The organism is Dokdonella koreensis DS-123 (genome assembly GCF_001632775.1).
GTDB lineage: Bacteria > Pseudomonadota > Gammaproteobacteria > Xanthomonadales > Rhodanobacteraceae > Dokdonella > Dokdonella koreensis.
This window is the reverse complement of record NZ_CP015249.1, coordinates 1,035,901-1,497,273: the sequence shown is the minus strand read 5'-3', so window position 1 is coordinate 1,497,273 and position 461,373 is coordinate 1,035,901. Positions and strand designations below refer to the sequence as shown.

Annotated in this window: 371 protein-coding genes, 1 tRNA gene, 1 other RNA gene, 6 pseudogenes and 3 riboswitches (1 of these 382 only partly in view); of the genes and pseudogenes, 193 read left to right on the top strand and 186 right to left on the bottom strand. The window is 70.0% G+C overall.

The features are described from left to right. Window positions 1–57: 57 nt before the first annotated feature. A complete protein-coding gene (locus I596_RS19190; RefSeq protein WP_067645424.1) occupies window positions 58–1,581 on the bottom strand; it encodes an FG-GAP and VCBS repeat-containing protein in 1,524 nt (507 codons plus the stop codon). Between the two features lie 186 nt (window positions 1,582–1,767). After that, window positions 1,768–2,349: a hypothetical protein gene (locus I596_RS05855; protein WP_150132042.1), complete on the bottom strand. Its 582-nt coding sequence runs from the start codon at window positions 2,347–2,349 to the stop codon at window positions 1,768–1,770. A 414-nt stretch (window positions 2,350–2,763) separates the two neighbouring features. Between I596_RS05855 and I596_RS05850 the strand changes: the two genes are divergently transcribed. Continuing rightward, window positions 2,764–3,021 carry a hypothetical protein gene (locus tag I596_RS05850; RefSeq protein ID WP_067645420.1) on the top strand — a complete coding sequence of 86 codons (258 nt, stop codon included), beginning with the start codon at window positions 2,764–2,766 and terminating at the stop codon, window positions 3,019–3,021. A gap of 31 nt (window positions 3,022–3,052) precedes the next feature. Here I596_RS05850 and I596_RS05845 read toward each other — a convergent pair whose 3' ends face one another. From I596_RS05845 to I596_RS05835, 3 genes are all read right to left on the bottom strand, one after another. Beyond that, the gene (locus I596_RS05845; protein ID WP_067645419.1) at window positions 3,053–4,945 is read right to left on the bottom strand and encodes a patatin-like phospholipase family protein; all 1,893 of its coding nucleotides are present in this window, start codon (window positions 4,943–4,945) and stop codon (window positions 3,053–3,055) included. A gap of 373 nt (window positions 4,946–5,318) precedes the next feature. Then, entirely contained in the window at window positions 5,319–5,714 is a 396-nt protein-coding gene (locus tag I596_RS05840) for a hypothetical protein (protein ID WP_067645417.1), read from the bottom strand. A gap of 165 nt (window positions 5,715–5,879) precedes the next feature. Further along, on the bottom strand, window positions 5,880–6,665 hold the full coding sequence (locus tag I596_RS05835; RefSeq protein WP_083965404.1) for an NADPH-dependent F420 reductase: 786 nt from the start codon (window positions 6,663–6,665) through the stop codon (window positions 5,880–5,882). Between the two features lie 212 nt (window positions 6,666–6,877). On the opposite strand from I596_RS05835, the gene I596_RS18705 reads away from it, so the two are divergent. The 3 genes from I596_RS18705 to I596_RS05820 all read left to right on the top strand — a co-directional run bounded on the left by I596_RS18705 (window position 6,878) and on the right by I596_RS05820 (window position 9,243). After that, on the top strand, window positions 6,878–7,426 hold the full coding sequence (locus I596_RS18705) for a YaeQ family protein (RefSeq protein WP_067645415.1): 549 nt from the start codon (window positions 6,878–6,880) through the stop codon (window positions 7,424–7,426). A 3-nt stretch (window positions 7,427–7,429) separates the two neighbouring features. Continuing rightward, window positions 7,430–8,626 carry a BaiN/RdsA family NAD(P)/FAD-dependent oxidoreductase gene (locus I596_RS05825; protein ID WP_067645413.1) on the top strand — a complete coding sequence of 399 codons (1,197 nt, stop codon included), beginning with the start codon at window positions 7,430–7,432 and terminating at the stop codon, window positions 8,624–8,626. Window positions 8,627–8,829: 203 nt separating this feature from the next. Next, on the top strand, window positions 8,830–9,243 hold the full coding sequence (locus I596_RS05820) for a hypothetical protein (protein ID WP_067645411.1): 414 nt from the start codon (window positions 8,830–8,832) through the stop codon (window positions 9,241–9,243). A 79-nt stretch (window positions 9,244–9,322) separates the two neighbouring features. Here the strand turns inward: I596_RS05820 and I596_RS05815 are convergent, their stop codons facing one another. Next, window positions 9,323–11,998: a hypothetical protein gene (locus I596_RS05815; RefSeq protein WP_190278998.1), complete on the bottom strand. Its 2,676-nt coding sequence runs from the start codon at window positions 11,996–11,998 to the stop codon at window positions 9,323–9,325. Window positions 11,999–12,215: 217 nt separating this feature from the next. After that, window positions 12,216–13,415, bottom strand: coding sequence for a hypothetical protein (locus I596_RS05810; RefSeq protein WP_067645406.1), 1,200 nt, complete (start codon window positions 13,413–13,415; stop codon window positions 12,216–12,218). Between the two features lie 914 nt (window positions 13,416–14,329). Here I596_RS05810 and I596_RS05805 point away from each other — a divergent pair. From I596_RS05805 to I596_RS05795, 5 genes are all read left to right on the top strand, one after another. Next, window positions 14,330–15,883 (top strand): hypothetical protein, encoded by a 1,554-nt coding sequence (locus tag I596_RS05805; protein ID WP_150132040.1) that lies wholly within the window; start codon window positions 14,330–14,332, stop codon window positions 15,881–15,883. 614 nt (window positions 15,884–16,497) lie between these two features. Continuing rightward, entirely contained in the window at window positions 16,498–16,833 is a 336-nt protein-coding gene (locus I596_RS18435; protein WP_150132039.1) for a hypothetical protein, read from the top strand. Window positions 16,834–17,697: 864 nt separating this feature from the next. Next, window positions 17,698–18,174 (top strand): hypothetical protein, encoded by a 477-nt coding sequence (locus tag I596_RS18430; protein ID WP_150132038.1) that lies wholly within the window; start codon window positions 17,698–17,700, stop codon window positions 18,172–18,174. A 298-nt stretch (window positions 18,175–18,472) separates the two neighbouring features. Beyond that, window positions 18,473–18,979 (top strand): hypothetical protein, encoded by a 507-nt coding sequence (locus I596_RS05800; RefSeq protein WP_223303925.1) that lies wholly within the window; start codon window positions 18,473–18,475, stop codon window positions 18,977–18,979. A gap of 277 nt (window positions 18,980–19,256) precedes the next feature. Beyond that, window positions 19,257–19,532: an RAQPRD family integrative conjugative element protein gene (locus I596_RS05795; protein WP_067645400.1), complete on the top strand. Its 276-nt coding sequence runs from the start codon at window positions 19,257–19,259 to the stop codon at window positions 19,530–19,532. Between the two features lie 525 nt (window positions 19,533–20,057). On the opposite strand, the gene I596_RS05790 is transcribed toward I596_RS05795, so the two are convergent. After that, window positions 20,058–20,936, bottom strand: coding sequence for an RBBP9/YdeN family alpha/beta hydrolase (locus I596_RS05790; protein WP_067645398.1), 879 nt, complete (start codon window positions 20,934–20,936; stop codon window positions 20,058–20,060). Further along, a complete protein-coding gene (locus I596_RS05785; RefSeq protein WP_150132037.1) occupies window positions 20,933–23,239 on the bottom strand; it encodes a caspase family protein in 2,307 nt (768 codons plus the stop codon). Before I596_RS05785 ends, I596_RS05790 begins: the two co-directional genes overlap by 4 nt. On the opposite strand from I596_RS05785, the gene I596_RS05780 reads away from it, so the two are divergent. Next, the gene (locus I596_RS05780; protein WP_067645394.1) at window positions 23,238–24,368 is read left to right on the top strand and encodes a serine hydrolase domain-containing protein; all 1,131 of its coding nucleotides are present in this window, start codon (window positions 23,238–23,240) and stop codon (window positions 24,366–24,368) included. The two genes, I596_RS05785 and I596_RS05780, sit on opposite strands and share 2 nt — an antisense overlap. Before the next feature lie 66 nt (window positions 24,369–24,434). On the opposite strand, the gene I596_RS05775 is transcribed toward I596_RS05780, so the two are convergent. The 5 genes from I596_RS05775 to I596_RS05755 form a co-directional block, all read right to left on the bottom strand. Further along, on the bottom strand, window positions 24,435–26,072 hold the full coding sequence (locus I596_RS05775) for a winged helix-turn-helix domain-containing protein (protein ID WP_067645392.1): 1,638 nt from the start codon (window positions 26,070–26,072) through the stop codon (window positions 24,435–24,437). 260 nt (window positions 26,073–26,332) lie between these two features. Further along, entirely contained in the window at window positions 26,333–27,220 is an 888-nt protein-coding gene (locus tag I596_RS05770; protein WP_067645390.1) for a class I SAM-dependent methyltransferase, read from the bottom strand. 101 nt (window positions 27,221–27,321) lie between these two features. Beyond that, window positions 27,322–28,107, bottom strand: a complete 786-nt coding sequence (locus I596_RS05765) for a DUF72 domain-containing protein (RefSeq protein WP_067645388.1) — start codon at window positions 28,105–28,107, stop codon at window positions 27,322–27,324. 145 nt (window positions 28,108–28,252) lie between these two features. Beyond that, window positions 28,253–29,617 carry a metallopeptidase domain-containing protein gene (locus I596_RS05760; RefSeq protein WP_067645386.1) on the bottom strand — a complete coding sequence of 455 codons (1,365 nt, stop codon included), beginning with the start codon at window positions 29,615–29,617 and terminating at the stop codon, window positions 28,253–28,255. Window positions 29,618–29,993: 376 nt separating this feature from the next. Beyond that, window positions 29,994–30,743: a hypothetical protein gene (locus I596_RS05755; protein ID WP_150132036.1), complete on the bottom strand. Its 750-nt coding sequence runs from the start codon at window positions 30,741–30,743 to the stop codon at window positions 29,994–29,996. A gap of 643 nt (window positions 30,744–31,386) precedes the next feature. Between I596_RS05755 and I596_RS05750 the strand changes: the two genes are divergently transcribed. After that, window positions 31,387–32,049, top strand: a complete 663-nt coding sequence (locus tag I596_RS05750; RefSeq protein ID WP_067645381.1) for a glutathione S-transferase family protein — start codon at window positions 31,387–31,389, stop codon at window positions 32,047–32,049. 24 nt (window positions 32,050–32,073) lie between these two features. After that, window positions 32,074–32,520 carry a VOC family protein gene (locus tag I596_RS05745; protein ID WP_067645379.1) on the top strand — a complete coding sequence of 149 codons (447 nt, stop codon included), beginning with the start codon at window positions 32,074–32,076 and terminating at the stop codon, window positions 32,518–32,520. Window positions 32,521–32,563: 43 nt separating this feature from the next. Here I596_RS05745 and I596_RS05740 read toward each other — a convergent pair whose 3' ends face one another. Then, on the bottom strand, window positions 32,564–33,496 hold the full coding sequence (locus tag I596_RS05740; RefSeq protein WP_067645377.1) for a M14 family metallopeptidase: 933 nt from the start codon (window positions 33,494–33,496) through the stop codon (window positions 32,564–32,566). A gap of 392 nt (window positions 33,497–33,888) precedes the next feature. Here I596_RS05740 and I596_RS05735 point away from each other — a divergent pair, with 392 nt between their 5' ends. From I596_RS05735 to I596_RS05715, 5 genes are all read left to right on the top strand, one after another. Further along, window positions 33,889–34,767: a hypothetical protein gene (locus I596_RS05735; protein ID WP_067645374.1), complete on the top strand. Its 879-nt coding sequence runs from the start codon at window positions 33,889–33,891 to the stop codon at window positions 34,765–34,767. Continuing rightward, the gene (locus tag I596_RS05730) at window positions 34,757–35,059 is read left to right on the top strand and encodes a hypothetical protein (protein WP_150132035.1); all 303 of its coding nucleotides are present in this window, start codon (window positions 34,757–34,759) and stop codon (window positions 35,057–35,059) included. Before I596_RS05735 ends, I596_RS05730 begins: the two co-directional genes overlap by 11 nt. Window positions 35,060–35,587: 528 nt before the next feature. Further along, on the top strand, window positions 35,588–37,030 hold the full coding sequence (locus I596_RS05725; protein WP_150132034.1) for a CSLREA domain-containing protein: 1,443 nt from the start codon (window positions 35,588–35,590) through the stop codon (window positions 37,028–37,030). A 700-nt stretch (window positions 37,031–37,730) separates the two neighbouring features. Then, window positions 37,731–39,533 carry a hypothetical protein gene (locus tag I596_RS05720; protein WP_067645367.1) on the top strand — a complete coding sequence of 601 codons (1,803 nt, stop codon included), beginning with the start codon at window positions 37,731–37,733 and terminating at the stop codon, window positions 39,531–39,533. A 270-nt stretch (window positions 39,534–39,803) separates the two neighbouring features. After that, window positions 39,804–40,712: a hypothetical protein gene (locus tag I596_RS05715; protein ID WP_067645365.1), complete on the top strand. Its 909-nt coding sequence runs from the start codon at window positions 39,804–39,806 to the stop codon at window positions 40,710–40,712. A gap of 198 nt (window positions 40,713–40,910) precedes the next feature. Here the strand turns inward: I596_RS05715 and I596_RS05710 are convergent, their stop codons facing one another. The 14 genes from I596_RS05710 to I596_RS05645 all read right to left on the bottom strand — a co-directional run bounded on the left by I596_RS05710 (window position 40,911) and on the right by I596_RS05645 (window position 54,535). Continuing rightward, complete coding sequence (locus I596_RS05710; RefSeq protein ID WP_150132033.1) at window positions 40,911–41,387, bottom strand: DUF1801 domain-containing protein; 477 nt, start codon at window positions 41,385–41,387, stop codon at window positions 40,911–40,913. A gap of 26 nt (window positions 41,388–41,413) precedes the next feature. After that, complete coding sequence (locus I596_RS05705) at window positions 41,414–41,632, bottom strand: hypothetical protein (protein WP_067645361.1); 219 nt, start codon at window positions 41,630–41,632, stop codon at window positions 41,414–41,416. Then, the gene (locus I596_RS05700) at window positions 41,629–42,159 is read right to left on the bottom strand and encodes a DUF1801 domain-containing protein (protein ID WP_067645359.1); all 531 of its coding nucleotides are present in this window, start codon (window positions 42,157–42,159) and stop codon (window positions 41,629–41,631) included. The genes I596_RS05705 and I596_RS05700 overlap by 4 nt, the downstream gene beginning before the upstream one ends. 56 nt (window positions 42,160–42,215) lie before the next feature. Further along, window positions 42,216–42,626 (bottom strand): VOC family protein, encoded by a 411-nt coding sequence (locus tag I596_RS05695; RefSeq protein ID WP_067645357.1) that lies wholly within the window; start codon window positions 42,624–42,626, stop codon window positions 42,216–42,218. Window positions 42,627–42,656: 30 nt separating this feature from the next. Continuing rightward, window positions 42,657–43,106, bottom strand: coding sequence for a helix-turn-helix transcriptional regulator (locus I596_RS05690; protein WP_067645355.1), 450 nt, complete (start codon window positions 43,104–43,106; stop codon window positions 42,657–42,659). A 121-nt stretch (window positions 43,107–43,227) separates the two neighbouring features. Beyond that, complete coding sequence (locus I596_RS05685) at window positions 43,228–44,460, bottom strand: hypothetical protein (RefSeq protein WP_223303924.1); 1,233 nt, start codon at window positions 44,458–44,460, stop codon at window positions 43,228–43,230. A 57-nt stretch (window positions 44,461–44,517) separates the two neighbouring features. Further along, entirely contained in the window at window positions 44,518–45,438 is a 921-nt protein-coding gene (locus I596_RS05680) for a VOC family protein (RefSeq protein WP_067645351.1), read from the bottom strand. A 163-nt stretch (window positions 45,439–45,601) separates the two neighbouring features. Then, complete coding sequence (locus I596_RS05675) at window positions 45,602–46,507, bottom strand: dienelactone hydrolase family protein (protein WP_067645349.1); 906 nt, start codon at window positions 46,505–46,507, stop codon at window positions 45,602–45,604. A gap of 215 nt (window positions 46,508–46,722) precedes the next feature. Continuing rightward, window positions 46,723–47,901 carry a PQQ-binding-like beta-propeller repeat protein gene (locus I596_RS05670; protein ID WP_150132032.1) on the bottom strand — a complete coding sequence of 393 codons (1,179 nt, stop codon included), beginning with the start codon at window positions 47,899–47,901 and terminating at the stop codon, window positions 46,723–46,725. Between the two features lie 68 nt (window positions 47,902–47,969). Beyond that, window positions 47,970–48,782, bottom strand: coding sequence for a hypothetical protein (locus I596_RS05665; RefSeq protein ID WP_067645345.1), 813 nt, complete (start codon window positions 48,780–48,782; stop codon window positions 47,970–47,972). Window positions 48,783–48,923: 141 nt separating this feature from the next. Continuing rightward, window positions 48,924–49,343: an RNA-binding S4 domain-containing protein gene (locus tag I596_RS05660; RefSeq protein ID WP_067645343.1), complete on the bottom strand. Its 420-nt coding sequence runs from the start codon at window positions 49,341–49,343 to the stop codon at window positions 48,924–48,926. Window positions 49,344–49,544: 201 nt separating this feature from the next. After that, the gene (locus tag I596_RS05655; protein WP_067645341.1) at window positions 49,545–52,898 is read right to left on the bottom strand and encodes an Ig-like domain-containing protein; all 3,354 of its coding nucleotides are present in this window, start codon (window positions 52,896–52,898) and stop codon (window positions 49,545–49,547) included. A gap of 236 nt (window positions 52,899–53,134) precedes the next feature. Continuing rightward, window positions 53,135–54,076, bottom strand: a complete 942-nt coding sequence (locus I596_RS05650; protein WP_067645339.1) for an RDD family protein — start codon at window positions 54,074–54,076, stop codon at window positions 53,135–53,137. A gap of 111 nt (window positions 54,077–54,187) precedes the next feature. Beyond that, on the bottom strand, window positions 54,188–54,535 hold the full coding sequence (locus tag I596_RS05645; protein WP_067651501.1) for an ADP-ribosylation/crystallin J1: 348 nt from the start codon (window positions 54,533–54,535) through the stop codon (window positions 54,188–54,190). A gap of 208 nt (window positions 54,536–54,743) precedes the next feature. Here I596_RS05645 and I596_RS05640 point away from each other — a divergent pair, with 208 nt between their 5' ends. From I596_RS05640 to I596_RS05630, 4 genes are all read left to right on the top strand, one after another. After that, window positions 54,744–55,646: a nuclease-related domain-containing protein gene (locus tag I596_RS05640; protein WP_150132031.1), complete on the top strand. Its 903-nt coding sequence runs from the start codon at window positions 54,744–54,746 to the stop codon at window positions 55,644–55,646. A gap of 3 nt (window positions 55,647–55,649) precedes the next feature. Continuing rightward, window positions 55,650–55,808, top strand: a complete 159-nt coding sequence (locus I596_RS18700; protein WP_190278997.1) for a hypothetical protein — start codon at window positions 55,650–55,652, stop codon at window positions 55,806–55,808. A 417-nt stretch (window positions 55,809–56,225) separates the two neighbouring features. Further along, window positions 56,226–56,705 carry a VOC family protein gene (locus I596_RS05635; RefSeq protein WP_067645335.1) on the top strand — a complete coding sequence of 160 codons (480 nt, stop codon included), beginning with the start codon at window positions 56,226–56,228 and terminating at the stop codon, window positions 56,703–56,705. 26 nt (window positions 56,706–56,731) lie between these two features. Next, window positions 56,732–57,391: a glutathione S-transferase family protein gene (locus I596_RS05630; protein WP_067651496.1), complete on the top strand. Its 660-nt coding sequence runs from the start codon at window positions 56,732–56,734 to the stop codon at window positions 57,389–57,391. 75 nt (window positions 57,392–57,466) lie between these two features. On the opposite strand, the gene I596_RS05625 is transcribed toward I596_RS05630, so the two are convergent. Continuing rightward, complete coding sequence (locus tag I596_RS05625; RefSeq protein ID WP_083965402.1) at window positions 57,467–58,849, bottom strand: serine hydrolase domain-containing protein; 1,383 nt, start codon at window positions 58,847–58,849, stop codon at window positions 57,467–57,469. Window positions 58,850–58,950: 101 nt separating this feature from the next. Between I596_RS05625 and I596_RS05620 the strand changes: the two genes are divergently transcribed. After that, entirely contained in the window at window positions 58,951–59,760 is an 810-nt protein-coding gene (locus I596_RS05620; protein ID WP_067645331.1) for a helix-turn-helix transcriptional regulator, read from the top strand. A 109-nt stretch (window positions 59,761–59,869) separates the two neighbouring features. On the opposite strand, the gene I596_RS05615 is transcribed toward I596_RS05620, so the two are convergent. Then, complete coding sequence (locus I596_RS05615; RefSeq protein WP_067645329.1) at window positions 59,870–60,364, bottom strand: YehS family protein; 495 nt, start codon at window positions 60,362–60,364, stop codon at window positions 59,870–59,872. A gap of 135 nt (window positions 60,365–60,499) precedes the next feature. Between I596_RS05615 and I596_RS05610 the strand changes: the two genes are divergently transcribed. The 9 genes from I596_RS05610 to I596_RS05570 all read left to right on the top strand — a co-directional run bounded on the left by I596_RS05610 (window position 60,500) and on the right by I596_RS05570 (window position 69,496). Beyond that, window positions 60,500–61,306 (top strand): exodeoxyribonuclease III, encoded by an 807-nt coding sequence (locus I596_RS05610; protein ID WP_067645327.1) that lies wholly within the window; start codon window positions 60,500–60,502, stop codon window positions 61,304–61,306. 308 nt (window positions 61,307–61,614) lie between these two features. Continuing rightward, window positions 61,615–62,766 carry an SPFH domain-containing protein gene (locus I596_RS05605; RefSeq protein WP_067645325.1) on the top strand — a complete coding sequence of 384 codons (1,152 nt, stop codon included), beginning with the start codon at window positions 61,615–61,617 and terminating at the stop codon, window positions 62,764–62,766. A gap of 21 nt (window positions 62,767–62,787) precedes the next feature. Further along, on the top strand, window positions 62,788–64,098 hold the full coding sequence (locus tag I596_RS05600; protein WP_067645323.1) for a hypothetical protein: 1,311 nt from the start codon (window positions 62,788–62,790) through the stop codon (window positions 64,096–64,098). Continuing rightward, window positions 64,095–64,355, top strand: coding sequence for a hypothetical protein (locus tag I596_RS05595; protein ID WP_067645321.1), 261 nt, complete (start codon window positions 64,095–64,097; stop codon window positions 64,353–64,355). The genes I596_RS05600 and I596_RS05595 overlap by 4 nt, the downstream gene beginning before the upstream one ends. A gap of 70 nt (window positions 64,356–64,425) precedes the next feature. Then, entirely contained in the window at window positions 64,426–64,872 is a 447-nt protein-coding gene (locus tag I596_RS05590) for a VOC family protein (protein WP_067645319.1), read from the top strand. Between the two features lie 64 nt (window positions 64,873–64,936). Beyond that, window positions 64,937–65,248 carry a DUF2200 family protein gene (locus tag I596_RS05585; RefSeq protein WP_335340380.1) on the top strand — a complete coding sequence of 104 codons (312 nt, stop codon included), beginning with the start codon at window positions 64,937–64,939 and terminating at the stop codon, window positions 65,246–65,248. 261 nt (window positions 65,249–65,509) lie between these two features. Continuing rightward, on the top strand, window positions 65,510–66,877 hold the full coding sequence (locus I596_RS05580) for an MFS transporter (RefSeq protein WP_067645317.1): 1,368 nt from the start codon (window positions 65,510–65,512) through the stop codon (window positions 66,875–66,877). Between the two features lie 152 nt (window positions 66,878–67,029). Then, entirely contained in the window at window positions 67,030–68,622 is a 1,593-nt protein-coding gene (locus tag I596_RS05575; protein WP_067645315.1) for a tetratricopeptide repeat protein, read from the top strand. Window positions 68,623–68,749: 127 nt separating this feature from the next. After that, window positions 68,750–69,496 (top strand): transposase, encoded by a 747-nt coding sequence (locus I596_RS05570; RefSeq protein ID WP_223303923.1) that lies wholly within the window; start codon window positions 68,750–68,752, stop codon window positions 69,494–69,496. 19 nt (window positions 69,497–69,515) lie between these two features. Here I596_RS05570 and I596_RS05565 read toward each other — a convergent pair whose 3' ends face one another. Then, window positions 69,516–70,568 (bottom strand): NHL repeat-containing protein, encoded by a 1,053-nt coding sequence (locus I596_RS05565; RefSeq protein ID WP_067645311.1) that lies wholly within the window; start codon window positions 70,566–70,568, stop codon window positions 69,516–69,518. Between the two features lie 238 nt (window positions 70,569–70,806). Between I596_RS05565 and I596_RS05560 the strand changes: the two genes are divergently transcribed. Then, a complete protein-coding gene (locus I596_RS05560) occupies window positions 70,807–71,526 on the top strand; it encodes a transposase (RefSeq protein WP_335340376.1) in 720 nt (239 codons plus the stop codon). A 74-nt stretch (window positions 71,527–71,600) separates the two neighbouring features. Here the strand turns inward: I596_RS05560 and I596_RS18920 are convergent. From I596_RS18920 to I596_RS05545, 6 genes and pseudogenes are all read right to left on the bottom strand, one after another. Next, window positions 71,601–71,711: pseudogene (locus tag I596_RS18920) on the bottom strand (helix-turn-helix transcriptional regulator); the annotation flags it as partial. Between the two features lie 231 nt (window positions 71,712–71,942). Beyond that, complete coding sequence (locus I596_RS18025) at window positions 71,943–72,344, bottom strand: very short patch repair endonuclease (RefSeq protein WP_223303922.1); 402 nt, start codon at window positions 72,342–72,344, stop codon at window positions 71,943–71,945. Window positions 72,345–72,421: 77 nt separating this feature from the next. Further along, window positions 72,422–73,669, bottom strand: a complete 1,248-nt coding sequence (locus I596_RS05555) for a DNA cytosine methyltransferase (RefSeq protein ID WP_223303921.1) — start codon at window positions 73,667–73,669, stop codon at window positions 72,422–72,424. Continuing rightward, window positions 73,666–73,881 carry a ribbon-helix-helix domain-containing protein gene (locus I596_RS18020; protein ID WP_083965399.1) on the bottom strand — a complete coding sequence of 72 codons (216 nt, stop codon included), beginning with the start codon at window positions 73,879–73,881 and terminating at the stop codon, window positions 73,666–73,668. Before I596_RS18020 ends, I596_RS05555 begins: the two co-directional genes overlap by 4 nt. A 90-nt stretch (window positions 73,882–73,971) precedes the next feature. Further along, the gene (locus I596_RS05550) at window positions 73,972–74,700 is read right to left on the bottom strand and encodes a hypothetical protein (RefSeq protein ID WP_150132030.1); all 729 of its coding nucleotides are present in this window, start codon (window positions 74,698–74,700) and stop codon (window positions 73,972–73,974) included. Window positions 74,701–75,124: 424 nt separating this feature from the next. Beyond that, window positions 75,125–78,658: a methylmalonyl-CoA mutase family protein gene (locus I596_RS05545; protein ID WP_067645303.1), complete on the bottom strand. Its 3,534-nt coding sequence runs from the start codon at window positions 78,656–78,658 to the stop codon at window positions 75,125–75,127. A 144-nt stretch (window positions 78,659–78,802) separates the two neighbouring features. Between I596_RS05545 and I596_RS05540 the strand changes: the two genes are divergently transcribed. Then, window positions 78,803–79,597 (top strand): M48 family metallopeptidase, encoded by a 795-nt coding sequence (locus I596_RS05540; protein WP_067645301.1) that lies wholly within the window; start codon window positions 78,803–78,805, stop codon window positions 79,595–79,597. A gap of 118 nt (window positions 79,598–79,715) precedes the next feature. Then, on the top strand, window positions 79,716–80,375 hold the full coding sequence (locus tag I596_RS05535) for a hypothetical protein (protein ID WP_067645299.1): 660 nt from the start codon (window positions 79,716–79,718) through the stop codon (window positions 80,373–80,375). Here I596_RS05535 and I596_RS05530 read toward each other — a convergent pair. Both I596_RS05530 and I596_RS05525 read right to left on the bottom strand, forming a co-directional pair. Beyond that, window positions 80,360–81,289: an alpha/beta fold hydrolase gene (locus tag I596_RS05530; RefSeq protein ID WP_067645298.1), complete on the bottom strand. Its 930-nt coding sequence runs from the start codon at window positions 81,287–81,289 to the stop codon at window positions 80,360–80,362. The two genes, I596_RS05535 and I596_RS05530, sit on opposite strands and share 16 nt — an antisense overlap. Window positions 81,290–81,308: 19 nt before the next feature. Further along, window positions 81,309–81,911 carry a TetR/AcrR family transcriptional regulator gene (locus tag I596_RS05525; protein ID WP_067645296.1) on the bottom strand — a complete coding sequence of 201 codons (603 nt, stop codon included), beginning with the start codon at window positions 81,909–81,911 and terminating at the stop codon, window positions 81,309–81,311. Window positions 81,912–82,051: 140 nt separating this feature from the next. Between I596_RS05525 and I596_RS05520 the strand changes: the two genes are divergently transcribed. Continuing rightward, complete coding sequence (locus tag I596_RS05520; RefSeq protein ID WP_067645294.1) at window positions 82,052–83,050, top strand: acrylyl-CoA reductase family protein; 999 nt, start codon at window positions 82,052–82,054, stop codon at window positions 83,048–83,050. A 124-nt stretch (window positions 83,051–83,174) separates the two neighbouring features. After that, the gene (locus I596_RS05515) at window positions 83,175–83,540 is read left to right on the top strand and encodes a response regulator (protein WP_067645292.1); all 366 of its coding nucleotides are present in this window, start codon (window positions 83,175–83,177) and stop codon (window positions 83,538–83,540) included. A gap of 655 nt (window positions 83,541–84,195) precedes the next feature. Here the strand turns inward: I596_RS05515 and htpX are convergent. Further along, entirely contained in the window at window positions 84,196–85,077 is an 882-nt protein-coding gene (gene htpX, locus I596_RS05510) for a protease HtpX (RefSeq protein ID WP_067645290.1), read from the bottom strand. A 143-nt stretch (window positions 85,078–85,220) separates the two neighbouring features. Between htpX and gluQRS the strand changes: the two genes are divergently transcribed. The 4 genes from gluQRS (at window position 85,221) to phbB (I596_RS05490) (ending at window position 88,602) form a co-directional block, all read left to right on the top strand. Next, window positions 85,221–86,108, top strand: a complete 888-nt coding sequence (gene gluQRS, locus I596_RS05505) for a tRNA glutamyl-Q(34) synthetase GluQRS (RefSeq protein WP_067645288.1) — start codon at window positions 85,221–85,223, stop codon at window positions 86,106–86,108. A gap of 123 nt (window positions 86,109–86,231) precedes the next feature. After that, window positions 86,232–86,972: an acetoacetyl-CoA reductase gene (gene phbB, locus I596_RS05500; protein WP_067645286.1), complete on the top strand. Its 741-nt coding sequence runs from the start codon at window positions 86,232–86,234 to the stop codon at window positions 86,970–86,972. A 238-nt stretch (window positions 86,973–87,210) separates the two neighbouring features. Next, window positions 87,211–87,729: a polyhydroxyalkanoate synthesis repressor PhaR gene (gene phaR, locus I596_RS05495; RefSeq protein ID WP_067645284.1), complete on the top strand. Its 519-nt coding sequence runs from the start codon at window positions 87,211–87,213 to the stop codon at window positions 87,727–87,729. A 126-nt stretch (window positions 87,730–87,855) separates the two neighbouring features. After that, complete coding sequence (gene phbB / locus I596_RS05490) at window positions 87,856–88,602, top strand: acetoacetyl-CoA reductase (protein ID WP_067645282.1); 747 nt, start codon at window positions 87,856–87,858, stop codon at window positions 88,600–88,602. A 108-nt stretch (window positions 88,603–88,710) separates the two neighbouring features. Here the strand turns inward: phbB (I596_RS05490) and I596_RS05485 are convergent, their stop codons facing one another. The 9 genes from I596_RS05485 to bamJ all read right to left on the bottom strand — a co-directional run bounded on the left by I596_RS05485 (window position 88,711) and on the right by bamJ (window position 99,257). Next, window positions 88,711–90,414, bottom strand: coding sequence for a hypothetical protein (locus I596_RS05485; RefSeq protein ID WP_223303920.1), 1,704 nt, complete (start codon window positions 90,412–90,414; stop codon window positions 88,711–88,713). A 382-nt stretch (window positions 90,415–90,796) separates the two neighbouring features. Beyond that, complete coding sequence (locus I596_RS05480; RefSeq protein WP_067645278.1) at window positions 90,797–91,279, bottom strand: hypothetical protein; 483 nt, start codon at window positions 91,277–91,279, stop codon at window positions 90,797–90,799. 307 nt (window positions 91,280–91,586) lie between these two features. Then, window positions 91,587–92,192, bottom strand: coding sequence for a DUF2058 domain-containing protein (locus I596_RS05475; RefSeq protein ID WP_067645276.1), 606 nt, complete (start codon window positions 92,190–92,192; stop codon window positions 91,587–91,589). A gap of 6 nt (window positions 92,193–92,198) precedes the next feature. Next, window positions 92,199–92,414 (bottom strand): SlyX family protein, encoded by a 216-nt coding sequence (locus tag I596_RS05470; RefSeq protein ID WP_067645274.1) that lies wholly within the window; start codon window positions 92,412–92,414, stop codon window positions 92,199–92,201. Beyond that, the gene (gene gmd, locus I596_RS05465; protein WP_083965397.1) at window positions 92,411–93,547 is read right to left on the bottom strand and encodes a GDP-mannose 4,6-dehydratase; all 1,137 of its coding nucleotides are present in this window, start codon (window positions 93,545–93,547) and stop codon (window positions 92,411–92,413) included. Before gmd ends, I596_RS05470 begins: the two co-directional genes overlap by 4 nt. A 259-nt stretch (window positions 93,548–93,806) precedes the next feature. After that, window positions 93,807–95,150, bottom strand: coding sequence for a DUF1501 domain-containing protein (locus tag I596_RS05460; protein ID WP_067645272.1), 1,344 nt, complete (start codon window positions 95,148–95,150; stop codon window positions 93,807–93,809). A gap of 14 nt (window positions 95,151–95,164) precedes the next feature. Next, window positions 95,165–96,925, bottom strand: a complete 1,761-nt coding sequence (locus tag I596_RS05455; RefSeq protein WP_190278995.1) for a DUF1800 domain-containing protein — start codon at window positions 96,923–96,925, stop codon at window positions 95,165–95,167. A gap of 152 nt (window positions 96,926–97,077) precedes the next feature. Continuing rightward, the gene (locus tag I596_RS05450; RefSeq protein ID WP_067645268.1) at window positions 97,078–98,418 is read right to left on the bottom strand and encodes a UDP-glucose dehydrogenase family protein; all 1,341 of its coding nucleotides are present in this window, start codon (window positions 98,416–98,418) and stop codon (window positions 97,078–97,080) included. Window positions 98,419–98,528: 110 nt separating this feature from the next. After that, window positions 98,529–99,257, bottom strand: a complete 729-nt coding sequence (gene bamJ, locus I596_RS05445; RefSeq protein ID WP_083965395.1) for a BamJ family beta-barrel-assembly machinery protein — start codon at window positions 99,255–99,257, stop codon at window positions 98,529–98,531. A gap of 143 nt (window positions 99,258–99,400) precedes the next feature. On the opposite strand from bamJ, the gene I596_RS05440 reads away from it, so the two are divergent. From I596_RS05440 to I596_RS05425, 4 genes are all read left to right on the top strand, one after another. Next, entirely contained in the window at window positions 99,401–101,284 is a 1,884-nt protein-coding gene (locus I596_RS05440; protein ID WP_067645266.1) for an ATP-binding cassette domain-containing protein, read from the top strand. Window positions 101,285–101,397: 113 nt separating this feature from the next. Continuing rightward, window positions 101,398–102,906 (top strand): right-handed parallel beta-helix repeat-containing protein, encoded by a 1,509-nt coding sequence (locus I596_RS05435; protein WP_150132028.1) that lies wholly within the window; start codon window positions 101,398–101,400, stop codon window positions 102,904–102,906. A gap of 40 nt (window positions 102,907–102,946) precedes the next feature. Further along, entirely contained in the window at window positions 102,947–104,200 is a 1,254-nt protein-coding gene (locus tag I596_RS05430) for a L,D-transpeptidase (protein ID WP_083965394.1), read from the top strand. 107 nt (window positions 104,201–104,307) lie between these two features. After that, a complete protein-coding gene (locus I596_RS05425; RefSeq protein ID WP_067645262.1) occupies window positions 104,308–105,042 on the top strand; it encodes a murein L,D-transpeptidase catalytic domain family protein in 735 nt (244 codons plus the stop codon). 73 nt (window positions 105,043–105,115) lie between these two features. On the opposite strand, the gene pgeF is transcribed toward I596_RS05425, so the two are convergent. Together pgeF and rluD are read right to left on the bottom strand one after the other, a co-directional pair. Beyond that, entirely contained in the window at window positions 105,116–105,889 is a 774-nt protein-coding gene (gene pgeF / locus I596_RS05420; protein WP_190278994.1) for a peptidoglycan editing factor PgeF, read from the bottom strand. Then, complete coding sequence (gene rluD, locus I596_RS05415) at window positions 105,886–106,854, bottom strand: 23S rRNA pseudouridine(1911/1915/1917) synthase RluD (protein WP_067645260.1); 969 nt, start codon at window positions 106,852–106,854, stop codon at window positions 105,886–105,888. The genes pgeF and rluD overlap by 4 nt, the downstream gene beginning before the upstream one ends. 79 nt (window positions 106,855–106,933) lie before the next feature. Here rluD and I596_RS05410 point away from each other — a divergent pair, with 79 nt between their 5' ends. Beyond that, on the top strand, window positions 106,934–107,770 hold the full coding sequence (locus I596_RS05410; protein WP_067645257.1) for an outer membrane protein assembly factor BamD: 837 nt from the start codon (window positions 106,934–106,936) through the stop codon (window positions 107,768–107,770). Window positions 107,771–107,795: 25 nt separating this feature from the next. On the opposite strand, the gene I596_RS05405 is transcribed toward I596_RS05410, so the two are convergent. Beyond that, entirely contained in the window at window positions 107,796–108,392 is a 597-nt protein-coding gene (locus I596_RS05405) for a hypothetical protein (RefSeq protein WP_067645254.1), read from the bottom strand. Between the two features lie 229 nt (window positions 108,393–108,621). On the opposite strand from I596_RS05405, the gene I596_RS05400 reads away from it, so the two are divergent. Further along, the gene (locus I596_RS05400; protein WP_067645251.1) at window positions 108,622–109,725 is read left to right on the top strand and encodes a Glu/Leu/Phe/Val dehydrogenase dimerization domain-containing protein; all 1,104 of its coding nucleotides are present in this window, start codon (window positions 108,622–108,624) and stop codon (window positions 109,723–109,725) included. A gap of 76 nt (window positions 109,726–109,801) precedes the next feature. Beyond that, window positions 109,802–109,975: a hypothetical protein gene (locus tag I596_RS18695; protein ID WP_190278992.1), complete on the top strand. Its 174-nt coding sequence runs from the start codon at window positions 109,802–109,804 to the stop codon at window positions 109,973–109,975. A 479-nt stretch (window positions 109,976–110,454) separates the two neighbouring features. Here the strand turns inward: I596_RS18695 and rbsK are convergent, their stop codons facing one another. Continuing rightward, window positions 110,455–111,360: a ribokinase gene (rbsK, locus tag I596_RS05395; protein WP_083965392.1), complete on the bottom strand. Its 906-nt coding sequence runs from the start codon at window positions 111,358–111,360 to the stop codon at window positions 110,455–110,457. A gap of 208 nt (window positions 111,361–111,568) precedes the next feature. Between rbsK and I596_RS05390 the strand changes: the two genes are divergently transcribed. The 9 genes from I596_RS05390 (at window position 111,569) to I596_RS05350 (ending at window position 121,430) form a co-directional block, all read left to right on the top strand. Next, the gene (locus I596_RS05390) at window positions 111,569–112,726 is read left to right on the top strand and encodes an isovaleryl-CoA dehydrogenase (protein WP_067645245.1); all 1,158 of its coding nucleotides are present in this window, start codon (window positions 111,569–111,571) and stop codon (window positions 112,724–112,726) included. 205 nt (window positions 112,727–112,931) lie between these two features. Beyond that, a complete protein-coding gene (locus tag I596_RS05385) occupies window positions 112,932–113,804 on the top strand; it encodes a ZIP family metal transporter (protein ID WP_067645242.1) in 873 nt (290 codons plus the stop codon). Window positions 113,805–113,813: 9 nt separating this feature from the next. Further along, on the top strand, window positions 113,814–114,287 hold the full coding sequence (locus I596_RS05380) for a hypothetical protein (RefSeq protein ID WP_067645239.1): 474 nt from the start codon (window positions 113,814–113,816) through the stop codon (window positions 114,285–114,287). Then, a complete protein-coding gene (locus I596_RS05375; RefSeq protein ID WP_067645236.1) occupies window positions 114,277–114,888 on the top strand; it encodes a superoxide dismutase in 612 nt (203 codons plus the stop codon). Before I596_RS05380 ends, I596_RS05375 begins: the two co-directional genes overlap by 11 nt. Window positions 114,889–114,993: 105 nt before the next feature. Beyond that, window positions 114,994–116,166 carry a thiolase family protein gene (locus I596_RS05370; protein WP_067645234.1) on the top strand — a complete coding sequence of 391 codons (1,173 nt, stop codon included), beginning with the start codon at window positions 114,994–114,996 and terminating at the stop codon, window positions 116,164–116,166. Further along, complete coding sequence (locus I596_RS05365) at window positions 116,163–116,759, top strand: hypothetical protein (protein ID WP_150132027.1); 597 nt, start codon at window positions 116,163–116,165, stop codon at window positions 116,757–116,759. The genes I596_RS05370 and I596_RS05365 overlap by 4 nt, the downstream gene beginning before the upstream one ends. A gap of 135 nt (window positions 116,760–116,894) precedes the next feature. Next, a complete protein-coding gene (locus I596_RS05360; protein WP_067645229.1) occupies window positions 116,895–118,502 on the top strand; it encodes a carboxyl transferase domain-containing protein in 1,608 nt (535 codons plus the stop codon). A 204-nt stretch (window positions 118,503–118,706) separates the two neighbouring features. After that, window positions 118,707–119,303, top strand: coding sequence for a hypothetical protein (locus tag I596_RS05355; protein ID WP_150132026.1), 597 nt, complete (start codon window positions 118,707–118,709; stop codon window positions 119,301–119,303). A gap of 57 nt (window positions 119,304–119,360) precedes the next feature. Continuing rightward, window positions 119,361–121,430 (top strand): alkaline phosphatase, encoded by a 2,070-nt coding sequence (locus I596_RS05350; protein ID WP_067645223.1) that lies wholly within the window; start codon window positions 119,361–119,363, stop codon window positions 121,428–121,430. 839 nt (window positions 121,431–122,269) lie between these two features. Here the strand turns inward: I596_RS05350 and gorA are convergent. The 3 genes from gorA to I596_RS05335 form a co-directional block, all read right to left on the bottom strand. Further along, a complete protein-coding gene (gorA, locus tag I596_RS05345; protein ID WP_067645220.1) occupies window positions 122,270–123,610 on the bottom strand; it encodes a glutathione-disulfide reductase in 1,341 nt (446 codons plus the stop codon). 95 nt (window positions 123,611–123,705) lie between these two features. Then, window positions 123,706–124,239, bottom strand: coding sequence for an inorganic diphosphatase (gene ppa, locus I596_RS05340; RefSeq protein WP_067645217.1), 534 nt, complete (start codon window positions 124,237–124,239; stop codon window positions 123,706–123,708). 159 nt (window positions 124,240–124,398) lie between these two features. Then, on the bottom strand, window positions 124,399–124,749 hold the full coding sequence (locus I596_RS05335) for a Rieske (2Fe-2S) protein (protein ID WP_067645214.1): 351 nt from the start codon (window positions 124,747–124,749) through the stop codon (window positions 124,399–124,401). Window positions 124,750–124,941: 192 nt separating this feature from the next. Between I596_RS05335 and I596_RS05330 the strand changes: the two genes are divergently transcribed. From I596_RS05330 to I596_RS19185, 4 genes are all read left to right on the top strand, one after another. Then, window positions 124,942–125,217, top strand: a complete 276-nt coding sequence (locus I596_RS05330; protein WP_067645211.1) for a hypothetical protein — start codon at window positions 124,942–124,944, stop codon at window positions 125,215–125,217. A 288-nt stretch (window positions 125,218–125,505) separates the two neighbouring features. Further along, window positions 125,506–126,906: a TIGR03013 family XrtA/PEP-CTERM system glycosyltransferase gene (locus I596_RS05325; RefSeq protein ID WP_067645208.1), complete on the top strand. Its 1,401-nt coding sequence runs from the start codon at window positions 125,506–125,508 to the stop codon at window positions 126,904–126,906. Window positions 126,907–126,989: 83 nt separating this feature from the next. Beyond that, a complete protein-coding gene (locus I596_RS05320; protein WP_067645205.1) occupies window positions 126,990–127,358 on the top strand; it encodes a hypothetical protein in 369 nt (122 codons plus the stop codon). Next, a complete protein-coding gene (locus tag I596_RS19185; protein WP_067645202.1) occupies window positions 127,355–128,860 on the top strand; it encodes a LamG-like jellyroll fold domain-containing protein in 1,506 nt (501 codons plus the stop codon). Before I596_RS05320 ends, I596_RS19185 begins: the two co-directional genes overlap by 4 nt. A gap of 69 nt (window positions 128,861–128,929) precedes the next feature. Here the strand turns inward: I596_RS19185 and I596_RS05310 are convergent, their stop codons facing one another. Then, a complete protein-coding gene (locus tag I596_RS05310) occupies window positions 128,930–129,847 on the bottom strand; it encodes a glycosyltransferase family 2 protein (protein ID WP_067645199.1) in 918 nt (305 codons plus the stop codon). On the opposite strand from I596_RS05310, the gene I596_RS05305 reads away from it, so the two are divergent. Further along, complete coding sequence (locus I596_RS05305) at window positions 129,846–130,853, top strand: polysaccharide deacetylase family protein (protein WP_067645196.1); 1,008 nt, start codon at window positions 129,846–129,848, stop codon at window positions 130,851–130,853. The two genes, I596_RS05310 and I596_RS05305, sit on opposite strands and share 2 nt — an antisense overlap. Before the next feature lie 667 nt (window positions 130,854–131,520). On the opposite strand, the gene I596_RS05300 is transcribed toward I596_RS05305, so the two are convergent. The 6 genes from I596_RS05300 to I596_RS05275 form a co-directional block, all read right to left on the bottom strand. Beyond that, complete coding sequence (locus I596_RS05300; RefSeq protein ID WP_067645193.1) at window positions 131,521–132,567, bottom strand: hypothetical protein; 1,047 nt, start codon at window positions 132,565–132,567, stop codon at window positions 131,521–131,523. Further along, complete coding sequence (gene nadE, locus I596_RS05295; protein ID WP_067645191.1) at window positions 132,564–133,553, bottom strand: NAD(+) synthase; 990 nt, start codon at window positions 133,551–133,553, stop codon at window positions 132,564–132,566. Before nadE ends, I596_RS05300 begins: the two co-directional genes overlap by 4 nt. Next, window positions 133,550–135,070 (bottom strand): class I adenylate-forming enzyme family protein, encoded by a 1,521-nt coding sequence (locus tag I596_RS05290; RefSeq protein WP_067645188.1) that lies wholly within the window; start codon window positions 135,068–135,070, stop codon window positions 133,550–133,552. The genes nadE and I596_RS05290 overlap by 4 nt, the downstream gene beginning before the upstream one ends. 10 nt (window positions 135,071–135,080) lie before the next feature. Then, a complete protein-coding gene (locus I596_RS05285; protein ID WP_067645185.1) occupies window positions 135,081–135,329 on the bottom strand; it encodes an acyl carrier protein in 249 nt (82 codons plus the stop codon). 83 nt (window positions 135,330–135,412) lie between these two features. Continuing rightward, entirely contained in the window at window positions 135,413–137,335 is a 1,923-nt protein-coding gene (gene asnB, locus I596_RS05280) for an asparagine synthase (glutamine-hydrolyzing) (protein WP_067645182.1), read from the bottom strand. A gap of 7 nt (window positions 137,336–137,342) precedes the next feature. Beyond that, on the bottom strand, window positions 137,343–138,518 hold the full coding sequence (locus tag I596_RS05275; RefSeq protein WP_067651486.1) for a glycosyltransferase: 1,176 nt from the start codon (window positions 138,516–138,518) through the stop codon (window positions 137,343–137,345). A gap of 160 nt (window positions 138,519–138,678) precedes the next feature. Here I596_RS05275 and I596_RS05270 point away from each other — a divergent pair, with 160 nt between their 5' ends. Next, window positions 138,679–139,704 (top strand): acyltransferase family protein, encoded by a 1,026-nt coding sequence (locus tag I596_RS05270; RefSeq protein WP_067645179.1) that lies wholly within the window; start codon window positions 138,679–138,681, stop codon window positions 139,702–139,704. A gap of 74 nt (window positions 139,705–139,778) precedes the next feature. Here the strand turns inward: I596_RS05270 and I596_RS05265 are convergent, their stop codons facing one another. Genes I596_RS05265 through I596_RS05250 form a run of 4 tightly spaced genes read right to left on the bottom strand, consistent with a single transcriptional unit; the run spans window position 139,779 to window position 144,377 of the window. Beyond that, window positions 139,779–141,848, bottom strand: a complete 2,070-nt coding sequence (locus tag I596_RS05265) for an NAD-dependent epimerase/dehydratase family protein (protein ID WP_067645176.1) — start codon at window positions 141,846–141,848, stop codon at window positions 139,779–139,781. A gap of 17 nt (window positions 141,849–141,865) precedes the next feature. Continuing rightward, window positions 141,866–143,059, bottom strand: coding sequence for a glycosyltransferase (locus tag I596_RS05260; protein ID WP_067645173.1), 1,194 nt, complete (start codon window positions 143,057–143,059; stop codon window positions 141,866–141,868). Beyond that, entirely contained in the window at window positions 143,052–143,663 is a 612-nt protein-coding gene (locus I596_RS05255) for a class I SAM-dependent methyltransferase (RefSeq protein WP_067645171.1), read from the bottom strand. Before I596_RS05255 ends, I596_RS05260 begins: the two co-directional genes overlap by 8 nt. Window positions 143,664–143,714: 51 nt before the next feature. Beyond that, window positions 143,715–144,377, bottom strand: a complete 663-nt coding sequence (locus tag I596_RS05250; RefSeq protein WP_067645169.1) for a J domain-containing protein — start codon at window positions 144,375–144,377, stop codon at window positions 143,715–143,717. A gap of 294 nt (window positions 144,378–144,671) precedes the next feature. On the opposite strand from I596_RS05250, the gene I596_RS05245 reads away from it, so the two are divergent. The 10 genes from I596_RS05245 (at window position 144,672) to I596_RS05200 (ending at window position 156,876) form a co-directional block, all read left to right on the top strand. Continuing rightward, on the top strand, window positions 144,672–145,745 hold the full coding sequence (locus I596_RS05245) for a polysaccharide deacetylase family protein (protein WP_067651482.1): 1,074 nt from the start codon (window positions 144,672–144,674) through the stop codon (window positions 145,743–145,745). An 18-nt stretch (window positions 145,746–145,763) separates the two neighbouring features. Next, window positions 145,764–147,035, top strand: coding sequence for an O-antigen ligase family protein (locus I596_RS05240; protein WP_067645166.1), 1,272 nt, complete (start codon window positions 145,764–145,766; stop codon window positions 147,033–147,035). Beyond that, window positions 147,032–148,567: an oligosaccharide flippase family protein gene (locus tag I596_RS05235; protein WP_067645163.1), complete on the top strand. Its 1,536-nt coding sequence runs from the start codon at window positions 147,032–147,034 to the stop codon at window positions 148,565–148,567. The genes I596_RS05240 and I596_RS05235 overlap by 4 nt, the downstream gene beginning before the upstream one ends. A gap of 16 nt (window positions 148,568–148,583) precedes the next feature. Continuing rightward, window positions 148,584–149,942 (top strand): phenylacetate--CoA ligase family protein, encoded by a 1,359-nt coding sequence (locus I596_RS05230; RefSeq protein WP_067645160.1) that lies wholly within the window; start codon window positions 148,584–148,586, stop codon window positions 149,940–149,942. Next, window positions 149,939–151,066: a glycosyltransferase gene (locus I596_RS05225; RefSeq protein ID WP_067645157.1), complete on the top strand. Its 1,128-nt coding sequence runs from the start codon at window positions 149,939–149,941 to the stop codon at window positions 151,064–151,066. Before I596_RS05230 ends, I596_RS05225 begins: the two co-directional genes overlap by 4 nt. A gap of 100 nt (window positions 151,067–151,166) precedes the next feature. Then, entirely contained in the window at window positions 151,167–151,808 is a 642-nt protein-coding gene (locus I596_RS05220; protein ID WP_067645154.1) for a polysaccharide deacetylase family protein, read from the top strand. A 180-nt stretch (window positions 151,809–151,988) separates the two neighbouring features. After that, complete coding sequence (locus I596_RS05215) at window positions 151,989–153,188, top strand: hypothetical protein (RefSeq protein WP_083965389.1); 1,200 nt, start codon at window positions 151,989–151,991, stop codon at window positions 153,186–153,188. Further along, entirely contained in the window at window positions 153,185–153,976 is a 792-nt protein-coding gene (locus I596_RS05210; protein WP_083965388.1) for a glycosyltransferase family 2 protein, read from the top strand. The genes I596_RS05215 and I596_RS05210 overlap by 4 nt, the downstream gene beginning before the upstream one ends. After that, window positions 153,973–154,884, top strand: coding sequence for a glycosyltransferase family 2 protein (locus I596_RS05205; RefSeq protein WP_067645151.1), 912 nt, complete (start codon window positions 153,973–153,975; stop codon window positions 154,882–154,884). The genes I596_RS05210 and I596_RS05205 overlap by 4 nt, the downstream gene beginning before the upstream one ends. A 279-nt stretch (window positions 154,885–155,163) precedes the next feature. Further along, window positions 155,164–156,876, top strand: a complete 1,713-nt coding sequence (locus I596_RS05200; RefSeq protein WP_067645148.1) for a heparinase II/III domain-containing protein — start codon at window positions 155,164–155,166, stop codon at window positions 156,874–156,876. A 232-nt stretch (window positions 156,877–157,108) separates the two neighbouring features. Here the strand turns inward: I596_RS05200 and I596_RS05195 are convergent, their stop codons facing one another. The 8 genes from I596_RS05195 to I596_RS05160 all read right to left on the bottom strand — a co-directional run bounded on the left by I596_RS05195 (window position 157,109) and on the right by I596_RS05160 (window position 166,733). Further along, window positions 157,109–158,794 (bottom strand): heparinase II/III family protein, encoded by a 1,686-nt coding sequence (locus I596_RS05195; RefSeq protein ID WP_067645146.1) that lies wholly within the window; start codon window positions 158,792–158,794, stop codon window positions 157,109–157,111. 36 nt (window positions 158,795–158,830) lie between these two features. Then, a complete protein-coding gene (gene galE, locus I596_RS05190) occupies window positions 158,831–159,811 on the bottom strand; it encodes a UDP-glucose 4-epimerase GalE (protein ID WP_067645143.1) in 981 nt (326 codons plus the stop codon). Window positions 159,812–159,920: 109 nt separating this feature from the next. Beyond that, a complete protein-coding gene (locus tag I596_RS05185; protein WP_067645141.1) occupies window positions 159,921–161,210 on the bottom strand; it encodes a porin family protein in 1,290 nt (429 codons plus the stop codon). Window positions 161,211–161,302: 92 nt separating this feature from the next. Beyond that, complete coding sequence (locus I596_RS05180) at window positions 161,303–162,085, bottom strand: P-loop NTPase family protein (RefSeq protein WP_067645138.1); 783 nt, start codon at window positions 162,083–162,085, stop codon at window positions 161,303–161,305. Beyond that, a complete protein-coding gene (locus I596_RS05175; RefSeq protein ID WP_067645135.1) occupies window positions 162,082–163,635 on the bottom strand; it encodes an XrtA system polysaccharide chain length determinant in 1,554 nt (517 codons plus the stop codon). Before I596_RS05175 ends, I596_RS05180 begins: the two co-directional genes overlap by 4 nt. A gap of 14 nt (window positions 163,636–163,649) precedes the next feature. Beyond that, complete coding sequence (locus tag I596_RS05170; protein WP_150132025.1) at window positions 163,650–164,228, bottom strand: XrtA/PEP-CTERM system exopolysaccharide export protein; 579 nt, start codon at window positions 164,226–164,228, stop codon at window positions 163,650–163,652. Window positions 164,229–164,419: 191 nt separating this feature from the next. Beyond that, the gene (locus I596_RS05165; RefSeq protein WP_067645129.1) at window positions 164,420–165,427 is read right to left on the bottom strand and encodes an NAD-dependent epimerase; all 1,008 of its coding nucleotides are present in this window, start codon (window positions 165,425–165,427) and stop codon (window positions 164,420–164,422) included. Between the two features lie 13 nt (window positions 165,428–165,440). Continuing rightward, window positions 165,441–166,733, bottom strand: a complete 1,293-nt coding sequence (locus tag I596_RS05160) for a nucleotide sugar dehydrogenase (protein WP_067645126.1) — start codon at window positions 166,731–166,733, stop codon at window positions 165,441–165,443. Window positions 166,734–167,079: 346 nt separating this feature from the next. Between I596_RS05160 and yedA the strand changes: the two genes are divergently transcribed. The 3 genes and pseudogenes from yedA to I596_RS05150 form a co-directional block, all read left to right on the top strand. Further along, on the top strand, window positions 167,080–167,988 hold the full coding sequence (gene yedA, locus I596_RS05155; protein WP_067645123.1) for a drug/metabolite exporter YedA: 909 nt from the start codon (window positions 167,080–167,082) through the stop codon (window positions 167,986–167,988). 317 nt (window positions 167,989–168,305) lie between these two features. Further along, window positions 168,306–168,578: a hypothetical protein gene (locus I596_RS18425; protein ID WP_150132024.1), complete on the top strand. Its 273-nt coding sequence runs from the start codon at window positions 168,306–168,308 to the stop codon at window positions 168,576–168,578. A gap of 67 nt (window positions 168,579–168,645) precedes the next feature. After that, window positions 168,646–168,900, top strand: a pseudogene (locus I596_RS05150) (integrase core domain-containing protein); the annotation flags it as partial. A 522-nt stretch (window positions 168,901–169,422) separates the two neighbouring features. On the opposite strand, the gene I596_RS05145 reads toward I596_RS05150, so the two are convergent. The 5 genes from I596_RS05145 to I596_RS05125 form a co-directional block, all read right to left on the bottom strand. After that, the gene (locus I596_RS05145; RefSeq protein WP_083965387.1) at window positions 169,423–174,459 is read right to left on the bottom strand and encodes an RHS repeat domain-containing protein; all 5,037 of its coding nucleotides are present in this window, start codon (window positions 174,457–174,459) and stop codon (window positions 169,423–169,425) included. A 285-nt stretch (window positions 174,460–174,744) separates the two neighbouring features. Next, window positions 174,745–176,052: an ABC transporter permease gene (locus tag I596_RS05140; RefSeq protein WP_067645117.1), complete on the bottom strand. Its 1,308-nt coding sequence runs from the start codon at window positions 176,050–176,052 to the stop codon at window positions 174,745–174,747. 13 nt (window positions 176,053–176,065) lie between these two features. Next, a complete protein-coding gene (locus tag I596_RS05135) occupies window positions 176,066–177,229 on the bottom strand; it encodes an ABC transporter permease (RefSeq protein WP_067645114.1) in 1,164 nt (387 codons plus the stop codon). Between the two features lie 85 nt (window positions 177,230–177,314). Then, entirely contained in the window at window positions 177,315–178,004 is a 690-nt protein-coding gene (locus tag I596_RS05130; RefSeq protein ID WP_067645112.1) for an ABC transporter ATP-binding protein, read from the bottom strand. A gap of 83 nt (window positions 178,005–178,087) precedes the next feature. Next, window positions 178,088–179,317, bottom strand: coding sequence for an efflux RND transporter periplasmic adaptor subunit (locus tag I596_RS05125; RefSeq protein WP_067645109.1), 1,230 nt, complete (start codon window positions 179,315–179,317; stop codon window positions 178,088–178,090). A 99-nt stretch (window positions 179,318–179,416) separates the two neighbouring features. On the opposite strand from I596_RS05125, the gene I596_RS05120 reads away from it, so the two are divergent. From I596_RS05120 to I596_RS05095, 6 genes are all read left to right on the top strand, one after another. After that, window positions 179,417–179,842 (top strand): hypothetical protein, encoded by a 426-nt coding sequence (locus I596_RS05120; RefSeq protein WP_067645106.1) that lies wholly within the window; start codon window positions 179,417–179,419, stop codon window positions 179,840–179,842. 225 nt (window positions 179,843–180,067) lie between these two features. Beyond that, window positions 180,068–182,050 carry a reprolysin-like metallopeptidase gene (locus I596_RS05115; RefSeq protein WP_067645103.1) on the top strand — a complete coding sequence of 661 codons (1,983 nt, stop codon included), beginning with the start codon at window positions 180,068–180,070 and terminating at the stop codon, window positions 182,048–182,050. Window positions 182,051–182,117: 67 nt separating this feature from the next. Beyond that, window positions 182,118–182,285 carry a hypothetical protein gene (locus tag I596_RS18690; RefSeq protein ID WP_190278991.1) on the top strand — a complete coding sequence of 56 codons (168 nt, stop codon included), beginning with the start codon at window positions 182,118–182,120 and terminating at the stop codon, window positions 182,283–182,285. Window positions 182,286–182,584: 299 nt separating this feature from the next. Beyond that, on the top strand, window positions 182,585–183,997 hold the full coding sequence (locus I596_RS05105) for a TolC family protein (protein ID WP_150132023.1): 1,413 nt from the start codon (window positions 182,585–182,587) through the stop codon (window positions 183,995–183,997). Then, window positions 183,994–184,938: a hypothetical protein gene (locus I596_RS05100; protein WP_067645094.1), complete on the top strand. Its 945-nt coding sequence runs from the start codon at window positions 183,994–183,996 to the stop codon at window positions 184,936–184,938. Before I596_RS05105 ends, I596_RS05100 begins: the two co-directional genes overlap by 4 nt. A 7-nt stretch (window positions 184,939–184,945) precedes the next feature. Further along, window positions 184,946–188,152: an efflux RND transporter permease subunit gene (locus I596_RS05095; protein ID WP_067645090.1), complete on the top strand. Its 3,207-nt coding sequence runs from the start codon at window positions 184,946–184,948 to the stop codon at window positions 188,150–188,152. On the opposite strand, the gene I596_RS05090 is transcribed toward I596_RS05095, so the two are convergent. Beyond that, entirely contained in the window at window positions 188,095–189,753 is a 1,659-nt protein-coding gene (locus I596_RS05090; protein WP_067645087.1) for a hypothetical protein, read from the bottom strand. The genes I596_RS05095 and I596_RS05090 overlap by 58 nt on opposite strands. Window positions 189,754–190,040: 287 nt before the next feature. Here I596_RS05090 and I596_RS05085 point away from each other — a divergent pair, with 287 nt between their 5' ends. The 7 genes from I596_RS05085 (at window position 190,041) to mscL (ending at window position 200,016) form a co-directional block, all read left to right on the top strand. Continuing rightward, entirely contained in the window at window positions 190,041–192,755 is a 2,715-nt protein-coding gene (locus tag I596_RS05085; protein ID WP_067645084.1) for a protein kinase domain-containing protein, read from the top strand. A 112-nt stretch (window positions 192,756–192,867) separates the two neighbouring features. Next, on the top strand, window positions 192,868–193,554 hold the full coding sequence (locus I596_RS05080; protein WP_067645082.1) for a fumarylacetoacetate hydrolase family protein: 687 nt from the start codon (window positions 192,868–192,870) through the stop codon (window positions 193,552–193,554). A gap of 38 nt (window positions 193,555–193,592) precedes the next feature. Next, a complete protein-coding gene (locus tag I596_RS05075; protein ID WP_067645079.1) occupies window positions 193,593–193,943 on the top strand; it encodes a hypothetical protein in 351 nt (116 codons plus the stop codon). A 55-nt stretch (window positions 193,944–193,998) separates the two neighbouring features. After that, window positions 193,999–195,264 carry a TolC family protein gene (locus I596_RS05070; protein WP_067645076.1) on the top strand — a complete coding sequence of 422 codons (1,266 nt, stop codon included), beginning with the start codon at window positions 193,999–194,001 and terminating at the stop codon, window positions 195,262–195,264. Continuing rightward, window positions 195,264–196,274: an efflux RND transporter periplasmic adaptor subunit gene (locus tag I596_RS05065; RefSeq protein ID WP_067645073.1), complete on the top strand. Its 1,011-nt coding sequence runs from the start codon at window positions 195,264–195,266 to the stop codon at window positions 196,272–196,274. Before I596_RS05070 ends, I596_RS05065 begins: the two co-directional genes overlap by 1 nt. 35 nt (window positions 196,275–196,309) lie before the next feature. Further along, entirely contained in the window at window positions 196,310–199,537 is a 3,228-nt protein-coding gene (locus I596_RS05060; protein ID WP_067645070.1) for an efflux RND transporter permease subunit, read from the top strand. Between the two features lie 59 nt (window positions 199,538–199,596). Next, window positions 199,597–200,016 (top strand): large-conductance mechanosensitive channel protein MscL, encoded by a 420-nt coding sequence (mscL, locus tag I596_RS05055; protein ID WP_067645066.1) that lies wholly within the window; start codon window positions 199,597–199,599, stop codon window positions 200,014–200,016. Between the two features lie 851 nt (window positions 200,017–200,867). Here the strand turns inward: mscL and I596_RS05050 are convergent. Continuing rightward, window positions 200,868–203,711 (bottom strand): WD40/YVTN/BNR-like repeat-containing protein, encoded by a 2,844-nt coding sequence (locus I596_RS05050; protein ID WP_150132022.1) that lies wholly within the window; start codon window positions 203,709–203,711, stop codon window positions 200,868–200,870. 180 nt (window positions 203,712–203,891) lie between these two features. On the opposite strand from I596_RS05050, the gene I596_RS05045 reads away from it, so the two are divergent. After that, entirely contained in the window at window positions 203,892–205,337 is a 1,446-nt protein-coding gene (locus tag I596_RS05045) for a M20/M25/M40 family metallo-hydrolase (RefSeq protein WP_067645060.1), read from the top strand. Window positions 205,338–205,423: 86 nt separating this feature from the next. After that, window positions 205,424–207,376 (top strand): beta propeller repeat protein, encoded by a 1,953-nt coding sequence (locus tag I596_RS05040; protein ID WP_067645057.1) that lies wholly within the window; start codon window positions 205,424–205,426, stop codon window positions 207,374–207,376. 169 nt (window positions 207,377–207,545) lie between these two features. Here the strand turns inward: I596_RS05040 and I596_RS05035 are convergent, their stop codons facing one another. The 5 genes from I596_RS05035 to I596_RS05015 all read right to left on the bottom strand — a co-directional run bounded on the left by I596_RS05035 (window position 207,546) and on the right by I596_RS05015 (window position 214,225). Next, window positions 207,546–208,394 carry a TrmH family RNA methyltransferase gene (locus I596_RS05035; protein WP_067645054.1) on the bottom strand — a complete coding sequence of 283 codons (849 nt, stop codon included), beginning with the start codon at window positions 208,392–208,394 and terminating at the stop codon, window positions 207,546–207,548. Window positions 208,395–208,404: 10 nt separating this feature from the next. Continuing rightward, window positions 208,405–208,950, bottom strand: coding sequence for a GNAT family N-acetyltransferase (locus tag I596_RS05030; RefSeq protein WP_067645051.1), 546 nt, complete (start codon window positions 208,948–208,950; stop codon window positions 208,405–208,407). Next, on the bottom strand, window positions 208,947–212,072 hold the full coding sequence (locus I596_RS05025; protein ID WP_067645047.1) for an efflux RND transporter permease subunit: 3,126 nt from the start codon (window positions 212,070–212,072) through the stop codon (window positions 208,947–208,949). The genes I596_RS05030 and I596_RS05025 overlap by 4 nt, the downstream gene beginning before the upstream one ends. Window positions 212,073–212,124: 52 nt before the next feature. Continuing rightward, window positions 212,125–213,189, bottom strand: coding sequence for an efflux RND transporter periplasmic adaptor subunit (locus tag I596_RS05020; RefSeq protein ID WP_223303919.1), 1,065 nt, complete (start codon window positions 213,187–213,189; stop codon window positions 212,125–212,127). A 292-nt stretch (window positions 213,190–213,481) separates the two neighbouring features. Next, window positions 213,482–214,225, bottom strand: coding sequence for an NYN domain-containing protein (locus I596_RS05015; RefSeq protein WP_067651471.1), 744 nt, complete (start codon window positions 214,223–214,225; stop codon window positions 213,482–213,484). 72 nt (window positions 214,226–214,297) lie between these two features. Here I596_RS05015 and I596_RS05010 point away from each other — a divergent pair, with 72 nt between their 5' ends. Continuing rightward, complete coding sequence (locus tag I596_RS05010; RefSeq protein ID WP_067645044.1) at window positions 214,298–214,966, top strand: DUF6498-containing protein; 669 nt, start codon at window positions 214,298–214,300, stop codon at window positions 214,964–214,966. A 9-nt stretch (window positions 214,967–214,975) separates the two neighbouring features. Here the strand turns inward: I596_RS05010 and I596_RS05005 are convergent, their stop codons facing one another. The 3 genes from I596_RS05005 to I596_RS04995 all read right to left on the bottom strand — a co-directional run bounded on the left by I596_RS05005 (window position 214,976) and on the right by I596_RS04995 (window position 218,115). Then, complete coding sequence (locus I596_RS05005; protein ID WP_067645041.1) at window positions 214,976–215,986, bottom strand: class I fructose-bisphosphate aldolase; 1,011 nt, start codon at window positions 215,984–215,986, stop codon at window positions 214,976–214,978. A 171-nt stretch (window positions 215,987–216,157) separates the two neighbouring features. Further along, a complete protein-coding gene (pepP, locus tag I596_RS05000; protein ID WP_067645038.1) occupies window positions 216,158–217,468 on the bottom strand; it encodes a Xaa-Pro aminopeptidase in 1,311 nt (436 codons plus the stop codon). A 101-nt stretch (window positions 217,469–217,569) separates the two neighbouring features. Next, window positions 217,570–218,115 carry a UPF0149 family protein gene (locus tag I596_RS04995; RefSeq protein ID WP_067645035.1) on the bottom strand — a complete coding sequence of 182 codons (546 nt, stop codon included), beginning with the start codon at window positions 218,113–218,115 and terminating at the stop codon, window positions 217,570–217,572. Between the two features lie 258 nt (window positions 218,116–218,373). Here I596_RS04995 and I596_RS04990 point away from each other — a divergent pair, with 258 nt between their 5' ends. Further along, window positions 218,374–222,888: an EAL domain-containing protein gene (locus I596_RS04990; protein ID WP_067645032.1), complete on the top strand. Its 4,515-nt coding sequence runs from the start codon at window positions 218,374–218,376 to the stop codon at window positions 222,886–222,888. Window positions 222,889–223,122: 234 nt separating this feature from the next. On the opposite strand, the gene I596_RS04985 is transcribed toward I596_RS04990, so the two are convergent. Then, the gene (locus I596_RS04985; RefSeq protein WP_067645029.1) at window positions 223,123–224,862 is read right to left on the bottom strand and encodes a PepSY domain-containing protein; all 1,740 of its coding nucleotides are present in this window, start codon (window positions 224,860–224,862) and stop codon (window positions 223,123–223,125) included. Window positions 224,863–225,189: 327 nt separating this feature from the next. Between I596_RS04985 and metK the strand changes: the two genes are divergently transcribed. Next, window positions 225,190–226,389 (top strand): methionine adenosyltransferase, encoded by a 1,200-nt coding sequence (gene metK, locus I596_RS04980; protein ID WP_067645025.1) that lies wholly within the window; start codon window positions 225,190–225,192, stop codon window positions 226,387–226,389. A gap of 871 nt (window positions 226,390–227,260) precedes the next feature. Here the strand turns inward: metK and I596_RS04975 are convergent. Next, entirely contained in the window at window positions 227,261–229,726 is a 2,466-nt protein-coding gene (locus I596_RS04975) for a S9 family peptidase (protein ID WP_083965741.1), read from the bottom strand. Window positions 229,727–229,887: 161 nt separating this feature from the next. Here I596_RS04975 and I596_RS04970 point away from each other — a divergent pair, with 161 nt between their 5' ends. Continuing rightward, window positions 229,888–230,514 carry a CDP-alcohol phosphatidyltransferase family protein gene (locus tag I596_RS04970; protein WP_067645022.1) on the top strand — a complete coding sequence of 209 codons (627 nt, stop codon included), beginning with the start codon at window positions 229,888–229,890 and terminating at the stop codon, window positions 230,512–230,514. Window positions 230,515–230,562: 48 nt separating this feature from the next. On the opposite strand, the gene I596_RS04965 is transcribed toward I596_RS04970, so the two are convergent. Beyond that, window positions 230,563–231,213, bottom strand: coding sequence for a PepSY domain-containing protein (locus tag I596_RS04965; protein WP_067645019.1), 651 nt, complete (start codon window positions 231,211–231,213; stop codon window positions 230,563–230,565). 121 nt (window positions 231,214–231,334) lie between these two features. Here I596_RS04965 and I596_RS18420 point away from each other — a divergent pair, with 121 nt between their 5' ends. From I596_RS18420 to I596_RS04880, 17 genes are all read left to right on the top strand, one after another. Next, on the top strand, window positions 231,335–232,036 hold the full coding sequence (locus I596_RS18420) for a PepSY domain-containing protein (RefSeq protein ID WP_067645016.1): 702 nt from the start codon (window positions 231,335–231,337) through the stop codon (window positions 232,034–232,036). Next, window positions 232,036–232,710, top strand: a complete 675-nt coding sequence (locus I596_RS04955) for a response regulator transcription factor (RefSeq protein WP_067645013.1) — start codon at window positions 232,036–232,038, stop codon at window positions 232,708–232,710. The genes I596_RS18420 and I596_RS04955 overlap by 1 nt, the downstream gene beginning before the upstream one ends. Beyond that, window positions 232,707–234,002 carry a sensor histidine kinase gene (locus I596_RS04950; protein WP_067645010.1) on the top strand — a complete coding sequence of 432 codons (1,296 nt, stop codon included), beginning with the start codon at window positions 232,707–232,709 and terminating at the stop codon, window positions 234,000–234,002. The genes I596_RS04955 and I596_RS04950 overlap by 4 nt, the downstream gene beginning before the upstream one ends. A gap of 132 nt (window positions 234,003–234,134) precedes the next feature. Continuing rightward, on the top strand, window positions 234,135–234,689 hold the full coding sequence (locus I596_RS04945; protein ID WP_067645007.1) for a DUF3016 domain-containing protein: 555 nt from the start codon (window positions 234,135–234,137) through the stop codon (window positions 234,687–234,689). A 125-nt stretch (window positions 234,690–234,814) separates the two neighbouring features. Then, window positions 234,815–236,305, top strand: coding sequence for a hypothetical protein (locus tag I596_RS04940; RefSeq protein WP_067645004.1), 1,491 nt, complete (start codon window positions 234,815–234,817; stop codon window positions 236,303–236,305). 121 nt (window positions 236,306–236,426) lie between these two features. Continuing rightward, the gene (locus I596_RS04935) at window positions 236,427–237,842 is read left to right on the top strand and encodes a sigma-54-dependent transcriptional regulator (protein WP_067645001.1); all 1,416 of its coding nucleotides are present in this window, start codon (window positions 236,427–236,429) and stop codon (window positions 237,840–237,842) included. A 685-nt stretch (window positions 237,843–238,527) separates the two neighbouring features. Then, window positions 238,528–240,387 (top strand): methanol/ethanol family PQQ-dependent dehydrogenase, encoded by a 1,860-nt coding sequence (locus I596_RS04930; RefSeq protein ID WP_067644999.1) that lies wholly within the window; start codon window positions 238,528–238,530, stop codon window positions 240,385–240,387. A 67-nt stretch (window positions 240,388–240,454) separates the two neighbouring features. Continuing rightward, window positions 240,455–241,303: a methanol oxidation system protein MoxJ gene (gene moxJ / locus I596_RS04925; RefSeq protein ID WP_067651468.1), complete on the top strand. Its 849-nt coding sequence runs from the start codon at window positions 240,455–240,457 to the stop codon at window positions 241,301–241,303. A 44-nt stretch (window positions 241,304–241,347) separates the two neighbouring features. Beyond that, window positions 241,348–241,914, top strand: coding sequence for a cytochrome c(L), periplasmic (gene moxG / locus I596_RS04920; protein ID WP_067644996.1), 567 nt, complete (start codon window positions 241,348–241,350; stop codon window positions 241,912–241,914). Window positions 241,915–242,014: 100 nt separating this feature from the next. Then, window positions 242,015–242,326: a methanol dehydrogenase [cytochrome c] subunit gene (locus I596_RS04915; RefSeq protein ID WP_083965381.1), complete on the top strand. Its 312-nt coding sequence runs from the start codon at window positions 242,015–242,017 to the stop codon at window positions 242,324–242,326. A gap of 118 nt (window positions 242,327–242,444) precedes the next feature. Continuing rightward, on the top strand, window positions 242,445–243,488 hold the full coding sequence (locus I596_RS04910) for an AAA family ATPase (RefSeq protein ID WP_067644994.1): 1,044 nt from the start codon (window positions 242,445–242,447) through the stop codon (window positions 243,486–243,488). 19 nt (window positions 243,489–243,507) lie between these two features. Next, entirely contained in the window at window positions 243,508–244,389 is an 882-nt protein-coding gene (locus tag I596_RS04905; RefSeq protein WP_083965380.1) for a DUF58 domain-containing protein, read from the top strand. Continuing rightward, window positions 244,386–245,294, top strand: coding sequence for a hypothetical protein (locus I596_RS04900; RefSeq protein WP_083965379.1), 909 nt, complete (start codon window positions 244,386–244,388; stop codon window positions 245,292–245,294). Before I596_RS04905 ends, I596_RS04900 begins: the two co-directional genes overlap by 4 nt. Next, window positions 245,291–246,310, top strand: coding sequence for a vWA domain-containing protein (locus I596_RS04895; protein WP_067644991.1), 1,020 nt, complete (start codon window positions 245,291–245,293; stop codon window positions 246,308–246,310). The genes I596_RS04900 and I596_RS04895 overlap by 4 nt, the downstream gene beginning before the upstream one ends. After that, on the top strand, window positions 246,307–246,888 hold the full coding sequence (locus I596_RS04890; protein WP_083965378.1) for a tetratricopeptide repeat protein: 582 nt from the start codon (window positions 246,307–246,309) through the stop codon (window positions 246,886–246,888). The genes I596_RS04895 and I596_RS04890 overlap by 4 nt, the downstream gene beginning before the upstream one ends. Beyond that, entirely contained in the window at window positions 246,885–247,886 is a 1,002-nt protein-coding gene (locus tag I596_RS04885; protein WP_067644988.1) for a vWA domain-containing protein, read from the top strand. Before I596_RS04890 ends, I596_RS04885 begins: the two co-directional genes overlap by 4 nt. Continuing rightward, window positions 247,883–248,410, top strand: a complete 528-nt coding sequence (locus tag I596_RS04880; RefSeq protein WP_067644985.1) for an SRPBCC family protein — start codon at window positions 247,883–247,885, stop codon at window positions 248,408–248,410. The genes I596_RS04885 and I596_RS04880 overlap by 4 nt, the downstream gene beginning before the upstream one ends. 414 nt (window positions 248,411–248,824) lie before the next feature. On the opposite strand, the gene I596_RS04875 is transcribed toward I596_RS04880, so the two are convergent. From I596_RS04875 to I596_RS04860, 4 genes are all read right to left on the bottom strand, one after another. Further along, the gene (locus tag I596_RS04875) at window positions 248,825–249,796 is read right to left on the bottom strand and encodes a beta-propeller fold lactonase family protein (protein WP_067644982.1); all 972 of its coding nucleotides are present in this window, start codon (window positions 249,794–249,796) and stop codon (window positions 248,825–248,827) included. Between the two features lie 149 nt (window positions 249,797–249,945). Then, a complete protein-coding gene (locus I596_RS04870; protein ID WP_223303918.1) occupies window positions 249,946–250,506 on the bottom strand; it encodes a c-type cytochrome in 561 nt (186 codons plus the stop codon). Window positions 250,507–250,564: 58 nt separating this feature from the next. Then, the gene (locus tag I596_RS04865) at window positions 250,565–252,223 is read right to left on the bottom strand and encodes a quinoprotein dehydrogenase-associated putative ABC transporter substrate-binding protein (protein ID WP_190278989.1); all 1,659 of its coding nucleotides are present in this window, start codon (window positions 252,221–252,223) and stop codon (window positions 250,565–250,567) included. Between the two features lie 157 nt (window positions 252,224–252,380). Beyond that, complete coding sequence (locus I596_RS04860; RefSeq protein WP_257722437.1) at window positions 252,381–254,174, bottom strand: PQQ-dependent dehydrogenase, methanol/ethanol family; 1,794 nt, start codon at window positions 254,172–254,174, stop codon at window positions 252,381–252,383. Window positions 254,175–254,703: 529 nt separating this feature from the next. Here I596_RS04860 and azu point away from each other — a divergent pair. Next, window positions 254,704–255,147: an azurin gene (azu, locus tag I596_RS04855; RefSeq protein WP_067644976.1), complete on the top strand. Its 444-nt coding sequence runs from the start codon at window positions 254,704–254,706 to the stop codon at window positions 255,145–255,147. Between the two features lie 202 nt (window positions 255,148–255,349). Here azu and I596_RS18005 read toward each other — a convergent pair. Both I596_RS18005 and I596_RS04850 read right to left on the bottom strand, forming a co-directional pair. Beyond that, window positions 255,350–255,535, bottom strand: a pseudogene (locus I596_RS18005) (helix-turn-helix domain-containing protein); the annotation flags it as partial. Between the two features lie 615 nt (window positions 255,536–256,150). After that, window positions 256,151–257,134 (bottom strand): mitochondrial fission ELM1 family protein, encoded by a 984-nt coding sequence (locus I596_RS04850; protein WP_067644973.1) that lies wholly within the window; start codon window positions 257,132–257,134, stop codon window positions 256,151–256,153. A gap of 285 nt (window positions 257,135–257,419) precedes the next feature. Between I596_RS04850 and I596_RS04845 the strand changes: the two genes are divergently transcribed. After that, a complete protein-coding gene (locus I596_RS04845) occupies window positions 257,420–258,001 on the top strand; it encodes a YceI family protein (RefSeq protein WP_067644970.1) in 582 nt (193 codons plus the stop codon). 89 nt (window positions 258,002–258,090) lie between these two features. Here I596_RS04845 and I596_RS04840 read toward each other — a convergent pair whose 3' ends face one another. Beyond that, window positions 258,091–259,356 carry a Yip1 family protein gene (locus I596_RS04840; RefSeq protein WP_067644967.1) on the bottom strand — a complete coding sequence of 422 codons (1,266 nt, stop codon included), beginning with the start codon at window positions 259,354–259,356 and terminating at the stop codon, window positions 258,091–258,093. A 219-nt stretch (window positions 259,357–259,575) separates the two neighbouring features. Here I596_RS04840 and I596_RS04835 point away from each other — a divergent pair, with 219 nt between their 5' ends. Genes I596_RS04835 through I596_RS04815 form a run of 5 tightly spaced genes read left to right on the top strand, consistent with a single transcriptional unit; the run spans window position 259,576 to window position 264,814 of the window. Then, the gene (locus I596_RS04835; RefSeq protein WP_067644964.1) at window positions 259,576–259,782 is read left to right on the top strand and encodes a zinc-finger domain-containing protein; all 207 of its coding nucleotides are present in this window, start codon (window positions 259,576–259,578) and stop codon (window positions 259,780–259,782) included. Window positions 259,783–259,789: 7 nt separating this feature from the next. Then, complete coding sequence (locus I596_RS04830) at window positions 259,790–260,905, top strand: glycosyltransferase (protein WP_067644961.1); 1,116 nt, start codon at window positions 259,790–259,792, stop codon at window positions 260,903–260,905. Beyond that, window positions 260,902–262,155 carry an O-antigen ligase family protein gene (locus tag I596_RS04825; protein WP_150132017.1) on the top strand — a complete coding sequence of 418 codons (1,254 nt, stop codon included), beginning with the start codon at window positions 260,902–260,904 and terminating at the stop codon, window positions 262,153–262,155. The genes I596_RS04830 and I596_RS04825 overlap by 4 nt, the downstream gene beginning before the upstream one ends. A gap of 11 nt (window positions 262,156–262,166) precedes the next feature. After that, on the top strand, window positions 262,167–263,048 hold the full coding sequence (locus I596_RS04820; protein ID WP_067651451.1) for a PhzF family phenazine biosynthesis protein: 882 nt from the start codon (window positions 262,167–262,169) through the stop codon (window positions 263,046–263,048). Next, complete coding sequence (locus I596_RS04815) at window positions 263,045–264,814, top strand: M14 family metallopeptidase (RefSeq protein WP_067644958.1); 1,770 nt, start codon at window positions 263,045–263,047, stop codon at window positions 264,812–264,814. Before I596_RS04820 ends, I596_RS04815 begins: the two co-directional genes overlap by 4 nt. A 19-nt stretch (window positions 264,815–264,833) precedes the next feature. Here the strand turns inward: I596_RS04815 and I596_RS04810 are convergent, their stop codons facing one another. From I596_RS04810 to I596_RS04785, 6 genes are all read right to left on the bottom strand, one after another. After that, window positions 264,834–265,919 (bottom strand): zinc-binding metallopeptidase family protein, encoded by a 1,086-nt coding sequence (locus I596_RS04810; RefSeq protein WP_067644955.1) that lies wholly within the window; start codon window positions 265,917–265,919, stop codon window positions 264,834–264,836. Between the two features lie 87 nt (window positions 265,920–266,006). Beyond that, window positions 266,007–266,285 (bottom strand): GNAT family N-acetyltransferase, encoded by a 279-nt coding sequence (locus I596_RS04805; RefSeq protein ID WP_067644952.1) that lies wholly within the window; start codon window positions 266,283–266,285, stop codon window positions 266,007–266,009. A gap of 948 nt (window positions 266,286–267,233) precedes the next feature. Next, window positions 267,234–270,074: a GEVED domain-containing protein gene (locus I596_RS04800; protein ID WP_150132016.1), complete on the bottom strand. Its 2,841-nt coding sequence runs from the start codon at window positions 270,072–270,074 to the stop codon at window positions 267,234–267,236. A gap of 330 nt (window positions 270,075–270,404) precedes the next feature. Beyond that, a complete protein-coding gene (locus tag I596_RS04795; RefSeq protein ID WP_067644946.1) occupies window positions 270,405–272,270 on the bottom strand; it encodes an ATP-binding cassette domain-containing protein in 1,866 nt (621 codons plus the stop codon). Between the two features lie 34 nt (window positions 272,271–272,304). Further along, window positions 272,305–273,864, bottom strand: coding sequence for a protein adenylyltransferase SelO (locus I596_RS04790; RefSeq protein WP_067644943.1), 1,560 nt, complete (start codon window positions 273,862–273,864; stop codon window positions 272,305–272,307). A gap of 109 nt (window positions 273,865–273,973) precedes the next feature. After that, window positions 273,974–277,249 (bottom strand): S41 family peptidase, encoded by a 3,276-nt coding sequence (locus I596_RS04785; RefSeq protein WP_067644940.1) that lies wholly within the window; start codon window positions 277,247–277,249, stop codon window positions 273,974–273,976. A gap of 330 nt (window positions 277,250–277,579) precedes the next feature. On the opposite strand from I596_RS04785, the gene I596_RS04780 reads away from it, so the two are divergent. From I596_RS04780 to I596_RS04760, 5 genes and pseudogenes are all read left to right on the top strand, one after another. Beyond that, the gene (locus tag I596_RS04780; RefSeq protein ID WP_067644938.1) at window positions 277,580–278,266 is read left to right on the top strand and encodes a class I SAM-dependent methyltransferase; all 687 of its coding nucleotides are present in this window, start codon (window positions 277,580–277,582) and stop codon (window positions 278,264–278,266) included. Further along, window positions 278,263–278,601 carry a YkgJ family cysteine cluster protein gene (locus I596_RS04775; protein WP_067644935.1) on the top strand — a complete coding sequence of 113 codons (339 nt, stop codon included), beginning with the start codon at window positions 278,263–278,265 and terminating at the stop codon, window positions 278,599–278,601. The genes I596_RS04780 and I596_RS04775 overlap by 4 nt, the downstream gene beginning before the upstream one ends. 95 nt (window positions 278,602–278,696) lie before the next feature. Then, window positions 278,697–279,101, top strand: a complete 405-nt coding sequence (locus I596_RS04770; protein ID WP_067644932.1) for a helix-turn-helix domain-containing protein — start codon at window positions 278,697–278,699, stop codon at window positions 279,099–279,101. A gap of 90 nt (window positions 279,102–279,191) precedes the next feature. Continuing rightward, window positions 279,192–279,398 (top strand): annotated as a pseudogene (locus tag I596_RS04765) (alkylphosphonate utilization protein); the annotation flags it as partial. 106 nt (window positions 279,399–279,504) lie between these two features. Beyond that, a complete protein-coding gene (locus I596_RS04760) occupies window positions 279,505–280,437 on the top strand; it encodes a DUF808 domain-containing protein (protein WP_067644926.1) in 933 nt (310 codons plus the stop codon). 299 nt (window positions 280,438–280,736) lie between these two features. Here I596_RS04760 and I596_RS04755 read toward each other — a convergent pair whose 3' ends face one another. The 3 genes from I596_RS04755 to I596_RS04745 all read right to left on the bottom strand — a co-directional run bounded on the left by I596_RS04755 (window position 280,737) and on the right by I596_RS04745 (window position 282,796). Beyond that, entirely contained in the window at window positions 280,737–281,768 is a 1,032-nt protein-coding gene (locus tag I596_RS04755; RefSeq protein WP_067644923.1) for an aldo/keto reductase, read from the bottom strand. 52 nt (window positions 281,769–281,820) lie between these two features. Next, window positions 281,821–282,132 (bottom strand): ArsR/SmtB family transcription factor, encoded by a 312-nt coding sequence (locus I596_RS04750; protein ID WP_067644920.1) that lies wholly within the window; start codon window positions 282,130–282,132, stop codon window positions 281,821–281,823. An 88-nt stretch (window positions 282,133–282,220) separates the two neighbouring features. Further along, entirely contained in the window at window positions 282,221–282,796 is a 576-nt protein-coding gene (locus tag I596_RS04745; RefSeq protein ID WP_067644917.1) for a GNAT family N-acetyltransferase, read from the bottom strand. Between the two features lie 76 nt (window positions 282,797–282,872). Here I596_RS04745 and I596_RS04740 point away from each other — a divergent pair, with 76 nt between their 5' ends. Then, on the top strand, window positions 282,873–283,481 hold the full coding sequence (locus I596_RS04740; protein WP_067644914.1) for a gamma-glutamylcyclotransferase: 609 nt from the start codon (window positions 282,873–282,875) through the stop codon (window positions 283,479–283,481). Window positions 283,482–283,884: 403 nt separating this feature from the next. Here the strand turns inward: I596_RS04740 and I596_RS04735 are convergent, their stop codons facing one another. Next, window positions 283,885–286,239, bottom strand: a complete 2,355-nt coding sequence (locus I596_RS04735; RefSeq protein ID WP_067644911.1) for a serine/threonine-protein kinase — start codon at window positions 286,237–286,239, stop codon at window positions 283,885–283,887. A 121-nt stretch (window positions 286,240–286,360) separates the two neighbouring features. Between I596_RS04735 and I596_RS04730 the strand changes: the two genes are divergently transcribed. Continuing rightward, window positions 286,361–286,933: an ECF-type sigma factor gene (locus I596_RS04730; protein ID WP_067644909.1), complete on the top strand. Its 573-nt coding sequence runs from the start codon at window positions 286,361–286,363 to the stop codon at window positions 286,931–286,933. Window positions 286,934–286,965: 32 nt separating this feature from the next. Here I596_RS04730 and mmsB read toward each other — a convergent pair whose 3' ends face one another. The 8 genes from mmsB to I596_RS04690 form a co-directional block, all read right to left on the bottom strand. Then, on the bottom strand, window positions 286,966–287,856 hold the full coding sequence (mmsB, locus tag I596_RS04725; protein ID WP_067644907.1) for a 3-hydroxyisobutyrate dehydrogenase: 891 nt from the start codon (window positions 287,854–287,856) through the stop codon (window positions 286,966–286,968). Continuing rightward, entirely contained in the window at window positions 287,853–289,019 is a 1,167-nt protein-coding gene (locus tag I596_RS04720) for an enoyl-CoA hydratase/isomerase family protein (protein ID WP_067651448.1), read from the bottom strand. Before I596_RS04720 ends, mmsB begins: the two co-directional genes overlap by 4 nt. Before the next feature lie 2 nt (window positions 289,020–289,021). After that, complete coding sequence (locus tag I596_RS04715; RefSeq protein ID WP_067644904.1) at window positions 289,022–289,834, bottom strand: enoyl-CoA hydratase; 813 nt, start codon at window positions 289,832–289,834, stop codon at window positions 289,022–289,024. Continuing rightward, entirely contained in the window at window positions 289,831–291,006 is a 1,176-nt protein-coding gene (locus I596_RS04710) for an acyl-CoA dehydrogenase family protein (protein ID WP_150132265.1), read from the bottom strand. The genes I596_RS04715 and I596_RS04710 overlap by 4 nt, the downstream gene beginning before the upstream one ends. An 11-nt stretch (window positions 291,007–291,017) precedes the next feature. After that, the gene (locus I596_RS04705) at window positions 291,018–292,541 is read right to left on the bottom strand and encodes a CoA-acylating methylmalonate-semialdehyde dehydrogenase (protein ID WP_067651446.1); all 1,524 of its coding nucleotides are present in this window, start codon (window positions 292,539–292,541) and stop codon (window positions 291,018–291,020) included. Window positions 292,542–292,646: 105 nt separating this feature from the next. Then, a riboswitch (cobalamin riboswitch) is annotated at window positions 292,647–292,853 on the bottom strand. Between the two features lie 309 nt (window positions 292,854–293,162). Beyond that, window positions 293,163–293,351: a CPXCG motif-containing cysteine-rich protein gene (locus tag I596_RS04700; protein WP_067644899.1), complete on the bottom strand. Its 189-nt coding sequence runs from the start codon at window positions 293,349–293,351 to the stop codon at window positions 293,163–293,165. Further along, on the bottom strand, window positions 293,344–294,522 hold the full coding sequence (hemW, locus tag I596_RS04695) for a radical SAM family heme chaperone HemW (protein WP_067644897.1): 1,179 nt from the start codon (window positions 294,520–294,522) through the stop codon (window positions 293,344–293,346). The genes I596_RS04700 and hemW overlap by 8 nt, the downstream gene beginning before the upstream one ends. A 106-nt stretch (window positions 294,523–294,628) precedes the next feature. Beyond that, window positions 294,629–295,252 (bottom strand): hypothetical protein, encoded by a 624-nt coding sequence (locus tag I596_RS04690; RefSeq protein WP_150132014.1) that lies wholly within the window; start codon window positions 295,250–295,252, stop codon window positions 294,629–294,631. Between the two features lie 118 nt (window positions 295,253–295,370). Here I596_RS04690 and I596_RS04685 point away from each other — a divergent pair, with 118 nt between their 5' ends. Further along, window positions 295,371–296,498: a glycosyltransferase gene (locus I596_RS04685; protein WP_067644891.1), complete on the top strand. Its 1,128-nt coding sequence runs from the start codon at window positions 295,371–295,373 to the stop codon at window positions 296,496–296,498. Between the two features lie 129 nt (window positions 296,499–296,627). Continuing rightward, complete coding sequence (locus I596_RS19215) at window positions 296,628–297,764, top strand: collagen-like domain-containing protein (protein WP_269465539.1); 1,137 nt, start codon at window positions 296,628–296,630, stop codon at window positions 297,762–297,764. 218 nt (window positions 297,765–297,982) lie between these two features. Here the strand turns inward: I596_RS19215 and rdgB are convergent, their stop codons facing one another. Both rdgB and rph read right to left on the bottom strand, forming a co-directional pair. Beyond that, on the bottom strand, window positions 297,983–298,591 hold the full coding sequence (rdgB, locus tag I596_RS04675; protein ID WP_067644886.1) for an RdgB/HAM1 family non-canonical purine NTP pyrophosphatase: 609 nt from the start codon (window positions 298,589–298,591) through the stop codon (window positions 297,983–297,985). Next, window positions 298,588–299,313: a ribonuclease PH gene (gene rph / locus I596_RS04670; protein WP_067644883.1), complete on the bottom strand. Its 726-nt coding sequence runs from the start codon at window positions 299,311–299,313 to the stop codon at window positions 298,588–298,590. Before rph ends, rdgB begins: the two co-directional genes overlap by 4 nt. A 70-nt stretch (window positions 299,314–299,383) precedes the next feature. Between rph and I596_RS04665 the strand changes: the two genes are divergently transcribed. The 7 genes from I596_RS04665 (at window position 299,384) to I596_RS04635 (ending at window position 304,058) form a co-directional block, all read left to right on the top strand. After that, entirely contained in the window at window positions 299,384–300,244 is an 861-nt protein-coding gene (locus I596_RS04665; RefSeq protein ID WP_067644880.1) for a YicC/YloC family endoribonuclease, read from the top strand. Between the two features lie 2 nt (window positions 300,245–300,246). After that, complete coding sequence (gene gmk, locus I596_RS04660) at window positions 300,247–300,864, top strand: guanylate kinase (protein ID WP_067651443.1); 618 nt, start codon at window positions 300,247–300,249, stop codon at window positions 300,862–300,864. Window positions 300,865–300,956: 92 nt separating this feature from the next. Further along, on the top strand, window positions 300,957–301,793 hold the full coding sequence (locus tag I596_RS04655) for an ABC transporter ATP-binding protein (protein WP_067644877.1): 837 nt from the start codon (window positions 300,957–300,959) through the stop codon (window positions 301,791–301,793). Continuing rightward, on the top strand, window positions 301,790–302,560 hold the full coding sequence (gene mlaE, locus I596_RS04650) for a lipid asymmetry maintenance ABC transporter permease subunit MlaE (RefSeq protein ID WP_067644874.1): 771 nt from the start codon (window positions 301,790–301,792) through the stop codon (window positions 302,558–302,560). The genes I596_RS04655 and mlaE overlap by 4 nt, the downstream gene beginning before the upstream one ends. Window positions 302,561–302,573: 13 nt before the next feature. Beyond that, window positions 302,574–303,077: an outer membrane lipid asymmetry maintenance protein MlaD gene (gene mlaD / locus I596_RS04645; RefSeq protein WP_067644871.1), complete on the top strand. Its 504-nt coding sequence runs from the start codon at window positions 302,574–302,576 to the stop codon at window positions 303,075–303,077. A 28-nt stretch (window positions 303,078–303,105) separates the two neighbouring features. Further along, the gene (locus I596_RS04640) at window positions 303,106–303,762 is read left to right on the top strand and encodes an MlaC/ttg2D family ABC transporter substrate-binding protein (RefSeq protein ID WP_067644869.1); all 657 of its coding nucleotides are present in this window, start codon (window positions 303,106–303,108) and stop codon (window positions 303,760–303,762) included. Next, window positions 303,762–304,058 (top strand): STAS domain-containing protein, encoded by a 297-nt coding sequence (locus tag I596_RS04635; protein ID WP_083965371.1) that lies wholly within the window; start codon window positions 303,762–303,764, stop codon window positions 304,056–304,058. Before I596_RS04640 ends, I596_RS04635 begins: the two co-directional genes overlap by 1 nt. Before the next feature lie 397 nt (window positions 304,059–304,455). Here the strand turns inward: I596_RS04635 and I596_RS18415 are convergent, their stop codons facing one another. The 12 genes and pseudogenes from I596_RS18415 to I596_RS04605 form a co-directional block, all read right to left on the bottom strand. Continuing rightward, entirely contained in the window at window positions 304,456–304,782 is a 327-nt protein-coding gene (locus I596_RS18415; protein ID WP_150132013.1) for a hypothetical protein, read from the bottom strand. Window positions 304,783–305,447: 665 nt separating this feature from the next. Then, entirely contained in the window at window positions 305,448–305,768 is a 321-nt protein-coding gene (locus I596_RS18410) for a DUF6984 family protein (RefSeq protein ID WP_425478789.1), read from the bottom strand. Between the two features lie 3 nt (window positions 305,769–305,771). Beyond that, complete coding sequence (locus I596_RS04630; protein ID WP_067644864.1) at window positions 305,772–307,007, bottom strand: RHS repeat-associated core domain-containing protein; 1,236 nt, start codon at window positions 307,005–307,007, stop codon at window positions 305,772–305,774. Between the two features lie 371 nt (window positions 307,008–307,378). Further along, entirely contained in the window at window positions 307,379–308,434 is a 1,056-nt protein-coding gene (locus tag I596_RS17995; protein WP_484481956.1) for an RHS repeat-associated core domain-containing protein, read from the bottom strand. A 448-nt stretch (window positions 308,435–308,882) separates the two neighbouring features. Then, complete coding sequence (locus tag I596_RS17990; RefSeq protein WP_190278986.1) at window positions 308,883–310,439, bottom strand: RHS repeat-associated core domain-containing protein; 1,557 nt, start codon at window positions 310,437–310,439, stop codon at window positions 308,883–308,885. Beyond that, window positions 310,436–314,020, bottom strand: a complete 3,585-nt coding sequence (locus I596_RS18405) for an RHS repeat domain-containing protein (protein WP_190278985.1) — start codon at window positions 314,018–314,020, stop codon at window positions 310,436–310,438. The genes I596_RS17990 and I596_RS18405 overlap by 4 nt, the downstream gene beginning before the upstream one ends. A 356-nt stretch (window positions 314,021–314,376) precedes the next feature. Beyond that, a complete protein-coding gene (locus I596_RS04620) occupies window positions 314,377–315,114 on the bottom strand; it encodes a hypothetical protein (protein ID WP_067644859.1) in 738 nt (245 codons plus the stop codon). A gap of 102 nt (window positions 315,115–315,216) precedes the next feature. After that, on the bottom strand, window positions 315,217–315,498 hold the full coding sequence (locus I596_RS18400) for a hypothetical protein (protein ID WP_150132010.1): 282 nt from the start codon (window positions 315,496–315,498) through the stop codon (window positions 315,217–315,219). Between the two features lie 105 nt (window positions 315,499–315,603). Further along, window positions 315,604–316,506: pseudogene (locus I596_RS19285) on the bottom strand (pre-peptidase C-terminal domain-containing protein); the annotation flags it as partial. Window positions 316,507–316,605: 99 nt separating this feature from the next. Continuing rightward, window positions 316,606–317,538: pseudogene (locus I596_RS19280) on the bottom strand (S8 family peptidase); the annotation flags it as partial. Window positions 317,539–318,288: 750 nt separating this feature from the next. After that, a complete protein-coding gene (locus tag I596_RS04610) occupies window positions 318,289–319,542 on the bottom strand; it encodes an NAD(P)/FAD-dependent oxidoreductase (RefSeq protein WP_067644852.1) in 1,254 nt (417 codons plus the stop codon). Between the two features lie 7 nt (window positions 319,543–319,549). Further along, window positions 319,550–321,589, bottom strand: coding sequence for a serine hydrolase domain-containing protein (locus I596_RS04605; protein WP_083965368.1), 2,040 nt, complete (start codon window positions 321,587–321,589; stop codon window positions 319,550–319,552). Window positions 321,590–321,696: 107 nt separating this feature from the next. Between I596_RS04605 and I596_RS04600 the strand changes: the two genes are divergently transcribed. Together I596_RS04600 and I596_RS04595 are read left to right on the top strand one after the other, a co-directional pair. Further along, window positions 321,697–322,014: a hypothetical protein gene (locus I596_RS04600; protein ID WP_067644847.1), complete on the top strand. Its 318-nt coding sequence runs from the start codon at window positions 321,697–321,699 to the stop codon at window positions 322,012–322,014. A gap of 214 nt (window positions 322,015–322,228) precedes the next feature. Beyond that, window positions 322,229–322,723, top strand: a complete 495-nt coding sequence (locus I596_RS04595; RefSeq protein ID WP_223303917.1) for a C40 family peptidase — start codon at window positions 322,229–322,231, stop codon at window positions 322,721–322,723. A gap of 93 nt (window positions 322,724–322,816) precedes the next feature. On the opposite strand, the gene I596_RS04590 is transcribed toward I596_RS04595, so the two are convergent. The 4 genes from I596_RS04590 to I596_RS04575 all read right to left on the bottom strand — a co-directional run bounded on the left by I596_RS04590 (window position 322,817) and on the right by I596_RS04575 (window position 326,444). After that, window positions 322,817–323,377, bottom strand: a complete 561-nt coding sequence (locus I596_RS04590; RefSeq protein WP_067644844.1) for an NADPH-dependent FMN reductase — start codon at window positions 323,375–323,377, stop codon at window positions 322,817–322,819. Between the two features lie 121 nt (window positions 323,378–323,498). Then, window positions 323,499–323,981, bottom strand: a complete 483-nt coding sequence (locus I596_RS04585; RefSeq protein WP_067644841.1) for an FKBP-type peptidyl-prolyl cis-trans isomerase — start codon at window positions 323,979–323,981, stop codon at window positions 323,499–323,501. Window positions 323,982–324,034: 53 nt separating this feature from the next. Then, a complete protein-coding gene (locus I596_RS04580; RefSeq protein WP_067644838.1) occupies window positions 324,035–324,547 on the bottom strand; it encodes a YkvA family protein in 513 nt (170 codons plus the stop codon). A 46-nt stretch (window positions 324,548–324,593) separates the two neighbouring features. Further along, a complete protein-coding gene (locus I596_RS04575) occupies window positions 324,594–326,444 on the bottom strand; it encodes a sigma-54-dependent Fis family transcriptional regulator (protein ID WP_067644835.1) in 1,851 nt (616 codons plus the stop codon). A 240-nt stretch (window positions 326,445–326,684) separates the two neighbouring features. Between I596_RS04575 and adh the strand changes: the two genes are divergently transcribed. The 6 genes from adh (at window position 326,685) to I596_RS04545 (ending at window position 333,291) form a co-directional block, all read left to right on the top strand. Continuing rightward, a complete protein-coding gene (gene adh / locus I596_RS04570; protein ID WP_067644832.1) occupies window positions 326,685–328,205 on the top strand; it encodes an aldehyde dehydrogenase in 1,521 nt (506 codons plus the stop codon). A 114-nt stretch (window positions 328,206–328,319) separates the two neighbouring features. Further along, window positions 328,320–328,793 carry a cytochrome c-550 PedF gene (gene pedF, locus I596_RS04565; RefSeq protein WP_067644829.1) on the top strand — a complete coding sequence of 158 codons (474 nt, stop codon included), beginning with the start codon at window positions 328,320–328,322 and terminating at the stop codon, window positions 328,791–328,793. A 78-nt stretch (window positions 328,794–328,871) separates the two neighbouring features. Further along, the gene (locus I596_RS04560) at window positions 328,872–330,740 is read left to right on the top strand and encodes a methanol/ethanol family PQQ-dependent dehydrogenase (RefSeq protein WP_067644827.1); all 1,869 of its coding nucleotides are present in this window, start codon (window positions 328,872–328,874) and stop codon (window positions 330,738–330,740) included. Window positions 330,741–330,795: 55 nt separating this feature from the next. Beyond that, the gene (locus I596_RS04555; RefSeq protein WP_083965367.1) at window positions 330,796–331,383 is read left to right on the top strand and encodes a pentapeptide repeat-containing protein; all 588 of its coding nucleotides are present in this window, start codon (window positions 330,796–330,798) and stop codon (window positions 331,381–331,383) included. Further along, window positions 331,365–331,751 carry a DUF779 domain-containing protein gene (locus I596_RS04550; protein ID WP_067644824.1) on the top strand — a complete coding sequence of 129 codons (387 nt, stop codon included), beginning with the start codon at window positions 331,365–331,367 and terminating at the stop codon, window positions 331,749–331,751. Before I596_RS04555 ends, I596_RS04550 begins: the two co-directional genes overlap by 19 nt. Window positions 331,752–332,145: 394 nt before the next feature. Then, window positions 332,146–333,291 (top strand): porin family protein, encoded by a 1,146-nt coding sequence (locus I596_RS04545; protein WP_223303916.1) that lies wholly within the window; start codon window positions 332,146–332,148, stop codon window positions 333,289–333,291. A 54-nt stretch (window positions 333,292–333,345) separates the two neighbouring features. Here I596_RS04545 and I596_RS04540 read toward each other — a convergent pair whose 3' ends face one another. The 6 genes from I596_RS04540 to I596_RS04515 all read right to left on the bottom strand — a co-directional run bounded on the left by I596_RS04540 (window position 333,346) and on the right by I596_RS04515 (window position 339,840). Further along, the gene (locus tag I596_RS04540) at window positions 333,346–333,810 is read right to left on the bottom strand and encodes an NfeD family protein (protein ID WP_067644821.1); all 465 of its coding nucleotides are present in this window, start codon (window positions 333,808–333,810) and stop codon (window positions 333,346–333,348) included. 11 nt (window positions 333,811–333,821) lie between these two features. Further along, window positions 333,822–334,775 carry an SPFH domain-containing protein gene (locus I596_RS04535; RefSeq protein ID WP_067644818.1) on the bottom strand — a complete coding sequence of 318 codons (954 nt, stop codon included), beginning with the start codon at window positions 334,773–334,775 and terminating at the stop codon, window positions 333,822–333,824. Between the two features lie 97 nt (window positions 334,776–334,872). Continuing rightward, the gene (locus I596_RS04530) at window positions 334,873–336,183 is read right to left on the bottom strand and encodes a sensor histidine kinase (RefSeq protein ID WP_067644815.1); all 1,311 of its coding nucleotides are present in this window, start codon (window positions 336,181–336,183) and stop codon (window positions 334,873–334,875) included. Next, window positions 336,164–337,441 (bottom strand): glutamate-5-semialdehyde dehydrogenase, encoded by a 1,278-nt coding sequence (locus I596_RS04525; RefSeq protein ID WP_067651427.1) that lies wholly within the window; start codon window positions 337,439–337,441, stop codon window positions 336,164–336,166. The genes I596_RS04530 and I596_RS04525 overlap by 20 nt, the downstream gene beginning before the upstream one ends. 8 nt (window positions 337,442–337,449) lie before the next feature. After that, window positions 337,450–338,598 carry a glutamate 5-kinase gene (gene proB / locus I596_RS04520; protein WP_067644812.1) on the bottom strand — a complete coding sequence of 383 codons (1,149 nt, stop codon included), beginning with the start codon at window positions 338,596–338,598 and terminating at the stop codon, window positions 337,450–337,452. 123 nt (window positions 338,599–338,721) lie between these two features. After that, window positions 338,722–339,840: a PQQ-dependent sugar dehydrogenase gene (locus I596_RS04515; RefSeq protein WP_067644809.1), complete on the bottom strand. Its 1,119-nt coding sequence runs from the start codon at window positions 339,838–339,840 to the stop codon at window positions 338,722–338,724. Between the two features lie 229 nt (window positions 339,841–340,069). On the opposite strand from I596_RS04515, the gene I596_RS04510 reads away from it, so the two are divergent. From I596_RS04510 to rpiA, 6 genes are all read left to right on the top strand, one after another. Next, window positions 340,070–340,288, top strand: coding sequence for a TIGR02449 family protein (locus I596_RS04510; RefSeq protein ID WP_067644805.1), 219 nt, complete (start codon window positions 340,070–340,072; stop codon window positions 340,286–340,288). An 8-nt stretch (window positions 340,289–340,296) separates the two neighbouring features. After that, window positions 340,297–340,590 (top strand): cell division protein ZapA, encoded by a 294-nt coding sequence (locus tag I596_RS04505; protein ID WP_067644802.1) that lies wholly within the window; start codon window positions 340,297–340,299, stop codon window positions 340,588–340,590. 7 nt (window positions 340,591–340,597) lie between these two features. Beyond that, window positions 340,598–340,787, top strand: a non-coding RNA gene (ssrS, locus tag I596_RS04500) — 6S RNA. A 25-nt stretch (window positions 340,788–340,812) separates the two neighbouring features. Continuing rightward, entirely contained in the window at window positions 340,813–341,421 is a 609-nt protein-coding gene (locus tag I596_RS04495) for a 5-formyltetrahydrofolate cyclo-ligase (protein ID WP_067644799.1), read from the top strand. Next, window positions 341,418–341,891, top strand: a complete 474-nt coding sequence (locus tag I596_RS04490; RefSeq protein WP_067644796.1) for an EVE domain-containing protein — start codon at window positions 341,418–341,420, stop codon at window positions 341,889–341,891. Before I596_RS04495 ends, I596_RS04490 begins: the two co-directional genes overlap by 4 nt. 1 nt (window position 341,892) lies before the next feature. After that, window positions 341,893–342,537 (top strand): ribose-5-phosphate isomerase RpiA, encoded by a 645-nt coding sequence (rpiA, locus tag I596_RS04485; RefSeq protein ID WP_067644793.1) that lies wholly within the window; start codon window positions 341,893–341,895, stop codon window positions 342,535–342,537. Window positions 342,538–342,573: 36 nt separating this feature from the next. Here rpiA and I596_RS04480 read toward each other — a convergent pair whose 3' ends face one another. Then, on the bottom strand, window positions 342,574–342,951 hold the full coding sequence (locus I596_RS04480; RefSeq protein WP_190278984.1) for a rhodanese-like domain-containing protein: 378 nt from the start codon (window positions 342,949–342,951) through the stop codon (window positions 342,574–342,576). A gap of 144 nt (window positions 342,952–343,095) precedes the next feature. Between I596_RS04480 and mtnA the strand changes: the two genes are divergently transcribed. Together mtnA and I596_RS04470 are read left to right on the top strand one after the other, a co-directional pair. Continuing rightward, window positions 343,096–344,124 carry an S-methyl-5-thioribose-1-phosphate isomerase gene (mtnA, locus tag I596_RS04475; RefSeq protein ID WP_067644787.1) on the top strand — a complete coding sequence of 343 codons (1,029 nt, stop codon included), beginning with the start codon at window positions 343,096–343,098 and terminating at the stop codon, window positions 344,122–344,124. 59 nt (window positions 344,125–344,183) lie between these two features. Then, window positions 344,184–344,648 carry a GtrA family protein gene (locus tag I596_RS04470; protein ID WP_067644784.1) on the top strand — a complete coding sequence of 155 codons (465 nt, stop codon included), beginning with the start codon at window positions 344,184–344,186 and terminating at the stop codon, window positions 344,646–344,648. A gap of 138 nt (window positions 344,649–344,786) precedes the next feature. On the opposite strand, the gene I596_RS04465 is transcribed toward I596_RS04470, so the two are convergent. Both I596_RS04465 and pyk read right to left on the bottom strand, forming a co-directional pair. Beyond that, window positions 344,787–345,257, bottom strand: a complete 471-nt coding sequence (locus tag I596_RS04465) for a hypothetical protein (protein ID WP_067644781.1) — start codon at window positions 345,255–345,257, stop codon at window positions 344,787–344,789. 141 nt (window positions 345,258–345,398) lie between these two features. Continuing rightward, a complete protein-coding gene (gene pyk, locus I596_RS04460; RefSeq protein WP_067644778.1) occupies window positions 345,399–346,865 on the bottom strand; it encodes a pyruvate kinase in 1,467 nt (488 codons plus the stop codon). 509 nt (window positions 346,866–347,374) lie between these two features. Between pyk and I596_RS04455 the strand changes: the two genes are divergently transcribed. After that, window positions 347,375–348,103, top strand: coding sequence for a hypothetical protein (locus tag I596_RS04455; RefSeq protein ID WP_067644775.1), 729 nt, complete (start codon window positions 347,375–347,377; stop codon window positions 348,101–348,103). A gap of 51 nt (window positions 348,104–348,154) precedes the next feature. Here the strand turns inward: I596_RS04455 and I596_RS04450 are convergent, their stop codons facing one another. From I596_RS04450 to thiC, 8 genes are all read right to left on the bottom strand, one after another. Continuing rightward, window positions 348,155–349,426 (bottom strand): TCR/Tet family MFS transporter, encoded by a 1,272-nt coding sequence (locus I596_RS04450; protein WP_067644772.1) that lies wholly within the window; start codon window positions 349,424–349,426, stop codon window positions 348,155–348,157. A 209-nt stretch (window positions 349,427–349,635) separates the two neighbouring features. Continuing rightward, window positions 349,636–350,298: a DsbA family oxidoreductase gene (locus tag I596_RS04445; protein ID WP_067644769.1), complete on the bottom strand. Its 663-nt coding sequence runs from the start codon at window positions 350,296–350,298 to the stop codon at window positions 349,636–349,638. 360 nt (window positions 350,299–350,658) lie between these two features. Continuing rightward, entirely contained in the window at window positions 350,659–351,459 is an 801-nt protein-coding gene (locus tag I596_RS04440) for a LytR/AlgR family response regulator transcription factor (protein ID WP_067644766.1), read from the bottom strand. Beyond that, entirely contained in the window at window positions 351,456–352,544 is a 1,089-nt protein-coding gene (locus tag I596_RS04435; RefSeq protein WP_067644763.1) for a sensor histidine kinase, read from the bottom strand. The genes I596_RS04440 and I596_RS04435 overlap by 4 nt, the downstream gene beginning before the upstream one ends. A 100-nt stretch (window positions 352,545–352,644) precedes the next feature. Further along, window positions 352,645–353,646, bottom strand: a complete 1,002-nt coding sequence (locus I596_RS04430) for a DUF2333 family protein (RefSeq protein WP_067644760.1) — start codon at window positions 353,644–353,646, stop codon at window positions 352,645–352,647. Window positions 353,647–353,847: 201 nt separating this feature from the next. Beyond that, window positions 353,848–354,453, bottom strand: a complete 606-nt coding sequence (locus tag I596_RS04425) for a ferritin-like domain-containing protein (protein ID WP_067644757.1) — start codon at window positions 354,451–354,453, stop codon at window positions 353,848–353,850. A 244-nt stretch (window positions 354,454–354,697) separates the two neighbouring features. After that, window positions 354,698–355,453, bottom strand: a complete 756-nt coding sequence (locus I596_RS04420; protein WP_150132009.1) for a hypothetical protein — start codon at window positions 355,451–355,453, stop codon at window positions 354,698–354,700. A gap of 207 nt (window positions 355,454–355,660) precedes the next feature. Beyond that, on the bottom strand, window positions 355,661–357,538 hold the full coding sequence (gene thiC / locus I596_RS04415; RefSeq protein WP_067644752.1) for a phosphomethylpyrimidine synthase ThiC: 1,878 nt from the start codon (window positions 357,536–357,538) through the stop codon (window positions 355,661–355,663). A gap of 90 nt (window positions 357,539–357,628) precedes the next feature. Beyond that, a riboswitch (TPP riboswitch) is annotated at window positions 357,629–357,723 on the bottom strand. Window positions 357,724–357,826: 103 nt separating this feature from the next. Next, a riboswitch (S-adenosyl-L-homocysteine riboswitch) is annotated at window positions 357,827–357,908 on the top strand. A 19-nt stretch (window positions 357,909–357,927) separates the two neighbouring features. On the opposite strand from thiC, the gene ahcY reads away from it, so the two are divergent. The 5 genes from ahcY to I596_RS04390 all read left to right on the top strand — a co-directional run bounded on the left by ahcY (window position 357,928) and on the right by I596_RS04390 (window position 363,687). Continuing rightward, window positions 357,928–359,367, top strand: a complete 1,440-nt coding sequence (gene ahcY, locus I596_RS04410; protein WP_067644749.1) for an adenosylhomocysteinase — start codon at window positions 357,928–357,930, stop codon at window positions 359,365–359,367. A gap of 232 nt (window positions 359,368–359,599) precedes the next feature. Next, window positions 359,600–361,228, top strand: coding sequence for a tetratricopeptide repeat protein (locus I596_RS04405; protein ID WP_067644746.1), 1,629 nt, complete (start codon window positions 359,600–359,602; stop codon window positions 361,226–361,228). 8 nt (window positions 361,229–361,236) lie between these two features. Continuing rightward, window positions 361,237–362,070 (top strand): methylenetetrahydrofolate reductase [NAD(P)H], encoded by an 834-nt coding sequence (metF, locus tag I596_RS04400; protein WP_067644743.1) that lies wholly within the window; start codon window positions 361,237–361,239, stop codon window positions 362,068–362,070. A gap of 11 nt (window positions 362,071–362,081) precedes the next feature. Then, window positions 362,082–362,561 (top strand): DUF4124 domain-containing protein, encoded by a 480-nt coding sequence (locus I596_RS04395; RefSeq protein WP_067644740.1) that lies wholly within the window; start codon window positions 362,082–362,084, stop codon window positions 362,559–362,561. A gap of 205 nt (window positions 362,562–362,766) precedes the next feature. Next, the gene (locus I596_RS04390; RefSeq protein WP_067644738.1) at window positions 362,767–363,687 is read left to right on the top strand and encodes a branched-chain amino acid transaminase; all 921 of its coding nucleotides are present in this window, start codon (window positions 362,767–362,769) and stop codon (window positions 363,685–363,687) included. Between the two features lie 35 nt (window positions 363,688–363,722). Here the strand turns inward: I596_RS04390 and I596_RS04385 are convergent, their stop codons facing one another. The 6 genes from I596_RS04385 to rimK form a co-directional block, all read right to left on the bottom strand. Beyond that, entirely contained in the window at window positions 363,723–365,021 is a 1,299-nt protein-coding gene (locus I596_RS04385; RefSeq protein ID WP_067644735.1) for a sensor histidine kinase, read from the bottom strand. Beyond that, window positions 365,005–365,691 carry a response regulator transcription factor gene (locus I596_RS04380; protein ID WP_067644732.1) on the bottom strand — a complete coding sequence of 229 codons (687 nt, stop codon included), beginning with the start codon at window positions 365,689–365,691 and terminating at the stop codon, window positions 365,005–365,007. The genes I596_RS04385 and I596_RS04380 overlap by 17 nt, the downstream gene beginning before the upstream one ends. A 288-nt stretch (window positions 365,692–365,979) precedes the next feature. Beyond that, window positions 365,980–367,794, bottom strand: a complete 1,815-nt coding sequence (locus I596_RS04375; RefSeq protein ID WP_067644729.1) for a M56 family metallopeptidase — start codon at window positions 367,792–367,794, stop codon at window positions 365,980–365,982. Then, window positions 367,791–368,186, bottom strand: coding sequence for a BlaI/MecI/CopY family transcriptional regulator (locus tag I596_RS04370; protein ID WP_223303915.1), 396 nt, complete (start codon window positions 368,184–368,186; stop codon window positions 367,791–367,793). The genes I596_RS04375 and I596_RS04370 overlap by 4 nt, the downstream gene beginning before the upstream one ends. 290 nt (window positions 368,187–368,476) lie before the next feature. Further along, the gene (locus tag I596_RS04365) at window positions 368,477–368,950 is read right to left on the bottom strand and encodes a hypothetical protein (RefSeq protein WP_150132008.1); all 474 of its coding nucleotides are present in this window, start codon (window positions 368,948–368,950) and stop codon (window positions 368,477–368,479) included. Window positions 368,951–369,199: 249 nt separating this feature from the next. Beyond that, window positions 369,200–370,111, bottom strand: a complete 912-nt coding sequence (gene rimK, locus I596_RS04360; RefSeq protein ID WP_067644719.1) for a 30S ribosomal protein S6--L-glutamate ligase — start codon at window positions 370,109–370,111, stop codon at window positions 369,200–369,202. A 604-nt stretch (window positions 370,112–370,715) separates the two neighbouring features. Between rimK and I596_RS04355 the strand changes: the two genes are divergently transcribed. Continuing rightward, window positions 370,716–374,228 carry a sensor histidine kinase gene (locus tag I596_RS04355; RefSeq protein ID WP_190278983.1) on the top strand — a complete coding sequence of 1,171 codons (3,513 nt, stop codon included), beginning with the start codon at window positions 370,716–370,718 and terminating at the stop codon, window positions 374,226–374,228. Between the two features lie 30 nt (window positions 374,229–374,258). Here I596_RS04355 and I596_RS04350 read toward each other — a convergent pair whose 3' ends face one another. Next, window positions 374,259–374,987 (bottom strand): response regulator, encoded by a 729-nt coding sequence (locus I596_RS04350; RefSeq protein ID WP_083965365.1) that lies wholly within the window; start codon window positions 374,985–374,987, stop codon window positions 374,259–374,261. Between the two features lie 202 nt (window positions 374,988–375,189). Between I596_RS04350 and I596_RS04345 the strand changes: the two genes are divergently transcribed. Next, window positions 375,190–376,881: a sialidase family protein gene (locus I596_RS04345; RefSeq protein ID WP_067644713.1), complete on the top strand. Its 1,692-nt coding sequence runs from the start codon at window positions 375,190–375,192 to the stop codon at window positions 376,879–376,881. A 329-nt stretch (window positions 376,882–377,210) separates the two neighbouring features. On the opposite strand, the gene I596_RS04340 is transcribed toward I596_RS04345, so the two are convergent. Beyond that, on the bottom strand, window positions 377,211–379,148 hold the full coding sequence (locus I596_RS04340) for a winged helix-turn-helix domain-containing protein (RefSeq protein WP_067644710.1): 1,938 nt from the start codon (window positions 379,146–379,148) through the stop codon (window positions 377,211–377,213). Between the two features lie 98 nt (window positions 379,149–379,246). On the opposite strand from I596_RS04340, the gene I596_RS04335 reads away from it, so the two are divergent. Both I596_RS04335 and I596_RS04330 read left to right on the top strand, forming a co-directional pair. Beyond that, a complete protein-coding gene (locus I596_RS04335) occupies window positions 379,247–381,187 on the top strand; it encodes a hypothetical protein (RefSeq protein ID WP_083965363.1) in 1,941 nt (646 codons plus the stop codon). Between the two features lie 50 nt (window positions 381,188–381,237). Beyond that, a complete protein-coding gene (locus I596_RS04330) occupies window positions 381,238–383,631 on the top strand; it encodes a right-handed parallel beta-helix repeat-containing protein (RefSeq protein ID WP_150132007.1) in 2,394 nt (797 codons plus the stop codon). Window positions 383,632–383,787: 156 nt separating this feature from the next. On the opposite strand, the gene I596_RS04325 is transcribed toward I596_RS04330, so the two are convergent. From I596_RS04325 to I596_RS04305, 5 genes are all read right to left on the bottom strand, one after another. Next, entirely contained in the window at window positions 383,788–385,884 is a 2,097-nt protein-coding gene (locus I596_RS04325) for a pyrroloquinoline quinone-dependent dehydrogenase (RefSeq protein WP_067644700.1), read from the bottom strand. 507 nt (window positions 385,885–386,391) lie between these two features. After that, window positions 386,392–388,020 carry a DUF7507 domain-containing protein gene (locus I596_RS04320; protein WP_067644697.1) on the bottom strand — a complete coding sequence of 543 codons (1,629 nt, stop codon included), beginning with the start codon at window positions 388,018–388,020 and terminating at the stop codon, window positions 386,392–386,394. Between the two features lie 27 nt (window positions 388,021–388,047). Next, window positions 388,048–395,238, bottom strand: coding sequence for a beta strand repeat-containing protein (locus tag I596_RS04315; protein WP_067644694.1), 7,191 nt, complete (start codon window positions 395,236–395,238; stop codon window positions 388,048–388,050). Window positions 395,239–395,634: 396 nt separating this feature from the next. Beyond that, the gene (locus I596_RS04310) at window positions 395,635–396,348 is read right to left on the bottom strand and encodes a response regulator transcription factor (RefSeq protein WP_067644691.1); all 714 of its coding nucleotides are present in this window, start codon (window positions 396,346–396,348) and stop codon (window positions 395,635–395,637) included. A 793-nt stretch (window positions 396,349–397,141) separates the two neighbouring features. After that, window positions 397,142–397,215, bottom strand: a tRNA-Gly gene (locus I596_RS04305). Between the two features lie 254 nt (window positions 397,216–397,469). Here I596_RS04305 and I596_RS04300 point away from each other — a divergent pair. The 21 genes from I596_RS04300 to I596_RS04200 all read left to right on the top strand — a co-directional run bounded on the left by I596_RS04300 (window position 397,470) and on the right by I596_RS04200 (window position 423,861). Next, window positions 397,470–399,818 (top strand): DUF6600 domain-containing protein, encoded by a 2,349-nt coding sequence (locus tag I596_RS04300; protein ID WP_150132006.1) that lies wholly within the window; start codon window positions 397,470–397,472, stop codon window positions 399,816–399,818. A gap of 123 nt (window positions 399,819–399,941) precedes the next feature. Beyond that, window positions 399,942–400,142, top strand: a complete 201-nt coding sequence (thiS, locus tag I596_RS04295) for a sulfur carrier protein ThiS (protein ID WP_067644688.1) — start codon at window positions 399,942–399,944, stop codon at window positions 400,140–400,142. A 49-nt stretch (window positions 400,143–400,191) separates the two neighbouring features. Beyond that, a complete protein-coding gene (locus tag I596_RS04290; RefSeq protein WP_067644685.1) occupies window positions 400,192–400,995 on the top strand; it encodes a thiazole synthase in 804 nt (267 codons plus the stop codon). Further along, on the top strand, window positions 400,992–401,702 hold the full coding sequence (gene trmB / locus I596_RS04285) for a tRNA (guanosine(46)-N7)-methyltransferase TrmB (protein ID WP_067644682.1): 711 nt from the start codon (window positions 400,992–400,994) through the stop codon (window positions 401,700–401,702). The genes I596_RS04290 and trmB overlap by 4 nt, the downstream gene beginning before the upstream one ends. Window positions 401,703–401,829: 127 nt before the next feature. Further along, window positions 401,830–403,677: an SLC13 family permease gene (locus I596_RS04280; protein WP_190278982.1), complete on the top strand. Its 1,848-nt coding sequence runs from the start codon at window positions 401,830–401,832 to the stop codon at window positions 403,675–403,677. A 92-nt stretch (window positions 403,678–403,769) separates the two neighbouring features. Then, window positions 403,770–404,327: a ribosome recycling factor gene (frr, locus tag I596_RS04275; RefSeq protein WP_067644679.1), complete on the top strand. Its 558-nt coding sequence runs from the start codon at window positions 403,770–403,772 to the stop codon at window positions 404,325–404,327. A gap of 20 nt (window positions 404,328–404,347) precedes the next feature. Continuing rightward, window positions 404,348–405,094, top strand: coding sequence for a polyprenyl diphosphate synthase (gene uppS / locus I596_RS04270; protein ID WP_067644675.1), 747 nt, complete (start codon window positions 404,348–404,350; stop codon window positions 405,092–405,094). After that, the gene (locus tag I596_RS04265) at window positions 405,091–405,927 is read left to right on the top strand and encodes a phosphatidate cytidylyltransferase (protein WP_067644672.1); all 837 of its coding nucleotides are present in this window, start codon (window positions 405,091–405,093) and stop codon (window positions 405,925–405,927) included. Before uppS ends, I596_RS04265 begins: the two co-directional genes overlap by 4 nt. Continuing rightward, window positions 405,924–407,102 (top strand): 1-deoxy-D-xylulose-5-phosphate reductoisomerase, encoded by a 1,179-nt coding sequence (locus I596_RS04260; protein ID WP_067644669.1) that lies wholly within the window; start codon window positions 405,924–405,926, stop codon window positions 407,100–407,102. Before I596_RS04265 ends, I596_RS04260 begins: the two co-directional genes overlap by 4 nt. A gap of 10 nt (window positions 407,103–407,112) precedes the next feature. Then, the gene (gene rseP, locus I596_RS04255) at window positions 407,113–408,459 is read left to right on the top strand and encodes an RIP metalloprotease RseP (protein WP_067644666.1); all 1,347 of its coding nucleotides are present in this window, start codon (window positions 407,113–407,115) and stop codon (window positions 408,457–408,459) included. A 79-nt stretch (window positions 408,460–408,538) separates the two neighbouring features. Beyond that, on the top strand, window positions 408,539–410,932 hold the full coding sequence (gene bamA, locus I596_RS04250; RefSeq protein ID WP_067644663.1) for an outer membrane protein assembly factor BamA: 2,394 nt from the start codon (window positions 408,539–408,541) through the stop codon (window positions 410,930–410,932). Between the two features lie 86 nt (window positions 410,933–411,018). Then, on the top strand, window positions 411,019–411,540 hold the full coding sequence (locus I596_RS04245; RefSeq protein ID WP_067644660.1) for an OmpH/Skp family outer membrane protein: 522 nt from the start codon (window positions 411,019–411,021) through the stop codon (window positions 411,538–411,540). After that, a complete protein-coding gene (gene lpxD / locus I596_RS04240) occupies window positions 411,537–412,562 on the top strand; it encodes a UDP-3-O-(3-hydroxymyristoyl)glucosamine N-acyltransferase (RefSeq protein ID WP_067644657.1) in 1,026 nt (341 codons plus the stop codon). Before I596_RS04245 ends, lpxD begins: the two co-directional genes overlap by 4 nt. After that, window positions 412,559–413,041 carry a 3-hydroxyacyl-ACP dehydratase FabZ gene (gene fabZ, locus I596_RS04235; RefSeq protein WP_067644654.1) on the top strand — a complete coding sequence of 161 codons (483 nt, stop codon included), beginning with the start codon at window positions 412,559–412,561 and terminating at the stop codon, window positions 413,039–413,041. The genes lpxD and fabZ overlap by 4 nt, the downstream gene beginning before the upstream one ends. Then, the gene (gene lpxA, locus I596_RS04230; RefSeq protein WP_067644651.1) at window positions 413,038–413,808 is read left to right on the top strand and encodes an acyl-ACP--UDP-N-acetylglucosamine O-acyltransferase; all 771 of its coding nucleotides are present in this window, start codon (window positions 413,038–413,040) and stop codon (window positions 413,806–413,808) included. The genes fabZ and lpxA overlap by 4 nt, the downstream gene beginning before the upstream one ends. 14 nt (window positions 413,809–413,822) lie before the next feature. Next, the gene (gene lpxB / locus I596_RS04225) at window positions 413,823–414,995 is read left to right on the top strand and encodes a lipid-A-disaccharide synthase (RefSeq protein ID WP_223303914.1); all 1,173 of its coding nucleotides are present in this window, start codon (window positions 413,823–413,825) and stop codon (window positions 414,993–414,995) included. Window positions 414,996–415,392: 397 nt separating this feature from the next. Continuing rightward, window positions 415,393–417,126 (top strand): LTA synthase family protein, encoded by a 1,734-nt coding sequence (locus I596_RS04220; RefSeq protein WP_190278981.1) that lies wholly within the window; start codon window positions 415,393–415,395, stop codon window positions 417,124–417,126. After that, window positions 417,123–417,716, top strand: a complete 594-nt coding sequence (locus tag I596_RS04215; protein WP_067644648.1) for a ribonuclease HII — start codon at window positions 417,123–417,125, stop codon at window positions 417,714–417,716. The genes I596_RS04220 and I596_RS04215 overlap by 4 nt, the downstream gene beginning before the upstream one ends. Window positions 417,717–417,810: 94 nt before the next feature. Continuing rightward, window positions 417,811–421,308 carry a DNA polymerase III subunit alpha gene (dnaE, locus tag I596_RS04210; protein ID WP_067644645.1) on the top strand — a complete coding sequence of 1,166 codons (3,498 nt, stop codon included), beginning with the start codon at window positions 417,811–417,813 and terminating at the stop codon, window positions 421,306–421,308. Window positions 421,309–421,386: 78 nt separating this feature from the next. Further along, a complete protein-coding gene (locus tag I596_RS04205) occupies window positions 421,387–422,343 on the top strand; it encodes an acetyl-CoA carboxylase carboxyltransferase subunit alpha (RefSeq protein WP_067644642.1) in 957 nt (318 codons plus the stop codon). A gap of 117 nt (window positions 422,344–422,460) precedes the next feature. Further along, complete coding sequence (locus I596_RS04200; RefSeq protein ID WP_150132004.1) at window positions 422,461–423,861, top strand: hypothetical protein; 1,401 nt, start codon at window positions 422,461–422,463, stop codon at window positions 423,859–423,861. A gap of 76 nt (window positions 423,862–423,937) precedes the next feature. Here the strand turns inward: I596_RS04200 and I596_RS04195 are convergent, their stop codons facing one another. The 6 genes from I596_RS04195 to I596_RS04170 form a co-directional block, all read right to left on the bottom strand. After that, complete coding sequence (locus tag I596_RS04195; protein ID WP_067644636.1) at window positions 423,938–425,116, bottom strand: agmatine deiminase family protein; 1,179 nt, start codon at window positions 425,114–425,116, stop codon at window positions 423,938–423,940. Window positions 425,117–425,372: 256 nt separating this feature from the next. After that, window positions 425,373–426,533, bottom strand: a complete 1,161-nt coding sequence (locus tag I596_RS04190; protein WP_067644633.1) for an agmatine deiminase family protein — start codon at window positions 426,531–426,533, stop codon at window positions 425,373–425,375. A 108-nt stretch (window positions 426,534–426,641) separates the two neighbouring features. Then, window positions 426,642–428,261, bottom strand: a complete 1,620-nt coding sequence (locus I596_RS04185) for an ArnT family glycosyltransferase (RefSeq protein WP_067644630.1) — start codon at window positions 428,259–428,261, stop codon at window positions 426,642–426,644. Then, a complete protein-coding gene (locus I596_RS04180) occupies window positions 428,258–428,917 on the bottom strand; it encodes an HAD hydrolase-like protein (protein WP_067651410.1) in 660 nt (219 codons plus the stop codon). The genes I596_RS04185 and I596_RS04180 overlap by 4 nt, the downstream gene beginning before the upstream one ends. Before the next feature lie 16 nt (window positions 428,918–428,933). Then, a complete protein-coding gene (locus I596_RS04175; RefSeq protein WP_067644627.1) occupies window positions 428,934–430,109 on the bottom strand; it encodes a phosphoglycerate kinase in 1,176 nt (391 codons plus the stop codon). Between the two features lie 370 nt (window positions 430,110–430,479). After that, window positions 430,480–431,835, bottom strand: coding sequence for a phospholipase D-like domain-containing protein (locus I596_RS04170; protein ID WP_223303913.1), 1,356 nt, complete (start codon window positions 431,833–431,835; stop codon window positions 430,480–430,482). A gap of 220 nt (window positions 431,836–432,055) precedes the next feature. Between I596_RS04170 and I596_RS04165 the strand changes: the two genes are divergently transcribed. Then, the gene (locus I596_RS04165) at window positions 432,056–432,340 is read left to right on the top strand and encodes an EF-hand domain-containing protein (protein ID WP_067644621.1); all 285 of its coding nucleotides are present in this window, start codon (window positions 432,056–432,058) and stop codon (window positions 432,338–432,340) included. 190 nt (window positions 432,341–432,530) lie between these two features. On the opposite strand, the gene lpxO is transcribed toward I596_RS04165, so the two are convergent. Together lpxO and I596_RS04155 are read right to left on the bottom strand one after the other, a co-directional pair. Beyond that, a complete protein-coding gene (gene lpxO, locus I596_RS04160) occupies window positions 432,531–433,433 on the bottom strand; it encodes a lipid A hydroxylase LpxO (protein ID WP_067651408.1) in 903 nt (300 codons plus the stop codon). Between the two features lie 165 nt (window positions 433,434–433,598). Further along, a complete protein-coding gene (locus I596_RS04155; RefSeq protein WP_067644618.1) occupies window positions 433,599–434,801 on the bottom strand; it encodes a glycosyltransferase in 1,203 nt (400 codons plus the stop codon). A gap of 462 nt (window positions 434,802–435,263) precedes the next feature. On the opposite strand from I596_RS04155, the gene I596_RS04150 reads away from it, so the two are divergent. The 5 genes from I596_RS04150 to I596_RS04130 all read left to right on the top strand — a co-directional run bounded on the left by I596_RS04150 (window position 435,264) and on the right by I596_RS04130 (window position 440,641). After that, a complete protein-coding gene (locus I596_RS04150) occupies window positions 435,264–436,139 on the top strand; it encodes a transporter (RefSeq protein WP_067644615.1) in 876 nt (291 codons plus the stop codon). Window positions 436,140–436,216: 77 nt separating this feature from the next. Further along, entirely contained in the window at window positions 436,217–436,696 is a 480-nt protein-coding gene (locus tag I596_RS04145; protein ID WP_067644612.1) for a DUF1097 domain-containing protein, read from the top strand. A 28-nt stretch (window positions 436,697–436,724) separates the two neighbouring features. Next, complete coding sequence (aldA, locus tag I596_RS04140; RefSeq protein WP_067644609.1) at window positions 436,725–438,161, top strand: aldehyde dehydrogenase; 1,437 nt, start codon at window positions 436,725–436,727, stop codon at window positions 438,159–438,161. A gap of 91 nt (window positions 438,162–438,252) precedes the next feature. Then, window positions 438,253–438,846, top strand: coding sequence for a QcrA and Rieske domain-containing protein (locus I596_RS04135; protein WP_067644606.1), 594 nt, complete (start codon window positions 438,253–438,255; stop codon window positions 438,844–438,846). 67 nt (window positions 438,847–438,913) lie between these two features. Further along, window positions 438,914–440,641, top strand: coding sequence for a PQQ-dependent dehydrogenase, methanol/ethanol family (locus I596_RS04130; RefSeq protein WP_067644603.1), 1,728 nt, complete (start codon window positions 438,914–438,916; stop codon window positions 440,639–440,641). A gap of 1,150 nt (window positions 440,642–441,791) precedes the next feature. Here the strand turns inward: I596_RS04130 and I596_RS04125 are convergent. The 4 genes from I596_RS04125 to I596_RS04110 form a co-directional block, all read right to left on the bottom strand. After that, window positions 441,792–443,783 (bottom strand): sigma-54-dependent Fis family transcriptional regulator, encoded by a 1,992-nt coding sequence (locus tag I596_RS04125; RefSeq protein ID WP_067644600.1) that lies wholly within the window; start codon window positions 443,781–443,783, stop codon window positions 441,792–441,794. Between the two features lie 152 nt (window positions 443,784–443,935). Continuing rightward, entirely contained in the window at window positions 443,936–445,393 is a 1,458-nt protein-coding gene (locus tag I596_RS04120; RefSeq protein ID WP_067644596.1) for a LutB/LldF family L-lactate oxidation iron-sulfur protein, read from the bottom strand. Then, window positions 445,390–446,073, bottom strand: coding sequence for a LutC/YkgG family protein (locus I596_RS04115; RefSeq protein ID WP_067644593.1), 684 nt, complete (start codon window positions 446,071–446,073; stop codon window positions 445,390–445,392). The genes I596_RS04120 and I596_RS04115 overlap by 4 nt, the downstream gene beginning before the upstream one ends. Next, window positions 446,070–446,852 carry a (Fe-S)-binding protein gene (locus tag I596_RS04110; protein WP_067644590.1) on the bottom strand — a complete coding sequence of 261 codons (783 nt, stop codon included), beginning with the start codon at window positions 446,850–446,852 and terminating at the stop codon, window positions 446,070–446,072. Before I596_RS04110 ends, I596_RS04115 begins: the two co-directional genes overlap by 4 nt. Before the next feature lie 95 nt (window positions 446,853–446,947). Between I596_RS04110 and I596_RS04105 the strand changes: the two genes are divergently transcribed. Next, entirely contained in the window at window positions 446,948–447,682 is a 735-nt protein-coding gene (locus tag I596_RS04105) for a FadR/GntR family transcriptional regulator (protein WP_067644587.1), read from the top strand. A 57-nt stretch (window positions 447,683–447,739) separates the two neighbouring features. Here I596_RS04105 and olsF read toward each other — a convergent pair whose 3' ends face one another. After that, window positions 447,740–449,479: a bifunctional ornithine lipid synthase OlsF gene (olsF, locus tag I596_RS04100; protein ID WP_083965354.1), complete on the bottom strand. Its 1,740-nt coding sequence runs from the start codon at window positions 449,477–449,479 to the stop codon at window positions 447,740–447,742. Between the two features lie 131 nt (window positions 449,480–449,610). On the opposite strand from olsF, the gene I596_RS04095 reads away from it, so the two are divergent. From I596_RS04095 to I596_RS04085, 3 genes are read left to right on the top strand one after another with little or no spacing between them, the layout of a single operon-like run. Then, window positions 449,611–450,834 carry a BtaA family protein gene (locus I596_RS04095; protein ID WP_067644584.1) on the top strand — a complete coding sequence of 408 codons (1,224 nt, stop codon included), beginning with the start codon at window positions 449,611–449,613 and terminating at the stop codon, window positions 450,832–450,834. Beyond that, on the top strand, window positions 450,821–451,552 hold the full coding sequence (locus I596_RS04090) for a class I SAM-dependent methyltransferase (protein ID WP_067644579.1): 732 nt from the start codon (window positions 450,821–450,823) through the stop codon (window positions 451,550–451,552). The genes I596_RS04095 and I596_RS04090 overlap by 14 nt, the downstream gene beginning before the upstream one ends. Then, the gene (locus I596_RS04085) at window positions 451,549–452,373 is read left to right on the top strand and encodes a UDP-2,3-diacylglucosamine diphosphatase (protein ID WP_067644577.1); all 825 of its coding nucleotides are present in this window, start codon (window positions 451,549–451,551) and stop codon (window positions 452,371–452,373) included. The genes I596_RS04090 and I596_RS04085 overlap by 4 nt, the downstream gene beginning before the upstream one ends. 63 nt (window positions 452,374–452,436) lie before the next feature. On the opposite strand, the gene maiA is transcribed toward I596_RS04085, so the two are convergent. From maiA to hppD, 4 genes are all read right to left on the bottom strand, one after another. Continuing rightward, window positions 452,437–453,105, bottom strand: coding sequence for a maleylacetoacetate isomerase (gene maiA, locus I596_RS04080; RefSeq protein ID WP_067644575.1), 669 nt, complete (start codon window positions 453,103–453,105; stop codon window positions 452,437–452,439). A 54-nt stretch (window positions 453,106–453,159) separates the two neighbouring features. Then, window positions 453,160–454,161: a fumarylacetoacetate hydrolase family protein gene (locus I596_RS04075; RefSeq protein WP_067644573.1), complete on the bottom strand. Its 1,002-nt coding sequence runs from the start codon at window positions 454,159–454,161 to the stop codon at window positions 453,160–453,162. A gap of 33 nt (window positions 454,162–454,194) precedes the next feature. Then, a complete protein-coding gene (hmgA, locus tag I596_RS04070; protein ID WP_067644571.1) occupies window positions 454,195–455,502 on the bottom strand; it encodes a homogentisate 1,2-dioxygenase in 1,308 nt (435 codons plus the stop codon). A 116-nt stretch (window positions 455,503–455,618) separates the two neighbouring features. Continuing rightward, the gene (gene hppD / locus I596_RS04065; RefSeq protein ID WP_067644568.1) at window positions 455,619–456,722 is read right to left on the bottom strand and encodes a 4-hydroxyphenylpyruvate dioxygenase; all 1,104 of its coding nucleotides are present in this window, start codon (window positions 456,720–456,722) and stop codon (window positions 455,619–455,621) included. Between the two features lie 89 nt (window positions 456,723–456,811). On the opposite strand from hppD, the gene I596_RS04060 reads away from it, so the two are divergent. Beyond that, window positions 456,812–457,267, top strand: coding sequence for a MarR family winged helix-turn-helix transcriptional regulator (locus I596_RS04060; protein WP_067644560.1), 456 nt, complete (start codon window positions 456,812–456,814; stop codon window positions 457,265–457,267). 57 nt (window positions 457,268–457,324) lie between these two features. Here I596_RS04060 and I596_RS04055 read toward each other — a convergent pair whose 3' ends face one another. Then, complete coding sequence (locus I596_RS04055; RefSeq protein ID WP_067644558.1) at window positions 457,325–458,830, bottom strand: peptide MFS transporter; 1,506 nt, start codon at window positions 458,828–458,830, stop codon at window positions 457,325–457,327. Between the two features lie 137 nt (window positions 458,831–458,967). Then, on the bottom strand, window positions 458,968–459,825 hold the full coding sequence (gene kynA / locus I596_RS04050) for a tryptophan 2,3-dioxygenase (RefSeq protein WP_067644556.1): 858 nt from the start codon (window positions 459,823–459,825) through the stop codon (window positions 458,968–458,970). Between the two features lie 475 nt (window positions 459,826–460,300). Here kynA and pdhA point away from each other — a divergent pair, with 475 nt between their 5' ends. Then, window positions 460,301–461,373 carry the 5' portion of a pyruvate dehydrogenase (acetyl-transferring) E1 component subunit alpha gene (gene pdhA, locus I596_RS04045; RefSeq protein WP_067644553.1) on the top strand. Its footprint extends 4 nt past the window's final position, so 1,073 of the gene's 1,077 nt are visible here — the first part of the coding sequence; the start codon lies at window positions 460,301–460,303; the stop codon falls past the right edge of the window.

Genomic DNA, 461,373 nt, shown 5'->3' with positions numbered 1-461,373 from the left:
ATGACACGCCCTAGTCGGCGCACCGGACGTGGCGAGCGCCGCGGCCGGCCGGGCGGGCTACTCGAACGGATCGACGAACAGGTAGTCGCCCTGGTAGAGCAGCTGCACCGCTCCCGCGTCGGCGTCCGCGTCGTCGTAGAGATAGGTGCCGATCGCCAGGTCGCGGCGGCTGTCGTCGTTGAAGTCGCCGATCGCCAGTGCGTTGCCGAACTGGTCGTTCGCACGCGGGCTGCCGATGCGCAGCGGCGCCTTGGGCAGGATCGCGCGCAGCGTGCCCGGATCCAGCGGCCCGAGCAGCATCCGGGGCGTCACGATCCAGACCGCGCCGGCCCTCTCGACGCCGTCCACCGCGGTCATCGGCGCGCCGATCGCCAGGCTCTGCGGCAGGCAGAAGATGAACTCGCAGCGGTACGCCAGCGTGCCGGCGGCCAGGGTTTCGCCGAAGTGGCCGTCGCTGCTGTCGATGCCGGGCACGGCCGGCGGCACCAGGCGCTGATTGTTCACCGCCGTCAGGCCGTCGTCGGAGCCGTACAGCACGTGGACGGCGCCGCCCTGGGCGCCCGGCGCGCCGATCGCCAGGCCCTGGTGGGTGTCGTCGAAGCGGCCGGCGGCCAGGGCGCTGCCGAAGGTCTGTCCGGATGTGCAGCTGCCGGCGACGCCCAGCACGCCCGGGCGCCAGATGTGGGTGCCGGTGGTGACGATGCCGGTCGCGCTGCCGGCGAGCACGATGACGGCGCCGGCGCGGTCGGTGCCGTTGGGACAGGTGGCGCCGCGCACACCGACGGCCAGCTCGTCGTAGCCGTCGCCGTTGAAATCGCCGGCCGTCACGGCCCAGCCGAACCGGTCGGTCGCGCGCGGCGTGAAACTGAGTCCGTCGTTGCTGCGATCGAAGATGCGGGCGCGCGGCGGGGCGAGGCCGCCGGCACTGCCGTAGACCACCATCACCGCACCGGCGTCCTCCTGCCCCTGGACCAGTTGGCCGCGGATGCCGATCGCCAGGTCCGCATAGCCGTCGTCGTCGAAGTCGCCGCTGGCCAGCGCATTGCCGAGATTGGCGTTCTGCAGCCCGCTGCCGGGAAACACGCCGCCGGCACGGATCTCGGTCTGGACCGACCAGATGCCGTTGCTGCCGCGCTTCATGATGTAGACGCTCCCGACGCCCGGCGCTCCGCCGATGTTCCGCTGCGGATTCGCCACGGCCAGCTCGTCGCGGCCGTCGTCGTCGAAGTCACCGGCCGTCATCGTGTAGGAGTGGGCCGGCAGCGTGATCGTCACCGGCAGGAACGGAATCACCGGGGCAGCGGTCGCCAGGCTCCAGGCCGTCCCGTACGCGATCCGCAGACGCGTGCTGCCGTTCTCGGAGACCGCCAGATCGTCGATGCCGTCGCCGTCGAAGTCGCCGCCGGCGATGCCGCGCCCGAACTGGCCGTTGGCCGCCTCGGGATACGGATTGCGCAACAGGATGTTGCGATGGGTGCCGAGCTGGTCGGCCGCCGGCGCCGGACCGGCCGCCAGGGCGATGACCAGCCACAGCGCGATACGGCCGGCGCGAACGCCGCCGGGCAGGACATCGATCGTCATGGAAGAAGCTCTCGCGCAGGGGATACCCTCTCCTCCACGGCAAAGCGGCCGGCCAGGGGCCAGGCCCCCATCGCGGGCGTGCCCGCCGCACTTCGCTGCGTGCGCGGCCTTCTGCGGGCGATCGATCGCAGGCGCTGCCCGGGCCGGCGCGTCAGCCCAGGGCCGGCGGCCGCGGAGTGGCTGCCGTCATGCCGGCGGTGCCGACCAATGCAGGCGCCACATATGGCCTTCCAGGGTTTCCGGCTGCGCGCAGAAGCGCGCGATCCACGCCGGCAGCTGCCGGCCGATCACGGCGCCCCAGGCCGCGGCGTCGCCATCATCGAGGTAGTACAGCGCGGTATGCGGCCAGGCCGGGCGAAAGCCGAGGTCGACGAAGCCGCGCATCGTGCGCAGGCTGATGTCACGCTGGTCTCGCCAGATCGCGTGCTCGAACACCGTCTGCGCGGCGACGTTGGCGTGCACCCGCTCCTGCTGCTCGCGGAAGGCCTCGATCATCGGCGCGTCCGCGTACTGGTACCAGGAGATCGTGCCGTCGTCCTGCGCGTCGCGGCGCAAGCCGGCCGTCTCGATGACCGGCCAGAACTCGCCGGGCTGGTGCGGGATCGCCGAAGCCTTGGGATTGACCTTGAACCAGAAGTCGATCGGGCCGGCAGGCGTGGCCAGCACGTACCTGGATGCCTTGCCGCGCCTGCGCTGCAGGCCGGGCAGCGGCCCGGCCGAGGCCAGGCCGTCGTCGAAGGCACGATAGAAAACGTCCGACGGGATCATCTGCGGCATCCGCGACACCGGGGAGGCAGCGACGATAGAACCAAAGCCGCGCGCTGGGTAGCGGTCACGCCACGGAAAAGGATCTGGCATCGGCACGCGCGGCAGCAGCGCGCACGCCGTCGGTCCGACGCCGTCGCGCGGGCGATGCGCCCTTGCCTCGAGCCGGCCACCGGGCGCCGCGGCGATCCCGAAGGAGAAACCCCTTCACGTTCGACGACGAAGCGGAGCAGTTGGCGGGTGGTGCACCCGTTGCATCGTCAACAACTGTGTCATTGTCCACAAGGCTACCTGCAACGTGATCGGACCGTCAGTTCGCCGTGGGCATCTTTCCTAGCATTCGCGCCGCTCGCCGTTCATCCGTGCCGATCGCGCGCACGGATCGCGCCGCACAGCACGCGTTCGAGGAAGTGCAGTTTGAAGTTTGCGGTCAGTACCACGAAGCTCTTCTACGACAGCCGCGAGGAGATCGAGCGGCTCGCCGGACTGGGTTTCACGTTTCAACCGGTCGCGCCCAACCCGCGCCGCGCCGGCCGGTCGCTGCCGATGCGCATCGCCGGCCATCCGATGGTGACGCTGTCGACGATGGATGCGCTGCTGGATTTCGCCCGGGACCACGGCGGCCGCGTGGCGCTGGACATGGCCGAGAACGAGATCGTCCTGCTGAACGGCTGAGCCCGGCACGGCAACGACCGCGGCGGGCGGCTCAGGTGCCCCCGGAGAACATGTCGAGCACCTGGCTGCGGTTACTCGGCCTGCCGCCGAACGAGGTACCGTCGGTGACGTTCCAGGCGGACAGATGCGCAAGCAGGTTGACCTGGCGTGCGTCGAGATTGAGCTGGTCGACGGTCTGGTAGTTCGGGAAGTCGTCGAACTTCCACCATTCCAGGTCCATGCCGATGCGCACGTACTCGCTCAGCCGCGACTGCCAGGCCGGCACCGGGTTGTTGTAGATCCAAAGCACATTGACGCGGTCGCCGCCGGCGATGCCGAACCGCGCATTGGGCAGGACGGTCAGTTGCTTCTGCTTGAACATCGCCGTCCCGCCGCCGGCGGCCGCCTGCCGCAGGCCGGCGATCAACGGCCAGAACGCGGCCGCGTCGAAGACCTGGTTGTAGCGATAGAGCGAGGTCGGATCGTCGCTGAGCGGCCGGTAGCCCACGCCCGCCTGGTACGGCAGGAAGCCGAACAGCGGCGGCAGCAGGTCGTCGACGATGACGGTCGAGCCGTCGATGCCGATCGGCGTCTGCACGTTGGCGAAGCACAGCACATTGGGCACGTGGCGCCGCAGCAGCGCCATGATGCCGGAGTTCTCCATGATGCCGCCGTCGCCGAACAGGTACGGCACGGCGGTATCGCGCGCGCTTCCGGCACCCGCGACCGGCCAGTAGGCGAACGTCGGATCCAGGTCCTCGATCCACGGGAACGTCGAGGAGTAGCGCGTGATCAGCACGTCCACGTAGGCCGAGCTGCTGGTGCCGGCGATGTCCGAGAGCGCATAGCGCGCCGGCGGCGCCGGCACCGTGAAGCGGCCGTTGACCGGCGGTGCCGTCGGCGCCGTCGCGCCGAAGACGAACGGGTCGACATAGCCGCCGCCCAGGTCGCGCCCGTCCCGGCCCGCGCGCGGGAACGTCGGCGGCATGCCGACGGTGATCGGCGTGGACTCGAACGGATACGGGTCGGCGGCCGGATCGACCGTCGCACTGCGCCCCTGGAACGCCTTGGCGGCGTCGGCCGGCGGCGGGAAGAAGAACGTCGAATTGGTGATCAGATAGGGCCGGTGCGTGCGGCCCGCGCCGATCTGCACCAGATAGAACGCATCGGCCGGCAGGCCGCGGTTGTACTTGCGCACGACGTTGTCGCGCCACCACGGCGTGTAGCTGTAGTACATCGTCGGTACGCCGCCGGCGAGCTGGTCGCCCAGGCCGAACGGCTGCAGCACCAGTTGGCCGATGGCACGGTTCCACAGCGCATTGACCGGCACCTGCTGGTCCTCGTAGAGCGTCACCACCGTCTCGATCAGCGGCGCGATGCCGATGCGCGTGCACAGGCTGCCGATTGCATAGGGACTGAGCTGGTCGAGAGCGAAGGCGCGGTTGCCGGTGTAGTCCCAGGTCAGCGATGCCGGATCGGCGACGAACGGACCGAGCAGTTCGTCGTCGCTGATCGCATCGGGGCAGTAGGTGTAGACCGTACCGGCCCAGCCGCCGCCGGAAACGGTGGACAGATAGGTCACCTTGTCGAGCAGGCCGAGCTGGCGCAGGCCGCGCAGCGCACCCATCGACGCGGCTGCCGAGCGCGAGCCGCCGCCGGACAGGCACACGCCGACCGGCGGCAGCGGGAACAGGCCGCCATCGTCGGTGGCGGTCTCGGAGGGATTCGGGAACGGATAGACCTGGGCGTCGAGCTGGCGCGGCGCGTCGGGAGGAGCGGCCGCGGCTTGCGCGGCGACGGCCGCGGACCGCCAGCGGTCGTGTGCCAGGTCGTAGGCGATCTGAGCCTCGGCCTGCGCGCGCGGCGTTCCCGACGCCAGCGCTTCTTCCAGAATGCGACGGGCCGCTTCGACGGCCTCCCACGACGGCACGCGATCGTCGTTCATGCTGCCACTCCCTTTGCAGTCGACCGAGCGTCGATCATACGCTGACTTTTATACAAAGTTGCAACAGGCCGCACCCGCCGGCACGGCGCCTTCCTGGCGGCGCGGAATCGCCGGCCCGGCCCTCCCCACGGCGCAAGCGGCGGCACGGATGGCAAGGCGCCGGCCGGATCCGCGGCAACGGGGCGGCCAGTGCGGCCCTGCCCGGCCCGGCGGCGCTGCCTGCGGGACCAGGCGGCGCCGACGCACGGCGCCGGCGCAACCGTCGTCGGCAACGGCCCGGACTGGCGCCTGTGTGCGTCGAATCGATCGCGAAAGCCGCCGGGGCGGCGAACCTGGCAGCTCGCCGCGGAGCCCGCAGGCAGATCCGGCAGCCTCAGGTGAGCCAGGCCTGCAGGTTGTCGATCGCCTGCTCGCGCGCCAGCGGGCGATCGCCGCCGGCGGCATAGACCGTTCCGCTGTAGTCCAGCACCAGGTCACCGAGTTCGCCGGCGACGTCGTCGGTTTCCTCGATGATGATCTCCAGCGTCTCCAAGGCCTCGTCGACGTCGACCGCCGGCACCGGCAGTTCCAGCAGCACGGCCCAGCCGGTGCTGCCCGCCTCGCCGTCTTCGGCGCGCAGCGTCTGCGCGGCGGCGGCGATGGCGGCGAGGCGCTCGGCGTAGCGCTGCTGCGCCGGCGCTTTCGCGGCGAATACCGCCACCGATTCACCGGGCTGCTGCAGGTCCTTTCCGGTTGCGTGTTCGTGGCTCGATACGACGACGAAGGTCATGGCGCGCTCTGTTGCGATGGAGTCGCCAGGGTAACCGGAGTGCGGGGCGGTTCCGAGCCCCCGCGCGGCGCACTGTGCGTCGCGCGGGGCCGCACCTTCGCGTGATGCCGGATCGCACCGGGTCGTCGCGGGCCGCATGCGCACCCGCGCGCCCCGGCGCCTGGCCTATTCCGGATGCGCCAGTCCAAGCCTGGCGCGCAGCTCGCGTGCGGTCAGCACGACGGTATAGACCGGCGTGTCGACGTCGAACCGGCGCGCGCTGTCGAGGCCGCCGACCACCACCGGATCGAAGCCGGCATCGACGACCAGGCGTTCGGCCACGGCCAGTGCCTGGGTGTCGTCGCCGGCCAGCGGGATCGCGATGCGCGCTCCCGGACGAGAGGCACCGCTCACCAGGTCCTGCGCGAAGATGGCGTTGAACGCACGGACCAGGCGCACGCCCGGCAGGTACGCCTTGGAAGCAGCCCCGGTCCCGCGGCGGCGCGCCTCCTCGGCCATCGCACCATCGCGCTGGGGATACGGATTGCCGGTATCGAGCACGACCTTGCCGGCCAGTTCCTTCGCATAGTCGCGGCCGACCTGCGGCAAGGCGCCGTAGGGCACCGAGATCAGCACCACCTCGCCCCATTGGGCGGCCTCGCGCGGCGTGCCGACCCGCGCCTTCGGGCCCAGCTCGGCGGCAAGCGACTCGAGTTGCGCGGGATGACGCGAGGAGATCAGCACCTCGTGGCCGGCCGCCACCCACAGCCGCGCCAGGGCGCCACCGATCTGGCCGGTGCCGATGATGCCGATGCGCTGCGGCGCCGGTTTGGACGGCACCTGGGCCTGCGCCGCGGCACCGGCTCCCAGCACGGCCGCGAGGGCCAGCACAGCCAGGCCGAGGCCGCGCAGCAGGCGCCGCCGCGCCGGAATGGAACGGTTCGGAACGGAACGACGTAAGGGCGTGCTCATGTCCAATCCTCGGGCTCTTGGAGCGGGTGAACGCGTCGCGTCACCACGGCGGCGAAGCCGCGGCCGCACCGATACCGACGCAGTGGGCCGTCCGAACCTATCACCGGCCACCGCCGGAGACCGTGCTGCGTTCCGCCCGCGTGCCCACCCGGCGCCGGGCGAAAGACCGCGCTTGGCCTACAATGCCGCCCCCGCTGCCGCACGAAACCCCCATGGCGCCGAACGCGACCGTCTACAAGGCCGAGCTGCAGATCAGCGACATGGATCGCCACTACTACGCCACCCATGGGCTCACCCTGGCCCAGCACCCGTCGGAAACGCCGGAGCGGCTGATGGCGCGCCTGCTCGCCTTTTCGCTGTTCGCCGGCGATTCCCTGGCCTTCGGCAAGGGCCTGAGCACCGACACCGAGCCGGACCTGTGGAGCAAGGCGATGACCGGGGTCATCACGCAGTGGATCGAGCTGGGCCAACCCGACGAAGCGCGCATCCGCAAGGCCTGCGGCCGCGCCGAGCAGGTGGTGGTGGTCAACTACCAGGGGCGCGCCAGCGCTACGTGGTGGGACCGCACCGGCGGTGCGCTGGGCCGGCTCGGCAACGTCAGCGTGGTCGACCTGCCGACCGACCAGGTCGAGGCGACGACGGCCTTGCTCGAACGCACGATGCGCCTGAACTGCCTGATCCAGGACCACCACCTGCAGCTGATGAATGCCGGCCATTCGGTGACGATCGAGCCGCGCTGGCGGCTGGACGCGCGCGCCTGACCGATGCAGGGGCCGTGGGATGCCATCGTCATCGGTGCCGGCGCCGCCGGACTGATGTGCGCGATCACCGCCGGCCGGCACGGCCGCCGCGTGCTGCTGCTCGACCACGCCAACAAGGTCGGCAAGAAGATCCTGATGTCGGGCGGCGGCCGCTGCAATTTCACCAATACCGGCACCACGCCGGCCAACTACCTGTCGGCCAATCCGCACTACTGCAAGTCGGCACTGGCCCGCTATGCGCCGCAGGATTTCATCGACCTGGTCGACCGCCACCGCATCGCCTGGCACGAGAAGGAACTGGGCCAGCTGTTCTGCGACGACTCCTCCAAGCAGATCGTGCGCATGCTGCTGGACGAGTGCGAGGCGGCCGGCGTGCGTGTGGAAACCGGCTGCCCTATCGAGGAGGTGCGGCACCACGGCGACCATTTCCGCCTGCACACCGCCCAGGGGCCCTGCGCCGCACCGGCGCTGGTGGTGGCGACCGGCGGCCTGTCGATCCCCAGCATGGGCGCCTCGGGTTTCGGCTATACGCTGGCACGCCAGTTCGGCCACGAGGTCCTGCCGACCCGCGCCGGCCTGGTGCCGCTGACGCTCAGCGGAAAGCACCACGAGCGCCTGCAGGACCTGGCAGGCGTGGCGCTGCCGGTCGAGGCCCGCTGCAACGGCGCCCGCTTCAGCAACCAGTTGCTGGTCACCCACCGCGGCGTCAGCGGCCCGGCGATCCTGCAGATCTCCTCGTATTGGCAGCCGGGCGACGACCTGCGCCTGGACCTGCTGCCCGGCCGCGACGTCCTGGCCTGGCTGCAGGCCCAGCAGCGCGAGCGGCCGGCGGCAGAACTCAAGACCGTGCTGGGCGAGGTGATGCCGCGCCGCTTCGCCCAGCGCCTGTGCGAAATCTGGCTGCCGAGCCGCCCGCTGCGGCAGTACCCCGACGCCGAGCTGCGCCCGGTGGCAGCGCTGCTGCAGGCCTGGCCGCTGATCGCCAGCGGCAGCGAGGGCTACCGCACGGCGGAGGTCACGCTCGGCGGCGTCGATACCGACCAGCTCTCGTCGAGCACGATGATGTCCCGGCGCGTGGAAGGCCTCTATTTCATCGGCGAGGTCGTCGACGTGACCGGCTGGCTGGGCGGCTACAACTTCCAGTGGGCCTGGGCCTCGGGCCACGCGGCGGGACTGGCACTGGCCGCCCGCGCCGCATGACCGCCGGCCGCCGAGCCGGCCATCGGCGTGCAACCGGCGCCCGGCGCATCTTCGACGGCGGCCGGCGCGCCTCCACGACTCCGCCTGCGCGATGCGTCGAAGGCCCGGCCCTTCCCGCCCGTCCGACGCTAGACTGGCACCGACCACCCGCCCCCTGCCGATGCCGCCCGATGCCACCTCGCCCATCGATGCCTAGCACCAGCATGAAGCGGTTGCTGGGCGGGGTGCTGGGCGTTCTCGCCTGCGCCGGTACCACGGCGCACGCTGCGGATGGCTTCCGGGTGAACTACGACATCCGCTTCGACGATGCGCAGGGTGTACAGGTCTCGCGCGGGACCGCGCGGCTTTCCGAAGCCGTGACACACGCGATTGCGCTGAACGGGCACGTGGTGACGCTGCACATTGCCCTCGTCGACTGCGCGACCTACCGGCTGCGCCTGGACGTCTCGCGTCCGGCCGGCACGGCCGAACGCCTCGACCTGGGCCCCGTGCTTGCGGCAACGGGCGACGGCGCCCTGGGCGCCACGCTGACGCTGACCGCACGCCGCGCCGGCGCGGCGGTCGATGGCGCGTTCGCGGTGACGCTGCAGCCCGGGCAGGACTCGGCCTGCCGGTGATCGGTTGCATCGCCGGTGCCGCGGCGCCCGCTGCTCGTCGGCGACGCCGATCCGCAACAGGCGCCCGGAGCGCATCCGGCTACTCCTCGAAGTCGTCGCAGAACAGCGCCTCGGTGACCAGCCGGTAGGCCAACATGCGCTGGTCCGCGGTCTGGCTGTTGCGCACCGCGCTGCCGACCAGGACGCCGCCACCGTCGGCGAAGGCGCGCACCACGGCGTCGATGCTCGGTGTCGCGCCGCCGACGTGGCCGGTATGGTCGATCGTCACGCGGCCGTTCTGGCCGAAGCAGCGATCGCGCGCCAGCCCCGCGGTGAGGCGCAGCAGCGCGTCGTCGGCGCTGCCGGTCAAGGTGCCCACCTCCAGGAACGGTGCTCCCGCGCCGGCATGGGCGTGCCCCTGCCCGGCGGCGTAGCCGTCCACGGCGACCATGACCGGCTCCGGCGCCGAGACCGTATAGCTGCGAGGCGCGCGGGTCAGCGTGGCGACCGCGTAGCTGCCGTCGCCGATCGGCGTGAACAGGCCCGGCGACAGCAGCACGTCGTCGAAGAACACCTGGTCGGCGCGGGTGGCCGGCACCACGAGGGTGATGCGCTGGTCGGTCGCGAAGCCGAACAGCGGTGCCGGCACCACCACGTGCTGGCGCGCCGACCATTGCCGCGTGGCCGGCAGCAGCACCATGTTCGGATCGCCGTAGCACTCCGGCAGGCCGTGGACCGCGCAGCCGGGCGCCAGTTTCGCCGCCGCCGCCGGCCGGCTGGTGGTGACCACCGCCGGTGCGTTGCGCAGCACGTCGTAGGTCGCGCCGGCGTCCAGTGTCGCCACCGCCACGCCGTCGAGCCAGACGCGCGTGTCGCCTTCATGAGCCAGCACGCGCAGGTGCTCGCCGGCCGGCAGCAACGGGCTGGGCGTGAAGACGAAGGTCGTGCCCCAGGAGGTGACCGGCTGCTGCTGCTCGGTGACGAGGTCGCAGAAGTCCACGCCGAGGGGCACCTGCGCGCAGGTGTGGCCGCCGAGCACCGCGACCGGCTTGTCGCCGACGATGCGCGTTCCGGTCAGGTCCAGTCCGGTCATCCCGCCACCGGCCCACAGGTAGTAGGTCTGGCCGCGCTGCAACGTGACCGCATACGGAACGCCCGCGGCGTGGCCGGCGACGGCGACCGCAGGCGTGATCCAGACCGTGGTCGCGTTCTCCACGGCGGTGATCACCAGCTGGCTGCCGGGACCGAGGCCGCCGGCCCAGGCCATCAGCCGGTACTCCCGGCCCAGGCGGTCGGTCGGCGTCGCGACGAAGCTGTCGAGCGAGTAGCGGCGGCCGTTCATCGCCACGATGCTGACCGGCGCCTGTGCGACGACGTGGACCGCCAGCGGCAGCGGCAGGTCGTCGTCCGCCGGGTTCTGCAGCGCGATCGGCAGCGTGATCTCGGTGGTGGCATCGGCCACGGTCGCGAACGGGATGGCGATGCCGAGCGCGGCGTTGGTGATCGTGCCGGTGGTCGCCAGGTCGCTGCTGATCATCAGCTTGACGAACTGCTGTTCCGGTTCGGTATCGGCCGTCCGCGGGAAGCCGATCCAGAAATCGGTGCCGGTGTCGGTGATGGCGCCAGGCTGGCCGGTGACCTCCCGCGCGGCGAGCAGCGAACGGCCGCGCTCGTCCAGTTCGAGCGAGGCCAGCGCGGCATTCGTGCCGAGGATGGCGTCGAAATCCTCGACGCGCCGGCCGCCGGTACCGACGGCGCCATCCGGCGTTCCGTCGGGCAGGACGCCGGCGAGCAGCGCGACCGTCATCGGCGGATCGGCCAGGGTGGCGTCCCCCAGCGCCAGCAGCCGCCCGTCCGGACGCAGCACCAGATCGCGCGCATGGTCGGCGTTGTCGGCGCCGAGGTCGAACGCGAACGCGCGGAAGCCGTTGCCGTTGAACGCCGCGTCGAGCCCGCCCGCGGCATCGAACTGAACCAGGCCCAGCTCCAGGTCGAGGACGTTGTTGCTGAACATCAGGAACTGGCCGAGCACGGCGATGCGCTGGTCCGGCCGCACGACGAGTGCCTCGTAGTGCTGGCCCGCGATGCTCGGCAGCGGCGCCGGCGCGAGCACCAGGCCGGTACCGCCACCGAAGCCCGCATCCGGCGCGCCATCGGCCGTGAGGCGCGCGACGAACGGGCGCTCCGGCTGGTCGTGCGCCGTGCAGTTGCCGACCGCGACGAGGGTGCCGTTCGCGCCGAACGCGGCATCGGTGACGCGGCAGACCTCATCGTCGGCGATCTGGGCACGCAGCGTCCGGCAGCCGTCGCCGTCGAAGCTGCCGTCGAACGTGCCTGCCGCCGTGAGGCGGCAGACGATCGCCGGGTACGCCCCGGTTTCACCGGGCACCGCGCGCAGGCCGCCGAAGACGATCGGCTTCCCGTCCGCCTGCACGACTGCGCCGTCGAGTGCCAAGGCCTCGGTCTGCGGGACCAGTCCGCTCGGCAGCGTCGTGCGGCGGCGGCCGTCGTTGCCGGGGCCGAAGCCGCCGTCGGGCTGGCCGTCCAGGCCCATGCGCCCGATGAACAGTGCGGCCGGATCGTCCGGCGCGTCGCCGAACAGCCACAGGCGACCCTGCGGGCTGCGCGCGAACGCGCGCAGATGTACCTGGTCGGATTCGAGAAAGCCGAACGAACGGCGACCGGCATCGCCGAACGCGGCATCGAGCCCGCCGTCGGCGGCGACGGCGGACGCCGACACGCAGCAGGCGGCCAGCACGAGGGACGAAAGACGCATGGTGAGGCTCCGTAGGGGTTCCATCCGCACATACGGTGCCGGGCCACGCCGGGGATCATCGCATCCTCGCCGCCGATGCGATCACGGGCCGCGAACGGCCCTGTCCGGGAATCGCGGCGGCGTCTGCCATGCAGCCCATTCCGCCGCGCCAGGCTCGCTCGCCGCGCCGGCGAGCCGTCCGGACCGCCGCCCCGCAACGGGACGGCGGCCGGCGAAATCAGTCGAAGCCGTCGGCGAACAGGCCGTCGCGGTCGAACGTCAGCAAGGCGCCGTGCAGCACGTACTCGGCATCCATGCCGTTCAGCAGCACATGGCTGCCGTCCGTGCTGACGGAGTTGGCGACCAGGTCCCAGCCGTCGCCGCCGAAGGCATGGCCGTCCGCCACGATGCGCTCGATCAGGCATTCGGCCCCGCCGCCGCGTGTCCAGCGGAACGGGCGGTTGGCGCGCACGATGCCGAACGGCGTCGGGGTCTCGATCGTGTAGGTGCCGACGATCACCGAGCCGTCCGCGCTGATCGCCATGGCGTAGTACGGGGCCATCGCGCCCGCGGGCAGCGCGGAGGTGTCCAGGTAGACCGCGCCTTCGGCCTCGGTCCAGTACCAGGCGCGGCCACGGTTGGCGTGCGACGTCGGCTCGCCGCCGTAGCCGCCGCCGATCAGCATGCGGCAATCGATGCTGCAGGCGACGACCTGGCCGAGCGGATGGCCATCGGCATCCTGCAGCAGCTCGATCTTCCCCTCGACCCAGCGGGCGCCGAAGCTCAGGCGCATCGGCCAGCCCCATTCGTCGGTCGCCATGCGCGAGACGAAACCGGCGGCCACCCGGCCGTCGTTGCTGACGCCCCAGGCTTCGCCGGAATCCATGTCCGTGGGAATCGGCAGCATCTGCTGGCCGGTATCGGCATTCCACTGCCACGGCAGGAACGCCAGGTCCGGATCGCCGCCGTAGCCGGCGACCTGGCTGCCGTCGGCGCTGACGCCCATCGCCAGCGAGGAGATCTGGGTCATGCCGGGCAGGATCGCCCAGCCGAAGATGCCTTCGTACATGCGCGGGTTGGAGACGAAGAGGTCGCCGTCCTGGCGCATGTAGTTGGCGATGACCATGCCGCCGTCCGGACTGACCACCGGATGGATGTTGATGACGTTGAAGGTCGGCCCGCCGCCGAGGTCCTCGGCCTCGCCGCCGGGCAGCCAGCGCAGCGTGTTGCCGGTGCCCATGTCGGCTCCGTAGACGGTGCCGTCACTGGTGACGCGGTTGGGCTGCGGTGCCACGAGGCTGCCGTAGGGCAGCTCGCGCAGGGTCATCGGCGCCTCGGCCGCGGCCGGCAGGCTCGCGAACGCCGCCAGCAGGTACAGCAGCGGCGACAGGGAGGGCCGGCGGACGGATCGGTGCGGGCGGGACGGGACGTTGGGCATGGCGGTGTTTCCCCTCGGGTGGCGGCCCCGGTCCAGAGCAGGACCGGCAAGGCTCCGACGATGGCCGGGAGCGGCCGCGCCACGCATTCGCATCGCGCTACAAACACCGCGCAAAACCGCTCCAGGTGCGCGATTGTCTTGGCAATGGCATGCCGATGGCGCGCCTTCCCGCCGCGCCGTGCCCTCTCGGGACCGGCCGCCGCCGACGCGGGAGCGCCGGCCCCGTCGCGTTACCGTGCCGTTACCGCAAGACCGGTACCGGCAGCGCGGGCAGCGCCAACTCCGGCACTGCGCCCCCGTCACCCGACGATGGCGATCCGGCTCCCGCGCAGCTGTCCGCATCCGGACAAACCCGGCGCATCGACACGACCTGCATCCGCCGCGTTCATCGTTCCGCACGGCGATTTGTCCACGGTTTGTCCACGGCGATGTGCTTTCGGTCCTCAAAGCGCCTCAAGGGATGGGAAAACAAAACGCCGCCGCCTAGAATCCGCGGCGCCTGCATCATCGGCGCGACACACATCGACGGCGAACCGTTCCCGAACCGCCGGGGAATGCAGATCCGCCCGGCACCGTCGATAGTGGCGTCCGCGCCGGCGTTCGCGCCGCACTGCCCCTTCGATCCATCAATGCTCGCTCGTATGAACCCGACCATGCCTTCCGATCCACTTCCGTCGAACGCCCCGCGTTCCGGCCTGCCCGACGCCCCTGCCGTCGTTGGCGCCGGCATGCCGGCGTATCGGCGGGAGCGGCACCGCACGTCGACCGGCTGACCGCCGGCGCAACCCCGAACGGTCCCGGGCCCCTGCCCGGTCCCTGCATCGGCCTCGTGCCGAGGCGCTCCTGCGCGCGCGTCCGGGCCCACTCCGCACGCGTGCCGGCTCCACCCTTTTCCTGCAACCTGAGGATGTAACGTGACTGCAAGAAGCACCCCCCGTCCGAACTGGCGCCAGCGCCTGGCCCTGGCCGTCCCGGTCCTGATCGCCGCCATGGCCATGCCGGCCCTGGCCTCCAAGGCCGGCTACATCGCCCCGCAAGGCGGTGCCGCACCGGCCATCACCACCATCACCGGCAGCCCGCTGACGGTGCTCGTCGGCGGCGACCAGTCGTTCCAGATCGTCAACGACCAGGTGCCCGGCTCCGGCCAGATCTACCCGTCGCAGACCACCGACCTGGCCGACATGGGCTGGATGGTGCGTACCGGCGGCGCGCTCTACACGCCTGATTTCAGCAACCACGGCACCACGGCCACCTCCAACCTCGGCACGGTCACGCCGTACGCCGCGCAGTCGATCAGCCCGGTGACCGGCACCGGCACCGAAGCCGATCCGTTCGTGGTCGCCGTCAATGCCACCCTCGGCGCCACCGGCCTTCAGAGCCGCCAGGAAGTGCGCTACGTCAACGGCAAGAACTTCTTCACCAAGCGCTTCACGCTGACCAACACCAGCGCCGCGCCGCAGGAAGCGAAGATCTACCTCGGCGGCGACATCTACCTGGCCGCCAGCGACAGCGGCATCCCGTACCGCGAAGCCGCCTCGGGCAGCCCGGGCGGCAGCGACTGCGGTACGCCGGCCAGCTACTACATCCTCTACATCCCGCAGACGCCGGCCGACAGCTACACCGGCAACGGCTACAGCAACGTCTGGTCGCAGATCGGTACCGGCGACCTCGACGGCGCGCTGGGCCCCGCCAACTGCATGGACAACGGCGCTGCGCTGCAGTGGAACCGCACGCTCGCCGCCGGCGCCAGCGTGACGATCCTGGCGGCGACCTCGTTCGGCGAAATCCCGTCGATCGCCCAGTTCGACATCACCAGCGTCACGCCGCGCTCCGGCGCGCAGGGCGCCACCGTGCCGGTGACGATCCAGGGCATCGGCTTCGCCACCGGCATGACGGTTGCGTTCGGTACCGGCGTCTCGGTGGCCGACCTGGTCGTCGTCGACGCCGACACCGCCACCGCCACGCTGACGATCGCCGCCGACGCGCCGGTCGGCCTGCGCAACGTCACCGGCGTCAACGCGGCCGGCACGCTCAACGCCACGCTGGTCGGCGGCTTCGAGGTCACCGGCGGCGGCCCGCCGACCGATCCGTTCGCGCTCACGCGCGTCGTTCCGCCGAGCGGCTATGTCGGCACGACGATGCAGGTCACGCTGCAGGGCACCGGCTTCGCCGCCGGCATGGCCGTGGCCTTCGGTGACGGCATCGCCGTCTCCAACCTCGCCGTGACCAATGCGACCACCGCCACCGTCACGCTGACCATCGCCGCCGACGCGGTGCCGGGTCCGCGCACCGTCAGCGGCACCAACGCCGCCGGCAACCAGACCGCGAGCCTGCCGAACGGCTTCATCGTGCTGGCCGCCGGCCCCGGCCCGCAGGTCGCCCAGCCGGTTCCGACCCTCGGCCTCGGCAGCCTGCTGCTGCTGGCGCTCGGCCTGTTCGGCGCCGCCTGGGCGATCTTCCGGCGCTGATCCTGCCCGCCGGCCGGACCTTCCGGCCGGCCACGCTGATCGACGGGGAGCGGCATTGCCGCTCCCCGTTTTCTTTTGGTTCTTCACCCATTCGCGGCACTCAATCAGCTGTCGCTTTCGTCGCTGCCGTTGCTGTTACTCTCGCTGTTCACGTCGCCTTCACATTGCGAAGCGGGACCTGACTTTTCCGCAGAATCTGTCTTCACCCATGTGAGCGCGGCCAAGAGACCGGACAGCGCTGCAAGAAGGGGGCTATGCCCCCTTCAATTCCGCTTCGATCCTGGTGCGCGGTCAAAACTTGGATTTCAGACTGTCGAGGGCATCCCGCAGGAACCTGACCGCGGGTTGATGACCCGTTCCGACCCGACGAAGACAACGCACTGGCGACGGCAGGCCTGCTGCGAATGCCGTAGCCGAGGCTACCTGCACCAGCCAGCGCCGAGTTGGTCGCGCGCCTCGAGCCGAACGATGCGAGGATACTCATGAGGTCGGCTTGTTAGCCGGACCCAGCAGCCCTAAGATCGAGCCGCATCAAGAAGATAGCCCCCAGCGGGCTGTGGACAAGTCGCGTAGCTGGCCCCCCCGGGGATCCGACGATCAAGTAGTTGAGCCTCATGGAAACCGTCGAAGAGCACCCGCATTCGTTCCCACAAGCGGAATGGCCGTTTCCGGATCAGATCAGCACGGCGGCGTTCACAACCACTCGCGTGGTTCGTGACGGATACCCGATCTTGCTGGTCAGTCACGACCAGGATGGCGATTGGCAATTTCTGTGCGCGACCACCAATGACAGTACGGATGCTCTTATCGTCTGCCTTGGTTGCGCTTATCAGCGCGACAAGACCGTTGCTGAGGTGGCCGATCTTCCGGTTGGCTGGCAGGCTTGGCGCGATTCGATTGGTGGCCCATGGAAACGTGTTCCTAGCGAGCCCGATCCCGATGAAGCCTGACCCGCTTGGCGGTCCGACGTAGTTCAGGCGCTAGGGGCATGAGGAAGATCGCTGCAATTGCAATTCTTCTGGCCTGCCTCACTGGTTGCGAGACAGCCCGCGATAGCCAAATGGAGCGCTCGCTGGCACGCTCGCGCGCGGAGCCGCTCTCCAAGATCGATCCTGCGGAATGCCGCAGTAAGGGCGGCACCATTCGGCAGGTGGGCATGTTCGGCACTCCGTCGTGTATCACTCCGCTGCCTGATGGTGGCAGGGCGTGTCACTCCAATTCCGAGTGCTCCGGTGCATGCTTTGCGCCAGAAGGCACCTCCATCGGCCAAGCGGCCACTGGCGCTTGTCAGATGGACACGGCCGCTATGTTCGGCTGCCACGATCATGTGGAAAATGGGGTCGTCGTGGGCGGCTTGTGCGTTGACTAGACCGCCCCCTAACCCTTCATTCCGGTCGATGCCGCTTCGCGGCATCGACTTACCTCAAGCGTTAGGCCGCTATGACAAATCTCCTTGAATTGCTGGATAGAGGTATCAACGGCGTGTCCTTCAATGCAAAAGACCTTGCGCCAGAGTTGATTGCATTCGGAGAGCCAGAGGCGGCTGAGCTGCTACTTTCCATGTCTCCAGACACACATGCGCAAATTAGCGCTCGGGCCGGCCGACCTCTCTCAGGCAATATCGCTATAGACAAAGCCATTTGCTTGGCCGCGCTGGAGGTATTCGAGGGACCCCCCGCCCATTGCGGCGCAAGCGCCGCGTTTATCCTAAGGCTGCCGTGTAATGGCTCATCCGCAGCGATCCACCAATTAATTCGAACCGACGTCGGTTCGCGGCGCAGCTTGATTCAGGCGCTGGGCCACCAGGAAGAGGAATGAAGACTTCCCTTTTCATAGCCACGTTGCTACTGCCACTTTCACCTCTTGCGGGTAGCGGCATAGCCACCGTGCCAGATCGTTTCATTGGGCAGTGGGCTGGCAGCCCTGACTCTTGCGGCTCTAACGCAGACGATATGATTCTTCGTATCGCTCCTGGCCACATCGCGTATTGGGAGAGCGAGGGGCCAATCAAAGCTGTCGTGATTCACGGGGAGATCGAGATTGCACTGATCGCTGAGCTGTCTGGTGAGGGTGAGACATGGCTTTCGACCGCAAATTTCACACTCTCCCAAGATGGACGCCAGCTAATCGACAACACAAGCGTGCCAGGCAAGGAGTTGGTGCGCTACAAGTGCTCACGAACAGCCGGCAACGACCCAAGCATCGGATGGGCCATCGCAGGCGGGAGCGAGGCCGAACAGTTCATTCAGGCGAGGCCGTCCTGGCTCGGCTGCAAACGTGGATGTATGTAGTTCACTCGAAACCGAAGGAGGTGGCGTGTCAGGTCCAAATGATAGGACGATCAAGAGACTCTTTGCGATGTCCGGGAACGTGTGCGCATTCCCGGGCTGTTCTCTGCCCATCGTGGAGAGCGTCGGAACTATCACAGGTGAAATCTGCCATATCAAGGCAAGAGCGACCGGAGGTCCGCGATTCGACAGGACGCAGACCGAAGAAGATCGGAACGGCTTCGATAACCTCGTCCTCCTCTGTCGACGCCATCACAACGTGGTGGATTCCGACCCGAATGCGTACCCGGTCGAGGCCCTGATGAAGATCAAGGCGACTCACGAGAAAATGGCGGGCCGCATCGAGCAGGCAGCCGACATGTTTTGCGCAAGAAAGCTTCTCAACGATCTGAAAATGATCGAGGTCCACCACAACCTGGGCAATGTCGCGATCGATAGCCCAGGGGCGATCCTTGCACAGACAGTCAATCTGAAGACAACGAAAACGACTATTAAGATCAACGCGCCGCCGGGGACGATTGGGGCGGATCAGTCGGCGAGTAGATATGTCCAGCATCTGATTAGGCGCTACAACGAGTTTGCCGGCGCAGACAAGACGCGCGGGACCAAGTTCAGCTACGGCGCGATTTCGAAGAACATCGAAACCAACTTTAAAGCACCCTGGAAGCTCGTCGCGATGGAGAATTTCGGTGCGCTTTGCACCTATCTCCAACGGCGCATTGCCAGGACCCGCATCGCCAAGTCGAACTCGGCCAAGGGGCATCGCTCATTTTCCAGTTTTGAGGAGTACAGCAGCGAGCAGCGTTGAGGCAGAACACCACGTCGTCATCCCATCGATGTTCGCACAGAGAGAGACCGCCATTGGTGGGCAGGAGCCTCATGCTGCGATTCATAGAGCCATCCATATGCAGCCGACTGGACTGGAGCAGTCAATCCTCGCGGGGTTGCGGGGACGCTCACGGCTGCCAATGAAGTAGGTTTCGCTGTCGGGCAAATCCGGTCGCGGTCCATTCCGTATTCTTTGCGGCGTTGCCGCGCGTCCATCACGAGCATGTCGTCCTTCCTCGCGAATCGTGGACTGGTCGATGTTGCTCTCCCACCACTCTGCTACGAACTGGCACTGTGTCCTCGGCGCAATCCTGGTCTTGACGCTTGGGCTGGGCTCGCCGGTCCGCGCCCAGGCCGGCGACACCGCGTCAGAGAAGGCGCGCCTCGCCGCCGCGCTACGGCAGATGGACGTCATCGAGCATCTGGTCGCCCAGGAGGCCACGCGGCCACGGGAGCAGCGCGGCCGCTACCACCTCGACTATGCCCGCTTGGCCGCCGATCCGGACCATCTGCGCGCCGGCATTCGCGACTAGGCTTGTAGAAGCCGTGGATGTAGCGGGCGATGGCAGCATGAGCAGTCGCCTTGGTGGCGTATACACCGGTGGCTTCCTCGTTCTTGAGCGTGGCGAAGAAACTCTCGACCGCCGCGCTATGCCCCGAGGGCAGGCTGCGCGCTCCCAGCAGTTACCCATTAGGCTCATGCTCGGCACGAAGCCGCGTGCGGCCAGCGTTTTGGCGAACTCGCCGATGGCGTATGAATCGCCCCGGGTTTCGTAGCCACCTACAAGCCCGGCACCCCAGCTCGCTTCGCTCAAACACGGGGCGCCTCTGCGGCCTCCTCGCCCTGCGATGCTCGGCTTGCTTTAGGGCGAAAAAGCCAAGAGCCAAAGCCAAAGCCGAAGCCGAAGCCGAAGCCGAAGCAGAACGAGCCCGCCTGTGGGCGAAAACATTGTTCTTCGACGGCACGCGGCCAGAGTCCAACACCGATCGGCGCGCCGGCTGCCTCCGGCCGGCGCCGTCAGCTCAGCACGCGGATCCGCGTGCCATACCCGCCGGGGTCACTCCGCGCACTGCTTCGCCGCCTCGGCGATGATCCGCGCGACGTTGGCGTCGTTGAGGTAGCCGATGATGCCGTGGCGGTTGTCGGTCTGGTTGCGGACGCTGTCGTTGTTGACGATGGCCGGATCGGCCGGGAAATGCGTGTCGTCCAGCGGATTGAGCGCGACGATGTCGCGCCGGTCGTAGGCGTTGTACCAGCCCTGCGCGGCCAGGTTCTTCGGGACGCCCAGCTTGGCGCTGATCGCTCGCATCCCGAGCGGCGACCCGACCGTGACGTACTTGCACAGGTGCATCCGCAGCAGGTTGTCGGCGATGACCTTGTAGCCGACCACGGTGCCGAGCGAGTGGCCGACGACGACGGTCGGCTCGTCGGTGAGCAGTTCCTCGACGATCGCGTTGACCTCCTTCGTCACCCGCGGGATGTTCACGTACAGGTAGACGTCGCGCAGGAACTTCTCGATCGTCCATGACGCCTGCCCGGTGAAGCGCTTGTCGATCGCGCGCGCGATCGCCTGCACCCAGCGCCAGTTCTGCGGGCCCTTCTCGCGCGGCCCGTCCGGGTCCATCTGCGCTTCCACCTCGGCCTCGGTCAGGTCCGAGTCGGTGTAGATCTCGTCGAGCGCCTGCTGCATGAACAGCTCGAACTTGCGGTTCTGGCCCGGCCCCTTCGCGACGACCTCGTCCGGCGTTGGCAAGTCCGCGGCCGCCGTCAGTTCGTCGAGCTTGTCGCCGTAGTACGGGAAGTCGAACGCCACGTCCTGCGGCAGCGCCGCGCCGGCCGCCTGCAGGCCGGCGTCGAGTGTCTCGACCCAGGTCCGCTTCAGCAGGTCCTTGTCCTTGCCGCCTTGCGAACGCCCGTGTATCAGCAGAATCCTCATGCCAGCCTCCCTTGCTCCATTGCGTCTCGAAGAAGGTCCGCGCCCTGGGGCTCGAACGTGGTCCACAGCGAATCGCACAGGTATCCCGATGCCTCGGCCAGCACCGGGCCCAGCGCCATGCCGCTGGGCCGCACCAGGCTCCAGGTCTGCGTCAGCAGCGGGCAGAACGGGAGCAGCGGCGGCGACGGATCGGCCGCCGGCGCGGTCAGCACGCGCACGTCGAACAGCTCCGCGCCGAGGTCCTCGCGCAGGTGCAGGGCCACGTCGCGCGCACGCGCGATGTCGCCCGCCTGCGTGTAGGCGTGCACGGCGTAGAGCCCGAGCGTCGGATCCAGCGCCTTGTCGATGCGGATCTGGTCCGCCAGCCCTGCCGCCTCCTCCACCGAGCGCAGGCGGAAGGTCCGGCGGTCGGCCGCCAGCGCGACCCAGGCGCGCAGGCGATCGAGAGACTCGCGCCGCTCGGCGTAGGCCGGCCATCGCGCGGTGTTGGACGAGGGCACGTAGCTGACGTTGGCCACGCCTTCCGCCTCGACGGCCACGTGCCCGATGAATCCGGCCAGTGCGGCGACGATCGCACCGCGGCCATCGGCGAAACGCAGCAGCACCGACTCGCCGGGCGCGGCCAGATGGAGCCGGACGATACCGACCGCGTCGCCGCCATCGCCCGGCGCGAGCAGCTCGGTCCGCGCGGCGCCGTGGCGCCGGGTGCAGAGCGCTTCGGCCACCACGGCGCCGCGGATCGAGAAGCCGCATCCGGTTTCCATGTGATCGACCGGACCGGACGGTGCGCGCAAGGCCAGGGCAGGCGCGGCCGAGCCGGCCGCGGCCAGCGGCGGCGCGCCGGCCAGGACACGCTCGATGGCACCGGCAGCCTGGCGCGCCGGCAAACGCATGCGTACCAGATGCGACGGCCGCGGCGGCGGTGGCGGCGGTTGCAGCGGAGGCACCGAAGGCCGGCGCGAGAACAGCCCCTTGCGCCCGCGTACGGCCGGGCTCGGCGCCCTGCCCGCGGAGGGCGAGGGCGACGGCGGGATGATCGCCACGCCACCGGTGCCACCGGCGCGCGGGGCGTCCGGCACCGGCGCCGCCGGCGTCCGCACCCGGGCGATGTAGACCCGGTCGTCGGACGGCACGGTCGCCTCGATCTGCTGCACCAGGTCGATGTTGATCGCCGCCAGGGTGTCTTCCACCGTGTCCTGCAGGTAGCGCTCCAGGCGCCGGTTGGGCACCACCGTGATCGTCGCACCGGCCTCCTGCACCTGGAGGAGCATGTCCGGCGTCGGCGCCTCGAACGCCTTCAGCAAGGCATGCGTCAGCACGCTGCGCGGCTTGCCGTCGAGGGTCGCCTCGTAGGCCGGCTGCGCATCGACGGTCGACTTGAACACGTCGATCTTCGAGACGGCGTCGACGTCGGCGAAGTTCGGGAAGACGTCGATGCCGTTCACCAGCGCGCCGGTGCGCGCGTCGGGAATCGAGCGGCAGGCGTCGGACACGAAGACGATGTTCGGGATGCCCGACCGGCGCGCGACGTAGATGCTGCCTTCGAGATTGATCGCTTCCTGCGTGCTTTCCGGCGCGCCGCTCAGCAGCCACACGTCCGAGCGCGCCTGCCAGTAGCCGTGCCCGGAGAAGTAGACCAGCAACTGCTCGAACCGGGGCGGCACCGTGACGAAGGCGCGGATCGCCGCCGTGACGCGCGCCGCCGTGACCGGCTCGCCGTCCGCGTCGTTCACCAGGGTCACCGCGTAGCCTTCCTGTTCAAGCCAGGCGGCCACTTCCGCCGCGCAGGCCGCAGCCGCCTTGAGCGGCGTCAGGCCGCCGCCGGTCCTGTCGACACCGATGACGACGGCCGCCTTCTTCACGACCGCGTCCCGTCCCGGCAGGAGCCAGGGCCGGCGAGAGCGAGGGCGCCGGATGCACGCGGTGCCCGGCGGCCGGTGCCGCGCCGACCGCACCGGCCGGCGAACGCCATCGGCCACGCCGCGGGGCGCCCGCCATCGGCGCAGCGCATCGGACACGGCGAAGAAGCGGAAAAGGCCCGGCGGGACAGCACGCTCGGGCCACGGCGCACGGATTCCATCCCGATCCTCACACCCTGTGATGGCGATGGCATGCAGTAGGCAACAAACGGCGCCCGGGTTCAAGAGCCGGTCCGCCGACGCCACGGTGGCCCGCGCGGCGGGTCCTTCACCTGCGCGCCCGGCCTTCTTCAGCGTCCTGCACCGATTCTTCAGCCGTGTTTCCGGCACTTCATTCGCCCGCCGCGTGTACTGGCCGCTCGTCCACGCACCGGAGCCATCCATGACCCGATTCCCGTTTCGCGCCCTGCTGCTGGCAGGCCTGCTGCCCCTGGCGGCCGCCGCCGCCGACTACGCGCCGCCCGAGCGGCTCGACGACGGCTGGGCCGTCGCCGACGCGACCGCGGCCGGCTGGAACCTGCAGCCGTTCGCCAGCGCCGAAACCTCGATCGCCGACGGCACCTGGAAGGGCGTCACCAGCCTGGTCGTCGCCCATCGCGGCGCGCTGGTCTACGAGCGCTACTTCAACGGCGGCGGCCGCGACCAGCTCAACGACACCCGGTCGCTGACCAAGAGCCTGACCGCCCTGCTGGTCGGCGCGGCGATCGACCGCGGCCTGGTTCCCGACGCGCAGGCCCGCGTCTACGCCTACTTCGGCGACAAGCGCCCGTTCGGGCACCCGGACCCGCGCAAGGACGCGATCACGGTCGAGGACCTGCTGACGATGAGCTCGCTGCTGGAGTGCAACGACGACAACACGTTCTCCAGCGGCAACGAGGAGCGCATGTACGTCACCGAGGACTGGATCCGCTTCGCGCTGGACCTGCCGATCAAGGGCTTCGCCCCGTGGGAGAGCAAGCCGGCCGACAGCCCGCACGGCCGCTCCTTCGCCTACTGCACGGCCGGCTCGTTCCTGCTCGGCGCACTGGTCGAGCGCGCGGTCCGGCAACCGCTGGCGGCGTTCTCCCATGCGGCGCTGGAAAAGCCGCTCGGCATCACCGCGATCCGCTGGAACTTCGCGCCCGACGGCACTGCGATGGGCGGCGGCGGCACGCGCCTGCGCAGCCGCGACCTGGCCAAGCTCGGCCAGATGCTGGGCGACGACGGCCTCTGGCAGGGCAAGCCGGTGATTTCCAAGGCCTGGGCGCGCGCGATGCTGACCGTGCGCGCGCAGGCGCGCGAAGACGCCGAATACGGCTACCAGATCTGGCGCTTCCACTTCCCGCGCGACGGTAAGGACGTGCCGGCCTGGGCGATGTCCGGCAACGGCGGCAACTACGTCTTCATCGTGCCCGAGCTCGACCTGGTCGCGGTGGTCACCAGCACCGCCTACAACCAGCGCTTCGCCCATCCGCAATCCCAGGGCATCTTCCGCGACGTCGTGCTGAAGGCCCTGCCCGCCGAGCGGAACTAGGCGCGGCAGGCGGCTCCGCCCCGGATGCAGCGGCATCCGGCCGGCGCATGCGCCATGCGCGCGGGTTCACGGCGGTGGCGTGCGCTCCGGCCGGCCCGGCGCGGGCAGCGCCGACAGCAGATCCGGCGGCAGCCAGTCCGCGGCCAGCACGCGGGTGCGCTCGGCCGCCACGTGCCGGCCGATCGTGTCGATCGCGGCGGCAAAGCGCGGCTCCCCGGCCAACGCGCGCATCAGCGGCGAGGTCTGCAGATAGGCGCGATCGCTGAAGCCCGCGGCGATCGCCGCCTCGAGGGCGTCGAGCGCCGCGGCGGTGTCGCCCGCTGCCAGGTCCAGCAGCACGATCTCGATCTGCGATTCCGGCCAGCGGTCGCCGTCGGCGATCGCCGCCCGGATCGCTTCGCGCTTGGCGGCGCGCCAGACGGCATCCGCCGGCGGCACGGCATAGCAGTGCGCCAGCGTATCGGGCAGGCTCGCGTGCGGGCGCAACTGCGACGCCCGTGCGAAGGCCGCATGCGCCTGCGCCGGCTCCCCGCGCAGCAGGGCCAGCTCACCGGCCAGCAGGAACAGGTCCGGATGCAGCGGCCGCTGCAGCGCCTCGTCCAGCGCCGCCTGCGCCTCGGCAAAGCGCCCCTGCAGGAACAGGCTGCGCGGATAGGCCACGTTGGCGAACACGTTGTCCGGATACAGGCGGAAGCTGCGTGCGTAGCGCTGCTCGGCCACCGCGGTGAAGCCCAGCAGCTCCAGGTTGCGGGCGATCTGGATGTCGAGGAAGCGCAGCTTCGCACCCTGGTCACCGACCGCGAGATTGGCACGCAGCGCATCGGCAAGGCGTCCCTTCACCGCCAGCAGGTGCGCGGCGGACGCGAGACTGTCCTTGCGGCCGGCCGGATCGAGCGCATGGGCGCGCTCGTAGCCGGCCAGGGCCGCGTCGATGCGCCCGCGGCAGTCGTCGGCGTAGGCCAGGGCCGCCGTCGCGGCGGCATCGTCCGCATCGCGCGCGAGCACCGCCCGCGCCAGCGCCTCGGCCCGTTGCGCGGGATCGGGCGGCACGTTGTACAGGCAGATCCGCGCGCTCAACGCGAGGCTGAGGCCGATCTGCGCCTCGCGGTTGTCCGGCGTCGCGGCCAGCACGTCCTCGAACAGCGCGATCGCGCGCTCGTTGTTGTCGCGCTGACCGATGCCGGCGTAGTGGCGGGCGCGCGCCAGCGCATCGTCGGCAGGCGGTGTCGCCGGCCGGCCGGCGAGAAATGCGGCAGCGGCCGCCGCCAGGCCGAGCACGCCGGCGGCGAGGGCCACGCCCCGCCAGCGCCGGACGGGCGGACGCCGCTCCACGTCCGCCTGCGGCCCGGCAAGAGCCTGCTCCGGCTCGGCGAGTGGCTGCACCGCCACGCACAGCTGGTACCCCACGCCACGCACCGAGCGTACGTAGCGCGGCTTGCGCCCGTCGTCACCCAGTGCCTGGCGCAGCAGCTTGATCCGCTGGGTCACGGTCTCCTCGTTGACCACGGCCGGCGCCCAGACGCCCGCCATCAGCCCGTCGAAGCTGACCACGCGATCGCCCTGCCCGATCAGGAACTCCAGCAGGCGGAAGCTCAGCCCGGCAACGTCGAGGGCGGTGCCGTCGCGTTCGACACGCTGGCGATCGAGGTCGACGACCAGATCGTCGAGCCGGTAGCGCCGCACCGCGGCAGGGGATGGAGTCATCGGACAGGCAATCGGTTCGGGCTGCGGGACACGACAAGCGGAAGGCGCGCCGGCACCGGACCCAGGTGCGGTGCCGGCAGGACACCATCTCATCGGCAGTTCACGGCGTACCTGCCGGCCATTGTAGGGGTCGCGCTACCGGTCGCGCGCATGCGACCGGCAGCGATCGTCACGCCTGCGGGGCGGGAATCGATCCGCAGAGACGGCGGGCTACACCGGCAGGCGATGCAGTTCGGCCGGAACCCCGGCGCCCGACCGCCTCAGCGCGGCAGGCGCGAACCGGCACGCGGACGCGTGGCCGGTCCGCCCGCCAGCGTCGCGAGCACGCCGTCCAGCGCCGGCCGTGCCTGGAAGCCGGCGATCTCCAGGCGCCGGGCGACCTCGCGCGGCACGTCGCGCCCGCTGGTGAGCTTGTTCGGGCTGCCGGTGTAGTGGAACAGGCGCCCGCCACGGCGCAGGACGCGCGCGAGCGCGTCGTAGAACGCCTGCGCATACAGCTCGCCGGCAATGCCGAACCGCGGCGGGTCGTGCAGGATCGCATCGACCGACGCATCGCCGAGCCGGGCGAGAGCCTGGGCCACGTCCGCGTGCGCCAGCTGCAGGCGGCCGTCGTGGCCGGGCGCCGCCGGGTCCGGCGACCAGGGATTGAGCGTGCGCAGCCACAGGACATCGGCGTTCTTCTCGAACGAAACGATGCGCGCCGCACCGGCCTCCAGGCAGCCGGCGGCGAAGTAGCCCAGCCCGCCGCAGGTATCGAGCACCGTCTTCCCGCGGGGCTCGATCAGCGCCACTTTGCGGCGCGCGTCCTCGAACGGCGACACCTGCGCGGTGGGCAGCATCTTGATGCCGTCGATCTCGAACGTCGGCGCGCCCCATTCGGTCGGCACCAGCTTGATCAGCGCACCGGAAAAGCGGGCGGCCGGCGCGAAAGCGGCACTGTCCCAGAAATAGATCGTGCGGTCCTTCAACCCCTGCGGATACGGATAGGACCGGTCCTGCCATCGCCAGTGCGCCGCTGTAAGGTCCGCGTGGCCGGTCGAGCGCCCCAGGTCGAGCGAGCCGGACCAGGTATTCGCGCCGGCATCGCGCGCGGCGCACAACGCATCGGCAAGGGAACGGGTCAACAGCGGTCCGGCGTAGTGCGACACGGTGGTGATCTCCGGCGCGCCGCAGGCGATGGCGCACCGTTCGGGACGGGAGGGGCCGGCATCGTAACCGACACGCGCCGGCCACGCCCGCCGTGTCGCGGTCAACGCACCGCGCGTGGCGGCACCTGCACGCCATCCGGTTTCAGCCGGGCCTTCAGCGCCAGCGCGTCGGTCGTGGCATGGCCGAGCGCGGTGTTGTCGAAGATGCACCAGCGCGCCTGCGTGCGCGCAGCAGGCGTGGTCAGCCACCGCGCGACGCGCGCCAGGGTCGTGGCGGGGTACGCGTCGTAGTAGATGCGCGGCGCGCCGTGCAGGCGCAGGTACTGCACGCGACGGTCGGCCGCCGGCACCGCCGCACGCGGCGTCCGCGCCGGATCGGCCGCGGCGCGCGCGATACCGTGCCGGCGCAGCAGCGTGTCGGCCTCCGCGCCGAACCACGACGGATGCCGCGGCTCGCAGGCAACCGCGCCGCCGTGTCGCCGGCGCAGCGCGGCGAAGAACGCATGCGCCTTCGCCACATCCAGGTGCAGGCTCGGCGGCAACTGCAGCAGCAGGCAGCCGAGCCGGTCGCCGAGTTCGCCGACGGCATCGAGGAACGCGTCCAGCACCACCGTATCGCCGCCCAGGCGCTGCAGGTGGCTGATCGTGCGCGGCATCTTGACCGCGAACCGGAAGTCCGCGGGCACCACCGCCGCCCAGCGCCGGTAGGTGGCCGGCCGGTGCGGCCGGTAGAACGAGGAATTGATCTCGACCGCGTCGAACACCTGGGCATAGCGCTCCAGGTGTGTGCCTTCCGCCGGGAACCGGTACGCCTGCGCCGCCGGGATCGACCAGCCGGCACAGCCGATGCGCAGGTCCGGTGCGCGGGAATGCGGGACCGATCTCATCGCGATCGTCCTCGTGGCGGCGCCTGGACGCCCGTGTCGAGCGCCGACTCTACCGGCCACTGCCCCAACCGGTGCCAACCGCCGGCATCGTCACGGCCCGGCGGTCGGGCCGGTCCGCGTCGTCGAGCACCGAAGCGACCGCCGCCTAGTCGAAGCCGTTCGTGAACAGCCGGTCGACACCGCGGCGGATGTCGACGATGAAGCCATCAGGTGTCTGACTGACGACGTCCACCTGGAAGGCATCGTTCGGTGCGGTCCAGCTTTCGCCGACGACGAACATCGAGCCGGCATTGTTCGAGACGTCGGCCGGCGGGACGTCGGCATCCACGCTCCAGGCCGGCTCGGTACGGGTGGTCCTGACCTCGTGGATGATGACCGCGTTGCCGGCCAGCGCCGCCTCGTAGAACGGCACTTTCAGGCGCGCTTCGATCACGTAGTAGTGCGAGGCGGGTTCTCCCGGCAGCAGCACCTCGATCATCTGCGTGTTGGTCGAGCCGGCCAGGCTCGCGCGATCGAGCACGATGCCTTCGTACCGGCCGTTCGCCGTGATCCGCAGCTTGCGGCCGGCATCGATCCACCCGAGATGGTCACGCGACCAGGCGCTGATGTGCTTGGGCTGCCAGCCGAACGGCGCGTCGCCGACCACGTTGTACCAGGCGCCGCTCATCACGTCCCAGGGATTGTCGTACGGGTCGGCGTCACCGTCGGAATTGTTCGCGTGCGGCAGGCCGAAGCCGTGGCCCATCTCGTGCGCGAGCGGCGCCTCGTCGGCATAACCCCACGGCGGCTCCCAGGTCACGTACCAGGTCCGGGCCGGGCCGTCGAGGGCGGCCCACAGGCTGCCGCCCCAGGCACAGCAGTCCAGGTCGGCGTTGTACATCGTGTTGATGCCGACGAAGTTCGAGAAGTCGACCGTGCTGTCGGCGACGCCGGTGCAGTCGTTGAACAGCTGCACCAGGTCGGCGGCCCCGCCGTCGGGCACGTAGTACGCGCGCTCGCGCGGCAGCGTGAACCAGCCGAACACCGCGCTACCGGCGATGTTGGCCTTGTCGTAGGACACCTCGCGCCAGTAGTGGTCGAGCCGCCCTTCGCTGGTGGACATCAGTTCCTCGAAGTAGGCCAGTGGATTCGGCTCGACCGGCACGTCGGCGAAGCGGCACAGCAGCGTCGCCCACGGCTGGGACCCGGTGACCGCGCCTGCCGGCACGGCCGGTTCGCTCGCGACGATCGCCTCGGCGCGCAGGGCGCCGCCCTCCGTTCGCTCCTCGCCGGACCGCACCGTCACGGCGCGCCCCGAATGGCGGAACAGGTTGTCCGACGCGCGCAGCGCGCTCTCGCTGTCGATCGCATGGCGGCGGCCCTCGGCATCGACCAGGGTGACCTCGAAACGGGCCGCCTCGGCACTTCCGGGCGGCGGATCGCCCCAGCGCAGCTCCAACGTCCCATCGATCGTTTCGGCCACGGCCGGCAGCGCGAACGCCAGCAGCCCCGCGCAGATCACGCCCTTCATGCATCGTTCCCCTTACCGTATTGAAGTTCGCCGGGCGCCTTCGGCGCAGCGGCGGCCGCTGGTCTCCCGCGTCGACGGACACGGGCAGAGGCGGGAGCACGCTGGCGATGCCCGTGACGATACGCGCCTTCGGCCCCGGCGGCGTGCTCCATCGGTCATGGTCGGCGCCTACCGGAGTGACCTCGCGCGAGCCCGCACTACCACCGTCGACGCCGTTGGCGAGAATCTCCAGGACCGCGCCGGTGTTGCGGTGGCAGCGGCGCACCGACGTGACCTCCGGGCTCCTGCCGGACGGTGCCCTGGCCGTTGCGCAGCAGGTCGCGCTCGGCATCGGTCTGATGATTGCGCAACCACGACGCGCCGACGCCGGCGATAGTCAGCGCGCCGGCTTCGGTGCGGCCGGTGCCTCCACGGATACGACCCCGCCGTCCGGATGCACCGCCTCCGCGAGCAACAGCTCGTAGGCCTGGATGCGGCGGTGAAGGATGGCCAACTGCCAGCCGGCGACGTAGACCAGCAGCAATGCCCAGATCAGCAACCCCTGCAAGAGGTTCATCTCGGCCAGCCAGCCCCAGTCGTTCCACCGCCAGTCGCGAAACTGCAGGTAGAGCAGACCGACGACCGGCAGGATGCCCAGCCGCTCGAATCCCCCGGTGAACAGGCCCAGTCCGTGCTGCAACGCCTGCACCCGTCCACGGACGTAGCGCAGACGCGCTTCCAGCTCCGCCTTCGGGAACCGCCGCAGCTCGGCGACGAAGCGCCGATAGTGATCGAAGTCACGATCCAGCTCGCGTGCGAAATCGCGCCGTGCATGGCGCAATGACCACCAGTGCCGTTTCAAGGCCAGCGCGCCCGAAAGACCCAGGCCGATCAGCTCGATCGCAAGGCCCACTGCCGCGAACCACACGGCAGCCGGGCCGGTGAGAAGCCAGGCGATCGGAAAGCCCACTGCGGGTCCCAGCAAGCCGACGACGAAGGCGCCCCGTTCCAGACGACCGGGCTTGCTGCCGGCCTGCAATGCCGCAACTGCATCGATCATCGCATCGATCCGCTCGAAGCCGAGCGGTTCCGGTGTCGGCGCCTTCGCGATCGCGGCCACCTGCACTCCCTGTTCACTGCTGGTCATCGCTGTCCGTTCCCGAGTCCTCTACCCCATCCTCATCTCGCGTCCCCATCCGCTCGAAGCCGATCGGCTGGGGCCGGCGCTTCGCAGTGTCGGCCCCACGACGACGGCGACCCCATCGTTTCAGGCGATACGACAGGCAGCCATCGCCGGTCGGGGAACACGCCGCCCTAGCGTACGTGCCAACACACGTACAAGCGATGGGCACCCACGATTCCGCCGCCCGCAGAATGCCTCGGGGATGGGGCACGACGGTCACGCGGGTCGCCAGGGTCAGGACCCCGCTTCGGCCGGATCAAGGTCAAGGCTGCAGCCGGGACCGACGCCGGTGGTATCGCGAAGCCGAGCAGCGCCTCGGTACCGATGGCGTGCCGCGGCCACGCCGATGACGACCCGTTGCGATCGGCGTCCTGCCGTGTCGATCCGGCGTACCGCCGTTCGTCGTACAGACGACGAACGGACCGGCCGGCATCCCGCCGGCGCGGCGCATCGCCCCCGGAGGCCCGATGACCCTGTGCCGCACCGCATGTCCCGCAGCACCATGGCACGTGCCAAGCCGCGCGGGTTCCGGCCGATCGCGTGCATCCTACCGTCATCCTTTCAATCGACGCGGCGGCACCGCCCTCGCCTTCAGCCTGGAGTTGTCATGAGTCTCGAACTGTTCGCACACCCGTTCTCCTCGTACTGCCAGAAGGCGCTGATCGCCCTGCACGAGAACGCGATCCCCTTCCGCTACCGCCTGCTGGAGCAGACCGACCCGCAGACCCAGGCCGAGTTCGCGGCGCTCTGGCCGATCCGGCGCTTTCCGATGCTGCGCGCGGGCACGCGCACGCTGCCGGAGGCCAGCATCATCATCGAGTACCTGCAACTGCACCATCCCGGTCCCGTGCGGCTGATCCCCGACGATCCGGACGCGGCGCTGCAGGTGCGGCTGCTGGACCGGTTCTTCGACAACTACATATCCACGCCGCAGCAGAAGATCGTCTTCGATGCCCTCCGCGCGCCCGAGGCCCGCGATGCGCACGGCGTGGCGGAGGCGCGGGACCTGCTGGAGCGCGCCTACGCCTGGCTGGAACGCCAGCTCGATGACGGCCGCCCCTGGGCCGCGGGCGACGCCTTCACGCTGGCCGACTGCGGCGCGGCGCCGTTCCTGTTCTACGCGGACTGGACCCATGCCATCGATGCACGTTTCCACCGGGTACAGGCCTACCGCGCCAGACTGCTGGCCCGCCCCTCGGTGAAGCGCGTGGTGGACGATGCGCGGCCGTACCGCCGGTACTTCCCGCTCGGCGCACCCGACCGCGATTGAGCCGCGCCAGCACAGGACGACACGATGCTTCCCTTCACGATCCAGCGCATCGACCACGTGGTCCTGCGCGTGGTGGATCTCGATCGCGCGATCGCGTTCTATCAGCAGGTGCTCGGCTGCACGGTGGTGCGCCGGCGCGACGACCTCGGCCTGGCGCACCTGCGTGCCGGCGCGTCGCTGATCGACCTGATCAGCGTGCACGGCCGGCTCGGCGCCAAGGGCGGCCCCGCCCCCGGGGCGGAGGCGAGGAACGTCGATCACCTGTGCCTGCGCATCGAGCCGTTCGACGAACCGGTCCTGGTCGCCCACCTGACACGCTTCGGGCTGGCGCCGTTCGGTCCGGCGGAAACCAACTTCGGCGCCGAAGGCGACGGCCTGTCGATCTACCTGGCCGACCCGGACGGCAATCACATCGAGCTGAAGGGACCGGCGCTCGGTTCATTGCCGCAGGCGCCAGCGAACGGGTCATGAAACGCCCCGGCCGACCCGCTTCGCAGATGCCGCGCGGCCGGCGTCATGCCACCGGCTGCGCACGCTGCGCCAGCGCAAACGTGATCGCCGCGCAGACCGCCGCGGCCTGGGCGGCGTTGCATTGCTCGGGCGTCGCACGCGGGCTGTCGGGATAGACCTCGGTGGTGGTCGTGTACGGGGCCTGGGTGACGCCCGCACACAAACCCAGCGACTTGACCGGGTAGTTGATGACCCCCGGGGCGACCACCGGCGAGCCGATGATCCGGCCATCGCGATCGGCCGGCGCGACATGGGTGACCTTCGCCACCGCCGCGATCACCGCCTGCTGGAACGCCGGCTGCGGATTGTCGCTGTCGCCGACCAGGTAGAAGCCGTCGGGAATCTCGCCCGGCTCGTACGGCTTGCCGTCGCGCGCCGCCAGGGCCGGCCGGAACTCGGACTCGTCGCTGTCGGTAGTCTCATGCAGGTCGATGTGCACGAGCACGTCCTCGCGCAGCGGCGCGACCAGACGCATCAGCGCCGCCGACTCGGGCGCCGGGCTGTCGGCGCGGAACGAGCGGTTCGGATCGATCGCCAGCGCGTTCCAGCGGTGGATCCGCTCGTACGCCCACGGGCTGACGCACGGCGCGACCAGCAGGTTGATGCGGCCGGCATAGTCCGCCGCATGCCGCTCGACGAACCGCAGCGCCCCGTGCACGCCACTGGTCTCGTAGCCGTGCACGCCACCGGTCACCAGGGCACACGGCAGGTCGTCGCGCCAGTCGCGGCTGCGGATCGCCAGCAGCGGGTAGTGGTCGGATGCATAGTCCAGCCGCCCATACTCCACCACGTCCCACTGCGTGCGCAGGCGCTCGATCGCGTCCAGCACCTCGGTCGCGTAGCTGCGACGGCGGATCTGGCGCGCCAGCCAGGCGGCGCGCTCCGCCGCGCCCCAGGGCTGCCCGGGCGTGCCGATCGGATAGGGGATGGTAGTCATCGTGGCGCCCGCTCGTGAGTCGAGAAGCGCGGAACTTTAGCACCTGACCAGAAACGGTAGTCCAGCACACGCCATCGCCTGCACGCGCGCCTGGGCCCGACGCTCCATCCATTCCACCGGCCAGTGAACATGGTCGATTTTTTTTGGATACTAGGAACCACGTTCGGCATCAACAGGGGGATGCACGTGCCTATTCACGGATCGATCCAACGGGCGCCACTTTTGGCGTACCGGCAGGTGTCAATGACTGAGAGCCAAGCGTACCTCGTTCGGTGGCACAGCGGACGGGGCCGCCTCCCCTGCCGCGCACCAGGATTCGCTCGCCAGGACAGACACAAGGAGCGGGTCGCATTGCACGGCAGGCCCCTTGTGCGCGACAGCGGAGCCGCGGCATGAATCTTCCCTCGAAGATCGCCCACGGGGTTGCGCGCAGCACCTGGCTGACGGCGCTAGCCACCATCGCGAGCATCGTTTCCCTCGGCGCTCTGATCTTCCAATGGCTCAAAGGCAGTACGAGCCTGCTCGCACTATTCGGGTTCATCGGCACCACGTTCGTGTTCCTGGCGCTGAACATCTACAGCCTGCGCGTCAGGGAGTATGCGAAGGACCTGGAGGACGTTGCCAATGACTTCCTGGATATCAATCGCCTGTACCGCCAGACGCTGTCTTCCCGGACATCGAAGGCCGGGCTTGGCTGGAACATGAAGGAAATCCTCGACCTGGAGAAGAGCACACTGGCCGGCGTGTGCCAGCGAACGTCGCAGATCTTTTCGAAGCTGACACGCAAAGACTGCATGGTCACGGTAAAGCTGCTGACCCAGGAGACGACTGGAGGATCGCAGGCGCTTTTTGCGACGACCTATGCAAGAAGCCAGGACCGGTGCTCCAGAGACACGGCCGAACCGTCGAGATTCGCCGTGAACAAGGGATCCAATACCGCTTTCGACCAGTGCCTGATGGTGGACTCCACGGGCGGCATCCCTCATTTCTTTTCCGCCGATCTTCGCAAGCATGGAACCTACAGGAACGAGCGGCCCGGGCATCTGAACTGCTACCAGAGCGCGCTGGTCGTACCGATCCGGAACGGTCCCGACTCACAATCGTCCGATGTTCTCGGATTCCTAGCAGTCGACACCAAGTCTCGAAATCGACTCAACAACGGACATCATCTCGCGATGCTCGCCGCCTTGGCGGATCAGATGTACAGTTTCATCAGCCTGATGAGAGGCCAGCACAACGTCCCGGTGCCGGAGCAGCCGCATGACCAATAGCAAGCAGCGCGCTTTCACGAGGCAGTCTTTCATCGAACGGATGGTGCAGAGGCTCTATCTGCGCCTCTACGGCCCCATCGACACCGAACCCGCCACCCCACCTGCGCACATGCACCTGAGCGAATCCACGAATCGTTGGAACAAGGCAGCGGCGAGTCGGCTGCTTCAACGAGAAGAACCGCGCAATCGCCGGCCCGGCCGCTCGGGAGAGATCGAGCGCCGGAGTACCGATTCGCCCATTTCCAGCAGCGACAACGAATGGAACAAGATCGCGGTCAAGAAGCCGAATTAGGCTGACTTCGTCGAAAGCGGGGCCGCGAGTAGCGACCATCCATTCCCGCTTGCCATTCCCTCCGCGGCGTCTGCCAACCGGTGACGAAGTGGGCGAGCGATACATCTACGACGCTTTTCGTGTCCACCATCCGATCTGCGCCCTCGATCACGATCCGGGCGCACGGCGCCTGTCAGCGTCGTGCGGACCAGGGGATCAACCGCAGGGACCCATCAAGCAGGACCGTTCGTCGCCCGCCATTGCGCGGCTACGATCGCAGCACCGTTCGACTCGCTGGCCAGTTCAGCCAGCATGCGGCTTGCTCGAACTGACGAGCGCCGCGCGGACGCCCTAGCGGCGGGCCGATAGCTTACCGATCGCAAAGCCGTTGCGGAGCCGGGCTTGCTGTATTCACGAACCTATCGCTGCGAACTCGCTCGGAGCGTAACGCGCCTCTGTCGTCCACCGGTGCCTGGATCGGATCGGTTCGGCTTGCTTCGAACGTCTCGCTGTACGAATCTAAGTGCTTCCAGGGGAAAGGATCTGAACATGACTACGCAACCCTCAGTCGCGAGAAGTCGCTGGTGGCTGGCCTTTGGATGGGCGCTGGTACCCGCGCTAGGTTCGGCTGCCACCTTCCAGGTCACCCGCACCGACGACCCGGTGCCCGATGCCTGCTTGCCGGCTGACTGCTCGCTGCGCGAGGCGGTGCGCGCCGCCAACGCCCAGCCCGGACGAGACCTGATCCGGCTTCCGGCCGGCAACTACGTCCTGGAGCAAGCGGGCATCGACGAGGACGCCGGCCTCACGGGCGACATCGACATCACGGACGATCTGGAGATCCTCGGCGACGGCCCTGGTGCCAGCCGCATCGATCCGCGTGGCCTGGACTATGTGCTGGACGCCGCCAGCGGCGTCGCGCTGACGGTACGCGGCGTCGGTCTGGTCCAGCCCACTCCCATTTCAGGCCCCTACTTTGGCGGGGGCATTCGCACCGGCGCTTTCGGCACTGGTGATCCGGTGACCAGCCACCTGACGCTGGAAGACGTGCTGGTGAACGTGTACGCCGGCCTCCAGCGTGCCGGGATCTCCGCGCGGGGCCGTCTCCACGCCACGCGCGTGATGTTCCTGCGCGGCAATGAACCGAGTTGGGCCTTGGCATTTGGCGGCAGCGACTTGCGACTGCACCAGATCGATTTTCAGGGAAACATGCAGGCACTCACCTATTCGCTCAGTTCAGGGGGGCAGGCCCGCATCACCGATTCGCGCTTCGCGGACAACGGCACCGCTAGCATGTGCACGACGATCCAGGCTTCGGGAGCGGGCACCACGCTGCTGCAGCGCGTTACCATCAAGGACAACTTCGCCTTCGGCAGCGGCACCGTCTGCGTATCCGGCGGCGCGCGCATGATCGTGCGTGATTCGACATTTGTGGGCAATCGCACGCACGCGCTCTCAGTCAATCCCTTCGGAGGCACGAGCGAAACACGAGTGGACTTGCACAATGTAACGATGACAGGAATGGAACGCGTCCTGTTTCTGGGAGGAATCGGTGCCGAGGCCCATCTGCACCATGCCACGCTCATCACTGCATCCCCGATCTATGCCGTCGAGATGCGCACGGGCGCGCGCCTGCACTCCACCAACAGCGTAGTCGCTGGTGGCTGCGCCAGCCAGAACGGGATCACGGTCGAGACCGAAGGCGCCAACTTCGAGGCCCCCAATCGTACGTGCTTTCCGCAATGGCAGACCAACTATGCGTTTTCCAGCCATGCCGCTTTCGCGCTCGGTGCCCTGCAGGAAAACGGAGGGCCGACGCTCACCGCATTGCCTTTGGTCACCAGCCCGCTCGTCACATTGTCTACCGATGCCGGCGCACTGTGCCCGCCGACCGACCAGCGCGGCTACGTGCGTCCGCGGCCGTGCACCAGCGGCGCCGCCGACCCCCTCGCCATCGATGATGCGCTGCTGATCGACGGCCTGGACTTCTGACGCGGCCCGGATCGGGCGAACCTGTCTCGTAGCGCTGGCGAGCAGCGTGGCGCCAAGGAAGTGAGCAGGCCGGTCACCCGGCCGCATCGCCACCACTTCGATAGCGCCGGCGGCCGCCCGGCTCCGCCTCAAAGCGCTCGATCGCTGCTTGGGGCCATTAACATCGAGCTGGGCGGGGAAGCCCTGGCGCGTTGACCCAGTAAGGCGCACCCGATCAGCTGGCTCGTTTGGCCAAGGGCTGAAACGCAGCTTGGCCCTGCCAGGGGCCGTATCACGGGGGTGAGCCGCCATGGCCACCTCGGCCGCGTTGCCGGCCGTGGCTTGGGCATCCACCCAAAGCGGCGACGGGCGCCTTGCCAGGTCGACGCAGCGGCCGCAACGCACTTCACCTCAAAGTCCAAAACACGCTCAAGGACCAGGAAGGCCGTCGTTTCTCGCGCCATGGGCACCGGGTCCTCGCCACCGGCGCAGGGATTGGCTTCCCTTAGGCGTCCAGCCGGTCAAAAGTCCACTCCGGCCGCCCGTTTCTGTGTCGTACGTCACGATTTTGGCCGGAAACGGCTGTTAGCTTCGACCGGACCAGGGGAAACACAAACGGGGGAACCAGCCTATACGCCTTTTGTCGCCGCGCATTCGCGCGCGCGATCGCAGCACTGTTCGCACTCGCTTTACCCATTCAGCCAGGAAGAGGAGGAAGAGGATGAACATGCTCCAGCAACCCTTGCCTAGCCACACCACGCGCAACCGGCGCGCTGCCGTCCTGCTCGCGGCGATGCTGACCACCGGCCTCGCCGGCCAGGCGGCCATCGTCCAGGCGGCCGAGCCGTTCGACCCCGGCACGATGCCCGCGGCCGAATCCATCACGATCACCGCGCTGTCCCGGCCCACGCCGGAAGGCTACAACGCGCAGATCGATCTCCAATTCAAGAACGGCCGGTCGCTGCCCGCCGAAATCCCGCTGCGGGTGGCCGACGGCACCGTGGTCCTGCGGCAGGACGCGAAGAACGTCGGAGCATTTTCCGCCGTGGTGCCGTTCGACTTTGAGACGTTCGTCGCCGAGCAGGCCAAGCGCAGGGAACTGGCCGAGGCGCACCCGCGCGTGCCGGTGTTCCGCGGCCGCGAGGTGGTCGACTACCGCCCGCTGGGCTTCCTCGATCCGGAACGCCTGGCACGCCAGATCCGGGATCAGACACCGATCGAGATTCCGGAAGAGGCGGTCACCGGCGGTCTCGCGCTGGTCAACCCCGCCCGCTCGCTGATGATCGTCAATCCGCGCGTCGTCGAGGATCCGGACCGCACGTTCGACGCCTGCTCGGGCAAAGGCAATGCCGGCGGTGCCTGGACCTTCAACCGGCTGATGACCGACATGGCCAACCAGCCGCTGACCGGCGTCCACCCGGCCGATTTCGTGGAGGCCTGGCTGAAGAGCTGGCTGACGACGCAGAACGTCAACACGTTCGACATCGAAAAGCGCACCCAGATGCTCGACCAGGTCCTCGCCGTCTGGCCGCGCGACAGCAAGGGGCGGCTGATCCTCAAGGAATCACCGATGCGCCTGCTCGCGATCGTCAACCGCCTGGACCTGCGCAAGAACACGGTCTACGGCGGCGGCAGCGCCGGTGAAGGCCGCTTCGTCTTCGGCGTCATGCGGCGTCAGGAGCGCGGCGGCTGCGAAGTGCTGCCGTTCACGGTGATCCTGGAGTACGGCATACCGCTGGAGCGCTGCGAGGAGATCCGTGCTTTCGGCCAGCAGTGGCACGACCTCGATGCGCTGGTCCTGGGCTCGCCCGGCTACAACGCCGCGTTGCAGGACATCACCGACCAGTTCGCCACGGCCAACGCCGCGCCGCACAAGCCCAACGGCAGCGCCATCAACCAGGTGCGCACCAACGAGAACGCGCTCGATCGACTCTGGGAACTGCGCGAGTTCCACCTCGATCCGCACACCAGCCACCTGCTGACCGCCTCCACCGAGCTGACGCCGCACCGGGCCACCTACAACCCGACGCCACTGCCGCACACCACCACCCGGCTGGCGGACTTCATCAACCTCAACGAGGTCGACATCCTGGCCAACAACTATGTCGTGCCGGAGATCTTCATGGGCAAGCCGTTCCTGACCGGCGCGTCGCTCAATCCGGACACCTCGGCCTCGTCGGTCTGGGATCATCCCGCCGTCATCAACAACGACGCGCGGCACATGCTCTCGCTGAACACGTGCGATTCGTGCCATGGCGGCGAGACCCAGACGAAGTTCCTGCACGTGGAACCGCGCAACATGGGTGCTCCCTCCGGGCTCTCGCGCTTCCTGGTCGGCAGCCCCGGCTCGGTGAGCAGCCCGGGCACGTTCACGATGCCCGACCCCGTCTCCAGCGTGCCGCGCACGTTCGGTGACCTGCTGCACCGCCAGACGGATCTCGATGCGCTGGTCAGCAGCAGCTGCCGGGCCACTGGCCTGGTCGAGGAACTGTTCAACCCGATGCCCGGACCGCGCACGCACTAAGCGCACGGCCGGCAAGACCTGGGGCAGAGCGAGGGCTCCCTCCTCTGCCCCTTTTTTGTACCTCGTCCCGCCGAAGCAACGCCCCGAACCGCAGCCCCGCCCCACCGGCGATCGGGGCCTGCCGTGCGTTTCCGACGTGCATGACCATCCGCACGTCCGGGCAAACCGACGCGCCGTTGCGCACGCCTCGGCAACGACCGTAGCCTGTGCCCGATGCCGGCGGGACGTGCGACTCCTCGGCCAGCGCACGACCACGACGAGGAATGCGGAATGACCGGATACGCCATCGCCATCGCAACCGTGCTCGTCGCGGTGGTTGGTCCCCTGACGCTGGGCATCGCCGGCCTGCTTCGCCGTCCGCGCGCCGCGCCGCCGCATCGGCCGGCACCGCCCTGGGACTGGACGCTGACGCTCCGCTCCGCCGTGCTCTATACGCTCGCCTTCAACCTGACCTTCTTCCTCCAGGAGCTGTTCCTGGTGCTGCCCAAGGCGTTCACGCCGGGCCTGCAGCCGACTTTGTTCCACAACAACCACGCGTGGGAGGGCACGCATCCGCTGGCGTCGCTGTTCCAGGGGACCGGCGTGGCGGCAACGCTCCTGTGCGCCCTGGCTTGCCGCTGGCTGCTGGCGCGCTACCCGGCCGCGCCGGCCAACATTCGGCTGTTCCTGCTGTGGATGGTCTATTGCGGCCTGCTGATGGCGCTGCCGCAGTTCACGATCGGCGCCCTCAGCGAGGGCAGCGACGTCGGCATGGCGATGACCTACCTGGGATGGCCGCCGCCGCTGCGGCTGGCGGCCGGCCTGCTGGCGCTGGCGGCCGTCCCGGCCGTCGGGCTCGGCCTGCTCCGCCCGCTGCTTGCGCTGGCCGACCGGCCCGAGCGCATCGCCAGCGCCGGCGCGCGCACGCGGTTCACGTTCCTGGTCGCCACGTTGCCCGCCCTCGCCGGCAGCGTGGCGTGCATCGCGTTCCGCGTACCACGCGAGTGGATCGAGGTCGTGCTGGTCCCCGCCTGGGTCGCGATTCTCGGCACCGCCTGGATGCAGGCCGGCGCGTGGCGCGTCGAGGACGTTCGCGCACGCGGTACAGCGGCCGGCTCCATCGGGATTCCGCTGGCCGCGGCAGCACTGTTGCTGCTGGTGTTCCAGGGCGTGCTGCGATCCGGCGTCGCGTTCTACTGAACGCGGACCGCGCTTACGGACGCGTCCTTCCGTTTCATCGCCCGCCGGTGCGCGCCGGTCAGCGCCGACCAGCCCGGCCCTTTCGCAGGATCTTTCGACGCATGCCCGCGCGATTGCGCCAGGCCGATGCGGCCGGCCGCCCGGCCAGCGCCAGGCGATCGACGCACCAGACCTCCGGCGCACCGATGCACCGCCCGCTCACATCCGTTCGCCGGGCAGCCGGCTGGCCTGCTGCGCCCAGGCGATGAACTGCGCTTCGTCGAGCGGGACGTCCTCGCGGATGTCGAGGTAGCGCGTGTCCGGGCTCTTGGACGCGCCCGGCGGCAGAGGACGCAACGCCGTACCGCGGAAGAACGCCACCTTGACGTACTTCGTGAAGCAATGGAGACCGAGGAACCAGCCCTGGCCCTCGATGCCGTACAAGGGCGAGTTCCACTTGACCGCCTTGTACACGCCGGGAACCGCGCGCTCGATCAGCGCGTCGAGCCGGCGCCCGAGATCGCGCTTCCAACCTGGCATCGCCGCGATGTAGGCCTGCACCGGCGCATCGCCGTAGCCCTTCGCGATCTGCGGGTTGCCGCCCGAAAGCAGGACCGGCGTCTTGGCGGCGGCCTTCCCGGCGACCTTCTTGGCCGCCTTCTTCGCGGCCGGCTTCCTGGCCGCCTTCGCCGGCATGGCGGACGCCGGTCCGGTCCGCGGGCTCATGCCCGGGCCCCGCTGCGCCAGCGCACGGCGTAGGGCAGCACGAACAAGTACAGGCCGGTGACCAGCAGCAGGGCCAGCGGCACCAGGGCGAGGAGATACACCCAGAAAGGTGGCGCCTTCCCACTCGCCACGGCCACGATGTTGACGATGACGCCCACCGTGAAAGCCATCGACACCCAGCGGTGGATCTGACGGGTCCACTGGCTGGCGTTCATGCGGGCTTCCCCGAACGGCCTGCCGGAACGGCCCCCGGAATGCGCTTGGCGGGCGCGCGCTTCGTACCGGCCGCGGCCCTCTTGGGTGTCTTCCGCGCCGCGGCCGATGCGGTATTCAACGCGACGGCCGCGCGAATGAGCGCCTTCAAGGCGGTGGCGTCGATCGGGTCGCCCTCGTGGAAATCGATGGCGCGCCGGGTGTTGCCTTCGAGGCTCGCGTTGAAGAGCTTGGAGGGATCCTCCAGCGCGGCGCCCTTGGCGAACGTCATCTTCACGACATTCGCGTAGGTCTCGCCGGTGCAGATCATGCCGCCGTGCGACCACACCGGCACGCCGCGCCACTTCCATTCCTCGACCACATCAGAGGCGGCCTGCCGGATCAGCGCCCGGAGCCGGGTCAGGGTCTGGCCGCGCCAGTCGCCCAATGCCTCGATCCGCGCATCGATGCGCTCGGATGGCGTAGCCGTACCCTCGTCTGCCTTTGCGGCACTCGCACGCTTTTTCGGAACGGTCGTCGCTGGCTTCATGACTGTCCTCACCGGTGATGGGGATGGTGGTGCCGGTCGAGCGATCGCGACCGGGTTCAGCCGCGCTCCTGGATGCGCAGCAGGTTGCCGGCGGGATCGCGGACGGCACAGTCCCGCACGCCATACGGCTGCTGGGTCGGCTCCTCGACGATCTCGGCGCCGCTCGCCTGCACCCGCTCGAAGGCCGCGTCCAGATCCGGGGTGGCCAGCAACAACGTGGCATAGGTGCCCTTGGCCATCATCTCGGCGACCATGCGGCGCTCATCGTCCGTGATGCCGGGGCTGGCCGCTGGCGGATACAGCACGATCGACGTGCCGGGCTGCCCGGGCGGCCCCACCGTGATCCAGCGCATCCCGTTGTAGCCGACGTCGTTGCGTACCTCGAAACCGAGGGTGTCACGATAGAAGGCCAGCGACGCGTCCGGGTCGTTCTGCGGAAGGAAGCTGGCGTGGATGCTGATGTCCATGGCGGTCGGGCTCGGTAATGGCTGGGACCGTCATGCTACGTCCGGCTCGGGGGCCGGCGCTTCTCGATTCCTGATCGGTCGCGTCACCTGCCGCGCGACGCAGGCCGGCATCCCCGCCGTTGCCTGTGTCGCCTGCTGCCGGTAGACGCTGGGCGGCACGCCGACCAGCTCGGTGAAGCGCGTGCTGAACGTGCCCAGCGACGCGCAACCGACGGTGAAGCAGATCTCGGTGACGCTGAGGTCGCCGCGACGCAGCAGCGCCATCGCGCGCTCGATGCGCCGCGTCATCAGGTAGCTGTACGGCGACTCGCCGTACGCCGCCCGGAACTGGCGGCTCAGGTGCCCGGCCGACATCGCCACACCGCGGGCCAGCGCCTCGACGTTGAGCGGCTGCGCGTACTCCCGGTCGATCCGGTCGCGGACGCGGCGCAGCCGCGCGAGGTCGCGCAGGTGTGGCGCAGGGGCGGACGGATGGGTCACGCACGCGATCGTCCCATGTCGCATCCGGACGCTCAAGCCGTTATCCATGCAGATCCCGGCGCCGCTCTTTCCGGCGCGGCCACGGTGCTGTTCCCGCCCGCCGGCACATAGGTCCGCCCCGCTACGGCGCCACAGGGGCCGCATCGTCCTTCAGTCGGAATACCGTCAGCTGCGCACGGGAAACGCCATCGGCGCCGTTCTCGAGGATGTCGGAAAACGACACCAGCACCGTGCCGTCCTGCAATCGGTGAGCCGACGGCGCGAACGGATTGAACGCGGTCCTGTCGGTCAGGCGCTGCTCCGGCCCCAGGCGGCCATCCGGCCGCACCGAGCGCCGGTAGAGGTCGAATCCCACCGCAAACCGGGCATCCGGCCCCTTGAACGACGGGTAGACGTAGTAGACGTCCACGCCTCCGTCCGGTCGCGGCAACGCATAGGCGTCGTGGACATCCGGCTTGTTGGGCGGCGGCGGCGGCGCCAGCGGCGCGGCATCGGACCAGCGCGCGCAGTCCGCACTGACGCGGTAGTAGGTCGCCATGTACCCGCCTTCCGGCGGTCGCTGGTAGCTGAAGAAGCAGCCGCGATTCCCCAGCGGCACCACGCGCGGATAGGCGACGCCAACCGCCGCGGGCACCATGGCCGGGCCCGGCTTCAGGCCGTCCTCCAGCCGCAGCCACGTCGGCACGGACGTGAGTCCGCGAAACGTCAGCAGCGCGTCCGATCCGGCCGCCACCCAGCGCGGCCATTGGACCAGCCGGGTCAGCCCTTCGATGGCGTCGAGCCGGTGAGCCGGCGCGAACGTGCCCTCGTCCAGGCGCGATCGCCAGAGCCCGATGGAGCCCGTATCCGTTTCGCGGCTCGCAAAGTACAGCCACGTCCGGCCACCGACGTCGATGAAGGCCGGCGCGTCCTCGACGCCATGCCCGAACGAAAGCGGGCGCGGGTCGGATAGGGCATCGCCCGTCTCCGAGACCACCTGCCTCAGCTGCGCCGAGTCCAGGTCGCCGTCCTGAAACCGGGCATACACCAGCACGAAGCCACCGGACCGGCGCGTCGCCAGCGTCGCCTGGCGGTCGACGCCTGCACCGGAGCCGAGTGCGACCACGTCCTCCCGGCCCACCGGCACGCGGGACGCCACGGGCAAGGGCCGGGCTGCACCGGCATCGGCGGCCCGCGCATCGTCACGCAGCCCGCCGAAGGCCACCACACCCATTGCGAGGAACGACGCGAGCGTCAGGGAGGAACGACACATGGGAAACCCGTCGGGCCATTGGCAACGAAAGCGTACCGGCTGCCGAAGTCCGCTGCGCCGCTTCCCGCGAAAGCGTAGCGTTCCGCGTACCGGCTGCGCCACGGCGGGCTTGCGACCGTGACGCGCACCGGCGCCGCGTCCCGTGCGCCGCACCCCGCGTCACGTGGCGTCGGCGCGCACCGCAGCCTCGATCCGCGCGACGTCGAGCTTGTGCATCGGAAGCACCGCCCGCGTCACGCGCTCGACCACCACCGGATCGCCCGAGGCCAGCAGCTCGCCGAGCACGGCTGCCGTGACCTGCCAGGACACCCCGTAGCGATCCTTGCACCAGCCGCATTGCTCGGCCTCTGGCACCGCCGACAGCCGTGCCCAGTGGCGGTCGATCCCGGCCTGGTCGTGGCCTATCGCCATGAACGAGACCGCCTCGTTGAAGCCGAATCCATGCGGATGGGCGCTGTCCATCGCCGCGAACCAGGTCTCGCCGAGGCGAAAATCGGAGAACATCACGGTGCCGGCGCGGTCCGGCGCTGCACCGTCCGGATACCGCACCAGCTGGCCCGCGCACGACCCGTCGAACACCGACCGGTAGAACGCGCCGGCCTCCTCGGCCTTGCCGCAGACCGCACCGGTGAACATCAGGAACGGCATGATCAGCGGCCGCGGCGCGGCGCCCGCCTCGGACAGGATCAACTGCCACGACAGGCCGTTGCGGTCCTGTACCCAGCCGTAGTGCGGACTGAACGGGTAGGCATCCAGCAGCATCAGCGCCTGGCCGCCGTCGATCAGCGCAGCCCAGGCCGCGTCCAGTTTTTCGCGCGCGCGGCTATCGCGCGATGCGTCGAAGCTCACCAGGAACGAGACCGACGGATTGAACCTGAACACCGGCCCGGCGCTGATCGCCATGAACGGTTGCCCGCCGAGGACGAAGGCCACCAGGTCGCAGTCGCCGGACGGCGTGTCGCGCAGCCGGGCCACCGACTCGATCTTCGAGTCGGGAAACACCGAGCAGTAGAACGCGGCGGCTTCGCGAGCCTGGGTGGCGAACCACAGATGCGGCGTGATCGGTTTGGCGAGGGTCATGCGGGCCTCCTGTCGGGCGGACGGTAGGGATCTACCCACAGCGACGTTTCAGCATGCCGCCAATCGACACCCGGCCGATCAGCCCGATGAACACACTACCGGTACCCGCGAAGGCATTGCACATACCGACGCGCGGGCGGGATTCCCGGTCCGGCGAATGCCGCTACGCACCACGCAGCCGGCGCTCGAACAGGGCCAGCGTCCGCGTCCAGGCCTCGCGCGCGGCCTTCTCGTCGTAGCGCGGCGTGGTGTCGTTGTTGAAGCCGTGCTGCGTGCCTTCCGGCTGATACAGCGCGAACCGCACGCCGGCCTGCTCCAGGGCGGCCCGGTACGGCGGCCAGGTGGCATTGACGCGTGGATCCTCGCCGGCCAGCACGACCAGCAGCTCGGCCTTGATCTTCGGCACGTCCGCCAACGCCGGCGCCGGCCCGTAGAACGGCGCTGCCGCCACCAGCTCCGGCAGCTGCGTCGCCAGGAAGTTGGCCATGCCGCCGCCGTAGCAGAACCCCACCACGCCGAGCCGGCCGTTGCCGCCCTCCACGCCGCGCAGCAGGCCCGCCGCCGCGAGGAAGTCCTGCCGCGTCTTGGCTTGGTCGAGCTTCGCGAACGCCTCGCGGGCCTTGTCCTCGTCACCCGGGTAGCCGCCGAGCGGGTGCAGCGCATCCGGCGCGAACGCGATGAAATTCTCCAGCGCCAGGCGACGCGTCACGTCCTCGATGTGCGGATTGAGCCCACGGTTCTCGTGCACGACCAGCACCACCGGCAGCGGCCCGGCCGCCTTCGCCGGCCGTGCCAGGTAGCCGCGCGCCTTGCCGTAGCCCTTGGGTGAATCGAACACGCGGTACTCGGTCGCGAGCCGCGGATCGTCCGGCTTGACCTGTTGCGCTGCGGCGAAACGCGGGCTCAGCACCGCCAGCAGGCCCGCCGCCGTCATCGCCCCCGTCGCGAACCGGGCCGCCCCGGCCAGGAAGCCGCGCCGGTCGATGAGGCCATGGACATACTGATCGAAGAGCTGCAGCACTTCGGGGTCGAAATCAGCCACTGTCGGCTTGGGCGGAAGCTGGCGCATGAGGATGGCCTTCGGATGCGAGCAGGGAACGCAGCGCTACCTTAGCGCAAGAACACGACAGGCGTGCAGACGCTTCGCTGGGCCGATTGGAGTCCGCGAGTCCGAGTCATCGGCCCTATAGATCCTTCACGCACGGCCGGACGTGTGTTCGCGAGAGAAACCATTCCACCCTGTCCGCACGCCAACTGGCGGCCAGCACAGCACGACCCAGCGCTTCATTCGAATCCGTTGGCGAAAACCGTTCCGGTCAATGCAAGGCGGTACCTGTAGACGCCATTCCCGGTGGCAGCCGCGATCAACCAGACCTGATCGGACAAGCGGCGCGCCGATAGCGAAGCGGCGTGTGCCAGCGCAGGCCCGAGGTACCGGCTCTCGCCGAGAATCGATCCTGTCAGGCCATCGAGCAAGAGAAGACCCTGCTCCGTACCTATCAACAATGCGTCAAGGCCCGCGTCCAGCGGACGCACAGCCCGAAGGAATGACGGCAAGGTGTACTGCCTGAGACTCACATGCGTAGCGGAATCGAGAAAATCGATCGTGTCGTAGAAGAACACCGCGATCTCAGAACCCTTCTCACCGTTCGGTACCAAGACGGCCCCATGCGTGGGACGCGACAGGGTCCACAGGGCGCTACCGCTGGCACCATCGAAGGCACGCAAGCCGTCGCCCGAGACGACCACGATCGACCGACCCGACGGCGCCTGAAGATCATCCAGCCACAATAGATCCTGTACCGACATACCCCCGACATCGGCCATCCATAGCGCCGTCCCGTCACGGCCAGAGAAGGCCGCGACCTTGAGTCCCTGGACCATCAAGATCACCGGCTGGGCCGCAACCAGATAGTCCTCGATGCCATCGCCGTCGATGTCGGCGACGACCATCTCAGCGACCGCGCGCATGCCCAGCACCGAGCCATCGATCTGCTGCTTTATGGCTTTGCTACGGCCATCCACTACGGTAAGACGGGCATGCCAACCGAATTCCCCACCCAGCAACAGATCGCTATAGCCTTCCTCGGCACGGTCGATCGCAGCGATCGCGCGAACCGAGCCGATCGGCTCGCCAGAGGACGTGTCTGGAATTACCCATGCCGGCAATCCGGTCTGCGCGTCGAAACCAGCCACATTCGGGCCGACCACCGCGAGGTCGACGCGCCCGTCTCCATCGACGTCGTCGAGCAGCGTCGCGGTGCGCGAATCGGAAGCCGCGACGAACGACGCCAGCTTGCTACCCTCACGGCCGCTCGCAACAGCCACCATCGTGTGCTCTTTCGACAGCGCAGCAACCTCAGGCGCTCGGTTGCCATCGATGTCGGCTTCAACGAGCGCGCGAAAACCAAACGACCACATACGTCCCCGGGCCTGCTCTGACTGCATCGCGGCGTCGTACAACACAAGTTCTCCGCCCGAGTTGCCGACCACGAGAGTGTCAGCCTGTGATGGGCCCGAGCGAAGCACGGTTACGGCGTTGATCGTTTCGCCGTCGTAGGAGCTGTTCCAGACCCCCCCCAAGGTGAAGATCCGAAGATCGTGAACGTGGTTCCCAAGGGCGCACCGAACCACCCGCTTCCGCCGTCAGCCAGTACACGGCCGGCAGCGATGAGAGGACCGAAGGTGCTGCCCTGCCGCCAATCCACAGCCATCGTGGCCCCGTCGACAACCGATCCTTCTAGATCGGAAAGAACAATCTCCAGCGCTGCATCTGCGTCCAACTGCGCCAAGGCGAGACTGGTCGCTCCGGTGATGGGAAGACTGCGCATCTCACGGCCGTCAGGCAGCGAGTGAACACAAACGTGGTCTACGGTGACTACCACCAGCTCCTCGCTGCCATCGCCATCAACGTCTCCGATTGCCGCCGCCTTGACGAACTTCCCCAGGGCGAGGACGCGTCGCTCGCGCAATGGCCACGTGCCGTACTCACGCACTTCACCGGTCGTGCCTATCGTGTAGATAACTGGCTCACCAGCTGAAGGGGCAGCCAAGACCTGCGCATACTCGCCGTCCCGTGGCACGATCAATGCCTGCTTGATACCGAGCTGCCCGTCGGGTAGGCGACCGACGACCACGAGGAGTTCATCGTGCGCCCTGGCGCGAAAAACCAGTTCCTCGGCCCCGTCGCCGTCCACATCCAACGCCGCCAGGCCACCACCGTCTTTGAATACGAAGCTATCGAGGCGCAAACCGCTCTCAAGGAACAGCGGCGACTCCGGCTGCACGGCAGCCGCCATGGGCGCCACGAGCCACAGGCACCATTGGACTTTCCAAATCTTCATTGGACGCTCTCGATTCTCTTGACGCGGCTGATCGGATCCGGCTGCCAAGTCTACAAGGTGCTGAGGGAGGTCGGGCTAGAGTATCGGACCGGCCCGCGGCGACAGACCGCCGACCGTTCGGTCCGCGTCAGTGGCGAACGCTCACAGCGCGTCGATGTCGCCCAGCAACCGGATCAGCCGCCGCGCGCGTTTGTCCGGGCGCTGCTGCGGCGCCTGGTAACCGGCCCGCGCCGCGCGCAGCTCCGCCATGCGCGTCTCGCGTGCGCGCCGCGCATCATCCGATTCGGTATACAGCGCGCGGGCAGCACCGGCCGGGCCGCGGGTGACCGCCAGGGCCGCCACGCCGACCTCGAAGACCTCTTCGCCGCGGACGATGCGCAGCGCATCGCCGATGCGCACCGTGCGCGCAGGCTTTGCCCGCTGGCCCTGGACCTCGACCTTGCCGGTCTCGATCGCCTGCTTGGCCAGGCTGCGCGTCTTGAAGAACCGCGCCGCCCACAGCCACAGGTCCAGGCGCACACCGGATGCCGGCGGCTCGTTTCGCGTGTCGGATGCGCTCATCGGTAGGGCGGTTGCGGCAGCCTCGAAGTCTCGCGGCGGCGCGTGCGGTGGTGGCTGGGAACGGAATCCGCCCATGGTCCGACGCGCGCGGCCGCCGGTCAATCCACCGTGCCCGCGCACCTGTACCAGGATCGGCAACCAGGCCCAACCGGCGTGACCGGCCTTTCGCGACATGACGCGGGCACGCCCGCTGCCACCACCCTACTTCGCGCTCCCGACGGTCATCGCCGCCGGCGTCTCGGCACCTTCGAGCAGCAGCGTGGTCACGCCCTCGTCGAGGACCAGCGCAGACAGCGCCAGCGGCGCCGCCGCACCGACGCGCGCCCATGGCGTGACGCGCTCGTCGCGGTGCGCGTCATGCACCGCCAGGCGGACCAGGGCGGTCGCGGCATCGAGCCCGGTCCGCTCCACGCGGACGTCGAGGGCCCGGCCTCGCAGGACGAGCACCGCGTCGATACGCCGGCCGGTCGCCGGCGGCAGCACGAACGCGTGCACGCGCGTGCCGGCGAGGATCGCCTCGGCGTCCGCGCCGAGGATCTGCGTGCCATCTGCGTACGGATCGTCCAGGCCGTCGCGCAACAGGACCAGCGTATTGATGTCGGTCGCGCCGGTCGGCGCATGGCCGCCGACGTCGAGCGCGAGCGTCGCGTCCGGCGCGGCGGTGTCACGCAGGATCGGCACGCTGACCAGCCAGGTCAGGCTGCGGCCCGGCGGAATCGTGGCCACGTCGTTCAGCGGGCCGCTGCCGCCGGCCGCGCAGAGCGCGCCCGCCCCGGCACCGAAACACTGCCACTGCGCATAGGCGCCGTCGAAGGCGGCCGATAGCGTTGCCTCGACCGGCACCGATGTCGCCGCACCGAGACCGTCGTTGCGCAGCGTCACCGCGTAGTCGACGACACGCCCGTAGCGCGCATAGCCACGGCCATCGTCCAGCGCTGCGGACAGGACCGCGCGCTCCAGCACTGCCAGCGGCGCCAGGGCCTGGGTGCCGAGGAAATTCACATCGCCCGGGTAGGTCGCGGTCAGCGTTCGCAGGCCCGAACCGGACGGCGTCAGCGTGCATCCGCTGGCCGACGCCAGCTCGAACTGGCACGACGCCTCGCCATCGTCGACCACCACGGTACCACCCGGTGCGCCGGCACCTGGTGCAACCACGCCAAGCGAAACAGTGACGTCCACCGGGTCGCCGACCAGGACCGACGCCGGCGCGGTGAGCGTCATCGCCGTCCTCGCGCGGTCGACCGCGAACAGTGCCTCGGCGGAGGCTGACCCGGTCAGGAAGCTGTCCGGGTCACCGTCGTAGACGGCAGTGACGGCGTGTACGCCGACCGCGAGGCTGGAAGTGGTCCAGTCGGCGGCGCCGGCGGCCAGGGGCACCTCGGCGAGCACGGTCGTTCCCGCCTGGAATCGCACCGTTCCGTTCACCACCGGCGCGCCGGCATTGTCGGCCACCTGTGCGCTCAGCGTCAGCGGCTGGCCGAACACCGGGATTGCACCCTGCGGCACGAGCGTCACCACGCTCTGTCGCTCGACGATCACCGAGAACGTCGCGGTGATCGAAGCGTCGCCTTTGCTGGTCACGGTGATCGTACGCGGCCCGGGCGAACCGAATGTCATCGGCAGGGGCACGCTGCCGTGCGTGCGCTGGACTTCGCCCGGCAGGGTGTCGGACGCGTCGGAACTGGCGAACCGCCAGACCGTGGTGTCGTCGATGTTGGCGTTGACGACGGCGTCCTCGACGTTCAGCACGAACGGCTCGGCCGCATCGGCCGGCACCGCCGCCGCACTGGCGCCGGCCGGTATCACCACGCGCACCGGCCCTGACAGCACGGCGGACGGCAACGGCAGGTTCTCGAAGGCGATCGCCGCCCGCACGTTGTGGCCAGGCATGCTGACATGGGCCTGGTAGGCACCGACCTCGCGATTCGCGGCACCGACGCGCAGTTGGTAGCCGAGGCTGCCGAAGCCCGCGGCCAGCGATTGCGAATCCGGATCCGGATCGCTTTCCAGATCGACGCTGGGACCGCTCAACGGCACGGCGACGCTGATCGGCGTCGCGTATTCCGGATTGGTCTCTCCCAGCACCGAGCGGACGCCGATGATGTACTCGGTCGGGCTGAAGCGCTGGCCGATGCGCGCGCGGAAGCTCAGCGTTTCGCCGCAGACCGAACTGCTCAGGTGGCGCACGCAGTAGACGACCTGGCGCGTGCTGTCGTTGAGGTCGAAGGCATACGGTGCGTTGGTCGGTACCGGCGTGATGACGGTGACGAACCGCGGCGCGTGGCCGGTGCCGGTATGGCGCCGGCCGTCCAGCGTCACCGGCCCCGGCACTGTGGTGGTGCCGGCCACGGCGAAGTTCACGGTGGTGGCGTCCTGCGCATACGCCTCGGCGAGTGCGTCCACATAGCCAGTGCTGAGGTCGGCCGCCAGCACCTGGCTGGGAATGTCGCTACGAACAGACGCCGTGGCCAGCAGTGCGCCTGGCCCCGGCTCGGTCCATCCGGTGTTCCAGGTGATGCGCGCGTTGCCGATGTTGAAATTGGGGATGCGGTACCACGCGACCTCCGGCGTGACGGCGGGCGATGAAGGAAACCCGGAATTCACGAAGCCCGTCATCGACACCTTGTAACCGCGCGTGCCGACCTGGTTGAGGAAGCTGCGCATCGTCAGACCGCCGGTCTGGATGCCGCGCGGGCTGACCAGCGCGTACGCCGGGCTGTCGGGCGCGCCGTTCATCAGCAGGTCCGGATCCATCGAGAAGTCCCGGTCCGCCACCGCCGGATCGGCCAGCACGTTCTGCACGCTGCTGGTGACGCGCGTGGCCGAGAGCAGGCCGGCCGCATCGGTCAGCGTAATCAGCAGCTGCGGCTGATGGTGGACATGAGCCTGGCCCATGACCTTGTCCTTGCTCGCGAACTCGAACCGGCCGTACGTGCCGATTCCCGCATCCAGCGCCGAGGAAACGCGCAGCACGCCGGCATGGCCGCCGCGGATGCGTTCCTTGACGATCGCCGTGACATCGAAGCTGTAGTAGCCGCGCTGTGTGATGCGCAACGGCTGGGTCGGGGCGTCGGCATCCGCCGCGATCGGCGCGCCCGCCACTGTCTCGCTGCAGACCGGCCGAGTCCCCTCGTCCGCAAAGCAGTCGCTGCCCGGCGTAAAGGCGCCGTCGACCCGGATGTACCCCGGCTCCAGGATCGCGTCGGCATAGAGCACCAGGCGGGCCCGAAGAATCTTCTCGGGCGTCAGCGCATAGGCCTCGGTGCCGACCGTCGCCGCGCCGTCGGCGATCGTCAGCCGCCGCAGCATGCCGTTGGGCAAGGTGGCCAGCGAGAACTTCAGTTCTGCCCGGTCCTCCGGGCCGACGCTCAGGGCTTCATCGAACGGTCGGTACGCACCTGACGGCGCCACCCCGCCCGAAGCGTCCGCCAGCAGCGGCGCCGGAATCCACATCGGCCCGGACGCGCCGCAGGCGCTGAGCAGCAGCGGTACGGCGACCAGCCCCGCGGTTTTCATCCACGCGCGCCAGGCGCGTATCCCGTTGTTGGCACTCATGATTCCAACCCTTCAGCACAGACGGATCGGCCGGCCGGCCACCCCCTGAAGCGGGGTGATGCGGCGGCGCGTGAGCGTCTACGCGCAAAGGGGTGGCGCGGAGGATCATCGAGGCGGCCACGAGGTGGCGCTCGGGCAGGAACCAGGAACAATCAGCGGCGGGGGCATCCTGTTGCGACTGCGGGCACACGGCGCGTAGCACCCATCCCCTCGCATGCCCTGGGCCTTCCCGCGCCCTACTCCAGTTCGCCCGGTTTGAACATGTACAGATGCTTCTTCCAAGCCGATGCGATGCCCATGTCGTAGCCGTAAACAAGATTCACCCCGATGGCGTCTTCGGCAATCGGCCGGGAGCCCGCTTGCGCCATCTGTCGAGCGATGCGCTCGGCCAAGGCGCTGTCATCGGTCAAGGGGGCGTCGAGCCGCAGCAGCGACTGCAGATAGCGCGTCTCCTTGCCCGCGGTCAGGGTCCATCCGCGCATGACCTGGGCTTGCATGACATGGGGCTGGTTGGACAGCGCCTGCTGCATCACCGTCAGGTCCTTCCAGTCCTGCTGTGCCACGAATCGCTGCAGCAGGGCCGGCACGCTCAAGGCAGCCATCGCCAGCACGGCGACCACCACAAGATGCCCGTGCCACATGCGCGGAAACGATACCGCCTGCTCCACCGCATCCGCGCGTACCACATACGATCCCACGGCCAGGTCGTGCAGCGACTGACGCGTGCGGCGATTGAACAGGTAGAGATAGAAGATGGCGGCCATGCCGCCGAAAACGACGAGAGCCAGTAGGTAGCCGAGCAAAGGATGCGCATTCTGCGGATCGAACCAGACGCCGTTGAGAAAGAACACCGCGGCCAATACGACATAACGCGCCAGCGAGCGCACCAGCGACAACGATCGCCCCTCGGCGTCGACGACGCGCAGGCGCATCAGCCGCTTGCCCAGCGTCTGCCCGCTGGCGATCCGGCTGTTCCCGATGCCGAAGTACGTCAACGCGATCGCGAAGCCGATCAGGCGCGCGTAGGCGCCCATCCGTGCAAGAGGATCGAAGAAAAACGCGCCGAGAACGGTCCCCACGAGCCCCAGTGCGGTGGCGTCGATAGCCAGGGCGACGATGCGGCGCCAGAAACCCGCGATCCCGAGCGAGCCGGCGTCGGCGCCTTGCGGTGCATTCATCGAGTTCTCCCCTGTCGAACGCAAACCATCTTGCCGCAAGAGTCTTCAGCAAGCGAGAGGGGCTCGGCGCGACAACGCAAACCGGCTTCGTTACGACTTCATGTCCCGCCCCTATCGGAACTCGCGAACGACCTCGATCCTACCGACGATGGCGGCGTTGAAGGCATCCATGTCCTCGGCGGGGATCCAGTACTCGAGATGCGCGCGGCCGCCTGCCTCCTGCACCGCATAGCGGCTCAGGTAGCGCGTCTTCACCTCGAAGCGCGTCACGAAACCGGAACCGCTTTCCGGAACATTCCAATCACGCGCAATCTTGATCGCGTAGTCCTCGCTGAGCACGGGGTAGAAGATCGGTTGTTCTGGCAGTCTCGGCGGGAAGGCCTTCATGTCCGTGTGCTGGATCAATTCCAGCTCCTTGGGACCGACCGGCCGCCAAAGGGTGATGGTTGGTTCGCTCATCGACAGGTGTTCCTTCGTCGCATGTGATGCTTCGTATCGCGGCTCGCCGTCTTGCCGCCCCTGCATGAGAATGGTTCAAGTGCGTCGAGAATACGCCGAGCCTGCGCGATAGCGGTGCCGATACATCCGGCCTGACCAAAGCCCCGATCGGCACCGGCCTTTCCACGCGATACCATGAGAAGGCACGAAGCTCAAGGAGGGCTGATCCGTGGATGTCCCGCTTGGCGCGTTTCTTCCGGCCGCCGTCATCATTGCCTTGATCGTCATTCCGATCGGCATCGCGCTCGTCACGATACTGCTGTTGAAACGAATGGACAGGCGTGGAAAACGGCGCTCGCCATTGACCGACAAGCTGCCCTATCAGGCTGGCGCGCAGGCACGGCAACGCGTCGACGCTATCACCACCGCCATTACGGAACGTGCGATGCAAGTCACGCTGGTCGGACCGATGATCATGCTGGCACTCCTGCTGCCTCGCGTGAAATGGTCCGAGTTGCGCTTCGGCTGGGGTGATTGGTTGATCGTTTCCGGCACGGTGCTGGCCGTCATCGGGCTGGCATGGCGAGCCGTCGGGTTGGCCAAAGAGCGTAGAAAGTGGCAGGACGGTATGCGTGCCGAGATCGCAGCCGCTCAGCAGCTGGATCGCCTGCAGGCGCAAGATTGCCTGATTCTGCACGATATTCCCGCGGAAAAGTCCAATCTGGACCATGTCGTGGTCGGCCCGACCGCCGTGTTCGTGGTCGAAACAAAATCGCGCCGCAAACCTGGTACTGGAAAGGTCTCGGCAACGGTTGCTTACGACGGCAACGCTCTGAAGTTTCCCGACTGGGCGGAAACCAAGCCGCTGGCGCAAGCCCGCGCACAGGCACGCTGGCTCTCCGACTACCTCAACGGCGAAACCGGCGAAGCGACGCCCGTGATACCTGTGATCTGCCTTCCCGGCTGGTTCGTGCAGGCAAGTCCGGAAGGACAACGCGCCGACGTGCGCGTGATCAATCCGAAGATGACCGGCGTGTTCATCGCTACGCATCAGCGCGCACGCATGGACACGGCACGCCGCAATCGCATCGTGCATGCCCTGCACAAGCGCTATCCTGAGTCCTCGGATTGAGACATGCGATCTCGCCTTCCTCCATCGCACTGGAGGAAGGCTTCAACCGCGGTACGCCAGATCGGCCACTGGGGTATGGGTGACCTGGAACCGACGCTGCGCACGATGGCGGATCTGGAGCGAACCAAACCCTTGCTGGACGGCAGCTACAACGAAGGTTGACGACCTGCGCTGGACCCTTTGAACCCCGATCTCATAAGGCTCAGGATTGCCAGCGCCCCAGACCGGGAGCCAGATGCAGCGAAGCCGCCGGCGTCCGTGCACCCAGGCCGTTCTTGCGTGCTCCCCGCAAACGATGCAGCCGGCATGACGCAAGTGCCGCAGGAGATACGTAAGACCGCGGTACGGCCGGCCATCGGCCCGTCAAGCATTCCGCTCCTCTGCAGGCTGATGGGCAGACGGCCCCCCTGCCCCAGTTCCGGTCACCGCAAGAAAAGTCGGCCCCGAACCCCGTTCGGGGTGTCGATCCAGCGCCTTGTCGTTCGTCGACGAGATGGAGGCAGCGTTCAGGCGCATCTGAGAACCTGGAGCCGCTTCACGCTCGGCACCCTGTTGATCTCACCCCCCTGGAGAACGACCATGATCCCGAAGAACACCATCTGCCTCTGGTTCGACGGCACCGCCCTGGAGGCGGCCACCTTCTATGCCAAGACCTTTCCCGACAGCGAAGTGAAGGCCGTCCACCACGCGCCGGGCGACTACCCGGCTGGCAAACAGGGGGACGTGCTGACGGTCGAGTTCACCGTGCTCGGCGTCCCGTGCCTGGGCCTCAACGGCGGGCCGGGCATCAAGCACAGCGAGGCGTTCTCGTTCCAGGTGGCCACCGACGACCAGGCCGAGACCGATCGCCTGTGGAACGCCATCGTCGGCAACGGCGGCCAGGAAAGCGCCTGCGGCTGGTGCAAGGACAAATGGGGCCTGTCGTGGCAGATCACACCGCGCACCCTGACCGAAGCCTTCACCAGTCCGGACCGGGCGGCCGCCAAGCGCGCCTTCGACGCGATGATGACGATGCGCAGGATCGACGTCGCCGCCATCGAGGCGGCACGCCGGGGTTGATGCCCACCTTCCGCAAGGAGTCCTCCATGGCCCCGACCATCACGGCCTTTGAACGCTCACCGGATCGCGGCAAGGGACTGGCGCGCGACATGCGCGTGCGCTGGGCGCTCGAGGAAGTCGGCGTGGCGTACGACGTCCGGCTGCTCCCGTTCGAGGCGATGAAGCGACACGCCCACCTGGCGCTGCATCCGTTCGGGCAGATCCCGACCTATGAAGAGGACGATCTGGTCCTGTTCGAATCGGGTGCCATCGTGCTCCATCTCGCCCAGCGCCATGCCGGCCTGCTTCCGAAGGACGCCGACGCCCGGGCGCGCGCGATCTCATGGATGTTCGCCGCACTCAATACGATGGAACCGCCGATCATCGAGCGCGGGATGGCCTATCTGTTCGAGCGCGAAAAACCCTGGTACGCCGAGCGCATGCCGATGCTGGAGCAGCGTGTCGATGTCCGGCTGGCGCAGCTGTCCGCCCGCCTGGGCGATGCCGGCTGGCTCGACGGCACTTTCAGCGCGGGCGACCTGATGATGGTGTCGGTGCTGCTCCGGCTGGGCAGCTCGAGACCGCTGGACGCCTATCCCAACCTGGCCGCATATGTCGCCCGTGGCGAAGCACGGCCCGCCTACGGGCGGGCTTTCGCCGACCAGCTGGCGGTGTTCACCGGCACCCCGGCGCCGGGCCAGGCCTGAGGCGTTGAACGGCGCGGTCGGACCGGCATCCGGCCGTGCTCGAAGCGAGGAACGGCTGCCCCGGTTTCCGCAACCTCAGTCGTCGACACGATGGAAGACCAATCCCTGGACCCTGCCCCCGAAACTGACGGACAACGTGTCGTCGTTGGTCTTGAGGCGGAGCGGGCCCGTGGTGAGTTCGCCGTCCGCGTTGACCTTGAGCCCGGCCCAGTCCTCGACGATCGGCTCGGCCGCGAGCGGTGACCGTATCGTGACCTGGACGCCGTCCTCCTTCGCACGGATGGCATAGTCGATCAGCGTCTCCGGGGATCGCCAGTGGCCGGCGAGATCCGCGATCGCGGCCGCGGATGCCGGGTGCGGCTCCGTGGATGCCGGAGTGCCAGGCGAAGAAACCGCCTGCGGCGTCGGCAGCCTCGACAGGCGCTCGGCGATCTCGCCCGGATCCACGTCGACGCGATTGCACAGCACGATCGCGCCGACCGGTGCCTCGGCCTGCCGCAGATACTGCGCCCGGAAGCCTTCCGATCCACCGTCGTGACTCAGCCACAGCCTGCCCTCCCGTCGCTCGAGTCCAATGCCCGCGCCATAGGGCGTCCCGAACTCCGGCAGGACGGCCGTCTCGCCGTTCGACAGGTGCCCGGGTTCGAGAAACACCGCCTTCATCGCGGGCGTCAAGACCGTATCGCCGGCCCGGAAGGCCGCATCGAAGCGAGCCAGATCCCGAACCGTCGTCACCAGCCCTCCCGGCCCCGGCAGGCTCGGCTGGTCGTTGGCGATGCGGAATCCGCCAGCACGAACGGGCTGGTAACCCTGCGCGACCAGCGGCCGGGCATCGAAACCCGTGTCGTTCATCCCCAGGGGCGCGAAGATCTCGTCGCGCGCATAGTCCGTGAGGGACCGGCCCGATACGCGCTCGACGAGTTGCGCCAGCATCAGGTAGCTCCCGTTCGAGTAGCGGGCCCGGCTGCCGGGCGGGAAATTGCTCGAACTCAAGCCGCGCATCATCGCCAGCAGCGCGTCGGGCGAGACCTGGCCCATGCGCTCGATACCGGCAAGGGCCATCAGCACGGTGTGATCGCGAACGCCGGCGGTCTGGTTCAGCAATTGGCGTACGGTCGCGCCCTGCAAGGCACCGGACAGGTCCGGCAGCCACCGCCGGGCTGGATCGTCCAACGTGAAACGGCCCTGTTCGGCCAGTTTCAGGACTGCCAGCGCCGTGAACTGCTTGGACGCCGATGCGATCAGGAAGCGCGTTTCCGCCGTGATCGGCAGGCCGGCTTCGACGTCCGCGTAACCGGCCGCGTCGAACGCCGCGCCGCCCGGCCCCAGAGTCGCCACAGCGCAGCCGGGCTGGCGGCCCTCGCGCATGTCGGCGAGCGGATCCTTGCGGGCGCAGCCCGCCGTCAACGCCACGGCGAGGCACGGTGGGAGAAGCAGCCGGATGAGCAATGCAGCCATATGGACCTCCTGACGGGCGGATGCTAGCGTCCCCCCTGGCTCGTCGCCTGTAGATTTCGGAACCGAGTGCCGCCGTGCCCGCTCTATCACTCCCGTTGCGGATGGACTGGCGGCCGGCCGCGCCCGATCTGCGCCCGTTCGTCACCGCCTTCGCGGAGCGCCGCGACGCTGCCGCGTTCGCGACGATGCGCGAGCTGCCCGTGCCGGTACCGTTGCTGCAGATCATGCTCGGGACGGATTTCTATCTCGCCAAGGCGCGTGGCCTGGAGCCGGCACCCCGAGCGGCCTTGTGGGGGCCCTCCTCGACCACGACGAGATCCCATACCCGCCAGCCGCTCCATGTCTTCGTCGCAGCATTGACCCTGCACGGCTCAGCGACGCTGGGGCGCCCTGCAGCAGGTTGCCTGGCCGACCGGCAGACGCCGCTGGACGACCTCCTGCCCGCCGCCTCGCGACGCCTGTTCTCCCGCGTGCTCGAGGCGCCCGATTTCGACCACCGCGTCGTCGCCATGGAAAGCTGGCTGCGCCACGCGTTCCGATGCGCCCCTCCACCGGATCCGGCAACGGCGATGATGGACGCGATGCTCGATCACCGGCTCCAGGGCCCCGTCTTCGAGATCGCCCGGGCAGCCGGCATCTCCGAGCGCGCCCTGCACAAGCGCTGCGAACGCCTGGTGGGCTTGTCGCCCAAGCGGCTCTTGAGGATCGCCCGGCTCCAGCGCGTCCTGGCGGTCCTGCATCCCTCGCCGTGGCTGACTCGCGCCGCCCCCGGCGAGGCCCTGCTCGAGTTTGCCGACGACTCCCATCTGGCTCACGACTTCAAGAGCCTCACCGGCCTCACCCTTTCCGCGTATCGGAACGCCAAGCTGGCCAGCGGCGACCGGCTCGTGCATACGGTGATCGAGGCCTAGGTATGGCCGCGACCGCGGCCCGATGCGGGCTCCATCACCGCCGAGTCGACCATTTGGGCCGCTCTGGATTTGCGGTGCGGGGGCCATCCCCGAGTGTGCTCACGCATCATCAGGTGACTTCGGCAGCGCCACCTTGAACACCGCGCACGTGCAACGTCAGTCCCTTGAGGAAGTTGCGCAGTATCTGGTCGCCGCAAAGACGGTAGTTGCGGTGACCCGGTTGGCGGAAAAACGCGGAGAGCTCCGGCTTCGACACGCGGAAGCCCGCACTGGCGAATACTTCGAGCATGTCCACATCGGTCAGCTCGAAAGCGATGCGCAGCTTCTTGAGCACGAGGTTGTTGGTGATGCGCGCCTCGATCGGCCGCGCCGGGCGGTCATCGAACCTGCCACGGCGGTGCACGATCAAGCCGTCGAGAAAACGCGCGAGCACGTCATCGCTGCACGGCTCGTGGCCGGGCTCGTCCTCCTTGAGCAGCAGTGCGCGCACCTCGTCCTTCTCGAGGACGAACGCGGGGTCCCCCAGGCGGATGATTTCGATCACCCTGGGCTCGCTGAGGTCGAGCATGTAGCGGATGCTGCGAAGGACATCGTTGTGGATCATGGGTTCAGCAGGCAGCCAAGACAGGGTCCACAGTGTACCGGGGGCATCTCCCCCCTTCGCGGCAATCGCCTCGGAGACAATTGCGCGTCGGTATCGGCGCCCCCGCCCCTTGCCGCAGACGAGGACATCGCCGCCATGACCCCACGCGCCCCGCTGCGTATCGCGACCTTCAACGTCAACGGCATCGGCACGCGCCTGCCACAGGTGCTCGCGTGGCTCGAGCGCGAGCAGCCCGACATCGTCGCCTTGCAGGAACTGAAGGCCACCGACGATGCGTTCCCCGCCGTCGAACTCGAAGCCGCCGGCTACGGTGCGCTGTGGCTGGGCCAACGCAGCTGGAACGGCGTCGCCCTCCTCGGCCGCCACGTCGAACCCGTGGAGAGCCGCCGTGGCCTGCCCGGCGATGCCTGCGACACGCAGAGCCGCTACCTCGAAGCCGCCGTGCACGGCGTGCTCGTCGGTGCGCTCTACCTGCCCAACGGCAATCCGCGGCCCGGGCCGAAGTTCGACTACAAGCTGGCCTGGATGGCGCGGCTCGCCAAACACGCCGAGACCCTCGTCGACCTGCCCTGTCCGGTTGCGCTGATCGGCGACTACAACGTGATCCCGACCGACGAGGACGTCTACGATCCCAAGGCCTGGCGCAAGGACGCATTGATCCAGCCCGAGGTGCGCGAGGCGTTCGCACACCTCCTCGCACAAGGCTGGACCGATGGTCTGCGCGAGGCCCATGGCCCCGGCGCGATCTACACGTTCTGGGACTACTTCCGGCAGCATGCCGAGCGCGACCGCGGCCTGCGCATCGACCACCTGCTGCTCAATGCCACGGCCGCCAAAGGCCTGAAGCACGCCGGCGTCGATCGCTGGGTGCGCCTGCAGGAGAAGGCCAGCGACCATGCGCCGGCGTGGGTGGAGATCGCCAGCCCCAAGCCCCCACCCTGACCCGGCTCGCGGCGCCGGCGACGACCGGTCAGCCGGATTCAGGTCAGGCGCTCCGCTCGCCGGAAGGCGCCAGAACGCCTGCCTCGCGCGCTGATCGACGCTTGGCCAGGTAAAAACTCGACTCCGACCCGGTTTCGGAGGCTCCGCCTCCAGTTCCGACCCGACGTCCCCGTGGGGCCAACGCCGGACGGCCGGAAAGTCGACGATACCCCCTCGTTCTGACCCCACCCCGGTTTCGACCCCGGATTTTTGTATAGTGCGCCGGCATGGCGGGCACGGTGCCCGGCCAAGATCACGCAGGAGTCGTCATGGGTCTGATACAGGCAGCGGTTGGGGCAATCGGCGGCACGCTGGCCGACCAGTGGAAGGACTTCTACACGGTGCCGGCCGGCCTGCCGGCCACCGCAGCGCTGTTCGCCGCCGTGCCCCAGGGCACCAATGCCGGGCGCGGTTCGAACACCAAGGGTTCCTCCAACATCATCACCAACGGCTCGAAGATCGTCGTGCCGGAAGGCTACGGCCTGCTGCTGTTCCAGGACGGCAAGATCACCGGGTTCGCCGCCGAGCCGGGCGGCTACGAGTGGCGATCGGACGACCTCAACTCCCAATCGATCTTCGCCGGCGACGGCCTGGTCAGCGCGCTCATCATGCAGAGCTGGGAGCGCTTCAAGTTCGGCGGCCAGCCGGGCTCGCAGCAGGCCGCCTTCTTCGTCTCGCTGAAGGAGCTCCCGGACAACCGCTTCGGCACGCAGTCCGAGATCTACTGGGACGACGGCTTCCTCAACACGCAGGTCGGCGCGGTCACGCGCGGCTCCTACACGCTGAAGATCGTCGACCCGATCCTGTTCGTGAAGAACTTCGTACCGGCCGGCTATCTCCAGACCGGCCAGGTCTTCGATTTCACCGACCTGGACAACGCCGCCGCCAGCCAGCTGTTCAACGAGGTGGTGGGCTCGCTCGCACCGGCCTTCAGCCTGTACAGCAACGATCCCGGCAAGGGCAACCGCATCACCAAGCTGCAGCAGGATTCGCTCGGTTTCGCCAAGAGCCTGTCCGATGCGGTGGAGCAGGCCTACCAGTGGAAGTCCGATCGCGGCCTGGCGATCGTCAAGACCGCCATCGTGTCGATCGAGTACGACGCGAACACGCGGGAACTGCTCAAGACCGTGCAGCGCGCCGATGCGCTCGCCGGCTCGCGCGGCAACTCCAACTTGCAGGCCAGCGTCGCCCAGGGCATCCAGTCGGCCGGCGAGAACGGTGGCGCGGCAGGCCTGGTCGGCGTCGGCATGGCCTCGGGCATGCTCGGCGGCATCGGCACCCTGCAGCAGCCGGCCACCGCGGCCGCCCCCGCCGCTGACGATCCCGTCGCCAAGCTGAAGAAGGCCAAGGAGATGCTCGACCTCGGCCTGATCACCCAGTCCGACTACGACGCGCTCAAGGCCAAGGCGCTGGGTCTCTAAGCCACCGGGCACGCAGCCACCATGTCCGACCAGAAGACGCCGGCGCCGACAGCGCCGGTCACCGGTCCCGGCTCGCCGCAGGACGTGCCGCCGGTGCCCGGCAGCCTGCCGATCGACCCGGCCACGCGGCCCGAACCGATCCGCGACGAGCTGCTGGCGCCCGACCCCGTCGCCATCGACACGGCTGCCGCCGAGCTCAAGGACGGCCTCAACCGCTGCCCGAAGTGTGGCGCGACCGAGATCCGGCCCAAGCCCGGCACCGACCTGCTGGTCTGCCTGTACTGCCGTAACGAGTGGGATGGCGCACGGGTCGAGGAGGCATTCGGCTTCGGCGAAGGCCTCGACCAGCTCCGCGGCACGGTGATCGCCTCCGGCGCGCGCGACATCGCCGCCGACGCCGCCAGCCTGATGACCTTCAAGTGCACCGCCTGCGGCGCCGAGGTCACCGTCAACACCGAGAACGCGATGACCGCGCGCTGCCACTGGTGCCGGCACGTGTTCGGCGTCAACGAGCAGATCGCCAACGGCGCCGTACCCGATGCCGTGCTGCCGTTCCACATCAAGAAGGACGACGCCGTCGCGCGCATCCGCCAGTTCGTCGACAAGCGGCGGCTGTTCGCGCTCAAGGCGTTCAAGGAACAGTTCACGCCCGAGAACGTCGTCGGCGTCTACCTGCCCTACATGATCGTCGACGGCAACGCGAGCGCCGACGTGGCCGGCAAGGGCGAGATCAAGACGCGGGAGTACACCCGCGGCACCGGCAACGACAAGAAGACCTACTACGACGCCGACATCTACCAGGTGGACCGGCACGTCGACTTCACCGTCGACGACCTGCCGCTGGAATCGTCCACCGAGCGCGGCAACCTGGACACGCGCGTCAACACCAACAACATCATCAACACGATCCTGCCGTTCGACACCAAGAACGCCGTGAAGTGGAACGCCTCCTACCTGATGGGCTTCACCTCGGAGAAGCGCAACCAGGACGTGGAGCACCTGCGCCCGCGTCTGGAGGACCAGCTGCTGTCGATCGCCCGCGCCCAGGTCGAGTCATCCGTGCGCCGCTACGACCGCGGCGTGCGCTGGGAACAGGAGCGCCTCGACGTCCACGGCACGCGCTGGGTATCGATGTACCTGCCGGTCTGGCTGTACTCCTACCACCAGCCCGGCCGCAACGGCGGCCTGCTGCACTACATCGCCGTGAACGGCCGCACCGGCGAGACGATGGGCAGCGTGCCGGTGCAGCAGTGGAAACTGCTGATGGCCGCGCTCACCGTCGGCACGGTTCTCGAAGGCATCGCACTCTGGATCGTGGCGGCCTCATCATGAGCGACGACAGTGGACTCTGGCTGCTGGCCCTCGGCCCCGCCGGCGCGACCGCGCTGTACTGGGCCCTTTACCGGTACTACCGCAACACCGACAAGTCGCACGCCTTCGAGCGCGAAACCGCCGTCGAGGCCCAGCCGGTGACCGGCTCGGACGGCAAGGTCGACGAGATCAAGGGCACCCGTGCCTCGCGCATCAGCGGCGAGAACGGGGGGGCGTATCGGATGCGCGTGCAGCGGACCCCAACCGACGACGGGTGAGTTGAGGGACGCGCGTTTAACGATCGATATGGTAGATATCCGGTTCCCGCAACCGAACACCAGGTGACCCATGAAGATCGTGACCAGCCTGAGCTTCCAGGGGCAATGCCGCGAAGCGTTCGAATTCTATGCCAAGGTCCTCGGCGGCAAGATCACCGCCGCCTACCCTTACGGCGAAGCGCCGCCGGGAATGCCGATCACCGGTGAGAAATACAAGACCTGGCTCATGCACTGCTGGCTCGACGTCGGCGACCAGGCACTGATGGGGGCGGACATGGACGTGGCCTGGGCCCCCAACGTCGACAAGCCCAAGAACGGCTTCGACGTCACCCTGCACACCGACGACATCGCCGAGGCCAGGCGCTGGTTCGACCAACTGGCCGAAGGCGGCAGGCCGGTGATGCCGTTCGCGGAGACCTTCTGGTCGCCCGGATACGGCTCGCTGGTCGACCGCTTCGGCGTGCCGTGGATGGTCAACACCGTGCCATCGGCGGACTGGAAGCCGTCGCAAGGCTAGCCGCGAGAACAGCCGAAGGGGTTCGATGCACCGGGACCGGGTTTTCGCCATCCGGTAGGCCAGCCTGCACCCGATGTACGTGAAGAAGGCCGAGGTCAAGGGCCGCACCCGGCATGAACTCGACCGGATCCTCTGCTGGCTGACCGGCTACACGCCGGCGGGCCTGCGCGAACAACTCCAAAGCGACAACGACCTGGAAGCCTTCTACGCCCAGGCACCGGCATTCCACCCAAACGCCGCGCTGATCACGAGCGTGGTCCGCGTGATCCGGGGGGAGGACATCGAACACCCGTTGATGCGCAAGATCCGCTACCTCGACAAACTCGTCTACGAGTTGACCAAGGACAAGGCAGTGGAGAAGATCCTGCGCGGGTGAGTCGCGGTGGCGTCGTCGAGAGAGTTACGTCCATCGGCCTGCGACGCCTCCCGAGATCGACGCCGTGTCGCGACCGAGCGGAATCTCGGGCCTCCGTCGGTCGGCCAATGCAACACCCGCCGTCAGCGCACCGACTCGCTGCGCGAAGCCGGGACACTCATCGAAATCCGGTTCGCGCCTGATGATCGACGATCCGCTGCAGTTCGCTGGGTCCGGTTGCTGATCTATGCTTGGGGAAATGAACCTGCCCCCCGTTTCCCCATGACGGCATCCGCAAAGTCCCCTTTGACGGCCGCACCCGAAGCCGATACCCGTGCCCGCCTGCGCCGCTCGGTCTCCAACACGCTCAAGGGATCGGCGGGCAACCTGGTCGAGTGGTACGACGTCTACGTCTATTCGGTCTTCGCCGCCTACTTCGAGTCGCAGTTCTTTTCGCCCGAGGACAAGAACGCCACCTTGTTCATCTGGGCGATCTTCGCCATGACCTTCCTGATGCGGCCGATCGGCGCCTGGTTCTTCGGCCGGTTCGCCGATCGCCACGGCCGCCGCCTGGCGCTGACGGTATCGGTCACGATCATGGCCGGCTGCTCGTTCGCCATCGCGATCACGCCCACCGTAGCCGCCATCGGCTTGGCGGCGCCGATGATCCTGTTGCTGGCGCGCCTGATCCAGGGTTTCGCCACCGGCGGCGAGTACGGCGCCAGCGCCACGTATCTGTCGGAGGCGGCCATTCCCGGCCGGCGCGGCTTCCTCTCCTCGTTCCACTACGTCACCCTGGTCGGCGGCCATGTGCTGGCACAGCTCACCCTGCTGGCGATGCTGACGTTCTTCGATACCGCGCAGATCTCGCACTGGGGCTGGCGCATCGCCTTCGCCATCGGCGGCATCGCCGCCATCGTGGTGTTCTGGATGCGGCGGACGATGGACGAATCGCTGGGGCTCGATGCCATCCAGGCCGCCCGCAGCGGCCAGGCACGCACATCCGGCTCCCTGCGCGAGCTGTTCTTCCACCAGTGGCGTCCCCTGCTGCTGTGCTTCCTGATCACTGCCGGCGGCACCGTCGCGTTCTATACCTATTCGGTGATCGGCCCGAAAATGATCCAGAGCCTGTTCGCAGGCGGCGACGCGATGACCGGCGTCGTCATCAACCTGATCGCCTTGACCGTGCTGATGCTGCTGCAGCCGCTAGGCGGCTGGCTGTCGGACATCGTCGGGCGCAAGAGTCTCTTGGTGTTCTTCGGCATCGGCGGCGTGGCCTACACCGGATACCTGGTGCTGGCGCTGCCTCAGCAGACCCACTGGCTGCCTGCGTTCGCGATGCTCGCGGTCGCCTTCGTGATCCTGACCGGCTACACCTCGATCAACGCCGTCGTGAAGGCCGAGCTGTTCCCCACCCACGTGCGCGCCCTGGGCGTCGGGCTGGGCTATGCACTGGCCAACTCCGCGTTCGGCGGTACCGCGCCGCTGCTGTACCAGGCCGCGCTGCGCACCGACAAGATGATGCTGTTCGCGGGATACGTCACCGCGGTGATCGCGGCGTCGCTGGTCGTGTATGTGTTCTTTCTGAAGAACAAGGGAGCGAACTGGCTGGATGATGCCGGGGCAATGGATCGTCGGGCTGCGCATTGAAGCGGCCACATCCATCACGCTTGGGTTCCCACGAAAACGGAGACCCCGGTCTTACATCCGCTCGGAGATGCTAGAGTCGCAGCGACACGGCTCGAACACGACGGATGCGCGACGTCAGCGGGCCCAATTCCAGTCCGCGCTCAGGAGTGGCGATGCGTTTGATCGGGATCATCTTCATCACGGTCGGCATAGCCCTGTTGGTCGTGGTTTCCTTCCTCGGGTACGACCGCTGGCTCATCGAGCATCAAGCCGAAACGGTGCGCCAGGAGATGGCGCAGCTCCATGCCAAGGCCGAGGCGAAAAGAGCCGACCTCGACGCGCGTATCGCGGCGCTGCGGGCCGCCGACAAGGTCGCCGATCCGCTCAAGCGCTGCCTCGAGTTTCCCGACGTGCCGCCCTTGCACTGGAGCCCGGCGTTCATTGCCGAACGCTGCCGCCTGACCGCGCTCGACATCATCACGGTCGACCAGATCGACGCCAAGCTTGCCGCGGGCGACAGCGCAGGCGTCGATGCCACGTTCCAGGACTACGCGACGCAGGACGCGTCGGACCCGAAACGACGCGGCATCCTCTTCCGCACATTCGAGCAACGCTTCGAGAGCAGCAATCCGGCCATTGGAAGCGTCCTCGAACGCTGGGTGAAGGCCTCGCCGCACAGTGCGTATGCACTCGCTGCGCGCGGCGTGTTCCGCATGCGCACTGCCGCCGAGGCCCGTGGCACCGCGTCCGCCGCGGACACACCACGGGAAAATTTCGAAACGATGGAGCGGCTCATGGCGGGCGCCGTGAGCGACCTGAAGGCGTCGCTGGCGATCAAGCCGGACTTCATCGTGCCGGCGACCTACCTCATTCCCGCCACGGCACGTACGGGCGGCAGCCGGGCGGAGATCATGGAGCTGGGCCGCAAGGCGGTCGCGATCGCTCCTGACGAGCACCGCGCCTACATCTTCTGGTCAAAGGAAGCCTCGCCGCTGTGGGGCGGTTCGATCGAAGCGCTCGAGGAAATCGCGGATGCCGCCAAGGCACGCGAAGACAGCAACCCGCTGATGGCGCTCGTCGCGGCGCGCGTGCGCTACTTCAGCGCACTCGCCACCCGTCGCCCGCTGTCCCGCGACGACTACCTCGCGATCCTCGCCATCGCGCCCGATGCCTTCGCGCTGGACAACATGGGCTACCTGCCGCTCGCGCAAGCGGACGCCTCGCTCATCACGCCGCTGGTGCGCTTTGAGCCGACTGTCGAGAACTACATGCGCGCCGCGCTGGCGCTGGAGTTGGCGAAGCAACCCGAGTGGTCGGATGAATACGTGACGCGTGCCGCCGACCTCGGATCGCTGACGACACCGGACCTCGGGAAGTATGCACAAGCCCTGGCTACCTCGAACCGGTTCGACGCCGCGGCGGCCCTGAACGAGAAGATGATCGAGGTCAATCCGCGTAGTGCCGACGCGATGTCGGCATTGATCGTTCTCTATGAGGAACACCTCGAACGCCACGATGATGCGGTTGCGATGGCGCGTCGCATGCTCGACGCCTACCCCGACTCGACACGGGCCTGGAAGATGTTCGCGTACACGCAGAAGAGGACCGACACCGCGGAGTATTGCAAGGCGATGGCGCGCGCCTACCACGATCAGCCCGAATTCAAGTGGGACTTCGACTATACGTGCTCGCCGAACGAGCACGGCCTGCCGCCGCCGATGTCAAATGGGGCGACCCGGCGCGGCCAGCACCCCGAAGGCAAGTGATCAACTGCGAAACGGCCAAACGGGGTCGAAAAGCCAACGGGGTCAGAGTCGATTTCGGAAAAGTCCTACGTGAAAGTTCATGCATTGCGGTAGCCGGACGCGGCTCCGGGCAGGACCATGCCGGCATTTGGACAAAGACATCCGCATGCCTCGCTCACCCAGACTCGATCTTCCCGGAATCGCACAGCACGTGATCCAGCGTGGCAACGATCGCCAGCCGTGCTTCTTCACCGCCGACGACTATCGACGCTACCTGCGCGATCTCAATGAGACCGCCCGGCGTGAAGGCTGCGCGATCCACGCGTACGTACTGATGACCAACCACGTGCACCTGCTCGTGACGCCGCCCGAAGTCGGCTGCACCAGCCGCATGATGCAAGCCCTGGGCAGACGCTACGTGCGCCATGTCAACCAGACCTACCGCCGCACCGGCACGCTCTGGGAAGGCCGCTACAAAGCTGGCCTCGTCGCCGGCGACGCGCATCTGCTGCAGTGCCATCGCTACATCGAGCTGAATCCGCTACGCGCCGCGATGGTGACGGACCCTCGTGACTACCCCTGGTCAAGCCACCACCGCAACGCGTTCGGCACGCACGACTCAGTGATTCGTCCACACAGCGCCTACCGCGAACTGGCGACCGGCATCGAGCAGCGTCAGGCCCGCTACCGTGCATTCGTGATGGACGATGTGACCCAGGAGGAAATCGAGGCTATCCGCGCCCATCTGCAGCGCCAGCACCTCTATGGTCCTGACCGCTTCCGCCACGCCATCGAAGCCCAACTCGGCCGCACACTCGAGCCGCGCACTGTCGGGCGACCGCGCAAGGCTCCGAGCTCATCCCAAAGCGTCAAAGATCAGGGAAATTCACTCTGACCCCGGTTTTCCGCCCGGCTCAGTCGAAGCCGTTGCGACGGATCGTGTCCCAGGGCGGCACGCTGAAGGGCCTGCCGAGGTTGCCCGGACTCAGCCACTCGCCGCCCAGGTCGCGCAGCGGCTCGGCGTTGTACGCGGCGTCCTCGTCGAAGACGATCATGCGGTGCCCTTCGCTCGACGACGACGGCGCCGCGCTGCTGACCATGATGCGGCGCCGGTACGGGTCATGCGCGATGCCGATGAAGTAATGACCGGCCGGACGGTTGAGGCGCGTGAGCGCGCCGGCAATCGTGTAGAGCGGTACCGCGGCGCCGCTGGCCGAATCGGGGAACACGGCGACGCGGCCGATCAGGCTCTGGTCTGCCAGCGTAGACCGGCCGAGCATGAACAGACGCCGGTTGAGCCGGTCGTACGCGATGGCGACGGCGCCGCCGACGCCGTTACCGGTGATCATGCGCGTCGGCGGGACGTTGCCGCTCGCCGTGCGCGCGTGGAACACGATGCGGGAGGCGTTCGTGCCCGGCTCGAAGTCGACGACCGCGTACTCGTCGGTGTCGGGCAGGTAGACCAGCGAGGCCGGGCTGTTGAGCTGCGTCTCCGGGTTGGTGCCGACCCACGGGATCGTGCGCTTGGGCAGGACATCATCGCCCTCGGCGTCCAGTGGCCAGGTACGGATGCAGCAGTTGATCGCGATGGCGGCGAGTTCGCCGTGGGCGAATATCGGCGCATTCGCCTGGGACTGTCCGAGGTATGCCGACCTGAGCACGCGCAACGGCGCGACGTCGCCGCTTCGGAAGGCCGGATAGACGCGGATGGCCTGGCCGTAATAGTCCGAAATGTAGAGCAGTTGCTCGTTCGGCTCGTAGCTCGCCCACTGCGTGTCGCGCGCGCCGAATGTCGGCCCGCTCATTTCCTGGAAGGGCGGCGTCGTGCCGTCGGCATCAGGCCCGAAGATCCGCAGCGGCACGCCGCTCTGTCCGGCGCGGGCATAGCCACCGATGCCGAGCTCGGCCCGCGCCGGTACGGCGAGCATGAGCGCGGCGAACAAGGTCATCAAAACGAAGGTGCGCATGGCGAAGGCTCCGTAGCCGCAACAGGGTAGCAGCATTAACAGGGGCAGGTTCAGTTCCTACACGACCGACCGCCAGGCACCTACGTGTCGCGCCGTCATCGGCCATGTCGCGCTGGCGCGCGAGAACGGGGTCGAGAACGGGGTCAGGTTCACATTTCACGGAAAAAGACCAAAGGCAAACGGGGGCAGAGTGTCTTACTTGGCCGGAAACGGGGTCAGGCTCATTTCCTGAGCAGCCATGGGCGAAGTCGAGCCGATTTCTGACGCAAGAATCGGCGATCAGCGGTGCCGGATGAGGTCGATCAGCGGCGAGACTTGCCGGATGGCCCGACAAACCCGCTTCGATCTGCCGAACATCGCTCAGCACGTCGTACAACGCGGCAACAATCGCCTGCCCTGCTTCCTGGACGACAGCGACCGACGGCGATACCTGCTTCTGCTGCGAGAATCGTTGCTGGCCACCAAGGTCGCCCTGCACGCCTACGTCCTCATGGACAACCACGCCCACCTGCTCGTGACGCCGACCGAGATCGGCGCGGTAGCCCGGCTGATGCAAAAACTCGGACGCCAGTACGTAGGGCAGTTCAATGCCCACCATCGCCGCACCGGGACATTGTGGGAAGGACGCTACAAGTCCTGCCTGGTGGGAGGCGACCGCTATGTGCTGAATTGCTCCCGCTACATCGACCTCAACCCGGTTCGGGCACGGTTGACCGATGCCCCGGAACAATACGCTTGGTCCAGCTGCGCTCACCTGTGCGGCCAGCGCGCTGATCCGCTGCTCACGCCCCACCCTGCCTATGTGAGGCTCGGTGCCGATCGCGCGGCGACCTATCGATCGCTACTCCGCGAGGCGCTGCCCGACGAGGACCTGAAAGCCATCCGCGACTACCTGCAGCAGCAGCGCGCATGGGGCCGCGATGACTTTCGCGCCATGGTCGAAGCCAAGACCCAATGATTCGCCGGCATCCGGCCCGCCCGTCGTCCCCGCGGCGATACGGCTGCGCGGTAAGTGAACCTGACCCCGTTATCGCGCGGCGGGACGCCGGCCGCGCGCGCGAGCGCGTTCTGGCTGATGCCCAGCGGATGGAGGAATTCTTCCAGCAGCACTTCGCCGGGATGGATGTTGGGCAGGGTCTTCATGACGGCTCGACGGTTCAGTGATAGTCGACGATTTCCACATCCAGCGCATCGCCGTCGCCCCAGCGAAAGCAGATGCGCAATTGCATCGTAGACCCGGACGCTTTTCCGGCTTTTCGATCGCCGTTCGGAGCCTCCAGCCGGCTGGCACCGCTCCCTTTTGGTGAACGGCGAGCAGCCATCTTGAAGTAAAAGCTCGCAGGAGGCCTCAGACAGCAACTCCAAACTCGAATCTCACGAGTCGAAAAATCGCCGAATCCGTCCCGTCAATGCAACAGGGTCTCGTGTCCGACACTCCCAGATCACCATGACCTTGAATCCGAGGCGCCGCAGCGCCCGCACCACGCGCCTGTCCCTTCGCGCGTTGGCCTTGAACTTGTTCGACCAGAACTCGCGATTGCTCGACGGCGTAGTAGCCCGAGCGCAGTTCGCGTGACGATGCCAGAAGCAGCCGTGCACGAAAATCGCGAAGTGCCGGCGGCGATTGGCGAGATCCGGAGAACCTGGCAGATCGGTGTTGTCGGTGGTGAAGCGCACGCTCAGTCGGCGCACTGCATCTCGCACAGCGAGCTCCGGAGTCGTACCCGTACGACGCACACCGGCCATGATCTTCGATCTGGCGGCGGTGGTGCTCAACGATCGGCCGGCCGCCCCTCCGGAGCGAAACGGTTGCGACGCTTCGCCCGGCGACCATCTGCGGCCTAGAGCGGGCATCAATCCGACATCGCGGCCAGATGTCTTTCAACCGCGCTTATGAAGCCCGGCGGAAAGTTCAACTTCGCGTCACGTGTGCGTTTCAGAAATCCGCCGGTCGCTCTCGCAGACAACGGCGCAACGCCGTGCTTTAGGAACGCGTGCAACGGAGGCGGCGCCTTGGATACCGGCCACTCCGACGCCGCCACGGCAAACCGCCCCTCTCCGACGTTCCATGCCGCGATCGGCCAATGGCGATGCCCGTGCATCGACCGGACGTCGAAATCGAGCAGGTGACCGGGACGGCGCATACGGCGGCCGATCCAGTTAGCCGCCGGCACGCTGACGGCGTTGCCGACGAGCTTCCAGCGCGAGCCCTTCTTCGCGACCTTCTCGGCCGCCTTCGTCCAACCGGCCGGGAAACCTTGCAGCCGCTCTCCGTCCCGAATATCGGGTGTGACCAAGATGCCGTCCGGCATCCAGATGGCCGGGGGCGAAGGGATACCGAGAGCCGAGCCGCCTTTCAACGTCGGTACGGCATCCACCGCCCATCCGAGCCCACGCAGACCTTCCGTCCAATAAAAGCCGCACGCGACCGGATGGCCATTCAAGATCGGGTCCGCCCGCGCTCCGGCCTCGTCGGCGAACAGGACATGGCGTGGGTCACCTTCCAAACTGGCCACCAAGTAGACACGCCGACGCCTCTGCGGCAAACCGAAGGCACGCGAATCGACGACGCGATAAGCCCAGCGATAGCCCATCACCTCAAGCCTCGAGGTGATGACGTTCATCGCTTCACCGCGTCCGAGCTGCAGCATGAAGGGTACGTTCTCCAACAGCACCCACGGCGTACGTGCGGCTTCGATCAACCGGAACACTTCCCCGACAAGGCCGGAACGCGCGCCGGCCAGCCCCTTGGTGGTACCGGCCTGCGAGAGATCCTGGCAAGGAAAGCCGGCGACGACCAGCGTCGTCTCTCGAGGCAGCTCCTGCAACGTCCGCACGTCGTCGTGCAGACGAATGGCGGGGAAACGGTCACGGAGCACGGCCATCGCCGCAGGATCATTCTCGCAGAACAAAACGGTCTCGTGTCCGGCGCGTGCGAGTCCCCGCTCTACACCACCGATGCCTGCGAAAAGACCGGCGACGTAATGATTCCCCATCGGAGTCGGTCCACGCATCAGGTGCACAGGTTCACACGATAAATTCGAACTCAACTGCGCGTGAGCGTCGGGGCGCAGTTCGCGATCGGTTGGGGCTCGATTCATTCCCCGCTCCTCTTGGACGTCGAGGCCAGCAATGGCCATTGATCGGCGACGTAACGCTCGGCCGCCTCGCGGACGACCCACGCCACCGATACCTTCTTTGACGTGGCGATGCGCTCGAGCTCCGCATAGACATCTGCCGGAAAGCTGACCGAAGCCCGCGTGACGTCGGAGCCACCTATCCGCGGCTTGGCGATGCTTCGTAGACGACTCATCGAGGGTCTCCAACAAAATTCACATCACTTTACACCACCTCGGTGTAATCAATCCGGCCCATGACGAAACTACGTCGGCGTGCCGTGGGGTCAACGTCGGTTTCGGTACGTCGCGCAGATCTGCCGGATCATCCGCTCGTAGCGGATCGAGTCGGTCGCCCTAGGAGCCGACTCGGCACCCGACAGGGTGACGGGCGAACCGTCATTCCTGCACTCGATCGTCAATGCTCCCACCGCGTCGTAACCCAGCAAGCCGTGCTCGTCGCGACGAAGTGGTACGGCGTTAGCGAGCATCGCCAACACCGCCTTTGTACTGTCCGGCTGTCTCATAACCTTGGACTTGCCGTCGCCAGACACGAAACTATCCGCGGTGTTGACCAAGGTGTACGAAATGACCGTACATTGGGGCGCAGCCCGACGAGCGAGGTAGCCGGTCGCCAAAATCTCGGCGTGTAGCCTCGGCAAAGCACCGACGTGATCGGTCATGCAAGCCTTCGCCTCTACGGCGATCGCGACTTCGGACACGTCGTCCTTTCTCTCTTCGAAGACCGCTTCCAAGCCGGCCAGACGTGCCTGCTCCGCCTCCGACAGCTCGATGCCGTAGCTGAGCCCCACCTCGGCGAACGTGCGACGGCCCACACCATCCGATCGGCTTCTGGGTACCCGCGTAAACACGAGATCGAGCGTCTTGTTGATCGGCCCCACCATCAGATAGTTGATCGCGAAACCGATCCGACCGGCGACGGCGTCCTCGTAGAGCGCGTCGCACTCGAGCAGACAATCGAGCAACAGCGTCCAGCAAGCGATCTTCGAGTGCACGTCGCTACGTGGGTGGTACTGCCAAGCCTTCTTGTCCTTGCCGCGACAGGTCGGGACGCTGAGAGTCCTGGTCAAGATCCCTGGGCCGATCATTGCTCTCCCCCTGTGATCGAATTCCAACGGTAGCGCTCAACGGAACGGACTTCCAACTCGCCGACGCGAACTAAGGTCAAACCTATCCCGACTTCTCCGAGCACCGCACAGCGAGGCGCCAATCGCCGAGGCGACAGCGCGGCACTGACACACGCGACTCGATCATTGAAGAAATCGATCTTCGCGCGACATTCGGCTTCGCCCAGGCTTGTAGCTGGACACTTTCGGGCATCGGCAAACGAGAATACCGGTTCGTTCGACCCGGCGATCATGGCTCGCCCCGCCCGGCGTCGCGAAGCAAGCGGTCGAAGACGCGAAGGATATCGCTCGGCTACATATTCCGCCGATACTCCCCACCCACGTCATAGAGCGCATGACTGATCTGCCCCAGCGAATGCGTCTTGACGGCCTCCATCAGCGCGGCGAACACGTTCTTGCGCTCGCGCGCCGCGTTCTGGAGGTACGCCAGGCCGTGGCCGTCGTGGACCATCGGGGCTTCCTCGTCGGCAGCGGCCTGGTGCGCGTGTGAGGTCTCGCCGGCCGGCGCCAGCGCGTTGCGCGAGCGCTGCCAGTTGCGGACGTTCTCGATCTGCTGGCCCTTCTCTTCTTCCGTGGAGCGGATCAGCTCGATCTCGGTGACCACCTCGCCGGCGTGTTCCTTCGGCAGGAAGGTGTTGACGCCGACCAGCGGCAGCGAGCCGTCGTGCTTCTTGTGCTCGTAATACATCGACTCTTCCTGGATCTTGCCGCGCTGGTACATCGTGTCCATGGCGCCCAGGACGCCACCGCGCTCGCTGATCGCCTCGAACTCCTTGTAGACGGCCTCCTCGACGATGTCGGTGAGGTAGTCGACGGCGAAGCTGCCCTGCCAGGGGTTCTCGATGAAGTTGAGGCCCATTTCCTTGTTGATGATCATCTGGATCGCCACGGCGCGGCGCACGGATTCTTCCGTGGGCGTGGTGATCGCCTCGTCGTAGGCGTTGGTGTGCAGGCTGTTGCAGTTGTCGAACAGCGCGTAGAGCGCCTGCAGCGTGGTGCGGATGTCGTTGAACTGGATCTCCTGCGCGTGCAGGGACCGGCCGCTGGTCTGGATGTGGTACTTCATCATCTGGCTGCGCTCGTTGGCGCCGTAGCGCTCGCGCATCGCGCGCGCCCAGATGCGGCGGGCGACGCGGCCGATGACGGTGTACTCGGGGTCCATGCCGTTGCTGAAGAAGAACGACAGGTTCGGCGCGAAGTCGTCGATGTGCATGCCGCGCGCGAGGTAGTACTCGACGATCGTGAAGCCGTTGGACAACGTGAAGGCGAGCTGCGAGATCGGATTGGCCCCGGCTTCGGCGATGTGGTAGCCGCTGATCGAGACCGAGTAGAAATTGCGCACCTTCTGGTCGACGAAGTACTGCTGGATGTCGCCCATCATGCGCAGCGCGAACTCGGTGCTGAAGATGCAGGTGTTCTGCGCCTGGTCTTCCTTGAGGATGTCCGCCTGCACGGTGCCGCGCACGGTGGCCAGCGTCTCGGCCTTGATGCGGGCGTAGGTGTCCGCGTCCACCAACTGGTCGCCGGAGACGCCGAGCAGACCCAGTCCCAGGCCGTCGTTGGTCGGCGGCAACTCGCCGTGGTAGCGCGGGCGCTCGCGGCCCTGGAAGAACGCGGCAATCTTCATCTCGGCGTCCGCCCAGCGTGCCGGGTCGGCCTTCAGGTGCTTCTCCACCTGCTGGTCGACGGCGCAGTTCATGAACATCGCCAGGATCATCGGCGCGGGGCCGTTGATCGTCATCGAGACGGACGTGGTCGGCGCGCACAGGTCGAAGCCGGAGTACAGCTTCTTCATGTCGTCCAGCGTCGGGATGTTGACGCCGGAGTTGCCGATCTTGCCGTAGATGTCCGGGCGTGGGGCCGGGTCTTCGCCGTACAGCGTCACCGAGTCGAACGCGGTGGACAGGCGTGCGGCGGGCTGGCCGACGGACAGGTAATGGAAGCGGCGGTTGGTGCGCTCGGGCGTGCCCTCGCCGGCGAACATGCGAATCGGGTCCTCGCCGGTGCGGCGGTACGGATAGACGCCGCCGGTGTAGGGGTACGACCCGGGCAGGTTCTCCTTGCCTAGGAAGGCCAGTAGCTCGCCCCAGCTCTTGTACGTCGGTGCGGCGATCTTCGGGATCTTCTGGTGGCTGAGGGAATCGCGGTAGTTGTCGACCTTGATCGCCTTGTTGCGCACCTGGTACTCGGTGAACTCGTCGGTGATGGATTTGAGGCGCTGCGGCCAGTCGCGCAGCAGCTTCAGGGAATCGGACGAGAGCGCCTGGATCGCGTCGTTGTAGCGCTGGCGCAGCGTCAGCAGCGAACGGTCGAGGGCGGCGCCTTCGGCGGGCAGCAGGTCGGCGGCGCCGTAGAGGTCCAGCGCCTTGGGCAGCCGGTCGTCGGACAGTTCCTCCAGCGCCTGCCACATCGCCTGCGCGCGGTCGGCGGCTTCGGCCTGGCGGCCGATGTCGGTGTTGATGCGGCGGCCCTGCTCGGCGATCTCGGCCAGGTACCGCACGCGGCTGCCGGGGATCAGCACCGTCGCGCGCGGTTCCTTCAGCGTGGTGTCGAGGACGGGCGTCCAGCCGGCGGCCGGCAGGGCCAGCTTCTCGCGCAGCAGCCGGCACAGGTTGGAGAACATCCAGCTGATGCCGGGGTCGTTGAACTGGCTGGCGATGGTCGGATAGACCGGCACGTCGGCGTCCTTGACCTGGAACGCGACACGATTGCGCTTCCACTGCTTGCGCACGTCGCGCAGGGCGTCCTCGGCACCGCGCTTGTCGTACTTGTTGAGCACCACGAGCTCTGCATAGTCGATCATGTCGATCTTCTCGAGCTGGCTGGCGGCGCCGTAGTCGCTGGTCATCACGTACATCGGGAAGTCGACCAGATCCACGATCTCCGAGTCGCTCTGGCCGATGCCGGCGGTCTCGACGATGACCAGGTCGAACGTCAGGCTCTTCAGGAACGCGATGCAGTCCTTGAGCACGGCATTGGTAGCCACGTTCTGCCGGCGCGTGGCCATGGAGCGCATGTAGACGCGATGGCTGCGCAGGGAGTTCATGCGGATGCGATCACCCAGCAACGCACCACCGGTGCGCCGGCGCGTGGGGTCGACCGAGATCACCGCGATGCGCATCTGCGGGAAGCTGGCGAGGAAGCGGTTGAGCAGCTCGTCGGTGACGGAGGACTTGCCGGCGCCGCCGGTGCCGGTGATGCCGATGACCGGCGTCTTGCCGCCGGCGAGCTGCCAGGCCTTGCGCCGCTTGGCCAGCTCGGCCTCGCCGTGACTGCCGTCCTCGATCGCGGAGAGCACGTGGCCGATGCCGATCTCGTCGTCGATGCCGGGCGTGCCGTCCGCGGCCTCACGGCCAGCGGCGGCGCGCGCCTGCGCGGCGCGACGCACGACGTCCTCGATCATCTCGACCAGGCCCATCTTCATGCCGTCGTTGGGGTGGTAGATGCGCTCGACGCCGTAGGCTTCGAGTTCGCGGATCTCCTCCGGCGTGATGGTGCCGCCGCCGCCGCCGAACACACGGATGTGGCCGGCGCCGCGCTCCTTGAGCATGTCCACCATGTACTTGAAGTACTCGACATGGCCGCCCTGGTAGCTCGACAGCGCGATCGCGTCGGCGTCTTCCTGCAGGGCGGCGCGCACCACGTCCTCGACCGAGCGGTTGTGGCCCAGGTGGATCACCTCGGCGCCCTGCGACTGGATCAGCCGGCGCATGATGTTGATCGCCGCGTCGTGGCCGTCGAACAGGCTGGCGGCGGTGACGAAGCGCAGCGGTGCTGCGTCGAGGGAGGGCTCGCTGGCGGGAACCTGCGGGGCGGGCGTGCTCATGAAAACTCCGGAACGGTCGGACGCAAGGCCCCTATTCTACCGGTGTCACCCAGGGTGTCGCCCGGCGGCCAGGATGCGGCGCCGTATCGACCCTGCCGCGAGCGGCCGGTATCCTCGCAGCCGGGCAACACGGAGCGGGATCCCATGCGCAAGACCTTCTTCCTGACCGCGGCGGCACTGCTGACGGCCTGCGCGACGGCGCCGACCGGGCGCACGCAGCTGATGATCGTCTCCGATGCGGAAATGTCGCGCATGGGCGCGGCCGCGTTCGACCAGATCAAGTCCGAGGGCAAGGTCGCCAACGATCCCGGGCGCGAGCGCTACGTACGCTGCATCGCCGATGCGCTGATCGCCGAGCTGCCGGCGCCGTGGCGCGACCAGCCGTGGGAAGTCGCGCTGATGGCGGACGACAGCGCCAACGCGTTCGCGCTGCCGGGCGGCAAGGTCGGCGTCAACACCGGGCTGCTGAGGGTGGCCACCACACCGGACCAGGTGGCGGCGGTGGTCGGCCATGAGCTGGGCCATGTCGTGTCCAAGCACGGCGCGGAGCGCATGTCGCAGCAGATGGCGGCGCAGGGTGCGATGGCAGCGGCGGCGGTGGCCGGCGCGGCCAGCGGCAACGACAACGCGCAGGCGCTGGCCCTGCTCGGCATCGGCGCGACGGTGGGGGTGCTGCTGCCGTATTCGCGCCTGCACGAGAGCGAGGCGGACGAGCTGGGCCAGCGCTACATGGCGGCGGCCGGCTTCGATCCGCGCGCGGCGGCGACCCTGTGGGAGAACATGCAGGCCAATGCCGGCGATTCGCGGCCGCCCGCGCTGCTGTCCACGCACCCGGACCCGACGCGGCGCGCCGAGCGCCTGGCGGCGCGCGCGCCGTCGCTGATGCCGGTCTACGAAGAGGCGCGCGCCGCCGGGCGCGCGCCGCAGTGCCGGCTCTAGCGGGGCCGGTCCGCCTGCACGCCCGGACGGCATGACGACCGTCACGGGCGAGCGAGCCCGCCTACCGCCGCGCGCGGGCCGGCACCCCATTCCTTTCACGCTGCACCCTGAGGACCGCATGAAGCTTTTCGTTTTCACCGCCCTGCTGATCGTCGCCCCGGCGGCCCATGCCCAGAAGGCGGCTGGCCCGCCGGACAAGGCCCCGAAGGCCGTCAAGATCACCGACGTGGCGCTGGCCAATGGCGACTTCGAGATGCCGATGCAGGGCACGCAGATTCCCGGTTGGGCGATGCTGCAGCACGCCGGCGATCCGGCCTACGAGATGGTGGTGGACACGCGGCGCCCGGGCCAGGGCGCGCAGTCGGCGCGCATCACGCGGACGAAGGAGGAGTGGTGGGGCCGGCTGCAGCAGCGCATCGTCGCGCCGCATCCGGGCACGACCATCGAGTTCTCCGCGCTGCTGCGGACCGAAGACGTCGGCCCGCTGGGCTGGCGGATGTACGTCCATTTCCAGGACGGCAGTTTCGCGATCCGCGAGGTGCAGTCGGACCCGATGACCGGCACGCAGGCGAAATGGCGGCGTGTGACGATCCGCGAGGTGGTGCCGGATCAGACACGTGAACTGGTCCTGGGCATCGCCCTGCTCGACGCCGGCACCGGTTGGATCGACGACGTGCGCCTGCGCGTGATCGACGACGGCACCGCACGCCCGCCGCCGGAGAAGACCCACCCGATGGCGCTGCCGCGCGTGAAGTCCAAGACTCAGGCGAAGCCGTAAGGCAGGTTCGGCGAGGACACCACGCGCTCGCCGACGACGGCGCCGCCGAGGAAGTCCAGCGCGGCGGCGATCACGCCCGGATCGGTGGCGATGCGGTTGTGGCCCAGGCCCTCGGTGGTCAGCAGCCGCGCGCCCGGCCAATGCCGCGCATAGCGCTCGCCCTCGGCCCAGGGCACTTCGCGGTCGCCGAGGTCGTGCACCAGCAGGGCCGGCACGGCCAGCCGTGGCGCGGCGCGATGCGCCTGCAGGCTGTCCAGGCGCGTATGCGTCTGCGCCTGCCAGCCCTCGAGCAGGCGTCCGGCCAGGCGATCGGGCAGCCCGACCAGGCGCGCGAAGCGCTCGCCGGCGGCCACCGGATCGGCCGGCGGCGCGACCAGTACGACCCGACCGGTCTGCCAGCCGCCGGCCAGCGCGAGCATGGTGGCGGCGCCGCCGAGCGAGTGGGCGACCACGGCCACCGGCGCCCCGTGGTGATCGGCGACCTGGCGCAACACCGCGGCGAATTCCGGCAGGCTGGACCGGCGGCCGTCGCTACGGCCGTGCCCTGGCTGGTCGAACGCGACCACGGCATGGCCGGCATCGCGCAGGGGCTGCACCCATGGCAGCAGAAACAGGCCGTAGCTGGACCAGCCGTGCGCGAGCAGCACGGTGGGCTGGCGTGCCGGATCGCCCCAGGTATAGGTGGCGATGCGCTGGGTGCCGCGGCGGACCTCGCCCAGCACCGCGCCGGCAGGATCGCAGGCGGCGGCCCGCGCGCGCGTGGCCGGCAGCGGCGTCCCGAACAGGTCCGCGGCGCGACGCAGCGTCTGTCCGGGCAGCAACCAGCCGCCGACGCGGAAACCGGCACGCAGGCCCCCGAAGGCGATCTTTTTTAGAACGATCGTGCTATTTATCGACGGCAGCAAGGCAGGCATCGTGGGCACCTCGGGTCGGTCAGGGGGAACGGAACGCCAGTAGGCGGTCGAGCGCGGCCTCGGCATGACCGGCCGCGGACGCCACGTCGAGCAGGCGCGCATCGTGGTGGTAGGCCAGCACGATGCCGAACAATTCAAAGCCGAGCTGGTGTGGGTCCGTGGAGGCCGGCAACTCGCCGGTGTCGATCGCCATCTGCACCGCGCGGCGGAGCTCGGAACGCCAGCGCAGCTGCAGCGCGACGACACGCTCGCGCAGGACGCCGGGGCGGCCGTCGTATTCGACCGCGGCGCTCAGGATCGGGCAACCCTCGGGACTCTCGCGTACCCAGTCCACCCAGCCGGCGAAGATCGCGCGCAGCCGCGCCAGGCCGCGGCGGGCGCGCAGCGCCGGCACCAATACCTCGTGCGTGAAGCGCTCGGCGGCGTGGTCGAGCACGGCCAGCTGCAGGTCCTCGCGTGAGCCGAAGTGCGCGAAGACGCCGCTCTTGGACATGCCGGCGAGCCGCGCCAACTCGCCGATCGACAAACCTTCCAGGCCCTGCGAGGAGGCGATGCCGTAGGCGTGGCCGAGCAGCGCTTCGCGCGTGGCAGTGCCCTTGGGAGTGACGGCGGCGAGGCTCATGGCCGCAAATAATAGAACGATCGTTCTAATTGTCCAGTGCCGGCCGTGACGGCGGCGGCGCGGCGGGCGGGCTGGCGCCGGGCGGTGGCCGGACGGCATCATTCGGCGTCTTTCCCCGTGCATCGAGGTCCTGCCGCCCCATGTCGTCGCCCGCCCACTTCCGCGCCTTCCGCATCCGCAACGATCAGGACGGCTACCGCGCCGCGGTGGAGGACATGTCCGCCGACGCGCTGACGCCCGGCGAGGTGCTGGTCAAGACGGCGTTCTCGTCGATCAACTACAAGGATGCATTGGCCGGCACCGGCAAGGGCAAGATCCTGCGACGGCACCCGCTCAACGGCGGCATCGACGTGGCCGGCTACGTGGCGGCCTCGACCGACCCGGCCTTCCGCGAGGGCGATGCGGTGCTGTGCACCGGCTGCGGCCTGTCCGAGACGCGCGACGGCGGCTATGCCGAGTACGTGAAGCTCGAATCGCAGTGGGCGATCCCGCTGCCGGCGGGCCTGACCCTGCGCGAGTCGATGATCCTCGGCACCGCCGGCTTCACGGCGGCGCTGGCGGTGTTCCAGCTGGTCCGCAACGGCCAGACGCCGGACATGGGGCCGATCGTCGTGACCGGCGCCACCGGCGGCGTCGGCATGCTGGCGATCGACATTCTGACGCGCGCCGGCTTCGAGGCGCAGGCGATCACCGGCAAGGCCGACCAGTTCGACTTCCTGATCAACCTCGGCGCGACACAGTGCATCGCGCGCAAGGAACTGTACTGGGGCCAGCGGCCGCTGGAGGCGGCGCACTGGGCCGGCGCGATCGACAACGTCGGCGGCGACATGCTGGCCGGCCTGACGCGCGTGATCCGCCCGTACGGCGCGATCGCCACCTGCGGCAACGCCGGCGGCGCGGAGCTGGCGACCACGGTGATGCCGTTCATCCTGCGCGGCCTGTCCCTGCTCGGCGTGGCCTCGGCCGGCACCGCGCGGCCGGTCCGCGAGCGCATCTGGCAGCACCTGGCCGACGACTGGAAGCCGGCCCACCTGGAGACGATCGCGACCGGCAGCGTCACGCTGGACGCGCTCGGCGGCGTGTTCGGGACGATGCTCGGCGGCGATTCGTTCGGCCGCAAGCTCGTCACGATGGACTGAGGCGACGGCCACGCACCGGCGGTCGGCGTTTTACGGCCGTTCCCGCCGCTGCCACCGCAGCGTGTAGCGGCCGGCGACGCCCGTGTTTAGAATGCCGCGACGTATACACGGACCCCGTGCGGCCATGGCGCGCATCCTGATCGTCGATGACTCCCCTTCCCAACTGGTAGGCCTGAGCCGCCTGGTGGAAAAGCTCGGGCACCAGGTGCTGACGGCCGAGGACGGCGCCGCCGGCGTCGAGGCGGCGCGGCGCGACCTGCCGGACCTGATCCTGATGGACGTGGTCATGCCGAACCTCAACGGCTTCCAGGCGACCCGTACGATCTCGCGCGATCCCAAGACCAGCCACATCCCGGTCATCCTGGTCACCACCAAGGACCAGCAGACCGACCGCATCTGGGGCGCGCGCCAGGGCGCCAAGGCCTACGTCACCAAGCCGGTCAACGAGTCCGAGCTGATCGCCGCGATCAGTACTTCGCTGGCGGCCTAAGGGGTCGCCCTGTTTCGCGCGCCGGGCGCGGCTCGCGCGCGATCCGCGAGAGTCGATCGGCTGTGGCTGTGGCTTTTCGCTGTTGGCGCCTAAAGCGAGCCGAGCATCGCAGGTCAGGCAGGCCGAAGAGCTGCCCCGTGTCTGAGCGAAGCGAGTTGGGGCAGCGTGCCTGGCCGACCGAGAAGCGCAGGGGACCGGCGCGGCGCAGCCGTGCCGGCTCGCGCCGGCGACGGCGGTTTTGGTTACTTTTGCCAAGTCCCTTTTGCGGCAGCCATCCCTGGCCGCCGCCCTCCGGGCCATCGCTAACGCGATGTCAAAAATGTCTCCCGGACATTTTTTGACGGGCCAAAAGGAACCAGAACCCCTTTGCCCGGCGCAAGCCGATCCGGCTGCGCCGGACCGGTTCCCTGTGCTTCTCGGGCGAGGAGGCACGGCGCCCCAACTCGCTTCGCTCAGACACGGGGCGCCTTTGCGGCCTCCTCGCCCTGCGATGCTCGGCTTGCTTTAGGGCGATAAAGGCAGGAGCCACAGCGACAGCCGAAACCGAAGCCGAAGCCGAAGCCGGGCAGACTGATCTGCGGTGGATGAAAAACCAAAAGAAAAGCCGCCTGCTCGCGCAGGCGGCTTGTTCATCGGAGCAAAGGCGCGAAAAGGATCAGCGCGCAGTGCCGGCCCGCAGCGCCGCGATGCGCTCTTCGATCGGCGGGTGGCTGGAGAACAGCTTGCGCAGGTCGCCGCCGGAGATGCCGAAGGCCTGGATCGCCTTGGGCAGGGTGTTCTCGCCGTGGTTGCCCGACAGCCGGGCCAGCGCGTTGATCATCTTCTCGCGGCCGGCCAGGCGCGCGCCGCCGGCGTCGGCTCGGAACTCGCGCCAGCGCGAGAATGCCATCACGATGATCGAGGCCAGCACGCCCAGCACCAGCTGCAGCACGATGACGATCAGGAAATAGGCCGGGCCGGAGCCTCCTTCGCGGTTGCCGCTGATCGCGCGATCGACGACCGCGCCGATCACGCGCGCCAGGAAGATCACGAAGGTGTTCACCACGCCCTGGATCAGGCCCATCGTCACCATGTCGCCGTTGGCGACGTGACTGACCTCGTGCGCGAGAACGGCCTCGACCTCGTCGCGGTTCATCTGCTGCAGCAGGCCGGTGCTGACGGCGACCAGGGCACTGTTGCGGTTCATGCCGGTCGCGAAGGCGTTCATTTCAGGCGCGTCGTAGACCGCCACTTCCGGCATGCCGATGCCGGCGGCGTCGGCCTGCTTGCGCACGGTGGCGACCAGCCAGGCCTCGGTGGCGTTGGCCGGGCTGTCGATCACGCGGGCGCCGGTCTGGGACTTGGCGATCCACTTGGACATCGCCAGCGAGATGAACGAGCCGCCGAAGCCGAGCACCGCCGACATCACCAGCAGGCCCTGCAGGTTGATGCCGCCATTGCGATAGGTGTAGGTGTCGATGCCGAACAGCTTGACGACGATCGTCAGCAGCAGCATGACGGCCAGGTTGGTCGCAATGAACAGAAGAATCCGGCGCATGGGGTCCTCGCGTGGGGGGCTGGGGCGCGTACTGAGACGGGAGCTAAGGATAAACTGCCCGCATTTCAAGCGTCGCGCGGATTGGACCCGGCCGGTCGCCGTTGGTTCACGCCGCTCGCCGCCGTGACCTCGCCACCCAGCCGATGACCTATCGCGGACGCTTCGCTCCCTCGCCCACCGGCTCGCTGCACTTCGGCTCGCTGGTGGCCGCGCTCGGCAGCTGGCTGCGCGCACGCGCTGCCGGCGGCGCCTGGCTGGTGCGCATCGAGGACATCGATCCGGCGCGCGAGGTGGCCGGCGCCGGCGAGACGATCGTGGCCACGCTGGCCGCGTTCGGGCTGCGGCCGGACGAGCCGGTCCGCCGGCAGAGCGAAGGGCGCGACCGCTACGACGCCGCGGTGGCACGGCTCGAAGCGGCCGGCCACGCCTATCCCTGCGCCTGCAGCCGTAGCGACCTGGCACCGTTCGGCGGCCACCATCCGGCCCGCTGCGTGGCACCGGCACCCGCCGGCCGGCACGCCGCCATGCGCCTGCGGGTACCGGCGGGCCCGGTGGCGTTCGAGGACGGCGTGCAGGGCCGGGTGACCCAGGACGTCGCTGCCGTCGTCGGTGATTTCGTGATCCGGCGCGCCGACGGCTGGCCCGCGTACCAGCTCGCGGTGGTCGTCGACGACGCGGCGCAGGCGATCAGCGAGGTGGTGCGCGGCGCCGACCTGCTCGACTCGACGCCGCGGCAGATCGTGCTGCAGCGCCTGCTGGGCCTGCCCTCGCCGGCCTGGATGCACCTGCCGCTGGTGCTCGACGCGGACGGCCGCAAGCTCGGCAAGAGCGACCTGGCACGGCCGGTACGCGCCGACGATCCGCTGCCGGCGCTGCGGGCGGCGCTGCGCTTCCTCGGCCAGGACGTGCCGCGCCGGTCCGGCGTGCCGGCCCTGCTGTCGGCGGCAACGGCCCGCTTCGACCCGGCCTGCATTCCGCGCGGCACGCCGGCAGCGCCGGGACGTGACGCAGCGCAGCGGGAAGTTTCATGACCCGGCCGGCACAATCGCTGTACGCTCGTGCATCAGGCACCGGTCCGGCGCCACGGCACGCAGTCACGCGGGCCGCTCGCATTGCCCGCATCCGATCCTCTCTCCATGACTAGGGAACACATCATGACGGCACGCGTTGCACTGGTAACCGGCGGCACCGGCGGCATCGGCACGGCCATCTGCCGCTACCTCGCCCAGCAGGGGCACAAGGTGGCCACCAACTACCGCGACGAGGGACGCGCCAAGGCCTGGCAGGCGGCGCAGAAGGCCGACGGCTTCGACTTCGCGCTGGCGCACGGCGACGTCTCCGACAGCGCCTCGGCCGAGGGCATCGCGCGCGAGGTGGAGCGCCAGCTCGGCCCGGTCGAGATCCTCGTCAACAACGCCGGCATCACGCGCGACACGACGTTCCACAAGATGAGCGCCGAGCAGTGGCACGACGTCATCAACACCAACCTCAACTCCTGCTTCAACATGACCCGTCCGATCATCGACGGCATGCGCAACCGCAAGTGGGGCCGCGTGGTCCAGATCAGCTCGATCAACGGCCAGAAGGGCCAGTACGGCCAGGCCAACTACGCGGCGGCCAAGGCCGGCATGCACGGCTTCACGATCTCGCTGGCGCAGGAGAACGCCAAGTTCGGCATCACCGTCAACACGGTCTCGCCGGGCTATGTCGGCACCGACATGGTGATGGCGGTGCCGGAGGAGGTGCGCGCGAAGATCGTCGCGCAGATCCCGGTCGGGCGCCTGGGCGAGCCGGCCGAGATCGCCTACGCGGTGGGCTTCCTCGCCGCCGAGCAGGCGGCCTGGATCACCGGCACCAACCTGGCGATCAACGGCGGCCACTACATGGGCTGGTGAGCCCGCGCGCCGCCGGTCCTGCCCGGGACCGGCGGCGACCACAGCCTCGATCGTCCGCAGCAAAACCGCCGGTCGCGGCGCCGTGCCGACCGCCGTTTCCGTGCCCCGCCGGGCCACCCCGCGCCCGCCGCGTCATCGCTAAGTCACGGATTTGAAATCCATTTGTGAACCGCGTGGTTTCGGCGTGCTGCGCAGCACGCAACTGGTGCGGCGCGGCGCAATCTGGTAGCTTCGCCGCATGGCACAAATCCGAATCATCAAGAAGTACCCCAACCGCCGGCTCTACGACACCGAGATTTCCAGCTACATCACGCTGGAAGAGGTGCGTCAGCTGGTCACCGATGGCGAACAGTTCGAGGTCCGCGACGCCAAGTCCGGCGAGGACTTGACCCGGTCGGTCCTGCTGCAGATCATCTCCGAGCACGAGGAACACGGGCAGCCGATGTTCACGACCAACCTGCTCTCCCAGGTGATCCGCTTCTACGGGGATTCGCTGCAGGGATTCATGGGCAGCTACCTCGAGAAGAGCCTGCAGGTGTTCCTGGACCAGCAGCACCAGTTCCGCAGCCAGTTGAACAACATCCTCGGCCAGACGCCGTGGTCGATGTTGAACGACATGACCGAGCGCAACGTGGACCTGTGGAAGTCGCTGCAGCAGGGGTTCCTGACGGCAGCCGCCAACTCGGTCCAGCGCGGGCCGGTGCCACCCGGCACCCCGCCACCGCCGGTCAAGCCCAAGCCGGACGGCAAGCCCTAGGCTGAACGATCCGAGCGTCGCCGTTGCGGTCGCGAGAGGGCGCGCCGCGACGGGCATGCTGCGGCACCGCAGCTGTCGCGCCGCAACACACCAGGGTGGCGCGACCACCTGAACGGGGAATCGAAGATGAGCAAGCGCGTCGCCGTCGTGACCGGCGGCATCGGCGGACTCGGCACCGAGATCTGCAAGTACCTGGCCCGCTCCGGCCGCCAGGTGATCGCAGCGGACCTGGGCACGCGCACCGAGCGCGTGGCTGCCTTCACCGAGGAAACGGCGAATTTCGACGGTCGCATCGGCTTCGCCGCGCTGGACGTCGCCGACCATGCGGCCTGCCGCGACCTGGTCCGGCAGGTCGAGGACGCACACGGTGCGATCGACATCCTCGTCAATGCCGCCGGCATCACGCGCGACACCACGCTGCGCAAGATGGAGCCGGCGCAATGGGCGGACGTGCTGCGCATCAACCTCGACGGCGTGTTCAACATGTGCCGCCAGGTGATCGAGGGCATGGCCCGGCGCGGCTTCGGCCGCATCGTCAACATCTCCTCGGTCAACGGCCAGACCGGCCAGTTCGGCCAGACCAACTACTCGGCCGCCAAGGCCGGCATGCACGGCTTCACGATGGCGCTGGCGCGCGAGGTGGCCGGCAAGGGCGTGACCGTCAACAGCGTCTCGCCCGGCTATTGCGCGACCGCCCTGGTCATGGCGATCGCCACCGACATCCGCGAGCGCATCGTCGCCGACATCCCGGTCGGCCGGCTCGGCGAGCCCTGGGAGATCGCGCGTGTGGTGGACTTCCTCGCCGCCGACGAATCGGGCTTCATCACCGGCGCCAACGTGCCGGTCAACGGCGGCTACTTCATGGGCTTCTGAGCGCAGACAGCGTTCGTCGGCACTGCCCCCCATCACGCCCGGCCTGCGCCGGGCGTGATGCGTTTTGACCACCGCCACCGCATGCGAAAACCGGTGGCGGCCGCTGCCTCACTCCTCCGCTTCGAAACCGTCGGCGAACAGCACGTCGCCGAGCGGTCGCAACAGGAAGGCCCGCCCCGGCAAGCCTTCGCGGATGCCGATGCCGACGATCTCGCCGCGGTTGTTGATGCCGAGCGGCGTGCTGAACTCGCTCCAGTCGATCTGCGCCTGCGGGTCGGCCAGCAGCGTGCGCAACTCGTGCTTCTCGCCGCCGATCCACAGCCAGCCCTTGGTCGGGATGCCCGGCGCGTCGGCGTAGTCGGCACCGATCACCCAGCCCTGCTCGTTGATGTCGGTGGCGTAGCCGGTGCTGAAGCCCGGCACCGGCAGGAAGCCGAGGTCGACGACCGTGCCGTCGTGCCGCCACAGGACCGGCCGCTGCTGGTTGTTGCTGCGCGCGCTGTAGCCGACCACGTCGCCGGTGTCGTTGATCGCACGCGTCTGGGACGGCGCGCGCTCCAGCGGCGGCAGTTGGCGACTCTCGCCGGTGGCGCTGTCGTAGACCCAGCCGGCGTACTGCGAGTCGGTGTTGAACGCATGGCCGACGACCTGGCCGGAGGCGTTGATGTCCTCGGCGGCGTTGCTGGTGAACAGCATGTTCGGCAGCTGGATCACCGAGAAGCCGGCCTGCGCACTCCAGATGAACGCGCCGCCGCCGCTGCCGCCGATCTCACCGACTACCTGGCCGGCATCGTTGACCGCACGCGCGATGCTCAGTGCCGGGCTGTCCGGCGTCAGGTCGATCATGCCGGCCTCCGGCGACCAGAAGAACGCATGGCCGACCGAACCCGGACCGAGCGGATACGGCGCGGCCGAATAGCCGGCCACCAGGCCGTTCTCGCTGATCGCATGCGCCACGCCGAAGCCTTCGGCCTGGCCGGGGATCAGGGAGCCCAGGTTGATCAACGCCTCGCCGCGCCACACGAACGGCAGCGCGTTCTGGTCGGGCCGTTCGGCGGTGCCGACCACGTGGCCCTGATCGTTGATCGCGTGCGCATTGGCCAGCTCGCCGCCGAAGGTGCCGAGGTCGACGACCGCGTAGCGCGGCGGCGCCGTCGGCCCCGGCGTCTCGCCGCGGGCGATCCTGAGATTGTCGAAGCGCACGTCGTAGTTGACCTGGACCGAGAACGTGCCGGGCGTCACCGTCGTGAACGCGACCTCGTCGACCTGCGCGAGCACGTCGGCGAAGCCGACACCGGCCGGCAGCACCGGCTCGCCGGTTTCCGGATCGAAGGCGCCGGTGCCGCCCCAGCCGGCCGGCAGCGCCGCGGCGGTGGGATCGAAGCTCACCGACCAGGTGGTCCAGGCCTGGCCGGAGGCGAGCGTGCCCAGCGGGTACCAGACCGAGGCATAGGGCGCGTCGTCCGAGGCGTAGGCGTAGTTGCGGAACTCCACCAGCAGCGGCCGGGTGATCGGGGCGCCCTCGACCGAGGTGAGCGCCTGCGCCTCGACGTCCAGTCCGATGGTGACCGGCGTAGCGGTGCCGTAGTCGCCGAGGAAAGCGGCATCGCTGTCGGTCCAGAGCGTCAGGCCGTAGCCGCCGAAGACGATGTGGGCGTTGGCGCCGGGATTGCCGCCTTCGGGGGCGACGGTCTCGGCCGGGGCGTTCCAGCCCGACCAGCCCTCGTCGAAGGTCACCACGGTGGTCTGGGCGAACGCCGGCAGCGCCAGCAGCAGCGCGCCGGCAGCGGCGAAATACGAGTAACGGGACATCATCGAGGCGTCCTCCGCGGGCGGCCGGGCCGTCCGTTCAGTGCGGGCACCGGCACGTCGAGCGGCCGCATCCCGCGTGGATGGGATGGCGGACGCCCCTGCCTGCGAGCCGCGTCCGCCGTCCCGGACTATCGATCCTGCCGGCCGCCGCGAAACTCGCCGCACGCTCGGTTTTCACTCCGCGCATCACCGATCCGTGCTCCATCGGCATGAGAATCATGGGAGATCCGCGTGAGGTCCTCGTGCAGGCCGCCGGCCGGCCGCGGAAACCGCACGCGCGCAGGCCGGTGCCTGCCGGCGCGCGGCGCCGGCGGGGAGGAAATCAGGCTGGTGCAGCGACGCCGGGGGCGCGCCGATGGCAGGACGCCGGGTGACTATCCGGTCAGCTCGGCCGGTACGTCGTCGCGACTGAGCCTCGCCAGTGCGATTCCTGCCCCAGAAAGGACACCAGAATTGCTGGCCATGCCACGGAAATGAATGCGATCACGCCGAGCAAGCTTACGGGAATGATCCAAAGAACAATCTCGCCAAGCCCGGCGGAAGGATCGTCCAATACGCCCCACAACATCGCAGTAGCTGCGCCGGCGAACACAGCCAAGAACAGGATGAGCAATGGAGCGGCGACGGGCTCAAAGCCCGGGCGTTCGCCTTCAACCGGGAAGTACCAGGAACCCAGCGTGTAGCCCAAGAGCGCAGCGAACAGCACCGCAACAAAGCCGGCCACGAGGATTGGCTGTCCGATGAGCTCGGAACGAAGAAGAAAAAGCGCAACCGAAGACGCCATGGCAATGGCGAAGTACGCACTGCTTTTCACCTTCAGTCGCTGCACGGCCGCCTCATTGCATCTGCTGCTTTCGAGCAGCATCGCGAAACGGCGTCGACCAAGCCGCTCCAGGACAATCTATCGTCAGACCGGAACCGCGAACCAAGCACACTCTACGGCCTCGGTCTGCCATTCGTGCGGGGCAGCCTCGCGAATCCGGCGCCACTGCGGTACCTGCGAGGGCAGCTCTCCACGACCTGGCGGCATCGGGATCGCCGTCCGATGCGAAGCGACGCTGGCGATGCCAGCTACATCGGGGACCACGCCACACCCTGACAGGGTGCCAAGCGATGTGAAGCTCGCCGAACGAGCGAGCGCAGCGACGGAAATCGCCGCGCCCATATGCCAACTACCAGACCAAGTCCGCCGGCACATCGTCCTCTGCCTGCGCGTCCGGATCGCACAGCAGCACCAGAGCATCGGGGTCGATCACCTGCGCGGCGAGCGCGATCGCGCGCTCGACCAACAGGTAGCGCCCGGCGTGCTGCGCCACCGCCAGCTCGCCGCCGTTGAGCCGCGGCAGCTGGTCGGCCGTGACGTAGACGCGGCGGATCTTGCCGCCGTGCGGGAAATGGCGCGCGACGTCGGCGTCGGCCACGTTGAGCGCCTTGCCGGCGAACAGCGTGCCGAGCTTCTGCTTGCGCTCCTTCTTGAGCCGGCTGCGCTCGGCGGCCTCGCGCTCGATGCGCTGGCGCTCGGCGTTCTCCTCGCGCTGGCGCAGCGCGTAGGCCTTGGCGAGGTCGATCTCGCCCTGACTCTTGGCGGCGCCGCCCCTCGGTCCGTGGCCGTGCGGCGTGCCGCTCTTCGGGGCGTTGCCGTGCGGTGCACCGCCCTTGCCGGGCGGGCGCTGCGAGGAGCCCGGCGGCCGGCCGGATTTCGGGTGCGGCTTGTTCTCGGGGACGGGCTTCTTGACCAGGCCGGCTTTCAGCAGCTGATCGCGCAGGGATTCGGACATGACGGCTCAGTAGTGCGGAGGCGGAGGTTCGTCCCGGATGTCGTGCGACAGTGCCGAGCGGACCCCGAGCAGCTCGGCGCGCAGCCGTTCGAGCTCGTCCGACAGCTGCTGCACGCGACGGTCCTGGTCGGCGACGACACCGTTGAGGGCGTTCACGGTGTCGTCGATGAAGGCGAGCCGGACTTCCAGCTCGGTCAGGCGCTCCTCGAAGCTGGCCATCATCGCCGGCGCTCCGGCAGCGTCTCGATCAGGTGCCGCCCATGGCGCGCACCGACCACGCCGCGGGCCTCGTCGGCGGCGAGCGCGAGATCGGCCAGCGCCATCTCGCGGACCAGGTCGTCGAACGAGGTGCGCGGCGTCCAGCCGAGCCGCTCGCGCGCCAGTGTGGCGTCGCCGAGCAGGGTGCCGACTTCGGACGGCCGCTGGTACTGCGGATGGATGCGCACCACGACCTGGCCGGGCTTGAGCGGCGTATCGGGCGCGGTCACCGCCTCGACCACGCCCTGCTCGTCCTCGCCGCTGCCGCGGAAGACGATCTCCACGCCCATCGCATGTGCAGCGCGCACGACGAACTCGCGCACCGAATGCTGGATGCCGGTGGCGATCACGTAGTCGCAGGGTTGATCCTGCTGCAGGATCAGCCATTGCGCCTCGACGTAGTCACGGGCATGGCCCCAGTCGCGGCGGGCGTCGAGGTTGCCCAGGTGCAAGGTCTTCTGCAGGCCGTGGACGATGCGCGCCAGCGCGCGCGTGATCTTGCGCGTCACGAAGGTCTCGCCGCGGATCGGCGACTCGTGGTTGAACAGGATGCCGTTGCAGCCGTAGATGCCGTAGGCCTCGCGGTAGTTGACGGTGATCCAGTAGGCGTAGAGCTTGGCGACGCCGTAGGGCGAGCGCGGATGGAACGGTGTGGTCTCGCGCTGCGGCGTCTCGCGGACCAGGCCGTACAGCTCGGAGGTCGAGGCCTGGTAGATCCGGCAGCTGTCCTTGAGCCCGAGGATGCGGATCGCCTCGAGCAGGCGCAGCGTGCCCAGGCCGTCGGCATTGGCCGTGTACTCGGGCTCCTCGAACGACACGGCGACGTGGCTCTGCGCGGCGAGGTTGTAGATCTCGTCCGGCTCCACCTGCTGCACGATCCGCAGCAGACTCAGCGAGTCGGTCATGTCGCCGTAGTGCAGCGTCAGCGCCGGGCCGGACTCGTCCAGCTCGTGGTGGAGGTGGTCGATGCGCTCGGTATTGAACGAGGAAGCGCGGCGCTTGATGCCGTGCACCTCGTAGCCCTTGGCCAGCAGCAGCTCGGCCAGGTACGCGCCGTCCTGGCCGGTGACGCCGGTGATCAGCGCTCGTTTCTTCATCGGCTCCCACGCTATCGGCCAGGCGCGGCACGGCGCCGGGCGGCCCCATCAGGTTGTCGAGTACGGGCGTTCCTGCCCCTCCTCGAATCACACGGGCGCAGCATAACCGCGCCGCCCGTTCCTCCAATCAACGACTTGCGCCGCCGGCCCGGGAGCGATCCGTCCCAAGACCGCGCCAGCAGGCCGTTCTCGACAGCCTGCTATCAAAGGGCGCTGATGGTAAACGGCGACGGCGCCGAGGTACAGGCTCGGCGGCCGCCTAGTCGAACGAGGCGGCGAATATCGGGTCGCCGGGCAGCAGGCCGAGCGGCCCCGGGTAGGCATAGCCGGGAAAGACGCTGCCGAGCGCGGTGCTGCCGAGATGGCCGGTGACGACTTCGCTGAGCACCCGGCGGAAGTCGGTGGTGGTGGCCACGTCCTCGTTCTGGAACAGCTGGCCGTCCTGCAGGCCACCGAAGCTGCCGTACAGCTGGCCGCCACGTATGCGCCCGCCGAGCACCAGCATCGGGTTGGCGCTGCCGTGGTCGGTGCCGCGGTTGGCGTTCTCGCGTACGCGCCGGCCGAACTCGCTGTGGACGACCACGACCATCCGGTTGGCCATGCCCGATCCGGCCAGGTCCGTGTAGAGCGCGTGCAGCGTCTGCGACAGGCCGGCCAGGCGCGCGGCGTACTGGTTCTGATTGAGGTCCGCCTGGGTACCGTCGCCCTGGTTCTCGTGCGTGTCCCAGCCGCCGTAGTCGAGCGTGGCGACCTGCAGGCCCAGGCCGCGCTTGGCGATGTTGGCGATCAGCTTGGCCTGATTGCCGAGCGTGGCGGCCACGCCGGTGCTGGGGTAGTTGGCGCCGGGCGACGGGGTGTAGCTGGCGATGTTGAGGGTGTCGACCAGCTCGACGGTCTCGGTCGCACCGGCACCGGCGCGATCCAGGTCGCCGGTGCCCTGGTAGAGGTTCTGCAGCGTCATCAACGTCGAGAGCTTGTAGCGCGGCACGCCGTCGACGTTGCCGTTGTTGGCGTTGGGGTGGTAGCTGTTGGGATCGTCCAGCACCATCGCGTCGCGCCGGCCGAGCAGGCTGGCCGGCGCATTGCTGCCGGCGCTGAAGGCGGGAATCATCGCCGCGTCCGGCACCTGGCCGGCGCTCGCCAGATGGCGCGCCAGCCACCCGGTGCCGATCGAGGAACTCCCCGGCGTGCCGTGCTCCATGTAGTCCTGCGCATCGAAATGCGAGCGCGTGATCTGGCCCGGCGGAAAACCGGTGCCGTGCACGATCGCCAGCTTGCCCTGACCGTACAGCTCGTGCAGGCCGGTGGCGGCGAAATTGAGGCCGAAGCTGCTGGCGCCGAGCGGCAGCGCCGCCGTCGCGCCGGTGGTGCGCAGGTGGATGTTGGGCCGGCGCTGCTCGTACGGCACACGGTCGGGACCGGCGATCGGGCAGACCATGTTGAGCCCGTCGATGCCGCCGCGCAGGTAGACGTAGACCAGGAAGCGATCGCCGCTCCAGGCGGCGCGTGCCGGATCGGCGTGCAGGCCGAGCCGCAGGCCGCCCAGCGCCGTCAGGCACAGCGTCGAACCCTTGAGGAAGCCGCGTCGTGTCAGGTTGCCCATCGTCGTCGGCTCCTTCAGCGGACCATGAACTGCGGACTGAACACGATGCAGTCGACCATGCCGCGCAGCCGGCTGTGCCAGTAGTTGGGGCCCGCGTCGGTGCCGATGCCGGCGGTGTTGCCGGCCGGCCCGTTGCCGATCCCCACATCCGCGCCGAAATAGGTGACCGTGTCGGTATTGCGGCACATGAATGCGGCGACCTGGGTATGCAGCTCGGTACCGCGCCAGCCGGCCGTCGCATCGGGCGCCCAGTCGAACACGCGCGTCAGCCAGAAGTTGGCCAGGGTGTTGGGCGTGTGCAGCGCCGGTGCGGCGCCGAGCTCGGCCAGCGTGATCGCCAGCACCGGCGCCAGCGGCGTCTGGTCGGCGTTCAGGCCCTGGTCGAGCACCCAGTCGATGGTGCGCCAGGCATGCACGTAGGCGCCGCCACCGAGCCAGTAGCTGGAGTGGTCGGGGAAGCCGTCCGGCGGCCGCCAGTCGAACGGCCGGTGGCCGCTGCGCCGGTAGCGGTCCATGAAGCCGTCGCTGGCGCTGTCGTTGCGGCGGACCGTGAAGTCGACACCGGTCGCGCGCAGCGCCGCCACGACCGTCTCGAACGGCTTGCGGGCCTTGTTGCCGAAATTGCCGAGGTCGCGGAACGAACCGGGCCCGCCGTCGTGCAGCAGGATCTTGCGCACGGTCTTCTTGATCTGGTCGGGGGCGGTGCGGTTGTCCCAGAACTCCCGGGCGGCGGCGTCGACCACGCTGGCCGGCGGGTCGTCGCCGAGGAAGCGGCGGGCGAGCTTGAGCGCGATGTGCCGGGCCGTGCCCGGATGGTAGGCCAGGCGATCGAGGAAGCGCTGGTGCTCGCTGGCATAGGGCGTATTGGCGGCGGCGAACTCGCCGAGCACGGTCTTCTGGCCGATGTCGTGCTGGTCGGTGACCAGGTACGGCAGGCCGGTATTGGGATTGGAGCCGCCGCCCCGGTAGAAGGTCCAGCCGGTGAACGAGCGGGCCAGCTCGTAGACGTCGGCGTCGACGTAGCCGACCGGCCAGCCGGCACCGGGCTGGCCGGCGGCGATCAGCGGCACCTGGTTCTGCTGCAGGTCCGGGCCGAGGTAGTTGATCGAGCCGAGCGTGTGCAGCTCGATGATCTCGCGCGCGTAGTTCTCGTTGAAGCTCGGCGCTCGGTTGATGTAGTTGTCGAGGAAGTACAGCATCGCCGGCGACTCGAACGTCTTCTGCAGCATCGTGCGGAAGTTGCCGAGCGCGTTCTTGCGGATCACGTCGCGGTCCCAGCTGACGAAGGTCGGCGCGGCGTAGCGGTCGTAGCCGTAGCAGTTGAAGTGGTTGTGCCAGAAATCGGCCAGCTGCTCGAACAGGCCCCAGCGCGAATGGAACGCGCGCACGAACACGGCACGCTCGACCTCGCGGATCGGCCAGTCGCGCGTGTAGGGCTGGCCCGACAGCGAGCCGTTGACCTCGTGGTCGAGCCAGAGCTGGTCGAAGCTCTTGTTGAGCGTGGCGAAGCTCTCGTGTGCCAGCCGCGCGGCGACGTCCGGATCGGTGACGTGGCCGCCGGGATCGAGCGTCGGATTGAGCTGCTGGTCGACGAAGGCGGTCAGGCGCGCGTCGTCGGTCGCGCCGAGTGCGTTGAACTGCTGCACGCTGAAGGCGGTTCCCTTGCGCGGACCGAAGCCGAGCCGGCCCAGCACGTAGACCGCGAACGGCGGTGTCAGCGCGCGGCTCGACAGGCCCGCGCCGCGGCTGCCGCCTTCGACCGGACTCCCGGCCAAGAACGTGCGCCGCGACAGACCCGCGCGGCCCAAACCCTGCCCATCCATATTCGCCACCCCCGCAACGCCGACCCTCGACAGATTAAACGGCCCGGATCGGTCGAAAACGTGACGGCAAGCGCTGATTTACGCCGGCGCCGCGCGGCGTTCCTTCAATCGGGCCGGCGCACGCTGCGGCCGCGACCGATGCCGTAGTAGGCCAGGCCGGCGGCCTCGACCGCGGCCGGATCGAAGATGTTGCGCCCGTCGACGACGACCGAGGTCCGCAGCGTGCGGCGGATGCGCTCGAAATCGGGGCTGCGGAACGCCTTCCATTCGGTCACGACCACCAGCGCGTCGGCGCCGTCGAGGGCCGCGTAGGCATCCGGGCACAGCGCCAGGTCGCTGCGCTCGCCGTACAGCCGGCGCACCTCGTGCGCGGCCTCCGGGTCGTAGGCGTTGACGCGGGCACCGGCCGACCAGAGCCGCTCGAGCAGGGTGCGGCTGGGTGCCTCGCGCATGTCGTCGGTGTTCGGCTTGAACGCCAGGCCCCAGACCGCGATGGTCCGGCCGGCCAGGTCGCCCAGGTGCTGCTGCAACAGCGCGAACAGCCGCTGCTTCTGCGCGGCATTGACCGCTTCCACCGCCGCCAGCAGCCGCGGCTCGGCACCGTGGCTGCGTGCCGTGTGCTCCAGCGCCTTGACGTCCTTGGGGAAGCACGAGCCGCCGTAGCCGGCGCCCGGATAGATGAAGTGGTAGCCGATGCGCGGGTCCGAGCCGATGCCCAGGCGCACCTGCTCGACGTCGGCACCGACCTGCTCGGCGATCGCGGCGATCTCGTTCATGAAGCTGATCTTGGTCGCCAGCATCGCGTTGGCGGCGTACTTGGTCAGCTCGGCCGAGCGCACGTCCATCACGACGATGCGATCGTGGTTGCGGTTGAACGGCGCATAGAGCGCGCGCAGGCGCGCCACGGCCTGGGCGCTGTCCGAGCCGATGATGATCCGGTCCGGCCGCATGCAGTCCTTGACCGCGTCGCCTTCCTTGAGGAATTCAGGATTGGAAGCGACGTCGAACGCGATCGCCGCGCCGCGCTCGGCCAGGGCCGCGGTGATCGTCGCGCGGACCCGGTCGGCGGTACCGACCGGCACGGTGGACTTGTTGACGACCACCACCGGCTCGGCCAGCTCCGCGCCGATCGTGTGGGCGACGGCCAGCACGTGCGAGAGATCCGCGCTGCCGTCCTCGTCCGGCGGCGTGCCGACGGCGATGAAGATCAGCTGCGCACCGGCGATGCCGGCCGCGGCCGAGGTGGTGAAGCGCAGGCGGCCGGCCGCGCGGTTGTCGCGGACCAGCACCTCCAGGCCGGGCTCGAAGATCGGCACCTCGCCGGCTTCGAGCCGCGCGATCTTGCCCGCGTCGACGTCGACGCAGGTCACCTCGTTGCCGACTTCCGCGAGGCAGGCGCCGGTGACCAGTCCCACGTAGCCGGTGCCGAAGATCGTTACCCGCATGAGCTAACTCCAGAATCGGTGGAAACCCTGCCACCCGCATCACGTCCCGCAAACGACGAGGGCGCGCCGGTTCGCGGCACGCCCTCGGCGCGGATACCGCTTGCGCGGTCTTACTTCTTGGCCGGCTCGGTGGCGGCTGCGTTCTCGATCGAGATCAGCTTGACGTCGAAGATCAGCGTGGCGTTCGGGCCGATGTTCGGCGGCGCGTTCTCGCCGTAGGCGAGGTCGGCCGGGATGAACAGCTTGTACTCCGAACCTTCGGTCATCAGCTGCAGGCCTTCGGTCCAGCCCTTGATGACGCCGTTCAGCGGGAAGGTCGCCGGGGTGCCGCGGTCGACCGAGCTGTCGAACTTGGTGCCGTCGATCTTGGTGCCGGTGTAGTCGACCTTGACGGTGTCGGTGGCCTTGGGCTTCTTGCCGGTGCCTTCCTTGACCACCTGGTACTGCAGGCCGCTGGCGGTGGTCTTGACGCCGGACTTGGACTTGTTGGAGGCCAGGAACGCCTCGCCTTCGGTCTTGTTCTTCTCGGCCGCGGCCTTCTGCTCGGCCAGGTGCTTGGTCTGCAGCTTCTGCTGGAAGTCCTGGCCGACCTTGTTGGCCTCTTCCTCGGTCAGCAGGGTCTTGCCGCCGCCGACCGCGTCCTGCATCGCCTTGTAGACGGTGGCCAGGTCGATGTCGTCCTTGATCTGGCCCAGGCTACGACCGATCTGCATGCCGACCATGTAGCTGACCTTGTCTTTCTCGGTCTTCAGCGAGGCATCGGCGGCGAGGGCGGAGCCCGCGCCGAACGCCGTCAGCACGGCGACCGCGAGCAGGGTCTTGCAGGTGAAACGGGTCATCGATTGCTCCTGGAAATAAGGTGGGAATGGCCGGCCTTCGAGTTCTCTCGGGACACCGAGCCGACCGCTACGGCCGCAGCGCCGGGTCGCGTATTGTCCCTGCGGTCGGGTTTCTTGGCAAACCGCCGGTTAAACTGCCGACCATGCTGCGCTTTGACCATCTGAACCTGCGTCGGGGTTCCCGGCTTTTGCTGAACGACGCCAGCTTTCTCATTCATCCGGGGTGGCGGGTCGGCCTGACCGGCCGCAACGGCACCGGCAAGTCGAGCCTGCTGGCGCTGATCGGCGGCGAGCTGGCACCCGATGCCGGCGACTTCGCCCGCCCGCGCGAATGGACGCTGGCGCACGTCCGGCAGGAGACCCCGGCGCTGGCGGTCAGCGCGCTGGACTACGCCCTGGACGGCGATGCGGAATTCCGGCGCGTCGAGCGCGCCCTGGCCGAGGCCGAGGCCGCCCACGACGCGGCGGCGCAGGCGCAGCTGCACGAGCGCATGCAGGTGATCGGCGGCTACGCGGCGCGGGCACGCGCCGGCGAACTGCTGCACGGCCTGGGCTTCACGCCCGGCGACGAGACGCGCCCGGTGGCTGCGTTCTCCGGCGGCTGGCGCATGCGGCTGAACCTGGCGCAGGCGCTGATGTGCCGCTCGGACCTGCTGCTGCTCGACGAGCCGACCAACCACCTCGACCTCGACGCGGTGTTCTGGCTGGAGGAATGGCTGCGCCATTACCCGGGCACGCTGATCGTGGTCTCGCACGATCGCGAGTTCCTCGACGCGGTGGTCACCCACGTACTGCACTTGGCCGACGGCGAGGCGGAGCTGTTCGGCGGCACGGTCAGCGGCTTCGAGCGCAAGCGCGCCGAGCGACTGGCCCAGCAGCAGGCGCTGGCCGAACGCCAGCAGCGGCTGCGCGCGCACATGCAATCCTTCGTCGACCGCTTCAAGGCCAAGGCGACCAAGGCACGCCAGGCGCAGAGCCGGCTCAAGGCGCTGGAGCGGATGCAACTGGTCGCGCCGGTGCGCCTGGAGTCGGGCATCACGTTCGCGTTCGCCGAGCCGGCGGCCCTGCCGGCACCGCTGCTGGTGCTGGACGAGGCCGCGGCCGGCTACGGCGAGCGGCGCATCGTCGACGGCATCCGCTGGACGCTGCGCGCCGGCGACCGGATCGGCCTGCTCGGTGCCAACGGCGCCGGCAAGTCGACCCTGGTCAAGCTGGTGGCCGGCACCCTGGCCCCGCTGGCCGGCGAGCGGCGCGAGGGCAAGGGGCTGGTCGTGGGCTATTTCGCCCAGCACCAGCTCGAGCAGCTCGATCCGCAGGCGACGCCGGTCATGCACCTGCTGCGGCTGCAGCCGGACCTCGGCGAGCAGGCCGCGCGCGATTTCCTCGGCGGCTTCGGCTTCTCCGGCGAGCGCGCGCTGGCCGACGTGGGCGGCTTTTCCGGCGGCGAGAAGGCGCGCCTGGCCCTGGCGCTGGTGGTGTTCCGGCGCCCCAACCTGTTGCTGCTGGATGAGCCGACCAACCACCTGGACAGCGACACGCGCGAGGCGCTGGCCGAGGCCCTGCAGGATTTCGCCGGCGCCATCGTGCTGGTCGCCCACGACCGCGGCCTGCTGCGCGCCTGCTGCGACGAATACCGCCTGGTCCGCGACGGCCGCGTCACGGCCTTCGACGGCGACCTGGACGACTACGCGCGGCTGGTCCTGCGCAAGCCGGCCGCGGCCACCGATGCGGCAGCCGGCGCCTCGCGCCGCGACGACCGCCGCGAGCGCGCCGAGCAGCGCGCGCGCCTGGCACCGCTGCGGCGCGAGGCCGAGCGCATCGAGAAGCAGCTGGCCACGCTGGAAGCCGAGCGCAGCCGGGTCGAGGCCGAGCTCGCCGACCCGGCGCTCTACGACGGCAGCCAAGGCACGCGCATCGCCGACCTGACTGCCCGCCGCGGCCGCCTCGGCGCCGAGATCGGCGCACTGGAGGAGGCCTGGCTCGACCGCCAGGCCGCGCTGGAACAGGCCGCCGACGACCTCGCCTGACGACACCCTGGCGGTCCCGGACCGGCGCCGGCGCGGCGCGATGTCCTGGCCGCGGGCCGTCCTGCGCTGAAGCGGCAAAGGGCGCGCCGCGCCCTGCCTTCCGGAGCCGCGCCATGCCCCTGCCCACCTCCTTGTACCGGCTGGCCGCCGTCGCCGCCCTGGCGCCGGCCGCCGCCGGTGCCGCCACGTTCACCGTCACCACTACGCTCAACGCCGGCCCCGGTTCGCTGCGCCAGGCGATCCTCGACGCCAACGCGGCCGCCGGCGCCGATACGATCGCGTTCGCGATCCCCGGCACCGGGCCGCACACGATCGCGATCACCACCAGCCTGCCCGGTATCACCGGACCGGTCAGCATCGACGGCTACACCCAGCCGGGGGCGGCGACCAATACGCTGGTCGCCGGGACCAACGCCCAGATCCGCGTCGAGATCCGCGGCCCCGGCGACTTCAGTGCGAGCGGACTGACCTTGCTGGTCGGTGCCACTGACAGCACGATCCGCGGCCTGGCGATCAACCGTTTCGGCGGCAGCCAGATCAACCTGCTCGCCGATCGTGCCACGGTCACCGGCAACTTCATCGGCATCGCACCGGACGGCACGACCGTCTATCCGAGCGCTCCGGGCACGCGCGTGGGCTTCAGCGTCATCGGCGACTTCGCCCAGATCGGCGGCACGGCGCGCGCGCAGCGCAACCTGGTTTCCGGAAACAGTCATACCGGCATCTACGTCGGTGGCAGCCATGCCCGCGTTCAGGGCAACCTGGTCGGCACCGACCGCACCGGCGCGTCGACGCGCGGCAACGGTTGCGGCATCGTGATCGGCACCACCGGCACCGGCGCCGAACCCACGCTCAACACACTGATCGGCGGCGACGACGCGCCGAACGCCACGCCCGGCAACGTCGTGTCCGGCAACGAGCGCTGCGGCATCGAGATCGTCTCGGGCAGCGACCATCGCCTGACCCGCAATCTGGTCGGTCTGGCGGCGTTTCCGCTCGCGACCGTGCCCAATGCCGGACCGGGCATCGCCGTCCGCGGCGGCGAGCGCATCCTGATCGGCAGCGGGATCCCGGGCACGGTCAGCAACGGAATCGTCGGCAACGCAGGCCCCGGCATCCTGGTCACCGGCCCGGGCGACAGCAGCGCGACGCAGCGCGTGTCGATCATCGGCAATACGATCTTCGGCAACCTGGGCCTGGCTATCGACCTCGCCGTCGACGGCGTCGAAGGTCCCACGCCGAACGATCCGCTCGACGCCGATGAAGGTCCCAACGGCTTGCAGAACGCACCGGTGCTGACCGGCGTCGACACGGCCGAAGGGCGACTGTTCGGGCGGCTCAGCGCACAGCCGAACACGACCTACTACATCGACTTCTACACGATGGTCAGCTGCGGCCCGGACGCGCCTGCGGGCAGCTCGAGCTATCTCACCTACGCGACGATTTTCACCGGACCGGACGGCACGGCGACCTTCCAGGGCTCGTTCCCGGACCTGCCGGAGGAGGGGTTCGCCACGGCGACCGCCACGCTGCAAGTGAGCGTCGGCAGCGGCCCGACCTCCGAGTACTCGCCGTGCCTGCGCCTGGGTGACCGCCTGTTCGAGGACGACTTCGAGCCCTGATCGCGCACAATGGCGGCCGTGGATCCGACCGGAGGCCGCCATGTCACGACTGCTCCGCCTGCCGTCACGCATACTGCCGGGCGTCCTCGGCGCCGCCGTCGCGTGGGCGCTCACGCAGCCGGCGGCTGCCGCCGCGACGCCCGGTCCGGGTTCGATCAGGTCCGATCCGGTCGGGCTTGGCGTGGCCGGAGCCGCTCCGGCCAAAGCCGGCCTGACCGGCACCGGCTCGAGCGGACCCGCTGCAGCCGCTTCCGCCGCTGGCGGAGCCGGCCGCGCATCGGCCGCGGCGATCGAACCGAGCCCGGCCGAACCCGACCCCGCCGCGCTCGAACCGGGCCAGTTCCTGTGGCATCCGGAAATCGCGCCGGCCGGGCCGCTGGTGCTGGTCGTCAGCCTCGACGAACAGCGGGCCTATGCCTACCGCAACGGCATCGCGATCGGCGTCTCGACGATCAGCTCCGGCAAGCCCGGCAAGGACACGCCGACCGGCGTCTTCACGATCCTGCAGAAGAGCAAGGACCACCGCTCCAACCTCTACAACGCCGCGCCGATGCCGTACATGCAGCGCCTGACCTGGGACGGCATCGCGCTGCACGGCGGCGCCCTGCCCGGCTACCCGGCTTCGCACGGCTGCGTGCGCCTGCCGAAGGCTTTTGCCGAGAAACTCTTCGCGGTCACGCGGCGTGGCGACACCGTGGTGGTCGCCGACGGCAAGGCCTCGGCCGCGGCGCTGGTGCACCCGGCGATGCTGGCGCCGGTCGCCGTCGGCGGTGCGCCGGCCGGGCCGGCCGAAACCGCCACGCGCGAGGAAGCCGCCGAAGCGGCCGGCGGCGCGCGCTACGCCTGGGACGATACCGCCGCGCCGGACGGCCCGCTCAGCGTCCTGGTCAGCCTGCGCGAGCGGCGTGTGTTCGTGCTGCGCAACGGCATCGGCATCGGCGAGGCCCGGCTCGGCGCCGACCCGGATTTCGCGCTGCAAGGCTCGGTGCTGCTGGTGATGGGCGAGCGCACCGAGGACGGGCCGAGCGTGCTCGACCCGGAGCGGCCGCACCACCAGTGGACCGCCTATCCGATCCTCGGCAACGACGCCGCCTCGCTGGCGCTGCTGCAGCTGCGGCTGCAGCAGGCGCGGCCGCTGGACCTGCCGCCGGCCTTCGCACGGCGCCTCTACGACGCGCTGACGCCGGGCGCGACCGTGCTGCTGACCGACCTGCCGGCGGTGCGCGCCACGCCGACCGGCCAGGCGCTGCAGCCGGTGCTGGAGTCCGACCCGCCGGCCACGCCGGCCCCCTGATCCGGACCTGACGCGCGTTAACACGCTTTGAACTGGACTTCGCGGCGCCGATGTGGATAGATCGGCGCCTCGTCCCGCTCCGGAGCCGTCCCGTAGGCGCCGTCCTGATGTTGCATCGTGTCCGCCGCACGGCTCTGGCCGTGCTCTGTGCCGCCGCAGGGCCGGCCTTGGCGCAAGCCGCCACACCCCCGGACCCGCTCACCGATACGCTGGCCGCCGCCGCGCCCGCGCTCGACCGCGAGGTCCTCGCCCTGGCCACGCAGGCATTGGCCTGTGCCGCGCGCCATGCCGGTACCGCGCCACGCACGCTCGGCGTGATCGACTACTCGCAGCCCTCGACGCAGCCGCGCCTGTGGGTGTTCGACCTCCACGCGCAGCGGCTGCTGTTCGAGGAATGGGTCGCCCACGGCCGCAACACCGGCCAGGACCGCGCGACGCGCTTCTCGAACCAGGACGGCAGCTACATGTCCAGCCTCGGCGGCTTCCTGACCGAGGAGCCGTACGTCGGCCACAACGGCTACTCGCTGCGGCTGCGCGGCCTGGAACCCGGCTTCAACGACCGCGCCCGCGAGCGCGCGATCGTGATCCACGGGGCGCCGTACGTCAGCCAGGACCTGATCCGCAGCCAGGGCCGGCTGGGCCGCAGCCTCGGCTGCCCGGCGGTGCGCCCGGCGATCGCGCGCGCGCTGATCGACACGATCCGCGACGGCGCGTTCCTGTTCGCCTACTACCCCGATCCGGCCTGGCTGGCCGGATCGCCGCTGCTGGCGCCGGACTGCGGCGAGCCCGACGCCCGCCTGGCCGCGCACGGCACCGGCGCGCGCCACGCCGCGGCCAACTAGGGCGCGCCGTCGATCCCCGCGCAGGTCGCGCCGCGCGCGTGCCTGCCCGCGCTGGACGACCTGCGCCCGACGCTCAACGCATCGACGGGTCGCGCCAGATCAGGCTGGCGAAACGCCCGGTGCGCGCCTGCCGCCGGTACGAGTAGAAGCGCGGATCGGCGAAGGTGTCGAAACCGCCACCGTGGACGTGCCGGATGCCGGCGGCGTGCAGGCGCCGGCGCGCCAACGCCGCGAGGTCGCACATCCAGTGACCGGGCCGCGTCGCGGCGAATGCCGCTTCGGCACCGGCATCGGCGGTGACGAAGGCATCGCGGACCTCGGCGCCGACCTCGTAGGACGCCGCGCCGATCGCCGGACCGATCCAGGCGAGCAGGCGCGCCGGGTCGCCGAGCCGTGCCAGCGCCGCCTCGACGGTGCCGGCGGCGAGGCCGCGCCAGCCGGCGTGGACGGCGGCGACGGCCGAGCCGTCGTCGGCGCACAGCAGTACCGGCAGGCAGTCGGCGGTCAGTACCGCGAGCACGACGCCGGGCCGCACCGTCCATGCCGCGTCGGCCTCGCGGGGCGTCGCAGCGGGCCCCGGCGGCGCGTCGAACGCCTCGACCGCGATGCCGTGGACCTGGCGCAGCCAGCACGGCGGCGACGGCAGCCCGAGGCGCGCGACCAGGCCGGCACGGTTGGCGGCGACGGCGGCGGGATCGTCGCCGCAGCGGTCGCCGAGGTTGCAGCGGTCGAACGGTGCGGCCGAGGCCCCATCCAGCCCGCGCGTCGTGACGAGGGCGCGGACGCCCGGCGGTGCCGGCCAGTCCGGAACCAGCGTGCCGGGCAGCGCCGGCGGGGCTGCGCTCACTCGCGCCCGTCCCCGGCGGTATCGGCACGCAGCGCGGCGACCAGCGCGGCCATGTCGGCCGGGCGCTCCGCCTCGACCTCGACCGCGCGGCCGTCGGCGGGATGCGCGAACGCCAGCCGCTCGGCGTGCAGCGCCTGGCGGCGGAACCCGCGCAGGGCCTCGACCAGCGCCGGCGTGGCGCCCTTGGGCAGCTTCAGCCCGTTGCCGTAGGTCGCGTCGCCGACCAGCGGGTGGCGGATGTACGCCATGTGGACGCGGATCTGGTGCGTGCGGCCGGTCTCCAGCCGGCACTCGATCCGCGTCATCGCGCGGTAGCGCTCGCGCACGCGGTAGTGGGTCACCGCCTCCTTGCCGTCGTCGCGCACCGCCTGCTTGATGCGGTCGCGCGGATGGCGGTCGATCGGCGCGTCGACCTTGCCGCCGGCGACCATCGTGCCGTAGACGATCGCCTCGTACTGGCGGTGGACGTCGCGCTCGGACAGCTGCGCGACCAGGGCGGTATGCGCGCGCAAGGTGCGCGCGACCACCATCAGGCCGGAGGTGTCCTTGTCCAGCCGGTGGACGATGCCGCCGCGCGGGATGCCGGCCAGGGCCGGGTCGTGGTGCAGCAGGGCGTTCTGCAGCGTGCCGGCCGGGTTGCCGGCGCCGGGATGGACGACCAGACCCGCCGGCTTGTTGACGACGATGACGTCGGCGTCCTCGTAGCGGATGTCCAGCGCGATCGGCTCGGCTTCGGCGAAGACCTCGCGTTCCAGCCGCACCGCCAGCACGACCTCCTCGCCGCCGATGACGATCTGGCGCGGTACCGCCTCCGCACCGTCGATGCGGACGTGGCCCTCCTTGATCCAGCCGGTCAGCCGGGAGCGCGAGTAGTCGGGTAGCAGCTCGGCCAGGGCCTGGTCGAGGCGGCGGCCGGCCAGCTGCTCGGGAATCCGTACGTTCAGCGTCGATTCGGTGTCGTTCATGCTCTGGTCGCGTAGTTTCCGGACATATGGACGTTCGGGTTATGATCGGCCGTCAATCATCGCAGACCCTTCCCCGCGCATGCCAATCCTCGCCTCTTCCCGCGCCGTCGCGCGTGTACTCCTGTTGGTCATGCTGGCCGTCGCGATGGTCGGCTGCAAGACGTTCGGCAAGCGCGGCAACGAGCTGGAGACGCTCCCCGTCGAGGCGCTGTACCAGCGCGGCGTCACCGCGATCGACAACGCCAACTACAACCAGGCGACCGAGGTGTTCACGCGACTGATCGGGCGCTTCCCGTTCGGTGCGTACTCGGAGCAGTCTCAGATCAACCTGGCCTACGCGCAGTACAAGAACTTCAAGCACGACGACGCCTACTCCACGATCAACCGCTTCATCCGCACCTATCCCACGCACAAGAACATCGACTACGCCTACTACCTGCGCGGCCTGGTCAACTTCGACCGCCAGGCCGACTTCCTGAGCCGCATGGTCGGCCTGGACACCTCGCGCCGCGACCAGGCCTTCCTCAACCAGTCCTTCGAGGACTTCTCCGAGCTGCTCAAGCGCTACCCGCAGAGCCGCTACGCGCCGGACGGCCGCCAGCGCCTGATCTACCTGCGCGAGTCGATGGCCCGGGCCGAGATCAACATCGCGCTGTTCTACCTGCGCAAGGGCGCCTACGTGGCCGCCGCCAACCGCGCCAAGGGCGTGGTGGAGACCTATCCGCAGACCGTGCAGGTGGGCGACGGGCTGGCGATCATGGTCGATTCCTACCGCGCGCTCGGCCAAACCCAGCTCGCCGACGACGCCGAGCGCGTCCTGAAGCTCAACTACCCCGACCACGCCTCCTTTGCCGGCAAGTGGCCCCAGTACCACTCCAACTGGTGGAAGCTGCTGCCGGTGGTCAAGCGCGGCTGACCGCACGCCCGCGCCACGGCGCGGTTCAGTGCGGGGCGGTGATGCGGATCGCCTCGTCGTAGTGATAGGTCTGCTCGGCATGGGTCTTCCTGCCGAGCGCCTCGCCGTCGCTGACCGAATGGACGATGCGCCCGGCGCCGTCGACCAGGATGCGGTTGCGCGAAGTCATCGGCACGCCCATGACGGTCACCGCGACGTCGAAGCGGTACGCCTGCACCGCCTGTCCGCCGAACTCGGCGGCGCCTTCGGCCACGGCATTGGAAATGCCGTTCTGCACCTGCTCCACCGTCTGCGGCACCAGCTGGCGCACCAGGCTGCCGACATCGAACGGCGGCTGGGTCCACGCCTCGCCGCCGGTCCGCATCCAGGTTCCCTCGGGCAGCACGATCAGCTCCATCTGGTCGGTCTTCATGTGCACGCGCCGGCTGGTGTCGTAGCGCACGGTCGAGCGTGCGGCCCGGCCGCTGGCAGCGGTGTCCATCTCGATGCGCACACGCGATTCCATCGACGTGCGGTGGGCCGCCAGCACCGCCTCGCGCGCATCGGCACGGGCCGGCACGGACGTGGCGAGCCCCGCCAGCACGAACACGGCCCCCAGGGCGGTACGGACGATCGACGGCATCGGTGCGGGCTCCCGGACGGTGGTGGGCGCCGATTGTGCGCGCAGCCGCGACCGCGCGGAACCCGGTCCCGGAGATCGATACCCGCCCCGCACGGGGCAGGCTACAATCGCCGTTTTCCTACCGCGGCACCGTCGCGTCCAGCCACCTACCATCCGCCGCTCGCCGGAACCGCCCCGCCCCTGCCGGGGTGCAGCGCGAGCGCCGCCTCGTTCCGTCCGGAGTCTCTTGATGATTTTCGAAACGATCGCCCGCACCGGCCATGAAGAAGTCGTGTTCTGCCACAACCAGGATGTCGGCCTGAAGGCCATCATCGCGGTCCACAACACCGTGCTCGGCCCGGCGCTCGGCGGACTGCGCATGTGGCCCTACAAGAGCGAGCAGGAAGCGGTCAACGACGTGCTGCGCCTGTCGCGCGGCATGACCTACAAGAACGCCGTCGCCGGCCTCAACCTCGGCGGCGGCAAGGCCGTGATCATCGGCGACCCCGGCAAGGACAAGTCCGAGGCCCTGTTCCGCGCCTTCGGCCGTTTCGTCAACTCGCTCAACGGCCGCTACATCACCGCCGAGGACGTCGGCATCGACGTCAACGACATGGAATGGGTGTTCCGCGAGACCCAGTTCGTGACCGGCGTGCACCAGGTGCACGGCGGCTCCGGCGACCCGTCGCCGTTCACCGCCTACGGCACGCTGCAGGGCCTGCTGGCCTCGCTCAACGCCAAGTTCGGCAGCGAGGAAGTGGGCCGCCACGCCTACGCGGTGCAGGGCGTGGGCCACGTCGGCCTGGAGTTCGTCAAGCTGCTGCGCGAGCACGACGCCAAGGTGTTCGTCACCGACATCAACCGCGAGGCGGTGCAGCGCTGCGTCGACGAGTTCGGCTGCGAGGCAGTGGGCATCGACGAGATCTACGACGTCGACGCCGACGTGTTCAGCCCCTGCGCGCTCGGCGGCACGATCAACGAACAGACGCTGGAGCGCCTCAAGTGCAAGGTGATCTGCGGCGCCGCCAACAACCAGCTCGCCACCGACGCGATCGGCGACGAGGTCCAGCGCCGCGGCATCCTCTACGCGCCGGACTACGCGGTCAACGCCGGCGGCGTCATGAACATCTCGCTGGAGATCGACGGCTACAACCGCGAGCGCGCGATGCGCATGATGCGCACGATCTACCACAACCTCACGCGCATCTTCCAGATCGCCGGCCAGGAAGGCATCCCCACCTACCTGGCGGCCGACCGCATGGCCGAGGAGCGCATCGCCACGATCGGCAAGCTGCGCCTGCCGCACATGGGCAACCATGCGCCGCGCTTCGAAGGCCGCATGCGCGGCCAGTAAGGCCACAGGGCCGGACCACGCGTCCGGCCCACCAGAAGCGGCCGCGTCTGCACGCGCCGCATCAGGAACGCGCCGCATGGCGCGTTCTTTTTTTGGTTCTTTGCCCCGCTGCGTGAATCGATCGGCTCTCGCCTCGCTCTCGCCGCTGCTGTTGCTGTTGCTGTTGCTGTTGCTGTTGCTGTTGCTGTTGGCGCCTAAAGCGAGCCGAGCATCGCAGGTCGGCCAGGCCGAAGAGCTGCCCCGTGTCTGAGCGAAGCGAGTTGGGGCAGCGTGCCTGGCCGGCCGAGAAGCGCAGGGGACCGGCGCGGCGCAGCCGTGCCGGCTCGCGCCGGCGACCACGGTTTTGGTTACTTTTGCCAAGACAAAAGTGACCCGCGCGCGCAGCGGGCGGAAGCTGTTGCTCTGATCTTCTGCCGTGGTTATCTGGTGAGGATGGCTGGCGCAGAAAAGAGCAACAGCAACATCAAGAGCTTTCGTCCGCTGCGCGGCCGAGTCCCTTTTGAATGGGCAAAAAGGAACCAAAAGCCCTCTCGCCCGGCGTCCCCTGCGCTTCTCGGGCGACGAGGCACGGCGCCCCAACTCGCTTCGCTCAGACACGGGGCGCCTCTGCGGCCTCCTCGCCCTGCGATGCTCGGCTTGCTTTAGGGCGAAAAAGTCAAAGGCCAGAGCCAGAGCGGAGCCGGAGCCGAGTGATCCCGCAGTAAAGACGAAAAACCCCTTTTTACCGGGTTACCACCCGGCCAGTTCGCCACGCCGCGGCATCGCCGCCATCGCACCCGGGCGCGTCACGCTGACGGCGGCGGCGCGCTGCGCGAACGCTGCCGCTGCGCGCAGGTCCGCGCCTTCGGCCAGCGCCACCGCCAGGGCGCCGACGAAGGCGTCGCCGGCACCGGTGGCGTCGACCACCTCGACCTGCTGCGCCGGCAGCCGCAGCGTGCCGGCCGCGTCGGCCAGGCACAGGCCCGCGCTACCGAGCGTGACGATCACGCCCGCCGCACCCGCCGCCCGCAACTGCTCGGCGGCCGTGGCGGCATCGAAGGCCGTGGCCGGCATGCCGGTCAACGCCGCCGCCTCGACCTCGTTGGGCACCAGCACGTCCACCGCGCCGAGGAAGGCCGGCGGCGCGGGCGGTGCCGGTGCCGGATTGAGCAGCACCGGCACGCCGGCACGGCACGCGCGGACGATCGCCTGGGCGACCGCCGGCTGCGGCGACTCGAGCTGGCACACCAGCAGGTCGGCCGCCTCGATCGCCGCGCCGGCCGCGTCGACCTGGGCAGGCGCCAGGGTGGCGTTGGCCGCCGAGGCGACGGTGATCGCGTTCTGGCCGGCCGCATCGACGCTGATCAGCGCCACGCCGGTGCTGGCCGAGGACACGACGGCGAGATGTGCGGTATCGATGCCTTCGGCCGCGAGCGCGGCGCGCGCCTCGCGACCGAGGTCGTCGTCGCCGATACAGCCGACGAACGTCACCGCGGCGCCCAGTCGCGCGGCCGCCACGGCCTGATTGGCCCCCTTGCCGCCGGGCAGCTTGCGGAACGTGCCGCCGATGACGGTCTGGCCGGGGGCGGGCAGCGTGTCGCAGTGCACCACCATGTCGATGTTGACGCTGCCGACGACCACGATGCGCGCGGTCATCGGCCGCCGTCCGGGACGAGGAGGCATCGGTACCGGCCGTCGATCGTGCCCGATCGGCCGGTCGTTCGTTTGAACGGTCGCATGCGATTGATTCCCGCGCGCGCGTGGTGGCGCCCGCCCCGAGTGTGGCAGAGTGCGCCTGCGGTTGCGACGCGCCGCCGGCCCCCCGCAAGCGCCTGCCCACTGACCAGAACGGAGTCCGTCCGCCATGCGCCCTTTCCAACTCGGTGAAGACCTGGACCTGCTGCGCGAGACCGTGCATGCCTTCGCCGAGAAGGAGATCGCGCCGCGCGCGGACCGCATCGACCACGAGAACCAGTTCCCGGCGGACCTGTGGCGCAAGTTCGGCGAGCTGGGCCTGCTCGGCGTCACCGTCCCGGGCGAGCTGGGCGGATCGGATCTGGGCTACCTGGCCCACGTCGTCGCGCTGGAGGAGATCTCGCGCGCGTCCGGCTCGGTCGGCCTGTCCTACGGCGCGCATTCGAACCTGTGCGTGCAGAACCTCAACCACAACGGCAACGATGCGCAGCGGCGCAAGTACCTGCCGAAGCTGTGCAGCGGCGAATGGGTGGGTGCGCTGGCGATGAGCGAGCCGGGCGCGGGCTCGGACGTGGTCGGGTCGATGACCTGCCGCGCCGAGAAGAAGGGCGAGGTCTGGATCGCCAACGGCAGCAAGATGTGGATCACCAACGGCCCCGACGCCGACGTGCTGCTGGTCTACATGCGCACCGCGCCGAAGCCGGCCGGGTCGCGCTGCATGACCGCCTTCATCGTCGAGAAGGGCATGAAGGGCTTTTCCACCGCCCAGAAGCTCGACAAGCTCGGCATGCGCGGCTCCAACACCTGCGAGCTGGTGTTCGAGGACTGCGAGATCCCCGACGAGAACCGCGTCGGCGAAGTCAACGACGGCGTGCGCGTGCTGATGAGCGGCCTGGACACCGAGCGCCTGGTGCTGTCGGGCGGCCCGATCGGGCTGATGCAGGCGGCGCTCGACATCGCCCTGCCGTACGTGCGCGAGCGCAAGCAGTTCAACGCACCGATCGGCACGTTCGGCATGATGCAGGCGAAGATCGCCGACATGTACACCGCGTTGCAGTCCTCGCGCGCCTTCGCCTACCAGGTGGCAGCGGACTTCGATCGCGGCATCAAGTCGCGGATCGACCCGGCCGCCTGCCTGCTCAACGCCTCGCAGAATGCGGTCAAGGTCGCGCTGGAAGCGATCCAGACGCTCGGCGGCAACGGCTACATCAACGAATTCCCGACCGGGCGCATCCTGCGCGACGCCAAGCTCTACGAGATCGGCGCCGGCACCAACGAGATCCGCCGCATGCTGATCGGCCGCGAGCTGTTCCACGGCAAGAGCTGACGGCGCACCGTTACAGCGCCAACACCGGCACCGGCACCATCGTGCGTCCCCGCGCCACGGCCGCAACCGGCCTGACCCTGCCTGTCCGCAGCGTGCCCGCCGCAGCCGGTCCGCCCGCGGCCGGAAGATGAACGTGGCATCGTGCCCTTGAATTAAATGCGAACGATTCGCATTATCGTCAGGCCACCCCACCGCCTGCCGAGCCATGCGCATCGCCTCGTCCCGCTTCCCCTCGTCGCTGTCCGGCCCGCTCGCCGCCGCCCTGGTCGTCGCGGCCGTGCTGCTGGGGTACGCGGCGGCCGACCTCGACCCACCGCTGCAGCACGCCCTGCAGGCCGGCGGCCTTTGTGCACTCGGCACCGCCCTGGGCGCACTGCCGGTCCTGGTCGTGCGTACCCTGCCGCAGGCCGTCGCCGACGGCCTGCTCGGCTTCGGTGCCGGCGTGATGCTGGCGGCCACCGCCTTCTCGCTGATCGTGCCGGGCCTGGACGCGACACGGGACCTCGGCGCGACGCCGTGGCAGGCCGGCGGCCTGGTCAGCGCCGGCCTGCTGCTCGGCGCCTCGGGCCTGGTCGCCGTCGAGCACCTGCTGCCGCATGACCGGCTGGGCCCGTCGGTGCCGGGGAGCCCGCTGGTGCCGGCGCGCATCGTCCTGTTCGTCATCGCGATCGTCGCGCACAACATCCCCGAGGGCATGGCGGTCGGCGTCGCCGCCGGCGCGGCCCTGCCCGAAGCGCGCGGCCTGACCCTCGGCATCGCGCTGCAGGACATGCCCGAGGGCCTCGTGGTCGCCCTGGTACTGGCCGGTGCCGGCCTGACGCGCGGCAAGGCGCTGCTGGCCGGCGCGGCATCGGGCCTGGTCGAACCCATCGCGGCGGTCGCCTCGGCCTGGCTGGCCGGGCTGACCGCGATCGCGCTGCCCTGGGGGCTGGCGCTGGCGGCCGGGGCAATGCTGATCGCGGTGGTCCAGGTGATCGTGCCGGAGTCCTACCGCAACGGGCACGTGGCCGCGGCCAGCGCCGGGCTGTGCCTGGGCTTCTGCCTGATGATGGTCATGGACACGGCGCTGGCCCTCTAGGAGAACGTCGTGGAGCACTGGAAACAGACGATCGAAGCCGGCAACGCCCGCTACCACGCCGGCGACCTGATCGAGGCCCGCGAGCACTACCTGCGCGCGCTGGCCCAGGCGCAGCTGCTGTTCACGCTGTGGCCGGACGCCGACGAAGCCGTGGCCGCCGTGGTGGTCTCCAGCCACAACCTGGCCGACCTGCACGTGCGCCTGGACCAGGCGGCGATCAGCGCCGGCTACCTGTGCGCAGTCCACGAGCGCCTGCTGCGCACCCAGGCCGATCCGCAGCTGCCGCCGGCGCTGCGCGCGGCGGCCCTGCGCCACAGCAACCGCACCTATGCCGAACTGCTCGCGTTCGCGCGCCGGCACGGCGACCCGCCGCGCGTGCGCGGCCTGCTCGACCGCGCACCCGCCGCCGGGCCGGCGCCGGCACGCCCATCCGCCCTGCCCGCTCTTCGCCACCGTCCCGGAGGACCTTCCCATGGCCCATAGCCTGCCGCCGCTACCCTATGCCTACGATGCGCTGGAACCGAACATCGACGCCAAGACGATGGAGATCCATCACAGCCGGCATCACCAGACCTACGTCAATGCCCTCAACGCCGCCGTGTCCGGGACCGACTGGGAGGCGATGCCGGTCGAGCAGCTGCTGGCCCGCGTGGCCGACGTGCCCGCGTCCCTGCGCGAGGCGGTGGTCAACCACGGCGGCGGCCACGCCAATCACTCGCTGTTCTGGACCGTGATGTCGCCGTCCGGCGGCGGCGCGCCGGACGGGGCGCTGGCCGCCGCCATCGACGCCGACCTCGGCGGGTTCGAGGCGTTCAAGGCGGCCTTCACCCAGGCTGCGCTGAAGCGCTTCGGCAGCGGCTGGGCCTGGCTGTGCGTGACGCCGCAGGGAACGCTGGTGGTGGAAAGCAGCGCCAACCAGGACAGCCCGCTGATGCACGGCCACGTCCCGGTCCTGGGCCTGGACGTATGGGAGCACGCCTACTACCTGCGCTACCAGAACTGCCGGCCCGACTACATCGCCGCGTTCTACCAGGTCGTGGACTGGGCCGAGGTCGCACGGCGCCACGCCGCCGCCCGCACCTGAGGCGTTGCACGCCGGCGGTGCGCTTTGCGCCACTCCGGTGCGCTGCCATAATGCGCGCCCGGCCGGCCTTCCTCGCGCCCGCCCGCATTTTCCAGGAGTACTCCCATGTCTGATGTCGTCATCGTCGGCGCCAAGCGCACCGCCATCGGTTCCATGCTCGGCCAGTTCACCGGCGTGCCGACGCCGACCCTCGGCGCCACCGCGATCCGCGCTGCGCTGGAGCAATCGGGCGTCGCCGCCGACCAGGTATCGGAGGTCATCATGGGCTGCGTGCTGCCGGCCAACCTCGGCCAGGCACCGGCGCGCCAGGCCGCGCTGGCGGCCGGCCTGCCCACGTCCACCGGCTGCACGACGATCAACAAGGTCTGCGGCTCGGGCATGAAGGCGATCATGCTCGCCAACGACCTGATCAAGGCCGGCTCGGCCAGCGTCGTCGTCGCCGGCGGCATGGAATCGATGACCAACGCGCCGCACATGGTCAACGCGCGCCCGGGCCTGCGCTACGGCGATGCCAAGCTGGTCGACCACATGGCCTGGGACGGCCTGACCAACCCTTACGACGGCCAGTCGATGGGCGTGTTCGCCGAGGCCACCGCCGAGAAATACGGTTTCACGCGCGAGCAACAGGACGCCTACACGATCGAGTCGGTCAAGCGTTCGCAGGCCGCGATCGCCTCCGGCGCGTTCGCCGCCGAGATCGTTCCGGTCAAGGTCGCCTCGCGCAAGGGCGAGATCGAGGTCGCCACCGACGAGCAGCCGGGCAAGTCCGACATCGCCAAGATCCCGACCCTCAAAGGTGCGTTCAAGAAGGACGGCACCGTCACCGCGGCCAGTTCCTCGAGCATCTCCGACGGCGCCGCCGCCACCGTGCTGATGAGCGCGGACGAGGCGAGCAAGCGCGGCGTGAAGCCGCTCGCGCGCATCGTCGCGCATGCCACGCACTCGCAGGAGCCGCAGTGGTTCACGACCGCACCGGTCACCGCGATCGAGAACGTCCTGAAGAAGGCCGGCTGGAACGTCGCCGACGTCGACCTGTTCGAAGTCAACGAGGCGTTCGCCGTGGTCGCGATGGCACCGATCAAGGATCTGGGCATCGCGCACGAGAAGCTCAACGTCAACGGCGGCGCCTGTGCGCTCGGCCACCCGATCGGCGCCTCCGGCGCGCGCCTCGTCGTGACCCTGCTGCACGCGCTGCAGGCCCGCGGCGGCAAGCGTGGTGTCGCGGCGCTGTGCATCGGCGGCGGCGAGGCGACCGCGATCGCGATCGAACTGGCGTGAACACGCAGGTCGCGCCGGGCGGCGGGCGCGACCGGGCCAGGTACGCAGCACCCAGCCGCATCCATCATCCAAGGGAGGGTTCAATCATGTCGTTGACCAAGATGCTGTCCGCTTCAGTCCTGATGCTGGCGCTCGCCGCGTGCAGCGACGATTCCCAGAAGCAGGCCCAGCAGGCTGCCGAGGACGCCAAGAAGGCGGCCCAGGACGCCGCGCAGGCCACCAAGGAAGCAGCTGCGAAGGCCGCCGAGGCCACCCGCGCCGCGGCCGATACCGCCGGCACCGCCGTGTCCGATGCGGCCAGCCAGGCCGGCCAGACCGCCGGCACCGCCTGGGACAAGACCAAGGAAGCGGCCGGCGCGGCAGCCGACGCCACCAAGGAGGCCGCCGGCCATGCCGCCGAGGCCACCAAGGAAGCCGCCTCCGCCACCGGCTCGGCCGTGAAGGAAGGCGCGAAGGATGCCTGGGAGGCCACCAAGGCCGCCGGCCGCGAAGTCAAGGAAGGCGCCAAGGAAGTCGGCCACGACATCAAGGAAACCGCCAAGGACGCCAAGGACGCGGCGACCGATGCCGTCAAGAAGGACGGCGGCGACTGATCGCGCCTTCCACCTGATCGCGAAGCGACGGCCCGGTATCCGCCGGGCCGTTTGCTTTGGCGCAGGCGTCGACGCCGTTGGCGCCACGGTACCGCCGTGCTTTCATGCGCGGCATCCAACGCACGGGGATCCTCCATGCCGGCACTGAAGACCCAGATCGATACCCGCAGCGAGGACTTCCTCGCCAATGCCGCGCAGCTGCGCGGCCTGGTCGACGACCTCCAGGCCACCGCCGCCCGCGCCGCGCTCGGCGGCGGCGAAGCGGCACGCAGCAAGCACACCGCACGCGGCAAGCTGCTGCCGCGCGAGCGCATCCGCGCACTGCTCGATCCGGGCTCGCCGTTCCTGGAGCTGTCCGCGCTGGCCGCCCACGGCATGTACGAGGACGCCGCGCCCGGCGCCGGCCTCGTCACCGGCATCGGCCGCGTGCACGGCCAGGAAGTCCTCGTCGTCGCCAACGACGCGACGGTCAAGGGCGGCACCTATTTCCCGATGACCGTCAAGAAGCACCTGCGCGCGCAGGAGATCGCCCTGGAGAACCGCCTGCCGTGCGTCTACCTGGTCGACTCCGGCGGCGCCTTCCTGCCGCTGCAGGACGAGGTCTTCCCGGATCGCGAGCATTTCGGCCGCATCTTCTACAACCAGGCGCGGATGAGCAGCCTGGGCATCGCCCAGATCGCCGTGGTGATGGGCTCGTGCACGGCCGGCGGCGCCTACGTGCCGGCGATGAGCGACGAGACCGTGATCGTCCGGGCGCAGGGAACGATCTTCCTCGGCGGCCCGCCGCTGGTGAAGGCCGCCACCGGCGAGATCGTCGACGCCGAATCGCTGGGCGGCGCCGACGTGCACACCGCGGTATCGGGCGTGGCCGACCACTACGCCGAGAACGACGCGCACGCGCTGGCGATCACCCGCGACATCCTCAGCCATCTCAATCGCAGCAAGCGCCTGCCGGTGGCGGTGGCGCCGCCGCGCGAGCCGCTCTATCCCGCCGAGGAGCTGTACGGCGTCGTCCCGCGCGACGTGCGCATCCCGTTCGACATCCGCGAGATCATCGCCCGCATCGTCGACGGCTCGGAACTGGACGAGTTCAAGGCCCGCTACGGCAAGACCCTGATCACCGGCTTCGCGCGGATCCACGGCTACCCGGTCGGCATCGTCGCCAACAACGGCATCCTGTTCGCCGAATGCGCGCTCAAGGGCGCGCATTTCATCGAGCTGTGCAACCAGCGCGACATCCCGCTGGTGTTCCTCCAGAACATCACCGGCTTCATGGTCGGCAAGAAGTACGAGAACGCCGGCATCGCCAAGGACGGCGCCAAGATGGTCACCGCCGTGGCCTGTTCGCACGTGCCCAAGTTCACCGTCGTCATCGGCGGCAGCTTCGGCGCCGGCAACTACGCGATGTGCGGCCGCGCCTACGGTGCGCGCTTCCTGTGGATGTGGCCCAATGCGCGCATCAGCGTCATGGGCGGCGAACAAGCGGCCTCCGTGCTGGCGACGGTCCGTCGCGACGGCCTGGAAGCCACCGGCAAGACCTGGCCGAAGGAAGAAGAGGACGCCTTCAAGGCGCCGATCCGCGACCAGTACGAGCGCCAGGGCCATCCCTACTACGCCAGCGCACGGCTGTGGGACGACGGCATCATCGATCCGGCCGATACGCGCCGCGTGCTGGGCCTGGCCCTGTCGGCCGCCTTCAACGCGCCGATCGAGCGCGGCCGCTTCGGCGTGTTCCGGATGTAGCAGCCGCCGTACGCGGCCGCCGGGAATCGGCCGGGGTACTTCGCCGCGTCGCGGCGTAACGGCTACGGCCGCGGCGCCGGATCGCGCGCGGTCCGTTCCCGGTCATCGGCATGTAACCGCATCTTCATTTGCGCGGCCTAGGCTGCCGGGCATCGCTACCGCGACGCACGCGCGCGTTGCGGCGCCTGCCCGAGGATGCACGCCTTGTCCGTCTCGTCCCGCCTGTTGCCGGGCCTGTTGCTGGCCGCCCTGTCCAGCTTCGTCCATGCACATGGCGAAGCGATCTCGATTCCTGCCGTCGCCGCCCGCGACGTCCCGCGCGCGCTGGCCGTGCGCGGCGAGCTCAAGGCGCCGCCGCGCGGCGTCGCCGAGCTGAAGTTCGGCGAGATCTTCCGCCTGCCGGTGGGGCCGCAGGGCCTGGAGCCGAGCGAGAAGCTCGCCTCGCTCGACGGCAAGCGCGTGCGCATGGTCGGCTACCTGGTCCCGCTGTACCCGCCGGCGGACGACCGCTTCCTGCTGTCGCCGCTGGCGGTGGACATCGGCCACGAGGACGAGAGCCTCGCCGACAACATCCCGCCGACGGCCGTGATGGTCCAGCTGCCCACCGCGGCCGGCGCGACGATCCCGCGCATCCCCGGCCTGATCCAGCTCACCGGGACGCTCAGCGTCGGCAGCCGCGAGGACGCCGCCAGTGGCCGTGTCTCGCCGGTGCAGCTGACGCTCGACGCGCCGGCGGCACGCACGCTGCGCCGCGTCAGCCGCGACGCGGCCAAGGCCGCCGAGCCCCGACACCGCCATTGACGGCCGCGGCCAGGGACGGCCGCGCACTGCCCCCCCTTTCCACCCAGGAGTAGCCCCATGTCCCTCGCCTCACGATCCCGTCGCGGTCTGCCGCTGCTGGCGGCCGCCGTCCTCGGCGTCCTCGCCGGCGACGCCTTCGCCGCGCGCATCTCGCGCCTCACGCCGCCGAGCGAGCTGTTCGCCAGCGGCGAGGAAGCCCCCGTCATCGCCCGCTTCCTGCCGGGCCAGCGCTTCGACCTGCAGGCGACGATCGAGCCCGATGCGGGCCGCACGATCGTCCACTTCGACTTCTTCGTCGACAACCAGAGCACGCTGCGACCGTTCTGGGTCGACGGCGAGCTGATCCACGATCCGCGTGAGCGGCTGACCAGCACGGTCACCGAGACCGGCCCGGCCGCGACCTGCATCAATGCCACCACCGGCCGCACCACCGGCGCCTCCGGCTGCGCGCTGGTCGCCGGCCTGCCGGCCAACACCACCGTGATCTCGCGCCGGGCGTTCTCGGCGAGCACGCCGGGCGTGCACACGCTGCGCGTGACCGCGCGCCAGGACGACGGCACCACGATCAGCGCCACCGGCAACTTCGAGATCGTCGGCATCAACCCCGAATCGGGCCAGGTCGCCAAGAACATCGTGATCTTCCTCGGCGACGGCATGGGCGCTGCCCACCGCACCGCGGCGCGCATCATTTCGCGCGGCTACGCCCAGGGCAAGGCCAAGGGCCTGCTGGCGATGGACACGTTCCCGCACACCGGCATGGTCATGACCGCCTCGCTGAACTCGATCGTCACCGACTCGGCGCCGGGCATGCAGAACTACGTCACCGGCAACAAGGCCAACAACAACGAGGAAGGCGTCTGGCCTGACGACACCCGCGACGCGTTCGACAACCCGCGCTACGAATACCTGTCCGAGTACCTGCACAACCTGCAGGGCAAGTCGCTGGGCGTGGTCACCACGGCCGACGTGTTCGACGCGACGCCGGCCTCGATGGCGATCCACACCTCGGCACGCGGCAACGGCACCGGCATCGTCGACCAGTTCTTCGACGACCGCGACCAGACCGGCCTGGCCGTGCTGCTCGGCGGCGGCCGCAAGTGGTTCCTGCCCAACCCGTCCGACAGCGTCAGCCCGCAGCCGGTCAACGGCTCGCAGCGCCGCAAGACCAACGACTACGTGCTCGGCGACGACATCGTCAACGGCTGGGGCGTGGCGCGCGGCGTGCTCGACCCGGAACGCGACCTGATCGCCGATTTCCGCAGCGCCGGCTTCCGCTACGCGCCGGACAAGAGCGGCCTGGACGCCGCTTTCGCGGCCGGCACGCCGGACAAGCTGCTCGGCCTGTTCGCGTACTCGAACATGAACGTCGCCTACGACAAGATCGCCGGCCGCCGCGGCGACACCACGGTGGTCGACGCGTTCGGCTTCCCGGACCAGCCGATGCTCGACGAGATGACCGACGCCGCGCTCAAGGTGCTGTCGAAGAACCCGAACGGCTTCGTCGCACTGATCGAAGGCTCGTCGATCGACAAGCAGGCGCACCTGATGGATACCGACCGCTGGACGCTGGAAGTCATCGAGCTGGACCGGGCGATCGCGGTGGCCAAGCGCTTCGCCGAGCGCAATCCCGATACGCTGGTGCTGGTCACGGCCGACCACGAGTGCTCCGGCGCGGCGATCATCGGTGCCGCCACGGTCAGCGCGGCCACGCTCGCGGCCGATCCCGACGCCGGCAAGAGCGTGGTCGGCATCTACGAAGCGGCCAAGTTCCCGAAGTACACGATGGCCGAGGACGGCTACCCCGAAACCACGCACATCGACGGCAAGATGCTGATCGGCTACGGCGCCAATGCCGACCGCTACGAGACCTGGCTGCCGAGCCGCTACCCGACCCGCGACACGCAGCAGCCGTTCCCGCCGTCGCAGTCGCCGGCCAACCCCAACGTACGCAACGAAGGCACCGGCTACCTCGTCACCGGCCAGGTGCCGGGCGACCAGGCCGCCCACACCGCGACCGACATCCCGCTGTCGGCCTACGGCCGCGGCTCGCACCACTTCAACGGCGTGTTCGACAACACCGACGTGTTCTTCAAGATCGGCCAGATCGCCATCGGCGGCGCCGACTGATCGGCACGCTTCCCTCTTGCAGCAGGACACGGACGTCCACCACTTTGCACGACGCCGGAGCCTTCAGGCTCCGGCGTTTTTGTTTGGCTCTTCGCCCATCGGCGGATCACTGTGCTTGGCCTTGGCCTTGGCTCCGGCTTCAGCTTTGGCTTCAGCTTTGGCTCCGGCTTTGGCTGTTGGCGCCTAAAGCGAGCCGAGCATCGAAGGCCAGCCAGGCCGAAGAGCTGCCCCGTGTCTGAGCGAAGCGAGTTGGGGCAGCGTACCTGGCTGGCCGAGAAGCGCAGGGGACCAGCGCGGCGCAGCCGTGCCGGCTCGCGCCGGCGACCACGGTTTTGGTTACTTTTGCCAAGACAAAGAATTTCCTGGAGAAATTCTTGACGTCGCGCAGCGACGGCCCGAAGGGCGGCCGCCAGGGATGGCGGGCCGCAAAAGTGACCCGCGCGCGCAGCGTGCGGAAGCTCTTGCTCTTAGCTTGTGCCGTGGCTTTTGAGGGATTGCCGGCACGGAGCAAAGCAGTAGCACGATCAAGAGCTTTCGTCCGCTGCGCGGCCGAGTCCCTTTTGCGGCAGCCATCCCTGGCCGCCGCCCTCCGGGCCACCGCTGACGCGATGTCAAAAATGTCTCCCGGACATTTTTTGACGGGCCAAAAGGAACCAAAAGCCCTCTCGCCCGGCGTCCCCTGCGCTTCTCGGACGACGAGGCACGACGCCCCAACTCGCTTCGCTCAGACACGGGGCGCCTCTGCGGCCTCGCCGACCTCCGATGCCCGGCTTGCTTTAGGGCAAAAAAGCCAAGAGCCAAAGCCAAAGCGAACGACCGTGACGCGCCGACGCGCCACCTCACTCGATCAGCACGACTTCCTCGGCCGACGTCGGATGAATCGCCATCGTCGCGTCGAAGTCAGCCTTGCGCGCGCCCATCTTCACGGCCACGGCGAAGCCCTGCAACAGTTCATCGGCGCCGAGGCCCAGTACATGCAGGCCGGCAATGCGCTCCTCTTCGCCGACGCAGACCAGCTTGATGAAGCTGCGCGCCTGACCGTCGGCCAGCGCGGTCAGCATCGGCCGGAACGCCGTGCTGTAGACCTTCACTGCCGCGTCGCCGTAACGCTCACGCGCCTCGGCCTCGCCCAGGCCCACCGAGCCGAGCGGCGGATGCGAGAAGATCACCGTCGGCACGTCGGCCGCGTCGAGGCGCCGCTCGGGCTGACCGCCGAACAGGCGGTCGGCCAGCGCGCGGCCGGCGGCGATCGCGACCGGTGTCAGCGCCGGCGCCGCGGTGACGTCGCCGACGGCATGCACGCCGGCCGCGCTGGTGCGCTGCCAGGCGTCGACGACGATGTGTCCCTGCGCGTCGCAGGTGACGCCGGCGGCCTGCAGATCCAGCGCGCGCGTATCGGGCCGGCGCCCGACCGCCCAGATCAGCGTGTCGGCGGTCACCTCGCGGCCATCGGCCGCGCGCACGCGCAGGCCGTCGGCGGTTTCCTCGGCCGCGGCCGTGTCGAAGCCGGCTCGGACGCGCAGGCCGGCGGTGTCGTAGAGGCCGGTCAGGCGGCGCGCGATCTCCTCGTCGAAGTGGGCGAGCAGGCGGTCGCCGCGGACCAGCAGGTCGACCTCGGCGCCGAGCGCATGCAGCAGGCCGGCCAGTTCCACCGCGACGTAGCCGCTGCCGACGATGGCGGCGCGACGCGGGCAGGCGTCGAGCGCGAAGAAGCCGTCCGAGTCGATGCCCAGGTTCGCCGCGAAGCGCGGACGCAACGGCCGCGAGCCGGTGGCGACGACGATCTGCGGCGCCTCCAGCACGCGCCCGTCGGCGACGATGCGCTGCGCCGTCTCGAACCGGCCGGCCGCTGCGATCATCTCGATGCCCAGTTCGTCGATGCGCTGGCGATACCCGGCATGGATCGCCTCGATGTAGCGCTGGCGTCGCGCGATGAAGGCCGGCCAGTCGAGCCGGCCGAGGCTGCCGGCGAAGCCGAGCGTGGCGGCGAGCCGGCCGGCCTGGGCCAGCTCGGCGGCCAGCCACATCGCCTTCTTCGGCACGCAGCCGACGTTGACGCAGGTGCCGCCGATCAAGGACGGCTCCAGCAGGGCCACGCGGGCCCCATGGCGCGCCGCGCGGATCGCCGTGGCGATGCCGCCCGAACCGCCGCCGAGCACGATCAGATCATGGGTGGACATCGCTGCTGCCGGGTCGCCTGCGGAGGACCGTCAGGGTCGGGGATGTCCCGCCTGCGCGCAAGCGGCGGCGGACGTCGCGGACGCCGGCGGCGGCCTCAGGCCTCGCCGCGGGCGCGCTCGACGCCGGCGAGGATCTCCTGGCGCGCCTCCTCGGCACCGACCCAGCCGTCCACCTTGACCCACTTGCCCTTCTCTAGGTCCTTGTAGTGCTCGAAGAAGTGGCCGATGCGCTCGAGCCAGTGGCCCGAGACCTGGTCGATCGTATCGACGTGCGCGTAGCCGGCGAACACCTTGGAGACCGGCACCGCGACCAGTTTCTCGTCGCCACCGGCCTCGTCGGTCATCTTCAGCATGCCGACCGGCTTGCAGCGGATGACCGAACCGGGCACCAGCGGCAGCGGCAGGATCACCAGGACGTCGAGCGGGTCGCCGTCGCCGCCCAGCGTGTCGGGGATGTAGCCGTAGTTGCACGGGTAGCGCATCGGCGTGGACAGCACGCGGTCGACGAAGATCGCGCCGGTGGCCTTGTCCACTTCGTACTTGACCGGCTCGGAATCCTTGGGGATCTCGATGACCACGTTGATTTCGTTCGGTACGTCGCGACCGGCCGGGACCCGTTCGAGCGCCATGGGTGAATCTCCTCGTGCTGCTGTGTTCAGGGGGACTGCGCCGTCACCGACGGCGGCGCGCAAGGATACGGCAAACGCTGCTGCGTCGCAGCACGCGCGGTTGCTGGTACGGACGTCCAAACTGCGGCAGCGCGGCATGGCCGCGTTGATGACGCGGCCTCAGGCCGGATCGGTCGCGCCGACGGCGAGCAGCACGTCCTCGCCGTCCACCACCACCGGCGCGGGCACCAGCCCGCCGCCACCGGGGCCGGCCCGGCACAGGCCGCTCTCGACCGCGAAGCTCGCGCCGTGGGCGGCGCAGACGATCAGGCCGTCCTTGACCAGGAAGCGCCCGGGCGACCAGTCGAGGTTGCGCCCGGCATGCGGGCATTCGTTGTAGTAGGCGAACACCTCGCGGCCGCGCCGCAGCACGATCAGGTCGAAGAACGGTGCATCCGGACGCGTGGCCGCGCCGATCGCGCCGCCGTCGGGAATCTGGTCGATCGTGCACAGGTGGCGGCTTGCGGTCATCGGCTCGGACGGGCTTGAAGGAGGAATGGCCGCGGGCGCGGCCGGCACGCATGCCGGCCCGGAGCGAGCGCGGCGCGGCAGCGGAACGGGGGGCGGGACTCCCGGCACTTGCGCCGGCGGCCGTACGTCCCAAAATCGGGCAAACGGCCTGTTGCGGCAGGCGCGCCCATTCTGTCACAGGCTTCCCGTCCGATGATCTACTGGAAACTCCCGCGCCTGCAAAACCCGGTACTGCGCATCCTGGCCATGGCCGCAGGGCTCGTCGTCATGGCGGCGCTGCTGACGCTGGGCCTGGCAGTGATCGCGGTGCTGGCGCTGGGGGCCGCCCTGATGCTGGCGATCAACGCGTTCCGGCCGCGCCGGCCCGCCGGTCCCGCGCCCCAGGCCGCCGCCGACCGCCGGCCTGCCACGTCGGGGGTGATCGAGGGCGAGTTCCGGGTGCTGCGCGATACCGCCCCCAAGGCCTGACGCGGCGCCGGTCGCGATTGTGTCCGCCGCTGTCATGTTCTGACAATGAGAGCGCCGTCACAGTCGGAGCCCCCAGGGAGGTGATACCCCGCCGCAGCCCGATGGGGCGCGGATCGGGCCGGGAAGGTATCATCCCGCCGATGATGGCACGAGATTCGCTTGGCTCCGGGCCCGGCCCCCTACCGGCGCTCGCAGATGCAGACCGACAACCCGAGACTCCCCCACCCCTCTCCGGTGCTCCCACCGGGGCTGGCTGCGCTGTCCGCAGACACCGGCAAAGGAACCTGGATGCTGCGCTTCCTGCGTGACCAGGCCAACCGCTGGCTGATCCTGCTCGCAAGCTGCGAATGGCTGCTGCTGGCCGCCTCGCTGTGGCTGGCCGTGCGCATCCGCTACTGGTACGACCACGAGTGGCTCAGCGAGTACTCGGCCGGTTTCGTGCTGCGCTCGCTGGTGTTCGGCGCGATCATCATCGTCGCGATGGCAGCGTTGGGCCTGTACCAGCCGCGCATGCGCGAGCGCCTGTTCGGCGTGCTGGCGCGGCAGGCGATCGGCTTCCTGCTGGGCGGCATCGGCCTGGCGCTGCTGTACTACGTCGTGCCGCACCTGTACATCGGCCGCGGCGTGGCCGGCATCGGCATGCTGATCGGCTTCGTCGCGGTGGCCAGCTTCCGCACGCTGTTCATGCGGCTGATCGACGTGGAGGCGCTCAAGCGCCGCGTGCTGGTGCTCGGCAGCGGCCGGCGCGCATCGATGATTTCCTCGCGGATGCGCCGGCGCGTGGACCGTCGCGGCTTCTCGGTGGTCGGCTTCCTGCCGATGGACGGCGAGACGCCGAGCGTTCCCGCCGATTCGCTGCTGCGGCTGGGCACGCCGCTGTCCACGTTCGTGCAGCAGCGGCAGATCGCCGAGATCGTCGTCGGCTCGGACGACCGCCGCGGCTCGCTGCCGATGGCCGAGCTGCTCGAATGCAAGCAGAACGGCGTTACCATCACCGACCTGCCGACGTTCTTCGAGCGCGAGCTGGGCAAGGTCCAGCTCGACCTGATCGACCCGTCCTGGCTGGTGTTCTCCGACGGCTTCAACGCCTCGCCGCTGCGCCGCTTCAGCAAGCGCGCGTTCGACATCGTGGCGGCGCTGCTGGTGCTGGTGCCGATGTCGCCGTTCATGCTGCTGACCGCGCTGGCGATCCGGTTCGAGTCGGGCTGGCGCGCGCCGGTGCTGTACCGGCAGGAGCGCGTCGGCGAGCGCGGCCAGGTGTTCTCGCTGGCCAAGTTCCGCAGCATGCGCCCGGATGCCGAGAAGGACGGCGTCGCGCGCTGGGCCGCCAAGAACGACGACCGCGTGACGCGCGTGGGCCGCTTCATCCGCAAGACCCGCCTGGACGAGCTGCCGCAGCTGTGGAACATCCTGCGCGGCGACATGAGCCTGATCGGCCCGCGGCCGGAGCGGCCGACCTTCGTCGAGGACCTGTCCAAGAAGATCCGCTACTACCAGCTTCGCCACTGCGTCAAGCCGGGGCTGGCCGGCTGGGCGCAGCTGAACTTCCCCTACGGCGCCACCGAGGAGGACGCCGCGGAGAAGCTCAAGTACGACCTGTTCTACGTCAAGAACCACAACCTCGTGCTCGACGCGGCGATCCTGCTGCAGACACTGGAAGTGGTCCTCTTCGGCCGCGGGGCACGCTGAAGGACACGCCGCCCGTATCGGGGGCGAAAGCGGCATCCGGCCATGGCGGCCGGCTCGATCGATTCCATCGCAAGGGGCTATTCATGAAAACGCATCCGAACGCTGGGCGTCCGCGCGAGTCTTCGCGGCCGGCCGTCCGCGGCCGGCCGGGCCGGCGCCGCACGCTGCGCTGGGCCGGCGCCACCGGCCTGGCACTGGCCACCGCGCTCGCGTTCGCCGCCGAAGCCGGCGGCGACGCACCGGCCGGCGCCACCTTCCGGGTCACCGCGCACAGCATCGCCGGCGGCGCCGGGCAGGCCCGCAATGCCTGCTTCGACCTCACCGGCACGATCGGCCAGCCGGTCGCCGGCGTCTCCAGCGGCGGTGACTTCACGCTGACGACCGGTTTCCTGACCGGCGTCCGCCCCGACGATTCCATCCTACGTACGAGTTTCGAGGACTGCGCCCCATGAAGACCCTTTGGCATTTCCTGGCCTGCCTGCTGCTCATCGTCGGCGGCGGCGCCTCGGCGCAGGTCGCCCAGCTCCCGGACTTCACCTACCAGGGTCTCCTCACGCGCGAAGGCCAGCCGGCCAACGGCGACTACGACCTGGCCTTCGCGCTCTACGACGCGCCGACCGGCGGCCTGCAGGTCGGCAGCACGCAGACCGAGACGCAGTTCCCGGTCGCCGACGGCGTGTTCACGGTGAGCCTGTCGTTCCCGGGCGCCTTCACCGGCAACCAGCTCTGGCTGGAAGTGCGCGTCAACGGCCAGCCGCTCAGCCCGCGCCAGGCGGTCGCGACGACGCCGGTTGCACAGTACGCGCTGAACGGCAATGCCGGCCCCATCGGTCCGCAGGGTCCGATCGGCCCGCAGGGTCCGCAAGGCCCGATCGGCGCCACCGGCTCCCAGGGACCGCAGGGGCCGGCCGGCGAGCAAGGTCCGGCAGGCACCGCGGGGGCCACCGGCGCGACCGGTGCGCAAGGCCCGGCAGGCGCCCAGGGTCCGGCTGGACCGCAGGGGCCGGCTGGACCTGCGGGCGAGGCGGGTGCCGCGGGCGCGACCGGTGCCGAGGGCCCGCAAGGCCCGGCCGGTGCGCAAGGCCCGGCCGGTGCCGCGGGTGCCACCGGGCCGGAAGGCCCGATCGGCCCCGTCGGACCGCAGGGCGCCGTCGGACCGCAAGGTCCGGCGGGCGGATCGTTCGCCGACGCGCCCGCCGATGGCGCGCTCTACGCGCGCCGCAACAACACCTGGGTCGCGATCAACGCCAACGGCGTCGCCAGCCTGCACGACGAGATCATGGCCGACGCGCCGACGCTCTACTACCCGCTCGACGAGGCCGCCGGCGCCACCGCGTTCGCCGACCTCGGGCCGGGCCATTTCGACGCGACGATCTCCGGCGCGGCGATCACGCTGTCGCCGGGCTTCAGCCGGCTGATGCCGACCAGCGATGCGAACCACGTCCGCCTCGGCGAAGGCAACGGCAAGGCGATCGCGGCCGGCAACCCGACCGGCACGCCGACGCCGAGCGGCTCGCTGACGGTCGAAGCGGTGTACAGCTCGCACACGATGGGCTCGGGCCACCAGCCGATCCTCTACATCGGCGACACCGGCGTCGATCCGTTCCTGAGCTTCGGCGTGGTCGGCCTGCAGCCGCGCATCCAGGTCGGTACCGGCACGCGCGTGGACCTCTCGGGTCTCAACGCCGGCCGCACCTACCACCTGGCCGCCGTGCTCGACGCCACCGTCAACCAGGTGCGCATCTACATCAACGGCCACCTGCTGCAGGTGCAGTCGCTCTTCGGCTATGTCGGCACGCTGACGGCACCCAGCATCTACGTGGCATCCGAGCCGGGCGCGGACCGGCCCTACGTCTACTCGACGCTCGGCCACGTCGCGCTGTTCTACGGACAGGCCCTGTCGGTGGACCGCATCGCTGCGCACGCCAAGGCCGCCGGCCTGTACGGCTACTGAGAACCGAGGGACCGCCGGCCCGTCCAACGGGCCGGCGGTGACGATCTGGGTGATGCCGGCGGCGGCGCTTCAGCGCCCGCGGCCGAGCAGACGCGCCACCTGCCGGCGCGCCGCGAGCGGCAACAGGGCCAGCGCCTGCCGGCGCAACGCGCGGTCGCCGGTCGCGTGCCAGGCGCTTCGCGCATACGTCCACGCGGCTCCCCAGCGCCCCGCATAGAGCATGCCGCGCGCACTGCGCACGTAGGCGGCCGCGAGCGCGCGCCCGCGGTCCTCGGCCGGGACGCCGTCCGCACCGGCCGCCGCGCGCTCGATCACGCGGACATAGTCCTCGTAGGTCTGCGCCAGCGCCGACAGCCCGTCGTGGCCGCGCATCGCCGTTGCCAGCACGGCGTCGACGACGCCGATCTTCCAGTCCCGCGCGACGCGCAGGTGGAAGTCCAGGTCCTCGGCCGTACGCAGCGATTCGTCGAAGCCGCCGGTGGTCTGGAACACCTCGCGACGGAACAGCGCCGACACCGGCGCCAGCGCCGGCTCCAGCAGCGCCCACTTGAGCACCCAGCCGTCTTCCGGCGTCAGCCGGCGGCGTTCGAGCCGGTCCACCGGCCGGCGCTCGGCGTCGGTCCGTGATACGTCGCACAGCACCATGCCGAAGTCCGGGTGCGCCTCGAGCCAGTCGACCTGGCGCGCCGTCTTCTCGGGCAGCCACTCGTCGTCGCTGTCGAGCAAGGCCAGGTAGCGGCCGCGCGCCAGCGCCATGCCGCGGTTGCGCGCCGCCGAGACACCGGCGTTGGCCTGCCGCAGGTAGACGATGCGGTCGCCGAACGCGGCGCGCAGCGCGGCCTCGGTGCCGTCGGTCGAGCCGTCGTCGACGACGATGATTTCATCGACCGGGAAGGTCTGCGCGAGCACCGTGCCCACGGCATGCACGACGAGTTCGCGGCGGTTGTATGTCGGTATGATGGCCGAAACCACGGGGCTCGTTTCCATGCTGTCCGATCTCGCCAAGAAGTGGCTCTATGGTAGCGGCCTGCTCGGCCTCTACCATCGCCTGCGCAACCGGCGCACGCTGACGGTGATCATGTTCCACCGCGTGCTCGACGCGGCCGACCCGCGCTGGCGATCGTGCGACCCGGACTACACGCTGGAGGCAGGCCTGCTGGAGGCCTGCCTGGCGTTCTTCCGGCGTCACTACCGGATCGTCTCGGTCGAGGACGTGCTGGCCGCGCGACGGTCGGGCACGCCGCTGCCGCCGCGCGCGCTGCTGGTCACGTTCGACGACGGCTGGTCCGACAACGCCGACTTCGCGCTGCCGCGGCTCGCCCGTGCCGGCGTCCCCGGCCTGCTGTTCGTGGTCGCCGACGTGGTCGGCCGCCGGCTGGCGTTCTACCAGGAGCGCATCGTCGGCGGCTGGCGGCTCGGCCGGCTGCGCGTAGCGGACCTGGCCGCCGCCGCCGGCATCACGGCGGACGGCGAGGACATCGCCAGCCTGCGCCGCGTGATCGCCGCGATCGAGCGCCTCGACGAGACCGAGCGCACGCAGGCGCTGGCGCCGTTCGCCGACGCGCTCGACGACGGCCTGCGCCACATGGTCACCCCCGAGGAGTTGCAGGCGCTCGAGCACGGCGGCATCGCGATCGGCACCCACGGCAAGACGCATACGCCGATGCCGCACGCCGCCGACCTCGACGCCGAACTCGGCGGCGCGCGCACCGCGGTCGCCGCCTACCTCGCCGATGGGCGGCCGCCGGCGACGATGTCGTTCCCGCACGGCCGCTACGACGCGGCGATCGCCGAACGCGCGCGCGCCGCCGGCTTCGAGCTGGTGTTCACCAGCGACCCGACGATCAACCCGGCCGGCGACCGGCCGGGCTGGCTGCTGGGCCGGCTCGGCTTCGAGCAGTCCGGCATCGTCGACCGCGCCGGCCGGTTCCGGCCCGACAAACTCGCACTGCACCTGTTCCGGCGGCCGATTCGCGCGCTCGCGGCAGGCTGATGCGCCGTTGGTAGTTTTTCGCCGTTGCCGTTGCTTTCTGCTTTTGATGTTTCGCCCTAAAGCAAGCCGAGCATCGCAGGGCGACGAGGTCGCAGAGGCGCCCCGTGTTTGAGCGAAACGAGTTGGGGCGCCGTGCCTCGTCGTCCGAGAAGCGCAGGGGACGCCGGACGAGAGGGCTTTTGGTTCCTTTTGGCCCGTCAAAAAATGTCCGGGAGACATTTTTGACATCGCGTCAGCGATGGCCCGCACGGGTGGCGGCCAGGGATGGACCGCCACAAAAGGGACTCGGCCGCGCAGCGGACGAAAGCTCTTGATGTTGCTGTTGCTCTTTTCTGCGCCAGCCATCCTCACCAGATAACCACGGCAGAAGATCAGAGCAACAGCTTCCGCACGCTGCGCGCGCGGGTCACTTTTGTCTTGGCAAAAGTAACCAAAACCGTGGTCGCCGGCGCGAGCCGGCACGGCTGCGCCGTGCCGGTCCCCTGCGCTTCTCGGTCGGCCAGGCACGCTGCCCCAACTCGCTTCGCTCAGACACGGGGCAGCTCTCCGGCCTGGCCGACCTGCGATGCTCGGCTCGCTTTAGGCGCCAACAGCCAAAGCCAAAGCCAAAGCCAAAGCCGGAGCCGGAGCCGGAGCACCTGGAGACCGGCAAAACCCTCCCCGACCGCTACTCGTCCTCGTCCGCCGAGGTCAGATGAATCGCGACCGCAGCGGCCGCGCTGCCGTCGGACCAGCGACCGAACACCGGCCGCCGGCCGCGGTCGACGAAACCGGCTGCGGTCCAACCGGCAGCACGTGCGTCGGCGCCGGCGAACTCGACCGACACGGCGGCGTGGCCGGCCTTGCGCGCCGCGCGCAACAGCGCGGCGACGCGTGCATGGCCGATGCCGGTTGCCGCGTCGTCCGACCAGAAGTCACGTACGTGCAGCACGGCGTCCTCGACCTGGCAGGCAAACCAGGCGCGCAGCGCGCCGTCCGCTCCGGTCAGCAGCAGGTAGCGCGTCCGGGCCAGCGGCGAGGCGTCGAAGCGCCAGCGCGCGAACGCGGCGTCGCGCACGCCGACCACGCCCTCGCCCTTGGGCGAGGCTGCCCACAAGGTGTCGAAGCGCGCATCGGCGGCCTCGCTCCAGGCTGCCGCAAGCCGCTCACGTGGCACGCGCACCGTATCGACCAGCGCCCGCGCGCGATCGAGCACGAAGCCGGCGACGGCCGCCAGCGGCCGCGGCAGGCGCCGTGCGAGGTAGCCGGCGTGACGCAGCACGCGCGCGCGCCGCACGATGTCGCCGAGGCGATCGTAGCCGACACGCTTGAACACCGCGGCGGCCTTGGGATTGGGGAAGCCGTAGAGCAGGCCGAAGCGCTCGCCGCCGGCCTGCGCCAGCCCGCCCTGCAGCATCAGTGCCGGGCCCAGCGAGCGATGCTCGGGCAGCACGGCCAGGTCCACCAGCACACCCGCGGCGATCGGCTGCCCATCGCGCAGCATGCGGCGCGGCCCGGCTGCCGCCGCGCCGACGGCCGCGCCGACGGCCGTGCCGTCGGGTCCGTGGCGCAGCAGCTGCAGCAGCGGCGCGCCGTACGGGCACTGCGCATAGAACCAGTCGTACTTGGCCTGCATGCGCGCGTCCTGGCCGAGGTTTCCACGCCAGATGCCGAGCACGGTGGCGCGGTCGCGCGCCACGTCGCCCGGCGCGACGGCGTAGGCCGGCGCGTTCACGCGTGCAGGTCCAGCTCCGCGACCTCGCCGACCAGCACCGGTGGACGGTGCAGGTACTGGGTCGTGCGCCGCTTGTTGCGGATGTCGGCGTAGACCGCTTCGGCCTGCTCGACGCCGATGCCCAGCGCAGCAGCCAGTTCGGCGGCCGGCCGGTCGTGGTTGAGTGCCCACAGCGCCAGGTCCATCGAGCGGTACGGCAGCGCGAAATAGAACTCGTCCTGGCCCTGCGCGAGGCTGTAGGTGTCGGTGGTCGGCACCGCCGCGCAGACCCGCTCGGGCAGGCCCAGGTGGCGCGCCATCGCGTAGACCTGGGTCTTGTACAGGTGCGCGATCGGCTTGACGTCGGCGGAGCCGTCGCCGTTCTTGACGAAGAAGCCCTGGTCGTACTCCAGCCGGTTGGGCGTGCCGACCACGCCGTAGTTGAGGCGGTCGGCGTGGTAGTACTCCAGCGTCTTGCGGATACGCTGCTTGAAGTTGGTCGCGGCGACGATCTGCAGGTACTCAGACAGGCCCAGCACGCGCTCGTGCGGCGTGCCATCCGGCGCTTCGGCGATCAGCTTGAAGACGTTGATGCGCCCCTCGATACCGCCGTCGATGACGATCTTGAAACGCCAGCCCTCGCCGTACTCGGGCAGCGCGCGGCGCACCGCGGCGTCGCGCGCGGCGTAGCAACCGATCGCCGCCAGCGCCGGCGCGATGTCCACCGTCTCCACGCGCACGCCCAGGTGCTCGGCCAGGATGCCGGCGCGGACGGCGCTGTCGTCGGAGGAATCGCGCTCGGGCAGGATCAGCGCGAACACGCGCTCGGGACCGAGCGCGCGCACCGCCAGCGCGATGCTGCACGACGAGTCGATGCCGCCGGAGATCGCCACCACCAGGCCGCGCTTGTGCAGCACGCGGGCGGTCACCTCGCGCAGGCGTGCCGCGATGCGGTCGGCCTCCTGTGCGTAGTCCAGGTCCAGTACGTCGAAAGTCAGAGCGCTCACGAGGCCTCCTGCGCGGCGGATTCGGTCAACAGGGCGCGCCGGATCTTACCGGACGCGGTTTTGGGCAGGGCCGCAACGAACTGGACCTGCTTGGGGATCTTGTACGCGGCCAGCCGTGCGCGGCAGTGCGCCTTGATGCGATCGGCGTCCGGCGTCGCGCCGGCGGCCGGCACGATGACCGCCTTGATCGCCTGGCCGAGCGTTTCGTCGTCGATGCCGACCACGGCGACCTCGGCGACCTCGGCCAGCTCGCTGATGGCTTCCTCGACGTCGAGCGGGTGCACGCGGTGCGCGCCGGTCTTGATCATGTCGCTGCGCCGGCCGGCGAGGAACAGGAAGCCCTCCGCGTCGAGCCGGCCGAGGTCGCCGGTGCGCAGCCAGCCTTCGTGCAGCACCGCGGCGCTGGCCGCCGGGTCGTTCCAGTAGCCGGCCATGACGCCCGGCCCCTGTGCCCAGACCTCGCCGTCGGTGCCGGGCGGCAGCGCCTCGCCGGCCTCGCCGTGCACCGCGATGCGCATGCCGGGAATCGCGATGCCGGCCGAGCCGGGCTTGTCGTCCAGGCGCTCGGGCGGCAGGTAGGTCAGGCGCGCGGTGGCCTCGGTCTGGCCGTACATCACGTAGAGCGCCGCCTGCGGCAGCGCCGCGCGCAGCCGCCCGGCCAGTGCCGGCGCCATCGCACCGCCGGCCTGGGTCAGGTAGCGCAGGCAGGACAGGTCGTAGTCGGCCAGCGCCACGCGGTCGAGCAGCAGCGCATAGGTCGAGGGTACGCCGGAGAAGCCGCTGGCCCGCTCGCGCGCCAGCGCCTCGACGATCAGGTGCGGGAACACCAGGTTCGGCTCGATCACCAGCCGCGCGCCGGCCGCCAGGTGCGTGTGCAGCACCGAGGCGCCGTAGGAGTAGTAGAACGGCAGGATCGAGACGATCGAGTCGCCCGGCCCCAGCGCCAGGTACTGGACGATCGCCGCGACGTTCGCGGCGAAGTTGGCCTGCGTCAGCATCACGCCCTTGGGCGCGCCGGTGGTGCCGGAGGTGTAGAGGATCGCGGCCAGCGCGGCCGGATCGGTGGGCTCGACGCCGAGCGGCGCGGCCGCCTGCGTCGCCGCCCAGTCCGCCGCGCCGGCACCGGTGCCGTCGAGCACGATCCGCAGCGGAGCCGCGTCCAGCGCGCCGACCGCCTCGGCCGCATCACGGCTGGCGGCCTCGTGGACGACGATGCGCGCGCCGGCGTGGCGCAGCCACGGCGCGAAGTCGCGCGCACGCGCCTGCGCATTGAGCGGCACCACCACGGCGCCGGCGATCCACGTGCCGTACCAGGCGATCGCCGCCTCGATGCGGTTGGGCAGGATCAACGCGACGCGATCGCCGGGAACGCAGCCGTTGGCGCGGAGGAAACCGGCGAAGCGCCGCGCCGCCTCGACGAAGCCGGCGTAGTCGATGCGCTGCGCGCCCTGGACCAGGGCGACACGTCGCGGCTCGGACAAGGCGATCGCCGCGACCCGATCGGCCAGAGCGATCATCGGCGTCGGCTCAGGCGGCGAGCCTGCGCGCGAGGAACGCGCTGATCGTATCGATCGAGTCGAAATTGGCCGGCACCATCTCCTCCGGGACGATGCGCAAGCCGTGCGTCTCCTCGATGAAGCCGATCAGTTCGAGGATGCCGGTCGAATCGACGATGCCGTTGCCGATCAGCGAATCGGCATCGGCCAGCGCCGTTTCGTCGTCCGTGAACAGGAAGTTCTTCAGCACAAACTGCCTGACCTGCTGCCGGTGATCCATGCCTTCCCCACGCGTCGTTGAACGATCGGGCGCGATTATGCCTGATACGCACGGGGGGCGACCCGCCGGCCGGGGAGGCCCGGCTAGCGTTGGTCGAGCAGCAGTGTGGAAAGGATGCCGACGAAGGCCTGGTTGTCGGCGAAGCCGCTGGCGCGCCCGGCCCGGGCCTTGGCGTAGAGCCGGCCGACCGCGTCCACGTCGAACAGGCCGCAGCGGCGCAGGTTCCGCGGGTCGAACAGCGCGGCGACGTAGTCCAGCGGCTCGCCGTCGACGAAGAAGCTGGCGCTGTCCGGCGCGCGGTAGGGCTGCTTGGTGCGGGTGGCGATGTCGGCCGGCAGCAGGTCGGCCAGCGCCTTGCGCAGGATCGCCTTCTCGGTCAGGCCCTGGATCTTGTACGAGGGCGGCAGCCGGTTGGCGAACTCGATCAGCGTGTGGTCCAGGTACGGGAAGCGCGCCTCGATCGAACCGGCCATCGCGACGCGATCGCCCTGCGAGGACAGGAGGTAACCGGCCAGCAGCGTCTTGGCCTCCACGTACTGGTCGCGCGCCAGCGGCGACCAGCGCGCGATGCCCTCCGGCAGGCGCGACTCGACGAAGGCCAGCGGGTCGCGCTCGCCGGCCGCGACGCGCAGCTCCGGCGCCAGGAACATCAGCGCGCGCCGCGAGGTGGTCCAGCGCGGCAGGTGGGCGAACACCGGCCGGTCGATGTGCTCGCGCCCCTGGCCGAAGAACGAGGCGGCGAAGGCCGGGTTGCCGACCGGCGAATGCTCCAGGTAGCCGTACAGGCGGCCGAGCAGCTTGGGCCGCAGCTGCGAGTCCGGCTGGCGCGCCCAGAAGCGCCGCACCTTGGCTTCCTTGAACAGGTCGTAGCCGCCGAACACCTCGTCGGCGCCCTCGCCGGTCAGCACGACGCGGTAGCCGGCCTCGCGCACCGCACCGGCCAGCAGCATCAGCGGCACGGCGGCGGTGCGCAGCACCGGGGTCTCGGCGTGCCGGATCAGCCGCGGGAACGCTTCGCCGATCCGGCGACGGTCGATCCTGAGCGTCGTGTGATCGGTCCCCAGGTGGCGCACCATCGCCAGCTGGTGGGCGCTCTCGTCGAACTCCGGCTCGTCGAACGCGACCGAGAACGTGCGCACCGGCGTCGCCGTGAAGCCGCGGATCAGCGCGACGATGCCGGAGGAATCGAGGCCGCCGCTGAGATAGGCGCCGACCGGCACGTCGGCGCGCAGCTGCAGGCGCACCGCGTCGACCAGGCGCTCGCGCAGCTCGGCCGCGGCCTGCTCGATGCCGGCGAACCGCGCCGGCCGCGTTTCGGCGGCATCGGGGAAGGTCCAGTCCCAGTAGCGCGTCAGCGCCTGGCGCCCGTCGGCCTCCACCGCCAGCACGTGGCCCGGCGGCAGGCTGGCGACGTCGGTGTAGACGGTGTCCGGGTCGATCGGCGCCCAGTAGCTGAAAGCCTGCACCAGGCCGGCCGGGTCCAGCCGCCGGCGCTCGGGCACGGCCGCGAACAGCGCCTTGACCTCGGAGGCGAACCACAGCGCACCGCGCGCCTGGGTGTAGAACAGCGGCCGGATGCCGGCCCGGTCGCGCGCCAGCACCAGCCGGCGGCGGGCCTGGTCCCACAGCGCGATCGCGAACTGGCCGTTGAGATGCTCGACGAAGGCGTCGCCGTAGCGGTCGTACAGGTGCACGATCACTTCGGTGTCCGATTGCGTGTAGAAGCGGTGGCCGCGCGCCTCCAGGTCCGCACGCAGCTCCAGGTAGTTGAAGATCTCGCCGTTGAACACGGTCCACACCGTGCCGGTCGGGTTGCGGATCGGCTGGTCGCCGGTGGCCAGGTCGATGATCGACAGCCGCGCATGCGCCAGCCCCGCCCCGTCGGCGACATGGAAGCCGTAGCCGTCCGGGCCGCGATGGTGCAGCGTGTGGATCATCGCCTCCAGCACCGGCCGGGCCGCCTCGGTGCGCACGCCGGAACCCACGAATCCTGCTATTCCGCACACGGGCGCGTCACTCCGTTCCAGGACGTTGCGGGGTGCCGCGCGCGGCCAGCGCCTCGCGACAGGCGGTCAGCGTATCGGCGGCGACCTCGGCCCAGCTGCGCGAGAAGCGCCGCGACAACGCCACCTCGTCCCAGTCGCGCGCGAGCACCGCCGCCAGTGCCCCGGCCAGGGCCTGGGCGTCGCGTGGCGGCACCAGCACCGCGCAGCTGGCGTCGACCACCTCGGGCACGCCGCCGACCGGCGTGGACACCACCGGCCGGCCGCAGGCCAGCGCCTCGACCAGCACGTTCGGATGACCCTCGGAGTAGCTCGGCAGCGTGACCAGGTCCGCGGCCGCCATCCACTCGGCGACCTGCGGCGCCGGCTGCGCACCGGCCAGGCGCAGCCCGTTCGCCGGGTCGGCGGCGGCGGCCGCCAGCTCGGCCTGCAGCGGGCCCTCGCCGACCAGGACGCATTCGGCGCGCGGTCGCACGCGGCGCAGCGTGCGCAGCGCCTCGACCAGCTCGCGCAGGCCCTTCTCGGCGACCAGCCGGCCGACGTAGAGCACCAGCTCGGCGTCGGCGGCGACGCCCAGGGCCGCGCGCGCCGCAGCGCGGTCTCGGCGGTGGAAGATCGTCGCATCGCAGCCGTTGGCGATTACGCGCACGCGCGCCGGATCGGCGCCGTAGTCCTCGACGGCGAGGCGGCCGAGGTCGGCGCTGACCACCAGCAGGCGGTCGGCGCCGCGCACGACCGGCACCGTCAGGCGCCGGCTGATCGCGTCGCGCACGCGGATGTCCGAGCCGCGCGCGCCGGCCACGAACGGTACGTCCAGGCGGCGGGCGACGCGTTGCGCACCGAACGCGTCGGGATAGAGCCAGTAGGCCAGGATCACGTCGGGCGCGAATGCGCGCGCTTCGGCGGCGATCGCGCGCGCGCAGAGCCAGCCGTTGAACGGACGCGTCAGCGCCGGCAGTGCCGGATAGGTGGGCCAGACGGCGTCCAGATCGGTGACGGCGGCGTGCGGGTCGGGCGCGCGGAACAGGTAGCTCGAGGGTTGTGCCCAGCGCGGATAGCGCGCGACCGGGCTCAGCACGCGCACCGTCGCCTGCCGCGCCAGTTCGCGCAGGGTCTGGTGGATCGGGCGTCCACGCGTCGGCTCGCCGGCCAGCGGAAACTGCGAAGTCACGACGAGGAGGCGCATGCGGTCGGCGGTCGGCGGCGGCAAGGGCGGAACGGGGGATTGTAGCGAGTGTGCCGCCTCGCCGGGCCGGCCGGGGCATCCCGCTCCGCGGCGTGTGACGGCCGCCCGGCGCGCGTATGATGCGCGCCGAGCCGCGCCCCCCGGCGCCCGGAGTGGCACCGTGCCGACCGCTTCGCCACCCGCCTCCCGCGTCGTCGAGCTCGATGCGCTGCGCGGCCTGGCCGCGCTCGCGGTGGTCGCCTACCACTACACCACGCTCTACGGGGAGCTCTACGGCCACGCCGGACCGGCACCGCTCTCCTTCGCGTTCGGCAACTACGGCGTGCACCTGTTCTTCCTGATCAGCGGCTTCGTGATCTTCATGACGCTGGAGCGCACGCGCACGGCGCTGGACTTCGTGGTCGGCCGCTTCTCGCGGCTGTTCCCGGCGTACTGGACGGCGATCGTGTTGAGCGCCGTGGTCGTCTACACGATCGGCATGCCCTCGCAGCGCCTGCCGTGGAGCGACGTCGTCATCGATTTCACGATGATCCAGCAGTTGCTCGGCGCCGAGCATCTGGACGGCTCGTACTGGACGCTGGAGGTGGAGCTGTTCTTCTACGCGCAGATGCTGCTGTGGTTCGTGCTCGGCCAGCTCGGGCGGATCCGCTGGATCATCGGCGGCTGGCTGGTCCTGGCCGTGGTCTACGGCCAGGCCGAGCAGCGCGGCGTGCACCTGTCCTACACGCTGCGCGAGCTGTCGATCGCACGCCACATCCCGTTCTTCGCGCTGGGCATCCTGTTCTACCGGCTGCGCACCTATCCGGCGGAACGGCGCACCGACCTGGCGCTGATCGGCCTCACCCTGGTCGCGATCGCGGTCGCCTACCCGCCGGTCTTCACCGCTGCCGCCCTGGTCTGCTCGGGCGTCTTCGCCCTGTTCGTGACCGGCCGCCTGGGCTGGCTGCGCGCAGCGCCGTTCGCCTTCCTCGGGACGATCTCCTACTCGCTCTACCTGCTGCACCAGGCGATCGGCTTCAGCCTGATCTGGCACTTCGAGCAGGCCGGCCTCGGCGGCGGGACCGCCGGGCTGTGCGCGGCCGTCGTCGTGACCGCGCTGGCGACGGCGCTGACCTTCACGGTCGAGCGGCCGGCGATGCGCCTGATCCGCGACGCCTGGAAACGCCGGCGCAGCATCGCCGCGTAGCCGGCGCCCGGCGGCAGCCCGCAGGCGCGGCCCCGCGGATGCGCCGGTGCCGCACGCGACCGGCGCCCGCGGCTTCAGCCGGCGCCGAAGGTCCGGTCGAGCCCGCGCCGCACGCCGACCTGCGGCGTCCAGCCGAGGCGGTCGCGCGCGGCGGACAGGTCGAAGTTGGCCAGCGGGCGCAGCGAGGCGACGCGGTAGCGCGTCAGCGGCACGTCGCGCCGCAGCACCTTGCCGAGCAGTTCCACGCCGTGCGCCAGCGTCGAGAAGACGCCGACCGACACGCGGCTCAGGCGCAGCTCGTCGCCGAGCTTGCCGCGGACGCGGTCGAGGTATTCCTGCTGGGTGACCGGCTCGCCGTCGACGATGTTGAACACCTGGCCGACCGCGGCCGGCGCGCTCGCCGCCAGGCGCAGCGCATCGACGACGTCGTCGACGTAGACCAGCGGGATCGTCTGGCCGGCCTCGCCGATCGCCAGCCAGCGCCCGGCCAGCGCGACCGTGCCGTTGGGCGTGACCTTCTCGGCGCCCGGCCCGAAGATCTGGCCCGGCCGCAGGATCACCGCCGGCAGGCCGCGGCCGCGGATCGCATCGGCCACGTACTGCTCGGCCGTCAGCTTGGTCTGGGTGTAGGCGCCGCGGCGCTGCGGCGTCGGCTCGAACACCGAGGTCTCGGTCACCGGCACGGCCGGGTCGCGGCCGGCGTGGTCGAGCACGCTCAGCGAGCTGACGTAGACCAGGCGGCCAGTGCCGTGGCGCAGGCAGGCATCGACGACGTTGCGCGTGCCCCAGGTCGTGCCGGCCTCGAAGTCGCGCAGGCCGCCGCGCATCGCCGCGCCGACGTGATAGACCACCGGCACGCCGGCCACGGCGTGATCGACGATGCGCGGATCGCCGAGATCGCCGATGACCTGCTCGATGCCCGCGTCCGCGGCGTAGGCGGCGACCGGGCGCCGCACCAGCACACGCACGCGCTGGCCGTCGGCCCGCAGCCGCGCGACCAGCGCCCGGCCGAGAAAGCCGGCGGCGCCCGTCACCAGCGCGTCGGCCGGCGCCGGCGTCACCGCCAGGCGCGCGTCCAGTTCCTCGCGCCGCAGGCGGTCGGGCTCGGCGCAGGCGGCCTCCAGCAGGCGGACGATGCGCAGCGCGTCCTCGCCGGTGAACGGCGGCCGCGCGTTGTCGCGGGCGGCGTGGGCGAAATCCGCCGCGCCTTTCTGGATGCCCGGCGAAGGCCGCAGCAGGCCGGTGGCGAAGCGCACCACGTTCCACGGCACGCGCACGACGTCGGCCACCGCGCTCAGCCAGGTATTGATGACGATGCCGATGAACTTCGGTCCCGGCAGCACGCGATGGATGCGGCAGGTCTGCAGGAAGCGGTCCACCTCGATCGTCCCGCGCGTGCCGCGCACCACCAGGCGGCTCTCCATCGGCCGCGCGTTCCACGACAGCAGCAGCCGGCCGATCGCGCCCTCGCCGGCCGCGCGCACCTGCCATTCGTCGAAGCGCAGGTTCGGGTCGCGGCCGCTGGACTGGAAACGGACGTCGAGGTCGCGCAGCGGCCCGATGAACGCCTCCAGCGTGTAGAGGCCGTGCACGCCGAGGTCGCGGAACGGATAGGAGCCTTGCGCGACCTGGCCCGGCAGCGGGCCGCCGGCATACGCCGGATATTCCGAGCTGCGCAGCACGTCCACCGAGACGACCTCGCCGATCCGCCCTGCGCGCACCGTCTCGAGCGCCTTGATGACCACCGGATCGAGCAGGTCCGAATGGTTGACGCCGAGGATCAGGCCCTTCTCCTCGGCCTTGGCGATCATCGCCTCGCATTCGGCCACGGTGTCGGCCATCGGCTTCTCGACCAGGACGCCGCAGCCGAACGTGTCCATCGCGCGGATCGCCAGCGCGGCGTGCGAGGCCGGTGGCGTCAGGATGTAGACCGCGTTCGGGCGCGCCGGCGCGAGATCGTCCAGGTCGGCGACGACCCGCTCGATGCCGAAGCGCTGTGCCAGCGCATGGGCCGCCTCGAGGTTGGTGTCGCACAGGCCGACGACCTCGACGAAGTCGAGCCGCTTGAGCGCCGCCAGGTGATGGCTGGCGACATAGCCGGCGCCGACGACGGCGACGCGCAGCGTGGAGGCGGGAGCACTCATGGGCGGTGTCCTTGGAATCAGCGGGAAGAAGGGGGAACGCGCGCGGCGAGTGTGCCGGCGACCTCGGCCAGGACCGCCTCGACGCGGCGGTCCCAGGTCTGGTCGGCCACCGCGGCGCGGCGCTCGGCGGCACCGGCCTCGGGGCCGGCGCCGATCGCCGCGTCGAGCGCGGCGAGGAAGCCGCCGCGATCGTCCGCCAGGCGTACGACGTCGGCGAACTTCTCGATCTCCGGGTTGCGCACGCTGACCACCGGCTTGCCGGTCGCGAGGTATTCGCGCAGCTTCAGCGGATTGGCGTTGGCGACCTGCCGGTTGAGACGGTACGGGATGATCGCCGCGTCGAACGCCTTGGCCCATTGCGGCAGCGTCGCGTAGGGCTGTGCGCCGGCGAGGCGCACGTTCGGCAGCGCGGCCAGCCGCGCGACGTCGACCGCCGCATGGCCGACCAGCAGGAAGGTCCAGGCCGGGCGCTGCCGCGCCAGCCATTCGATCAGCTCCAGGTCGATCCATTCGTGGATCGACCCGAAATAGCCGATCACCGGATGCGGCAGGCCGCGCGCAGCCTCGGCGACCGGCGTGGCCGGATCGGCAGCGCGGCCGAACAGGTCCACGTCCACGCCGTGCGGCGAGAACACCGTGTGCGGGTTCTGCGCGGTCTTGGCGGCGACCAGCGCCGGCGGCGCGACGAAGACGATATCGGCCGCGCGCGTCAGCGCCAGGTCGCAGGCGGCGATGCGGGTGCTGTCCACGCCCGGGTGCGCGGCGTAGTCGTCGATGCAGTAGTAGACGCACAGGTCCTCGCCGAGGCGGCCGGCCAGGAAGCCCGGGTGCGGCACCACGAACCAGGCGATGCGGCGGTCGATGCCGGCGGCCTTCAGCGCGCGCCGCACCGCCCAGCCGCCGAACCAGCGGTTGAACGCGTCCACGCCGGGGATGCGGCGGAACGGCAGCTGCGGGATCGTGCAGTGCCACAGCTGCCCCTCGATCCGCGTCGGCGGACGCAGCGCGGCCGTCAGCTTGCGCAGGGCGCGGCGCAGGTCGCGGCCGCTGGCCTGCGGCGCACGCATGCCGGGCGAGGAGACGTACAGCACCGGCATCGCCCGGGCCAGGCGGCTGGCGACATGGTGGCTGCTGGTGCGGTTCTCGGCGTGCCAGTCGTTGCCGAAATAGACGACACCGCGGCCGGCCAGCGCCGCCTGCGGATCAGTCATTGCGCCACCAGCACACCAGCCACACGGTACCGCCGTGCCAGATCCAGTCCTTGGTGAGGCCCGGAATCCGCTCCAGGTGCGGGCCGACCCGGCGCAGCGCCGGCGAGAACACCGTGACCAGGCACTGCCGGCCGAGGTGGCTCATTCGCTCCAGCGTGGCATCGATGTCCTTCACGTAGTAGAGCATTTCGCAGGCGGTCACCAGGTCGAACCGGCCCTTCTGGTCGCCCCAGGGCTGGCTGGCGATGTCGGCCACGGCGAAATGGGCCTGCGGCAGCCGCGACCGCGCGCGCGCGATCGCGTTCTCGCTGACGTCGATGCCGTAGACCTGGTCGGCCAGGCGCGCGAAGTGCTCGGTCTGGTGGCCCTCGCCGCAGCCGAGCTCGAGCAGCGAGCCGGGCCGGTCGAACGCGCGCGCGACGATGCGGCCGGTCCCCACGAACCGCGCCTGCTCCAGCGGCGAGTCGAGGTTCCACGGATCGCTGACCGTATAGGCGAGGTCCAGCCGCGCGTAGTTGTCGGCGCCGCCGACGCCGCGCATCGCGTACTTCATCCACGAACGCCGACTGATTTTCTGGAACAGCGCCTTGGCACGCCCCATCATCGCTCGATCCTCCGGTCCATGCTCTTGCCGCGCCGACGCCCGTGCGGGCGCTCAGCAGCGCGGAGGCGGAAGCTTGTTCGCCCCCGGATGCGCGCTCGGGGTCCCCAGCGGCCGCAGGGGCGAACTGTACCAGCCATTGACGGTGCCGCAGCGGAACGTGATCCACGACGGCCCGTAGTCCCAGCGCTGGTCGGTTTCCAGCAGCGGTGCGCCGAGCAGCGCGCGCACCACCTTCTTGGAGGTACCCAGCTCGATGCGCCGCTCGGCCGCCACCGCCGGTTCCGATGCACCGGACGCCGGGACCGGCGCGGACGGCGGCGCCGGCGGGTCCGGAATCAACACGCCGAGGCCGACCGCCACCAGCAGGACCAGCACGCCGACCGTGCCGAGCCAGCCGCCGATGCGCGATGCCGGCGCTTCTGCCGCGGCGGCAGCGGCGGCCGGTGCCGGCGCTTCGCCGGTCACGCCCGCGCCTGCCGGGCGCGACGGCAGCGGCGCGCCTGGCAGGCGGCCGTGCCGGCGCTGGAATTCCAGCGCGCTGGCGTACAGCGCATTGAGCCGCTGCAGTTCGCCGACATCGGCGGCACCGTCGGGCCGGTCCGGATGCAGGTCGGCCACGCGCCGGCGATAGGCCTGCCGGAACGCCTCCGGCGAGCAGCCCGGCGCCAGGCCGAGCGCCTGGTAGAGCTCTAGGAAATTCGTATCGCGCGCCATGGTCCTGTCTTCCCCCGGCGCAATTCTACTCCGACCGGCAGGCGAGGCCGCCGCTGGAACGCGCGCCGCCGGCGGCCTGCAACCGAAGTTCACCTGCCGCCACGTGCCGCGACGGCCGGCGGTGGACAGTCCATCCACGCGCGTGCATGCTTGCCCGGTCATCCGGCGTTCCGAAGCGGACCGGCCAGAGCTTCGCCGACACAGGGGATACCCGAGATCGCGAAATGGCGGGATGCGCCCGCTCCGACCGTATTCCGTTCTCGACGGGCTACGGCTCAGCTCACGGAAATGGAAATGGAAGCGACCTCGTCCCGCACCTCCGGCAGTGGAAAGCGCCAGACGCTGGCCCGCTGGTTTCACGCCAGCGGCCTGCTGCCGGGACTGCAGCGCCTGCGCGGCGTGCTGCGGCGCGACCTGCGCATCCTCGCCTACCACCGCGTCGTCGACGTGCCGGATCCGGCGTGCTTCGGCTTCGACCTGGCCGTGGTCAGCGCCTCGCCGGACCAGTTCCACCGCCAGATGGACCTGCTGCGCCGGCGCTTCAATCCGGTGCGGTTCCAGGACCTGATCGCGGCGCTCGACGGCGGGCCGCCGCTGCCGCGCGATCCGGTCATCGTCACCTTCGACGACGGCTACGACGACAACTACCACGTGGCCTTCCCGATCCTCCGCGCGCTGGGTGTGCCGGCGACCTTCTTCGTCTCCACCGGGCACATCGACAGCGGCCTGCCCTATGCCTACGACTGGCTGGTGCACATGGTCTGCTTCACGCCGGCCGAGCGGATCGTGCTGGCGCCGCTCGGGCTCGACCGTGCGCTGCCGGCCTCGCTGCCGGAGCGGCGCGCCTTCGCGGAGGCGCTGCTCGATCGCCTGAAGGCCTTCGACGACGCCGTGCAGGCCGACCTCATCGCCACGCTGGAGAGCGCCTGGCAGATGCCGCGCGCGCCGCAGCGCGACTGCCGGCCGATGACCTGGCCGCAGCTGCGCCAGATGCAGGAGGCCGGCATGGAGATCGGCTCGCACGGCGTCCATCACCGGATGCTGGCCAAGCTGCCGGAGGCGGCCATGGAGGAGGAGGTGGCGGCGTCCAAGCAGCGGCTCGACCGCGAGCTGCCGCGGCCGGTGGACGTCCTGTCCTATCCGGTCGGCGGGCCGGACGCCTACGACGCGCGCGTGATCGCGGCGGTGGCGCGGCACGGCTACCGGATCGCCTGCAGCTACGTCAGCGGCACCAACCCGCTGGCCGCCCCGCCCCGCCATGCGCTGCGGCGGCTGCCGGTCGAGCGCGAGATGCAGGCGCCGTGGTTCTCGGCCATGGTCACCTGGCCGGAGGTCTTCGGCTACCCTTCACGCCTTCGGCTCGGCTGAGCGGAACGCACCCTCTTCATGTTCTTCTTCATGCTGCTCTACCTGGTGCTGGTGCTGATCCGGCCCCAGGACTATCCGGCGATGGCCGAGGCCCTGCCCGTGCCGGTGCTGCAGGTGACCCTGGGGCTGGCGCTGGTGGCGTGGCTGGCGTCGCGGGCGAAGTCCTTCGCCGCCCCGCAGTACCTGCTGATCGGCCTGTTCCTGGTCGTGCTGATGGTCTCCAAGGTCGTCAACGGCTGGGCCGGCGGCGCCCTGGTGCAGTTGCTGAAGTTCGGGCCGATCGTCGCCGCCTTCGTGATCCTCGCCAATGCCGTCACCACGCCGGCGCGCATCCGCACGGTGATGGTGGTCTTCGTGCTGTGCTCGACGGTGCTGGCGATCCACGGCATCGACCAGGTGCAGACGGGCATCGGCTGGACCGGCGAGCCGTTGTCGCAGGGCACGCGCATCCAGTACGTGGGCATCTTCAACGACCCCAACGACCTGGGACTGCTGTTCGTGATGTGCCTGCCGATGGCCCTGTACCTGTCCAGCCGCGGCGGCCTGCTCGGCCTGCGCCGGCTGTTCTGGTGGGCGGCCGGCGGGACGCTGCTGTACGGCATCTACCTGACCAATTCGCGCGGCGCACTGCTGGCCCTGGTCACCCTGGTCGGCGCCTACGTCTGGCAGCGGCGCGGCCTGGTCAGCGCGGCGGTGTTCGGCGGCGTCGGCCTGGTCGGCCTGATGCTGATTCCCTCGCGCCTGTCGGAGCTGGACATCGACGAGTCCTCGGCGATGGGCCGCGTGGACTCGTGGTACGAGGGCATCCAGATGTTCATCGCCGATCCGCTGTTCGGCATCGGCGCCGACGGCTTCTCGGACCTGCACTACCTGACCGCGCACAACTCGTTCGTGCTGGTGCTGGCCGAGACCGGCATCATCGGCTACACGATCTGGCTGGCCTTCGTCGGCTACTGCTTCCGCATGCCGCTGGCGGTGCTGCGCATGCAGCGCCAGCCGGCCGACGCGGCGGCGGCCAGTGCCTGGGCGGCCGAGCGCAAGCTGGCCCTGACGCTGCTGCTGAGCCTGTTCGGCTTCTTCGCCGCGGCCTTCTTCCTGAGCCGCAGCTACATCATCCTGCTCTACCTGCTGGCCGCCGTGGTGGTCGGCTACTACGCCGGCGCGCGCCAGCGCTATCCGGATCTGCCGACGTTCGACCTCGGCAAGGACCTGGTGCTGTGGCCGCTGGTCTCGGTCGCCTCGATCGTGTTCCTCTACGTGCTGGTCAAGGTGATGCTGGGGCTGGCATGAACGCGCGATCGGGCACCCTGCGCAACACGCTGTTCTCGTCGGTGGGCATCTATACCGAGTACGTGCTCGGCATGCTGACCTCGATCATCATCGCCCGCTACCTGGGACCCGGTGACTTCGGCGCGTACAGCATGGTGGTGTGGCTGGTCGCGATGGGCGTGGCGATCACCAACTCCGGTACCGCCAGCGCGGCGATCCGCTTCGTCGCCGAGATGCGCGGCAGCGACCGCCCGGAGCTGATCGTGCCGGTGCTGGCGTTCCTGCGCCGCGCCCAGCGTCTGTTCCTGCTGGCGGTGCTGCTCGCCGGCGGCGCGCTGTTCGCGTTCGCCGGCGGCAAGCTGGCGCCCGGGTTCAACCACGTGGTGCTGTTCGGCTTCCTGGTGCTCGCGGTGACGCTGCGCTCGCAGTACATGTTCAACATCGGCGTCTGCAAGGGCTTCGAGGACTTCCGCTCGACCGCCATCGTCGCGCTGGTGGCCACGCCGGCCAACCTGGCCCTGGTCGTGGCCTGCTGGTGGTTCGACGCACCGGTCGAGGCGCTGCTGGCCGTGTTCGTGGTGTCGAGCGCGGTGTTCTTCGCCGTCTCGCACCACAAGGCGCGCGCGCTGCTGCCGGCCGTCCCGCCGGCCCCGGCGCTGCCGCCGGAGCTGCGCGCGCGGATCGCCCGCCACATGCGGATGACGGCGATGATCGTCACCGTCGGCTTCTTCGCCGCCAGCGAGGTGGAGGTGCTGTTCCTGAACCTCTACGGCCTGGCCGCCGCCGCCGGCCAGTTCAAGGTGGCCTATCAGCTGGCTTCGGGCGCCGCCCTGCTGGTGCCGGGGGTGTTCGGTGCGCTGCTGCTGCCGATGATGGCGCATGCGCTCAGCCAGGGCCGCGAGATCGCCGGCCGGCGCTTCGCCGCCTCCACGGTGTACCTGTCGCTGCTGGCGTTCCCGCTGATCGCGTTCGGCTTCGTCTTCGGCAGCTCGGTGATCACGCTGCTGTTCGGCAGCGCCTACCAGGCGGCCGGCCCGGTCTTCGCCTGGTGCCTGTTCGCCGCCTCGATCGTCACGGTCTCGCAGGGCGGTTCGAGCCTGCTGCTGAGCGCCGACCGGCAGGTGGTGGTGCTGCTGGTGGTGATCTTCTGCGGCCTGCTCAAGATCGCGCTCGATGCGCTGCTGATCGCCCGCTACGGCCTGGACGGTGCGGCGACGGCCTATGTGATCGTCTCGCTGGCGTCCTCGGCGTCGATGATCGGCATGGGCATCCGCACCAGCGGCGTCGGCCTGGACGTCGGCCGGCTGGCGCGCATCGCATTGGCCGCCGCGCTGGCCGCCGCTGCCGCCTGGCCGCTGCGCGGGCAGTGGCCGCCGCTGCCGACGCTGCTGGTCGGCGGCCTCGTGCTGGCGCCGGTCTACGCGCTGGCCACGCTGCTGCTACGCTGCTGGAGCGAGGCCGACATCGGCCATCTGCGCCTGCTGCACGCACGCTTCGCCAAGGGGCGGCCGCGCGTGCTGGCGCAGCTCCTGGCCTGGGCCGAACGCCGCTGAAGGGGGAGAACGGCAGATGGGCATCGGGTACGAAAAACTGTTCCGCCGCGTGTTGTTTCCGCTGTACGACCAGGTACTGGCCGGCCGCGGCACGCTCGGCTTCCTCGCCGAATACGAGCACAGCCAGTGGCTGCCGCCCGAGCGCCTCGAAGCGCTGCGCTGGGACAAGCTCAAGCGGCTGCTCGAGCACTGCTGGCGCGAGGTGCCCTACTACCGGCAGCGCTGGTCCGAACTGGGCATCACGCCCGACGCGATCGCCACGCCGGCCGATTTCGCCCGCCTGCCGGTCCTGACCAAGCACGACATCCGCACGCATTTCGAGGCGCTCAAGGCCGACTCCTGGCGCGACAAGCTGCTCTACAAGTCGACCAGCGGCTCGACCGGAGAACCCTTTCGCTTCGGCTACACGCGCGAGAGCAACGACCGCCGCTCGGCGGTGATGTGGCGCAGCTACGGCTGGGCCGGCTCGCGGCCCGGCCGGCGCACGCTGTACCTGTGGGCGGTGCCGTCCGGCTTGCGGCCGCTGCAGGCGCTCAAGCAGCGTCTCTACAACCGGGCCTACAACCGGCTGATGCTCGACAGCTTCACGATGCGCGAGGACACGATGGCCGAGTACGCCGCGGCGATCGACGCGTGGCGGCCGGAGATCATCGTCGGCTACGTCGGCCCACTGGTCCGGCTGGCCCAGTGGCTGCTCGCCCAGGGCCGCCGCATCCACGCGCCGGCGGCGATCCTCGGCGCGGCCGAGTCGCTGCACGACTTCCAGCGCGAGGTGATCGAGCGCGCGTTCGGCTGCCCGGCGTTCAACACCTATGGCTGCCGCGAGTTCATGCTGATCGCCAGCGAGTGCGAGCAGCGCACCGGCCTGCACGTCAATGCCGACCACCTCTACGTCGAGATCGGCTCGCCGCTGCCGAGCGCGACCGATGCCGGCACCGGCGAGATCATCGTCACCGACCTGCACAACTACGGCATGCCGTTCATCCGCTACGCCACCGGCGACCTCGCCACGCCGGCGACCGCGCCGTGCAGCTGCGGCCGCGGCCTGCCGCTGGTCGGCAAGGTCGAAGGCCGCAAGCTCGACGCCATCCGCACGCGCGACGGCCGCATCCTGCCCGGCGAGTACTTCCCCTACATCTTCAACGACATGAAATGGGTCAAGCGGTTCCGGATCGTGCAGCGCAGCCTGCAGGCGGTCGATCTGCTGCTGGTCGTCGACGGCCAGGCCGATGCCGCCCGGCTGGACGCCGTCCGCGCGCTGGTCGCGCGCACGCTCGGCGACGGCATCGACATCCGCATCCAGGTCGTCGACGACATCCCGGTTGCCGCCAACGGCAAGTTCCGCGTGACCATTTCCGAGCTTTCAGAACCATGAACATCACCCACGTCGTCGAGAACCTCAATCGCGGCGGCCTGGAACGCGTGGTCATCGACCTGGTGCGCGTCCAGCGCGCGGCGGGCCATCGCTGCCAGGTCGTGTGCCTGTTCGAGGAAGGCGCCCTCGCCGAGGAGCTGGCGACGCTCGACGTCCCCGTCACCGCCTGCGGCAAGCAGCCCGGCTTCGACCTCGGCACGGTCCGCCGCGCGCGCGCGCTGATCCGCGGCCACGGTACCGAGGTGCTCAACACGCACAACGCGATGGCGCACTACTACGCGACGCTGGCCTCGCTGGGCCTGCGGCTGCGCCGGGTCAACACGCGCCACAGCATGGGCGTGACACCCAACCACCGGCGCCGCGACTGGCTGTACCGCGGCGCGGTGCGGCTGACCGATACGGTGATCTCGGTGTCGCGGGCTTCCTGCGAAGCGGCCATCGCGCAGGGCCTGGTGCCGGCCGCCAAGTCGATCGCGATTCCGAACGGCATCCCGATCGGCGATTTCCAGCCGCGCTCGGCCGCGGCGCACGCCCACCTGAGCCAGGCGCTGCAGATCGCGCCGGACACGCACATCCTCGGCACGGTCGGGCGGCTGCATCCGGCCAAGGACCACGCGATGCTGCTGCGTGCCTTCGCGCGGCTGCTCGGCGAGCGGCCGCGCAGCGCGCTGGTCATCGTCGGCGACGGCAGCCTGCGCACCGACCTGGAACGCCAGGCCCGCGACACGGGCATCGCCGGCCAGGTGCATTTCCTCGGCGACCGCAGCGACGTCAAGCAGCTGCTGTGCGGCTTCGACCTGTTCGTGATGTCCTCCAGCACCGAAGGCTATTCGATCGCCCTGGTCGAGGCCTGCGCGGCCGGCCTGCCGGTCGTCGCGACCGCCGTGGGTGGCAACCCGGAGATCGTCGGCGACGGCGTCAACGGCTTGGTCGTGCCGCCGGCCGATCCGGCCGCGCTGGCCGATGCGCTGGCCGCCCTGCTCGGCGACGAGGCCCGGCGCCAGGCGATGAGCGATGCCGCCCGCCGCTGGGCGCTCGCCAACGGCTCGATCGACGCCATGGCCAGGCGCTACGAGGCGGTCTATCGCGGACAGCCGGCGGCCGCCGACGGCACCTCGCGTTGACCTGTCTTGCCGGGATGGGATACTTGCGCACCGCGCCGGGCCCGGCGAACCGATCCACGCCACCGGTCACCACCCGGCCACCGCACGACGCCGCACCCCGATGAACTGGCTGCCGAACAAACAGACCCTGCTGCGGCTGCTGCCCGATTCCCTGGCGCTGACCCGCGGGCCGACGCACGCGCGTTGCGCCTACCTGACCTTCGACGACGGTCCCAACCCGCAGTTCACGCCGCCGCTGCTGGACCTGCTCGCGCGCTACGGCGCGCACGGCAGCTTCTTCCTGATCGGCGACCAGATCGAGCGCTACCCGGCGATCGTCGAGCGGATCGTGGCCGAGGGCCACCTGATCGGGAACCATTCCTACAGCCACCCGCAGTTCGACCGCCTGCCGCTGGCCGGGCAGCTCGCCGAGATCGAACGCACCGACCGCCTGCTGGAACGCTTCGACGGCCGTGCGCGGCACCGCTTCCGCACGCCGCGCGGCGTGGCCCCGGCGCGGCTGCTGCTGCACCTGGCGAAGGCGCGCCGCGGCATCACCTACTGGTCCTACGACAGCCTCGACTACGACGACCATCCGGTCCCGATGCTCTGCGAGGCCCTGCAGCGCCATGGCCTGCGCAACGGCGAGATCGTCCTGATGCACGACGACAGCGCGCGCGCGCAGGGCATCCTCGAGCAGATGCTGCCGCGCTGGCGCGACCAGGGCATCGCGCTGCACGCCCTGCCCGAAGAGCCGGGCTAGAGCGGCCACGGCATCGACGCAGGAGCGCCCGATGAAACCTCGTTGTAAACCATTGTTCCGCTCGGTGCTGCACGGGTATGCACCACCCCTGCGGACCTGGGAAAATGCGCCGATACCGCCCGCGCCCGCATCGGCTGCCCCGGCCGCGAGCCGCGGCGCCTGCTCTGGATCCCCCTGACGATGAACGTCCTTGCCGCCACGCTCGTTTCGCTGCTGCTGCTCGCCGGGCTGGCCGCCTGGGCGCTGCGCCGGCTGCTGCGCTCGCGCAACATGCAGATCTGGATCGGCAGCTACCTGCGCCGGCGCCCCCGGCCGGTGGTGGCCGGGCCGACCCATGTGATGTTCTGCTTCGTCGACCATTTCGAGCCGATGTGGAAGCAGGCCGACCTGCCGACCCAGCGCGCGCGCGTGGACCGCTGGTGCCGCGACTACCGCGCACTGGCGTCGCGCCACCGCGATGCCGACGGCCGCCCGCCGCAGCACGGCTTCTTCTACCCGGAAGAGGAATACCTCGAGGAACACCTGGCCAAGATCGAGGCGCTGTGCGCCGACGGCTACGGCGAGATCGAGATCCACCTGCACCACGACAACGACACCGAGGACAACTTCCGCACGGTCATGCAGCGCTTCTGCACGCTGCTGCACGAGAAGCACGGCGCGCTGTCGCGCCATCCGCAGACCGGCGAGCTGATGTTCGGCTTCATCCACGGCAACTGGAGCCTGGACAACTCGCGCGCCGACGGTCGCTGGTGCGGCCTGGACAACGAGCTGATCCTGCTGCGCGAACTGGGCTGCTACGCCGATTTCACGCTGCCGTCCGCGCCCAGCGACACGCAGACGCGCACGATCAACGCGATCTACTACGCCACCGACGACCCGCACGCGCCCAAGTCGCACGACACCGGCGAGCCGGTACGCGTCGGCGGTACGCCGTCCGGCGACCTGATGATCGTGCAGGGCCCGCTGGGCCTGAACTGGCGCGAGCGCCGCCTCGGACTGGTGCCGCGCATCGAGAATGCCGACGTGCGGACCGGCTGCCCGCCGACACCCGATCGCGTCGACGCCTGGGTGCGCACCGGCATCCACGTCGAAGGCCGGCCCGAATGGGTGTTCGTCAAGGTGCACACCCACGGCACGCAGGAAGCGGACATCGACACCCTGCTCGGCGCGGCCACCGACGCGATGCACACGCACCTGGAAACCGCCTACAACGACGGCACGAACTACGTGCTGCACTACGTGACGGCGCGCGAGGTCTACAACATCGTCAAGGCCGCCGAAGCCGGCCGCAGCGGCAATCCCGACGACTACCGCGATTTCGTGCTGCCGCCGCCGCGCGCGTCCTGGGCCGGGCGCCGCGCCCGCGGGGCGGCGGCGTGACCAGCACCGGTCCGGCCGCCGCGGCGGACCCGCAGGCGGCGCGTGTCAGCGTCGTCATGCCGGTCTACAACGCCGAGCAGACGCTGGCGCAGTCGGTCGACTCGGTGCTCGGCCAGACCCACCGCGCGCTGGAACTGGTCGCCGTCGACGACGGCTCGCGCGATGGCTCGGTACGCCTGCTGGAGGACCGTGCGCGCAGCGACGACCGCGTCAAGCTGGTCCGCCAGGCCAATGCCGGTGTCGCCGCCGCCCGCAACGCCGGCCTCGCGGCCGCGACCGGCAGCCACATCGCCTTCCTCGACAGCGACGACTGGTGGCATCCGCGCAAGCTCGAGCTGCAGCTGGCCACGCTGCGCCGGTCCGGCGCGCAGGTGTCCTACGGCAGCTACCTGCGCGTGGCCGAGGACGGCCGGACGCTGTCGCGGGTCGAGCCGCCGGCCACGATCGGCTATCACGACCTGCTGCGGAGCAACCACATCGGCCACCTGACCGGCATGTACGACCGCAGCCTCGGCGACGGCGAGTTCCTGAAGATCGGGCACGAGGACTACGCGTTCTGGCTCGACCGCCTGCGCCGGGCCGGGCGCGCGGTCCGCATCGAGCACGACGAGCCGCTCGCGTTCTACCTGGTCCGGGCCGGCTCGCTCTCGTCGAACAAGCTGCGCGCGGCGCGCTGGCAGTGGCGGATCTACCGCGAGGTCGAGCACCTGCGCCTGCCGCAGGCTGCCGGCTACATGGCCAGCTACGTCGTCAACGCGCTGGCCAAGCGCAAGCCGGGGAACCGATGAACGCACCGTCCACGCCGGCGCCGCGCGACTACAGCGTCGTGATCCCGGCCTACAAGGCCGCCGGCACGCTCGCGCGTGCGCTCGACAGTGTCTTCGCGCAGGGCCTGCCGCCGGCCGAGACGATCGTCGTCGACGACGGCTCGCCGGACGGCGAGGAGATCGAGGCCATCGTCGCCCGCTACGGCGGGCGCGTCACGCTGCTGCGCCAGCGCAACCAGGGGCCGGCCGCGGCGCGCAACCACGGCTGCCGCGTCGCCCGTGGGCACTGGATCGCCTTCCTCGACGCCGACGACTCGTGGCTGCCGGCCAAGCTGGAGCGCCAGCTGGCGCTGGCCGACGACGCCACGGTCGCGCTGGTCCACGGCCGCGCACGCGAAGAGCGCGCGCCGCTGCCGCCGGTACTGGACCTGGCCCGTCTCTGGGAACGCAACCGGATCTGCACGTCGATGGTCCTGGTCCGCCGCACGGCGTTCGAGGCCGCCGGCGGCTTCGACGAGGACCCCGCGCTGATCGGCGCCGAGGACTACAACCTCTGGCTGCGGATCGCCGCCGCCGGCTGGACGATCCGGGCGGTCCAGGAGCGGATCGGCAACTACACGCCGGCCGCCGGCAGCATCACCAGCCAGATCGAGCGCTGCGCGACCAGCGAGATCTACAACGCCGAGAAGATCGGCGCCCTGCTCGGCTTCGACGCGGACCGCATCGAGCGCAAGATCCTGTCGATACGGACCGACTTCGGCCGCCACCTGCTGTATGCGCGCGACCTGCCGGCCGCCCGCCGCATGCTGGCCGGCCCGTTGCGCCGCCGGCCGCGGCCGGGCGTGGTCCAGCTGTGGTGCGCCACCTTCGTGCCGGCGGCCCTGCTCGACCTGCGCCGGCGCCTGCGCTCGCGCCGCCCCGCCCGCTGACGGCCCGCCGCGACGGCGCCCGCACGCCGTCAAGGACGCAGGCCCGTGTTTCGGGACCCCCGGCCTGATTTTTAGTGAAGTCCATCACAGTTATCGAACGAGGCGTTCGGTTTCTGATGAGTTGCTCACAATCGTCTTGCGACCACACGGTAACGTCGCTTCCGTCGTAACCCGTTGCATCGCAGGATTCTTTTCCCCTGATCGGCATCGTGCATCCGGCTTCACCGGCCGGGCGCGACGGGCGACGGCGTGCACTCCCCTATTGAGGAAGGTCACCCGATGGCCCTGTGGAATCGTTACAGTCGCGCACTCGCAGCAGCGGCCGTAGCCCTGAGTCCGGTCGCTGCCGGTGCCGAAGGCATCACGATCGACCTTTCGTACGTCAACCCGCAGTCGGCGGCGTACACCCGCTTCAAGAGCTACGTCGACGCCGCCGTCAACGGCCACCCGGCCTACGGCTTCGCGGCGACCGACGCGGCCTACATGCACCGCCTGACCGGCCAGGCGCAGTACTGCAACCTGGCCGTGCAGATGAGCCAGGCGCAGGTCAACGCCGCCAATACGGCGATCGCCAACGGCCAGCGGCCGGAGGTCGCCGGGGATTCCTACCTGCAGGCCGGTCCCATGCTGATGGACCTGGCGATCACCTGGGACTGGTGCCGCGCCTACGTCAACGACGCGCAGCGCACCCAGTGGGGCGCCTATGCCGAGCAGGCGATCTGGAACATCTGGAACCCGAGCCAGGCCCAATGGGGCGGGCGCGCGTTCGCATGGTCGGGCTGGGGCACCAACGACCCGGCCAACAACTACTTCTACAGCTTCCTGCAGGCGACGATGTACTGGTCGCTGGCCACCAACAGCACGACCTGGAAGGCCTGGATCCAGAACAACAAGCTGCCGACGCTGGAGGCCTATTTCGCCAACCTGCCCGGCGGCGGCAGCCAGGAAGGCACCGGCTACGGGCTTTCGCACCGGACGGTGTTCGCGCTGTACCGGCTCTGGCGCGACTCGACCGGCGCCGACGCCGCCAACGCGAACAGCCACCTGTCCGACACGGTCGCCTACTGGACCCATGCCACGGTCCCGACCCGCGACCGCTATGCGCCGATCGGCGACCAGGCGCGCACCTCGCAGCCCGAGCTCTACGACTACCACCGCCAGCTGATGCTGGAGGCACGCAGCAACACGGCCAACGCCGAGATGCGCAACCTCGCCTCGTGGTGGCTCAACGGCATCTCCGTGCAGCAGATGGCCAACAGCTTCAACTACCGGCACGACCTGCTGCAGCCCGGCGCCACCTCGTCCACGCCGTCGAACCTGACCTACCACGCGCCCGGCGTCGGCCAGCTGTTCTCGCGCAGCGGCTGGGATGCCGGCGCCATGTGGCTCTCGTTCATCGCCGGCCCGTACGTGCAGAGCCATGCGCACCAAGACCAGGGCGCGTTCACGCTGTACGAGAACGGCTGGCTGGCGGTCACCGAGAACATCTGGACCTCCAGCGGCATCCAGCAGGGCACCGACGTGCACAACGTGCTGCGCTTCGTGCGCAACGGCACGACGATCGCGCAGCGCGAGCCGACCACCTCGAACATGACGATCACGCAGACCGGCGCCAACGGCGCGCTCAGCGCGACCGCCAACCTGACCCCGGCCTATGGCGGCAACAGCGCGATCCAGTCCTGGCAGCGCAGCATCGAGTTCGGTGCCCGGCGCCTGCTGGTGCAGGACAGCTATGCGGTCAGCGCCGACACGCAGGCGATCTTCCAGGTCAACGTGCCGGTGCAGCCGACGATCTCCGGCCGCAGCGTCACCGCCGGCCGCCTGAAGATCAACGTGCTGCAGCCGGCCAATGCCACGGTCACCGCGGTCGACTGGCGCACCGCCGGCAGCGACTTCCGCTCCGGCTGGCGCATCGAGGTGCGCGGCGGCAGCGGCAGCTACGTGGTCGAGCTCAAGACCAGCGAAGACCTGTTCAAGAACGGCTTCGACTGAGCCCCGCCGGCCGGCGGCCTGGACGGTGGCCGGCCGCTCCCCCGCCCCGATACCGTCGGCCCAGGTCCGGTGCCACCGGGCGGACGCGGGCTGCGCGTCCGCGGCATCCGGCATGCGCGCACTGACCAGCCGCGACCTCGGCAGCTTCCGGATCCCGTCCGCCATGCCGATCGAACCGCCATCGGCCTGAGGCGGGCCGCCCCGCGCCGGCGGGCGGCCTGAAGCGGCAGGCTCAGCGGCCCGTCGCCAACTCCACGCGGTACTCGCCGCCCTCGCCCTCGATGTCGATGCGCCAGCCGGAGCGGAACTCGTCCGCATCCACGCCGTGCCAGTCGTGCGCCGTCACCGAGACGCGTGCCGGCGCCAGCACGCGCAGGCGCAGCGCACCGGCCCGCACCTCGCGGCCGTCGATGACCGGACGCTCGGGCACGTTGACCTGGAAGATCGCGCGCGTCCCGTCGGCCACCGCGTAGCGGTCGCCGACCGTCACCGTGCCGTCCGCCGCGAAATCCAGGCGGCGCTCCCAGGAACGCACCGCGGCCTGGCCGCCGTAGGCCGGCGTCAGGTCGGCGGTCGCGTGGAGCGTGCCGCCGGCACCGTCGCGGGTGACCGTCATCCGCGACGTGGTGCCCTCGCGCTGCGCGACCGTCGCGCCGTTGCGCACGAAGCGCAGCACGTTGTGCACCTCGGTACCCTGCTGGATGCCGCTGCGCGTCCAGATGTTCTCGGTCACCGCCAGCCAGCCATCGCGGAACAGCAGGAACGCGCCCTGGTCCTGGTGCGCGTGGCTCTCGACGTACGGACCGGCCGTGAATGCGATCCAGGCCGCATCACGGTTCCAGCCGGTCCGTGCGAACAGGCGGCCACTGCCTTCGGCGAAGTAGTCCAGCGCGGCCGGCGCATGGCCGCCGCTGCCGGCCCGCAGCAGGTCGTAGCGGTAGTTGAACCCGTGCGCCATGCGCTTGACCGCGATGTGCTGCAGCCACCAGGAGGCCAGGTCGCGGGAGGCGTCGTCCTTGGCCAGCGCGCGCGCTTCGAGCATCAGCCGGCGGTGGTAGTCGTAGATCTCCGGCACCGACGTGCGCGCCTGGTCGCCCAGCGGTGCGAACTGCGTCCAGGTCGGCACCGTGGCGTGCACCCAGAAGCGGATCGTGTCGGCCAGGTGGGTGTTCGCGGCGGCCAGGTCCTCGCCGGTCGAATCGCGCCAGAGCCGGTACAGCGCGAACAGCCGCATCTGCGCGGTGCCGTAGCCGGTGCCCTCGCGGCTGCCGCCGCCGGGCAAGGCGCCGGCGTACGCGGTCAGTGCCGGCAGCAGGCGCGTGCGCAGGCGATCGAGCCACGGCGCGCTGTCGCTGGCCAGCGCCCAGGTCATCGTCGCTTCGAGAAAGCTGTAGTAGTAGTTGTTGCCGGGGTTGTCGGTGCCCCAGCCGGTCCAGGCGAACGGGCGCTCGCCCCATTGCGCGGCGGCCGGCTGCCAGATGTTGGTCAGCGTGCGCTCGGCGTACGTGCGCCAGCGCGTCCGCTGCGCCTCGTCGGTGACCGATGCGCACCAGTCGAAGGTCAGCGCCAGCGCGCCGATCATCGGCCCGGCCTCCAGGTAGGAGTCGCCGGCCACCGCCGGCCGGCGGCCTTCGGCAATCGCCTGCTCGGCGGCCGTGACCTGTTCGTCGACCAGCCGCACGGCGAGCGTGCAATACCGGTCGTCCTCGCTCAGGCGATACAGGTAGGCCGCATCGCTCGCCGAGAAGCCGTAGTCCGGCCGGCCGGCGACCGCCGCGTCGACCCAGGCCTGGTAGCGCCGATAGGCGGCGGAGCGGGTATCGATCGCGGCCAGGTCCAGGCCGATCGCCGCCGGTGCCGGCGCTGCCGCGAGCAGCAGCGGCACCAGGACCAGGGCCGGCAGCAGCCGGGGGCTCACCGGCGGGTGCGCCGGCCGCACGCGCGTGGCATCCGCTCAGCCATAGCGGCCGTTCCGCTCCCAGGCCAGCGCGCTGCCGACGATGAAATCGATGTCGTCGTGGCGCGGCTGCCAGCCGAGCAGCGCCTTGAGCCGGTCGCTGCGCGCGATCAGCGCCGGCGGATCGCCGGCGCGGCGCGGCTGGTCGACCACGGTCAGCCGGTGGCCGGCGACACGCTCGACCGCGTCGATCACCTCGCGCACGCTGTAGCCGTGGCCGTAGCCGCAGTTGAGCGTGGTCGAGTCGCCGCCCGCGCGCAGGTGGTCCAGCGCCTTGAGGTGCGCATCGGCCAGGTCGGCGACGTGGATGTAGTCGCGAATGCAGGTCCCGTCCGGGGTCGCGTAGTCGGTGCCGAACACCGACAGCTGCGGGCGCTTGCCGACGGCCTGCTCGCAGGCCACCTTGACCAGCAGCGTCGCCTTCGGCGTGGACTGGCCGATGCGGCCTTCCGGGTCGCAGCCGGCGACGTTGAAGTAGCGCAGGATCACGTGGCGCAGCGGCGTCGCCGCGCTCACGTCGCGCAGCATGATCTCGCTCATCAGCTTGGAACTGCCGTACGGATTGATCGGCACGGTCGCCGTGTCCTCGTCGGCCACACCCGAAGCCGGCATGCCGTAGACCGCGGCGGTCGAGGAAAACACGATGTGGCGCACGCCGGCCTCCGTGCAGCACGCCAGCAGGTTGCGCGTGGCGCAGGTGTTGTTGCCGTAGTACTTGAGCGGGTCGGCGACCGACTCCGGCACGACGGTGTGCGCCGCGAAATGCATGACCGTGTCGATCGCGTGCTCGGCCAGCAGCGCAGCGACCAGGGCGCGATCGCCGACGTCACCCTGCACGAAATGGCCGCCGAGCACAGCCTCGCGAAAGCCGCTGGCGAGGTTGTCGAGCACGACCACCCGCTCGCCGCGCGCCAGCAGCTGCAGGACGACGTGGCTGCCGATGTAGCCGGCGCCGCCGGTGACCAGGATAGCGCTCATGGAATCTCCTCTGATGGTGCGGCGCGTGGTGCCGACGCGTCAGGACGGACGACGGCGCCGCAGCGACGCAGGCCGCGCCGCGGCGCCGTAGCGCGCGGCCGGCGATCGGTCACCGCGTATAGGACACGCGCAGGTAGACCTGATTGTCGTCGAAATTCACGCCGTCGCCGGTGCTGTCGCGTTCGCCGCGCAGCAGGTCGAGCCGCCAGGCCCAGTGGCGCGTCCACTGCTGGGTCAGGAACACGCCGTAGCGCGTGTCGTCGTCGCGCCGGTCCAGGCCGGCGAAGTTGCGCCGCTCGGCGCTCGCCACGATGCCGCCGCGCAGCTGCGGGCGCAGCCGGTAGCTCAGCTCGCCGTTGAAGCCGCCGCCGCGCTGGTCGACGCCGCGCGTGTCCTGGCCGTAGTCGAGCTTGCGCCAGAACGGTGCCACGCGCAGGCCGAGCCGCTCGGCCGTGTAGGCGTAGGCCAGCTCCAGGCGTTCTTCCAGGTAGACGCCGGCGTCGATCGACGTGTCGCCGATGATGATGCCGGTGGAACCGCTGCCGATCGTTCCCGGGTCGGCCATCATGTCGGTGGCGGCGTCCGAATACTGGCGCGCGGCCGAGAGGGTGAATCCGCTGCGCGCGCTCGGCCGCCAGCCGAGCATCGCGCGCGCCAGCACGCCCGAGCGGTTGTCGCGGTGACGGTAGTTGAAGCGCGAGTAGCCGAGCGCGGCGTCCAGGTCGAACTGCGACAGGTGGCTGGTGTAGCGGGCGAACAGGTCGTAGCGCGTGTAGTTCTCCAGGCCGTCCTGGTCGAAGTCGACGCGCTCGGTCTGCAGGTTGCCGGAGACCTCGGCCGTGGCGCTGAGGTCGTGGAACACGCGCAGCGCGCCGATCCAGCGCCGCGAATTGAACTCCTCGGTCTCCTCCGCGTAGCTGTCCACGTAGCGCAGTTCCGCCTGGCCGCGCAGCACCGGGTTGATCCGGAAGCGCAGCGTCGGCCCGGTCGCGAAGACGTTGGTCTGCTGCAGGTTGGTCGGCGTGTCGGCCTGCAGCACGTTGATCGGCTGCAGGCCCAGCGCATCCTGGAACGTCCAGCTCAGGCGCTCGGGCAGCAGCGTCCAGTTGACGATGCCGTCGAGCTGGCCGCGCAGCTCGTCGTCGAACGCGTTGCCGAGGTAGTTGCGGTACTCGGCCACGCCGCGCACCAGCGCCTGTACGGTGGCGCCTTCCTGGCGCAGGCTGAAGTTGATCGCCGGGATCGCCACGTTCTGGCTGACCGGGTCGTCCTCGCTCAGGTTGATGTTGTCGCTGTGCAGCAGGCCCAGTTCGAGCGTGTAGTCCAGTTGCACGGCACCGGCCGGCGCCGCCAGCACGGCCAGCACCGAGGCTGCCAACCGCTTCAGAGGTGTGTTCATCGCTCCCCTCCCGCCGTCGTGGCGGAATCCTTCTGCGCCCCGCCCGATCCGCGCCGATGCGCCGGCGCGCCCTTGCAGCCCGTGCCGCCGGGTCACGGCGGATGATTGAAGACGATGCCGGCCAGCTTGTTCGGATCGAAGCCCGCCACCGCCTGCGCGATCGCCTTGGGCGTCTCGCGGCCGTAGCCGACCACCAGCACCACGAAATCGGCCAGGTCGGCCAGGATGCGCGCGTCCGGCGAGCCCTTGACCGCCGGCCCGTCCAGGAACAGGTAACGGTCCGGATAGCGGCTGCGCAGCGAATCGATCAGCGCGCGCATGCGGAACGAGGAGAAGTACTCCGCGCCCATCTCGCGCGACTTGCCGGTCGGGATCAGCCGCAGCCGTGGCACGCCGGTCGGGTAGAACGCCTTCTCGATGCCCTGCGAGGGATGCTCGAGGTAGTCGATCAGCCCGCCTTCCTTCGGATCGATGCCGAGCGTGCGGTGCTGGCTGGGATGGCGCAGGTTGCAGTCGATCAGCAGCGCGGTCTTGGCCTCGTCGAACGCGAACGCCGCCGCCAGGTTGCGGGCGACGAAGCTGCCGCCGGAGCCCGGGCCGATCGGCGCCACCATCGTCACGAAGTTCTGGTCGCCGCCGAGCGCGAGCAGCTTGGTGCGGATCTCGCGGAACGCGTCGGCCTGCTGGCGCGCGCCCTCGCGGTGGATCAGCCGGCGCTCCTCCAGCTGGCGCGGCGCCAGCATCGCGCCGTCGCCCATGCGGGCGATCGAACGGCTGGCCGACGCGCGCTGCGCGAGGCCGCCGGCGCTGGCCTGCAGCGCGTCGCCGACGCGGTCGGGGGCGGGGACGGGCTTGTCGATGTCGTTTTGGGTCATAGCGTCTTTGCCATCCGCAGCCAGAACAGCAGCGCATAGGCCGCCGCCACGCCGAGCACGATCAGGACCATCAGGGTCGTGCGGAAACGGTCGCGCAGGCGGTCGCGGGACGTGGTGTAGGCCGGCACGCTGGCCAGTACCGGCACGCCGGCGATCTGCTCGAGGCGTTCGGCCGAGCGGATGCGCGGGTCGAACTGCGCCAGCAGGAACAGCAGGCCCAGCGGCAGCAGCAATCCCAGGCCGATGCCGGCGGCACCGAAGTGCGCGAAGCGCAGGCCGATCGGCTGCACCGGCAGCAGCGCCGGCTCCTGGATCCGGAACGACAGGCCGCGCCGCTCGGCGTCCAGGTTCATCGACACGCGTGCGTTCTCGCGCCGCCGCAGCAGGTCCTGGTAGATGTCGCGGTTGACCTCGTAGTCGCGCGTCAGCTCGGCCAGGACGTTCTCCGAATTGGCGATGCGGCGGCTGCGGTCGAGCTCGGCGGTCAGCATCGTGCTGCTGGCGTTGTGGCGCGAGTCGATCGCGGCGATGTTGCGGCGCGTCTCGGCCAGCCGGCTCTTGAGCTCCTGGTAGAGCGGGTTGAACTGCGCGTTCTCGTCGGTGGCCGCCACCGCGCCACCGAGCGCGCGGCGGCGCTCGGCCGCGGCCTGCTCCTGGCGGATGCCTTCCTGCAGGTCGGCCATCTGGTGCCGCACGCGTATCACGTCCGGATGCTGGTCGGTGTAGCTGAGCAGCAGCCGGTCGAGGTTGGCCTGCAGCTCCACCAGCTGCAGGCGGTACTGCGATTCGCGCGTCTGCACCGCGCTGACGTCCGACTCGCCCGACAGCTGCGAGACCAGGGCCGCCTCGCGCGAACGCAGCTCCATGATCTCCATCTGTGCCGTGTCGGTCTGGCGGCGCAGCTCGCTGATGCGCGCGTTGACGTCGGTCTCGGTGCCGGGACGCGCATCGGGGTTCTTGTTGCGGTAGTCCATCAGCTTGGACTCCGCATCGGTCAGCTTGGCGTGGTACTCCTGCACCTGGCTGTCGACGAACTTGTAGGCCTCGCGGCTCTCGCGCTCCTTCGCCTCCAGGCTCTCCTTGATGAAGAGGTCGGCCATGCTGCCGGCCACCTTGAACGCGCGCTCGGGGTCCGAGTCGGTGTAGCTGATCCGGATCAGGTTCTCGCGCGGGCTGGCGATGCGCGTGGCGTTCTTGATGTCCTCGATCCGGCGTTCCTGTTCGATCGGGCCGGGGCTGTCGGAGAGCCAGCCGCCGAGCGTCAGGACCTCGGTCATCACCTTGCGGCCGAACACCACCTCGCGCGCGATCGCGGCACGGTCGCCGACGCCGGTCGGCACCGCGCGGCCTTCCATCAGCGGCTGGATGATGTTGGTTTCCTGGACCAGGATCGTCGTGGCGGACTCGTACTTCTTCTTCCAGATGACGCCGAGCACGAGCGCGGCCAGCGCGATCACGGCGAAGGTGATGGCGAGGACCACGCGGCGGCGCCACGCCTCCCGCGACATGATCGGGAGCAGCGAGGCGAGGGTCGGGAGTTGATCGTTCATCGCAGGCGCGCCGTTCAGAACGCGCGTTCCGGCACGGTGACGACGTCGCCCGCCTGCACCGGCAGGTTGGTCGACAAGTCGCCCTTCTTGAGGATGCGGTCCAGCTTCACCGGGAAGGTCTTCACGCTGTCGCCCTCCTTGCGGTACAGGCGCGTGTTGTCGGCCGAGGCGAACTCGTTGGTGCCGCCGGCGGCGAGCACCGCATCGAGCACGCTCATGCCCTGGCGGTAGGGAATCGACACCGGCTGGCGTACCGCCCCGGTCACGCGCACGCGCGCCAGGTACTCGTGGCTGCGCAGTTCGGTCAGGATCACCGCGACCTGCGGGTCGCGCACGAAGGTGGACAGCTTGCCCTTGATGTCCTCGGCCACGTCCTGCGGCTTGCGTCCGCCGGCATCGACATCGCCGATCAGCGGTACCGAGATCTTGCCGTCCGGGCGCACCGGCACCGAGACGCTGAGGTCGGGATTACGCCACACCGATACCTGCACCACGTCGTCCACACCGATGCGGTAGGTCTCCACCGCCGGTGGTATCACCGCTACCTCGGCCAGTTGCTCCTGCGCCAGGACCGGCGCCGCTACCACGAGCATGACGGCCAATCCGAGCCGACAGATGAACGCTTTCATCGAAAATCCCCTCTCGCGAGTCAGAAGAGTACCCCAGCCACATCATTGTGTGAACCAGTTCACATTTTCTAAGCTGAACCGGAACCGTACCGCCCTGCCCATCCCCACGCTCGCCAGGGCTCGAGCGCGATCGACTGTGCCCGGCCCGGTGCCGTCTAAACGTGATAGAAGTCCCGGTACCACGTCACGAAACGCGCCACGCCCTCCTCCACCGGCGTCTGCGGCGAGTAGCCGGTGTCGCTCATCAGCTCCGCCACGTCCGCATGGGTATCGGGCACGTCGCCCGGCTGCAGCGGCAGCAGGATCTTCTCCGCCGTGCGCCCCAGGCAGCGCTCGATCACCGCGATGTACTCGCCCAGCTGCACCGGCCGGTGGTTGCCGATGTTGTAGACCCGGTACGGCGCCGCCGACGAACCGGGGTTGGGCGCCATCGGGTCGAAACCCGCATCCGGCCCCGGCACCCGGTCCAGCGTCCGGATCACGCCTTCGACGATATCGTCCACATACGTGAAATCGCGCGTATGCGCGCCATGGTTGAACACCTCGATCGGCTCGCCGGCCAGGATCTTGCGCGTGAACAGGAACAGCGCCATGTCCGGCCGCCCCCACGGACCGTAGACCGTGAAGAAGCGCAATCCGGTCGTCGGCAGGCCGTACAGGTGGCTGTAGGTATGCGCCATCAGCTCGTTGGCCTTCTTGGTCGCCGCGTACAGGCTGACCGGATGGTCCACTGCGTCGCGCACCGAGAACGGCAGCTTGCGGTTGGCCCCGTAGACCGAGCTGGACGAGGCGTAGACCAGGTGCTCCACGCCGCCGTGCCGGCAGGCCTCCAGTACGTTGATGAAGCCGATCAGGTTCGACTCCACGTACGCGTACGGATTGGTCAGCGAATAGCGCACGCCTGCCTGCGCGGCCAGGTTGACCACGCGCTGCGGCCGGAAGTCGGCGAACGCCGCCTCCAGCGCCGGCCGGTCCTCCAGCGAGGCCTTGACGAAGCCGAAGCGCGGCTGCGGCGTCAGCCGCGCCAGTCGCGCTTCCTTGAGGGTGGGGTCGTAGTAGTCGTTGAGGTTGTCGTAGCCGAGCACTTCGTCGCCGCGTGCCAGCAGGCGATGGCTGAGCGCCGATCCGATGAAGCCGGCCGCGCCGGTGACGAGGATGCGCATGGGTCGTCCTCGCTCAGAGCCGGTCGTCGACGGCCGCGCGCGGCAGCGTCTGCTTGACGTCGAACAGGACGCACTCGGGCGTGCCGAGCGCGCGGATGCGCTCGATGCCGAGGTCGACGAACTGGCGGTGCGCCACCGCCAGGATGATCGCGTCGTACTTGCCGTCGGCGAGCTCGGTGACCAGGTCCAGGCCGTACTCGTGGCGCGCCTCCTCGGCGCTGACCCAGGGGTCGTAGACCTCGACGTTCGCGTTGTAGCTCTTGAGCTCGGCCACCACGTCGATCACGCGCGTGTTGCGCAGGTCCGGGCAGTTCTCCTTGAACGCCAGGCCCAGCACCAGGATGTTGGACTGCGCGGCGTGCACGCGCCGCTGCGTCATCAGCTTCACCACGCGCTGGGCCACGTGCTGGCCCATGCCGTCGTTGATGCGGCGACCGGACAGGATGACCTCCGGGTGGTAGCCGATCTGCTGCGCCTTGTGCGTCAGGTAGTAGGGGTCCACGCCGATGCAGTGGCCGCCGACCAGGCCCGGCCGGAACGGCAGGAAGTTCCACTTGGTGCCGGCCGCCGCCAGCACCTCGCTGGTGTCGATGCCGAGCCGGTGGAAGATCAGCGACAGCTCGTTGACGAGCGCGATGTTGAGGTCGCGCTGGGTGTTCTCGATGACCTTGGCCGCCTCCGCCACGCGGATGCTGGACGCCTTGTGCGTGCCGGCCGTGATGATGCGCCGGTACAACGCGTCGACGAAATCGGCCGCCGCCGGCGTCGAGCCGGAGGTGACCTTCATGATGCTTTCGAGGCGGTGCTGCTTGTCGCCCGGGTTGATGCGCTCCGGGCTGTAGCCGGCGTAGAAGTCCACGTTGAAGCGCAGGCCCGACTCGCGCTCGATGATCGGCACGCAGACCTCTTCGGTCGCGCCCGGATAGACCGTCGACTCGAAGATCGCCACGCCACCCGGCCGGATCGCCTTGCCCACCGTGCGGCTGGCCGACTCCAGCGGCGTGAGGTCCGGCCGCTTGGCGTCGTCGATCGGCGTCGGCACGGTCACGATGAAGACGTTGCACTCGGCCAGGTCCGCCGGATCGGCGCTGAAACGCAGCTGCGTCGTGGCGGCCAGTTCTTCCGGCGAGACTTCCAGCGTGTGATCGCGGTGCTGCTTGAGCTCGTCGATGCGCGCGCGATTGATGTCGAAGCCCAGGGTCGGCAGCGCGCGGCCGAAGCCGACCGCCAGCGGCAGCCCGACGTAACCGAGGCCGATCACCGCCACCCGCGTGGCGTCCGGACCGGGAAGGGCTGCAGCATCCATCGTTGGCTCCACCTCGATTTGGGGGCGGCAAGTCTATCAGGATGTGAACCCGGCGCCGTCGGCCGCAGCGCACCGCGGCCCGCCTCCGCCGGCCGGATTCGGCCTGCCGTAACAACGATTTACACCGCCACCTGCGCCGCGATGCCGGCCGTGCTGGCGATACCGCGCGGCAGTATGCGCAGCCTCGCCGGCCGCTGCATCCGCCATCCGGCCCGGCTTCGCGTAGGAAATTTCCTACCGCTCCACGCGCCCGCGATTGGCTCCATGCCGCGCCCCATCCTATGGCGCTGGCCCTTGCGGCCGGTTGCGAGTAGCGTCGCGGCCCCGCGTTGCCCGCACGTCCCGAATGAACGCACCCGCCCCCGACGCCGTGCCCGCCAAGACACCCCTCAGCCGCGAGACGCGCTGGGCGATCGGCCTGTCGCTGCTGACGCTCTACCTGATCTGGGGGTCCACCTATCTCGCCATCCGCGTCGCGCTGGAAAGCTGGCCGCCGTTCCTGATGGCCGCACTGCGCTTCACGACCGCCGGCGCCCTGCTCTATGCGTTCCTGCGCTGGCGCGGCCTGCCGGCGCCGACGCGCACGCAATGGGGCAACGCCGCCGTCACCGGCCTGCTGCTGCTCGGCCTCGGCAACGGCCTGGTCTGCTTCGCCGAGCAATCCGTCGCCTCCGGCCTCGCCGCCGTCGCGGTCGCCAGCATGCCGCTGTTCGCCGCCCTGTTCGGCACGCTGTACAGGCAATGGCCGCGCCGTATCGAATGGATCGGCCTGGCGATCGGCTTCATCGGCGTCGTGCTGCTCAATCTCGGCGGCGGCATGACCGGCTCCCCCGCCGGCGCGGCGGCCCTCGTGGTCGCCTCTGCCGCCTGGGCGTTCGGCTCGGTCTGGAGCCGCGGCCGCGACATGCCGCCCGCCGCGATGAACACCGCCGCCCAGATGCTCTGCGGCGGCGTCGGACTCTCCATCGCCGCCCTCGCCTTCGGCGAACGCTTGCCCACCGCACCGACCACCGCCTCCACCCTGGCCCTGGTCTATCTCGCCGTGTTCGGCTCGCTGATCGCGTTCACCGCCTACCTCTACCTGCTGCGCACCGTGCGGCCGGTGCTCGCGACCAGCTACGCCTACGTCAACCCGCCGGTCGCCGTGCTGCTCGGCGCCGCCCTCGGCGGCGAGGCGATCCACATCGGCGACCTGGTCGCGATGGCGGTGATCCTGGGGGGCGTGGCGCTGATTACGTTGACGCGGGGGAAGTGAGCACGGCGGGCCCGGTCAACTTTGATGTGCGGCACGCCGCCCCTCGCCTTGTTCGGCTCAGGCTCGACCGAGCAGTCGGACTATAAGGCGCCACCGTGGTCGCTCGTCCCCTGCGGGCTGACTGGACTGTCGCCGGGGCAGTCCGATCTTCACAAGCTGGCTGAAAGCCGGCGGCACCGCGATTCGATGCATCCCGTCCAGCAAACACACCCGGAATGCCTTCGTCGAACGCTTCGAACGCATGCTGCCGGAGGAAGTGCTCGTCCAGCCCGTCTCCGCCCACTTGCACGAGGTTCGCGGGGCCGCCCAAGGGTGGGATGATCGACTACGACGAAGCGCGATTTCGCGATCCTCTCGGCACCACGACGCCCATCGAGCAAGGTACCGAAGGATCTGCTTTCGGACTGTTTGCCCAACGGGACCTGCCTCTCCGCGCCGACCAAGCAGATCGGCAACATCGCGATGGTCGCACCGATGATCTGGCCATTGCGAGCAATAAAGCCCACCTACGGCAGCTGCTCGCCCAACGCATCGCGCTTGGCCTGGTGTTCTTCTTGGCGGAAAGGCTGTCCGTCGGCGCGCCTGGCTGATGCGAGAACTCAGCCAGGCGCGTAAAGCTCTTGACGACACTACCCCTGCGACAGGCGAAAAATCACTGGCGTGGTGCTGGATTTTTCCCGTCCAGGCAAGCCGACCGACAACCCCTTCATCGAATCGTTCAACGGCAGTTTCCGCGACGAATGCCTCAATACCCACCGGTTCCTGTCGCTGGATGATGCACGGCAGAAGATCGAAAGCTGGAGACAGGACTACAGTCATTTCCGTCCGCACTCCTCGCTCGGCGAAGTTCCGCCCAGCGAGTTCGCGACGCAGTTTCAACCCAACCCCAATACGCCGGATTTTCCACTTTAGGTCGGCACTACTTTGGGGTGGAGATCAGATGCGTATGTTTTTTAGAGGTGCCCCCTACTCGGTCTTCCGAGTTTATTAATCAAAACAAACTGAATACGGCTGAGAAAAATCCAGACACAATTATTGCGAATATCGAATATATGACAAGCAAAGGAGCGCCTTGAGATATGGCATATGCCACATATGCCTCCTTAATATTGCCCCGGCGAAACATCGTTGCAACGAATATAGCAACAATAGAAACCAACACCCCAGAACCAGAACCTATGAACAATCCTCGCCAATCGTTTTTTTGGAATATATTGTAATAATATAATGCAATTCCGCCAAATATTCCGGAAATAAATGATATGTTCGCTAGAACTATAGACAGTCTATTTTCATCGAGAAGCTGGGATCTTGTTTTTCCATTGAATACTAGAGGAACCCACTTTGCGAGCAATGCGCAAAATATGACCCCCAACACCCCCCCACAATGCCACTGATCATGCCAGCCTCGGATCATCTAGCTCAAAAACCCCATCACTTCTTTGCACGCTCTTGCACGTAAACAGCACCAGCATCCGCAGCAAGCTGCCCGGCCTTCTGCATTCCCGTAGTCGCCGGCTCGACAATTGGCCCGCCCTGACGGACAGCTGCTTGTGTTGTACTACTGATCGTACCAGCCATGCCACCGCTCGCCGCCATATTTTCAAGTTTCGCAACAGTTGCCAAGCCGATCTTCTCGCCTGCACCAGCACCGAGACTGCCCCCGGCAGCAGCCAGCGCGACGTCTGCAGAGCTGATCGACTCGCCAGTAAGTTCGCTCTCAGCAACTTTTCCCCACGCATTGGTTGCACCGCCCACGGCAGCAGTTGCGTATACAGCTTCGCTAGTGGTAACAGCCCCCCTCACCGCGGCTTTCCCGAGCAACCCACCTACACCCCCCGTAACGGCCCCTACTGCTCCAGCAACCCCGACAGCAGGCCAGTTGTTCACTTCACCGTGCACCGCAACCTGAACCCCGACCTCGACTAGTGCTCCAATGAAAGCACCTACTACACCGAATCGTCCATCCGGATCGATGTACTTGTAGGGATTGTTGTTGGCATACCAGTACCGGTTGATGCTCTCCGGACTGGCCGCGACCGGGTCCACGCTCAGGAACCGCCCCGCCACCGGATCGTAATACCGCGCCTGCATGTACGTCAGCGTCGTCAGCGCGTCGGACACGTGACCCGTATACGCCGGGCCGTCAGCCTCGTTCGTGAACACCTGGTCACCGTACGGCTCGTACACCGTCCGCCAGCCCTGTATTGCACCCGACAGGTCCGTCACCCCGATCGGGCTGCCCAGACCGTCGGTGTGCTGGAAGAATTTCGGCGGTGAGGTCCCCAGACCGCCACCACCACCCAGGCTGTTGTACGGCACCCGCGCCAGCAGGTGACGGCCCAGGTACACGTAGTTCACCCGGCCCGATCCGTTCGCCCGGATCTCGCTCAGCAGCTGGCCGCCCTGGCTGTACATCTGCAGCTTCGCCACCCCACCCGGCGGCGTGATCGCCACCCGGCGGCCGTTGCCGTCGTACCCGTGCGTCGTCGTCCCCGGCGAGGCCCCGCCCGTCCCCGGCCACGGCACCGTCACCGCTGTCATCCGGTTCGCCTTGTCGAACGTGAACGTCCGCGCATGGTTGTTCGCCGGCGTCACCGGGTCCACCACGCTGCGCGAGGTCATGTTGCCCCGCGTGTCATAGGCATAGTCCACGTACGACAGCGGCGGCGCCGCGTTGGTGATCTTCGTCAGCTGCTGCTGCGCGTTGTAGTGGTACGTGAAGTTCCGCAGCCCCGTCACGTTGGTCTGGAGGTTGTCCAGCATGTCGTAGCTGAAGGTCACGCCCCGCGCGCTCAGGTCGCTCAGTGTGCTCAGGTCGTTGAAGTGACCCACGATCAGCCGGTCCCGACTGTCGTAGTCCATCGTCCGGCTCAGGTTCGGGCCCAGTACCGCGTTCGGGGTCGAAGTCTCGTCGGTGATCGTCTTGACGTTCCCGTTCTCATCGTACGTGTAGGTGTCGTCGATCACGCCCGTATCCGTGCTCCATCCCGGCAGGCCCCGCGCGTTCTGCAGCGTCTCGTGCTGGATCCCGTTCGCATAGGCGAACCGGTACAGCCCCCCATTGGGGTGGTACTTGATCTGCGTGGCGTACCCGCTCACATACGTCGGCTCGCCCAGTGCATTGGGCGCGTAGTTCACCAGCGAATCGTCCGGGTACTTCAGCTGCTTCACGCTGCCGTTCGTGTCGTGCTGGTAGGTGAAGGGGTAGTTCGTCCCGCCGTACGTCAGTGTCTCGCTCTCCAGCAGTCGGCGCGTGTTGTAGCCGTACGTCCAGGTCGCACCGCCGGAGGTCACCGTCTTGAGCTTGCCGTCCTGCGTCCAGCTCTGCGTCGTTCCCTGCGTCACCCCATCGGCATAGGTCGTGCTCTGCAGCCGGTTGCGTGCGTCATAGGTCATCGTCGCCCGCTGCGCCGCCACTGCGCCGCCGCAGGCCAGCCCACCGCTCTGGCCGGTCGCACGCCACGTCACGTTGTCGGCCAGGTCGTATCCCAGCAGCGTCGCCCCGCTCTCCGGCTCCACCGTCTTGCACAGCCGCTGGTAGGTGTCGTAGTCATAGCTGCGCTCGGCCACCGGCGCCGCACCGCTCGGGCCGCTCTGCTTCAGCGTCAGCGGCTTGCCCAGCACGTCGCGGGTGTAGGTGATCTCACCGCCATCGGCCAGCACCACCTTCATCGGCGCGTCCTCCACCGGCTCGTCGAACGCCTGGTAGGAGGTCACCGTCGTCTTCAGCCGCGGGTTGAGCACCTGCTTGCGGAACCCGCTCAGGTACGTCACCACCGTCTCCAGCGGGCCCAGCTCGCTGTCGGCCAGCGTCGTCTTCACCTGGCCCAGCGCATCGTAGGTCGTCTTCGTCCCACCCGGCAGCGTCAACGGCGTGATCGACGTGATCAGCCGCTGCGGGTAGGACTGGTAGGTCACCCGCCCCTCGCCGTCGTACCGGGTCAGCGTCATCCGCCGCGTTTCGTCCTCAGTGGCCGTGCTGAGCGCGTCGTATCGCTTGGTCAGCGCCGGCCGCCACAGCGCGTCGTAGTACGTCAAGGTGCGGGCGTTGCCTTGGCTGGTCGTCTGCAGCCAGTGCGAGGCCCCCATCTCGCTCGTCGACACCCACTGGTAGCCGATCACCAGCGGGTTCCAGCCCGTCCCCGGGTAGTCCACCTGCTTCAGGCGCCCCAGCTGGTCGTACTGGTAGCCGGTCGTCAGCGACGTGAATTCCGGCGCGGCGGCCTGCTGCACCGTCCGGATCTCGCCGGTGTCGTTGATGCTTGCGTTCAACCAGTCACCATTGCCGTAGGTGATGCTGGTCGGCACGCCGCGGTGGTAGGGGCCGTAGCTGGTCGTGTAGCTCGTGAAGCTCGCCCCGCGGGCATCCATGCTCTTGGACAGCGTCCCGTTCGCATACCACTGGTAGCTGCGGTGCAGCTTGCCGTAGCGGCTGTGCGTGAGCAGGTTCGCCGTCGTCGCATCGTAGGTGTTCACCACCGGATACCAGGTCTGGCTGCCGAACTGCACCATCACGCTCGCCACCTGGCCCAACACCCACTTGCTCGTGTTGTCGTGGTACGCCGTCGTCTCCGCCTTGCTCCCCAGCGAACTGGACTTGCCCACACCCAGCGGCCGGCCGCGCGCATCGAAACTGCCCACCGTCCAGCTGAACGTCACGCCATCCTGTGTCGTCGAGCGACCCGACTCCGGGAACAGCCGCTCACCCATGAACGCATCGCCGCGCTGCTGGATGCTCGTCCCCAGCGGCAACGGCCACGGCGGGCTCGCCGGGGCCGCATAGGTCGTCGTCACCGTCCGCTGCGCCGTCGAACCGTTCCAGCCGAACTCCGTCTTCAGCAGTTGCCCTTCGTTGACCTTCGACCGGATCCCGAACGTGTAGCGGGTCTGGTATCCCTGCGGGTCGACCACCCGCACCGTCTTGGTCGTCGGCGAGGATGCCGTGCATACCGGCGTGCCGACCGAACCGGCCGTCGCCGGGTCCCAGCAGTAGCTGCTGGTGCTCAGGCTCTCGTTGTAGACGTAGTCCCAGGTGTAGCCGGGCAGGCCCGGGCCGCTCAGCTGCTTCTTCGTCAACGACCACTCGCCGAACTGCCGCGGCTGCATCGTCCAGGAGCCATCCGCGTTGAGCGGCAAACCGGTGGGCGGGATGCAGTGGAAATCCACCCAGGTGCGGCCGTGCTCCAGCCGATCCAGCGTGAACGTGCCCGTCGTGCCGCCCGGATGCGTCATCGAGCCGGTCAGCTCGCCCGCTTCCACGCCCGTCTGGGCGTAATTGCAGCGCGAGGCCAATGGCTCGGTCGGCAGCTGGAACATGAATTGCGCCAGGTTGAACGTCCACGCGCCCAGGCCGCCCGGCAGGTTCACGTACTTGAGCCCCGAAAAGCCCTGACCGGCCGACACCTGGGTCTGGTACTGGTAGGTCCAGGTCCGCGCCAGCTCGCCGCCCCCCGGTTGCGCCGTCACCGTCTGGACCTCGTGGCTCGTGGACGGAGTGGCCGGGTACGTGAACGTCAACAACCGCCCGTCACTGCCTTCGATCCGCAGCAGCCGCCAGCCATCCCAGACATAGCTCACCGTATTGCCGTACCGGTCCGTCACCAAGGTCGGCACGATCCACACCTCGATCCGGTGCAGCACCCCGTTCCAACCCCGGCTCGGCACCGGCTCGCCCCGGCGCTCCCCCGCCGGCCGCGCGACCAGGCCGCCGCCACCCGCCATCGACGACACCTCGCGCTGGATGCGATGGTCGAACCGGTAGGTCGTCCCGTCCGGCGTCAGCAGCTCGAAGCCTTCGTTCGCGCCGCTGCCGATGCAGCGGATCATCCCGCCCGCCTTCGTCGTCAGCGTGTAGCTGCTGCTGTTGGCATTGCTCGGCGGCGCATTGCCCGGCGCCCGCCTCAGGATCTCCTGGTCGCCGCTGCCCGGCAGGTAGATGAAGTTGCCCTGCCAGTACGCCTCGGCCTCCACCAGGTAGCTGCCGCCCAGCGGCATCCCCACCGTCGCCGCCGGCGGCACACCGAAACTCGAACAGCGGCCGCCGCCGCCGTCCACCGCCCAGCCGATGTCCGTCGCGAACACCCCGTGTGCGCGCGGCACCTCCAGGTCCCAGTCCGCGAAGTGGCCCTTCGGCTGCTGGTTCTGGCCGATCCGGTAGCGCCGCCCCACCGACACCGGCAGCGCGCTGTTGCCCGGAATGCTCACATCCGTCTGCACGAACTCCACGCTGCCCGTGTACAGGCTCACCTGGTCACCGAACAGGTCCGGACCCAAGGTCCCCGCCGTCTCGCTGCCGCGCAGCAGCTTCCCCTGCTCGTCGTAGATCGACACTTCACCGGCTTGTCCCTGCACCAGGCCCGGCGCCAGCGCCAGCAGCCCGGCCAGGACCGGCGCGGTCAACGAGCGATCAACTCGATGCGAGGAAGGAGAGAAACCCACGGCGCGCAGCGCGCGGTGCAGCACGGACATGCAAAGCTCCTTTGCAGGCCCCGAACCCGAACCCCTTCGGCAATCGAGCGAGCGCCTTGCACGCTCCCTCACGCGTCCACGGAAAGCCGATCCGATGCCCGACGTCTACGCCGGGGCGACCCCCTGTGGGCTTCCCTGCGACGTGCATCGAACTTAACCCGAACTGTGCAGTTTTAAAAGCATGCCGGTGTGACACTTCGTCACGCGCGCTGCGAGCTGGCTGGCCTCTGCATGATCACTTTCTCCCGCACGAAGAGCACCCGCGGCGCCCTTCGTACGGACACGTCACGACTCCCGCAACGCCGTCGTCACCGGCAGCCGCGCCGCGCGCAGGGCCGGCAGCAGGCCGCCGATGAAGCCGATCGCGAGCGCCCATTTCACGCCGGTCCACAGCAGCGCCGGCGAGACGCTGAAGCGGAACACCACCTGGCTGAAGTTGGCGCCGAGGGTGGACACGGTGTAGTTGTCGAAGATCAGCCAGGCGATGCCGGCGCCGAGCAGGCCGCCGAGCAAGGCCAGCAGCATCGTCTCGAGCATGACCGAGACCAGCACCGGCGGCGAGCGGAAACCGATCGCGCGCAGCGTGGCGATCTCGCGCGCCCGCGTCTGGACGGCGGCGTACATCGTGTTGAGCGCGCCGAAGATCGCGCCGATCGCCATGATGGTCGCGATCGTGATGCCGATGATGCGGATGACCTTGGTGAGGTCCTCGGACTGCGCGGTGTAGTAGTCGAGCGTGGTCTTGGCGTCGAGCTTCAGGCGCGGGTCGGCGGCGATGGCGGCCTTGAACGTGTCGAGGGCGTCCGGCGCGGTCAGCCGGACGGTGGCGGACTGGTAGCCGCCGCGGCGGTAGGCGGAGGACACGGTCTCGACGTCGCCGAGCAGTTCGGATTCGTGCGCGTCGCCGGATTCGAACACGCCGACGATCGTCCACTGCTGGTTGTTGAGGTTGATCGTCGCGCCGGGTTCCAGCCCGGCGAACTGCGCGCGCGCGCCCTGGCCGACGACCATCTCGCGCAGGCCCGGCGTGAACGCGCGGCCCTCGACGATCTTGATGTTGGGCCGCAGCGCCCAGGCCTGCGGGCCGACGCCGCGGACCTCGACATTGGCGTCGGTGCCGGTGGACTTCTTCGGCAGGTTGGCGACGACGACCAGCTCGGGCGAGACGATCGGCTTGCCTTCGGCGTCGCGCAGGATGCCGGGCATCTGCGCGATCAGGGTGGCGTCCTCGCGCGAGACGCCGGAGCTGAGCTCGGCGGTGGCGCCGCCGCGCAGGACGATGGCGGTCTGGGTGTCGCCGGTACTTCGCAGGGTCTTCTGCAGGCCATCGCCCATCGCCAGCAGCGCGACCAGCACGCCGACGACGCCGGCGATACCGACGACGATGACGGAGGAGGCGCCCAGCCGCTGGCCGAGCGTGGAGATGCCGACCCAGGTCACCGAGGCGGCCTGGCGGCCGCCGCGCGTGAAGGCCATCCACAGCAGCAGCAGGACGAACAACGCCCCGAGCAACCAGCCCGGCAGCATGATCCAGGCCGCCAGCGAGACCACGACCAGGAGAAACGAAACGAGTCCGCGCAAGAACGATTTCATGGCATGTCTCTCCTCAGCGTCCGGCCAGTGCGTCGACGATCTTGAGCCGCATCGCGCGCAGGGCCGGCAGGGCGCCGACCAGCACGCCGATGACGACCATCACCACCAGCCCGATCAGCCAGGTGGTCGCGCCGACCGGCGGCAGTTGCATCATGCCGCCGCTGGCGGCGCCGACGGCCGGCATCAGCACGGCGGCCAGGCCCAGGCCCAGCACGCCGCCGAGCACGATCAGCAGCACCGCCTCGCCGAACACCAGGCCGAGCACGGTGCGGTCGGAGAAGCCGATCGTCTTGAGCGTCGCCAGTTCCGGGATGCGCTCGCGCACGGCCTGCGCCATCGTGTTGCCGGTCAGCAGCAGCAGCGTGAAGAACACCGCGCCCATGATCGCGCTGACGATCAGGCCGATGTCGCCCATCTGCTTGGCGAAGGACAGGTTGAACGCCTGCTCGGTCTGGGTCTTGGTCTCGTGATCGGAGTTGGCCGAGAGCGCGTCGATGGCCTTGGCGACCTGGTCGGACTGGTTGGGATCGGTCACCTGGATCGTGATCCAGCCGACATCGTGATCGTTGTAGGCGTTGGCCTCGTCGAAGTAGTCCCAGCGGAACAGCAGCTGCTGCTCGATGCCGCGCAGCTTCTCCTCGCGCGCGCTGTAGATGCCGACCACGTCGAAGGTCCAGCTGGTGTCGCCGGTGGCCTTGTTGGGGTAGATCGCGCCGGTGACCGGCACCTTGTCGCCGACCTTCCAGTCGAAGCGCTTGGCCAACGTGGCACCGATCAGCGCACCGGTGCGCGTCTCCTCGAAGGCCTTGCGGTGCTCGGGCGAGACGACGTAGTCGGAGTAGACGTCGAAGAAGTTCGGGCCGATCGCGATGTTGAAGCCCTGGTTCTTCGGGTCCTTGTAGTAGCCGCCGAACCAGTTGGCCCAGGTGACGTTCTTGACGCCGGGCGTGGCCTGGATGCGCGGGACCAGGCTCTGCGGCAGGCCCTGGATGATCGAGAAGCGCGAGGCGACGATCATGCGGTCCACGCCCGCGGCCTCGCCGCCGGCGTTGAACGCGACCCGCACACCGTCGAGCAGGCCGAACAACAGGAACGCCGCAAGCACCGACAGCAGGGTCAGCATCGTGCGCGTCTTGCGGCGGAACAGTGCCGCCCAGATCAGATGCAGGTATTTCATGGCATGGAGTCCTCAACGGGAGGCCGGGCAGGCGTACGGGACGAACGGTGCGGCCGCGCGCGGGACGCGCGCCGGGCCGCCGCGTTCACGCCGGCACGCCGGACTCGACCAGGGTGCCCTTGTCCAGGTGCAGCGTGTGCGAGGCGTATTCGGCGGCCTTCGGATCGTGCGTGACCATGATGATCGTCTTGCCGTGCTGGCGGTTGAGCTGCTGCAGCAGGCCCAGCACGTCCTCGGCCGATTGGCGGTCGAGGTCGCCGGTGGGCTCGTCGCAGACCAGCAGCGTGGGGTCGGAAACGATCGCGCGGGCGATCGCCACGCGCTGCTGCTGGCCGCCCGACAGTTCGTTGGGCTTGTGGCTGGCGCGATCGGCCAGCCCCACCAGTTGCAGCGCGATCGACGCGTTGCGCTTGCGCTCGGCGGCCGACAGCTTGGTCAGCAGCAGCGGCACCTCCACGTTCTTCTGCGCGCTCAGCATCGGCAGCAGGTTGTAGAACTGGAAGATGAAGCCGACGTTGGCGGCGCGCCACTTGGCCAGCTGCCCGCCGCCGAGGCGGTCGATGCGCTGGCCGCCGACGCCGATGCTGCCGCCGCTGGGCGAGTCGAGGCCGCCGATCAGGTTCAGCAGGGTCGTCTTGCCGGAACCGGACGGCCCCATCAGTGCCAGGAAATCGCCCTTGGCGATGTCGAGGTTCACGTGATGCAGCACCTCGACCTTCTGCTTGCCGCGCTCGTAGACCTTGCTGACGTCGCGGATTTCGACCAGTGTGCTCATGCGCTTGCGCCTCTTCTCGGGCCGGCCGCTGGGCCGGAGGGATCCTTCCCGCAGGAAGGACGTCGGTGCCTACTTGTCCATGCCTACTTGGATTGGGTTTCCACGCGTGCGCCGTCGGCCAGCTCCGGCGATGGCGCGCGGACGATGCGCGTGGCCGCGGCCAGGCCTTCCACCAGCCGCAGATCGGCGTAGGCCTGGCCCGGGGTCACCGCCTGCGCGCGCACGCGCTCGCCGTCGATGACGTAGACCAGGTTGCGCCCGTCCCGCTGCACGATCGCGGTGGCCGGCACCAGCACGCCCTTGGGCGGCTGGGCCTGCGCGGTGGGTTTGGTCTCTTCCATGAACGAGACGCGCGTGCCCATGTCCGGCAGGATGCGCGGGTCCTTCTGCTCGAGCGCGACGCGCACCTTCACGGTGGCCTTGCCGCGATCGGCGGTCGGGATGATCGCGATGACGCGAGCCGGGATCGTCCAGTCCTGGTAAGCGTCCAGCACCGCCTGCGCCGGTGCGCCGGCGGCCACGCGGTTGATGTAGGACTCGTTGACGTCCACCTCGACCTCGAGCGAGTCCATGTCCACGATCGTGCCGATGCCGGTGCGCGTGAAGCCGCCGCCGGCCGACAGCGGCGAGACGATCTCGCCGACCTGGGCCGCCTTGGCGATGACGACACCGCCGAACGGCGCGCGCACGGTGGTGTAGTCCAGCTGCACCTGGGCGCTGCGCAGCTGCGCCTGGGCCAGGTCCGTATAACGCTGCTGTGCCAGCAGTTGCGCGGCGAGCGTCTCGGTGTGCGTCTGCGCGGTCTCCACGGCCTGCTGCGAGACCAGCTTGCGGCCGACCAGGTCCTGCTGGCGCTTCAGGTCGCGTCGCGCCTGCGCCAGTTCGGCCTGGTACTGGCCGACCTGGGCGCGCGCCTGCGCCAGTTGCGCCTGCGCCTGGCCCAGGCCCGCCTGCTGGGCGGTGTCCTCCAGGCGCGCGAGCACCTGGCCGGCCTCGACCCGCTCGCCTTCCTCGATCAGCACCTCGGTCAGGGTGCCGGTGATCTGCGCCGAGACCGTCGCCTGGCGGCGCGCGGTGACGTAGCCGGTCGCCTGCAGCACCGCGGTCGCGCCGCTGCCGGCCGCCGCCGGCGCCACGGCCACCGCCGATTCGACGACCACCGGCTTGGCCTGCGTCAGGAACCACCAGGCACCGCCACCGGCGGCCAGCAGCAGCACGGCCACGGCGGCGACGATCCATGGCGTGCGCGAGGCGGTCTCCGGCGTGCTGCGATCGATGCGCAACTGGCTCAGCAGTTCGTTCTTGTTGTCCATTGCCCCTTCCACGGCCCCAGTCGGGCGGCGAGTCTGCCATAGACTGTCGGTTGCGCCGACGTGCCGCAAGGCACCTCTTTCATGCCCGCGAGGTGATGCATGTCAGGTCCTCCGACGGCCGGCTATTCCGGCAAGCCCCTGTGGCAGAAACTGGGCCTGGCACCGGGCCTGCGCGTGCACCTGCGCGGCTTTCCGCCCGCCGGGTACCCGGCCCTGACCGGCCTGGCGGCGGCGGACCTGAACCTGGTCGGCCCGCGGGCGGCGTTCGACCTGGCGCATGTCTTCGCGACGCGCGCCGCGGCGCTGGCCCAGGCCCTGGCGGCGCTCGATCCGCGCCTGCCGCCGGCGGGCACCCTCTGGGTGTCCTGGCCCAAGCGCAGCGCCGGCACCGATACCGACATCACCGAGGACACGATCCGCACGCTCGCGCTGCCGCTGGGCCTGGTCGACGTCAAGGTCTGCGCGGTGGACGCGCTCTGGTCCGGCCTCAAGCTGGTGCGCCGCAAGGCGCTGCGGCCACGCTGAGACCCGTACGCGGCTTCCCTGCTGCAATTCGAAGCAAGGCCCGCGCTCGCCGGGCCGTGGCCGGACGATGAACGGCCAGCGAGCCGCCGCGATGACCGCACCGGCACGGCGGCTGGACGTTCCGGCGCCAGCTTCCAGCGCGTTGGTCATCCGTCTGGCGGCGAGGCAGTGCCCATGGCAGGACGCCATGGCAAGGTGCCTCACCTCCTCCTGCGGAACCGGCCCATGACACTGCGCGCGCACTCCCACTACCGGCGGGCCTGGTTGGTCCTCGCGCTCGTGCTGTGCGGATCGGCGGCCGCCGCCGATCCGGCCTATTGGCAGGACACCGCCGCCCGCTCGCCGCTGATCGAGGGCACCGCGCCCGATCGGCTGCGGACGATCCGGCTGGACTGGCCGTCGCTGCGCAGCAGCCTCGGCGCATCCGCGGCCGGCACCCGCATCGCGCTGCCGGCGCCGGACGGCGGCTATGCCGAATTCGCCCTGGCCGATTCCGGGACGCTGCCCGCGGCGCTGGCCGCCCGCTACCCGCAGATCCGCAGCTACGTCGGCACCGCGGCCGACGGCACGCAGGCGCGCATCGACCTCTCGCCGATCGGGCTGAACGCGATGGTGTTCGCGCGCGACGGCCTGTGGATCGTGCGGCCCGAGACCTTCGGCGAAGGCCCGCACTATCTTTCGTTCCACCGCAGCGCGCTGACGCGACCGGATGCGTTCCGCTGCAGTGTCGAGGACGCCGATGCCGCCATGCCGCTGGCGATCGACCTGCCGGCCGGCGGCCCGGTGCCGACCGGCGCCACGCGGCGCGACTATCGCCTGGCGGTGGCCGCGAACCGGCCTTACGTGGCGGCGATCGCCGGCGCGAATCCGCCGACGGTGGCGGCCGGCCTGGCAGCCGTCACCGTCGCGATCAACCGCATCAACCAGGTGTACGAGCGTGACTTCTCGATCCACCTGACCCTGGTGCCTGACAACGACCGGATCATCTACACCGATGCCGCGACCGACCCCTACACCAACGGTGACGGGGCCATCGACCAGAACACCGCCAATCTCGACGCGGTGATCGGCAGCGCCAACTACGACCTGGGCCACGTGTTCACCACGCGCAGCGGCGTCGCCGGCCTGGGCGTGATCTGCACGTCCGACAAGGGCGCCGGCACCACCGGGCTGTCCGCCTCGCGCCTGCAGAGCGATGCGTTCTACATCGACTACGTCGCCCACGAAATCGGCCACCAGCTCGGCGGCCGGCATTCGTTCAACAGCACGGTCTCCAATTGCGGTCCCCCCAACCGCTCCGCCGGCAGCGCCTACGAGCCCGGCAGCGGCTCGACCATCATGGCCTATGCGGGCATCTGCGGCGCCGCCAACCTCCAGCCCAATTCCGACCCCTACTTCCATGCGCGGAGCCTGGAGGAAATCACCTTGCGCACCGGCAGCGCCGCGATCAGCGCCTGCGGCGCACCGGTGGCCAATCCCTCTGCGCCGCCGGTGGTGCCGGCGCTGACGGGTCGGACGATCCCGGCGCGTACGCCGTACGCGCTGAGCGGCAGTGCGTTCGGCGCCGCCGCCGGCGCCCAGCTGACCTATGCCTGGGAGCAGTACGACCTGGGCCCGGCCAACAATGCGCTGGAGACCGACCCCGGCAGCGGGCCGATCCAGCGCTCGTTCGAGCCGACGGCTTCGCCGACGCGCTACCTGCCGCGCCTGGCGACCCTGCTCGGTGACGGCCCCGCCTTCGGCGAGATCCTTCCCGCGACCACCCGCACGCTCACCTACCGGCTGACCGTGCGCGACAACCTCGCCGCCGGCGGATCGACCGGTGGCAACGAACTGAGCCTCAGCGTGATCGACACCGGCCGGCCGTTCGCCGTGACCGAGCCGACGGCGGCGACGACCTGGCAGTTCACGGGTACGCCCGCTCCGCAGACGGTGCTGTGGGACACCGCCGCCACCGAGGCCCCGCCGATCGCCTGCGCCAGCGTCGACATCGACCTGGTCGTGGCGAACGAGACCGACCTGGTGCCGGTCGCCGTGCTCGCCCGGGCGGCGCCCAACACCGGCTCGGCAGTGATCGAGGTGCCGAATGTCGACCGGTCCGCGGCGCGTGTGCGCGTGCGCTGCGCGGACAACGTATTCTTCAACCTCAGCCCGGCGTTCGCCGTTGCCGGCATCGATGCGCTGTTCGCCGATGGATTCGGTGACTGAGCCGCGCAAGCCGATCCACCGCCACCGGACCCGCCATGCCTCGACCCGCGCCGTGCCGGTGCTACCGATGAAACGCTCCCAGGGCCTGGCGGCCGTGGGACTGGCCTTCCTCGCCGCCGCGGTCGCGTTCTCGGCGGCGGCCCTGCTGGCCCGGCAACCGGCGTTCTTCGGCGTGGCGATCGCCTTCGTCGCCCTCGGCATGGTGTTCGTCGGCCAGGTACGGTCCGGCCGCTGACCGCGCGTGGCGGGGCGCGTCCCGTTCCACCGCGTCCCGGCGTGACGGCTCGCCGTGCCGGCGAGTTCCGGCTGCGCGGACCTGCGGCGCAGTCATCGCGCGGCCCGATCGGCACCGGCAAGGCATGGACATTCCGCGACGCACAGGGAAAACTTCCCGAAACGCGGCCCCGGCCGCGCTTCGACTAGCGGATCGGGAAGGCACGTATCTTCCTGGCCCTTGGGGAGGGAGATCGCGTGAGCCCGGTGGGTCGCCAGGGTCGACTTCAGGCGCTTGATTTGCTGCGCCGCAGCATCGCCATGCGCGGTAACGGCAGGGTGGCGCTCGCGGCCCTGATCGCCGCGGCGCTGCTGGCCGGCGGCTGCGTGCGCTACGTCGCCCGGCCGCTGCCGCCGGCCCAGAGCCTGGCCAGCTTCGAAGCGCGCCGGCCCGACGATGCTGCGCTGCGCGAGCGGATCGCCGCGGTGTTTCCCGCGCTCGCCGGCGACTGGCCACCGGCACGCTGGGACCGCGCGCAGTTGTTCGCCCTGGCGGCCGCCGCCAACCCCGAGCTTGCCGTCGTGCGTGCCGAATACGATGCGGCACGCGCCGAGCAGGCCGTCGCCGGCCTGCCGGCCGATCCGGACCTGTCGTTGCAGACCGAGTACGCGCGGCGCGAGCAGCGGCCGTGGCTGTACGGCCTGGGCCTGGACATCCCGCTGCGAACAGCCGGGCAGCGCCAGCTGGACCGCGCGATCGCCGGATCGGCGGTCGAGGCCGCCCGCGCCAATCTGCTGGAGCAGGCCTGGCAGGTGCGCCACCGGCTGGTCGCGGCCCTGTCGGCGATCGAGGCGCGCCAGCGCGAACAGGCCCTGCTGGCCGCGCTCGAACGCCTGCAGCGCCAGCGCGGCGACCATGTCGCGCGCCGCGTCGCCGCCGGCGAGGACGACGCCGGAGAACAGTTGATCGCGCGCGAGGCGCAGCTGCGTGCGGCGGCGGCCCGCAGCGAGGCGGCGACCGCGCTGGCCGCCGACCGGGCCGCGCTGGCGCAGGCCCTCGGCCTGCCGCTGGCCGCGGCCGCTGCGCTCGCCACCGACTGGCCCGACTGGGGACGGCCGCCGCCGGTCGACGCGGCCGTGCTGGCCGGGCGCCGCGAGCAGGCCCTGCTGGCCCGCGCCGATCTCGGCGCCGCGATCGCCGTCTACAGCGGTACCGAGCGGCAGCTGCAGCGCGCCGTCGCACGCCAGTATCCGCAGGTGGTGCTGTCGCCCGGCTACGTCTGGGACCACGGCATCGTCAAGCTGCCGTTCGCGCTCGGCCTGCACCTGCCGGTGTTCGATCGCAATCGCGGCGAGATCGCCGAGGCCGAGGGCGCGCGAGCACTGGCCGGCACCCGCCTGCTGGCGCTGCAGGCCCGGATCCACGGCCAGATCGACGCCGCGCGGGACGCCGAGGCGGGGGCCGCGGCCGGCCTCGCCGCAGCCGAGCGGCGCGCTGCCGACGCCCGCGAACAGCACGAACGCGCCCGCCGTGCGCTCGACCGCGGCGCGATCGATCGCGGCGAGGCCCTGGCCGCCGAGATCCTGGCCACCGAGACCGCCCTGGACCTGCTGCACCGGCAGGCCGACCTGCAGGCGGCGCGGCTGGCGCTGGAGGATGCTCTGCATGCGCCGCTGTCCGGGCCGGAACTGGCGCTGTCACCCGCCGTCGAGGATTCCGAGGAGAGCCGATGAACGTCCCATCGCCTGCCCGCTGGCTGCCGTGGCTGTGGCTGCTCGCGGCGCTCCCGCTCCCGCTGCCGGCCGCCGCCGACGATGACGATCCGGCCGGGCCCGGCCTGACACTGACGGCGGCGCAGCAGGCGGCGATCGGCATCGAGGTTGCCACCCCGGTGGCCGCCACGCCCACGCCACGCCTCGCCGCGATCGGCCGGGTGCTCGATGCGGCGCTGCCGATCACCGACTTCGCCGCCCTGGACGCCGACCGGGCCACGGCCCGGGCCGGCCGCCAGGAGCGCGACCGCCTGCGCGGCCTGCACGCGGACGGCGCCGCGGCCGCGCTGCGGCGTGTCGAGGCGGCCGACGCAGAGGCCGCGCAGGCGCAAGCCGCGCTCGATGCGGCATCGGCACGGCTGGCCGCGCAGTGGGGGCCGCTGGCGGCGATGGCCGACGGCGACCGCCAGGCGCTGCTGCAGCGCCTGCGCAGCGGCCAGGCCGCCTTGCTGCGGGTGGACCTGCCCGGCCGACAGAGCCTGCCGGACCTGCCCGGGCGTGCCGAGGTCTCGATCGACGGCATCGCCTTTGCCGCGAACGTGCTCGGTCCGCTGCGTGCGGGCAGCGCCGCGCCGGCGGCGCTGCTGGAACTGCCGGCGGCGCCGGCCGGCCTCGCTGCCGGCGTACGCCTTGCGGTAGCGCTGGAGGGCGAGGCCGTGGCCGGGTTCATCGTGCCGGGCACCGCGCTCCTGCACGACGCGCAAGGCGCCCATGTCTACTGCCAGGTCGCCACGGCCGCGGCGGCACCGGCGACCTATGCGCGCCGCGACGTCACGCTGCTGATGCCGGCCGGCAGCGGCTGGCTGGTGCGCGGCCTCGACGCCGACGACCGGGTGGTCGTGCGCGGCGTCGGCCTGCTCTGGTCGATGCAGGCCGGCGCGGCACCGGACGACGACGACTGACGCCGCCATGCTGGCCGCCATCGTCCGCGCTTCGCTCGCCCATCCGCGCATCGTCACCGCGCTGGCCGCCCTGGTGACGCTGGCCGGGGCGTTCGCACTGGCCGGCGCACGCTTCGACGTGTTCCCGGATTTCGCGCCGCCCTTCGTCGTCGTCCAGATCGAGGCGCCGGGCCTGTCCGCGCTCCAGGTCGAGGCGCGCGTGACGCGGCCGGTCGAGAGCCTGCTGGCCGGCACCGAGAACGTCGAGCGCATCCGCTCGACGTCCAGCCAGGGACTGGCGGCGATCCGCGTGATCTTCCACCGCGGCAGCGACCCGCACCGCCAGCGCCAGGCGGTGATCGAGCGCCTCTCGGAGGCGGCCGGCCTGCTGCCCGACGGCGTACGCGCGCCGCAGCTCTCGCCGCTCAGCTCGTCGATGGAGTACCTGCTGCATTTCGGCTACACCAGCGACACGCTGGACCCGCTCGCCCTGCGCGACATCGTGCAGTGGTCGATCAAGCCGCAGATCCTCGGCGTACCGGGCGTGGCCCAGGTCCAGCTGTTCGGCGGCCAGGCACGCGAGCGCCGCGTGGAAGTCGATCCGCTGCGGCTGGCCGCGGCCGGGCTCGGGCTGGACGCGGTGATCGACGCGATCGCGGCGGCGACCGGCCAGGCGGGCGGCGGCTATGTGGAGACCGCGATCCAGCGCCTGGTCGTGCAGGTGGCACCGCCGGCCGCCGAAGCCTCGGCGCTGGCGGCGGCGCTGGTGGACGTGACCGACGGCGTGCCGCGGCGCCTGGCCGACGTCGCCACCGTGACCGACGGTGCGCAGCCGCTGTTCGGCGACGCGACCATCGCCGGCAAGCCCGGCATCCTGGTGGAGACCTCCTCGCAGTTCGGCGCCAACACGCTGGAGGCCACGCGCGCGCTGGAGGCGCGGCTGGACGCGCTGGCGCCGGCATTGGCCGCGCAGGGCGTGGACTACCACCCGGCCCTGCTGCGCCCGGCCAGCTTCGTCGAGAACGCGATCGACACGATGCGCCGCTCGCTCGCCATCGGCGCGGCGCTGGTGGTCGCGCTGCTGCTGGTGATGCTGCGCGACTGGCGCGGCGCGCTGATCTCCTTCAGCGCGATCCCGCTGGCGCTGCTGGCGGCGGTCTGGCTGCTGTCCGCGTTCGGCTTCAGCCTCAACACGATGACGCTCGGCGGCCTGGTCGTCGCGCTCGGCGTGGTCGTGGACGACGCGGTGATCGACGTGGAGAACGTCCTGCGCCGGCGCCGCGAAGCGCCGGCCGGCACGGACCTGGACAGGCTGTTCGCCGCGGCTTCGCTGGAGGTGCGGCGGCCGGTGTTCTTCGCCACCGCCGCGGTCGCCGTCGCCTTCGTGCCGATCCTCTCGATGAGCGGGCTGCAGGGCGCGTTCTTCAGGCCGCTGTCGATCGCGTTCCTGCTCGCGGTCGGGCTGTCGCTGATCGTCGCGCTGGCGGTGACACCGGCACTCTGCGCGGTGTTCATGCGCGACCACGCACCGAAACCGGAGGCGGCCTTCCTGCAGCGCTGCAGGGCCGTGCAGCGGCGCGCGATCGGGCGACTGGCCGTGCGTCCGCGCCTATTGGTCGCGCTGCTGGTCGTGACCGGCGTGGCCGGCACCGCGCTGCTGCCGCTGTTCGGCGCACGGCTGCTGCCGGACTTCCGCGAGACCTACCTGATCGCGCACAGCAGCCTGCGGCCCGGCATCGCGATCGCCGAAACCGCGCGCGTGGGCCGCGAGGTCTCGCAGCGGCTGATGGCGATCGACGGCGTGCGCAGCGTGGCCCAGCAGATCGGCCGCGCCGAGAACGGCCAGGACACCGACACCCCGAACGAGAGCGAGTTCGAGATCCGCATCGCGCCGACCGCCGCGCGCCGCCTGGAAGCGATCGAGGCGGACATCCGCGCCGTGTTCGACAGCTATCCGAACCAGGCCTCGGAGGTCTATTCGGTCCTGGCCGAGCGCATCGGCGAGACCCTGACCGGCGAAGGCGCACCGTTCTCCGTCAGCGTGTTCGGCAGCGACCTGGACGAGAACGACCGGGTCGCCACCGCCATCGCCGCGGCGGTGCAGGCCCTGCCCGGTGCCGACGGCGTGCGGCTGGTGGTGCCACCGCGTGAGCCGCAGCTGCAGGTGGACCTCGATCCGCAGGCGCTGCTGCTGCACGGGCTGGCGGCGACCGACGTGCTGCGCACTATCGAGGCGGCCTTCCACGGCACCGTCGCGGCGGAAATGACGCTGACCGACCGCAGCCTGCCGGTGGTGGTGCGCATCGCCGGCACCGACGACGGGCCGGATGCGCTGCGCCGGCTGCCGTTGCGCGGTCGCGACGGCGCCCTGGTCGCGCTGGCCGATGTCGCCGCCATCGCCATCGTCGACGGGCGCAGCGTGCTCGATCACGAGGATGGCCTGCGCCGGCAGACCGTGGTGGCGACGCCGGACCTGGCCGACCAGGTCGGCTTCGCCGAGCGGGCCCGGCAGGCGATCGCGGCACAGGTGGTGCTGCCGCCGGGCGTATACCTGCGCTACGGCGGCAGCGCGCAGGCACAGCGGGCGGCCGCGCGCGAGCTGATGATCTACTCGGCATTCGCGTTCGTCGTCGTGATCGTCCTGCTGGCGCTGGCCTACGGCCGCGCGCGCCATGTCGCGCTCACCCTGGCGGCGCTGCCGAGCACCTTCATCGGTGGCGTCGCGGCACTCTGGCTGACCGGCGGCACGCTGACGCTCGGCGCGATGGTCGGCTTCGTCGCGCTGTTCGGCATGGCGGCGCGCAATACGATCCTGCTGGTGTCGCACTACGACCACCTGGTCCAGGTCGAGGGCGCACCGTGGAACCTCGACACGGCGCTGCGCGGCGCCGCCGAGCGCCTGACGCCGGTCCTGCTGACGGCCCTGCTGACCGCCCTGGCGCTGCTGCCGGTGGCCCTGCAGAGCGGCGAGGCGGGCCACGAGATCGAGGGCCCGATGGCGATCGTCCTGCTCGGCGGCCTGGCGTCCTCGACCCTGGTCAGCCTGCTGCTGATCCCCCGCTGGCGGCACGCTGGCTGCGGATGGCACCGGCGGCCTGACGCCCGCCGCACCGGCACCCGCCCCGAAGCGACGCCTGGGCCGTCCCTGGCCCGGGCGCCCTGCCCACCGCCGTGGGATCAGTCGAAGCCTTCGGCCAGGAGCGACTCGGCGCGCCCGGCAAAGCCGCGGACGTAGGCCTGGGCGCTCGTGGGAACGCCCGTGACGAACACGCGGACCACCACCGTACCGTTGCCGCTGGCCCAGCCGTCCTCGCCGAGGTTCTCCGGACTGGTCAGGTCGAACTCCGAAATCCCGGTCACCGCGCGCTCGACCAGGCCGGCGCTCGTGGGCACCTTGACCAGGTCGCCGACACCGAGCTCGCGCACGGGCGCCGCACCGGAACGCAGGCGCCAGACGCCGCGCTCGGTGGGGTTGCCGACCTCGGCCAGCAGCAGCACCTCGCCACTGTCGAGGATCGCCGTGCGATGGAACGTCCGCCACGGCCGGCCCGGCGCCGCCGCATAGGCGCCGGTATCGCCGATGATCGCGAGCGGCTCGGGCGAGGCGCCCGGCGCCAGCCGCCACAGGCCGGTGATCGAGGTCGTGCCGGCCAGCGGCTTGATCGTGGTGCGCAGCAGGCCGTAACGGCCGGCCGCGGCAAGCTCGGCGGGAGCACTGGTGGAATTGAACACGTAGCCGGTGTAGCCCGGCCCGTAGGCACCCTCGGTATTGATGAGGTACACCGGCGTGTTGTGGCCGTCGGCGTGCAGGAAACCGCCGCTGGTCGACCCCGCCGGCGAGGTCACCGCGCCCCAGAAGTAGAACGCGCCCGCGTGCGCGGGCCGGACCGCGGCGAATTCGCTGAACATGAACGAAGTGTCGCTCATCCCCGGCCCGAGGCTGCCCGTCACCGCTGTGCGCGCGAATACTTGCGGAGCGCCGCGACAGAGGGCGAAAATCCCGCGCCCGTTCGTTCCGTTTTCCCGCACACCGGACACGACATAGACTTCGCCGCGGGCACCGACCACCGGCGCGCCGATCAGATAGCTGCCGCCGTTGTCGTAGAACACCGCCGAACCGAAGCCGGGCGAGTAGGCCGGATCGGTCGAATCCTCCAGCAAGCACCCGCGATTGCCCACCCCTGCCTCATGCATGATCACCGCCCGAAGCGAGCCGGTCACGGTCGCGTCGAACAGCACGCGCTGGCCCGGCAGCGCGCGTGCGCGCGGGAACGCGGTGGTGGTGGTGGGTCCCAGGTAGGTGAACGCGACGCCGGGACCGAAGCCCGGGCCGAGCGTGCCTTCCGTGTTCAGCCGCGCGATCTCGGTATTGCTCGCGCCGTTCCAGAGCCAGACGCCGTAGGTCGCCGCATCGGTGGGCTGGGTCGGCTCGCCGGCGCGGGCGCCGAACACGCGGTGCGCCTGGCCGCTGGCGTCCTGCTTCTGGTACAGCACGCGGAACACGTGGCCGGCCTCGGCGCCGGCGCGGCCGGGGCCGAGGGCACCGGTGGCCATGTTCTCGGCGAACGGCATCAGCACGCCGCTGCGCTCGGCCCACAGCGCGTACGGATTGCTGCTGCCGGCATCGCGCGCGAAGCCGAGGGCACCGTTGCCGGCGTTGGCCAGCGAGACCCACTCCAGGTCGAATGCGGTCGCCGAGGGCAGCAGCGACGGCAGGACCAAGCCCGAGTCGCTGTCGGCGACCACCACGCGCCAGTCGGGCGCGGCCGTCGCCGCCAGGGAACTGAAGGCCAGCGCGCAGGCGACTGCGAGGCGGGACAAGGTTGCGCGGGTCATCAGGGCGTCTCCGATTCCGTAGAAAGTGGGGATCACGCGGCGGCCGGCGACCGTGGCCGGCTGACGACCGGCGGCGATCCACGGCAGGCGAATGGCGGCGGCAGTCTAGGCAGCGCGCCGATCGGAGTCGGCACGGAACGGCACCGGTGCGGTAACGGAGCGGTAACGCTGTCGGCGCGCAGGCGCCGGCGCACTGGCGATCGAACGATCAATCGGAAAAAGTGCGACACGCACCGGGTCGTGGGGAATCCGCAGGCGTCGTCCGGAAACCAGAGGTTGGAAGAACGATGAAGGACACCCCGTCCCCACGGGAACAAACCTATCGGTACCGCTTCGGCACCGCCACGTTCGACGAGACCAGCTTCGAGCTGCGGGTCGCCGGCCTGCGCGTGGACGTGGAGCGGCGCGCGCTGGACGTGCTGGCCTGCCTGCTGCGGCACGCCGGCGAAGTGGTGACCAAGGAGGAGCTGTTCGCCCAGGTCTGGGCCGGCCGTATCACCGTCGAGAAAGTGCTGCCGAACGCGATCAACAAGCTGCGGCGCGCACTCGGCGAGGCCAATGCCGAGCTGCTGGTGACCCAGCCGCGCATCGGCTACCGCCTGACCGGCGTGGTCGAGCGCATCGTGATCGGCCGCACGCTGCCCAACCCGCTGGCGCTGCGCACCGGCCAGCCGGTGCCGGGGCGCGAGAACTTCATCCTGCAACGCCAGCTGGGCGGGCGCACCGACAGCGAGGTCTGGCTGGCCGAGCACGCACGCACGCACGAACGGCGCGTCTACAAGTTCGCCGTCGGCGACGACCGCCTCAAGGCGCTCAAGCGCGAGGCCACGCTGTCGCGCGTGCTGCAGGAAAGCCTCGAGGACCGGCGCCACTTCGTCGACCTGATCGACTGGAACTTCGAGACCGCACCGTTCTTCCTCGAATGCGCCTACGGCGGCGAAAGCCTGCAGGCCTGGGCCGAGGCCGGGCTGCCGGCGACCGCACCTCCCGCACGCCTGGCGCTGTTCCTGCAGATCGCCGATGCGGTGGCCGCCGCGCATGCGGTCGGCGTGCTGCACAAGGACCTCAAGCCCGCCAACGTGCTGATTGCGGCCGGCGACGCCGCGCCGCTGATCCGGCTGACCGACTTCGGCAGCGGCGGCATGCTCGACCCCGACCGGCTGGAAGAACTGGGCATCACCCGCTTCGGCCTGTCGGCCACGCAGAACCTCGCCGCCGACGCGTCCACCGGCACGCCGATCTACATGGCGCCGGAAGTGTTCTCCGGCCACGCGCCGACCGCGCAGAACGACGTGTTCGCGCTCGGCGTCATGCTGTACCAGCTGCTGGCCGGCAACCTGAACAAGCCGATGGCGTCCGGCTGGGAGCAGGACATCGCCGATCCGCTGCTGTGCGAGGACATCGCCCTGGCGACCGACGGCGATCCGGCGCGCCGCCTCAGCAGCGCTGCGGAACTGGCCATGCGGCTGCGCACGCTGGACCAGCGCCGCGACCAGGCCCGGCGCGCGGGCGAAGCGGACGACCAGGCCCGGCGCGCGCGCGAGGCGCTCGCCCGCAGCCGTGCGCGGCGGCCGTACCTGTTGGCGCTGGTGGCGGTGCTGGTGGCCGGCGTGATCGCCAGTCTCGGCCTGTACCAGGCGGCAGTGCGGGCGCGCAACCAGGCCGAGCGCGAGCTGGCCTCGGCGGTGGCGATCAACCGCTTCCTCAACGAGGACCTCATCAGCCGCTCCAACCCGCTGGTCGCCGCCAAGGGGCAGAACGCGTCGCTGGAGGACGTGCTGCTGGGCGCGCGCGACCGCGTCGCCGGCCGCTTCGCCGAACAGCCGCTGATCGAAGCCTCGATCCGCACCAGCATGAGTTCGCTGTTCAACACCGTCGAGCGGCTGCCCGATGCCGAAGCCGAGGCGCGGCGCGCGCTGGCGCTGTACGAACAGGAGGAAGGCGCCGCCAGCCTCAACGCGCTGAAGGCGCGCGGCCTGCTGATCCGCCTGCTCACGCGCACGGCCAAGTTCGACGAATGCCTGCGCGAGCTGGAAACGCTCGACCGGCTGGTGGCCGGATCGGACGAGGCCTATGCGCCGTACCTCAAGGCCTATGCCTGGGGCGTCTACCACATGAACCGCGGCGACTACGCCAAGGCCCTGCCCGAGTACCGCAAGGCGATTCCGGAACTGACCGAGCTGGAACCGGGCAACCTCATCGTGCGCGACTCGCTGCGCATGGACCTCGTCGGCGCACTGACCCAGACCGGCCAGACCGCCGAGGCACGGCGCGAAGGCGAGGCGCTGATCGCCGAGATCGCCGCGCGCGGCGACGACAACGGACTGACGAGCGCCTTCGCGCGGGCGGCGGTGGCACGCACCTTTACGCTCGAGGGCGACTACGACACCGCGCAGGTGCAGTTGCTCGACGCGCAGAAGACCATCGTGGCCCTGCTCGGCGCCGGCCATACGCGCAACCTCATGGTGCTGAGCGACCTGTTCGACATCGCCGTGCGGCGGCGCGACTGGCCGCGGGCGCTGGACTATGCGCAACGCGTCTACGAGGGATTCCGCGGCAAGTTCGGCGACGACCACAACGTCAGCGACATCGCGCTGGCCAACTGGAGCCAGGCGCTCTACGAGAGCGGCGATGCGCGTGGTGCCGAGGCACGACTGGAGCCGGCCTATCGCCGGCTGGTCGCGCGGCTTTCGGCACGCAATCCGCAGGCCCAGGTCGCCGGCTTCTGGCTGGCGGCGGCGCAGATCGAGACCGGCCATTTCGATGCGGCCGACCAGGTCCTCGCCACGCTGGCGCCCGAGGCGCTGGAGGCCGGCGGCAGCGACGGCCTGTGGGGCTTCCGGCTGGATGCGCTGCGCGGCCTGCTGGCCGCCGGCCGCGGCCAGCGCGATGCAGCAGCCACGCTGCTGCGCCCGGCGATCGACGGCATCGCGGCACGCGATGCGCCGCCGAGCCGCGTCTTCGAATCGGCGCGCCAGGCGCTCGACGACGGCCGACGCTGACACCGGTGGCGCCGGGCGGCACGGAGCGCCGCCGGCCGCGTCCCGGCACCGCCAGGCTTCCGTGCCGCCGGCAGGCGCTCCACAATCGCGGCTTTCCCGCGAGCCTGCCCCGATGACCTACGTCGTTCCCGCCCCGCCGATTCCCAGCCTTGCCGTCGTCGGCGAGACCGCGCGCTTTCCGGTGCACCGCATCTACTGCATCGGCCGCAACTACGCCGAGCACGCGCGCGAGATGGGCGCGACCGCCGACCGCTCGCAGCCGGTGTTCTTCTCCAAGCCGGCGGACGCGATCGTCGCCGACGGCGCGGACGTGCCGTACCCGCCCGCCACCGGCGACCTGCACCACGAGGTCGAGCTGGTGGTCGCGCTGGCGTCGGGCGGACGCGACATCGCCGTGGCCGATGCGCCGGCCTGCATCTACGGCTACGGCGTCGGCCTGGACCTGACGCGCCGCGACCTGCAGGCCCGCGCCAAGGCCGGCGGCCTGCCCTGGGACGTCGGCAAGGGCTTCGACCATTCCGCGCCGGTCTCGGCGCTGCGCCGGGCCGGCGAGACCGGGCATCCGGCCGGCGGCGCGCTGACGCTGCACGTCAACGGCGTCCTGCGCCAGCGCGGCGACATCGCCGAGATGGTGTTCACCGTCGCCGAGGTCATCCACGAGCTGTCACGGCTCTACACGCTGCAGGCCGGCGACCTGATCTTCACCGGCACGCCGGCCGGCGTGGCGGCGCTGGTGCGCGGCGACACGTTCCGCGCCGCGTTCGCCGACGTCGCCATACTGGAAGGGCGCATCGTGTGATTGTGTAGCGCGCCGGGTCACCGCTAGGCTGCGCGCCCATGCTGGCCGTCTCCCGCCATCGCCGCCCGCGCGCCATCCTCGTGATGGCGCTGGTCGCGCTGTGCATCCTGCTGCGGCCGCTGCTCGCCATCGCCTGCGACCTGCACGATGCCGCGCATGGCGCGACGCAGCCGCAGATCGAGGCGGTCGCCGGCAGCACCACCGGCGAGGAGAACCCGTCCGACCTCGTGCTGCATGCGCTGCATTGCTGCCTGCACACGATCGCCCTGCCGGCGGCGCTGCCCGCCGTGGCGCCCCCGGTACCGGCCCTCGGCATTCCGCCGCTGCGGCCGCTGCGCCTCGCCGACCGCCAGCCGGCCGATCCCCTGCGTCCTCCGATCAGCGCCTGAGCGCCGCCGCGACCGCTTCGGCGGTCGTGCCCGTTCAACTTTTCGGAGACGATCGATGGTGCGTTATTGGGCGGCCTGGGCCGCCATGCTGTGCGTGGCCGCCTGGCCACCGGGGGCGTCCGCCCGTGATTCGGCGCCGCTGACCCTGGAACAGGCCTTCACGCTGACCCTGGAGCGCCACCCCGCGCTCGAACGCCTGCCGCTGGCACGCGTCGCCCGGACCGCCGCCCGTGACGAGGCCGCGCAGAAGCCGCCGCTGACGGCCGGCGCCACGCTCGAGAACGTGCTCGGCAGCGGCGACACCGCCGGCTTCGGCGCGGCCGAGCTCAGCCTCAGCCTGTCGTCGGTGATCGAGCGCGGCGACAAGCGCGAGGCGCGCGTCGCCGTGGCCCAGGGCCGCCTGGACGCCCTGGCGAACGAGACCCGGGCGACACGCCTGGACCTGCTGGCCGAGGTCGCCCGGCGCTACCTGGACGCGCTGGCGATCCAGGCCGCCGAGGCCGCCGCCACGGACCTGGTCGACCAGCGCACGCGGACCGCCGCCGCCGCGGCGCGCCGCGTGAGCGCCGGCGCCTCGCCGCGCCCGGTGCAGCTCGCCGCCGAAGCGGCACTGGCGCGGGCCACGCTCGAACGCGAGCTGCTGCAGACCCAGGGCGCCGCGGCGCGCCGCCGCCTGGCCGCCACCTGGGGCGAGCGCGATCCGGGCTTCGAGCGGCTTGCCGGCGACCTGCTGGCGCTGCCGGCCGTGCCGGCCTTCGAGGCGCTGACCGCCCTGCTCGACCGCAGCCCGGAACTGCGCCGCTTCGCCGACGAACGGCGCCTGAGCGAAGCGCGGCTGCAGCTCGCGCGCAGCGCCGGCAGCGCCGACCTCGCCTGGGACGTCGGCGTGCGCCGCCTGCAGGCGACCGGCGACACCGCGCTGATCGCCGGACTGTCGCTGCCGCTCGGCAGCCGCACGCGGGCCCGTCCGGGCATCGTCGCCGCCGAAGCGGAACTGGCCGACCTGGAGCTGGAGCGCGAGTCCGAGGCGATCGGCCTCTACGCGACGCTGGCCGAGGCACACGGCCGGCTGCTGGCCGACCGCCAGGCGGTGAGCCGTGCCGACACGGACGTGCTGCCGCGCCTGGTCCGGGCCGAGGAAGAAGCCGGGCGCAGCTATCGCGCCGGCGCGCTCTCGTACCTGGAGTGGGCGCAGCTGCAAGCCGACCTGCTCGCCGCCCGGCGCGACCAGATCACCGCCGCGCGCGATTTCCACCGCGCCCTGATCGAGATCCAGCGGCTGACCGGCGACGCCTTCGCCGCCGACGAGGAGACCCCCTGATGAACCTGCATCCTGCGATCCTGGCCGCCGTGCTGCTGATGCTGGCCGCCTGCGGCCGCGCCGGCGAAGACGCCGCCCGCCAGCCCACCCCGCCGTCCGCCGCCGCCGGGAAGGCCGGCGCTGCCGATGCTCATGACGGCCACGACGACCACGGCAGCGAGGACGGCGAAGCGGGCCACACCCATGACGAGGACGAGGGCCAGACGACCATCGCCGCCGCCATCGCCGAGGCCGCCGGCATCCGCACCGCGGCGGCCGGCCCCGGCGTGATCCGCGACGAGCACGAGGTGCAGGGCATCGTCACGCCGGTGGAAGGCCGCCACGCACGCGTGGTCGCGCGCTTCCCCGGACCGGTCCGTGCGGTCCGCGCCGGCGTCGGCGACCGGGTCCGCCGCGGCCAGGCGCTGGCCGTCGTCGAGAGCAACATCAGCCTGTCCGACTACACCGTCAGCGCACCGTTCGACGGCACCATCCTGTCGCGCAACGTTGCCGTCGGCGACCTCGCCGGCGAGGCGCCGCTGTTCGAGATCGCCGACCTGTCCTCCCTCTGGGTGGACCTGCACCTGTTCGGCCGCGATGCGCAGCACATCACCGACGGACTGCCGGTCGAGGTGATCCGGCTGACCGACGGCCACGTCGCGGCGACGGCGCTGGACCGGATCCTGCCGTCCACGGCGACGGCGAGCCAGAGCACGGTCGCGCGCGCGCGCATCGACAATGCCGACGGGCAGTGGCGCCCCGGCGCGGCGGTGCGGGCGCGCGTCAGCGTGTCCGAGCGCAGCGTGCCGCTGGCGGTGCCGCTCGGCGCGCTGCAGAAGACCGGCGGCCGCGACGTGGTCTACGTCCGCGACGGCGAACGCTACCGCGAGCGCCCGGTGCGCCTGGGCGAACGCGACGGCCGCCGCGTGGAAGTGCTCGACGGCCTCGCCGCCGGCGATGCGGTGGTGGTCGAGCAGAGCTACCTGGTCAAGGCCGACATCGGCAAGGCGGGCGCCGGCCATGAGCATTGACGCGCGCACACCGGCCACCGCCGCGGGAGGTCCCCATGCTTGAGACCCTGATCCGCTTCGCGATCCGCCGGCGCTGGCTGATGCTGGTGCTGACGCTGGGCGTCGCGGCGCTCGGCGCCTGGAGCTTCACCAAGCTGCCGATCGACGCGGTGCCCGACATCACCAACGTGCAGGTCCAGATCAACACCGCGGCGCCCGGCTATTCGCCGCTGGAAGCCGAGCAGCGCGTCACCTTCCCGATCGAGACCGCGCTCGGCGGCCTGGCGCGGCTGGACCATACCCGCTCGCTGTCGCGCTACGGCCTGTCGCAGGTGACGGTGGTGTTCGAGGACGGCACCGACATCTGGTTCGCGCGCCAGCAGGTGGCCGAGCGGCTCCTGCAGGTGCGCGCGCAGCTGCCCGAGGGCATCGAGCCGGCGCTCGGGCCGGTCTCCACCGGCCTGGGCGAGATCTTCATGTACACCGTGGAGAGCACGCCGGGCGCGCGCAAGGACGACGGCAGCGAATGGACGCCGACCGACCTGCGCACGCTGCAGGACTGGGTGGTGCGGCCGCAGCTGCGTACGACGCCGGGCGTGACCGAGGTCAGCGCGATCGGCGGCTACGCGCGGCAGATCCACGTCACGCCGGACCCGGCCAAGCTGGTCGCCTACGGCTTCACGCTGGCCGACGTGGTCGCCGCGATCACGCGCAACAACCGCAACGTCAGCGCCGGCTACATCGAGCGCAACGGCCAGCAGTTCCTGGTGCGCGCGCCCGGCCAGGTGGCCGACGTCGCGGCGATCGGCGACATCGTGCTCGACCGCCGCGACGGCGTGCCGATCCACGTGCACGACATCGCCGAGGTCGGCGAAGGACCGGAGCTGCGCACCGGCGCGGCGCTGGAGGACGGCCGCGAGGTCGTGCTGGCCACGGTCTTCATGCTGATCGGCCAGAACAGCCGCGAGGTCGCGCAGGCGACCGCGGCGCGCCTGGCCGAGGTGCAGCGCAGCCTGCCCGAGGGCGTCATCGCGCGGCCGGTCTACGACCGCACCGCCCTGGTCGAGCGCACGATCGCGACGGTGGCGCGCAACCTGGTCGAGGGCGCACTGCTGGTGATCGTCGTGCTGTTCGCGCTGCTCGGCAACTTCCGCGCGGCGCTGATCACCGCCGCGGTGATCCCGCTGGCGATGCTGATGACGCTGACCGGCATGGTGCGCGGCGGCGTCTCCGGCAGCCTGATGAGCCTGGGCGCGCTCGACTTCGGGCTGATCGTCGACGGCGCGGTCATCATCATCGAGAACTGCCTGCGCCGCTTCGGCGAGGCGCAGCACCGCGCCGGGCGCCTGCTCGACCGCGAGGAACGCTTCGAGCTGGCCGCGACCGCCACCGCCGAGGTGATCCGGCCGAGCCTGTTCGGCCTGGCGATCATCGCCGCGGTCTACCTGCCGGTGTTCGCGCTGTCCGGCGTCGAGGGCAAGACCTTCCATCCGATGGCCTTCACCGTGGTGCTGGCGCTGACCGCGGCGATGCTGCTGTCGCTGACGTTCGTGCCGGCCGCGGTGGCGGTGTTCCTGGGCGGCCGCGTCGCCGAGAAGGAGAACCGGCTGGTCGCCGCCGTCCGCCGCGTCTACGCGCCGCTGCTGACCGGCGTGCTGCGCCTGCGCGTACCGGTGGTGGCCGCGGCGATGGTGCTGGTCGTGCTGGCGGGCCTGCTCGCCACGCGCCTGGGCTCGGAGTTCATTCCCAGCCTCGACGAGGGCGACATCGCGCTGCACGCCATGCGCATTCCCGGCACCAGCCTGGCGCAGTCGGTGGCGATGCAGCAGACGCTGGAAACGCGCATCCGTGCGTTTCCGCAGGTGGAGCGGGTGTTCTCGAAGATCGGCACCGCCGAGGTCGCCAACGACCCGATGCCGCCCTCGGTGGCCGATACCTTCATCATCCTCAAGGACCGCGCCGACTGGCCCGATCCGCGCCAGCCCAAGGGCGATCTGGTCGCGCAGATCGAACAGGCGGTGGAGGCGCTGCCCGGCAATGCCTACGAGTTCACGCAGCCGATCCAGATGCGCTTCAACGAGCTGATCTCCGGCGTGCGCAGCGACGTGGCGATCAAGGTCTACGGCGACGACCTCGACGCCCTGCTCGCGGTCGGCGCGCGCATCGAGAAGGTCGCCGCCAGCGTGGCCGGCGCCGCCGACGTCCGGCTCGAGCAGGCCAGCGGCCTGCCGCTGCTCTCGATCACGCCGGACCGTGCCGCGCTGGCGCGCTACGGCCTCAACCCCGAGGCGGTCCAGGACACGATCGGCACGGCGATCGGCGGCAGCGTGGCCGGGCAGCTGTTCGACGGCGACCGGCGCTTCGACATCGTCGTGCGCCTGCCCGAGGCGATCCGCGGCGACGTGGCGCGGCTGGCCGACCTGCCGATCCCGCTGGCCGGTGCCACCGCCGGCGACGAGCTCAGCCGCGCGGCCGACCAGCGCAGCGGTACGCCGGCCACGGTGCCGCTGCGCGAGGTCGCACGGATCGAGGAAAGCGAAGGCCCCAACCAGGTCAACCGCGAGAACGGCAAGCGCCGGATCGTCGTCAGCGCCAACGTGCGCGACCGCGATCTCGGCGGCTTCGTCACCGAGCTGCGCCAGCGGATCGGCGCGGAGGTGACGCTGCCGGCCGGCTACTGGATCGACTACGGCGGCACCTTCGAGCAGCTGCTGTCGGCGAGCCGGCGGCTGGCGCTGGTCGTCCCGCTCGCACTGCTGGCGATCGGCGGCCTGCTGTTCATGGCGCTCGGCTCGGCACGCGACGTCGCCGCCGTGTTCAGCGGCGTGCCGATGGCACTGACCGGCGGCGTCCTGGCGCTGTGGCTGCGCGGCATCCCGCTGTCGATCTCGGCCGGCATCGGCTTCATCGCACTGTCGGGCGTCGCCGTGCTCAACGGCCTGGTCATGATCGGCTTCATCCGCCGCCTGCGCGCCGACGGCGTGCCGCTCGACGCGGCGATCCGCGACGGTGCGCTGTCGCGGCTGCGGCCGGTGCTGATGACCGCGCTGGTGGCGTCGCTGGGCTTCGTGCCGATGGCGTTCAACGTCGGCGCCGGCGCCGAGGTGCAGCGTCCACTGGCGACCGTCGTCATCGGCGGCATCGTCTCCTCGACGCTGCTGACGCTGCTGGTGCTGCCGGCGCTGTACCGCCTGCTGCAGCGGCCTGCGGGCGCCCCCGGCAGCGGTGGCGGCCGGAACCGGCGCGCCGCCGCACCGGTATCGGGCCTGCCGGCAGCGGGGTAGAGTAGGCCCGCCGCCGCGGCGGCGGCAGTCTTCACTTCATCGACCGAGAGGGAAAGCCCATGAGCTTCTTCAGCGAATTCAAGACGTTTGCGATGCGCGGCAACGTGATCGACCTGGCCGTCGGTGTCGTCATCGGTGGCGCGTTCGGCAAGATCGTCTCGTCCCTGGTCGATCAGGTCATCATGCCGCCGATCGGCTACCTGATCGGCGGTGTCGACTTCTCGGCCTACAAGCTCGTGCTGGTGCAGGCCGCTGCCGACGGCAAGGGCGAAGTCGCGATCCAGTACGGCGCGTTCTTCAATACGCTGATCCAGTTCATCATCATCGCCTTCGCGATCTTCCTGGTCATCAAGGCGATCAATCGCCTCAGCCGCAAGCAGGAAGAAGCCCCGGCGGCGCCCCCCGCGGACGTCGTGCTGCTGACCGAGATCCGCGACCTGCTCAAGGCCGGCCAGCCGATCGGCAAGCCACTGCTCTGAGGCCCCGGCCGGAATACGAACTTCCCACGAGCGATCACCTGCAGCTGTCGGCTGTCGCTGTTGGCTGTGGCTGTGGCTTTCGCCTTTGCCGTTGGTCGCCCTAAAGCGAGCCGAGCATCGGAGGGCGGCGAGGCCGCAGAGGCGCCCCGTGTCTGAGCGAAGCGAGTTGGGGCGCCGTGCCTCGTCGTCCGAGAAGCGCAGGGGACGCCGGGCGAGAGGGCTTTTGGTTCCTTTTGGCCCGTCAAAAAATGTCCGGAAGACATTTTTGACATCGCGTCAGCGATGGCCCGTACGGGTGGCGGCCAGGGATGGACCGCCACAAAAGGGACTCGGCCGCGCAGCGGACGAAAGCTCTTGATCGTGCTCCTGCTTTGCTCCGTGCCGGCAATCCCTCAAAGCCACGGCGGAAGATCAAAGCAACAGCTTCCGCACGCTCCGCGCGCGGGTCACTTTTGCGGCCCGCCATCCCTGGCGGCCGCCCTTCGGGCCGTCGCTGCGCGACGTCAAGAATGTCTCCAGGAAATTCTTTGTCTTGGCAAAAGTAACCAAAACCGCCTGCGCCGGCGCGAGCCGGCACGGCTGCGCCGCGCCGGTCCCCTGCGCTTCTCGGCCGGCCAGGCACGTTGCCCCAACGCGCTTCGCTCAGACACGGGGCAGCTCTGCGGCCTGGCTGGCCTGCGATGCTCGGCTCGCTTTAGGGCGCCCAACGTCAAAGGCGAAAGCAACAGCGGGAACGGGAGCGGGAGCGGGAGCGATGATCGCGCTGCAGGATGAACCTCCCGAAAAGCGGCGGGACGCACGCCAGGCGCACGTCCCGCCTCCCTCCTCCCAAACGGTGCGGTAGCTGCCGGCTACTCGAAGCCGGCGGCGAAGATCGTCTCCTCGCGCGCCGGTCCCCCGACGAACAGGATCGAGCCGGTGCTGGCCGGGCGATAGCTGCCGAAATCGCCGGCGGCGAAGCTCAGGCGCCAGGTGTTTCCCTGCCGGCCGACGACGACCGGTCCGGCGTCGTGCCAGCCGATCGTCGCCGCGTCACCCGGGGTCGACGGACCGTACAGCCGCCAGCGCCACCCGCTACCGAAATCAGTGCCGTGGAAGGTCACGTCGACCGTCGCGCCGGGGCACTGCGGCGCCTCGAAGCGCAGCAGGCCGCGCGGATAGCCGTAACCCGGGTCCGCCGGCAAACCGGCCACATCGACGGCCGCCACGTCGACCAGTTGCGGGCAGCTGCCGGCGACCAGCTTGACCGTGAACCAGGCCGCGTCGGCGCCGAGCGGTGCAGCCGCCGCCGTCCCGGTGTCACCCGGACGCCAGGCCGCCGTGCCGGCGCCCGGCGCGGTCACGCCGACCGTGGCCTGCTGCGCATCGGGAACGCCGTCGCCATCGCTGTCGCCGCCGTTGGGCCCGGCCGCTTCGACGGTGTCGGGAATGCCGTCGCCGTCGGCGTCGGGCAGCTGCTCCAGCGTGAACACGCCACCCCCGGAGCCGGCGTGCAGGATCGCCGGATCGGCCGGATCGAGCGCCAGCGCAGTCGCCGAAGAAGCCGGCAGACCGAGGCTGATCGAGCGCCAGGTGGCACCGCCGTCGACGCTCTTGAACACGCCACCGGGGTTGGCCGCATCGAGACCGCCGCTGGCCGCGTAGAGCGTGCCCGGCGTGGCCGGATCGACCAGCAGCGCACGCGTGTCCGGAGCGGTGATGCCGGCGTTGGCCAGCACCCAGTTGGCGCCGCCGTCGGTGGTCTTGTAGAGGCTGCCCGGACCGGTCCAGTTGTTGGTGTCGATCGTGCTGGCCCACAGCGTCTGCGGGTGCGCCGGATCGATCGCCAGCGCCAGCACGTCCAGCGCCGCATCGGCCGAGCCCGGGAAGCGCGGCAGGCCGTTGCTGCGATGTGTCCAGGTGGCGCCGCCGTCGGTACTCCTGAATACGCCGCTGGCGATCTGCGGCGCGTCGTAGGTGGCGGTGACCGGGTCGTAGCGCGTGTTCTGCGCAAACGTGCCGACGTACAGCGTCGAGGGCACGGCGGGATCCATCACCAGCGGCACTGCGCCGCTGATCGTGCTGTAGCTGCCGTCGGGGGCGGACACGTCGTGCGGCAGGCCGGTGTCGCTGCTGGCCCAGCTCGCACCGGCGTCGGTGCTCTTGAGCACGCGCCAGGCGCGCACGCCGCCGGCGCCGCGCGTGCCGGTGGCCGTCGCGTACAGCGTGCGCAGCGGCCCGCTGATACACGGACCACTCGCCGGCGGCGCGACGCACGAGCGCGGATCGGGCACTAGGTTGCGCACGATGCCGATCGCGCGCCCGAACGCGTTGCTCGGCACGCCGGCATCGATCGTCGCCCAGGTGGCCCCCCCGTCCAGGCTCTTGTAGAGGCCACCGTCGCGCAGGCCGGTCGCCGGGTCCGCGCCGCTGCCGACCGCGTACAGCATCGGCGACGGCGCGGCCGCGGTGGTCGGATCGAGCGTGATGCCGCGCACCTGGTAGGCGTCCAGGCCGATGTTGGCCGCCGCCCAGCCGCTGCCGAGGCGCCGGTACAGCGCCGGCGACGGTGAGGTCGCCGCATCGCCGTAGCCGGCATAGACGCGCGTACCGTCCAGCGGATGCACGGCCAGCGCGCGGATGTTGGTCGCCGCCAGGCCGGTGTTCGACGGTGCCCAGCTCAGGCCGTCGTTGCCGCTGGCATACAGACCGGCCGACTCGGTGGCCAGCCACAGCGTCGGCACGGCCGGATAGGCCGGATGCACGACCAGGTCGACCGGCAGCGGCACGTGTTCGCCATTGGTCGTGACACCGGCCGCACGCGCGGCGAACGTCGCGCCACCGTCGGTCGAGAGCTGCGCGTCGAGCCAGAGCCGTTCGGCGCCGCCGGGCCGCGGCACCGCCAGCGCGGCGCCCTGATACGCGGTCGCCGCCCAGGTGGCGCCGCCGTCGGTGCTGACGTGCAACCGCCCCACGCGCTGGTAGTACGCGCCGATCAGCGCATAGAGCCGGTTCGGGTCGGCGGCCGAGCGCGCTGCCGCGAGCAGGCTCTGCTGGCAGGCATCGGCGACGGTTACGGCGGTCCAGGTCGCGCCGCCGTCCACGCTGCGGCGCAGCGGACGGGTGATGCCGCCGGCGCAGTCGGTTTCGGGCGTGCCGGCCAGCAGCAGCGCGGATGGCGCCGGTGCGGCCCAGACGTACTCGGCCTCGACCCCGGCGAGCGCAGCGACCGGCGCGAACGTGGCGCCGTCGTCGTCGCTGCGCGAGAGCCCGCCGCCGCGCGTGGCCAGCCACAGCACGCGTGCGCTGCCGGCCCGGGCGGCGGCCAGGCGCGCGCGGCCGGCATACGGGAAGAAGGCGTTGCGATAGCCGGTCTCGGTCCAGCTCGACGCACCGTCCGTGCTGCGGTGCAGGCGCCCCTGCGCGTCGACCAGCCAGAGCAGGCCACCGGTGTCCGGGTCCGTCGCGAACACACCGTTCCACGGCCGCGGCACCGGCAGGCCGGTCTCCGCCGCCTGCCAGCTCGTGCCCGCGTCGAGGCTGCGGAAGAAGCCGTTGCGGGTGGCGGCGTAGAGACGATCCGGCAGTGCCGGATCGGCAGCCACGGCATGGACCTGGCCGCCGAACGGCCCGCTGCCGGTCCAGCTGCCCGGTGCCGCCGCCAGCGGCAGGGCGGCGAGGCCGAGGCCCAGGCCGAGCACTCGTACGATGCGCATGATGAACTCCGATTCGTTCTTGTCCGCAAACCTGATACGCAAAATCGCGGCGAACCAAGACATCGGGCGGGCTGGTATCGTTTCGGCTTTGCCTGCCCGGCCGGCGGTGCCTTGCCCGATCACCGCGCCTGGGCCTTCGCGCTCGGCTCAACGTCCACAACACGCTCCAGAGGAGTCCCCATGCGTCTTGCATCGCTGTTCGCCGGCCTGTCCGCGCTACTGGCCACCGGCCTCGCTCCCGCGTTCGCGGCCGGCCCGGCCGCCACGACGATCCCCGATCGCGCACTGGCGACCGCCGAGACGCTGCGCGCGCAGGGGCTGAAGGACGATCTGGCCTGGACGCTGACCGAGGACCTGACCACCTCGATCGGTCCGCGCCTGGCCGGCAGCGCCAATGACCTCAAGGCGCGGGAATGGATGGCGGCGCGTTTCCGCGCGCTCGGCTTCGACACGGTCCGGACCGAGCCGGTCAGCTATCCGAAATGGGTGCGTCGCAGCGAGAGCGGCGCGATCGTCGCGCCGGTCGCCCAGACGCTGGCGTTGACCGCGCTAGGCAATTCCGGGCCGACGCCGAAGGGCGGGCTGACTGCCGAGGTCGCCGCGTTCGCCTCGCTCGAGGCGTTGCAGGCGGCCACCGACGCGGCCGTGCGCGGCAAGATCGTCTATGTCGCCAACCCGCGCATGAGCGTACGCGTCGACGGGGCCGACTACGGCAAGGGCTCGCGCGTGCGCTCGCGCGGTCCGTCGCTGGCCGCGCAGAAGGGCGCGGCGGCGTTCGTGCTGCGCTCGGTCGGGTCCGACAACAACCGCACGCCGCACACCGGTGTCACCAGCTTCGCCGACGGCGTCACGCCGATCCCGGCCGCCGCGCTGTCGAACCCCGACGCCGACCTGCTCGACACGGTGCTGCGCCGCAGCGCACCGGTCTCGCTCCGGCTCGACCTCGACTGCGGGCTGGAGGGCGAGTACACCGGTGCCAACGTCATCGGCGAGATCAGCGGCCGCGACGACGCCGGCGAGTACGTCCTCACCGGCGGGCACCTGGACTCCTGGGATCTCGGCACCGGCGCGATCGACGACGCCTCGGGCATCGCCATCACCACCGCCGCCGCGCACCTGATCGCCCAACTGCCCGAACGCCCGCGGCGCAGCATCCGCGTGGTCGCCTTCGCCAACGAGGAAGCCGGCCTCTACGGCGGCAAGGCCTACGCCGAAAACCATCGCGCCGAGATCGCCAAGGCCGTGATCGGCGCCGAATCCGACGCCGGCGCCGATCGCATCGTCAAGCTGACCGCCACCGTCAAGCCGTCCGCACGCGGCGCGATCGACCGCATTGCCGCCGCGCTGGCGCCGCTCGGCGTCACCTACGACGCCGCCGCGCCCGGCAGTGGCGGCTCGGACCTCTCGGCCGTGCACGCGGTCGGCATGGCCGGCCTGTCGCTGCACCAGGACACCTCGCGCTACTTCGAATGGCATCACACCGCCAACGACACGCTCGACAAGGTCGACATCGAGCAATTGCGCCAGAACGTGGCGGTCTACGCGGTGGCGCTGTACCTGGCCGCCGAGGCCGAGGGCGACTTCGGCTCGGCGCCGGGGGCGTTCGCGAAGGACGGCGCGAACTGATACGGTTCGGCTCGGGAGCCGGCGCTGTCGGGGCCGGCGCGGAATGTCATTCGCTTCGGGAGGGGACGGCGATGCGTTCGATCGGGATGAGCACGACCACGACGAAGGTCGCGGGCCTGGCGTTGTCGCTGGCCGCAGCGACGCCAGCCTTCGCGCAGCAGCCCACCTGGCAGCTGACCGGGCCGGAGGGCGGCTTCGCCTCGGAGGTTGTCGCATCGAGTAGCGTCATGCTCGCCAACACGTACGGAGGCCTGTACCGGTCGACCGATCAGGCGGCGAACTGGCAGCGTGTCCCGGCGATCGGCTATGCCCAATCGATAACGGCCAGTCCGCACGATCCGAACCTCGTCGTGGCCGCATCGGGCACCTCGCTTTGGCGCAGCACCGACGGCGGCACGACCTGGGACGCCATCGCCGTCGGTACGCGATTGAACGCACTGCAGTTCAATCCGATCCCGGCGCACGGGACTGAACTGCTGGCGATCGCCTCCGCTGAGTACCTGTGGTGGCAATCGCCGCGGCCGATGCGGTCGGTCGACGGCGGTCTGAGCTGGCAGTCGCTGACCGCCGATGCCACGTTCCAGCCACTCGGCATGGCGGTCGATCCGAGAGACGGCAGCTATTTCGCAGTCCTGCGCGACAGCCGCGTGATGTTCTCGAGAGACCGCGGCGCCAACTGGGACGTCCTGCTGCGCAATCCGAGCCCGCAAATGCCGTTGCCCTCGCAAGTGCTGGTCGTGCCAGGTGTACTCGCGCTGCTGTGGTCGTCGGACGGCGGCTGGGTGTCCAATCTGCTGCGTTACGACAACGAGGACATCGACCATGTGTGGGGCGCCTCGGGGGATATTCTCGGCTTGTTCGCGGACCCGCTGCAGAGCGGACGGATTTGGTCGGCGGCCACCGTCATCGATGTGAACGAGGAGCAGCTCGGCGAAAGCCTGGATTTCGGTGTGACCTGGACGCTCGTGCCGAGCGATCGCAACGCACGTCTGCAGGCAGTCCTGGCCGACGGCACGATGATCGGCTCTTCGCTGGCGGGCCCGCTGGTCTCGACCGATGCCGGCCGCCACTGGAGCGTGCGTACGCGCGGCATTCCGCTGGCTCAGATCAATGCCCTGGCCGGTCATCGCTCGAACGGCTCGTTGATCGCCGTCGGCAAGGCCGGGCCCTGGGTCAGCCTCGATCGAGGCCTGACCTGGGAGGCGGGTGCCGGCATCGCCGAAACGACCCACATATCCTCGAGCGTGGATCGTCATCCGCGCGATCCGGCGATCGCCCTGGCCAGCGTCACGCGTACAACGGCAGGACCGAAGGTTTATCGGACGACCGACGGCGGTCTCAACTGGCAACCGCTGCCTTCCGATTCAGGTCTGTTCAACGCATCGTTCTTGAGCATCGTCTACGACCGGGTCGATCCAGCTCGCGTTTCCGCTACGAGCACCAGCGGCCAGTTGTTCTGGTCGCAAGACGGCGGCCTGCACTGGCAGCAGGTCCAGGCCGGCGTGCGGAGCCTGCGCGCTGCCACGGCCGGCTACAGCAGTCGTCTCTACGGCTTGGCCGGATCGGACCTGGCATATACCCTGCTACGTGCGGACCGCTCCGGAGAGGCGATGACGCCGGTCGTCACCGCGCCGGCGTTCGGGGCACTAGCCGTTCATCCGAGCGCACCTCATGTGCTGCTGGCGACCGCCGGAGGCAGCGGCATGGTGCCGGTTTACTGGTCCATGGACGGCGGCGACAGCTGGCACACACGCGGCAACTTGCCGGGCTGGCCGGCTCCGTTGCTGGCCTTCGACGCCTGCGACGACCGGACCGTCTACGCGTTCACCAGCGCCACGTTCCACCGCTCCCACGATCGCGGCCTGACCTGGACGGCCGAAACCCTCGACACGACGGTCCAGGGCGCCACCGCGATCGTGACCAGCTGCGTCGGCGGACTCAGCCATGTCGTGCTGAGCAGCAACACCACCGGTGGCGTGCGCGTGCGTTCGCCGGTCGTGACCGAGCGCATCGCGACGAACGATTTCGAGCCGCTTTAGCGGCGAGCCGAACGCATCGCTCCGCGCCTGCGCCGCAGGCAGCTGCCTCGAACGAGGCATGCCTGGCCGGGCGAGTCCGCACGCACGACGAGTCGGGCGGACACCAAGATCGAGCGCAGTCGATCGACCGGGCATCCCCCGTGGTCTACCGCTCAGGCGCGGCAGCGCATCAGCCGCCGACGCGCACCTGCCGCCACCATTCCGCGAACGCCACCGCCGCGCTGGCGGCGATGTTGAGGCTCTCGACCGCGCCGCTGCCGGGGATCGTCAGGCACAGGTCGGCTGCCTGCACCAAGGCCCGGTCCATGCCCTCGCCTTCGGCACCGAACACCAGCACCAGCCGGCGCGGCAGCGCGGCTTCGTAGAGCGGCGTGCCGTCGCGCGGCACGGTCGCGCCGATCACGTAGCCGGCACGGCGCAGCGCGGCGAACGCGGCACGCGCATCGTCGATGCGGGCCAGTGCGACCGCCTCGGCGCCACCTTCGGCGACGCGCGCGGCGGCGCCGGACAGGTCGAGCGCGGACGCGGCCGGCACGATCACGCCGCCGACGCCGAAGTGCGCGGCACTGCGCAGCACCGCGCCGAGGTTGTGCGGGTTGCCGACGCCGTCGAGCCAGACCAGCAGCGAATCACGCTCCGCCGGCTGCGCGGCGATCAGCGCGTCGAGTGCGAGCGGCTCGCGCCGGCGCAGGTCGAAGCACACGCCCTCGTGATGGCGTGAACCGGTCAGCTTGTCCAGGTCGTCGGCCTCGACCACGCGGTAGCCGAGGCGATGCCCGACACACCAGGCCAGTATCGGCTTCAGTGCGGCGATGCGCGATTCGAGCAGGTAGACCTTGCGCAGGTCCTCGGGCCGGTGCGCGAACGCGGCCAGGCAGGCGTTGAGGCCGTACAGGCGTTGCTCGGCCGGTGCGCGCGTGGATGCGGCTTCAGCGGGCGCAGCAGCCGGCGGCCGCCGCGCCTCGCGCCACGGCGAAGCGGCGAGCGGGCCGGGACGTCGCGGTCGACGGTCGGACATGGCGATACCTTCAGAGGGGCCGGTCGTCCTGCGCCGAACGCAGGCGGACGTAGACCAGGACGTCCAGTATCTCACCGCGCTTGACCATGGCGCGGCGCTGGCGGCCCTCCAGGTGGAAACCGGCGTGCTCGAGCATGCGCGCCGAGGCGGGATTGGCGGCGGCGACCCGGGCCTCGAGGCGCTCGAACGGATACCGGGCCAGCAGGTGCGTGCTCCAGTGGTCCACGGCCCGCCGCATCAGGCCACGGCCCCAGTAGGCGCGTCCCAGCCAGTAGCCGATCGATGCCGTCAGGCGGAAGATGTCGTGGCCGGGCTCGGCGCCGATGCCACCGACGGCGGCGCCGTCGATCTCGATCGCGCGCACCAGGCGGCCCGATACCGGGCCGGCGAGGAACGCCGCGGCGTCGGCCGCGGTGTACGGAAACGGGAAACGATCGGACAGGAAGCGCGAGACCTCGGCATCGTCGGCATGCCGCTGCAGCGAAACGGCATCGTCCGCGCGCCACGGCCGCAGGACGAACCCCTCGCCGGCGAGGACCGCCTCATCGCCGCTCATGCCGCGCCACCGACGTCCGGCGTCTCCTGCTCGAGGCGCTCGAGCGTGCGCGCCAGCGCCTCGGGCGAGCGCGTGAACGGCGCCAGCAGCGCATAGAACGAGGGCACCACGTACAGCGACAGCAAGGTCGAGAACGCGACGCCGAAGATCACGACCACGCCGATCGTCGAGCGGCTGGCCGAGCCGGGCCCGCCGGCGACCACCAGCGGCACGGCGCCGGCGATCGTCGCCACCGAGGTCATCAGGATCGGGCGCAGCCGCACGGCGGCGGCTTCCGCGATCGCCTCGCCGATGCTGCGGCCTTCGTCACGCAGCTGGTTGGCGAACTCGACGATCAGGATGCCGTTCTTGGCGGCCAGGCCGATCAGCATGACGATGCCGATCTGGCTGAACAGGTTCAACGTGCCGCCGGTCAGCCACAGGCCGATCAGTGCGCCGAGCACCGCCAGCGGCACCGTCAGCATGATGACCAGCGGGTGGATGAAGCTCTCGAACTGCGCGGCCAGCACCAGGTAGACGATCAGCAGCGCCAACCCGAAGGTGACGACCACCGCGCCGCCGGCCTTCTTGTACTCGCGGCTGTCGCCCTTGTAGTCGATCAGCGCGGTCGGCGGGAGCTCCTCGGCGGCGACCTGCTCGATCCAGGTCAGCGCCTCGCCGAGCGTGGTGCCGGGCGTGAGGCCGGCCGACAGCGTGATCGCGCGCAGCCGGTTGAAGCGGTTGAACTGCCCCGGCTCGGCCAGCTCGCTCAGGGTCACCAGGTTGGCCAGCGGGATCAGCTCGCCGCTGCGCTGCGAGCGGACGTAGAGGTTGTCCAGGTCCGCCGGCGCAGCGCGGTTGTCGCGGCGCGCCTGCAGCATGACTTCGTATTCCTCGCCGTCCTGCACGTAGGTGGTCACGCGGCGGGAGCCCATCATCGTTTCCAGGGTGCGGCCGATCTCCTGCGCCGAGACGCCGAGGTCGGCGGCGCGGGCGTGGTCGATCTCCACGCGCAGCTGCGGCCGTGTCTCCTTGTAGTCCGAATCGACCGCGAACAGGCCCGGATTCTGTTCCATGCGCACCAGCATGCGGTCGCGCCAGGTGGCCAGCTCGGCGTAGTCCGGGCCGCCGAGCACGACGCGCACCGGCTGGCCGCCACCCCGGATCAGGCCGCTGCGCACCTGCGGCAGCGCGCGCACGCCCGGCAGGGCGGTCAGGTCGCGCCGCAGGCGGTCGGCGATCGCGGTGGTCGATTCGCTGCGCTCGCTCCACGGCTTCAGGAACACCGTCGCCTGGCCCGCGTGCATTTCCTCGCTGGCGCTCCAGCCGCCGGGCACGCGCGTGTTGACGCGCTCGATCGGGCCGTCGCCGTCGATCAGCCCCATGAACGTCCGCTCGACCTGGTGCACCTGCTCGACCGTGTAGTCGAAGCCGGCCCCTTCCGGCCCGGTGATCTGCACCTGGAATACGCCGCGGTCCTCGGTCGGCGCCAGCTCGGCCGGCACCACGCGCAGCAGCACGGCGCTGGCGGCGAAGGCCGCGAGCATCAGCACGCCGAACAGCACCGGGTGGCCGCTGGTGCGCTCGACTTGGCGGCGATAGGCCTGGGTCAGGCGGTCGAGTCTGCGGTTGACGAAGGCGTTGAAGCCGCGCGGCGCCCGGTGCGGCCGCACCAGCTTGGACGACATCATCGGCGTCAGCGTCAGCGCGACGAAGGCCGACAGCGCGACGGCACCGGCCAATGCCACCGACAGCTCGCGGAACAGGCGCCCGGTGTTGCCTTCCATGAAGCCGACCGGCAGGAACACCGCGACCAGCACGGCGGTCGTCGCGATCACGGCGAAGGCGACCTGGCGCGTGCCGCGCCGCGCCGCCACCAGCGCCGGCTCGCCGAGGTCGGCGCGCCGCTGGATGTTCTCGAGCACGACGATCGCATCGTCCACCACCAGGCCGATGCACAGCACCAGCGCCAGCAGCGTCAGCAGGTTGATCGTGAAGCCGAACGCGTACAGCGCGATGAACGCGGAAATCAGGCAGACCGGCACCGTGACGGCCGGGATCACCGCCGAGCGCAGGCTGCCGAGGAACAGGAAGATCACGATGACGACCAGCACGCCGGCCTCGATCAGCGTCGCGTAGACGCGCTCGACGGCGGCCTCGATGAACAGCGTGGTGTCGAACGCGGCGAAGATGTCGGTCCCCGGCGGCAGCGACTCCTGGATGCGCTCGGCCTCGGCACGGGCGGCCCGTGCGACGTCGAGGCTGTTCGCGGTCGAGGTCTTGACGATGCCGAGGCCGAGGTTCGGCTGGCCGTTGCTGCGCAGGTAGGCGCGCCGTTCCTCGGACGCGCGTTCGACGGTGGCGACGTCGCCGAGGCGGACCAGGTAGCCGTCGCCCTCGCCCTTGGCCAGCGTCATCCGCGCGAAGTCCTCGGGCGTCTGGTAGCTGCGCTGCACGCGCAGCGTGAAGTCGCGGGTGTCCGATTCGATGCGGCCGGCCGGCAGCTCCACGTTCTCGCGCAGCAGCGCGGCCTCGACGTCGGAAACCGCCAGCCCGCGCGCGGCCAGCGCCTCGCGGTCCAGCCAGATGCGCATCGCGTAGCGCTGGCCGCCGGCCATCTGCACGCGGGCGACGCCGTCGAGTGCCGACAGCCGGTCCACCACGTAGCGGTCGGCGTAGTCGGTCAGCGCGAGTGGATCGAGGCGATCCGAGCGCATGTTGAGCCACAGGATCACTTCCGCGTCGCTCTCGACCTTGGCGATCTGCGGCGGATCGGCCTCCTCCGGCATGCGGTCCTGCACGCGGCTGACGGCGTCGCGCACGTCGTTGGCGGCCGCCTCGATGTCGCGGCTGAGCGTGAACTCGATCGTCACGCTGGCACGGCCGTTCTGGCTGCGCGAGTCGATCGTGTCCACGCCCTCGATGCCGGCCAGCGCATCCTCCAGGATCTGGGTGACGCGCGTCTCGACGACGGCGGCCGAGGCGCCCGGATAGGTCACGTCGACCGAGACGATCGGCGGGTCGATCGCCGGCAGCTCGCGCAGCGTCAGGCGCGTGAACGCCATCGCGCCGAGCACCACCAGCAGCAGGCTGACGACGGTCGCGAAGACCGGGCGCCGGATCGACAGGTCGGACAGGTTCATGGCGTCTCCGCGGCGACGGCCGTCACCGCGCGCAGGCGGACCGTGCCGCCGCTCATCCCGGCTCGGCTCCGGCGGTGGCCGCCGCCTCGGCGACCTGCACACCGTCGCGCAGCTTGACCGTGCCGTCGACGACGATGCGGTCGCCGGTGGCCAGGCCCTCGCGGATCTCGACGGTGCCACGCCGGCGCGCGCCGGGCACGACCTTGACCTGCGCCACGCGCTGGTCGGCGCCGACACGGAACACCGAGGCCTCGGTGCCGACCTGGACCAGCGCGATCTCGGGAACGACCAGCACCTCGCGCTGCGGGCGCAGGATGCCGACCGTCAGCAGCATGCCGCCGCGCAGCGCGCGATCGGGATTGGGAATCGTGGCGCGCACCTGGAACGCACGGGTGACCGGATCGATCCGCGAGTCGAGCGAGACCACCGTTCCCTCGAAACTGCGCCCCGGGAAGGCCGGGCTGCGGGCGACCACCGACTGCCCCGCCGCCACGGCGGCCAGGTGCACTTCCGGCAGCGAGAAATCGAGCTTGATGACCGAGATGTCGTCCAGCGTGGTGATGATGTCGCCGGGCCGCACCAGGGCGCCGGGGCTGACTTGGCGCAGGCCCAGGACGCCGGCGAACGGCGCGGTGACGACGCGGTCGGCCAGCTGCGCGCGCAACGCGTTGACGCGCGCGCTGTTGGAATCGCGCGTGGCCTGGGCAGTGTCGAACACCGCGCGCGAGACCGTCCCCTGGCGCACCAGGTCCTGCTGGCGCTCGAACTGCCGGGTGGCGTCGCGCGAGGTCGCCTGTGCCTCGGCGAGCGCAGCCACCTGCTGGCCCGAGGTCAGTTCGACCAGCACGTCGCCGGCGGCCACGTCCTGGCCGTCGTTGAAATTGACCTTGCGCACCGTCTCGGTGATCTTCGCGGTCAGCGTCACCGATTCGTTCGCCTTGGCGGTACCGAGCGCCTCGATGGTGTCGGTCCAGGCCTGCGGTTGCAGCACCGCCGTGGTGACCCTGACCGCCGGCGGCGGCGCCGTGCCCGCCGGCGCACCGTCGCCGGTGCGGCAGCCGCCGAGTGCGACGAGCGCGGTGGCGGCCAGCAGGCCGAGGACGATTCCCGGGCGCACGCTCAAGCGCTCCCGCTGCACGCGCGACGGCCGCGGCCAGGGCGGAACGGGGAACGGGGACGGTGGGGTCGGTTCATCGGCGATGCGCAAGCGAGGGGGGAGACGGCAGCCAAGGCGGAAACGCGGCCGGGCGCGAGCCTAACCGATCGACGTGACCGCCTTGTGCGCCAGAGGTCATCCCGGACCGGAGCGACCGCGCCATTATGCCCTTGCCCAGGCGCGCACCGCCGGACCCGGATGCAATGCAACGTAAAGACGGTGCCGCGCCGGAGGCGGCCCGGGACGCGCCGTATCAGCGCTTGCGGGCGATGCGGACGTAGACCGCCTTGGCCTGCCCGCCCCCGATCGGGCGCTCCTCGATCTCGAACAGGCGCGTCGCCTGGACCAGGTCGCGCAGCTTGCGATAGCCGTAGTTGCGCGAATCGAATTCCGGCGCCTGCTTGGCGATCGTGCTGCCGACGGCACCGAGGTTGGCCCAGCCGGTATCGTCGGAGGCGGCGTCGGCGGCGTTGCGCAGCAGGTTCAGCAGACGCTTGTCCTGCTTGAGCTCGCGGTCGCTGCGCGGCGCGATCGCCACGCCGTCGTCTTCCTTGCCGACCAGGATCTCGGTGTAGATGAACTTGTCGCAGGCGGCGACGAAGGGCTCGGGCGTCTTCTTCTCGCCGAAGCCGTAGACGATCAGCCCGGACTCGCGGATGCGCGCGGCCAGCCGCGTGAAGTCGCTGTCGCTCGATACCAGGCAGAAGCCGTCGAGACGGTCCGAGTACAACAGGTCCATCGCGTCGATGATCAGCGCCGAGTCGGTGGCGTTCTTGCCGGTGGTGTAGCGGAACTGCTGGATCGGCTGGATCGAATGGGTCAGCAGCGCGTCCTTCCAGCCCTTGAGCTGCGGCCCGGTCCAGTCGCCGTAGCTGCGCTTGACGTGGGCGATGCCGTACTTGGCCACCTCGGCCAGCAGGCCCTCGACGATGCCCGGCTGCGCGTTGTCGGCGTCGATCAGGACGGCCAGGCGGGTATTGCCGATCGGTGAGGCCATGCCGGGCATCTCGCTGACGGGGGTGGGTCCATCGTATACCCTTCGGTCGTCCCCGCGACGAGCGAGCCGCCGATGACGCGCACCGCCGCCCCTGCCGCCCCGCCCCGGCGCGAGTATCTCGCCCTGCTCGGCTCGAACGTCCTGGTGCTGGGGATGGCGCTCTGGCACGACTGGCCGGTGGCGATGCTGATGTGGCCGTTCTGGCTGCAGAGCGTGGTGATCGGCGCCCTCAACGTCCATCGCATGCTGAACCTGCGCCGGTTCAGCACGCAGGGCCTGCGCTCGGGCGGCCAGCCGGTGCCGGAGACCGACGCCGGCAAGCGCAGTACCGCGGGATTCTTCGCGCTCCACTACGGCTTCTTCCACGCCGGCTATCTGATCTTCCTGCTCGACAAGGCACCGGTGCCGGCGGGCGAGTGGCGCTGGGTGCTGGTCGGCGGCGCGGCCTTCGCGATCGGCCAGATCGCCGACCAGCGCGCGGTGCTGGCGCGCGACGCACGCGGCCGCCCGAACCTCGGGATGCTGATGTTCATGCCGTACCTGCGCGTGGTGCCGATGCACCTGGCGATCCTCGCCGGTGCCGGCAGCACCAGCGCCGGTGCCTTGGTGCTGTTCACCGCGCTCAAGACGCTGGCGGACCTGGGCATGGCGGCCGCCGAGCGGCGCGTGGAGGACAAGCGCGCGCCGGAGCCGGAAAAACGAACGGGCGCCGCAGCGCCCGTTCGCGAACCGATCGAGTGAGGCGTCCGGTCAGGCGCCCTTCTTCCACTGGCCGAGCGCGGCGAGGCCGTTCTCGCGGGCCCGCTGGGCGACGGTCTTCTGCGCATCGGCGAAGTTCTTCGCCATGTCCTGCGCCCACAGCTTGAGCGCGGCCTGCTGCATCGCGCGGCCGTAGCTGAAGGACAGCGGCCACGGATGCGGACCGATCTGGTTCATCGCGTTGAGGTGCGCGGTGGCGGCCTCGTCGCTCTGGCCGCCGGAGAGGAACACGATGCCGGGCAGCGAGGCCGGGACGCTTGCGCGCAGGCAGCGCACGGTGGCCTCGGCCACCTCGTCGGTATCGGCCTGGTCCGGGGAATCCTTGCCGGCGATGACCATGCTGGCCTTGAGGATCGTGCCTTCGAGCAGGACGTTGTGCTCGTAGAGCGAGCTGAACAGGCTGCGCAGGGTCGCCTCGGTGACCTCGTAGCAGACGTCGATGTCGTGGGCGCCGTCCATCAGCACCTCCGGCTCGACCATCGGCACGATGCCCGCTTCCTGGCACAGCGCCGCATAGCGCGCCAGCGCATGGCAGTTGGCCTCGATGCAGGTACCGCTCGGCGCATCGTCGGCGATCGTGATGACGGCGCGCCACTTGGCGAACTTCGCACCGAGCCTGGCGTACTCGGCCAGGCGGTCGCGCAGGCCGTCCAGGCCTTCCGTGACCAGCTCGCCCGGGTAGCCGGCCAGCGGGAACGGGCCCTTGTCGACCTTGATGCCGGGCAGGATGCCGGCGTCGAGCATCAGCTTGGTGAACGGCACGCCGGCCTTGGTCGACTGGCGGATCGTCTCGTCGTACAGGATCGCGCCGGAGATGTGGTCGGACAGGCCCGGCGTCGTCAGCAGCATCTCGCGGTAGGCGCGGCGGTTCTCCTCGGTGTTCGGCACGCCGACGCCGTCGAAGCGCTTCTTGATCGTGTTGTTCGATTCGTCGATGGCGATGATGCCCTTGCCCGGCGCGACCATCTGCTGGGCAATGATCTCAAGCTGCTCGATACTCATGGAGTGCTCCGCGAAACCTAGAAGGATGCCGCGGCGGCACAGCCACCGGGCGGATTGAAGAAGGCCGCGGATTATAGGCCAGATCGCCAGGCGCTGCCGGCCGGCGGCCGGGGCTGCGGCCGGCTGCCGCGGAACGGTCGCGCCGGGGCCGGAACCGGCCCCGCGCGGGCCTTAGCGGCCGGCCATCAGCGCCTCGATCGCATCCGGATCGCGGGGAACGTCGGCGGTGATGACCTCCGGCGCGTCGCGCGTGACGACCACGTCGTCCTCGATGCGGATGCCGATGCCGCGCCAGCGCGCCGGCACGCCGGCCAGGTCGGCGGCGACGTACAGGCCCGGCTCGACCGTCACGACCATCCCCGGCTCCAGCACGCGGTACTCGCCGTCGACGCGGTAGTCGCCGACGTCGTGGACGTCCAGGCCGAGCCAGTGCCCGGTCTTGTGCATGTAGTAGCGGCGGTAGGTCTCTTCGCGCAGGTTGCGCTCCAGGCCGCCCTTGAGCAGGCCCAGCCGCAGCAGCCCTTCGGTGATGACCCGCACCGCGGCCTCGTGGTAGGCGATGAACGAACGGCCCGGGCGGACCTCGTCGATCGCCGCCGCCTGGGCGGCCAGGACGATCTCGTAGAGCGCGCGCTGCTCCGGCGAGAAGCGGCCGTTGACCGGGAACGTGCGCGTGATGTCCGACGCGTAGCACTGGTACTCGGCGCCGGCGTCGATCAGCAGCAGGTCGCCGTCGTGCAGCGGCGCGTTGTTGGCGCGGTAGTGCAGCACGCAGGCATTGTCGCCGCCGCCGACGATCGGCTCGTAGCTCGGCACCGCGCCGCGGCGGCGGAACGCGTGCAGCAGCTCGGCCTCGACCTCGTGCTCGTTCATGCCCGGCCGCGTGACCTGCATCGCGCGCACGTGCGCATCGGCGGCGATGCGCGCGGACCTGCGCATCACGCGCAGCTCGTCGCGCGACTTGTACAGGCGCAGGTCGTGCAGCAGGTGCGACAGCGCGACGATCTCGTGCGGCGGCCGGGCCCCCTGGCGGATCTGCGCGCGCACGCGGTTGACCCAGCCGATCAGCTTGAGGTCGAACTCGGTGTCGCGGCCGAAATGGTAGTAGACGCGCGACCGCCCCTCGATCATGCCGGGCAGGATGTCGTCGATGTCCTCGATCGGGAACGCATCGTCCATGCCGTAGTCGGCGACGGCGCCTTCCTGGCCGGAACGGCGGCCGTCCCAGCGCTCGCGCTCCGGGTCGCGCGGCCGGTTGAACAGGATCGTCTCGCCCTGTTCGCGCCCGGGGATCAGCGCCAGCACGGCCTCCGGCTCGCCGAAGCCGGTCAGGTACTGGAAGTCGCTGTCCTGGCGGTACGGGTAGTGGGCGTCGTTGTTGCGCACGCGCTCGGGCGCCGCCGGCACGATCACGATCGCGTCGCGTCCGGCCATGCGCATCAGCTGCCGGCGGCGGCGGCGGTACTCGCTGCGGTCGATCATCGGTCCGTTCCTGCCGGCCGGGGCGCGCCCTGCCGGATCACCACGCTCTGGGGTTTTCGCACGCGTCTGGATATCCATGCCACGCTCTGGCGCAACCGGGCCTAGTGCAGCCGGCTCGAGCGCGGCATCGCCGCGCTGGACAGCTCGCGCTGCAGCAGCAGCACGCCGATCCGCACGAACTCCTGGATCTCGGCCAGCGCGGCCTCGTCCTCTTCGTCGCCGTCGACGTCGAAGCGCGAGGCGGCGATGCCGGCGAAATCGCGCAGGATCTCGTCGGCATCCTCGCTCAGCGGGCGGCCGCCGATGCCGGCCAGACCGGCACCGCCGAGAAAGCCGCGGCACCAGGCGACCAGGGCTTCGGCGCGCTCGGCCAGTGGCGCGTCGTCACCGGGCAGCAGCGGCTGGAAGCCGAAGTCCGGATCGTCCAGCTGGCGGCGGCAATCCTCGTAGAGAAGGCCGGCGAGCCGGTCCGGCAGCGTGCCCGGATCGTCCAGTTCCAGCGCGCGCAGCCAGTCGCGCGCGCCGGCACTGCCACCGGCGCACAGGTAGCCGGTCAGCGAACCGTGCAGTTCGCCGGCGCCGATGCCGCTGCTGGCGTCGCGCAGCGCGCTGTCCAGTTCGGCCAGGCTGGGGGCAGGATCGGTCATGGCACACGCGCCGGCGGAAGAAGGCCGAATCTTAGCATCGCCCGCCGTACCCACCGCGACGGTCCCCATGGTCACCGAACAGGCGATTGCCTACACTCCGGTCGAGGACGCAGCCCGCGCCGATCGGCACGCAGGCGGCGACAGCGGTCGACCCGGCACGGACTTGGCCCGGGATACGGGCTTCGAGGCGACGGACGGTTCCGGGGAGACATCACCAGCATGCGGCCGACAGGCAATCCACGATCGCGGGCGCTGCGCATGCTGCTGGCAGCAGCGTGCGCCCTGCTCGGCGCCGTGCCGGCCGCGGCCACGCAGCGCGACTACGTGTTCGAAAGCGTCGTGCGCGAACAGGGGCTCGGCCAGAGCACCGTGCACGCCATCGCCCAGGACCGTACCGGTTACCTGTGGGTCGGCAGCGAATCGGGACTCTACCGCTACGACGGCCGCCATTTCGTGCGCTTCGGTGGCCGCCAGCCGGGCCAGCCGGACCTCGCCGGCGTCGTCGTCACGTCCCTGGCGCTGGACGGCGACGGCCGCCTGTGGGCCGGCCTGCTCGCGCACGGGCTGGTGCGGCTGGACCCGGCGATCGATGGCTTCTGGCAGTCCCCGGCGGGGATCGAGCCGAGCCTGCGCGCGCTGAACGTGCAGGCCCTGGCGCTGGAAGGCGAGCAGGTGCTGTGGGTGGCCGACGACTCGGGGCTGCGCGCGGTGGCCACGCGCGACGGCGCCACGCTGCGGCGGGTGGCCTCGCCGCAGGTCGACGCCGTACCAGCCGACATCGCCGCCTTGCACGTCGCCCGCGACGGCACGCTCTGGGTGGCGACCTCGGCCGGCCTCTGGCGCCTGCCGCCCGGCGCCTCGGAACTCGAACCGCTGGCCGGCAGCCGCGCCGCCGCCCATACCTTCCACGAGAGCGCGACCGGCACGCTGTATGCCGGGACCACCGCCGGCTTGCTGCAGCTGCCGGCGCAGGGCCCGGCACAGGTCGCCTGGTCGAGCCGCGACGGCGGTCCCGTGCGGGCGATCAGCGAAGACGCCTTCGGCCGGCTGTGGCTGGCGAGCGCCGGCCAGGGCCTGGTCGTCCATGATCCGAAATCCGGCACCTCGCGCCTGCTCGCGCCCAACCACAACCTGCCCGGCTACCTGCCCGACGCGACGATCCGCACGCTGATGCGCGATCGCGCGGGCCTGCTGTGGATCGGCACGCGCGCGCGCGGACTGGTCCGCCTCAATCCGGAAGGTGCGTCGTTCCCGTACATCGCCGATCTGGACGACAGCCGCGAGTTCGCCCCGACCAACAACATCCGCGCATTCCTGGAGGATCCCGAAGGCCACCTGTGGATCGGGACCGAAGGCGACGGGCTCAAGCGGTTCGACCCGGAGACCGGGCGCTTCGCCTATTTCGCCAAGCCGCTGCTGGACGTCCTGCGGCCGGGCGCCCCGCGCCTGCGGATCAACCGGCTCGCAGCGGCGGGCGACGGACGGCTCCTGGTGGCCAGCGAGTTCGGACTGAGCCTGTTCGACCCGGCATCGGCCGTGGTGACGCCGGTGGCGCTCAGTTCGGACGGCCGGCGCAAGAACGCGCCGGTGGACGTCCTGTCGGTGCTGCGCGCCCGCGACGGCCAGGTGTGGTACGGCACGCGTTCGGGCAGCCTGATGCGCGGCGACCCGGCCGAGGGCAACTGGCAGGCTTTCGCCGATCCGGACAATCCGGCCGCACCGCATGCCCGCAACAGCGTGTTCACGCTGCACGAGGACAGCCAGGGCCGGATCTGGGCCGGCACGCTCAACGGCCTGCGGATGATCGATCCGCGCAGCGGCCGGGTCCGCACGTTCCGCTACGCGGCCGGCGATCCGCGCTCGCTGTCGAACAACATCGTGCGCACGATCCTGGAAGACGGCGACGGCACGCTGTGGATCGGCACGCACGGCGGGCTCAACCGCCTCGACACGCTGAGCGGTGAGTCGGCGCGCTTCACGCGCTGGTCGCAGGCCGACGGCCTGCCGGACGACACCGTCTATGCCGTGCTGGAAGACGCGCTCGGGCGGCTCTGGCTCAGCACCAACCGCGGACTGGCCTGGTACGACCGGGCCAGCGGCACCTTCCACACCACCGCGCTCGGCGACGGCCTGCAGGACCTGGAGTTCAACGGCGGCGCGGCTCTGCGGCTGCGCGACGGACGCATGGCGTTCGGCGGCCTGCGCGGGTTCAACCTGTTCCAGCCTTCGAAGATCACCTCCGGCCGGTTCAACGCGCCGGTCGTCGTGACCGGCGTCAGGATCGGCACGCAACCGCGGCTGGACACGATCGGGCCCGGCCCGATCCACATGGACCACAGCGACGGCATGGTGCATTTCTCGTTCGCCGCACTGGATTTCGCCGCGCCCGAGTCGAACCGGCTGAGCTACATGCTGGAGGGTTTCGACACCGCCTGGATCGACGCCGGCGACCAGCCCGAGGCGATCTACGCCAACCTCGATCCGGGACGCTACCGGTTCCGCGTACGGGCGGCGCAGCGGCCGGGCAGCCGCGAGGCGCCGCAGGCCGGCGTCGATCTCGTCGTCGACGCGCCCTGGTGGGCCGGCGACACCGCCAAGCTGATCTACGCGCTGACCGCGGCCGGCCTGATCGGCCTGGCGCTGCTGCTGCGCGCCAGCCGCAACGCCGCGATACGCCACCACCACCGCGAATTGCAGGAGCGGGAAGACCGCCTGCGCATGGTGCTGTGGGGCTCGGGCGACGAGTTCTGGGACTGGAACATCCCGCGCAATGTGCTGGTCCGCTTCGGCAGCCGGCAATTGATGACCGGCAACCGGCAGGACGAGATCCCGATCGACGAATGGCAGCAGCAGGCGGTCCATCCGGACGACCTGCAGGGCGTGCGCGAACGGGTCCGGGCACACCTGGAGGGCGAGACCGAGATCTACGAATCGGAGCACCGCCTGCGCCGGCGCAACGGCGAATGGATCTGGGTCATGGCGCGCGGCAAGGTCGTCGAGCGCGACGCGGCCGGCCGGCCGCTGCGGCTGTGCGGCACCGCGCGCGACATCACCGGCTCGCGCGCGGCCGACCGCGAGCGCCGCATCGCGCTGGAGGTGATCCGCAGCATGAGCGAGGCGGTGGTGGTGACCGACCTGGAGTCGCGCTTCGTCTCGGTCAATCCGGCCTTCACGCAGATGACCGGCTGGCGCGAGGAAGAAGTGGTCGACCGGCCCACCTCGATCCTGGACTGCAGCCAGCACACCGCCGAGTTCTTCGAGGAACTGCGCGCGACGCAGGCGCGCACCGGCCACTGGAACGGCGAGCTGTGGCAGCGCCGCAAGGACGGCAGCGAGTTCCTCTGCCTGCTGCAGCTGAGCGAGGTCTGCGACGCCGACGGCGTGCGCACGCACTACGTCGGCGTGCTGACCGACATCACCGACCGCAAGCGCTCGGAGCAGGAGCTGCGGTACCTGGCCAACTACGACATGCTGACCGGCCTGCCGAACCGGTCGCTGCTGTCCGAGCGGCTGGCGCACGCGATCGTCCGCTCGCGCCGCAGCGGCCGCAAGGTCGCGGTGCTGTTCCTGGACCTGGACCGCTTCAAGCACGTCAACGACTCGATGGGCCATGCCGCCGGCGACCGCCTGCTGAAGGCCGCCGGCGCGCGGCTGCGCCGCATCGTGCGCGAGAGCGACACGGTCGCGCGCCACGGCGGCGACGAGTTCACGGTCGTGCTGGACATCGTCGATTTCCACGAGGCCGAGCGCGTCGCGCAGAAGATCATCTCGGCCTTCAGCCAGCCGCTGGAGCTGGGCAACGGCCAGGACGTCATCATCTCGCCGTCGATCGGCATCAGCCTCTACCCGGATCACGGGCAGTTCTCGGTGGACCTGCTCAAGTACGCCGACACGGCGATGTACCAGTCCAAGGAGCGCGGCCGCAACACCTACATGTTCTACACCGAGGCGATGGACGCCTCCACGCGCATGCGCGCGACCCTGGTCGGCGCGCTGCGCAAGGCGATCGACCGCGGCGAGCTGCACCTGCTCTACCAGCCCAAACTGTCGCTGCTCGACGACCGCATCACCGGCGTCGAGGCGCTGCTGCGCTGGAACAGCGAGGAACTGGGCCTGATCTCGCCGTCGGAGTTCATCCCGATCGCCGAGGAGACCGGCATGATCGTCGAGGTCGGCGAATGGGTGCTGCGCGAGGCCTGCGCGCAGCTCACGCGCTGGCGCGACGCCGGTGTCGAGGACATCGGCATGTCGGTCAACGTCTCGGTGCTGCAGCTGCTGCGCGGCGAGCTGCCGCAGCGCCTGTGCGACATCCTGGCCGAGTTCGACGTGGCGCCCAACCGCTTCGAGCTGGAGCTGACCGAGAGCATGGTCATGGCCAATGCCGAGCAGTCGATCACCACGCTGCGCCAGCTCAAGACCGTCGGCGTGACGCTGGCGATCGACGACTTCGGCACCGGCTACTCGTCGCTGGCCTACCTCAAGCGCCTGCCGATCGACACGCTGAAGATCGACAAGGCCTTCGTGGGCGACATCACCACCGATCCCGACGACGAGGCGATTACCGCCACGATCATCAACATGGCCCATTCACTGGGGCTCAACGTCGTCGCCGAAGGCGTCGAATCGGCCGAGCAGATCGAGTACCTGCGCGAACAGGGCTGCGACGAGGTGCAGGGCCACTGGCTGTCCTGGCCGCTGACCCAGGATGCCTGCCTCGAATTCCTGCGGGCCCGGCCGGCGCGCCACGGGCTCGAATCCCACGGCTGGGGCTGAGCGGGCGCCACCCGCTGCCCTATCCCGCTCCGAAGTTCCCCGGCAGGCATCGCCCGCGCATTGCGCGCGGGCGGCGGCCGGAAGGCTGGACGAGGAACACCTCGCCAATGCGATCCGGGGACGGATCACTCGCGGGCCGAGGGCGCAAACCGCCGACCCGCGCAGACGGCAGCGCGGCCTTGCCGCGGCCACGCGAGTCGAGAACGGACAGGACTGCCCGTTCTCGACGACCGGCTAGTCGAAGCCGTTGGCGTAGATCTCGTCGGTCACCGTCGGCACCGTGACGTCGTAGGTGCAGCCGCGTGCGCCGGCGGCGTTGCCGGAATTGAACGCGAAGCCGATCTGGTTGATCTGCCCCTGGCTGTAGCCCATCGCGGCGGCGGCGTTGATGACCGCCTGGGCGGCCGTCTTCTGGTTGACGCTGCTGCCGGTGGTCATCGACAGGCCGCGCGCATGCGCCCGGTCCATCGCCTGCCCGCCGATCAGCTCGCGCGCATAGAAGTTGCACGAGGCCCAGTACTGGCCCTGCGCGTGGATGCCGCTGCCGAGGTTACCCGGATAGGTGTGGTTGAGCTGCCAGTTGACGACGCGGCCGGCCCAGAACGAGTTGTGGCCGTCCCAGCTGAACATCCAGTAGTACTGCGGATCGGCCGGCGTCCACTGGCCCGGGAAATCCGCGCTGTAGGCATGCGCGAAATAGTCGCCGACGCCCTCGGACAGGCCCTGCGTCTGCGAGATCGTGCCGGCCAGCCAGTGATGCAGGCCGTGTCCGAGCTCGTGGACGATCACGTCGGCGTCCTCGGCATCGTCCACGCCGCCTTCGCCGAACTGCAGCCGGCGGCTGCCCGGCGTGTAGCTGGAGTTGTCGGCACCACCGGCACCGTGCGGATCGTAGACGACGGCCGTGTTGGACGGATTGGGCACCGCGGTCACGCCGAGCGTCTGGTTGACGTACCGCATGTAGGTGTCGATGTGGTAGTACGTGTTGACGCCCTCGAAGGCGTTGTTATTGCGCGTGAAGTCGAAATTGCTCGAGGCCTGCGTCACGCAGTCGCTGTTCGACGGCGAGGCCCAGTCCAGGCATTGGGCGTAGGTGCCGGACAGGCTGTAGACGCCGCCGCTGAAGGTGATGTCGCGCAGCGTCACCGCCTGCCGCGCAGCCGTCAGCTGCGCCGTGTCGGCATCGTTGCCGTCGGTGTAGCCGGGGCTGTTGTAGGTGCTGCGCGTGGACGAGAGCGGATCGGGATAGAACACCATCGCAGTGCCGTCGGCGTAGGCATTGGTGTCCTCGGCGCGCAGGATCTCGCCGGTCCGGGCGTCGACCAGCACCTCCCAGGCACCGCGCACACCGTCGGCCTGGAGCGTCGTCTGCCAGACCCGGTGCGTCCCCGTCGGCGAACGGAACACCACCGGCCGCGTATCCTCGAACACGATGCGCGCATCGGCCGGCAGGCCCAGGTACTGGCGCGCCGTGGTCACGGCATCGGCCTCGCTGCGCCGCGCGACGATGTCGACCGGCTGCAGGCCGCGCTGGGTGCCGTTGGCGACGAAGATCACCTTGCCGGCGGGCGTGACGCTGACCGCGAGCCAGCTGTCGTATACCGGCAGGCCCTGCAGGGTCTGGTTGAAGCGCACCACCGAGAAGTCATCGCCCAGCCGGACCTCGTGCACGACCAGGTCGTCCAGCTCCGCACGCTGCAGGCCGAGCGCGCCGTGGCGCGCGGCCAGGTATTCCCGCGCCATCTGCTCGGGCGCGGCGCGCTGCGCGGTGTAGCGCGGCGTATGGATCGACAGCGCGGCTCCGTCGCTCAGGTACTGGCCGTCCGTGCCGTCGAGCGGAACTTCCGGTGCAACGACGCCGCGGGTGAGGTCCGTCGGCGGCGTCTGTGGCACGGCCTGCGCCTGCGCGGTTGCGGCGCAGGCCAAGGCGATCAGCAAGGACAAAGGGCGCAGAGCGCCGGGCGTTCGTTTCATCGGCAATGATCTCCAGCTATGCGGAATGGTGTATCAAGTCGGTCCCCCTGCCGGCATATCCCCTCCGGGGACGCCGGCCCCTGGATCATAGTGGCGCCGTCCGGCCGGGGACAGCACCGCGGACGAACGCGCGGCCGGTGCTCCACGCCGGCGCGAAACCCCGGCCGGCGCGGGCCGGACGGTCATGCGCGCGGCCGCGGAACCGTGCGAGTATCCCCAGCGCCGCCCAGCCGGACGGCGCAAGCCCCTCTGCAAACCGGGGCCCACGTGTGTATCATCCGCACCCCATCTACATCCATTCATCCGTATAGAGGGATATTTGCCGCAATGAGCAGCTACCTGTTCACGTCAGAATCGGTGTCCGAGGGCCATCCGGACAAGGTCGCCGACCAGATCTCCGACGCCGTCCTCGACGCCATCCTGACCCAGGACAAGCGTGCCCGCGTTGCCTGCGAAACCCTGGTGAAGACCGGCGTGGCGATCGTCGCCGGCGAGGTCACCACCAGCGCCTGGATCGACCTGGAGGCCCTGGCCCGCAAGGTCATCCTCGACATCGGCTACGACAGCTCGCAGGTCGGCTTCGACGGCGAGACCTGCGGCGTGCTGAACCTGATCGGCAAGCAGTCCCCCGACATCAACCAGGGCGTGGACCGCAAGAAGCCCGAGGAACAGGGTGCCGGCGACCAGGGCCTGATGTTCGGCTACGCGACCAACGAGACCAAGGACTACATGCCGGCGGCGATCTACTACTCGCATCGCCTCGTCGAGCAGCAGGCCAAGGTCCGCAAGAAGAAGAACTCGCCGCTGCCGTGGCTGCGCCCGGACGCCAAGTCCCAGGTCACGCTCCGCTACGAGGACGGCAAGGCGGTCGCGATCGACGCGGTGGTCCTGTCGACCCAGCACGATCCGTCGGTCAGGCAGAAGGACCTGGTCGAGGCCGTCCGCGAGACGATCCTCAAGCCGGTGCTGCCGGCCAAGTGGCTGCACAAGGGCACCAAGTACCACATCAATCCCACCGGCAAGTTCGTGATCGGCGGTCCGGTCGGCGACTGCGGCCTGACCGGCCGCAAGATCATCGTCGACACCTACGGCGGCTGGGCCCGCCACGGCGGCGGCGCGTTCTCCGGCAAGGACCCGTCCAAGGTCGACCGCTCGGCCGCCTATGCGGCGCGCTACGTCGCCAAGAACATCGTCGCCGCCGGCATCGCCGACCGCTGCGAGGTCCAGGTGAGCTATGCGATCGGCGTGGCCGAGCCGACCTCGATCTCGGTGACCACCTTCGGCACCGGCCGGATCGAGGACCACAAGATCGAGAAGCTGATCCGCAAGCATTTCGACCTGCGTCCGTACGGCATCATCAAGATGCTCGACCTGGTCCATCCGATGTACCAGGCGACCGCCAGCTACGGCCATTTCGGCCGCACGCCGCACGAGGTCACGCTGGCCAACGGCGAGCGGTTCACGGCGTTCTCGTGGGAAAAGACCGACCGGGCCGAGGCGCTGCGCGCCGACGCGAAGATCAAGTAACGCTTCGCGGCGACATCGTCGCAATGAAAACGGGGCGCCTCGGCGCCCCGTTTTTTTGGTTCTAGTCGAGGTCCGCCCTCGCTGTGGCTGTGGCTGTGGCTGTGGCTGTGGCTGTGGCTGTCGCTTTCGCTCTCGCTGCTGGCGCCTAAAGCGAGCCGAGCATCGCAGGTCGGCCAGGCCGCAGAGCTGCCCCGTGTCTGAGCGAAGCGAGTTGGGGCGCCGTGCCTGGCCGGCCGAGAAGCGCAGGGGACCGGCGCGGCGCAGCCGTGCCGGCTCGCGCCGGCGACGACGGTTTTGGTTACTTTTGCCAAGACAAAGAATTTCCAGGAGAAATTCTTGACGTCGCGCAGCGACGGCCCGAAGGGCGGCCGCCATGGATGGCGGGCTGCAAAAGTGACCCGCGCGCGCAGCGTGCGGAAGCTGTTGCTCTGATCTTCTGCCGTGGTTATCTGGTGAGGATTGCTGGCACAGAAAAGAGCAACAGCAACATCAAGAGCTTTCGTCCGCTGCGCGGCCGAGTCCCTTTTTGCGGCAGCCATCCCTGGCCGCCGCCCTCCGGGCCATCGCTGACGCGATGTCAAAAATGTCTCCCGGACATTTTTTGACGGGCCAAAAGGAACCAAAAGCCCTCTCGCCCGGCGCAAGCCGATCCGGCTGCGCCGGATCGGTTCCCTGCACTTCTCGGGCGACGAGGCACGGCGCCTCAACTCGCTTCGCTCAAACACGGGGCGCCTCTGCGGCCTCATCGCCCTCCTGCTCGGCTTGCTTTAGGGCTACAAAAGCCAAAAGCCCGAGCAGGAGCCACAGCAAGAGCAGCGGCACGAGCAGAATGATCTCGCAAACGGACGAGAACCTCTGCTGCTGCGCCGCGCTACGGCGAAGCCCCTGCCCCGCGCGGCGCGGCGTTCTTGACGTAGCGCTCGAGCCAGCGGTCGGTCTCCGCCAGCATGTGCAGGACCGATTCGCGGGCGCGGTAGCCGTGGCTCTCGTTGGGCAGCATCACCAACCGCGCGGTGCCGCCGAGCCCCTTGATCGCCGCGAACAGGCGCTCGCTCTGGACCGGGAAGGTGCCGGGGTTGTTGTCCTGCTCGCCGTGGATCAGCAGCAGCGGATCCTTGATCCGGTCGGCGTAGTTGAACGGCGACATCGCCTGGTAGACCGGCTGCGCCTGCCAGTAGCTGCGCTCCTCGGCCTGGAAGCCGAACGGCGTCAGGCTGCGGTTGTAGGCACCGCTGCGGGCGATGCCGGCGCGGAACAGCCGCGTATGCGCGAGCAGGTTGGCGGTCATGAAGGCGCCGTAGGAATGGCCGCCGATCGCGATCCGGTCGCGGTCGGCCACGCCACGGCGGACCACCTCGTCGATCGCCGCCTGGGCACCGGCGATCAGCTGCGGGATGTAGGTGTCGTTGGGCTCGGCATCGCCCTCGCCGACGATCGGCATCGACGGATCGTCCAGCACGGCATAGCCACGCGCCAGGAATGCCTGCGGACCCCAGTAGCTGATGAAGTTGAAGCGGTACGGCGAATCGGTGACCTGGCCGGCCGCACTGGCCGATTTGAACTCCTGCGGATAGGCCCACATCAGCAGCGGCAGCGGACCGTCGCGACGCGCGTCGTAGCCCGGCGGCAGGTACAGCGTTCCGGTGAGGTCCACGCCGTCCTTGCGTGCGTAGCGGATCTGCTCCTTCCTGACGTTCTTCAACTGCGGCGTCGGGTGCGCGAAATGCGTCAGCGCCACCGGCGCGCGGCGGCCGCTGCGGATCATGTAGTTGGCCGGTTCGGTCGGCGACTCGCGCGTGACAAGCAGCCGCTCGCCACGCGCGTCGAGCAGGGCCTGCGGCCGCTCGTAGTACGGCGCCTGCGAATGGAACAAGCGGGTCTTGCGGCCATCGTCCAGGTCCAGGCGATCGACGAACGGACGGTCGCCTTCGGGCGAGGCGCCGTCGCCGATCAGGAACAGCGCGCGACCGCCCTCGGCCAGCAGCAGGCGCGGGTTGCCGGCGGCATCGGCGACCGTCACCGGCGTGCCCGGATCGTTGTAGCGGTCCTCGAACGAACCTTCGCGCAGCAGGCGCGGCGCGGTGTCGGGCGCATCGGGCGCGACGCGCCATTGCCGGATCGCCCGGCTCTTCCACCAGTACTCGTCGATCAGCGCGAGCTGGCCGTCGCCCCAGGTGGCACCGCCGTAGCGCAGGCCCAGCCGCGCCAGCACGACCGGCGCACGGTCGAACGGGGCGGCCTGCATCAGGACATCGTCACGGACCTCGGCCTCGCGTGCGGGATCGCCGCCGTCCCGGGCCTCGGCCCAGACCAGGGTCGCCGGCGCATCGCTGCGCCAGTCGATCGAGCGCACGCCCTCGCGCACGGCGTCGTTGCCGACCGGCAGGCCCTCGACCAGCGGCAGGGCGGCGACCGCATGGACGAGTGCGCCGTCGCGGCCGAGCACCTCGATACGGCGCGGGAAGCTGTTCACCGGAACGAGGTACGAGAACGGTCGCTCCGCGCGCTGGGCGAGCACGTAGCGGCCGTCCGGCGACGGCGATGCCGACAGCCACAACGCCGGCGCGCCGAGTCGCTCGACGCGTCCGGCCAGGTCGACGCGTGCCAGCTGCGAGCGCAGGTAGTGCTCGAACACGCGCGCGTCACCTTCGTTGCGCAGCAGGTCCTGGTAGGTGCGGATCTGCTTGACGCCGCTGCCGGTCGCGGTCTCCTGCACGGCCGGGCCGACCGGCGTGGTGTCCGGTGCGGGCGCCGCGCCCTGCCCCTCCGGCTGCAGGTGCACGAGCAGGCCGCTGCTGTCGGGCAGCCAGGTGTAGCCGCGGCCGGCCACCGTGTTGAGCCCACTGGCGAGCCGCCGGGCGGCGCGCGCCGGCACGTCGACCAGCCACAGCTCGTTGGCGCCGGTCGCGGCATCGACCCGGTTGAACGCCAGGTGGCGCTGGTCCGGCGACCACTGCACCCCGACGATTCCCAGCGGGGCCGGCAGGCCGGCCAGACGGATCTCCTTGCGCGTGCCGACGTCGAGCAGCCACAGGTCGGCGCCGAACGAGAACCGGCTCTGCGCATAGGCACGCGGATTGATGCGCAAGCCGGCGAGCTTGAGCTCCGGCTGCGCCACCACGTCGATGCCCGGCAGCGACGGCACCTGCATCAGGGCGGCCAGGTCGCGTTGCGGGCCCAGGAACAGCTGCGGCGGTCGCGCCGCATCGACGATGGCCTGCAGCTCCGGGGCCGGCAGCGCGTAGCGCTGCGGCGCCGTGCCGTCCTGCGCCGCGGCGCCCAGGGTCCAGGCCAGCAGCCACGCCGTCGTCCACCCTCGCACGGTGTTCGCTCTCATCTCGATCTCCAACTGGTCACGATGGGGCGGCGGCCGCACCCGCGGCTGCCGATCGGCCGAGCATGGCAGCCGCCGGGGCCACCGGCCTGTGCCGTTGGTCGCCCGTGCCGGCGGTACCGGCGGCACGCCGGGACCGGCCGCGGTCGGCTAGGATCGGCACCATGAACGACACCACCAACCGCAGGCCGCTGGCTTCGCGCGGCAGCCGCTGGGCCCGGGCGCTGAGTACCGCACTGGCGCGCAGCGCGATCACGCCGAACCAGATCTCCGTCGCGAGCATCGCCTTCGCCGCCGCCGGCGCGGCCCTGCTGCTGGCATGGCCGACACCGCCCGGCCTGGTGCTGTGCGCGCTCTGCGTGCAGCTGCGGCTGCTGTGCAACCTGCTCGACGGCATGGTGGCGATCGAAGGCGGCAAGTCCTCGCCACTGGGCGCGCTCTACAACGAATTTCCCGACCGCATCGCCGACTCGCTGCTGATCGTGGCGCTGGGCCACGCCGCGCTGATGCCCTGGCTCGGCTGGCTCGGCGCGCTGCTGGCGGCCCTCACCGCCTACATCCGCACCACCGGCGGCAGCCTCGGGCTGGCGCAGGATTTCCGCGGCCCGATGGCCAAGCCGCACCGGATGGCGGTGCTGACCGTGGCCTGCCTCGCCGGCGCGCTGGAGAGCCTGGCCGGCGACACGCGCTACGCCCTGCTCGCTGCCGCGGCGGTGATCGCCGCCGGCTCGGCCCTGACCTGCGTCACGCGCACGCACGCTCTGGCCAGGCAGCTGCGCACGCGCGGCTGAATGTCGTGCACACGGACGGGCCGGCCTCGCGGCCGGCCCGCCGGCTGCCTAGTCGCGTTCCTCGTGCACGACCTCGCCGGTCACCGGATCGATCCGCAGCTCGACCCGCACACCGGCCGCATTGGTGGCGTCCGCTTCCCAGTAGCCGTCGTCGAATTCCAGGTTGCGGATGTTGCGGTAGCCCGCGGCCGCCAGGCGTTCGAGGATCTGGGCGGCGCTCAGCCCACCGGCCACCGGGCCGCCTTCGACACGCTCCTCGACGATCGCGCCCGTCCAGCCGTGGATGCGCAGCTCGACGCGCCGCCCGGCGGGATTGCGCGCATCGGCCTCCCAGAAGCCGTCGTCGAACTCGAGGTCCCGGATGGCGCTGTAGCCGGCCGCTTCCAGCCGCTGGCGCACCGTGGCGGCCGTCAGCGGCGCGGCGGCGCCGGTGCCGCCCGTCGCGTGCAATGCACCGGTGGCGGCGTCCAGCACCAGGTCGACCCGCGCGCCGGCGGCGGAGGTCGCCTCGGCGGTCCAGTAGCCGTGCGCGAGCGTCAGGTCGTAGACCGCGAAGTAGCCGGCCTCGTCGAAACGCAGGAGCGCGTCGGGCGCGCCGCCGGTGACCGGTCCTTCGGCCGGTGCCTCGGCGGCCGCGGCAGGGAGCGCGGTGGCGCCGGCCAGCGCCAGCGCGAGCAGAAGGGGCTTGATGGCATGCATGGGGAGAGTTCCGATGATTTCCGGCCGATCGCCGGCCGACGCACGATCGCGTCGTGGGCCTAAACCGGTTTTGACGGTATCGTTCACGATGCATTTACGCCCGCATCCGGAGCATCCGCGCATGCTGCGCCCCCTCCTGCTGATTGCCCTGTATGCCTTCGTCCCGGCGCACGCCGGTGAGCACGATGCCGTGCGCCGCGCCGTCGAGGCCGGCGAGATCCGGCCGCTGGCCGAGATCCTGGCCACCGTGCAGGCCCGCTATCCGGGCCGCATCCTCGACGTCGAGATCGACCGCGCGCGCGACGGCCGGCGCGTCTACGACATCGAGCTGCTCGATGCCGACGGCCGCAAGATCGAGGTCAGCGTCGATGCCGCCACCGGCGCCCTCATCGAGCCGGAGACCGTCGGCGTCGATGCGCTGCTGCCGTTGTCGCAGATCCTGCGCGCGGTGCTGGCCGACCATCCCGGGCAGATCGTCGACGTCGAGCTGGAACGCGACCGCGAGGACCGTGCCGTGTACGAGGTCGAGCTGCTGACCGCCGACGGCCGCACGCTGGAGCTGGTCATCGACGCCCGCAGCGGCCAGCCGCTCGACGACGGCAGCCACGGCCACCCGGCCGGCGAACCCCTCCGGCCGCTGCCCGACATCCTCGACCAGCTGCGTGCGAGCCATCCCGGCACGGTGGTCGAGGTCGAGCTGGAACGCGACCGCGCCGGCCGCCGCTACTACGAGATCGACATCCGCGACGCCGACGGCCGCACGCTGGAGCTGCGCATCGACGCCGTCACCGGCGTGATCCTGCACGAAGGCGAAGCGGACTGATGCGGGTACTGCTGGTCGAGGACGACGCGGCGCTGGCCGAGCGCCTGCGCGAGGTGCTGCAGGCGGCGGGCCTGCTGGTGGAAATCGCCACCGACGGCCGCCAGGCGGCCTTCCTCGGCTGCACGGAAGACTACGATGCGGCCGTGCTCGACCTCGGCCTGCCGGGCCAGGACGGCATCTCGGTGCTGCATCACTGGCGTGAGCAGGGCCGCGACCTGCCGGTGCTGATCCTGACCGCGCGCGGCCGCTGGAGCGACAAGCTGGCCGGCTTCGGCGCCGGAGCCGACGACTACCTGACCAAGCCGCTGCAGCTGGAGGAAATCGTGCTGCGCCTGCGCGCGCTGGTGCGCCGCGCACGCGGCCACGCCGATCCGGTACTGCGGGTCGGCACGCTGGAGTTCGACACGGTCACCTCGCGCTTCGCGCTCGACGGACGCACGCTGGCGTTCACCGCGCAGGAACAGCGCATCCTGGCGTACCTGATGCACCGGCCGGACCAGGTCGTCAGTCGCAGCGAGATCGGCGAGCACGTCTACGCCCGCGACCTGGAGCCCGATTCCAACACCGTAGACGTCCTGATCGGCCGCATCCGGCGCAAGCTCGGCCGGCCGCTGATCCGCACCGAGCGCGGGCTGGGCTTTCGCCTCAGCGCGGACGACCGCGCGCGCGGATGAAGCGCCCCGGCCTCGGTGCGCGGCTGCTGCTGCTCGGCCTCCTGGCCGCCCTGCTGGTCGCCGGTATCGGCGGCTGGCTGCTGCGCGCGAACATGCACGCGATCCTGCTGCGCGGCTTCGAACAGCGCCTGGCCGAGCATGCCGACCGCATCGCCGCACGCCTGCACGCGGCCGGCGGCGGTCGGATCGTCCACGAGGAGCCGCGGGCTGCCGACGACTTCGGCCGGATCTTCTCCGGCTGGTACTGGCAACTGGCCTACGCCGACCAGCGGCTGCATTCGCGCTCGCTCTGGGACGCCGACCTGCCCACCCCGCCACCGGCCGGCGGCCTGCTGCGCGTGGCCGGGCCGCGCGGCGAGCCGCTGCTCGGCCTGGCCCGGCCGCTGCGTTTCGACGCGGTGCAGGGCACGCTGTACGTGTTCGGCCCGGCCGAGGAGATCGATCGCGAGCGGCGCGGCCTGGACCGGCTGCTGGCCGGTACCCTGGCCGGCCTCCTGGTCGCGCTGGCACTGGCCACCCTGGTCCAGGTGCGGCTCGGCCTGCATCCGCTCAGGCGGCTGCGCGAGGCGGTCACGGCGGTCCAGACCGGCCACGCCGAGCGCGTCGGCGCCGGCTTCGGCCCGGACCTGGACCCGCTGGCCCACGAACTCGATGCCGTGCTGGAACGCAACGCGCGCGTGACCGCGCGGGCGCGCAGCCATGCCGCCGACCTGGCGCACGCGCTGAAGAAGCCGCTGGCGTTGATCGCCACCGACACCGCGGCGGGCGATACGCGCCTCGCGGCCGAGGTGCGGACGATGACCCAGCTGATCGACCGCCATCTGGCGCGCGCCGGCAGCGGCGCTGGCGACCGGCGCCGGATCCCGGTGGCCGCGCGCATCGGCGCGCTGATCGAGCTGATGCGGCGCCTGCACGCCGATCGCGGCCTGGACTGGCGCCTGCGTGTGCCCACGGATCTGCACTGGCGCGGCGAACCCACCGATCTGGACGAGATGCTCGGCAACCTGCTCGACAATGCCGGCAAGTGGGCACGGTCCCGTATCGAGGTCACCGCCGAGGCCGACGACGCGGCCGGCGGCTTGCGGGTGACGATCGACGACGACGGCAACGGCCTGACGCCGGCCCAGATCGCCCAGGCCACGCGCCGCGGCCGCCGGTTCGACGAGACCGTCGAAGGCTCGGGCCTTGGGCTGGCCATCACCGCCGACATCGCCGAGACCTACGGCGGCCGCCAGGTGCTGGAAGCGAGCCCGCTCGGCGGCCTGCGCGTACGCCTGTCCCTGCCCGGGTGAACGATGGCGCCGGGCGGACCGGCACCGGCTGCAACGCTGCGGTGCCCACGGACGTCCTTGTCTGCAGGCAAACGGGCCGTCATCTGCGATCATCGACGGGCCGTTCCGCGCCGATCCACCCGAGGTACCGCCATGAACGCCAGACAACGTCTTCTCCCCCTCCTGCTCGCCGCGGTCGCGGCAGCCACCGCCGGTGCGGCCCTGGCCGCGACACCGGCACCGCCAGCCGGCCCGGCCTCGCGCATCGAGGTCACCTGGAATGCCCCGGACGAGCTGTCCGAGGTCCGCCAGTCCATCCGCGCGCAGCGCCAGCCGCCGCAGGACTGGCTGGAAACGCTCGCCGACCACCTGCGCCGGCGCGCCGACCGGCTGCTGCCACCCGGCGAGCGCCTGCAGGTGACGATCACCGACATCAAGCTGGCCGGCGACTTCGAGCCGTGGCATGGCCCGCAGTACGACGACGTGCGGTTCGTCAAGGAGATCTACCCGCCACGTATCGACCTGCACTACCGCCTGCTCGCCGAGGACGGCTCCACGCTGCGCGAAGGCGACAGCAAGCTGCGCGACCCGGCCTTCCTGACCCGCAGCGCGGCCGGCAGCAGCGACGGCCTGCGCTACGAGAAGCGCCTGCTGGACGACTGGCTGCGCCGCGAATTCGGCCGTCAGCGGGCCGCCGCCAGCCGCTGATCGCCGCCCCGGATCGGCCCCGCTCGAATCCGGGGCCGATTGCGAGGATACTGTGACGAGGCGCACAGTCCGGCAGGGGGTGTCGTGACGACGAGGGCGCCCGCCTTGGCGGAGGATCGTCTCGAATGCAGTCCGTACCGGTTTCGCATCGCCTGCTCGGCGTCTTGTTCACCGGCGCCGGCATGGCGCTCGCCCTTCCCGTCGCCGCCGCCTGGTCCACCGACCCGGCACTGAACCTGCCCCTGGCCGATCGCGCCGGCGAGGAAGTCCAGGCCAAGATCCTGCCGCGCAGCGACGGCGGCTTCTACGTCAGCTGGTTCGACAACACCGACGGCGGCTACGACCTGCGCCTGCAGCGGCTGGACGTCGACGGCAACGAGCTGTGGCCGCACGGTGGCCTGCGCATCGCCGATCGCAGCTACAGCTCGACGACCGACTACGGCTTCGACGTCGATGCCGCCGGCGATGCCCTGCTGTCGTTCCAATGCTGCACCCAGGGTGCCGGCGACGAGCGCATCGTCGTCGCCAAGGTCAGCGCCGCCGGCAACCTGGCCTGGGGCGCCGGCGGGATCGCGGTCTCCACGCTCGGCGAGGGCGCCGTGGTCTCCTATGTGACCGCCACCGCCGACGGCGGCGCGGTCGCCGCCTGGGTGAACGACGCCGGCCAGGGGCGCCTGCAGAAGCTCGACACCGGTGGCGCGCCGCTGTGGACCGCACAGGGCGTCACCCTGCCGGGACCGGCGAGCGGCTTGAAGTTCCTGTCCGACGTCAAGGGCGCCGGCGCGGGCGATGCCATCGTCGCCTGGAGCAACCAGTCCGGCGCGACGCGGATCCTGCGCGCGCAGAAGCTGGCATCCGCCGACGGCGCCGTGCTCTGGGGCACCGACGGCGTGCGGGTGGCGGACGTCGGCAACCTGCAGGCCGGCTACTTCCCGAAGATCATCGCCGACGGCGCCGGCGGCGCGGTGTTCGCCTACTACGACATCAGCGGCGTCGCGTTCAACGTCCGCGTGCAGCACCTGGATGCGGCCGGCAACCGGCTGTTCGGCAACGACGGTGCGCTGGCCACGACCGACGCCAGCAAGGGGCACTTCGCGCCCAGCGCCAGCTACGACCCGGCGACCGGCACCACGCACCTGATCTGGATCGACGGCACCACGATCAACCAGCAAAGCTACGACGGGCTCTACGCCCAGCGCATCGACGCCGCCGGCCTGCGCCAATGGGGCGATGCCGGCCGCGAGCTGGTACCGATGACGATCTCGACCGACGGCGCCCACGCGCTGTCGCAGCTGGTGGCGCTGCCGGCGCCCGGCGGCCTGCTGGCCAGCTGGGTCACCGGCAACACCGCGGTCGCCGCCAACCCGATCTCCAGCGTGCGGCTGGACGCCGCCGGCAGCCTGGTCTGGCCCGCCGTCGTGCACGTCAAGGACCGCCCCACGCGCACCTCGCGCCTGGCCGGCGCCACCAGCACCGCCGGCTACGCCGCCCTGGTCTGGAGCGACGGCATCGGCAACGACAGCGCCACCCAGGACGTGCTGGCCCAGAACCTGAGCTACGCCGGCCAGCTCGGACCGGTCAGCGACACGCTCTTCACCGACGGCTTCGATCCGTAGCCGCCGCCGCCAAAGCGCCCGCAGCGAAGCGACCGCCGCCCTAGCATCCGTCATACACTTTTGCCATGCGGATCGTCACCCTTTAACCTTGCCCCCTGGCTCGCACCGCCCTCCTGGAAGCATGAGCAAGCAACTTGCACTGGTCATAGACGACGAACGCGACATTCGCGAACTCCTGACGTTGACGCTCGGCCGCATGGGTCTGGTGGTCGACACGGCGGCCAATGTCGCCGAAGCGCGCCAGCGCCTGTCCGAGACGCGCTACACGCTGTGCTTCACCGACATGCGGCTCCCGGATGGCTCGGGCCAGGACATCGTCGAGTTCGTCGCCGGCCAGTACCCGGAAACGCCGATCGCGATGATCACCGCCTACGGCAACGTCGACGCCGCGGTCAATGCGCTCAAGGCCGGCGCGTTCGATTTCGTCTCCAAGCCGGTCGACATCAACGTGCTGCGCCGCCTGGTGCAGACCGCGCTGAAGCTCGGCGAGACCAAGCGCGCCGAGCAGGTCGCGAGCGGCAGCAAGCTGATCGGCGAATCGGCGCCGATGCAGGAGCTGCGCGCGACGATCGCCAAGATCGCGCGCAGCCAGGCCCCGGTCTACATCGCCGGCGAGTCGGGCGTCGGCAAGGAGCTGGTGGCGCGCCTGATCCACGAGCTGGGTCCGCGCTCGGCCACACCGTTCGTGCCGGTCAACTGCGGCGCGATCCCGTCGGAGCTGATGGAGAGCGAGTTCTTCGGCCACAAGAAGGGCAGCTTCACCGGTGCCCACGCCGACAAGGACGGCCTGTTCCAGGCCGCCCACGGCGGCACGCTGTTCCTCGACGAGGTGGCCGAGCTGCCGGTCCACATGCAGGTCAAGCTGCTGCGCGTGATCCAGGAAAAGGCGGTGCGCCCGATCGGTGCGCGCGCCGAGGTTCCGGTCGACGTGCGCATCCTGTCGGCCACGCACAAGAACCTCGCGCGCATGGTCGACCTCGGCGCGTTCCGCCAGGACCTGTTCTATCGCATCAACGTCATCGAGCTGCGCGTGCCGCCGCTGCGCGAGCGGCGCGGCGACATCCCGCTGCTGGCCGGCCGCGTGCTCGAACGCCTGGCCCGCGACAGCGGCGGTGCACCCGCCCGCCTCGGCGAGGACGCGGCCGCGGCACTGATGACCTACGAGTTCCCCGGCAACGTGCGCGAGCTGGAGAACGTGCTCGAACGCGCCGTCGCCCTGTGCGAGGACAACGTCATCGCCGCGGCCGACCTGCGGCTGATCCCGGCGCAGGCCGGCGGCAGCGGTGAACCGGCGGCCGCGCCACCCGCTGATGCCCCTGCCGGACGACCGGCGCCGCCGCCGTTCGCGTCGGCACCTCCGCAGCCGCTGCCGGACGCCGCGTTCAACGACCTGGCCGCCGCCGTCGCCGAGACCGAGCGAGCGGCGATCATGAAGGCACTGGAAGCCACGCGCTGGAACCGCACCGCGGCGGCGCGCCACCTCGGCCTGACCCTGCGCCAGCTGCGCTACCGCCTCGAGAAGCTCGGCATCGAATAGCGCCCGCCCGGCGGCCGGCATCGGACGCCCCGCCGCGACACACCGGGCGCGCGATCGCGATGCGTCCGGCATCCGGTCGCGCAGCCTGCGTGGCCCCCGTGTCCTCCACATCGCCACGCCTTTCGTTCGTTCGCCGCGCATCGGCGTTGAAGTCACCTCCGTTGCACGTGCGCGCTGCGCACCACTGACAGATGTGCGATGCCGGCGTTGTGCGCGTCGGACTACGCATCGCGCGCCGGCAGAGGCCGATCGCCGGCCGTGCATCGCACCCGTCGAGTCTCATCGCCGCCGCTGCGAAAAACAGGGATTTTTTCCTGACTACAGGGGAAAAAATCCTGACGCGTTGCGCCGCCGACAGGCGTTCGCGAGACCTGCAACGGGTCTGCGCAGCACGCAACGTGCAGCGGCATCGTCGATGACGTGTAGCGAAAGTGGCGCAGTCATGTGCCACGGGAGTGGCAACGCCGGCCGAAGCCATGACGCAATCACCGGATGCGTCGCGCGAACGACCGATCACGAAACGACATGATGTCCCGCCGTTTGCGCACGACAGCCTGCGGTTGGCCCGCTTCCTGCTCTTCCTATTACCCGCACCAGCCCGTCGAACACCATCGATGCGTGGTCGCGCTTTCGCGAAAGCGCTTGTGCAGCACGGCATCCCAACCAACAAGCATCCGGAGGGGTCATGAGGAAAGTCCTGTTATCGGCAACGGCACTGGCGACGGCGATCGCATCGACGCTGGCGCTGGCCAACGACAAGCTCGTCCAGCTCTCGCAGAGCGAAGAGAACTGGGTGATGACCGGCAAGAACTACAACGCCAACAACTACAGCAAGGCGACCCAGATCAACGAAAAGAACGTCAAGCAGCTGCGACCGGCCTGGACCTTCTCCACCGGCGTGCTCAACGGCCACGAGGGAACACCGCTGGTCGTCAACGGCACGATGTACATCCATTCGCCGTTCCCGAACCTCACCTTCGCGCTGGACCTGGACAACCCCACGCGCATCAAGTGGATGGACAAGCCCAAGCAGAACGCCGCGGCACGCGCGGTCGCCTGCTGCGACGTCGTCAACCGCGGCCTGGCCTACTGGCCCGGCGACGGCAAGGTACCGCCGCTGATCTTCAAGACCCAGCTCGACGGCCACATCGTCGCGCTCGACGCCACCACCGGCGCGGTCCACTGGAAGCTCGAGAACTCCGACATCCGCGTCGGCTCGACGCTCACCATCGCGCCGTACGTGGTCAAGGACTACGTCATCGTCGGCTCCTCCGGCGCCGAACTCGGCGTGCGCGGCTACCTGACCGCCTACGACGTCAAGACCGGCGAGCAGAAGTGGCGCGCCTACGCCACCGGCCCCGACGACGAGCTGCGCCTGGCCAAGGACTTCAACAGCGCCAACCCGCACTACGGCCAGTTCGGTCTGGGCCTCAAGACCTGGGAAGGCGACGCCTGGAAGATCGGCGGCGGCACCAACTGGGGCTGGTACGCGTTCGATCCGGGCACCAACCTGATCTACTTCGGCAGCGGCAACCCGGCGCCCTGGAACGAGACGATGCGCCCGGGCGACAACAAGTGGACGATGACGATCTGGGGCCGCAACGTCGACAACGGCGAGGCCAAGTTCGGCTACCAGAAGACGCCGCACGACGAATGGGACTACGCCGGCGTCAACGTCATGATGCTGTCCGAGCAGACCGACAAGGCCGGCAAGAAGCGCAAGCTGCTGACCCATCCGGACCGCAACGGCATCATCTACACGCTCGACCGCGAGAACGGCGACCTCGTCTCCGCCGACAAGCTCGACGACACCGTCAACTGGGTCAAGAGCGTGGACCTCAAGACCGGCCTGCCGCTGCGCGATCCGGAGTTCGCCACGCGCATGGACCACAACGGGCGCGACATCTGTCCCTCGGCGATGGGCTACCACAACCAGGGTCACGACTCGTACAACCCGGAGAAGCAGACCTTCTTCCTCGGCATCAACCACATCTGCATGGACTGGGAGCCGTTCATGCTGCCCTACCGCGCGGGCCAGTTCTTCGTCGGCGCGACGCTGAACATGTACCCAGGCCCGAAGGGTGATCGCCAGAACTACGAGGGCCTGGGCCAGATCAAGGCCTACAACGCGATCACCGGCGAGTACAAGTGGGACAAGATGGAGCGCTTCGCGGTCTGGGGCGGCACGCTGGCCACCGCCGGCAACCTAGTGTTCTACGGCACGCTCGACGGCTTCATCAAGGCACGCCATGCCGACACCGGCGACCTGCTGTGGAAGTTCAAGCTGCCGTCCGGCGTGATCGGCCATCCGATGACCTACACGCACAAGGGCACGCAGTACGTGGCGATCTTCTACGGCGTCGGCGGCTGGCCCGGCATCGGCCTGGTGCAGGACCTGGAGGACCCGACGGCCGGTCTCGGCGCGGTCGGCGCGTTCAAGAAGCTCGCCAACTACACGCAGATGGGCGGCGGCATCATGGTGTTCTCGCTCGACGGCAAGGGGCCGTACGACGACCTCAGCCTCGGCGAATACGCCAGCAACTGAAAGCCGGGCGCGGGGCGTCAGCGCACGCCCCGCGCCTTTCCGAGCCCACGGCCCGATGGAGTCACCGATGCCTTTTCCACTGCAAACCCGCCTGCCCCGCGCCTTCCGGATCGCCGGCTGCCTGCTGCTCGGACTCGTTCCGCTGCAGGCCGCCGCCGCGCCGGCCGAACTTCGCATCTGCGCCTCGGAGATCGAGGCCCCCTATTCGTACAAGGACGGCAGCGGCTTCGAGAACCGCATCGCCGAAGTGGTCGCCGCCCAGATGGGCCGCAAGGCGACCTTCGTCTGGTCGCCGCGCGCGGCCATCTACCTGGTGCGCGACGCCCTCGACAAGAACGAGTGCGACGTCGTCATGGGCCTGGACACCGGCGACGAGCGCGTCCTGACCACGCGGCCGTACTACCGGGCCGGCTACGTCCTGGTCACGCGCGCGGACCGGGAACTGGAGATCGGCTCCTGGAGCGATCCGCGCCTGGCCGCCATGGGCTCGATCGCGATGGGCTTCGCCTCGTCCGCCGAGGCGATGATGAAGAAGATCGGCAAGTACGAGGACAACGCCAACTACGTCTACTCGCTGGTCGACTTCAAGTCGCGCCGCAACCAGTACCTGCGCGTGGACCCGGCCCGGATGGTCAACGAGGTCGCGCAGGGCAAGGCCGACGCGGCGATCGCGTTCGCGCCGGAAGTCGCCCGCTACGTGAAGGCCTCGACGATACCGCTGCACATGCAGACCGTCCCGGCCGACGACACCGGTGCCGGCGAGCCGATCCCGTTCCAGTTCGACCAGTCGATGGCGGTGCGCAAGGGCGACCAGGCGCTGCTCGACGCACTCAACGACGCGCTGGTCAAGGCGGCGCCGCAGATCCGCAAGGTGCTCGGCGACGAAGGCATCCCGTTCATCCCGGCCGCCTCGTAAGGCAAGACCCACAACGCACATCCGGACCACCCGACAGGTAGACGATGAAGAAAACGATACGAACGGCCGGCGGCCTCGCCCTCGCGACCCTGCTGCTGGCCGCCACCGCGGCGCAGGCGCAGGCGCAGATCACCTTCCGCAACGTCACGGACGGCTCGGCCCTGGACCTGAACAATGCCCGCGAGGAAGGCCGCGACACGCCCGGCGTCAAGCAGTTCCTGGAGACCGGCAAGAATCCGTACAACGAGAAGCCCGCCTGCCTGAAGCTCGGCGAGGACCTGATGCTGACCGCCTGCTCGGCCTGCCACGGCCATTACGCGGAAGGCAAGATCGGCCCGTCGCTGACCGACGACTACTGGACCTACCCGGAAGGCAAGATCGACGAAGGTCTGTTCTCGATCATCTTCGGCGGCGCGCGCGCCCAGATGGGACCGCAGTACCTCTCGCTCACCCTCGACGAGATGCTGCAGGTGATGGCCTGGGTGCGGCACATCTACCACGGCCCGGTGGAGGCGGCCGACTGGATGACCGACGAGCAGCGCAAGACCTACAAGCCCTGGTCCCCGGACCAGAAGCTCGACGTTCCGGCCGGCGCGACCTGCGCACCGTGACCGGAGGCGGCCGCCGGCACCACCGGCGGCCCACACGATGGACGCCGGCCGCACCGGCCGGCGAACGATGACCCACCCGCAGCACCCGAGAGGACCGAAGATGAAATCGAAGACCGCACTCACGCGCACGACGCTGTCCCTGCTGGCGATCGGCATCGCCGGCCTGTTCGCCGGCAACGCCCTCGCCTACGACGGCACCCAGTGCAAGGAAGCCGGCAACTGCTGGGAGCCCAAGCCGGGCTATCCGGAGAAGGTCGCCGGCTCGAAGTACGACCCCAAGCACAATCCGGCCGAGCTCAACAAGCAGTCGGCCTCGATCACCGCGATGGAGCAGCGCAACGCGCAGCGCGTGGCGCACTTCAAGAAGACCGGCAAGTTCGAGTACGACGTCGCCAAGCTGCCCAAGCCCTGATCGCGACGGCCGCCGTCTCCGGCGACTGCCGGAGCGGCGGCTGCCGCATCGTCGCCGTGCCCGCCACCGGCCGCGGGCGCCCGTTTGCTCCCGCGTGCCCCGGTCCAGACCGATCTTCGTGAATACCCCGACAGCGCAGACGTCCCTTTCCCCTCTCGATCTCGACGCCTGGCGCCAACGCGCGCAGGCCTTCGAACGCGAGATCGCCAAGGCCGCCATCGGCCAGTCACAGGCCCTGCGCCTGCTCACCATCGCCGTGTTCGCACGCGGCCACGTACTGCTGGAGGGTGACGTCGGCGTCGGCAAGACCACCCTGCTGCAGGCCGCCGCGCGCGCGATCGGCGGCGCCTACGGCCGCATCGAGGGCACGATCGACCTGATGCCCAACGATCTGGTCTACCACACCTACCTCGACGATAACGGCCGCCCGCGCGTGGAGCCCGGCCCGGTGCTGCGCCACGGCGAGCACCTGGCGGTGTTCTTCTTCAACGAGATCAACCGCGCGCGGCCGCAGGTGCATTCGCTGCTGCTGCGCCTGATGGCCGAGCGCAGCCTGTCGGCCTTCAACCGCGAGTACGCATTCCCGTACCTGCAGGTGTTCGCCGACCGCAACCAGGTCGAGCGCGAGGAAACCTTCGAGCTGCCGGCGGCCGCGCGCGACCGGTTCTTCATGGAAATCGCGATCACCACGCCGGCGGACGCGCCGACGCGCCAGGCGCTGGTCTTCGATCCGCGCTACCACGACGCGGCCGCGCTGGTGGAGACCGTGGCTCCCGGCCTGCTCGACCCGGCGCAGCTGGACGCGGTGGCGCGCGCGATCCAGCGTCACGTTACGGCCAGCGAGAGCGTGCAGGGCTACGTCGAGGCGCTGTGGACCGCCGTGCGCCATCCCGCGCGCGCGGGCATCCGGATCGACGGCGTCGACATCGACCGCCTGGTCATCGGCGGCGCCAGCCCGCGCGGCATCGCCTACCTGGTGCGCGCGGCGCGCGTGCGCGCCTGGCTCGAAGGTCGCGACATGCTGGTGCCGGAGGACCTGCGTGCGGTGTTCTTCGAGACCGTCGCCCATCGCGTCTTCCTGGCACCGGTCTACGAAGCACGCCGCGCGACGATCCTGCCGGCGCTGTGCCGCGCCGTGTTCGAGACGGTGCCGGCCCCCTGACCGTCGTCCGATCCCCCTCTTGGCCGCCGCCTTGACCGCCGCCGACCTGCGCACCGCCACCGGCACGTCCGACGAGGCGACGCTGGCCTATGCGCTGCGCTGGCGCGTGCGCGGCCTGCGGCCGGGCGCGCACCGCGGCGCCGATGTCGGACCGTCCGGCCATTTCCGCCAGGTGGTTCCGTTCGACCGCAGTCCCGACCCGCGCCGCATCGACCTGCGCGCCAGCCTGCGGGATCCGTTCGACGCGCTCTACGTGCGCCAGTTCGAGCAGCGCGCCGCGGCAGCGGTCCAGCTGCTGGTCGATACCTCGGCATCGATGGCCTTCGACGACGGCGACGGCAGCGCGCTGGCGCGGGCGACCCGGCTGGCACGACGAATCGTCCAGGCCGCTCACGCGACGGGTGACGCCTGCGGCCTGACCGCCGGCGCCGACACGCCGGCCGTCGAGCGGCCCGCCCTGCGCCAGGCCGCGACCGAGGCCGTCGCCGCGCTGGAGTACGTCCCGGCGGCCGGCGCCGGCATCGACGCGCTGGTCGCGGCGGCCACCGCGCTCGGCCGCCGCCGATGCCTGGTCTTCGTGCTGTCGGACTTCGCGTTCCCGGCGACGGCGGCGGCGACCCTGCTCGACGCGCTGGCGCTGCACGACGTGGTGCCGATCCGCTTCGCGCACGAGGCGCTGCGGCGGCTGCCGCGCTACGGCCTGGCCGAGCTGGCCGACCGGGAATCGCACCGGCGCCGCCTGGTCTGGTTGCGGCCGGCCCTGCGCGCCCGCTGGCAGGCCGCCGAAGCCGCGCACCAGGCCACGATCGAGCGCCTGTGCCGCGAGCGCGACCAGCCACTGCTGGCCCTCACCGGCGGCAACGGCGCCGAAGCGCTCAGCCGGCACCTGCTGGAACGATGAAGCCGATGCGCGCGCTGCTGGCCCTGTCCGCCCTGCTCGCCGCCGCCACGTCCGCGGCCGCGCCGATCCGCGAGGTGCGGCCGCTCGATACCCGCACGGTCGGCTACCTGCTGGGCGACCGCGTGCCGCGCGCGGTGACGATCCGCGTCGATCGCGACTGGCACCTGCAGCCGACCTCGCTGCCGGCACCGGGGCCGCAGGCGTACTGGCTCGAACTGCGCGCCGTCAGCGTCGACGAACGCGTCGACGCTGACGCGCGCGTCTACCGCATCACTCTCGACTACCAGACCTTCTACGCGCCGATCCAGGCACTGGAACGGACGCTGCCGGCATTCGAGCTGGGTTTCGCGCGCGACGGCGAGACCGCGGCGGCGCGCGTGCCACCGTTCGTATTCACGATGTCGCCGCTGCGGGAGGTCAAGCGCGTCGCCGGCGGCGAGGACGGCGCGGACATCGCGCTGCGGCCGGACATCGTGCCCGGCCCGCGGCCGCTGCGGCCGGCGCTGGTCGCCCTGCTCGCCGGTGCCGGCACCGCAGTGGCGCTGGCGCTGCTGCTGGCCCGCCACTACGCGCGCTGGCCGTTCCAGGCGCGGCCGGCACGGCCGTTCGCGCAGGCCGCGCGACGGTTGCGCCGGGACAGGCTCGGCTATCGCGACGCGCTGCGGGTCCTGCATCGCGCGTTCGATGCGGCCGCCGGCCAGCGCGTGCTGGCCGAGGACGCCGGCCTGCTGATCGCGCGCCGGCCGCAGCTGGCGCCGCTGGCTCCCGACATCGCGCGCTTCTTCGCCGCCTCGCGGCTCGCGTTCTACGGTGCCGGGGAGGCCGAGGCCGGTGCGGTGCTGCCGGCCGCTGGTATCGCCACGCTGGCACGGCGGCTGGCCGCCGCCGAGCGGAGACCGGCATGAACGGCTGGTCGCACTGGCTGGTACTGCGACCGCTGGCGCTGGCCCTGCTGCCGCTGGCGCTGCTGCCGTGGTTCGTCAGCGCGCGCCGGGTATCGGACTGGCCCTGGCTCGGCGGCGTGCCGTCCGATCCGGGCTCGGCCTGGCTGGACCGCCTGCTGCGCCTGCTGGCATCGACGGCGATCGTGGCCCTCGTCCTGGCACTGGCCGGCCCGGCGCTGCACGGCCAGCAGATCGAACGCATCAGCACCGGTGCCCGCGTCGCACTGGTCATCGACCGCAGCGGCAGCATGAACAGCACCTTCGCCGGCCGCGCGCCCGATGGCGGCGAGGAATCCAAGGCCTCGGCGGCCCGGCGCCTGCTGAAGGACTTCGTTGCGCGGCGCGAGCACGACCGCGTCGGCATCGTCGCGTTCTCGACCTCGCCGATGTTCGTGCTGCCGATGACCGACCGGCGCGAGGCGGTGCTGGCGGCGATCGATGCGATCGACCAGCCAGGCCTGGCCTACACCGACGTCGCGCGTGGCCTGGCGATGGCCTTCGACCTGTTCGACCGGCGCGATCCGGCCGCCCCGCAGGCGATCGTGCTGGTCTCCGACGGCGCCGCCGTGATCGACCGCCGCGTCCAGGAGAAGCTGCGCGCCGCATTCGCCTCCCGCGCGCTGCACCTGTACTGGCTGTTCCTGCGCACCGAGCGCAGCGGCGGCCTGTTCGACCTGCCGGCCGACCCGTCCGACGATACGCCGCAGCGCATGCCCGAGCGCCACCTGCACCGCTTCTTCCAGTCGCTCGGCGTGCCCTACCGCGCGTTCGAGGCGGACAACGCGACCGAACTGGCCGCCGCCGTCGCGGCGATCGACCAGGCCGAGCGCGGCGAGGTGCGCTGGTTCGAAGCGGTGCCGCAGCGCGACCTGTCCGCTTACGCATTCGCCGTCGCCGCCCTCGCCTGCGCACTGCTGGCCGCCGCCAAGGCAGCCGAGGTGCGCATCGGGCCGCCGCTGCCGGAGCCGCCGCGATGACCGGCTCGTCGATCGCCCGACACCTGCGCGCGCTGCTGCCGGGCGCGCTCTGGACCGCGTTCGCCGTTGCGCTGGGCGTGACCGTGGCCGGCGCCGCCATGCTGCTGCGGCGCAGCGCCGACAATCGCACGATCGCCGCCCTGGCCGAAGGCCGCGACGTCGCCGTCGCCGACGACGCGACCGAAGCGGTGCTGTTCGCGCGGGCGCACTACCTGCTCGCGCGCGACCGGTTCGACGAGGCACGCACGCTGACCGAACGGATCGTGCTCGGCCGCTCGCGCGGCTTCGCGTTCGCCGTGCTCTACGACAAGGGCAATGCGCACCTGCGCCGGGCGCTCCTGATCGTCGACGCACACCGCTACGACGAGACGATCGCCGAGGTGAACCTGGCCAAGGAACACTACCTGCGGGCGCTGCGGATCGATCCGGGCGACTGGAACGCGAAGGTCAACCTCGACATCGCGATGCGGCTGGTGCGCGACTTCCCGGACGGCGAAGCCGAAGGCGACGAGGAACCACCGGCGCAGCCCGACCGGCTGTGGACCGACCTGCCCGGCCTGCCGCGAGGCGGGCCGTGACGGCGCTGCGCGATGCCCGCTTCTGGCTGCTGGTCGCCGCCGGCCTGCTCGCCCTGGCCGGTATCGCCGACCCGCAGGTCGGCTACCGGCGCCAACGCATCGACGCCCTGTTCATCGTCGACATCACCGGCAGCATGAACGTGCGCGACTACCGCCGCGACGGCACGCCGGAGAGCCGGCTCGACCACGTCAAGGCGACGCTCGCCGCGCTGATCGCCGACCTGCCGTGCGGCTCGCGCGCCGGCATCGGCCTGTTCGCCGAGCGGCGGCCGTTCCTGCTGGTCGCACCGGTGGAGACCTGCGCCAACTTCGCACCGCTGGCCGGCACGCTGGAACGCCTGGACTGGCGCATGGCCTGGGAAGGCGACAGCCATGTCGCCACCGGCCTCTACCAGTCGATCGCACTGGCCGCCGCGTTCGGCACCGACCTGGTGTTCCTGAGCGACGGGCAGGAAGCGCCGCCGCTGCACTGGAGCGGCCCGCCGCCGTTCGAGGGCGAACCGGGCAAGGTCCGCGGCCTGCTGGTCGGCGTCGGCGACCGCCTGCCTTCGCCGATCCCGAAGTTCGACCGCGACGGCCGCGAGATCGGTTTCCTCGGCGCCGGGGACGTCGTCCAGGAGAACCGCAGCGGCACCCCGCCGCCGGACGCGCAGCAGCGCGAAGGCTGGCATCCGCGCAACGCGCCCTGGGGCGCGGCCACGGCTGCCGGCGAGGAGCACCTGTCCGCCGTGCACGAGGACCATCTGCAGCGCTTGGCCGCCGCCACCGGCCTGGGCTACGCCCGGCTGGCCCCGGGACTGCGGCTGGACCGCGCGATCGCCACGCATGCCACGCCACGCGTCGCCGATGCCCGCCTGGCGCTGGCGCCGCTGCTCGCCGGCGCCGCCCTCGCCGCCGTGATCGCGGCCCTCGTCCCGCGACCGCGCCGATCCGCCGGACGGCCTCGCCGACCCGACACACACCCTTCGTTCCCGCTACCCCACAGGAGAACCCCATGAACATCCGCATCCGTGCCGCGGCCCTCGCCGCCGGCCTGCTGGCGCTGCCGGCGCTGGCCCACGGCCCGACGCCGCACAAGGCCGACGAAACGGTCGTCATCGCCCGGCCGCCGACCGACGTCTGGAAGGCGATCGGCGACTTCGACGGCCTGGCGCGATGGAATCCCGCGGTGAAGCAGAGCGCCGCCAGCAACGGCAACGCGCCCGGCTCGGAAAGGACCGTCGTGCTCGCCACCGGCGGCCAGCTGGTCGACAGCCTCGACACCTACGACGCCGCGGCGATGAGCTATTCCTATCGGCTGTACCAGGAGAACGTCGAGGTGTTCCCGGTCAGCTACTACACCGCCGAACTCAGCGTGAAGGCCACCGACGGCGGCAGCGAGGTGCTCTGGTCGGCGCGCTTCTACCGCGGCGACACCCACAACGACCCGCCCGAGAACCTCAACGACGAGGCCGCACAGCAGGCGATCCACCGCTTCTTCCGCACCGGCCTCGATCACCTGAAGAAAACGCTCGAGAAGTAAGGTTCCTCACCCATTCTCGGGAATCGATCGGCGGTCGTTGCCGTTGCTGTTGCCGTGCTCTCGCCCTTGCTGTTGGCGCCTAAAGCGAGCCGAGCATCGCAGGTCGGCCAGGCACGCTGCCCCAACTCGCTTCGCTCAGACACGGGGCGCCTCTGCGGCCTCGCCGCCCTCCGATGCTCGGCTTGCTTTAAGGCGAAAAAGCCAAGGGCAAAATCCAAAGCAAAAACCAAAGCCGAACGAGGCCGCAACTGAGCAAAGAACCAAAGCAAGCGGCGGCGATCCGTTCCGCCATGGACCTGACGAAGCTACCGCAGCAACACATACCTGGCACGCGCTACGCGAGATGAGCCCGAACGAACGCCACGCGGCAAGAGGCGCCTCACACCGCCGCATTCGGGCTCAGGGCGGCAGGGCCTACTTCGCGATGATGACGCCCCACGGCATCTCGCCGACCGCGATGTCCTTGAGCCTGGTGCGCGTCGCGGTGTCGATCACGCTGACGCTGTTGGAGCGGCCGTTGGCGACGTAGAGCTTGCGACCGTCCGGGGTGAGCGCCGGGTTCCACGGACGCTCGCCGACCTTGATCTCGGCGATCGACGCGCCCTTGGCGACGTCGATGACGGAGATCGTGCCGGCGCCGCCGTTGGACGCGTAGACGTAGGTGCCGTCCGGGCTCGCCGTCAGTCCCGCGGTACGCAGGCCCGTGGCGATGCTGGCGACCTTGCTGCGCGCGGCCAGGTCGATCACGTCGACCGCATTGGCGGTCTCCTGGGCGACGTAGAGCCGCTGGGTGCCGGGCACGAAGGCCATGCCGCGCGGGTGGCCGCTGGTCTTTATCAGCGCGACCGAGCGCGCCGCGGCGACGTCGATCAGGTCGAGGTCACTGCTCGCCTCGTTGCTGGTCAGCAGCCACTTGCCGTCGGGCGAGAACACGCAGTGCTCCGGATTGCGCCCCCGGGTCGGCACGTCGGCGCGGACCTTCAGCGTCGCGGCATCGACCAGCAGGATGTGCTGCGAGCCTTCGACGCAGACCGCCAGCGAGCGGCCGTCCGGCGAGACGGTGACGCCTTCGGCATCCTCCTCGATCGGGACGCTGGAGCGAACGGTGTCCGAGGCGATGTCGAGCGCGACCAGCTGGTTGTGCGCGGCGTCGATGACGAACAGCGTCTTGCCGGACGGATCCAGCGCGACCTGCTGCAGGCGCTTGCCGAACCGGCCCTGCGCGTTGAGCGTGCGTACCACCTCGTCCTTGCCGGTGTCGATGACCGAGATGCTGCCGCTGCGCTGGTTGGGCACGTAGGCGAGCGGCGCCGCCAGCGCCGAGGCGCCGCCGAGCGCGACCGCGGCGCTGGCCAGCATCGCGCACCATCGACGCGGCAGACGCATCGCGGGGGGCGGAAAAGATCGGATCATGGGAGGGTTCCTCGTTCGGGATCGGTGCACGGCCGCGCCGCCCCGGACGGGGAGGAGCGACCCTCGGGTCGCGCGCACCGCGGGCAGGGCCTGCCCGTCCGGTGCGCGCGGGATCGCATCCCTCAGTGCTTGCCGACGTCGACCGGCGCCGCCGTGGCGCTCTTGGAGGCATCGCCGAACTTGTTCGCCTCGCTGCCGCGCCAGTTCGAGCGGATGAAGGTGATGATCTTCCACAGGTCGTCGTCGGTCTTGACGATGGTGCCGAACGGCATCATCGGGCCGACCACGTTCTCCTTGCCGATGCGATGGTACCCGTCCTTCTGCAGCGCGTCGCTGCCCTCGGTCACCAGCCGGAACAGGGTGTCGTCGTCGCCGCCGTAGACCCAGGTGTCGTTGGTCAGCGGCGGGCACATGCCGCCGCCGCCGGAGCCGCCGTGGCAGCCGTTGCAGCTGGCGCGCAGGAACAGCTTGCGCCCTTCCTCGACGACCGTCTTGTCCGAATCCTGGTAGGGGTTCTTCAACTGGCCTTTCGGCGTCGCCTTGATGCGTTCCAGCGGCGGTATCGCGCCGGCCGCCGGTGCGGCGGCGGTCTCACCCGCGGCCGGGGACGATGTCGGCGTGCCGAGCAGGACGGCGGCCGCGAAGATGACCGGTAAACTTGCTGCAACTGCTTTGTTCAACACGTACAGACTCCTCACTTCGATTGCCTGGGATTGCCTGGGTTTTCCACCGGACGCCGCGTCAGCCACGCTGCGCCGATCCGCCTGAACCGCCACCGGACGCCCGCGCGTGCTGCAGCACCTCGACGACCGCCCGGTTTTCGCGCTGGCTGGCGATGCCGAGCGCAGTGGTGCCGTCCTCGCTGGCGGCACCCGCGTCGGCGCCTTTCTCCAGCAGCAGCTTCACGGCGTCGACGCGATTGGCCGCCGCCGCGATGATGAGCGGCGTGATGCCGGCCTTGTTCTGGGCGTTGACGTTGGCGCCCCGCTCGACCAGCTTGGCCGCCACGTCGTCCCAGCCACCGACGAGGGCGAGCATCAGCGGCGTGTAGCCGCCGCCGCCGACGACGATGTCGACGTTCGCACCGGCCTCCAGCAGCGCAGCGGCAGCGCCGGAGCGGCCGTGCTGGGCGGCGATGCACAGCGGCGTCAGTCCCTGCTGGTTGGCCGCCTCGATCTTCGCGCCCTTGGCCAGCAGCATGCCGACGATCTCGGGGCTGTCGCGCCAGGCCGCGTACATCAGCGGCGTCCAGCCGTCGCGGTCGGCCCGGTTGACGTCGGCACCTTGCTGGATCAGGAAGCGCGTCAGCTCGGTGTAGCGCGTCTTGACCGCGGTCAGCAGCGGCGTGTAGCCCTCGTCGTCCTGGGTGTCGATGTCGGCACCGTGCTCGAGCAGATAACGCACGCGCACCACGTCGCCGGCGGTGGCGGCGTTGGACAGTTCCGTGTTGGGATCGGCGCCTTCCTTCAACCAGCGCTTGAGCTGGTCCAGGCTGGCACCGGTGCCGCCCCGCGGCGTCGCCATCGTCGCCACCTCGGTCTGCACCGCGGGTGCCGCAGCCTGCTGCGCGACCAGGTCGCCACTGATGACGCACTCCGCGCACTGGACCAGCGGTACGCCGTACGCGTCGAGGATCGCGCGGATCTGGTCCTTGTGGCTGGCCAGAACCTCGTCGAGCTTGTCGCGCAGGCCGCGGTCGCCGCGCCGCACGCCCAGCGCCATGTCGAACTGCAGCGGCGGATCGGCGGTCATCAGGTTGACCGGCTGCAGCGTGATCGGCGCCTGCTTGATCGTCTTGTACCAGCCGGCGAACGGCCCCCAGATCGCGACCATGTCCAGCTCGCCGTCGATCATCCGCTGTACCTGGTAGCTCGGCTGATGCTCGGGCACGGTGGCGCCGTCGTAGCTGATGAAATGGGTGACGGTGTTTTCCTTGATGCCGTGGTCGGCCAGCGCCTCGCGGACCGAGGACATCTGGTAGACACCGATCTTGAGGGTCTTGAGCCGCGGATCGTCCAGGCTCTCGATCCGGTAGTCGCGCTCGCTGCGCGAGGCCAGCACGAAGGTGCTGCGGTAGACCGGCCGCGTGGTCAGCACGCGCTCCAGGCCGACCGGCAGGTCGAACATCACGTCGCACATGTTGGCGTCGAGCGTGCCGCGCATCAGGCCGCGCTCGGTCGACGGGCGGAAGTCGTACTGCACGCCGGTGCCGAGCGCCTCGCCGAGCACCTGGGCGATCTTGTTCTGGTAGCCCTCGCCCCTGTCGTTGGACAGCGGCATGTTGCCCGGGTCGGCGCAGACGCGCAGCGCGCGGATCTCCTGGGCGTGCAGCGTGCCGGCCGCCGTCGCGGCCAGGGCCGCCAGCGCCACCGTCACCTTCATCTTCTTGGTCCGGACCATTTCGGGTACTCCTGGCATTGCCGTGAAGCGATCGCGGCGTCCTCGACCTTGCGCGTGGTTTCGAGCCTGGGCAACGCGACCTTGGTAGAAAAACAAACGCCCGGCGCCTCATCGGCGCCGGGCAGACAGACCTAGCGATTCGAACCGGCGACCGGCATCAGTCGCCGATACGGAACGTGTAGAGCGTTCCGCCTTGCGGGATCTTGTCGAGGTTGGCGGCCTTGGTCATCGCCGTCGCACCGATCGCGCCGAACTTGTCCTCGAGGTCGAGGCCGGCCGTGACCGGCAGGCCGATCCAGCCGCCGATGCCGCTCCACACCGACACGTACTGCTTGCCGTTGACCTTGTAGGTGATCGGGTTGCCGATGATTCCGGAGCCGAGTTTGCGCGACCACAGCACCTTGCCGGTCTTGCGGTCGACCGCGCGGAAATCACCGCCGAGGCTGCCGTAGAACGCCAGGCCACCGTCGGTGATCAGCGCACCGCCCCAGTTCGGATACGGGTCCGGAATCTCCCACACGGTCTCACCGGTCAGCACGTTGAACTTCTTGAACTTGCCGGTGACGCCGGGCTTCTCCGGATACATGTAGACGTTGGCGAAGACGTAGACCGTGCCCTGCTGGGTGTGGGCACGCTCCTGCGGCTCGAGCTCCATGCACCAGTTGTTGGTCGGGCAGTAGGCCACGCCCTCTTCGTTCGGATCGAGCGCGCACGGCTGCTGGTCCTTGCCGCCCATCGCCGACGGGCAGACCTGCGTGTTCTGCTCGACCGAGAACGGCGAATGTTCCTTCACCTTGACCGGCTTGCCGGTCTTCATGTCGACCTTCTCGGCCCAGTTGGCGGTGACGTACTTGTGCGCCTTGAGCAAGGTGCCGTCGACGCGGTCGAGCACGTAGGCGAAGCCGTTGCGGTCGAAATGCACCAGGACCTTGCGCTTCTTGCCGTCGATCGTCCAGTCGGCCAGCATGTTCTCGTTGATGCCGTCGTAGTCCCACTGGTCGAACGGCGTCATCTGGTAGGCCCAGACCGCCTCACCGGTGTCGACCTTGCGCGCGAAGATCGTCATCGACCAGTGATTGTCCTGGCTGCCGTCGTTGCACTCCTCGTGCGTCTTGTGCTTGCAGCGGTACGACGGGCTCCAGAGGCCCGGGTTGCCGGTCGCGTGGTAGACCAGCTTGAGCTCGGGGTCGTAGCTGTAGAAGCCCCAGCTGGCACCGCCGCCGCGCTTCCATTCGTCGCCGGGATAGCCGGTGACGCCCAGGTCCTTGCCGCCCTGCCCGTAGTGCGGGTTGGCCTTGTTGGTGTTCTTGGTCACGCACACGTCCTTGTCCGGACCGGTGGCGTGGCACTCCCACAGCTTCTTGCCGTCGGCCAGGTTGTAGGCGGTGAAGCGGCCGCGTGCGGCGAACTCGTCGCCGCCGAAACCGATCAGCACCTTGTTCTCGGCGATCAGCGGCGCCGGCGTGATCGTCTCGCCGTTCTCGGGGAAGGCGTGCTTGACGACCCATACCTCCTTGCCGGTCTTGGCGTCGAGCGCGATCACGAAGCCGTCGAGCGTGCCGAACACGACCTTGCCGTCGGCATAGGACAGGCCGCGGTTGACCGTGTCGCAGCAGGCACGCGGCACCGCCGATTCGTCGCGGTCGGTCTGCTTGACGTACTTCCAGATCGCCTTGGGATTGTCCGGGTCGCTCAGGTCCAGCGCCTGGACGATGTTGGGCCAGCCGCTGATGAGGTACATCATCGCCTTGCCGCCCTCGGTGACGACGACCGGCTGGCCCTCGTGACCGCGCAGGGTGCCGCTGGACTGCGACCAGATCATCTGCATCTTGCCGACGTTCTCGGTCGAGATGTCCTTCAACGCGCTGTGCCGGGTCATCGCCAGATCACGTCCGGGCGCCGGCCATTGGTTGGGGTCTTTCTGTCGCTGGATCGTTTCGGGGTTCGCCATCGCGTTCCCGCCGACGGCCCCCATGAGCACCGCGGTACAGACCATCGCTACTCTGTGAAATTTCATTCGCTGCTCTCCTCATTCGCAAATGGAAGACCCCTGGCAACGGCGATGCCGAAGGCACCTACCCACGGGCCGCGCGCCACCAACCAGCACCCACCTCGATCGTTGCGCATGCCCTACTAAGCAGCGGATGTGCCAAGCGCGCGAACGGACAGCGCGGCCAATCAATTCAGGCACTTGTGCGAAGCGGTCGGGAGTCATTCCTGTTGCGTTGCAATAGGAATTGCTCCCGAAGTGGCACAGTGGCGTGCAGCCGACACACCGCCGAAACCGCGCGATCACGCAAGGCCCGCACGCGACCGATCGTCGCAGCCCGCGCAGCGGGCGTTGTATTCAGCACGCTCGGCTATGATGTCCGCCGCTACTGACAATCCGTCCCCGCCGCGCGCCTCCGGCGAGCGGTGTCACAGAACGGATACGGGCCCCACGCACCCTCCCTTCCATCGATCCTCAAGGAGTCACGTCCATGTCCAGAATCCTGCTCGCCGCCGGCCTGTTCGCGCTGGCTGCGCCGGTCTTCGCCGCCGAATGCTCGGTCGATATCGCCGGCGACGACATGATGAAGTTCGACAAGAGCAGCATCGAGGTCAGCAAGAGCTGCAAGGAATTCACCGTCAACCTCAAGCACCCCGGCAAGCTGGCCAAGAACGTGATGGGCCACAACTGGGTGCTGGCCAAGACCGCCGACGTGCAGGGCATCGCCACCGACGGCATGTCGGCCGGCCTCGACAAGGACTACGTCAAGCCGGACGACGCGCGCGTCATCGCGCACACCAAGGTGATCGGCGCCGGCGAATCCACATCGGTGACCTTCCCGGTGTCCAAGCTCGCCGCCGACGGCGACTACACGTTCTTCTGCTCGTTCCCCGGCCACTGGGGCATCATGAAGGGCACGCTGAAGCTGATCTGAGGCTTCGCGAGCGTCCTGGTTCCAGATAAGGCGGGGCGCCCCGACAGGCCGCCCCGCCTTTTTTGTTCTTCGCCCATTTGCGGGGCATTCGGCTTTTGCTCCTGCTTTGGCTTTGGCTTTGGCTTTGGCTTTTGCTCCTGCTTTGGCTTTGGCTCTTGGCTTTGTGGCCCTAAAGCAAACCGAGCATCGCAGGGCGGCGAGGCCGCCGAGGCGAGGTGTGCGGCCGGCGTGATCGATCGACCACCTCATCCCGCGCCAGCCATTTGTAGCCGGTCTTGCGGCTGATGCCGAACCGGCGGCACAGCTCGCTCAGTGGCACGCTCTGGCCCACAGCCAGCGCTAGAAACTCGCGACGTTGTGACATGCAGGTGCTCTCCGTCCAAGGCATGGTGTTCCCCCGCGATCGACCTCGATCCGAGGGTGTTACCCATGTCCTGATACGTTTGTCACCTATGTGTGCCGTCCATACAGCCCGTCAAAAGGGACTCGGCCGCGCAGCGGACGAAAGCTCTTGATCGTGCTCCTGCTTTGCTCCGTGCCGGTAATCCCCTCAAAAGCCACGGCACAAGCTGAGAGCAACAGCTTCCGCACGCTGCGCGCGCGGGTCACTTTTGTCTTGGCAAAAGTAACCAAAACCGTGGTCGCCGGCGCGAGCCGGCACGGCTGCGCCGCGCCGGTCCCCTGCGCTTCTCGGTCGGCCAGGCACGCTGCCCAAACTCGCTTCGCTCAAACACGGGGCAGCTCTCCGGCCTGGCCGACCTGCGATGCTCGGCTCACTTTAGGCGGCAACAGCAAGAGCGAGAGCAAGAGCAACAGAAGAGCAAGAGCAAGAGCAAGAGCAAGAGCAAGAGCAACAGCGAAAACAACAGCAGCAGCGAGAGCGAAGGAAGCAGCAGCTGACTGATTCCCGCGAAGGGGGGAAGAACGTTTTTTGCCCCGCGTCTGCTGCCTGTCGCTTTCGCGATATGCGATGCCGCCCGCGTACCGCGGCGGCAGGCGGGCATCAACCCGCCGGCGGCACGGCAGCCTGCCAGCGCCGGGTCACCTCGCGGGCGACCTCGGCCGTTTCAGCCAGCGCAGATGCCGGTGGCCGCGGCGGTTCGTCGAGCGCCTGCAGCCGCCCCTCGGCGCGCAGCGTCGCGTGGAAGCGTGCGAACTTGCCGCCGATCGGCGCCGGCGCGAACGTCGCCACCGGCACGCCGGTGGCCGCGGCCTCGGACAGCATGTTGACCGAGTCCGGCGTCACGACGATGCGGTCGGCCCAGGCCAGCAGGCCCGCGTACGGGTTCTCGCCATCGTCCGGCCCGGCCCAGAACAGGCCCGGGAACGCCGCGAACGCGCGGCGCAGCAGTGGCTGCAGCGGTGCGGGGGTGCGCCGCGAGAGCGTGACCAGGAAGCTGCCGCCGGCGGCAGCCTGCTGCGCGGCCAGGCGCTGCAGCAGCGCGGCGAAATAGGCCTCGTCCAGCCGCTGCGCGGCGTTGCTCGCGCCGATCAGCACGGCGGTGCGCGGACGTGGCAGCTCGGCCAGCCCGGCGAATCGCAGGCGCGCCTCGTGCAGCCAGGCCGCGTCCACCGGGTTCAACGAGCCGGTCGTCGTGATCAGGTTGGTGCCGGCGACCGCGTCATGCCGCGGCGCGACGACGAGGTCGAACGCGTCGGTCCGTATCCGCGGATCGAGAACCTGCACGGTGAAGCAGCGTCCCGCACTGCGCGCCTTGAGGAAACGCGTCAGCAGGGCCGCGCGACGTCCGCAGCCGATCGCCAGCGCCGGCCAGGGCGGCGTCGGACGACCGCCGTCCCCGAAGCGGATCGCGGTGCCCGCACCGGCCAGCAGGCGCGGCGCCAGCCAGTCCCAGGGCTGGCGCAGCGCGATCGACCGCGGCTCGTCCGCTACGCCCATCGCCCGCGCCAGGGCCAGCGCCTGGCGCAGGTTGCCGGCAGCGCCGTCGCTGACGACCCAGCAGCGCGCCGGCCCGGCGCCGCTCACCGGGCACCCGCGCGATCGGGTTGGCGCGGATTGTCCATTCCTGAGTGCCAATCTATGTTTCGCATCGCCGTTTATCATCGCACGACGGTCCGACTATCGTGGTCGGATGGCAGCCGGCCGCGAAGGCGCCGGGGCCGGTTCGACGAACGGACGCTTGTTTTCGCGCGCGCCGCCGTCAGATCCGGAAGCCGGTCGATGCGGGGAACGATCCGGTCCCGCCTCGATTCCAACGTCACCCTGCCCGGCCATCCGCCGGGCCATTCGCCACGTTAAGGAGGAGTTTCCATGTTCCGTCGCACCGTTCTCGCCAGCCTGCTGGCCTTCGCCTCGGTCGGCGCCGTCGCCGCCCCGGTCACCTACACGCTGGACCCGACCCACACCGACGTGCTGTTCACCTGGAACCACCTCGGCTTTTCCAATCCGACCGGACACCTGGGCAAGGCCGACGGCACCCTGGTCTACGACGCGGCCGATCCGACGCGCTCCTCGGTCCAGGTGACGCTGCCGCTGGACGGCCTTGACACGCACGTCGTCAAGCTCGACGAGCACCTCAAGAAGGACGAGTTCCTCGACGCCGCCAAGTACCCGACGATCACGTTCAAGAGCACCAAGGTCGAGGTGGTCGGCACCGGCAAGTTCAAGGTCACCGGCGACCTGACGCTGCGCGGCGTCACCAAGCCGGTCGTGCTGGACGCGACGCTCAACGGCGCGGGTCCGCATCCGATGAAGAAGGTGCCGGCGATCGGCTTCGATGCGACGACGACGATCAAGCGCAGCGAATTCGGCATGGGCGCCTACGTGCCGAACATCAGCGACGAGCTCACGGTGCGCATCACGACCGAGGCGCTCGGTCCGAAGGCCGGCTGAGCCGGGCTTCTCGCGGTCCCCGGAGTCCTGTCGCCGTGGCAGGACTCTTTTTTTGTCTTTCCCCCGGTCCGTCTGTATCAGGAGCGTGCTCAGCCGCGCTTGACGCCCTGGTTCTTCAGCGCTTCGAGGCCCGCCAGGTCGAGGCCGGCAAGGGCCGACTTGAGCTGGTCGATGTTGTCGACCGTCCCCGAGAGCTCGACCGTGAAGCGGTCGCCGAGGATGATGCTGTACTCGCCGCGGCGTGAAGGGCCGTCCCACTTCTCGTTGACCAGGCGCCCGTTCTCCTTCCAGGTCTTCTCGTAGCCGTCGTCGGACTCGCGCTGGCTCTGCACGTTGGCCATGCCGGCGAGGCCGAGCAGGCCCTTGGCGCTGCCGACGTCGGTGATCTCCAGGTGCAGGGCCTTGCCGTCCTCGCCCGCATAGGTGGCCGTGGCCACCGACATCTGCATGCCCATCGCGCCGTTCTGCTCGGCCGAAAACGCGGTGCGCTTCCAGCCGGCGAGCGACTCGGGAAGGAACGGCTTGAGCGCGTCGGGCGCCAGCGCCTCGACCTGGTCGCCGCCGCCGAGCGCCGCGCCGATCAGCTGGCCGACGGCTTCGGCCTGCACCTGACCGTCGCCGGATTTCTGCGCCGCCTCCACCTTCTTGCCGGCCGCTTCCATCTTCTCGCCCCAGGCCTCGACCTTCGCCAGCGAGGTGTCCTTGCCGGCCTCGGCCGGAATGCCGATGGCGCCGATCTGGCCCTGCAGCGCGCGCGCGCTGTAGGCGCTGACGCCGGAGAACATCGCCGCCACCCAGCCGACCACGATCGAAAGCACGATGCCGATGATGATCGTCACCGCCGTATAGCCGCCGGAACGTTCCTTCGGGATCTTCATCGTGTGCGGCAGGCCCAGGTACAGCAGGTAGATGCTGTAGACCAGGGCGGCCAGGGCGGCCAGCATGCCGATGGCCGGCACGATCCCCAGCACCGACACGATCCAGGCCGGCGTCCAGGCGTAGGCGAGCGTCTTGAGCGCCTGCACCAGCGACTTCTCGCCGCCGAAGCTCGGCGCCAGCGCGTCGACGATCAGCGCCAGCACGTACATCAGGCCGAGCGAGAGGCCGTAGGTCAGCAGCATCTGGGCGATGCCGATGCCGACCGGCACCTTCAGCGAGATGTTGACGAACGGGATCGTCGTGCCGATCAGGCTGCCCTGGATGAAGCCGAAGATCGCCGGCAGCGCGGCCAGGATCAGGATGTAGTTCTTGTACAGGTCGGCGACCGTGGTGGTCTCCGCACCGATGACCGGCCATTCGGTCTTCGGCGTGAGCAGGATGTTCTTGACCCGCTCGATCAGTTTCGTGAAATCCATACCTTTCCCCTCGCAGTGGATGTAGGCGGTGAGCCGCGCTCCGCGCCGTGGTGGACGGCGGCCGTCAGGCGGCGCGAGGTGCATTCTAGGCCAGTCCGCCGCCGCCGGCATGACGACGGATCGACGGCCGCTCCCGGCGGCAGGTCACGCCGCAAACGTGAACGCTTTGGCATTCGCGCTGCGATAGAATGGCCGGACGCTACACAGCCGAGTCCGCCCATGCCGCTTCCGAACCCCGCCGCGGAACACCGCATCCCGGCCAATGCCGAGAACCGCTACGAGGTCCGCCGGGCCGACCTGCCCCTGAGCTGCCCGATGCCGGGCATGTCGCTCTGGAACTCGCACCCGAAGGTCTACCTGCCGATCGAGGCCGAGGGGCACGCCAAGTGCCCGTACTGCGGCGCCGAGTACGTCCTGGTCGCGTGAGGGCCGTTTGTCCGGGCCCCGCCTCACTGTCATCCAGCTGGTTCCGGCGCTCGAATCCGGCGGTGCGGAGCGTTCCACGCTGGAGATCGCCCGCGCCCTGATCGCCGAGGGCCACCGCTCGATCGTGGTGTCGGCCGGCGGCCGCCTGGTCGCGCAACTGGTCGAGGAAGGCAGCGAGCACGTCGAGCTGCCGATCGGCCGCAAGTCGTTGCGCACGCTGGGCCTGATCCGCCACCTGCGGCGCCTGTTCGTCGAGCTGCGCCCGGACATCGTGCATGCACGCTCGCGGCTGCCGGCCTGGATCGGCTGGCTGGCGCTGCGGCCGCTGCGGCCACGGCCGCATTTCGTCACGACCATGCACGGCCTCAACTCGCCGGGACGCTACAGCGCGATCATGACGCGCGGCGAGCGCGTCATCTGCGTGTCCAACAGCGTGCGCGACTACGCCCTGCACCACTATCCCGGCACCGACCCGGCGCGCCTGGTGGTGATCCCGCGCGGCGTCGACCCGGCCGAGTTCCCGTTCGGCTACCAGCCCGACGACGGCTGGCGGGCGGCCTTCTTCGACCAGTTCCCGCAGCTGCGCGGCGCGCCGCTGCTGACCCTGCCGGGCCGCGGGACGCGGCTCAAGGGACACGCCGATGCGATCCGCCTGCTGGCGGACCTCGGCGAGCGCGGCGTCGCGGCGCGCCTGCTGCTGCTGGGCGCGCGCGAGGCCGGCCGCGAGGCCTACATCGCCGAGCTGGAAGCGCTGGCCGCTTCGCTCGGCGTCGCCGACCGGCTGGCGATCACGCCGCCGCGCTCGGACGTGCGCGACGTGCTCGCGATCTCGGCCCTGATCCTCCAGCTCAGCAACCCGCCCGAGTCGTTCGGGCGGACCGTGGTCGAGGCCCTGGCCCTGTGCCGGCCGGTGCTCGGCTACGCGCACGGCGGCGTCGGCGAACTGCTGTCGGAACTGTACCCGGCCGGCCGCGCCACGCCGGGTGACCCGGCGCGCCTGGCCGAGCACGCCGCCGAGCTGCTGCGCCTGGCGCCGGCGATCGCGCCGCTGGCCAGCCACCGGCTGGCGGACATGCAGCGCGACACGCTCGCGCTCTATCGCGACCTGGCCGCGACGTCGTGACCGGCGCGCAAGCCGGCGGCCGCTTTCCCTGGGCCGCGCTGTGCGTGATCGCGGTGCTGGTGCTGCTGCCGGTCGGCCGCCTCGCGGAACTGCCGCTGGCGATCGGCGCGGCGACGGCGCTGCTCCTGGCCGCCCGCGGGCGGCTGCCGCTGCACCAGCCCGGCCTGCCGCTGGCACTGGCGCTGTTCGCCGCCTACGGGCTGGCGGCCCTGCTCTCGGCGGCGGCCGCGGTGCAGCCGGACAAGACCTGGTCGACCATCGCCAGCGTGCTGCGCTTCGGCCCGTTCGCGGCATTCACGGTCTGGGCGCTGCGGCGGCCCGGCGACCTGCGCGCCACCGGCCTGGCCACCGCCGCGATCGTGCTGCTGTGGCTGATCGACGCCTGGGTGCAGATCCTGACCGGCCACGGCGTCGCCGGCATGGCCGAGGCCGAGCGCATCACCGGCATCTTCGGTGCAGACAACGTCAAGTTCGGCCCGGTGCTGGCCACGCTCTCGCCGTTCGTGCTGCTGGCGGCGCGGGACCGGTTCGGCCGCGGCGGCCTCGCCGTCGCGATGACACTGGTGCTGGTGCCGGTACTCATGGCCGGCTCGCGCTCGGCCTGGATCGCCTACGCGGTGGTCTGCGGCGCGCTCGCCTGGCGCGAGACGCGGCGCTGGCCCGCGTTCCTGGCGCTGGGCGCCGCTGCCGTCGCGCTGGTCGCGGGCGCCGTGCTGGTGCTCTGGCAGGTCTCGGACCGCTTCGACGCGCGTGCCGACCGCAGCCTGCGCGCACTGGAAGGCACCGCGCACGCGATCGACGAGGCGTCCGCCGGCCGGCTGGCGATCTGGCGCACGGCGCTGGCGATGAGCGCCGACCATCCGTGGACCGGCGTCGGCGTACGCGGCTTCCGCCATGCCTATCCGCACTATGCCGCCGGCGACGACCGCTTCGTCGATCGCGAAACCGGGACCGGCGCCGCGCATGCCCACCAGATCGTGCTCGAACTGCTCAGCGAGACCGGCGCGACCGGCCTGCTGCTGTGGCTGGCCGGCAGCTTCGTCGCGCTGCGCGCCTGGCACCGTGCCGCGCCGCCGGCGCGCCATCGCGCGCTCGCGCCTGGCCTGGCGCTGCTGGCGATGGTCTTTCCATTGAACAGCCACCTGGCGTTCTACTCGGCCTGGTGGGGGCTGCTCTTCTGGTGGCTGATCGCGCTCTATGCCGCCGCCCTCGGCAGCGGCGAGGATGACGCCGCCCGGCCCGATCCCTGATGATGTCCGCCATGTACGTCACCCGCTACCTGCAGCTCGATGTCTTTCCGGCCCGCCTCGGCGGCGGCAATCCGCTCGGGGTCGTCGTCGACGCCGACCACTGGGACAGCGACCGGATGCAGGCATTCGCCCGCTGGACCGGCCTGGTCGAGACCACCTTCCTGCTCACGCCGCGCCAGCCGTCGGCCGCCTATCGCGTCCGCATCTTCACGCCGCAGCGCGAGATCCCGTTCGCCGGCCACCCGACGATCGGCAGCGCCCATGCGGCGCTCGACACGGGCCTGGCACATGCGGTGGACGGCATGCTGGTCCAGGAATGCGAGGCGGGCCTGCTGCCGATCCGTGTCGAGGGCCGGGCGGAGGCGCGCGACCTGCTGGTGCGCGCGCCGGCCGCCCGCATCCTGCGCGAGGGCATCGACGCCGATCCGCGGCTGGCCGCCCTGCTCGACGGCCGCGCCGACGGCACGCTGCCGCCGGCCTTCGTCGAAGGCGGCCGGCGCTGGTGGGTGGCCGAGTTCGGCAGCGAACGCCAGGTACGCGACTGGCAGCCGGACCATGCCGCCATCGGCGACCTCGCCCGGCGCAGCGACAGCCTCGGCCTGTGCATCTTCGCGCGCAGCGCCGATACCGGGCACGACCTGGTGGTGCGCGCATTCCCGGCCGGTGTCGGCATCGTCGAGGATCCGGCCTCCGGTGCCGCCAACGGCCTGATCGCCGCCTACATCGCCGAGCGCGAGCCCCACGGTGCACTCGCCACCGGCTACCGCGTCAGCCAGGGCCGCGAGATGGGACACGACGCGCGCATCCTGGTGCGGATCGACGCCGGCGCGGTCTGGGTCGGCGGCCACACCCGCACCATCGTCGACGGCCAGGTGCACTGGGCTGCACGATGATCGCCCGGCTGGTCCTGGGCGCCGCCGCCGCGGTCGCCTCGACGTCCCTCGCTGCCGGCCCGGTCGACGCATTGCGTACCGAGGCCGAGCAGTCGGGCTTCGTGCGCACCGGCCGCTACGCGGAAACGATCGCGCTCTGCACCGCCTTCGCCACCCGCTATCCGGAAGCGGTCCGCTGCATCACGTTCGGCCGCACGCCGGAAGGACGGCCGATGCAGGCACTGATCGCCTCGCGCAGCGGCGCGCTCGACGCGCCGGCGGCACACGCGCGGCGCCTGCCGGTGCTGCTGGTGCAGGGCGGCATCCATGCCGGCGAGATCGACGGCAAGGATGCCGGCTTCCTGGCCCTGCGCGAGGCGCTCGACGGGACCGCCGCACCGGGCGCGCTCGAACGGCTGGTGCTGGTCTTCGTGCCGGTGTTCAACGTCGACGGCCACGAGCGCTTCGGCCGCTGGAACCGGCCCAACCAGCGTGGCCCCGAGGCCATGGGTTGGCGCACCACCGCCCAGAACCTCAACCTCAACCGCGACTACGCCAAGGCGGAGGCACCGGAGATGCAGGCGCTGCTGCGCCTGACCGGCGAATGGGATCCGCTGCTCTCGATGGACCTGCATGCGACCAACGGCGCGCAGTTCGAGCACGACATCTCGGTCCAGATCGAGCCGCTGCATTCGGGCGACGAGGCGCTGCAGCGGATCGGGCGCGACCTGCAGGCCGCCGTCCTCGATCGCCTGCGCGAACAGGGCTCGCTGCCGCTGGCGTTCTATCCCTCGTTCGTGATCGAAGACGATCCGGCCTCGGGCTTCGCCGACGGCGTTCCGCCGCCGCGCTTCTCGCACGGCTATCCGCCGTTGCGCAACCGCATCGGCATCCTGGTCGAGACGCATTCGTGGAAGACCTATCCCGAACGCGTGCGCAGCACCCGCAATACGATCGTCGCGGTGCTGGAACGCACCGCGCGCGACGGCGCGCGCTGGCTGGCGGCGGCCGAAGCGGCCGATACCGCGGCCGCCACGCTCGGCGGTACGCCCGTCGCACTCGACTACCAGGCCGGCGAACGCAGCCGGCCGATCGCGTTCCGCGGCTATGCCTACACGCGCACGCCCTCGGCGCTGTCCGGCGCGCTGGTGACGCGCTACGACGAGCGGCGGCCCGAGGTCTGGACGGTTCCGCTGCGCGACGACGTGCAGCCGCGCCTGCGCGTGACGGCGCCGCGCGGCGGCTATCTGGTCCCGCCAGCCGAGGCCGGCTGGCTGCGCGCCAAGCTCGACCTGCACGGCATCGCCTATCGCGAACTCGATGCGCCGCACCGGCAGGCCGCCGTCGAGGCGTTTCGCGCCGAGCGCGCCGACTTCGCACCGCAGCCGGTCGAGGGGCGCCAGCGCCTGACAGTCGAAGGCCGCTGGCGCGCCGAACCGCGCGATCTGGAAGCCGGCACGCTGTTCGTGCCGATCGCGCAGGCGAAGGCACGCCTGGTGATGGCCTTGCTCGAACCCCAGGCGCCCGACGCGTTCCTCGCCTGGGGCTGGTTCAACCGCGCCTTCGAGCGCAAGGAGTACATGGAGGCGTACGTCGCCGAACAGGTCGGGCGCGAGATGATGGCCGACCCGGCGGTCGCCGCGGCGTTCGCGCAAAAGCTGGCGCAGGATCCGGACTTCGCGCGCGACCCGGCCGCGCGGCTGGAATTCTTCTACCGGCGGCACGCCTCCTGGGACGAGCGCTACCGGCTCTATCCGGTACTGCGCACCGACGCCCCGCGGCCGTGATGCGCCGCCGTGAACCGGGTCAGCCCGCCGGCGGCGGCCGCAGCGCGGCGATCGTCTCGTGGACGAAGCGCAGCTTCTCGATCACCGGCGAGGACAGCACGAACGGATAGGCATCGGCCAGGCCGAGGCCGCGGTTGAGGTTGTTGAGCAGATAGGTCAGCGGGAACCAGCTCTCGACCAGGCCGTCGAACGATCCACCGGCCAGCGCCCCCGCCAGCCGCGTCGCGTCCAGGGCCGGTTCGTCGCCGCGCTGCGGCACCAGCGCCAAGCCGCAGGCGGCGACGGTTTCCAGCGCATCGGCCATGTGCAGGTAATGCGCCCAGGTCTCGGCCCAGTCCTCCCACGGGTGCGCGCTGGCATAGGCACTGACGTAGGCAGCCTGCCAGTCGGCGGCGGGACCGGCTTCGTAGTACCGGTCCAGCGCCTGCGCATAGTCGGCGCGCTCGTCGCCGAAGCACTCCCTGAACGCCGCCAGCCGCGGGCTGTCGCGCAGCAGCCGGTCCCAGTAGTAGTGGCCGATCTCGTGGCGAAAATGGCCGAGCACCGTGCGATACGGTTCGTGCAGCTGCTTGCGGCGGCGCTCGCGCTCGACGTCGTCGGCTTCGGCGATGTTGACGGTGATCACGCCGTCGGCGTGCCCGGTCAGCATCGGGCCGGCGTCCGGATTCGGCGGGTCGGCCAGGAACTCGAAGGCCAGCCCGTCCCGCGGATCGTCTTCCTTGCTGTCGACCGGGCAGTGCAGCGCGAGCAGCGTCTGCAGCAGGCGCCGCTTGGCCGCCTCCAGTACCTGCCACGCGCGATGGTTGCCCGGCACGCCGAGGTCGGGAATCACGTGGGTCAGCCGGCACGACCGGCACAGCGCCTGCGGCTCGTCCGCACGCACCGCCCAGTTGCAGATGGCATGCTCGACGTCGTTCGCACACAACCGGTAGCGATGCCCCTGCGCCTCCGGCACCGACCGCGTCCAGGTCCCGTCGTCACCAGGCGCCAGCGCCGCCATGACGCCGGCGTCGGGCAGCCAGGCCAGCCGATGGCCGCAGCTCACGCACTGGGTGTTCTCGAAGAACACCAGATGCCCGCAATGGTCGCAGTGGAAGACGTTCACGAAACGCTCGGCCCGCCGTGGGCCAAGTGCGCCCGGCCGGTTCGCCGACGGCTGCGTGGAGGCGGCATGGCCCGGCGCGGCCTCATCTCAGGCCAGCAGGTCGGCGTACTCCGGGTAGCGTTCGACGAACACGCGCGCGTAGCTGCATGCCGGCACCACGCGCCAGCCACGGCCACGCGCGGTGTCCAGCGCCTGCCGCATCAACGCGGCGGCGATGCCGCGGCCGCCGACCGCGTCGGGCACCCCGGTATGGGTGATCGTCATGACCGTTCCGGCCAAGGTGTATTCGAGGAGGCAGAGACTGCCTTCGACGACGACGTGAAAACGTCGGCCGGTCTCGTCGTGCTCGATCGCGAAGGCGGTCATCGGTGTTCTCCACTCAGTGCCGGGGACCGCGCCGATGATAGCCCGGCGGCGCGCCGCCTGCCTGTCGCGGGGCCGCACTGTAGCTTTCTTCCCCATTCAGGGGAATCAATCAGCTGCCGCTTCCGTCGCTGTGGCTGTGGCTGTGGCTGTGGCTGTGGCTGTGGCTCTCGCTGTGGCTCTCGCTGTTGCTGTTGCTGTTGCTGTTGCTGTTGCTGTTGCTGTTGGCGCCTAAAGCGAGCCGAGCATCGCAGGTCGGCCAGGCCGAAGAGCTGCCCCGTGTCTGAGCGAAGCGCGTTGGGGCAGCGTGCCTGGCCGACCGAGAAGCGCAGGGGACCGGCGCGGCGCAGCCGTGCCGGCTCGCGCCGGCGACCACGGTTTTGGTTACTTTTGCCAAGACAAAGAATTTCCTGGAGACATTCTTGACGTCGCGCAGCGACGGCCCGAAGGGCGGCCGCCATGGATGGCGGGCCGCAAAAGTGACCCGCGCGCGCAGCGTGCGGAAGCTCTTGCTTTGATCTTTCGCCGTGGCTTTTGAGGATTGCCGGCACGGAGCAAAGCAGGAGCAGAAGCAAGATCAAGAGCTTTCGTCCGCTACGCGGCCGAGTCCCTTTTGTGGCGGTCCATCCCTGGCCGCCACCCGTGCGGGCCATCGCTGACGCGATGTCAAAAATGTCTCCCGGACATTTTTTGACGGGCCAAAAGGAACCAAAACCCCTTCGCCCGGCGTCCCCTGCGCCTCTCGGGCGACGAGGGACGGCGCCCCAACTCGCTTCGCTCAGACACGGGGCGCCTCTGCGGCCTCGCCGTCCTGCGATGCTCGGCTTGCTTTAGGGCAAAAAAAAGCCAAAGCCGGAGCCGGAGCCAAAGCCGGAGCCGGAGCCGGAGCCGGAACAAAAAAAGAGGCCTCCCCGAAGGGAGGCCTCTCGACGAAGCTTCGTCAGATCCCGATCAGTTGGCGCTGCCGACGATCAGGTTGTCCAGCGTGGACCAGAAGAACGGCGAGGCACCGGGCACCGCTTCCGGCGCGTCGATCGTCAGGCTGGTGATCGGCGCGCTGGTCGTGAAGCCGCGGAAGGTGTTCGCCGCCGAGACGGTGACGGTCTCGACCGTGCCGTCGCTGAGCGTGATCACCACCGGCGTGCCGGTCGGCTGGACCGAGATGTTGGTCGCCCAGAAGTTGCCGCCGACCGCGTTCACCGGCGTGGTGAACGTGATGACGATCTGGTCCGACGCATCGGCGGTGGAGATGATGCCCGGATCCGGCCACAGGCCGGAGGCCGCACCCGTCTGCGTGAAGATCGAGTACGAGAAGCCGCCGCCCGTGAACGGCAACGGGGCGTTGACGGCACCCGTCGGCACACCCGTGAACGGTTCCTCGTAGAAGCCCGCGCCGATCGCCGCCACGAAGGCCGCCCGATCGGTGTAGACGGTCGGACCGCTGCTGCCGCAGCTGCCGTCGGACAGGTCGTCGAAGCCGTTGGCGTAGATGCGATCGCTCGGGCACCCGGCGGTGACGTTCAGACTGACCGGCACCTGGATCAGCGGGTTGGCCGCGTCGTTGGTCGCCACGCACAGCGTCGCCTCGTATGACTCGCCCGCGGTCAGACCGGTGGCATCGGCACCGACCGTGACGTCGGCCGAGCTGCCGGCATTGACCGAGCCGCTGGCCGGCGTGACGCTCAGCCACGGCACGTCGGACGGTGCCGCGCAACCGGTCGGCGGACCGGCCGGGCTGACATTGACGACCATCACCAGGTGGAAGTTCGGGAAGCCGGCACCGACGTTGGCGACGTTGGTCGGGTTGGCGAGGCCACAGGTCACCGACGACATGAAGGTCGGATGGGTCTCGGCCGAGCTGTTGGCACCCGGGAAGAGACGGCCGGCCGTGGACGGCTCGACGTGGTACTCCACCACCAGGTTCTTGCCGGCCGTGTCGTCGACCACGGCACCGGTGATCGGTACGGTGGTGGTGGTCAGCGCACCACCGACGGTGCCGGTACCAGTACCGATCAGGGTCAGCTGGGCGGTCGGGATCGTGTCGACCGCGACACTGCTCGGGATCGTGTAGACGTTGACGGTCACCGGTATCGACGGCCCGCTTTCGGAGGCCACCGTGACGCTGTTGATCTGCACGCTGCCGCTGATGCTGTGCTCGTTGAAGTAGAACCGGCGCCACCAGCTGTTGACGGCCGTGCTGGCCGGCGGGCCATTTGCACCGCAGCCCACGCCCGTGCCTGCAGTCGGCGCATTGGACGCGGTCTGCGAGATGTCGACGGCCGTACCGAACGGCGTCTCGATCGAGCGCAGCGGGATCTCACGACCGGCCAGCGGACCAACCTGGCCGCCGAAGGCCTTCGTCGGAACCTGGCTCATGGCCTGGGATTGGCCCAGCGACACGTCGCCCAGCTCGAGCGAGGCCTGGTAGGCCGCCTTCGACGAGAAGGCTTCCGAATAGCCGCGCGATGCGTCCGCCGCCGGCGTCGCCTCGGTGATCGCAAAGGTCAGCGTGCCGGCGCCGATATTGGCGATCGTCAGCGGGCTGGTACCGGTGGCATCGGCCGCCAGCGAGAACGACAGCGAAGCCGGCGTCACTTCGGCGATCGGATCGGTCGGACCGGCCGCTTCGTCGAGCGTGATCGTGTCGACCCACCAGCCGTTCGGCGCGGTGGCCGTATCGGAGACGTCGTTGGCGACACGCCAGCGCAGCACGACCGATTGGCCGTTGGCCGAGGGCGGCAGGTCGACCGTGGTCGTCGCGAAGGCCGCCTGCGAGCCGGTCCAGGCCGCACGGCCGGGGATCGGGCTCTGCCAGGCGCTGCTGATGGTGCCGTTGTAGCCACCTTCGACGAAGCTGCCGCCGGCGGTGATGATGTCGGCGAAGGCGCCGCCGTCGATGGCGATCTCGAGCACCGCACCGTCGAAGCCGGCTTCGAGATTGAAGCGGTGACGGAAGCTGAGCTGGGCGCCAGCGGCCGGTACGTCGACCGACGGGCTGTTGAGGTAGGAGCTGCCGATCGAGCCGACCTCGGCGACATAGGCCGCATTCGGCGCGGTGTCGACCGTCGTCGTCTGCGTGGCCCAGGTGCCGCCGGCGGCGTCAACCGTCGCGGTCCAGTCGGCCGGCAGCGCCGGCGCGGTCACGTCGTCGAAGTCCCAGGCCTGGCCACCGCCACCACCGCCGGTGACCGTGAGCGTGTAGTCCTCGGCCTGGCCGTAGCCGGCCGTGTTGCACGGCACCGGGAAGGCTGGCGGCGTCGCGCTGGTGAACTTCTTGGAGACGCGCATGCGCGTGCTGCCGGTGAGCGCGGTCGCGGGGACCGTGATCGACGAGGTCGCCTGGACGCCGTCGGCACCGGTGGTATCGAACAGCGTACCGACCTGGTAGCGCTCGTCGGTCTCGAAGGTCCCGTTCTGGTTCCAGTCGATGTAGGCGATGATGGCGGTCGTGAAGTCGCCGTCGGTGTTGCCTTCGACCGCGATCGGGTAGACGCCGTCGATGGCGACCGTGCCGGTGATGGCGGTGAAGTTCTGATGGGCCGGCTGGGTGGCCGGCGAACCGACCGTGGTCGGCGAGGTGTTGTCGATGCCGGCGAAGACCACGCGGCTGATCGGCTCGACGTTATTGGAGAAGTTCTCGGCACAATACGGCGCCGGGAATGCCCCGGCCGGCGTCGTTGTGCCCGCAACGGCAAACGGCAACGCCGTGGCCCACCGTGCTTGCTGCACTCCCGCGGCACCGGCAAAGCCGGTCGCGAGGCAGGCAAGGACTGCCAGACTCAATCGCTTCATGTTTTACCCCTAGTCGGTTTCGATGATCACACACGGGGGAAGAAGGCCCGCATGACTTCGTGAATCAGCCCTTCCCGGGCGTGCGCTTTCACAAACGAATCGAAAATTTCGCCTGCACGTAACTGTTCTGAAACGTCTCCATTACAAAAACGTTCATGGACTATAGGACTGCCGCCGAGCCCCGGCAAGCGTTTTGGTACGAGGCGCACGAACCCGTCGCCGGAAGCCTGCTATGGCCTCGTCGATAGTTTCACAAGCAACGATCGAGGCCCGGCAAAAGCCCGCCTCGGCGTGGCGTCCGTCGACCGCCCGGACGACCGCGCGAGCGGGTCAGCCTTCCAGTTCCGCCCAGCGCGCATAGGCGGCGTCGAGGTCCGCCTGGGTGGCGGCCAACCGCGCATGGTGCGCGGCGACGGCGTCGGCGGCACGCTGGTAGAAGGCGGGCTCGGCGAGCGTCGCGGCCAGTTCGGCGAGCGTCGCTTCCAGCTGCTCGATGCGGACCGGCAACTGCTCCAGCTCGCGCTGTTCCTTGTAGCTGGGCTTGCGCCGTGCCGGCGCGGGCCGTGATGGAGCAACGGGCACGGCGGCCGGGTGCGATGCGGCAGCCGGGCGGGCGGCCGGCCGCTGGCGCAGCCAATCGCTGTAGCCGCCGACGTACTCCCCGACACGGCCGTCGCCCTCCATGACCAGGGTCGAGGTCACGACGCGGTCGAGGAAATCGCGATCGTGACTGACCAGCAGCAGCGTGCCGGCATAGTCCGCCAGCAGGTCCTCCAGCAGTTCGAGCGTTTCGACGTCGAGGTCGTTGGTCGGTTCGTCCATCACCAGCAGGTTCGACGGCTGTGCGAAAAGCCGCGCCAGCAGCAGGCGGTTGCGCTCGCCGCCGGACAGCCGGGTGATCGGCGCCCGGGCGCGCTCGGGCGTGAACAGGAAGTCCTGCAGGTAGCCCAGGACGTGCACGCGCCGGCCGCCGACCTCGATGAACTCGCGCCCTTCGGCGACGTTGTCGAGCGCGTTCCAGTCCTCGCGCAGCGTGGCGCGGTACTGGTCGAAGTAGGCCACCTGCAGGTTGCTGCCGGGGACCACCTCGCCGGCGCGCGGTGTCAGTTCGCCGAGCAGCAGCTTCAACAGCGTGGTCTTGCCGCTGCCGTTGGGGCCGATCAGGCCCACCCGGTCGCCGCGCAGGATCGTCGTCGAGAAGTCGCCGATCAGGTCGCGCTCGCCGTGCGCGAACGACAGCGCCCGCGCCTGGATCACCTTGCGGCCGGAACTCTCCGCCGCCCCGGCTTCCATGCGGACGCGCCCGGCCTGCTCGCGCCGGTCGGCACGCTCGCGGCGCATCGACTCCAGCCGCCGTACGCGCCCCTCGTCGCGCGTGCGGCGCGCCTTGATGCCCTGGCGGATCCAGACCTCTTCCTGCGCCAGCAGCTTGTCGAAGCGCGCGTTCTCCTGGGCCTCGGCATGCAGGCGCTCGTCGCGCCGCCGCAGGTAGTTGTCCCAATCGCCGGGCCAGCTGCTGATGCGGCCGCGGTCGATCTCGACGATCCGCGTCGCCAGCGCCCGCAGGAAGCGGCGGTCGTGCGTGACGAACACGACACTGCCGGACCAGGTGCCGAGGAAACCTTCCAGCCAGTCGATCGCCTCGATGTCCAGGTGGTTGGTCGGCTCGTCCAGCAGCAGCAGGTCCGGCTCGGCGACCAGGGCGCGGCCGAGCAGGACGCGGCGCTTCATGCCGCCGGACAACCGCCCGAACGCGGCATCGCCGTCGAGGCCGAGCCGGCTCAGCACCTCCTCCACCCGGCTCTCGGCGCTCCAGCCGTGGACGGCCTCGATCCGGCTCTGCAGCGTGCCCAGCGCCGCCGCATCGACTTCGGCTGCGTGCGTGAGCCGATGGAACTCGGCCAGCAGCGTGCCGAGATCGCCGAGGCCGCCGGCGACCACGTCGAAGATGCTGCCGGCGGTCGCGCCCGGCACCTCCTGCTCCAGCCGCGCGACGCGCAGGCCGTCCTGGCGGCGGATGTCGCCGTCGTCGGGGGTGAGCTCGCCGGCCAGCAGGCGCAGCAGGGTGGACTTGCCGGCGCCGTTGCGGCCGATCAGCGCGATGCGCTCGCCGGGCTCGATCGAAAGGCCTGCCTTTTCGAGCAGGAGCGGACCGCCGACGCTGTAGTCGACATCGTTGAGGGTGATCAGGGCCATGCCGGCATTCTAAAGAATGCCGGCATGGCCGGGCTCAGGAACTGCACGAGAGCATCGAGCAGCCGGGACGATCGCGCGCCCAGTCCGGCCGGCGCGCGGCGAACGCCTCGCGCCCGGGCTGGTCCTCGTACGGGTGGCGCAGCAGATCCAGCAGCTCGCCGATGCCGGCCGCGTCGCCCTGCTCGGCCCGCTCGATCGCCTGCTGGGCCAGGTAGTTGCGCAGCACGTAGCGCGGATTGACGGCCCGCATGCGCGCGCTGCGCTCGGCCTGCGGCAGCGGGTCGCCGGCCAGGCGCGCGGCGTAGCGCGCCAGCCAGTCGAGCAGCGCCGGCGTCTCGCGCTCGCGCCGGGCCTCGTCGTAGAACGCGTCCGCCAGCGGCGCCAGCGACGGCGCGCGCGGATCGATCGCCGCGAGCGCGCGGAACCCCAGCGTCATGTCGATGCCGGCGTCGCGCATGCGGTCCTGCCACGCCGCCATCAGCGCATCGTCGCCGTCGCGCCAGTCGGCCAAGCCGAGCTTGCCGGCGATCACGGCCCGTTCCGCCGCCACGTAGGCGTCGACATAGCGTTGCAGGCCGGCCTGCAACGGCTCGGCCGACGCGAACAGCGGCGACAGCGCCTGGGCCAGGCGGCCGAGGTTCCAGTACGCGACCGCCGGCTGCTGGCCGAACCGGTAGCGGCGCTGCCGGCGGTCGGTGGTGTTGGGCGTCCAGTCCGGATCGAAGTCCTCGATCCAGCCGTAGGGCCCGTAGTCGATCGTCAGGCCCAGGATCGACAGGTTGTCGGTGTTCATGACGCCGTGGACGAAGCCCACGCGCATCCATTCGGCCATCAGCCGCGCCGTGCGCTCGCAGACCTCGCCGAACCAGTCGGCGCGCCGCGCCGCGACGTCACCGGTCAGGTGCGGGAAGTGGCGGGTGATCGTGAAATCGACCAGTTGTTCGAGCAGCGCCTGCTCGCCGCGTGCCGCCGGCAACTCGAAATGCCCGAAGCGGATGAACGACGGTGCCGCGCGGCAGACGATGGCGCCTGGCTCGAGCTGCGGGTGGCCGTCATAGAACATGTCGCGCAGGACGGCTTCACCGGTGGCGACCAGGCACAGCGCGCGCGTGGTCGGCACGCCGAGGTGATGCATCGCCTCGCTGCACAGGAACTCGCGCACCGACGAGCGCAGCACGGCGCGGCCGTCGGCGCTGCGCGAATACGGCGTGCGGCCGGCCCCCTTGAGCTGGAGTTCCCAGCGGTGGCCGCTGCGGCCAATGGCCTCGCCGAGCGCGATCGCCCGGCCGTCGCCGAGCTGGCCGGCCCAGTGGCCGAACTGGTGGCCGCCGTAGTTGGTCGCGTACGGCTGCATGCCCGGCAGCAGCGCGTTGCCGGCGAACACCGCGGCAAAGGCCGGCGCCTGCACGTCCTGCTCGGAAAAGCCCAGCTCTCCGGCCATCTCCCGCGACCAGGCCAGCAGCCGCGGCGCCGCCACCGGCGTCGGCATCACCGTGGTGTGGAGCGCGCCGCGCACCTCGCGCGGCACGGCATCGGCCAGCGGATCGCCAGGAAGCGCGCGCAGGAATGTGTTGTCGAAGATCAGCTCGTCCACGGGCGCATGATAGTCCGTGCCGCTGAACCGGCGGCCGGCGCACCGTCACGAGGCGTGGGGAACGACGGCCTGCCCGCTTCGCGCAGGCCGTCGTGTGTACCCGTGTGCGTCAGCGTGCGCGCACCGGGAACGGCGGCCGCTGCGGCTTGGCCGGCGGCTGCTTCTCCAGCGCGGCGAGCGCGACGGCGATCGCGCGGTCCAGCTGCGGATCGCGGCCGGCGTTGACCTCGACCGGCCATTGCTCGACCTCGATGTCCGGTGCCACGCCGACGTTCTCCACCGCGTAGCCGTCCTCGGTCCAGATCGCGAGATTCGGCGCGGTGACGTTGCCGCCGTCCATCAGCGACGGGAAGCCGAGGATGCCGACCAGGCCGCCCCAGGTGCGCTTGCCGACCACCGGTCCCAGCTGGAACCGCTTGAACATCCACGGCAGCAGGTCGCCGCCGGAGCCGGCGGTCTCGTCGGTGATCATGACCTTGGGGCCGAAGATCGCGCCGCGCGGGCTGACCAGCTCGTCACCGTAGCGCAGCGTCCAGTGCGCGATCGGCTGGCGGCGCAGGATGTCGATGTAGTAGTCGGCGATCAGGCCGCCGCCGTTGAAGCGCTCGTCGACGATGATGCCGGCACGGTCCGATTGCGGATAGAACCAGCGCTTGAAACTGGCGTGGCCGCTGTCGGCGGTATCGGGCACGTGCACGTAGGCCAGGCGCCCGCCGCTCTTCTCGGTGACGTAGCGCTGGTTGGCCTCGACCCAGTCCAGGTAGCGCAGGCCGCGCTCGTCGCCGACCGGCACCACCACGACCTCGCGCGCACCCTTGCCGTCCGCATTCGGGCCCACGGTCAGGCGCACCTGGCGGTCGACGCGGTTCTCGAACGGCGCGTAGACGCTGGCCGGTGCGTGCAGCGGCACGCCGTCCACGGCCAGCAGGTACTCGCCGGCCTTGACCTCGACGCCCGGTGTGCGCAGCGGCGAGCGCAGTTCCGGATCCCAGTTCAGTCCGCCGAGCACCTTCGCGAAGCGGTAGCGGCCGGCGTCAATCGTGTAGTCCGCACCGAGCAGGCCGACCGGTATCTTCTTCGGCGCCAGCGGGTAGTCGCCCGGCGACAGGTAGCTGTGGCCGACCGCCAGCTCGCTCAGCATCATCCGGATCACGCGGTCCAGGTCGGCCCGCGTGGCCAGGTGCGGCAGGAAGGCGCGGTACTTCTCGCGCATCGCGTTCCAGTCGGCGCCGTGGTAGTTGGTCGCGTAGAAGTAGTCGCGGTTGATGCGCCAGGCGTCTTCGAGGATCTGCGCCCATTCCGCGCGCGGATCGACGTCCACCGAGACCTTGTCCAGCGCCAGCTTGCCCTTGCCCTCGGGCAGCTCGTCCTTGACCTCGCCGGCGAACCAGTCCTTGCCCACCTGCCAGGCGATGCGCTTGCCGTCGGCCGACAGCATGTATCCGGAGACGTTCTTCGCCAGCGTCTTGGTCTCGCGCGATTCCAGCGAGAACCGCTTGAGCTCGCCCGGACCGCCGAACGCCTCGAACGAGGTGCGACCGACGGTCTCCAGGAAGAACACCTCGCCGCTGGCACCGACGCGCAGCGCGGACCGCGTCGCCGCGCCGACCGGCAAGGCCACGATGCGGTCCTCGATGCCGTCGGCGTCGATGCGCACGACCGGTGTCTTCTTGCCGGCGGATGCGTCCTTCGAATCCTTCTTTTCTTCCGATCCGGCCTTGCCCGAGGCGGCCTCGCCGCCCAAGGCGACCTCGTCGCTCTGCGGCGGAACCGGGTTCGGGCCGTCGCGGCGCAGCGTGATCGCATACAGGCCGTGGCGCATCGAGTTGTCGATGCTGATCTGCGAGAACCAGTCCTTGAGCGGGCCGGCGTCGGTCGAGGCGAGCACGTAGAGGAACTCGCCGTTCGGATCGAACACCGGCTGCACCATCTCGGTCAGGCCATCGGTGAGCCGCAGCGACTTTCCGCTGTCGACCGACCAGGCGTAGACGGTCTGGATCAGGCCGGCGTTCTGCACGGTATAGGCCAGCCAGCGCGAATCGGGCGACCAGTCGGCGCTCATCAGGTCCAGCGGCGAGTAGATCGGCTCGGCCGCGACCTTGGTCGTGCGTCCGCTCGCCAGGTCGATCACCCACAGCGACTGGCTGTTGTCCTGGTAGGCGATCCGCTTGCCGTCCGGTGCGAACACCGGCGTGTCGTAGTAGCCGGCGCCGTCGAGTGCATAGCGGCGCGGGTCGCCGCTGCCGTCCTGGTTGCCGACGTAGAGCGCGTACTCGCCGCCGGCATCGGAGAACCAGGCGATGCGCTTGCCGTCGCGCGACCAGGCCGGGGAATGGTCGTTGGCGCCGGTCGAGCGGGTGATCTGGCGCGGATCGCCCTTCTCCGCGGGCACCGTGACGATCTCGCCGCGGTAGTTGAACGCGATGCGCTTGAGGTCCGGCGCGCCGGCCGCCTCGCGCACCCACTTGGCGTCGCTGGCCTGGCGCGGCCGCGTCTCGACCAGGTCCGACACCACCGACAGCCGTATCGGCGTCACCGCGCCGCTGGCGGTATCGAGCTGGTGCAGGTAGCCGCCGTGCTCGAAGACGATGACGCCCGACGCATCGGCGCTGGGCGAGGTCACCGGGAAGTCGCGCAGCGTGGTCAGCGCCGTCGCCTGGCGGCTGGCACCGTCGTAGCGATAGAGGTTGAACTCGCCGTCGCGATCGGAGCTGAAGTACAGCGTGGAGCCGATCCACATCGGGTCGGTATCGTTGCTGCCACCGGGCGGCTTGGCCACCTCCTGCACCGCGTAGTCGGCGAGGTTCATCAGCCAGATGCGGCTCTGCGTGCCGCCGCGGTAGTTCTTCCACTGCCCGAAGGCTTCATGGTTGGGCGTGTAGGCCAGCGTCTTGCCGTCCGGTGAGAGCGCCGCCTTGAAGCCCGACGGCACCGGCAGGCGCTTGGGCACGCCGCCGCTGACCGGCACCGTGTAGAGGTAGCTCAGGCGCCGGGTGAAATGCCCTTCCTCGGACTGGAACAGCACCTGCCCGTCCGGCGTGAAGCCGCGCACGACGTCGGCGCCCGGATGCCAGGTCAGGCGCCGGGCCTCGCCGCCGCCGGCCGGCATGACGTAGACGTCGAGGTTGTCGCCGTAGTTGGCGCTGAACGCCAGCCACTGCCCGTCCGGCGAGAAGCGCGGCGCGGACTCCTGCCCGGCCGCCTGCGTCAGCCGCCGTGCGGCCCCGCCGCTGCGCGACGCCAGCCACAGGTCGTTGTCGTAGGCGAACGCGATGCGATCGCCGTGCACGGCCGGCGCGGCCAGCATGCGCGTATGGGCCAGGTCCACCGCCTGGGCGGACAGGCTGCACCAGGCCAGCAGCGCAACGGGAATTCTCAGCGTCATGCGGACGTACCTCCTCTGCAAGAGACGGCCGCCGACGCGGCCGTTGAAATCGAAGGAACGCCGAGGATAGTCCGGCGTTCCGCCACTGCCCCGTGGCAAAAGCCCTGGGTAAGGCACCTTGGATACGCCGGCCCGCCGGCCGGTTGCGCCACAGCTGCGGCGCGGCCGTATCCGGCCCGTTCCGGCGCCATTGTCCCGCTTAGCGTAAGATGGCCGCGTCCCACGCCTTCTCGTGCGTCTCGATCGGCCGTTTCCTCACGTCGCCGTTTCGCTCCCTCTCTCGCGTCGCCCCAGCCGTGGGCACGCCTTTCGACTTCCGGGAGCCCATCGATGCCGGGCTATGCCACGCATCAGCTCACCGTCCGCCTGAGCGGCCACGACTACCGTATCGAGGCGCTGAGCGACCTGCAGCAATTTGCCGATCCGGACGGAACCGCCGCGCGGGCCGGGATCTCCAGCGCGCAATGGAGCCTGTTCGGCCAGGTCTGGCCGGCCGGCCGCGCGCTCGCCGAAGCGATGGCGATCGCCGACGTCGACGGCAAGCGCATCCTGGAGATCGGCTGCGGCCTGGGTCTTTCCAGCCTGGTGCTGCAACGCCGCCGTGCCGAGGTGGTGGCCAGCGACCATCACCCGCTGGCCGGTTCTTTCCTCGACCGCAATGCCTGGCTCAACGGCCTGCCGCCGGTCACCTACCGCAACCTGCCCTGGGCGACGCCCGATGCGACGCTCGGCCGGTTCGACCTCATCATCGGCAGCGACGTGCTCTACGAGCGCGGCCATGCCGCCCAGCTCGTCGCGCTGATGCAGCGCCACGCCCATCCGGATGCCCAGGTGCTCATCAGCGATCCGGGACGCGGCAACAGCGGCGCGTTCAGCCGCGGCCTGGCCGAATGCGGCTACAGCGTCAGCGAAACACGCAGCGCGTTCGCCGCCGGCGAGGTCGCGCCGTTTCGCGGCCGCGTGCTCGACTACCGGCGCGGCAGCGCCGGCCTGCCCCTCGCGGAGGCCTCGCCGTGACTTGCGCGCCAAAGCTCCAGGAAACCTCGCGGATCGATCCGGACGTGTCGTGCACGGCCTGCGATGCGGTGTGCTGCCGGCTGACCGTGGTGCTGCTGCCCGAAGACCGCGTTCCCTACCACCTGACCGACCGGGACGCCAAGGGCCTGCCGGTGATGGCGCGGGGCGAGGACGGCTGGTGCGCCGCGCTCGACCACACGCACATGTGCTGCAGCATCTACGAGCAGCGGCCGGCGATCTGCCGCAAGTTCGCGATGGGGGGTGCCTACTGCCGCTCCGAGCGCGCGCGCTACCGGGACCGCCACGCCGCGATCGCGCTGCGCGTGGTCAGCTAGGTTCCGCCGCGGACGGATAATGAAACCAAAACTTCCATAACCAGTGAAAGCAGTAGTTCATCGGCGATCAGGGCCAGAACGTAAGTTCCGGTTCCATGAGCAACGAGAAGCGCGAGTTTTCCCAGCGCCTGCGCGCGGCCATGCGGGCGATCGGCATGGTCGAGCGGCCCTCGGTGCTCGAACGCGAGTTCAACGCCAACTTCTGGGGCCGTTCGGTGAGCTTCCAGGCGGTATCGCGCTGGATGAACGGCAAGTCGATCCCGACCCAGGACAAGCTGCAGGTGCTGGCGGCCTTGCTGCGCATGGAGCCGCACGCGCTGCGCTACGGCGAGCGTGCCGCTCGCCGGGCCCGCATCCACGAGCGTGGATTGCCGGCGTGGCTGTCCACTGCCGACCGGCAGGACCGGGCCGCCGTCGAGGCCTTCATGGCGCTGCCGCCCGCGCAGCGCAAGCTGGCGCGTGAGCTGATCATCTCGCTGGCCAAGTCCAGCCGTCGCTGAAGCGCCGGCATCGCACCGCTATACTCGCCGCCCCGCGGCTGCGGCCCCGCCAGGCCGGCATCGCCGTTCCAGCATGGATCCCACATGAACGTAAGAGACAGCAACGGCACCGCGCTCGCCGATGGCGATTCGGTCCTGGTCATCAAGGACCTCAAGGTCAAGGGCACTTCGCTGACGCTCAAGCGCGGCACGCTGATCCGCAACATCCGCCTGACCGATGACGAGGGCGCGATCGAGTGCAATGCCGAGAAGATCAAGGGCCTCGTGCTGAAGACCGAGTTCCTCAAGAAGGCCTGACGCCCACCCGCGGCTCCGGCCCTCCGGCCGATCGACCGGGGCGGTCCTCGCCGAACCCGCGCCGGCAGTGCGAGAATCGGGCGCCCCTTACCCAGCGCCCACGCCCATGGCCGGTTCCAGTCTGCTCGCCCTGATCGACGACATCGCCACCCTGCTCGACGACGTGTCGGTCATGACCAAGGTGGCGGCCAAGAAGACTGCCGGCGTGCTCGGCGACGACCTGGCCTTGAACGCACAGCAGGTGACCGGCGTCCGCGCCGAGCGCGAGCTGCCGGTGGTGTGGGCGGTCGCCAAGGGCTCGCTGGTCAACAAGGCGATCCTGGTGCCCGCCGCCCTGCTGGTCAGTACGTTCGCGCCGTGGGCGGTGACGCCGCTGATGATGGTCGGCGGTGCGTTCCTGTGCTTCGAGGGCGTCGAGAAACTGGCGCACCGGTTCCTGCACCGGCACGAGGCCGAGGAGGCGGAGGCCGAGCTCAAGACCGTCGCCGCCGATGCCTCGCTCGACCTGGTCGCCTACGAGAAGGACAAGATCAAGGGCGCGATCCGCACCGATTTCATCCTTTCCGCGGAGATCATCGTGATCTCGCTCGGCGCGGTCGCCGCCGCCTCGCTGCCTGCCCGCATCGGCACGCTGGTCGCCATCGCGCTGCTGATGACGGTCGGCGTCTACGGCCTGGTCGCCGGCATCGTCAAGCTCGACGACGCCGGCCTGCACCTGGCCGGCCGCCCCGGTGCCGGGTGGCCGGCCCGCGCGATCCGGGCGTTCGGGCGCGGGGTGCTCTACAGCACGCCCTGGCTGATGAAGGCGCTGTCGGTCGCCGGTACGGCGGCGATGTTCCTGGTCGGCGGCGGCATCCTGGTACACGCCATTGCGCCGATCCATCACGCGATCGCGCAGATCGCGCCGGCCGGCCTGCTCGGCGGCGTGGTGTCGATGCTCGGCAATGCCGGGGTCGGCATCCTGACCGGCATCGTCGTGCTCGCCGGCGTGCAGCTGGTCCAGCGGCTGCGCGGCAAGGGCGGCAAGGACGCGCATTGACCCCGCGGCGACCGGCCGCCGCGCCGGTGCCGTGCGTGGCATCGATCGCCGCCGGTGCCTGAACGCCTTGCGCGTGCCCGTGCTTCCGCACAGGTCCCCGCCATGACGTTTCCGGCGCCTGCCACCGGCCGGCCCACGCTGCCGGCGACAGCGCGAGGAACGGCAGCCGCAGGACGGAGCGGAACGTGCCGACGGCGGCGGCGGGAGGACCGGCCTCGATGCTGGCATCGACGCCGGTCCGGTTCCGCCGGTTCGGTCACGCGCGTCGCATCGGCTGCGCGCTGCGGCGCGGACGCGGCCTACCAGCGTGTCGGCTTGGGATTGCGCTCGTCGAAATCGCGCTGGTGCCAGTACGGATAGACCGGCGTGCGCCGGCTGGCCGCGTCGAGCGCGGCCACGTGCGCCGGATCGAGCGTCCAGCCGAGCGCGCCGAGGTTCTGCCGGAGCTGTTCCTCGTTGCGCGCGCCGATCACGACGTTGGCCACGCTCGGCCGCTGCAGCAGCCAGTTGAGCGCCACCTGCGGCACGCTCTTGCCGGTTTCGCGCGCCACCGCATCGAGCGCGTCGACCACGTCGTACAGGTAGGCATCGTCCACCTCGGGCCCGCCGGCGGCGCCGCCGCTGCCGACCCGGCCGGCCGCCGCCGGCTGGCCACGGCGGATCTTGCCGGTCAGGCGCCCCCAGCCGAGCGGGCTCCAGACCATCGTCCCCAGGCCCTGGTCGAGTGCCAGCGGCATCAGTTCCCACTCGTAGTCGCGGCCGATCAGCGAGTAGTAGCCCTGGTAGGCCACGTAGCGCGCCAGGCCATGCCGCTCGGAGGTCGCCAGCGCCTTCATCACGTGCCAGCCGGAGAAGTTCGAGCAGCCGATGTAGAGCACCTTGCCGGCGCGAACGAGGTCGTCGAGCGCGCCGAGGACCTCCTCGGGCGGTGTCAGCGCGTCGTAGCCGTGCATGAAGTACAGGTCGATGTGATCGGTGCCCAGGCGCCGCAGGCTGGCCTCCACCGCCTTGACCAGGTGGTAGCGCGAAGACCCCTTGTCGTTGGGGCCGGTGCCGGTGGTGAAGGTGGCCTTGGTCGAGATCAGCACCTGGTCGCGGCGACCCTTGATCGCCTGGCCGAGGATCTCCTCCGATGCGCCGGCCGAATAGACATCGGCGGTGTCGAAGAAATTGAGGCCGGCCTCCAGGCAGACGTCGACCAGGCGCGTCGCCTCGGCGACGTCGGTCGCGCCCCATTTGGAGAACATCTCGCCGACACCGCCGAACGTGCCGGTGCCGAGGCTGAGCACGGGAACCTTGAGGCCGGAACGGCCAAGCTGCCTGAATTCCATGGGAACTCCTGATGGGTGGGAAAGAAACGGAAGCCGCGTGCGGACGAACGGCTCAGGGCGGGCCGTGATGACGCAGGATCGCGTCGAGCAGCCCCGGAAAGCGGACGTCGATCTCGGCCTTGCGCGCGGTGTTGATGACCTCGACGCCGCGCTTCTCCGAGCGGATCAGGCCCGCCTCGCGCAGTACGCGGTGATGGAACGAGATCGTCGAGGGCGAAAGATCGGAGCAGGCCTTGCTGCAGCTCAGGCCGTCGCAGCCGAGCAGCTTGACCATGACGCCGCGGCGGATCGGGTCGGCCAGTGCGTGCAGCACGGCGTCGATGCCGATCGCACTGGCGGGCGGATGCCGGAACGGGCGGGACATGCGCGCACGATAGCGGCCCGCGCCGTCTACTTCAAGATTCTTGAACTATGCCGCGCAGCCAGCACGGGATAGGGAACGGGGCGCCGCCTCAGCCCTCGACGGCCAGCCGGCACTCGATCACGCCGCCGACGGCGGCGCGGGCGTGCGGCGTCGTCCCCTGCGGCTGGCGCCAGGCCAGGTGCGTGCAGCCGAGCTGGCGTGCGGTTTCGTGCGCCTGCGCCAGCAGCCGCTGCTCCAGCCCGCGAAGGCGCCAGGCCGGCCGCAGGTACAGCGCCTCGACGTTGAGATAGTAGGCGCCTTCGGGAAATGCGACGCCGGCTGTCGCGCCGGCATAGCCCACCTCCCGGCCATCGACGCGCACGAGCCAGGCCCAGGCGCGTACCGGCGGATCGAACAAGGCCTCGTGGAACTCGAGCGGCATGGCGTCACGGCGGGCCTGGGCACGCCACCGGCCGGCATGCTCGGCCACCTGCTCGTCGCACAGCGCCATCAGCACCGATGCATCCGCCGGCACGGCCCGGTCGATGCGCACGCTCGCGCCGGCGTCGAGGGCATTGCGGCCGGGCACGGCCGGTACGGGCGCGATGCCCGGCAGCAGGACGGAAACAGAAGGCGGCATCGCGGTACTCGGCTGGTGGCGGAACGCATCCCGGGTCTGCGCCATGCTGCGGCCGGTTCTTTAAGATGGCTTTAAGCCGGCGCCGGCTGCGCGCTACCATCGCGCCCGGAATGGGTACGGCATGACGGCCAATACGATCGCGATCAACCAGCGCATGCGCCACTTCGACGGCCACGCACAGGTATGGGTGTTCGGCTACGGCTCGCTGATCTACAAGGCGGACTTCCCGTACCTGGAACGCCGCGCCGCGCGCATCGACGGCTGGACGCGCCGTTTCTGGCAGGGCTCGCACGACCACCGCGGCACGCCCGAAGCGCCCGGCCGCGTCGTGACGCTGGTCGCGCAGGCCGGCGCCGTCTGCCTCGGCATGGCCTACCTCGTCACGCCCGAGGTCTTCGCCCACCTCGACCATCGCGAGAAGAACGGCTACCTGCGCCACCGTGTCGCGCTGGACTTCGGCGACGGCCACGGCGCCGACGGGCTGGTCTACATCGCCGATCCGGCCAATGCCGCGTACCTGGGTCCCGCCCCGGAAGCCGACATCGCCCGCCATATCGCCTCGGCGCACGGCCCGAGCGGGCCCAACCGCGACTACCTGCTGCGGCTGGCCGATGCCCTGCGCGCACTCGGTGCCGACGACCCGCACGTCTTCACCATCGAGCGCCACCTGCGGGCACTCGATGCCGATACGGTCGCACACGCTGCCGGCCCGGAGGGCGGACTGCACTAGGGCGTGTCATCAATCCCCCGGCAGGTCGCGTTGGCCCTGGAAAGTCGTCAGGGGGTGGTGTGTGGCGCCGCGCCTGACTGGCCGTCAGGTCAAGCCGCGCAACGCACGCTGGCGGCTTTCCAGGGCCAACCCGTAGGGCCGCTCTTGCGTGCGCCCGGGACTGCGTCATCCCTCGGGCGTGGACCGACGTCCACTTCCTCCCTCTTCCTTGTCACGGACGCACGCAAGAACGGCGCGGCCTACCGAGGGATTGATGACACGCCCTAGGCCGTCCCGTCGAGCGCCGGCCGCGCACGCGGTGGCTGCCCGGGAGCCGCGCCGCGGCGATCCGCGCGCCGTTCCAGCCCGGAAACGCGCAGGCTCGGAAAAAAGGCGGCGACACAGGACCGCATCGGACAGCGCCTTACCGGCCCGCGCAAGCCGCCCCGGCGACAGTGCCGGCGCACAGGCGCGCGGTCAGTTCCGCCACGTAGTCACGCGTGGACGCCGGCGCCTCGTCGAGCGTGGCCAGCGCCGCCTGCGTGCGTAGCAGGAGGTCGGTCGCCTCGTCCAGGCGCCCCTGGGCCAGGCGCGCCCCGGCCAGCGCCGCCAGCGCATTCACGTGGAAATGGCTGCCGCCCTGCGGGTAGAGGCGATCGGCCATCGCCACCGCCTGGCCGGCCGCATCGGCGGCCTGGTCCAGGCGGCCCAGCGCCAGCGCCTGCCGGGCCAGGTTCGTCATCGGCACCAGCACCATCTCGTGGTCGCCGCGGAACGAGCGGCGGTGCATCGCCACCGCCTCGGCCTGCAGCGCGATCGCCTGCTCGCGCTCGCCGCGCATCCAGGTCAGTCGTGCGCGATTGTTGAGGATCACCGCCAGGTGCGGACCGCCGTCCGGATAGGCCGCTTCCAGCACCGGCTGCGCCTGCCGGTACAGCGCGTCGGCACGGTCGAGGTCGCCCAGGCCGCGGGCCGCCTGCGCCAGGTTGGCCAGCGTGCGGGCGCGCTGCTCGACCGTGTCCGGTGCGGCGCCGGCGGCATCGGCCGCCAGCGCGCGCTCGAGGTAGTGCTGGGCGCGTGCGAAGTCCTCGCGGACCAGATGCATGACGCCGGCATCGTTGAGCACGCTGGCATAGAGCGGCAGGCCGGTCTGGCCGCTGCGTTCGAGCCGGGCCAGTGCCTCGTCGAACAGGACCTGCGCCTCGTCGCTGCGGTGCTGCGCCTTGCGCAGGCTGGCCAGCGAGCCGAGCGCCGTGACGGTCCGCGGATCGTCGGTACCGAACAGGCGCTCGCCGTCGGCCAGCGCACGCGTCAGCTGCGCTTCGGCCGCCTCGATGTGGCGGGTCGCCAGCAGGCTTTCCGCGAGCGTGTTGCGGACGCCGACGGCGAGGTCCTCGCGTCCGGCGAAACGCTCGTCGATGCGGGCGGCGGCGGTCGCCACCGCTTCGCTGAGGCTCAGCTCCGATCCGGTCATGTACGGGTTGGAGGTCCTGAGCACGTCGGTCAGGAACGCATTGACGGCCGCCGTATCGGCCGCCGCCCGCCGCGCCTGCGCCGCCTGCCACGCTGCCGCGGTGCCGGCCACGAGCACGGCGGCCACGGCCAGCGCGGCGAGGCCACTGGCAAGGCGATGGCGCCCGAGGAACTTCCCCAACCGGTAGCCGACCGAGTCGGGGTGCGCCTGCACGGGACGGCCCTGCAGGTGCCGCCCGAGATCGTCGGCCAGCGCCTGCGCCGATCCGTAGCGGCGCTCCGGCTGCTTGTGCATCGCGCAGGCGACGATCCGCTCCAGGTCCTCGCCGTGGATCGATCGCGCCGGCCGCCGGTTGCCGGCCGCCGCCGGCAGCGGTGCACGCCGCAGCAGCGGCGGTGCGGTCTGGCAGACGATCCGCTCGATCTCGGCCGGGCTGCAGCCCTCCAGCCGGTAGGGGCGAGCGCCGGTCAGCAGCTCGTAGAGCATCACGCCGAGCGAATAGACGTCCGAGGCGGTGGTCGGCGGTTCCAGCCGCAGCTGTTCCGGGCTGGCGTAGGCCGGCGTCAGCGCCGGCGCGCCGTGGCGCGTCAGCCCGGCCGCGTCGTCGGCGTCCGGATCGAGCAGGCGGGCGATGCCGAAGTCGAGCAGGCGCGGTTCGCCGTCCGCGTCCACCAGGATGTTCTGCGGCTTGAGGTCGCGATGCACGATCAGGTGCCGGTGCGCCGCCTGCACGCCGTCGCAGACCTTGCGGAACAGCGCGATGCGCGCCCGCGCATCGAGGCCGGCACGCTCGCAATGCTCGAGCAGCGAGCCACCGTCCACGTACTCCATCACCAGGTACGGCAGGCCGCCGACACTGCCGCCGTCCAGGATGCGGGCGATGTTCGGGTGCTCCAGCCGCGCCAGCAGGCGGCGCTCGTTCTCGAAGCGCGCGACCAGCTCGCCGCGGCGCGCCGGGTCGAGCAGCAGGTGCTCGGCACGGACGAACTTGATCGCCACGCGCTGCTCGTAGGCGCCGTCGACGCGCTCGGCCAGGAAGACCACGCCCATGCCGCCGGCATCGAGCAGGCGCAGCAGCCGCCACGGGCCGAGCCGGTCGCCCGGCACCGGCAAACCGGTCAGCGCCGCGCCGCCCGGTGCCAGGAAATCCTCCGCCGGTTCCAGGCCACCCAGCAGCTGGCGGGCACGGGCCGCCACGGCCGCCGGCACCGCCTGCTCGGCGAGCCAGGCAAGCCGGCCCGCCGCCGGCAGGCCCAGGGCCTCCTCCAGCAGGCGCATCGCCGCGATCTCGGTTTCCAGGTCCACGCCGCCCTCCCCCAGCGGTCCGGTTCCGTCGCGGCAGTGTAGGGCGTTCGGCAGGCCGGCGGAGACCGGTACCGGTGCTGCGGCTCATCGCAGGATCGGTCGCAGGCTCTACACTTGCGCGATGGGTGCTTCCGTCACGCAGCTGCTATCGGACTGGCGCGCCGGCGACGCCGGCGCACGCGATCGCCTGGTCGCCGTGCTCTATCCGGAGCTCAAGCGCCTGGCCGAACAGGCGTTTCGCCGCGAGCGCGGCAACCACACCCTGCAGCCGACCGCCCTGGTCAACGAGGCCTGGCTGCGGCTGGCCGGCATCGAGACGCTCGCCGGCGGCGATCGCGGCGCCGTGCTCGCGGTGGCCGCGCGCCTGATGCGCGAGATCCTGATCGACCATGCGCGGCGCCGCGCCGCCGCCAAGCGCGACGGCGGCGAGCGCGTCACCCTGAGCGGGCTGGAACTCGCCGGCGACCAGGCACTGGACCTGGTCGATCTCGACGGTGCGCTCGAACGGCTCGAACGGCTCGATCCGGTCAAGGCACGGATCGTGGAACTGCGCTACTTCGGCGGCCTCAGTATCGAGGAGACCGGCCAGGTGCTCGCGCAGTCGCCGGCGACCGTCAAGCGCCACTGGCAAGCCGCGCGCATCTGGCTGTTCGACGCGCTGGGCGGGACCGCCTCGCCGTCGCCGGCCGGCTGAGCGCGGCGCATGCCGGCGGCGGACGGCCGCATTCAGCCGGCTTCGGCGAGCAGCTTGATCACGCTGGAGAAATCCAGGCCGCCGCGGCCGGCACGGGCGTTGAGTGCGTACAGGTTGCGCGCCAGCTCGCCCAGCGGAATCGGCGCGCCCACGCCCATCGCCGCTTCCGCAGCCAGGCCCAGGTCCTTGAGCATCAGGTCGCTGCCGAAGCCGCCGCTGTAGCCGCGCGAGGCCGGCGCGTTCTCGAGCACGCCCGGCCACGGGTTGCAGACCTCGGTGGCCCAGCTGCGGCCGGTGCTGACCGCCATCATCTGCGACAGCGCCTTCGGGTCCAGGCCGTGCGCGGCGCCGAGCGCCAGCGCTTCGCCGGTGGCGGCCATGATCACGCCCAGCGCCATGTTGTTGCACAGCTTGGCGACCTGGCCGGCGCCACTGGCGCCCATGTGGAAGATGTTGCGGCCCATCGCCTGCAGCAGCGGGCGCGCGCGTTCGAGCGCTTCGGCCTGGCCGCCGACGATGAAGGTCAGCGTGCCGGCCGTCGCGCCGGCGGTGCCGCCGGACACCGGTGCGTCGATCATCGCCTGGCCGCGCTCGGCCGCGGCCGCGGCGACCTTCTGTGCCGAGGCCGGCGCGATGGTGCTGCAGTCGATCACCAGCGTACCCGGCGCGATCTTCGCCAGCAGGCCGTGCTGGCCGAGGTACACCCCTTCGACGTGGCGGCTGGCCGGCAGCATCGAGATCACCGCCTCGGCACCGTCCACCGCGTCCGCCGCGCTCGCCGCCGCGCGCGCGCCGAGCGCGACGGCGGCCTCGACCGCCGCCGGCACCAGGTCGAACACCCGCAGCTCGTGGCCGGCCTTGAGCAGGTTGGCGGCCATCGGGCCGCCCATGTGGCCCAGTCCGATGAAGGCGATGCGGCTCATGCGCGCGGCTCCGCGGTGGCGCCCAGGTCGGCGAGCGGGTGCGGCTGCGCCGGATCCGGGGCGTGGAAGAACGGTTCGGCCCAGGCCGCGCTGGCCTGCGCCAGCGTCGCCGGGTTCCAGTGCGGACTGCGGTCCTTGTCGATCAGCAGCGCGCGGATGCCCTCGGCGAAGTCGCCGTGCGCGGCGCAATGCAGCGAGGTCCAGTATTCCAGGCGAAACGTGTCGGCCAGCGACAGCGTGGCCGCACGCGCCTGCAGTTCGTAGCCCAGCCGCGCCGAACCCGGCGAACCGACGGCGAGGGTCTTGCGTGCGATCTGCAGCCAGCCGTCATCGGCATCGATGGCCTCGATGCGCGCGACCAGTTCTTCCAGCGAGGCGGCCGCGCAGATCGAGGCGATCCGCGCGGCATGCTGCTGCAACGGACCGGCCGGCACCGGCTCGGCCTGCGCCTGCAACAAGGCGCTCACGGTTTCGCGGTCGCGCGCGGCATCGCCGCTCCACGCCACCGCGGCCAGTGCGTCGAGCACCGCCGCGCGCCGTACCTCGGGCACGTAGTGATCGGCCAGGTCCGCGTGGATCGCATCGCCGGCATTGAGCGGCGCGCCGGTCAACGCCAGGAACAGCCCCGCGCGCGCGGGCACGCGCGCCAGCAGCCAGCTGCCGCCGACATCGGGATACAGGCCGACGGTGATCTCCGGAAACGCCAGCCTGGAGCGCTCGCTGACCACGCGGTGGCTGGCGCCGGCCATCAGGCCGATACCGCCGCCCATGACGATGCCGTGGCCCCAGCACAGCAGTGGCTTGGGATAGGTGTGGATGCGGTAGTCGAGCCGGTACTCGGTTTCGAAGAATGCCGCCGCATGGCGGTTGTCGCGCGGATCGCCGCCGCCGGCCTCGCGCCACTGGCGCATGCCGCGGTACAGGCCGTGCAGGTCGCCGCCGGCGCAGAAAGCCTTCTCGCCCGCGCCCTGCAGCCACACCGCCGCCACGGCCGGATCGGCGGCCCAATGCTGCAGCTGCGCGTCGAGCGCGTGCGCCATCGCCAGCGACAGCCCGTTGAGCGTACCCGGCGCATTGAGCGTGGCGATGCCGATGCGGCCGTGCACACCGGCGCGCTCCTCGAACAGCACCGGTGCGATGGCCGGCGCGTCTTGCAGGCTCATGTTCATGCGTTCTTCCACTGCGGCGCGCGCTTTTCGAGGAACGCCGCCACGCCTTCGACCTGGTCGGCGCTGTCGAACAGGTCGACGAAGGCCTCGCGCTCGTGCACCAGGGCGGTCGCGTGCGGCTGGCTGCGCGTGGCCTGCACCAGCGCCTTGCATGCGGCCACGCTGGTCGGGCTCTGTTTCCCGGCCTGCCGGCCCCACTCCAGCGCGCGCGCCAGGGCCTGGCCCTTGGGCACGACCTCTTCGACCAGGCCGATGCGCAGCGCGGTCGCCGCGTCGATGCGCTCGCCGAGCAGGATCATGCGCTTGGCCCAGCCCTCGCCGACCAGGCGCGGCAGGTTCTGGGTGCCGCCGGCGCAGGGCAGCAGGCCCACAGTCGCCTCCGGCAGCGCCAGCTGCGCCTGTTCCTCGGCGATGCGCAGGTCGCAGGCCAATGCGCATTCCAGGCCACCGCCCATGGCGTAGCCGTTGATCGCGGCGATCGACACGCCACGGAACGCACTCAGGGTTTCGAAGGCTTCGCCGAAACGGCGTGCGGCTTCGCGCGCGCGGGCCTTGTCGCCGTCGGCGAACTGCTTGAGGTCGGCGCCGGCGCTGAAGAACTTCTCGCCCTCGCCGACGATCACCATCGCATAGATGTCGCGGTCGGCGTGGAGCGCGCGGACCAGGTCGCGCAGCGCGGCCAGGCTGTCGCGTGTCCAGGTGTTGGCTGGCGGGTTGCTCAACGTGACCACGGCGGCGTGGCCGTCGATCTCGATCCTGAGCCCGGTCCAGTCGCGGCCACGGTGACTATCGATAACGGCAGCGCTCATCGCAGTTCCTCTTCGGTGTTCAGCAGGTGGCGCGCGACGATCACGCGCATGATCTCGTTGGTGCCTTCCAGGATCTGGTGCACGCGGCAGTCGCGCAGCAGCCGCTCGATCGGGTACTCGCGGATGTAGCCGTAGCCGCCGTGGATCTGCAGCGCCTCGTTGCAGATCGCAAAGCCGGCATCGGTGGCGAAGCGCTTGGCCATCGCGCACCACACCGTCGCGTCGCCGCTGCCGGCGTCGAACTTGCGCGCGGCCGTGTGCACCATCTGCCGTGCCGCGACCAGCTGGGTGGCCATGTCGGCCAGCTTGAACTGCAGCGCCTGGAACTCGGCCAGCTTCTTGCCGAACTGGCGGCGCTCGCCCATGTAGCGGCGGGCCGCGTCGAGCGCCCCCTGGGCCGCGCCGAGCGAGCAGCTGGCGATGTTGATCCGGCCGCCGTCGAGGCCCTTCATCGCGATCTTGAAGCCCTCGCCTTCGCCGCCGAGCAGGTTCGCCGCCGGCACGCGCACATCGCTGAAGCTGATGCCGCGCGTGGGCTGGCTGTTCCAGCCGAGCTTCTCTTCCTTGCGGCCGTAGGCGATGCCGTCGCTGTCGGCCGGCACCGCGAACGCGCTGATGCCGCGTGCGCCCGGTCCGCCGGTGCGTGCCATCACCACCAGCACGTCGGTCGCGCCGGCGCCGGAGATGAAGGCCTTGGCGCCGTTGAGCACGTAGTGGTTGCCGACGCGCTCGGCGCGCATCGCCAGCGCGGCCGCGTCCGAGCCGGCCCCCGGTTCGGTCAGGCAGTACGAGGCGAGCTTGGCCCCGCTCGCCAGGGCCGGGCCCCAGGCCGCGCGGACGGCGTCACCCGCATGCGCGACGAGCATCCAGGCCGCCATGTTGTGGATGCTGATGAAGGCCGCCGTGGACGGATCGATCGCGGCCAGTTCCTCGAACACGATCGCCGCGTCCAGCCGCGTCAGGCCGGCGCCGCCGGCCGCCTCGGCGATGTAGAGGCCGCAGAAGCCGAGGTCGCCGGCCCTGGCGATCGCTGCGCGCGGGAACGTGCCCTCGGCGTCCCAGCGCGCCGCGTGCGGCGCCAGCTCGGCTCGCGCGAAGTCGCGCGCCGCGGTGCGGAACGCGAGCTGGTCCTCGCCCAGGCCCGGATCAACCGTCGTCGATCGGAAGTCCATGACGGCGGCCGTCATTTGAGGCTGATCGTCGTGTTCACGCCGGCCGCCGGTGCCGTGTCGTCGAACCAGCGCGCGGTGACGGTCTTGGTCTGCGTGTAGAACGTGACGACCTGCTTGCCGTAGGGCCCGAGGTCGCCGAGCTTGGACGCGCGCGAGCCGGTGAACGAGAACAGGGGGACCGGCACCGGGATCGGCACGTTGATGCCGACCTGGCCGACGTCGATGTCCTCCTGGAACCGCCGCGCGGCCGCACCGGACTGGGTGAAGATCGCCGTGCCGTTGCCGTTGGGATTGGCGTTGACGAGCGCGATGGCCTCCTCGAGCGTGTCGGCCGCGAGCAGCACCAGCACCGGGCCGAAGATCTCCTCGTCGTAGATGCGCATGCCCGGCTTCGCGCCGGAGAAGATCGTCGGGCCGACGAAGTTGCCGCGCTCGTAGCCGGGCACCTCGGGCCTGCGGCCGTCGAGTTCCAGCGTCGCGCCCTCGTCCACGCCCGCGGCGATCAGGCCTTCCACGCGCTCGCGCGCGGCGCAGGAAATCACCGGACCGACGTCGGTGCCGGGTTCCACGCCGGCATTGACCTTGAGCGTCCGGGCCTTGGCGACCAGATCGGGAATCCAGGCCCGCGCCGCGCCGACCAGCACCGCGGTGGAGGCCGCCATGCAGCGCTGCCCGGCCGCGCCGAACGCGGCACCGGCCAGGGCGTTGAGGGTCTGTTCCTTGTTGGCGTCGGGCAGCACTACGGCGTGGTTCTTCGCGCCCATCATGCACTGCACGCGCTTGCCGGCCTGCGAGGCGCGCCGGTAGACGTGCGTGCCCACGCGGGTGGAACCGACGAAGGACACTGCCTTGACGTCGGGGTGGTCGCACAGCGCGTTGACGACCGCCTCGCCGCCGTGCACGACGTTGAGCACGCCGGGCGGGATGCCCGCCTCCAGCGCCAGCTCGACCAGGCGCATCGTCACCAGCGGGTCCTGCTCGGACGGCTTGAGCACGAAGGTGTTGCCGGTGGCGATCGCCATCGGGAACATCCACAGCGGGATCATCGCCGGGAAGTTGAACGGCGTGATGCCGGCGCACACGCCCAGCGGCTGCAGCAGCGTGTAGGTGTCCACGCCGCCGGCGACGTTGTTGGCGAACTCGCCGAGCTGCAGGTTGCCGATCGCCGCGGCATGCTCGACGACCTCCAGGCCGCGGAACACGTCGCCCTCGGCGTCGGCCAGCGTCTTGCCCTGCTCGGCGGTCAGGATCGCCGCCAGTTCCTGCAGGTGCGCGCGGATCAGCTGCTGGTACTTCAGGAAGATGCGCGCCCGCGCGCCGATCGGCGTCCGGCGCCAGCTGGCGAAGGCCGCCTGGGCCGCGCCGATCGCGGCGTCGACCTCGTCCGCGGTCGCGAACGGCACGCGTGCGAGTACGGCCTGCGTGGCCGGATCGACCACGTCGCGGAACTCGAGCGAACGGGATGGGACGAATCGGCCGCCGATCAGCAGCTCGACGACGGGGACGGCCGTGGCGGCCGGGCTGGTAGCGTTCATCAGGTTGTGCTCCGTATCGCTCACCCGCGAAGGCGGATGCGAGGAGCACGGACGGGCACGGCACGCGGACGGCAGCTTCAGCCCGTCCGGTTGCCCACCGCATCCGAGGACGAAAGATCCCAGGCCGGTATCCGGGCTTGCGAGCGATGCGGAACGCATCGGCCGATCGCCTTCCCACGCCCGAAGGCGCAGTGGCATTTCGATCGGCCTTGACTCGCTTACCGTTGCGGGGGCAGCGCCGGATTCACACCGGCTTCCCGTTCAACCCTGCGGCGGCAATCGCCGCGGGGCACCTGAGACCGGGGCAGTGTATGCGCTGGCGCGCGACAGCGGCAAGCGGCAGCGGGCGGGACGCTAGGGCGTGTCATCAATCCCCCGGCAGGTCGCGTTGGCCCTGGAAAGTCGTCAGGGGGTGGTGTGTGGCGCCGCGCCTGACTGGCCGTCAGGTCAAGCCGCGCAACGCACGCTGGCGGCTTTCCAGGGCCAACCCGTAGGGCCGCTCTTGCGTGCGCCCGGGACTGCGTCATCGCTCGGGCGTGGACCCACGTCCACTTCCTCCCTCTTCCTTGGCCCGGACGCACGCAAGAACGGCGCGGCCTACCGAGGGATTGATGACACGCCCTAGTCCCGGTCGGTCCGCGTGCCGACCTCGATCAGCTCGCCGTCGTCGCCGATCCGCACCTGCACCTCGATCGGCCGGCAGCATACCGCGCAGTCCTCGACGTAGGCCTGCGAGCCGGCGGAACGATCGATCGTCGTTTCGAAGCCCTCCCCACAGTAAGGGCAGTGGATCACCACGGCTTCAAGCATGGTCGCGCTCCGGCAGGAACAGGGCGATGACATCGTTGAGGAAGCGCTGGCCGTCCACACTGGTGCGCAGCAGGCCCGGCGCGTCGTCGAACCAGCCACGCTGGTGCGCGGCGGCCAGCGGCGCCGCGAGCACCGCCGGCGCAAGCCCGGTGCGCTCGGCGAACTCGCCAGCCGGAACGCCGTCGATCAGGCGCAGCGCGTTCATCATGTACTCGAACGGCAGGTCGGCTGCCACGATCACAGCATCGCCGACGATCCGGCGCGGCGTCGCGGCGTGCTCCAGATATGCACGCGGCGTGCGCTGCTTGGCGCGGCGCCGGACCGTGCCGGCTGCCGCGTCGGTCAGCTTGCCGTGCGCACCGGCACCGATGCCCAGGTAGTCGCCGAAGTGCCAGTAGTTGAGGTTGTGCGCGGCGCGCCGGCCGCCCTGCGCATAGGCCGACACCTCGTACTGCACGTAGCCGGCCTCGGCCAGCCGCTGCTGGCAGTGCTCCTGCATGTCCCAGGCGCTGTCGCTATCGGGCAGCGGCGGCGGTCGCGCCGCGAACAGCGTGTTCGGCTCCAGCGTCAGCTGGTAGTGCGAGACGTGCGGCGGCGCCAGCGCGATCGCCCGGTCGACGTCGGCCCGCGCGCCGGCGAGGTCCTGCTGCGGCAGCGCGTACATGAGGTCGATGTTGATGTTGTCGATGCCGGCCGCACGCGCCTCGCCGATCGCGCGCTCCGCATCGGCCGCGCTGTGGATGCGGCCGAGCCGGTGCAGCATCGCGTCGTCGAAGCTCTGCACGCCGAAGCTGATGCGGTTGACGCCGGCCGCGCGATAGCCGTCGAAGCGGCCGTGCTCGACCGTGCCCGGATTGGTTTCCAGCGTCACTTCGGCGCCGGGCGCCAGGGACAGCCGCGCGGCGACACCGTCGAGGATGCGCCCGATCGCCGCCGGCGCGAACAGGCTCGGCGTGCCGCCGCCGAAGAAGATGCTGGCCAGTGGCCGACCGGGCACGGCAGCACCGAAATCGGCCAGGTCGCGGTCCAGGTCGGCCAGCAGGGCGTCGACGTAGGCCTCCTGCGGGATGCCCTCGCGCACGGCGTGCGAGTTGAAGTCGCAGTAGGGGCACTTCTTCACGCACCACGGGATGTGGACGTAGAGCGAGAGCGGTGGAGCGGTCAGCGGCATCGGGAGCGGGCGTGGCGCCCGGAAACGGGCGGACCCAGGGTGGGGCCGCCAGCGCCGGGGCGCAAGCGGCCGAACGGGAAAGCGGCGCCGTTCCGCGCCGCGCGCCTCAATCGATGCCGAACGACTGCAGGCTGACCGGAAGGCTGGTCACGTGGAACAGCAGTGCGGTGTCGGTCAGGCTGAACTGGCCGCCGAGCCCCGGCGCCGCACCGTCGTAGCTGTAGCTGAAGTCGGCCACGTTGAAGCCGACCTGGCCGGCGAAGCTGACCAGCGTATAGGTGGTGCCGACCGTGGGCAGCACGGCGCCATCGCCGAACGCGAAGTGATAGGTGCCGGTGCCGGTGCGCACCAGGTTGCCGGTCAAGTCGGTGTGGTCCGAATCGCCGTCGTTGGCGCCGAGCCGGTGCCGCACGCTGCCATCCGGCGCCCAGCGCAGCTCGCGCGCCGTGATCGTGCCGGCCCCCGCCGTGGGACCGGGCGCCAGCCGGCCGGCCGCGCCGAGTACGACATCGCCCAGCACCGTGCCGTTGCCGGCCAGGCTGCCCGTGGCGACCGTGACGTCCACGCCGGCCAGTGTCGCCGGAAGGTACAGCGAGCCGCCGTCGATCAGGATGGCGCCGTTGCCGACACCGGCCTGGGCACCGGCCGCGACCAGCACGGCGACGGCGGCGACGAGCGCACGCGGCACCCCGACGGCCCGGCGAGGGGGAACAAAGGGAAATGGCGACATTGCGGCATCCTCTGATGGCCGGACGCATCATAGCCGGGCGTCGGGCCGCCTGCATGCATTGCCAAGCGCGCGGCCGCCTCCGTAGGATCGCTGCCCTACCCCGTACCGGCGGTCCCCGATGCTTCCGATCCCGCATCCGGCTCCCGGCCGGCCGCCGTTGCCGTTCGCCGGCCAGGTCTGCCTGAGCATGATCGTGCGCAACGAAAGCGCGGTCATCGCCCGTTGCATCGCCGCGGTACGGCCGCTGATCGGCGCCTGGGCGATCGTCGACACCGGTTCGCACGACGGCACGCAGGCGCAGTTGCGCGACCTGCTCGGCGACCTGCCCGGCACCCTGATCGAGCGCCCCTGGGTCGATTTCGCGACCAACCGCAACCAGGCGCTGGACCTGGCGCGCGGCTACGGCGAGTACGCGCTGATCGTCGATGCCGACGAGGTGCTGGAGATCGACCCGGACGGCGGCTGGCCGGCACGACTCGACGCGCCGGGCTACTACCTGCGCGTCTACCAGGACGGCGGACCGTTCGAGTACTTCTGCGCCAAGCTGCTGCGCCACGCCACGCCCTGGCGCTGGCACGGCGTCCTGCACGAGTACCCGGCGGCGGAACCGGCGGCGGCGATCGCCCACCTCGGCGGCCTGCGCGTGCGCGGCGTGCCCGACGGCGCCCGCAGCCAGCGCCCGGTGCACGAGAAGTACGCCGACGACGCCCGCGTGCTCGAAGCGGCCCTGAAGGCCGAGCCGGACAATGCCCGCTACGTCTTCTACTACGCGCAAAGCCTGCGCGACGCCGGCCGGCCCGAGCAGGCGCTGGCGGCGTACCGGAAGCGCGCCGCCATGGGTGGCTGGGCCGAGGAGGTCTGGTATGCGCTGTACCAGGTGGGCTGCCTGCACGAGCGTCTCGCCAGCGGCGACGCCGCGGTGATCGAGGCCTACCTGGCCGCCTACGACGCGCGCCCTCAGCGGGCCGAACCGCTGTGCGACCTGGCCCGCTACCTGCGGCAGCGCGGCCGCTACGCCAGCGCCTACCTGCATGCGCGTGCCGCCGCCGCGCTGCCGCAGCCGGACGACCTGCTGTTCCTGGACGCATCGGCCTACCGCTGGCGCGCCCGCGACGAGCAGGCGGTCTGCGCGTACTACGTCGGCCGGCGCGAGGAATGCGCCACGCTGTGCCGCGAACTGCTGGCCGACCCGGCCCTGCCGCCGTCCGAACACGCGCGCGTCGCCGCCAACGCCGCCTTCGGCTGAGCCTGTCACAAACGCCACAATTGCGGCATTTGCCGCTATGCTGCGCCGGCTACCGCCGAGGGGATCGGCGGACCGACCTTGGGGGTACATCCGATGCGGGTATCCACGCGTTTGACGCGACGGGCGCTGGTGCTGGCCATCGCAGCCACAGTCGCCCATCCGGCCCTGGCGCAAGGCGATATCGAGGCCCGGCCGCTGGCCAACCAGGGCTTCATCGTCACCGACGAAACCGGCACCGTCCTGCGCCTGCGCGTCGGCGCCGACGGCCAGGTGACGATCCCGTCGCTGCCCTCCTCGCTGCAGCAGGACCAGGTGGTCTGCTTCCACGCCACCACCGGCGTGCTCGGCCGCTGCGCCGGCGGCGCCGGCCCGGTCGGACCAACCGGGCCCACCGGCCCGGCCGGCCCCAGCGGCGCCCCGGGTCCGACCGGCCCGATCGGTCCGGCTGGCCCGGTCGGTGCCGATGGCGCGACCGGCGCGCAAGGCCCCGAAGGCCCCATCGGCGCGACAGGTCCCGCGGGACCGACCGGCCCGACGGGCAGCATCGGTCCCACCGGACCGACCGGACCCACCGGCTTTACGGGACCCACCGGACCCAGCGGCCCGGCCGGCGCCACCGGCGCGACAGGCCAGGCCGGTCCCGAAGGCCCCGTGGGCCCGCCGGGCGTCGTAGGCCCACCCGGCCCGCCGGGCGAAGCCGGTCCGGCCGGTGCGACCGGACCCGTCGGCGCGACCGGCCCCATCGGCCCGACGGGACCAACCGGATTTACCGGACCGACCGGGCCGACGGGCCCTGCCGGAAGCGCCCGCTATGCGGTGCGCATCAACGGCACGGTCAGCACGGCGCTGGCGCAGCCGCTGCACCCGATCGGCTACTCGGGCACCACCAATGCCCAATTGAGCTTCGTCACTCCGAACGGCTACGTCGTCAGCCTGCTCTCGGACGGCTACGTCTTCGGCAGCACCGGCGTGTCCTACGACGGCCCCAACTGCACCGGCAACGTCTTCCTGAACTCGGTCAACTACCTGCCGGGTTCGGTCGCCAGCGCCGGCGCCATACACAACCTGTACTACATCCCGCGCACCGCGACGACGGTGAACAACCCGACGCGCGCGAGCCAGTACAACGGCGCGACCTGCAATAACAGTCCGACCAATCCGATGAGCGGCGACTACTACGTCGGCCTGCCGAACGTGACGGCGACCACCGGCGTCGGCCTGGCCAACAACACGCGCTATACGGTGATCGTGGACTACGTGCCCTGACGCCGGTGCCGGCATCGCGGTCCGCCCGAACGGCGACCGCGATGCGTCCGCGCGGCGCCGCCGACTGACGCGGTGCCGGGAACGGTCGTCCTGCGCCTGCTCGACGCACGCGGTCGCGACAACAGCGCGCTATCGGTTCCGCGGATCGACCGCTCGCGTCGATCGGCCAGCGAGTGTCCCTGGATCGCGCCGGCAGGCCGTCGAGGAACAGCCCGCCGTTATCCGAATGCCGCCGAAGCGCCCGCCTCGAGGTAGCGGCGCAGCTGCGCCAATGCCCTGCCGCGATGACTGACCGCGTTCTTGGCAGCCGGGTCGAGCTCGGCGGCACTGCGGCCGCTGGCCGGATCGAGGAAGACCGGATCGTAGCCGTGTCCGCCGGTACCGCGCGGCGCCGCCAGGATCGCTCCGGCCCAGCGCCCTTCGGCGATCAGCGGCGCCGGCTCGTCCGGCGCGCGCAGCAGCACGAGCGTGCAATGGAAATGGGCGCCGCGCCGGTCCGGCGGCACGCCGTGCAGCGCCTCGAGCAGCCGCGCGATATTGGCGGCGCTGTCGCCGTGGCGCCCCGCGTAGCGCGCCGACAACAGGCCGGGCGCCCCGCCGAGCGCGTCCACGCACAGGCCCGAGTCGTCGGCCAGCGCCGGCAGACCTGACTGCCGCGCGGCGTGGCGCGCCTTGAGCAGGGCATTCTCGACGAAGGTGGCGCCGGTTTCCTCGGCATCGTCGATACCGAGCGCCGACTGGGCGATCAGCTCGACGCCGACATCGGCCAGGATCGCGTGGATTTCATCGAGCTTGCCGGCATTGGAGCTGGCCAGGACCAGCTTCATGCCGCCAGCGCCACCCGCTGCAGCCGGCACAGTTCCTCCACGCCGCCGGCCGCCAGCCCCAGCAGTGCATCGAGCTCCTCGCGGCGGAACGCATGGCCTTCGGCCGTGCCCTGCAGCTCGATGAAGCCGCCGCCGTCGTTCATGACCACATTCATGTCGGTGTCGCAGGCCGAATCCTCGGCGTAGTCCAGGTCCAGCACCGGCAGGCCCTGCCAGATGCCGACCGAGACCGCCGCGATCGCGCCGTGGATCACCTCGCGCTTGACCAGGCCGCGCGTCCTCAAGCCGTTGATCGCGTCGGCGAGGGCGACATAGGCACCGGTGATCGCCGCGGTGCGGGTGCCGCCGTCGGCCTGCAGGACGTCGCAATCGAGCGTGATCGTGCGCTCGCCGAGGGCGGCGCGATCGACGCAGGCGCGCAGGCTGCGGCCGATCAGGCGCTGGATCTCCATCGTCCGGCCGCCCTGGCCGCCGCGCGCCGCCTCGCGCTGCGTGCGCTCCTTGGTCGCGCGCGGCAGCATGCCGTACTCGGCCGTGACCCAGCCTTCGCCCTTGCCGCGCAGGAACGGCGGCACGCGCTCCTCGACGCTGGCCGTGCACAGCACGCGGGTATCGCCGAACGCGACCAGGACCGAGCCTTCCGCATGACGGGTGTAGTGACGCTCGATCGCCACCGGGCGCAGTTGGTCGGGCGCTCGGCCGCTCGGGCGGGAGAGGGTCATGGGCATGTGCTTTGGAGAAAAGGGGGTGCGGAGTTTACCATCGCCTCCCTTTTTCCCCGCCGGGACGCCGATGATCCGCAGCATGACCTCCTTCGCCAGCGCCGACAGCGAAGGCGCCTGGGGCGCCCTCAGCGTCGAGTTGCGCTCGGTCAACCACCGCTACCTGGAGCTGGCCGTGCGCCTGCCCGAGGAACTGCGGGGCCTGGAGCCGGCGATCCGCGAGCGCATCGGCGCGCGCCTGTCGCGCGGCAAGATCGATTTCGGCCTGCGCCACAAGCGCAGCGAGGGCGCCACCGCCCTGACCCTCGACGAGACCGTCGTCACGCGGCTGGCCGACGTGCATCGCGACCTCGGCGCCCGCTTTCCCGGCCTGCACACCGAACTGACCGCCCTGCTCGGCTGGCCCGGCGTGCTGGTCGAACAGGGCGTGGACCAGGATGGCCTGCGCGAGGCGGCGCTGGCCCTGGTCGACACCGCCCTGGACGAATTCGTCGCCGCGCGCGAGCGCGAGGGCGCGCGCCTCGCTGCGTTCCTGCGCGAGCGCCTGGACGGCATCACCGCCCTGGTCGCCAGTGTCCGCGGCCACTTGCCCGAGGTGCGCGCCGCCCTGCGCAGCCGCTTCGACGCGCGCATCGCCGACCTCAAGCAGCCGCTGGAGCCGGGCCGCATCGAGCAGGAAGTGGTGCTGCAACTGCAGCGCATCGACGTCGACGAGGAACTGGACCGCCTGACCGCGCACCTGGCCGAAGCGCACCGCGTGCTCGGCCTGCGCGAGGCAGTCGGCCGGCGCCTGGATTTCCTGATGCAGGAGTTCAACCGCGAGGCGAACACGCTCGGTTCCAAGGCCGCCGACCCGCGCACGACCCAGGCGGCGGTCGAACTGAAAGTGTTGATCGAGCAGATGCGCGAGCAGGTGCAGAACCTGGAATGACGATGACCGGCACGCTCTACGTCATCGCCGCCGCATCCGGGTCGGGCAAGACCAGCTTGGTCAAGGCGCTGCTCGAGCGCGAACCGGACCTGGCGCTGTCGGTCTCCTACACCTCACGGCCGCCGCGCCCGGGCGAGGTCGACGGCCAGCACTACCATTTCGTCTCGCGCCAGGTGTTCGAGCACATGGCGCAGGCGGGTGCGTTCTTCGAGTACGCCAACGTGCACGGCGACTACAAGGGCACCGCCCGCTCGGTCATCGAGCCGCTGCTGGCGCAGGGTCGCGACGTGCTGCTGGAGATCGACTGGCAGGGCGCCGAGCAGGTGCGCCGGCTGTGGCCCGACACGCTCAGCGTCTTCATCCTGCCGCCGTCGCGCGCCGAGCTGGAACGGCGCCTGCGCCACCGGGCGTCGGACAGCCCCGACCAGATCACCCGGCGCCTGGCCGACTCGCGCATCGAGATCGCGCACGCCCGGGAATTCGATTTCATCGTCGTCAACGACGACTTCGCGCAGGCGGTGACCGACCTGCGCGCGATCTTCGCCTGCCGGCGGCTGCGGCGCGACGCGCAACTGCAGCGGCACGCCACCCTGTTCGACGACCTGCTCAAGCCCGACTGAGCGGGCCGGACTGATCGGGCCGCGCGTTTGGTAGGATGGGGCGTCGCGCCGCGTCCGGCCGCCGGCATCCGCCCTCCTTCCCCGCCTCTCGCATGCCTCTCGCCGATTCCTCCGCCACCGCCGACAGCCCTCTGATCCGCATTCGCGGGCTCAGCACCGTGCTGAACGGCAAGACGATCTTCGACGGTGTGGACCTCGACATCCCGCGCGGCAGGGTGACCGCCGTGATGGGACCGAGCGGCACCGGCAAGACCACGCTGATGCGCCACATCACCGGCCAGCTCGCGCCGGACGCCGGCGAGGTCGTCGTCGACGGCGCCAACGTGCCGTCGCTTTCGCGCGGCGATCTGTTCCGGCTGCGCGAGAAGATCGGCTACCTGTTCCAGAACTCGGCGCTGCTGACCGACTTCTCGGTGTTCGAGAACGTCGCCTTCCCGCTGCGCCAGCACCTGCGCCTGCCCGAGGAACTGGTCCGCAACATCGTGCTGACCAAGCTGCAGGCCGTCGGCCTGCGCGGCGCCGCGGAGCTGATGCCGAGCGAGCTGTCCGGCGGCATGGCGCGGCGCGTGGCGCTGGCCCGCGCGATCGTGCGCGACCCGATGCTGGTCATCTACGACGAACCGTTCGTCGGCCTCGACCCGATCGCGCTCAACCAGGTCGTCAAGCTGATTCGCATGCTCAACGACACACTGGGCCTCACCGGCATCCTCGTCGCGCACGAGTTCTCGGCCGTGCAGCGCGTGGCTGACCAGGTCTACCTGCTCGCCGCGGGAAAGGTCGTCGCGCAGGGCACGCCGGCGGAACTCGCAGCCGGCAGCTCGCCGTGGACGCGGCAGTTCTTCGGGGGCGAGGCCGATGGCCCGGTGCCGTTCCACTACCCGGCGCGCGACTACGCCCTCGACCTCGGCTTCCCGGCGGCCACCGCATGAGCAACGCAAGCAAACCCCGCACGCCGCTCGCCGGCGGCATCGCCCAGGTCGGCGCCTGCGGCCTGTTCCTGCTGTCGATCCTGGCCGCCGTGCCGGCCAGCCTGCGGCATTTCCGCGAGACGGTGCGCCAGGTGTGGTTCGTCGGCGCGATGAGCCTGACGATCATCATGACCTGCGGCCTGTTCGTCGGCATGGTGCTGGGCCTGCAGCTGTACTACGTGCTGTCGATCTTCGGCGGCACCGCCGCGCTCGGCACCGTCGTCTCGCTGGCGCTCTACCGGGAACTGGGGCCGGTCGTGACCGCCCTGCTGTTCGCCGGCCGCGCCGGCACCTCGATCACCGCCGAGATCGGCCTGATGCGCGCCACCGACCAGCTCTCGGCGATGGAGATGATGGCGGTCGACCCGATGGCCTACGTGGTCACGCCGCGCTTCCTCGCCGGCATCGTCGCGATGCCGGTGCTGGCCTGCGTGTTCAATGCGCTGGGCATCTTCGGCGCGCACCTGGTCGGCGTGACGTGGCTGGGCCTGGACAACGGCACGTTCTGGTCGAACATGACCTCCAGCGTCGACGTCTGGAAGGACGTCGCCAACGGCCTGTGGAAGAGCCTGGCCTTCGGCGCGGTGGTCACGCTGATCGCCACGTTCCAGGGCTATACCACGCCGCCCACCAGCGAAGGCGTCGCCTACGCCACCACGCGCACCGTCGTGTTCTCGTCGATCGTCATCCTGGCGCTCGACTTCGTCATGACCGCTTTCCTGATGTGACCGGAGCCCTCTCGTGAGCCAGAAGCATTCCTACCAGTTCGGCACGGGCCTGTTCATCCTGCTCGGCTTCGCCGCGCTCGCCTGGCTGGCGACGCAGACCACCAGCGTGGCCAACTACCGCCAGGGCGACAGCTATACGCTCAACGCCCGTTTCGCCAATGTCGGCCAGCTCAAGCTCGGCGCGCCGGTGAAGGTCGCCGGCGTGCGCATCGGCTCGGTGCGCACGATCGAGGTCGACCCCGCCAAGCTCGACGCCAAGGTGCAGCTGTCCATCGCCCGCCGCTACGACGAGCTGCCCGACGACTCGGCCGCCGCGATATTCACCAGCGGTTTACTGGGCGACCAGTACGTTGCGATCCAGCCCGGCGGGTCGCCCGATGCGTTCAAGGACGGCGACGAGTTCGTGCTGACGCAGTCCTCGATGCAGCTGGAGGACCTGATCGGCAAGTTCCTCGCCACCGGCGGTCCGGAGAAACCTGCCGAGACCTCGCCGCCCGCCGCACCGTCCGGCCCCTGACCTGTCCTTTCCGCGGAGACTGCTTCCTATGTTGCGCACGTTCGGATCGATCCTGTCGACGGCCGTCCTGGTGGCGGCGCTCGGTTTCGCCTCACCCGTCCTGCGGGCCGACCCGGCCACGCCCGAGCAGGTGGTGCAGACCATCGCCGATAGCCTCGACAAGGCCGTCGACGGCCACCAGGCGGAACTGCGCGGCGATCGCGAGAAGCTGATCGACGTCATCGACGACATCTTCCTGCCGCACTTCGACATCGACTACGCCTCGATCCTGGTGCTCGGCCAGAACGCACGCAGCGCCACACCGGAACAGCGCTCGCGATTCGCCAAGGCGTTCTACAAGTCGATCGCCCACCGCTACGGCGAGGGCCTGCTCAACTACACGCGCGGCCGCGTCCGCGTGCTGCCGTTCAAGGGCGACCTCAACGACAAGCGCACCATCGTGCGCACCCAGGTCGTGCTCGACGACGGCAAGCTGCTGGCCGTCGACTACGCGTTCCGCAAGACCCGCGAAGGCGACTGGAAGGCCTACGACGTCATCATCGAAGGCATTTCCTACATCACCAACTACCGCAACCAGGTCACCGCCGAGATCGCCAAGACCAGCCTGGACGCGCTGACCCAGCGCCTGGAGACCCAGGGCGAGAAGGCGCTGGAATCGATGGAAGCCACGCAGAAGGGCAACTGATGGCCGCCTTCGTGATCGAGCGCGGCCCCGACGGCCGCCTGCGGCCGACCGGCCGCATCGACTACGCCAACGCGCCGCAGGCGCTCGCCGACGGCGAGCGCCTGGCCGGCGACGGCCCCACCGCCGTCGACCTGGCCGCGCTCGAATCGAGCGACACCGTCACCCTCGGCGTCCTGATCGCCTGGGCCGCCCGCGCCGCCCGTCGCGGCATGACGCTGCGCTACGCCAATCTCTCGCCGGACCTCGCCGCGCTGGTACACCTGTGCGATGCGGAGCCGTTGTTGCAGGCAGCTTAGATCCCAGCGACGGGCACCGTTACAAGGCCGCGTGCCGTAGCTTTGCGAGCGCCGTGACGTACAGCGACTCCCGGTCCTCGACGATCTACACCCGTGCCATCGGTCTTGCGCGTCACGCTGCCGAGCGCATCGGTGTGGATGTAGGTCGTCACACGTTCGTCTTCTGTGCGATCAGGTGACGGCCCAGGCAGTAGTACTCCGCCGCCTCGACCGGCTACCCCGGAATCATCGTCGTCTCGTACACCAACTGACCCGCCGGCTGTACATCTGCAGGCGGCGCGACGCCTTCCGTGATTCGCAGCCGGCGTCCACTGCCGTCGTACTCGTAGCTCACTAGCGTCGCGCCGCACACTGCCGCGCGCACGCATTTCCTTGATTTAACAGGACATATCGATCTTCATATCAAACTCTCCCGCAAACCCGCCGAAGGTTCGGCCAACCCAGCAAGATGGATATCCCCAAATATGGCAAAAGCCACGTAATCGTCAAAAACATATACGGGTCGCTCAGCTTCATCCGCTGCTTTACCACGTGGTATGTAGCAGAAATCATGCCGGCAAGAGAAAAACAGCATAGCGCCACCAAAAACAGACGCCATCACCTTTTGGGCGGCTGGCACTTTGAAAGCGTACTCGTTTACTAAAATCAGCACAAAAGCTGCCATCAAAAGAAATAATGACAAAGAGGCCAGATTGGAAGTAGCCCTATGATCATCTATAAGCATGCAATTTGACTTTCTCATGATCACCCGCGACAAAGCATTTAGCATCCTCGAATCACAACGCCGTCAACGTATAGAGACGATCGCCCCATCGTCCTTTCTAATTTTCACGAAAAGATAGGACGATCGAATGATCCGATCGGGTGATGAGTACTCCTCACCTGGCTCAACCAAAGCGTTCTTTAGCTTGACCAACCAAACGTCGCCGTTATCCAGAACCTCAACCACATCAGCTGACTAGAATCTATCAACAGGATACCTCTCCTTGACGATCAAAATCACTATTTGACGAGCGAGGCTCTCAGAAATAAGTGGATGCTCATGATTCATCAAAAATATCGAGATGTCTTGTGATTCCATATCGCGCCTAGTTGTTGCGCAACCACACAAACCGAGCAGAAGCGTCAGCCAAATTGATAACCCGACACACGCTCTCATCTCATCCTCACATTGAGCATCATAGATTCATATTTTCTCACCGAGCTCGGCACGCTCCAACCGGCATTGCTGGCGGAACCTCTTCAGGCACACATGATCTGCAACCCACCGTCAGCAATGCCGCTGGGCGGGCGTCTGCGCCTGGCCGCAGGCTCACGCGCGGGCTTGGGTGCAGCAGCCCAGCTATGCTGGGCAGCAGGATGTCGCGACGGCCGATAACTTTTAACCCGTCACTCAAAGCTATCTGGAATCCTTATGAGCTCCATGAAATTAACCTTCCATATGTCAAGCTCAATAGGACTTCCCTCATGGTCGAGATTCAATGAGGCAATTACATCTACCCCATCAGCATCCTTAAAATGAATCTCAGCGGCTTGGCTAGACATCTTCCGATCGGAATCCGCAGAATTGAAACGAAGACTACCCATTCCGCCATCACGCATTGGAATTACTTTCACCTTTTCCAGCCAGTCTGATTCCATATTCACCCCAGATCGTTGCAACAGTTCGCGCACCAATCTACTTTCGGGTTTAGTTAGATTTCTTTCCATGCATCACCTAGGAATTGTGATTCTTCCCACATTTATTATGCCGCCCTCGAGCCTGAAGGCCGTATACGTAATTTCCACGCCGTCGACGGCAATTGACCTATTGAATGGCTTTCCTGCCACGATGAATGCTGAAGATGAGCGCAGATCCGCCTGAATGGCTCGCTGTACCACGTCCCTGTTAAGACCGATCCCCTCCACATGACGAAAAGTATGCGCTAACTGATTGGCGTTCTTTCCAAAGCTAACCGTCTCCCGAGCCAAACCAAGAATTCGCGCCACTCGCCCGGTTATTCTGCCCGGGAGCCCTCCTAGCACCCCGTATTTGATCGTGGCAACCGCTTCCTCGTCTATTACATCCGCCAAATCACTTGATCCTTGCGCCAATTTCGCAGCGGCGGATGGCAACCGCCCAAAATTACGTTGATAGTCAGCATAGATTTCGGCGACGTCATCTTGATGATTGCTCGCACTACCTTGTAGCTGCGGAACACCTCCGCTGTCGCAAACTGACTTGATGTGTGTCCCCGTGCAATCTGCCCGCCCATCCGGATCGATCCGCGTGAATGGGTTATTACTAGCGTACCAGTACCTGTTGAAACTGCTAGGATCCGGCTCTACGGGATCAACGCTCATGAACCGCCCCATCAGCTGGTCGTAGTAGCGTGCTTGGGCATAGGTGATCCGCGTCAGGTTGTCCAACACGTGGCCGGTATACGCCATGCCCTGCGGCCATTGCGGTGCGCGCGTCGTCACTTCCAGCGATTCGCCGTAGGGTTCGTAGATCCGGTCCTCGACGATCATGCCGGTACCGTCGGTCTTGCGCGTCACGCTGCCGAGCGCATCGGTGTGGATGTACTTCGTCACGCCGTTCGTTTTCTGTGCAATCAGGTGGCGGCCCAGGTAGTAGTACTCCGTCGCGTCGATCGGCTGGCCCGGGATCGTCGTCGTCTCGTACACCAGCTGACCGGCCTGGCTGTACATCTGCAGGCGGCGCGTGGTCCCTTCCGTGATTCGCACACGGCGGCCGTTGCCGTCGTATTCGTAGCTCGCCAGCGTCGCGCCGCCGCTGCCGTGCGCACGCACATGGATCATCTGGCTGGCCAGGTTGTACACGCGGTCCTGATCTACGTTGATCAGCCACGCCAGCTTCCGCCCCGTCACGTTGCCGCGCCCCCCACAGTGCCGGACCGCAGGCGTAGAGGCGTACTGACCCTCCACCGGAGGCGTTTTGTAGACCAAGCCCCAACTCGTAGAGCTGATCGTGATCGTCGTACTTGTACTTAAATTTTCGGCCCTTGCCCGACGGGTGCTGCTCGGCGTCCACTGCGCGGTGATGTTGTCCAGCGGGCCAAAAATCCACTATTTTCTGGTCCGCACTAACATGCCCACCGTGAGCACCAAAGCAATATGTAGGAGAAGGACAATAACAAACTCCTTCCATGGCGGATCAACAAAAAATCCACTCCCCCTTGCCTGCAGGGCCAGATACCAGCACACCACAGGCACCACGTAAAGCTGACTTCCCCTGGGAACTCTGAGAACGGAAACAATGCCAGCCACCTGGAAGAAGATTGCTGCTATCACTAGGAGCCAAGATAGGACATTCAACATCACGGCGCCCCGTTCAATATTCTTTGGCCAATCAGTCCTTTCCACCACTGCCAGCCAGATGGGTAGGACAACCTACCAGCAGCAACATCGATAGTCACCGCACTCCCATATGGATACATAGTTCTAGAGCCAGAAAGCCACCAGCTTGACGTGCTACGACCACCAACTATATACCAGACACCCGGCCCGCCCCAACGAGTCACAGTCACGGTTCTACCAAGAACGACGGCGTTCTTGAACACTCCAATCCCACCGGCAGCGCCAACTGCAACACCTGCCCAAACTCCATTTCCGTATGCATCAGACGTCTTATCTACGACATCGTTACTGCCCAAGAGCTCGCGGATATAGTCAGTTAGTCCCAGCGTCAGAGAATCCCCTAATCCCGCCGAAGCATTAACCAATCCTTCTGGAGGAGACGGCGGCTCAATTGCCATGGCAGAGTCGAAGTCGTAAGACGCGGCGACACTCATTCTTTTCTCTATTGTTACCCCGCCGATAAGTCCCTTATTTCCCAAGGATGGACTTACGTTATGTGAGCCGTAGAATCTGGCACTAGACCTGCCCCAGTCCCCCCGCTCCAGCGCACAGGTTGTATCCTTGCCGCACGCCTTGCGTCCATCTGGGTCTAGCATGCTGAATGGGTTGTTGTTGGCGTACCAATATCGATTGAAATTTCCCGCATCTGGCGCGACCGGATCCGGACTCATGAACCGCCCCATCAACTGGTCGTAGTAGCGCGCCTGGGCGTAGGCGATCCGCGTCAGGTTGTCCAGCACATGGCCGGTATACGTCATGCCCTGCGGCCATTGCGGCGCGCGCGTCGTCACCTCCAGCGATTCGCCGTAAGGCTCGTAGATTCGGTCCTCGACGATCCCACCGGTACTGTTGGTCTTGCGTGTCACGCTGCCGAACGCATCGGTGTGGATGTAGGTCGTCACGCCGTTCGTCTTCTGCGTGATCAGGTGGCGGCCCAGGTAGTAGTACTCCGCCGCCTCGACCGGATCACGTTGCCGCTCCCCGGGATACTCATGTGTCTGGGCGCTCCATTTCAATATCTAGGGTGTTGCGAGGTGGCTTGTAATCACATAGAAGCCTCACTATCTCGCCGCATCGAGCCAGACTACTCTATTCCTATGTATTAACTTATTCGCAAAAACGCCCATGCCATCGTCGCAAACTCCGAAAGGCAACCTCCTACCTCTTTCCTCGTACCACAAATAATACTCACCATCTATTTCAGAAGACGGCTGATTGAATGAGGCCCCTTCCACCGTCACCACCTCACCTTCGAGATTCTCAAGCTTGGGAAGCAGCTCATTGGGAAAGGCGATCTTCGCGCACGTTGTTTCCGAGAGCGAGATAACCACCCCCATGCTGGCTGCCCAGGAAACACCTCCAGCACCCCAGTTACTGAACAAAATTCAACGTCTGGGCAACTCTTTCTCTCCGAAACGATGCCCCTTGATGAGCAAGCAGTAAGACAGAGAAAAATAGCGATGACTAGCATCCGGCTTGACATGTCACACCCGAGCCTCCCTTATGTTGATTCCAAGAGTCGATTTGATTGCGTACCGCACCAGCCTCTTTTGTACTCAGAGGCCGCCCACTGATCAATCGCACACGATATCCGACGTTTGTTTTCTCGACTGCAAACGCCCTCCCATCTGCTATTACATAAGCCGTCTTACCTGTTGCTCTAGCCATCCTGCCGTCCTCCGGACCTGGAAGCGGCACATGGTCATTCGGATGCGTGTGTCCCCCGCTCTGGTCGGGCCCGATTTGTGACGGATCATAGAACGCCTGAGTTCTCGTGGTTCCGTCGCTACATTTCACGCAACGCTGCCCAGTCAGGTTAGCCTTCCCTGTCCCCTTCGCACCGGCTGTAAATCCTTGCTCTTCGCTACCTGCCGTCAGGTTAACCACAGTTCCATCGGACAACTTTCCCGACCGGGACGCCTTTGCAACCTGCTTGTCTGTCGCGACCTGATTTTCAGACGGACCTTCCTGACTATCCGTTCCCGTTTCAGAACGAGGTGAGTCGTAGCAGATGTGCGTCCCGGTGGTTTGACTCCCCGAAGATGGACAAGATGCTCTACCATCCGGATCGATATTGCTGAACGGACTGTTGTTGGCGTACCAATATCGATTGAAGTTACCCGCATCTGGCGCGACCGGATCCGGACTCATGAACCGCCCCATCAGCTGGTCGTAATAACGCGCCTGGGCATAGGTGATCCGTGTCAGGTTGTCCAGCACGTGACCGGTATACGCCATGCCCTGCGGCCATTGCGGTGCGCGCGTCGTCACTTCCAGCGATTCGCCGTAGGGCTCATAGATCCGGTCTTCGACGATCCCACCGGTGCTGTTGGTCTTGCGCGTTACGCTGCCGAGCGCATCGGTGTGGATGTAGGTTGTCACGCCGTTCGTCTTCTGCGCGACCAGATGACGGCCCAGGTAGTAGTACTCGGTCGCCTCGACCGGCTGGCCCGGAACCGTCGTCGTCTCGTACACCAGCTGGCCCGCCTGGCTGTACATCTGCAGGCGGCGCGTGGTCCCTTCCGTGATTCGCACGCGGCGGCCGTTGCCGTCGTATTCGTAGCTCGCCAGTGTCGCGCCGCCGACGTGCGCACGCACATTGGTCATCTGGTTGGCCAGGTTGTACACGTAGTCCTGGTCCACGTTGATCAGCCACGCCAGCTTCCGCCGCGTCACGTTGCCGCGATCGCCCCCCAGCGCCGAACTGTACTCGTACCGATGGTACCGATCTTCGCCCATCGGATAGACCAGGTCCTCCACTTCGTACAGCCGGCCGCGCTCGTCGTACTTGTACTTGAAGTTGCGGCCCATGCCCGACGGGAAAATACCGCTCAGCGTCCGTTGCCAGGTGATGTTGTCCAGATCGTCATACTCGTACTCGAAGACTGAGTCCCCGTAGTTCGCCGTGGTCAGGCGGTTGCGCCGGTCGTAGCTCAAGATCCGGTCCTCGTTGTCCGGGAGCTGGTCGTCGATCCTCGTCACATTGCCGTTGCGGTCGTATTGGTAGCTTCGGTTGATCACCGACCCATCCACCGTCTCCCATGGGAGTCCACGCGTGTTCTGCCGGGTCGCATGGCCGATGTTGTTGCCGTAATTGAAACTCGCCAGGCCGCCGTTCGCGTGGTACAGAATGGCGCTCGCGAACGCGCCCACCGTCTTCGGCTCGCCGAGCACGTTCGGGGCGTATTGCACCTGCGTGCCGCCCGGGTAGCGCATCCAATCCAGGCTGCCGTTGGCCGTATACCCGTAGTCGAGCGTGATCGAGCCCCCCCCGTTCCTCCGGTCCCGGTGACGTTCAGCCGTTCCTCCAGCAACAGCCGGCGACGGTTGTACTTGTAGGTCCAGGTGGCATTCCCCGACGCCACCCCCTGAGGCCGGTTGTCCGGCGTCCACGACCGGCTGACCGATGGGCTGCCATCACCGTAGGTCGTCAACGTAAGCCGGTTGCGAACGTCGTAGGTGTGGTCGATCTTCGCCGCCGGCGGCACGGCCGCGGTGTCGCAGCTGTCCAGCGGCAGGTCCAGGCCCGAGGCCTGCCAGTCCAGGTTGCCGGCCCCGTCGTACGCGAACACCGTAGCCCGGCTCTCCGGATCAATGCGTTTGCACAGGCGGTGCTGGTCGTCGTACACGTAGCGGCGTACGCCCGCTGCGGTCGAGCCCCGCGACATCTTCGTCACCTTGCCGAAGATGTCGCGCTCCAACGTGGTGTCTCCTTCCGGATCGTCGATGAACGTCGGAGCGTCCTCGGTCGGCTCGTCAAACACCTGGTAGCTTGTGGTCGTCAGGTTGCCGTTCGGGTCCAACACTTCCTTTCGGAAGCCGCCCAGATAATTGACCGCCGTTACCGCTACTGTGATCGTACCAACCGGATAGAGCTGGGTCTCCGTCGCAGCCGCGGTCGATACAACCCGTCCCAACGCGTCGTACGTCGTAGTCGTACCCACATCCAGCGGATCGGTGGACGAGGCCGGCACCTTGGGGTAGGACTCGAATGTCGTCCGGCCGTCGGCGTCGTATGCCATCCGCACCAGGCGCTGCGTCGTCGTGAGGGTCGTGCCGCCGCCATCGGTGCCATGCCGGTCGATCCGTACCGGCCGCCACAACGCGTCGAAGTAGGTGATCGTCTTCTGAAATCCCTTGATGGTATCGCCGGTGCTCACCGTCTGCTTCCAGTGCGTACCGCTCAGCCCGTGCTCGGTCACGTCCGTGGATGCAAACGTCAGCGTCGTCGGGTTCCACGCGGTCGCGTCACCCGCGGGTGGCGTGATCCGATTCAGCCGGCCGACGTCGTCATACCCATAGGCAACGGTGTACTCGGCGAAATTGTTGGAGGTATCCCGCTGCGTCACCTGACTGATTTCGCCGGTGTCGTTGACCTGTGCCGTGATCCGATCGTTGTTGGCGTAGTCGATCTGCTGCGGGATGCCGCGCTTGTAGTTGCCGTACGTCGTCTGGTGATTCAGCACGTCGCGGCTCCATGCCAAGGTGCCGTCCGTGTGCCAGCCGTAGTTGCGATGCACCTGCCCGAACCGCTTCTGCTGGGTCAGCGTCGCCGTCGTCGGGTCGTACGTGTTCTCGGTCGGCACCTGCCACGGCGTGATGAGGGTGGACTGGCGTGCCTCCACCTTCGCCACTTGGCCCAGGATCCATTTCGCCGTGTTGTCGTGATAGGTCGTCTTCTCCGTGATCGAGTTGTTCGCCACCAGTACCCGGTTGCGCACGATCTCCAGTGGTCGCGCCCGGTGGTCGTAGGTTTGCACCGCCCACTCGAACGTGGTGGCCTGCTGCAGCGTCAGACGCCGCTTCTCCGGGATGATCTGCTCGGCCATGTAGTTGTTGCCGCGCGGCTGGATGCTGTGCCCATAGGGGGCGGGCCAGGGGACCGAGTAGCCGAAGCCGCCCGGCGCCGATACCGGCTGGTACTCGATGGTCACCGTCCGTGCGGCCGTGCCACCCGACACACCGATCTCGGTCTTCAGCAACTGGCCCTCGTTCACCTCGGACCGGATGCCATAGGTGTATCGCGTCACGTAGCCGCGCGGGTCGGTCACCGATACCGTCTTGGTCGTGGCCGAACTGGCAGTACACAATGGACTGGCGCTGCTCCCGCCCGCACCCACCGGATCCCAGCAATAGTCACCCGCCCCGATGTTCTCGTTGTAGGCATACGCCCAGGTGTAGCCGGGCAGGCCTGCTCCGCTGATGGTCTTGGCCGTCAGCGACAGCTCGCTGAATTGCCGCGGCTGCGCAGACCAGCTCCCCGAAATTTCCGTCGAGCCGGGTGGAATAATGCAGTTCCACTTTACCCAGCTACGCCCATGCTCCAGCCGCGTCAGCGCGAACAAACCGGTCGCACCGCTGGGGTGCCGCACCGTTCCCGTATACGTGCCTTGGGTGCCCAGATCGGCGGCGTTGCAATTCGACGGGTCCGTGGCCGTGGCGAGCGGCACGTTGGAGAACTGGGCCAAGGTGAACTCCCAGTACGAGCTGTCCGGCTGGTGCACCTTCCATAGCCGCGATCCACTGTACTGGTACTGCCACGTCCGGGACGGCGAGCCACCCGATTGCGCCGTTACCGACTGCACCAGACCCGACGCATAGGTGAAGTTCAGTGTGCGCGTATCCTGCGGGCTTCCGGCGGCGCCCGTGGAGGAGATACTCATCAACTGAGACCCGCTCCAGGTGTAGGTCACCGTGTTGCCGTAGCGGTCCGTCACCAGCGTCGGCACGATCCACACGTCGAACCGCTGCAGCTTCCCGTTCTCCCCCGTGACCTGTATCGGGGGATAGGCGCTTTCCAGGCCGCCGCGGTTCACCGTGCCGCCGCCGCCCGTCAGCGCTCGCGTCTGGCGCCGGATCATGTGGTTGAAGCGGTAGCGCGTGCCGTCCGGCGTCAGCAGCTCGAAGCCTTCGTCGTTGGGATTGAGGCCGATCGAAATGCAGCGAATCATCCCGCCCGACTTGGTCAACAGCGGATAGCTCGAACCGTCGGTGGGCGCCTGCGTGTTACCCGCCACGCGCTGCAGAATCTCTTCGTCGCCGCTCCCCGGCAGATAGACGAAACTGCCCTGCCAATACGCCACGGGCGAAATCGGCTCGCTGCCACCACCCGGGAGTCCCATCGTCACCTCCGGCGGTGCGCTGAACTGGCTGCAGCGCCGGCTCGTGCTCCCGGTCGTCAGCCAACCCTCCGTGGCGAATACGCCGTGGACGTGCGGTACCTCCAGGTCCCAGTCGCCGAAATGGCGGTTGAACTCGTTGCTCTGCGTAGGGCGGTAGCGCCGGCCGACCGCCACCGGCAGCGCGCTGTTGCCGGGAATGCTCACATCCGTCTGCACGAACTCCAGGCTGCCCGTGTACAGGCTCACCTTGTCGCCGAAGAGCTCCGGACCCAACGGGCTCACCGACTCGTTGCCCCGCAGCAGCTTGCCCTGCTCGTCGTAGATCGAGGTCTCTTTCGGCTGCGCCTGCGCCAGGCTCGACAGCAGCACCAGGCCGAGCATCGGCAACGTGATCGGCGGGTATCGACGAAACGCTGCCAGCGCAGCCTTGAAGATTGATAAGAACGGCGGGGCGCTCACTGCGCGGCGCAGCATGGACATGCAAAGCTCCTTTGCAAGCCCGGATTCGAGATCCATCAGCGATGGCCTGGCACCTTGCGTGCCTCCGGCCTGGCGTCCCAACGGATTCCGACCCGATGCCTTGACGAAAACGTCGGGGCCACCCCCTGTGGGCTTCCCTGCGACGTGGGATCGACCTTAGCCGACAAGCGAGAACGTGAAAAGCACAGCGGTGTGACATCACGTTACGCACGCCCCGGCGCTGAGCACGATCGATGCTCGCCGACATGCGACACACGCGTGGATATGACAACGATCAAAAAGAACGGCTATCGGCCCGCGTGCGAGTGGTGGCCGATCAGCAACGCTACAAGATGCCACCCCACGGACGGACCTGCTCAGCGAGATTCTTCGCTCGCCGTGGCACGCGAGAACGGCGGCCCCTCGACCAGCGCAGCAATCCATCCGCGGCCGAACCAGGCGACAGCGGTGACCAGCGCGGCATGCGCGGCGATCAAGGCCGGCCAGCCGGGCAGCACATCCTGCGTCAGCACGCCATGGGCCAACGCACCGTTCAGGCCGGCCATCCACACGATCACGAACACCAGCGGCAGCAGGTAGAACCAGGAGAACACGCGCGAGCGGCGGTCTGCCGGCAGGCGCCTCCAGATCGCGACCAGCGGGGGCAGCGTGAACGCCAGGGCGATCACGATGGCCAGACCACCCGCGCCGGTCCTGTTCATCGCGTCGCCGGCCATGCGGCGAACGAAGCTGTATTCATCCGCTGTCGCGTTCCCGACGAACACGGTGACCACCTGCGGCACCAGCCGGCCGAAAGGAAGGCTGGCGAAGGCCAGCGTGAAACCCAATGCCTGCGTGCGCGGCGGTGGGCGCCACATCGCGATGGCGCCCAGCCAGAGCACGGCATAGGAGAACAGCGGAGCGGCGATGTCCACCAGCGCCATCCGGGCGGCGCTGCAACCGCGATACGGCAGCACGTTATCGAACACTCGCGAAGCCCAGCCGCCACAAAGCAGGCGCGTGGCCACGGCGTGGACTTGCTCGTGCGCCTCCACCAGCACCAGCGTCAAGGCGGCGAAGACGACGAGATAGCGCGTACTGATGTGGGCGTTCACGCGCGACTCCTCGTGATGGTCGATGGCTGCGGCATGCGCATCTTGCCGGCACGGCAGGCGGCGATACAGGGGCCGTTCGTCATTCGATCGACCTGCCGAAAGTCAGCTCCCGGCTGCCGATGTGCGGAAACCGGCCTGCACGCGCATCGCCGGATACCGTCTATGCCAAGCCCCGCCCGGCACGCGCGGCCGCTGCCGTCCACGAGAATCGGCAATGACGAGATCCTGTTCGCGGAACACCACTTTCCGCCACCGGCACAGCGCCGCGCATGACGGAACGCTCGGGCAGGAGATGCGCCAGCGCCGCGCTTCTTTGGTGATGCCGGCCATATCGCGCGTCGCCCGCGTGCGCCGGACCGGCGCGCACCGATGCGAGGGGGCCATGCCCGATCCAACACGACACAGGGCCCGACAAAAAAGGCGGGCACCACCGTGCCCGCCACATCGGGAAGTCGGCGTCCGGCCCCGAGGCCGGACGCCGGGATGACGTCAGTAGCTGGCCCGCAAGGTCAGGCCCGAGAACGTCGTATAGGCATGCACCATGATGTGGTACGTGCCGGCCGCCGGTGCCGGGATCGTGCAGGTTTCCGTATTGCCGCTGGCCCACGAGCGGCAGGTGTAGGTCGAGGTGGTCGGCGCCGAGCCCAGCCGCACGTACAGGTCACCGTCGCCGCTGCCACCGCTGGTGGTGACGACGAGGCTCGACACGCCCGACGGCACGGTGATCGTGTAGCGCACGGCATTGCCCTGCGTCGCACCGAGGCCGGAGACCGGCACGCCGTTCTGCAGCACGTTGCCGCTGCTGCCGGGCGTGTAGCTGCCGACCAGCGTCACGCCGGAGAACGCCGTGTAGGCGCGCAGCGTCACGTAGTAGGTGCCGGCCTGGACGTTGCTGATGGTGCAGGTCTCGTTGTTGCCGCTCAGGTACGGCCGGCAGTCGAACGTGCCGGTGGTAGTGCCGGGCGCGCTGCCGTAGCGGACATAGAGATCGGCATCACCGCTGCCACCGGAGATCTGGAAGCTCAGGTTGGTGGCTCCGGCGGGCACGACCAGCGTATAGGTCAGGGCCTGCCCGCTGGCGGCGGAGAGACCGGTCACCGGCACGCCGTTCTGCAGCACGCTGCCGCCGCCCCCGCTGCTGACGGTGACGGACTGCGTACGCGTGTGCGTGGCGCCGTCATCGTCGGTGACGGTCAGGCCGACGTTGTACGTGCCCGCTGCGGCATAGGTGCGACTGGGATTGGCCGCGGTCGAGGTGCCTCCATCACCGAAGGTCCACGAACGGCTGACGACGCTGCCGTCGCTGTCGGTGGAGTTATCGGTGAACTGCACGGTCAGGCCGTTGACGGTATAGGTGAAGTTGGCCACCGGTGGCACGTTGGAGCCGCCGCCCATGTCGTTGGCCACCGCCTGCAGCGTGGCCTGCGCGTCGATCAGGCCGAGGCCGCAGCCGCCCGAACAGCTGCCGGGAATCGGCCGGACGTTGTTCTTGATGTAGTTCTCGGCCTGGGTGACGGTGAGCGCGGGGTTCTTCGAGAACACCAGTGCGCCCAGGCCGGCGACGTGCGGCGCCGCCATCGAGGTGCCCTGGTACCAGGCGTAGGCCTCGCTGCCCTGCGTGGTGGTGCCGGTGTTGAGCGTGGACAGGATGCCCGCGTTGGTGCCGCCCTGCCCGCCGGGCGCGGACAGCGTGATGCCGGCACCGTAGTTGGAGTACGAGGCGCGGCTGCCCTGCCGGTTCAGCGCGGCGACCGCGATCACGTTGGCGCAGTTGGCCGGCGAGGCGCTCGACACGTTGGTGTTGTCGTTGCCGGCCGCGACGACGACGATCGCGCCGTTGTTGCGAGCGGTGTTGACCGCCGCCTGGAACGAGCCGCAGGAGCCGCCGCCGCCGAGGCTCAGGTTCAGCACCTTGGCCGCATTGGCGTTGGCCGGCACACCGGAGACCGCACCGCCCGAGGCCCAGACCATCGCGTCGACGATGTCGGAGGTGGAGCCGCCGCACTTGCCGAGCACGCGCACCGGCACGACCTTGGCGCCGAACGCAACGCCGGCCACGCCCTTGGCGTTGTTGGCGGCCGCGGCGACCGTGCCGGCGACGTGCGTGCCGTGCCAGCTCGAATTGGACGCCGGATAGCCGATGCCGCACTCGTTGTTGCCGTACCAGTCACCCTCGTCGTTGGGATTGGCGTCGCGGCCGTTGCCGTCGCGCGCCGTCGTGGAGCTGGAGATGAAGTCGTAGCCGCCGACGGTCTGGCCGCTGAGGTCGCTGTGCGGCGTGATGCCGGTGTCGATGACCGCGACGCGCACGCCGGTGCCGGTGGCGATGTCCCAGGCGCCCGGCGCGTTGATGCCGGCGGTGGCTTCCCACAGGTCCCACTGGCCGGACCAGTTGGTGTCGTTGGGCGTCAGCGTCGCGCGCATCAGGCGGTCGGGTTCGACGTAGGCGACGGCCGGGTTGCGCGCGAAGGCGATCATCACCTCGCGGGCGAGGTCGTCGGCGCGCGTCAGGCGCGTGCGGCTGCCCTCGACCTGCACCAGCTGTGCACCGGTGGCGAGCGTACGCAGGTGCTTCACCTCGGCGCCGGTCAGCGCGGCGACGCGCGCGATGTCGGCCTGCACGGACAGGCTCGAACCGCTCTCGGCGGTGCCCTCGGCATAGGTGACGATGAAACGGCCTTCACTCCCCGGCGCGTCGGCGACACTGAAATTCGCCCGGTCCGCGTACAGCGCCAGCTCCTCGCCGGTGATCTTGACGGCCGCCGCGGCCAGGCCGCTGCCGGCCGCCAGCATCATGCAGGCGACGGCGAGCGCGGTGCGGGTCATGTCACGGGTTGACTTCGACTTCCTCATCAGATGAATCCTCACGATGAAAGGACAGGATGAGCCGCTTGCGCGGCCCCGTCATGAGGCTCCGTCCCAACCGTAGTCGCATCCGCAGCGCAGCCGCGCCCCCTTTCCCCGTCGTGGCCTTGCCGATCTTGCTGCGACGGAAGCGGGCACCCCGAGCCGCTTCCCATCCCTAGTCTCCTGCTCTCCGTACGGTTGTGGATGGGGCGAAGGTAGCGCGGGGGTCCGCCCCCGGATGCGAACTGGTTCAAACTTGCCGACAGGCGCGAAGGCGCCTCCGGTGCGGCGGCCGGCCGCTTTTTTCTACGGTACGCGGCGAACGGCTTAGGGAAAGCGCGCCGGCGAGAACGGCGCCAGGTCGAGCGAGGGTGCGCGTCCGGCCAGCAACTCGCTGACCAGGAGTCCGGTCACGGCCGACAGCGTGACGCCGAGCATGCCGTGGCCGGTGGCCAGGGTCAGGTTGTCCAGGCCCGGCGCGCGGCCGAGGATCGGCTGGTCGTCGGGCGTCATCGGCCGCCAGCCGTACCATTCCTCGACGCGCTGCGGGCCTTCCGGCTCGACCAGGTACTCGGCCGCGCCGCGGCGCAGCGCATCGAGGCGGATGCGGTTGAGCCGCGTGTCGTAGCCGGCGAACTCCATCGTGCTGCCGAGCCGGTAGCCGCTGTCCCAGGCCGTCACGCAGACGCTGCGCTCGCGCAGCACCAGTGGCAGCGCCGGGCAGCGCGCGGGCCGCGTGTAGGTGATCGAGTAGCCCTTGCCGGGCTGGATCGGCAGGCGCAGGCCGAGCTGGCGCGCCAGCAGCGGCGACCAGGCGCCGAGCGCGAGCACCACCTCGTCGCCGGTGTAGTCGCCACGCGTGGTGCGGACGCGGCCGAGGCGCGTGCCGTCGCGCTCGACCGCCTCGATGCGGGCCCCTTCCTCGATCGTCCCGCCGGCGCCGCGCACGATGCGCGCCAGCTCGGCGACGTAGGCATCCGGCCGCAGGTGCGCATCGACGGGATTGAAGTAGCCGCCGGCAACGCCGGTGCGCAAGGCCGGTTCGCGCCGTTCCACGGCGGCGCCGTCGAGCCGCTCGATCGGCACGCCCACCGCCGCGAGCGCTTCGGGCAGCCAGTCCGAGCCGGCGAACGCGGCGGCATCGCGATAGACATACAGCGTGCCGGTGCGCCGGTATTCGCAATCCAGATGCTGGTCGCGCACCAGGCCGGCGATCAGTTCGCACGAGCGAAGCAGCAGCGGCGCCTTGAGGGCGGTCGCGCGACGGAAATCGTCCCAGGTGCAGCGTCCGGCGAAACCGGCCAGCCAGCGCAGCAGCGCCGGGTCCAGGCGCGGCCGGATCCTGAGCGGCGCGTCGGGCGTGAACAGCCATTTGAGCGCCTGGCCGATCACGCCCGGCATCGCCAGCGGCGGCGCATGGCTGGGAGTCAGCGTGCCACAGTTGCCGTGCGAGGCGCCGGCGCCGGGCCGTCCCTGTTCGAGCACGGTCACGCCGCGCCCTTCGCCGAGCAGGTACCAGGCGCAGGCCAGCCCGGCGACGCCGCCGCCGAGGATCAGCACGTCGGCCTTGCGCGCGGCCATGGCGGCGTCAGGCCAGCGCGAGCGGCGCCAGCAGCACGTTCCAGTGCACCAGGAAGACCACCATCGCGATCATCACCAGCACCACCACGACATGCCGCAGCTTGCGCCCGAAGGTCCAGCCGCGCGCGCGCAGTGCCTGCGGCAGCAGCAGCGCCGCCAGCACGCTCAAGGCGGCGGCGACATAGGCGATCACGACCGCGGTGCGGATCGCCGGCGTCGGGTAGGCGAGGATCGCCGCTTCGCCGAGCGCCTGCAGGGCGATCAGCGCGACACCGGCGGCGGCCAGGAACAGCAGCCAGGCGACGGCGCCGAGGTTCAGCACGACCGCGACGCCGCGGCCGTTGCGCGCCAGGCTGCGCTGCGGCCGGCCCCAGCGGCGCCAGCTGCCGAGCAGCACGGCGAGACTGGCCAGCGCGACCACGCCGGCGGCACCGCCGAGCGCGGCGGGCGTCTCCAGGACACCGACACGCCGGGACACCGTATGTCCGTAGGCGTTGGCGTAGCCGGTCACGCGGCCCTCGGCGTCGCGCAGGAACGCGATGCGCTGGCCGTCCTCGGTCGAGCGGAAGATGTCGTCGCCGTCGGCGGCATAGCGCCGCGCGCCCTCGCCGCTGCCGACGACCAGGTAGCCGTCATCGGTGACCGCGACCTCGACCGCGTTGGTCAGCAGCAGCTTCTCCAGGGTGGTGTGTGCGCGCCGCTCGTCGATATAGCTGCCGGCGTAGCGGCCGGCGTTGGCGGCGAAGCCCTGCGGCGGCAGCGGCACCGGCGCGGGCCGCGCGTCCTCCAGGAAGTGCGCGAACACCAGCTGCGGCAGTTCGCGCACCAGGCGCCGGCCGGTATCGGTATTGGCGGCGACGAAGATGCCGACGCCGGCATCGGGCAGCAGCACCATCGAGGCATGGCCGAACAGCGTGGCGCCGTCGTGCTCCAGGCTCTCGTAGCGGCCGAACGGGCGGCGGAAAAAGCCATGGGCGATGCCGCCGACCGCCTCGGCATTGCGCACGTCGACCGTGGTCAGCGTGGCGAAGGTCTGCGGCTTGAGGATCGTCGCCCCGTCCAGCGTGCCGCCGCCGAGCAGCATGCGCATGTAGCGGCCCATCGCCTCGGCGCTGGCCGAGCCGGCGCCGTCCGCGCCGGACTGGCTGATGTACTCGAACGGCTTGGCGACGTAGCCGCCGCCGGACCGCTCGAAACCGGTGGTCCACGACGGCTTGAGCGCGTCGGCGACGGCACGCGGGTCTCCGGCCGGCAGCGGCTCGCGGAAGGTCGCCTGGCGCATGCCGAGCGGTTCGAGGATGCCGGTCTCGACCTGCCGCTCGAAGGTCTGGCCGGCGACGTTGGCCACCAGCGCACCGAGCAGGGCCACCGAGTAGTTGGAATAGACCGCGTACTGGTCGGGCGCGCGCACGCGGCGCGGGCGCCAGGTGCGCAGGTACTCGCGCACCGGCATGACCTGCTCGGGCGCCAGCGCGAACAGGTGGCCGAACACGCTGTCCTCGAAACCGGCGGTGTGCGTCATCAGGTGGCGCACGCGCACCGGCGCGTAGCCGTCGTCGGGCAGCTGCAGGTCCGGCGGCAGGTAGCGGTTGGCCTCGGCCTCCAGGTCCAGCCGCCCCTGCTCGACCAGTTGCATGGCGGCGACGTAGGCGAAGGTCTTGGAGATCGAGCCGAGGCGGAACAGCGTCATCGCCGGGTCCACCGCCCGCGGCGGATCGAGCGCGGCCTGCCCGTAGCCGCGCAGCAGCAGCACGCCGTTGCGGTCGACCACCGCGACCGCCGCGCCGGCGATGCCGTCGCGCCGCAGGTAGGCCGAGACGACGCCGTCCACGTACTCGCCCAATGCCTCAGACGGCAGCGCGGGCGGTGGCGGCACGGCTGGTGTCTCATCCACTGCCGGCGGCGGTGCCGCGGGATCGGCCGGGGGCGCCTGCTGCGCACCGGCCCCGATGCCCCAGGCGAGCAGCGCCCAGGCGGCGGCCAGCGGCCAGCGGCGCGACGGGCCCCGCGCGGGGCGTAGGGGATCGGCAACGGAGCTGGCCCGCATGACTGCGCCTCGCAGCGAGGAAACCGCAAGCGTAGCGCAGATTCAGCTGCGGCTGCGTTTGGCACGGTGCGTGCTTGACTCACGACCGTTTCTCAGGAGGCCGACCGATGACCGTTCCCACCCACGAACTGCTGCTGGCGCTGCGCGCGCCGAACTCCGGCTGGCTCGCCGCCGTCGTCTGCGCGCTGGATGAGGCGATGCGCGACCCCGAATTTGGCCCGGCGCAACGCGCCCTGCTCGGCCGCCTGCTGGAAGCCGACGAGATCCCGGCGCCGGTGGCCGATGCCGCCACGGCTCGCCTGCACGCCTTCGAGAAGGCCGTCCAGTCGCTCTACGACTCGATGCTCGACGCGCTGCCGGCGGTCGAGGCAGAGACCACCGTCCGGCGTCCGAACCTGACAGTTTGTGGCGGCACAGCCGCGTGATTCCCGCGGGCCGCGCCAACGCATGCCGTAAGACCGTGAAACAGTTCACTTTCATCGCGCAGGCTGCCATCGGCGCCGCCAGCGATTGACAGGCGCGGCCTCGTTCGCGAGGGTGGACCGGATGAACGAACCCTTGTGCGTGGTACACCGCGACGGCGACGCCGGCCCGGTCGGGATGCGGATCCGGACGCGAGGGCGGACCGGCCGGAAGACGATGGCACCGCCGCGCGGCGCACGCTGGCTTTTGCTGCTCGCCGTCCTGCTGCTGGCGGCCTGCTCGGCCGGCGACCGCCGCGAAGCGCCACCGCCGCGCCCCGGCAGCACCCAGGCCGATGCCGCCAACGCCGTGCTGTTCCGCGCGATCGCCCTGGTCGGCACGCCGTACCGCTACGGCGGCAACACGCCGCAGGGCGGCTTCGACTGCAGCGGCCTGGTCGGCTACGTGTTCCAGGATGCGGCAGGCCTGGCGCTGCCGCGCAACTCGGCGCGCATCGCCGAGGTGAAGGGCCGCAAGCTCGGCCGCAGCCACCTGCAGGCGGGCGACCTGGTGTTCTTCGCCGCCGGACGCGAGGTCAGCCACGTCGGCATCTATGTCGGCGAGCAGCGCTTCGTGCACGCGCCCAACCGCGGCGGCACGGTCCGCCTGGACAGCCTCGACGGCGCCTGGTGGCGCGAGCACTTCGTCTACGGCAAGCGCGTGCTCGACTGAGGCCGGTCGCACGGCGGAATGCGCCACGCCCGGCACGCCCGACGGGCGGATTGCGCCAGCGTGGGGACGGCCATGCCCTGGGCCGCCGCAGGTTCAGCCGCGCAACCGCAACGCCAGCGACTGCAGCGTCAGCAGCAGGTTGCCGAGCAGCGTGCGTGCGGTTTCATCGGTCAGACGGCCTTGCGCGTCGAACTTCGACGCGGCATGGCCGAGCAGCACTTCGGGCCGGTTGGCGACCTGCACGTCGAGGCCGAGCGCCAGCTGGCGCAACTGCATCTGGGCCCGGGCGGTGCCGAGCACGCCGGTGCTGGCACCGATCACCGCCATCGCCTTGCCGGCCAGCGCGCTCTGGCCGGCCGGGCGCGAAGCCCAGTCGAGCGCGTTCTTGAGCAGGCCGGGAATGGCGTAGTTGTACTCGGGCGTGGCGATCAGTAGCGCATCGGCGGCGCGGATCTGCGCCTTGAAGCGCTGCACCGGTGCCGGCAGACCGGCAGCCTCGACGTCGCCGTCGTAGAACGGGATGTCGGCGATCTCGGCCAGCTCCAGCTGCATGCCGGGCGGCAGCGCTTCCTGCGCCGCCCGCATCAGCAGGCGGTTGTAGGAGCCCTGGCGCAGGCTGGCGACGACACCGACGACGCGGACCGGATCAGACATGGTGGCGCTCCTGCGGAACGGCTGGAAAACAGCCGTCTACGCTAGGTGCGCTGCCCGGCGCGATAAAGCCGCGCCGGACAGATGAACCATTCACATGGTGGGTACAATGCGGCGCCGCCGGTCAATGGGCGTGGCCGGGACCGTGCACGTGGCGATGCGCGATCTCTTCGGGCGTCGCGTCGCGGATCGCGGTGATCTCGATGTCGAAGTCCAGCGTGCGGCCGGCCAGCGGGTGGTTGACGTCGACGTCGATCACGGTGGTGCCGACCTTGACGACGGTGACCTGGCGGTGGCCGCCCTCGCGCAGTCCCAGCGCGGTGACCGAGCCGGGGCGCAGCTGCTGGACGTTCTGGAAGTACTTCTTCGGCACGCGCTGGATCGAGCCTTCCTGGCGCTCGCCGTAGGCTTCCGCCGGCGGCACGCTGACCTGGAAGCGGTCGCCGACGGCGCGGCCGGCCAGCGCGTTCTCCAGGCCCGGGATGATGCCGCCATGGCCGATCAACACCTCCAGCGGCTGGCCGCGGTCGCGCGAGGAATCGACGGGCTCGCCGTCGGCACCGACGCTGTAGTGGAACGACACGACCTTGTTCTTATCGACCTGCATGCTGTTCTCGACACAATCCGGGGCGCGCGATTATAGCCGACCGCCGCCGCGGCTCAGGCCGGCGCGGCGGCGGGCCGGCGCATGCGCGCTTGCAGGCGCACGCGCTGGGCGGCCAGCCGGCGGGCGGCGTCGATCCGGTCGCCGGCATCGGCCAGCAGCAGGCGCCGTGCCGCGCAGAACCGGTCGTAGGCCGACAGCACGTGGCGCATGCGGCGCACCAGCAGCTCGAGCACGATCGCATCGTCGAGCAGGCCGATGATCTGGATGTCGTCGGCGATCAGGTCCTCGGGGTCGCTGAAGTACGCCAGCGTCGCCAGCACCTCCTCGCGCTCGGGCGCCGGCAGCGCCCAGGCCTCGTCCTCGAGCATGACGATCAGCCGCTGCACGTGCACCAGGCGCTTGCGGATGTAGCTCGGCACCGAGCCGGCGCACAGGCCGTCCAGCGCGTGCTTGGCGCCGTCGATGATGTCGACCTCGTCGCTGTGCGCGGCGGTCCGGCGCGACGCCTCGAGCGCCGTGGCCAGGAGGTCGAGGTCGGCCGGCTCCAGTTCGATCGTGATCCGCATCGGGCCAGCCTAGCCGGGCGGACACCGGGGCGTCAAAGGCGCCCGGTCACGGCCGCAGGCGGCGGTACAACGTGCTGCGGCTGACACCCAGCCGGCGTGCCGCCGCCGAGACGTTGCCGTCGCATTCGGCCAGGGCGCGGCGCATCGCCGACTCGGCGATCGCCTGCAGGCCCTCGTCGGCCGCCACCGGCGGCGGTGCGCCGACGCGGCGCAGTTCCGCCGGCAGGTGCTCGACGCCGATCACCGGTGCCGGCGCCAGCACGCACAGCGCGCGCAGCGTGCCGGCCAGCTGGCGGTAGTTGCCGGGCCAGGGCGCGGCGCAGAGCACGGCCATCGCCTCCGCACCGATCGCGAGGCCGGCAGCCTCGCCGCCGAGCGCGCGCCAGAGATGGCGGATCAGGCCGGCCCGGTCGTCGAGCGCGCGCACCGGCCGCAGCCGGACCACGTGCTGGGCGATGCGGAAGTAGAGGTCGGCGCGGAAACGGCCGGCCGCGACCTCCGCTTCCAGGTCGCGATGGGTCGCGCAGATGATCGAGAAATCGACCGGTACCGCCGGTCCGCCGCCGAGCGGTGCCACCGCGCGCTCCTGCAGCACGCGCAGGAAGCGGCTCTGCAACGTCAGCGGCATGTCGCCGATCTCGTCGAGGAACAGCACGCCGCCGTGCGCCTCGCGCAGCAGGCCGGCGGCGCCCTCGCGGCGCGCGCCGGTGAAGGCGCCGCCGACATAGCCGAACAGTTCCGCCTCGATCAGGCCTTCGGGAAAGGCGGCGCAATTGACCGCGACCAGCCGCCCGCTGCCGCGCCGGCTGCGCCGGTGGATCTCGCGCGCGAACACCTCCTTGCCGGTGCCGGTCTCGCCGATCAGCGCGAACGGCAGGTCAGCGTCGAGCAGGCGCACTGCGGTGTCGAGCGCGTGCCGCTGCTCGGCGTCGAAGACCGGCGCCGGCGCCGTGGCACCGCGGGCCGGACCGGGCGCCGCCACCGATGCCGGTGCGGACCGCGGCGGCGCCGCCACCCGGCCGCGCGCGTAGAGACTGGTGCCCAGGTGATTGCGCAGCTCGACCACGTCCTCGCCGCGCGGCAGCGGCGAGGTGAACAGGTCCGCGTAGCGGCGCCGGCCGAGCTCGTCCCAGGACAGGCCGGTCAGCGCCAGCGCGTGCCGGTTGGCACCGACGATGCGGTCGCCCTCGAACGCCAGCAGGCCCTCGCGCGGCGTGCCGATCAGGCCGGGCTCGGCGTGCAGGCGCAGCACCGTGCCGGCGCCGAAGGTGTGCATGAACAGCCGGTGCTCGATCTGCTCGACCGCGAAACGCACCATGCCCAGCGCGTGGGTGTGGTGCACCGAGGCCTCGCCGGAGAGGTCGAGTACGCCGGCAAGCTGGCCGGTGGGATCGAAGATCGGTGCCGCCGCACAGCTCAGCATGCGGTGCGGCGGGAAGTAGTGCTCGCCGCCGCGCACCTCGACCGCGCGGCGTTCCACCACGGCGGTGCCGATCGCGTTGGTGCCGATCGAGGTCTCGCCCCACGGCGCGCCGGGACGCAGCGCGACGCGCGATGCCTTGTCGAGGAAGTCGGCGCTGCCGAGCGCGTCGAGGATCACGCCATCGGGCGCGGTCAGCACGACGATGCTGCCGGTGGCGCGCGCATCGGCGTAGAGCGACTCGATCTCCGGCCGGCACAGGCGCTGCAGCCGCTCGAAACGCTCCTTGAGCTCGCCGAGCGCCGAGCCGCTGGCCGGCTCGATGCGCAGGCGCTCGTCCACCGACAGGCCGTGCTCGCGGCAGCGCCGCCACGACTGCAGGATCAGCTCCGACACGAGGCCATGCGGCAGCGTGCCGGCGTCGAAGAAACGACGGCGTGCGGCATCGACGGAACCGGTGGTGGGCATGCGCTTCATCGGGTGTCGCATTTTGCGACAGGTGCTCGGGACGGTGTCCCGATAAACAGCACATCGCCGATGCCCGCGCAAGCGACCCGCGCCTCCGACACCTGCTGCAGCGCAACGCAGGCGATCGATGCATCGCATCGGCAGCGCATCCGGGTCGTTGACACAACGCAGCACGAACCGGTGCACGTGGCCGATGGCACGCTCCCTGCTCTGAAGGGAACGTCACCCCCGACCTCACGGAGAGCCTCCATGACCAAGCTCGAACTCCAGCAACTGGCCGAGCGTCCGCCGTTCAAGGCGCGCTACGGCAACTACATCGGCGGCCAGTGGCGCGCACCGATCAACGGCACCTACTTCGAGAACGTCACGCCGGTCACCGGCAAGCCCTGCGGCGAGATCCCGCGCTCGGACAAGGACGACATCGAGGCGGCGCTGGACGCCGCGCATGCCGCCAAGGACGCCTGGGGCCGCACCTCGCCGGCCGAGCGCGCGAACATCCTCAACAAGATCGCCGACCGCATCGAGCAGAACATCGCGCTGCTCGCGCACGCCGAGACCTGGGACAACGGCAAGCCGATCCGCGAGACCCTCAACGCCGACCTGCCGCTGGCGATCGACCATTTCCGCTACTTCGCCGGCGCGGTGCGCGCGCAGGAAGGCGGCATCAGCGAGATCGACCACGACACCATCGCCTACCACTTCCACGAGCCGCTTGGCGTGGTCGGCCAGATCATCCCGTGGAACTTCCCGCTGCTGATGGCGGTGTGGAAGCTGGCGCCGGCGCTGGCCGCCGGCAACTGCGTGGTACTCAAGCCGGCCGAACAGACACCGGCCAGCATCCTGGTCCTGGCCGAGGTCGTCGGCGACCTGCTGCCGCCCGGCGTGCTCAACATCGTCAACGGCTTCGGCGTCGAGGCCGGCAAGCCGCTGGCGTCGAGCCCGCGCATCGCCAAGATCGCCTTCACCGGCGAGACGACGACCGGCCGGCTGATCATGCAGTACGCCTCGCAGAACCTGATCCCGGTGACGCTGGAGCTCGGCGGCAAGTCGCCGAACATCTTCTTCGAGGACGTCATGGCCGAGGACGACGACTTCCTCGACAAGGCGATCGAAGGCTTCGTGCTGTTCGCGTTCAACCAGGGCGAGGTCTGCACCTGCCCGAGCCGCGCGCTGGTGCACGAGAAGATCTACGACCGCTTCATCGAGAAGGCGCTCAAGCGTGTAGCGGCGATCCAGCTCGGCTCGCCGCTGGACCCCGCGACGATGGTCGGTGCGCAGGCCTCCGGCGAGCAGCTCCAGAAGATCCTGTCCTACATCGACATCGGCCGGCAGGAAGGCGCCGAGGTGCTGATCGGCGGCGAGCAGAACGTCCAGGCCGGCGAGCTGGCCGGCGGCTACTACGTCAAGCCGACCGTCTTCAAGGGCCACAACCGCATGCGGATCTTCCAGGAGGAGATCTTCGGGCCGGTGCTGTCGGTGACGACGTTCAAGGACGATGCCGAGGCGCTGGCGATCGCCAACGACACGCTCTACGGCCTCGGTGCCGGCGTGTGGAGCCGCGACGGCAATCGCGCGTACCGGTTCGGCCGCGCGATCCAGGCCGGGCGCGTGTGGACCAACTGCTACCACGCCTATCCGGCGCATGCCGCGTTCGGCGGCTACAAGCAATCGGGCATCGGCCGCGAGAACCACAAGATGATGCTCGACCACTACCAGCAGACCAAGAACCTGCTGGTCAGCTACAGCCCGAAGAAGCTCGGCTTCTTCTGATCCGGCGGGCGCCGCCGCCCGCCGCCCTCCCGGACGTACCCACTCCCGCCACGGCGGGAGCGGGTTCGGCCGGCCCGCACACCGGCTCCCGCCGCCTCGCTCCCAGGACGCTTCATGCAGAACACACCCCGCTCCCCGCGCACCGCGCTCGTCGCCCTGCTCCTCGCCGCGCTGGCCGGCCCCGTCCACGGCCACGGCGACACCGTGCCCCAGGCGGTCGACACGCACACGCTGCCGGCGCTGGGCGACGCGCCGCAGGCGCGCAACCCGTACGCCGCCGGCGCGGCGCACGCGGAAGCCGTCCGCATCGGCAGCTCCGCCTACAACCAGAACTGCGCGCGCTGCCACGGGTTGGAGGCGGTGTCCGGCGGCATCGCGCCGGACCTGCGCAAGCTCAATGCCGACTGCGGCGCGTTCGAGTCGCCCGATGCCGAATGCCTCGCCGAAGTGGACCAGTACTTCTACGACACCGTCGCGAAGGGCCGTGTACGCGAAGGCCGCGTCTACATGCCGCCGTTCAAGGACATCTTCAGCCAGGAAGCGATCTGGGCGATCCGCAGCTACATCGACACGCGACGGCCGGACTGACGGCACGCGCACCGCAGCACGCCATCCACGGCAACGAACACGACAAGAACGAACACGACAAGAAGGGGAAGCACCGCAATGAGAAAGCTCATCGTCCACGCGATCACCGCGACGCTGCTCACAGGCGGCACGGCCGGCGCGCTCGCCGCCGGCACCGCCACCGCCTCATCGAAGGTGACCTGGGAGGACATCGCCAACGACGACAGCACGCCCGGCGACGTGCTCAGCTACGGCCTCGGTCTCAAGGCCCAGCGCTATTCGCCGTTGACCCGCATCGACCGCGGCAACGTCGGTGCGCTGCAGCCGGTCTGGAGCTTCTCGTTCGGCGGCGAAAAACAGCGTGGCCAGGAAGCGCAGGCGCTGGTGCACGAGGGCGTGATCTACGTGACCGCCTCCTATTCGCGCGTGTTCGCGCTGGACGCCAGGACCGGCCGCCAGCTGTGGAGCTACGAGCACCGCCTGCCCGACGACATCCGCCCGTGCTGCGACGTCATCAACCGCGGCGCGGCGATCTACGGCAACACGATCTACTTCGGCACGCTCGACGCGCGCATCGTCGCGCTCGACAAGAGCACCGGCAAGGTCGTCTGGAACAAGAAGTTCGGCGACCACAAGGTCGGCTACACGATGACCGGCGCACCGACCCTGGTGAAGGAAAAGGGCGGCCGCGTGCTGCTGATTCACGGCAGCTCCGGCGACGAGTTCGGCGTGGTCGGCTACCTGTTCGCACGCGACCCGGAGACCGGCGAGGAAGTCTGGGCGCGGCCGCTGGTCGAAGGCCACCAGGGCCGGCTGGCCGGCAAGCCCGGCACCTACACCGGCAACCGCAAGGCGCCCTCCTGGCCCGACGACAAGCGCTCGCCCACCGGCAAGACCGAGGCCTGGAGCCAGGGCGGCGGCGCGCCGTGGCAGAGCGCCTCGTTCGATCCGGAGACCAACACGATCGTCATCGGCGCCGGCAATCCCGCGCCGTGGAACGGCAACCTGCGCACGCCGCCGGGCGGCGACCCGCACGCGTACGACAGCCTGTTCACCTCGGGCCAGGCCTATGTCGATGCCTCCACCGGCGAGCTCAAGGGCTTCTACCAGCACACGCCGAACGACACCTGGGACTTCTCCGGCAACAACGAGATCGTGCTGTTCGACTACAAGGACAAGAACGGCAAGACGATCAAGGCCGGCGCCCATGCCGACCGCAACGGCTTCTTCTTCGTCACCGACACCGCCAAGCTCGCGCGCGGCAGCGGCTACCCGAACAAGCCGACCGCGCTGCTGGCGGCCTACCCGTTCGTCGAGGGCATCACCTGGGCCAAGGGCTTCGACCTCAAGAGCGGCCGGCCGATCGAGAACGCCGGCCAGCGCCCGCAGCAGCCGCCCGAGGGCACCGACAAGGGCGAATCGGTGTTCGTCTCGCCGCCGTTCCTCGGCGGCAAGAACTGGAACCCGATGAGCTACAGCCCGGCCACCGGCCTGTTCTATATCGCCGCCAACCACTGGGGCATGGACTACTGGGCCGAGCACCTGGCCTACAAGCCCGGCTCGGCATACCTGGGCATGGGTTTCCGCATCAAGCGCCTGTACGAGGATCACGTCGGCACGCTGCGCGCGCTCGATCCGCAGACCGGCAGGATCGCCTGGGAACACAAGGAAACCTTCCCGCTGTGGGCCGGCACGCTGGCCACCGCCGGCGGCCTGGTCGTGACCGGCACGTCCAACGGCTACGTCAAGATCTTCGACGCGGCCACCGGCGAGGAGCTGTGGAAGTTCCAGACCGGCTCGGGCGTGGTCTCGATCCCGATCACCTGGGAGCAAGACGGCGAGCAGTACATCGGCATCGCCTCCGGCTACGGCGGTGCCGTACCGCTGTGGGGCGGCGACATGGCCGAGCTGACGCGCCAGGTCACGCAGGGCGGTTCGTACTGGGTGTTCAAGCTGCCGGCGCGCTGAGCCGGCCTCCGCGCCCGGCGCTCGCGCCGGGCGCACGATCCGAACACGGAAATCCATGCACGCCCTACGCCGCTGTTCCCTCGTTCTCGGTGCGACGCTCGGCCTGCTGCAGGCGCCGGCCGGCCGCGCCTACCTGCCGCCGGCCGACCAGCGCAGCACCGGCTGCACGCCCGCGCCGCGGGCCGATTGCGCCGGTGCGGATCTGCGCTTCGCCGACCTGGCCGGCAGGGACCTCGCCGGCGCGAACTTCCGCGGCGCGGACCTGCGCCGCGCCGACCTGCGCGGCGCCAATCTGGTCGGCGCCGACTTCACCGACGCGATCGCGATGGCCGCCGATTTCTCCAAGGCCTACCTCGGGCAGGCGCGGTTCGTGCGCGCCCGGCTGACCGGTGCCGATTTCGAGGCGGCGCGCATGAGCAAGTCGGACTTCTCGCAGGCCGACCTCGACGCCGCCAACCTGTCGGCGGCCTGGGCGGTCGGCACGCTGTTCGTCGGCGCACGGCTCGACGCGGCCGATGCGCAGGAGACCAAGTTCAGCGCGGCGAACTTCCAGGACGCCTCGATGCGCGGCACCAAGATCCGCTTCGCCGTATTCTCCGGCGCGAACTTCGAACGGTGCGAACAATGTCCGACCGACTGGTGACGCCGCCGCAGGTCCTGGCCACGCCGGCCGCGCTCGACCTGATCGAGCGCCTGCGCCGGCGCCACGGCCCGCTGCTGTTCCACCAGTCCGGCGGCTGCTGCGACGGCTCCTCGCCGATGTGCTACGCCGAGGGCGAGTTCCTGATCGGCGACGCCGACGTCAGGCTCGGCGAAATCGGCGGTGCGCCGTTCTACATCAGCGCACCGCAGTTCGCGTACTGGAAGCACACGCAGCTGATCATCGACGTCGTCGAAGGCCGGGGCGGCATGTTCTCGCTCGAGAACGGCGAAGGCGTGCGTTTCCTGGTGCGTTCGCGGCTGTTCGACGATGCCGAGTTCGCCGCGCTGCAGGCCGCCGGCCGCGTCTAGCGGCCTGACCGGGAAAACCTCCTGTTGCAATGCGGCACAAACAGCGGGCCATCGCCGGCCGGGCTCGGCACCACCGTCCGTTCCGCGAACACGCACGGCCACTGCCCGGAAACGCGACAGTCGCCCGCGACCACTGTGCAGGAATCCAACATCGGGCCGCCGCAGACCGATGACGCGCAGCAACACGCATTGCGCCAGGAACCCCTCCATCGCGTACCAAGTCCCCGGCAGGCGTTGACTCGCTGCAACACACCTGTCGATGGCACATCGCTTGCGTAGAGGACGACCGGGTTCAATCCGAGCCCTTGGGAGGGATAGTCCTATGCTTAGCCATATTCCAAGAAATGCCTCGCCGCCCCGTGTCCGCACGCTGCCCGTCCGCCGTGGTGCCGCAGTGCGCCATGCCCTGCTGTGCGCCCTGCCGGGGCTCGTGCTGGCGTCCGCCGCGCAGGCGGTCGAAATCGAGGCCGGCGACTGGACGATCGACGTCGGCGGCTTCATCAACGCCTACTACACCGCCACCGACTGCGGCAACGAGATGGTCGGCGGGCTGGCGCTGGCCGGCCAGGCGCTCGGCTGCGGCGGCGAGGACAAGCGCACCACGATCGGCAACGGCCTGCTGCCCAACGCGCTGGTCACGAAGTTCCGGACCTCGCAGGGCGGCTACGACATCGGCGGCACGATCGCGATCATGGCGCATACGGCGACGTCCAGCTCGATCGACGCCAACAGCGGCGTCGACGTGCGCCAGGCCTTCTTCACGATCGGCGACGAGAACATGGGCACGTTCAAGCTCGGCCGCGACTACGGCATCTTCGGCGCCAACGCGATCCTGACCGACATGACCCTGCTCGGCGTCGGCATGCCGATCCAGGCGACCCAGCGCGGCCGGGTGACGCTCGGCCACATCGGCGCCGGCTACAGCTGGCTCGGCAACTACGGCCAGATCAGCTGGACCTCCGGCTCCACCGGCGGCATGGTCTTCAGTGCCGGCCTGATGAGCCCGGTCGACAACGGCATCGACCACGTCTCCAAGTCCGAGCCGCAGCTGCAGGCCCAGCTCGCCTGGAGCAACGAGGCGTTCAAGGTCTGGGCCGGCGCCAAGACCCAGCGCTTCCACGCCGCCGAGGGTACCGATCCCACCGTCGAGGACTTCACGATGACCGGGGCCGAGATCGGCGCCTCGTTCACCGCCGGCCGCTTCGCCGCGCTGGCCAACGTGCAGAGCGGCAAGGGCCTGGGAATACTCGCCGACGGCGACCAGGAGAACACCAAGTCGACCAACTGGCTGGCCCAGGGCACGTTCGCGGCCACCGACAAGCTCAAGCTCGGCGTCAACTACGGTGTCAGCCGCAACCGCGACCAGGAGCCGGCCACCGGCGGCCTCAAGCAGAACTCCAACGTCACCGGCGGCGCCTACTACGCGCTCACGTCCAGCGTGACGTTCGCGTTCGAGCTCAGCCAGACCCGCTCGAAGGGATTCGACGGCGAGACCGTCAAGATGAACGGCGTTTCGTTCGGCGGCATCGTCTTCTTCTGAGCCGCCCCCGGTCCGCGACCGTTGCACGGCCGCGGACCGCTTCGCCCGGCGGCGTCAGGCCGGCGTGACGACGCTGCGGACCTTGAGCGTCGTGCCGCTGATGCCGATGACCTCGACGGCCGTCCCGACGGGAACGTCCGGCCCTTCGGCGAGCCAGACGGTGTCGCCGACCTTGACCTTGCCGCGGCCGTTGACGATCGCCTCGGCGACGATCAGCTGCCGGCCGAGCATCCGCTCGCCCTTGCGGTTGAGCAGCGGCTGGTCGTCGCGCCGCTCGGCCGCGGGCCGGATGAACTTCCAGTAGACCAGGCAGGTGGCCAGCGCCAGCAGCGCGAACGCGATCGCCTGCACCAGCGGTGCCAGGTTCGGGAACAGCAGCGTCAGCAGCCCCATCAGCGCCGCCGCCAGGCCGATCCAGAGCAGGAAGTAGCCGGGCGCGACGATCTCCGCGGCGATCAGCACGAGCGCCGCCAGCCACCAGCCGTAGTGCAACGCCAGACCCGCGGGAAGCCAGTTCATGCGGGCGCTCCTCAGCGGATCGGCGACGGCGGCACGCGCGGCGGCGGCGGCGGCGGAGCCGGCTTGTCGAACGCGCCGCGCGCGATCTCGGCGATGCCGGCCAGCGAGCCGAGCACGCCGGCGCTCTCCATCGGCAGGATCAGCGTCTTCTGGTTCGGCGCGCTGGCCAGCGCCTGCAGCGCCTCGACGTACTTGGTGGCGACGAAGTAGTTGATCGCGTTGATGTCGCCCTGGGCGATCGCGAGCGACACCATCTCGGTCGCCTTCGCCTCGGCCTGCGCCAGGCGCTCGCGCGCCTCGGCTTCGCGGAAGGCCGCTTCCTTCTTGCCTTCGGCTTCGAGGATGGCCGACTGCTTCTCGCCGTCGGCCTTGAGGATCGCCGCCTGGCGGAAGCCTTCCGCGTCGAGGATGTTCGCGCGCTTCTCGCGCTCGGCCTTCATCTGGCGCGCCATCGCGTCGACCAGGTCGCGCGGCGGCGAGATGTCCTTGATCTCGATGCGGTTGACCTTGACGCCCCAGGGATGGGTGGCCTCGTCGACCACGCCGAGCAGCTTGGCGTTGATCGCGTCGCGCTGGCTCAAGGACTCGTCCAGGTCCATCGAGCCGAGCACGGTGCGGATGTTGGTCATGATCAGGGCCAGCGCGGCCTGTTCGAGGTTGGACACCTCGTAGGCGGCCTTGGCCGCGTCCAGCACCTGGTAGAAGACCACGCCGTCGACGCGCACGACCGCGTTGTCCTTGGTGATGACGTCCTGCGAGGGCACGTCCAGCACCTGCTCCATCATGTTGATCTTGCGGCCGACGTTCTGGATGATCGGCACCAGCAGGTGGAAGCCCGGCGTCAGCGTATGGGTGTACTTGCCCCAGCGCTCGACCGTCCACTCGTAGCCTTGCGGCACGATGCGCACGAGTTTGTACAGAAAGATCACGGCGAGCACGCCGATCCCGATGATGACGCTGGTCATGAGGGTTTCCTCCGTTGAATGCACGTCACCATAGCAGGCGCGGGTTGCGCGAAAAAGCCGCGGACGGGGGATTGCCCGGCGATGCCGGGCGGGCGCTTCAGGCCGGCTGCGGCAGCAGCAGGCTCACTTCCAGGCCGCCGCCGGCGCGATTGGCCAGCTGGACACGACCGCCGTGGGCCTCGGCGATCTCGCGCGCCAACGAGAGCCCCAGTCCGGTGCCGCTGCGCTTGGTCGAGTAGAACGGCAGCAGGGCGTTGGCCAGCACGGTCTCGCTCATGCCCGGCCCGCGATCGCGCACGTCGATGCGCAGCTCGCGCCCGCTGCGCGCGACTTTCAGCTCGATGCCCTCGGGCGGCCCGCCGGCCTCGTGCGCGTTCTTGAGCAGGTTGATCAGCACCTGCTCGATCTGCGTGCGGTCGAACCAGCCCGGCTCCGCCGGCGGCGGCGCGGCCAGCCCGAAACCGTACTGGGCGACCAGCGCCTCCAGCAGCGGCCCCCACTCCACCGGCTGCGGCTGTGGCTGCGGCAGCCGCGCGAACCGCGCATAGCCCTGGATGAACGCCTCCAGGTGCCGCGCCCGGTCCTCGATCGTGCCGAACACCGTCTCCAGCCGCGCGCCGTCGCCACGCCGCGCCAGCTCGCGTCCGGAATGCGACAGCGAGCGGATCGGCGCCAGCGAGTTGTTGATCTCGTGGCTGATCACGCGGATCACCTTCTTCCAGGTGGCCACTTCCTGCCGCGACAGCTCGCGCGTCATCCGCCGCAGCATGACCATGCGATGCGGGCGTCCCTGCAGCTTGAAGTCGCGCTGGGACAGGTGGAAGGTCTCCTCCTCGCCGTCGATCTCGGCCGCGAACAACCGATCGTCGTGCTCGGCCAGCGCCAGCGCGAGCTGCGGCGGCGCCTCGGCGACGATCGCGTCGAAGCGCTCGCCGTTCATCGCGCGCCCGTGGTTGAGCAACGCCCGCGCCGCGAGGTTGGCGTGCACGACATGGCCGCCCGGCTCGACCAGCACCATCGCCGTCGGCGAGTTCTGCACCAGCGTGTCCAGCATCAGCTCGCGCTCGATCAGGCCGCGGCGCTGTTCGCGCAGCACCTGGCCGAGACGGTTGTGGGCGGCGACCAGGTCGCCCATCTCGTCACGGCGACGCTCGGCGATCGAGAAGCTGAAATCGCCGTCGCGGAACGCGACGACACTGCCCGACAGTGCGCGGATCAGCTCGATCACCGGCCGCGCCAGCGCGCGCGCGAGCACCAGCAGCAGCGGCAGCAGGATCGCCAGCGCGGCGAGCGCGCCGCTGACCGTCGTCCCGAGCCAGCCCGTCAGCGCGGCTGTCAGCGCCGCCGCGAGCCCCGCGGCGAGTCCCAGCGCGGCGCCGAGCTTGCCCTCAAGCGACAGCAGGCGCATGGCGCACCTGGCCGTCGCCGCGCACGATCGTCCGCTCGATCGTCAGGGCTTCCAGACCCATCGGCCCGTAGGCGTGCAGGCGCGTCGTCGAGATGCCGATCTCGGCGCCGAGCCCGAGTTCGCCACCGTCGCTGAAGCGCGAGGAGGCGTTGACCATGACCACCGCCGAGCGCAGCGCCTGCTCGAACCGCCGCGCCGCCGCGGCATCGGCCGTCGCGATCACCTCGGTATGGTCCGAGCCGTAGCGGCGGATATGGGCGATCGCCTGGTCGATGTCCTCGACGATGCGCACCGCCAGGATCAGGTCCAGGTACTCGGCCGCGTAGTCGTCCTCGGTGGCGACGGCGACGGTGGCGTCGATCGCCCGGGTGCGCTCGCAGCCGCGCACCGCCACGCCGTGCGCGTGCAAGGCGGCCAGCGCCTGCGGCACGAACACCGGCGCGATGGCGCGGTGGACCAGCAGCGTCTCCAGCGCATTGCAGGCGGATGGCCGCGAGGTCTTGCCGTCGACCAGCAGGCCCAGCGCCAGCGCCGGATCGGCGGCGGCGTCCACGTACAGGTGGCACACGCCCTTGTAGTGCTTGATGACCGGCACGCGCGCGTGCTCGGCGACGAATCGGATCAGGCCTTCGCCGCCGCGCGGGATCACCAGGTCGAGCAGGTCGTCGGCCTGCACGAGCTCGCGGATGCGGTCGCGGTCCGGGTCGTCGATGAAGGTGAGCGCGGCGCGCGGCACGCCAGCGGCATCGAACGCGGCATGCAGGGCCTCGACGATCGCCAGGTTGGAGGCGCGCGCCTCGCTGCCGCCGCGCAGCACGACCGCATTGCCGGCCTTCAGGCACAGGCTGGCAGCGTCGGCGGTGACGTTGGGCCGCGCCTCGTAGATCATCGCGACGACGCCGAGCGGAATCCGCACGCGCTCGATGCGGATGCCGTTGGGCCGGGTCGCGGTGTGCGTGACCACGCCGATCGGGTCGGGCAGGCCGGCCACCTCGTCCACCGCATCGGCGATCGCCGCCAGCCGCTGCGGGTCGAGTCGCAGGCGGTCGATCATCGCCGCCGGCCGGCCCTGCGCCTGGGCAGCGGCGACGTCGTGCGCATTGGCGGCGAGGATCGCATCGCTGCGGGCGCGCAGCGCCTGCGCCATGCCGGCCAGCAGCGATGTGCGCCCGGCCGCGTCGAGCGCGGCGAGCGCGAGTCCGGCGTCACGGGCGGCGGCGAGCCGCTCGCGCAGGGTCTCGGAAGAGGGCGGGGTCATCGGCGTGCTCATGCCAGGGCCAGGTCGTCGCGGTGGACGATCTCCGGACCGTAGGTGAAACCGAGCCGCGTGCCGATCTCCTCGCTGCGCGCGCCGATCAGCTTGCGGATCTCGCTGGCGCCGTACTGGGCGACACCGCGGGCGACGGCGCGCACGCCGCCGCGGCCGGTCACGCCGATCTCGACCACGTCGCCGCGCACGAACTCGCCGCTGACGTCCACCACGCCGCGCGGCAGCAGCGAGGCGCCGCGTTCGGCCAGCGCACGGGCGGCGCCGGCGTCCACGCAGACGCGTCCGGCGGCGAGCGGCGCGTTCTTGAGCCAGGTCTTGCGGGCACCGGGCCGGCTGCGCGAGCCGGCGACCAGGGTGCCGACCAGGCGATCGCGCGCGAACGCGTCGATCGAGCGTGCCGACGTGCCGTTGAGGATGGCGGTCGGGATGCCGGCATCGGCGGCGCGCGCGGCCGCGTCGAGCTTGGTCGCCATGCCGCCGGTACCGACGGCGCTGCCGGCCGCGCCGGCCATCGCGCGCACCGCCGGCGTGACGCGGGCGACGCGGTGCAGCGGGCGCGCCTTCGGGTTGCGGCGCGGGTCGGCGTCGTACAGCCCGTCGATGTCGGTCAGCAGCACCACCAGGTCAGCCCCGATCACCATCGCCACGTGCGCCGCCAGCGTGTCGTTGTCGCCGAGCTTCAGCTCGTCGACCGAGACGGTGTCGTTCTCGTTGATGATCGGCACGGCGCCGAGCGCGAGCAGCGCCCGCAGCGTGCTGCGGGCATTGAGGTAGCGCCTGCGGTTGCGCAGGTCGTCGTGGGTCAGCAGCACCTGCGCGACCGGCCGGTCGAAGAAGCGCTGCCAGAGGGCCACCACGCCGGTCTGGCCGACCGCCGCCAGCGCCTGGCGCGCCGGCAGCGCGCCGGCCTCGGGCATGCGTGCCTGCAGCAGCGCGCGCCCGGCGGCCACGGCGCCGGAAGAGACGATCAGCACCTCGCGGCCGCTGTCGATCAGGCCGGCCAGGGCGTGGCCGATGCGCAAGGCATGGCGCGTGCTGACGCCGCCGGGACCGGTCAGCAGGCTGCTGCCGATCTTGACGACGACGCGCTGCCAGGCCGGCAGCCGCTGTTCACGAAAGGTGGCGCGGGAAGTGCTGGTGGTCATCGACAAAGAACGAAGGGGCGTTCGCGCGGCAAGCCTACGCGAGGACGGCGCCCGACGATACCGCCCGGCCCGCGCTGCGGCGCCAAGTCGCCGCCGCACGGGTCGCGGCCGTGGCGTTCACGGTCAGCCGCCGTAGCTGATCCGGTAGAGGGCGCCGGCCAAGTCGTCGGAGACCAGCAGCGAGCCGTCCGGCAGCACCTGGACGTCGACCGGCCGGCCGCGGGCCTGCTCGTTCTTCTGGAAGCCGTCGACCAGCGGCGTGTAGGCGGTGATGCGATCGCCGTCCAGCCGCGCGACCATGACCCGGTAGCCCGACTTCTTCGACCGGTTCCAGGAACCGTGCTCGGCGACGATCAGCGCGTTGCGGTACGCGGCCGGGAACTGGCTGCCGGTATAGAAGCGCAGGCCCAGCGCCGCCACGTGGGCGTCGAGTACGCGCACCGGCGGCACGTAGTCCTTGCAGGCCTTGCCTTCGCCGAACTCGGGGTCCGGCAGGTCGCCCTGGTGGCAGTAGGGATAGCCGAAGTGCGCGCCGACCCGGTCCAGCCGGTTGATCTCGTCGCCGGGCACGTCGTCGCCGAGCATGTCGCGGCCGTTGTCGGTGAACCACAGCCGCCCCGTCGTGGGGTGCCAGGCCAGGCCGACGCTGTTGCGCACGCCGAACGCGACATCCTCGATGCCGCTGCCGTCGGCGTTCATGCGGACGATCTTGGCGTAGTCCTTGCCGCGGTCGCAGATGTTGCACGGCGCGCCGATCGGCACGTAGAGCTTGCCGTCGGGGCCGAAGGCGATGAATTTCCAGCCATGATGCTTGTCCTTCGGAAAGGCCGAAGTCACGACCTCCGGCTTCGGCGGCGCGGCCAGGTCGCGCTCCACGTCGCGCAGGACCACGATGCGGTCGATCGCCGACACGTACAGGTCGCCGTCACGGAACGCGACGCCGACGGGCTGCTCCAGGCCGCGCGCCACGACGTGCACGGTCCCGCCGTGGCGGCCGTCGGCGGCGGGCTCCACCGCGTAGACCTTGCCGGCCTGGCGCGAGCCGACGAACACCGTGCCCTTGGCGCCGAGCGCGATCGCGCGCGCATCCGGCACCTGGTCCGACCATACCGCGATCTGGAAGCCGGCCGGCAGCACCAGCCCATCCAGCGACGGCGCCGCGGCGACGGCCGGTCCGGCCCCTGCCAGCGCGACCGCCAGGGCGGCGCGGCCGAGCCACGCAACGAGGAGGAAGCGAGGCATGGGAATTCTCCGCAAGGGTGACCGCCGGACTATCGCACGCCGGTCCTTTCCCGATCGCGAACGGAGCCTGCCCGCCACCGAAAGGACGGGGCGGCGCCGGCCACCACACCGCCCCGGCCAGACCGACCGCCGCGGCCTGGACCGGCGGTCCGCAGCGTGCGCCCGGCAACCGCCGCGGCCCGCGCCGCAGCCACGAAAACCGCCGGTGTCCAATGCTATAGTCCCGGCCATGTCGGGCTCCGAACCAGCCATCGCGCAACTGACCGAGATCACCGAACGGGTCGATCGCCTGGTCGAGCTGTGCCGGCGCCTGAGCGAGGAAAACCGCGTCCTGCGCCAGAGCCAGGAACACCTGGCCACCGAACGCGCGCAACTGCTCGCCCGCAACGAACAGGCCCGCAGCCGGGTCGAGGCGATGATCCTGCGCCTGAAGTCGCTGGAACAGTAAAGGTCCCGATGAGCGAGCCGGTCACCGTCAAGATCCTCGATCGCGAGTTCCTGATCGCCTGCACGCCGGAGGAACGGCCCGGCCTGATCGCGGCCGCCGGCTATCTCGACGGCAAGATGCGCGACATGCGCAACCGGGGCGCGTCCGGGCTGGATCGCATCGCCGTCCTGGCGGCGCTGAACATCGCCCACGAACTGCTGACGCTGCAGCAGGCCCGCGCCAGCGACGCCAGCCAGTTGGCGCAACACTTGCTGTCGCTCAAATCCAGGCTTGATGCCGCTTTGCCGGCATCACTACAATAGAGCCCGGTGTCCTCTGCAGTGTGCGATCGCGCACCTTACATATTGCCTTGCTCCTATTGAACGACTCCGGGACGACCACGCAGACGCCGGTGTGCATGTCCGCCACGAGCGGAAAGCCTGAAGGCGCTGCCGACTCTTCCCACCTGATCCTCTGGATCAAGGTCGTTTGATGCGCACCGCCACAGCGCGGAGGACGCCACCTCTTTTCCCGCCTGCGACGCGATGAACGCCCCCGACGATCGACAGGCCCTTCGCGCGCAGCTGCGCGCACGCCGCCGCGCGGTCGCCGCGCGCGAGCGCATCGCCGCCGCCGAGGCGGTCGGCCGCAGCCTCGGCGAACTCGCCGACTTCCTCACCGATACCCGTGTGGGCGGCTACTGGGCCGTGGACGGCGAGCTGTCCCTGCACGCGATCCTGCCGGGCCTGCGCGAACGCGGCCAGCGCTACCACCTGCCGGTCGTGCATGCGGACCGGCGCCTGCGTTTCGCCGAGTGGACGGCCGGCACCGCGGTCGTCCCCAACCGCTACGGCATCCCCGAGCCGCAGGCCGGCGAAGCGGACCTGCTGGCACCGCACAAGCTCGACCTGGTGCTGGTGCCGCTGCTCGGCTTCGATCGCGCCGGCAACCGGCTCGGCTACGGCGGCGGCTGGTACGACCGCAGCTTCGCCTGGCTGCGCGAGCGCGACGAACCGGGCGACACGCTGCTGGTCGGCGTCGCGCACTCGGCGCAGGAGCTGGAACGCATCGAGCCGCAGCCCTGGGACGTCAGGCTCGACTATGTCGCCACCGAGCGCGAACTGATCGACTGCTGGCCGGAGAAAGCGCCATGAGCCGCCATTGGCTGATGAAGTCAGAGCCCGAGGAATTCTCCATCGACGACCTGGAGCGGGTCGGCACCGAGCCGTGGAGCGGCGTGCGCAACTACCAGGCGCGCAACTACATGCGCGACGGCATGCGCATCGGCGACGGCATCCTGTTCTACCACTCCAACTGCGCCGAGCCGGGCATCGTCGGCCTGGCCGAGGTCCGCAGCGAGGCATACCCGGACCCGAGCCAGTTCCAGCGCCGCAGCGACTACTACGACCCGGCCAGCACGCCGGAAGCGCCGCGCTGGCTGCTGGTCGACGTCGGCTTCCGGCGCAAGCTCGCGCGCACGATCACGCTGGCCGAGCTGAAGGACCGCGACGAGCTGGGCGACTTCGCGCTGACACGCCGCGGCAACCGCCTGTCGGTGCTGCCGGTGACGCGCACGCAATGGGACTTCATACTCGCGCTCGAAAAACCGCGGAGGGGACGCTGACATGGCACAGAACGAAGGCAAGCGCCTGGCCGGACGCGCGGCGCTGCGCTACGTCGAGGACGGCATGGTCGTGGGCGTCGGCACCGGCTCGACGGTCGCCTATTTCATCGAGGCCCTGGCCGAACGCCGCGACACGATCGAGGGCGCGGTGTCGAGCTCGGAGCAGTCCAGCCGGCTGCTGCGCGAGCGCGGCATCCCGGTCCTGGACCTCAACGCCACCGGCGAGCTGGCGCTGTACGTGGACGGCGCCGACGAGTGCGATCCGCACAAGCGCCTGATCAAGGGCGGCGGCGGCGCGCTGACGCGCGAGAAGATCATCGCGGCCGCCTCGCAGCGCTTCGTGTGCATCATCGATCCGGCCAAGCGGGTGGACGTGCTCGGCCGCTTCCCGCTGCCGGTCGAGGTGATCCCGATGGCACGCAGCCACGTCGCCCGCGCGATCGCCGCGCGCGGCGGCCAGCCGGTCTGGCGCGACGGCGTCGTCACCGACAACGGCAACTGGATCCTGGACGTGCACAACTGGTCGATCACCGATCCGGTCGCGCTGGAAAGCGAGCTCAACCAGATCGCCGGCGTGGTCTGCGTCGGCCTGTTCGCGCGCCGGCCGGCCGATGTCGTGCTGATCGGCGATCGCGAGATGGCCTAGCGCGGCCGCACCGGCCGCGCCGCCAGCCGCCGCGGTTCAGTCCTGGCCCGATCCCGCGGCTGCGCCGGTCGCGACCGCTCGCCCGCCGGCCGCCCAGCCCGGATAGTCGCCGTCGAGATAGACCACCTCGAAGCCGGCGCCTTCCAGCGCCTCGCCGGCCAGCCGGGCGCGCCGCCCGCTGCGGCAATACAGGACGATCTCACGCGCCGGACCGAGCTCGGCCAGGCGTCCGGGCACCTGGTCGTGCGGGATCAGCACCGCGCCGGGCAGGTGCCCGGCGGCGTATTCGTCGGCGCCACGCACGTCGAGCACGGTCGGCGGCTGGGCGCCCTGCAGCCGCTCGGCCAGCGCCTCCGCGGTGATCGTCCGCTCCGCCGCGCCTGCCGCCGCCGTGCCGCCCAGGATCATCGTCATCGCCAGCATCCACCGTCGCATCGCCCGCCTCCCGCAGCCGGCCACGGCCGGATGCGTCACAATAGGGCCTCACACTATACGGCAGCCCGCCGCGACGAAACCGCGCCGCCCGCCGTCTCCGGCACCTCCATCGCCTCCGATCCGATGACCCGCACCGATCTCCACGACTCCATCCGCGCCGTGCTCTGGCAGGGCGACCACCTGCGCCTGCTCGACCAGCGCCGCCTGCCGTTCGAGGAAACCGCCATCGACTGCCGCAGCGCCGCCGAGGTAGCCGCCGCGATCACCGACCTGGTGGTGCGCGGGGCCCCGGCGATCGGCATTGCCGCGGCCTGGGGCGTGGTGCTCGCCGCCCGCGCGGATCCGGCGACGCTGCCGGCAGCGCTGGAACAGCTGCGCGCGGCGCGGCCGACCGCGGTCAACCTGATGTGGGCGCTGGACCGCATGAAGCGCGCGATCGCCGCCGGGGCGGATGCCGCGGCGCTCGCCGTCGAAGCGCAGGCGATCCAGGACGAAGACCTCGCCGCCAACCGCCGCATGGGCGAATTGGGCGCCGCCCAGCTCGGCCCCGCGCCGGTCGGCGTGCTGACCCATTGCAATACCGGCTCGCTGGCCACCGCCGGCTTCGGCACCGCCCTGGGCGTGATCCGGGCCGGCTACGCCGCCGGCCGCATCGACCGCGTCTACGCCGGCGAGACGCGCCCGTGGCTGCAGGGCGCGCGGCTGACGATGTGGGAGCTGGCGCGCGACGGCATCCCGGCCACGCTGATCGCCGACTCGGCCGCCGCACACCTGATGAAGTCCGGCGCGGTGCAGTGGGTGATCGTCGGCGCCGACCGCATCGCCGCCAACGGCGACACCGCCAACAAGATCGGCACCTACCAGCTGGCGATCGCGGCACGCCACCACGGCGTGCGCTTCATGGTCGTGGCACCCTCCTCCACCGTCGACATGACGGCCGCCTCCGGCGCTGCGATCGAGATCGAGCTGCGCGCCGCCACCGAACTGCTCGGCTACGGCGGCCAGCGCACGGTCGTCGACGGCGCACAGGCCTGGAACCCGGTGTTCGACGTCACGCCGGCCGAGCTGATCGACGTCATCGTCACCGAACGCGGCGTGATCGAGCGACCGGCGCAGACCGGCCTGGCGCTCCAGTTCGGACCGCCCGCCTGACCACCCCACCCGCCCGATGAGCGCATACGCCGCAGCACTGCCCCAGGGAACGGCCGGCCATGGCATCGCCTGAGCCGTCACGCACACGCAGGGAGCGCAGTGCGGCGGCGCGCGTGCTGCTGCTGTTCGCCGTCGGTGGCGTGATCGGCTTCCTGATCGATGCGACGATCGTCCAGGTACTGGTCAAGTGGGCCGGCTGGAACCCCTACCTGACGCGCCTGCTGTCGTTCCTGGTCGCCGCCACCGGCACCTGGCTGTTCAACCGGACCTACACCTTCAGCGCGGACCGCCGCTACGGCGTGTTCGGCGAATGGGCGCGCTACCTGCTGGCGATGAGCGGCGGCTTCGCGGTCAACTACGGCCTGTATTCGCTGCTGGTGTTCCACTACGCCGGCATCCGCGCGCAGCCGGTGATCGCGGTCGCCGCCGGCTCGCTGGCCGGCATGGTCGTCAATTTCGTCTCGTCGCGGTTCTGGATCTTCCGCAAGCGCAGCGAAACGGCCGAGCAGTCGCCGCTCGACTAGCCGGTCGTCGAGCAGGGGGGCCTGCCCCTCCCACGCGGTCGCGGCGGCGTCATCGGTCGCGCAGATCAACGGCCCCGCACGCGGGCCCTGCCCGGATCACCCCAGCAGGCTGTCACTCGACGTCGGCTTGAACCGCCCTCAGCGATCGGCCCAGCGCAGGCGTTCGATCGCGCAGGGCTTCATCAGTTCGCTGCGTGCCGCCGGATCGGCCGGCAGGTTCAACGGGAAGATCAGCCAGCTGAACACGCGGTCGCGGCCGCCGTTGTTGACGCTCGGCTCGAACTGCAGGTGACTGGCGATGCTGACCGCGAGCTTGGCCAGGTCCGGTCCCTCCGGCACGATGCGCTGCAGCTTCACCGTGCTGGTGCGGCCGGTGCCCTCGACCACGAACGAGACCGCCGCACAGGTCGGCACGTCCAGGCCCTTGCCGAACATCGGCGCGTCGCCCTGCACCGACGCGTTGATCAACACCCAGTGCTTGGGCAGGTCGTCCGGCGCGACCACGCGCGGTTGCTTCTGCGCCAGCGCCACGGCCGGCGCGAGGGCAGCAGCCAGGACCAGCAGTCCGGCTGCGCGTGTCGCCGCCCGGCGCAGCGGGACGGATGCCAAGCGCGCCGCGGACGACGATGATGAATGACCTGCGCAGATCATGGGGCCTCCGGAGCTTCGCGACGGGCGGGCACGCCCGCCACGATTGTACTGCGCACCGCGGGCGCGGCCGTCGCCGCGCGCCGGCCGGTGCGCGGCGGTTCAGAGGTCGCCGAGCCCCTCGGCCAGGCCGGCCGGCCCGACCCGCAGCAACTTGAGCGTATTGGTCCCGCCGAGCTGGCCGGTGTGGTCGCCGGTGGTCAGGATCACCCGATCGCCCTCGGCCAGCAGGCCCAGGCCGAACAGGTGCTGCACCGCCGCGCGGGCCGCCTGCACCGGGCCGACGTCGTGCGGATCGAAGTCGATCGGGTGCACGTCGCGATAGAGCAGCATGCGCCGCCGCGCGGCGGCGTGGCGCGAGAGCGCGAAGATCGGCACGCTGGAACGGTGGCGTGACAGCCAGCGTGCGGTCTCGCCGGACTCGGTCAGCGCGACGATCGCGCGCGGTCCCACACGGCCGGCCAGGACCATCGCGGCCAGCGCGATCGCCTGGTCCGTACGCTCGATCAGTGCCGCGCGCGGCGCGAAATCCTCCTGCGGCTCGAACTGGCGCTCGGCGCCGAGGCATACGCGCCGCATCGCCGCCACTGCCTTGTCCGGATGCCGGCCGGCGGCAGTCTCCTGCGACAGCATCACCGTGTCGGTGCCGTCGATGACCGCATTGGCGACGTCCAGCACCTCGGCGCGCGTCGGGATCGGCGACTCGACCATCGACTGCATCATCTGCGTCGCGGTGATGACGATGCGGTTGCGCTCGAGCGTCTCGCGGATGATCTTCTTCTGGAGGCCGGGCAGTTCGGCGTCGCCGATCTCCACGCCCAGGTCGCCGCGTGCGACCATGACCACCTCGCTGGCCTCGATGATCTCGTCGAGCACGCCGATCGCCTCGGTGCGCTCGATCTTGGCGACCAGGGCGGCGGCGCCGCCGGCAGCGCGCAGCAGGTCGCGCGCCTGGACCATGTCGCTGGCGTTCTTGACGAACGAGACCGCCAGGAAATCGACCCCGATCGAAGCGGCCAGGCGGATGTCGGCGCGATCCTTGTCCGAGAGCGCGGCGACGCTGAGCCCACCGCCCATGCGGTTGATGCCCTTGCGGTCGGACAGGCGGCCGCCGACGGTCACCCGGCACTGGATCTGCTGGTCGGCGACGGCGGCCACCTCGAACGCGAGCAGGCCGTCGTCGAGCAGCAGGACGTCGCCGACGCGCACGTCGCGCCACAGGTCGTGATAGCCGACGCCGACGCGGTGGCGATCACCGGCGGGGGCATCGGGCCGGCAGTCCAGCGTGAACGAATCGCCCGGGTCGAGGTGGACGGCGCCGTCGGCGAAGCGCTCGACGCGGATCTTGGGGCCCTGCAGGTCGCCGAGGATCGCCACTTCGCGGCCCAGCGCGGCGGCGGCGGTGCGCACCGCATCGGCACGAAGACGATGGTCCTCGGGCTGGCCGTGCGAGAAGTTCAGGCGCACCACGTCCACGCCCTCGGCCAGGATGCGCTGCAGCATCTCCGGCGGGTCGGTCGCCGGCCCGAGCGTGGCGATGATCTTGGTGCGGCGCAGTTGCGGCGTCATCTGGGCGGCGTCCCTCTCGCGATCGGTGCGGTCAAACCTAGCACAGCGGCTTGACCGGAACCGGTCATGCGACAACGGATACCGGGGCACCGTCCGTACCCGCCATCGGTCCCGGCCGCCGGCCACCGAGCTCGCCCTCCGGTCCGGGAAACGCCGTGGCGTGCGCGTCGCGCGAGGCCGGGTGGTGCGACCGAAGCGCCCCCGGCAAGCTCCGGTCCGCGACCGCAGCCGAGGCACACCGCCGCCCGCCGGGCGCGATCAGGTCGCCGCGACGGCGCCCCGCGCCGGGCGGCCGGGCAGCACCGACGGCCATCGCGACAATTTGCCCGGCTGGTTTTGAGCTGCACTGCAACAATATTCCGGAATCTTGCAGTTTCACCCCTTGCAAACACCAGCGAACAGGCAAAGACTGAAATGGTGCATAGCACCATTAACGTCAGGCCCTGGCAGCTCCGGGCGAAGACCGCCCGGCGCCGGCTAATCCTTCTTCACCCTCGAGGAGACGCACCATGCACTTCGCAAACCTGATCCTCGGCGCGTCGATCGGCCTGCTCGCGGCCAGCATCACGCACGCCGCGCCGCCGCAGACCGCTTCCGACGCCACCGCCACGGCACTGCGTGCGCAAGCACCGGCCCAGAGCCGCAAGGTCGTGCAGATCGGCAACGACATCGTCGTCGTCAGCCTGGTCCCGGCGGCGGGCACGGGCACGGCGGACAACATCGGCATCACGCGCTACGACGCGACCGGAACCCCGCTGGCCTGGGGCACCACCGGCGCCTGGAACCCGGATGGCGGCAGCGACATCCTGTTCCCGAACAACCCGTGGCACTTCACGGCGATCCGCGACGTCCAGGTGTTCAAGGACCATGTCTGGATCCTCGCCGACTCGACCGTTGCCGACAGCGGCGGCGAGACCCGGCGGACCACCGACATCCTCGCGTTCAGTACCCGTGGCGAGTTCAAGGGCGGTCATTTCAACGTCATCCGCGCCGAACCCTCACGCAACGTGATCGGCGCCGGCATGGCCTTCACGCCGGCCGCCGCGGGCGAGGCGGCCGATCGCCTGCTGGTGGTCGCCGCCTGCCCGGACGACGCCGCGTCCGACGATCGGCTGTGCCTGCGGCGCTTCGAGCTGGCCACGCGCGACGCGTGGTACCCGTCCTTCGCCGGCAGTGCCGAGAGCGAGAGCCGCTGGAACCTCGACGGACGCGGCGTCGCCTCGACGGCGCGTCCGTAGCCGCCAACCGGTAGCGCGGTGCATGCCGCGCTACCGGGCCGCGGCCCCGGGTCACATCGGGCCGCGGCCGTCCTCGCCGGTTGCGGGCGAGGCGTCCGCCGCACGCCAGGCCCGGCGCGCGACGATCCAGCCGAGCAGGGCCGCGGCGAGCAGGACCAGGGCGGCGATCAGGAACGCCGCGCCCGGCAGCGGCAACAGCGCGGCATCCCCGATCGATACCGCATAGACGGTGCCGAAGAACATCGGCGAGAGCACGCCGGCGACGCTGGCGACGCTCATGTTCGCGCCCTGCAGCTGCCCCTGCTCCGATTCGGAGACGCGCTGGGTCATCAACGACAACAAGGTGGGCATCGCCAGGCCCCACAGGGCGTTCGGCAGCAGCGCCAGCGCGAACAGCAGCCCGGTCGGCGCCAGCCCCATGCAGGCCAGGCCCACCGCACCGCCGAACAGGCCGAAGATCATCGTCGCCCGATCGCCGAAGCGCTTGACCGCGCGGCCGACCAGTACGCCCTGCACCAGCATGTCCAGCGCCCCGGCGAGGGCCAGCAGGACACCGACCGTCCACGGACTCCAGCCGTAGCGGTGGGCCGCGTACAGCACGAACACGGCCGAGAACACGTGATGGGCGAAGTACAGCAGGAAGTTGACGACGGCCAGGCCGGACAACTCCGGATGCGAGCGCAGCAGCGTCAGCGCGCCGAACGGATTGGCACGCCGCCAGGTGAAGCGCATCCGCCGATCGGCCGGCAGCGACTCGGGCAGTACGAAGAGCCCGTAGAAGAAGGTGACGGCGCTGAGCGCCGCCGCCACCCAGAAGGGTGCGCGCGGCGACACCTCGCCCAGCACGCCGCCGAGCAGCGGGCCGGCGACGAAGCCGGCGCTGAACGCGGCGCCGACCAGGCCGTAGCCGCGCGCACGCCCTTCCGGCGGCGTGATGTCGGCCATGTAGGCGTACACCGTCGTGAAGCTGGCCGACGTCACGCCCGCGATCATGCGGCCCAGCGCCAGCCACCACAGGTTCGGCGCCACCGCCATCAGCAGGTAGTCGGCGGCCAGTCCCGCCGTCGAAATCAGGATGACCGGACGGCGGCCGACCTGGTCGGACAGGGTGCCGATCACCGGCGAGGCGATGAACTGCATCAGCGCCCACAGCGCGACGAACACGCCGTTGATCACGCCGGCCTGTGCGGTCGAGCCGGCGAACGCCTCGATCAGCGGCGGCAGCACCGGGATGACGATGCCCATCGCGACGATGTCGAGCATCGCCACGACGAGGATGAACGCGACCGCGGCCGTACGCCGGGACGAAGGAAGAATCGACATCGGAGACACCGCCGGGCGGCGTGGGAGGCGCGAAAGGGCGCCGATTGTAGAGCGTGCGGCGGACGTTGGGATGACGGCCGGAGGCGGTCGCACCGTGCCCGTCACGACACCGGCCGGGCGCCGGAACGGAACGCACGCCCGGCAAGCGCACGCCGGACCAGGGCGCGCTGCCGCACGGCGCGGCCACGGCCGCGCCGGAACGTCTGCCGTCAGGCCAGGCCGGCTACCTGCCGCAGCGCCTGCTCGAACACCTCCGGCGGCTGTCCCCCGGAGACCAGGTGGCGCTCGTTGAGGATGACCGCCGGGACCGACCGGATGCCGTTGCGGTGGTAGAACGCTTCCTGCGCGCGCACCGCGTCGGCGTGGCGGTCCGATTGCAGGAGCGCATCGGCTTCGGCGACGTCGAGTCCGGCCTCCCCGGCCAGCGCGAGCAGCGTTCCATGCGAGGAAATGTCGGCGCCGTCGGTGAAGTAGGCCCGCAGCAGCGCGTGCTTGAGTGCGCGGTCCCGGCCCTGCCCTTCGAGCGCGGCCGCGTGCAGCAGCCGGTGCGCGTCGAAGGTGTTGTAGATGCGCGTCCGCGGACCGAACACGACGCCCACCGCCGCCCCGCGCTCGCGCAGGCGGGCCTGGTTTTCGGCGATCTGGTCCGGCGTGATGCCGTACTTGTGCGCCAGGTGCGCGTCGATCGCCTCGCCCTCCCGCGCCATGCCGGGATTGAGTTCGAACGGCTGGAAGTGCAGATCGACCGCGATCGCATCGCCGATGCGCGCGATCGCCTGTTCGAGCGAATACAGGCCGATCGCGCACCAGGGGCACACGACATCGGAAACGAAATCGATCCGGATACGGGCGGGACCGGCGGCGGCGGACATCGGACACTCCGGCAAAGCGAGGGAATGGCGGCGTGACCTGCCGCCGACCGGCGATATGGGGATCGCCCGCAGGCCGATCAACCGGCCCGGCGATCGCTCACGCGCTGTCCGTCGGCCAGCCGCTCCGCCCCTCGCACGACGACGCGATCGCCTGCATTCACGGCGCCGGCCTCGACCCAGCCCGTCGCGGACCACGCCCGGCCGCACGAGCGCTCGGCGGTGCCGCCGGCACGGATGCGCGGACTCCCTTGGCGCACCGGCGCTCGGCAGCACGGGGCCGATGAGACGCCCGGCGCGCCCGGAATTTCACCGCCTGCGCCGAAGCGCCCGGGCCGCGCGCCGAGGCGTTGCGGCGCCGCGTCAGTGCAGCAGCGCGGCCTTGTCCTTGTAGCTGCGCGAGAGCTTGAGCGTCTGCCCGGTCTGGAGCGTCACGAAGTACTCGCCGTTGACGTGCGAACGCAGCTCGCGCACGCAATCGCGATTGACGATCGTCGAGCGGTGGATGCGCACGAAACGCCGCGGATCGAGGCGCTGCTCCATCTCGCGCATGGTCGCGCGAAGCACCAGCGTCTCGGTGGTGGCGTGGATGCACAGGTAGTCGCCCGCCGCATCGATCCAGCGGACGTCGGCGGGGTCCAGGCGCACGGTACGGTCGCCGTCGCGAAACGCCAGCTTGTCGCAGGGGGCGGCGACATCGCCGGAAAGGGCATCGACCAGGCTGAGCCCCGGTCGCCCGGAGACCTGCGCGAGCAGGCCGAGCAGCCGGTCGCGGTGCTGGCCGGCCGCGCGCGATGCCAGCGCCTCGCGTGCGCGTGCCAGCGCCTGGTCCAGGCGCGCGTCGTCGACCGGCTTGAGCAGGTAGTCGATCGCGCTCGCCGCGAAGGCATCGAGCGCGTACTGGTCGTAGGCGGTGACGAAGACCGTCATCGGCAGCTGTTCGGCCGGCAGCGCCCGCAGCAGCGCGAAGCCGTCCACTTCCGGCATCTGCACGTCGAGGAACAGCAGGTCCGGCCGCACGCGGGCGATCGCCAGGAACGCCTCGTGGCCGTTGCCGGCCTGGCCGACGATCGTGACGTCCGCATGGCGGGCCAGCCGCAGCTCCAGGCCCCGCCGGGCCAGCGGCTCGTCGTCGACGATGAGGACGCGCAGGTTCGGGTTCATCGTGGCGCGCCTCCTTCGGGGACCGGATCGAACGGCAGGTCGAGCAGGATCTCCAGCCCGCGCGGGGCGAGGTTGCGCGTGCCCATGTGCTGGCGCGCCCCGTAGAGCACGCGCAGCCGCTCGCGCGTGTTGGCCAGGCCCACGCCGGTGCAGGAAGTCTTGGGCGGCAGTCCCGGTCCGTCGTCGCGCACCAGGATGTGCAGGCGGTCGCCGCGCACCTGGGCGCCGATCTCGATCGTGCCGCCGTCGGCGCGCGGCGCGACCGCGTACTTGATGCTGTTCTCGATCAGCGGCTGCAGGACCAGGCTCGGCACGCGTCCGCGCCGCGCTTCGGCGCCGGCCTCGACCCGCACGCGCAGGCGCTCGCCGAAGCGCAGCTGCTCGATCCCGAGATAGCGCTCGAGCGCGTCCAGTTCCTCGCCGAGCGCGACCAGCTGCACCGGGTCGGAATCGAGCGTGTGGCGCAGGAAGCCCGACAGCGCGCCGACCATGCGATTGGCGGTCACGTTCTGGTCGTCGAGGATCAGCGTCGAGATCGCGTTGAGCGTGTTGAACAGGAAATGCGGGTTCAGCTGGTAGCGCAGCATCTTCAGCTGCGCCTCGTGCGCCATCGCGGTGGCCTTGAGCGCCGTTTCGCGCTCGCGCGCCAGCTGGCGGCCGAAGCGAATCCCGAAGTAGAACCCGCTCCAGGACAGGATCACGTAGAGCGAGGTGCCGAAATGGGCGATGTAGCCGGCCGGGCTGGCGGGCCGGCAGGTCGCGCAGACCCCGAACAGGATCTCGGCACAGGCCTTGGCGTAGATCGCCGTCGCGGCGACGAGCAGCACGGTCGACGCGACGATCATGCGCCGTACCGGCCAGCCGCCGACCGCACGGTAGCCGAGCCGCAGCAGCGCGGTGACCACGAAGCCGGCGACCGCCGAGCCGGCCGATACCCACAGGTAGAACAGCGGCTTGCCGTAGCCCAGTGCGGCCAGCGCGTTCAACGTGAAGTAACCGAGCCAGCCGGCCGTCTGCAGGATCCAGAACAGGCGCGGCGTACCCGATACCAGGCTGCGGAAGACGGGAACGGTCGATTCGCTCATGACCGTCGCATGCTAGGGCCTCGCGAAGACACCGGAAAACGGCTCGTCGCGCCGGGCGCACGCTTCGGCGCAGGCGGCGGCTACGGCCGCCGCGGCCGCCTCAACCGCGCCGCAGCAGCGTACGCAATTCGATCAGCGCGGCATTGGCCCGCGAGACGTAGTTGGCGAGCACCAGCGAATGATTGGCGAAGAAGCCGTACGGCGAGCCGTTGAGGATCATCGGGCTCCAGATCGAATGCTGGGCTTCCTCCAGCTCGCGGATGACCTGCTCCAGGCTCGCCACGGCGTTCTTGTCGCGCAGCACCGGCCCGAAGTCGATCGCGATCGCCTCGAGCTGCTCGCGCAGCGCCCAGGTATAGCCGCGTGCCTCGTAGAAGTTGTCGTCGATCTTGAGCCAGGGCGTCTTGACCAGCAGCGGCCCGCTCGCGGACGTCGCGCCGTCGCCGGGGTCGCCCAGGCTGGTCTCCAGCCGCACCTGGCCGACGCTGGCCGAAAGCCGCTGCGAGAGCGAGCCGAGCCGCCCGGAAGCGACCTGCAGGTAGTCGGCGAGGTTGTCGGCGCGGGCGAAGAACTGGGCGCCGCCGCGGCCCGGGTCGGCCAGGCGCGCGGCATAGCCCTCGACCCGGCGGATCGCCTTGCGGTACTGGCCTTCGGAGCTGGGCAGCAGCCAGCGGTCGCTGGGCGAGTTGAACAGCGGATCGGCCTCCTGCAGGTCCTTGTCCTCGGCGGACTGGCTCTGCGAGCGGCTGAAGTCGTTGCGCAGCGCGCGCGCCAGGTCGCGGGTGGCGGTCAGCACGCCGAATTCCCAGTTCGGCACGTTGTCCATCAGCACGCCGGGCGGCAGCTTGTCGTTGCTGAGATAGCCGCCGCGCTTGTCCAGCAGGACCTCGGCCGAGCCGATCAGCGTGGAAACGGTCACATAGCCGGTGGTCAGGGACTGGCCCGGTCCCAGGCGCGCCTGCGCCGCCTGCGCGACGTCGAAGCGCGGCGGCTCGTCGTCCCACCACCACATCAGCGCCACGACGACCAGGACATAGAGCCCGACCACGCCCAGGAGCGAACGCGCCAGCCAGGAGCGGCGCGGCGGTACGGTCTGCTGCATCGTTCGGACTCCCATGCGGGTCGAAGACAGGTCGACAGCCTAGCAGAGTGGCGCTGCCGTCGCGGACGATGCCGGCACCGTGCGCCTCGCGGCGCCGGCAGGCCCGCGACGCGCCACAGCGCACCGGCCGCGACTCCCCGGCGGTGCCGCCACCTGGGCGGCCCGCACGGCGGCACGCGGGGCGCCGTGCGCGCCCCGGGCCTAGGATGCGCGCGGGGCGCGCTTGGCCGGCTCGCCCTTCTTCCCGAGGTTTTCCAGCATCGTGCCGAGGTCCTCGGCGTGTTCTTCCTCCATCGCCAGGATCTCCTCCATCATGCGCCGCGTGGTGGGGTCGTCGTTGCCCAGGTACTGGATGATCTCGCGGTAGCTGTCGATGGCGATGCGCTCGGCCACCAGGTCCTCCTGGATCATCTCGACCAGATCGCCCCCCTCCACGTACTCGGAGTGGCTGCGCGTCAGCAGGCCTTCCGGCGAGAAATCGGGCTTTCCGTCGAGCTGGGTGATCCGCTCGGCAATGCGGTCGGCGTGCGCCTGTTCCTCGCGGGCGTGCTCCAGGAACTCGGCGGCGACGCTCTTGGCGTGGATGCCCGAGGCCATGTAGTAGTGGTACTTGTAGCGCAGCACGCAGACGATCTCGGTGGCCAGGGCCTCGTTCAGCAACCGGATGACGGTGGGTCGGTCGGCGGCATAGCCCGCCGTCACCGCACCCTGCTCGATGTGTTCGCGGGCGCGGCGGCGAAGCGTCTGGATGTCGGTGAGAAACGGCTTGGGTGTCGCGGGCTTGCTGCGTTGCGGCTGTGCGGCCATACCTGCCTCCTCGCTGGAGTGGGTGGGGATCGCCACGGCGTGCGCGGCGATCCGGGCACGCTAAGCCCCGGAGCGCGAAAGGAGGATGAACGGGCGTACGTCGCCGCCGGCGCCCGGAGCGCGATGCCCCGGACCGGATGCACGGCGCACCGGCGGAGCCACGCGGCCCCACCGGCACGACCAGCGGCCGGGCATCCGTCGACGGCGCGACGGAGCCCGGGACTGCGCCTTCGCCCGCGACGGATCAGTCGACGCCGAACGACTGCAGCTGCACCGGCGTGGCGACCCGGTTGGCGGCGCTGAACAGCACCGCCGTTTCGGATGCGCCCGGCGCCAGCGTGAACGTCCACTGCAGACCGATCGTGATGTCGCCGGGGCCGAACGGGAACCCGCCGTCGTCGAAGTTCGTCACCGACGCATCGCTGAGCAATGCGGCGATATCGGTCGCCGCAGCGAACGGCAGCGCCTTCACGGCGACCGCATTCGGACTGCGCGCTTCGGCGAAGCCGACGTCGTCCATGCGGATGTGGCCCTGGCCGACGAGCGTACCGACGTCGGTGCCGGCCGAACCGTTGACGTCCCAATCGGTCATCTGGAACAGGTGCAGGGTGATCGGCGCATTGCCACCGTTGGTCACCACCATGTTGGTGGTCACCTCGCCGTTACCGGCACCGTCGACCAGGGTGTGGGTCTTGGTCGCCGAGAAGCCACGGCCGCCGACGTTGGTCCAGGCGATCGTCGCCGTGGCCCCGCTGTAGTTCTGCGTATCCGGCGTCGGAAACACCGTTTCGGAAGCATCCCCCTCGATGCGGAACCACCAGCCCGCCTCGAAGATCTGGTCGCCGGTGCCGACGCCGGTGAAGTTGGCCGCGGGCGAGGTGTCGAAATGCGAAGTGGCGATGACATACGACGCCGCGCCGCTGCTGATCGTCCCTTGCGCCAGGGCGTAGCCCGGCAGTGCCGCGAACGCGGCGAGAACCACGATTGAACGAATAGCCATGAGCGTAAACCCCCGAGTCTGCGTATGCGTTGGAAATCTTTTCCGATTGCACGCGCCCCCTGTCCACCGCTCCACCGAACCGCCCGCGCAGGCGGCTCGACGTCACCCGCATCCTCGTCCCAATTGCGGCATTGCGCAAGAACCACGCGGAGGAAACGTGACGCACGGCCCCCGGCCGCCGCGCGCCGCGTTCCCGGCGGGTCCCGGCTACGCCTGCCGGTACAGCTCGCCCCCCTGTTCGCGGAACTCGCTGGCCTTCCCGGCCATCCCCTCGCCGAGCGCCTCGCGCTCGCCGACGCCATGCTCGCGGGCGTAGTCGCGCACGTCCTGGGTGATCTTCATCGAACAGAACTTGGGACCGCACATCGAGCAGAAGTGCGCGGTCTTGTGCGCGTCCTTGGGCAGGGTCTCGTCGTGGAACTCCTTGGCCTTCTCCGGATCGAGCCCGAGGTTGAACTGGTCCTGCCAGCGGAACTCGAAACGCGCCTTGCTGAGGGCGTTGTCGCGCGCCTGGGCGGCCGGATGGCCCTTGCCGAGGTCGGCCGCATGCGCGGCCAGCTTGTAGGTGATGATGCCGTCGCGCACGTCCTGCTTGTCCGGCAGGCCCAGGTGTTCCTTGGGCGTGACGTAGCAGAGCATCGCGGTGCCGTACCAGCCGATCATCGCCGCGCCGATGGCCGAGGTGATGTGGTCGTAGCCGGGGGCGATGTCGGTGGTCAGCGGCCCCAGCGTGTAGAACGGCGCCTCGTGGCACTTCTCGAGCTGGCGCTCCATGTTCTCCTTGATGAGGTGCATCGGCACGTGGCCGGGCCCCTCGATCATGACCTGCACGTCGTGCTTCCAGGCGACCTGGGTCAGTTCGCCGAGCGTGTCCAGCTCGGCGAACTGCGCCGCGTCGTTGGCGTCGGCGATCGAGCCCGGGCGCAGGCCGTCGCCGAGCGAGAAGGCGACGTCGTAGGCCTTCATGATCTCGCAGATCTCCTCGAACCGCTCGTAGAGGAAGCTCTCGCGATGGTGGGCCAGGCACCACTTGGCCATGATCGACCCGCCGCGCGAGACGATGCCGGTCACGCGCGACGCGGTCAGCGGGATGAACGGCAGGCGCACGCCGGCGTGGATCGTGAAGTAGTCCACGCCCTGCTCGGCCTGTTCGATCAGCGTGTCGCGGAACAGCTCCCAGGTGAGGTCCTCGGCGACGCCGCCGACCTTCTCCAGCGCCTGGTAGATCGGCACCGTGCCGATCGGCACCGGCGCGTTGCGGATGATCCACTCGCGCGTCTCGTGGATGTGGCGGCCGGTCGACAGGTCCATGACCGTGTCCGCGCCCCAGCGGATCGCCCAGACCATCTTCTCCACTTCCTCGGCGATCGAGCTGGTCACCGCCGAATTACCGATGTTGGCGTTGATCTTCACCAGGAAGTTGCGGCCGATGATCATCGGCTCGCTTTCCGGGTGGTTGACGTTGTTCGGGATGATCGCGCGGCCACGCGCGATCTCGGACCGGACGAACTCCGGCGTGATGATCTTCGGGATCGCCGCGCCGAAACTCTGGCCGGGATGCTGCTTGAGCAGGTGCATCTCGCGGATCGCGTCGAGCTTCTGGTTCTCGCGGATCGCCACGTACTCCATCTCCGGCGTGACGATGCCGCGGCGTGCGTAGTGCATCTGGCTGACGTTGGCGCCGGCCTTGGCGACGCGCGGCTTGGGCACGTTCGGGAAACGCACGTGGTCGAGCTGCGCGGCGGTCGCGTGGCGGCGCGTGTACGGCGAGCTGAAGTCGGCCAGGTGCTCGGTGTCGCCCCGCTCGGCGATCCATGCCGCCCGCAGCGGCGGCAGCCCCGCGACCAGGTCCACCCGGTAGTCCGGGTCGGTATAGGGACCGGAGGTGTCGTAGACCGTGAACGGCGCGTTCTTCTCGGCGCCGAACAGGCTCGGCGTATCGTCGAGCACGATCTCGCGCATCGGCACGCGCAGGTCGGCGCGGGAGCCTTCGACATGGGTCTTGCGCGAGCCCGGTATCGGCCGGGTCACGGTCTCGGAAAGCGCCTGGGCCTGGCGCAGCAGCGGGGCGGGAACGGCATTCATCGGCTTGCGTCCTGTGTGATGGCGACACCGCGAGGCAATGCGGTGCACGGGGGTGGCACGACGGACGAAGCGAGGCACCGGCAGCCCGCGAGGCCGCTCGGCGAAGCTCCCTACACCGGTGCTAACCGGATCAGGTTCGAAGGGACTCTCTCAGCCGGCACGGACCGGCACCCCCGCTTCTCGACGTGCATTCAACCACGTCGCCCCGCCGGAAGGAACCGCCGCGAGCGGCGGCGCGGTGATTCATCCCTCCATCGCGAATAAGCGATATAATCGCGCCCCTCGTTGCCCACCGAGGGGCGCTGCGACCGTCGCTCCGTCGACGACCAGGCTCGGCGGGCCGTCCCCTTTCGAACCGCGCCTACCGAATTGCACCGGAGAATTCCGCGATGAATGCAGTCGCCAAGAACACCCCCGCCCAGGACTACAAGGTCGCCGACATCGCGCTCGCCGACTGGGGTCGCAAGGAGATCGACATCGCCGAGCACGAGATGCCGGGCCTGATGTCGATCCGCAAGAAGTACGCCGCCACCGCGCCGCTCAAGGGCGTGCGGGTGACCGGCTCGCTGCACATGACGATCCAGACGGCGGTGCTGATCGAGACGCTCAAGGACATCGGCGCCGACGTGCGCTGGGCCTCGTGCAACATCTTCTCGACCCAGGACCACGCCGCCGCGGCGATCGCCGCCAGCGGCACGCCGGTGTTCGCCTGGAAGGGCGAGACGCTGGAGGAATACTGGGACTGCACGCTCGACGCGCTGAGCTTCCCGGATGGCGCCGGCGGCTTCCTCGGCCCGGAGCTGGTCGTGGACGACGGCGGCGACGTCACCTTGTTGATCCACAAGGGCCATGAACTCGAGAACGGCGGTACCTGGGTCGACACCCCCTCGTCCAACCACGAGGAGCAGGTCATCAAGAACCTGCTCAAGCGCGTCGCCAAGGAGCGCCCCGGCTTCTGGGGCCGCGTGGTCAAGGACTGGAAGGGCGTCTCCGAGGAGACCACGACCGGCGTCCACCGCCTCTACCAGCTGGCCCAGGCCGGCAAGCTGCTGGTGCCGGCGATCAACGTCAACGACTCGGTCACCAAGAGCAAGTTCGACAACCTCTACGGCTGCCGCGAGTCGCTGGCCGACGGCCTCAAGCGCGCGATGGACGTGATGCTGGCCGGCAAGGTGGCCGTGGTCTGCGGCTACGGCGACGTCGGCAAGGGCTCGGCCCACAGCCTGCGCGCCTACGGTGCGCGCGTCGTGGTCACCGAGATCGACCCGATCAACGCCCTGCAGGCGGCGATGGAAGGCTTCGAGGTCAACACGGTCGAGAGCACGCTCGGCGTCGGCGACATCTACGTCACGACCACCGGCAACAAGGACGTGCTGACCCTGGTGCACATGCAGCAGATGAAGGACCAGGCCATCGTCTGCAACATCGGCCACTTCGACAACGAGATCCAGGTCGACGCGCTCGCCGCTTCCGGTGCCGCGCGCCTGAACATCAAGCCGCAGGTCGACAAGTACACCTTCGCCGGCGGCAACGCGATCTTCCTGCTCGCCGAAGGCCGCCTGGTCAACCTGGGCTGCGCGACCGGCCATCCGAGCTTCGTGATGTCCAACTCGTTCTCGAACCAGACGCTGGCGCAGATCGACCTGTGGGCCAACAAGGACCTCTACGATCCGAAGGTCTACATCCTGCCCAAGAAGCTCGACGAGGAAGTGGCGCGCCTGCACCTGGAGAAGATCGGCGTCAAGCTGACCCGGCTCACGACCGAGCAGGCCGACTACCTCGGCGTGCCCGTCGAAGGGCCCTACAAGCCCGACCACTATCGCTACTGATCCACAAGCGCACTCGGAGACCGGGGGCGCCGTACCATTGCGGTACGGCGCCTTTCTTCCGTCGTCAGCCAGGGGGCATACGATGACCGATCCGCTTTTCTCCCACCGTCGCCCGGCGCCTGCGCCCGCGGCTGCCGCGCCGAAGGCCGGCGCCGCCCCGGGACGCCGGCGCTGCACGCTTCGCTTCCCGGCCGCGGCGTACACCGCGGGCCGCGACGGCGAGGGCTGACCGATGCAGAGCGACGACCAGATCGTTTTCGACTCGGCCCGCCGGTTCATGCAGCGGGGCGACTTCGACGCCGCACTGCGGCCGCTGGAGGCCTTGCTGGCGGTCCACCCGGAGGCCACCGCGCTGCGCTGGCACCGCAGCCGCTGTCTCGAGAAACTCGGCCGCCGCGCCGAGGCGATCGCCGAGCTGGACCAGGTGATCCAGCGCCGGTCCGACTACCTCCCCGCCCTGCTCGCACGCATGGACCTCGGCGACGGGGATGAGGCGGTGCCGGAGGATGCCGGCCTGTTCCGGCGGATCCTGGCGCTGGAACCCGGCCATCCGCGCGCCAGTTACCGCCTGGCGCGTGCGCTTGCCGACGATGCCGACGCCGCGCTGCCGCTGCTGGACCGTGCACTGGCGGCCGACCCCAGCCAGCACGACGCCTGGCGGCTGCGCGCCGACCTGCGCTACCGCGCCGCCGCGCAGCCGGGCGACGCGGTCCCTGCGGCCACGCTCGTGCGCGATCCGCTGGGCATTGCCTACGACCGGACGCTGCTGGAGGCCGCGCTGGCCGACTACGAGTCCGCAGCCGCGATCGAGGAGGACACGCGCACCGACCTGCGCATCGCCGAGATCGCCCAGCGGCTGGACCGGCCCGCCGAAGCGCTGGAACGCTACGACGCCGCCCTGCGCCGCCTGGCCGGCGACGACCCCGCCCGCGCCCATGTCCAGGCGCTGCGCGACCGCGCCGAAGGCGGCAGCGCCGGCGAGCGCGAACACTACGCGCGCATGATCGAGGCCTCGCTCGGCGCGGCGAATGCCGATCGCAGCCTCCGGGAAGACTGGGCCGACGCGGCGATGCGCAGCGCCGCCGACCAGATCCGCAAGGGTGCCGACGTGCCGGCGGCGCTGGAGACCTTCGTCTCCGACTCGCCGGACGACATGACGGTCACCTACATCGCCCGGCAGATCTACAACCTGGCCCACGAGCCGCCTCCGGGGCTGGAACCGGCCGTGCCGGCGGACTTCCCGGCCTACCAGGGACGCCACGCCGACACCGTCGCGCGCGCGATCGAGCCGCTCGGCTACCTGCCGCTGGCCGATGCCGAGGCGAAGAACCTGACCGTGACGCTCGGGCAGCGGGTGTTGATCCGCCTGTTCACGCATCCGCAGTTCGGTGCCGCGGCAGCCTTCGCGATGCGGCCGAAGTGGCCCGGGCTGCTGGGCTACCTGGTCATGCTGCTCAGCGGCAAGTGGCGCATCCAGCGCATGCTCGAATGCTCGGCGCGGATCAGCGACGGCTGCTTCCTGAGCACGCGCGAGGCCGGCCCCGATCCGTTCGACTACGGCGGCGCCGAGCACTTCCGTTTCGAGACGCTGCCGCGCGGCAGCGGCCCGGCCGCCGTCGCGCGACGCCATGCCGAGCGGGTCGAGGACTACCTCGCCGCCCATCCCGACTGCCACGTCGATGTTCCGGCCTCGCTCGACGGCGTCGAGGGCCAGTGGATCGAATCGAACCAGATCAAGGCCGAGCACCGCCGTTCGCTCGACTACGTGACCGACGCCGAACTGCGCGGCGTGCTCGGAAAACACTACGACCGCTATGCCGGGAAGGTTCGCGCCCGGCTGGCGTTGATGACCGCGGAGTAAGCCGTCCGATGACCCCGATCAGCTTCGAGTTCTTCCCGCCCAAGACCGACGACCAGCGCAGCACGCTGGAGAAGACCGTCGCGCAGCTGCGGCCACGCGCGCCGCAGTACGTGTCGATGACCTTCGGCGCCGGCGGTTCCACCCTGAGCTACACGCTCGAAGCGGTGCGCGAGCTGCACGTGCGGCACGGGCTGGACGCCGCGCCGCATCTTTCGTGCATGGGCGGCACCCGGGCCGAGATCCGCGACCTGCTGCAGGCCTATCGGGCGCTCGGCGTGCGCCGTATCGTCGCGCTGCGCGGCGACCTGCCCTCGGGCATGGCCAGCTTCGGCGACCTGCGCTACGCCAGCGACCTGGTCGAGTTCATCCGCGCGGAAACCGGCGACCACTTCCACATCGAGGTGGCCTGCTATCCGGAGGTGCATCCCCAGGCGGCCGACGCGCATGCCGACCTCGCGCATTTCAAGCGCAAGATCCAGGCCGGTGCCGACGGTGCGATCACCCAGTACTTCTACAACCCCGACGGCTACTTCCGGTTCGTCGACGCCGCCCGCCGCCTCGGCGTCGATGCGCCGATCGTCCCCGGCATCATGCCGATCGCCAACTTCTCCCAGCTCAGGCGCTTCTCCGAGTTGTGCGGCGCGGAGATACCGCGCTGGCTGACGAAGCGCCTGGCGGCGTTCGGCGACGATGCCGACGCGATCCGCGAGTTCAGCGCCGACGTCGTCGCGGACCTGTGCCGCACCCTGCTCGAACGCGGCGCGCCGGGCCTGCATTTCTATACGCTCAACCGCGCCCGGCCGACCCTGGCGGTGCTCGAGCGGCTCGACCCCGCCCGCTGAAGGCCGACCGCGTGCCGGCGCGCCTGCTGATCGCGGCATCGCTGGCCCTACCCGTGGCGGCCGCGGCGCAGGAGCCGCCGGTCCATCGCTGCACCGGCGCCGGTGGGCAGACGGTGTTCACCGACCGGCGCTGCAGCGATCCGGCGCTCGGTACCGCGGTCCCGGCACTCCCCGAAACCACGACGGTGCCGCCCGGCGATTGCGCGGTGTCCGCCGACGACCTGCGCAAGCGCGTGACGCGCGCCTGGCAGGCCGGCAATCTGATCGATCTCAGCGGCGCCTTCCTCTGGGACGGCTACGGCGCCCAGGCCGCGCAGCGGCGGCTCGAGGCGCTGGCGGCGGGTCTGCGCGGGCCGCTGCAGGCCGTCGAGCTGGCGCCCGCCGCCCCTGGCGAATCGGCCTGGATCACGGTCCGCAGCGGCCCGCCGCCGGCGACGGTGCTGGCGTTCGAGGCGCGATCCGTGCACCGCTGCTGGTGGCTGATTCCCTAGCGCAGGCGGTGATTGGCGGGCACCGGACCGCCGCTGCCCTCGTCCGAGGCTGCCGCCCGCCACCCCGCTCGCGCCCCTGTCCCGCCGGCCGGTTGATGCCGAATCGGAAAGCTTCTTTTTCCTGCACCGGAACGGCCGTGGCAGCGGCACCGCTATCATGTCGAGGCGCACCTGCGCGCCGTTTCGTCATTGCCGAGGATCCCCGATGAGCGCCTCCTATCCCGAATTCGTCTGGCAGAACGGCGCGATCAAGCCGTGGGCCCAAGCCACGGTCCACATCATGGCCCATGCCCTGCACTACGGGTCCTCGGTCTTCGAGGGGATACGCAGCTATCCCACCCCCGACGGCCAGGCGATCTTCCGCCTGACCGATCACATCAAGCGCCTGTTCCAGTCGGCCAAGATCCACGACATCCAGATCCCGTACACGCTCGAGCAGCTCAATGCCGCCTGCCGCGAGGTCATCAAGGCGAACAAGCTCGAGCGCGCCTACCTGCGCCCGTTCGCGTTCCGCGGCCTGGGCGGCTTCGGTCTTTCCGCCGACACGCCGACGGAGGTCGCCGTGGCCTGCTGGAACATGGGCGCCTACCTGGGCGCCGACGTGCTCGAGAAGGGCATCGACGCCTGCGTGTCGAGCTGGCAGCGGTTCGCCCCCAATACGATCCCGGCCGGCGCCAAGGCCGGCGGCAACTACCTCTCCGGCCAGCTGGTGGCCCGCGAGGCGCGCCGGCTCGGCTTCGGCGAGGGCATCGCGCTGGCGTCCACCGGCCTGCTGAGCGAGGGTGCCGGCGAGAACCTGTTCCTGGCGTTCGACGGCGCGCTGCACACCACGCCGGTCAGCGCCGCGCTGCTCAACGGCATCACCCGCAACACGCTGATCACGCTGGCGCGCGAGGCCGGCATCGAGGTGGTCGAGCGCGACCTGCCGCGCGAGTACCTCTACCTGTGCGATGAGTTGTTCATGTGCGGCACGGCGGCGGAGATCACGCCGATCCGCTCGGTCGACGGCAAGCCGGTCGGCGACGGCAAGGTGGGCGCGCTGACCAAGCAGATGCAGAAGCTGTTCTTCGGGCTTTTCGACGGCAGCACGCCCGACCGCTGGGGCTGGCTGGAACCGGTCGGCTGAGGCTGGCCGCATCCCCGGCCTGACGCATCGCGGCGTCAGGCCCCCGACGACCGCCGGTCGAACTGCAGCACCGCGACGGCGCCCCCTTGCGGGCGCGGCGCCAGCGAGACCTTCCAGCCGTACAGCTCGCACAGGCGCAGCACGATGGCCAGGCCCAGCCCGGCGCCCTTGCCGCCGGCGTCGCCACGCACGCCGCGCTGGAACAGCCGCTGCGCGTCCTCGGCCTTGATCCCCGGACCGGTGTCCTCGACCGCGACCCGGCCGTGGCCGACGATCACGGTCACCTCGCCCTGCTGCGTGTACTTGAATGCGTTGCCGATCAGGTTGCCGAGCGCGACCGCGATCACCGAGGACGGCGCCGACACGACGATCGGCTCCTCGTTGACGACCGAGACCGTGACCGGCTTGCTGCCCAGGTGCGGCCGGTTGACGTCGACCACCTGCTCGACGACGCGGCCGACGTCGGTGGTCTCGCCGTTGGACGGGCCACGGCGCTCGCGCCGCGACAGCAGCAGCAAGGCGTCGGTCAGCTCGGTCGACTGCCGGACCGCGCGCTCGATCCGCTTCATCCGGTCGCGCGCCTTGTCCGGCAGGTCGGATGCGATCATCAGCTCGGTCGTCGTCGCGATCACCGCCAGCGGGGTGCGCAGCTCGTGGCTGACGTCGGCGTTGAACTCGCGGTCGCGCTCGACCAGGTCGGTCAGGCGATCGGCGTAGTCGTCCAGCGCGCGCGCCAGCTGCCCGACCTCGTCGTCGGCGAAATGCGGCGCCAGCGGCTCGCGCAGCCCGGTGCGCTGGAACCGGTCCAGACGTGCGGCCAGGTCGCTGACCGGGCTCATGACGCGCACCGAGAGCCAGCGGCCGATCAGCCAGGACAAGGCCAGGAAGCACGCCACCACGCCGGCCAGGACGACCAGGAGCTGCTGCGCGCTGAGCTTCTGCGCGCCGACGTCGAAGCGCAGGAACGCCCAGTATTCGTCGGACTTGTAGACCGCCAGCTTGTACGAGCGCAGCTTGCCGTCGCCGTCGAAATCCTCGATGTCGTACACGCCCGGGCCGTACTTCTGCGCGTCGAACGGCACGTTGGCGAACTTGCGCGCGCCGAAGATGTCGACGTCGAACAGCGAGATCTTGTAGGCGGCATCCGGCGACGGGTTGCGCCGCTTGAACTCGACGAAGTTGGCGACCTCGCGCAGCAGCGTCCGGTTGATGAGCTGGTCTTCCAGGCGCGCACGCATGTACAGGCTGGCGACGGCGAACAAGGCCGTCAGACCCAGGCCGAACAACGTGAACGAGATGATGATGCGGCTGCGGAGCCTACGCCGGTACCGCATCCGGATCGACCATGCGGTACCCGATGCCGTGCCGGGTCTGGATCAGCGGCTTTTCGAACGGCTTGTCGATCGCGACGCGCAGGCCGTGGATGTGCACGCGCAGCGAGTCGCTGTCGGGCAGTTCCTCGCCCCATACCCGGGTTTCCAGGTCCTGCCGCGTGACGACCGCGGGCGAGGCCTCCATCAGCGCCTGCAGCAGCTTCAGGCCGATGGGGTTGAGCTGGATCGACTTGCCTTCGCGGACGACGACCAGCGTGTCGAGGTTGAACGTCAGGTCGGCGACCTGCAGCAGGCGGCTCTTCGGGCCCTTGCCGCGCCGGCCGAGCACCTCGATGCGCGCCGACAGCTCCTGCAGCGCGAACGGCTTGACCATGTAGTCGTCGGCACCGGCGTCGAAGCCCGTCAGCTTGTTCTCGAGCGCGTCGCGCGCGGTCAGCATCAGGATCGGCGTCTGGCGGCGGGCATCCTGGCGGAGCTTCCTGCACACCTCCAGGCCGTCCATGCCGGGCAGCCCGATGTCCAGGACGATCACGTCGAAATCGTTGACGACGGCCAGATGCAGGCCGGTTACGCCATCACCGGCGAAATCGACGACATGGCCCTTGTCGGCGAGAAAATCGCCGACATTGGCCGCAATGTCGCTGTTGTCTTCAATGACGAGGATGCGCATGGCGGAAGAATAGCCGTAGCTCTGGACCGTGGATAGACCGCTGTGCCGCCGGAGAGTTTCGCGCGAGGGGACCGCGTTGCGGGAGCGTACGGCGGGCATAAAGAAATGGCCCAAGGAAGCGCTATTGGGGGAACGCGCTTCACTTGGGCCGAATATAGCTACTGCCCCGATTACCGTAATCGGCCTGTCACTGGGATGACCGGAGTGTCGAGCACGACTACAGTGCAGCGACTGTAAGCAGACGCGGCTTAAATGGCTGTTAAAGGCGCTTCAGTGAAGCGTTAATGTTCAGCCGGCGCTGCCGCGCAGCACCAGGAACGCGTCCGCGGTCAGGAGTTCGCTGCCGCGCATGAACTCGACGGTCGTCTCGATCGGCGTCCACGGCCGGCAGATCCGGGTCCCAGTGCGCGACTGGCACGGCACCTCGATCCGCGTCTCGACCAGGCGCGGCTCGTTGCCGCCGTCGGACACGAAGATCGGGCGGACCACGGCGCGCCGGTCCAGCAGTGCGCCTTCGCGCTCGAACTGCCACAGCTTGACCTCGCGGCGCGCCTGCACCGCCAACGGGCTGAACGGATCGCCCTTCACGACCTTGGAACCGAGCACGCGCCCCTGGTCCGTCAGGTGCAGCTCCAGCTCGACCGGCTGGAAACCCGCCGCAGCGGCATCGGCCGCGGTCAGGTCGGGGGCCGACCAGCCGCGCTCGACATAGGCGGTCGCATCGGCCGCCGCGCCGGACGGCAGCGGTGCTGATCCGCCGGTCGGCCAGACGGCCGGTGTCGCGGCGGCCACGACCGGCGGCGACGCCTCGGCGATGCCGGCCACCTGCGGGGCTTCGGCCACGTGCTCGTGCGATGCGGACACCGCCTCGGCAAGGGAATCGTGCGCCGGCGGTTCGAGCGCTTCCGGAACCGGCGGCAGCTCGTCGGCATCCGCGTCACCGGTGCTCAGGCGAAGATCGGGGGCGATCACGTCGAATGCCAGCGGACCGGCCACCAGCCTGGCACCTTCGATCTGTACCGGGCGGATCGGCAGCGGCCGTGCGGCAACCGCCTCGATGGCTTCAGCGCCACTCCCCGACCGGCCACGATCGACGGCCGTCACGATGACGGCGAGCAGCGCCGCCACGGCGATGCCCTGGAACAACGACGGCCGCCCACCCTGCTGATGGCAGTCGGCCTCATGGTTGTGGATGCCCACGATCCGGCGAACCCGGTCCAGCAGGTGGCCGCCGGTGGCCGCCATCGCCAGGCGGGCCGGCTGCTGCCGCCACTCCTCCAGCTCGGCCAGCGTCCTCGCGTAGAGGTAGGGCTCGTGCCGGGTCGTACGCAGGACCAGGCTGTCACAGCACAGCTCGCGATCGTTGCGGACCTCCTGCGAGATCCAGTGGACGACCGGGTGGTAGAACAGCAGCGTCTCGACCAGCGCCTGGACCAGGTTGGCCAGGTGGTCGAGCCGGCGCAGGTGGCCGACTTCATGGGCCAGGATCAGTTCGAGCTGCTGCCGCGGGAAGCGCAGGACCAGCGCTGCCGGCAGCAGCACCACCGGCCGGAACCAGCCGACCAGGGTGGGCGTGTCGATGCGATCGGTCACCCGGACGCGCAGGCTGCGCAGGTAGCCCAGCCGGTCGGCGAGCAGCCTCGCCATGCGCTGCAGCTCCGGGTCGAGGATCGCGTGCAGGCGGACGATGCGATTGAGCGACCGCCACTGGTGCACGGTCCGCAGCACCATCAGCAGAACCCCGGCCAGCCACAGCGCCACCAGCCAGGTCAGCGAATAGGCCGAGAGCCCCGGATGCGCCACCTGCAGGCCGGCGGCCGGTCCGGCGACGGGGCCGACGACCGCCGCCATCAACGGCAGCGGTGCCAGCGTGGCCGGCTGGGTGTTCAGGAGAAAAAGACAGGTAGCGATCGGACACAGCGCCAGCAACACGATCGCGACCATGCCGCAGGCGTAGCGCAGCTCCGGATTGGACGCCGGCACGAACCGCCTCACGCCGAGATAGCCCACACCGATCAGCGCGCCCTGCCACAGGAAGTGCAGCAGCGACAAGCCGAGCGCGTGGACCGGCATGAGCCAGTCGGCCTGCGTCAACGCGTTCACCGTGAGCGACGCTCCATCTGGTCGAGCAGCGCGCGGATTTCGTCCAGTTCCTCACGGGTCGCCCGGGGCTTGCCGCCCAGCGCCTGCAGGACGAGCTGCGAGGACGAACCGTCGAATACGCGCTGCACGATATCGCTGAGGAACCGCTTCTGGGTGCGCTGCTTGTCGACCGCTGCGCGGTAGACATGAGCCCGCTGCGAATCGTCACGATCGACCAGGCCCTTGACGTGCATGATCTGCAGCAGCTTCAGCGCGGTGGTATAGCCGACACCGTCCTCGCCGTGAAGCGCCTCATGGACATCGCGGACCGTACTGGGCCCGTGGTCCCAAAGCATCCCGAGGATGCTGAGCTCCGCTTCGGTAGGTTTCGGTGGATCAAGACGTTTTCGCACGCAACGGATCCTTCGGTTGACAACGCGACAGCTATCCGATCACCCGGGGATCGTGCCCCGGGGCCCCGATCATAGCCCCATCATGGCCTTGCAGGCCATCCATGCCCCCGCCGGGTGCCGGCGACGCATGGACCGCCTTCCAAAGCCCGTGTCTCACGCGGCCGGCTGCGGGATCCCCGCGGACCCGCAGACGGCCGTTCACGCTCCCTGCCCCGGCCAGTGCCCGCCGCTTCCGAAGCCGGAACGCCCGGAAGCGGCCAGGGGGGACCGGCCGAAGGCCGGCGATCCGATCACGGACCGCCGATGCGGTCCTTGTTCTGCAGGCCCGAGGTCTGCCGGCGGTAGGCCTCCTGCGAGGCATCGCGAGCCGCGGCGATTTCCCGCTTGGTCTGGCAGACCTTTTCCTTGCGGTTGGAGCCGGCGATCTTGCGGAACTCGCAGACCAGACGCTGATCGTCGTAACCGACGAGGATCGAATTGGCTTCCTCCTGCGCATTCATCAGGTCGACCTTCTCCTGGTCGTTCAGCGCGTCGACCGAACCACGGCGCGTGAGCAGCTTGGCGATGAAGTCCAGCTGCGCGTCGACCTTCTGGCGATTGGAGCTGCTGATCCCTTCGTAGCGACCGCCCTTCTCCATTTCCTTGCGCACGCCCTGGGCCTGCTCGGCGAACGCTTCCGGCGTCGTGGCCGTGATGGCCGTCTCGCCGCTTTCCCGTGCGGCCAATGCCGGCAGGGAGGTCAACAACATGGCCGCCAGCGCCACGGAGCACATCGATCGAACTCGGAACAGCATGGAAACCCTCCTAGGAAAAATTCTCTAACGGGAAAATACGAACGACGAACTCGGGGTGCCCGCGCACGGGCCGGCCTGAACGCTGTCCCGTCATACGATCAGGTGCCTGGTCGCCCGACACGCAACGCGGTCTACGGCACACCGCGCGGAGCCCCGGTTCGGGCGATGCCATCCTAGGATTCCGTCTTGCGGGTGTCAACGACAATCTTCGTAGTTCTGTCAAGCCCGCCGTGGTCTCGTCCGGCGACGAGGAAGCGGCCCGACGCTGGCCTCGATGTGACGAATGACACTTGCTGCCACGTCGACACCGGTCGCCGCCTCGATGCCTTCCAGGCCGGGAGAGGCGTTGACCTCGAGCACCAGCGGACCGCGCTGCGAACGCAGCAGGTCCACGCCGGCGACATGCAGGCCGATCGCCCGCGCCGCCTTGACGGCGATGCGCTTCTCGGCCGCCGAAAGCACGACCGCGGTGGCCTTCCCGCCGCGGTGCAGATTCGCACGAAACTCCCCCTCGGGTGCCTGGCGCTGCATCGCGGCGACGATCTTGCCGCCGACGACGAAGCAGCGCAGGTCCGCGCCACCGGCCTCGGCGATGAACTCCTGCACCAGGAAGTTGGCGTAGAGCCCCCTGAATGCCTCGATGACACCCTGGGCGGCCGAACGCTTCTCGGCCAGCAGCACGCCCTGGCCCTGCGCGCCCTCGTTGAGCTTGATGACGTGCGGCGGGCTGCCGAGCATCGCCAGCAGGTCGGCGGTGTCGTCGGGGTTGTCACCGAACACCGTCGTCGGCAGGCCGATCTCCTCGCGCGCCAGCAATTGCAGCGAGCGCAGCTTGTCGCGCGCACGAAGGATCGCATCGGAGCCGTTGAGCGCATGCACGCCCATCATCTCGAACTGCCGCACCACGGCGGTTCCATAGAATGCGATCGAAGCGCCGATGCGCGGGATGACCGCATCGAAGCCGCCCAGCACCCGGCCCTTGTAGTGCATCTCGAATGCACCGGGCGCGATGCGCAGGTAGCAGCGCAGCGGGTCCAGCACGCGCGCTTGATGGCCACGCGCGCGCGCCGCCTCGACCAGGCGGATCGTCGAATACAGGGACGCATTGCGCGAAAGGATCGCGATCTTCATCGACGCAGGCTCGGGGCGATCCGTGGCGTTCTGGGGCGGAGAGTGGAACGGGGAATCCGGCGTCCGGAACCGCCGGAGCCGGGCCACGCTTCCCATAGCCCGAGCGGCGCTTGGGGAGTGGGTGAGCTAGTCTAGCGCGCGGATCCGCGACCGAACAACGCGCACGAGAACGAAGCGCCCGACCGCTCGGGCACGCATCCGCAGCGCCAGGCCGCGTCCCGGCCCGGCGGGTACCGGGACGGCGCGTGACAGGACGCCTCGTACCGCGCCGGTGAAGCGGCGCGATGCGGGCATACCCCGGACATCCAGCGGACGACTTCGAGAACCGCCCGGGTCACGGCCGTTCCGGTAGCCATTCCACTGGCCGTGCGCCACCGCCGATCCGGGGCGCCTCGTCGCTCATTGCGCGGATCCCGGCCGGGGCTCGCCGCTTCGACCGGCGCCCAACGGCCTGTCCCACCGCAGGGCACCACCCCGACACCGGCCGCGAATGCCCCGCCCCTCGGGTCACGGTGTGGGACTTTGCAGCCATCCCCCTCCAACGACAGTGGCATCGCGGCGTCCCCCGATGGTAGATACCGTTCGTTCCCGGCGGACCAGCGGCATGCACGGCCATGCTCACGCGACACCCCAGATGATGCGCGCGACGGCGATCCTCCGACGACTCGCCGGCGTGCTGCTGCTCGCCCACGCCCTGCTCGCGCACGCGGCGGCCGACGAGGCCCCGGGCCATGCGCCGTATCGCAGCTACGGTCCCGCCGACGGACTGCCGTCGGTCTACATCCAGGCCCTGCTGCAGGATCGCGAAGGCTTCGTCTGGGTCGGTACCGACAACGGCCTGTACCGCTACGACGGCCAACGATTCCAGGGCTTCGGCCTGCGCGACGGCCTGCGCTCGGCCTCGATCGTGCACCTGCTCGAGGACCGCGACGGCACGCTGTGGGTCGGCACCCGCGGCGGCCTGCACCGGTGGAACGGCGAGGAATTCATCGCGGGCACGGCCGAGCAGGGCCTGCCCGAGGCGGCGATCCGGGCGCTGGCGGAGAACGCGGACGGCGTATGGGCCGCCACCGGCACCGCAGGCCAGGGACCGGTCGTGCGCGATGCCACCGGACGCTTCGCACCCCTGCCCGACTGGCCCGGCGGTACGGCGACCGCGGTGGCCGGCGAAGCGGGCGGGCGGCACCTGTGGGTCGGCGTGTGGGATGGATCGCGCGCCTACGTGCTGCGCCGGGAGACCGGGCAATGGCAGCGCATGGACCTTCCGGCCGAGAGCGATCACGAGCGCATCGACGATCTGTTCGAAGACGGCCAGGGCCGCCTGTGGGTGCGCCACCCGAACGGCCTTTCGATGAAGCCGCGCGAGGGCCGGTTCGCGACGGTCGCCACGCCGCTTCCGGTCGCTGCCCCGTTCGGCGCCCTGCTGCCCGATGCACGCGGTGGGCTCTGGGTGCCGACCGAGGCCGGCCTGCTGCATCACGACGGCGACCGCTGGATGCACGTGCAGGGCCCGGCGAACCTGTCCGCGCAGTGGTGCCGCACAGCCCTCGTGGATCGCGAAGGTTCGCTCTGGTGGGGATCCGCGGGTCTGCACCGGCGTCTGGGCGGCGGTGCGTGGAGCGCATACACCGCGCGTGAAGGCCTGCCCGGCGACGTCGTCTGGGCCGTGCTGCGCGACCGTACGCAGCGCCTGTGGGTGGCGACGAACTCCGGTGCCGCCGAGCTCACCGCGACCGGCTTCCGGCGGGTGCCGGGCACCGAAGGCAAGGACCTGCGCGCGATCGCGCAGGTGTCCGACGAGCGATTGCTGCTGGCGGGGCGCATCGGCGCGGAAGTGCTCGCGCTCGACCTGCGCGACGGCACGCTGACGGCATTGCCGTTGGCCGGCATCGATCCGTCGGCGCGGGTGCTGCGTCTGCAGAGGGATCATGCCGAGGCGCTCTGGGCCGCGACTTCGGACGGGCTTTACCGCGCCGACGACGCCGCACGGCCGCAGTTCGCGCGCGTCGCCCGAACCGCCCCGATCCCCGAGGGCCCGGTCCCCGAGGGCCCGATCGTCGACGTGCGCGCGGACGCGGCCGGCCGCCTCTGGGTCGCCGGCCGGCTCGGACTGTGGGTGCGCGACGGCGGCCGCTGGTCGCGTTTCGGCAGCGCCGACGGCCTGCGCCGCGACTTCGTTTCGCACGTGCTGCCGACCTCGTCCGGCGAGCTCTTCGTCGGCTACGGCGATCCGCTCGGCGTCGCGCGTGCGCGCTATACGGAAGGCCGCCTGCAGGTGCTGCGCCACCACGACAGCGAGAGCGGCAGTGCCGACGCCGTCTACCTGGTCGGCGAGGATGCCGCGCAGCGCTACTGGCTGGGCGGGCCACAAGGCGTCGATCTGCTCACGACGGGATCGCACCGCCATTTCGGGCTGGCCGACGGACTCCTCGGCGAGGACGTCGCGAGCGGCGCCTTCCTCGCCGAGGCCGACGGCCGGGTATGGATCGGCACCAGCGCCGGCCTCGCGCGCTTCGACGGCGATGCGTACGACCATGCGCCCGTCCCGCCGCCGCCGAACGTCGCACTGATGGACGTGCGCCTCGGATCGCGCCGCTGGCTCGCCGGCCAGCCCGAGCCGTGGGTTCCGTACGACCAGAACGTCCTCGAAGCGCGGCTGGCCGGGCTCAGCTACGTCGCCGGGCGAGCGCTCGAGTACCGCGTCCGTCTGGCCGGCCTCGAGCACGAGGCGCACGTCGCGACCAGCCCGAACCTGCGCTTCTCGGAACTGGCGCCCGGCACGTACCGTCTCGAAGCCGCCGCGCGCACCGGGCCCGACGCGGACTGGGGACCGATGTCGGCATTGGCGTTCGAGGTGCGGCCGGCGTGGTGGCAGACGCCGGTGTTCCGCGCCGCCGTCGCGCTCGCCGCCGCCCTGCTCCTGTTGCAGGTGCTGCAGTGGCGCACCGCACTCCTGCGCCGTCGCAATCGCCAGCTCGACGCGCAAGTCGGCGAGCGCACGGCGGCGCTGCAGGTGGCGGTCGAACGCCTGCGCGACGAAGTCGGCCAGCGCGCCGCGGCGGAGACGGCCCTGGCGGCGGCGAACGCCGAAGAGCGCCGCCGCACCGAGCGCTTCAGCCTGATCGCGCACATCGCATCGATTCTCTCGTCGAATCTCGACGCGGACGCGCTGGTGCACCACGCCGCATCGTCGCTGCTGGAGATGCTCGGCTGCGAGCAGGTGGACATTGCGCTCGCCGGCGGCTCCGGGCGCATTCGCCCTGCCGCTGCCGCCGCCGTCGCGGCCTCGGCCTATACGCTCGACGTGCCGATCCTGCTCGGCGAGGAACGGCTCGGCGCGATCCGCGCCGGCGGTTCGCGTCCGTTCGACGACCTCGACGTCAGCAGCCTCGCGATCGTCGCCGACTGTCTCGCGGTCGCGATCGAGAACGCGCGCCTGTTCGGTCGCGCGCAGGAAGTGGCGATCGTCGCGGAGCGCCAGCGCGTCGCGCACGACCTGCACGACAACGTGATGCAGATCCTCGCGTCGATCCGCATGCGCGCGCAGACGCTCGCGCGGCAGAGCCGCGGCCAGTCCGAGACGTCGACGCGGCACGCCGATCGGCTCGCCGAGCTCGCGCGCATCGCCGTCGCCGAGATGCGCACCTACGTCGAGCAGCTGCGCCCCGATGCGTCCATCCCGGTCGCGCCCGACGACAGCACCGCCTACCTGCACGACCGCTCGCTGCCGAACGCCGTGCAGCGCCTGCTGGCGACGGCGGTACCCGACGGCATGCGCGTCGTCTGCGACTTCGCGCAGTTCCCGCCGCAGGCGTTCGAGCACGAGGAAGCGCTGTTCCGCGTCTGCCAGGAAGCGGTATCGAACGCGGTGCGCCATTCGGGGGCGACCACGCTCGAAGTCAGCGGACGCATCGAGGCGTCCGTCGCGCGGATTCGTGTCAGCGACGACGGCTGCGGCCTGCTCGACGGCGCGCCGGGGCGAGGTATCGGCCTGGAGAGCATGCGCCGGCGCATTGCCGCGCTCGGCGGCCACGTGCGGATCGGCGCGGGCGCGACCTGCGGAACGGAGGTCGAAGCGGCACTGCCGCGTGCGGATCGCGCCGTGCTCGATGCGTGACCGCGCTGTCGCGATCGCGCATCGGGCGCGTCAGTGGCCGTCGTCCGGGCGCAGCCCGCGCGCGTGCAAGGCGGCCTGCAGCCGGTCGGTCGCCCCGATCTTCGGAAAAAGCTGGCGCAGATAGCCCTTCACCGTGCCCTCGGTGATGCCGAGCGCCAGCGCGATGCGCTTGTTGCTGAGGCCCTGGCCGAGCAGGTCGAGCACCTGGCGTTCGCGCTGCGTCAGCGCATCGTCGTCCCGCGCGCCACGGCGCAGCAGCTTGAGCAGGCGCGTCTGCACGGGCCGGTGGATCCAGCTCTCGCCGGCGGCCACGTGCCGGATCGCGGCGAGGATCTCGTCACGGCTCGCATCCTTGAGCAGGAACCCGTGCGCACCGGCGCTCAGCACGGCGTGCACCTCGTTGTCCTCGAAGAAGCTGGTCAGGATCACGATCCGGAGACCGGGCTTGGCGGCCAGCAGGGCGCGCACCGCATCGGGCGCCGGCAGGCCCGGCATGCGCAGGTCGAGCACGACCACGTCGACGGCCTGCCTGCCGACGAACGCCAGCGCCGCCTGCGCCGAATCGGTTTCGCCGGCCACGACGATGTCGGCCTCCTCCTCGAACAGCGAGACGAGGCCTTCGCGGACGATGGCGTGATCGTCCACCAGCAGCAGGCGCGCCTGCCGCGTCGGCGCACCGTCGGTATCGGCGACCGCCGGCGGCGGCGAATCTTGAGCAGTCAGAACGAGATCCTCCACACGCACGGCGCGACCCGACACGCAGTATAGGCCGGTGCAGGCGCCTCACACCCCTGTCTTCGGAGGGGGAGAACCGGATCGTTCGGAGCGGATCGTCCCCCTCCAAGGAGTACCGCTGGCCGCCTCCGCTGACAGATGGTCGATTCGCGCCGGCGAACCTAGCCTCTCGAGGGATCGCTGCACGACGTGCATGCGACACCTCCATTCCAGCACAGGACCTATCATGCGAACCCTTCATCTCGCCGGCGCCATCTGCGCCGTCCTCGTGGCCGGCTCGACGCTTGCCGCCTCCCCGTTCAAGCCGGTCGACCGCCGCATCAACGATGCGGCCCTGGATTCGATCCAGACGTTCGCCGGCACGCGGCCGTTCGTGAAGACCACCCACAGCGAGCCCACGATCGCCGAGTTCGGCGCATCGCTCGTCTCCGTGTTCCGTACCGCCGGCGCCGAGATCGACACCAACGCGCAAGGCCAGCTGTACTTCAAGAGCAACCGCCGGCTCGCCTATTCGCACTCGCAGGACGGCGGGCGCAGCTGGCGCAGCGACTATCTGCCGCCCCTGCCCGGCAGCACCACGACGCTCGGCTACGGCATGGTCGCCGCCGACCGGGCCGGCCGGTTCTATGCGAGCGCCCTCGGCGTCGATGCCGACGGACGCATGGCCGTGACGCTGAATCGCTCCGTCGACGGCGGGCGGCGGTTCGCGACCGCGGTGCCGGTCGATTCGGCCGGCCGGCCGGACCGGCCCTGGCTCGCCATCGGTCCGGCGCCCGGCCCGCGCCTGCGCGACAACGTCTACCTGAGCTGGATCAGCTTCGACGACAGCGTCGGCTCGAGCGTGCTGCGCTTCGCGCGATCGACCGACGGCGGCAGCACGTTCACGACGAAGACGCTGTTCGCGCCGGAGCTGGACCCCGACCCGAACCATCCGCAGAACGTGGTGCAGTTCCCGACGGTCGCGGTCGATCCGTACAACGGCCGCATCTACATCGCGTTCCTGCAGTTCGGCTGGGTCTCGAACGACTACGTGCGCATCATGACGTCGGACGACGGCGGCGAGACGTTCCGTTCGCTCGCGTTCAACCGCCCCGGCGCGCCGTCGCCGGAGGTGATCCCGGTCGTGCAGCCCGGCACCACCACCGAATGCGGCGCCGTGCGCTTCGATGTTCCCGGCAGCCCGCCGCAGTTCGCGGCGAACACGGTCCTGACCCTGCACAGCGGCCCGGACATCGGCAACTCCACCAACGGTGTCCCGCGCTACGTGAACGCCACGCGCATCAACCTGCAGCCGATGCTCGCCGTGTCCAAGGGCGTGATCCACATGGTGTGGTCGAACTCGACCAGCGAGGTGTTCGGCGAACCGACCTCCGGTGCGGACGTGCTCTACATGCGATCGGACAACAACGGCGCGACCTGGAGCGAGCCGGAGGCCGTCAACGCCGGTGCCGGCGGCACCGGTCGCAGCGTGACGCCGGCGATCGCGATCGGCGCGTTCGGCGCCGAGGCCGCGCTGCCGCTCCTGCCCTCGCCGCGCAATGTCCACATCACCTACTACACGCAGGAGCCGGACGGCACGCTCAGCTTCAACCTCGCCCAGTCACGCGACCGCGGCCACAGCTTCCCGGATGCGAGGAAGCGCCGGCTCAACGCCAAGCCGATCGCGCTCGCGCCGACCAACATCCCGCTCCCGACCGCCGCCAACCCGTACCAGACGACGAACTACGATCGCCTGGTGACGCAGTGCTCGTCGCTGGGCGAGTACACCGGCATCAGCGTGGGTGCCGGTGTCGTGCACGCCGTCTGGGGCGATTCGAGCGCGACGATCCAGCAGCCGGTCGATCCGCTCGATCCGATCTCGGGCCAGACCCACGCCAAGGAGAACGTGCACTTCATCGGCCAGGTGGCGATCTTCTGACGGGCTGCCGGGAAACAGCCTGCCAGTGCGATCCAGGGAGGGATCGCGCGCGGGTCGACGGCACGAGCCGTCGACCCGCGCCACCGGTGGCGCGGCGTTGTCGCGACCCTGTGCGGTGAGAAAGGGCAGGATCGTCCGTTCTCGACGATATACCCAGAGGGCGGCACGGCGCGCATCGCCCTGCCGCCGTCGTCCGGAAGGCCACACCCGGGCTGCGCGGCGGCCCGGGTTCCCACGCGGGCCCGATCGGTGGTGGCGGTAATGGCGAGGGTCCCGGGGACCGGCGACGCACGGCGAGTACATCGAAACCCCGGGAGAGGATCCGCGCCTCAGTCGCAGGCTGCCCCATCGCCGACGGGGCGGCACTGGTTCGGAAACCCGTGCTTGCGCCAGTAGTCGAGGATGCCGCTGTCGCGCAGATACGCCGGGAATGCCGGGTCGCGGCGCAGCCAGGCGAGGTCGCGCGACCACAGCAGCAGCTGCCACGACGAGTAGCCGCTGTGCCGCATCGCATCGAGCTGGCGGATCGTCTCCGCGGCATCGTCCCCGGCGTCGGGAGCCAGCACGCGCAGGAAGCTCCATGCCGGCGTGCCCTGCCCGGCCCGCTCGAACGCCGCCTTCGCCTGCGGCCACAAGGCCGGATCGGCGAGCGCGCGCGACGTGGCGACGAAACCCGCTGCCGGCGCGCTGGCGATGTCCGCTTCGGCGATGCGCAGTGCACCGGCGAGATCGCCGCGCCACACGGCATTGAGCCAGCGTGCGCCGAACGCCCTGCTTCCTGCCTGTTCGAGCTCGACCCGCGCCTCATCGTGGCGGCCTTGCGTGTCGAGGATGCGGCCGAGGATGAAATGGACGGAACCGGCGAGAGGGTCGCGCATCGACAGGTCCCGTGCCAGCGCCTCGGCGCGATCCAGATAGCCCAGCTCCGCCAGCGATACCACGTTCGCGTACACGACGAACAGGTTGCTCGGCGCCATCTGCCGGGCCTGCTCCCTCAGCGCCAGGCAGTGCTCCCAGTCGTTGCGGTCGCACGCCGCATGCGCTTCCACGGAATACGATTCGGGCTGCGTCGGATCGAGCTGCCGGGCGATCATCGCCTCGCGCAGCGACTCTTCGCGCAGGGCCGGCGCATGCGCGGGCTGGCGCTGGGAGCGGACCAACAGCGCCAGCGCAAGGCCGGTTCGCGCGCGCGCGTCGGTGGGACGTTCGCGCACGAGCACGCGGAACTCGTTCTCCGCCACGGCCACCGAGGCCTCCTCCGGCAGGTCGGTGCGCGCCAGCAGGGCCCGCGCTTCCATGGATCGACGCACGAAGTCGGCATCGCCGCTCCGGATGGCGGCGGCGGGATCCAGGCCCATGCGCAACGCCAGCGAGGCGGCCACTTCGTGCGCGACATCGCGCTGCAGGCCGAGCACCTCGGATACCTCGCGGTCGAAATCCTTGACCCAGACGGTGCTGCCGCTTCCGGTGTCGACCAGCCGCAGGCGCACCCGCAGCGCCTGCCCGGCCTGCTGCAGGTTCCCTTCCAGGGCGTGGGTGATGCCGAGGCGCCGGACCAGGCCGGCGGTATCGCTCTCGTCGGTGGTCGCCACGAGCGTCGAGGTGTGCGCGATCACGCGCAGGCCGTCGACCCGGGCCAGGCTGCAGATCAGCTCCTCGCTCAGGCCTTCGGCAATCACGCGCGAGCCTTCTTCCCCGCCGATCGGTTTCAGCGGCATGACGATGAGGACCGGCGGCGGGGCCGGAGCGGCGGCGGCGGCCAGCGACGCCGCCGCGTCGATGCGCTGCCGTACCAGGCCGCCCCCGGCGACGAAGGCCAGGCCCAGCACGGCCACCAGGCCCAGCGACAGCCCGACGGCGCCACGGCGGGCCCGACGCGGCGGCGCGGGCGCAGCGGGCCGCATCGCCGCGGGCACATCGCCCACGCCGTCCACCGTCGGCGCAGCCGACGCGGGTGGGTCGAAGCGGTATCCCACACCATGCACGGTCTGCAGCAGGCGGGCGTTCTGCGCGTCCTCGCCGAGGGCCTGCCGCACCAGCGTCACGATGCGGTTCAGCACGCCCGGCGTGACGTGCCGGTGCCCCCAGACGGCATCGAGGATCTCCTCGCGCGTGAACACGCGCCCCGGGGCGGCGGCCAGCAGGGCCAGCACGGCGAACGCCTTCGGCTCCAGCGCCTGCTCGGCACCGTCGCGCAGCAGGCGGCGTCCGGCGACGTCGATGGCGATGCCGTCGAAAGCCAGCGAGGCGGGCGCGGACTCGGCCATGCAGCGTTCCAGTAGACCCGGCGGAGCATACGCGCAACGGCGGCCGAACGCCGCCCCAAGCATTTCCTAAGGAACGGCCCGCGACCTCGCCAAGCCCCATGCCTTTCCTCAAGCGTCCGCCGCGTGCCGCCGGGATGCTTCCGGGACGGCGCCCGCGATCGTCCGCGGGCTGCCCACTTGCGAGAGGGAACGCCATGAATATCTTGGAGAATGCGATCGCGCCCGCGTCGGCGCGCAGGGTGCCGGGGCCACTGACGCCCTGGTTCGCCATCGGGCTTGCCGCCTGGGCCGTGCCCGCGGCACAGGCGGCGGTGCTCACCGTCGGCACGCCGGTCGGGCCCGGCCAGTGCACGCACGCCACGATCCAGGCGGCCGTCACGGCGGCGGCGGCCTCGCCGGGGCTGGACATCATCCGCGTCACGCGCGGCACGTACCCGGCCCAGCGCCTGACCATCGACGATCCTGGCGACCTCGCCATCGAGGGCGGCTTCCTCGAATGCGCCACCCTCGTGCGCGTCGACGAATCGATACTCGACGGGTCCGGCGCCAACCCACCCGGCCCCGTGATCCGGCACCTCGGCGCCGGAAACCTGACCTTGGCCGACCTGCGCATCCGCAACGGCGCCGCCTTCGGCGCCGGATCGACGACGACATCCGGCGGGGGCATTTCCTCCGTGGGCACGGGCAGCCTCACGGTGTACCGCAGCGCCATCCAGAACAATCGCGCGCGCAACGGCGGCGGCCTGTTCGCCTATGCGGGAACAGGGCTGGCCAAGGAGGTCACCCTGGCAGGCGTGGCGTTCGCCGGCAACGAAGCGGTCGAAAGCGGCGGCGGCCTCTACGCGTCGCGGACCCGCGTGCACATCACCGGCGACGAAACGAACTCCTTCAGCGGCAACCGCGCCCTCGGCCAGGAAATCCAGCACGGCGGCGGCGCCATCCACGCGGTCGACAGCAACCTGTTCATCGATGGCCGGCTGCCGACGAACGTCCCGTTCATGGACAACAACTGGACGCAGTCCAATGGCGGCGCCATCTACTTCGCCGGACTCACGCCCGGCTGGTACGCCTTTCATCTGCGCAACCGCGCCAGCACCACGCCCCTCGTGTTCGCCTACAACTCGGCCGCGCGCTTCGGCGGCGCGATCTACGTGCGTGCCACCGCGGCGGGCGGCGGCACCCAGGCGGTCGGCAACCTGGTCAATGTGATCGCCACCGACAACCAGGCTCCCGAAGGCAGTGCGTTCTATGTCTACGGCAGCGGGATCGGCAGCACCGGCAGCGCCAGCCTGGCCCTGACGTCCAGCGAGCCGGGCTGGTCCGCACCACCCTGCGCCGCGCAGCAACGCTGCAACCGCGTCGAAAGGAACGTCGGCGGCCAGGGAGCGCCGGTCGTGCTCGAGGAAGGCGGGACGCACGGCCAGGCCAGCTTCCAGCTGCTGCGCGGGCACTTGGTCGGCAACGTGGCCGTGAACGGCGGCGGCCTGATCTACGGCAGCGGCGGCGTCGAGATCGACAACAGCGTGCTCGCCAACAACGACGCCGGAAACTCGCCGCTGATCGACATCGGCGGCGGCAACCTCGTCCGTGTACAGAACAGCACGATCGCCGGAAACATCCGCATCGCACCGGCCGTCTTCAAGCTCGCCTCGGCAGACGACGACCTGGTACTCCACAACAGCATCGCCTTCCAGCCCGGCGTCCCCGTGCTGCAGGCCGCCGCGGGCGCCGGCGCCAACCTGCGCAACCTGCTCGCCGACGCCAGCCATGGCATCCCGAATCCGACCGGTCGCAACATCCAGCACACCCTCGATCCGCTGTTCGTGAACGCCGGACAGGGCGATTTCCGCCCCCGCCTCGGCTCGCCGGCGGTCAACCGCTGGTCGCCCGGCAGCGGCGTCAACGTGCCGACGATCGACCTGCTCGGTGCCACGCGTCCGGCGCCTTCGACCGACTGGCCCACGCCGTACGACTTCGGCGCCTACGAGTACGGCGCCGTCGTCGATCCGGTCTTCAGCGACAGCTTCGACAACAACTGACGCCTTTCGCGGCTTGCCGTCGCCCACACGCTTCGTCCGAGGACATGTCCATGCGAAACCTCCGTTGTCCCCTCCACCGTGCCGCGCTCGCCCTGTTCGGCGCGGCCGGACTCGCTTCCCATGCATGCGCGGCCGTGTTCACCGTCGGCAATCCCGTCGGCCCCGGACAGTGCACGCACGGAACGATCCAGTCGGCGTTCAATGCCGCCGAGAGCAGCCCCGGCGCCGATACCGTGCGCCTGACGCGTTCACTGACCTACGAGCCCGAAGCCAATTCGATCAGCACGAACCAGGAGCTCACCGTCGAAGGCGGCTTCGCCACCTGCACCCAGGCCACGGCCGACACCCAGAAGACGATCGTCAGCGGAGTCGGCGGCGCCACCGAGCCGGTGTTCCGCATCACCGTCAACACCGGCGGCAGCGTCCGCCTGCGGCGTCTCCAGATCAGCGGCGGCGACGAGGACGGCAGCGGACGCGGTGGCGGCATCTACTTCCGCGGCAACGGCGTTCTCGAAATCCGCGACAGCCTCATCACCGACAACCTCGCCGGCAGCGGCGGCGGCATCTATGCCGAAGGCACGGGATCGGACGCCGAACTGGTCATCGGCACCGATGTCGTCATCTCCAACAACCGGGCCCGCTACGACGGCGGTGGCATCGTCGCCGACCAGGTCGAGATGTCGATGCTGGAGCCGGGCAGCAGCCTGCTCCGCAACGAAGCGCTCGGCTTGGGCGGCAGCGGTGGCTACGGCGGAGGGCTCTACCTCCGGGCAGGCACCCGGTCGAGCTACGCCTACATCGGCAGCGGCGCGGCCGTCTTCGGCCCGGTGTGGGGCAATCGCGCGCTCTATGGCGGTGGTGTCGCCATCGGCGGCGCCGGCAGCAACTTCAACGACAGCGAGACCGCCCGGCTGCGGCTGTCCACGACGGAGGCTGGACGGCCGGCCCGGATCACGAACAACGTCGCCACCGTCGCCGGAGGCGGCCTGTATCTCAAGTCCTTCGACAGCGTATCGGACGGTTCCGTCGGCGCCGGTGCGCACCTATGGAACGCCTCCATCGATGGAAATGCCGCGCCCGACGGCGCCGCCGCCTACGTGCACGGCGACCCCGGCGGCGTGCTGGTGACGGGACGTACCGCCTATCTCTACTTCAATACCGGCGACGCCGGCCTGTGGTGGCCGGCCGAAGCGGTGACCTGCGCGCAGGGCATCGATTGTGGAGGGATCAAGAACAACGACACCGTGGACAGCAACAACCAGCCCACCAATGGCGCGGTGATCCGCCTGAACGATCGCGGAGAAGTGAGGATCAACGCGTACGTCCCGTCATCCGGGCCGCCACAGAAAGGCGGCGTGACGATCAGCGGTAATCGCGGCGGCAGCCTGTTCCACGCCACCGGCGCAAGCCAGCACATGTCCATCGACAATGCACTGATCACCGGGAACACGTCGAGCCTGGCACTGGTCCGCAACACCGCCCCCGGATTGATGCGGGTCGTCGACACGACGATCGCCGACAACACGATCGGCGCCAGCCCGATGTTCTCGACCAACAACGCCGACGTGACGATCGCACGCTCGGTCCTCTGGCATCCGGGGCTGGTCATGCTCGGGCGCAGCGGCGGCTCGCAGAGCGTCACCGCCGTCCTCGCCAGCGAAACCGGCAGCCTCGGTGGGATGCCCGAGGCGGTCCTGGCCAATCCGCGCTTCATCGATCCCGAGCACGGCGACTACCGCCTGCGTGCCGGCTCGCCGGCGGTGGACTTCGCGGCGGCCGTCAGCGGCGACGACCGCGACGTCTTCGGCCTGCCGCGCGACCAGGACCTGCCGATCAAGGCGAACGTGCGTGGCGTGCGCGACGCAGGTGCGTTCGAGCGCCAGAGCCTGCAGCCGTTCGTGCTCAATGCGGACTTCGACTTCTCCGACCTGCGCCTGTGGGCGTACCTCGCCGGCAGCTGGGACGGCAGCCAGAACGCCGTCGGGGCGCCCGGCTCCGGCTCCTGGTCCTACAGCGGCACCGGCCTGTCGACGACGCGCGTCGTGCTCGGCCGGCAATGCATCCACCTGCCGGGCCCGGGCCGCTATCGCCTCAACGGCCGCGGCCGTGCCGGCGGCAACACGATGATCACGCGCGACTACGCGGTGCTGGCCTGGGAGTTCCGCCGTACCGGCACCGAGCCCTGCAACTTCGGTCCCGCCGACGCCTTCGGCGAGCTGACGGTCGGTTCCGGCACGAGCTGGGGCCAGGCTGCCGCTCCGGCCATCATCAGCGTCGGTCCGGCGGACTGGAGTTCGACGAGCTCGATCACGGTCTCCCTCGTCGCCGTCGACGGCGGCATCGTCGGGCCGCCGTCGGTCACGCTCAGCGCGTGGTTCGACGGCATCACGCTGGAGGTCGACGGCAGCGACGTGATCTTCGCCGACGACTTCGAGGCGCCCTGATCCCCGGCTGCACCGGCACATGGAGTCTCGACAGCCTCGGCGTCCTGGCTCCACGGCTGGGTGAACACGCTATCGGACCTCCTCGGCCAGGTCACCGCTCACGACACCGCAGTGACCTGTGGGCGTGCGGAGCGCGAACGCCCCGCACCGCACCGTTCACGCCGGAGGTACCGCACGATTCCGGCGACGCCGGCGCCGGAGACGCCACAGCACGACGCAGCCGGCCAGCAAGGCCGACGCGGCCGCACCCAGTGCCGCCATGCGTACCGCGACGCCGTGCTGGAACACCACCTCCTCGCCTTCGCCGTCGAGGGCGTAGGCGATCAGGTAGTCGCCCATCGGGCCCAGTCCTTCACGCCCGCCAGCGGCGATCACCACGTACTGGCGGCCGGCGACCGCGTATACCGATGGCGTCGCCTGGCCGCCGGCGGGCAGCTTGGCTTCCCACAAGGTCTTCCCACTGGTGCTGTCGAGTGCGCGCAGGCGAGCGTCCGCGGAAGCCCCGATGAAGGTCAGGCCGCCGGCGGTGGTCACCGCACCGCCCAGCAGCGGCATCCCGACCTCCAGCGGCAGCCACGGCAGTTCTTCTTCCAGCGTTCCCAGCGGCCGTTCCCATGCCACCTTCCGCGTACGCAGGTCGACCGCCACCAGGCGGCCCCACGGCGGCTCGATGCACGGCGTGCCTTTCGACGACGCCAGCACGCCGCGCCGCATCCCGTAGGCGGTGCCCTTCATGCTGTTGAATTCCTGGTTCGGATAGCGCTCACGATCGTCCCAGTTGAACCGGGCACGCGGGATCAGCGCCACCTGCATCGGCAGGTCGGACACCGGCAGGATCGCCAGGTGACGCTGTGGATCCACCGCGATGCCGCCCCAGTTCACGCCGCCGGCCCAGCCCGGCAGCGCGACGGTGCCGCGGACGCTGGGCGGCGTGAAGAGGCCCTCCGAGCGCAACCCGGCGATCAGGTGCCGGCACTCGCGGCGTTCCCCCGGTGTCGGTCCCCAGGCGTCGGCGGGGGTCAACGGCGTGTGCCGCGCCAGACGCAGCCCGGGCTCGGGCATCGGTTGAGTCGGCGCTGCGTGCTCGCCGGGCACATCGGAGGCTGGCACGGCCACCTCGCTCAGCGGGAACACCGGACTGCCGTCACGACGGTCGAACGCGAACAGGAAACCGGTCTTGGTCGCCTGCAGCACTGCCTCGCGCGGGCCCTGTGCGGTCTCCACCGTCGCCAGCACCGGCTGCGAAGCGAGGTCGTAGTCCCACAGGTCGTGATGCACCAGCTGCTGTGCCCATACCCGCCGGCCGCTGTGCAGGTCGAGCGCGACCAGCGAGTTGGCGTCGCGATTGTCGCCGAGCCGCTCGCCGCCGTAGTAGTCCGGACTGGCCGAGCCGGTCGGCACGTAGACCAGCCCCAGTGCCGGATCCGCTGCCAGGGGTGCCCAGGCATTCGCTGCGCCGACCGTGGCCGCCTGCTGCGGTTGCCAGCCGCGTGCGGCAGCCTCGGCCGGATCACGCGGCACCGGATCCCAGCGCCACAGTTCGCGGCCGCTGCGCACGTCGTAGCCGCGCACCACGCCTTGCTCGAGGGCGTGCGCGCGGTTGTCGCCGATCGAGCTGCCGATCACCAGCACGTCGCCGGCGATCACGGGCGGCGAGGTCACCGCATAGTTGGACCAGGCGTCGTCAGGCCCGTCACGCAGGGCGATACCGGCACGCAGGTCGATCGTGCCGCCGTCGCCGAACCCGGCGCAGGGCCGCCCGTCGGCGGCATCCAGCGCGACCAAGCGCGCGTCCAGCGTACCGAACACGATCCGCTCGCGGCATGCACCAGGACCGGCCAGCGGGTCGCGCCAGAAGCTGACGCCACGCGAGGCCGGGTCGCTGTAGCGCTTGTCACGGGACACCTGGGCATCGAACGACCACAGCGCGCGGCCGCTGGTCGCGTCCAGCGCGAAAGCGATGCCCGTACCGGTGTTGAGGTACATGCGCCCGTCCACGACCAGCGGATTGGCCTCGAAGCGCCGCCGCTCCGGGTCGGGCAGGCCCGCACCCAGCTCTCCGGTCCGGAACGACCAGGCGATCCGCAGGCGGCTCACGTTGTCGGGCGTGATCTGCGCCAGTGGCGAATGCTGGCCGCCGCCGGCCGCGCCGGCATAGCTGGACCAGTCCTCCGGCGGCGCCGCATGCAGTCCACCGGCGCCCATCGCCAAGGCGGCGCCACAGGCCATCGCCTGCCGTATCCCGATGTTCATGCCTCTGGTTTCCTCGCCTGGAACGAGCTGCCAGTGTGCGCGTTGCCGGCGCCGCGGATAGGGCGAAGGGACGACGATGGTCGTTGTAGTGACCAGTCGCGGGCTGCCGGGGACCAAGTGCGGGGTCATCAAGCCGGAGTGGCGCCCACCCCGACAAGGGTGGGCCGGCCAGAACCTGGCGGATCCGGCGAAACGCAGGTCCAGCGCCTCGCCGGCGCGATGGAGCCGTTCACATTGAGTGACGAGCAGAACGCGCCCGTCCCGGAACAGGCCGAAGCAGTACGTCGGTCGAGAAGGCTTGCCGAAGGATGGACGCCGGTCAGACCACGTTCCATGCAGGCCGACGAACACGGAACGCTGCGATCCCCGGCTGCATCCCCTGCGCTCGGCGGATGGACGAACCTGGAGGAGTCCCTGCCGCCCGGGCGGGCAGAGACCCCTCAAACCCGGGCGTGTCCGGCAATGGACAGCCCCGGGTATCGCGCATCGATGGCCGAGGGGCCGGCGTCAGCCTCCGCGCGCGCGGTGCCAAAGCGCGGTGGTCAGGACCAGGAGCGCGGCCAGCACCAGCTGCATGGTCCGGCTGTCGATCGGCACCGGGAACGCCTGCGCCATGGCGAGCGGCGCCGTGGCCGAGCACGGTGCCGGCGTGCCTGCAGGAGCGCACAGCACGCTGGTCTGCGGCGTCACCGTCACGATGTTCAGGATTCTCATCGGCGCCGCGACGGACACCACCGCGGTGATCGTGTAGACGATCTGCGCGCCGGCCGGGAACACGGGAATCACCGCCGAGATCGCGCCGCTGCCGCTGGCGGCGGGACAGGTGACGCTGGTCCCCGCGCACGTCCAGGCGAACGAGGCGATGCCGACCGGAATCGGATCGTTGATCGTGACGTTCTGAATGTCCGTCGAGCCTTCGTTGCGCACGGTGATCGTATAGGTGACCTGGCCGCCGAACGTCGTCACCGGCGTATCCACGGTCTTGGTGACGACGAGCTGGCCGGCTCCGGGGATCGCGACCGCCGATGCGCCGGTGCCCCAGACCATGCCCCCGATGGCGGGTACGCCGGAGGCCTCGGCGAGGTTGAGCGCCTCTCCGGCGGCGGCTTCGGCCGGCGTGATCGTATGCTGTGCGCGGCAGCGCAGGACATCCTGGCTCCCGAGCGTGCTGCTGCCGAGTGCGGCGAAGGGCTGGCCGCCGACGAGGGTGGTCGCCTCGCAGGCGATCGGGCCGTCGACGAGATCCGGATCGGGTTCGACCAGGTCGACCGAGGCCAGCGGCTGCGCGTTGCTGTTCTTGACGAGGAAGGTGTAGCCGAGCACGTCGCCCGCGCTCGCGTAACCGCTGCCGTCCGCGTCGTCGAGCAGCAGCGGGCTCTTGAACACGCGGATGCCGGCCGTTCCGGCCAGGTTGAGCGTGAGGATCACGTCGGCCGCCTGGACGGCCTGTCCGTCCGCCGCCGTGCCCGTGACCTCGACCTCGTTGAGCACGAGACCCGCCGCGGCATCGTCCGTACCGACCGTATGACTGCTCGTGCAGGTCATGGCCGCGTCGATCGCGAGCGTCGTGGACGGACAGGTCACCGCCCCCGTGAGGTCGGCGACCACGAGGTCCGAAAGCGGCTGCGTACCGGCATTCACCACGGTGTAGTCGTAGGCGATGGTCTCGCCGGCATCGAGTTCGCCGTCGAGGTCGCTGTCCGCATGGACCGCGCCACCGACGACGACCGCGACGCCCTGCACCGGTGTCGCGCCGCCCAGCAGGACCATGCCGGCATGACGCACGGTGATCGAGCCGTCGGCCTCCCGCGCCGAGACGACGACCGCCGCAGCGCGTGCCTGCGCCGTGGACGCCGTATCCGACGGCGTCATCGTGCACACGGCACGGTCACCGGGCTGCAGTACCGAATCGGGCACGAAGCCCCGGCCGGCGGCCGTTTGCGTGGCGCACTGCACGCTGTAGCCCGACGACGGGTACCAGCGCACGCCGCTCACCGCCTGCACGCCGTCGTTGACGATCGTGAAGCCGATGGCCCCGCCGGCAGCCGACGCCGCGGTCGTCTCGACGCCAAACCCGCTGTCCGCGATGGCCGGCGAGCCGAGCGCCAGCGCAAGAGCCAAGACGAGCCTCTTCATTGTCTCCATGGTCTGCATACCCCGTCTTCAGCGGATGTTCGAGTAGATCGCGGTGCTGGTGGATGTCACCACCTGACCGTCCGGCGCCGCGCCGTGTGTCGTCGCCGTATTGACGATGCGACGGTTGAGCACGTCCTGCGCGGTGATCGTGTAGGTCGCGCTGCACAGGATGGAGTCACCCGGCACGAGCGCGCCTCCGAGCAGTTCCTCGAACAGGCCCGCGAACAGCTCGTCTCCGCGCAGCACGCGCATCGGCTCGCCGTACGCGGTCGTCGCGTCGCAGCGCAGGTCGGTCACACGGGGATCGATCAGGTCGATCGCACTCAGCGCCACGGTACCCGGGTTGCTGATCGCGAACGTGTAGTGCAGCACGTCGCCGACGTTGCCGTAGTGGTCACCGTTGGCATCGACGCCGAGCCGGACGGTCTTGACCAGTCGGATCAGCGGCTGCTCGGTCGATACCGGCGCACAGGTGCTGCTTTCACGCACGAACGAACCGGTCACGGAGGCCTGGTTGTACAGGCCGCCGCCCGGCGCGCCCGTACACGCCGCGTTGGCGAGGCTTCCCGGCGACACCGCGATCGGGATCCGCACCGTGTAGCTGTGCGTGGCACCGACCGCCAGCGTGACGGCGCTCGCCGAGATCTGCACCGGCGTGCCGTTGACGACGACGAACGCACCTCCCGGCAGCGCCGGGTTGAGCGTGCCGCTGCTGGTCGCCGCGATGCCGTTGCCGGTCACCGCCACGCCGGCCGGCGTGAAGTCGGGCGTATCGGTCAGCGTGTAGCTGACCGGGCTGCCGCCGGTGTTGGCGAGATCGATGCGATAGGCGACCCAGAACGTCCCCGGTCCGGTCGGCGTCACCGACTCGACGCTCTTGATCAGGCTCAGATTGATCGTCGGCGTGACCACGCACTGCGGGTGGGTCGGATTGGCCGCGCAGTCCGGCGGCGTGCCGTCGTCGATGGCGACCGCGTTGGCGATCTGCTGCACCCCGGGCGGCAGCGGGTCGACCACCTGCACCGTGAAGGTCAGCGTCGCCACGCCCGGCGTGCCGGCCGTATCCGCGGCCGGAACGTTGATCGTGGTGTCGCAGGCGGTGCCGCCGGGCGACCCGGCCGCACAGCTCCAGGCGGGCGCGCCGGACACGAACACGGTGTGGAGCGGAACCGTCTCGTTGACGAGGACGTCGGTCGCCGCCGTGCCGCCGTGGTTGCGCAGCGTGATCGTGTAGGTCAGCCGCTCACCCGGTTCGGCCACGCCGTCCGCGGTGATGCTTTCGCCGCTGAGCGCCTTGGCCACGCTGACGTTGGCCGTCGTCGGGATCGATGCGCAGTTCGCCGGCGCCGGCACGGCGGCGCAGTCCGGCGGCACCCCGCCGGTCTCGTAGGCGAGGTTGGCGATCAGGCGCACGCCTTCCGGAATCGGGGCATTGACGGTGGTCACGACCGTCAGCACCAGCGTTCCCGGCGTCGTACCGACCTGTGCAGGAACCGTCAGGCCGGTCCAGGTCACGGTGCCGCCGGCGTGCGTACCGCCGTTGCTCGCGCTGACGAAGCTCGTGTTGGCATCGAGGGGATCGGTCAGGCCATATCCGGTCACCGCGGTGCCGCCGGCATTGGTCAGCGTGATCGTCCAGGTCAGCGCCTCGCCCGGTTCGGCGACGCCGTTCGCGTTCGCGTCGAGGACCGCCTTGGCGACCGACACGCGGCCCTGCGTCGGCGTCGTGACCGAGCAGGTGTTGCCGGACTGCGAACAGGTCGTGTCGCCACCGCTGACCAGATTGACGATCGAGGTAACGCCCGCGGGGAGCGGATCGGCCACGGTGAACACGACGGAGACCGTCGTCGATCCGCCGGCCGGCACGCTGGCGACCGTGACGTTGCAGGTGCCTGCCCCGGTGACCGGTAGCGCGCACGCCGTGACACCGACACCGGTGACCGCGGTCAGCGTCGCATCGGCCGGCACGTTCTCGGCGAAGTCGTAGTCCGTGAAATCGGCGCCGCCGGTGTTGGCCAGCGTGATCGTGTAGGTCAAGGTCTCGCCCGGCTCGGCGACACCGGCCTGGCTGCCGCTCTCGCCCGTGAGGGCCTTGACCAGGGTCACGCTCGGCGCGGTCGGTGTCGTCACCGAGCAGGTATTGCCAGGTTGCGTGCAGGTCGTGTCGCCGCCGTTGACCAGGTTCGTGATCGAGGCGATGCCCGCCGGGATCGGCGTGTCCACCGTGAAGGCGACCGTGACCGTCGTGCTGGCGTTGGCCGGCACGCTCGCCACCGTCACGTTGCAGGTGGCGGCGCCGGCCAGCGGCAAGGCGCAGCCCGTGGCCACCCCCGTGCCCGTGACCGAGGCCAGCGTCACGTTGGCCGGCACGTTCTCGACGAAGTCGTAGTCCGTGAAGGCGGTGCCGCCTGCATTCGTCAGCGTGATCGTGTAGGTCAGCGTCTCGCCCGGCTCGGCGACGCCGGCCTCGGTGCCGCTCTCGCCCGTCAGGGCCTTCACCAGCGTGACGCTGGGCGCGGTCGGCGTGGTCACCGAGCAGGCATTGCCCGGCTGAGGACAGGTCGTGTCACCGCCGTTGACGAGGTTGGTGATCGAGGCGACACCGGACGGGATAGGGTCGTCCACGGTGAAGACGACCGAAACCGTCGTGGTGCCGTTGGCAGGCACCGTGGCCACCGTTACCGGGCAGGCCGCGGCACCGGCGAGCGGCAACGCACAGCCCGTCGTCACGCCCGTGCCCGTGACCGAAGCCAGCGTCACGTTGGCCGGCACGTTCTCGACGAAGTCGTAGTTCACGAAGGCGGTGCCGCCGCTGTTGGCCAGCGTGATCGTGTAGGTCAGGGTCTCGCCCGGCTCGGCGACGCCGGCCTGGCTGCCGCTCTCTGCGGTGAGGGCCTTGACCAGCGTGACGTTCGGTGCGGTCGGCGTGGTCACCGAGCAGGCATTGCCCGGCTGCGGACAGGTCGTGTCGCCGCCGTCGACGAGGTTCGTGATCGAGGCCGTACCGCCCTGGATGGGATTGGCCACGGCAAAGAGGATCGAAACCGTCGTGGTGCCGTTGGCAGGCACCGTCGCCACCGTTACCGGGCAGGCCGCGGCGCCGGTGAGCGGCAACGTGCATCCGACCGTCACGCCTGCGCCTGTCACGGCTGCCAGCGTGGCGTTGGCGGGCACGTTCTCGACGAAGTCGTAGTTCGTGAACGCGGTGCCGCCGCTGTTGCTCAGCGTGATCGTATAGGTCAGCGTCTCGCCGGGCTCGGCGACGCCGGGCTGGGCGCCGCTTTCGGCGGTCAGTGCCTTGACCAGCGTCACGTCCGGCGCGGTCGGCGTCGTCACCGAGCAGCTCGGACAGGCGACGTCCGGCGGCGGCACCGCCGTGTTCTGGATCAGGAGCACTCCGGCCGGAATCGGATTGGCGACCGCTACGGCGAAGGTCAGGACGACATTGCCATTGGCCGGAACGGTGACCAGCGCGGCGTTGGAACACGCCGATCCCGCCGCGGGCGCGGAACAGGCGAAGCTGTCGCCGCCGCTGTGCGTGGTGCTGAGCGGAACCGTCTCGCCGATCGCCCCGGCCGGAATGCTGGCCGGAACGCCCGTCAGGTTCGTCAGGGTGATCGCGTAGACGAGGCTGCCGCCAGGCTGGGCCACCGGGCCGCCCGACTGCAGGCTCTTGTTCATCGTCACCCGCGGACCGACCGGCGTGGTCTCGGTGCAGTCATTCGGGGCGACCGAACAGTCCACCTCGCCGGGTATCGCCACGGCATTGCTGATCTGCGCGGTCGGCAGCGGCGTATCGAGCTGCACCACGAAGTGCAGGGTGACGCTGCCACCGGCCACTACGTTGACCGCGTTCGTGTTGGGACAGGTAGTGCCGCTGCAGCTGAAGTCGTTGCCCGTCGCGACGAAGGTCGTGTTCGCCGGCAGCGTCTCGACGACGTCGCCCGGATACAGCGTCGCGACCGCGCCGCCGGTGTTGCTGATCGTGATCGCGTAGCGCAGCACGTCGCCCGGATAGACGAACGGACCCGGCGCCGCGCCGTTGACCTGATCGAGCGTCTTGACGACCGACAGCTCCGGCACCGCCTGCACCGGGAACGCGCAGGACGCCAGATCGCGCGATGCGTCCGCGGTCGTATCGACCAGATGCGTGATCACGCCGGTCGCCGGATCGTACTGGTAGTACGCGCTCGGGCTGTTGTTGTTGGCGAGGATCAGCGTGCCGTTCGACGCGAACGCGATGCCGGCCCAGTTGATCGCACTCGGCGCGCCATCGAGCAGCGGCCGGGTCTGGCGCACCGCGACGAGCGTGCCCAGGTCGAGCTGCCACAGATCCTGACCGACGGCCAGCCAGGCCCGGCCGCCGCCGTCGAACGCGATGTCGCCCGAGGTCAGATTGGTCGGCGTCTGGTCGTAGGTCATGTTGCCGATCCGCGTCACCGTGTAGGCGAACGACGGCGAAGGCTGCGCGACCACGGTCCAGACCTCGGGGCTCGCGGCCCCGGACAGCAGGTAGCCGGTGCCGGTGGCATTGAAGCCGCCGCGCGGGAAATCCGGCGACGCGAACGGTCCGGCCGCGACGTACCAGCCGCCGTTCGCGGCATCGTAGGCCCACAACGTCGACTCGCTGGCGCTCGATCGCTCGATCATCAGCAACCGGTCGTTGACCCGGTCGAGCATCAATGCGTTGAGGTTGTTGGCCATCGTGGCCGGCAGCAGCGGCAGCAGCGTATCGGGTGTCGCGCTGGGCGGCGTGTAGCCGTAGATGCGGACGCCGTTGGCGATGCTGAACACCTGCGCGGGGTCACCGCTGGCCGGACAGAACGCATAGGACGGCGGCGGAACGAGCGGATGCTCGACACGGCACGGGGCACAGCTGGGCGGGTTCTCGCCACCGCCACCCGAGGGAACGACGTTGTTGGCGACGCTGCCGGACGCCGAACCATCGACCGTGGCGGTATAGGTCACCGTATAGGTACCGATGGCCGTCCCGGGTGGCAGCGTGCAGGTCAGGGCCCCGCTGCAGGTGAAGCTGGGGTGGCTGCCGGTCACGCTGTCGAAGGCCAGGCCGGCGCCCAGCATGTCGTCGAGCGTCAGTGTGCCGGTCAGCGGCGCATTGGCGATGGTGGCGCTCAGCGTATAGGTGATCGTGTCGCCGACGTCCACCTGCGTGCCGGACGGTGGCGAGGAATCCTTGACCACCGTGACGACGGGCCTGGCGACGACCGTCAGCGCGGCGGCCGTATTGGGCGCAGGCGCACCGGGTGTCTCGTTGGCTGCCGCGATGGCGGTCGTCACCGGGATCGGACCCGGGTTGGAAACCGCCACGACGTAGCTGAAGTTGAAGTTCAGCGCCTGCCCGGGCGCGAGCGAGGTCGGCATGCCGGCGAACGTGATCGTGCAGGCCGGGGCCGGGTTGTAGGTCGTGGTGACACCGCCCGGCACCATCGTGAAGTTGATCGCCGCAGGACAGGTGGCCGGGTCGGCCGGGTTGCCCAGCGTCACGCCGTAGGTGACGCCGGTTGCCGTGGCATCACCCGCGTTGGAGAACACGAAGCTGCCGTAGGCGGTCTCGGTGGGCAGAACGGTCGACGTGACGGTGACCATCGTGCCGACGTCCACGCCGGCCGCGGGCTCCACGATCTCGATCGGCTCCTGGAACTCCGGTGACCGCTCCAGCGCCCACAGATCCAGTCCCTTGGCGGTGGCGAAGTACTGGGTCGCGTTGTTGGTGCAATCGGCGTTGCTGTCGTTGGAACCGCCCCAGGACCGGTAGTAGTTGCCGGTCCCGTTGAAATCGGCGTCGGCGGAATCGACACCGACCAGCGAGTAGGTGGGCACGGGTTGCAGGATCGCGCTTCCGGCGCCGCACAGGTGGCCGTTGAGCGCGCCGATGAGAGTGCCATTGGCCGCCCGGTACCCGCGATCGTCGTAGTAGACGGTGCTGTCCTGCGAGCCGTTGAGCTTGGTCAAGGTCGGACCGCCGCGGCTGTTGCCTTCCACGTCGATCATCGGGAAATGGATTTCGCCATTGCGGCCGACGATGCGGAACTGATAGTCACCGGCCGGGAACGGGTTGCCGTTGTTGTCCAGGCCATTCCACAGCACGCTGTGATTGCCGGTCAGCGCCGTGCCGGTCAGCACGCGATTGGACACATTGGCCGGATCGAAATCCACGCCGTCGCGACTGACGACGATCTCGTAGGTCAGCGTGTTCTGCGTGGTGAACGTGAACACGCCGCCGGAGGACACGGTCGAGGTGTTGCCGCCCACGCTTCCGACGAAGGTCGGGCTGGTCAACTGCGGCACGGCCGGAACCAGGGGAATCGCCAATGCCGTGAGCACGCGGTTCACTTCCGCGGCTTGGGCACCGCCGGGAGCGATGTCGCTGAAGAAGATCGGATACTGCGGACGCTGCGCCGTGATGCCGGCGCTGACGGAAGGACCCGCCGTGACGGCGGCGTTGCTGCCGCGCATGTCGCGATAGAGCGGGCCGCCGTTGGTGTCGACGAAGCCGGTGGCATTGGCATAGAACGCCGCGCGGTTCGGATCGAGACCGCGGAAGGTCTGCCGGTAGCGGTAGCCGTCGGTCGAGACGTAGTAGAGGCTGTTGTGCAGCGTGCGTCCGTTGCTCTGGAGGTAGACCGTCCAGGCATAGGTGAACAGCCGACCGTCGATATCGGCCAGCGCGTCCGCGCTCGCGCGCACCGTCACATCCCAGGCCGAGACCAGATTGCCGGTCAGGATCGGCGGCGTCGCGATCGAGGCGGTATTGGTCTGCCCGCCGCTGGTGGCGCCGGTGAATCGCACGCCGTAGATGCCGGTCACCGGCGCCACATACCAGCAGGGGGTGAACCCGTTGGCGACCGTGGCCGAACCATCGGCGCTGTTGGGACCGGCGAGTTCCTCATCGCGGCTGGCAATCAGGCCGCCGGTCTGCGAGCTGCACGCAAAGTCGGCGCTGGCAGGAATCGTCTCGTCACCCGGTGCGCCGAAGGGCCGGGGGTCGTAGACGAAGATGTCGCCGCCGTTCCCGCGGTTGCGCGAGCCCAGGAGGATGTACTCGCCCGCCCGCGCGTAGACGTAGAGGAACTGCCGTCCACGCGCGACATTCGCGAAATTGGTGGAATCACTCACGTCCATGATGCCGCGGTTGCCCGCAGCACCCGCGGGATGCAGCGTGCGCGTGCCTTCGGCGGCAACCGGTGATGCGGCCATGGCGATCGCCAGGCCCAGCGCTGAAGCGGCGAAAAGCCGGCCACGGCGTATAGATGCGGAAAGTCGCTCGAGCATATGCCCCCCAGATTTGCGTACGCATGACCCGGGTCCAGCAGGCGGCCATGGGCAGCCGTGCTGTGCTCGAGTCCCATCGATAGCGGGCGCACCGCACCGAGGTTCGCGTCCGAAGCGAATACCTGGCGGCGCGGTAGCGCTGGCGGCGCGAAGCCTAGGGAGGGGGTTCTGGTGAATCACTCACAGCGGCCTCCAGCAACTCACCATTTCTCACAATCACGCACGGTGAGACCCCTGCGTCGCGACCGCCAGCGACGCCGGGAGATTTGTCAACGATTGTGACGGCCGGCGAAAGCGGCCGGTCCGGGACGCCTGCGGCGATCAATCGCTCGCGCGCTGACCCTCTGAAACCAGTGCCACGTAGCCGCGACCGCGAACCGCACGCACGGGTAGCGAGGCCCCGATCTGGTCCAGCACGCGACGGCGCAGACGATGGATCAGCATCTCGAGCCGGCGCGAATCGAAGTCCTCCAGCGTCGATGTGACGCACGCGATCAGCTCCTGGCGTTGCACGGCTTCGCCGGGCGTGGCGAAAAGGCGCGCCAGCACGAGGCGTTCCGGAAGGTTGAGCGCGACACAGCGCTCATCCGGGGCGAAGAGCTGCCATCCCTCGGCATCCAGGACCCACTGGCGCTCCCTGGCCGGCTTTCGCGCAGCCATCCCATGACGCCGCAGCCGCCAGGCCACGCTGCTCAAGGTTGCCGCCACGACCTCGATCTCGGTCGGCTTGACCAGCCAGGCGTCAGCCGACTCGCGCAGTCCGGTGATCTGCTCGTGCCGGCTGCCTCGTCCGGTCAGCATGACGATGCCGACTGCATAGGCCGCACGCACGCGCCGCGCGACGTCGAGTCCGCTCTCGCCGGACAAGCCGATGTCCAGGAGGAGAAGATCGAACGACGTCGCGAGCATGCGCCGGTCGAGATCGACCGACGTACGGAAACCTTCGCCTGTGAAACCTGCTGCCCTGAGGCCCGGAAGGAGAATCGCCTCGCGAAACTCATCGTCGTCCTCAAGCACAGCCACGCGTAACGACATGGCTCTTCAACCTCGACCGTCTTTCGGAAATGCCCCGGGCTTATCGCGTAGAAGCCGTGGGATGTCCAGTCGGCATCCCGCGGCCGGAGGTGGCCTCACAGCCGTCTCCGACAGCCGCTTGCGGAAAGGACGAGCCGGCGGCGCGGGTGCGGGATACAAGTGACCGCAAGGACACGGTGGTGGATCCGCGGGCATCGAACACGGCGAACGTGATGCTCGACGAACCGCCGTTGAGCACCAGTACCAGGTCGCCGCGGGACGCGTGCCGGTCTTGTGGGGCGGACAATTCGCTTCTGCCCCTGGAGCGCCGTCAGCCCCAACAGGTTCCTGCCGGCCCGGCGCGCCGATTCCACCGCCTCACGCTCGGGGAGACGGATGAACACGCAAGGCATCTGCATCCCCCGGCGGGCAGCCGTGGTTCCACGAAGTCGGCCAGGTGACGCACCCGTCGCGCCGGATGCGCGGCGTGGGCGCCGGCTATGGGCGTCGTGGTCCGGCCATCAATACGCGCCACCAGGTGCTATCGGCCCTTGCGCCGGCATAGGAAATCTCCTGGAGCGCCATGCCTGATCCCGGGTCAGGAGCCAAATGCTCATCGCTTCACCCGGGCCGTCCGAGCGAGAGCCCGGCCCGTTGGCGAGCCGTTTCGCTTGGGCTACCGGCTGGACCAATCGGATCCAGCCTCGGTCGGCCTCCAGGAAACCATCCGGGAGGACTTCTTGGCAAAAACCCAAGATCGACAACTGCTTAGGGGGCCTGTGAGGCGCCCTGGAATTTCCTGGAAACCACGCCGTGGAGCGGGTGAAGGGAATCGAACCCTCGTCAGTAGCTTGGGAAGCTACAGCTCTACCATTGAGCTACACCCGCGGTCAGGAGTGCGCCGGGAAGCGCTGGCCGGGGGCGAAGAGTAGCCGCGCGTGCGCGCCTCCTGCAAGCCACTTGTAAAGAAGCGCATGCGGTTCTTGCGGCGGGGTAAACATCGCGCGTGGGGCGGTTTCGATAGGGCCGTCATTCAGCCGGCGTACGCTGATATAGCGGCGCACCTGGCGGCCACAGGAGCCGGCTCTGCGATCCGGATCACCGGATGCACCGACAACGGCCGATCCTTGCAGGAGAACTCTATGAACATGCGACCTCGCTCGCCCACCCCGATGCTGCGGGCGCTGCTGGCGTTGGTCTTGCTCACGCTCGCCGGTTCCGTCCTGGCCGATCCACCGGGCCGGGTCGTCCGCATGAGCTACATCAGCGGCAACGCCAGCTTCCAGCCCGGCGGCGACGACCGCTGGAGCGAAGCGCTGATCAACCGGCCGCTGGTGGCCGGTGACCGGCTGTACACCGACCGTGATTCCCGCGTCGAGCTGGAAGTGGGGGCCGCCGTGCTGCGCGCGGACGACCGCACCAGCCTGGCCTTCCTGGACGTCACCGACGACATCGTCCAGGTCGAGCTGACCCAGGGCACGCTGAACCTCAAGGTCAAGCGGCTGTTCGACGGCCAGACCTACGAGATCGACACGCCGACGCTGGCGTTCGTCGTCGACCGTCCGGGCAGCTACCGCATCGACATCGCCCCCGAAGGCGACTCCACGATGCTGACCGTCTTCGACGGCTCAGGCTCGGTCTACGGCCAGAACAGTGCCAGCTACCGCGTGGAGAGCGGCCAGGCATACCGCTTCTATGACTCCTCCCTGCGCGACTACGAGGCGATGGACCTCCCGCGCAACGACGATTTCGATCGCTGGTGCTTCGAGCGCGACGGCCGCTACGAGCGCTCGGTCGCGCGCCAGTACGTGTCCGAGGAGGTCATCGGCTATGCCGACCTGGACGGCTACGGCAGCTGGTCGACGGATGCCAGCTACGGTGCGGTCTGGTACCCGACCAGCGTCTCCGTCGGCTGGGCCCCGTACCGCTACGGCCGCTGGTCGTGGATCGACCCCTGGGGCTGGAGCTGGGTCGACGACGCCCCGTGGGGCTTCGCCCCGTCCCACTACGGACGCTGGGTCTACGTCGGCAGCCGCTGGGGCTGGTGCCCCGGCCCGCGCCACGTGCGCCCGATCTATGCGCCTGCGCTGGTCGGCTTCATCGGCGGCCGCAACTGGAGCCTGTCGATCTCCAGCGGCGGCGGACCGGTCGGCTGGTTCCCGCTCGGACCGCGCGACGTCTACGTGCCGTGGTATCGCAGCTCGCGCAACTACTTCACCAACGTCAACGTGACGAACATCCGCAATACGACGGTGATCAACAACACCTACATCACCAACGTCTACAACAACTACGCCGCCGGGCGTGTCGGCAACCTCGACTACGCCTACCGGCGCGACGTGAACGCGGTGACGGCGGTGCCGGACAACGTCTTCAACAGCTCGGGCCGGGTCGGCAACGCGCGCCTGAATCTCGACCGGAACAGCCTGGCGCGGGCGGAGATCGTCAACCGCGTGCCGGTGCTGCCGGTCCAGGCCAGCCTGGCGCCGAACGACGGGTCCCGCGCGGCTCCGCAACGCGCGGCCTCCTTCGATCGCCAGGTGATCGCACGCAATACGCCGCCCCCGGCGCCGGCGCCGTTCGCACAGCGCAAGGCCGCGATCGATCGCAACGGCGGGCAGCCGCTGCAGACGCAGGAGCTGCGCCAGCTCGCCACGCGCAGCGCGCCGGTGTCGACGGAGCGGGTCAAGGTGGTCGGGACCGCCGGCCAACGGGCACCGCAGGCACTGCCGCCGCGGGGCGAGTCCCCGACCCGCATCGACCGCGCGTCCGCCGGGAACGCCCCGGCACGGGGCATCGAACGCCCGGATGCGGTGAAGGCGCCGGAGCGCGCGCCGAGCACGCTGGGACGGGAAACCGCCACGCCGCGACCGGCACCCCGCACGGAGATCAGCGAACGCGCACTGCCGTCCTCCGGATATGCACCGCGTCGTGAACGCGCGGTCGTGCCGGGGCAGGCGCCGAAGGCCGGCCAGGCACCGAGTCCGTCGTCCCGCGTGATCGAAAGCCGGGGCGGCCAGAACGTGCCGGATCGGCCGGCACGGGTGATGCAGTCGCGCGAGCCGACGCCGCAGCGGTCGGTGCAGGCGCCGAACCGCACCGCGCCGAGCCGCGTCGTCGAGCCGGCCGCCCGCGAAGCCGCCCCGGCACGCAGCTACCGGGCGCCCGCGGTCGAGCCGCGCAAATACGAAGCGCCGGCGAACCGGCCCGAGCCCCGTGCAGCACCGCAGCGCATGGAGCGCAGCCAGCCGCAGGCCGCACCGCAGCGCATCGAGCCCAGCCGGCCGCAGGCGGCACCGCAGCGCATGGAGCGCAGCCAGCCACAGGCGGCGCCGCAGCGCATGGAACGCAGCCAGCCGCAGGCGGCGCCGCAGCGCATGGAGCGCAACCAGCCGCAGGCGGCGCCGCGGTCCGTGCAGCAAAGTCCGCCTCGCGAGCAGGGACAGAAGGGCGAGCGGGTCGAACGCAAGCGCGACAAGGACGATCGCTGACGGTTGCGCCGACGAAAAGCACGGGCTGACCTTCAGACCATCGGGCCGCCGCGTTCACGACGCGGCGGCCTTTTTTTCGCGGGCGGGCGGGCAGGCGCCGGCGGAGCTGGCTACAATGGCGCGATGCTCATCGTGCTCAACGGCAAATCCCACGAGTGCCCTGCGCGCACGACGGTCGCCGAGCTGCTCGAAGCCACCGGCTTCGCCCAGCGGCGCGTCGCCGTCGAGGTCAATCGACGGATCGTCCCGCGCAGCCGCCACGCCATGCAGAACCTGGAACCGGACGACCGGGTCGAGATCGTGCATGCCATCGGCGGTGGCTGAGGCACCGGCGGCAACCGCTTTTTCCGACTCATCGATCCAGGTTCGTCCTATGTCCTCCTTCCCCGCCGGCACGGCCGACGACCCGCTCGTCATCGCGGGCCGCAGCTTCCGCTCCCGCCTCCTGACCGGCACCGGCAAGTACCGCGATCTCGACGAGACGCGCCGCGCGACCGAGGCCGCCGGTGCCGAGATCGTCACCGTGGCGATCCGCCGCACCAATATCGGGCAGGACCCGGACCAGCCGAACCTGCTCGACGTCCTGCCGCCGTCCCGCTTCACGATCCTGCCGAACACGGCCGGGTGCTATACCGCCGAGGAGGCGGTGCGTACCTGCCTGCTGGCGCGGGAACTGCTCGACGGCCACACCCTGGTCAAGCTCGAGGTGCTCGGCGACCAGCGCACGCTGTTCCCGGACGTCGTGCAGACGCTGGAGGCCGCCGAGAGCCTGGTCCGCGAGGGCTTCGACGTCATGGTCTACACCTCGGACGATCCCCTGCTGGCCCGGCGGCTGGAAGCGATCGGCTGTGCGGCGATCATGCCGCTGGCGGCGCCGATCGGCTCCGGGCTCGGCATCCAGAACCGCTACAACCTGCTGGAGATCGTCGAGAACGCCAAGGTGCCGGTACTGGTCGACGCGGGTGTCGGCACCGCCTCCGATGCCGCCATCGCGATGGAGCTGGGTTGCGACGGCGTGCTGATGAATACCGCGATCGCCGGTGCGCGCGATCCGGTGCTGATGGCCCATGCGATGAAGCTCGCGGTCGAGGCCGGCCGCAGTGCATTCCGCGCCGGCCGCATCCCGCGCAAGCGCTACGCCTCGGCCTCCAGCCCGATCGACGGAACCGTCGGATGAGCGACGCGGACGAATCCGCGGCACCGGCCCGTCACCGCCCACCACGCAGTTTCGTGCTGCGGCAGGGCCGCATCACGCCGGCCCAGGCGCGCGCCTTCGAAGCCCACTGGGCCCGCTACGGACTGGCCTTCCAGGGCGTGCCGCGCGATCTCGATGCGGTCTTCGGACGGTCCGCCCCGCGCGTGGTCGAGATCGGGTTCGGCAATGGCGAGCAGCTCCTGCACGCCGCCGCGCACGAGCCGGACAAGGACTTCATCGGCATCGAAGTGCACCGCCCCGGCGTCGGCCGGCTGATGAACGGCCTGGCCGCCGGCGACCTCGCCAATGTCCGCCTCTACAACCACGACGCCGTCGAGGTACTGGCACAGGAGATCGCGCCGGCCTCGCTGGCGGAGGTGCGCATCTACTTCCCGGACCCGTGGCCGAAGAAGCGCCACCACAAGCGCCGGCTGATCCAGCCGGCCTTCGTGGACTTCCTCGCCACCCGCGTCCGGCCCGGCGGGCTGTTGCACCTGGCCACCGACTGGGCCGAGTACGCCGAGCAGATGCTGGCCACGGTCGACGCCTCGCCGCACTGGCGCAATCGCGCCGGCACCGGCGGGTTCGCCGCCTGCCCTGCCTGGCGCGTGGAGACCCATTTCGAACGTCGCGGGACGCGGCTGGGCCACGGTGTCTGGGACCTGGTCCACGAGCGCACCGGGACCTGACCGGTCACGACGAATGCGCCGGATCGTGCCGCCGAACCGGACTTTGTGGCGGATGAGCGCTATTCTTTCGCGGCTGCCCTGACGCCCAGGCCGCTGCAGACGGCCGGAACAAGACCCCGATGCCCTGATGGATGCCGGCCTGACGCTGACCACCGAGATGATGCTCGTGCTCGGGCTGGTGGTCTTCACCGTCCTGATGCTGATCCTTGAATGGATCCGGGCCGACCTGGTCGCCCTGCTGGTCATCGTGGTCATCGGCATCACGCGGCTGATGCCGGTCGACCAGTTGTTCGACGGCTTCGCCGGCAACGCGGTCATCTCGCTGATCGCCGTGATGATCATGGGCGCGGGCCTGGACCGCACCGGCGTACTCGGCAAGGCCGCCTCGTTCATCATCCGCCTCGCCGGCGGCGTCGAGCAGCGCCTGGCCGTGGTCATCAACAGCATCGTCGGCAGCCTGTCGGCGGTCGTGCAGAGCCAGGCCCTGTCGTCGCTGTTCCTGCCGGTCGTCAGCCGGGTCAGCGCGCGCACCGGCGTGCCGCTGCGCCGCCTGCTGCTGCCGATGGCGTGCTGCATCCTGTGCGGCACCAACATCACGATGATCTCCAACTCGCCGCTGATCCTGCTCAACGACCTGATCGCCAGCGCCAACCGCAACCTGCCGCCGGGCGCGCAGAGCATCGAGCCGTTCCGGCTGTTCGCGATCGCGCCGGTGGGCGTGCCGCTGCTGATCGTCGGCATCGCGTTCTTCGCCGTGCTCGGCAAGCGCCTCCTGCCGGACGACGAGGAAAGGCAGAACGTCACCCCGGGACGCACCGAGAGCTACTTCGCCGACACCTACGGCATCGAAGGCGACGTGTTCGAGCTGACCGTCACGGCGGAAAGCCCGCTGGTCGGCATGAGCGTCGGCGAAACCGAGCAGCTGCACGACGCCCCGCTGATCCTCGCGCTCAAGACCGGCAACGAAGGCCGGCTGGCGCCCCCTGCCGACCAGATGATCTGGGTCGGCAGCGTCATCGGCGTGCTCGGGCGCCGCGAAGCGGTCAGCGACTTCGCCGACAACCACCTGTGCCTGATGCAGGCGCGGCTGCGCAACTTCGGCGACATGTTCAACCCGACGCGCGCCGGCATCTCCGAGGCGGTGATCCCGCCGACGTCGCACTGGATCAACCAGAAGATCGAGGACCTGCGCATCCGCAAGCGCTTCGGCATCAGCGTGCTGGCGGTGACCCGCGGCGGCACGGTGTTCCGCGAGGACGTGCGCCACATGATGCTCAAGCCGGGCGACACGCTGGTGCTGCACAGCCTCTGGCGCGACCTGGCCCTGGCGGCCGAGTCGCGCGACTTCGTCGTCGTGACCGACTACCCCAAGGAGGAGCAGCGCCCCAGCCGCATCTGGTACGCCGTCGCGTTCTTCGGCCTGGCGCTCGGCCTGGGGCTCTTCACCGACCTGCGGCTCTCGGTGGCGATGATGACCGGCGCCGTCGGCATGCTGCTGGCGGGCGTGCTCAGCATGGAAGAGGCCTACAAGGCGATCAACTGGAAGACGATCTTCATCCTCGCCTGCCTGATCCCGCTGGGCTGGGCGATGGACTCCACCGGCACGGCCGCCTGGATCGCCCAGGAGGTGATGATCTACATGGACGGCATGCCGCAATGGCTGATCCAGGCCTGCGTGGCGATCCTGACGCTGCTGTTCGCGCAGATCATCTCGAACGTGGGCGCGGCGGTGATGATGGTGCCGATGGCGATCAACATCGCGCTGGCCTCGGGCGGGAACCCGGCGGCCTATGCGCTGATCGTGGCGATCTCCACGTCCAACACCTTCTTCCTGCCGAGCGCCAACCCGGTGCTGCTGGTCGTCGCCGGTCCCGGCGGCTACCGCAACGGCGACTTCCTGCGGGTCGGCATCCCGTTGACCGTGCTGATGCTGGTCACGACGCTGGTCGCCGTGAACCTGATGTTCGGCCGCTAGCGCCCGCCGGCTCCCGCGCCGCGCCATTCCCGCCGGCGGCGGCGTTGCTATACTTCCGCGGCTAAGGCTCAAGGACACGGGGTGACCGCACCATGCTCAACGAAATCAAGAACGACGCGCAGACGCGCATGAACAAGAGCGTCGAATCACTGCGCCACGACCTCACCCGCCTGCGTACCGGGCGCGCCAGCACCTCGCTGCTGGAGCCGCTCAAGGTGGTCTACTACGGCAACGAGACGCCGCTCAGCCAGGTCGCCAATCTCGCCGTCGCCGATGCCCGCTCGCTGACCGTCACGCCGTGGGAGAAGGTCATGATCGGCCCGATCGAGAAGGCGATCCTCGCCTCCGACCTGGGCCTCACGCCGACCACGGTCGGCAACGTGATCCGCATCAACCTGCCCGCCTTGACCGAACAGCGCCGCAAGGAACTGTCCAAGCACGTCGCCCACGAGGGCGAGAACGCCAAGGTGGCGATCCGCAACGTGCGCCGCGACGCGATCCAGCAGATCAAGGAGCTTCTCAAGGAGAAGCTGATCGCCGAGGACGACGAGCGCCGTGCCGAAGAGGACATCCAGAAGCTGACCGACCGCTTCGTCAAGGATGTCGACACCGTGGTCAAGGCCAAGGAAGACGAGCTGATGGCCGTCTGAGCGGCCTTCGCGACCGCCCGATGACAGTCTCCGACCCGGCGCCGGCGTCGCCGCGCCACATCGCCATCGTGATGGACGGCAACGGCCGCTGGGCCGGGCGCCGCCATCGCCCGCGCAGCTTCGGCCATCGCGCCGGGCAGAAGGCCGTGCGCGCGGCGATCGAGTTCTGCCTGCGCCAGGGCATCGGCGCATTGACGCTGTTCGCGTTCTCCAGCGAGAACTGGAAGCGGCCGGCCGAGGAGGTCGGCGCGCTGATGCAGCTGTTCATGAAGGCGCTGGAGAAGGAGGTCGGCCAGCTCCACGAGCACGGCGTGCGCATCGCCTTCATCGGCGACCTGTCCGCGTTCGCGCCGGAACTGCAGGCCCGCATGACCCAGGCGACGGCGAAGACCGCCGCCAACACGGCGCTGCACCTCAACATCGCCATCAACTACGGCGGCCGCTGGGACATCGTCCAGGCGGCCCGCCGTGCCGCGGCGGCCGCGGCGGCCGGCGAGCTCGACCCGCAGACGCTCGACGAAGCAGGCCTGGCGCCGTTCTTCTGCCTGTCGGACCTGCCGGCGGTGGACCTGTTCATCCGCACCGGCGGCGAGCAGCGCATCAGCAATTTCCTGCTGTGGCAGGCCGCCTACAGCGAGTTCTACTTCACCGACGCACTCTGGCCGGATGTCGATGCCGAGGTGTTGGGACTGGCCGTCGCCGATTTCGCGCGGCGCGAGCGCCGGTTCGGCCAGACCCCGGCCCAGACGCGGCGGCAGGCCGGATGAGCGCCCTTCGCCAGCGGGTCCTGACCGCCCTGGTGCTGGCCCCGCTCGCGGTGGCCGCGATCGTGCTGCTGCCCACGGTGGCGATCGCCGCGGTGGCGGCCGTCGCCTTCCTGATCGCGCTGTGGGAATGGACGCGCATGATCGGCATCGCCGCCGCGCCCGTGCGGATTGCGGCCGTGGCCGGGTGCGCCGCGCTGTTCGCGCTGCTGTGGTGGCTGCACGACACCGCGATCGGCTGGGGCATCGTCGTCGCCGGCGCCCTGTGGTGGCTGCTGGCGCTGGCCTGGCTGCGGAACTTCGCGTTCGGCGCGGCACCGACGCCGGAGAACGCGGCGCTCAAGCTGGCTGCCGGCGTGCTGGCCGTGGCACCGGCCTGGGTCGCCCTGCTGCGGATCCACGAGGACGCCGACAACGGCCACCTGTGGACCCTGTTCGCGCTGATCCTGGTCTGGGCCGCCGATACCTTCGCCTACTTCGTCGGCAGCCGCTGGGGCCGGACCAAGCTCGCGCCGCGCATCAGCCCGGGCAAGACCCGCGCCGGCGCCTGGGGCGCGCTGGCCGGCGCCGGCCTGGTCGCCGTCGTCGGCGGCTGGCTGCTCGGCGAGCGCGGCGCCGCGCTGGCGTTCGTGGTGGTCCTGGCGTGGGTCGTGACGGCGTTCTCGATCGTCGGCGACCTGTTCGAGAGCCTGATCAAGCGGCAGGGCAATACCAAGGATTCGGGCAGCCTGTTCCCGGGGCACGGCGGCCTGTTCGATCGCCTGGACAGCGTGTTCGCCGCCCTGCCGGTGTTCGCGATCGGCAAGGCCCTGCTCGACCTGATGACCGCTCCGTGAAGCGGATCGCGATCCTGGGCGCCACCGGCTCGATCGGCACCAGCACGCTGGACGTCGTCGCACGCCACCCCGACCGGTTCCGCGCGACCGCGCTGGCCGCGCACCGCAGCGTCGAGGCGCTCGCCGCCCTGTGCGAACGGTTCCGGCCCGAGCTGGCGGTCATCGCCGACCCGGACGGCGAACCCGAACTGCGTGCGCGCCTGGTCGCCGCCGGCGTGGCGACACGCGTGCTGGCCGGGCCGGATGCCCTGGTCGAGGCCGCGGCCGGCGACCACGCCGACACCGTGGTCGCCGCGATCGTCGGTGCAGCCGGCCTGCCCTCGACCCTGGCCGCCGCCCGCGCCGGCAAGCGGCTGCTGCTGGCCAACAAGGAGGCCGTGGTCATGGCCGGGCCGCTGCTGCTGGCAGCCCTGGCGGCCGGCGGGGGGCCGCTGCTGCCGATCGATTCGGAACACAACGCGATCTACCAATGCCTGCCGAACGGATCGGCCGGCATCGCCGGTGCCGGCGTACGGCGCCTGCTGCTGACCGCCTCGGGCGGCCCGTTCCGCGGCTGGCAGGCCGAGCGCCTGGCCGCCGTCACGCCGGACATGGCCTGTGCCCACCCCAACTGGCGCATGGGCCGCAAGATCTCGGTCGACTCGGCCACCTTGATGAACAAGGGGTTGGAGGTCATCGAGGCGCATGTGCTGTTCGGCGCGCCGGCCGATGCCATCGAGGTCGTCGTCCACCGCCAGAGCATCGTCCATTCGCTGGTCGAGTACCTGGACGGCTCGGTCCTGGCCCAGCTGGGCCAGCCGGACATGCGCACCGCGATCGCCTACGGCCTGGCCTGGCCGGAGCGGATCGAGGCCGGGGTCAAGCCGCTGGACCTGGTCCAGCTGGCCCGGCTGGATTTCGAGGCGGCCGACGGCGCCACGTTCCGGTGTCTGCCGCTGGCGTACGCGGCGCTGCGGGCCGGCGGCAACGCGCCGGCGATCCTCAACGCGGCCAATGAGGAGGCGGTCGCCGCCTTCCTCGACGGAAGGGTCAAATTCCCGGATATCCCGTCCATCATCGAGGAAACGCTGCAAAAAGTGTCCCATCGGGCGGTCGACGCCCTGGATGCGCTGTTTGACGACGATTTAACTGCGCGTCGGCAAGCGCAACGTATCATTGCCGCCCGGTTCAGCTGATTGCCCCTGCATGCAAACCTTTTTCGGCTCGGTCTGGTGGTTGATCGTCACCCTCGGGTTGTTGATCACCTTCCATGAATACGGCCATTACGTCGTCGCACGCCATTTCGGCGTGAAGGTGCTGCGGTTCTCGATCGGCTTCGGCCGTCCCCTGTGGTCGCGCCGCGACCGTCACGGCACCGAGTTCGTGGTCGCGGCGATCCCGCTGGGCGGCTACGTGAAGATGCTCGACGAGCGCGAGAGCGACGTCGCTCCGGCCGACCTGGCCGGCGCCCACAACCGCAAGCCGGTGCTGCAGCGCATGGCGATCGCCGCCGCCGGCCCGGCCTTCAACCTGATCTTCGCGATCGCGGCGCTGTGGCTGATGTTCATGGTCGGCCGGCCGGACTACCAGCCGGTCATCGGCGCACCGACCGGTATCGCCGCCGCATCGGGCTTCCAGGCCGGCGACCGCCTGCTGGCGCTGGACGCCGCCCCGGTCGAGACCTGGAGCGAGGCGATCATGACGATCGCCCATTCGGCGCTGGCCCGCCGTGACCTGCAGGTCGCGGTGCGTGCCGCCGACGGCGACACCGAGACACGCACCCTGCACCTGAGCCGCCTGCCCGCAGGCGTCGAGGGGGGACAGGCGCTCGATGCGGTGGGTCTCTCATTGCGGCCCCTTCAAATCCCGGCGACGGTCGGCGGCCTGGCCGCGGACGGGGCGGCGGCGGCGGCCGGCGTGCAGGCCGGCGACCGGATCCTGGCGATCAACGACCAGCCGGTCGGCGGCTATGCCGAGATCAGTCCGCTGATCCAGGAGCAGGCGGCGACCAGCCCGACCCTGGCCCTGCGCATCGAGCGCGACGGGGCCACGCTCTCGCTCCCGGCCACGGTCCGCCAGGTCCCCGCCGGGGACGGCACCACGCGCTGGGTGCTCGGCATCGAGGCGCCCGACGCGCACGACGCCGTCCTCAGCCACGGGCCGCTGGCCGCGGTGCCGGCGGCGCTGGCCGAGGCCTGGAAATCGACCAAGACCACCGTTTCGGTGCTCAAGCGCATGATTACCGGCGAGGTGTCGGCCAAGAACCTGTCGGGCGTCATCACCATCGCCCAGGTCGCCAATTCCTCCGCCCAGATGGGCATGGCCTGGTTCCTGTCGTTCCTGGCGGTGATCTCGCTGAACCTGGCCATCCTCAACCTGTTGCCGGTACCCGTCTTGGATGGCGGACACCTGCTGTATTACCTTATCGAGCTGGTAAAAGGCAGCCCGGTCAGCGAACGAGCCCAGATTGCAGGCCAGTATGTCGGCCTGGTCCTGCTGGTCGCCATGATGGGACTGGCGTTCTACAACGACATCCTGCGGCTCGCGTCCTGAGCCGGGGGAGTTGCCCGATAACGACAAGCCCGTGGCTCGCGCCCGCCACGGGTCCGAGCGTGCCTCTACGGAAGTGACGATGAAGCGTATAGCTGCCCTGATCCTGTTTGCCTGGCTGTCCAGTCAGGACGCACTGGCCTTCGACGCGTTCACGGTGTCCGACATCCGTATCGACGGCCTGTCGCGCATCGCCGCCGGTACGGTCTTCACCTACCTGCCGGTCGAGAAAGGCGACTCGATGACCGCCGAGCGCGCCGAGCAGGCGATCCGGGCGCTCTACAAGACCGGCTTCTTCAACGACGTCCAGCTCTCACGCCAGGGTGACATCCTGGTCGTGGCGGTCCGCGAGCGCCCGCAGATCTCCAAGATCGCGATCCGCGGCAACAAGGACCTCAAGGAAGACGACCTGCGCACCGGCCTGAAGGGCATCGGCCTGGTCGAGGGCGAGACCTTCGACCGGCTCAAGCTCGACGAAGTCCAGGCGGAGCTGACCCGCCAGTACTACAACCGCGGCAAGTACAACGTCTCGATCAAGACCGCCACGGTCAATCTCGACCGCAACCGCATCGAGATCGCGATCAACATCGCCGAAGGCAAGCCGGCCAAGATCAAGCACATCAACATCGTCGGCAACAAGACCTTCCCCGACCGGACCATCAAGGACGAGTTCGAGTCGAACACGACCAACTGGACCTCGTGGTACTCGCGCAACGACCAGTACTCCCGCGAGAAGATGTCCGGCGACCTGGAGAAGCTCGCGTCCTACTACCTGGACCGCGGCTACGTCGATTTCAACGTGGACTCCACCCAGGTCTCGATCAGCCCCGACAAGCGCCGCATGTACGTCACGGCGAACATCCGCGAGGGCGAGATCTACACCGTCAACGACATCAAGATCACCGGCAACCTCGTGCTCAACGAGGAGGACCTGCGCAAGCTGCTGGCGATCAGCGTCGGCGAGACGTTCTCGCGCCGCAAGGTCGAGCAGTCCTCCGACGCGATGACCGCGGTGCTCGCCAACATCGGCTACGCCTTCGCCGAGGTCGTCCCGCTGCCGGACGTCCACAAGGACAGCCGCGAGGTGGGCCTGACGTTCCTGATCAATCCCGGCAAGCGCGTCTACGTGCGCCGCATCACGTTCAAGGGCAACACCCGCACCGAGGACCCGGTGCTGCGCCGCGAAATGCGCCAGCTGGAAGGTTCGTGGTACTCGCAGGCGGCGATCGACCGCTCGAAGATCCGCCTGCAGCGGCTGGGCTTCTTCAAGGCGGTCACGATCGAGACGCCGAGCGTCCCCGGCAGCGAGGACCAGATCGACGTGCAGGTCGCGGTGGAGGAAATGTCCTCCGGCTCGCTGAACTTCGGCCTGGGCTACTCGCAGCTGCAGGGCATCATCGGCAGCGTGTCGGTGTCGGAGAACAACCTGTTCGGCACCGGCAACCGGATCGGCGTGACCGCGCAGCAGAGCTCGTACTACAAGCGCTACGAGGTGTCCTACTTCGAGCCGTACCTCAACGACGACGGCCTGGGCCTGGGCTACAACGTCTCGCACAGCGAAATGGACCAGGGCGAGGCCAACCTCGCCTCGTACCTGACCAACCGCGACGCGTTCAGCACCTACCTGGGCATCCCGATCAGCGAGACCGACACGATCAACGCGCAGATCGGCCTCAGCAAGACCAGCATCACGACCTACGGCGGCATCACGCCGGACCGCATCGTCAACTACCTGCACAACCTCGGCAACCGTACGCTGCACAACTGGGACACGCAGCTGTCGTGGGTGCACGACACGCGCAACCGCTACTGGAACCCGACCCGCGGCTCGATCCACCAGGTGTCGCTGAACATCGTCCTGCCCGGCTCCACGGTCGAGTACTACAAGCTGTTCTACAAGTACGGCCAGTACTTCCCGATCACCGACAAGCTGACGTTCTTCGGCAACCTGAGCCTGGGCTACGGCGACACCTACCGCGACCCCAAGAGCGTGCTGCCGATCGACGATCCGCGCTACATGGACATCGGCGGCCTGCCGTTCTACGAGAACTTCTACGCCGGCGGCGTGGCCGACGTGCGCGGCTTCCGCGACAACACGCTCGGCCCGTGGGAGCTCTACCCCGGCTGTACCGGCAACCAGATCGGCCCGGTCGGCGGGACGTCGCGGCCGAGCCGGTACTGCCGCCAGCCGATCGGTGGCGCGTTCAAGACCGTCGGCTCGGTCGAGATCATCTTCCCGACGCCCTTCATGAAGGAGAGCAGCGAGACCACCCGTCTTTCCTGGTTCCTCGATGTCGGCAACGTGTTCCAGAACTACGACGCGTTCTCGGCCAGCGAAATGCGCGCCTCGACCGGCCTGTCGTTCCGCTGGCAGGCGCCGGTCGGCCCGATCGTCATCAATCTCGCGCGGCCCCTGCGCAAGAAGGACGGCGACCAGACCGAGACCATCCAGTTCACCTTCGGTACCATGTTCTGATCTACGCCGGGCGCGGGAGTGCCCGTCCTGCAATGACTTGACCGGGGGGAACGGCAGTGAGGCAGCGCGCGAAACGGTACCTTCCGGTGCATGCGCTGCTGGCCGCCCTCGCGCTGTGGGCCGCCACCGTCCACGCCCAGGTGCCGGCCCCGACGCGGATCGGCTACCTGGACACGAAGCGACTGATCGACAACATGCCCCAGACCCTGGCCGCGCGCGAGAAGCTCGAGCGCGAGTTCGCCCAGCGCGATACCGCGCTGCGCACCGACGAGACGCGCCTCGAGGAGCTGCGATCGCGCCAGAACCGCGATGCACCGATCCTCACCCTCGATGCGGCCGAGACCCTGCAGCGCGAGATCGACGCGCTCGAGCGGCTGATCCGCCGCAGCCGCGACAACCTGCGCAACGAGCTCAAGACCCGTACCGACCAGGAAACCGACCGCAACTGGCGCGAGATCGAGAACACGATCGTCGAGTTCGCGCGCAGCGAGGGCTACGACCTGATCGTCAGCAGCCCGGTCGTGTACGCCAGCCCGCGCATCGACGTGACCGATCGCGTGCTCGAACGCCTGCGGCGCCAATACCAGACCCGCGAGGGCGGGCGATGAGCCCGGCGGTATCGCTCGGCGAGCTGGCGGAACGGTTCGGGCTGGTTCTGCAGGGCAGTGGCGAGGCGGTCGTCCGCGGCGTCGGCACGCTTGGCTCGGCCACCCCGGGGCAGCTGAGCTTCCTCGCCTCCGCCCAGTACAAGGGCCAGCTGGCGACCACCGCCGCGACGGCGGTGATCCTGCGCGCCGCCGATGCGGCCGACTGCCCGACCGCCGCGCTGATCGCGGCCGATCCGTACGTGGCCTATGCCCGGATCGCGGCGCTGTTCGACCACGTTCCCGCGGCCGAGCCCGGCGTGCATCCGAGCGCGGTGGTCTCGCCCGATGCCGTCGTCGCAAACGGAGCCTCGGTGGGCCCGTTCTGCGTCGTCCAGGCCGGCGCGGTGATCGACGAAGGCGCGGTCGTGGGACCGCATTGCGTGATCGGCCCGGACTGCCGGGTCGGCGCCGGGTCGCACCTGGTGGCGCGGGTCACGCTGGTGCTGCGCGTCACGCTGGGCCGGCGCGTGCTGGTCCATCCCGGCGCGGTCATCGGCGCGGACGGCTTCGGCCTCGCCTTCGAGCGCGACCATTGGCTCAAGGTGCCCCAGCTCGGCGGCGTGCGCATCGGCGACGACTGCGAGATCGGCGCCAACACCACGATCGATCGCGGCGCGATCGAGGACACGGTGCTGGAAGAGGACGTGCGCCTGGACAACCAGATCCAGGTCGCCCACAACGTCCACATCGGCGCGCACAGCGCGCTGGCCGGCTGCGCGGCCGTCGCCGGCAGCGCGCGGATCGGCCGCTACTGCCTCATCGGAGGCGGCGCTGGCATACTCGGCCACCTCGAAGTCGCCGACAAGGTCACGATCACCGCCCGCAGCCTGGTCACCCATTCGATCCGCGAGCCCGGCGAGTACTCGTCCGGCACGCCGATCCAGGAAAACCGCCTGTGGCGCCGCAACGCGGCCCGCTTCAAACACCTGGACGAGCTCGCAAGGCGCGTCGCCCAGCTCGCAAACAAGGACTCCCCCCGATGAATCATGCTGTTGACACGGCCGTGGAACTGGAACCCCTGCCGATCGGCGTGGAACGGATCGCCGAGATCCTGCCGCACCGCTACCCGTTCCTGCTGGTCGACCGGATCCTCGACTACACGCCGAGCAAGAAGATCACGGCGATGAAGAACGTCACGATCAACGAGCCGTTCTTCCAGGGCCACTTCCCGGGCCATCCGGTCATGCCGGGCGTGCTGATGATCGAGGCCATGGCCCAGACCTCGGGCCTGCTGGTGCACCTGTCGATCAAGCACGACCCGACCCAGCCGAAGCTGTTCTACCTGGTGCGCGTGGACCAGGCGCGGTTCAGCCGCATCGTCGGCCCGGGCGACCAGTTGATCTTCCAGGTCGAGCAGAAGCGCCTGATGCGCGGCATGGGCAAGTACTGGTGCGAGGCGCTGGTCGACGGCAAGCTCGTGGCCGAGGCCGAACTGCTCTGCGCCGAGCGTACCAGCCGATGATCCATCCCACCGCGCAGATCGACCCGACCGCGGTGCTCGGCGAAGGCGTCAGCATCGGCGCCTTCAGTGTCATCGGCAGCGGTGTCGTCATCGGGGACGGCACCTGGGTCGGTCCGCACGTGGTGATCGACGCCGGCACGCGGATCGGCCGCGACAACCGCTTCTACCAGTTCGCCTCGGTCGGCGCCGATCCGCAGGACAAGAAGTTCCACGGCGAGACGACCTGGCTCGAGATCGGCGACCGCAACCACATCCGCGAGTTCGTCACGATCAACCGGGGCACCGGCGAGGGCGGCGGCACGACGCGGCTGGGCAACGACAACTGGATCCTGGCCTATTCGCACATCGCGCACGACTGCACGATCGGCAACCACGTGGTGTTCTCCAACAACGCCACGCTGGCCGGCCACGTGACGATCGGCGACCACGTGATCCTGTCGGGCTTCGCCGGCGTCCACCAGTTCTGCCGGATCGGCGCCCACGCATTCGTCGGCATGGGCTGCCTCGTCAACGGCGACGTCCCGCCGTTCGTCATGATGGCCGACGACTACGGGCGTCCGCGCGGCATCAACGCCGAGGGCCTCAAGCGGCGCGGCTTCACCGCCGACCGCATCAGCCGGATCAAGCGCGCCTACCGCACGCTCTACGTCGCCGGCACGCCGCTGGCCGAGGCGCGCACGCAGCTGGCCGAGCAGGCGCGCGACAGCGAGGACGTGGCCGCGCTGCTGGCCTTCATCGACGCCAGCGAGCGCGGCCTGGCGCGCTGAGCGGATCGCTCGCCGTGCAGCAGGCCGCCGCCTCGATCGCGCCTCCTCGCTTCGTCCTCGTCGCCGGCGAGGCGTCCGGCGACCTGCTCGGTGCCGACCTGATCGCCGGCCTGCGCCGGCGCTATCCCGACGCCCGCTTCGCCGGCATCGGCGGCCCCCGCATGGTCGCCGCCGGCCTGGACGCCTGGCACGCCGCCGAGACGCTGGCGGTGATGGGCCTGTTCGAGGTGCTGCGCCATCTTCCCGAGCTGCTGGCGGTTCGCCGGGATACCCTGCGGCGCACGCTGGACCTGCGCCCGGACGTCTTCATCGGCATCGATGCGCCGGACTTCAATCTCGGCCTGGAACGCCGGCTCAAGCAGGCCGGCATCCGCACCGTCCACTATGTCAGCCCGTCGATCTGGGCCTGGCGCGAGAAGCGCGCCGAGCGTATCGGCCGCAGCGCCGATCGCGTGTTGTGCCTGTTCCCGATGGAACCGGCGATCTATGCCCGGCACGGCGTGGAGGCGCGGTTCGTCGGCCACCCGCTGGCGGCGGCGTTCCCGCTGGTGCCGGACCAGGCTGCCGCACGGCGCGACCTGGGCCTTGCGCCCGACGTGCCGGTGCTGGCCCTGCTGCCGGGCAGCCGGCTCGGCGAGATCCGCCGGCTCGGCGCCGACTTCCTCGCCGCCGCGGACCTGCTGGCACGCCAGCTGCCGCGCCTGCAGGTCGTCGCGCCGATGGCCAATGCGGCCTGCCGCGCCCTGTTCGAAACGATCGCGGCGGCCCGGCCGCCCGGCGGGGCGGCGCTGACCGTGGTCGACGGCCAGGCGCATGCGGCGATGATCGCCGGCGACGCGGTCCTGCTCGCGTCCGGCACGGCGGCCCTGGAAGCGCTGCTGGCCAAGCGGCCGATGACGGTGGCCTACCGCCTGTCGCCGTGGACGTACCGCCTCGTCAAGGGCCTGGGCCTGCTCAAGGTGGACCGCTATTCGCTGCCGAACCACCTGGCCGGCCGCGACCTCGTCCCGGAGCTGATGCAGGAGGACTGCACGCCCGAGGCCCTGGCGGCCTCGCTGCTGCCGTGGCTGAAGCAGCCCGGCCTGCCGGCCGGACTGCTGGACGAGTACCGGCGCATCCACCGCTCGCTGGCCGGCGAGCCGGGGCAGGATGCGGCGGCGGCGATCGCGGAGCTGCTACCCGGCTAGGGCGTTTCATCAATCCCTCGGTAGGCCGCGCCGTTCTTGCGTGCGTCCGTGACAAGGAAGAGGGAGGAAGTGGACGTCGGTCCACGCCCGAGCGATGACGCAGTCCCGGGCGCACGCAAGAGCGGCCCTACGGGTTGGCCCTGGAAAGCCGCCAGCGTGCGTTGCGCGGCTTGACCTGACGGCCAGTCAGGCGCGGCGCCACACAACACCCCCTGACGACTTTCCAGGGCCAACGCGACCTGCCGGGGGATTGATGACACGCCCTAGGGCCGTTCTTCGCGGCGATCCCCGCCGCCCGCTGCCGCGGCGCCCGCCGCGACTGCCGCAATGCGCATTGACGGCGCACCGCCGCCGCCGCAGGATGCGCGCCGGTCTTCGTTACCCTTTCAAGACAGGCATGCTGCCAACCGCGCCGGGCCGGCGCCGACCGTGGATATGGCGCTTCCTCGCCCTGTCGGTGTTCGGCGCCGCGCTGATCTTCGGTCCCCTCACCGAGAACGGCCTCGCCGACAAGGTCTTCGCGTCGTGCCTGCTGCTGACGACCACGGCCGCCCTGCTGCTGGCGACCGGACGCGTGGCGTTCTCGCTGCTGCTGGCCGGCCTGGTGTTCGGCGCGATCGCGCTGGCCGGCACGCTGAAGTTCGCCTACCTGACGACGCCGCTGCTGGCGCCGGATCTCAAGTACTTCGTCAACCGCGAGACGATCGAGGTCGTCAGCCGCTATCCGCTGCTGCTGACCGCAGCGGTCGCCGCGGCGCTGGCGCTGCCGATCCTGCCGCTGCTGGCGTTTTTCGCCGAGCGCGACGGCCTGATGCCCGACCGCGCACCGGGCGTGCGCCGGACGGCGCGCGGCGCCGGCACGCTGGCCGCCCTGGTGCTGTTCGCGGCCTGCCTCGCGCCGACCGGGCCGTTCCGGCCGGCCTTCAACAAGCCGATGTGGGTGACGATCAACGATCGCAGCTTCATCACCAACTTCTTCACCTCGTTCAACGACACCCAGATCGCCGAGCCGGCGATCCCGGCCGGGGTCGACCGCAGCATCGACTGGCGGCTCGACCGCCCGCTGCGCGCGCCGCCGCAGAAGCCCGACGTCGTCGCGATCCTGGAGGAAAGCACCTTCGACCCGCGCCTGCTGCGCATGTGCTCGCTGCCGGTCTGCCGCTACCCGATGTTCGAGCGCGACCGGCAGACCCGCGCCGGCGGCCTGCTCAACGTGCACACCTTCGGCGGCGGCACCTGGACCAGCGAATTCGCGTTCCTGACCGGCCTGGCCGACAAGCTGTTCGGCAACGCCGGCCTCTATGCGCCGTACAACCTGGCGCCGCGCGTCGCCTTCACGCTGCCGCGCGCATTCGAGGCCGCCGGCTACCGGACGGTGGCGATCTACCCGGTCACCGGCGATTTCCTCAACGCCCGCAACGCCTATGCGCTGTACGGCTTCGACGCCTTCCACGACGGCAGCGACTATGGCCTGGGCTGGGAGAGCACCGATGCCGACCTGCTGGCGGTGTTCCGCCAGATCTACGCGCAGGAGCGGCTCGACCATCCGGACCGGCCGCTGTTCGTGTTCATGCTGACGCTGCACCAGCACGGCCCGCACATGACGCCGCTGGCGCTGCTGCCGGCACCGTTCGACACGCCGCTGTTCGAGGGTCGGTTCGCGCCGCGCAAGCTCGACGAATGGCTGAACCTCAACCTCGGCAACTACCTGGAACGGCTGCGCCAGTCCGACGCGATGCTCGCCGAGCTCGAGCGCTACCTGCTCGGCCGCAAGCAGCCGACGGTGCTGCTGCATTTCGGCGACCACCAGCCCTCGTTCGACGGCGCGATCCAGGTGATCCCGAAGAAGCTGCCCAAGGGCGTGGGTCCCAACAGCAGCCTGGTCACCTACTTCATGCTCAAGACCAACTACCCGATGCCGCTGCGCGCCGACTACCCGATCACCGACATCGTCTACCTCGGCTCGCTGCTGCTGGAGAGCGCCGGCATCCCGCGCAACCCGTTCTACCAGGCCAATACGCTGCTGCGCGAGCGCTGTAAGGGACGCTACCTGGATTGCGCCGACACGCGCATTCTGGCCTCCTATCACGATCACCTCTTCAACCGCCTTAACGTGCTGCGCGACGAATGAACCGCAATGCCCTCCTGCTGACGGCCGGTGTCGACGAGGCCGGGCGCGGCCCGCTGGCCGGACCGGTGGTGGTCGCCGCGGTGATCCTCGACCCGGATCGCCCGATCGACGGCCTGGACGATTCCAAGGCGCTGGCCGAGCCGGTGCGCGAGGCCCTCGCGCTCCTGATTCGCGAGCGCGCGCTCGGCTATGCCGTCTGCGTCGTGGACACGGCCGAGATCGACCGCATCAACATCCTGCGCGCCACCCTGGCCGGCATGTCGCGCGCGCTGGCGGCCCTGGCGCCGGGGCCGGTCCTGGCGCTGATCGACGGCAACCAGCTGCCGGCCGACCTGCCTTGCCCGGGACGCGCGATCGTCGGCGGCGACGCCCTGGAGCCGGCGATCAGCGCGGCCTCGATCCTGGCCAAGACCGAGCGCGACCGCCTGATGCGCGCCTGGGACGCGGTACACCCCGGCTACGGCTTCGCGCGCCACAAGGGATACTCCACGCCGGAGCACCTCCAGGCCCTGGAGCGCCTGGGGCCGTGCGCGATCCATCGCACCAGCTTCGCGCCGGTCCGCCGGCTGATCGCGCCGGCGCTGCTGTAGCCCCGCGGCCGCGGCGGGCCGCCGGCGGCCGAATTTCAAGCTTGTTGCCCCCTGTCCGGATCGCTACCCTGACGGATCGATCCCGGCCAGCCGCATGTCCTCCCGATTCGTCCACCTGCACGTCCACAGCGAGTACTCGCTGGTCGACTCGACCGTCCGCATCGGCGACCTGGTCAAGGCCTGCGCGACGCTGGGCATGCCGGCGATCGCGATCACCGACCAGGTCAACCTGTTCGCACTGGTCAAGTTCCAGCAGGCGGCCGAGCGCGCCGGCATCAAGCCGGTCGCCGGCAGCGACGTGTGGATCGCCGATCCGGCCGATCGCGCGCGGCCGACGCGCCTCACCCTGCTCTGCCGCGACAGGACCGGCTATCTCAATCTCTCGCGCCTCGTGTCGCGGGCCTGGGCCGAAGGCCGGCACGGCGACCTGGCACTGATCGAGCCGGCCTGGCTGGCACAGGCGAGTGCCGGCCTGTTCGCCCTGGCCGGCCGCGAGAGCGCGGTCGGCCGCCTGCTGCTGGCCGGCAACGACAAGGCTGCCACCGACGCGCTGGCCGAGCTGCGCCACGCCTTCCCGGAGCGCCTCTACCTGGAGGCCACGCGCACCCAGCGTGCGGGCGAGGACGATTTCATCGCCGGCGCGCTGGAACTGGCCGGCCGCTTCGACCTGCCGGTGGTCGCCAGCAACGACGTGCGCTTCCTCGAGCACGAGGACTTCGAGGCGCACGAGGCGCGCGTGTGCATCCACGGCGGCCGCGTGCTGGCCGACCCCAAGCGCCCGCGCGACTACTCGGCCGAGCAGTACCTGAAGGCGCCCGACGCGATGGCGGCGCTGTTCGCCGACCTGCCCGGCGCGGTCGAGAACACCGTGGAGCTGGCGCGGCGCTGCAACCTGCAGCTCGCGTTCGGCACCTACTACCTGCCGGCGTTCCCGGTGCCGGCCGACGAGACGCTCGACTCGTGGATCCGGTCGCAGGCCCGCGACGGCCTGGCCGCCCGGCTGGCCAAGCAGCCGCCGGCGCCGGGCTTCGCCGAGGCCGACTATGCGCAGCGGCTGGAGCGCGAAGTCGACGTCATCGTGCAGATGGGCTTCCCCGGCTACTTCCTGATCGTCGCCGACTTCATCAACTGGGCCAAGGACCACGACATCCCGGTGGGTCCGGGCCGCGGCTCGGGTGCCGGCTCGCTGGTGGCCTATGCGCTCGGCATCACCGACCTCGACCCGTTGCGCTACGGCCTGCTGTTCGAGCGTTTCCTGAATCCCGAACGCGTGTCGATGCCCGACTTCGACGTCGACTTCTGCATGGACCGGCGCGACGAGGTGATCGACTACGTGGCCCGCAAGTACGGCCGCGACCGGGTCAGCCAGATCATCACCTACGGCACGATGGCGGCCAAGGCGGTGCTGCGCGACACCGGCCGCGTGCTCGGCATGCCCTACGGCCAGGTCGACCGCATCGCCAAGCTGATCCCGCCGCGGCCGCTGGACCTCTCGCTGGAGGACGCGCTGGGCCGCACCGAGAAGTCGCGCAGCGAACCGGAGCGCGTGGTCGGCGACTTCTGCACGCAGTACGCCGAGGACGAGGAGGTCCGCGAGCTGGTGGACCTCGCGCTCAAGCTCGAGGACCTGACCCGCAACGCCGGCAAGCACGCCGGCGGCGTCGTGATCGCGCCGGGACCGCTGACCGATTTCGCCCCGCTCTACAGCGAAGACGGCGGCGCCGGCGTGGTGACCCAGTTCGACAAGGACGACGTCGAGGCGATCGGCCTGGTCAAGTTCGACTTCCTCGGCCTGCGCACGCTGACGATCATCGACTGGACCGTCAAGGCGATCAACCGGCGCCGCGCCGCCGCCGGCGAGCCGGCGCTGGACATCATGTCCGTGCCGCTGGACGACCCGGCCAGCTACACGCTGTTCGCACGCGGCGACACCGTGGCCGTGTTCCAGTTCGAGTCGCGCGGCATGCAGAGCCTGCTCAAGGACGCCAAGCCCGACCGGTTCGAGGACCTGATCGCCCTGGTTTCGCTCTACCGGCCGGGGCCGATGGAGCTGATCCCGAGCTTCTGCGCGCGCAAGCACGGCCGCGAGACCATCGACTACCCCGACCAGCGGGTGGAGCCGATCCTGCGGGAGACCTACGGGATCATGGTCTACCAGGAGCAGGTGATGCAGATGGCCCAGATCGTGGGCCACTACTCGCTCGGCGGCGCCGACCTGCTGCGCCGCGCGATGGGCAAGAAGAAGGCCGAGGAAATGGCCAAGCACCGCGCGATCTTCCGCGAGGGTGCGGCCCGCGACGGCATCGGCGAGGCCAAGGCCGACGCGATCTTCGACCTGATGGAGAAGTTCGCCGGCTACGGCTTCAACAAGTCGCACGCGGCGGCCTATGCGCTGGTCTCGTACCAGACCGCCTGGCTCAAGACGCACTATGCCGCCGAGTTCATGGCCGCGGTGCTGTCCTCGGACATGGACAACACCGACAAGGTCGTCACCTTCCTCGACGAGGCCCGCGCGATCGGCCTGACCGTGCAGCCGCCGGACGTCAACGCCTCGGCCTACATGTTCGAGGCGGCCGACGAGAAGACGATCCGCTACGGCCTCGGCGCGGTGAAGGGCGTCGGCCGCGGCGCGGTCGAGAACATCGTCGAGGCGCGCGGGCGCGGCGGCCCGTACCGCGACCTGGCCGATTTCTGCCTGCGGGTGGATCCGCAGAAGATCAACAAGCGCGTCTTCGAGGCCCTGATCCTGTCCGGCTCGATGGACGCGCTGGCGACCAACCGGGCCAGCCTGATGGCGCAGCTGCCGGCGGCGATCAAGGCCGCCGAGCAGCATGCGCACGACCTGGAGCGCGGACAGGGCGACATCTTCGGCGCTGCCGGCCCGGCCGCCGCGGCACCGGTCGAGCAGACCGAGGTCGACGACTGGTCGCTCGAACAGAAGCTGTCCGGCGAGCGCGAGACCCTCGGCCACTACCTGTCCGGCCATCCCACCGATGCCTGGCGCGACCTGCTGGCCAAGATCACGACCTGCCCGATCGGCGAGATCGCCGCGCACTACAAGCCGCCCGCCCCCGGCGAGCGGCGCGGGCGCTTCAACGACCAGCCGTTCGTGCTGGCCGGCGCGGTGGCCGGCATCCGCAAGGCCGGCGACAGCCGCGCCTTCGTCGAGGTCGAGGACCATTCGGGCCGGTTCACCGCCAGCCTCTGGAGCGAGGTGCTGGTCCAGTACGGCGCCCTGCTGACGCGTGACGCGATCCTGGTCTTCGAAGGCGGGCTGTCGGTCGACGACTTCAGCGGCGGCTACCAGATCCGCGTGCAGCGGGTCACGACGATCGCCTCGGCCTGCGAGGCCCAGGTGCGCGTCGTGCAGGTGCGCCTGAACGGCATCGGCCGGGATTTCGTGCCGCGGCTGCGTTCGGCGCTGGACCCGTACCGCGGGGGCACCACCCCGGTGCGCCTGACCGTCAGCAATGCCGGCGGCCAGGCCGACATCGAGCTGGGCGCGCAATGGCGCGTGCGCGCCGGCCCCGAGCTGCAGCGCGCGCTGCTCGGCATCGACGGCGTGCTGGCGGCCCAGCTGCTGCTCGGCTGAGCACCGCGGTACCAACGGCCGGCGCCCCACCGATCCGATCCGGCTATACTGCCGACCTTTTCGCTCGAACAGCGTCGAATGAACCCGAATTTCCTCGATTTCGAACAACCCATTGCCGAGCTGGATGCGAAGATCCACGAGCTTCGCCACGCCAGCCAGGGACAGGCGTTCAATATCGACGAGGAAATCCGGCGCCTGCAGGACAAGCTCAAGCTCAAGACCCATGAGATCTTCAAGGGTCTCACCTCCTGGCAGGTCGCCCAGCTCGCCCGCCATCCGGCCCGGCCCTATACGCTCGACTACGTCGGCGTGATCTGCGAGGAGTTCCACGAGCTGGCCGGCGACCGCGCCTATGCCGACGACGCGGCGATCGTCGGCGGCCTCGGCCGGATCGACGGCCGCGGCGTGGTGGTGATCGGCCACCAGAAGGGCCGCGACACCAAGACCAAGGTCCGCCGCAACTTCGGCATGCCGCGCCCGGAGGGCTACCGCAAGGCACTGCGCCTGATGAAGATGGCCGAACGGTTCAGGCTGCCGGTCCTGACCTTCATCGACACGCCCGGTGCCTACCCCGGCGTCGGCGCCGAGGAGCGCGGCCAGAGCGAGGCGATCGCGCGCAACCTGCTGGAGATGGCCGAGCTGCGCGTGCCGATCATCTGCACGGTGATCGGCGAGGGCGGCTCGGGCGGTGCGCTGGCGATCGGCGTCGGCGACCGCACGCTGATGCTGCAGTACTCCACCTATTCGGTCATCTCGCCCGAAGGCTGTGCCTCGATTCTCTGGAAGAGCGCCGACAAGGCCCGCGACGCGGCCGAGGCGCTGGGACTCACCGCCCCGCGCCTGCTCGAGCTGGGCCTGATCGACAAGGTCGTGCGCGAGCCGCTCGGCGGCGCCCACCGCAACCCGCACGCGATGGCCGTGCGCCTCAAGGCGGTCCTGCTCAACGAACTGGACGCGCTGGCGGACATCGACGCCGATACCCTGCTCGGCAACCGCTACCAGCGCCTGCGCCGCTACGGCGCGTTCACCGAGTAGTAGCGACGGCGCGCCGGTCCCTGGCCGGCGCGGCCTGCCGGGGGACCGATACCCCGGGCAGTCAGCCGGCGTCGCCGGCCGGCTGTCATGATGCCTCGTTCCCCGATGCCGTCCGTCATGCGCCCGCTTCGCTCCACCGCCCGCTCCCGGCCGCCGCTCGCGCCGGCCCTCTGGCTCCTGCTGCTGCCCGTGGCAGCCGCGGCCGTGCCGGACGACGCCCCGCACGACGAGGAGCCGGTGCTGGAGGCCGCCACGCTGGTGCCGCCGGACCTGCTGGCCGGCCCCGGTTTCAGCGTCGACCCGCACGTCGAGATCCGCGGCTACATGGCCCATTTCACGCTCGACACCGATGCCGGGCCGGTGCGCGCCGAGAGCATCGAGATCCTCGCCGAGCGCGAAGCCGAACTGCCGGCCTTGGCCGCGCTGGAGCAGGTGACGCATTCGGAAGCGTTCGCGCGCTCGGCCGGCGGCACGCTCGGCGGCACGGCGCGTGCGGTCGGCAACGTGGTCATGCACCCGGTCGCCACGCTGCGCGGCCTGCCGGCCGGCGTCGCCCGCTTCTTCGCCGCACCGTTCGTCAAGCTGGGACGGCAGGCGCAGTCGCTGTCCGACCGGGTCGCCCGTGAATTCGGCACCGCCGGCAATCCCTATCCGGCCGCGGAAGGACCGATGACCGATGCGCGCGAGAACCGGCGCGACCGCGCCGGCAACAGCTGGTACGGCAAGGCCGGCGCGGAAGCCGGCCGGGAACTCAAGCGCCAGGTCGAGTACGGCCAGGTCAAGCGCGAGCTGGCGCGCCAGCTCGGCCTCGACCCGTACACCTCCAATCCCTACCTGCACGACCAGCTCGACCGGCTCGCCTGGGCCGGTGCCGGCGGGCGCCTGTCGGCGACCGGCCTGCTGGCCGGCGTCACCGGCGCCGGGCCGATGGCGACGACGCTGCAGATCGACAGTGCGGTCTGGGCGCTGGACGGCGACGCGCTGCGGGCGCGCAACCAGGAACGCTTCGGCACGTGGTGCGCGGACGACCTGCTGGTACGCCAGTTCCTGCGCCGCGGCACGTTCACGCCGACCTTCCACGGTCGCATGCTCGACGCGCTCGACGCGCTGCGGCCGGCCGCGGGCGGCGATGCCCTGCTGGAACTGGCGATGACCGCCCGCTCGGAGCTGGAGGCGCGCTTCATCGTCAACGCCCTACGCATGCTGGCGGTGGATCCCGGCGTCGACGCCGGTACCGGCCGCTTGCGTACCGTCGGCGCCGGACTGGTCTGGCAGCGTGCCGATGGCGCGCTGGTGGTGCCGCTGCCGGTCGACTACCTGAGCTGGACACCCGAAGTCGAGGCCTTCTTCGACCGGCCCGACTTCCGCGTCCGCGACAAGACCGCGCTGGTCGCCGGCCAGGCCACCTCGCGCCTGCGGCGCGGCCTGGCCGAGCGAGGCTGGAACCTGGCGCTGTTCGTGCGCTGGCCGGGCTCGCCACGCCATGTCGACACCAGCGAGCCGGCGCCGCTGGACTAGCTCCGGCCGGCCTCGCCGCGCGACGCCTCCCGCTCCGTGGCGGCCGGCCCGCCGGCCGATGCCGCGCGTGGCGGTCTCAGTCGTAGTCGTTGCGGAACAGCAGGTCCGGCACGTGCATGACGATGCAGTGGATCGCGCCCGCCAGGCCGATGATCGAGCTGCAGTCGATCGGAACGATCTCGTGCCCGGGCAACGCCGTCTGGTAGGTGGCGACCACCTGGGCGTTCTGCGCGGCGTAGCCGCTGAACTGGCACACCAGCGCCAGGCGGTTGAGGATCACCGAATTGGTGTAGGTGTAGTGCGCACCGGCCGCGTGCCAGCCGGGCGTGCGGTAGACCGTGTAGCCGCGCTCCTGCATCAGCGCGGCGGTGGCGTCGGTGACCGTCTTGGGCACGCCGCCACCCTCGCCGGCCGCATAGTCGCCGATCAGCACCTTGTCGTCGGCCAGCGGCAGCATCCACATGTCGATGTGCTGGGTGCCGTCGTAGCTCTGCGGGAACGGGTCGGTCAGGGTGACGTCCAGGCCCTGGTGGGCGGCGTAGTAGTCCTTGATCTGCTGCTCGCTGACGCCGGGGTTGTCGTTGACGATCAGCCGCGTCATGTACGCCTCGCGGTTGCGGAACAGATGAAAGTTGCCGCCGCCGTGATGGAGCGGGAAATCGTAGATCGCCTCGCCCAGCTGCACCGCCACCGCCTGCGGCACGCGATCGTCGTTCGGGCGCCCGGACGCGTAGTTGTAGATGTGGTCCGAGATCGCGCGCCGGCCGGCATCGTCGATGAAGCGCGGACCGTAGTCGCGGATCCAGACGCTGTCGGAGACCGCGGTGATGAAGTGCACGCGGTCCAGGTCGGCACCGCCGCCGGCCAGCACGTCGCGGGCCGACTGCGCCTGGCCGGCGCCGGAGACCACGATCCAGACGTCCGAGGGCGGGTCGGCCGTCGTGATCGGCACGATCATCGCCGTGTGCAGCGCATTGAAGGCGCCCCAGCGGATCATCAGGCCGTGGTTGGCCTCGTACTCGGTCTGTGCGCGAACCGGCCCCGGAGGCGCGGCCGCCATCGTCGTCGACCACGGCGGTGCCGGCGACCGGTGGGACGCGGGTTCGTGGGCCGCGCGCACGCGCGGCAGCGGATCGGCCTCGTCGTCGACGATCGTCGCCAGGTAGGCCGGATCGGCGCGGCGCGCCGGGGCGGCGTGGACCGCCGTCGCGACGGCAAGACCCACCAGAAGCAGCCACGAGGAGCGAACGGTCATCAGCGCGAACCCTGGGGGATGTGCGGGAGTGAAACGCCGGCCGGTGACGATACCCCTACCCGCGCACGCGCGCAGCACGGAAGGCGCGTGTTTCCCATCGGGCACCGCACCCGCCGCCGGGGCACCGGCTGGTCGGCGGCGCGGCCTCCGTCGCGGACACCTGCGGGGATCCCGCCCCCCGAGCCGCCCTGTCCAGGGCTGACGGCGCGCCGGCCAGGGGCTGCCGTCCCGGCCCTGCGGCCGGCGCCGCAGTGCTTCAGTCGTAGTCGCTGCGGAACAGCAGGTCCGGCACGTGCATGACGATGCAGTGGATCGCACCCGACAGGCCGATGATCGAGCTGCAATCCACCGGGACGATCTCATGGTCGGGCAGCGCCGCCGTGTAGGTGGCCACGGCCTGGGCGTTCTGCGTCGGGTAGCCGTTGAACTGGCAGACCAGCACCACCCGGTTCAGGATGACCGAGTTGGCGTAGGTGTAGTGCGTGCTTCCGGACTGCCAGCCCGGCGTGCGGTAGACCGTGTAGCCGCGCTCCTGCATCAGCGCGGCGGTGGCGTCGGTCACCGTCTTGGGTACGCCGCCGCCTTCGCCGGCCGCGTACTGGCCGATCAGCACCTTGCCGTCGGCCAGCGGCAGCAGCCACATGTCGATGTGCTGGGTGGTGTCGTAGCTCTGCGGGAACGGGTCGGTCAGGGTCAGCGTCAGGCCCTGGTAGTCCCGGTAGTAGTCGATGATCTGCTGCTCGCTGACGGCGGGATTCTCGTTGGCGATCAGCCGCGTCATGAACGCCTCGCGGTTGCGGAACAGATGGAAGTTGCCGCCACCGTGCCGCAGCGGCAGCGCGTAGATCGCCTCGTTCCACTGCGTGGCGACGGCGGCCGGTACCACGTCGTCGTTCGGCCGGGGCCGGTTGTAGGTGTGGTCGGAGATCGCGCGCCGGCCGTCGTCGTCGATGAAGCGCGGACCGTAGTCGCGGATCCAGACGCTGTCCGACGGGGTGGTGATGAAATGCACGTGGTCCATGTCGGCGCCACCGCCGGCCAGCACGCCGCGGGCCGATTGCTCCTGGCTGGCGCCGGAGACGACGATCCAGACGTCGGACGGCGGGCTGGCGGTCGTGATCGGCACGACCATCGACGTATGCAGGGCATTGTAGGCGCCCCAGCGGATCATCAGGCCGTGACTGGGCTCGTACTCGGCCTGCGCGCGCACCCGGCCCGGCGGCGGCGCCAACGGTGCCAGCGGCCACTGCGGCAGCTGCCAGGTGGCGCGCTCGCGCGGGGCGAGCCCGCGCGGCAGCGGATCGGTGTCTTCGTCGGGGATCGTCGCGAGATAGCCCGGGTCGGCGCGCCGCGCCGGTGCAGCGTCGACGGCGAGTGCGACGCAGGCCAGCAGCAGGCACAAGGATCGGACGATCATCGCAACACCCCGGATGTAGTTGGACGTGAAAGACGCGTGGTGCCCGGCGTTCCGCCATCGATCGCCGCAGCCGGCCGCACCGGCGATCCCGCCGGCAGCGGCCCGCGATCAATCCTCGTCATCCGGAAGCGCGACCTCCCCGCCGTCGTCGTCCGGCACGATGCCGCCCGCGGCGACGTCGCTCGCGTTCCAGATGGCCGCATGGCCGCCCCGGAAGGGGATACGGTACACCGGCGGGGCGCCGACGCGGAACCGCTGCTCCAGGCCGACCACCAGCCCGTCCGGATGCGCGGCAGCCCAGGCGCGGAGCTGGTCGGCCTGCAGCACGAACGGCACCGGCGCCGCCAGCCGGCCGGCGAACCCGTAGACGCCGTGGTGCCAGCCGATGTGCATCAGCGGCCGGCCGCTGTCCTGGATCGCCCGGATCTGGCTCGCGATCGCACGCGGGTCGTAGTGGCTGCCGGTTCCCTGCACGATCGCCAGCTTCAGCAGCAGCACCAGGCCGAGCATCACCACCGCCGGCGTCATCGGCTGCTCCAGCCGCGAGCGCGCCCACCACAGCGCGCCGCCCAGGACCACGGCGAGGATGCCCCACAGCGGCCAGACCGATCCCAGCCACACCAGGTGCGCGCGCGACGGCGCCAACCACGGCAGCAGGGCGAACAGCAGCCCGGCCGCCACGACGGCGACCGCGAGCAGGCCGACGCGAATGCGCAGATGGCCGCGCGCGATCGCCACGCCGAGCGCGATCGCGATGCCGGGCAGGACCGGCAGCAGGTAATGCCCCTGCTTGCCGCTGACGAACGAGAACGCGACCACCGTCGGCACCGTCCACAGCAGGCCCAGGCGCACCGCCGGACGTGCCAGCGCCGCGCGCAGGCCGGCGATCCGCCCGCGCAGCACCAGCGGCCACGGCAGCAGCAACGGCGGCAGGATCAGCGCATACCACCACCACGGCCGCCGGTGGGCGAAGCTCTCGCTGACCCGGCCCAGCGTCTGCTTGAAGAAGATCGCGTGGGCGTAGGCGTCCCCGCCGCGCAGGGCGGCCGGCAGGGCCCAGGCCAGGCCGATCGCCGCGCCGAGCAGGACGGCCGCTCCCAGCCCCGCGAAGTAGCGCCCGGGCCGGCGCCGCACGGCGTCGCTCCACCAGGGCGCGGTCAGGCCGGCGAAGGCGATGTCGAGCACCACCACCGGCCCCTTGGCGAGCACGCCGATGCCGATGCCCAGCCCCGTCACCAGGATGCCGCGTCCGCTGCGCCCCTCGGCGAGGTCGAGCACCCCGAGCAGCGCGACCAGCACACAGGTGGCCAGCAGCACGTCGAACATGATCGCGGTGGCGAAGACCGCGAACCAGGCGATGCCGGCCATGACCCAGACGGCGGCGCACGCGGCCGCCTCCGATTCCCCCAGGCGCAGCACGATGCGCCGCACCAGCCACAGGCTCGCCAGCGAATACCCCAGCGCCAGCAGGCGCCCGGTCCAGCCTTCCACGCCGGTCAGCAGCCAGCCCGCGTTGATGAGCCAGAACAGCAGCGGCGGCTTCTGCGAGTAGAGCGCGCCGTTGAGGTGCGGGACCAGGAACTCGCCGCTCTGGCGCATCTCCCAGGCCACCGCCAGGTAGCGCGTCTCGTCGACCGGCAGCGGCGCCAGCACGAACACCACCGGCAGTAGCAGCAGCGCGATCGGAACCAGCGGATCGGCCAGCCATGCGCGCCAGCCGGGGCTCATGCGGACGGGCTTCGCGTCAGCAGGGCCGGCAGCTCGGCCGGCGCGTGCGCGATCGCATCGGCGCCGGCCGCGCGCAGTTCCTCGACCGTGCCGAACCCCCAGGCCGCACCGATCGCCGTCATCCGGTTGGCGCGGGCGCCGGCCACGTCGAAATGGCGATCGCCGATCATCGCGCAATCCGCCGGGGCAGCACCCAGCTCCGCCGCCGCACGGGCGATGCGCGCCGTCTTGTCGCCACTGGTGGTCCCGGGCGGCGCGCCGTAGACGGCCGCGAACGCCGCACCGAACGGCAGGTGCGCGACGATGCGGCGGGCCTGGTCCTCGATCTTCGTCGTGACCACCGCCAGCCGGCTGCCGGCCGCCTGCAGGCCGGCCACGACCTCGGCGATGCCCGGGTAGACCGTCAGCTCGCGCCAGCCGCTCTCGACGTAGCGCTCGCGGTAGGCGGCCACCGTCTGCTCGATGCGCGCCTCGTCGGCGTCGAGCACGCCGGCGAAGCTCTGCCGCAGCGGCGGACCGATCCAGTCGCGCAGGGCCTCGCGCGACGGCAGCGGCACGCCCAGGCGCTCCAGCGCATAGGCGACGCAGGCGGCGATGCCCGGCTCCGAATCGACCAGGGTGCCGTCCAGGTCGAACAGCACCACGGCCGGCCGCAGCGACCCGGCGTGCCGATCAGCCACCGCGGTCGAGCAGCGCGGCGACCGCCGGCAGCGTCTTGCCTTCGAGGAACTCGAGGAACGCCCCGCCGCCGGTGGAAATGTAGGAAACCCGCTCGGCGATGCCGTACTTCTCGACCGCCGCCAGCGTATCGCCGCCCCCGGCGATCGAGAACGCCGGCGAACCGGCGATCGCCTGCGCCACCGCTTGCGTGCCCTTGCCGAACGCGTCGAACTCGAACACGCCGACCGGGCCGTTCCAGACCACCGTACCGGCGGCGGCGATCAGCTGCGCGTAGTGCGCGGCGGTCTGCGGCCCGATGTCGAGCACCATCTCGTCCGCACCGATCGCGTCGACCGGCTTCACCGTCGCCGGTGCATCGGCCTTGAACGCCGGCGCCACCACGACGTCGACCGGCAGCGGAATCTCGGTGCCGCGCGCACGCGCCGCGGCGACGATGCGGTTGGCGGTCTCGATCAGGTCCGGCTCCACCAGCGAGGTGCCGACCGGATGGCCGGCCGCGGCGATGAAGGTATTGGCGATGCCGCCGCCGACGATCAGCTGGTCGACCTTGCCGAGCAGGTTCTCCAGCAGGGTCAGCTTGGTGGAGACCTTGGAGCCGGCGACGATCGCCAGCAGCGGGCGCGCCGGCTGCTCCAGCGCCTTGGCCAGCGCATCGAGTTCGGCCATCAGCAGCGGGCCGCCTGCGGCGACCGTCGCCTGGCGGATCACGCCGTGGGTGGAGGCCTGCGCCCGGTGGGCGGTACCGAAGGCATCCATCACGAACACGTCGCACAGCGCGGCGTACTTCTTCGCCAGCGCCTCGTCGTCCTTGGCCTCGCCGACGTTCATGCGGCAGTTCTCGAGCAGCACCAGGTCGCCCGGGGCGACGGCGACGCCGTCGACCCAGTCGCGCACCAGCGGCACCTCGCGGCCGAGCAGCTCGCCCAGGCGCGCGGCGACCGGTGCCAGCGAGTCCTCGGCTGTCCACTCGCCCTCCTTCGGGCGCCCCAGATGCGACATCACCAGCACCGCCGCACCGCGCTCCAGCGCCAGGCGCAGCGTCGGCAGCGAGGCCACGATGCGCTGCTCGGAGGTGATGCGGCCGTTCTCGACCGGCACGTTCAGATCCTGGCGGATCAGCACGCGCTTGCCGGACAGATCGAGATCGCTCATGCGGACGATGGACATGCAACACTCCTGCGGGGAATTTCCGGGGAACCAGCGAAAGGGACGACGGCCTTCGGGACCGGTCCGAGCGCGCCATTACAGCGGCTGGCCAGCGCCTTTGCAAACCGCGCGAGGTGCCCGCCGCCAGGGCCCGGATCGGCTCGGCAGGCGATCGGCGCAGCGGCTGTGCCACGATCGCGGACGCATGGCCGATCCGGGCTGCAGCGGGCGATGGGCGATGCCACCGGAGCACCCTCACGCAGACTGGGCCACCGCGGCACCGGCCCGTCCACCCTGCTCACAAGCGATTGATCTTCTTACCCATAGCGCGAACGATGCCGGCATCGCCCGGCCGCAGGCCCGGCCTCGCCTGCCGGGCCGGGCGCGTCGCTCAGACCTCGAACGTCAATGCCAGCAGCAGGCCTTCGCCGACGTCGCGCGCGAACGACGGCTCGACCGCGACATAGCGTCGCGCGGCGACCGTCTGCGCGGCGATCCATCCGGACAGCCAGGCGATCGGCGCCGCCGCGCGGAAGGCGACCATCGACTCGTAGTTGATCAGCAGACTGCGCGTGTCGAGATTGACCGAGCCGGCCAATGCGAGCGCGTCGTCGAAGACGATCGCCTTGGCGTGCACCATGCCCGGCGCCAGGTGGATGCGCGCGCCGGCACCGGCCAGGCTGCGCAAGGCACGGCTGCGCGCGAGGTCGGCGATGCGGTGATTGGACCGCTCCGGCACCAGCAGGTCGACCGCCACGCCGCGCAGCGCGGCCAGCCGCAGCGCCTGCAGCAGGCCCGGATCGGGAACGAAGTACGGCGTCACCGCGACGATGCGCCGCTCGGCGCGCGAGCAGGCCGCGATCAGCAGGGCCAGCACGGTGTCCTCGGCCTGGTCGGGACCGCTCGGCACGAACAGCAGATCGCCGCCCGTTCCGGCGCCGGACGGCACCGCGCTCGCCACCGCTGCCGCCTGCGGATCGGCGCGCCGCCAGTCGGCCTCGAACTGGCGTGCCACGACCGCACCGATCGGCCCGTCCAGCTCGAACGTCAGGTCGGTCCACGGCGGGCCGCCGCGATCGGCCGAGAAATACTCCGCCGCCAGGTTGCGCCCGCCCATCCAGACACGCCGTCCGTCGGCGATCGTCCATTTGCGATGGTTGCGCAGGTTGCGCGCCTGCCCCAGGCGCAAGCCCCACGGCGGCTGGAACAGGCGCACCGCGACACCGGCGCGCCGCAGCCGCGTGACGATGCCGCGCCGGGCGAGCAGCAGGCCGGCCCCGTCGATCAGCACGCGTACGCGCACGCCGGCACGCTGCCGGTCGATCAGCGCCGCGGCGACGCGCTCGCCGTCGGCATCCGCCGCGAATACGAAGGTCGCCACGTCCAATGCCGAACCTGCCGCGCCGACCAGGTCGATCAGGCCGCGCAGGGACGCCGCGCCGTCGGCGTGGAAATCCACCTCGCCGGCGACCGGCCCGGCCAAGCCGAAGCCGCGCGCATAGGCGGCGGTCCAGTGCTCATGGCCGGCCGCGGCCGGCGCCGGCACCTGCGCCCCCGGCCGATGCTTGCGGCCCCCGAAGACCAGATAGAGCGGCAGCGCGAGATACGGCGCCAGCACCAGCGCGAGCACCCAGGCGATCGCGGCGACCGGCGGACGCCGATCGCGGCGCAGGCGCGTCACGACCGCATAGATCAGCAGGCCGCCGATGACCGCCAGCGCGTGCCAGGACACCCAGAGCGTCGTCACGTCGATTCCCGGCTCCCTCGCACCGGCGGCGGCCGGCGGATATCAGCGTTCCAGCCTCGGGGACATCGGTCAAGACGCGCGCCGGGCAGCGCGAACACGCTGCGCCGGATGGACGCGAGCTGAAGACCGCGTGCGGCAATGCGGAATTTCCGGGTGGGCGGCGCGTCTATCCAAGGCGCCGCATCCCGCGGCCCTCACAGGTCCTTCGGACAGGTCCGCCATGTTCACCCGACCGTTACGCATGCTCGCCCTCGCGGCGACCCTGCTCGGCTGTGCCGCCGCCCAAGCTGCCGCTCCCGCCGCACACCCGAACGAGCCGCTGCCTCCCTACGAAACCCTCGACACCGACCACGACGGCATCGTCACCTTGCCGGAAGTGGTGGTCCATGCGCCTCACCTGGCCGAACGCCTGAAAGCCTGCGACCGCAACGGCGACCACCGGCTGACGCGCGAGGAATACGCGCGGTGCGAAGCGGGCGCGTCGCATGCGCCGGCGCACCACTGACCCGAAAGTGCCGCCCTGGCGGGCAGGCTGCCGACGAAGCGGCCGGTGAACGCGATTCCGGAACGGCGCGCTCGCGGGCCGCTGCAGCGCGCCATCGACACGCGCCACCGGCGGACCGGCGCCGGCAGCGATGCGATTCGCCGCCCCGTCACGGCGCGCCGGCGCGTCGCGATCGGCCGTCGATCATCCGCTACAAGCGGATGATCAGCACCACCAGCGCCAGCAACAGGGCCCACTTCAGCACGTAGTAGAGCGCCTTGTTGCGCTTGCGCAGCTCCTTGGCGCGCAGGCGCAGCGCATAGAAGCGGCCGAAGGCGCGATTGAGCGCACCGGTGCGGTCGCCGGTCTCGTTCGGCGAGGCGGCGGCGGCGACGAAGTGCCGTCCCACCCAGCGGTTGACCGCCTGCGTCCAGCGGTAGCGCAGCGGCCGCTCGACGTCGCAGAACAGGATGACGCGCTGTTCCTGGGTGTCGTTTCTGGCGGTGTGGATATAGGTCTCGTCGAACATGACGCTTTCGCCGTCGCGCCAGCTGTAGCGCGTCCCGTCGACGTCGATCCAGCAGCCGTCGTCGTTCGGCGTCTGCAGGCCGATGTGCAGCCGCAGCGAGCCGGCGAACGGATCGCGGTGCGGATGCAGATGGCCGCCCGGCGGCAGCTCGGCGAACATCGCCGCCTTCACGGTGGGAATCTCCCGCAGCAGCGCCGTGGTGACCGGACACAGGGTGCTCGCCGACGGATGCGCCTCGTCGTACCACTTCAGGTAGAAGCGCTTCCAGCCACGCCGGAAGAACGAATTGAAGCCGACGTCGTTGTAGCCTTCCGAAGCCTTGATCTTCTCCAGCTCGCGCAGGCGCAGGGCCTCGTCGCGGACCTCGCGCCAGCGCGCGCGCAGCGGGGCCAGCTCCGGGAACAGGTCCGGATCGACGAACGGCGTGGTCGGTACGCGCGAGAACGCGTACATCAGCACGTTGATCGGCGCCATGAAGGTCGAGTGGTCGGTGATCTGGCGCGAGAACCGGTGACGCACGCGTCCACGGAAATGCACGTACAGCGCCGACGCGACGAACGCGGCAATGAGGATCCACTTGATCACGACCACTCCGGGCGAGGAAACGGCGCCCCGGCGATGGGGCGACAGGCATCCCTACAAGGTAGCGCATTCGCCCGTCGCCGCGTGTGAAGCCGCCATCGCGTCCACGCCAGCCCGACCGGCCCCGATGGCCGGGGCCGCACAGGCCGCCCCGGCCGGCAGACCCGCCTACAGCGCGGCGATGATCCGTGCCGCGGTGCCGGCACCGTCGTAGCTGCGCAGCATGTCACCGAAGCGCCCGGCCCGCTCGCGGTAGGCCGGATCGTCCAGCACGCCGCCCAGCGCCTGGGCGAACGCCTCGAAGCTGCAGCGCCGGCTGGACAGCTTGCGACCCAGGCCCAGCCGCTCGATCGCATCGAGGTTCCACTCCTGCTCGCCCTGGTTGGGCAGCCCCACCAGCGGAACGCCGTGGCCGAGCGCCGAGTAGATCGAGCCGCGCCCGCCGTGGCTGATCATCGCCGCGCAGTTTCGCGACAGCACCGCACTGGCGGGCACGTAGTCGGTGACGACGACATTGGAGGGCAATGGCGGCCCGGAATACCCGTACAGCCCGCCGGTCGCCGCGATCACGCGGTACTCGTCCGAGTCGCCGAGCAGGCGGGCCAGGTAGCCGACGACGCGCGCGAACTGCTCGCCGTAGGAGCCGAGGTAGACGAAGATCGTCCGCTGCCCGGGCCCGACGCCGGCCAGGAGCGCCGGTGCGGGCGCCGCGGCTTCGCGCAGCAGCGGGCCGACCGCGTGCACGTGCGGCGGCAGGTCGCCGGTCGGCATCAGCTCGCGCGCGTCCATCAGGATCGTCGCATCGCCCTCGAAGAGGTCCTGCAGCGAATCGAGCGGTGCCTCGCCGGCCTGGCGCAGAAACGCGTTGTAGGGCCTTGCCCAGGCCCGGAACAGCTGCTTCTCGGCCCAGTGGCTGAGCGGCCGCAGCCAGCGCTTGGGCACCGGCCGCGCCAGCGTGCCGAGCGGATGCGACTCGGGCAACAGGCGCTCGCCGGTGTAGTACCGCGTCAGCACGGTGTTGCAGAGCACCGCGCGCGGCGTGCGCGTGAGCCGCGCCGAAAGCCCCAGCGTCGGCCGATGCAGGTCGACCACCGCGGTGGGGCGATGGCGCCGGATCAGCGCGGTCTCCTCGGCGACGAACGCGGCGATGCTCGCACTCGTGTGGTAGTCCAGGTTGGAGCGGTTGAAGTGCTCGACCGCATGGCGCGGATCGAGCTCGACCACGTCCTCGACCTCGAAGCCCGCCTCGGCGACGAAACTCACGCACTTCCCACGCGCGGCGAACACGACCCGGTGGCCGGCCGCGCGCAGGGCGTCGCCAATGGCGATCAACGGCTGCGTGCCGCCGAGATGGTTGGCATACGGAAACAACAGAAACGTCTTGATCGCGGTTCCTCCCCTGACTCGCCGCGGGCGCCAGCCCCCCGGCGCGCGCCGCACTTTACCCCAAGCGCGGCGCACGGGAACGGGCATCGGCGGCAGGACGACGGCCGTTCCCCCGCCGCCGAGCGTGCCCGCGACGCATCGGCGGTCGCTGCGACACCTGTCGCATACACGCCTCGACACCTGTCGCTTCTGTGGCGGGTGTCGCAGAAATCCACAGCCGTCGCGGCGCGCCGGAATTCCTGGGAAATTCATTCCACATCAATGGATTGAATGCACTTTTCCACCTCCCGGCATCGGCTGGCCCGGCCTGGAACGGGACTTGCACCAAGGAGCGGTGCCGGCGGACAGGACCAATGAAGAGCCCTGCCGCCGGCCACGACAAGCCGGCGCCGGATCCGCTGCAGTACGTGGACGAGGCCGCCGGACCACGCAAACCGGGAGGACAACATGAGATCGACCCAAGGGACGCTGCGCGCGTCCCGCTGCGGACTGGCCGTCCGCGTCGCCTGCGCACTCGCGCTAGGCCATGGCGGCAGCGCCGCCGCCCAGATCACCTTCGACGTGATCGGCCCCCACGAATACGAGCTGCCGGTCGACTTCGACCCGTTCAACGTCTTCGTGCAGTACGGCATGGTCCAGGAGGACGATCGCCTGTTCAACCGCAACGGCGACCGCACCGACGGCTCCGGCGCCCAGCGCATCGTGGGCATGTCCAAGTACGTGCGCTTCTGGTCACCCGAGTCCAACCGCAACATCGGCGTGGCCTGGGAAGTGATCGTGCCGGAAGTGGCGATCCGCAACCGCAGCCTCGCCGACGCCGACGACCGCCACGTCAGCGGCATAGGCGACCCGCTGACCGGCTTCGCGATCTGGTACAAGCCGGCCGCCAACGCCACCCTCGGCTTCCAGTCGTTCGTGCAGATCCCGGTCGGTACCGAGAAGGTCAGCGACACCAACTGGAAGAACCTGTCGAGCTTCTTCTGGGACTGGCGCATCACCGACAAGCTCGGCTGGACCGGCGACGCCGGCATCGTCTGGCAGACCCGGCGCGACAACGGCATCCGGCCGGGCCTGAGCTGGCACACCAACCACCGCTTCGGGTGGCGGGCTTCCCAGCATCTGGAGCCGTTCCTGGCGGTCGATGCGGAATACCTGGAGGCCCGCGATGGCGCACCCAGTGCGCACGTCATCGACGCCGGCCCCGGCCTGATGATCCACACCTTCGCCAACCAGTCGATCAGCCTGCGCTACTCGACCTCGGTCGATGGCCGCAACCACAGCGTCAACGACAGCTTCAACATCAAGTACGCCTACGTCTGGTAATCGGCGAGCCGGCCGGGGGCCTGCGCCACCGCAGGCTCCCGCAGCGGCTCATGGCACACCCATCGAAAGAGGCTGTCATGAAACCATTGATTGCTCTGGCTCTGTCCATCGCCGCGCTGGTCGCGGTCTGGGTCTATCTGAGTATCGGCCTGCCTGCGCTCCAGCTGATTCCGTGGATCGGCTTCGTCGCCTGGGCGACCTTCTTCGCCGCCGGCGGCGGCAAGGCCGCGATCGGACGCTCGCTGCCGCCGGCGATCGCCGGCGTGCTGCTCACCGCACTGACGATGCTGGCGGTCGGCCACGCCGGCGGCGGCCTGGCCGCACTGATCGTCCTGGTCGCGGTGCTGGCCTTCGTGCTGGTGTTCATGGCCAGCCACCGCTTCCTGGCGTACACGCCGGCCGCGTTCCTGGGCGCGGCGACCTACTTCGGCAGCGGCGGCAAGGTCGACGAAAGCATCGTGTACGTCATCGTGTCGTGGATCGCCGGCGTGGGGTTCGGCTACGTATCGGAGCGGTTCGGAGCCCGGTTGACGAAGCCGGCTGCCGCGAACGGATGAATGAAAAACAAGTCATCGAGGAAACGCAATGAGCACTGAGTACACCAACTACATCGATGGCGTGTTCACGGCACGCAGCCAGAATTCGCTCGAAGTGACCAACCCGGCCACCGGCGCATTGCTGGCGCGGATTCCCGACAGCGACGCCGCCGCGGTCGACGCCGCGGTCGCGGCCGCCAAGCGCGCCCAGCCGGCCTGGGAAAAGCTGCCGGCGGTCCAGCGCGCCGGCCACCTGCGGGCGATCTCGGCCAAGCTGCGCGAGCACCGCACCGAGCTGGCGCGTATCATCGTGCGCGAGCAAGGCAAGGTCCAGGGCCTGGCGCAGGTCGAGGTCGACTTCACCGCCGACTACATCGACTACATGGCCGAGTGGGCGCGACGCCTGGAAGGCGAGGTCCTGACCAGCGACCGCCCGAACGAGAGCATCTTCCTGCTGCGCAAGCCGGTCGGCGTCGTCGCCGGCATCCTGCCGTGGAACTTCCCGTTCTTCCTGATCGCACGCAAGCTCGCGCCGGCCCTCGTCACGGGCAACACGATCGTCATCAAGCCGAGCGAGGAAACACCGATCAACGCCTTCGAGTTCGCCCGGCTGGTGGCCGAAACCGATCTTCCGCCGGGCGTGTTCAACCTGATCGGCGGACGCGGCGCGACGGCCGGCGATGCGCTGGTGTCGCATCGCGACGTCGACCTCATCACGTTCACCGGCAGCGTGGCCACCGGCAGCCGCATCATGCAGACCGCCGGCAAGAACCTGACCCGCGTCAACCTGGAGCTCGGCGGCAAGGCGCCGGCGATCGTCCTGGCCGATGCCGACCTCGACCTCGCCGCCAAGGCGATCTACGACTCGCGCGTCATCAACACCGGACAGGTCTGCAACTGTGCCGAACGCGTCTATGTCGAGCGCAGCGTGCACGATGCCCTGGTCGAGCGCCTGGCCACGCTGTTCGCGGCGACCCGCTACGGCGACCCGTCCGTCGACGCCGACCTGCACATGGGGCCGCTGGTCAACCAGGTGGGCCTGGAGAAGGTCGAGGCCATGGTCGAACAGGCCCGCCGCGACGGCGCCACCATCGTCACCGGCGGCAAGCGGGCCGACCTCGGGCAGGGCTTCCACTACGAACCGACGCTGATCACCGGCACCCGTGCCGACATGGAGATCATGCGCAAGGAGATCTTCGGGCCGGTGCTGCCGATCCAGGCCGTGGACAGCCTGGACGAGGCGATCGCCCTGGCCAACGATTCGGACTACGGCCTGACCTCCTCGATCTTCACGCGCAACATCAACTCGGCGATGAAGGCCGTGCGCGAGCTGCGCTTCGGCGAGACCTACGTCAACCGCGAGCATTTCGAGGCCATGCAGGGCTTCCATGCCGGGCGCAAGAAGTCCGGCATCGGCGGCGCCGACGGCAAGCACGGCTTGTACGAGTTTACCGAAACGCATGTCGTCTACCTGCAGACCCCTTGAGATCCGCGGGTAGCGCCATGGCATCCACGAACCACCGGCCCCACGTCCGCTGCACCATGAACCACGGACGCGCGGCACCCGGAGAAACTGCATGACCGACAAGAAACCCCCGTGCGCCTGCGCATGCGAATCCCACGATCCGGCCCGTCGCAACATGCTGACCGGCGTGCTCGGCTTCGCGCTCGCTCCGCTCGGCGCCTCCGCGTTCGCACAGACCGCGGGCCGCAGCCAGAAGCCCGAGCCGGGCGACCGCCTCGCCTTCATGGTGGGCGACAAGAAGGACCAGGAGATCACGCCTGCGGATCTCCTCGTCGGTGCCGTTCCGACACTGGCCTATCCGCTCGACCCGGCCACCGGCAAGGTGCTGGTGTCACGGGTCAACCTGCTGACCGTGGTCAAGCTCAAGGCCGAGGACATCCAGCCGTCGAGCCAGAAGAACGCCGCCGACGGCATCGTCGCGTTCTCGGCGATCTGCACGCACTACGGCTGCCCGATCACGACGCTGCATCCGAGCCAGAGCCAGATCGTCTGCAACTGCCACGGGTCGGTGTTCAACGCCGCGGACAGGGGAGTCGTGACCACCGGGCCGGCCACGCGGCGGCTCGCGATGCTGCCACTGGCGATCAAGGACGGCGCGCTCGTGGTGGCCGGCAAGTTCGACGGCCCGCTCGGGCCTCCGACATGACCGGCGGGGCCTCGGCCCTGCCGCCGCATACCACAAGAAACCAACGAAACACCGGGAGGAGACATCCATGAAGTTGCAAACGATCGTCGTCGCGCTCGCCGCGACACTGGCATCAGGCGCGGGCATCGCGGCGGACTACAAGCCGGTCACGGACGCACGACTGGCCAATCCGGAGCCGGAGAACTGGCTGCTGACCAAGGGCAACTATGCCGGCTGGAGCTACACCGCGCTGAACCAGATCACCACCGCCAACGTCGCCAAGCTGCGACCGGTGTGGTCGGCCGCCACCGGCGTCAATTCGGGCCACGAGGCGCCTGCCATCGTCAACGGCGAGTACATGTTCGTCGCCACGCCGCACAACCACGTGTTCGCCTACAACGCCAAGACCGGCAAGCCGCTGTGGCACTTCCAGCGTGAAGTGCCCGAGGGCATCGGTGCACTCCACCGCACCAACCGCGGCGTGGCGCTGTGGAACGACAAGGTCTACGTCGGCAGCGTCGACTGCATGCTGAGCGCGCTCGACGCCAAGACCGGCAAGCTGCTCTGGGACGCGCAGGTCTGCGACTGGGAGACCGAGAGCGCCTACATCACGTCCGCGCCGCTGGTGGTCAAGGGCAAGGTCCTGATCGGCCCGTCGGGCGGCGAGTTCGGCGTGCGCGGCTTCCTCAAGGCGTTCGACGCCGAGACCGGCAAGCTCGCATGGACGCGCTACAGCGTGCCGGCGCCGGGCGAACCGGGTTCGGAGACCTGGCCGCAGGAAGGCGAATGGAAGGACGCCTGGAAGAACGGCGGCGGCACGATGTGGATGCCCGGCAACTACGACGTCAAGAACGACGTGATCTACTGGGGCGTCGGCAACGGTGCGCCGTGGCTCGGCGACCAGCGTCCGGGCGACAACCTGTACCTCGCCTCCGTGCTCTCGCTCAATCCCGCCAACGGCAACATCGTCGGCCACTTCCAGTACCACTGGAACGATTCGTGGGACTGGGCCGGCATGAACGCCCCGACCCTGGTCGACTTCGACCGCGGCGGCAAGAAGGTCTCCGGCCTGATCAGCGCGCAGCGCAACGGCCGCCTGTACTGGCTCGACCGCGACGCCAAGGGCAAGATCAGCTACAAGAAGTCCGAGCCGTACGTGACCAATACGGTGTTCACGAGCATCGACCCGAAGACCGGCCGTCCGACCTACAACGAGGACGCCAAGCCGGCCACCGGCAAGACGCGTACGTACTGCCCGAGCCTGTGGGGCGGCAAGGACTGGCCGTACGAGGCCTACAACCCGCAGACCGGGATGCTCTACATCCCGTACAACGACAACCACTGCCTGACCCTGACCGGCATGATCCAGGAGCGCATCCCGGGCCAGTGGTCGGCGGGCGTGGACATCAACCGCCTCGACCTGTCGGTCAAGGAAGGCTTCGACCACATCGGCGGCATCCAGGCCTGGGACATCAACACCGGCAAGGAAGTCTGGCGCGAGAAGTATCCACATTCGTGGAACTGGGGTTCGATCCTGACCACGGCCGGCGGCGTGCTGTTCGCCGGTGGTACCAACGACAAGATGTTCCGCGCCTACGACGCCAAGACGGGCAAGCTGCTGTGGGAGTTCCCGACCCCGTCGGGCATCATCTCGCCGCCGTCGAGCTTCTCGATCGACGGCAAGCAGTACATCGCCGTGGTCTCCGGCTACGGCGTCGACGCGCAGTGGATCCAGGGCAAGATGCACACCCTGGCCGGCTGGGACGAGAAGGTGCCGGAAGGCGGCTCGGTCTGGGTCTTCGCGCTCGGCGACTGACGGTTTGTACCCGCCGCGCGCGCTCGCGCGCGGCATCCCTTCCTCCGCGCCGTCGACCCGAGGCGCGGTTTTTTTTTGGTTCTTCGCCCAGCGGCGGGGTCATTCGGCTTTGGCTCGTGCTTTGGCTTTGGCCCTTGGCTTTTTTCGCCCTAAAGCAAGCCGAGCATCGCAGGGCGGCGCGCCCCGTGTCTGAGCGAAGCGCGTTGGGGCGCCGTGCCTCGTCGTCCGAGAAGCACAGGGGACGCCGGACGAGAAGGCTTTTGGTTCCTTTTGGCCCGTCAAGAAATGTCCGGGAGACATCTTTGACATCGCGTCAGCGATGGCCCGCACGGGTCGCGGCCAGGGATGGACCGCCACACAAGGGACTCGGCCGCGCAGCGGACGAAAGCTCTTGATGTTGCTCTTTTCTCGCCTGTGATCTCATCGAAAAAGCCACGGCGCAAGCTGAGAGCAAAAGCTTCCGCACGCTGCGCGCGCGGGTCACTTTTGCGGCCCGCCATCCCTGGCCGCCGCCCTCCGGGCCGTCGCTGCGCGACGTCAAGAATTTCTCCAGGAAATTCTTTGTCTTGGCAAAAGTCACCAAAACCGTCGTCGCGGGCGCGAGCCGGCACGGCTGCGCCGCGCCGGTCCCCTGCGCTTCTCGGCCAGCCAGGCACGCTGCCCCAACGCGCTTCGCCCAGACACGGGGCAGCTCTGCGGCCTGGCCGACCTGCGATGCTCGGCTCGCTTTAGGCGCCAACAGCAACAGCAACAGCAAGAGCAACAGTGACGAATGCGGCCGTTGTTGGATTCCCGCGAATGGGTGAAGAACCTTTTTTTGCATGGCGGCGAAGCCCGCCCACCGGTGAGGCGGCGACGTGCCGGCCGGTTTCCCGGCCACCTCGTGATGGCCCGGGGCGAGCAACGGTGCGCCGCGGCCGCAGCGGTTCGCTGGCACTGGCCCGGACGCGCACGGCAAGACGATGCGGAAGGGCGCCGCGCGACCGGTGGCGAGACACCGGTGAGGCGGCCCCTGGCGCGATGAGGGCGGCATCGGAGGCGCTGTGTCCCGGCCTGTCCGACGGCGGGCCGGTCGTCCGGCGACGCAGCGCCGGCCCCGGTGGCTCCGCACGTCCAGCCGCGAAGAACGGCCGATGCAGGCGGGCGAGGTTCAGGCCTGGTCGAGCGGCGAGACGATGCCGTAGCGCTTCATGCGCCGGTAGATCGTGGCCCGGCACAACCCCAGGTTGCGCGCCGCGTCGGAGATGTTCCAGCGATGGCGGCGCAAGGCCTCGAGCAACACGCCGGCATCGCCACGGGCGGCGCTGATCGGCACCACGGTCGCCCTCGGCACGGCCGCTGGCGCGACGTCCGGAACCCGCTCGCCGGTACCGGCCGCCTCGGCCAGGTCCGGCGGCAGGTGGTGGACGTCGATGGCCTCGCCGTCGGCGATCGACAGCGCGAAGCGCAGCGCATTGCGAAGCTCGCGCACGTTGCCCGGCCAGTCGTGCCGCATCAGCAGCGCCAGCGCCGGTGCGCCGATCGCCGCGTCGGCGCCCTGCGCCGCCGCTTCCTCGCGCAGGATGCGCTCGATCAGGTAGCCCTGGTCCTGCCGCTCGCGCAGCGGCGGCAGCAGCAGCGTCGCGCCGCACAGGCGGTAGTACAGGTCCTCGCGAAACGTGCCGGTGACGATCTGCTTGCGCAGGTCGCGGTGCGAGGCGGCGATGACGTTGAGGTCGACGCGGATCGGCCGGTCGGCGCCGAGCGGCAGGATCTCGCGCTCGGACAGCACCCGCAGCAGCCGGGTCTGCAGCGCCAGCGGCATGTCGCCGATCTCGTCCAGGAACAGCGTGCCGCCGTCGGAGCGCTGGATCAGCCCCTTCATGCCCTTGCTGCGCGCGCCGGTGAACGTGCCCGGCATGTAGCCGAACAGCTCGCTCTCGATCAGCGACTCGGGAATGGAGGCGCAATTGACCGCGACGAACGGACGCTCGGCGCGGCTGCTCGATTCGTGCAGGGCGCGGGCGAGCACCTCCTTGCCGGTGCCCGTCTCGCCCTGGATCAGGATGCTGACCGGCTTGTCGGCCAGGCGGAGCGCGCGCTCGACCAACTGGTTCATGCGCGGATCGCCCCCGGACAGCTGCGAGAGGGTCTCGCCGCGCGCCGGCAGCGGCCGCTCGCGTTCGGTGCCGGTGCGCGCGGCCGGCACGATGCGCGGAGCGGTCAGCGAGGCGTGGTAGCCGTGGCCGTCCCAGGTCGTCACGATGGCCGGATCGTCCCGGCCGCTGCCGCGCGTCAGCCGCCAGATGTCGTCGATGCGGGTGCCGAACACGCCGCTGAGGTGGCTGCCGACCAGTTGCGCGCGCTGCGCCTCGTCCAGGCGGGCGCACTCGAGCAGCCGCAGCTGGCGGCGCGCGCCCGCGTTGGCACCGACGATGACACCGTCGCGATCGAAGGCCAGCATCAGCTCGCCGCAGACGTCGACCAGCGGGCCGGCCGTGCCGAGCCGCAGGATCCAGCGGTCGCGGAACTGCTGCATGAAGTTCGCGTCCTCGATCATCCGGCCGTAGAGCGTGGTCAGGTGGCGCACCAGGTGCTGGCTCTCGCGCTCGGCCGGCGAGGACAGCGCCGACACGTCGAGCGCCCCCATCAGGTTGCCCTGCGGGTCGTAGAGCGGTGTCGTCGTGCAGCTCAGGCCCACGTTGCCGATGTAGAAATGGTCGTCGCGATGGCAGGTCAGCGTCGTGCGCTCGGCCAGGCAGGTGCCGATGCCGTTGGTGCCGGCATACAGCTCGCTCCAGTTGGCGCCGAGGGTCAACCCGGCACGGCGCAGCGCGATGTCCCAGGTGTCGTTGCCGATGTAGTCGACGCCGATGCCCTCGGCGTCGGTCAGCAGCAGCACGTAGCCCAGGTCCGACACGTGCTTGTAGAGCTGCTCCATGCCGGCGCGGGCCACGCGCAGGTGCTCCTCGTTCTGCTGGATGCACTCGCGCACGCGGCTGGCGTTCTCGATGCGGATGTCCGGCCGTCGCGCGGGGTCCAGGCCGTAGTGCTCGACGCAGCGCAGCCACGAGCGCTGGATGACCGAGGCTCCGTCGTCGACCGGCAACCGGCCGGCGACGACACCCAGAACGGTATCGACATGATGCTGCGACAGGGCCATCGCTTACCTCCTGCGTATCCGCGCGCCTTCAGCATGCGACGGAATTCGTTGTAGGTCGCCGGGATATCCCGGGCCTGCGGCGCAAGCGCCGCGTGCAAACCGGCATCCACCGGCACTGCTTGCGATCCGCGGCCCGGGCCTTCCGGCCGCCGCTAATCGCGCCGGTCGCCGCCGGTCCGCCGCCGCGCCAGCTGCTCGCGCAGCGAGCGCGGCGCCAGCCGCAGCGGCGCCCGCGTCCGTGTCCATCCTGCCTGAGTCCGGGGGGTCAGACCGCGCAGACGGGGCGCGATCCATGCAAAAAGACGGTACAGCGCACCGTGGGCGAACAGCAGCCGCCATCCCTTCCACGCCAGCGCCTCACCGATCGTACGCGCAGCGCCCTGCCCCTTCAACGCAGGCGCCGGCACCTCCGGCACCGTGTGCCGTGCCGCCTCGCGCAGGCGCATCAGCAGGTCGGGGATCGGGATGCCCACCGGGCACACCTCGCCACAGGCGCCGCAAAGGCTCGATGCGGTCGGCAGGTCGCGCGTGGAGGCCAGGCCCAGCAGGTGCGGCTCGATGATCGCACCGATCGGCCCCGGATAGGTCGTGCCGTAGCTCAAGCCGCCGACCCGCGCATAGACCGGGCAGTGGTTCATGCAGGCGCCGCAGCGGATGCACTGCAGCGTCGCGCGGAAGCGCTCGTCGCGGTAGGCCTGGGTACGCCCGTTGTCGAGCAGGATCAGGTGCACCTCGCGCGGACCGTCTCTTTCGCCACTCCGGCGCGGGCTGGAAATGACGTTGAGATAGGTGGTCACCGCCTGACCGGTCGCCGAGCGCGTCAGCAGCGCGAACAGCGGCACGACGTGCTCGAGCTTCTCGACCACCTTCTCCAGGCCGGTGACCGCGATGTGCACGTCCGGCACCGTCGTGCTCATGCGGCCGTTGCCCTCGTTCTCGACCAGCACCAGCGAACCGGTCTCGGCGACCAGGAAGTTGACGCCGGAGACGCCGATGCGCGTATCGCGGAACAGGTTGCGCAGCGCCTGGCGGCCGATCGCGATCAGCGCGTCGACGTCCTCGGTGTAGGGCGCGCCGTCGATGCGGTCGGCGAAGATGCGCGCGACGTCCTCCTTGGTCTTGTGGATCGCCGGCATGATGATGTGGCTGGGACGGTCGTCGTCGAGCTGCAGGATGTACTCGCCCATGTCGGTCTCGACGCACTCGACGCCGGCCTCGGCCATGCGATGGTTGAGCTCGATTTCCTCGCTGACCATCGACTTGCCCTTGACCATGCGCGTGGCCTCGTGGCGCCGGGCGATCGACAGGAAGATCCGGTTGGCGTCCTCGGCGTTCTCGGCCCAATGCACGTGGATGCCGTTGGCGGTCAGGTTGGCCTCCAGCCGTTCGAGCAGGTCCGGCAGGTGCGCCAGCGCGTGCTGGCGCACCGTTTCCCCGAGCCGGCGCAGCCGGGCGAAGCCGGCGGCATCGGGAAACTGCGCGGCGCGCTTGTCCATCAGGAAATCCATCGCACCGCGGAAGCTGCGGCGCAGCACCGGGTCGGCCAGCACGATGCGGGCGTTGTCCTTGAACGCGGCGGGATCGGCGACCGGGCGCACGCTGCCGCTCATGCCGCGGCCTCGTCGCGGACCAGCACGATGACCAGTTCCTTCGGGCCGTGCGCACCGTAGACCAGCAGGCGCTGGATGTCGGCGGTCTTGGACGGGCCGGTGACGAGCAGCGCGTTGGTCGGCAGCTGCCCGGCCCAGCCTTGCGCGGTCATCGCCGCGTACAGGTCGGGAAACACCGTGCTGGCGCGCAGCACGGCGATGTGCACCGGCGGCACCAGTGACAGCGTGCGCGGCTCGTCGCGGTCCGGCCAGACGATCAGCGACCCGGTCTCGGCGATGCCGCCGCGGGTCGTCGTGATGCCGGCGTCGATCGCGTCGAACAGCTCGCCGCGAAATGCCTCGATGTCCTGCTCGTACCAGCGCAGCGTTCCGGCCGGCAGCTGCGCGGCCAGTGCCGCCGCCAGCGCGGTGCCGCGCCCGGCCAGCACGCGGCCGAGGCGCTTGTCGCGCACCACGGCGGCGACCGCCGCGGGCCAGTCGTCCGGGCCGGCCTCGACGACTTCGGCGCGCCAGCCGCGCGCGCGCTCGGCGAACATCGCCGCCCGGATGGCCGGATCGTCCGCCGGCGCCTGCGGGCGGAAGTGCGCCGCCACGTCCGGCAGCAGCCGCGCCGGCCCGGCGCCGGCCTGGCGCAGCCGGGCGAGGATCGCCGACCGGGCGTTCGCCGTCGTGCCGGTCACGGCGCACCCCCGTCGGCGGCCAGCCGGCCGCGCAGGAAGCTGGCGATGTGCTCGCCACGCACCGGCTCGCCGCGCTTTTCCAGCGCCAGGTTGAGGTTCATCAGGCAGCCGCAATCGGCGCTGACGAAGCGGTTGCAGCCGGTCGCCAGGATCGCCTCGATCTTGTCGGCCGCCATCGCCGCCGAGATCTCCGGATGCTTGACCGCGAACGTGCCGCCGAAGCCGCAGCATTCCGCTTCGTGGTCGTGCACCGCCAGCCGCACGCCCGGCAGCCGGGCCAGCAGCGCCCGGCCGACGTGGTGCGTGCCCATCTCGCGGCGCGCACTGCAGGACGTGTGCAGGCAGACCGTTTCCTCGGCGTCGGCCGGGGCCTGCCAGTCCGGGCCGAGCAGGCCGGCGACGAAATCGGTGAACTCGACCGTGCGCGCGGCGATCGCCGCGGCCTGGGTCGACCGGCGCGGATCGTCGGCGAACAGGCGCGGCCAGTGGTGGCGGATCATGCCGCCGCAGGAGCCGGACGGCACGACGATCGGCCACGGCTCGGGAAACAGGTCCAGCTGCGCCGCGGCGACCGGGCGCGCCTCCTCCGGGAAGCCGCTGGTATAGGCGGGCTGGCCGCAACAGGTCTGCCCGGCGGGAAAGCTCACGCGCACGCCGAGCCGCTCGATCACCTCGATCGCGTCGAGGCCCGCCTGCGGGACGAAGAGGTCGAGCAGGCAGGTGGCGAAGAAGTAGACGTCGGCCGGCACCGCGGCGTCTGAAGCGGGAGTGGGGGTCATCGGGGTCCGTCAGCCATGCTGTGGCGGCCGAGTGTGCGCGTGCCCTCGCCGGCCGGTATATTGGTCAGACCAATCCAGCCGCTCCGGTGCCAGCGATGTCCCGTCGGGTCGAAGCCGTCGTCGCCCATCTCGAAGCCGCGATCGCCCAGGGCCGCTACGCGTCCGGCACGCGGCTGCCGGCCGAGCGCGTCCTCGGGGTCGCGCTCGGCGTCTCGCGCGCCACCGTGCGCGATGCGCTGGCCGCCCTCGTCAGCCGCGGCCTGCTGCAGCGCCGGCAGGGCGACGGCACCTATGTCAACGACCAGGCCGACCGGCAGATGGCCGAGGTCTGGGCCGACATGGCCGAGCGCCATCCGGCCTTGCAGGGCGACCTGATCGAGTTCCGCGAGATGCTCGAAAGCCGCGCCGCCGCGCTGGCCGCGACACGCCACGACGCGCGCGACCGCGAACGCCTCCTCGCCACGCTGGCCGCCGTCGACGCCGCCTACGACGGCGAGGACCGGGCCGCGCAGATCCGCAGCGACGTCGCCTTCCACCGCGCGATCGCCGAAGCGACACACAACCCGCTGTTCGCCTACCTGATGACCTCGCTGCTGCGCCTGCTGCACGAGCACGTCCAGCTGAGCCTGGCCGGCCTGGCGCCGCACTCGGACACGGCGCGGCAGCTGCGCCTCCAACACCGCGCGCTGGCCGAGGCGATCCTCGCGCGCGATCCGGAACGCGCACGCCGGTGCGCCGGCAGCCACATCGATTTCGTCGGCGTGCGCCTCAACGCGATGCCGCGGCCCGCGCGCGAGCGCCAGCCCGGCGGCGACGGCCATCGCGATTGACGGCCACCCGGACGCCGGCAGGCGTCCTCGCCCCGGAGCGCACCCGGCGGGCGGCGCCTAGGCGTCGGCGGTCTCGCCGGCGAGGCGCTGTCCCGGCAGCGCCGGCAGGTAGCGTGCGCGCTTGCGCGGCCGCAGCCGGTCCAGGTCGATCAGGATCAGGCCGTCGATGCTGTTGCGGAAGGCCGGGTCGACGCCGAACGCGAGGAAGCGGGCACCGCCCGGCTCGCACAGCTCGGTGTACTGCCGATACAGGATCGGCACGCGGGCACCGCTGGGTTCCAGCCGCTCGCGCAGCGCGGCCATCGCCTGGTCGGCGTCGAGCGACCCGAAGTCCGGCGCCGTGCCGGCGTAGCGGAACGGATGGTACGGCCGCGCCAGCCCGCGATCGCCGCCGAAGTAGCGGTCGTAGTAGCCCACGATCTGCTCGCGCGCCGCCAGCGGCAGCTCGGCGCTGATCGAGACCGGCCCGTACAGGTGGCGCACCTGCGGGTGGATGCGCAGCCAGGCGCCGATGCCCTGCCAGAGCCAGTCGAGGCTGCGTGTGTTGCGGTAGCGCGGCTGGACGAAGCTGCGTCCCAGCTCGGCGCTGCGCTCGATCGCCGGCAGCAGGCGTCCGTCGATCTCGAACAGGCTGCGCGTATAGAGACCGTCCAGGCCGCGCTCGCCCAGCACGCGTGCGCAATCGGCGATGCGGTAGGCACCAGCCACCTCGCCGGCCGCGGCATCCCACAGGACGATGTGGTCGTACCAGCTGTCGTAGACGTCGGTGTCGAGCCTGCGCCCGGTGCCTTCGCCGACGCTGCGGAAGGTCAGCTCGCGCAGCCGCGCGATCTCGCGCAGCAGCGGCGAGTCGGTGGCCAGGCGCCCGGCGTGGATGCGCAGGCCGTCGCTGTTCTCGCCGAGCAGCGGCAGGCGCTCCACGTCCGCGCGAATCGCCGCCGGTGCGGGCCGGTGCGCCAGCGGCGCCTGCAGCGCCGACCAGCGATCGCCGCGCCGGCCGATGGCATAGACCGCCCGCCGCACCTCGCGCGAGATCCGGCGCCGGTCGGCGATGCCGCTCATCACGTCGCCGATCGGCCGCGGCGCGCCGACCCGGATCACCAGCCGGCTCTGCTGCCGCGCGAAGATCTCGCGCGGCAGCAGGCCGGTGCCGAGCGGCTTGAACAAGGCCGACATGCCGTAGAACAAGGCCGAATTGCGCCCTTCGATGCGCACCGGCACCACCGGCGCGGCCGCCTGCTCGGCGAACCGCAGGAAACCGTGCCGCCAGGCGGCGTCGCGCACGCCCAGCGGCGTCAGCCGCGAGACCTCGCCGGCCGGGAACACGATCACCGCCTGCTCGCTGCGCAAGGCCTGGTCGACCTGGCGCAGGCTGTCGGCGCCGGCCCGGCCGCCGAAGACGCGCAGCGGGATCAGCAGGTCGGACAGGCCCTCGAACGCGGCGAGGAAATCGTTGGCGACGATGCGCACGTCGCGCCGCACGCTGCCGACGAAGGCCAGCAGCGCGAGCGCGTCGATCGCACCCATCGGATGGTTGGCGACGATGACCACGCGGCCGCTCTCGGGAATCCGCTCGCGCTCGACCTGGTCGACCAGGAAGCGGCAATCGAGCCGCTCCAGCGCCGCCTCGACGAACGCAAAGCCACGCAGGTGCGCATGGTCGCGAACGAAGGCATCGATCGTGTCGATGCGCGCGATGCGCGCCAGCGAGCGCACCAGCTGCCGCGAGAACGGCGCGCGCCGCCCGGTGAACCATTGCGGGAACCGTGCTTCGATCCTGCCTTCCAGATCGAGCATGCCTGCCTCATCGTCGTCGGAGTCACCGCACGCTAGGACCGGCGCATTGCATTCACGTGACGGCAACGATCACGCCACTGTCATCTGCGCCGACCACGATGGCGGCGAACCGATCGGACGGACCGCCCGGAATGCCCGCAATTCAGTCAGCCAGTCGACCGGCCGCGACGCGGCCCAGCCTGCGCGACCGCGTCGACCAGAAGATCTTCAACGCGATCTGGTCGCGCAGCCTCGTCTACAACACCTGCTGGGAAGACCCGGCAGTCGATCGCGTCGCGCTCGGCCTCGGCGCCGACGACCACGTGCTGGTCATCACCAGCGCCGGCTGCAACGCCCTGGACTACGCCCTGCAGGGCCCGCGCCGCATCGACTGCGTCGACGCCAACCCGCGCCAGAACGCGCTGCTGGAGCTCAAGCTCGCCGGCATCCGCGCGCTGTCGTTCGAGGACTTCTACGCGATCTTCGGCGACGGCCACCACGGCGACTTCGAGCGCCTCTATCGCACGCGCCTGCGCGCGCACCTGACGCCGTTCGCGCGCGACTGGTGGGATCGCCATACGCACTGGTTCGCCAGCACGCGCGGCAGCTTCTACTTCCACGGCCTGTCGGGCCTGGTCGCCCGCGGCGTGCGCGCCTGGTTCCGCGCGCAGCCGCGCCTGCGCGTGGCGATGTTCGACCTGCTCGCCGCGCGCGACCTGGACACCCAGCGCCGGATCTACGACCAGCACGTCGCGCCGCTGCTGTGGAACCGCGCGGTCAACTGGACGATTTCGCGCCAGCTGGTCATGAACCTGCTCGGGGTGCCCCATCCGCAGCGGCGCCTGGTCGAGGCCGAGCACGCCGACGGCGTCTCCGGCTTCATCCGCGAGGCCGTGCAGTACGTCTTCCGCGAGCTGCCGCTGGCCGACAACTACTTCTGGCGCGTCTACCTGACCGGACGCTATGCGCCGGACTGCTGCCCCGAATACCTCAAGCGCGCCAACTTCGAGCGCCTCAAGGCCGGGCTGGCCGATCGCATCCACCTGCACACCGCCACCGTCACGTCCTTCCTGCAGGGCGGCGACGCGCCGATCTCGCGGTTCGTCCTGCTCGACCACATGGACTGGATGGCCTCCTACCATCCGGCGGCGCTGGACGAGGAATGGGAAGCGATCCTGGCGCGGGCCGCGCCAGGCGCGCGCGTCCTGCTGCGCAGCGCACAGTCCCGGCCGGCCTGGCTGGACCAGGTCCGCGTCGGCGCGGGCGGGACGCTGCGCGAACGGCTGGCGTTCGACGAGGCCCGGGCCGCCGCGCTGCAGCCGCACGACCGCGTCCATACCTACCCCGGCTTCGTGATCGCCGATGCGCCGGCTTGACGCCCTGCGCGCCGACCTGGCCGTGCTGCGCGCGATGACGCGCGGCATGCCGGCCGGCGATACGCTGGCGGCGCGACTGGCCGCGTTCTATGCCCCGCAGGCGGACCACTACGACGCGTTCCGCGAGCGCCTGCTGCACGGGCGCGAGGCGTTGATCGCCACCATCCCGCTGCCCGCCGCCGCCCACGTCGTCGACCTGGGCGGCGGCACCGGCCGCAACCTGGAGTTCTTCGGCCCGCGCACCGCCGGCATCGCCCGCTACGAGGTGGTCGACCTGTGCGCGCCGATGCTCGAGCGTGCGCGGATCCGTGCGCGGCACTTCCCGCAGCTGCACGCGATCGAGGCGGACGCCACGCGCTGGCAGCCGGCGCAGCCGGTCGATGCGGTGATCCTGTCCTATGCGCTGACGATGATTCCCAACTGGCGCGCGGCACTGCATTCGGCCATCGCGATGCTCAAGCCCGGCGGCACGCTGGCCGTGGTCGATTTCTACGTCTCGGCCGAGCGCCCCGCGGCCGGCTGCCGGCGTCACGCCTGGCCGACCCGCCGCTTCTGGCCGGCCTGGTTCGGCCACGACGGCGTACGGCTCGATCCGGAGCAGCTGCCGACGCTGTGCGGCACGCTGCCCACGCATGCGCTGGTCGAGGCGCGGGGGCGGCTGCCGTATCTCCCGCTGCTGCGCGTGCCCTACTACCGCTTCGTGGGGACCAAGCCATGAACATCCATCGGGTCCGCTCGGTCTTCATCTCCGACGTCCACCTGGGAACCCGGGCCTGCCAGGCCGAGCGCCTGCTCGGCTTCCTGCGCGCCTACCCGGCCGAGTACCTGTACCTGGTCGGCGACATCGTGGACTTCTGGGCGATGCGCCGCGACGTGCGCTGGACCGCCGCGCAGAACACCGTCGTGCAGAAGATCCTGCGCCGCGCCCGCCACGGCGAGCAGGTCATCTTCATCCCGGGCAACCACGACGAGGCGCTGCGCGAATACACCGGCATCCGCTTCGGCGACATCCGCCTGGAGCGCGAATGGGTGCACACCACGGCCGAGGGCAAGCGCTATCTGGTCCTGCACGGCGACGAGTTCGACCAGGTCACCCGCTACCACCGCTGGCTGGCCGTGCTCGGCGACGTCGGCTACACCTGGCTGGTGCACGCCAACGGCTGGCTCTCGTGGCTGCGCCGCAAGCTCGGCATCGCCGGCTACTGGTCGCTGGCCGGCTACGCCAAGCGCAAGGTCAAGGCGGCGGTCAGCTTCGTCGGCGACTTCGAGGGTTCGGTGGCACGCGCCGTCCGCGAGCGCGGCCTGGACGGCGTGATCTGTGGCCACATCCACGTGGCGGCGCTGCGCGACATCGAGGGGATCCGCTACGTCAACTGCGGCGACTGGGTCGACAGCTGCACGGCCATCGTCGAGCACCACGACGGCCGTCTCGAACTGATCCACTGGAGCAGCAGCGAAGCGGAGACGCTGGATCCGGAAGGCCTGGCCGAGCAGTTGCTGCTGCAGCAGCGCATGCAGAGCCGCCGCACCGCCGCCTGAGGGCCGGGCGCGCGCTGGCCCGCCCAGCATGCCGCACGTCCGTCCGGACGCGCGGCCGCCCGCTCAGGCCGTTCCCGGCACGTCGGGCTGGTTCTCGGGACGCGCCGTATCGAAGGCCGGCAGTTCCAGGCAGGCCTGCTCGATGCGCGCGATCGTCGGGTACGGCGTCAGGTCCACGCGGAAACGGTGCGCGTTGTAGACCTGGGGTATCAGGCAGATGTCCGCCAGCCCCGGCGAGTCACCCTCGCAGTAGCGGCCGGTGGACGGATGCTCGACCAGCATCTCCTCGAACGCGCGCAGTCCTTCGCGGATCCAGTGTTGCGTCCAGCGCTGGCGCTGCTCGGCGTCGGCGGCCAGCTCGCGCTCCAGGTACTGCATCACGCGCAGGTTGTTGAGCGGATGGACGTCGCAGGCGATCAGCTGGGCCAGCGCGCGTACGCGTGCGCGGTCGCGGATCATCGGCGGCAGCAGCTTCATCGCGCCGTCGTAGGCTTCGTCCAGGTACTCGACGATCGCCAGCGACTGGCGCACGACGCGGCGCCCGTCGATCAGCACCGGCACCAGCTCCTGCGGATTGAGCTCGTGGAACACCGGATCGTGCTGCTCGCCGCCGTTGTTGACCAGGTGCACGGGCACCTGGTCGTACGGCAGCATCTTGAGGTTGAGGGCGATGCGGACGCGATAGGCCGCGCTGGATCGCCAGTAGCTGTACAGCGTCAAGCGTTCGCTCATCGCCCGGGCCTCCCCCGTCACGTGCATCGCCGGAATCGACGCCCGGCGATTATCTCAGGACTCGCGAACGGGCGGCGAATAGCGCTCGATGCGCTGCTCGATGGCGCCGAACAGGCTGGCGCCCTGCCCGTCGGTGATCTCGATGCGGACGACGTCGCCGAACTTCAGGAACGGCGTGGCCGGCTGGCCGTCGCGCAGGGTTTCCACCGTCCGCTGCTCGGCGAGGCAAGAGGCGCCCTTGGCGGTGTCCTCGTTGGCGATCGTGCCGGAGCCGACGATCGTGCCGGCCGTCAGCGGCCGGGTCTTGGCGGCATGGGCGATCAGGTCGGCGAAGCTGAACTGCATGTCCACGCCGGCCTCGGCCTCGCCGAACCAGTGCCCGTTGATCCAGGTACGCATCGGCAGGTGCAGCTTGCTGTCGCGCCACGCATCGCCGAGCTCGTCCGGCGTCACCAGCACCGGCGACAGCGCCGAACGCGGCTTGGATTGCAGGAAGCCGAAGCCCTTGGCGAGCTCCGGCGGGATCAGCCCGCGCAGCGATACGTCGTTGACCAGGCCGACCAGCTGGATGCGGTCGGCCGCCGCGGCCGGCGTGAGGCCCATCGGCACGTCGTCGGTGACGACGACGACCTCGGCCTCCAGGTCGATACCCCAGTCCTCGCTGGCGGCCAGCACCGGATCGCGCGGACCGAGGAAGCCGGCGCTGGTCGCCTGGTACATCAGCGGGTCGGTGTAGAAGCTGGCCGGTACCTCGGCACCGCGGGCACGCCGCACCCGCTCGACGTGCGGCAGGTAGGCGCTGCCGTCCACGAACTCGTAGGCGCGCGGCAGCGGCGCTGCCAGCTGGCCGACATCCAGGTCGAAGGCGTCCGCGGCGCGGCCGGCCTGCAGGTCCTCGTACAGCGCGTTGAGGCGCGGCGCGACCGCTTCCCAGGCATCCAGCGCGGCCTGCAGCGTGGCGGCGATGCCGGTGGCGGCCACGGCCCGGCGCAGGGCGCGGTCGACGACGATCAGCGTGCCGTCACGGCCGCCTTCCTTGAGACTTGCAAGCTTCATCGGTGATTCTCCATCCGGTTCGCCGGGCGGCGCTCAGCGGCGCGCGGCATCGAAGTGTTTGCGCAGGCCCTGCCAGCAGGCGTAGTAGTCGCGCTGCAGCAGCGGCGATTCCAGCGCCTGCCGGGTCGGGCGGATCACGGCGCGGGTCTCGAACATGAAGGCCATCGTATCGACGACGTGATCCGGCTTCGACGTGTCGGCGGCCGAGGCCTTCTCGAAACTGGCCGCGTCCGGCCCGTGCCCGCTCATGCAATTGTGCAGGCTGCTGCCGCCCGGCACGAAACCGCCCGCCTTGGCGTCGTAGGCGCCGTGCACCAGCCCCATGAATTCGCTGGCGATGTTGCGGTGGAACCACGGCGGCCGGAACGTGTCCTCGGCGCACAGCCAGCGCGGCGGGAAGATCACGAAGTCCAGGTTCGCCGTGCCGGGCGTGTCGCTCGGCGAGGTCAGCACCGTGAAGATCGACGGATCCGGGTGGTCGTAGCTGATCGAGCCGATCGTGTTGAAGCGGCGCAGGTCGTAGCGGTACGGCACGTGGTTGCCGTGCCAGGCCACCACGTCGAGCGGGGAGTGGCCGATCGAGGCCCGCCACAGGCTGCCCTGGAACTTGGCGATCAGCTCGAAGTCGCCCTCGACGTCCTCGTAGGCCGCCACCGGCGCCTGGAAATCACGCGGATTGGCCAGCCCGTTGGAGCCGATCGGACCCAGGTCCGGCAGGCGCAGGCTCGCGCCGAAGTTCTCGGCGACATAGCCGCGCGCCGCGCCGTCGGGCAACTCGACCCGGAAGCGGATGCCGCGCGGAATCAGGGCGACCTGCTGCGGCTCGACCTCGATCAGGCCGAGCTCGGTGGCGATCCGCAGCCGGCCGTGCTCGGGGACGATCAGGAATTCGCCGTCGGCGCTGTAGAGGAAGCGGCCCTGCATCGACCGGTTGGCCGCGTAGAGGTAGATGCCGATGCCGGCCTGCGCGGCCGGACCGCCGTTGCCGGCGACCGTGAGCAGGCCGTCGATGAAGTCGGTCGGCGCTGCCGGCAGCGGCAACGGGTCCCAGCGCAGCTGGTTCGGCGTGGCCGGCGCCTCGTCGAAGCGGTTGTGCCAGGTGGCGTGGGCGAGCGGCTCGAACGGCCGGTGCATCGCCGCCGGCCGGATGCGGTACAGCCAGCTGCGCCGGTTGGCGTGCCGCGGTGCCGTGAAGGCCGTGCCGGAGATCTGTTCGGCATAGAGCCCGTAGGCGGCGCGCTGCGGCGAGTTGCGCCCTTCGGGCAGCGCGCCCGCCAGCGCCTCGGTCGCGAACTCGTTGCCGAAACCGGACTGGTAGTTGCCGGAACTGGATGAAGTCATGCCGCCACCCTCGATGCCCCGCGACGGCGGAGCGATGACCCTGGAGACCTGTTGCGCCGGTCCCGATCGGCCGCAGCGGCGGACGCGGGAGCCGGCGGGCTGTTTCTCGGCCGCGCCTAGAGCACGCCGCGACGCATCTGGTCGCGCTCGATGCTTTCGAACAGCGCCTGGAAATTGCCGTTGCCGAAGCCCTCGTTGCCCTTGCGCTGGATGATCTCGAAGAAGATCGGACCGATGCAGTTCTGCGTGAAGATCTGCAGCAGCAGCTTCTTCTGGGTTTCCGGATCCGCGTCGATCAGCAGCTTGTTGCGCTGCATGCGCGGCACGTCCTCGCCGTGGTCGGGGATGCGCTGGTCGATGACCTCGTAGTAGGTCTCCGGCGTATCGAGGAAGGCCACGCCCCGCGCGCGCATCGCCTCGACCGTCTCGTAGATGCTGTCGGTGAAGCAGGCGATGTGCTGGATACCCTCGCCCTTGTACTCGTCGAGGTATTCGTTGATCTGCGACTTGGCGTCGGCCGACTCGTTGAGCGGGATGCGCACCATGCCGTCCGGCGCGGTCATCGCCTTGGAGACCAGGCCGGTCTTGGCGCCCTTGATGTCGAAGTAGCGGATCTCGCGGAAGTTGAACAGGCGCTCGTAGTAGTCGGCCCAGCGCGCCATGTTGCCGAAGTAGAGGTTGTGCGTGAGGTGGTCGATGAAGGTCAGGCCGAAACCCTTCGGATGACGCTCCACGCCCGGCAGCCATTCGTACTCGGCGTCGTAGACCGAGCCTTCGGCGCCGTAGCGGTCGACCAGGTACAGCATGCAGTCGCCGATGCCCTTGATGACCGGCACGTCGACCGCGCGGGTATCGGCCTTGTGGGTGATCTCCTCGCCGCCATTGGCGAGCGTTGCCGCCAGCACTTCGGCCGCGGGCTTGCGGAACCGGATCGCGAACCCGCATGCACTCGGGCCGTGCGCCTTGACGAAGTCGGCGGCGAACGAGTCGGGCTCCTCGTTGACGAGGAAATTGCAGTCGCCCTGCCGGTACAGCGTCACCTTGCGCGTGCGGTGGCGGGCGACGGCGGCGAAGCCCAGATTGGCGAACAGCGTGTGCAGGAGCTGCGGGTCGGGTGCGGCGAACTCGACGAACTCGAAGCCGTCGACACCCATCGGGTTCTCGAACGTCGTGACCTGCATGCCGGTATTGGGTACGGTCGGATGGGGCTGGGCATTCATGGCGGCTCCGTAGGGGCGATGCGCCGTGCTGGCGGCGGAATCCGCGTGTTATAGTTTCAACTGAAACCAATTGCAAGAGGCAGTGCACCATGCCCGACCGCGCCGTGCTGGAACTGGAGACCTTCCTGCCGTACCGGCTGTCCGTCCTGTCCAATACCGTCAGCCAGGCGATCGCCCAGATCTACGAGGAACGGTTCGGGCTGTCGGTCACCGAGTGGCGCGCAATGGCGGTCCTGGGCCGCTACAGCGGCATCTCGGCGCGCGAGGTGGCGATGCGCACGGCGATGGACAAGGTCGCGGTCAGCCGCGCCGTCGCCCGGCTGATGGAGAAGGGCCTGATCGAGCGGGACACCGCGGAGCACGACCGGCGCCAGTCGGTGCTGCAGCTCTCCTCGGACGGCTGGGCGATCTACGACCAGGTCGCGCCGCTCGCCCTCGAGCACGAGCAGCGGCTGCTGGCGCACCTGGATGCCGACGAGAAGCGCTGGCTGGCACGCATCCTCGACAAGCTCTGGCAGGTCGAGCGCAGCGCACTGGAGTCCTGAAAAACGAACCGCGCCGGCCCCTTGCGGGTGCCGGCGCGGCAAGGATGCTGCGAGGACCTACTTGACGCCGTGCATGAGGCGCTGGATCAGCGGCGCGATCAGGAACAGCAGCGCACCCGGGATCACCAGCGCCCAGAAGCCGAAGGTGTAGCCGCTCAGCGCGGACTCCAGGTTCATGCCGCTCTCGCCACTGACGTGGCTGGCGAAGATGCCCGACAGGTTGTTGCCGATCGCGGTCGACAGGAACCAGCCGCCCATGCCGAAGCCGACGAGGCGCACCGGCGCGAGCTTGGTCACCATCGACAGGCCGATCGGCGACAGGCACAGCTCGCCGACCGACTGGATGACGTAGACCATGAACAGCGTCCAGAACGGGATCTTCAGCGTCTGCGGATCGACCAGGCCGGACAGCGCGAATATCAGCAGCAGGAAGGCCAGGCCGTTGAAGATGAGGCCGAGGCCGAACTTGCGCGGGATCGACGGGTTGTGGCGGCCCATCTTCACCCACAGCCAGGCCAGTACCGGCGCCAGCGTGATGATCGCCAGCGAGTTGACCGACTGGAACCAGCCGACCGGGAAGATCCAACCGCTGAAGTCACGGTTGACGATGTTCTGGGCGAGGAAGTTGAACGAGCTGCCGGCCTGCTCGAAGAAGCACCAGAACAGCACGTTGAAGACGAAGATGATCAGCATGGCCACGGCCATGTCCCGCCGGATCGCACCGTCCTTGAAGCCTTCCTTCAGGATCAGCACGCACAGTCCGATGAACAGCGCCGTCAGGATCCACTGCAGCGCACCGGCACCGATCGAGAGCAGGAAGTAGAAGGCCGGAATGGCGACGATCGCGCAGATCGCCGTCACCAATACGCGCCCGCTGCCTTCGGCGCCTTCCGGCGGCCGGCCGATACCGAGCAGCTGCTTGCGGCCGAACCAGAACCACACCAGGCTGATCAGCATGCCGATGCCCGAAACCAGGAACACCACCTTGTAGGCGGGCATCTGCGGGGTGCCGCCCATGATGCGCTCGGCCAGGATGCCGGTCAGCCACGGCGCCAGCATCGCGCCGAGGTTGATGCCCATGTAGAAGAGCGTGAAACCCGAATCGCGGCGCTCGTCGCCGGTGACGTAGAGCTTGCCGACCATCGTCGAGATGTTCGGCTTGAACAGGCCGTTGCCGACGATCACCGTCGCCAGGCCGAGTTTGAACAGCGCCTCATTGGGCATCATGATCAGGAACAGGCCGGCGGCCATGATCACCGCGCCGAGCAGGATCGAGCGCTGGTAGCCGATGACCCGATCCGCGACGTAGCCGCCGAACAGCGCTGCCGCGTAGACCAGTGCCAGGTAGGCGCCGTAGAGCCGGCTGGCCGGTGCCTCGCCGGCGCTGTCGCCCGCGTAGAACTGGGCGACGATGTACAGGGCCAGTGCCCAGCGCATGCCGTAGAACGCGAAGCGTTCCCAGAACTCCGTCATGAACAGCATCCACAATGGGCGCGGATGGCCCAGCGTCTGCGGGAACTGGGGAAGCGTGTCGCCCGCAGGCGACGTGGCGGTACCGCTCATGCGCGGATTCTCCTGCTGGAAAGAGTGATGAAAGCGAAGGTTCGCGAGCGGACGATCGGAACCGGCCCCGGCCGACAGGTTTAACCGGTGATGAATGCCGCGTCAAATCGCGCTGCGGCAAAAACCGGCCGCCGCCGTCACGCGGTACCGATGACGGTCCGCACCTCGAACAGCTCCGGGAAGAACGTCAGGTCCAGGGCCTTGCGCAGGAAGCCGACCCCGGACGAGCCGCCGGTCCCCCGGCGGAAGCCGATGATGCGCTCGACCGTCTTCATGTGGCGGAAACGCCACAACTGGAAACTCTCCTCGACGTCGACCAGCTTCTCGCAGAGGTTGTAGGCACGCCAATGGGCGTCCGACTGCTCGTAGATGCGACGAAAGACCGGAATCAGCTCCGGATGGCGCTGGTACGGCTGCGACCAGTCCCGCTCGGTGCAGGCCAGCGGCACCTCGTGGCCGTGGCGGGCCAGGTGACGCAGGAACTCGTCGTACAGGCTGGGGGCCTCCAGCACCTGGCGCAGGGCATCGCGCCGCGGCGGGTCGTGGTCGAACACGGCGATCATCTGTGCGTTCTTGTTGCCGAGCAGGAACTCGATCGTGCGGTACTGGTAGGACTGGAATCCGGAGGCCGGCCCCAGTACGTCGCGAAACTCCAGGTACTCCGAGGGCGTAAGCGTTTCCAGAACCGCCCATTGCTCGAACAGCTGGCGCTGGATCTGCTTGACCCGGGCGAGGATTTTCAGGCACGAATCGATTTCGTCACGGGAAAGATTGGCCACCGCGGCGCGCAGCTCGTGGATGACCAGCTTCATCCACAGCTCCGATACGTGATGCTGGATGATGAACAGCATCTCGTCGTGGTGCGGCGGATTCGACAGCGGTTGCTGCGCCGACAGCAGGGTGTCCAGCTGCAGGTAGCCGCCATAGGTCAGGCGGTCGGCCAGGTCGATTTCGATACCGGCCTCGAGGTCACGCTTGATGTCGCTGGATGTCATTGCGGTTCCAAGGAAAAGAGCCCGCGCCGCCGCCCTGGGCACCGGCCGGGGCATGGAGTGTACCGGCGTGCGCGCACCGGCATCGAGAAAAACTTCACCGACACGCCACGCCCGCGGGCCGGCGACGCGGCAGCGGAAGCAGCCTTGGCTTCATCGCCGCCAAGGCGGCAGCGCGCCGGCCGCCGCCGACGCCCGATGGACGGCCAAACGCCGCCGCCCCGGCGACGCGCCCGCCCCCCGGACGCGCCCGTACGGAACGCCGCCACGTGCTGCACCGATCCTTGCACCCTCTCCGCAGGCTTGCTATCTAGCGGGCCAACGCCGTCGACCCGGGCTCCCACCCGTCCGCAGCGCTGCGCACGCCGGCACTGGATCCGGATTCCGCGCGGCGCCCCGCGGCAGCCCGCAAGCTTCCTGCCAGCCTTGAGATCGACGGGCATCCACTCCGTATTTGTCGAACCGACTCGGGACCATCGTGAGCGTCGTCGCCACTTTCGAAATCGAATACCTCCAGTACCTCGACACCGAGGGACGCCTGATCCGCGAAGACCTGCCCGCGCTCGCGCGCGACATCAAGCAGCTCGTGGACATCTACAAGCTGATGACCTACCTGCGCGTCTTCGACGGCAAGGCGGTCGCCCTGCAGCGCACGGGCAAGCTCGGCACCTACGCATCCTGCCTCGGCCACGAAGCGGCGCACGTCGCGATCGGCAGCGCGATGCAGGAAGACGACTGCCTGGCGATCAGCTACCGCGAGTACGGCGCGCAGTTCTACCGCGGCGTGCACGCCCGTGACGTCCTCATGTACTGGGGCGGCGACGAGCGCGGCAGCGACTTCTCCGGCCCGGCACACGACTTTCCGTGGTGCGTGCCGATCGCCACCCAGTGCCTGCACGCCGCCGGGGCCGCGCTCGCGTTCAAGCTGCGCAAGGAGCCACGCGTGGCGGTCTGCACGGTCGGTGACGGCGGCTCGTCCAAGGCCGACTTCAACAGCGCGATCAACGTCGCCGGGGCGATGCAGCTGCCGCTGGTGGCCGTCATCGTCAACAACCAATGGGCGATCTCGGTGCCGCGCAGCGCCCAGACCGGCGCCAAGACGCTGGCACAGAAGGGCATCGCCGCGGGCCTGGACTGCATCCAGGTCGACGGCAACGACCTGATCGCGATGCGGGCCGCCATGGACCAGGCGATCAAGCGCGCACGCCACGGCCACGGCGGCACGGTGATCGAGGCGGTGACCTACCGCCTGTCCGACCACACCACCGCCGACGATGCGCGGCGCTACCGGCCCGACGCCGAGGTCAAGGACGCCTGGGAGCGCGAGCCGCTCAAGCGCATGCGCAACTACCTGGCCTCGCTCAACGCCTGGACCGAGGACGAGGAGAACGCCTGGAAGGCGCAATGCGCCGACCTGGTCGATACCGAGGTCAACGCCTACCTGGAGACCAAGTCGCAGCCGGTCGAGGCGATGTTCGACTACACCTACGCCGAGCTGCCGCCCGACCTGGTCGCGCAGCGCGCCGAAGCCCTCGCCCGCGAGCGCGGGGC

Excerpts from the sequence above, each read along its gene's own strand:
- I596_RS19190 (WP_067645424.1), bottom strand. The coding sequence starts at position 1,581 with ATGACGATCGATGTCCTGCCCGGCGGCGTTCGCGCCGGCCGTATCGCG.
- I596_RS05855 (WP_150132042.1), bottom strand. The coding sequence starts at position 2,349 with ATGATCCCGTCGGACGTTTTCTATCGTGCCTTCGACGACGGCCTGGCC.
- I596_RS05845 (WP_067645419.1), bottom strand. The coding sequence starts at position 4,945 with ATGAACGACGATCGCGTGCCGTCGTGGGAGGCCGTCGAAGCGGCCCGT.
- I596_RS05840 (WP_067645417.1), bottom strand. The coding sequence starts at position 5,714 with ATGACCTTCGTCGTCGTATCGAGCCACGAACACGCAACCGGAAAGGAC.
- I596_RS05835 (WP_083965404.1), bottom strand. The coding sequence starts at position 6,665 with ATGAGCACGCCCTTACGTCGTTCCGTTCCGAACCGTTCCATTCCGGCG.
- I596_RS18705 (WP_067645415.1), top strand. The coding sequence starts at position 6,878 with ATGGCGCCGAACGCGACCGTCTACAAGGCCGAGCTGCAGATCAGCGAC.
- I596_RS05825 (WP_067645413.1), top strand. The coding sequence starts at position 7,430 with ATGCAGGGGCCGTGGGATGCCATCGTCATCGGTGCCGGCGCCGCCGGA.
- I596_RS05820 (WP_067645411.1), top strand. The coding sequence starts at position 8,830 with ATGAAGCGGTTGCTGGGCGGGGTGCTGGGCGTTCTCGCCTGCGCCGGT.
- I596_RS05815 (WP_190278998.1), bottom strand. The coding sequence starts at position 11,998 with ATGCGTCTTTCGTCCCTCGTGCTGGCCGCCTGCTGCGTGTCGGCGTCC.
- I596_RS05810 (WP_067645406.1), bottom strand. The coding sequence starts at position 13,415 with ATGCCCAACGTCCCGTCCCGCCCGCACCGATCCGTCCGCCGGCCCTCC.
- I596_RS18435 (WP_150132039.1), top strand. The coding sequence starts at position 16,498 with ATGGAAACCGTCGAAGAGCACCCGCATTCGTTCCCACAAGCGGAATGG.
- I596_RS18430 (WP_150132038.1), top strand. The coding sequence starts at position 17,698 with ATGAAGACTTCCCTTTTCATAGCCACGTTGCTACTGCCACTTTCACCT.
- I596_RS05800 (WP_223303925.1), top strand. The coding sequence starts at position 18,473 with ATGAAGATCAAGGCGACTCACGAGAAAATGGCGGGCCGCATCGAGCAG.
- I596_RS05795 (WP_067645400.1), top strand. The coding sequence starts at position 19,257 with ATGTTGCTCTCCCACCACTCTGCTACGAACTGGCACTGTGTCCTCGGC.
- I596_RS05790 (WP_067645398.1), bottom strand. The coding sequence starts at position 20,936 with ATGAGGATTCTGCTGATACACGGGCGTTCGCAAGGCGGCAAGGACAAG.
- I596_RS05780 (WP_067645394.1), top strand. The coding sequence starts at position 23,238 with ATGACCCGATTCCCGTTTCGCGCCCTGCTGCTGGCAGGCCTGCTGCCC.
- I596_RS05785 (WP_150132037.1), bottom strand. The coding sequence starts at position 23,239 with ATGGATGGCTCCGGTGCGTGGACGAGCGGCCAGTACACGCGGCGGGCG.
- I596_RS05775 (WP_067645392.1), bottom strand. The coding sequence starts at position 26,072 with ATGACTCCATCCCCTGCCGCGGTGCGGCGCTACCGGCTCGACGATCTG.
- I596_RS05765 (WP_067645388.1), bottom strand. The coding sequence starts at position 28,107 with ATGAGATCGGTCCCGCATTCCCGCGCACCGGACCTGCGCATCGGCTGT.
- I596_RS05760 (WP_067645386.1), bottom strand. The coding sequence starts at position 29,617 with ATGAAGGGCGTGATCTGCGCGGGGCTGCTGGCGTTCGCGCTGCCGGCC.
- I596_RS05755 (WP_150132036.1), bottom strand. The coding sequence starts at position 30,743 with ATGACCAGCAGTGAACAGGGAGTGCAGGTGGCCGCGATCGCGAAGGCG.
- I596_RS05750 (WP_067645381.1), top strand. The coding sequence starts at position 31,387 with ATGAGTCTCGAACTGTTCGCACACCCGTTCTCCTCGTACTGCCAGAAG.
- I596_RS05745 (WP_067645379.1), top strand. The coding sequence starts at position 32,074 with ATGCTTCCCTTCACGATCCAGCGCATCGACCACGTGGTCCTGCGCGTG.
- I596_RS05740 (WP_067645377.1), bottom strand. The coding sequence starts at position 33,496 with ATGACTACCATCCCCTATCCGATCGGCACGCCCGGGCAGCCCTGGGGC.
- I596_RS05735 (WP_067645374.1), top strand. The coding sequence starts at position 33,889 with ATGAATCTTCCCTCGAAGATCGCCCACGGGGTTGCGCGCAGCACCTGG.
- I596_RS05730 (WP_150132035.1), top strand. The coding sequence starts at position 34,757 with ATGACCAATAGCAAGCAGCGCGCTTTCACGAGGCAGTCTTTCATCGAA.
- I596_RS05725 (WP_150132034.1), top strand. The coding sequence starts at position 35,588 with ATGACTACGCAACCCTCAGTCGCGAGAAGTCGCTGGTGGCTGGCCTTT.
- I596_RS05720 (WP_067645367.1), top strand. The coding sequence starts at position 37,731 with ATGAACATGCTCCAGCAACCCTTGCCTAGCCACACCACGCGCAACCGG.
- I596_RS05715 (WP_067645365.1), top strand. The coding sequence starts at position 39,804 with ATGACCGGATACGCCATCGCCATCGCAACCGTGCTCGTCGCGGTGGTT.
- I596_RS05710 (WP_150132033.1), bottom strand. The coding sequence starts at position 41,387 with ATGCCGGCGAAGGCGGCCAGGAAGCCGGCCGCGAAGAAGGCGGCCAAG.
- I596_RS05705 (WP_067645361.1), bottom strand. The coding sequence starts at position 41,632 with ATGAACGCCAGCCAGTGGACCCGTCAGATCCACCGCTGGGTGTCGATG.
- I596_RS05700 (WP_067645359.1), bottom strand. The coding sequence starts at position 42,159 with ATGAAGCCAGCGACGACCGTTCCGAAAAAGCGTGCGAGTGCCGCAAAG.
- I596_RS05695 (WP_067645357.1), bottom strand. The coding sequence starts at position 42,626 with ATGGACATCAGCATCCACGCCAGCTTCCTTCCGCAGAACGACCCGGAC.
- I596_RS05680 (WP_067645351.1), bottom strand. The coding sequence starts at position 45,438 with ATGACCCTCGCCAAACCGATCACGCCGCATCTGTGGTTCGCCACCCAG.
- I596_RS05675 (WP_067645349.1), bottom strand. The coding sequence starts at position 46,507 with ATGCGCCAGCTTCCGCCCAAGCCGACAGTGGCTGATTTCGACCCCGAA.
- I596_RS05665 (WP_067645345.1), bottom strand. The coding sequence starts at position 48,782 with ATGAAGATTTGGAAAGTCCAATGGTGCCTGTGGCTCGTGGCGCCCATG.
- I596_RS05660 (WP_067645343.1), bottom strand. The coding sequence starts at position 49,343 with ATGAGCGCATCCGACACGCGAAACGAGCCGCCGGCATCCGGTGTGCGC.
- I596_RS05655 (WP_067645341.1), bottom strand. The coding sequence starts at position 52,898 with ATGAGTGCCAACAACGGGATACGCGCCTGGCGCGCGTGGATGAAAACC.
- I596_RS05650 (WP_067645339.1), bottom strand. The coding sequence starts at position 54,076 with ATGAATGCACCGCAAGGCGCCGACGCCGGCTCGCTCGGGATCGCGGGT.
- I596_RS05645 (WP_067651501.1), bottom strand. The coding sequence starts at position 54,535 with ATGAGCGAACCAACCATCACCCTTTGGCGGCCGGTCGGTCCCAAGGAG.
- I596_RS18700 (WP_190278997.1), top strand. The coding sequence starts at position 55,650 with ATGCGATCTCGCCTTCCTCCATCGCACTGGAGGAAGGCTTCAACCGCG.
- I596_RS05635 (WP_067645335.1), top strand. The coding sequence starts at position 56,226 with ATGATCCCGAAGAACACCATCTGCCTCTGGTTCGACGGCACCGCCCTG.
- I596_RS05630 (WP_067651496.1), top strand. The coding sequence starts at position 56,732 with ATGGCCCCGACCATCACGGCCTTTGAACGCTCACCGGATCGCGGCAAG.
- I596_RS05625 (WP_083965402.1), bottom strand. The coding sequence starts at position 58,849 with ATGGCTGCATTGCTCATCCGGCTGCTTCTCCCACCGTGCCTCGCCGTG.
- I596_RS05620 (WP_067645331.1), top strand. The coding sequence starts at position 58,951 with ATGGACTGGCGGCCGGCCGCGCCCGATCTGCGCCCGTTCGTCACCGCC.
- I596_RS05615 (WP_067645329.1), bottom strand. The coding sequence starts at position 60,364 with ATGATCCACAACGATGTCCTTCGCAGCATCCGCTACATGCTCGACCTC.
- I596_RS05610 (WP_067645327.1), top strand. The coding sequence starts at position 60,500 with ATGACCCCACGCGCCCCGCTGCGTATCGCGACCTTCAACGTCAACGGC.
- I596_RS05605 (WP_067645325.1), top strand. The coding sequence starts at position 61,615 with ATGGGTCTGATACAGGCAGCGGTTGGGGCAATCGGCGGCACGCTGGCC.
- I596_RS05600 (WP_067645323.1), top strand. The coding sequence starts at position 62,788 with ATGTCCGACCAGAAGACGCCGGCGCCGACAGCGCCGGTCACCGGTCCC.
- I596_RS05595 (WP_067645321.1), top strand. The coding sequence starts at position 64,095 with ATGAGCGACGACAGTGGACTCTGGCTGCTGGCCCTCGGCCCCGCCGGC.
- I596_RS05590 (WP_067645319.1), top strand. The coding sequence starts at position 64,426 with ATGAAGATCGTGACCAGCCTGAGCTTCCAGGGGCAATGCCGCGAAGCG.
- I596_RS05580 (WP_067645317.1), top strand. The coding sequence starts at position 65,510 with ATGACGGCATCCGCAAAGTCCCCTTTGACGGCCGCACCCGAAGCCGAT.
- I596_RS05575 (WP_067645315.1), top strand. The coding sequence starts at position 67,030 with ATGCGTTTGATCGGGATCATCTTCATCACGGTCGGCATAGCCCTGTTG.
- I596_RS05565 (WP_067645311.1), bottom strand. The coding sequence starts at position 70,568 with ATGCGCACCTTCGTTTTGATGACCTTGTTCGCCGCGCTCATGCTCGCC.
- I596_RS05560 (WP_335340376.1), top strand. The coding sequence starts at position 70,807 with ATGGGCGAAGTCGAGCCGATTTCTGACGCAAGAATCGGCGATCAGCGG.
- I596_RS05555 (WP_223303921.1), bottom strand. The coding sequence starts at position 73,669 with ATGAATCGAGCCCCAACCGATCGCGAACTGCGCCCCGACGCTCACGCG.
- I596_RS18020 (WP_083965399.1), bottom strand. The coding sequence starts at position 73,881 with ATGAGTCGTCTACGAAGCATCGCCAAGCCGCGGATAGGTGGCTCCGAC.
- I596_RS05545 (WP_067645303.1), bottom strand. The coding sequence starts at position 78,658 with ATGAGCACGCCCGCCCCGCAGGTTCCCGCCAGCGAGCCCTCCCTCGAC.
- I596_RS05540 (WP_067645301.1), top strand. The coding sequence starts at position 78,803 with ATGCGCAAGACCTTCTTCCTGACCGCGGCGGCACTGCTGACGGCCTGC.
- I596_RS05535 (WP_067645299.1), top strand. The coding sequence starts at position 79,716 with ATGAAGCTTTTCGTTTTCACCGCCCTGCTGATCGTCGCCCCGGCGGCC.
- I596_RS05530 (WP_067645298.1), bottom strand. The coding sequence starts at position 81,289 with ATGCCTGCCTTGCTGCCGTCGATAAATAGCACGATCGTTCTAAAAAAG.
- I596_RS05525 (WP_067645296.1), bottom strand. The coding sequence starts at position 81,911 with ATGAGCCTCGCCGCCGTCACTCCCAAGGGCACTGCCACGCGCGAAGCG.
- I596_RS05520 (WP_067645294.1), top strand. The coding sequence starts at position 82,052 with ATGTCGTCGCCCGCCCACTTCCGCGCCTTCCGCATCCGCAACGATCAG.
- I596_RS05515 (WP_067645292.1), top strand. The coding sequence starts at position 83,175 with ATGGCGCGCATCCTGATCGTCGATGACTCCCCTTCCCAACTGGTAGGC.
- htpX (WP_067645290.1), bottom strand. The coding sequence starts at position 85,077 with ATGCGCCGGATTCTTCTGTTCATTGCGACCAACCTGGCCGTCATGCTG.
- gluQRS (WP_067645288.1), top strand. The coding sequence starts at position 85,221 with ATGACCTATCGCGGACGCTTCGCTCCCTCGCCCACCGGCTCGCTGCAC.
- phbB (WP_067645286.1), top strand. The coding sequence starts at position 86,232 with ATGACGGCACGCGTTGCACTGGTAACCGGCGGCACCGGCGGCATCGGC.
- phaR (WP_067645284.1), top strand. The coding sequence starts at position 87,211 with ATGGCACAAATCCGAATCATCAAGAAGTACCCCAACCGCCGGCTCTAC.
- phbB (WP_067645282.1), top strand. The coding sequence starts at position 87,856 with ATGAGCAAGCGCGTCGCCGTCGTGACCGGCGGCATCGGCGGACTCGGC.
- I596_RS05485 (WP_223303920.1), bottom strand. The coding sequence starts at position 90,414 with ATGTCCCGTTACTCGTATTTCGCCGCTGCCGGCGCGCTGCTGCTGGCG.
- I596_RS05480 (WP_067645278.1), bottom strand. The coding sequence starts at position 91,279 with ATGCTGCTCGAAAGCAGCAGATGCAATGAGGCGGCCGTGCAGCGACTG.
- I596_RS05475 (WP_067645276.1), bottom strand. The coding sequence starts at position 92,192 with ATGTCCGAATCCCTGCGCGATCAGCTGCTGAAAGCCGGCCTGGTCAAG.
- I596_RS05470 (WP_067645274.1), bottom strand. The coding sequence starts at position 92,414 with ATGATGGCCAGCTTCGAGGAGCGCCTGACCGAGCTGGAAGTCCGGCTC.
- gmd (WP_083965397.1), bottom strand. The coding sequence starts at position 93,547 with ATGAAGAAACGAGCGCTGATCACCGGCGTCACCGGCCAGGACGGCGCG.
- I596_RS05460 (WP_067645272.1), bottom strand. The coding sequence starts at position 95,150 with ATGGGCAACCTGACACGACGCGGCTTCCTCAAGGGTTCGACGCTGTGC.
- I596_RS05450 (WP_067645268.1), bottom strand. The coding sequence starts at position 98,418 with ATGCGGGTAACGATCTTCGGCACCGGCTACGTGGGACTGGTCACCGGC.
- bamJ (WP_083965395.1), bottom strand. The coding sequence starts at position 99,257 with ATGACCCGTTTCACCTGCAAGACCCTGCTCGCGGTCGCCGTGCTGACG.
- I596_RS05440 (WP_067645266.1), top strand. The coding sequence starts at position 99,401 with ATGCTGCGCTTTGACCATCTGAACCTGCGTCGGGGTTCCCGGCTTTTG.
- I596_RS05435 (WP_150132028.1), top strand. The coding sequence starts at position 101,398 with ATGCCCCTGCCCACCTCCTTGTACCGGCTGGCCGCCGTCGCCGCCCTG.
- I596_RS05430 (WP_083965394.1), top strand. The coding sequence starts at position 102,947 with ATGTCACGACTGCTCCGCCTGCCGTCACGCATACTGCCGGGCGTCCTC.
- I596_RS05425 (WP_067645262.1), top strand. The coding sequence starts at position 104,308 with ATGTTGCATCGTGTCCGCCGCACGGCTCTGGCCGTGCTCTGTGCCGCC.
- rluD (WP_067645260.1), bottom strand. The coding sequence starts at position 106,854 with ATGAACGACACCGAATCGACGCTGAACGTACGGATTCCCGAGCAGCTG.
- I596_RS05410 (WP_067645257.1), top strand. The coding sequence starts at position 106,934 with ATGCCAATCCTCGCCTCTTCCCGCGCCGTCGCGCGTGTACTCCTGTTG.
- I596_RS05405 (WP_067645254.1), bottom strand. The coding sequence starts at position 108,392 with ATGCCGTCGATCGTCCGTACCGCCCTGGGGGCCGTGTTCGTGCTGGCG.
- I596_RS05400 (WP_067645251.1), top strand. The coding sequence starts at position 108,622 with ATGATTTTCGAAACGATCGCCCGCACCGGCCATGAAGAAGTCGTGTTC.
- I596_RS18695 (WP_190278992.1), top strand. The coding sequence starts at position 109,802 with ATGGCGCGTTCTTTTTTTGGTTCTTTGCCCCGCTGCGTGAATCGATCG.
- rbsK (WP_083965392.1), bottom strand. The coding sequence starts at position 111,360 with ATGACCGCGCGCATCGTGGTCGTCGGCAGCGTCAACATCGACATGGTG.
- I596_RS05390 (WP_067645245.1), top strand. The coding sequence starts at position 111,569 with ATGCGCCCTTTCCAACTCGGTGAAGACCTGGACCTGCTGCGCGAGACC.
- I596_RS05385 (WP_067645242.1), top strand. The coding sequence starts at position 112,932 with ATGCGCATCGCCTCGTCCCGCTTCCCCTCGTCGCTGTCCGGCCCGCTC.
- I596_RS05375 (WP_067645236.1), top strand. The coding sequence starts at position 114,277 with ATGGCCCATAGCCTGCCGCCGCTACCCTATGCCTACGATGCGCTGGAA.
- I596_RS05370 (WP_067645234.1), top strand. The coding sequence starts at position 114,994 with ATGTCTGATGTCGTCATCGTCGGCGCCAAGCGCACCGCCATCGGTTCC.
- I596_RS05360 (WP_067645229.1), top strand. The coding sequence starts at position 116,895 with ATGCCGGCACTGAAGACCCAGATCGATACCCGCAGCGAGGACTTCCTC.
- I596_RS05350 (WP_067645223.1), top strand. The coding sequence starts at position 119,361 with ATGTCCCTCGCCTCACGATCCCGTCGCGGTCTGCCGCTGCTGGCGGCC.
- gorA (WP_067645220.1), bottom strand. The coding sequence starts at position 123,610 with ATGTCCACCCATGATCTGATCGTGCTCGGCGGCGGTTCGGGCGGCATC.
- ppa (WP_067645217.1), bottom strand. The coding sequence starts at position 124,239 with ATGGCGCTCGAACGGGTCCCGGCCGGTCGCGACGTACCGAACGAAATC.
- I596_RS05335 (WP_067645214.1), bottom strand. The coding sequence starts at position 124,749 with ATGACCGCAAGCCGCCACCTGTGCACGATCGACCAGATTCCCGACGGC.
- I596_RS05330 (WP_067645211.1), top strand. The coding sequence starts at position 124,942 with ATGATCTACTGGAAACTCCCGCGCCTGCAAAACCCGGTACTGCGCATC.
- I596_RS05325 (WP_067645208.1), top strand. The coding sequence starts at position 125,506 with ATGCTGCGCTTCCTGCGTGACCAGGCCAACCGCTGGCTGATCCTGCTC.
- I596_RS05320 (WP_067645205.1), top strand. The coding sequence starts at position 126,990 with ATGAAAACGCATCCGAACGCTGGGCGTCCGCGCGAGTCTTCGCGGCCG.
- I596_RS19185 (WP_067645202.1), top strand. The coding sequence starts at position 127,355 with ATGAAGACCCTTTGGCATTTCCTGGCCTGCCTGCTGCTCATCGTCGGC.
- I596_RS05305 (WP_067645196.1), top strand. The coding sequence starts at position 129,846 with ATGCTGTCCGATCTCGCCAAGAAGTGGCTCTATGGTAGCGGCCTGCTC.
- I596_RS05310 (WP_067645199.1), bottom strand. The coding sequence starts at position 129,847 with ATGGAAACGAGCCCCGTGGTTTCGGCCATCATACCGACATACAACCGC.
- I596_RS05290 (WP_067645188.1), bottom strand. The coding sequence starts at position 135,070 with ATGATCGCTCTGGCCGATCGGGTCGCGGCGATCGCCTTGTCCGAGCCG.
- I596_RS05285 (WP_067645185.1), bottom strand. The coding sequence starts at position 135,329 with ATGGATCACCGGCAGCAGGTCAGGCAGTTTGTGCTGAAGAACTTCCTG.
- I596_RS05275 (WP_067651486.1), bottom strand. The coding sequence starts at position 138,518 with ATGCGCCTCCTCGTCGTGACTTCGCAGTTTCCGCTGGCCGGCGAGCCG.
- I596_RS05265 (WP_067645176.1), bottom strand. The coding sequence starts at position 141,848 with ATGAGTGCTCCCGCCTCCACGCTGCGCGTCGCCGTCGTCGGCGCCGGC.
- I596_RS05260 (WP_067645173.1), bottom strand. The coding sequence starts at position 143,059 with ATGACTGATCCGCAGGCGGCGCTGGCCGGCCGCGGTGTCGTCTATTTC.
- I596_RS05255 (WP_067645171.1), bottom strand. The coding sequence starts at position 143,663 with ATGATGGGGCGTGCCAAGGCGCTGTTCCAGAAAATCAGTCGGCGTTCG.
- I596_RS05250 (WP_067645169.1), bottom strand. The coding sequence starts at position 144,377 with ATGGCGCGCGATACGAATTTCCTAGAGCTCTACCAGGCGCTCGGCCTG.
- I596_RS05245 (WP_067651482.1), top strand. The coding sequence starts at position 144,672 with ATGGAAGCGACCTCGTCCCGCACCTCCGGCAGTGGAAAGCGCCAGACG.
- I596_RS05240 (WP_067645166.1), top strand. The coding sequence starts at position 145,764 with ATGTTCTTCTTCATGCTGCTCTACCTGGTGCTGGTGCTGATCCGGCCC.
- I596_RS05235 (WP_067645163.1), top strand. The coding sequence starts at position 147,032 with ATGAACGCGCGATCGGGCACCCTGCGCAACACGCTGTTCTCGTCGGTG.
- I596_RS05230 (WP_067645160.1), top strand. The coding sequence starts at position 148,584 with ATGGGCATCGGGTACGAAAAACTGTTCCGCCGCGTGTTGTTTCCGCTG.
- I596_RS05225 (WP_067645157.1), top strand. The coding sequence starts at position 149,939 with ATGAACATCACCCACGTCGTCGAGAACCTCAATCGCGGCGGCCTGGAA.
- I596_RS05220 (WP_067645154.1), top strand. The coding sequence starts at position 151,167 with ATGAACTGGCTGCCGAACAAACAGACCCTGCTGCGGCTGCTGCCCGAT.
- I596_RS05215 (WP_083965389.1), top strand. The coding sequence starts at position 151,989 with ATGAACGTCCTTGCCGCCACGCTCGTTTCGCTGCTGCTGCTCGCCGGG.
- I596_RS05205 (WP_067645151.1), top strand. The coding sequence starts at position 153,973 with ATGAACGCACCGTCCACGCCGGCGCCGCGCGACTACAGCGTCGTGATC.
- I596_RS05200 (WP_067645148.1), top strand. The coding sequence starts at position 155,164 with ATGGCCCTGTGGAATCGTTACAGTCGCGCACTCGCAGCAGCGGCCGTA.
- galE (WP_067645143.1), bottom strand. The coding sequence starts at position 159,811 with ATGAGCGCTATCCTGGTCACCGGCGGCGCCGGCTACATCGGCAGCCAC.
- I596_RS05185 (WP_067645141.1), bottom strand. The coding sequence starts at position 161,210 with ATGAACACACCTCTGAAGCGGTTGGCAGCCTCGGTGCTGGCCGTGCTG.
- I596_RS05180 (WP_067645138.1), bottom strand. The coding sequence starts at position 162,085 with ATGACCCAAAACGACATCGACAAGCCCGTCCCCGCCCCCGACCGCGTC.
- I596_RS05175 (WP_067645135.1), bottom strand. The coding sequence starts at position 163,635 with ATGAACGATCAACTCCCGACCCTCGCCTCGCTGCTCCCGATCATGTCG.
- I596_RS05170 (WP_150132025.1), bottom strand. The coding sequence starts at position 164,228 with ATGCTCGTGGTAGCGGCGCCGGTCCTGGCGCAGGAGCAACTGGCCGAG.
- I596_RS05165 (WP_067645129.1), bottom strand. The coding sequence starts at position 165,427 with ATGCGCATCCTCGTCACCGGCGCGGCCGGCTTCATCGGATCGGCGCTC.
- I596_RS05160 (WP_067645126.1), bottom strand. The coding sequence starts at position 166,733 with ATGGATGCTGCAGCCCTTCCCGGTCCGGACGCCACGCGGGTGGCGGTG.
- yedA (WP_067645123.1), top strand. The coding sequence starts at position 167,080 with ATGAACGCACCCGCCCCCGACGCCGTGCCCGCCAAGACACCCCTCAGC.
- I596_RS18425 (WP_150132024.1), top strand. The coding sequence starts at position 168,306 with ATGATCGACTACGACGAAGCGCGATTTCGCGATCCTCTCGGCACCACG.
- I596_RS05145 (WP_083965387.1), bottom strand. The coding sequence starts at position 174,459 with ATGTCCGTGCTGCACCGCGCGCTGCGCGCCGTGGGTTTCTCTCCTTCC.
- I596_RS05140 (WP_067645117.1), bottom strand. The coding sequence starts at position 176,052 with ATGAAATCGTTCTTGCGCGGACTCGTTTCGTTTCTCCTGGTCGTGGTC.
- I596_RS05135 (WP_067645114.1), bottom strand. The coding sequence starts at position 177,229 with ATGAAATACCTGCATCTGATCTGGGCGGCACTGTTCCGCCGCAAGACG.
- I596_RS05130 (WP_067645112.1), bottom strand. The coding sequence starts at position 178,004 with ATGAGCACACTGGTCGAAATCCGCGACGTCAGCAAGGTCTACGAGCGC.
- I596_RS05125 (WP_067645109.1), bottom strand. The coding sequence starts at position 179,317 with ATGGACAACAAGAACGAACTGCTGAGCCAGTTGCGCATCGATCGCAGC.
- I596_RS05120 (WP_067645106.1), top strand. The coding sequence starts at position 179,417 with ATGTCAGGTCCTCCGACGGCCGGCTATTCCGGCAAGCCCCTGTGGCAG.
- I596_RS05115 (WP_067645103.1), top strand. The coding sequence starts at position 180,068 with ATGACACTGCGCGCGCACTCCCACTACCGGCGGGCCTGGTTGGTCCTC.
- I596_RS18690 (WP_190278991.1), top strand. The coding sequence starts at position 182,118 with ATGAAACGCTCCCAGGGCCTGGCGGCCGTGGGACTGGCCTTCCTCGCC.
- I596_RS05105 (WP_150132023.1), top strand. The coding sequence starts at position 182,585 with ATGCGCGGTAACGGCAGGGTGGCGCTCGCGGCCCTGATCGCCGCGGCG.
- I596_RS05100 (WP_067645094.1), top strand. The coding sequence starts at position 183,994 with ATGAACGTCCCATCGCCTGCCCGCTGGCTGCCGTGGCTGTGGCTGCTC.
- I596_RS05095 (WP_067645090.1), top strand. The coding sequence starts at position 184,946 with ATGCTGGCCGCCATCGTCCGCGCTTCGCTCGCCCATCCGCGCATCGTC.
- I596_RS05090 (WP_067645087.1), bottom strand. The coding sequence starts at position 189,753 with ATGACCCGCGCAACCTTGTCCCGCCTCGCAGTCGCCTGCGCGCTGGCC.
- I596_RS05085 (WP_067645084.1), top strand. The coding sequence starts at position 190,041 with ATGAAGGACACCCCGTCCCCACGGGAACAAACCTATCGGTACCGCTTC.
- I596_RS05080 (WP_067645082.1), top strand. The coding sequence starts at position 192,868 with ATGACCTACGTCGTTCCCGCCCCGCCGATTCCCAGCCTTGCCGTCGTC.
- I596_RS05075 (WP_067645079.1), top strand. The coding sequence starts at position 193,593 with ATGCTGGCCGTCTCCCGCCATCGCCGCCCGCGCGCCATCCTCGTGATG.
- I596_RS05070 (WP_067645076.1), top strand. The coding sequence starts at position 193,999 with ATGGTGCGTTATTGGGCGGCCTGGGCCGCCATGCTGTGCGTGGCCGCC.
- I596_RS05065 (WP_067645073.1), top strand. The coding sequence starts at position 195,264 with ATGAACCTGCATCCTGCGATCCTGGCCGCCGTGCTGCTGATGCTGGCC.
- I596_RS05060 (WP_067645070.1), top strand. The coding sequence starts at position 196,310 with ATGCTTGAGACCCTGATCCGCTTCGCGATCCGCCGGCGCTGGCTGATG.
- mscL (WP_067645066.1), top strand. The coding sequence starts at position 199,597 with ATGAGCTTCTTCAGCGAATTCAAGACGTTTGCGATGCGCGGCAACGTG.
- I596_RS05050 (WP_150132022.1), bottom strand. The coding sequence starts at position 203,711 with ATGCGCATCGTACGAGTGCTCGGCCTGGGCCTCGGCCTCGCCGCCCTG.
- I596_RS05045 (WP_067645060.1), top strand. The coding sequence starts at position 203,892 with ATGCGTCTTGCATCGCTGTTCGCCGGCCTGTCCGCGCTACTGGCCACC.
- I596_RS05040 (WP_067645057.1), top strand. The coding sequence starts at position 205,424 with ATGAGCACGACCACGACGAAGGTCGCGGGCCTGGCGTTGTCGCTGGCC.
- I596_RS05035 (WP_067645054.1), bottom strand. The coding sequence starts at position 208,394 with ATGTCCGACCGTCGACCGCGACGTCCCGGCCCGCTCGCCGCTTCGCCG.
- I596_RS05030 (WP_067645051.1), bottom strand. The coding sequence starts at position 208,950 with ATGAGCGGCGATGAGGCGGTCCTCGCCGGCGAGGGGTTCGTCCTGCGG.
- I596_RS05025 (WP_067645047.1), bottom strand. The coding sequence starts at position 212,072 with ATGAACCTGTCCGACCTGTCGATCCGGCGCCCGGTCTTCGCGACCGTC.
- I596_RS05015 (WP_067651471.1), bottom strand. The coding sequence starts at position 214,225 with ATGGCCTCACCGATCGGCAATACCCGCCTGGCCGTCCTGATCGACGCC.
- I596_RS05010 (WP_067645044.1), top strand. The coding sequence starts at position 214,298 with ATGACGCGCACCGCCGCCCCTGCCGCCCCGCCCCGGCGCGAGTATCTC.
- I596_RS05005 (WP_067645041.1), bottom strand. The coding sequence starts at position 215,986 with ATGAGTATCGAGCAGCTTGAGATCATTGCCCAGCAGATGGTCGCGCCG.
- pepP (WP_067645038.1), bottom strand. The coding sequence starts at position 217,468 with ATGATCGACCGCAGCGAGTACCGCCGCCGCCGCCGGCAGCTGATGCGC.
- I596_RS04995 (WP_067645035.1), bottom strand. The coding sequence starts at position 218,115 with ATGACCGATCCTGCCCCCAGCCTGGCCGAACTGGACAGCGCGCTGCGC.
- I596_RS04990 (WP_067645032.1), top strand. The coding sequence starts at position 218,374 with ATGCTGCTGGCAGCAGCGTGCGCCCTGCTCGGCGCCGTGCCGGCCGCG.
- I596_RS04985 (WP_067645029.1), bottom strand. The coding sequence starts at position 224,862 with ATGAAACGAACGCCCGGCGCTCTGCGCCCTTTGTCCTTGCTGATCGCC.
- metK (WP_067645025.1), top strand. The coding sequence starts at position 225,190 with ATGAGCAGCTACCTGTTCACGTCAGAATCGGTGTCCGAGGGCCATCCG.
- I596_RS04975 (WP_083965741.1), bottom strand. The coding sequence starts at position 229,726 with ATGAGAGCGAACACCGTGCGAGGGTGGACGACGGCGTGGCTGCTGGCC.
- I596_RS04970 (WP_067645022.1), top strand. The coding sequence starts at position 229,888 with ATGAACGACACCACCAACCGCAGGCCGCTGGCTTCGCGCGGCAGCCGC.
- I596_RS04965 (WP_067645019.1), bottom strand. The coding sequence starts at position 231,213 with ATGCATGCCATCAAGCCCCTTCTGCTCGCGCTGGCGCTGGCCGGCGCC.
- I596_RS18420 (WP_067645016.1), top strand. The coding sequence starts at position 231,335 with ATGCTGCGCCCCCTCCTGCTGATTGCCCTGTATGCCTTCGTCCCGGCG.
- I596_RS04955 (WP_067645013.1), top strand. The coding sequence starts at position 232,036 with ATGCGGGTACTGCTGGTCGAGGACGACGCGGCGCTGGCCGAGCGCCTG.
- I596_RS04950 (WP_067645010.1), top strand. The coding sequence starts at position 232,707 with ATGAAGCGCCCCGGCCTCGGTGCGCGGCTGCTGCTGCTCGGCCTCCTG.
- I596_RS04945 (WP_067645007.1), top strand. The coding sequence starts at position 234,135 with ATGAACGCCAGACAACGTCTTCTCCCCCTCCTGCTCGCCGCGGTCGCG.
- I596_RS04940 (WP_067645004.1), top strand. The coding sequence starts at position 234,815 with ATGCAGTCCGTACCGGTTTCGCATCGCCTGCTCGGCGTCTTGTTCACC.
- I596_RS04935 (WP_067645001.1), top strand. The coding sequence starts at position 236,427 with ATGAGCAAGCAACTTGCACTGGTCATAGACGACGAACGCGACATTCGC.
- I596_RS04930 (WP_067644999.1), top strand. The coding sequence starts at position 238,528 with ATGAGGAAAGTCCTGTTATCGGCAACGGCACTGGCGACGGCGATCGCA.
- moxJ (WP_067651468.1), top strand. The coding sequence starts at position 240,455 with ATGCCTTTTCCACTGCAAACCCGCCTGCCCCGCGCCTTCCGGATCGCC.
- moxG (WP_067644996.1), top strand. The coding sequence starts at position 241,348 with ATGAAGAAAACGATACGAACGGCCGGCGGCCTCGCCCTCGCGACCCTG.
- I596_RS04915 (WP_083965381.1), top strand. The coding sequence starts at position 242,015 with ATGAAATCGAAGACCGCACTCACGCGCACGACGCTGTCCCTGCTGGCG.
- I596_RS04900 (WP_083965379.1), top strand. The coding sequence starts at position 244,386 with ATGAAGCCGATGCGCGCGCTGCTGGCCCTGTCCGCCCTGCTCGCCGCC.
- I596_RS04895 (WP_067644991.1), top strand. The coding sequence starts at position 245,291 with ATGAACGGCTGGTCGCACTGGCTGGTACTGCGACCGCTGGCGCTGGCC.
- I596_RS04890 (WP_083965378.1), top strand. The coding sequence starts at position 246,307 with ATGACCGGCTCGTCGATCGCCCGACACCTGCGCGCGCTGCTGCCGGGC.
- I596_RS04880 (WP_067644985.1), top strand. The coding sequence starts at position 247,883 with ATGAACATCCGCATCCGTGCCGCGGCCCTCGCCGCCGGCCTGCTGGCG.
- I596_RS04875 (WP_067644982.1), bottom strand. The coding sequence starts at position 249,796 with ATGCGTCTGCCGCGTCGATGGTGCGCGATGCTGGCCAGCGCCGCGGTC.
- I596_RS04865 (WP_190278989.1), bottom strand. The coding sequence starts at position 252,223 with ATGGTCCGGACCAAGAAGATGAAGGTGACGGTGGCGCTGGCGGCCCTG.
- I596_RS04860 (WP_257722437.1), bottom strand. The coding sequence starts at position 254,174 with ATGGCGAACCCCGAAACGATCCAGCGACAGAAAGACCCCAACCAATGG.
- azu (WP_067644976.1), top strand. The coding sequence starts at position 254,704 with ATGTCCAGAATCCTGCTCGCCGCCGGCCTGTTCGCGCTGGCTGCGCCG.
- I596_RS04845 (WP_067644970.1), top strand. The coding sequence starts at position 257,420 with ATGTTCCGTCGCACCGTTCTCGCCAGCCTGCTGGCCTTCGCCTCGGTC.
- I596_RS04840 (WP_067644967.1), bottom strand. The coding sequence starts at position 259,356 with ATGGATTTCACGAAACTGATCGAGCGGGTCAAGAACATCCTGCTCACG.
- I596_RS04835 (WP_067644964.1), top strand. The coding sequence starts at position 259,576 with ATGCCGCTTCCGAACCCCGCCGCGGAACACCGCATCCCGGCCAATGCC.
- I596_RS04820 (WP_067651451.1), top strand. The coding sequence starts at position 262,167 with ATGTACGTCACCCGCTACCTGCAGCTCGATGTCTTTCCGGCCCGCCTC.
- I596_RS04815 (WP_067644958.1), top strand. The coding sequence starts at position 263,045 with ATGATCGCCCGGCTGGTCCTGGGCGCCGCCGCCGCGGTCGCCTCGACG.
- I596_RS04805 (WP_067644952.1), bottom strand. The coding sequence starts at position 266,285 with ATGACCGCCTTCGCGATCGAGCACGACGAGACCGGCCGACGTTTTCAC.
- I596_RS04800 (WP_150132016.1), bottom strand. The coding sequence starts at position 270,074 with ATGAAGCGATTGAGTCTGGCAGTCCTTGCCTGCCTCGCGACCGGCTTT.
- I596_RS04795 (WP_067644946.1), bottom strand. The coding sequence starts at position 272,270 with ATGGCCCTGATCACCCTCAACGATGTCGACTACAGCGTCGGCGGTCCG.
- I596_RS04785 (WP_067644940.1), bottom strand. The coding sequence starts at position 277,249 with ATGACGCTGAGAATTCCCGTTGCGCTGCTGGCCTGGTGCAGCCTGTCC.
- I596_RS04780 (WP_067644938.1), top strand. The coding sequence starts at position 277,580 with ATGCCGGGCTATGCCACGCATCAGCTCACCGTCCGCCTGAGCGGCCAC.
- I596_RS04770 (WP_067644932.1), top strand. The coding sequence starts at position 278,697 with ATGAGCAACGAGAAGCGCGAGTTTTCCCAGCGCCTGCGCGCGGCCATG.
- I596_RS04760 (WP_067644926.1), top strand. The coding sequence starts at position 279,505 with ATGGCCGGTTCCAGTCTGCTCGCCCTGATCGACGACATCGCCACCCTG.
- I596_RS04755 (WP_067644923.1), bottom strand. The coding sequence starts at position 281,768 with ATGGAATTCAGGCAGCTTGGCCGTTCCGGCCTCAAGGTTCCCGTGCTC.
- I596_RS04750 (WP_067644920.1), bottom strand. The coding sequence starts at position 282,132 with ATGTCCCGCCCGTTCCGGCATCCGCCCGCCAGTGCGATCGGCATCGAC.
- I596_RS04745 (WP_067644917.1), bottom strand. The coding sequence starts at position 282,796 with ATGGCGCAGACCCGGGATGCGTTCCGCCACCAGCCGAGTACCGCGATG.
- I596_RS04740 (WP_067644914.1), top strand. The coding sequence starts at position 282,873 with ATGACGGCCAATACGATCGCGATCAACCAGCGCATGCGCCACTTCGAC.
- I596_RS04730 (WP_067644909.1), top strand. The coding sequence starts at position 286,361 with ATGGGTGCTTCCGTCACGCAGCTGCTATCGGACTGGCGCGCCGGCGAC.
- mmsB (WP_067644907.1), bottom strand. The coding sequence starts at position 287,856 with ATGAGCCGCATCGCCTTCATCGGACTGGGCCACATGGGCGGCCCGATG.
- I596_RS04720 (WP_067651448.1), bottom strand. The coding sequence starts at position 289,019 with ATGAGCCTGCAAGACGCGCCGGCCATCGCACCGGTGCTGTTCGAGGAG.
- I596_RS04715 (WP_067644904.1), bottom strand. The coding sequence starts at position 289,834 with ATGAGCGCTGCCGTTATCGATAGTCACCGTGGCCGCGACTGGACCGGG.
- I596_RS04710 (WP_150132265.1), bottom strand. The coding sequence starts at position 291,006 with ATGGACTTCCGATCGACGACGGTTGATCCGGGCCTGGGCGAGGACCAG.
- I596_RS04705 (WP_067651446.1), bottom strand. The coding sequence starts at position 292,541 with ATGAACGCTACCAGCCCGGCCGCCACGGCCGTCCCCGTCGTCGAGCTG.
- I596_RS04700 (WP_067644899.1), bottom strand. The coding sequence starts at position 293,351 with ATGCTTGAAGCCGTGGTGATCCACTGCCCTTACTGTGGGGAGGGCTTC.
- hemW (WP_067644897.1), bottom strand. The coding sequence starts at position 294,522 with ATGCCGCTGACCGCTCCACCGCTCTCGCTCTACGTCCACATCCCGTGG.
- I596_RS04690 (WP_150132014.1), bottom strand. The coding sequence starts at position 295,252 with ATGTCGCCATTTCCCTTTGTTCCCCCTCGCCGGGCCGTCGGGGTGCCG.
- I596_RS04685 (WP_067644891.1), top strand. The coding sequence starts at position 295,371 with ATGCTTCCGATCCCGCATCCGGCTCCCGGCCGGCCGCCGTTGCCGTTC.
- rdgB (WP_067644886.1), bottom strand. The coding sequence starts at position 298,591 with ATGAAGCTGGTCCTGGCCAGCTCCAATGCCGGCAAGCTCGATGAAATC.
- rph (WP_067644883.1), bottom strand. The coding sequence starts at position 299,313 with ATGACCCTCTCCCGCCCGAGCGGCCGAGCGCCCGACCAACTGCGCCCG.
- I596_RS04665 (WP_067644880.1), top strand. The coding sequence starts at position 299,384 with ATGATCCGCAGCATGACCTCCTTCGCCAGCGCCGACAGCGAAGGCGCC.
- gmk (WP_067651443.1), top strand. The coding sequence starts at position 300,247 with ATGACCGGCACGCTCTACGTCATCGCCGCCGCATCCGGGTCGGGCAAG.
- I596_RS04655 (WP_067644877.1), top strand. The coding sequence starts at position 300,957 with ATGCCTCTCGCCGATTCCTCCGCCACCGCCGACAGCCCTCTGATCCGC.
- mlaE (WP_067644874.1), top strand. The coding sequence starts at position 301,790 with ATGAGCAACGCAAGCAAACCCCGCACGCCGCTCGCCGGCGGCATCGCC.
- I596_RS04640 (WP_067644869.1), top strand. The coding sequence starts at position 303,106 with ATGTTGCGCACGTTCGGATCGATCCTGTCGACGGCCGTCCTGGTGGCG.
- I596_RS04635 (WP_083965371.1), top strand. The coding sequence starts at position 303,762 with ATGGCCGCCTTCGTGATCGAGCGCGGCCCCGACGGCCGCCTGCGGCCG.
- I596_RS18415 (WP_150132013.1), bottom strand. The coding sequence starts at position 304,782 with ATGCTTATAGATGATCATAGGGCTACTTCCAATCTGGCCTCTTTGTCA.
- I596_RS18410 (WP_425478789.1), bottom strand. The coding sequence starts at position 305,768 with ATGGAAAGAAATCTAACTAAACCCGAAAGTAGATTGGTGCGCGAACTG.
- I596_RS18405 (WP_190278985.1), bottom strand. The coding sequence starts at position 314,020 with ATGTCCATGCTGCGCCGCGCAGTGAGCGCCCCGCCGTTCTTATCAATC.
- I596_RS18400 (WP_150132010.1), bottom strand. The coding sequence starts at position 315,498 with ATGGCCCCCTCGCATCGGTGCGCGCCGGTCCGGCGCACGCGGGCGACG.
- I596_RS04610 (WP_067644852.1), bottom strand. The coding sequence starts at position 319,542 with ATGGCCGCGCGCAAGGCCGACGTGCTGATCCTCGGCGGCGGCGTCGCC.
- I596_RS04605 (WP_083965368.1), bottom strand. The coding sequence starts at position 321,589 with ATGCGGGCCAGCTCCGTTGCCGATCCCCTACGCCCCGCGCGGGGCCCG.
- I596_RS04600 (WP_067644847.1), top strand. The coding sequence starts at position 321,697 with ATGACCGTTCCCACCCACGAACTGCTGCTGGCGCTGCGCGCGCCGAAC.
- I596_RS04595 (WP_223303917.1), top strand. The coding sequence starts at position 322,229 with ATGGCACCGCCGCGCGGCGCACGCTGGCTTTTGCTGCTCGCCGTCCTG.
- I596_RS04590 (WP_067644844.1), bottom strand. The coding sequence starts at position 323,377 with ATGTCTGATCCGGTCCGCGTCGTCGGTGTCGTCGCCAGCCTGCGCCAG.
- I596_RS04585 (WP_067644841.1), bottom strand. The coding sequence starts at position 323,981 with ATGCAGGTCGATAAGAACAAGGTCGTGTCGTTCCACTACAGCGTCGGT.
- I596_RS04580 (WP_067644838.1), bottom strand. The coding sequence starts at position 324,547 with ATGCGGATCACGATCGAACTGGAGCCGGCCGACCTCGACCTCCTGGCC.
- I596_RS04575 (WP_067644835.1), bottom strand. The coding sequence starts at position 326,444 with ATGAAGCGCATGCCCACCACCGGTTCCGTCGATGCCGCACGCCGTCGT.
- adh (WP_067644832.1), top strand. The coding sequence starts at position 326,685 with ATGACCAAGCTCGAACTCCAGCAACTGGCCGAGCGTCCGCCGTTCAAG.
- pedF (WP_067644829.1), top strand. The coding sequence starts at position 328,320 with ATGCAGAACACACCCCGCTCCCCGCGCACCGCGCTCGTCGCCCTGCTC.
- I596_RS04560 (WP_067644827.1), top strand. The coding sequence starts at position 328,872 with ATGAGAAAGCTCATCGTCCACGCGATCACCGCGACGCTGCTCACAGGC.
- I596_RS04555 (WP_083965367.1), top strand. The coding sequence starts at position 330,796 with ATGCACGCCCTACGCCGCTGTTCCCTCGTTCTCGGTGCGACGCTCGGC.
- I596_RS04550 (WP_067644824.1), top strand. The coding sequence starts at position 331,365 with ATGTCCGACCGACTGGTGACGCCGCCGCAGGTCCTGGCCACGCCGGCC.
- I596_RS04540 (WP_067644821.1), bottom strand. The coding sequence starts at position 333,810 with ATGAACTGGCTTCCCGCGGGTCTGGCGTTGCACTACGGCTGGTGGCTG.
- I596_RS04535 (WP_067644818.1), bottom strand. The coding sequence starts at position 334,775 with ATGACCAGCGTCATCATCGGGATCGGCGTGCTCGCCGTGATCTTTCTG.
- I596_RS04530 (WP_067644815.1), bottom strand. The coding sequence starts at position 336,183 with ATGCGCCTGCTGTCGCTTGAGGGCAAGCTCGGCGCCGCGCTGGGACTC.
- I596_RS04525 (WP_067651427.1), bottom strand. The coding sequence starts at position 337,441 with ATGACCCCGCCCTCTTCCGAGACCCTGCGCGAGCGGCTCGCCGCCGCC.
- proB (WP_067644812.1), bottom strand. The coding sequence starts at position 338,598 with ATGACCACCAGCACTTCCCGCGCCACCTTTCGTGAACAGCGGCTGCCG.
- I596_RS04515 (WP_067644809.1), bottom strand. The coding sequence starts at position 339,840 with ATGCCTCGCTTCCTCCTCGTTGCGTGGCTCGGCCGCGCCGCCCTGGCG.
- I596_RS04510 (WP_067644805.1), top strand. The coding sequence starts at position 340,070 with ATGTCGGGCTCCGAACCAGCCATCGCGCAACTGACCGAGATCACCGAA.
- I596_RS04505 (WP_067644802.1), top strand. The coding sequence starts at position 340,297 with ATGAGCGAGCCGGTCACCGTCAAGATCCTCGATCGCGAGTTCCTGATC.
- I596_RS04495 (WP_067644799.1), top strand. The coding sequence starts at position 340,813 with ATGAACGCCCCCGACGATCGACAGGCCCTTCGCGCGCAGCTGCGCGCA.
- I596_RS04490 (WP_067644796.1), top strand. The coding sequence starts at position 341,418 with ATGAGCCGCCATTGGCTGATGAAGTCAGAGCCCGAGGAATTCTCCATC.
- rpiA (WP_067644793.1), top strand. The coding sequence starts at position 341,893 with ATGGCACAGAACGAAGGCAAGCGCCTGGCCGGACGCGCGGCGCTGCGC.
- I596_RS04480 (WP_190278984.1), bottom strand. The coding sequence starts at position 342,951 with ATGACGATGATCCTGGGCGGCACGGCGGCGGCAGGCGCGGCGGAGCGG.
- mtnA (WP_067644787.1), top strand. The coding sequence starts at position 343,096 with ATGACCCGCACCGATCTCCACGACTCCATCCGCGCCGTGCTCTGGCAG.
- I596_RS04470 (WP_067644784.1), top strand. The coding sequence starts at position 344,184 with ATGGCATCGCCTGAGCCGTCACGCACACGCAGGGAGCGCAGTGCGGCG.
- pyk (WP_067644778.1), bottom strand. The coding sequence starts at position 346,865 with ATGACGCCGCAACTGCGCCGCACCAAGATCATCGCCACGCTCGGGCCG.
- I596_RS04455 (WP_067644775.1), top strand. The coding sequence starts at position 347,375 with ATGCACTTCGCAAACCTGATCCTCGGCGCGTCGATCGGCCTGCTCGCG.
- I596_RS04450 (WP_067644772.1), bottom strand. The coding sequence starts at position 349,426 with ATGTCGATTCTTCCTTCGTCCCGGCGTACGGCCGCGGTCGCGTTCATC.
- I596_RS04445 (WP_067644769.1), bottom strand. The coding sequence starts at position 350,298 with ATGTCCGCCGCCGCCGGTCCCGCCCGTATCCGGATCGATTTCGTTTCC.
- I596_RS04440 (WP_067644766.1), bottom strand. The coding sequence starts at position 351,459 with ATGAACCCGAACCTGCGCGTCCTCATCGTCGACGACGAGCCGCTGGCC.
- I596_RS04435 (WP_067644763.1), bottom strand. The coding sequence starts at position 352,544 with ATGAGCGAATCGACCGTTCCCGTCTTCCGCAGCCTGGTATCGGGTACG.
- I596_RS04430 (WP_067644760.1), bottom strand. The coding sequence starts at position 353,646 with ATGCAGCAGACCGTACCGCCGCGCCGCTCCTGGCTGGCGCGTTCGCTC.
- I596_RS04425 (WP_067644757.1), bottom strand. The coding sequence starts at position 354,453 with ATGGCCGCACAGCCGCAACGCAGCAAGCCCGCGACACCCAAGCCGTTT.
- I596_RS04420 (WP_150132009.1), bottom strand. The coding sequence starts at position 355,453 with ATGGCTATTCGTTCAATCGTGGTTCTCGCCGCGTTCGCGGCACTGCCG.
- thiC (WP_067644752.1), bottom strand. The coding sequence starts at position 357,538 with ATGAATGCCGTTCCCGCCCCGCTGCTGCGCCAGGCCCAGGCGCTTTCC.
- ahcY (WP_067644749.1), top strand. The coding sequence starts at position 357,928 with ATGAATGCAGTCGCCAAGAACACCCCCGCCCAGGACTACAAGGTCGCC.
- I596_RS04405 (WP_067644746.1), top strand. The coding sequence starts at position 359,600 with ATGCAGAGCGACGACCAGATCGTTTTCGACTCGGCCCGCCGGTTCATG.
- metF (WP_067644743.1), top strand. The coding sequence starts at position 361,237 with ATGACCCCGATCAGCTTCGAGTTCTTCCCGCCCAAGACCGACGACCAG.
- I596_RS04390 (WP_067644738.1), top strand. The coding sequence starts at position 362,767 with ATGAGCGCCTCCTATCCCGAATTCGTCTGGCAGAACGGCGCGATCAAG.
- I596_RS04385 (WP_067644735.1), bottom strand. The coding sequence starts at position 365,021 with ATGCGGTACCGGCGTAGGCTCCGCAGCCGCATCATCATCTCGTTCACG.
- I596_RS04380 (WP_067644732.1), bottom strand. The coding sequence starts at position 365,691 with ATGCGCATCCTCGTCATTGAAGACAACAGCGACATTGCGGCCAATGTC.
- rimK (WP_067644719.1), bottom strand. The coding sequence starts at position 370,111 with ATGAAGATCGCGATCCTTTCGCGCAATGCGTCCCTGTATTCGACGATC.
- I596_RS04355 (WP_190278983.1), top strand. The coding sequence starts at position 370,716 with ATGCACGGCCATGCTCACGCGACACCCCAGATGATGCGCGCGACGGCG.
- I596_RS04345 (WP_067644713.1), top strand. The coding sequence starts at position 375,190 with ATGCGAACCCTTCATCTCGCCGGCGCCATCTGCGCCGTCCTCGTGGCC.
- I596_RS04340 (WP_067644710.1), bottom strand. The coding sequence starts at position 379,148 with ATGGCCGAGTCCGCGCCCGCCTCGCTGGCTTTCGACGGCATCGCCATC.
- I596_RS04335 (WP_083965363.1), top strand. The coding sequence starts at position 379,247 with ATGCCTTTCCTCAAGCGTCCGCCGCGTGCCGCCGGGATGCTTCCGGGA.
- I596_RS04330 (WP_150132007.1), top strand. The coding sequence starts at position 381,238 with ATGCGAAACCTCCGTTGTCCCCTCCACCGTGCCGCGCTCGCCCTGTTC.
- I596_RS04325 (WP_067644700.1), bottom strand. The coding sequence starts at position 385,884 with ATGAACATCGGGATACGGCAGGCGATGGCCTGTGGCGCCGCCTTGGCG.
- I596_RS04320 (WP_067644697.1), bottom strand. The coding sequence starts at position 388,020 with ATGAAGAGGCTCGTCTTGGCTCTTGCGCTGGCGCTCGGCTCGCCGGCC.
- I596_RS04315 (WP_067644694.1), bottom strand. The coding sequence starts at position 395,238 with ATGGCCGCATCACCGGTTGCCGCCGAAGGCACGCGCACGCTGCATCCC.
- I596_RS04310 (WP_067644691.1), bottom strand. The coding sequence starts at position 396,348 with ATGTCGTTACGCGTGGCTGTGCTTGAGGACGACGATGAGTTTCGCGAG.
- I596_RS04300 (WP_150132006.1), top strand. The coding sequence starts at position 397,470 with ATGAACATGCGACCTCGCTCGCCCACCCCGATGCTGCGGGCGCTGCTG.
- thiS (WP_067644688.1), top strand. The coding sequence starts at position 399,942 with ATGCTCATCGTGCTCAACGGCAAATCCCACGAGTGCCCTGCGCGCACG.
- I596_RS04290 (WP_067644685.1), top strand. The coding sequence starts at position 400,192 with ATGTCCTCCTTCCCCGCCGGCACGGCCGACGACCCGCTCGTCATCGCG.
- trmB (WP_067644682.1), top strand. The coding sequence starts at position 400,992 with ATGAGCGACGCGGACGAATCCGCGGCACCGGCCCGTCACCGCCCACCA.
- I596_RS04280 (WP_190278982.1), top strand. The coding sequence starts at position 401,830 with ATGGATGCCGGCCTGACGCTGACCACCGAGATGATGCTCGTGCTCGGG.
- frr (WP_067644679.1), top strand. The coding sequence starts at position 403,770 with ATGCTCAACGAAATCAAGAACGACGCGCAGACGCGCATGAACAAGAGC.
- uppS (WP_067644675.1), top strand. The coding sequence starts at position 404,348 with ATGACAGTCTCCGACCCGGCGCCGGCGTCGCCGCGCCACATCGCCATC.
- I596_RS04265 (WP_067644672.1), top strand. The coding sequence starts at position 405,091 with ATGAGCGCCCTTCGCCAGCGGGTCCTGACCGCCCTGGTGCTGGCCCCG.
- rseP (WP_067644666.1), top strand. The coding sequence starts at position 407,113 with ATGCAAACCTTTTTCGGCTCGGTCTGGTGGTTGATCGTCACCCTCGGG.
- bamA (WP_067644663.1), top strand. The coding sequence starts at position 408,539 with ATGAAGCGTATAGCTGCCCTGATCCTGTTTGCCTGGCTGTCCAGTCAG.
- lpxD (WP_067644657.1), top strand. The coding sequence starts at position 411,537 with ATGAGCCCGGCGGTATCGCTCGGCGAGCTGGCGGAACGGTTCGGGCTG.
- fabZ (WP_067644654.1), top strand. The coding sequence starts at position 412,559 with ATGAATCATGCTGTTGACACGGCCGTGGAACTGGAACCCCTGCCGATC.
- lpxA (WP_067644651.1), top strand. The coding sequence starts at position 413,038 with ATGATCCATCCCACCGCGCAGATCGACCCGACCGCGGTGCTCGGCGAA.
- I596_RS04220 (WP_190278981.1), top strand. The coding sequence starts at position 415,393 with ATGCTGCCAACCGCGCCGGGCCGGCGCCGACCGTGGATATGGCGCTTC.
- I596_RS04215 (WP_067644648.1), top strand. The coding sequence starts at position 417,123 with ATGAACCGCAATGCCCTCCTGCTGACGGCCGGTGTCGACGAGGCCGGG.
- dnaE (WP_067644645.1), top strand. The coding sequence starts at position 417,811 with ATGTCCTCCCGATTCGTCCACCTGCACGTCCACAGCGAGTACTCGCTG.
- I596_RS04205 (WP_067644642.1), top strand. The coding sequence starts at position 421,387 with ATGAACCCGAATTTCCTCGATTTCGAACAACCCATTGCCGAGCTGGAT.
- I596_RS04200 (WP_150132004.1), top strand. The coding sequence starts at position 422,461 with ATGCGCCCGCTTCGCTCCACCGCCCGCTCCCGGCCGCCGCTCGCGCCG.
- I596_RS04195 (WP_067644636.1), bottom strand. The coding sequence starts at position 425,116 with ATGACCGTTCGCTCCTCGTGGCTGCTTCTGGTGGGTCTTGCCGTCGCG.
- I596_RS04190 (WP_067644633.1), bottom strand. The coding sequence starts at position 426,533 with ATGATCGTCCGATCCTTGTGCCTGCTGCTGGCCTGCGTCGCACTCGCC.
- I596_RS04185 (WP_067644630.1), bottom strand. The coding sequence starts at position 428,261 with ATGAGCCCCGGCTGGCGCGCATGGCTGGCCGATCCGCTGGTTCCGATC.
- I596_RS04175 (WP_067644627.1), bottom strand. The coding sequence starts at position 430,109 with ATGTCCATCGTCCGCATGAGCGATCTCGATCTGTCCGGCAAGCGCGTG.
- I596_RS04165 (WP_067644621.1), top strand. The coding sequence starts at position 432,056 with ATGTTCACCCGACCGTTACGCATGCTCGCCCTCGCGGCGACCCTGCTC.
- I596_RS04150 (WP_067644615.1), top strand. The coding sequence starts at position 435,264 with ATGAGATCGACCCAAGGGACGCTGCGCGCGTCCCGCTGCGGACTGGCC.
- I596_RS04145 (WP_067644612.1), top strand. The coding sequence starts at position 436,217 with ATGAAACCATTGATTGCTCTGGCTCTGTCCATCGCCGCGCTGGTCGCG.
- aldA (WP_067644609.1), top strand. The coding sequence starts at position 436,725 with ATGAGCACTGAGTACACCAACTACATCGATGGCGTGTTCACGGCACGC.
- I596_RS04135 (WP_067644606.1), top strand. The coding sequence starts at position 438,253 with ATGACCGACAAGAAACCCCCGTGCGCCTGCGCATGCGAATCCCACGAT.
- I596_RS04130 (WP_067644603.1), top strand. The coding sequence starts at position 438,914 with ATGAAGTTGCAAACGATCGTCGTCGCGCTCGCCGCGACACTGGCATCA.
- I596_RS04125 (WP_067644600.1), bottom strand. The coding sequence starts at position 443,783 with ATGGCCCTGTCGCAGCATCATGTCGATACCGTTCTGGGTGTCGTCGCC.
- I596_RS04120 (WP_067644596.1), bottom strand. The coding sequence starts at position 445,393 with ATGAGCGGCAGCGTGCGCCCGGTCGCCGATCCCGCCGCGTTCAAGGAC.
- I596_RS04110 (WP_067644590.1), bottom strand. The coding sequence starts at position 446,852 with ATGACCCCCACTCCCGCTTCAGACGCCGCGGTGCCGGCCGACGTCTAC.
- I596_RS04105 (WP_067644587.1), top strand. The coding sequence starts at position 446,948 with ATGTCCCGTCGGGTCGAAGCCGTCGTCGCCCATCTCGAAGCCGCGATC.
- olsF (WP_083965354.1), bottom strand. The coding sequence starts at position 449,479 with ATGCTCGATCTGGAAGGCAGGATCGAAGCACGGTTCCCGCAATGGTTC.
- I596_RS04095 (WP_067644584.1), top strand. The coding sequence starts at position 449,611 with ATGCCCGCAATTCAGTCAGCCAGTCGACCGGCCGCGACGCGGCCCAGC.
- I596_RS04090 (WP_067644579.1), top strand. The coding sequence starts at position 450,821 with ATGCGCCGGCTTGACGCCCTGCGCGCCGACCTGGCCGTGCTGCGCGCG.
- I596_RS04085 (WP_067644577.1), top strand. The coding sequence starts at position 451,549 with ATGAACATCCATCGGGTCCGCTCGGTCTTCATCTCCGACGTCCACCTG.
- maiA (WP_067644575.1), bottom strand. The coding sequence starts at position 453,105 with ATGAGCGAACGCTTGACGCTGTACAGCTACTGGCGATCCAGCGCGGCC.
- I596_RS04075 (WP_067644573.1), bottom strand. The coding sequence starts at position 454,161 with ATGAAGCTTGCAAGTCTCAAGGAAGGCGGCCGTGACGGCACGCTGATC.
- hmgA (WP_067644571.1), bottom strand. The coding sequence starts at position 455,502 with ATGACTTCATCCAGTTCCGGCAACTACCAGTCCGGTTTCGGCAACGAG.
- hppD (WP_067644568.1), bottom strand. The coding sequence starts at position 456,722 with ATGAATGCCCAGCCCCATCCGACCGTACCCAATACCGGCATGCAGGTC.
- I596_RS04060 (WP_067644560.1), top strand. The coding sequence starts at position 456,812 with ATGCCCGACCGCGCCGTGCTGGAACTGGAGACCTTCCTGCCGTACCGG.
- I596_RS04055 (WP_067644558.1), bottom strand. The coding sequence starts at position 458,830 with ATGAGCGGTACCGCCACGTCGCCTGCGGGCGACACGCTTCCCCAGTTC.
- kynA (WP_067644556.1), bottom strand. The coding sequence starts at position 459,825 with ATGACATCCAGCGACATCAAGCGTGACCTCGAGGCCGGTATCGAAATC.